This window comes from Cellulomonas sp. WB94, from assembly GCF_003115775.1.
GTDB lineage: Bacteria > Actinomycetota > Actinomycetes > Actinomycetales > Cellulomonadaceae > Cellulomonas_A.
In genome coordinates this window covers 1645179-2106551 of sequence record NZ_QEES01000002.1, presented here as the reverse complement: position 1 = coordinate 2106551, position 461373 = coordinate 1645179, and the positions used below count along the sequence as shown (strand labels likewise).

Annotated in this window: 415 protein-coding genes, 8 tRNA genes, 9 pseudogenes and 2 riboswitches (2 of these 434 running past the window's edge); of the genes and pseudogenes, 158 read left to right on the top strand and 274 right to left on the bottom strand. The window is 72.2% G+C overall.

The annotated features are described in order from the left end of the window. Together DDP54_RS10890 and DDP54_RS10885 are read right to left on the bottom strand one after the other, a co-directional pair. Positions 1-315, bottom strand: the 5' portion of a protein-coding gene (locus tag DDP54_RS10890) for a C40 family peptidase (protein ID WP_109131754.1). It extends 450 nt beyond the left edge of the window; 315 of the gene's 765 nt are visible here — the first part of the coding sequence; it begins with the start codon at positions 313-315; the stop codon falls past the left edge of the window. A gap of 2 nt (positions 316-317) precedes the next feature. Beyond that, positions 318-513: riboswitch (cyclic di-AMP (ydaO/yuaA leader) on the bottom strand. A gap of 125 nt (positions 514-638) precedes the next feature. Further along, positions 639-1340, bottom strand: a complete 702-nt coding sequence (locus DDP54_RS10885) for a metal-dependent transcriptional regulator (RefSeq protein ID WP_109131753.1) — start codon at positions 1338-1340, stop codon at positions 639-641. 73 nt (positions 1341-1413) lie between these two features. Here DDP54_RS10885 and serC point away from each other — a divergent pair, with 73 nt between their 5' ends. Then, the gene (gene serC, locus DDP54_RS10880; protein ID WP_109132527.1) at positions 1414-2529 is read left to right on the top strand and encodes a phosphoserine transaminase; all 1116 of its coding nucleotides are present in this window, start codon (positions 1414-1416) and stop codon (positions 2527-2529) included. 88 nt (positions 2530-2617) lie between these two features. Here serC and DDP54_RS10875 read toward each other — a convergent pair whose 3' ends face one another. The 6 genes from DDP54_RS10875 to DDP54_RS10850 form a co-directional block, all read right to left on the bottom strand. After that, positions 2618-2953, bottom strand: a complete 336-nt coding sequence (locus DDP54_RS10875) for a hypothetical protein (protein ID WP_109131752.1) — start codon at positions 2951-2953, stop codon at positions 2618-2620. 111 nt (positions 2954-3064) lie between these two features. Further along, complete coding sequence (locus tag DDP54_RS10870) at positions 3065-4822, bottom strand: DUF4012 domain-containing protein (protein ID WP_109131751.1); 1758 nt, start codon at positions 4820-4822, stop codon at positions 3065-3067. Between the two features lie 58 nt (positions 4823-4880). Then, positions 4881-6239 (bottom strand): MFS transporter, encoded by a 1359-nt coding sequence (locus tag DDP54_RS10865; RefSeq protein ID WP_109131750.1) that lies wholly within the window; start codon positions 6237-6239, stop codon positions 4881-4883. Beyond that, complete coding sequence (locus DDP54_RS10860; RefSeq protein ID WP_109131749.1) at positions 6236-6748, bottom strand: MarR family transcriptional regulator; 513 nt, start codon at positions 6746-6748, stop codon at positions 6236-6238. Before DDP54_RS10860 ends, DDP54_RS10865 begins: the two co-directional genes overlap by 4 nt. A gap of 353 nt (positions 6749-7101) precedes the next feature. Continuing rightward, positions 7102-7557: a CAP domain-containing protein gene (locus tag DDP54_RS10855; RefSeq protein WP_109131748.1), complete on the bottom strand. Its 456-nt coding sequence runs from the start codon at positions 7555-7557 to the stop codon at positions 7102-7104. A gap of 62 nt (positions 7558-7619) precedes the next feature. Next, positions 7620-8945 carry a UDP-glucose/GDP-mannose dehydrogenase family protein gene (locus tag DDP54_RS10850; RefSeq protein ID WP_109131747.1) on the bottom strand — a complete coding sequence of 442 codons (1326 nt, stop codon included), beginning with the start codon at positions 8943-8945 and terminating at the stop codon, positions 7620-7622. 69 nt (positions 8946-9014) lie between these two features. On the opposite strand from DDP54_RS10850, the gene DDP54_RS10845 reads away from it, so the two are divergent. Further along, positions 9015-9506 (top strand): VanZ family protein, encoded by a 492-nt coding sequence (locus tag DDP54_RS10845; RefSeq protein ID WP_109131746.1) that lies wholly within the window; start codon positions 9015-9017, stop codon positions 9504-9506. Between the two features lie 75 nt (positions 9507-9581). Here the strand turns inward: DDP54_RS10845 and DDP54_RS10840 are convergent, their stop codons facing one another. From DDP54_RS10840 to DDP54_RS10620, 45 genes are all read right to left on the bottom strand, one after another. After that, on the bottom strand, positions 9582-11069 hold the full coding sequence (locus DDP54_RS10840; protein ID WP_109132526.1) for an NCS2 family permease: 1488 nt from the start codon (positions 11067-11069) through the stop codon (positions 9582-9584). A gap of 77 nt (positions 11070-11146) precedes the next feature. Next, positions 11147-12025, bottom strand: coding sequence for a CAP domain-containing protein (locus tag DDP54_RS10835; protein WP_109131745.1), 879 nt, complete (start codon positions 12023-12025; stop codon positions 11147-11149). Positions 12026-12105: 80 nt separating this feature from the next. Further along, a complete protein-coding gene (locus DDP54_RS10830; protein ID WP_109131744.1) occupies positions 12106-12594 on the bottom strand; it encodes a hypothetical protein in 489 nt (162 codons plus the stop codon). Beyond that, positions 12591-12953 (bottom strand): response regulator, encoded by a 363-nt coding sequence (locus DDP54_RS10825; RefSeq protein WP_109131743.1) that lies wholly within the window; start codon positions 12951-12953, stop codon positions 12591-12593. Before DDP54_RS10825 ends, DDP54_RS10830 begins: the two co-directional genes overlap by 4 nt. A gap of 11 nt (positions 12954-12964) precedes the next feature. Beyond that, positions 12965-13414, bottom strand: a complete 450-nt coding sequence (locus DDP54_RS10820; protein ID WP_109131742.1) for a chemotaxis protein CheX — start codon at positions 13412-13414, stop codon at positions 12965-12967. Continuing rightward, positions 13411-13794, bottom strand: coding sequence for a response regulator (locus DDP54_RS10815; RefSeq protein ID WP_109131741.1), 384 nt, complete (start codon positions 13792-13794; stop codon positions 13411-13413). Before DDP54_RS10815 ends, DDP54_RS10820 begins: the two co-directional genes overlap by 4 nt. Further along, entirely contained in the window at positions 13791-14702 is a 912-nt protein-coding gene (locus DDP54_RS10810; protein WP_109131740.1) for a protein-glutamate O-methyltransferase CheR, read from the bottom strand. Before DDP54_RS10810 ends, DDP54_RS10815 begins: the two co-directional genes overlap by 4 nt. Further along, the gene (locus DDP54_RS10805; protein WP_242448343.1) at positions 14699-15919 is read right to left on the bottom strand and encodes a chemotaxis response regulator protein-glutamate methylesterase; all 1221 of its coding nucleotides are present in this window, start codon (positions 15917-15919) and stop codon (positions 14699-14701) included. Before DDP54_RS10805 ends, DDP54_RS10810 begins: the two co-directional genes overlap by 4 nt. 110 nt (positions 15920-16029) lie before the next feature. Continuing rightward, complete coding sequence (locus DDP54_RS10800; protein ID WP_109132524.1) at positions 16030-17616, bottom strand: methyl-accepting chemotaxis protein; 1587 nt, start codon at positions 17614-17616, stop codon at positions 16030-16032. A 112-nt stretch (positions 17617-17728) separates the two neighbouring features. Next, entirely contained in the window at positions 17729-19378 is a 1650-nt protein-coding gene (locus DDP54_RS10795) for a methyl-accepting chemotaxis protein (protein ID WP_242448342.1), read from the bottom strand. Beyond that, positions 19375-20472, bottom strand: a complete 1098-nt coding sequence (gene chvE / locus DDP54_RS10790) for a multiple monosaccharide ABC transporter substrate-binding protein (RefSeq protein ID WP_109131739.1) — start codon at positions 20470-20472, stop codon at positions 19375-19377. The genes DDP54_RS10795 and chvE (DDP54_RS10790) overlap by 4 nt, the downstream gene beginning before the upstream one ends. A 190-nt stretch (positions 20473-20662) precedes the next feature. Further along, the gene (locus DDP54_RS10785) at positions 20663-22387 is read right to left on the bottom strand and encodes a methyl-accepting chemotaxis protein (RefSeq protein ID WP_109131738.1); all 1725 of its coding nucleotides are present in this window, start codon (positions 22385-22387) and stop codon (positions 20663-20665) included. A 74-nt stretch (positions 22388-22461) separates the two neighbouring features. Then, the gene (locus DDP54_RS10780; RefSeq protein WP_109131737.1) at positions 22462-22878 is read right to left on the bottom strand and encodes a chemotaxis protein CheW; all 417 of its coding nucleotides are present in this window, start codon (positions 22876-22878) and stop codon (positions 22462-22464) included. Further along, positions 22875-25331: a chemotaxis protein CheA gene (locus DDP54_RS10775; protein ID WP_242448460.1), complete on the bottom strand. Its 2457-nt coding sequence runs from the start codon at positions 25329-25331 to the stop codon at positions 22875-22877. Before DDP54_RS10775 ends, DDP54_RS10780 begins: the two co-directional genes overlap by 4 nt. 52 nt (positions 25332-25383) lie before the next feature. Beyond that, positions 25384-25662 carry a carbon storage regulator CsrA gene (gene csrA / locus DDP54_RS10770; protein WP_109131735.1) on the bottom strand — a complete coding sequence of 93 codons (279 nt, stop codon included), beginning with the start codon at positions 25660-25662 and terminating at the stop codon, positions 25384-25386. A gap of 57 nt (positions 25663-25719) precedes the next feature. Beyond that, positions 25720-26859, bottom strand: a complete 1140-nt coding sequence (locus tag DDP54_RS10765; RefSeq protein WP_146192413.1) for a hypothetical protein — start codon at positions 26857-26859, stop codon at positions 25720-25722. Next, entirely contained in the window at positions 26837-28894 is a 2058-nt protein-coding gene (locus DDP54_RS10760; protein WP_109131733.1) for a flagellar biosynthesis protein FlhA, read from the bottom strand. The genes DDP54_RS10765 and DDP54_RS10760 overlap by 23 nt, the downstream gene beginning before the upstream one ends. Further along, on the bottom strand, positions 28891-30051 hold the full coding sequence (locus DDP54_RS10755) for an EscU/YscU/HrcU family type III secretion system export apparatus switch protein (RefSeq protein ID WP_242448341.1): 1161 nt from the start codon (positions 30049-30051) through the stop codon (positions 28891-28893). The genes DDP54_RS10760 and DDP54_RS10755 overlap by 4 nt, the downstream gene beginning before the upstream one ends. Next, entirely contained in the window at positions 30048-30818 is a 771-nt protein-coding gene (locus tag DDP54_RS10750; protein ID WP_197711371.1) for a flagellar biosynthetic protein FliR, read from the bottom strand. The genes DDP54_RS10755 and DDP54_RS10750 overlap by 4 nt, the downstream gene beginning before the upstream one ends. 20 nt (positions 30819-30838) lie before the next feature. Continuing rightward, complete coding sequence (fliQ, locus tag DDP54_RS10745; RefSeq protein ID WP_109131731.1) at positions 30839-31111, bottom strand: flagellar biosynthesis protein FliQ; 273 nt, start codon at positions 31109-31111, stop codon at positions 30839-30841. Positions 31112-31113: 2 nt separating this feature from the next. Continuing rightward, entirely contained in the window at positions 31114-32049 is a 936-nt protein-coding gene (gene fliP / locus DDP54_RS10740) for a flagellar type III secretion system pore protein FliP (RefSeq protein WP_242448340.1), read from the bottom strand. Then, positions 32046-32648, bottom strand: a complete 603-nt coding sequence (locus DDP54_RS10735; protein WP_109131730.1) for a flagellar biosynthetic protein FliO — start codon at positions 32646-32648, stop codon at positions 32046-32048. The genes fliP and DDP54_RS10735 overlap by 4 nt, the downstream gene beginning before the upstream one ends. 2 nt (positions 32649-32650) lie before the next feature. Then, positions 32651-33361, bottom strand: coding sequence for a flagellar motor switch protein FliN (gene fliN / locus DDP54_RS10730; protein ID WP_109131729.1), 711 nt, complete (start codon positions 33359-33361; stop codon positions 32651-32653). Further along, the gene (locus DDP54_RS10725; RefSeq protein ID WP_242448339.1) at positions 33358-34305 is read right to left on the bottom strand and encodes a flagellar motor switch protein FliM; all 948 of its coding nucleotides are present in this window, start codon (positions 34303-34305) and stop codon (positions 33358-33360) included. The genes fliN and DDP54_RS10725 overlap by 4 nt, the downstream gene beginning before the upstream one ends. A 144-nt stretch (positions 34306-34449) precedes the next feature. Next, on the bottom strand, positions 34450-34983 hold the full coding sequence (locus DDP54_RS10720; protein WP_109131728.1) for a flagellar basal body-associated FliL family protein: 534 nt from the start codon (positions 34981-34983) through the stop codon (positions 34450-34452). A 4-nt stretch (positions 34984-34987) separates the two neighbouring features. Next, complete coding sequence (locus DDP54_RS10715) at positions 34988-35923, bottom strand: flagellar motor protein MotB (RefSeq protein ID WP_109131727.1); 936 nt, start codon at positions 35921-35923, stop codon at positions 34988-34990. Beyond that, complete coding sequence (locus DDP54_RS10710) at positions 35920-36687, bottom strand: motility protein A (RefSeq protein WP_109131726.1); 768 nt, start codon at positions 36685-36687, stop codon at positions 35920-35922. Before DDP54_RS10710 ends, DDP54_RS10715 begins: the two co-directional genes overlap by 4 nt. Beyond that, entirely contained in the window at positions 36687-37001 is a 315-nt protein-coding gene (locus DDP54_RS10705) for a flagellar FlbD family protein (RefSeq protein ID WP_109131725.1), read from the bottom strand. The genes DDP54_RS10710 and DDP54_RS10705 overlap by 1 nt, the downstream gene beginning before the upstream one ends. A gap of 231 nt (positions 37002-37232) precedes the next feature. Then, on the bottom strand, positions 37233-38447 hold the full coding sequence (locus DDP54_RS10700; RefSeq protein ID WP_109131724.1) for a flagellar hook protein FlgE: 1215 nt from the start codon (positions 38445-38447) through the stop codon (positions 37233-37235). A gap of 27 nt (positions 38448-38474) precedes the next feature. Further along, positions 38475-38960, bottom strand: a complete 486-nt coding sequence (locus DDP54_RS10695) for a flagellar hook capping FlgD N-terminal domain-containing protein (protein ID WP_109131723.1) — start codon at positions 38958-38960, stop codon at positions 38475-38477. A gap of 13 nt (positions 38961-38973) precedes the next feature. Further along, on the bottom strand, positions 38974-40413 hold the full coding sequence (locus tag DDP54_RS10690; RefSeq protein ID WP_109131722.1) for a flagellar hook-length control protein FliK: 1440 nt from the start codon (positions 40411-40413) through the stop codon (positions 38974-38976). Then, positions 40410-41168 (bottom strand): C40 family peptidase, encoded by a 759-nt coding sequence (locus DDP54_RS10685; protein ID WP_242448338.1) that lies wholly within the window; start codon positions 41166-41168, stop codon positions 40410-40412. Before DDP54_RS10685 ends, DDP54_RS10690 begins: the two co-directional genes overlap by 4 nt. Continuing rightward, complete coding sequence (locus tag DDP54_RS10680; RefSeq protein WP_109131721.1) at positions 41165-41644, bottom strand: flagellar export protein FliJ; 480 nt, start codon at positions 41642-41644, stop codon at positions 41165-41167. Before DDP54_RS10680 ends, DDP54_RS10685 begins: the two co-directional genes overlap by 4 nt. Then, positions 41641-42981 (bottom strand): FliI/YscN family ATPase, encoded by a 1341-nt coding sequence (locus DDP54_RS10675; RefSeq protein ID WP_109131720.1) that lies wholly within the window; start codon positions 42979-42981, stop codon positions 41641-41643. The genes DDP54_RS10680 and DDP54_RS10675 overlap by 4 nt, the downstream gene beginning before the upstream one ends. Further along, entirely contained in the window at positions 42978-43640 is a 663-nt protein-coding gene (locus DDP54_RS10670) for a FliH/SctL family protein (RefSeq protein ID WP_109131719.1), read from the bottom strand. Before DDP54_RS10670 ends, DDP54_RS10675 begins: the two co-directional genes overlap by 4 nt. After that, a complete protein-coding gene (gene fliG / locus DDP54_RS10665) occupies positions 43630-44634 on the bottom strand; it encodes a flagellar motor switch protein FliG (RefSeq protein ID WP_109131718.1) in 1005 nt (334 codons plus the stop codon). The genes DDP54_RS10670 and fliG overlap by 11 nt, the downstream gene beginning before the upstream one ends. Continuing rightward, positions 44631-46229: a flagellar basal-body MS-ring/collar protein FliF gene (gene fliF, locus DDP54_RS10660; RefSeq protein ID WP_109131717.1), complete on the bottom strand. Its 1599-nt coding sequence runs from the start codon at positions 46227-46229 to the stop codon at positions 44631-44633. Before fliF ends, fliG begins: the two co-directional genes overlap by 4 nt. Continuing rightward, positions 46229-46543, bottom strand: a complete 315-nt coding sequence (locus tag DDP54_RS10655) for a flagellar hook-basal body complex protein FliE (protein WP_109131716.1) — start codon at positions 46541-46543, stop codon at positions 46229-46231. The genes fliF and DDP54_RS10655 overlap by 1 nt, the downstream gene beginning before the upstream one ends. Continuing rightward, positions 46543-46944, bottom strand: a complete 402-nt coding sequence (gene flgC, locus DDP54_RS10650) for a flagellar basal body rod protein FlgC (protein WP_109131715.1) — start codon at positions 46942-46944, stop codon at positions 46543-46545. The genes DDP54_RS10655 and flgC overlap by 1 nt, the downstream gene beginning before the upstream one ends. Further along, complete coding sequence (locus DDP54_RS10645) at positions 46944-47285, bottom strand: flagellar basal body protein (RefSeq protein ID WP_109132518.1); 342 nt, start codon at positions 47283-47285, stop codon at positions 46944-46946. The genes flgC and DDP54_RS10645 overlap by 1 nt, the downstream gene beginning before the upstream one ends. A gap of 234 nt (positions 47286-47519) precedes the next feature. Next, a complete protein-coding gene (locus DDP54_RS10640) occupies positions 47520-47867 on the bottom strand; it encodes a hypothetical protein (RefSeq protein ID WP_109132517.1) in 348 nt (115 codons plus the stop codon). Continuing rightward, positions 47857-48294: a flagellar export chaperone FliS gene (locus DDP54_RS10635; RefSeq protein WP_109131714.1), complete on the bottom strand. Its 438-nt coding sequence runs from the start codon at positions 48292-48294 to the stop codon at positions 47857-47859. The genes DDP54_RS10640 and DDP54_RS10635 overlap by 11 nt, the downstream gene beginning before the upstream one ends. A gap of 26 nt (positions 48295-48320) precedes the next feature. Beyond that, on the bottom strand, positions 48321-49700 hold the full coding sequence (fliD, locus tag DDP54_RS10630; RefSeq protein WP_109131713.1) for a flagellar filament capping protein FliD: 1380 nt from the start codon (positions 49698-49700) through the stop codon (positions 48321-48323). Positions 49701-49882: 182 nt separating this feature from the next. Continuing rightward, complete coding sequence (locus tag DDP54_RS10625; protein ID WP_109131712.1) at positions 49883-50710, bottom strand: flagellin; 828 nt, start codon at positions 50708-50710, stop codon at positions 49883-49885. A 115-nt stretch (positions 50711-50825) separates the two neighbouring features. Continuing rightward, the gene (locus DDP54_RS10620) at positions 50826-51728 is read right to left on the bottom strand and encodes a sigma-70 family RNA polymerase sigma factor (protein WP_242448336.1); all 903 of its coding nucleotides are present in this window, start codon (positions 51726-51728) and stop codon (positions 50826-50828) included. 409 nt (positions 51729-52137) lie between these two features. Here DDP54_RS10620 and flgN point away from each other — a divergent pair, with 409 nt between their 5' ends. The 6 genes from flgN (at position 52138) to DDP54_RS10590 (ending at position 57048) form a co-directional block, all read left to right on the top strand. Continuing rightward, entirely contained in the window at positions 52138-52620 is a 483-nt protein-coding gene (flgN, locus tag DDP54_RS10615; RefSeq protein ID WP_109131710.1) for a flagellar export chaperone FlgN, read from the top strand. A 13-nt stretch (positions 52621-52633) separates the two neighbouring features. Further along, on the top strand, positions 52634-54058 hold the full coding sequence (flgK, locus tag DDP54_RS10610; RefSeq protein ID WP_109131709.1) for a flagellar hook-associated protein FlgK: 1425 nt from the start codon (positions 52634-52636) through the stop codon (positions 54056-54058). 4 nt (positions 54059-54062) lie between these two features. Beyond that, complete coding sequence (gene flgL, locus DDP54_RS10605) at positions 54063-54968, top strand: flagellar hook-associated protein FlgL (RefSeq protein ID WP_109131708.1); 906 nt, start codon at positions 54063-54065, stop codon at positions 54966-54968. Beyond that, positions 54965-55387: a flagellar assembly protein FliW gene (locus tag DDP54_RS10600; RefSeq protein ID WP_109131707.1), complete on the top strand. Its 423-nt coding sequence runs from the start codon at positions 54965-54967 to the stop codon at positions 55385-55387. The genes flgL and DDP54_RS10600 overlap by 4 nt, the downstream gene beginning before the upstream one ends. Before the next feature lie 120 nt (positions 55388-55507). Continuing rightward, positions 55508-56731, top strand: coding sequence for an HDOD domain-containing protein (locus DDP54_RS10595; RefSeq protein ID WP_158274506.1), 1224 nt, complete (start codon positions 55508-55510; stop codon positions 56729-56731). 71 nt (positions 56732-56802) lie between these two features. After that, positions 56803-57048 carry a DUF2530 domain-containing protein gene (locus tag DDP54_RS10590; RefSeq protein WP_109131705.1) on the top strand — a complete coding sequence of 82 codons (246 nt, stop codon included), beginning with the start codon at positions 56803-56805 and terminating at the stop codon, positions 57046-57048. Positions 57049-57080: 32 nt separating this feature from the next. Here the strand turns inward: DDP54_RS10590 and DDP54_RS10585 are convergent, their stop codons facing one another. The 3 genes from DDP54_RS10585 to DDP54_RS10575 are packed head-to-tail and all read right to left on the bottom strand — an operon-like array spanning position 57081 to position 62055. Beyond that, positions 57081-60593 (bottom strand): ATP-binding protein, encoded by a 3513-nt coding sequence (locus DDP54_RS10585; RefSeq protein ID WP_109131704.1) that lies wholly within the window; start codon positions 60591-60593, stop codon positions 57081-57083. Positions 60594-60595: 2 nt separating this feature from the next. Continuing rightward, positions 60596-61675 (bottom strand): DUF3027 domain-containing protein, encoded by a 1080-nt coding sequence (locus tag DDP54_RS10580; protein ID WP_347338513.1) that lies wholly within the window; start codon positions 61673-61675, stop codon positions 60596-60598. Further along, entirely contained in the window at positions 61672-62055 is a 384-nt protein-coding gene (locus DDP54_RS10575) for a cold shock domain-containing protein (RefSeq protein ID WP_109131702.1), read from the bottom strand. Before DDP54_RS10575 ends, DDP54_RS10580 begins: the two co-directional genes overlap by 4 nt. 126 nt (positions 62056-62181) lie before the next feature. Between DDP54_RS10575 and DDP54_RS10570 the strand changes: the two genes are divergently transcribed. Together DDP54_RS10570 and DDP54_RS10565 are read left to right on the top strand one after the other, a co-directional pair. Then, positions 62182-64887 carry a helicase-associated domain-containing protein gene (locus tag DDP54_RS10570; RefSeq protein WP_109131701.1) on the top strand — a complete coding sequence of 902 codons (2706 nt, stop codon included), beginning with the start codon at positions 62182-62184 and terminating at the stop codon, positions 64885-64887. After that, on the top strand, positions 64880-66559 hold the full coding sequence (locus DDP54_RS10565; protein WP_109131700.1) for a DNA repair helicase XPB: 1680 nt from the start codon (positions 64880-64882) through the stop codon (positions 66557-66559). Before DDP54_RS10570 ends, DDP54_RS10565 begins: the two co-directional genes overlap by 8 nt. A gap of 75 nt (positions 66560-66634) precedes the next feature. Here DDP54_RS10565 and DDP54_RS10560 read toward each other — a convergent pair whose 3' ends face one another. Continuing rightward, a complete protein-coding gene (locus DDP54_RS10560; protein ID WP_242448335.1) occupies positions 66635-67414 on the bottom strand; it encodes a type 1 glutamine amidotransferase in 780 nt (259 codons plus the stop codon). Between the two features lie 120 nt (positions 67415-67534). Between DDP54_RS10560 and DDP54_RS18850 the strand changes: the two genes are divergently transcribed. The 7 genes from DDP54_RS18850 to DDP54_RS10525 all read left to right on the top strand — a co-directional run bounded on the left by DDP54_RS18850 (position 67535) and on the right by DDP54_RS10525 (position 74506). Beyond that, a complete protein-coding gene (locus tag DDP54_RS18850) occupies positions 67535-69661 on the top strand; it encodes a TPM domain-containing protein (protein WP_146192412.1) in 2127 nt (708 codons plus the stop codon). Between the two features lie 134 nt (positions 69662-69795). After that, the gene (locus tag DDP54_RS10550; RefSeq protein ID WP_109131698.1) at positions 69796-70524 is read left to right on the top strand and encodes a PspA/IM30 family protein; all 729 of its coding nucleotides are present in this window, start codon (positions 69796-69798) and stop codon (positions 70522-70524) included. Positions 70525-70603: 79 nt separating this feature from the next. Beyond that, positions 70604-71338 carry a response regulator transcription factor gene (locus DDP54_RS10545; protein ID WP_109131697.1) on the top strand — a complete coding sequence of 245 codons (735 nt, stop codon included), beginning with the start codon at positions 70604-70606 and terminating at the stop codon, positions 71336-71338. Beyond that, positions 71335-72957 carry a HAMP domain-containing sensor histidine kinase gene (locus tag DDP54_RS10540; RefSeq protein ID WP_109131696.1) on the top strand — a complete coding sequence of 541 codons (1623 nt, stop codon included), beginning with the start codon at positions 71335-71337 and terminating at the stop codon, positions 72955-72957. Before DDP54_RS10545 ends, DDP54_RS10540 begins: the two co-directional genes overlap by 4 nt. 59 nt (positions 72958-73016) lie before the next feature. After that, the gene (locus tag DDP54_RS10535) at positions 73017-73781 is read left to right on the top strand and encodes a hypothetical protein (protein ID WP_242448334.1); all 765 of its coding nucleotides are present in this window, start codon (positions 73017-73019) and stop codon (positions 73779-73781) included. A 91-nt stretch (positions 73782-73872) separates the two neighbouring features. Beyond that, complete coding sequence (locus DDP54_RS10530; RefSeq protein ID WP_109131695.1) at positions 73873-74163, top strand: WXG100 family type VII secretion target; 291 nt, start codon at positions 73873-73875, stop codon at positions 74161-74163. Between the two features lie 64 nt (positions 74164-74227). Further along, positions 74228-74506 carry a DUF4031 domain-containing protein gene (locus DDP54_RS10525; RefSeq protein WP_109131694.1) on the top strand — a complete coding sequence of 93 codons (279 nt, stop codon included), beginning with the start codon at positions 74228-74230 and terminating at the stop codon, positions 74504-74506. 183 nt (positions 74507-74689) lie between these two features. Here DDP54_RS10525 and groL read toward each other — a convergent pair whose 3' ends face one another. The 4 genes from groL to DDP54_RS10505 all read right to left on the bottom strand — a co-directional run bounded on the left by groL (position 74690) and on the right by DDP54_RS10505 (position 79135). Next, complete coding sequence (gene groL / locus DDP54_RS10520; protein WP_109131693.1) at positions 74690-76327, bottom strand: chaperonin GroEL; 1638 nt, start codon at positions 76325-76327, stop codon at positions 74690-74692. 290 nt (positions 76328-76617) lie between these two features. Next, positions 76618-78090, bottom strand: a complete 1473-nt coding sequence (locus DDP54_RS10515) for an NAD(P)/FAD-dependent oxidoreductase (protein ID WP_109131692.1) — start codon at positions 78088-78090, stop codon at positions 76618-76620. A 50-nt stretch (positions 78091-78140) separates the two neighbouring features. Beyond that, positions 78141-78761, bottom strand: a complete 621-nt coding sequence (locus DDP54_RS10510) for a LytR C-terminal domain-containing protein (RefSeq protein ID WP_158274505.1) — start codon at positions 78759-78761, stop codon at positions 78141-78143. Between the two features lie 71 nt (positions 78762-78832). Next, positions 78833-79135, bottom strand: a complete 303-nt coding sequence (locus DDP54_RS10505; protein WP_109131690.1) for a DUF3263 domain-containing protein — start codon at positions 79133-79135, stop codon at positions 78833-78835. 193 nt (positions 79136-79328) lie between these two features. On the opposite strand from DDP54_RS10505, the gene DDP54_RS10500 reads away from it, so the two are divergent. Next, the gene (locus tag DDP54_RS10500) at positions 79329-80006 is read left to right on the top strand and encodes a uracil-DNA glycosylase (protein WP_109131689.1); all 678 of its coding nucleotides are present in this window, start codon (positions 79329-79331) and stop codon (positions 80004-80006) included. Between the two features lie 39 nt (positions 80007-80045). Further along, a complete protein-coding gene (locus tag DDP54_RS10495; protein ID WP_109131688.1) occupies positions 80046-80861 on the top strand; it encodes an SGNH/GDSL hydrolase family protein in 816 nt (271 codons plus the stop codon). Between the two features lie 55 nt (positions 80862-80916). Here DDP54_RS10495 and DDP54_RS10490 read toward each other — a convergent pair whose 3' ends face one another. From DDP54_RS10490 to DDP54_RS10465, 6 genes are all read right to left on the bottom strand, one after another. Next, a complete protein-coding gene (locus DDP54_RS10490; RefSeq protein WP_109131687.1) occupies positions 80917-81315 on the bottom strand; it encodes a hypothetical protein in 399 nt (132 codons plus the stop codon). Between the two features lie 413 nt (positions 81316-81728). Continuing rightward, positions 81729-82556, bottom strand: a complete 828-nt coding sequence (locus DDP54_RS10485; protein WP_109131686.1) for a hypothetical protein — start codon at positions 82554-82556, stop codon at positions 81729-81731. Then, positions 82553-83236, bottom strand: coding sequence for a signal peptidase I (locus DDP54_RS10480; RefSeq protein WP_109131685.1), 684 nt, complete (start codon positions 83234-83236; stop codon positions 82553-82555). Before DDP54_RS10480 ends, DDP54_RS10485 begins: the two co-directional genes overlap by 4 nt. Positions 83237-83279: 43 nt before the next feature. Then, positions 83280-83696, bottom strand: coding sequence for a hypothetical protein (locus DDP54_RS10475; protein WP_109131684.1), 417 nt, complete (start codon positions 83694-83696; stop codon positions 83280-83282). A 329-nt stretch (positions 83697-84025) separates the two neighbouring features. Continuing rightward, positions 84026-84373: an ATP-binding protein gene (locus tag DDP54_RS10470; protein WP_158274504.1), complete on the bottom strand. Its 348-nt coding sequence runs from the start codon at positions 84371-84373 to the stop codon at positions 84026-84028. After that, complete coding sequence (locus DDP54_RS10465; protein ID WP_109131682.1) at positions 84325-85239, bottom strand: hypothetical protein; 915 nt, start codon at positions 85237-85239, stop codon at positions 84325-84327. Before DDP54_RS10465 ends, DDP54_RS10470 begins: the two co-directional genes overlap by 49 nt. A gap of 17 nt (positions 85240-85256) precedes the next feature. Here DDP54_RS10465 and DDP54_RS10460 point away from each other — a divergent pair, with 17 nt between their 5' ends. Continuing rightward, positions 85257-85925, top strand: a complete 669-nt coding sequence (locus DDP54_RS10460) for a response regulator transcription factor (protein WP_109131681.1) — start codon at positions 85257-85259, stop codon at positions 85923-85925. Then, a complete protein-coding gene (locus DDP54_RS10455) occupies positions 85922-86248 on the top strand; it encodes a hypothetical protein (protein ID WP_109131680.1) in 327 nt (108 codons plus the stop codon). The genes DDP54_RS10460 and DDP54_RS10455 overlap by 4 nt, the downstream gene beginning before the upstream one ends. Before the next feature lie 6 nt (positions 86249-86254). On the opposite strand, the gene DDP54_RS10450 is transcribed toward DDP54_RS10455, so the two are convergent. The 4 genes from DDP54_RS10450 to DDP54_RS10435 form a co-directional block, all read right to left on the bottom strand. Next, positions 86255-86328: transfer RNA gene (locus tag DDP54_RS10450), tRNA-Thr, on the bottom strand. Positions 86329-86432: 104 nt separating this feature from the next. Continuing rightward, on the bottom strand, positions 86433-87287 hold the full coding sequence (locus DDP54_RS10445) for a thioredoxin domain-containing protein (protein WP_109131679.1): 855 nt from the start codon (positions 87285-87287) through the stop codon (positions 86433-86435). 46 nt (positions 87288-87333) lie between these two features. Further along, positions 87334-87849 carry a hypothetical protein gene (locus DDP54_RS10440; protein WP_109131678.1) on the bottom strand — a complete coding sequence of 172 codons (516 nt, stop codon included), beginning with the start codon at positions 87847-87849 and terminating at the stop codon, positions 87334-87336. A gap of 52 nt (positions 87850-87901) precedes the next feature. After that, positions 87902-89608: a serine/threonine-protein kinase gene (locus DDP54_RS10435; RefSeq protein ID WP_109131677.1), complete on the bottom strand. Its 1707-nt coding sequence runs from the start codon at positions 89606-89608 to the stop codon at positions 87902-87904. Positions 89609-89726: 118 nt separating this feature from the next. On the opposite strand from DDP54_RS10435, the gene DDP54_RS10430 reads away from it, so the two are divergent. The 8 genes from DDP54_RS10430 to DDP54_RS10395 all read left to right on the top strand — a co-directional run bounded on the left by DDP54_RS10430 (position 89727) and on the right by DDP54_RS10395 (position 100859). Further along, positions 89727-91157, top strand: a complete 1431-nt coding sequence (locus DDP54_RS10430) for a trehalose-6-phosphate synthase (RefSeq protein WP_109131676.1) — start codon at positions 89727-89729, stop codon at positions 91155-91157. Then, the gene (gene otsB / locus DDP54_RS10425; protein ID WP_109131675.1) at positions 91150-91986 is read left to right on the top strand and encodes a trehalose-phosphatase; all 837 of its coding nucleotides are present in this window, start codon (positions 91150-91152) and stop codon (positions 91984-91986) included. The genes DDP54_RS10430 and otsB overlap by 8 nt, the downstream gene beginning before the upstream one ends. Positions 91987-92007: 21 nt before the next feature. Continuing rightward, positions 92008-93501 (top strand): PQQ-binding-like beta-propeller repeat protein, encoded by a 1494-nt coding sequence (locus DDP54_RS10420; protein ID WP_109131674.1) that lies wholly within the window; start codon positions 92008-92010, stop codon positions 93499-93501. 37 nt (positions 93502-93538) lie between these two features. After that, the gene (locus tag DDP54_RS10415) at positions 93539-94987 is read left to right on the top strand and encodes a PQQ-binding-like beta-propeller repeat protein (protein ID WP_109131673.1); all 1449 of its coding nucleotides are present in this window, start codon (positions 93539-93541) and stop codon (positions 94985-94987) included. 40 nt (positions 94988-95027) lie between these two features. Further along, positions 95028-96554 carry a PQQ-binding-like beta-propeller repeat protein gene (locus DDP54_RS10410; RefSeq protein ID WP_109131672.1) on the top strand — a complete coding sequence of 509 codons (1527 nt, stop codon included), beginning with the start codon at positions 95028-95030 and terminating at the stop codon, positions 96552-96554. Between the two features lie 41 nt (positions 96555-96595). Continuing rightward, entirely contained in the window at positions 96596-98104 is a 1509-nt protein-coding gene (locus DDP54_RS10405; RefSeq protein ID WP_109131671.1) for a PQQ-binding-like beta-propeller repeat protein, read from the top strand. A gap of 202 nt (positions 98105-98306) precedes the next feature. After that, positions 98307-99434: a sn-glycerol-3-phosphate ABC transporter ATP-binding protein UgpC gene (gene ugpC / locus DDP54_RS10400; protein ID WP_109131670.1), complete on the top strand. Its 1128-nt coding sequence runs from the start codon at positions 98307-98309 to the stop codon at positions 99432-99434. A 147-nt stretch (positions 99435-99581) separates the two neighbouring features. Beyond that, positions 99582-100859 carry a DUF4032 domain-containing protein gene (locus DDP54_RS10395; protein ID WP_109131669.1) on the top strand — a complete coding sequence of 426 codons (1278 nt, stop codon included), beginning with the start codon at positions 99582-99584 and terminating at the stop codon, positions 100857-100859. Positions 100860-100922: 63 nt separating this feature from the next. Here the strand turns inward: DDP54_RS10395 and rlmB are convergent, their stop codons facing one another. Further along, positions 100923-101993, bottom strand: a complete 1071-nt coding sequence (gene rlmB, locus DDP54_RS10390) for a 23S rRNA (guanosine(2251)-2'-O)-methyltransferase RlmB (protein WP_109131668.1) — start codon at positions 101991-101993, stop codon at positions 100923-100925. Continuing rightward, on the bottom strand, positions 101993-103450 hold the full coding sequence (cysS, locus tag DDP54_RS10385) for a cysteine--tRNA ligase (RefSeq protein ID WP_109131667.1): 1458 nt from the start codon (positions 103448-103450) through the stop codon (positions 101993-101995). Before cysS ends, rlmB begins: the two co-directional genes overlap by 1 nt. Positions 103451-103625: 175 nt before the next feature. On the opposite strand from cysS, the gene DDP54_RS10380 reads away from it, so the two are divergent. Both DDP54_RS10380 and DDP54_RS17995 read left to right on the top strand, forming a co-directional pair. Next, positions 103626-103901 (top strand): antibiotic biosynthesis monooxygenase family protein, encoded by a 276-nt coding sequence (locus DDP54_RS10380; RefSeq protein WP_197711370.1) that lies wholly within the window; start codon positions 103626-103628, stop codon positions 103899-103901. 77 nt (positions 103902-103978) lie between these two features. Continuing rightward, positions 103979-105358 carry a hypothetical protein gene (locus DDP54_RS17995; protein WP_146192411.1) on the top strand — a complete coding sequence of 460 codons (1380 nt, stop codon included), beginning with the start codon at positions 103979-103981 and terminating at the stop codon, positions 105356-105358. A 67-nt stretch (positions 105359-105425) separates the two neighbouring features. On the opposite strand, the gene DDP54_RS10370 is transcribed toward DDP54_RS17995, so the two are convergent. The 3 genes from DDP54_RS10370 to DDP54_RS10360 are packed head-to-tail and all read right to left on the bottom strand — an operon-like array spanning position 105426 to position 108576. Continuing rightward, positions 105426-106607 (bottom strand): alanine racemase, encoded by a 1182-nt coding sequence (locus tag DDP54_RS10370; protein WP_109131664.1) that lies wholly within the window; start codon positions 106605-106607, stop codon positions 105426-105428. Beyond that, a complete protein-coding gene (locus DDP54_RS10365) occupies positions 106604-107869 on the bottom strand; it encodes an MFS transporter (RefSeq protein ID WP_197711369.1) in 1266 nt (421 codons plus the stop codon). The genes DDP54_RS10370 and DDP54_RS10365 overlap by 4 nt, the downstream gene beginning before the upstream one ends. Beyond that, a complete protein-coding gene (locus tag DDP54_RS10360; RefSeq protein ID WP_109132514.1) occupies positions 107866-108576 on the bottom strand; it encodes a TetR family transcriptional regulator in 711 nt (236 codons plus the stop codon). The genes DDP54_RS10365 and DDP54_RS10360 overlap by 4 nt, the downstream gene beginning before the upstream one ends. A 152-nt stretch (positions 108577-108728) precedes the next feature. Here DDP54_RS10360 and DDP54_RS10355 point away from each other — a divergent pair, with 152 nt between their 5' ends. Continuing rightward, a complete protein-coding gene (locus DDP54_RS10355; protein ID WP_109132513.1) occupies positions 108729-110063 on the top strand; it encodes a D-arabinono-1,4-lactone oxidase in 1335 nt (444 codons plus the stop codon). A gap of 33 nt (positions 110064-110096) precedes the next feature. Here DDP54_RS10355 and DDP54_RS10350 read toward each other — a convergent pair whose 3' ends face one another. Continuing rightward, a complete protein-coding gene (locus DDP54_RS10350) occupies positions 110097-111104 on the bottom strand; it encodes a LacI family DNA-binding transcriptional regulator (protein ID WP_109132512.1) in 1008 nt (335 codons plus the stop codon). 300 nt (positions 111105-111404) lie between these two features. Between DDP54_RS10350 and DDP54_RS10345 the strand changes: the two genes are divergently transcribed. The 5 genes from DDP54_RS10345 to DDP54_RS10325 all read left to right on the top strand — a co-directional run bounded on the left by DDP54_RS10345 (position 111405) and on the right by DDP54_RS10325 (position 117627). Continuing rightward, positions 111405-112721 carry a sugar ABC transporter substrate-binding protein gene (locus tag DDP54_RS10345; RefSeq protein ID WP_347338512.1) on the top strand — a complete coding sequence of 439 codons (1317 nt, stop codon included), beginning with the start codon at positions 111405-111407 and terminating at the stop codon, positions 112719-112721. A 104-nt stretch (positions 112722-112825) separates the two neighbouring features. Further along, positions 112826-113752, top strand: coding sequence for a sugar ABC transporter permease (locus tag DDP54_RS10340; RefSeq protein ID WP_109131662.1), 927 nt, complete (start codon positions 112826-112828; stop codon positions 113750-113752). Between the two features lie 9 nt (positions 113753-113761). Next, a complete protein-coding gene (locus DDP54_RS10335) occupies positions 113762-114658 on the top strand; it encodes a carbohydrate ABC transporter permease (RefSeq protein ID WP_109131661.1) in 897 nt (298 codons plus the stop codon). Next, complete coding sequence (locus DDP54_RS10330) at positions 114655-116604, top strand: beta-L-arabinofuranosidase domain-containing protein (RefSeq protein WP_109131660.1); 1950 nt, start codon at positions 114655-114657, stop codon at positions 116602-116604. Before DDP54_RS10335 ends, DDP54_RS10330 begins: the two co-directional genes overlap by 4 nt. An 81-nt stretch (positions 116605-116685) precedes the next feature. Further along, positions 116686-117627 (top strand): NADP-dependent oxidoreductase, encoded by a 942-nt coding sequence (locus DDP54_RS10325; protein WP_109131659.1) that lies wholly within the window; start codon positions 116686-116688, stop codon positions 117625-117627. Between the two features lie 5 nt (positions 117628-117632). On the opposite strand, the gene DDP54_RS18190 is transcribed toward DDP54_RS10325, so the two are convergent. Continuing rightward, positions 117633-117803 carry a hypothetical protein gene (locus DDP54_RS18190; protein ID WP_158274503.1) on the bottom strand — a complete coding sequence of 57 codons (171 nt, stop codon included), beginning with the start codon at positions 117801-117803 and terminating at the stop codon, positions 117633-117635. A 146-nt stretch (positions 117804-117949) separates the two neighbouring features. Next, entirely contained in the window at positions 117950-118897 is a 948-nt protein-coding gene (locus tag DDP54_RS10320) for a LysR family transcriptional regulator (RefSeq protein WP_109131658.1), read from the bottom strand. A 61-nt stretch (positions 118898-118958) separates the two neighbouring features. On the opposite strand from DDP54_RS10320, the pseudogene DDP54_RS10315 reads away from it, so the two are divergent. After that, positions 118959-119765 (top strand): annotated as a pseudogene (locus DDP54_RS10315) (EamA family transporter); the annotation flags it as partial. 125 nt (positions 119766-119890) lie between these two features. Here DDP54_RS10315 and ispF read toward each other — a convergent pair. The 3 genes from ispF to DDP54_RS10300 all read right to left on the bottom strand — a co-directional run bounded on the left by ispF (position 119891) and on the right by DDP54_RS10300 (position 121738). Further along, positions 119891-120382 carry a 2-C-methyl-D-erythritol 2,4-cyclodiphosphate synthase gene (gene ispF, locus DDP54_RS10310; protein WP_109131657.1) on the bottom strand — a complete coding sequence of 164 codons (492 nt, stop codon included), beginning with the start codon at positions 120380-120382 and terminating at the stop codon, positions 119891-119893. Then, on the bottom strand, positions 120379-121170 hold the full coding sequence (ispD, locus tag DDP54_RS10305; RefSeq protein ID WP_109131656.1) for a 2-C-methyl-D-erythritol 4-phosphate cytidylyltransferase: 792 nt from the start codon (positions 121168-121170) through the stop codon (positions 120379-120381). The genes ispF and ispD overlap by 4 nt, the downstream gene beginning before the upstream one ends. Before the next feature lie 85 nt (positions 121171-121255). Then, complete coding sequence (locus DDP54_RS10300) at positions 121256-121738, bottom strand: CarD family transcriptional regulator (protein WP_109131655.1); 483 nt, start codon at positions 121736-121738, stop codon at positions 121256-121258. A gap of 268 nt (positions 121739-122006) precedes the next feature. On the opposite strand from DDP54_RS10300, the gene DDP54_RS10295 reads away from it, so the two are divergent. Next, entirely contained in the window at positions 122007-122498 is a 492-nt protein-coding gene (locus DDP54_RS10295) for a hypothetical protein (protein ID WP_242448333.1), read from the top strand. Between the two features lie 6 nt (positions 122499-122504). On the opposite strand, the gene pstB is transcribed toward DDP54_RS10295, so the two are convergent. The 6 genes from pstB to DDP54_RS10265 form a co-directional block, all read right to left on the bottom strand. Further along, positions 122505-123281 (bottom strand): phosphate ABC transporter ATP-binding protein PstB, encoded by a 777-nt coding sequence (gene pstB, locus DDP54_RS10290; RefSeq protein WP_109131653.1) that lies wholly within the window; start codon positions 123279-123281, stop codon positions 122505-122507. A gap of 85 nt (positions 123282-123366) precedes the next feature. Then, positions 123367-124293 carry a phosphate ABC transporter permease PstA gene (gene pstA, locus DDP54_RS10285; protein ID WP_109131652.1) on the bottom strand — a complete coding sequence of 309 codons (927 nt, stop codon included), beginning with the start codon at positions 124291-124293 and terminating at the stop codon, positions 123367-123369. Beyond that, positions 124290-125255, bottom strand: coding sequence for a phosphate ABC transporter permease subunit PstC (gene pstC / locus DDP54_RS10280; protein WP_242448332.1), 966 nt, complete (start codon positions 125253-125255; stop codon positions 124290-124292). The genes pstA and pstC overlap by 4 nt, the downstream gene beginning before the upstream one ends. A gap of 118 nt (positions 125256-125373) precedes the next feature. Next, positions 125374-126525, bottom strand: a complete 1152-nt coding sequence (pstS, locus tag DDP54_RS10275; protein ID WP_109131650.1) for a phosphate ABC transporter substrate-binding protein PstS — start codon at positions 126523-126525, stop codon at positions 125374-125376. A 141-nt stretch (positions 126526-126666) separates the two neighbouring features. After that, positions 126667-127374, bottom strand: a complete 708-nt coding sequence (locus tag DDP54_RS10270; protein WP_109131649.1) for a response regulator transcription factor — start codon at positions 127372-127374, stop codon at positions 126667-126669. Next, positions 127371-128552, bottom strand: a complete 1182-nt coding sequence (locus tag DDP54_RS10265) for an ATP-binding protein (RefSeq protein ID WP_109132511.1) — start codon at positions 128550-128552, stop codon at positions 127371-127373. The genes DDP54_RS10270 and DDP54_RS10265 overlap by 4 nt, the downstream gene beginning before the upstream one ends. 133 nt (positions 128553-128685) lie before the next feature. On the opposite strand from DDP54_RS10265, the gene phoU reads away from it, so the two are divergent. Next, positions 128686-129348 (top strand): phosphate signaling complex protein PhoU, encoded by a 663-nt coding sequence (gene phoU / locus DDP54_RS10260; RefSeq protein ID WP_109131648.1) that lies wholly within the window; start codon positions 128686-128688, stop codon positions 129346-129348. 105 nt (positions 129349-129453) lie between these two features. Here phoU and DDP54_RS10255 read toward each other — a convergent pair whose 3' ends face one another. The 7 genes from DDP54_RS10255 to DDP54_RS10225 form a co-directional block, all read right to left on the bottom strand. After that, the gene (locus DDP54_RS10255) at positions 129454-130194 is read right to left on the bottom strand and encodes a phosphoglyceromutase (protein WP_109131647.1); all 741 of its coding nucleotides are present in this window, start codon (positions 130192-130194) and stop codon (positions 129454-129456) included. Between the two features lie 74 nt (positions 130195-130268). Then, positions 130269-131576 carry a D-inositol-3-phosphate glycosyltransferase gene (mshA, locus tag DDP54_RS10250; RefSeq protein ID WP_242448459.1) on the bottom strand — a complete coding sequence of 436 codons (1308 nt, stop codon included), beginning with the start codon at positions 131574-131576 and terminating at the stop codon, positions 130269-130271. Positions 131577-131745: 169 nt separating this feature from the next. Then, positions 131746-132867, bottom strand: coding sequence for a lactonase family protein (locus DDP54_RS10245; protein WP_109131645.1), 1122 nt, complete (start codon positions 132865-132867; stop codon positions 131746-131748). An 84-nt stretch (positions 132868-132951) separates the two neighbouring features. Continuing rightward, positions 132952-134121, bottom strand: coding sequence for a multiple monosaccharide ABC transporter permease (mmsB, locus tag DDP54_RS10240; protein WP_109131644.1), 1170 nt, complete (start codon positions 134119-134121; stop codon positions 132952-132954). Beyond that, complete coding sequence (mmsA, locus tag DDP54_RS10235; protein ID WP_109131643.1) at positions 134118-135668, bottom strand: multiple monosaccharide ABC transporter ATP-binding protein; 1551 nt, start codon at positions 135666-135668, stop codon at positions 134118-134120. Before mmsA ends, mmsB begins: the two co-directional genes overlap by 4 nt. 105 nt (positions 135669-135773) lie before the next feature. Further along, a complete protein-coding gene (gene chvE, locus DDP54_RS10230; protein WP_109131642.1) occupies positions 135774-136913 on the bottom strand; it encodes a multiple monosaccharide ABC transporter substrate-binding protein in 1140 nt (379 codons plus the stop codon). A gap of 259 nt (positions 136914-137172) precedes the next feature. Beyond that, positions 137173-138402 (bottom strand): ROK family protein, encoded by a 1230-nt coding sequence (locus DDP54_RS10225; protein WP_242448331.1) that lies wholly within the window; start codon positions 138400-138402, stop codon positions 137173-137175. 240 nt (positions 138403-138642) lie between these two features. Between DDP54_RS10225 and xylA the strand changes: the two genes are divergently transcribed. The 3 genes from xylA to DDP54_RS10210 all read left to right on the top strand — a co-directional run bounded on the left by xylA (position 138643) and on the right by DDP54_RS10210 (position 143162). After that, on the top strand, positions 138643-139830 hold the full coding sequence (gene xylA / locus DDP54_RS10220) for a xylose isomerase (RefSeq protein WP_109131640.1): 1188 nt from the start codon (positions 138643-138645) through the stop codon (positions 139828-139830). Between the two features lie 94 nt (positions 139831-139924). Continuing rightward, positions 139925-141379, top strand: a complete 1455-nt coding sequence (xylB, locus tag DDP54_RS10215; RefSeq protein WP_109131639.1) for a xylulokinase — start codon at positions 139925-139927, stop codon at positions 141377-141379. A 184-nt stretch (positions 141380-141563) separates the two neighbouring features. Further along, positions 141564-143162, top strand: a complete 1599-nt coding sequence (locus DDP54_RS10210; RefSeq protein WP_242448206.1) for an IS1634 family transposase — start codon at positions 141564-141566, stop codon at positions 143160-143162. 122 nt (positions 143163-143284) lie between these two features. Here the strand turns inward: DDP54_RS10210 and DDP54_RS10205 are convergent, their stop codons facing one another. The 19 genes from DDP54_RS10205 to dacB all read right to left on the bottom strand — a co-directional run bounded on the left by DDP54_RS10205 (position 143285) and on the right by dacB (position 162491). Then, the gene (locus tag DDP54_RS10205; protein ID WP_109131638.1) at positions 143285-143620 is read right to left on the bottom strand and encodes an Lsr2 family protein; all 336 of its coding nucleotides are present in this window, start codon (positions 143618-143620) and stop codon (positions 143285-143287) included. A 96-nt stretch (positions 143621-143716) separates the two neighbouring features. Continuing rightward, on the bottom strand, positions 143717-143905 hold the full coding sequence (locus DDP54_RS10200; protein ID WP_109131637.1) for a hypothetical protein: 189 nt from the start codon (positions 143903-143905) through the stop codon (positions 143717-143719). 58 nt (positions 143906-143963) lie between these two features. Further along, complete coding sequence (lysS, locus tag DDP54_RS10195; protein WP_109131636.1) at positions 143964-145424, bottom strand: lysine--tRNA ligase; 1461 nt, start codon at positions 145422-145424, stop codon at positions 143964-143966. Positions 145425-145572: 148 nt separating this feature from the next. Beyond that, positions 145573-146481 (bottom strand): carboxylating nicotinate-nucleotide diphosphorylase, encoded by a 909-nt coding sequence (gene nadC, locus DDP54_RS10190; RefSeq protein WP_109131635.1) that lies wholly within the window; start codon positions 146479-146481, stop codon positions 145573-145575. Then, complete coding sequence (locus DDP54_RS10185) at positions 146478-148205, bottom strand: L-aspartate oxidase (protein WP_109132510.1); 1728 nt, start codon at positions 148203-148205, stop codon at positions 146478-146480. The genes nadC and DDP54_RS10185 overlap by 4 nt, the downstream gene beginning before the upstream one ends. Beyond that, positions 148199-148669: an aspartate 1-decarboxylase gene (gene panD, locus DDP54_RS10180; protein WP_109131634.1), complete on the bottom strand. Its 471-nt coding sequence runs from the start codon at positions 148667-148669 to the stop codon at positions 148199-148201. Before panD ends, DDP54_RS10185 begins: the two co-directional genes overlap by 7 nt. Then, on the bottom strand, positions 148666-149685 hold the full coding sequence (gene panC / locus DDP54_RS10175) for a pantoate--beta-alanine ligase (RefSeq protein WP_109131633.1): 1020 nt from the start codon (positions 149683-149685) through the stop codon (positions 148666-148668). Before panC ends, panD begins: the two co-directional genes overlap by 4 nt. Continuing rightward, positions 149682-150701 (bottom strand): DUF2520 domain-containing protein, encoded by a 1020-nt coding sequence (locus DDP54_RS10170; protein ID WP_109131632.1) that lies wholly within the window; start codon positions 150699-150701, stop codon positions 149682-149684. The genes panC and DDP54_RS10170 overlap by 4 nt, the downstream gene beginning before the upstream one ends. Further along, a complete protein-coding gene (locus DDP54_RS10165; RefSeq protein WP_242448330.1) occupies positions 150698-152137 on the bottom strand; it encodes a PH domain-containing protein in 1440 nt (479 codons plus the stop codon). The genes DDP54_RS10170 and DDP54_RS10165 overlap by 4 nt, the downstream gene beginning before the upstream one ends. After that, the gene (locus DDP54_RS10160; RefSeq protein ID WP_109131631.1) at positions 152134-152628 is read right to left on the bottom strand and encodes a PH domain-containing protein; all 495 of its coding nucleotides are present in this window, start codon (positions 152626-152628) and stop codon (positions 152134-152136) included. The genes DDP54_RS10165 and DDP54_RS10160 overlap by 4 nt, the downstream gene beginning before the upstream one ends. Positions 152629-152690: 62 nt before the next feature. After that, positions 152691-153191, bottom strand: a complete 501-nt coding sequence (locus DDP54_RS10155) for a DUF3180 domain-containing protein (RefSeq protein WP_109131630.1) — start codon at positions 153189-153191, stop codon at positions 152691-152693. Then, on the bottom strand, positions 153191-154540 hold the full coding sequence (gene folK, locus DDP54_RS10150) for a 2-amino-4-hydroxy-6-hydroxymethyldihydropteridine diphosphokinase (RefSeq protein WP_109131629.1): 1350 nt from the start codon (positions 154538-154540) through the stop codon (positions 153191-153193). The genes DDP54_RS10155 and folK overlap by 1 nt, the downstream gene beginning before the upstream one ends. A 2-nt stretch (positions 154541-154542) precedes the next feature. Next, positions 154543-155385 (bottom strand): dihydropteroate synthase, encoded by an 843-nt coding sequence (folP, locus tag DDP54_RS10145; protein WP_109132508.1) that lies wholly within the window; start codon positions 155383-155385, stop codon positions 154543-154545. A gap of 87 nt (positions 155386-155472) precedes the next feature. Further along, positions 155473-156066: a GTP cyclohydrolase I FolE gene (gene folE, locus DDP54_RS10140; protein WP_109131628.1), complete on the bottom strand. Its 594-nt coding sequence runs from the start codon at positions 156064-156066 to the stop codon at positions 155473-155475. Positions 156067-156069: 3 nt separating this feature from the next. Continuing rightward, entirely contained in the window at positions 156070-158058 is a 1989-nt protein-coding gene (gene ftsH, locus DDP54_RS10135; RefSeq protein WP_109131627.1) for an ATP-dependent zinc metalloprotease FtsH, read from the bottom strand. Positions 158059-158170: 112 nt separating this feature from the next. Then, positions 158171-158725, bottom strand: a complete 555-nt coding sequence (gene hpt, locus DDP54_RS10130; protein ID WP_109132507.1) for a hypoxanthine phosphoribosyltransferase — start codon at positions 158723-158725, stop codon at positions 158171-158173. 14 nt (positions 158726-158739) lie between these two features. After that, entirely contained in the window at positions 158740-159828 is a 1089-nt protein-coding gene (gene tilS / locus DDP54_RS10125) for a tRNA lysidine(34) synthetase TilS (protein ID WP_109131626.1), read from the bottom strand. Positions 159829-159843: 15 nt separating this feature from the next. Then, positions 159844-161007 (bottom strand): zinc-dependent metalloprotease, encoded by a 1164-nt coding sequence (locus tag DDP54_RS10120; RefSeq protein WP_347338511.1) that lies wholly within the window; start codon positions 161005-161007, stop codon positions 159844-159846. Positions 161008-161078: 71 nt separating this feature from the next. Next, entirely contained in the window at positions 161079-162491 is a 1413-nt protein-coding gene (dacB, locus tag DDP54_RS10115) for a D-alanyl-D-alanine carboxypeptidase/D-alanyl-D-alanine-endopeptidase (RefSeq protein WP_109131625.1), read from the bottom strand. Positions 162492-162654: 163 nt separating this feature from the next. Between dacB and DDP54_RS10110 the strand changes: the two genes are divergently transcribed. Next, positions 162655-163152, top strand: a complete 498-nt coding sequence (locus DDP54_RS10110; protein ID WP_109131624.1) for an inorganic diphosphatase — start codon at positions 162655-162657, stop codon at positions 163150-163152. A gap of 88 nt (positions 163153-163240) precedes the next feature. Here the strand turns inward: DDP54_RS10110 and DDP54_RS10105 are convergent, their stop codons facing one another. Further along, on the bottom strand, positions 163241-164668 hold the full coding sequence (locus tag DDP54_RS10105) for a C40 family peptidase (protein ID WP_109131623.1): 1428 nt from the start codon (positions 164666-164668) through the stop codon (positions 163241-163243). Between the two features lie 431 nt (positions 164669-165099). Here DDP54_RS10105 and DDP54_RS10100 point away from each other — a divergent pair, with 431 nt between their 5' ends. The 5 genes from DDP54_RS10100 to DDP54_RS10080 all read left to right on the top strand — a co-directional run bounded on the left by DDP54_RS10100 (position 165100) and on the right by DDP54_RS10080 (position 170449). Then, a complete protein-coding gene (locus tag DDP54_RS10100; protein ID WP_109131622.1) occupies positions 165100-166416 on the top strand; it encodes a bifunctional o-acetylhomoserine/o-acetylserine sulfhydrylase in 1317 nt (438 codons plus the stop codon). Between the two features lie 74 nt (positions 166417-166490). Continuing rightward, positions 166491-167684, top strand: coding sequence for a homoserine O-acetyltransferase (locus tag DDP54_RS10095; protein WP_109131621.1), 1194 nt, complete (start codon positions 166491-166493; stop codon positions 167682-167684). A 46-nt stretch (positions 167685-167730) separates the two neighbouring features. Beyond that, positions 167731-168483, top strand: coding sequence for a maleylpyruvate isomerase N-terminal domain-containing protein (locus tag DDP54_RS10090; RefSeq protein ID WP_109131620.1), 753 nt, complete (start codon positions 167731-167733; stop codon positions 168481-168483). 23 nt (positions 168484-168506) lie between these two features. After that, positions 168507-169481: a zinc-binding dehydrogenase gene (locus DDP54_RS10085; protein ID WP_109131619.1), complete on the top strand. Its 975-nt coding sequence runs from the start codon at positions 168507-168509 to the stop codon at positions 169479-169481. A gap of 5 nt (positions 169482-169486) precedes the next feature. After that, on the top strand, positions 169487-170449 hold the full coding sequence (locus DDP54_RS10080) for an alpha/beta hydrolase (RefSeq protein WP_109132505.1): 963 nt from the start codon (positions 169487-169489) through the stop codon (positions 170447-170449). A gap of 7 nt (positions 170450-170456) precedes the next feature. Here DDP54_RS10080 and DDP54_RS10075 read toward each other — a convergent pair. The 4 genes and pseudogenes from DDP54_RS10075 to DDP54_RS10060 form a co-directional block, all read right to left on the bottom strand. Then, a pseudogene (locus DDP54_RS10075) lies at positions 170457-171262 on the bottom strand (putative protein N(5)-glutamine methyltransferase). Beyond that, a complete protein-coding gene (locus DDP54_RS10070) occupies positions 171262-172395 on the bottom strand; it encodes a hypothetical protein (protein WP_109131618.1) in 1134 nt (377 codons plus the stop codon). The pseudogene DDP54_RS10075 and the gene DDP54_RS10070 overlap by 1 nt, the downstream one beginning before the upstream one ends. 191 nt (positions 172396-172586) lie before the next feature. Next, positions 172587-172883 (bottom strand): MTH1187 family thiamine-binding protein, encoded by a 297-nt coding sequence (locus DDP54_RS10065; RefSeq protein WP_109131617.1) that lies wholly within the window; start codon positions 172881-172883, stop codon positions 172587-172589. Further along, positions 172883-175748 (bottom strand): annotated as a pseudogene (locus tag DDP54_RS10060) (FAD-binding and (Fe-S)-binding domain-containing protein). The gene DDP54_RS10065 and the pseudogene DDP54_RS10060 overlap by 1 nt, the downstream one beginning before the upstream one ends. Positions 175749-175931: 183 nt before the next feature. Between DDP54_RS10060 and DDP54_RS10055 the strand changes: the two are divergent. Further along, positions 175932-176483 carry a DUF3806 domain-containing protein gene (locus DDP54_RS10055; RefSeq protein WP_109131616.1) on the top strand — a complete coding sequence of 184 codons (552 nt, stop codon included), beginning with the start codon at positions 175932-175934 and terminating at the stop codon, positions 176481-176483. 43 nt (positions 176484-176526) lie between these two features. Here DDP54_RS10055 and DDP54_RS10050 read toward each other — a convergent pair whose 3' ends face one another. The 6 genes from DDP54_RS10050 to DDP54_RS18410 all read right to left on the bottom strand — a co-directional run bounded on the left by DDP54_RS10050 (position 176527) and on the right by DDP54_RS18410 (position 182366). Next, positions 176527-176772 (bottom strand): FeoC-like transcriptional regulator, encoded by a 246-nt coding sequence (locus DDP54_RS10050; RefSeq protein ID WP_158274502.1) that lies wholly within the window; start codon positions 176770-176772, stop codon positions 176527-176529. 10 nt (positions 176773-176782) lie between these two features. Beyond that, complete coding sequence (feoB, locus tag DDP54_RS10045) at positions 176783-178852, bottom strand: ferrous iron transport protein B (RefSeq protein ID WP_109131614.1); 2070 nt, start codon at positions 178850-178852, stop codon at positions 176783-176785. Further along, a complete protein-coding gene (locus DDP54_RS10040) occupies positions 178849-179085 on the bottom strand; it encodes a ferrous iron transport protein A (RefSeq protein WP_109131613.1) in 237 nt (78 codons plus the stop codon). Before DDP54_RS10040 ends, feoB begins: the two co-directional genes overlap by 4 nt. A 56-nt stretch (positions 179086-179141) precedes the next feature. Further along, positions 179142-179579, bottom strand: coding sequence for an OsmC family peroxiredoxin (locus DDP54_RS10035; protein WP_109131612.1), 438 nt, complete (start codon positions 179577-179579; stop codon positions 179142-179144). A gap of 67 nt (positions 179580-179646) precedes the next feature. Beyond that, the gene (locus tag DDP54_RS10030) at positions 179647-180873 is read right to left on the bottom strand and encodes an AAA family ATPase (RefSeq protein WP_109131611.1); all 1227 of its coding nucleotides are present in this window, start codon (positions 180871-180873) and stop codon (positions 179647-179649) included. Positions 180874-180908: 35 nt separating this feature from the next. After that, complete coding sequence (locus DDP54_RS18410) at positions 180909-182366, bottom strand: M15 family metallopeptidase (RefSeq protein ID WP_197711366.1); 1458 nt, start codon at positions 182364-182366, stop codon at positions 180909-180911. Between the two features lie 146 nt (positions 182367-182512). Between DDP54_RS18410 and DDP54_RS10020 the strand changes: the two genes are divergently transcribed. The 3 genes from DDP54_RS10020 (at position 182513) to DDP54_RS10010 (ending at position 187852) form a co-directional block, all read left to right on the top strand. After that, positions 182513-182860, top strand: a complete 348-nt coding sequence (locus DDP54_RS10020; RefSeq protein WP_109131610.1) for a hypothetical protein — start codon at positions 182513-182515, stop codon at positions 182858-182860. A gap of 17 nt (positions 182861-182877) precedes the next feature. Beyond that, complete coding sequence (locus DDP54_RS10015) at positions 182878-183453, top strand: protein-L-isoaspartate carboxylmethyltransferase (protein WP_109131609.1); 576 nt, start codon at positions 182878-182880, stop codon at positions 183451-183453. 241 nt (positions 183454-183694) lie between these two features. Continuing rightward, positions 183695-187852 carry a S8 family serine peptidase gene (locus DDP54_RS10010; protein WP_109131608.1) on the top strand — a complete coding sequence of 1386 codons (4158 nt, stop codon included), beginning with the start codon at positions 183695-183697 and terminating at the stop codon, positions 187850-187852. Between the two features lie 124 nt (positions 187853-187976). Here DDP54_RS10010 and DDP54_RS10005 read toward each other — a convergent pair whose 3' ends face one another. The 8 genes from DDP54_RS10005 to DDP54_RS09970 form a co-directional block, all read right to left on the bottom strand. Beyond that, complete coding sequence (locus DDP54_RS10005) at positions 187977-188939, bottom strand: 5'-3' exonuclease (RefSeq protein WP_109131607.1); 963 nt, start codon at positions 188937-188939, stop codon at positions 187977-187979. A 12-nt stretch (positions 188940-188951) separates the two neighbouring features. After that, positions 188952-189281, bottom strand: a complete 330-nt coding sequence (locus DDP54_RS10000) for a hypothetical protein (RefSeq protein WP_146192410.1) — start codon at positions 189279-189281, stop codon at positions 188952-188954. A 133-nt stretch (positions 189282-189414) separates the two neighbouring features. Beyond that, positions 189415-189672, bottom strand: coding sequence for a hypothetical protein (locus DDP54_RS09995; RefSeq protein ID WP_109131605.1), 258 nt, complete (start codon positions 189670-189672; stop codon positions 189415-189417). Between the two features lie 51 nt (positions 189673-189723). Beyond that, a complete protein-coding gene (locus tag DDP54_RS09990; RefSeq protein WP_109131604.1) occupies positions 189724-190455 on the bottom strand; it encodes a DinB family protein in 732 nt (243 codons plus the stop codon). A 186-nt stretch (positions 190456-190641) separates the two neighbouring features. Beyond that, entirely contained in the window at positions 190642-191670 is a 1029-nt protein-coding gene (locus DDP54_RS09985; RefSeq protein WP_109131603.1) for a GNAT family N-acetyltransferase, read from the bottom strand. 58 nt (positions 191671-191728) lie between these two features. Continuing rightward, on the bottom strand, positions 191729-192328 hold the full coding sequence (locus tag DDP54_RS09980) for a hypothetical protein (protein WP_109131602.1): 600 nt from the start codon (positions 192326-192328) through the stop codon (positions 191729-191731). Positions 192329-192427: 99 nt separating this feature from the next. Continuing rightward, positions 192428-192832, bottom strand: a complete 405-nt coding sequence (locus tag DDP54_RS09975) for a hypothetical protein (protein WP_146192409.1) — start codon at positions 192830-192832, stop codon at positions 192428-192430. Positions 192833-192928: 96 nt separating this feature from the next. Next, positions 192929-193297 (bottom strand): VOC family protein, encoded by a 369-nt coding sequence (locus tag DDP54_RS09970; protein WP_109131600.1) that lies wholly within the window; start codon positions 193295-193297, stop codon positions 192929-192931. 59 nt (positions 193298-193356) lie between these two features. On the opposite strand from DDP54_RS09970, the gene DDP54_RS09965 reads away from it, so the two are divergent. Next, positions 193357-193851 carry a MarR family transcriptional regulator gene (locus DDP54_RS09965; protein ID WP_109131599.1) on the top strand — a complete coding sequence of 165 codons (495 nt, stop codon included), beginning with the start codon at positions 193357-193359 and terminating at the stop codon, positions 193849-193851. A 19-nt stretch (positions 193852-193870) separates the two neighbouring features. On the opposite strand, the gene DDP54_RS09960 is transcribed toward DDP54_RS09965, so the two are convergent. The 10 genes from DDP54_RS09960 to DDP54_RS09915 form a co-directional block, all read right to left on the bottom strand. Then, positions 193871-194329 (bottom strand): hypothetical protein, encoded by a 459-nt coding sequence (locus DDP54_RS09960; protein WP_146192408.1) that lies wholly within the window; start codon positions 194327-194329, stop codon positions 193871-193873. Between the two features lie 182 nt (positions 194330-194511). Then, a complete protein-coding gene (ppdK, locus tag DDP54_RS09955) occupies positions 194512-197280 on the bottom strand; it encodes a pyruvate, phosphate dikinase (RefSeq protein ID WP_109131597.1) in 2769 nt (922 codons plus the stop codon). Positions 197281-197495: 215 nt separating this feature from the next. After that, on the bottom strand, positions 197496-199028 hold the full coding sequence (locus tag DDP54_RS09950) for a hypothetical protein (protein ID WP_109131596.1): 1533 nt from the start codon (positions 199026-199028) through the stop codon (positions 197496-197498). Between the two features lie 72 nt (positions 199029-199100). Then, on the bottom strand, positions 199101-199583 hold the full coding sequence (locus DDP54_RS09945; RefSeq protein WP_109132503.1) for a sigma-70 family RNA polymerase sigma factor: 483 nt from the start codon (positions 199581-199583) through the stop codon (positions 199101-199103). Between the two features lie 212 nt (positions 199584-199795). After that, the gene (locus DDP54_RS09940) at positions 199796-201175 is read right to left on the bottom strand and encodes a chromosome partitioning protein (RefSeq protein WP_197711365.1); all 1380 of its coding nucleotides are present in this window, start codon (positions 201173-201175) and stop codon (positions 199796-199798) included. 126 nt (positions 201176-201301) lie between these two features. Beyond that, complete coding sequence (locus DDP54_RS09935) at positions 201302-201580, bottom strand: hypothetical protein (protein WP_109131595.1); 279 nt, start codon at positions 201578-201580, stop codon at positions 201302-201304. Positions 201581-201715: 135 nt separating this feature from the next. Further along, positions 201716-202198: an ATP-binding protein gene (locus DDP54_RS09930; protein ID WP_109131594.1), complete on the bottom strand. Its 483-nt coding sequence runs from the start codon at positions 202196-202198 to the stop codon at positions 201716-201718. A 77-nt stretch (positions 202199-202275) separates the two neighbouring features. Next, complete coding sequence (locus tag DDP54_RS09925; protein WP_109131593.1) at positions 202276-202521, bottom strand: PspC domain-containing protein; 246 nt, start codon at positions 202519-202521, stop codon at positions 202276-202278. Positions 202522-202596: 75 nt separating this feature from the next. Further along, positions 202597-203784 carry a glycosyltransferase gene (locus DDP54_RS09920; protein WP_109131592.1) on the bottom strand — a complete coding sequence of 396 codons (1188 nt, stop codon included), beginning with the start codon at positions 203782-203784 and terminating at the stop codon, positions 202597-202599. Continuing rightward, positions 203781-204911 (bottom strand): glycosyltransferase family 1 protein, encoded by a 1131-nt coding sequence (locus tag DDP54_RS09915; RefSeq protein WP_109131591.1) that lies wholly within the window; start codon positions 204909-204911, stop codon positions 203781-203783. Before DDP54_RS09915 ends, DDP54_RS09920 begins: the two co-directional genes overlap by 4 nt. Before the next feature lie 477 nt (positions 204912-205388). Here DDP54_RS09915 and DDP54_RS18845 point away from each other — a divergent pair, with 477 nt between their 5' ends. Further along, positions 205389-208364 (top strand): LuxR family transcriptional regulator, encoded by a 2976-nt coding sequence (locus tag DDP54_RS18845; RefSeq protein ID WP_277949591.1) that lies wholly within the window; start codon positions 205389-205391, stop codon positions 208362-208364. Positions 208365-208530: 166 nt separating this feature from the next. On the opposite strand, the gene DDP54_RS09900 is transcribed toward DDP54_RS18845, so the two are convergent. Beyond that, the gene (locus tag DDP54_RS09900) at positions 208531-209850 is read right to left on the bottom strand and encodes a glycoside hydrolase family 6 protein (protein ID WP_109131589.1); all 1320 of its coding nucleotides are present in this window, start codon (positions 209848-209850) and stop codon (positions 208531-208533) included. Between the two features lie 324 nt (positions 209851-210174). Here DDP54_RS09900 and DDP54_RS09895 point away from each other — a divergent pair, with 324 nt between their 5' ends. Continuing rightward, the gene (locus DDP54_RS09895) at positions 210175-211212 is read left to right on the top strand and encodes a class I fructose-bisphosphate aldolase (RefSeq protein ID WP_199798126.1); all 1038 of its coding nucleotides are present in this window, start codon (positions 210175-210177) and stop codon (positions 211210-211212) included. A 1-nt stretch (position 211213) separates the two neighbouring features. On the opposite strand, the gene DDP54_RS09890 is transcribed toward DDP54_RS09895, so the two are convergent. Next, complete coding sequence (locus DDP54_RS09890; RefSeq protein WP_109131588.1) at positions 211214-212797, bottom strand: DUF4173 domain-containing protein; 1584 nt, start codon at positions 212795-212797, stop codon at positions 211214-211216. Positions 212798-213054: 257 nt separating this feature from the next. Between DDP54_RS09890 and DDP54_RS09885 the strand changes: the two genes are divergently transcribed. From DDP54_RS09885 to DDP54_RS09875, 3 genes are all read left to right on the top strand, one after another. Further along, on the top strand, positions 213055-214935 hold the full coding sequence (locus tag DDP54_RS09885) for a PKD domain-containing protein (protein WP_158274500.1): 1881 nt from the start codon (positions 213055-213057) through the stop codon (positions 214933-214935). 97 nt (positions 214936-215032) lie between these two features. Beyond that, complete coding sequence (locus tag DDP54_RS09880) at positions 215033-215395, top strand: CvpA family protein (RefSeq protein ID WP_109131586.1); 363 nt, start codon at positions 215033-215035, stop codon at positions 215393-215395. Then, positions 215356-216201: a MarP family serine protease gene (locus DDP54_RS09875; RefSeq protein WP_109131585.1), complete on the top strand. Its 846-nt coding sequence runs from the start codon at positions 215356-215358 to the stop codon at positions 216199-216201. Before DDP54_RS09880 ends, DDP54_RS09875 begins: the two co-directional genes overlap by 40 nt. A 158-nt stretch (positions 216202-216359) precedes the next feature. On the opposite strand, the gene DDP54_RS09870 is transcribed toward DDP54_RS09875, so the two are convergent. The 5 genes from DDP54_RS09870 to DDP54_RS09850 all read right to left on the bottom strand — a co-directional run bounded on the left by DDP54_RS09870 (position 216360) and on the right by DDP54_RS09850 (position 219565). After that, on the bottom strand, positions 216360-217316 hold the full coding sequence (locus tag DDP54_RS09870) for a plastocyanin/azurin family copper-binding protein (RefSeq protein ID WP_109131584.1): 957 nt from the start codon (positions 217314-217316) through the stop codon (positions 216360-216362). 180 nt (positions 217317-217496) lie between these two features. Further along, on the bottom strand, positions 217497-218207 hold the full coding sequence (locus tag DDP54_RS09865) for a maleylpyruvate isomerase family mycothiol-dependent enzyme (protein ID WP_109131583.1): 711 nt from the start codon (positions 218205-218207) through the stop codon (positions 217497-217499). Next, entirely contained in the window at positions 218204-218590 is a 387-nt protein-coding gene (locus DDP54_RS09860; RefSeq protein WP_109131582.1) for a DUF1304 domain-containing protein, read from the bottom strand. Before DDP54_RS09860 ends, DDP54_RS09865 begins: the two co-directional genes overlap by 4 nt. Positions 218591-218645: 55 nt before the next feature. Next, positions 218646-218924 carry a hypothetical protein gene (locus DDP54_RS09855; RefSeq protein ID WP_109131581.1) on the bottom strand — a complete coding sequence of 93 codons (279 nt, stop codon included), beginning with the start codon at positions 218922-218924 and terminating at the stop codon, positions 218646-218648. A gap of 68 nt (positions 218925-218992) precedes the next feature. Then, positions 218993-219565, bottom strand: coding sequence for a hypothetical protein (locus DDP54_RS09850; RefSeq protein WP_109131580.1), 573 nt, complete (start codon positions 219563-219565; stop codon positions 218993-218995). 423 nt (positions 219566-219988) lie between these two features. Here DDP54_RS09850 and DDP54_RS09845 point away from each other — a divergent pair, with 423 nt between their 5' ends. Next, positions 219989-221719, top strand: coding sequence for a hypothetical protein (locus DDP54_RS09845; RefSeq protein ID WP_109131579.1), 1731 nt, complete (start codon positions 219989-219991; stop codon positions 221717-221719). Between the two features lie 185 nt (positions 221720-221904). Here the strand turns inward: DDP54_RS09845 and DDP54_RS09840 are convergent, their stop codons facing one another. From DDP54_RS09840 to DDP54_RS09810, 6 genes and pseudogenes are all read right to left on the bottom strand, one after another. After that, positions 221905-222570 carry a hypothetical protein gene (locus DDP54_RS09840; RefSeq protein ID WP_109131578.1) on the bottom strand — a complete coding sequence of 222 codons (666 nt, stop codon included), beginning with the start codon at positions 222568-222570 and terminating at the stop codon, positions 221905-221907. 457 nt (positions 222571-223027) lie between these two features. Further along, positions 223028-224077, bottom strand: a pseudogene (locus DDP54_RS09835) (IS110 family transposase); the annotation flags it as partial. A 306-nt stretch (positions 224078-224383) separates the two neighbouring features. Then, on the bottom strand, positions 224384-225457 hold the full coding sequence (locus tag DDP54_RS09830) for an IS30 family transposase (RefSeq protein ID WP_242448329.1): 1074 nt from the start codon (positions 225455-225457) through the stop codon (positions 224384-224386). A 162-nt stretch (positions 225458-225619) separates the two neighbouring features. After that, a complete protein-coding gene (locus DDP54_RS09825; protein WP_109131576.1) occupies positions 225620-226411 on the bottom strand; it encodes an IS3 family transposase in 792 nt (263 codons plus the stop codon). An 8-nt stretch (positions 226412-226419) separates the two neighbouring features. Beyond that, a complete protein-coding gene (locus DDP54_RS09820; RefSeq protein WP_109130386.1) occupies positions 226420-227652 on the bottom strand; it encodes an IS256 family transposase in 1233 nt (410 codons plus the stop codon). 124 nt (positions 227653-227776) lie between these two features. After that, a pseudogene (locus DDP54_RS09810) lies at positions 227777-228264 on the bottom strand (transposase); the annotation flags it as partial. A 354-nt stretch (positions 228265-228618) separates the two neighbouring features. Between DDP54_RS09810 and DDP54_RS09805 the strand changes: the two are divergent. Then, a pseudogene (locus DDP54_RS09805) lies at positions 228619-229662 on the top strand (IS110 family transposase); the annotation flags it as partial. A gap of 827 nt (positions 229663-230489) precedes the next feature. Here the strand turns inward: DDP54_RS09805 and DDP54_RS09800 are convergent. The 4 genes from DDP54_RS09800 to tmk all read right to left on the bottom strand — a co-directional run bounded on the left by DDP54_RS09800 (position 230490) and on the right by tmk (position 234166). After that, a tRNA-Thr gene (locus DDP54_RS09800) sits at positions 230490-230565 on the bottom strand. An 86-nt stretch (positions 230566-230651) separates the two neighbouring features. Beyond that, a complete protein-coding gene (locus DDP54_RS09795) occupies positions 230652-232256 on the bottom strand; it encodes an alpha/beta hydrolase (protein WP_347338510.1) in 1605 nt (534 codons plus the stop codon). 93 nt (positions 232257-232349) lie between these two features. Further along, a complete protein-coding gene (locus tag DDP54_RS09790; protein WP_109131571.1) occupies positions 232350-233495 on the bottom strand; it encodes a DNA polymerase III subunit delta' in 1146 nt (381 codons plus the stop codon). Beyond that, positions 233492-234166 (bottom strand): dTMP kinase, encoded by a 675-nt coding sequence (gene tmk / locus DDP54_RS09785; RefSeq protein ID WP_242448328.1) that lies wholly within the window; start codon positions 234164-234166, stop codon positions 233492-233494. Before tmk ends, DDP54_RS09790 begins: the two co-directional genes overlap by 4 nt. Before the next feature lie 153 nt (positions 234167-234319). Between tmk and DDP54_RS09780 the strand changes: the two genes are divergently transcribed. Next, positions 234320-236074 (top strand): SpoIIE family protein phosphatase, encoded by a 1755-nt coding sequence (locus tag DDP54_RS09780; protein ID WP_109131570.1) that lies wholly within the window; start codon positions 234320-234322, stop codon positions 236072-236074. Positions 236075-236099: 25 nt separating this feature from the next. On the opposite strand, the gene DDP54_RS09775 is transcribed toward DDP54_RS09780, so the two are convergent. Then, entirely contained in the window at positions 236100-237104 is a 1005-nt protein-coding gene (locus DDP54_RS09775; protein ID WP_109131569.1) for a Gfo/Idh/MocA family oxidoreductase, read from the bottom strand. 201 nt (positions 237105-237305) lie between these two features. On the opposite strand from DDP54_RS09775, the gene DDP54_RS09770 reads away from it, so the two are divergent. Further along, a complete protein-coding gene (locus DDP54_RS09770) occupies positions 237306-238454 on the top strand; it encodes a glycerol dehydrogenase (RefSeq protein ID WP_109131568.1) in 1149 nt (382 codons plus the stop codon). Positions 238455-238518: 64 nt separating this feature from the next. Here the strand turns inward: DDP54_RS09770 and topA are convergent, their stop codons facing one another. From topA to DDP54_RS09755, 3 genes are all read right to left on the bottom strand, one after another. Then, entirely contained in the window at positions 238519-241344 is a 2826-nt protein-coding gene (topA, locus tag DDP54_RS09765) for a type I DNA topoisomerase (protein WP_109131567.1), read from the bottom strand. A gap of 126 nt (positions 241345-241470) precedes the next feature. Then, a complete protein-coding gene (locus tag DDP54_RS09760; protein ID WP_242448327.1) occupies positions 241471-242412 on the bottom strand; it encodes a phosphatase PAP2 family protein in 942 nt (313 codons plus the stop codon). Between the two features lie 68 nt (positions 242413-242480). Further along, complete coding sequence (locus DDP54_RS09755) at positions 242481-242846, bottom strand: hypothetical protein (RefSeq protein WP_109131566.1); 366 nt, start codon at positions 242844-242846, stop codon at positions 242481-242483. Positions 242847-243039: 193 nt separating this feature from the next. Here DDP54_RS09755 and DDP54_RS09750 point away from each other — a divergent pair, with 193 nt between their 5' ends. The 4 genes from DDP54_RS09750 (at position 243040) to DDP54_RS09735 (ending at position 248772) form a co-directional block, all read left to right on the top strand. Further along, on the top strand, positions 243040-243789 hold the full coding sequence (locus DDP54_RS09750; protein ID WP_109131565.1) for a response regulator transcription factor: 750 nt from the start codon (positions 243040-243042) through the stop codon (positions 243787-243789). Between the two features lie 5 nt (positions 243790-243794). Further along, a complete protein-coding gene (locus DDP54_RS09745) occupies positions 243795-245354 on the top strand; it encodes a HAMP domain-containing sensor histidine kinase (protein WP_109131564.1) in 1560 nt (519 codons plus the stop codon). Between the two features lie 62 nt (positions 245355-245416). Next, positions 245417-246727 (top strand): bifunctional glycosyltransferase family 2/GtrA family protein, encoded by a 1311-nt coding sequence (locus DDP54_RS09740; protein WP_109131563.1) that lies wholly within the window; start codon positions 245417-245419, stop codon positions 246725-246727. Next, positions 246724-248772, top strand: a complete 2049-nt coding sequence (locus DDP54_RS09735) for a glycosyltransferase family 39 protein (protein ID WP_109131562.1) — start codon at positions 246724-246726, stop codon at positions 248770-248772. Before DDP54_RS09740 ends, DDP54_RS09735 begins: the two co-directional genes overlap by 4 nt. Positions 248773-248900: 128 nt before the next feature. On the opposite strand, the gene DDP54_RS09730 is transcribed toward DDP54_RS09735, so the two are convergent. Beyond that, positions 248901-249695, bottom strand: a complete 795-nt coding sequence (locus tag DDP54_RS09730; RefSeq protein WP_109131561.1) for a hypothetical protein — start codon at positions 249693-249695, stop codon at positions 248901-248903. 164 nt (positions 249696-249859) lie between these two features. Between DDP54_RS09730 and radA the strand changes: the two genes are divergently transcribed. Further along, positions 249860-251302 carry a DNA repair protein RadA gene (gene radA / locus DDP54_RS09725; protein WP_109132497.1) on the top strand — a complete coding sequence of 481 codons (1443 nt, stop codon included), beginning with the start codon at positions 249860-249862 and terminating at the stop codon, positions 251300-251302. Between the two features lie 199 nt (positions 251303-251501). Beyond that, the gene (gene disA, locus DDP54_RS09720) at positions 251502-252584 is read left to right on the top strand and encodes a DNA integrity scanning diadenylate cyclase DisA (RefSeq protein ID WP_109131560.1); all 1083 of its coding nucleotides are present in this window, start codon (positions 251502-251504) and stop codon (positions 252582-252584) included. A gap of 82 nt (positions 252585-252666) precedes the next feature. Here disA and nrdG read toward each other — a convergent pair whose 3' ends face one another. The 3 genes from nrdG to DDP54_RS09705 form a co-directional block, all read right to left on the bottom strand. Continuing rightward, positions 252667-253269 carry an anaerobic ribonucleoside-triphosphate reductase activating protein gene (gene nrdG / locus DDP54_RS09715; RefSeq protein ID WP_109131559.1) on the bottom strand — a complete coding sequence of 201 codons (603 nt, stop codon included), beginning with the start codon at positions 253267-253269 and terminating at the stop codon, positions 252667-252669. Between the two features lie 9 nt (positions 253270-253278). Then, complete coding sequence (gene nrdD, locus DDP54_RS09710; RefSeq protein ID WP_242448326.1) at positions 253279-255513, bottom strand: anaerobic ribonucleoside-triphosphate reductase; 2235 nt, start codon at positions 255511-255513, stop codon at positions 253279-253281. A 131-nt stretch (positions 255514-255644) separates the two neighbouring features. Next, positions 255645-256241: a hypothetical protein gene (locus DDP54_RS09705; protein WP_109131558.1), complete on the bottom strand. Its 597-nt coding sequence runs from the start codon at positions 256239-256241 to the stop codon at positions 255645-255647. A 102-nt stretch (positions 256242-256343) separates the two neighbouring features. Between DDP54_RS09705 and DDP54_RS09700 the strand changes: the two genes are divergently transcribed. Further along, on the top strand, positions 256344-257243 hold the full coding sequence (locus DDP54_RS09700; protein ID WP_197711364.1) for an A/G-specific adenine glycosylase: 900 nt from the start codon (positions 256344-256346) through the stop codon (positions 257241-257243). Between the two features lie 10 nt (positions 257244-257253). On the opposite strand, the gene DDP54_RS09695 is transcribed toward DDP54_RS09700, so the two are convergent. Together DDP54_RS09695 and DDP54_RS09690 are read right to left on the bottom strand one after the other, a co-directional pair. Further along, positions 257254-257775, bottom strand: coding sequence for an amino-acid N-acetyltransferase (locus DDP54_RS09695; RefSeq protein ID WP_109131557.1), 522 nt, complete (start codon positions 257773-257775; stop codon positions 257254-257256). Positions 257776-257784: 9 nt separating this feature from the next. Continuing rightward, positions 257785-258828 carry a sugar-binding transcriptional regulator gene (locus tag DDP54_RS09690; RefSeq protein ID WP_277949590.1) on the bottom strand — a complete coding sequence of 348 codons (1044 nt, stop codon included), beginning with the start codon at positions 258826-258828 and terminating at the stop codon, positions 257785-257787. Positions 258829-258902: 74 nt separating this feature from the next. Between DDP54_RS09690 and DDP54_RS09685 the strand changes: the two genes are divergently transcribed. From DDP54_RS09685 to recQ, 5 genes are all read left to right on the top strand, one after another. Then, positions 258903-260660: a glycerol-3-phosphate dehydrogenase/oxidase gene (locus DDP54_RS09685; protein ID WP_109131555.1), complete on the top strand. Its 1758-nt coding sequence runs from the start codon at positions 258903-258905 to the stop codon at positions 260658-260660. 186 nt (positions 260661-260846) lie between these two features. Then, a complete protein-coding gene (locus tag DDP54_RS09680) occupies positions 260847-261584 on the top strand; it encodes an MIP/aquaporin family protein (protein WP_109131554.1) in 738 nt (245 codons plus the stop codon). Between the two features lie 67 nt (positions 261585-261651). Further along, positions 261652-263169 (top strand): glycerol kinase GlpK, encoded by a 1518-nt coding sequence (gene glpK / locus DDP54_RS09675; RefSeq protein ID WP_109131553.1) that lies wholly within the window; start codon positions 261652-261654, stop codon positions 263167-263169. 200 nt (positions 263170-263369) lie between these two features. After that, positions 263370-264221: an NAD(P)-dependent oxidoreductase gene (locus tag DDP54_RS09670; RefSeq protein WP_109131552.1), complete on the top strand. Its 852-nt coding sequence runs from the start codon at positions 263370-263372 to the stop codon at positions 264219-264221. Between the two features lie 353 nt (positions 264222-264574). Then, the gene (gene recQ / locus DDP54_RS09665) at positions 264575-266389 is read left to right on the top strand and encodes a DNA helicase RecQ (protein WP_242448456.1); all 1815 of its coding nucleotides are present in this window, start codon (positions 264575-264577) and stop codon (positions 266387-266389) included. 87 nt (positions 266390-266476) lie between these two features. On the opposite strand, the gene DDP54_RS09660 is transcribed toward recQ, so the two are convergent. From DDP54_RS09660 to DDP54_RS09630, 7 genes are all read right to left on the bottom strand, one after another. Beyond that, positions 266477-267262: an SDR family oxidoreductase gene (locus DDP54_RS09660; RefSeq protein WP_109131551.1), complete on the bottom strand. Its 786-nt coding sequence runs from the start codon at positions 267260-267262 to the stop codon at positions 266477-266479. A gap of 108 nt (positions 267263-267370) precedes the next feature. Then, positions 267371-268177 carry an IclR family transcriptional regulator gene (locus DDP54_RS09655; protein WP_109131550.1) on the bottom strand — a complete coding sequence of 269 codons (807 nt, stop codon included), beginning with the start codon at positions 268175-268177 and terminating at the stop codon, positions 267371-267373. Between the two features lie 54 nt (positions 268178-268231). Continuing rightward, positions 268232-269068, bottom strand: a complete 837-nt coding sequence (gene kduI, locus DDP54_RS09650; RefSeq protein ID WP_109131549.1) for a 5-dehydro-4-deoxy-D-glucuronate isomerase — start codon at positions 269066-269068, stop codon at positions 268232-268234. Between the two features lie 68 nt (positions 269069-269136). Further along, on the bottom strand, positions 269137-270486 hold the full coding sequence (locus DDP54_RS09645; RefSeq protein ID WP_197711363.1) for an MFS transporter: 1350 nt from the start codon (positions 270484-270486) through the stop codon (positions 269137-269139). Positions 270487-270903: 417 nt separating this feature from the next. Beyond that, the gene (locus DDP54_RS09640; RefSeq protein WP_109131547.1) at positions 270904-271677 is read right to left on the bottom strand and encodes an SDR family oxidoreductase; all 774 of its coding nucleotides are present in this window, start codon (positions 271675-271677) and stop codon (positions 270904-270906) included. Positions 271678-271749: 72 nt separating this feature from the next. Beyond that, entirely contained in the window at positions 271750-272604 is an 855-nt protein-coding gene (locus tag DDP54_RS09635; protein ID WP_158274498.1) for an alpha/beta hydrolase, read from the bottom strand. Between the two features lie 11 nt (positions 272605-272615). Next, entirely contained in the window at positions 272616-273656 is a 1041-nt protein-coding gene (locus DDP54_RS09630) for an aldo/keto reductase (protein WP_146192407.1), read from the bottom strand. Positions 273657-273753: 97 nt separating this feature from the next. On the opposite strand from DDP54_RS09630, the gene DDP54_RS09625 reads away from it, so the two are divergent. Continuing rightward, positions 273754-274218 carry a tRNA (cytidine(34)-2'-O)-methyltransferase gene (locus tag DDP54_RS09625; RefSeq protein WP_198868304.1) on the top strand — a complete coding sequence of 155 codons (465 nt, stop codon included), beginning with the start codon at positions 273754-273756 and terminating at the stop codon, positions 274216-274218. 25 nt (positions 274219-274243) lie between these two features. Here the strand turns inward: DDP54_RS09625 and fucO are convergent, their stop codons facing one another. After that, positions 274244-275395 (bottom strand): lactaldehyde reductase, encoded by a 1152-nt coding sequence (fucO, locus tag DDP54_RS09620; RefSeq protein WP_109131544.1) that lies wholly within the window; start codon positions 275393-275395, stop codon positions 274244-274246. A 458-nt stretch (positions 275396-275853) separates the two neighbouring features. Between fucO and DDP54_RS09615 the strand changes: the two genes are divergently transcribed. Both DDP54_RS09615 and DDP54_RS09610 read left to right on the top strand, forming a co-directional pair. After that, positions 275854-277419: an MDR family MFS transporter gene (locus DDP54_RS09615; protein ID WP_109132492.1), complete on the top strand. Its 1566-nt coding sequence runs from the start codon at positions 275854-275856 to the stop codon at positions 277417-277419. Positions 277420-277435: 16 nt separating this feature from the next. Next, positions 277436-277960, top strand: coding sequence for a MarR family winged helix-turn-helix transcriptional regulator (locus DDP54_RS09610; protein ID WP_242448325.1), 525 nt, complete (start codon positions 277436-277438; stop codon positions 277958-277960). A 45-nt stretch (positions 277961-278005) separates the two neighbouring features. Here DDP54_RS09610 and DDP54_RS09605 read toward each other — a convergent pair whose 3' ends face one another. The 3 genes from DDP54_RS09605 to DDP54_RS09595 form a co-directional block, all read right to left on the bottom strand. Continuing rightward, on the bottom strand, positions 278006-278758 hold the full coding sequence (locus tag DDP54_RS09605) for a nuclease-related domain-containing protein (RefSeq protein ID WP_109131543.1): 753 nt from the start codon (positions 278756-278758) through the stop codon (positions 278006-278008). Positions 278759-278914: 156 nt separating this feature from the next. Continuing rightward, positions 278915-279343, bottom strand: coding sequence for a peptide-methionine (R)-S-oxide reductase MsrB (gene msrB / locus DDP54_RS09600; RefSeq protein WP_109131542.1), 429 nt, complete (start codon positions 279341-279343; stop codon positions 278915-278917). 152 nt (positions 279344-279495) lie between these two features. Then, positions 279496-281022 (bottom strand): DEAD/DEAH box helicase, encoded by a 1527-nt coding sequence (locus DDP54_RS09595; RefSeq protein WP_242448324.1) that lies wholly within the window; start codon positions 281020-281022, stop codon positions 279496-279498. A 230-nt stretch (positions 281023-281252) separates the two neighbouring features. Here DDP54_RS09595 and DDP54_RS09590 point away from each other — a divergent pair, with 230 nt between their 5' ends. Next, positions 281253-284675 (top strand): EAL domain-containing protein, encoded by a 3423-nt coding sequence (locus DDP54_RS09590; RefSeq protein WP_109131540.1) that lies wholly within the window; start codon positions 281253-281255, stop codon positions 284673-284675. 19 nt (positions 284676-284694) lie between these two features. Here the strand turns inward: DDP54_RS09590 and DDP54_RS09585 are convergent, their stop codons facing one another. Then, a complete protein-coding gene (locus DDP54_RS09585) occupies positions 284695-285432 on the bottom strand; it encodes a PilZ domain-containing protein (RefSeq protein WP_109131539.1) in 738 nt (245 codons plus the stop codon). 333 nt (positions 285433-285765) lie between these two features. Between DDP54_RS09585 and DDP54_RS09580 the strand changes: the two genes are divergently transcribed. The 5 genes from DDP54_RS09580 to DDP54_RS09560 all read left to right on the top strand — a co-directional run bounded on the left by DDP54_RS09580 (position 285766) and on the right by DDP54_RS09560 (position 290236). Next, complete coding sequence (locus DDP54_RS09580; RefSeq protein WP_242448323.1) at positions 285766-287733, top strand: EAL domain-containing protein; 1968 nt, start codon at positions 285766-285768, stop codon at positions 287731-287733. A 111-nt stretch (positions 287734-287844) separates the two neighbouring features. Next, complete coding sequence (locus DDP54_RS09575) at positions 287845-288534, top strand: hypothetical protein (protein WP_109131538.1); 690 nt, start codon at positions 287845-287847, stop codon at positions 288532-288534. A 25-nt stretch (positions 288535-288559) separates the two neighbouring features. Further along, complete coding sequence (locus DDP54_RS09570) at positions 288560-289306, top strand: signal peptidase I (protein ID WP_197711361.1); 747 nt, start codon at positions 288560-288562, stop codon at positions 289304-289306. Then, a complete protein-coding gene (locus DDP54_RS09565; protein ID WP_109131537.1) occupies positions 289287-289520 on the top strand; it encodes a hypothetical protein in 234 nt (77 codons plus the stop codon). Before DDP54_RS09570 ends, DDP54_RS09565 begins: the two co-directional genes overlap by 20 nt. A gap of 47 nt (positions 289521-289567) precedes the next feature. Further along, positions 289568-290236 carry a DUF1345 domain-containing protein gene (locus DDP54_RS09560; protein ID WP_109131536.1) on the top strand — a complete coding sequence of 223 codons (669 nt, stop codon included), beginning with the start codon at positions 289568-289570 and terminating at the stop codon, positions 290234-290236. 126 nt (positions 290237-290362) lie between these two features. On the opposite strand, the gene DDP54_RS09555 is transcribed toward DDP54_RS09560, so the two are convergent. After that, positions 290363-292279 carry a DUF4914 family protein gene (locus DDP54_RS09555; protein WP_242448322.1) on the bottom strand — a complete coding sequence of 639 codons (1917 nt, stop codon included), beginning with the start codon at positions 292277-292279 and terminating at the stop codon, positions 290363-290365. Positions 292280-292779: 500 nt separating this feature from the next. Here DDP54_RS09555 and DDP54_RS09550 point away from each other — a divergent pair, with 500 nt between their 5' ends. Continuing rightward, positions 292780-293745: an ice-binding family protein gene (locus tag DDP54_RS09550; RefSeq protein ID WP_197711360.1), complete on the top strand. Its 966-nt coding sequence runs from the start codon at positions 292780-292782 to the stop codon at positions 293743-293745. Between the two features lie 14 nt (positions 293746-293759). Continuing rightward, positions 293760-294470, top strand: a complete 711-nt coding sequence (locus DDP54_RS09545; protein WP_242448321.1) for a class F sortase — start codon at positions 293760-293762, stop codon at positions 294468-294470. A gap of 75 nt (positions 294471-294545) precedes the next feature. On the opposite strand, the gene DDP54_RS09540 is transcribed toward DDP54_RS09545, so the two are convergent. The 3 genes from DDP54_RS09540 to DDP54_RS18625 all read right to left on the bottom strand — a co-directional run bounded on the left by DDP54_RS09540 (position 294546) and on the right by DDP54_RS18625 (position 297043). Beyond that, positions 294546-295496 (bottom strand): zinc-binding dehydrogenase, encoded by a 951-nt coding sequence (locus DDP54_RS09540; protein ID WP_109132486.1) that lies wholly within the window; start codon positions 295494-295496, stop codon positions 294546-294548. 245 nt (positions 295497-295741) lie between these two features. Continuing rightward, entirely contained in the window at positions 295742-296200 is a 459-nt protein-coding gene (locus DDP54_RS09535; protein WP_109131535.1) for a hypothetical protein, read from the bottom strand. Between the two features lie 27 nt (positions 296201-296227). After that, positions 296228-297043, bottom strand: coding sequence for a M15 family metallopeptidase (locus tag DDP54_RS18625; protein ID WP_242448320.1), 816 nt, complete (start codon positions 297041-297043; stop codon positions 296228-296230). A 64-nt stretch (positions 297044-297107) separates the two neighbouring features. On the opposite strand from DDP54_RS18625, the gene DDP54_RS09525 reads away from it, so the two are divergent. From DDP54_RS09525 to DDP54_RS09515, 3 genes are all read left to right on the top strand, one after another. Continuing rightward, positions 297108-298313 (top strand): MFS transporter, encoded by a 1206-nt coding sequence (locus DDP54_RS09525; protein ID WP_197711359.1) that lies wholly within the window; start codon positions 297108-297110, stop codon positions 298311-298313. Between the two features lie 73 nt (positions 298314-298386). After that, positions 298387-298983, top strand: a complete 597-nt coding sequence (locus DDP54_RS09520; protein WP_109131534.1) for a hypothetical protein — start codon at positions 298387-298389, stop codon at positions 298981-298983. A 215-nt stretch (positions 298984-299198) separates the two neighbouring features. Then, positions 299199-299645, top strand: a complete 447-nt coding sequence (locus DDP54_RS09515; protein ID WP_109131533.1) for a DUF3883 domain-containing protein — start codon at positions 299199-299201, stop codon at positions 299643-299645. A gap of 52 nt (positions 299646-299697) precedes the next feature. Here the strand turns inward: DDP54_RS09515 and DDP54_RS09510 are convergent, their stop codons facing one another. The 3 genes from DDP54_RS09510 to DDP54_RS09500 all read right to left on the bottom strand — a co-directional run bounded on the left by DDP54_RS09510 (position 299698) and on the right by DDP54_RS09500 (position 302527). Then, positions 299698-300120 carry a type II toxin-antitoxin system PemK/MazF family toxin gene (locus DDP54_RS09510; protein ID WP_242448319.1) on the bottom strand — a complete coding sequence of 141 codons (423 nt, stop codon included), beginning with the start codon at positions 300118-300120 and terminating at the stop codon, positions 299698-299700. 11 nt (positions 300121-300131) lie between these two features. Next, positions 300132-300881 (bottom strand): hypothetical protein, encoded by a 750-nt coding sequence (locus tag DDP54_RS09505; RefSeq protein ID WP_146192406.1) that lies wholly within the window; start codon positions 300879-300881, stop codon positions 300132-300134. A 170-nt stretch (positions 300882-301051) separates the two neighbouring features. After that, positions 301052-302527, bottom strand: coding sequence for an MDR family MFS transporter (locus DDP54_RS09500; RefSeq protein ID WP_109131531.1), 1476 nt, complete (start codon positions 302525-302527; stop codon positions 301052-301054). Positions 302528-302639: 112 nt separating this feature from the next. Here DDP54_RS09500 and DDP54_RS09495 point away from each other — a divergent pair, with 112 nt between their 5' ends. After that, the gene (locus DDP54_RS09495) at positions 302640-303248 is read left to right on the top strand and encodes a TetR family transcriptional regulator (protein ID WP_158274497.1); all 609 of its coding nucleotides are present in this window, start codon (positions 302640-302642) and stop codon (positions 303246-303248) included. Between the two features lie 11 nt (positions 303249-303259). Here DDP54_RS09495 and DDP54_RS09490 read toward each other — a convergent pair whose 3' ends face one another. Continuing rightward, positions 303260-304927 (bottom strand): FAD-binding protein, encoded by a 1668-nt coding sequence (locus tag DDP54_RS09490; RefSeq protein WP_109131529.1) that lies wholly within the window; start codon positions 304925-304927, stop codon positions 303260-303262. Positions 304928-305055: 128 nt separating this feature from the next. On the opposite strand from DDP54_RS09490, the gene DDP54_RS18405 reads away from it, so the two are divergent. Together DDP54_RS18405 and DDP54_RS09480 are read left to right on the top strand one after the other, a co-directional pair. Then, entirely contained in the window at positions 305056-305658 is a 603-nt protein-coding gene (locus DDP54_RS18405) for a TetR/AcrR family transcriptional regulator (protein ID WP_109131528.1), read from the top strand. A gap of 139 nt (positions 305659-305797) precedes the next feature. Then, positions 305798-306091, top strand: coding sequence for a DUF4287 domain-containing protein (locus DDP54_RS09480; protein WP_109131527.1), 294 nt, complete (start codon positions 305798-305800; stop codon positions 306089-306091). Between the two features lie 48 nt (positions 306092-306139). On the opposite strand, the gene DDP54_RS09475 is transcribed toward DDP54_RS09480, so the two are convergent. Next, entirely contained in the window at positions 306140-306754 is a 615-nt protein-coding gene (locus tag DDP54_RS09475; RefSeq protein ID WP_109131526.1) for a TMEM175 family protein, read from the bottom strand. A 105-nt stretch (positions 306755-306859) separates the two neighbouring features. On the opposite strand from DDP54_RS09475, the gene DDP54_RS09470 reads away from it, so the two are divergent. After that, positions 306860-308362 carry a PQQ-binding-like beta-propeller repeat protein gene (locus DDP54_RS09470; protein WP_109131525.1) on the top strand — a complete coding sequence of 501 codons (1503 nt, stop codon included), beginning with the start codon at positions 306860-306862 and terminating at the stop codon, positions 308360-308362. A gap of 255 nt (positions 308363-308617) precedes the next feature. After that, positions 308618-310273 (top strand): multicopper oxidase, encoded by a 1656-nt coding sequence (locus DDP54_RS09465; RefSeq protein WP_242448318.1) that lies wholly within the window; start codon positions 308618-308620, stop codon positions 310271-310273. Positions 310274-310393: 120 nt separating this feature from the next. Here DDP54_RS09465 and DDP54_RS09460 read toward each other — a convergent pair whose 3' ends face one another. From DDP54_RS09460 to DDP54_RS09430, 7 genes are all read right to left on the bottom strand, one after another. After that, entirely contained in the window at positions 310394-311290 is an 897-nt protein-coding gene (locus DDP54_RS09460; protein ID WP_109131523.1) for an NAD(P)-dependent oxidoreductase, read from the bottom strand. 9 nt (positions 311291-311299) lie between these two features. Beyond that, positions 311300-311941, bottom strand: a complete 642-nt coding sequence (locus tag DDP54_RS09455) for a dihydroxyacetone kinase subunit L (protein WP_109131522.1) — start codon at positions 311939-311941, stop codon at positions 311300-311302. 3 nt (positions 311942-311944) lie between these two features. Continuing rightward, positions 311945-312946 (bottom strand): dihydroxyacetone kinase subunit DhaK, encoded by a 1002-nt coding sequence (locus tag DDP54_RS09450; RefSeq protein WP_109131521.1) that lies wholly within the window; start codon positions 312944-312946, stop codon positions 311945-311947. Positions 312947-312996: 50 nt separating this feature from the next. Beyond that, positions 312997-314079 (bottom strand): ABC transporter permease, encoded by a 1083-nt coding sequence (locus DDP54_RS09445; RefSeq protein ID WP_242448317.1) that lies wholly within the window; start codon positions 314077-314079, stop codon positions 312997-312999. Next, the gene (locus DDP54_RS09440) at positions 314076-315119 is read right to left on the bottom strand and encodes an ABC transporter permease (RefSeq protein ID WP_109131520.1); all 1044 of its coding nucleotides are present in this window, start codon (positions 315117-315119) and stop codon (positions 314076-314078) included. The genes DDP54_RS09445 and DDP54_RS09440 overlap by 4 nt, the downstream gene beginning before the upstream one ends. Next, positions 315116-316600, bottom strand: coding sequence for a sugar ABC transporter ATP-binding protein (locus tag DDP54_RS09435; protein ID WP_242448316.1), 1485 nt, complete (start codon positions 316598-316600; stop codon positions 315116-315118). The genes DDP54_RS09440 and DDP54_RS09435 overlap by 4 nt, the downstream gene beginning before the upstream one ends. A gap of 111 nt (positions 316601-316711) precedes the next feature. Then, positions 316712-317767, bottom strand: a complete 1056-nt coding sequence (locus DDP54_RS09430; RefSeq protein ID WP_109131518.1) for an autoinducer 2 ABC transporter substrate-binding protein — start codon at positions 317765-317767, stop codon at positions 316712-316714. Positions 317768-317972: 205 nt separating this feature from the next. On the opposite strand from DDP54_RS09430, the gene DDP54_RS09425 reads away from it, so the two are divergent. Beyond that, positions 317973-318791, top strand: coding sequence for a DeoR/GlpR family DNA-binding transcription regulator (locus DDP54_RS09425; RefSeq protein WP_109131517.1), 819 nt, complete (start codon positions 317973-317975; stop codon positions 318789-318791). 100 nt (positions 318792-318891) lie between these two features. Here the strand turns inward: DDP54_RS09425 and DDP54_RS09420 are convergent, their stop codons facing one another. After that, positions 318892-319791 (bottom strand): helix-turn-helix transcriptional regulator, encoded by a 900-nt coding sequence (locus DDP54_RS09420; RefSeq protein WP_109131516.1) that lies wholly within the window; start codon positions 319789-319791, stop codon positions 318892-318894. 145 nt (positions 319792-319936) lie between these two features. On the opposite strand from DDP54_RS09420, the gene DDP54_RS09415 reads away from it, so the two are divergent. The 5 genes from DDP54_RS09415 (at position 319937) to DDP54_RS09395 (ending at position 323130) form a co-directional block, all read left to right on the top strand. Beyond that, positions 319937-320791: an SDR family oxidoreductase gene (locus DDP54_RS09415; protein WP_109131515.1), complete on the top strand. Its 855-nt coding sequence runs from the start codon at positions 319937-319939 to the stop codon at positions 320789-320791. A 516-nt stretch (positions 320792-321307) separates the two neighbouring features. Next, positions 321308-321916 carry a hypothetical protein gene (locus DDP54_RS09410; protein WP_109131514.1) on the top strand — a complete coding sequence of 203 codons (609 nt, stop codon included), beginning with the start codon at positions 321308-321310 and terminating at the stop codon, positions 321914-321916. Positions 321917-321991: 75 nt separating this feature from the next. After that, on the top strand, positions 321992-322510 hold the full coding sequence (locus tag DDP54_RS09405; protein WP_109131513.1) for a signal peptidase I: 519 nt from the start codon (positions 321992-321994) through the stop codon (positions 322508-322510). A gap of 199 nt (positions 322511-322709) precedes the next feature. Further along, positions 322710-322910 (top strand): hypothetical protein, encoded by a 201-nt coding sequence (locus tag DDP54_RS09400; RefSeq protein WP_109131512.1) that lies wholly within the window; start codon positions 322710-322712, stop codon positions 322908-322910. Positions 322911-323057: 147 nt separating this feature from the next. Next, positions 323058-323130 (top strand) — tRNA-Lys (locus DDP54_RS09395). A 25-nt stretch (positions 323131-323155) separates the two neighbouring features. On the opposite strand, the gene DDP54_RS09390 is transcribed toward DDP54_RS09395, so the two are convergent. From DDP54_RS09390 to DDP54_RS09375, 4 genes are all read right to left on the bottom strand, one after another. Continuing rightward, complete coding sequence (locus DDP54_RS09390; protein ID WP_197711358.1) at positions 323156-323497, bottom strand: hypothetical protein; 342 nt, start codon at positions 323495-323497, stop codon at positions 323156-323158. Positions 323498-323583: 86 nt separating this feature from the next. Continuing rightward, positions 323584-324156, bottom strand: a complete 573-nt coding sequence (locus DDP54_RS09385; RefSeq protein WP_109131510.1) for a DUF937 domain-containing protein — start codon at positions 324154-324156, stop codon at positions 323584-323586. Positions 324157-324272: 116 nt separating this feature from the next. Further along, positions 324273-324833, bottom strand: a complete 561-nt coding sequence (locus tag DDP54_RS09380; RefSeq protein WP_197711357.1) for a DinB family protein — start codon at positions 324831-324833, stop codon at positions 324273-324275. A gap of 23 nt (positions 324834-324856) precedes the next feature. Continuing rightward, on the bottom strand, positions 324857-325447 hold the full coding sequence (locus DDP54_RS09375) for a hypothetical protein (protein ID WP_109131509.1): 591 nt from the start codon (positions 325445-325447) through the stop codon (positions 324857-324859). 161 nt (positions 325448-325608) lie between these two features. Here DDP54_RS09375 and DDP54_RS09370 point away from each other — a divergent pair, with 161 nt between their 5' ends. Further along, complete coding sequence (locus tag DDP54_RS09370) at positions 325609-325878, top strand: GlsB/YeaQ/YmgE family stress response membrane protein (protein WP_109131508.1); 270 nt, start codon at positions 325609-325611, stop codon at positions 325876-325878. A 3-nt stretch (positions 325879-325881) separates the two neighbouring features. On the opposite strand, the gene DDP54_RS09365 is transcribed toward DDP54_RS09370, so the two are convergent. Next, positions 325882-327396 carry a mechanosensitive ion channel domain-containing protein gene (locus tag DDP54_RS09365; protein WP_242448315.1) on the bottom strand — a complete coding sequence of 505 codons (1515 nt, stop codon included), beginning with the start codon at positions 327394-327396 and terminating at the stop codon, positions 325882-325884. 166 nt (positions 327397-327562) lie between these two features. On the opposite strand from DDP54_RS09365, the gene DDP54_RS09360 reads away from it, so the two are divergent. Continuing rightward, entirely contained in the window at positions 327563-327832 is a 270-nt protein-coding gene (locus DDP54_RS09360) for a GlsB/YeaQ/YmgE family stress response membrane protein (protein WP_109131506.1), read from the top strand. A 219-nt stretch (positions 327833-328051) separates the two neighbouring features. Here DDP54_RS09360 and DDP54_RS09355 read toward each other — a convergent pair whose 3' ends face one another. From DDP54_RS09355 to DDP54_RS09330, 6 genes are read right to left on the bottom strand one after another with little or no spacing between them, the layout of a single operon-like run. Then, positions 328052-328930, bottom strand: coding sequence for a prenyltransferase (locus tag DDP54_RS09355; RefSeq protein WP_109131505.1), 879 nt, complete (start codon positions 328928-328930; stop codon positions 328052-328054). Further along, on the bottom strand, positions 328927-329283 hold the full coding sequence (locus tag DDP54_RS09350) for a lycopene cyclase domain-containing protein (RefSeq protein ID WP_109131504.1): 357 nt from the start codon (positions 329281-329283) through the stop codon (positions 328927-328929). Before DDP54_RS09350 ends, DDP54_RS09355 begins: the two co-directional genes overlap by 4 nt. Continuing rightward, positions 329280-329639 carry a lycopene cyclase domain-containing protein gene (locus DDP54_RS09345; RefSeq protein ID WP_109132480.1) on the bottom strand — a complete coding sequence of 120 codons (360 nt, stop codon included), beginning with the start codon at positions 329637-329639 and terminating at the stop codon, positions 329280-329282. Before DDP54_RS09345 ends, DDP54_RS09350 begins: the two co-directional genes overlap by 4 nt. Beyond that, a complete protein-coding gene (gene crtI, locus DDP54_RS09340) occupies positions 329636-331351 on the bottom strand; it encodes a phytoene desaturase family protein (RefSeq protein ID WP_242448314.1) in 1716 nt (571 codons plus the stop codon). The genes DDP54_RS09345 and crtI overlap by 4 nt, the downstream gene beginning before the upstream one ends. Then, a complete protein-coding gene (locus DDP54_RS09335; RefSeq protein ID WP_109131503.1) occupies positions 331348-332238 on the bottom strand; it encodes a squalene/phytoene synthase family protein in 891 nt (296 codons plus the stop codon). Before DDP54_RS09335 ends, crtI begins: the two co-directional genes overlap by 4 nt. Beyond that, positions 332238-333371 (bottom strand): polyprenyl synthetase family protein, encoded by a 1134-nt coding sequence (locus DDP54_RS09330; RefSeq protein WP_109131502.1) that lies wholly within the window; start codon positions 333369-333371, stop codon positions 332238-332240. The genes DDP54_RS09335 and DDP54_RS09330 overlap by 1 nt, the downstream gene beginning before the upstream one ends. A 102-nt stretch (positions 333372-333473) precedes the next feature. Here DDP54_RS09330 and galE point away from each other — a divergent pair, with 102 nt between their 5' ends. Further along, on the top strand, positions 333474-334433 hold the full coding sequence (galE, locus tag DDP54_RS09325) for a UDP-glucose 4-epimerase GalE (protein ID WP_109131501.1): 960 nt from the start codon (positions 333474-333476) through the stop codon (positions 334431-334433). A gap of 77 nt (positions 334434-334510) precedes the next feature. Here galE and DDP54_RS09320 read toward each other — a convergent pair whose 3' ends face one another. Both DDP54_RS09320 and DDP54_RS09315 read right to left on the bottom strand, forming a co-directional pair. After that, positions 334511-335449 carry an LLM class flavin-dependent oxidoreductase gene (locus DDP54_RS09320; RefSeq protein ID WP_109131500.1) on the bottom strand — a complete coding sequence of 313 codons (939 nt, stop codon included), beginning with the start codon at positions 335447-335449 and terminating at the stop codon, positions 334511-334513. An 11-nt stretch (positions 335450-335460) separates the two neighbouring features. Then, entirely contained in the window at positions 335461-335805 is a 345-nt protein-coding gene (locus DDP54_RS09315) for a metallopeptidase family protein (protein WP_109132478.1), read from the bottom strand. Between the two features lie 109 nt (positions 335806-335914). Here DDP54_RS09315 and DDP54_RS09310 point away from each other — a divergent pair. From DDP54_RS09310 to DDP54_RS09300, 3 genes are all read left to right on the top strand, one after another. Continuing rightward, positions 335915-335987, top strand: a tRNA-Glu gene (locus tag DDP54_RS09310). A gap of 41 nt (positions 335988-336028) precedes the next feature. Continuing rightward, a tRNA-Asp gene (locus DDP54_RS09305) sits at positions 336029-336102 on the top strand. 39 nt (positions 336103-336141) lie between these two features. Further along, positions 336142-336214: transfer RNA gene (locus tag DDP54_RS09300), tRNA-Phe, on the top strand. A gap of 110 nt (positions 336215-336324) precedes the next feature. Here DDP54_RS09300 and DDP54_RS09295 read toward each other — a convergent pair. Continuing rightward, entirely contained in the window at positions 336325-336498 is a 174-nt protein-coding gene (locus tag DDP54_RS09295; protein ID WP_109131499.1) for a CsbD family protein, read from the bottom strand. Positions 336499-336710: 212 nt separating this feature from the next. Here DDP54_RS09295 and DDP54_RS09290 point away from each other — a divergent pair, with 212 nt between their 5' ends. The 3 genes from DDP54_RS09290 to DDP54_RS09280 all read left to right on the top strand — a co-directional run bounded on the left by DDP54_RS09290 (position 336711) and on the right by DDP54_RS09280 (position 337945). Further along, positions 336711-337154 (top strand): phage holin family protein, encoded by a 444-nt coding sequence (locus tag DDP54_RS09290; RefSeq protein ID WP_109131498.1) that lies wholly within the window; start codon positions 336711-336713, stop codon positions 337152-337154. Between the two features lie 111 nt (positions 337155-337265). Then, positions 337266-337676, top strand: coding sequence for a phage holin family protein (locus tag DDP54_RS09285; protein ID WP_109131497.1), 411 nt, complete (start codon positions 337266-337268; stop codon positions 337674-337676). After that, positions 337676-337945 (top strand): DUF3618 domain-containing protein, encoded by a 270-nt coding sequence (locus DDP54_RS09280; protein ID WP_109131496.1) that lies wholly within the window; start codon positions 337676-337678, stop codon positions 337943-337945. Before DDP54_RS09285 ends, DDP54_RS09280 begins: the two co-directional genes overlap by 1 nt. Before the next feature lie 4 nt (positions 337946-337949). Here DDP54_RS09280 and DDP54_RS09275 read toward each other — a convergent pair whose 3' ends face one another. Beyond that, complete coding sequence (locus tag DDP54_RS09275) at positions 337950-338996, bottom strand: DNA-3-methyladenine glycosylase 2 (RefSeq protein WP_109131495.1); 1047 nt, start codon at positions 338994-338996, stop codon at positions 337950-337952. A gap of 11 nt (positions 338997-339007) precedes the next feature. Then, positions 339008-339211, bottom strand: coding sequence for a BldC family transcriptional regulator (locus tag DDP54_RS09270; protein WP_109131494.1), 204 nt, complete (start codon positions 339209-339211; stop codon positions 339008-339010). Between the two features lie 493 nt (positions 339212-339704). Here DDP54_RS09270 and DDP54_RS09265 point away from each other — a divergent pair, with 493 nt between their 5' ends. After that, entirely contained in the window at positions 339705-339908 is a 204-nt protein-coding gene (locus tag DDP54_RS09265; RefSeq protein WP_109131493.1) for a DUF3073 domain-containing protein, read from the top strand. 27 nt (positions 339909-339935) lie between these two features. Here the strand turns inward: DDP54_RS09265 and purM are convergent, their stop codons facing one another. The 6 genes from purM to purL all read right to left on the bottom strand — a co-directional run bounded on the left by purM (position 339936) and on the right by purL (position 347317). Next, a complete protein-coding gene (purM, locus tag DDP54_RS09260; RefSeq protein ID WP_242448313.1) occupies positions 339936-341078 on the bottom strand; it encodes a phosphoribosylformylglycinamidine cyclo-ligase in 1143 nt (380 codons plus the stop codon). Beyond that, positions 341075-342622, bottom strand: a complete 1548-nt coding sequence (gene purF, locus DDP54_RS09255; protein ID WP_109131492.1) for an amidophosphoribosyltransferase — start codon at positions 342620-342622, stop codon at positions 341075-341077. The genes purM and purF overlap by 4 nt, the downstream gene beginning before the upstream one ends. An 80-nt stretch (positions 342623-342702) precedes the next feature. Continuing rightward, positions 342703-343194, bottom strand: coding sequence for a histidine kinase (locus DDP54_RS09250; protein ID WP_242448312.1), 492 nt, complete (start codon positions 343192-343194; stop codon positions 342703-342705). Between the two features lie 43 nt (positions 343195-343237). Then, entirely contained in the window at positions 343238-343615 is a 378-nt protein-coding gene (locus DDP54_RS09245; protein ID WP_109131491.1) for a sterol carrier family protein, read from the bottom strand. A 39-nt stretch (positions 343616-343654) separates the two neighbouring features. Further along, positions 343655-344809 carry a ribosome small subunit-dependent GTPase A gene (gene rsgA / locus DDP54_RS09240; protein WP_109131490.1) on the bottom strand — a complete coding sequence of 385 codons (1155 nt, stop codon included), beginning with the start codon at positions 344807-344809 and terminating at the stop codon, positions 343655-343657. 81 nt (positions 344810-344890) lie between these two features. Further along, the gene (purL, locus tag DDP54_RS09235; RefSeq protein WP_109131489.1) at positions 344891-347317 is read right to left on the bottom strand and encodes a phosphoribosylformylglycinamidine synthase subunit PurL; all 2427 of its coding nucleotides are present in this window, start codon (positions 347315-347317) and stop codon (positions 344891-344893) included. Between the two features lie 198 nt (positions 347318-347515). Here purL and DDP54_RS18400 point away from each other — a divergent pair, with 198 nt between their 5' ends. Both DDP54_RS18400 and DDP54_RS09225 read left to right on the top strand, forming a co-directional pair. Further along, positions 347516-348391, top strand: a complete 876-nt coding sequence (locus DDP54_RS18400; RefSeq protein ID WP_197711356.1) for a DUF2599 domain-containing protein — start codon at positions 347516-347518, stop codon at positions 348389-348391. A gap of 43 nt (positions 348392-348434) precedes the next feature. Continuing rightward, positions 348435-349439 carry a DUF2804 domain-containing protein gene (locus tag DDP54_RS09225; RefSeq protein WP_109131488.1) on the top strand — a complete coding sequence of 335 codons (1005 nt, stop codon included), beginning with the start codon at positions 348435-348437 and terminating at the stop codon, positions 349437-349439. A 7-nt stretch (positions 349440-349446) separates the two neighbouring features. On the opposite strand, the gene DDP54_RS09220 is transcribed toward DDP54_RS09225, so the two are convergent. After that, entirely contained in the window at positions 349447-349818 is a 372-nt protein-coding gene (locus tag DDP54_RS09220; protein ID WP_109131487.1) for a hypothetical protein, read from the bottom strand. 167 nt (positions 349819-349985) lie between these two features. Here DDP54_RS09220 and DDP54_RS09215 point away from each other — a divergent pair, with 167 nt between their 5' ends. Next, positions 349986-351566 (top strand): glucoamylase family protein, encoded by a 1581-nt coding sequence (locus DDP54_RS09215; protein WP_109131486.1) that lies wholly within the window; start codon positions 349986-349988, stop codon positions 351564-351566. An 84-nt stretch (positions 351567-351650) separates the two neighbouring features. On the opposite strand, the gene DDP54_RS09210 is transcribed toward DDP54_RS09215, so the two are convergent. Both DDP54_RS09210 and DDP54_RS09205 read right to left on the bottom strand, forming a co-directional pair. Continuing rightward, entirely contained in the window at positions 351651-353732 is a 2082-nt protein-coding gene (locus tag DDP54_RS09210; protein ID WP_109131485.1) for an acyl-CoA dehydrogenase, read from the bottom strand. Positions 353733-353807: 75 nt separating this feature from the next. Continuing rightward, positions 353808-354749, bottom strand: coding sequence for a TetR/AcrR family transcriptional regulator (locus tag DDP54_RS09205; RefSeq protein WP_347338508.1), 942 nt, complete (start codon positions 354747-354749; stop codon positions 353808-353810). Positions 354750-354887: 138 nt separating this feature from the next. On the opposite strand from DDP54_RS09205, the gene DDP54_RS09200 reads away from it, so the two are divergent. Genes DDP54_RS09200 through DDP54_RS09185 form a run of 4 tightly spaced genes read left to right on the top strand, consistent with a single transcriptional unit; the run spans position 354888 to position 359074 of the window. Then, positions 354888-356243: an acetyl-CoA C-acetyltransferase gene (locus DDP54_RS09200; protein ID WP_109131484.1), complete on the top strand. Its 1356-nt coding sequence runs from the start codon at positions 354888-354890 to the stop codon at positions 356241-356243. Beyond that, on the top strand, positions 356240-357676 hold the full coding sequence (locus tag DDP54_RS09195) for a 3-oxoacyl-ACP reductase (RefSeq protein ID WP_109131483.1): 1437 nt from the start codon (positions 356240-356242) through the stop codon (positions 357674-357676). The genes DDP54_RS09200 and DDP54_RS09195 overlap by 4 nt, the downstream gene beginning before the upstream one ends. Next, complete coding sequence (locus DDP54_RS09190; protein ID WP_109131482.1) at positions 357673-358626, top strand: MaoC/PaaZ C-terminal domain-containing protein; 954 nt, start codon at positions 357673-357675, stop codon at positions 358624-358626. Before DDP54_RS09195 ends, DDP54_RS09190 begins: the two co-directional genes overlap by 4 nt. A 25-nt stretch (positions 358627-358651) precedes the next feature. Beyond that, positions 358652-359074: a hypothetical protein gene (locus DDP54_RS09185; RefSeq protein WP_109131481.1), complete on the top strand. Its 423-nt coding sequence runs from the start codon at positions 358652-358654 to the stop codon at positions 359072-359074. Here DDP54_RS09185 and DDP54_RS09180 read toward each other — a convergent pair. Continuing rightward, positions 359058-360098: a substrate-binding domain-containing protein gene (locus tag DDP54_RS09180; RefSeq protein WP_109131480.1), complete on the bottom strand. Its 1041-nt coding sequence runs from the start codon at positions 360096-360098 to the stop codon at positions 359058-359060. The two genes, DDP54_RS09185 and DDP54_RS09180, sit on opposite strands and share 17 nt — an antisense overlap. A gap of 386 nt (positions 360099-360484) precedes the next feature. On the opposite strand from DDP54_RS09180, the gene DDP54_RS09175 reads away from it, so the two are divergent. The 8 genes and pseudogenes from DDP54_RS09175 to DDP54_RS09140 form a co-directional block, all read left to right on the top strand. Beyond that, positions 360485-361753 (top strand): ABC transporter substrate-binding protein, encoded by a 1269-nt coding sequence (locus DDP54_RS09175; RefSeq protein WP_242448311.1) that lies wholly within the window; start codon positions 360485-360487, stop codon positions 361751-361753. A 153-nt stretch (positions 361754-361906) separates the two neighbouring features. Next, entirely contained in the window at positions 361907-362734 is an 828-nt protein-coding gene (locus DDP54_RS09170; RefSeq protein ID WP_242448310.1) for a sugar ABC transporter permease, read from the top strand. Then, positions 362731-363645: a carbohydrate ABC transporter permease gene (locus tag DDP54_RS09165; RefSeq protein WP_109131477.1), complete on the top strand. Its 915-nt coding sequence runs from the start codon at positions 362731-362733 to the stop codon at positions 363643-363645. The genes DDP54_RS09170 and DDP54_RS09165 overlap by 4 nt, the downstream gene beginning before the upstream one ends. Positions 363646-363714: 69 nt before the next feature. Further along, on the top strand, positions 363715-365841 hold the full coding sequence (locus DDP54_RS09160; RefSeq protein WP_242448309.1) for an alpha-galactosidase: 2127 nt from the start codon (positions 363715-363717) through the stop codon (positions 365839-365841). Between the two features lie 84 nt (positions 365842-365925). After that, positions 365926-368784 carry a glycoside hydrolase family 2 TIM barrel-domain containing protein gene (locus tag DDP54_RS09155; RefSeq protein ID WP_109131476.1) on the top strand — a complete coding sequence of 953 codons (2859 nt, stop codon included), beginning with the start codon at positions 365926-365928 and terminating at the stop codon, positions 368782-368784. Positions 368785-368814: 30 nt separating this feature from the next. Continuing rightward, entirely contained in the window at positions 368815-369423 is a 609-nt protein-coding gene (locus DDP54_RS09150; RefSeq protein WP_109131475.1) for a pentapeptide repeat-containing protein, read from the top strand. A 136-nt stretch (positions 369424-369559) separates the two neighbouring features. Continuing rightward, complete coding sequence (locus tag DDP54_RS09145; protein ID WP_197711355.1) at positions 369560-370012, top strand: DUF2510 domain-containing protein; 453 nt, start codon at positions 369560-369562, stop codon at positions 370010-370012. Positions 370013-370060: 48 nt separating this feature from the next. Continuing rightward, positions 370061-371355: pseudogene (locus tag DDP54_RS09140) on the top strand (integrase core domain-containing protein); the annotation flags it as partial. On the opposite strand, the gene DDP54_RS09135 reads toward DDP54_RS09140, so the two are convergent. Then, complete coding sequence (locus tag DDP54_RS09135) at positions 371344-371988, bottom strand: hypothetical protein (RefSeq protein WP_146192405.1); 645 nt, start codon at positions 371986-371988, stop codon at positions 371344-371346. The pseudogene DDP54_RS09140 and the gene DDP54_RS09135 overlap by 12 nt on opposite strands. A gap of 407 nt (positions 371989-372395) precedes the next feature. Continuing rightward, a tRNA-Ser gene (locus tag DDP54_RS09130) sits at positions 372396-372485 on the bottom strand. Between the two features lie 151 nt (positions 372486-372636). On the opposite strand from DDP54_RS09130, the gene DDP54_RS09125 reads away from it, so the two are divergent. Next, positions 372637-373473: a Sir2 family NAD-dependent protein deacetylase gene (locus DDP54_RS09125; protein ID WP_242448454.1), complete on the top strand. Its 837-nt coding sequence runs from the start codon at positions 372637-372639 to the stop codon at positions 373471-373473. Between the two features lie 63 nt (positions 373474-373536). On the opposite strand, the gene tadA is transcribed toward DDP54_RS09125, so the two are convergent. Next, entirely contained in the window at positions 373537-374004 is a 468-nt protein-coding gene (gene tadA, locus DDP54_RS09120; RefSeq protein ID WP_242448308.1) for a tRNA adenosine(34) deaminase TadA, read from the bottom strand. A gap of 77 nt (positions 374005-374081) precedes the next feature. On the opposite strand from tadA, the gene upp reads away from it, so the two are divergent. Together upp and DDP54_RS09110 are read left to right on the top strand one after the other, a co-directional pair. Next, positions 374082-374717 (top strand): uracil phosphoribosyltransferase, encoded by a 636-nt coding sequence (upp, locus tag DDP54_RS09115; RefSeq protein WP_109131473.1) that lies wholly within the window; start codon positions 374082-374084, stop codon positions 374715-374717. A gap of 179 nt (positions 374718-374896) precedes the next feature. After that, positions 374897-375493 (top strand): winged helix-turn-helix domain-containing protein, encoded by a 597-nt coding sequence (locus DDP54_RS09110; RefSeq protein ID WP_109131472.1) that lies wholly within the window; start codon positions 374897-374899, stop codon positions 375491-375493. A gap of 70 nt (positions 375494-375563) precedes the next feature. Here the strand turns inward: DDP54_RS09110 and DDP54_RS09105 are convergent. From DDP54_RS09105 to DDP54_RS09095, 3 genes and pseudogenes are all read right to left on the bottom strand, one after another. Continuing rightward, a pseudogene (locus tag DDP54_RS09105) lies at positions 375564-376423 on the bottom strand (MetQ/NlpA family ABC transporter substrate-binding protein). A 74-nt stretch (positions 376424-376497) separates the two neighbouring features. Next, positions 376498-377175, bottom strand: a complete 678-nt coding sequence (locus DDP54_RS09100; RefSeq protein WP_109131471.1) for a methionine ABC transporter permease — start codon at positions 377173-377175, stop codon at positions 376498-376500. Continuing rightward, on the bottom strand, positions 377172-378218 hold the full coding sequence (locus DDP54_RS09095) for an ATP-binding cassette domain-containing protein (RefSeq protein WP_109131470.1): 1047 nt from the start codon (positions 378216-378218) through the stop codon (positions 377172-377174). Before DDP54_RS09095 ends, DDP54_RS09100 begins: the two co-directional genes overlap by 4 nt. Before the next feature lie 296 nt (positions 378219-378514). Between DDP54_RS09095 and DDP54_RS18620 the strand changes: the two genes are divergently transcribed. Next, entirely contained in the window at positions 378515-379207 is a 693-nt protein-coding gene (locus DDP54_RS18620) for an NAD(P)-binding oxidoreductase (RefSeq protein WP_242448307.1), read from the top strand. Between the two features lie 3449 nt (positions 379208-382656). Here the strand turns inward: DDP54_RS18620 and DDP54_RS18615 are convergent. Further along, positions 382657-383346: pseudogene (locus DDP54_RS18615) on the bottom strand (sigma-70 family RNA polymerase sigma factor); the annotation flags it as partial. A 204-nt stretch (positions 383347-383550) separates the two neighbouring features. On the opposite strand from DDP54_RS18615, the gene DDP54_RS18185 reads away from it, so the two are divergent. Next, positions 383551-384321 carry a hypothetical protein gene (locus DDP54_RS18185; protein WP_109131468.1) on the top strand — a complete coding sequence of 257 codons (771 nt, stop codon included), beginning with the start codon at positions 383551-383553 and terminating at the stop codon, positions 384319-384321. 116 nt (positions 384322-384437) lie between these two features. Further along, complete coding sequence (locus DDP54_RS09075; protein WP_109131467.1) at positions 384438-385223, top strand: phosphotransferase; 786 nt, start codon at positions 384438-384440, stop codon at positions 385221-385223. A gap of 59 nt (positions 385224-385282) precedes the next feature. Here the strand turns inward: DDP54_RS09075 and nrdF are convergent, their stop codons facing one another. From nrdF to nrdH, 4 genes are all read right to left on the bottom strand, one after another. Continuing rightward, entirely contained in the window at positions 385283-386257 is a 975-nt protein-coding gene (gene nrdF / locus DDP54_RS09070) for a class 1b ribonucleoside-diphosphate reductase subunit beta (RefSeq protein ID WP_109132470.1), read from the bottom strand. A 61-nt stretch (positions 386258-386318) separates the two neighbouring features. Next, positions 386319-388424 carry a class 1b ribonucleoside-diphosphate reductase subunit alpha gene (gene nrdE / locus DDP54_RS09065; protein WP_109132469.1) on the bottom strand — a complete coding sequence of 702 codons (2106 nt, stop codon included), beginning with the start codon at positions 388422-388424 and terminating at the stop codon, positions 386319-386321. 23 nt (positions 388425-388447) lie between these two features. Then, positions 388448-388849: a class Ib ribonucleoside-diphosphate reductase assembly flavoprotein NrdI gene (gene nrdI, locus DDP54_RS09060; RefSeq protein WP_109131466.1), complete on the bottom strand. Its 402-nt coding sequence runs from the start codon at positions 388847-388849 to the stop codon at positions 388448-388450. A gap of 114 nt (positions 388850-388963) precedes the next feature. After that, entirely contained in the window at positions 388964-389209 is a 246-nt protein-coding gene (gene nrdH, locus DDP54_RS09055) for a glutaredoxin-like protein NrdH (RefSeq protein WP_109131465.1), read from the bottom strand. Positions 389210-389584: 375 nt separating this feature from the next. On the opposite strand from nrdH, the gene DDP54_RS09050 reads away from it, so the two are divergent. Continuing rightward, on the top strand, positions 389585-392890 hold the full coding sequence (locus tag DDP54_RS09050; RefSeq protein WP_109131464.1) for a BTAD domain-containing putative transcriptional regulator: 3306 nt from the start codon (positions 389585-389587) through the stop codon (positions 392888-392890). Here DDP54_RS09050 and DDP54_RS09045 read toward each other — a convergent pair. From DDP54_RS09045 to DDP54_RS09010, 8 genes are all read right to left on the bottom strand, one after another. Then, positions 392887-393747, bottom strand: a complete 861-nt coding sequence (locus DDP54_RS09045; protein WP_109132468.1) for an ABC transporter permease — start codon at positions 393745-393747, stop codon at positions 392887-392889. The two genes, DDP54_RS09050 and DDP54_RS09045, sit on opposite strands and share 4 nt — an antisense overlap. Beyond that, on the bottom strand, positions 393747-394730 hold the full coding sequence (locus tag DDP54_RS09040) for an ATP-binding cassette domain-containing protein (protein ID WP_109132467.1): 984 nt from the start codon (positions 394728-394730) through the stop codon (positions 393747-393749). Before DDP54_RS09040 ends, DDP54_RS09045 begins: the two co-directional genes overlap by 1 nt. Positions 394731-394801: 71 nt before the next feature. After that, positions 394802-395233: a helix-turn-helix transcriptional regulator gene (locus tag DDP54_RS09035; protein ID WP_109131463.1), complete on the bottom strand. Its 432-nt coding sequence runs from the start codon at positions 395231-395233 to the stop codon at positions 394802-394804. A gap of 17 nt (positions 395234-395250) precedes the next feature. Then, complete coding sequence (locus tag DDP54_RS09030; protein ID WP_109131462.1) at positions 395251-396246, bottom strand: DnaJ C-terminal domain-containing protein; 996 nt, start codon at positions 396244-396246, stop codon at positions 395251-395253. A 26-nt stretch (positions 396247-396272) separates the two neighbouring features. Continuing rightward, positions 396273-396905 (bottom strand): nucleotide exchange factor GrpE, encoded by a 633-nt coding sequence (gene grpE / locus DDP54_RS09025; protein ID WP_109131461.1) that lies wholly within the window; start codon positions 396903-396905, stop codon positions 396273-396275. Next, positions 396902-398758, bottom strand: a complete 1857-nt coding sequence (gene dnaK, locus DDP54_RS09020) for a molecular chaperone DnaK (RefSeq protein WP_109131460.1) — start codon at positions 398756-398758, stop codon at positions 396902-396904. The genes grpE and dnaK overlap by 4 nt, the downstream gene beginning before the upstream one ends. A 234-nt stretch (positions 398759-398992) precedes the next feature. Next, on the bottom strand, positions 398993-399952 hold the full coding sequence (locus DDP54_RS09015) for a cold shock domain-containing protein (protein WP_109131459.1): 960 nt from the start codon (positions 399950-399952) through the stop codon (positions 398993-398995). A gap of 127 nt (positions 399953-400079) precedes the next feature. Next, positions 400080-400493, bottom strand: a complete 414-nt coding sequence (locus tag DDP54_RS09010) for a VOC family protein (RefSeq protein WP_109131458.1) — start codon at positions 400491-400493, stop codon at positions 400080-400082. 152 nt (positions 400494-400645) lie between these two features. On the opposite strand from DDP54_RS09010, the gene DDP54_RS09005 reads away from it, so the two are divergent. Beyond that, the gene (locus DDP54_RS09005; protein WP_109131457.1) at positions 400646-401125 is read left to right on the top strand and encodes a GNAT family N-acetyltransferase; all 480 of its coding nucleotides are present in this window, start codon (positions 400646-400648) and stop codon (positions 401123-401125) included. A 6-nt stretch (positions 401126-401131) separates the two neighbouring features. Here DDP54_RS09005 and DDP54_RS09000 read toward each other — a convergent pair whose 3' ends face one another. Next, positions 401132-401827, bottom strand: coding sequence for a DUF2510 domain-containing protein (locus DDP54_RS09000; RefSeq protein WP_277949589.1), 696 nt, complete (start codon positions 401825-401827; stop codon positions 401132-401134). Between the two features lie 106 nt (positions 401828-401933). Here DDP54_RS09000 and DDP54_RS08995 point away from each other — a divergent pair, with 106 nt between their 5' ends. Continuing rightward, the gene (locus DDP54_RS08995) at positions 401934-402602 is read left to right on the top strand and encodes a hypothetical protein (protein WP_109131456.1); all 669 of its coding nucleotides are present in this window, start codon (positions 401934-401936) and stop codon (positions 402600-402602) included. A gap of 32 nt (positions 402603-402634) precedes the next feature. On the opposite strand, the gene DDP54_RS08990 is transcribed toward DDP54_RS08995, so the two are convergent. Beyond that, a complete protein-coding gene (locus tag DDP54_RS08990) occupies positions 402635-403300 on the bottom strand; it encodes a TetR/AcrR family transcriptional regulator (RefSeq protein ID WP_109131455.1) in 666 nt (221 codons plus the stop codon). A 105-nt stretch (positions 403301-403405) separates the two neighbouring features. Here DDP54_RS08990 and DDP54_RS08985 point away from each other — a divergent pair, with 105 nt between their 5' ends. Continuing rightward, positions 403406-404374 (top strand): aldo/keto reductase, encoded by a 969-nt coding sequence (locus DDP54_RS08985; protein ID WP_109131454.1) that lies wholly within the window; start codon positions 403406-403408, stop codon positions 404372-404374. 9 nt (positions 404375-404383) lie between these two features. Here the strand turns inward: DDP54_RS08985 and DDP54_RS08980 are convergent, their stop codons facing one another. Then, entirely contained in the window at positions 404384-405232 is an 849-nt protein-coding gene (locus tag DDP54_RS08980; RefSeq protein ID WP_197711353.1) for a hypothetical protein, read from the bottom strand. Positions 405233-405370: 138 nt separating this feature from the next. Here DDP54_RS08980 and DDP54_RS08975 point away from each other — a divergent pair, with 138 nt between their 5' ends. Together DDP54_RS08975 and DDP54_RS08970 are read left to right on the top strand one after the other, a co-directional pair. Continuing rightward, positions 405371-405970 (top strand): YdeI/OmpD-associated family protein, encoded by a 600-nt coding sequence (locus tag DDP54_RS08975; protein ID WP_109131453.1) that lies wholly within the window; start codon positions 405371-405373, stop codon positions 405968-405970. Positions 405971-406049: 79 nt separating this feature from the next. Then, on the top strand, positions 406050-407162 hold the full coding sequence (locus DDP54_RS08970; RefSeq protein WP_109131452.1) for a GNAT family N-acetyltransferase: 1113 nt from the start codon (positions 406050-406052) through the stop codon (positions 407160-407162). Here DDP54_RS08970 and DDP54_RS08965 read toward each other — a convergent pair. The 4 genes from DDP54_RS08965 to DDP54_RS08950 form a co-directional block, all read right to left on the bottom strand. After that, positions 407159-407797: a GNAT family N-acetyltransferase gene (locus DDP54_RS08965; RefSeq protein ID WP_109131451.1), complete on the bottom strand. Its 639-nt coding sequence runs from the start codon at positions 407795-407797 to the stop codon at positions 407159-407161. The genes DDP54_RS08970 and DDP54_RS08965 overlap by 4 nt on opposite strands. Before the next feature lie 74 nt (positions 407798-407871). Next, positions 407872-409062 carry an ABC transporter ATP-binding protein gene (locus tag DDP54_RS08960; protein ID WP_109131450.1) on the bottom strand — a complete coding sequence of 397 codons (1191 nt, stop codon included), beginning with the start codon at positions 409060-409062 and terminating at the stop codon, positions 407872-407874. After that, positions 409062-410753, bottom strand: a complete 1692-nt coding sequence (locus tag DDP54_RS08955; RefSeq protein ID WP_109132465.1) for an iron ABC transporter permease — start codon at positions 410751-410753, stop codon at positions 409062-409064. The genes DDP54_RS08960 and DDP54_RS08955 overlap by 1 nt, the downstream gene beginning before the upstream one ends. Continuing rightward, positions 410750-411862 carry a thiamine ABC transporter substrate-binding protein gene (locus DDP54_RS08950; protein WP_109131449.1) on the bottom strand — a complete coding sequence of 371 codons (1113 nt, stop codon included), beginning with the start codon at positions 411860-411862 and terminating at the stop codon, positions 410750-410752. The genes DDP54_RS08955 and DDP54_RS08950 overlap by 4 nt, the downstream gene beginning before the upstream one ends. Positions 411863-411950: 88 nt before the next feature. Beyond that, positions 411951-412080: riboswitch (TPP riboswitch) on the bottom strand. 80 nt (positions 412081-412160) lie between these two features. On the opposite strand from DDP54_RS08950, the gene DDP54_RS08945 reads away from it, so the two are divergent. After that, a complete protein-coding gene (locus DDP54_RS08945) occupies positions 412161-412445 on the top strand; it encodes a DUF4235 domain-containing protein (RefSeq protein WP_109131448.1) in 285 nt (94 codons plus the stop codon). A gap of 51 nt (positions 412446-412496) precedes the next feature. Here the strand turns inward: DDP54_RS08945 and mnhG are convergent, their stop codons facing one another. The 10 genes from mnhG to uxaC form a co-directional block, all read right to left on the bottom strand. Next, positions 412497-412868 (bottom strand): monovalent cation/H(+) antiporter subunit G, encoded by a 372-nt coding sequence (gene mnhG, locus DDP54_RS08940; protein ID WP_109131447.1) that lies wholly within the window; start codon positions 412866-412868, stop codon positions 412497-412499. Further along, on the bottom strand, positions 412865-413299 hold the full coding sequence (locus DDP54_RS08935; protein WP_109131446.1) for a monovalent cation/H+ antiporter complex subunit F: 435 nt from the start codon (positions 413297-413299) through the stop codon (positions 412865-412867). The genes mnhG and DDP54_RS08935 overlap by 4 nt, the downstream gene beginning before the upstream one ends. Beyond that, positions 413296-413889: a Na+/H+ antiporter subunit E gene (locus tag DDP54_RS08930; RefSeq protein WP_109131445.1), complete on the bottom strand. Its 594-nt coding sequence runs from the start codon at positions 413887-413889 to the stop codon at positions 413296-413298. The genes DDP54_RS08935 and DDP54_RS08930 overlap by 4 nt, the downstream gene beginning before the upstream one ends. Then, positions 413886-415430, bottom strand: a complete 1545-nt coding sequence (locus DDP54_RS08925; RefSeq protein WP_109131444.1) for a Na+/H+ antiporter subunit D — start codon at positions 415428-415430, stop codon at positions 413886-413888. Before DDP54_RS08925 ends, DDP54_RS08930 begins: the two co-directional genes overlap by 4 nt. Beyond that, a complete protein-coding gene (locus DDP54_RS08920) occupies positions 415427-415924 on the bottom strand; it encodes a Na(+)/H(+) antiporter subunit C (protein ID WP_109131443.1) in 498 nt (165 codons plus the stop codon). Before DDP54_RS08920 ends, DDP54_RS08925 begins: the two co-directional genes overlap by 4 nt. Next, positions 415921-418932 (bottom strand): Na+/H+ antiporter subunit A, encoded by a 3012-nt coding sequence (locus DDP54_RS08915; RefSeq protein ID WP_109131442.1) that lies wholly within the window; start codon positions 418930-418932, stop codon positions 415921-415923. The genes DDP54_RS08920 and DDP54_RS08915 overlap by 4 nt, the downstream gene beginning before the upstream one ends. 204 nt (positions 418933-419136) lie before the next feature. Beyond that, positions 419137-420591, bottom strand: coding sequence for a tagaturonate reductase (locus tag DDP54_RS08910; RefSeq protein WP_109131441.1), 1455 nt, complete (start codon positions 420589-420591; stop codon positions 419137-419139). Positions 420592-420668: 77 nt separating this feature from the next. Further along, positions 420669-422204 carry an altronate dehydratase family protein gene (locus tag DDP54_RS08905; protein WP_109132464.1) on the bottom strand — a complete coding sequence of 512 codons (1536 nt, stop codon included), beginning with the start codon at positions 422202-422204 and terminating at the stop codon, positions 420669-420671. Between the two features lie 14 nt (positions 422205-422218). Further along, positions 422219-423667, bottom strand: a complete 1449-nt coding sequence (locus DDP54_RS08900; RefSeq protein ID WP_109131440.1) for an MFS transporter — start codon at positions 423665-423667, stop codon at positions 422219-422221. A gap of 37 nt (positions 423668-423704) precedes the next feature. Next, positions 423705-425156, bottom strand: a complete 1452-nt coding sequence (gene uxaC / locus DDP54_RS08895) for a glucuronate isomerase (RefSeq protein WP_109131439.1) — start codon at positions 425154-425156, stop codon at positions 423705-423707. A gap of 230 nt (positions 425157-425386) precedes the next feature. Between uxaC and DDP54_RS08890 the strand changes: the two genes are divergently transcribed. The 3 genes from DDP54_RS08890 to DDP54_RS08880 are packed head-to-tail and all read left to right on the top strand — an operon-like array spanning position 425387 to position 428950. Then, positions 425387-426388 carry a LacI family DNA-binding transcriptional regulator gene (locus DDP54_RS08890; protein ID WP_158274496.1) on the top strand — a complete coding sequence of 334 codons (1002 nt, stop codon included), beginning with the start codon at positions 425387-425389 and terminating at the stop codon, positions 426386-426388. Positions 426389-426436: 48 nt separating this feature from the next. Next, positions 426437-428680 carry a (Fe-S)-binding protein gene (locus DDP54_RS08885; RefSeq protein ID WP_109131437.1) on the top strand — a complete coding sequence of 748 codons (2244 nt, stop codon included), beginning with the start codon at positions 426437-426439 and terminating at the stop codon, positions 428678-428680. After that, positions 428681-428950 (top strand): hypothetical protein, encoded by a 270-nt coding sequence (locus DDP54_RS08880; protein ID WP_109131436.1) that lies wholly within the window; start codon positions 428681-428683, stop codon positions 428948-428950. A gap of 37 nt (positions 428951-428987) precedes the next feature. On the opposite strand, the gene DDP54_RS08875 is transcribed toward DDP54_RS08880, so the two are convergent. From DDP54_RS08875 to DDP54_RS08865, 3 genes are all read right to left on the bottom strand, one after another. Then, complete coding sequence (locus DDP54_RS08875) at positions 428988-429890, bottom strand: GGDEF domain-containing protein (RefSeq protein WP_109131435.1); 903 nt, start codon at positions 429888-429890, stop codon at positions 428988-428990. Between the two features lie 234 nt (positions 429891-430124). Further along, positions 430125-430751, bottom strand: coding sequence for a hypothetical protein (locus DDP54_RS08870; RefSeq protein ID WP_146192403.1), 627 nt, complete (start codon positions 430749-430751; stop codon positions 430125-430127). A gap of 150 nt (positions 430752-430901) precedes the next feature. After that, entirely contained in the window at positions 430902-432566 is a 1665-nt protein-coding gene (locus DDP54_RS08865) for a bifunctional 3'-5' exonuclease/DNA polymerase (protein WP_109131433.1), read from the bottom strand. Between the two features lie 80 nt (positions 432567-432646). On the opposite strand from DDP54_RS08865, the gene DDP54_RS08860 reads away from it, so the two are divergent. Together DDP54_RS08860 and DDP54_RS08855 are read left to right on the top strand one after the other, a co-directional pair. After that, positions 432647-433462: an alpha/beta hydrolase gene (locus DDP54_RS08860; protein ID WP_197711352.1), complete on the top strand. Its 816-nt coding sequence runs from the start codon at positions 432647-432649 to the stop codon at positions 433460-433462. Positions 433463-433527: 65 nt separating this feature from the next. Then, positions 433528-434085, top strand: a complete 558-nt coding sequence (locus tag DDP54_RS08855; RefSeq protein WP_146192402.1) for a hypothetical protein — start codon at positions 433528-433530, stop codon at positions 434083-434085. Between the two features lie 10 nt (positions 434086-434095). Here DDP54_RS08855 and DDP54_RS08850 read toward each other — a convergent pair whose 3' ends face one another. The 8 genes from DDP54_RS08850 to DDP54_RS08815 all read right to left on the bottom strand — a co-directional run bounded on the left by DDP54_RS08850 (position 434096) and on the right by DDP54_RS08815 (position 440608). Then, complete coding sequence (locus tag DDP54_RS08850; protein ID WP_109132462.1) at positions 434096-435166, bottom strand: alkene reductase; 1071 nt, start codon at positions 435164-435166, stop codon at positions 434096-434098. 49 nt (positions 435167-435215) lie between these two features. After that, positions 435216-436223 (bottom strand): NADP-dependent oxidoreductase, encoded by a 1008-nt coding sequence (locus tag DDP54_RS08845; RefSeq protein WP_109131431.1) that lies wholly within the window; start codon positions 436221-436223, stop codon positions 435216-435218. After that, positions 436223-436645 carry an organic hydroperoxide resistance protein gene (locus DDP54_RS08840; RefSeq protein ID WP_109131430.1) on the bottom strand — a complete coding sequence of 141 codons (423 nt, stop codon included), beginning with the start codon at positions 436643-436645 and terminating at the stop codon, positions 436223-436225. The genes DDP54_RS08845 and DDP54_RS08840 overlap by 1 nt, the downstream gene beginning before the upstream one ends. Positions 436646-436691: 46 nt before the next feature. Next, a complete protein-coding gene (locus tag DDP54_RS08835; protein ID WP_109131429.1) occupies positions 436692-437135 on the bottom strand; it encodes a MarR family transcriptional regulator in 444 nt (147 codons plus the stop codon). Positions 437136-437220: 85 nt separating this feature from the next. Beyond that, complete coding sequence (locus DDP54_RS08830; RefSeq protein WP_109131428.1) at positions 437221-438354, bottom strand: hypothetical protein; 1134 nt, start codon at positions 438352-438354, stop codon at positions 437221-437223. Between the two features lie 7 nt (positions 438355-438361). Then, complete coding sequence (dcd, locus tag DDP54_RS08825; RefSeq protein ID WP_109131427.1) at positions 438362-438937, bottom strand: dCTP deaminase; 576 nt, start codon at positions 438935-438937, stop codon at positions 438362-438364. 50 nt (positions 438938-438987) lie between these two features. Then, the gene (locus DDP54_RS08820; protein WP_109131426.1) at positions 438988-439950 is read right to left on the bottom strand and encodes a DUF5692 family protein; all 963 of its coding nucleotides are present in this window, start codon (positions 439948-439950) and stop codon (positions 438988-438990) included. Between the two features lies 1 nt (position 439951). After that, the gene (locus DDP54_RS08815) at positions 439952-440608 is read right to left on the bottom strand and encodes a TetR/AcrR family transcriptional regulator (protein ID WP_158274495.1); all 657 of its coding nucleotides are present in this window, start codon (positions 440606-440608) and stop codon (positions 439952-439954) included. Between the two features lie 101 nt (positions 440609-440709). On the opposite strand from DDP54_RS08815, the gene DDP54_RS08810 reads away from it, so the two are divergent. The 8 genes from DDP54_RS08810 to DDP54_RS08775 all read left to right on the top strand — a co-directional run bounded on the left by DDP54_RS08810 (position 440710) and on the right by DDP54_RS08775 (position 450644). After that, entirely contained in the window at positions 440710-441030 is a 321-nt protein-coding gene (locus DDP54_RS08810; RefSeq protein ID WP_109131424.1) for a hypothetical protein, read from the top strand. 209 nt (positions 441031-441239) lie between these two features. Continuing rightward, the gene (yidC, locus tag DDP54_RS08805) at positions 441240-442157 is read left to right on the top strand and encodes a membrane protein insertase YidC (protein WP_109131423.1); all 918 of its coding nucleotides are present in this window, start codon (positions 441240-441242) and stop codon (positions 442155-442157) included. A gap of 240 nt (positions 442158-442397) precedes the next feature. Next, the gene (locus DDP54_RS08800; protein WP_109131422.1) at positions 442398-444887 is read left to right on the top strand and encodes a glycosyl transferase; all 2490 of its coding nucleotides are present in this window, start codon (positions 442398-442400) and stop codon (positions 444885-444887) included. 38 nt (positions 444888-444925) lie between these two features. Further along, on the top strand, positions 444926-447325 hold the full coding sequence (locus DDP54_RS08795; protein ID WP_109131421.1) for a glycosyl hydrolase family 65 protein: 2400 nt from the start codon (positions 444926-444928) through the stop codon (positions 447323-447325). After that, positions 447322-448293, top strand: a complete 972-nt coding sequence (locus DDP54_RS08790; RefSeq protein ID WP_109131420.1) for an aldose epimerase — start codon at positions 447322-447324, stop codon at positions 448291-448293. The genes DDP54_RS08795 and DDP54_RS08790 overlap by 4 nt, the downstream gene beginning before the upstream one ends. 113 nt (positions 448294-448406) lie before the next feature. Further along, a tRNA-Gly gene (locus DDP54_RS08785) sits at positions 448407-448480 on the top strand. Positions 448481-448592: 112 nt separating this feature from the next. Next, positions 448593-449960, top strand: a complete 1368-nt coding sequence (locus DDP54_RS18840) for a tyrosine-type recombinase/integrase (RefSeq protein ID WP_109131419.1) — start codon at positions 448593-448595, stop codon at positions 449958-449960. 339 nt (positions 449961-450299) lie between these two features. Further along, the gene (locus tag DDP54_RS08775; RefSeq protein ID WP_109131418.1) at positions 450300-450644 is read left to right on the top strand and encodes a hypothetical protein; all 345 of its coding nucleotides are present in this window, start codon (positions 450300-450302) and stop codon (positions 450642-450644) included. 491 nt (positions 450645-451135) lie between these two features. Here DDP54_RS08775 and DDP54_RS08765 read toward each other — a convergent pair whose 3' ends face one another. Both DDP54_RS08765 and DDP54_RS08760 read right to left on the bottom strand, forming a co-directional pair. Next, on the bottom strand, positions 451136-452185 hold the full coding sequence (locus DDP54_RS08765; protein ID WP_146192401.1) for a hypothetical protein: 1050 nt from the start codon (positions 452183-452185) through the stop codon (positions 451136-451138). Positions 452186-452492: 307 nt separating this feature from the next. Then, positions 452493-453644, bottom strand: coding sequence for a Fic family protein (locus tag DDP54_RS08760; protein WP_109131415.1), 1152 nt, complete (start codon positions 453642-453644; stop codon positions 452493-452495). Between the two features lie 497 nt (positions 453645-454141). Here DDP54_RS08760 and mobF point away from each other — a divergent pair, with 497 nt between their 5' ends. The 7 genes from mobF to DDP54_RS08720 all read left to right on the top strand — a co-directional run. Then, the gene (gene mobF / locus DDP54_RS08750) at positions 454142-457138 is read left to right on the top strand and encodes a MobF family relaxase (protein WP_242448306.1); all 2997 of its coding nucleotides are present in this window, start codon (positions 454142-454144) and stop codon (positions 457136-457138) included. 30 nt (positions 457139-457168) lie between these two features. Next, positions 457169-457387: a helix-turn-helix domain-containing protein gene (locus DDP54_RS08745; RefSeq protein WP_109131413.1), complete on the top strand. Its 219-nt coding sequence runs from the start codon at positions 457169-457171 to the stop codon at positions 457385-457387. 54 nt (positions 457388-457441) lie between these two features. Beyond that, positions 457442-458071: a nucleotidyltransferase domain-containing protein gene (locus tag DDP54_RS08740; RefSeq protein ID WP_109131412.1), complete on the top strand. Its 630-nt coding sequence runs from the start codon at positions 457442-457444 to the stop codon at positions 458069-458071. Between the two features lies 1 nt (position 458072). Further along, positions 458073-458450, top strand: a complete 378-nt coding sequence (locus tag DDP54_RS08735; protein WP_109131411.1) for a HEPN domain-containing protein — start codon at positions 458073-458075, stop codon at positions 458448-458450. Between the two features lie 617 nt (positions 458451-459067). Beyond that, positions 459068-459661 carry a hypothetical protein gene (locus DDP54_RS08730; protein WP_109131410.1) on the top strand — a complete coding sequence of 198 codons (594 nt, stop codon included), beginning with the start codon at positions 459068-459070 and terminating at the stop codon, positions 459659-459661. Between the two features lie 7 nt (positions 459662-459668). Then, on the top strand, positions 459669-460355 hold the full coding sequence (locus DDP54_RS08725) for a hypothetical protein (protein ID WP_197711351.1): 687 nt from the start codon (positions 459669-459671) through the stop codon (positions 460353-460355). Positions 460356-460432: 77 nt separating this feature from the next. Next, on the top strand, positions 460433-461373 hold the 5' portion of the coding sequence (locus DDP54_RS08720; protein ID WP_109130614.1) for an IS1380 family transposase. 475 nt of this gene lie beyond the right edge of the window; the window shows 941 of its 1416 coding nt (coding positions 1-941); the start codon lies at positions 460433-460435; its stop codon lies beyond the right edge, outside the window.

Below are 461373 nucleotides of genomic sequence, written 5' to 3'. Positions count from 1 at the left end.
GGTGACCGCGGGGGCGTCGGAGGACCATTCGGCTTCCGCCGGGGCCGTCACGACGGGGGCTGTGGCCAGGACCGCGCGGGCCGAGGCGGTCAGCGATGCGGTGTCGACCGACGGGAGCGAACCGGCAGCTCCGCCGGTGGCTGCACCGGCCGGCGAGCCGAACATCGTGACCAGGAGGCCCGACGACGCGGCGACGACGACGGTGCGACGGCCGACCGTGCCCATCGAGCCGGTGGCGGCGTTTGCGAGGTCATGAAGCGGAGTCGTGGGTCGTCGCGCTGAACGATGTCTGGCGCGGGTGATGCTCTCGGTCACGCGGTGCCTCTCCTTGCGCCTACGAGGTGAGCTGTCGGGTTCGGGTTGGAGAAGCACCCGGCCGTTCAGATGGACTGACCATCCGTTCGGCTTCACCCCAAGGACACCGTGTTCCGGTGCCCACGTCTTGGTTCCCCCGCCCCTGCCGGCGAAGTTGTACGGACCCGGAGCGGCGGCAGGGTTCAGCGTCCGCACCAGGGCTTCGCTGGAGGAGGGTTCCTACGAAGCAGGACGAACGTACAGGACGGCGGCGTCGAATGTCACGCTCCGGTCACGACCAGTTCGGGGTGAGATCGGACATACCGCTGCGACCTGCAAGGACGTCAGGACACGCGCACGAACACGTGTCGCGCGAGGTCGTCCGGGAGGTCCAGGACGGTGTCTGCTCCCGGCACGCTGACGGTCACGACGCCCGGTCCGCGCTCGATGTCGACGGTCACCCCGGGACGCACCCCGGCGCGGTCCAGGCGCGCCAGGAGCTCCACGTCGGACTGCAGCGGCTCCCCGAGTCGCGCGACGACCCCGCGGGTCCCCGCGGTGCCCGCAGCGTCGGCGACGGCCACCAGGGGCGTCACGCCGTCGAGGAACGACACCGACGTGCGCTCCTCGTCGAGCTCCTCGAGGCCGGGGATGGGGTTGCCGTACGGGTCGAAGTGCGGGTGGTCGAGCAACGCTGCGATCCGGCGTTCGACGCTCTCGCTCATGACGTGCTCCCAGCGGCACGCCTCCTCGTGGACGAACTCCCAGTCGAGCCCGATCACGTCCGTGAGGAGCCGCTCCGCAAGACGGTGCTTGCGCATCACGCGGGTGGCCTTCGCGACGCCGACCGGGGTGAGGTCGAGGTGCCGGTCACCGTTCACGACGACGAGGCCGTCGCGCTCCATGCGCGCGACCGTCTGGGACACGGTCGGACCGCTGTGGCCGAGCCGCTCCGCGATCCGGGCGCGCAGGGGCGTGATGCCCTCTTCGATGAGCTCGTAGATCGTCTTCAGGTACATCTCGGTGGTGTCGATCAGGTCACTCACGGGGATACTCCGCTCATCTGGTCGTCGCTGCCCCCAGGCTAGACGGTCAGGGTCGTATCCTCGGCTCGTGCAGATCACCATTCCCGCCGCGCTTCTGCCCGTCGACGGCCGGTTCGGCTCGGGTCCGAGCAAGATTCGCCCCGAGCAGGTCGACACGCTCGCGGGCGCAGGTCGCGCGCTGCTGGGGACCTCGCACCGCCAGGCCCCCGTCCGCGCCCTCGTCGGCCACATCCGCGCCGGGCTCGCCGAGCTGTTCGCACTGCCCGACGGCTACGAGGTCGCCCTCGGCAACGGCGGCTCGACGGCCTTCTGGGACCTCGCGACCCTGTGCCTCGTGCGCGAGAGGTCGCAGCACGCGTCGTTCGGGGAGTTCGGCGCCAAGTTCGCGGCCGCCTCGAAGCGCGCCCCGTTCCTCGGTGAGCCCACGATCCGCACCGCACCGCCCGGCCAGCTCGCGCTCCCTCTATATGAGGACGGCGTCGACGTGTACGCCTGGCCCCACAACGAGACCTCGACGGGCGTCGCGGCGCCCGTCCGCCGCGTCGCAGGCTCGCGCGAGCAGGGCGCGCTCACCGTCGTCGACGCGACATCGGCCGCGGGCGGCCTCGCCGTCGACGTCGCCCAGACCGACGTCTACTACTTCGCGCCGCAGAAGTCCTTCGCGTCCGACGGCGGCCTGTGGCTCGCGCTGCTGTCGCCCGCCGCGATCGCACGCGCCGAGCAGATCCACGAGAGCGGCCGCTGGATCCCCGAGTTCCTGTCGCTGACCACCGCCCTCGCGAACTCGCGGCTCGACCAGACGCTCAACACCCCCGCGATCGCGACGCTCGTCCTCCTCGCCGACCAGCTCGACTGGATGCTGGACCGCGGCGGACTGGCCTGGGCCGCGCAGCGCACCGCCACGTCGGCCGGCCACCTGTACAGCTGGGCCGACGCCCGCGACTGGACGACGCCGTTCGTCACCGACCCCGCCATCCGCTCGAACGTCGTCGGCACGATCGACCTGGTCCCCGAGGTCGAGTCCAAGACCGTCGCGAAGATCCTGCGCGAGAACGGCATCGTCGACGTCGACCCGTACCGCAAGCTCGGCCGCAACCAGCTGCGGGTGGCCATGTTCCCCGCGGTCGACCCGGACGACGTCCTGGCGTTGACGGCGTGCGCCGACTACGTGGTCGAGCGGCTGGGCTGACCTGCTGGTCGGGGCGCCTGACAACAGCGCCTGACAACACAGCGCCCGCCGGCTTCAGCCGACGAGCGCTGTGTGCTCAGGTCACGCGTCAGGCGGTGTGCCTGCGCCGCGCGACGGCGATGCCACCGAGAACGCCGGCGCCGACCACGACGAGCCCGCCGGCGAGCCACAGGACCGGCTCGACGTTCGATCCGGTCGCCGAGAGCACATCGGCGCGCACCACGGTGACGTTCGGCTCAGCGCCCAGCACGTCGGAACGCGGCGCCGGGGTGGGGAGCACGCACGTCACGCCCGGAGCCGCGTAGCCCGAGTCCTCGCGCACACACCCGGTGGCAGGGTCCGCTGCTGCGGCCGGCCCGGCCAGCGCGAGCACCGCGAACATTCCGAGGCCGACCCCTGCGGCCGTGCGGAACTTCTTGTTCATGGCTGACCCTCCCGTCAAATCGTATGTATCGGACATATCTACCGCCATGGTAGCGCGCTGGCGTCCCGGGGATGCAGGGGGCGAGCGGGTGAAGAGCCAGTGATCGCGGCGTCAGGGCGCCGGGGTGCACGTGCCCTCGACGAGGCCCGGGCTCGTGAGGGTCGGCGTCGTCCACACGTCGAGCGTCGAGGCCACGACCGGGAACGTGAACCGGTAGGTCGCCCGCCCCCCGGGATCGAGCCGAGACGTCAGGACGCTCACGACCCGACCCGACTCGGTCGCAGCAAGCCCGCCCACCAGCTCGTCGCCCAGCGCCTGCTCGCTGATCGAGCCGCCGACAGGTGAGTAGACGGTCACATTCGTCTGGACCGAGCCCGTCGCGATGCGGTCGCCGTGATACCCCGTGACGTACATGGGGTACGTGGCGACATCCGCAGGCGGGTCGTAGGCGAGGTCGAGCCGCACGACCGCCGCGCCCGGGAACCCATCCTTCCCGCAGGTCATCGACTCGACCGAATACGCAGTCGTGAGGTAGTAGTCGAGCTTCCCCGCGGTGCCGTCGTTCAGGAACACGCCGGCTGCCGCATCGTCGGACCCCGACAGGAAGCCGCCGCTGAGCGACGTGGGCGCAAGCAGCCCCTGCTCGTCGGGGTGCGCGGACCAGATGCGCACGCGACGCTCCTCGCCGGCCTTCGCGAGCTGCTCGACGACGTCCCGCGAGTCGCCCTGCCCCGAGCCGACCGCCCTGAAGATCGTCGCGGCCACGCCGGTGTAGAACTCGTCGGCGACCGCCGGGTCCTGCATCGACAGGTACGAGTCGTGCAGCAGGACGCTCAGCAGGTTGCTGGCGCGCAGCTTGACGCCGTCCGGCGCAGCGATCGTGCCGGTCGCGCTCAGCAGGTACTTCGCGGCGACAGGGTCCGTCGCCACCACCCCGTCGACCGTCTGGCCGGTAGACCGCTCCCAGATCGCGCTCACGAGCTGGGCCGTCCGCGGGAAGTCGGGCGTGAAGACCGTGTCCTGAATCCACCGGCCAAGCCGGTCGGTGTGCACCAGCAACTCGTCGGGCGTGAGCGGCAGGACGCTCTCTTCGGTCGGAGGGAAGGCCAGCGTCGTGCGCTGCTCGACGAGGTCGATCGAACCGTTCTCGGCGTGCAGGACGGCGACGGCGCCGACGATGCCGCCCGCGCTGCGCAGCTCGGCGCTGTTCAGAGACAGCAGCAGGTAGGTGCGCGGGCCGTCGGCCCCGAGCATCGAGGGCAGCAGCGTGGCGACCTTCGAGGCTGCGTCGAGAGCCGCGGCCGCTTTGCCCAGCCCCTTCTGCACCTTGACGACCGGGCCGGCGATGCGGCCCATGAGGCTCGAGGTGTCGATCGCGTCGACCGCGTCCCGCGCACGGACCGTCGTGGAGTCCGCGAGCGCGAGGGTGGGGGCCGCGTCGACGAGCGGCTGGAGGTCGATCCGGCCGTCCGTGCCCCGGACCTCTTGCGCCCCGAGGACCGTGCCGAGCTGCGAGATCGCCGGCAGGGCGTCCCGGGCCACGTCGTCCACGGCGGCCGCGACCGTGCGCACGGCTGCGAGGTCGTCGCCGACGAGCGGCAGGTGCTCGGCGAGCCGCCACACCGGGTCGGACGTCGCCGACCGGGCACGCTCCGCGTCGGCCTGGACCGCAGGCAGCTTGTCCGCGAGCGCCTTGGTGCGGCCCGCGGCGATGTCCGACTCCAAATTCCCGACCACGTCGCCCACGCTGCGCAGCGCGTGCTCGGCCTGCAGACCGCGGTAGCCCAGCCAGCCTCCGGCGACGAGCACCAGCCCCAGCACCCCGGCGGACACCCTGAGCGTGATGCGGACGCGCCGGCTACCCCTCATGGGACGATCGTCACATACCGGGCACCGTCTGAGGGTGCCCGGGGCGCCGATTCACCCGTCAGGCCGCTGTCACGCGGTTCGCGGCGTCCTGCGCACCAAGGCTCCGCGCGGCGTTGTCGCGCTCCACGACCTCGTCGTCGGGCATGAGGTCGCCGTCGCCCGCGGGCGGGTACCGGACCTCGAGATGCGGACGGTGCACGTGGTAGCGCACCTCGACGTTCCACCGCCGGGATGCCCACACTGCCGCGCCCGACGCGACCAGCAGGGCTGTGACCGACCCGATGCCGACCGACCAGCGGGGGCCGAACTGCTCGGCGATCCACCCGACGATGGGCGACCCGATGGGTGTCGCGCCGAGGAAGACCATCATGTAGAGCGCCATCACGCGACCGCGCATCGCGGGGTCGGTGTTCATCTGAATCGTCGTGTTGGCCGCCGTCATCATCGTCAAGGACGCGAGCCCGACGGGGATGGACGCGACCGCGTACGACGTGAACGTCGGCATGAGCGCCATGACGCCGCTCGCGATGCCGAACGCGAAGGCCGAGCCGATCACGAGCCGAACCCGCGGCCGCTTGCGTCGGGCAGCGAGCAGCGCGCCTGTCAACGAGCCGATCGCGAGGACCGATCCGAGGATGCCGTACTCCCCCGCACCCCGTCCGAACTCGACGCGCGCCATCATCGCGCTCGTCAGCTGGAAGTTGAGGCCGAACGTCGACACGACGCCGACGACGACCATGATCACGACGATGTCCGAGCGACCGCGCACGTAGCGCAGGCCCTCCCGGATCTGCCCCTTGGCCCGTCCGGCCGTCGGCATCTTCCGCATCTCGCTGTCGCGCATCTTCGTGAGCGCGAGGAGGGTCGACGCGAACGTCAGACCGTTGATGACGAACACCCAGCCGGTGCCGACTCCCGCGATGAGCAGCCCCGCGAGCCCCGGGCCGATGAGCCGGGCCGCGTTGAACGACGCGCTGTTCAGGCCGACCGCGTTGGCCAGCCCCTCGGCCGGCACCATCTCGGCGACGAACGTCTGCCGCACGGGCCCGTCGATCGCCGTCACCGAGCCCAGGAGGCCCGCGAAGACGAAGACGTGCCAGAGCTGGGCGTGACCGCCAAGCACGAGGATGCCGAGTGCGGTCGCGAGGACGCCCTGGGCAGTCTGCGTCGCGAGCAGGAGCTTGCGGCGGTCGAGCCGGTCGGCGAGGAGACCGGCCCACGCGGACAGGACCAGCGTCGGACCGAACTGCAGCGCCGTCGTGACGCCCACCGCGATGCCCGAGTCGTGCGACAGGACGGTCAGGACCAACCAGTCCTGCGCGACGCGCTGCATCCACGTGCCGATGTTGGCGACGATCGCCCCGGTGAACCACAGCCGGTAGTTGAAGTAGCGGAGCGAGGAGAACGTCTCTCTCATGAGGCGGCGATCCCCCGCATCAGCTGGGCAGCGGCGGCCAGGGTCGCGCGCTCACCCGCGGTGAGCTGCGCGAGCCTGCCGGTCAACCACACGTCACGACGTCGCACCGTCTCCTTGACCTCTCTGACCCCCGAATCGGTCAGGCTCACGACGACCTGGCGGCCGTCCGTGGGGTGCTCGGCCTTCTGCACCAGGCCTAGCTCGACGAGCGTGTTGACCGTCCGGGTCATCGACGGCGGCTGCACGTGCTGCATCTCGGCGAGCGCGCCGGGCGTGAGCGGCCCGTTCACGTTGAGCCAGCCGAGCACCGAGTACTGGTGGTCGGGGAGATCGGCAGACCCGCGCTCTGCGCGCAGCCGGCGGGCGGAGCGGAAGATCCCGATGCGCAGCTCGGCCGCGAGCTCGCCGGGCCGGCACTGCTTCGTGGTCGGCGGCGGAGGCGTGATCGGCGCGGTGGGCGTGACGGGCGCTGTTGCGCCGGTCCCGGAGTGGACGGCAAGATCGTGCATGTCCTTACCCTAACTCATTACCCTGAGTAACGACATTCGGCCGATCCGCCCGGGTCCACGCCCGAGCCGCCCACCAACCGCCAGCCCCGCTCGCGCCCGCCGGGCTGCCCTCGACCCGCCAGCGACCGGGCCGAGCAGGACGGACTGGCTGGATAGGTCGGGCGTGTCGAACGGGTTGGGCGGGTCTTGGTTGGTCGGGCGACCGTAGGGCGGTGTGCGGGGCCGCAGCACTCGAGACCCGCCCACACACCTAGGCTCGGCCCCGCGGATCGCGCCGGCGAGACTGCGCAGAGGGCTGGCATTCGAACCCGCGAGCCAGCCATCCGCGTAGTCTCGGCGGGAGGGATGCGGGCTTATGGGCCCAGGAAGAGCTGGGAGCAGAGCATGCGGGTCTGGTCGAGGACGCAGGCCACTCCTACCCGGGTCAGCGTCGGGTCGAGCAGGTTGGCGCGGTGGCCGGGGGATGCGAGCCAGGCGTCGACGACGGCCTGCGGACCGGCGGCGGCTCGGCTGAGGTTCTCGGCCGCGGGTCCCGCGGGGTCGCACGCCTCCATGACTGGGACGAGACTCGCATGCGTGAGCTCGCGGCCGCCGGTCAGCGCATCGGCACGGTCGGCTGCTGCCGAACGGGCGCACTCGGACAGTTCGAGAGGCAAGAGCCCTTCCGCGGCACGCGCCGTGTTGGTGTCCGTCACGAGCTCCTGGGCGTAGGCGATCGGGTCGGCGCCCGCGGCCGACCAGCTCGGTGTCGCGGCGACCGTCGGGCCGAGACCCTGCTGGAACGCGACGACGAGAGCGACCGCTGCCATCACCACCCCGACAGCTATGGTCGCCCAGGCCCAGATCGGCGGTGGCAGGTCGCGGCGGTTAGTCAAGGGCGGCCGAGGGCGCGGTACGTCCAGCCAGCGGCGCGCCAGCGTGCCGGGTCGAGCACGTTGCGCCCGTCGAGGATGCGGCGCTCGGCCACGACGCCGCCGAGCACGGCCGGGTCAAGGTCGCGGTACTCGGCCCACTCGGTCGCGAGCAGCACGACGTCGGCGCCTGTGGCGGCCTCGAGCGCGGTGTCGGCGAACTTCAGGTCCGGCCACTTTGCGCGGGCGTTCTCGATCGCCTTCGGGTCCGTCACCGTGACGTGCGCGCCCTGGAGCTGCATCTGCGCGGCGACCGACAGCGCCGGGGAGTCCCGCACGTCGTCGCTGTCGGGCTTGAAGGCGGCCCCGAGCACCGCGACCCGACGGCCGACGATCGAGCCGTGGCACACGTCGCGCGCCAGGTCGACCATGCGGACGCGCCGCCGCATGTTGATCGAGTCGACCTCACGCAGGAACGACAACGCCTGGTCGACGCCGAGCTCTCCGGCACGGGCCATGAACGCCCGGATGTCCTTGGGTAGGCAGCCGCCGCCGAACCCGAGGCCGGCGTTGAGGAACTTGCGGCCGATCCGGCTGTCGTAACCAATGGCATCTGCGAGTCGCGTGACGTCCGCGCCGGTCGCCTCGCACAGCTCGGCCATCGCGTTGATGAAGGAGATCTTGGTCGCGAGGAACGAGTTGGCGGCGACCTTCACGAGCTGAGCGGTCGCGTAGTCAGTGACGACCAACGGCACTCCCTCCGCGAGCGGAGTCGCGTACACGTCGTCCAGCTGCGCCTTGGCGGCATCGCCAGCCGCCGTGGGGACGCCGTCGTCGTCGGTCGGCAGTCCGTAGATGAGGCGGTCGGGGTGCAGGGTGTCCTGGACCGCGAGCCCCTCGCGGAGGAACTCGGGATTCCACACGAGCGTCGCACCCGTGCCGGCCAGCCGTTCGGCGAGCCTCTCGGCCGTGCCGACCGGGACCGTCGACTTGCCGGCGACGACCTCGCCCGGGCCCACGTGCGCGAGCAGCTGCTCGAACGCCACGTCGACGTACACGAGGTCGGCGCCGAACTCCCCACGCTTCTGCGGCGTGCCCACGCAGATGAAGTGGACCAGCGACCCCGCGACGTCGGCCATGTCGGTCGTGAAGCGCAGCCGTCCGGTGGCCATCACGTCGTCGAGAAGCTCGGGCAGGCCCGGCTCGTAGAACGGCGCCCGGCCGGCCGCCAGCTCCGCGATCTTGACCGCGTCGACATCGACACCGACGACGTCGTGCCCCAGCTTCGCCATGGACGCGGCGTGAACCGCACCGAGATATCCGCAACCGATGACCGAGACGCGCATGACGACTCCTAGGGGCAGACAGTGAGACCCGGGCCACTGTACCGATTCTCGGCGCCTTACCCTGGCCGGATGGTGACCGACCGTCGAGCCCGACGCGTGGTCGTGTGCGCGGCGGTCCTCTACCTCCTGGGCGTCGCGCGGATGACCCTGTGGCCCGACTTCGCGAGCCCGGACCAGCTCGACGCGCTCCGGTCGCTCACCGCGTGGCTGACCGGGCACGGGGTCCCGGTGACCTACGAGGGCCTGGAGGCCACGGCGAACGTGGTGATGTTCGTGCCGTTCGGCGTGCTCGGCGGGCTTCTCGTGAGCCATCGGCATCGGGGTGCGGTGGTCGCCGCCGGGTGTGCGGTCTCAGCTGCCATCGAGACGAGCCAGCTGATGTTCCTCCCGACGCGCGTCCCGACGATCCAGGACGTCGTCCTGAACACGGCAGGTGCCGCGGTCGGCCTGCTCGGGCTCGCTGTCGTCGTGGCCGCACGTCGGACCCGGCGGAGCCCGACGAGCGAGCCGGCCGCTGCCGAGCCGGACGCGAGCGACCCGGACGCGACGAGAGTGCAGTGACGGCTGCGCCCGGTGCTTCCGGGGCAGACGTCGCTGCACTCTCGTCGGGACTCTCGTCGGGCGGCTGCCCGGGGCTCAGATGCCCAGAGCGTCCTTGATGGGGCCGAGCGTGAAGTAGAAGACGAACAGGATCGCAGCGACCCACATGAGCGGGTGGATGGCCTTGATCTTGCCGACCGCGATCTTGATGACGACGAACGCGATGAAGCCCGCGCCGATGCCCGCGGTGATCGAGTAGGTGAACGGCATCAGGATGATCGTGAGGAACGCGGGGATCGCGACCTCGAAGTTCTTCCAGTCGATCCCGGACACCTGCATGACCATGAGGAAGCCGACGACGACGAGCGCCGGGGTGGCCGCCTCGAACGGCACCAGGTTGACCAGCGGCGACAGGAACGTCGCGAGCAGGAACGCGATACCGGTCACGATCGACGCGAGACCGGTGCGAGCGCCGTCACCGACACCCGCCGCCGACTCGATGTAGCTGGTGTTGGACGAGACGCTGCCCATGCCACCGGCCGCCGCGGCGATCGAGTCGACGATGAGGATCTGCTGAGCACCCTCGGGGTTGCCCTCCTCGTCGAGCAGACCGGCCTCGCCGCCGACGGCGACCATCGTGCCCATCGTGTCGAAGAAGTCGGCGAGCATGATCGCGAACACGAGGAGCGCGACCGCGAGGACGCCGATCTTGCCGAACGCGCCGAAGAGCGAGAAGTGCCCGATGAGCGAGAAGTCGGGGACCGAGACGATCGAGCCGGAGATGTGCGGGACGTTGAGCTCCCAGCCCGTCGGCTTGACGACGGCGCCGTCGACCTTCATCGGGCCGACCTTGCCGACAGCCTCGACGATGAGCGCGAGGACCGTCGAGCTGAGGATCGCGATGAGGATCGCGCCCTTGACCTTGCGCACCATGAGGATGATCGCGAGGAGCAGGCCGACCACGAACACGAGGAGCGGCCAGCCGGCCAGGGAGCCGCTGATGCCGAGCTCGACCGGCGTGGCCTGGCTCGCCGGGATCCGGACGAACCCGGAGTCGACGAGGCCGATGAACGCGATGAACAGGCCGATGCCGACGCTGATGGCCGTCTTGATCTCGACGGGGACGGCCTTGAACACGGCCCGCCGGAACCCGGTGAGCACGAGGATCAGGATGATGAGGCCCTCGATCACGACGATGCCCATCGCGTCGGGCCACGTCATGCCCGGCAGGGCGGCGATCGAGTACGCGACCACGGCGTTGAGGCCGAGGCCCGCGGCGAGCGCGATCGGGAAGTTTGCGACGGTCCCCATAAGGATCGTCAGGAGGCCGGCGATGAGGGCCGTGGCCGCGGCGATCATGCCGAGGTTCGGGGCGTCACCGCCGCCGAGGAACTTGCCCGTGCCGTCCTGGACGAAGCCCAGGATGATCGGGTTGAGAACGATGATGTAGCTCATCGTGAAGAAGGTCACGAGACCGCCGCGGACCTCGGCGCCGATCGAGGAACCACGCTCGGTGATCTTGAAGTAACGGTCGACGGCGTTGCGGGGGGCAGCCGTCTCCGTCCGGGGGGAAGTAGTCGCCATGGCGCGCATGATCGCAGAACTGGCACCCTCCGCACACAGGTTGTCCACGTGGTGTGCGAAGTGGACCGCCCGGGGTGTCAGCCGAGGAACAGCTGGGAGCACAGGGCGCCGGCCGACCCGGTGACGCAGCCGATGCCGATCGAGGTGTAGGCGCGCAGGATGTTCTCCCGATGGCCCGGTGAGGCCATCCAGCCGGCCGTCATCGCCTCGGGCGTCGAGTAGCCGAGCGCGAGGTTCTCGCCGACGCTGCTCCCGCCGCACGCCTCGACGACCGGGCCGAGCGGGTCGTGCTCGAACCGTCCCTGCGCGACCAGGACGGCGGCTCGTGCGGCGGCCTGGGCGGTCGCGCACGGCGACGTCTCGAGCGCCACAAGACCGGCCTTCGCGCGCTCGGCGTTGGTGAGCACGACGAGCCGGGCCGCGAGCTGCTCGTCGTCGGACAGGGCCGGTGCCGCCGTCGGTGCCGCCGTCGGTGACGGCGTTGTCGTCGACGTCGTGGAGGGCGCAGGGGCCGTTGCGTCGACGGCCGGAGCGATGGTCCCCTGAGCGATCGACGTCGCCTGCGACCGTGCCGGTGGCGCGGCGACGGCCGGCGGCTGACCGACGTCGGCCGATGCCATCGCCGAGGGCGACGGTACCGGCGGGACCGCGTCCCGCCGTTCGCCCGACCGGGACGCGACCATCGCACCGATCGCGCCGTCGGCCCCGCGAACGGCCTGGTCAGCGCCGCGAGCGGCCAGGTCTCCCGGGCCCGCGAGACGGGCCGGCAGAGCCTCGACGGCCTCGACGGGGGTGTCGCCGCTCAGGACGGCCGGGGTGACGGCTGCCAGGAGCGCGATCCCGAGGACCGAGGCGACAACGACGACGTGGCGGCGGCTGCGCCGGCGCAGCGTGCCCATCCGGTACGCGCGCAGGTCACGCCGGCGCAGGGGCGAGAGCTCGTCGGTCGTCGGCACGCCGCAACGTTATCGGTTCGTGACCTACCTGCGGGAGGCCCCGCGGCCGCCGGGCTCTGGGCTCCGCGCCGCGACAGGCCTCAGGGCACGAGCAGCGAGAACTGACCGCCGCCGTAGCCCGCCACGTCCATGCCGAGGTCGCAGCGGCGCACGAACGTCAGGATCCACTGCGCGACGTCCGCAGGGATCGGGTCACCCGGCGCGTACACGGCATCGAGCCGCACGTGCGGCGCACCCTCGACGTTGAAGAGAGACGCCGTGATGTTGAGGATCTCGGCGGCGTTGTCGCGGATGTTGTCGGGCAGCAGGCCGTTGTTGATCGCCGCCTCGGCAGCGCGGGTCGGCAGCAGGGCGATCGCGGCGCCCATCCGGGACGCCAGGGCGATGTCGAGCAGCACGAGCGCGGCAAGGCGCACGTTCCTGTCGACGTAGACGCCGACCATCGCCCCGAAGTCGACAGCGGGATCGACCATCGTCCCGCCCGTGGTGACCTCGACATCCCGACCGAGCAGGTCGGCGAGCAGGTCGCGGATGTCCTTCGCGGCGGGCAGGTGCGTGTCGTTGCTCATGCGAGCACCGGCTCGATCGCGTCACGGAACGATTCGGCGGTGAACGGCTTGGCGATGAGGAACAGCGCGCCGGCCTGCTCGGCCTCCGCCCGCATCTCCGCGGAGCCCTCGGACGTCACGAACGCGAACGGCGTCCCGTAGCCCTCCGAGCGCATCGCGCCCAGCAGCTCGATGCCCGTCATGTTGGGCATGTTCCAGTCGGACAGCACCAGGTCGGGCTCGTCGGCCTGGACCGCAGCCAGCGCCTCGACCCCGTCCGACGCCTCCCGGACGTCCCAGTCGTAACCGGCCTGGCGCAGCGTGCGGATGACGATCTGTCGCATGACACGACTGTCGTCCGCGATGAGAACTCGCAGCATGGTGATCCCTTCTACCCGAACATCCAGATGGACACGACGATGAGGTGGCCTCGCCACGCGAGGTTCAGACCTTCCATGGGCACCGCCCCGAGGACCTCGGGCAGCGTGTCCGCGACTCTCGGCAGCCCGAGCGTGCCCGACGTGGGCAGCAGCGCCTTGAAGTTGCCGCCGACGACGTTGACGAGCTCGCCGTACGCGTCGACGAGGTCCTCGACGCCGACCTCCTCGTGCGGAGCCATGTGCAGCAGGGCGCGCGTGAGGTCGTACGCCACGGGGCGCGAGGTCGTCAGCGCCGCACGGCCCGTCCAGCCGCCGTGCGCGTCGACCCATCCCACGATCGGGTCCACGACCGCCGGCACGTCGCCCAGCCACGGCTGAAGCGGGCCGACGTCGCCGTCGATCATCGCCGAGAACACCTGCTCGGCGATGGCGTACATCTGGTCAACGGCAGTGTCGCTCATACGAGCTCCTCGCTCCCGACAAGGCCGAGCAGCTCCAGCTTGTCGCGGATGCTGTCGGGGGTGAACGGCTTGATCAGGTACTCGTGCGCCCCGGCGGCCAGGGCGCGGACGATCTGCCCGGTCTCGCTCTCGGTCGTCACCATCATGAGAGTGATCTGGCGGCGGTCGGGGTTCGACCGGACACGGGTCACGAACTCGAGGCCGTCCATGACCGGCATGTTCCAGTCGATGCAGGCCAGGTCGACCTCGAGGCCGTCGTCGAGCAGGTCGAGCGCCTCCTGGCCGTCGCCGGCCTGGTGGACCTCGAAGCCGAGCGGCTCCAGCAGGGCGCCGACGATCCGGCGCATCGTGCGCGAGTCGTCGATGACGAGCGCCTTCATCGGTGTGCTCCTTGGCGGGGGATGATCGGGAAGGCGGACGTGCCGGCCACGGGAATCGCGCCCGAGTGGACGAACGGGGTCGTCTGCGAGGGCGAGACCCGGGACACGGGCCGGTATACCGACCCGCGCGCGACCGGGATGCGGTCCCACGCGTCGTCGACCCCGAGCGTCGACTCCGCTGCACCGAGGATCAGGAACCCGTCGGGGCGCAGCACCCGGCGGACCCGCGCGAGGATCGCCCGCTTGGTCGGGAGGTCGAAGTAGATGAGGACGTTTCGAAGGAACACGACGTCGAACGGGGCACCGGCCGGAGCGGCGTCGAGCAGGTTGTGCCGGGCGAACGTGACGGCCCGCTGGAGGGCGTCGGACACCTTCCACTCGGCGCCTGCGCGCTGGAGGTGACGGACGAGCATCGCCGCGGGAAGGCCCCGGTTCACCTCGAGCTGCGAGTACCGGCCGGCGCGACCGCGCTCGAGCACCTGGGTCGAGAGGTCCGTGGCGAGGACCTCGACCGGCGTGCCGGGCAGGACGTCGGTGAGCGTCATGACGATGGAGTACGCCTCCTGGCCGGTCGAGCAGGCCGCCGACCACAGGCGCAGCCGGTCGATCCGGCCGCGCTCGGACGCGAACGCGGGGACGACGTGCGTACGCAGCGCATCGAACGGCGCCGCGTCCCGGAACCACGAGGTCTCGTTGGTCGTGAGCGCCTCGACGACGTCCTCGTAGTCGGCCTCACGGCGGGCCGAGCGCACCCGGCGGACGTACTCGTCGACGCCGATCCCGGCCTCGCGGGCGAGCGGTGCGAGCCGGCTCTCGACGAGGTACTCCTTGCCGCGGTCGAGCTGGATGGCGCTGCGGCGCCGTACGAGGTCGGCGACGAAGTCGAACGAGTCGGTCGTGAGCGTCACGGGCGCACACCTCCCGTCGACGACGTCGTCCGCGCGGCCGCGAGCGACCCTCGGACGAGCGCCTCGACGGTGTGCGGGACGTCGGCGATCGGCAGGACCCGGTGGGCGAGGCCGGCCGAGGCGACCGCGCCGGGCATGCCCCACACGACGCTGGTCGCCTCGTCCTGCACGACGACGGTGCCGCCCGCGGACACGACGGCCTCGCAACCCGTGCGCCCGTCCGCGCCCATGCCCGTGAGCACGACCGCGAGCAGGTCCCCGCCGAGCACCCCGACCGCGGAGCGGAACAGGACGTCGACCGAGGGGCGGCAGAAGTTCACCGGCGGGGAGTCGGTGAGGACCGTCCGCACGCCGGCACCCGAACGGCGCAGCTCGAGGTGGCGGTCACCCGGCGCGATGTACACGTGACCCGGCACGAGCTCCTCGTCGCCGGCGCACTCGACCACCGTCGACGGGCCCATCCGGTCGAGCCGGGCGGCGAGCTGGCGCGTGAACACCGGCGGCATGTGCTGGACGATCAGCACCGGGACCGGCAGCGGGGCCGACAGGCCCGAGACGAAGCGCGAGAGTGCCTCCGGACCACCGGTCGACGAGCCGAGGATCACGGCGCGGACGGCGTGCGGTGCCGGCTCGGCGCGGAGCGTGCCGGGGAGCCGGTGCGCTCCGTCGGGGACGCGCGCGATGCCAGCCGCCCGCGGAGCCGCCCCGGTCAGCGAGGCAGCGCCGGGCGGGGTGGCCCGGAACGCGCTCGCCGAGACCGGCTGGACGCGCGGCACGAGGGCCTTGATCTTCGGCAGGAGCTGCCCGGCGACCTGCGCGAGCGACTCCTGGACGCTGCCCGTGTTCGAGGGCTTCGTGACGTAGTCGCTGGCCCCCGCCACGAGGGCGTCGAGGGTGGCCTCGGCGCCGCGCTCCGTCAGGGTCGAGAACATGATGATCGGCATGTGGTGACCCGCGCGCCGCAGCTCGCGGACCGCCTCGATGCCGTTCATCTCCGGCATCTCGACGTCCATCGTCACGAGGTCGGGAGCGAGCTGACCGACCTTCGTGAGCGCGAGCCGTCCGTTGGCGGCCGACCCGATCACCTCGATCGCCGGGTCCTGCGACAGCGCGTCGGTGACGAGCCGGCGCACGACGACGGAGTCGTCGACCACGAGGACGCGGATCCGACCGACGCGCGACCCGGCATCGCCGGGCGTCGTGGTGCGAATGCTCACGTCTGGTCTCCTCTGGTGCGGTGCGATTCTGGTGCGGTGGCGATCTGCCGTGCCTATCGGCGGCGGCGCTGCCGAGTTGAACTGAACTGCGCGCGTGGGTGGACGCCGCGTCAGTAGGTGAAGGTCTCGACGCGGGTGCGGAGGTCGGCGGAGAGGCGGGCGAGCTCGGTCACCGAGTCGCCCATCTGACCCAGCACGTGCGCCGAGGCGTCCGCGGAGGTGGCGACGCCGGTGATGTTCGACGCGATCTCACTGGACCCCATCGCCGCCTCCTGCACCCCCCGAGACATCTCGTTCGTCGTGGCCGTCTGCTCCTCCACCGCACTGGCAATCGTCAGCTGGTAGTCGTTGATCGACGCGATGATCGCCGAGATCTGCCCGATCGCCGCCACCGCCCCCGCCGTGTCCACCTGGATCGCCTCCACCCGCCGCGCGATGTCCTCCGTCGCCCGCGCCGTCTCCGACGCCAGCTCCTTGACCTCCCCCGCCACCACCGCGAACCCCTTCCCGGCCTCCCCCGCCCGCGCCGCCTCGATCGTCGCGTTCAACGCCAACAAGTTCGTCTGCGCCGCGATCCCCGTGATCACCTTCACCACGTTCCCGATCTCCTGAGACGACGTCCCCAGCTTCATCACCGTCACATTCGTCGCCGCCGCCACCCCCGTCGCCTGATTCGCGACCTTCGCCGCCTCATTCGCGTTCTGCGCGATCTCCCGGATCGACGCACCCATCTGCTCCGCCCCCGCCGCCACCGTCTGCACATTCCGGCTCACCTGCTCCGCCGCAGCCGCCACCACCCCCGCCTGCACACTCGTCTCCGCCGACCCCGCCGACACCTGCGCCGACGACGCCGACAGCTCCTCCGACGCGGCGGCGACCGTGCCCGCCGTCTCCACGACCCCAGCGATCAGGTCACGCATGTTGTCCTGCGCGGTGACCAGCGCCGCCGCCATCTGGCCGATCTCGTCGGCGGACCGGACGTCGGGCCGCACGGTCAGGTCACCTGTCGCCATCGCGTCCACCGCGCGCTTCACCGAGACGACCGAGCGCCGGATCCCGTTGGCGATCGCCATCCCGAGGACCGAGGCCAGGACGACCCCGACGATCAGGATCGCCACCGTGAGCACCGCGGCACGCGCGGACTCGTCCGCGACCCGGCGTGCATCGATCTCGGAGGCAGCCGTGACATCAGTCGTCAGCGCCGTGAGGTCGGTGACCATCACGCCACCCGCCTTGGCGGCACCTGCGTCGCGGATGTCGAGGAACGCCTGCCGGTCGTCCGCCAGGGCGGCGGTCATGAGGTCTCCGTCGACGACCGTCCGGTAGTCCGCCAGCGAGGCCGCGAAGGTGTCCCAGCTCGCGGGCAGGGCGCCGTACGCCTCGGTGTACGTCGCCGCGAACGCGTCCGACGCGGTCTGGTACGTCGTGTAGGCCTTCGCGAGGCTGTCGGCCTGTCGCTGCTTGCGGGCCGAGTCATACGTCCCGACCAGGGTCACGCCCATGCGGACGCCCCACAGCGCATCCTTCAGCGTGGCGAGGCTCGTCGTCACCGCCGCCTGATCCGTGGCCATCTCTGCGGTCGAGGACTTCATCGAGCTCATCGAGACTGTCGCGAAGGCGCCCAGCCCCGAGGAGAACACCACGAACACGACCAGGAGCCCGACGATCTTCGCGCGGACCGAGAACCGGCCCAGCATCGATGCGTGCTGGGTGCTCGGGACAGCTGCTGCACTCACGGCGAAAGCTCCTCTAGACGGTGGTGACGGTGGCGGCCTCCTCATCGGCGACGCGCGCCAGGATTGAGCAGGATCAGTAGGTGAAGGTCTCCACGCGGGTGCGGAGGTCGGCGGAGAGGCGGGCGAGCTCGGTCACCGAGTCGCCCATCTGACCCAGCACGTGCGCGGAGGCGTCCGCGGAGGTGGCGACCCCGGTGATGTTCGACGCGATCTCACTGGACCCCATCGCGGCCTCCTGCACCCCCCGAGACATCTCGTTCGTCGTGGCCGTCTGCTCCTCCACCGCACTGGCAATCGTCAGCTGGTAGTCGTTGATCGACGCGATGATCGCCGAGATCTGCCCGATCGCCGCCACCGCCCCCGCCGTGTCCACCTGGATCGCCTCCACCCGCCGCGCGATGTCCTCCGTCGCCCGCGCCGTCTCCGACGCCAGCTCCTTGACCTCCCCCGCCACCACCGCGAACCCCTTCCCGGCCTCCCCCGCCCGCGCCGCCTCGATCGTCGCGTTCAACGCCAACAAGTTCGTCTGCGCCGCGATCCCCGTGATCACCTTCACCACGTTCCCGATCTCCTGAGACGACGTCCCCAGCTTCATCACCGTCACATTCGTCGCCGCCGCCACCCCCGTCGCCTGATTCGCGACCTTCGCCGCCTCATTCGCGTTCTGCGCGATCTCCCGGATCGACGCACCCATCTGCTCCGCCCCCGCCGCCACCGTCTGCACATTCCGGCTCACCTGCTCCGCCGCAGCCGCCACCACCCCCGCCTGCACACTCGTCTCCGCCGACCCCGCCGACACCTGCGCCGACGACGCCGAGAGCTGCTCGGCTGCCGCAGCGACCGTCCCGGCCGTCTCGATGACGCCCGACATCGTCGACCGCAGCGACGTCTGCGCGGTCGAGAGCGAGCGCGCCATCTGGCCCAGCTCGTCGCCGCTCTGGACGTCGGTCGGCACCGTCAGGTCGCCACCGGCCATCGCGTCGAGCGTCGTGCTGACCGCCCGCAGCCCGCTGGTGATCCGGCGGGTCACCGTGCTGGCGAGTGCGCTCGCTGCGACGGTCCCGATGACGAACGCGATCGCGAGAGCCATGACCGTGCTCCGGATCTCCCCGGATGCCCGGTCCATGACGGCCTGCACCTTGAACTGGATCTGGCCGTCCGCAAGGCTGAGCGCCCGACCGGTGTTGTCCGGGTCGCCCGCGACGGAGGCGTTCAGGGCTGCCGAGAGCCCGGCCACGTCACCCGCGGCGACGAGTGGTGCGAGCGTCGCGTCCCGGTAGGCGATCCACGCGTCCCAGCGCGTCACGAAGTCCGACCACTGCTGGGTCTTCGACTCCGGGTAGGACGAGACCTGCTCGATCATCCGCGCCGCGGTCCGGTCGTTCCACTGCGCCGAGGTGAGCAGCTGCTCGCGGGTGCTGGCATCCGTTGCCTCCACGGCCCGGTGCACCAGCAGGTGGCTCTGCGTCTGCACGGCCCGCAGCTTGGCCATCGAGCCCTGCAGCTCACCGGTCAACGTGCGCACGGTCTCGAGGTTCTGCCCGGCACGGAGCAGCGCGATCGCACCGACCCCGCCGACGAGGCCGAACACCACGCCCAGGAGCGCCAGCGACGCGCCGATCTTGACCGCGACCGGGCGGTCCCAGAACCATGCGGCCCGGCTCGGTCGGAGCTGGGGGGCCATCTCGGTGCTCACGTTCGTCTCCATCGTCCGGGGGCTCATCCGAGCTCCTGCTGGGTGTAGTAGCCGCTGCCGACGAGGACGTCGGCGTAGTTGGCCTTCGTCACGACCTGCGGCTTCAGCAGGTACGACGGCACGACCTTCACGCCGTTGTCGTACGACGCGTTGTCGTTCGTCTCGGGCTCCTCGCCCTTGAGCAGGGACTCCACCATCGACACCGCGACCTCGGCGAGCTGGCGCGTGTCCTTGTAGATCGTCGAGTGCTGCTCGCCCGCGATCAGGGCCTTGACCGCGGGGATGTCGGCGTCCTGCCCGGTCACGACCGGCCACGGCTTGTCGGCCGTGCCGTAGCCGTGGCTGCGCAGCACCTCGAGCACGGGCACGGAGATGATGTCGGCCGGCGCGAGGACGGCGTCGACGCGCTTGTTCGCGTAGACCGTGTCGAGGATCGGACCGAGTCGCTGCGCGGCGGTGTCGCCGTTCCACTTCGGGGTCGCGATGGTCGCGAAGTCGGTCTGTCCCGAGCCCACGACGAGCACCCCGGCGTCGAGGTAGGGCTGGAGGACCTTCATGGCGCCCTGGAAGAACACCGTCGCGTTGTTGTCGTCCGGCGACCCCGCGATCAGCTCGATCAAGAAAGGACCGGTGACGTGCGTGTCGGCACCCTTGGCGTCGAGGACACCGAGGCCCTCGAGCAGAGAGTCGGCCTGCTGGGCGCCGACCAGCGCGTTGTCGAACGTCGCGTAGTACGCGATGTCGGGGGTGTCGCGGATCAGCCGGTCGTAGGAGACCACCGGGATGTTGGCGGCGGCCGCCTTCGCGAGGACGTCCTTCAGGGCCGTCCCGTCGATCGCACCGACGACCAGCGCACCTGCGCCCTCGTCGATCATCGCCTGGATCTGGGCGACCTGGGTCGGCACGTCGTCCTCGGCGTACTTCAGGTCGACCGTGCGGCCGAGGGCCCGGAGCTGGGCAGCGACGTTCTTGCCGTCGTTGACCCAACGGTCCGACGTCGTCGTCGGCATCGCGACGCCGACGATCTGCTTCGTCGCGGTGGCGCCCGAGGCGCACCCCGCCAGGGCGGCCGCGGCCACCAGCAACGCCGCAGCAGCGGCACCGATCCGTGCGCGTCTCATGTGTCGGCCTTCGTGTCGGGACCCGGCCTGCGCGCAGCGGGACAGCGCAGAGCGATGAGGGGTCGGGGTGCTTCCACCTCTCCGATCGGCAGCGCGCCCGGGGTTTGAACCCTTACCGGCAAGCGAGAACCCGGGGAGCGGCGAGGCTCCCCGGGTTCTCGGGACGTGCTGAGGGCGTGCTGCGAGGTGCTCAGTACGTGAACGCCGCGACCTTCGCACGCAGGTCGGCGGAGAGCTGGGCGAGCTCGGCGACGGCGTCGCCCATCTGCCCCAGCACGTGCGCGGACGCGTCCGCGGACGTGGCGACGCCGGTGATGTTCGACGCGATCTCACTGGACCCCATCGCCGCCTCCTGCACCCCCCGAGACATCTCGTTCGTCGTGGCCGTCTGCTCCTCCACCGCACTGGCAATCGTCAGCTGGTAGTCGTTGATCGACGCGATGATCGCCGAGATCTGCCCGATCGCCGCCACCGCCCCCGCCGTGTCCACCTGGATCGCCTCCACCCGCCGCGCGATGTCCTCCGTCGCCCGCGCCGTCTCCGACGCCAGCTCCTTGACCTCCCCCGCCACCACCGCGAACCCCTTCCCGGCCTCCCCCGCCCGCGCCGCCTCGATCGTCGCGTTCAACGCCAACAAGTTCGTCTGCGCCGCGATCCCCGTGATCACCTTCACCACGTTCCCGATCTCCTGCGACGACGTCCCCAGCTTCAGCACCGTCACATTCGTCGCCGCCGCCACCCCCGTCGCCTGATTCGCGACCTTCGCCGCCTCATTCGCGTTCTGCGCGATCTCCCGGATCGACGCACCCATCTGCTCCGCCCCCGCCGCCACCGTCTGCACATTCCGGCTCACCTGCTCCGCAGCAGCCGCCACCACCCCCGCCTGCACACTCGTCTCCGCCGACCCCGCCGACACCTGCGAGCTCGCCGCGGACATCTCCTCGGCGGCAGCCGCCACGGCCTCGGCCGTCCCGACGACCTGGGCGAGGGTCGAGCGGACCGACGTCTGCGCCTTCTCGAGCGAACGGGCCATCTGGCCGATCTCGTCCTGCGTCGTGACGTCGGCAGCCAGCGTGAAGTCGCCGTCGGCCATCGCCTCCAGCGAGCGCTGCACCGCCCCGACCCCGCGCCGGATCGACGACGAGATCCGGAACCCGAGCAGGAGGACAAGGAGGAGTGCGACCGCGAGGCTCACGACAAGGATCACGACGGCCAGGCCGGCGCGGTCATGGGCGTCGCTGGCCGTCGAGTTGAAGTAGGCGGTCGTCGTCGTCTCGACGTTGTCGAGGTTCGCGACGTAGACGTCGATGAGCGGCTGGCTCGACTTGGCCATCAGCTGCTCGTAGTACGCACCGTCACCCGCGATGCCCGCAGGGACGAGCTGGGCGTCGCGGAACTTCAGCCACTTCGTGTAGTTGGCCCGGAAGTCCTTCCAGTCCTGGGTCACCGCGGCGCCGCCCATCGCGGACTCGTACGCCTGCGCCGCTGCCTCGAGCTCGGCGTCGTTGTCCTTCTGCTTCCCGACCCAGGTGTCCTTCGCCTCGGTGGTCTGCACCGCGGCGATCTGGGCGGCGATCATCCGCGCCTTCAGCTGGTCCTGGTGGACGGTGCCGCGGTTGTGGACGAGCTGCTCCTGGATCACCGACAGGCTCTCGGTCTGGGCCGCGAGCGCACGCAGCTCCGTGACCGCGTAGGCGCCGGACGCGATCGCGACGACGGCCAGCAGGAGGATGACCCCGATGATCTTCGTGCCGACCTTGAGGTTGGCGAGGGCCGAGCCTGTGCGCCGCGCGGCCGAGGGGCCGTCGGCGGGCGCCGGGCGCCCGGCCGTCGGGCGCACGGGCCGCACTGCCAACTCCGGCGCACGCCCCCGGGCGTCGGACGCGGTCGTGGGCAGGATCACGGTGGCAGTCATGGGCTTTCTCCCGGTTCGGTGCGGCGCTGCACACCCGCCAGGGTCGGTGGCGGGGTCGAGCTGAGGAGCGGAGGTCAGGCCGCGACGGCCTGGTCGACGTCGAGGATGAGCAGGAGCGACGAGTCGAGCTTGTAGGCGCCGGTGATGAGCCGGCGCAGCCCGACGTCGAGCGTGTCGGGCGGCACCTCGAACCGCTCCGGGCCGACCTCGACGACGTCGCCGATCTCGTCGACCAGGAGGCTCACAGGCTCCCCGTCGACCTGGACGACGACCATCATCGGCTCGGCGTCCGCCTCGAGCGGCGGCACCCCGAGGCGCGGGCGCAGGTCGATCGTCAGGACGACCTGGCCGCGCAGGTTCACCAGGCCGGCCACGTCGACCGGGGCGAGCGGGACCCGGGTGCGGGTGTGCGCGCGGAGCGCCTCCTGGACGCGCGTCACGTCCACCCCGTACAGGGCGCCGCCGAGCGTAAAGGTCACGTACTGGGTCATCGCACTGCTCCCACGAGGTCGTAGCGGCTGACGGGACCGGCGGAACCGGTGTCCGGGACGGCCGCCGAGGCGTCTGCTCGCACGTCGTAGAACGCCGGGTCTGCGGCGAGGACCGCTCCGCGGACGTCGAGCAGCTCGGTCACGTGCCCGTCGATGACCGTCGAGCCCACCAGGCCCGCGTCCTCGATGTCGGAGTGCTGCGAGCCGTCGTCGTCCACGATGTCGAGGATCTCGGCGACGACGAAGGCCACGCTGCGACCGGCCTCGAGGTACACGACGAGCAGCAGCTCGTCGCTCTGGTCCGCCATGGACCCGTACCCGCCGAGCAGGCGGTCGAGCCGGATGAGCGGAAGGATCGTGCCGCGGTACTGCACCACCTCACGACCGCCGACGAGCTCGACCTCGGAGAGTCGGACGTGCTCGAGCCGCGCGACCGAGGCGAGCGGCATGGCGACCCTGCGGTCGCCGCCGATGCCGACGACGAGCACCTGCTCGAGCGCAACGGTCTTGGTGACCTCGGCGGCGGCGCGGGCACGGCGCAGGTCGACGTCGCTCGTGAGCGCACGCCGCGAGATCGTCTGCACGTCGAGGATGAGCGCGACCCGACCGTCCCCGAGCACCGTGGCGCCCGCGTACACCCCGAGGGTCTTCAGTCGCGACGACAGCGGCTTGACGACGATCTCCTCGGTGTTGAGGACACGGTCGACGAGCAGGCCGAAGCGCTGCTGGTCCGCCTGCACGACGGCGATGACCTGGTTGCCCGATCGCGCCGGGCCGCCGGCGACGGCCGCCGCCCCGAACGGTCCGTCGACCCGCAGCACCGCCGCGAGCGACACGAGCGGGAGCAGCTCGCCGCGGAGCCGGTAGACGGGCGCGGCCTGCACGTACTCGATCGCGGAGTCGGTGCGCTGCGCGTCGAGCGCGACGAGCTCGAGCAGGTTGACCTGCGGCACCGCGTACAGGTCGCCCGCGCACTCGACGGTCAGGGCGGGCATGATCGCGAGCGTCAGCGGGATGCGCAGCCGCCAGGCCGTACCCTGGCCGACGGCCGTCTCGACGTCGACGGTCCCGCCGATCGCCTCGATCTTGGTCCGGACGACGTCCATCCCGACACCGCGGCCCGACACGTTGGTGACCGTGTCGGCGAGCGAGAAGCCGGGCAGGAACAGCAGCTGGACGATCTCCGACGGGCCCATCGCGGCGAGCTCGTCGGCGGTGCGCAGGCCCCGCTGCAGGGCCTTGGCCGCGACCTTCTCGTCGTCGATCCCGCGGCCGTCGTCAGCCACCTCGACGACGACCTGGCCACCCTCGTGGAACGCGCGGAGCGTGAGCACGCCCTTGGCGGGCTTGCCAGCCGCGACGCGCTCGGCGGGCGGCTCGATGCCGTGGTCGACGGCGTTGCGCACGAGGTGGGTCAGCGGGTCCTTCACGGCCTCGAGCAGACCGCGGTCGAGCTCGGTGTCGCCGCCGATCATCTCGAGGGCGACCTCACGCTCGCACTGGGCCGACAGGTCGCGCACGACGCGCGGCATCTTCGACCAGACGTGGTCGATGGGCTGCATGCGGGTCTTCATGACCCCCTCCTGCAGCTCACCGGCGATGAGGTTCAGGCGCTGCGCGCTGCGCGAGAGCTCGACGTCGTCGGCCCCGGAGGCGAGCAGGCTGATCTGGTTGCGCGCGAGGACGAGCTCGCCGACCTGACGCATGAGTGCGTCCAGCAGGCCGACGTCGACGCGGATCGAGGAGTCGGCGCTCGTGCGGGGGGCCGCGGCCTCCTCGGGTGCGGCGGCGGCTGCCGGGGCGGGAGCGGCGGCTGGTTCGGAAGCCCGCGGAGACGGCACCACGGCAGCAGCGCTCTGCACCTTCGTGGCGGAGGCCGCCTTCGGCGCGACTGGTTCAGGCACGGGTTCGACCTCGGGCTCGTCGTCGAGCTCGGGCTCGGCGGCGTCGACGGGCTCAGCAGAGACCTCGGTCGCGACCGGCGCGGGCGTGGTGGATGGGGTGGCCGACCGCTGGGCCGGGACCTCGGCAACGGGTGCCGGCGTGACTGCGGGTTCGACGGCGACCTCGCCGGGCACCTGCTCCTGCACCCGGACGATCGCCGCCATGACCTCGTCGACGACGACCTCGCCCTCGGTGCCGTCGAGGTCGATCGCCGCGAGGATGTCGCGCACGATGTCGACGAGGCGCAGCAGCACGTCGGTCGTCGACTGGTCCATCGAGCGACGCCCGTCGCGCAGGTCGACCAGCAGGCTCTCACCCACGTGCGTCACCTGCTCGAGGCGCGAGAACGCGAGGAAGCCGCTCGTGCCCTTGATCGTGTGGATCGTCCTGAAGATGCTGCTCAGCAGCTCGCGCGACCCGGGGGTGCTCTCGAGCGCGACCAGGTCCTGGTCGAGCTGGTCGAGGTTCTCGTGACTCTCGACCAAGAACTCGCGGACGATCTCGTCCATGTCCTCCACGCGTGCCTCCCAGGGCCCGCGCCGGCGGTCCCGGGGCGAGCACTCAGCCGATCGGCGGCTGGGTCTCCCGCGTGAGGGATTCGGGGGGCTGAGGAGTCGACGGGATCAGGCTCCGCAGCTGGGCGACCGCGTCGTCGTCGACCGCGCTCGCTGCGACGTTGGCCGCCCGGACGGCCTCGAGGACCTCGGCGCGGTGCACCCGCACCTCGCGGGGGGCGTCGATCCCCAGGCGCACACCGTCGCCGCGCACCTCGATGACGGTGACGACGATGTCGTCGCCGATCATGAGGCGTTCGCCCACTCGACGGCTCAGGACCAGCATTCCCCGACCCTACCCGTCGATCCGGGCGACGACGTGACCCGGCGCGGGACGCGCAGGTCAGTCCCAGCGGACGCCAGGCTGCAGGTGCTGGCTCAGCGCGGCGGCCCAGGCGACGCCCGTGGCCGGGATCCCGTCGAACCAGGCGACCGGGACGCCGAGGTCGAGAACCGTGCCCGGCTGCGTGGTCTCGAACAGGCCGCGGACCGCGAGCGCGTCGACCCGACGCCGCTCCCCCACCTCGGTCAGCCAGCGTGCGCAGTCGCGCGTCTTGGTGCGTGCATCGACGACCCCCCACACCTGGTCCGGGTCGAGCGCTGCGAGCAGCTCGGCCGCCACGGCCCGGTCCCGCGGGTCGGGACCGACCGCGAGGGCCACGACCCGGATCTGGCCGCCGTCGGGCATGACCCGCCAGCGGGCCGCGGCCGCGGTGTCGGTGAGGCGCCGGACCCGTCCGGTGGACGGCTCCCCCTCCCCCGCGACCACGAGCGACGTCGGGGCCAGGCGCAGGCGCTCCACGACCTGGGCGCCGACCGCCGCGGCCTCCCGACCCGCACCGACGACCACCACGACGGAACCCGGGGTCCGCGGCAGGTCGGGCGCCGCCGGAACGTTCGCGAGCAGCACCGACAACGGGGCGGCCTCGGCGATGCCTGCGAGCATCCGCTCCGGCACCCCGAGGTCGAGGAGCGCGGACCGGGTCGTGCCCGCCGGCGCTGCGACCGGCACCTCGACCTGCACGGGGACCATCGGCTCGAACACCCTCGCCGGCGGGGCCGGGACCTCGACGTCGGCGGTCAGACCTTGGGCGCCCGTCATGGCACGGACCTGCTCGAGGACGGACGCGAACGCGTCAGCGCCCGTCGAGACGAGAGGTGAGCCGGCGTCGGGGCCGGGCGTCGAACCCGCGGCGCCGATCTGGTGGCGCGCCTCGGCGGCCTCCACGGCCGCGAGCAGCGCATCGATCCCGACGGGCCCCGCGGCGGCGGGCACGGGGAGGCGCGTCGCCCGGGGCCGCGCGAGGGGTTCATCCGGCACGTCGACCGTCAGCTCGTAGCGCTCCCGGGCGAAGAAGCCCACGAGCCCGCCCGACCGCACGCGGTCGGCCCGGATGATGCGCGCCGTGGGACCGAACTCGGCCCGCACGTGGACCATGAGCTCGGCGAGGTCGCCACCCTCAAGCAGCAATCGCGTGGACACCCGTCACCACCCCCACGGACTCGATCTGGACGCCGCCACCGGTGACCTCGCCGTACGACAGCACCGCCGTGCGCGGCAGCGCCATCGCCACGAGCCGGTGCAGCGCGGGACGCAGCGCCGGTGCGCACACGAGCACGACGGGCTGCCCCGACGCCTCGCCCCGGCTCACGGAGGCACGCAGCTGGTCGAGGACCGCGTCGAGCCGCACCGGGTCGACGAGCAGCTGGGTGCCGGTCTCGGTGGGACGCAGCTGCTCGACGAACGACTGCTCGAGCGTCGGGTCGAGCGTGACGACCCGCAGCGTCCCGTCGTGCGCGTACTGCGCGGTCAGGGCGGGGCCGAGCGCCATCCGGGCGGCCTCGACGAGCCGCTCGGGCTCGGTGCTGACCTTGGCGCGCAGCGTGAGGGCCTCGTAGATCCGCGAGAGGTCCCGGATCGCGACCTCCTCGGCGAGCAGGCCCTGCAGCACGCGCTGTACCTCGCCGAGCGTGAGGAGACCCGGGATGAGCTCGTCGACGACCGACGGGTTGACCTGCTTGACGCCCTCGGTCAGGACCCGCACGTCCTCCCGGCCCAGGAGCCGGGGAGCGTTCTGCGCGATGATCGACCCGAGGTGCGTGATGAGCACCGAGACCCGGTCGACAACCGTCGCACCCGCAAGCTCCGCGGCGTGCCGCAGCTCGGCGGGCACCCACTTGCCCGGCAGGCCGAACACCGGCTCGACGACGGCCTGGCCCGGCAGGTTCGCGAGGTCGTCGCCGAGCGCGAGCAGCCGGCCGGCCGGGGCCTCGCCGCGCCCGACCTCGACGCCGGCGATCCGCACGACGTACGTGGACCGGGGCAGGTCGACCGAGTCACGGGTCCGCACGGGCGGCACGACGATCCCCAGGTCCATCGCGACCTTGCGGCGCAGCGCGCGCACGCGGACGAGCAGGTCCTGCTCGGGCCCCGAGCCGACGAGGTCGACCAGGTCGGGCGCCAGGAGGATCTCGAGGGTGTGCACCCTCATCTGCTCGATGAGCTGCTCGGGGCTGTCCGGGGACGGCGCGGCGGTCTCCGCGACGCTCCTCGACTCGACCTCGAGCGCGTCGCGCGCGTCGGACGACTTGATGCGCTGCGCGACGATCAGCAGCCCGCCGCCGACCAGGATGAACGGTAGCTTCGGCATGCCCGGCAGGAGCGCGAGGGCGATCGCCCCGATGCCCGAGATGATCAGCGCCGACCGGCTCTGCAGGAGCTGCTTGGCCGCCGCGGTGCCCATGTCGCCCTCGGCCGACGCGCGCGTGACGACGATGCCGGTCGACACCGAGAGCAGGAGGGCCGGGATCTGGGTGACGAGACCGTCGCCGATGGTCAGGAGGCTGAAGCGCTGGAGGGCGTCCCCGGCGCTCATGCCCATCTGCACCATCCCGATGACGAACCCGCCGATGAGGTTGATGACGGTGATGATGATGCCCGCGACGGCGTCGCCCTTGACGAACTTCGACCCGCCGTCCATCGCGCCGTAGAAGTCGGCCTCGGCGGCGACGTCGGCGCGGCGCTGCCGGGCCTGGTCGTCGTCGATGAGGCCCGAGTTGAGGTCGGCGTCGATGGCCATCTGCTTGCCGGGCATCGCGTCGAGGGTGAACCGCGCACCGACCTCGGCGACGCGCCCGGCACCGTTCGTGATCACGACGAACTGGATGACCACCAGGATCATGAAGATCACGAGCCCGATGACGAGCGAGCCGCCGACGACGAAGTGGCCGAACGCGTCGATGACCTGACCCGCGTACCCGTCGCGCAGCACGAGCCGCGTGCTGGCCACGTTGAGCCCGAGCCGGAACAGCGTGAAGACGAGGATCAGCGACGGGAACACCGAGAAGTCGAGCGGGCGCCTGACGTACATGCTGGTCAGCAGGATGACGAGCGACGCGGTGATGTTGAGCGCGATGAGCACGTCGAGCAGTGCCGCGGGCAGCGGCACGACGAGCAGCAGGACGATCCCCACGACTCCGACGGGCACAGCGAACTGCGCGACTGACCGGTTCTTCACGACGGGACCTTCCTGGTACGGACAGGGGTTCTGCGGCGGCGGACGTCGGGGTCGCTGGCCTCCGGAGGGAGCTCGGTCGGACCGGTCGGCAGGCGGTGCTGGCCGAGCGCCGAACCGCGCCGGCGCAGGGCCATGACGAACGCCAAGATCCGGGCCACCGCGGTGTACAGGTACTGCGGGACCTCGTCGCCCAGGTCGCACGCGCTGTTCAGCGCCCGGGCGAGCGGGACGTCCTCGACCATCGGGACGCGCTTCTCGGCGGCCTCGAGCCGGATGCGGGCCGCGACGGCGCCCGACCCCTTCGCGACGACCCGCGGCGCGCCGGTGCCCGGCTCGTAGCGCAGCGCCACGGCGACGTGGGTCGGGTTGACGAGGACGACGTCGGCGGTCGCGACGGCGGCCATCATGCGGTTGCGGCTCATCGCCATCTGCTTGGAACGGATCGCGCCCTTGAGCATCGGGTCTCCCTCGGAGCGCTTGTTCTCGTCCTTGACCTCGCGCAGCGTCATGCGGGTCCGCTTGCGGTTGCGACGCAGCACGACGACGACGTCGAGGATCCCGAGACCGATGCCCGCAGCGATGCCCGTCCGCAGGAGGGACGTCGTCCCGCCGGCGGCGGCACCGAGCAGCTGCGCCAACGACAGCCGGCCCGTGCTCGCGAGCAGCGGCACGAGCGCCTGCACGCCCGAGTAGAGGACCAGGCCGACGACGGCGGACTTGATCACCGTCTTGGCGCCCTGCCACCACGTCTGGCCCGTGAACAGCTGCTTGATGCCGGGGAAGATCGCGAGCTGCTTGCCGTGGAACTTGATCTTGCGCGGGTACACGCCGCCCTGAGCCGCGGCCACGACGATCGTGACGACGACCACGAGCGCGAACATCGGGGTGAGCGTGCCGAGCAGGGATCCCAGGCCGTCGTCGAGCGCCCCCACGGCCACCTCAGCGCTCGGCTCGGCCGCCACGTCGCGCACCGCCATGAGCTGGTGGGTCGCGGCGGTCTGCGCTGCCGCAAGGACCGCTGGGATGGCGATGGCCGCCGCGGCGAGCCCGACCCAGGCCGACAGGTCCTGCGAGCGCTGGAGCTCCCCCTTGCTGCGGACGTCCTTCATCCGCTGCGGGGTCGCCTTCTCGGTCCGGTCCTGACCGTCGCTGCTCAACCCGTCACCCCCATGACCGTGCTGACCGCCTTGGTGACGAGGCCGTCGACGACGTGCGGCATCGCGAGGTAGACGACCGCCGCGAACGACAGGGTCATCCAGATCTTCAGCGGGAACCCGAGCGCGAACGCGTTGAGGGCCGGAGCCACGCGGGTCAGCAGCCCGAGGCCGACGTCGGTCAGGAAGAGGACGATCACGAGCGGCCCGGCGATCTGGAGGGCCGCGATGAACATCTGGCTCACACCGGTCGCCGCCGCGTGCGCGAGGACGCTCAGGTCGAGCGACGCCCCGAGCGGCAGCGCGTCGAACGTGCGGATCAGGCCGGCGATGACGAGCTGGTAGCCGTTCGTCGCGAACAGCAGCACGACCGCGGTCAGCTGGTAGAGACGCTGGAACTGCGCGCCGCTCGTCATGTTCATCGGGTCGAACGCGGCCGCCATCTGGAACCCGCCGAACAGGTCGATCAACGTGCCCGCCGACTGCACCGCGGCGAACACCATCGCCACGAGGAACCCGAGGCCGGCACCGACGACGACCTGGAGCACGAGCGCCCCGACGTACGCCGCGGTGCCCGTCGTCGCGACCGCGCGCGAGGGGTCACCGGCGAGCAGCCGCGGCGTGACCGCGAGCGCGAGGCCGATCGACAGCATCGCGAGGACCCGGCGGGGCACCGCACGGTGCGAGAACGGCGGCGCGATGACGAGGAACGCGACGATCCGCACCCCGGCGAGCATCGCCGTCTCCACCGAGCCCAGCGGCAGGGTCATCGCCAACGGCTGCACGGCGCTCAGCCACCCAGGAGCGACGGGATGCGCGCGAAGAGCTCGTTCGTGAACGACACGAGCTCGGAGATCATCCAGTGCCCCGACACGAGCAGCGCGACCGCGGCGGCGATCGCCTTGGGCACGAAGCTGAGCGTGACCTCCTGGATCTGCGTGACGGACTGCAGGAGCGAGACGATGAAGCCGACGACGAGCGCCGTCACGAGCACGGGCGCCGAGAGCTTGGCGGCGAGGATCAGGGACGAGAGCCCGATGTCGAGGACCGCGTTGGTGTCCACGCTCAGCCACCTCCCGCGTAGGAGCCGACGAGCGCCGTGATGACCAGGCCCCAGCCGTCGACGAGCACGAACAGCAGCAGCTTGAACGGCAGCGACACCATGACGGGCGGGAGCATCATCATGCCCATCGACATCAGGGACGCCGACACCACGAGGTCGATCACGAGGAACGGCACGAAGATGACGAACCCGATGATGAACGCGGCCCGCAGCTCGGAGAGCATGAACGCCGGGATGAGCGTGAGCATCGGGACCGACGCCGGGTCCTCCGGGTTCGGCTGGTCGGCGGCACGCGTCACGAGGGCCAGGTCCTGCTCACGCGTGTGCTCGAGCATGAAGTCGCGCAGCGGAGCCGACCCGGTCTCGATCGCCTGGCTGAACGTCAGGTCGCCCTTGAGGTAGGGCTGCACGCCCGCGTCGTTCACGTCGGTGAGCACGGGCGCCATGACGAAGAGGCTGAGGAACAGCGCGAGCCCGGCGATGACCTGGTTCGGCGGGATGCCCTGCAGCCCGAGGGCGTTCCGGGTCAGGGAGAGCACGATGAAGATCTTCGTGAAGCTCGTCATCATGAGCAGGAGCGACGGGGCGACCGACAGCAGCGTGATCCCGAGCAGCACGACGATCGAGCTGCTCGGGGTGCCGTCGACGCCGTTGATCGACACCGACACCGAGCTGCCCGGCGTCGCGGGGGCGGCAGGGTCGGCGGGGGTCGCCGGGGCGGTCGGTCCCGCGGGCGCGGCGGGCTGGGCTGCGGCGGGCTGCGCTGCGGCGGGTCGGGCGACCGCGGCGACGGCGGCTGTGCCGGCGGGGGCGGCGGCGGGGGCGGCGGCGTGCGAGGTGACCGCGCCGACGACCAGCATGAGCAGCGCGAGCGCGACCACGACCGCTGCCGACCGGGCGGCCCGCAGCGCCCGGGTCGAGGCAGCGGCGGCCGTCACCGGCGCACCGTGCGGTCCTGCAGGGTCGTCAGCGCGCGGCGCCACGTGTTGAGCGACAGGATCGAGCCGTCCAGCGCGCCGCGTGCGACGGGGACGCCGTCGGCTGCGGGCCGCGGCGCGGGGACGGCGGAGGTGTCGAGGGCGGTTGGGGCGTGGGCCTCGGAGACCGCCGGAGCCTCGGCGTCGACACGGGCCTGCGCGAGCAGCGCGTCGATGTCGAGCGCCGGGCGCGCGGACGGCTGGCCGCTGAGCAGCGACTCGGGCGCGACCCGCGCCGCCGGGAGACCGGCCGGCGCGGCGGCAGCAGAACGGGCAGCGACGGGCAGCGGCCCCGGCTCGATGACGGGTGAGAGCTCAGTGAGCATCGTGACCTGCTGCTCGCCGTAGCCGAGCAGGAGCCGACGGTTCCCGATGGCCACGACCGCGACGCCGGCGTGGCGGCCGAGCGCCTGGCGGCCGACGACGCGCATGGTCGGGCCTGCAGGCGTCCGACGCGCCTGGGTCCCCGACAGCCTGCGTCCCGCGAACCAGATGAGGCCCACGACGCACGCCAACGACAACGCGACGCGCAGCAGCAGCAGGAACCCGGAACCATCCATCGTCAGATGACGCCTTGCTCGCCGGCGACGATCTCGGTGATGCGGATCCCGTAGTCCTCGTCGACCACGACGACCTCGCCGCGGGCGATCAGACGACCGTTGACCATGACGTCCGCGGGCGCACCGGCGGCGCGGTCGAGCTCGAGCACCGCACCGGGCGTGAGCTCGAGGACCTGCCGGACGGGCAGCCGCGCGCGGCCGAGCTCGACCGTGAGCGTCATCTCGACGTCGTAGAGCACGTGCAGGCTCTGCCGCTGGGCGGGGACGCCGGGGAAGCCGGCGGTGGCGGACGGCTCAGCCCGCATGCGCAGGGCGAACCAGGCCTGCGGGACGCCCTCGTGCTCGAGCGCGAACAGGTGCGCGTCGGCGGGGACGGCCGACCCGGCGGCCTCCGTGCGGGCCGCGTCGAGCACACCGGCGCCGAGCGTCTCGCACGCGGCCTCGAGAGCCGGGCGCAGCGCGTCGGAGAGCGGGAGCGGTGAGCCGGCGTCGGCCCCGGCCGCGAGCGCGCCCTGCACGGCACGCTCGGCGACGAGGACGACGTCCGCGCTGCGCGACCCGACGAACGACGCGAGGACCGCGATGTCGTCGAGAGCCGGGCCTTCGCCCGGGCGCGCTGCGACGGCGATCAGCGGGGTCGTCGACGGCAGCAGCCGCGCTGCCGCGGTGGCCGCTGCGAGCGCGGTGTCGGTCGACGTGGCGGTGGGGTTCATCTGGGGTTCTCCTCGACGGTGACGACCATGCAGGCGAGCCGGGAACCGTTGTTGCCGGCTGCGGCGTGGGCAAGCACAACTCCGTCGACGACGACGTCCAGCGGCTTCGTCGACGGGTGGTTCAGGGGCAGCACGTCCCCGACCGTGAGGCCGATGACCTCACGCGGGTGGACCGTGACGGGCGAGAAGCGGACCGAGACCTCGACCGGGACGCGCTGGACGGCGGCCTCGAGGTCGATGAGCGCGGCCGCCTGGGTGCGACGCTCGTCGGCCGAGCGCGAGTCCGTCCCCTCGGCGCTGCGCAGCGCGGAGAGCAGGAGCTCGGCGGGCACCATGAAGGTCGCGGTGTCCTCGCGGTCACCCGAGCGGACCGTGAAGGAGGCCACGAGGACCGACTCCGACGCGCCGACGGCCTGCACGAACTGCGGGTTGTACTGGACGGTGCGGACCGTCACAGCGAGCGGGAGCAGGCCCGCGAACGCGTAGGTGAGGTCACCGAGCGCGGGGCGCAGCAGGTCCCGCATGAGGCTCAGCTCGATCTCGGTGAGCTCGCGGCCCTCGCGCTCGTCGCCGCGACCCGACCCGCCGAGCAGGTAGTCGATCCAGACCATCGCGGTCCCGACCGGGAACTGCATGACGGCGGTCTGGCGGGTCTCCTCGATCGTGCACAGCACCATCGCCGTGGTCGGCGGGAGCGAGCGCACGTACTCGTCGTAGGTGCGCAGCGTCAGCTCGTCCAGCGTCACCTGCGACATCACGCGCAGCCGCGCGGTCTGCTGGGTGCCCCACTGCCGGGCGAACGTCTCGAACGCCATCTCGAGGATCCGGGCGTGCTCGCGCACCATGGTCATCGGTCGGCGGAAGTCGTACGACTCGGGCTCCTGCGTGCGGGCGCGCCGCGGCGCGGGGCGCGCAGGCGCGTGCATCGACTCGTTGACCGTCACGCCCGTCTCTATCGGCGGGCTCCGCACAGGTATGAGGAACCTGGCTCAGGTCGTTCTTCTCCGACCTCGACCCCTCATGGGCCGACGTGCGGACGGAGCGGTGCGGCGCCCTCCATGGCGCCCCGACTTACCGGCAGGGCCGGTTCACTGCGTGACGAAGTTCGTCAGGTAGACGTCCATCACCTCGCCCTCGTACGCGTCGGACAGCTCGGTCACGAGCTGGGCCTTGAGCGCGTCACGCGTGGCCGGGTCGGAGACCTCGGCGACGGTGTGGCCCGAGTAGAGGGCGATCGCGAGGTCGAGCGCCTTGGCCGGGTCGGGGGCCTCGGCGACGTCCTTGGTGAGCTGCAGGCCCAGGCCGAGGCGCAGGTAGTGGCCGTCGGACAGGTTGACGCTCACGGGGTCGACCGTGAGGACGACGCCCGCCTCGGGCGCCGGCGGAGCGGCAGGCGCGGCGTCGCTCGCGGCCTTGCCGGGTCCCATGAGGAACCAGTAGGCCGCCGCACCGGCGAGCAGGACGACGACCGCGCCGGCGATGAGGACGATCTTCTTCTTCGACTTGCCCTTGCCCTTGCCCTTCTCGGGCTCCGCGGGCGCGGCCTTGATCGAGCCGACCCCGCCCGACGGGTTGCGGGCGCCGATCTTCTGGGTCGAGATCACACGTTGTTCGATGGGCATCTGACTATCCCTCCGTCGCCATCACTGCGGCGAGCAGGCTTCGGACCTGCTCGGGGGCACCACTGAGGACGACGAGGTCGACCCGGCGGTTCGCGACCATCGCGTCGGCGCTGTCCCCCTCGGCCAGCGGCCGCGAGTCGCCGAAGCCGACGGACATGATCCGTGTCGGGGGCAGGCCGTCAACCTCCACGAGGCGCCGGAGCACCTGCGTCGCCCGGTCCGCCGACAGCTCCCAGTTGGTCGCGTAGCGCCCCGAGACAGGGATCGTGTTGGCGTGCCCCTCGATCGAGATCTGCTCGCCGATCGACACGAGCGTCGGTCCGGCCACGTCGAGCACCCGCTCGGCCGTCGCGGTGAGCTTCGCGCTCGCGGGGCCGAAGAACACGTCGTCGGCGACGAGGCCCATCACCAGGCCCCGCTCCGTGATGCTGAACCGGACGGCACCCTCCAGCCCGTTCGCGGTCAGCAGCGCCGCGAGCTGGTCGCGCAGACCCTCCAGGTGCGCCGCCTCCGCCTGCGCGGCCGCGAGCACCGAGGGGTCGACGGCGTTCGGGTCCGTCGGCACCGGGGACGGCGCCGGCACCGGCTGCGCACCCTCGACGCCGAGCCCGGCGTCCGCGCTGACCATGCCCGCTGTCCCGGCCGCGACGGCCGTCGCGGGGACGATGCTCTGCCCGTCGAGCGTGCCCGAGCTGCCGTCCAGCACCGACGACGACGCGTTGTCGTGGAACCCCGCCGACAGCGAGTCGCGCAGCGCGACGTACTTGCTCTGGTCGACCTGGCTGATCGCGAACAGCACGATGAACAGGCACATGAGGACCGTGACCATGTCGACGTAGCTCAGCAGCCAGCGCTCGGAGTTCTCGTGCTCCTCCTCGTGACCCCCGCGGGAGCGACGACGCGTCCGCCCGCGCGCCTTAGCGCCCGCCGCCGAGGTCATGCCGCTTCCTTCACGGGCGCAGCGGGCGGCAGCATGCTGCGCAGCCGCTCACCGACGAGGCGCGGGTTCGCACCCGACTGGACCGCGAGAAGACCCTCGAGCGTGACCTCCATCTGCGAGCACTCCAGGTCGGAGATGCGGCGGATGCGCGAGGCGAGCGGGATCCACAGGACGTTGGCCGACAGGATGCCCCACAGGGTCGCCACGAACGCCGCCGCGATGGACTCACCCAGGGTGCCGGGGTCCGAGAGGTTCTTCAGGACGTGCACGAGCGAGATGACGGTGCCGATGATGCCGATCGTCGGCGCGTAGCCGCCCATGTCCATGAAGTACTTGGCGTGCGCGCGGTCCTGCGCGCGCTTCGTGGAGATCCGGTCCTCGAGGATCGTGCGCAGGTCGTCCGGGTCGGTGCCGTCGATCGCCGACTGCAGGCCGCTGCGCAGGAACGCGTCGTCGATGTCCTTGGCCGCGTCCTCGAGCGCGAGCAGCCCCTCGCGACGCGCGCGGTCAGCGAGGCCGACGACGGTCTCGACCGTCGAGGCCGGGTCGGGGGCCTTGCTGCGCAGCGCACGCGGGACAGCCGCGAACGCACCGGTGACGTCCTTCATCGTGTTGCCCGCGATGCCCACGCCGAGCGTCCCGATCCACACGAGGATGAGCGGCCCGGGGAGCAGCAGCGCCATCGGGGACGTGCCCTCGATGGACAGCGTGGCGAAGATCGCGCCCAGCGCGACCGCGAGACCGATCAGCCCTGCGGGGTCCATCAGCGGGTCCTGGGGTGCAGCTGGACCGGGGGTGCCAGCGGGGCGTCGTCGTCCTCGTCGTCATCCACGTCGCCGGGGACGTCACGGACGAGCTCGACGGACGGGGGCGCGAACAGCTGGATGTCGTGCGCACGGGCGAGGAGCTGGGACCGGTGCTCGTTGACGAGCTCGATCACCTCGCTCATCGACTCCTCGACGATGTACTTCGTGCCGTCGATGAGCGTGAGGATGGTGTCCGGTGCACTGTCGATGCGTTGGAGCAGGTCGGGGTTCACCCCGAACTGCGGCCCGTTGAGGCGCGTCACGACGATCACGGCATGTCCGTCCCTGGTACGACTTCAGGCCCTTCCGTGGGCCTTGTACCCATCAGATCGGCCGATGACCTGCGCTCGTGAGCATTCTTCGGCGACCAAGCGCGACTGTTTGCCCGCTTCGCGTCTGGGCCGGCCCAGACGCACGCCGGCCGCGACAGCCCGCGCGAGGTGCGTGGGCCGTCGCGGCCGACGAGGGCAGCGGGGTCGGGACGCCGTCAGGCGCCGGCGCAGTCAGCGCTTGAGGTTGACGAGCTCCTGGAGCAGCTCATCCGACGTCGTGATGACCCGCGAGTTCGCCTGGAAACCGCGCTGGGCGATGATCAGGTTGGTGAACTCGCTCGACAGGTCCACGTTCGACATCTCGAGCGCGCCGCCCGCGAGCCCGCCGCGACCGCCCGTGCCGGCCGCACCGACCTGCGCGTTGCCGGAGTTGACGGTCGTGCGGAACAGCGACCCGCCGGCCTTCTCGAGCCCGGCCGGGTTCGTGAACCTGCCGAGCGCGATGCGGCCGACGGTCTGCTTGAGACCGTTGCTGAACGAGCCCGTGATCGTGCCGTCGGCGCCGAGGGAGAACGCCTGCAGCGTGCCGGCGGAGTGGCCGTCCTGCGTCGACGCCGCGATGGTCTGGACGCCGGCGAAGCCTGTGACGGCGGCGATGTCGACTCGCACAGCACCGAGGAGGAAGCTGCCTGGATTGGCGGGGTCAGCGACCAGTGCCGAGGCCGCCGGGTCGAGCTTCCCGGTCGCCGGGTCGAACACCAGGCTGAAGGGGCCGGAATTCGCCGTTCCGTCGGTGGCAGAGAGCGACCACCCGGCGGCTGCCTTCGTGAACGTGAGCGAGATCTCCCGTTCGACGCCCGTGGAGTCGTAGGCCTTCTCGGCCCGCTCGATGACGGTCCCGATTCCGGCGTCGGACTGCAGGTTGCCCTCGTAGGTCGCCGACGTCGTCGCGACCGCACCCATGAGCGTGCCGGCGGGGACCCGGAGGTCCGTCAGCGGGCTGTTCGTGTCGATGACGCCGTTCACGGCCGCCCAGCCCTGCACGAGCGCACCCTCACCGGGCAGGACCATCTGACCGGTCGCGTCGAAATCGAAGCCGCCGGCCCGCGTGTAGAAGGAGTCGGCGCCCTTGCGGACCACGAAGAAGCCGTCGCCCTGGATCATCATGTCGGTGCTGCGGCCCGTGAGCTGCGAGGCGCCCTGCGTGAAGTTCGTGGTCACGCCGGCGACGCGCACCCCGAGACCGACCTGGGCGGGGTTGGTGCCACCCGTACCGGCCTGGGCGCCGCTGGCGTTCTGGACGACCTGGCTCAGCGCGTCCTGGAACTGCGTCTGGGAGGACTTGAAGCCGGTCGTGTTGACGTTGGCGATGTTGTTGCCGGTCACGTCGAGCATGGTCTGGTGACTGCGCAGACCGCTGATGCCGGAGAAGAGCGAGCGGAGCATGGGAGTTCCCTTCGGTGGTGGACTGCGTCAGACGGTCGTGGACGTTGCGGGTGCAGCGGTCGCTGCGGGTGTCGCAAGAGCGAGATCGGTGACCGACGACACGGCGTCGAGCGCGACGACCTTGCCGTCGACGGTGACGGTGGGGACGGCCCCGGCGTAGGAGACGGCTGCCACCGCACCGGTGACGGTCGCCCCGGACGCGTCCGCGTAGGTGACCTGCTTGCCGACGAGCGACGCCGCGGCCATGCGCATCTGCAGCGCGAAGCTCTCCTGCGAGGTCTTGGTCAGCGCCGTCAGCTGCTCCATCGTGGACAGCTGCGTGGTCTGGGCCATGAGCTCCGAGCTGTCCATCGGCTTGCTCGGGTCCTGGTTGCGCAGCTGGGCGACGAGGAGCTTGAGAAACGCCTCCTTGTCGAGCGTGCCCGGGGTCGCCGAGGCGGTGGCTGTCGCGGTGCCCGTCGAGGCTGCCGCGGCCGCCGATCCCCAGGTGATGGGTGTGACGTCGATGCTCATGGGTGCTCCGTGATCAGACGAGGAGGTCGAGGACGCCGGGCCGAGCGGCCGAGCGGGTGGGGTCGGGTGCTGCTGCTGTCCGGTGCGCCGATCCAGCGGTGTCGGCGTCCCCGCGGGGCGAGCGACGACCCGTGCCTGCGCTGACGCCGTCGCCCTGCGCGCCCGCCGAGCCACGCCAGCCGTCGCCACCCGGCTGAGCGTCGCGGCCGAGGGACAGGTCCGCGTGCAGGCCCGAGCCCGCGAGGTCGCGGCGCAGGTCGGCGAGCGAGGTGCGCAGCGCCTCCCGCGACTGGTCGGTCGCACCGAGCAGCTCGATCCGGACCGCGTCGGGCGTGATGTGCGCGATGACCCGGACGGGACCGAAGTGCTCGGGGTCCACGGCGATGCTCATGACGTGCTCGCCATTGCCGAGGCCGCGCAGGGTCACGAGCCGGGCGCCGAGCTGCTCCGCGAGCGGAGCGGGCTGGGCGGCCGGCGCTGCGGCGGGCGCGCTCACCGTCGGGGCGGCGGTGGTGGCCGACGTCGCGGTGACTGCACCGGCCGCCATGACCTGCGCGCCGGGCGCCGACGTGTCGTCGCCGACCGGGGTCGCCGTCTTCACGGTCGCCGCGGCGGCCACGAGCGTGCCCGCCAGGGCGTCGATGCCGACGGTCGTGGTGGCTGCGGCGAGCGGCCCTGACGCCGCGGTCGCGTCCGTGGCGACGAGCCGCTCGGGAGCCACGGTTACGGCCTCGGGAACCGCCGGGGCCGACGCGGTGCCGCCCGTCGCGCGGACCTCGGAGCCGGGCGTCGCGGCTGGTGCTGCCGGAGCTGTCGGAGCTGTCGACGGTGCGAGCGCGCTCGCGGGAGAGGCCGCGACCGCCGTCGGTGCGGCGGCGACGGGGCCGGCGGGCAGGGTCACCCCGACGGCGGAGGCTGTGGCCGTCGTCCCGGCGACCGAGGTAGCCGCCGCGGTCGAGCCGTCGGCCGGGGTCGCCACGCCCGTGACGGGATCGGCCGATGCAGCGACCGTCGGGACAACGGGAGCAGCCGCGGCGACGAGCGCCGACATGAGCTGGTCGACGGGGACCTGCGCGGGGGTGTCGGTCGTCGCGGCTGCGGGCGTCGGCACAGCCGGCTCGCCGGCCCGGTTGACGTCGTCGGGCGTCTGCGGGGCGCGCTCCCCCGCCCGGTCCGGACGAGCCGCGTGGTCGGTGCGGTCCGGGCGAGCGCTGCGGTCCGGGCGAGCGGTGTGGTCGGCGCGGCCGGTCCGGTCGTGGCGATCCGCCTGGTCCGTGCGAGCGGGGCTGTCGGTGCGGTCGGAGCGGTCGGGCCGCGCGGTGCGGTCGTCGCGGCCACGCACCTCGCCCTGCAGCACGGCAGCGAAGTCCTGGCCGGTCGAGGCGCGCCCGGCCGACGTCGCGCGCGGCGCCGAGGCGGCGGTCGGGGCCTGCCCGATCGTCAGCGCGGTCATGAGGCCACCTGCGTCATCAGGTCGAGCGCGGTGCGCTGCGCGGAGGCCGACGCCAGTGCGGAGGCGAGCTCGGAGCTCGCACTGGTCATGGGGATCGTGGCCGCCGACGTCGCCTGCGGCAGGACCCGACGGATCGCCGTTGGCTCGGTGTAGACGTCGCGGACCGCGACGGACTTGCCGGGCTTGGGTGCGTCGATCATCTTGCCGTTCCCCTCGTAGATCGCGATGTGGGCGCCACCCTGGAACACGAGGAGGTCGCCGGGCAGTGCCTGGGCGAGCGACGGGACGGCAGTGCCGATCGTCATCTGGTCGCGGGCGACCCGCGGGAGACCGGTCACGCCGATGTCGGCCATGGACCGCACCACGAGCCCGGAGCAGTCGAGGCCGCCCTCGCTGAGCGTCTCGCCGCCCCACACGTACGGGACGCCGATGTACTTCTCGGCGGCGGCGACGAGCCCCTGACCGGTCGCGGTGCCGGTCGCGGAGACGACCGAGCCGGACGTCGCGGACGACGCCCCGGTCAGAGCGGTCAGCGAGGCCATCGACGAGGCGTCGACGCCCAGGGCCGCGAGCGCCGACGCGAACGACGACGCGCTCGACGTGCCGCCGGTTGCGAGCCCGCTCGTCGCGGTGGACGTCGTCGTGCCCCCCGCGACCGGCGCGGCGGCCGTCTCGGGGGCGACGAGCGTGCGCAGCTCGGTGATCCGCGCCTGCACGCCGGCGATCCCGGCCATGCCCGCCATCCCGCCGCTCATGACTGCACCGGGTCGGTCGCGTCGACGGATGCCGCACCCGGGGCTGCGACGGCCGCGGCCCGCGCGGCGAGCATCCGGGCGCCGACCTCGTCGAGCACCAGCTGCTCGGCGCGCTCGTCCTCGGCCCGCACCTGCGCGTCGTGACGCTCCTGGAGGCGTTCGAGGGCCTTGGTCTGCACGCGCGCGGCGGTCCAGGCGGCGTTGGCCACGACGACCTCCGCGTCGGCGGTCTGCACGTCGGACCGGCGCTCGGTGAGCAGGCTGCCGAGGGCTGCACGGCTCGCGGCGGCAGCGTGGAAGTGCAGCTCGTCGGACCGTCCCGGCAGGCTCGCGGAGCCGAGCATGACCTCGGTGGCGCTCCGTCGGGCCTCGGCCGCGGCCCGGAGGCGGGACGCCGCGGCGAGCTCGGCCGCGGCGCGGTCCTCGGCCATGCCCCGCAGGTGCAGGAGGCTCGCGAGGCGGAAGGGGCGGCTCATCGCAGGTCTCCCATCGCGTGCACGAGCATGCCGAGGCGCGCCCAGGAGTCGGCGAGCGGCGCGCGCTCGTCCATCTGCTGCTGCAGGAACGCGTCGATCTCGCGGGAGTGGGTGACGGCCGCGTCGACGAGGGGGTTGCTGCCCGCGACGTACGCGCCGACGTCGAGCAGGTCCTGCGCCTGCCGGCGGGCCGCCATGACCCGGCGGAGCTGGATGGTGAGGTCCCGCTGCTCGCGGCTGATGATGCGGGTCGCGGCCCGGGAGATCGAGCCGAGCGCGTCGACGCTCGGGAAGTGGCCGCTGACGGCGAGCTTGCGGTCGAGCACGACGTGGCCGTCGAGGATCGAGCGCGCGGCGTCGGCGATGGGCTCGTTCTGGTCGTCGCCGTCGACGAGCACGGTGTAGATGCCGGTCACGGAACCGCGGGCCCCGGTGCCGGCGCGCTCGAGCAGCTGGGCGAGGAGCGCGAACGTGCTCGGTGGGTAGCCGCGGGTCGCGGGCGGCTCGCCGACCGACAGCCCGATCTCCCGCTGAGCCATCGCGACGCGCGTGAGGGAGTCCATCATGAGGACGACGTCGGCGCCGCCGTCGCGCAGGTACTCCGCGATCCGGGTCGCGACGAACGCCGAGCGCAGGCGCACGAGCGGTGGCTCGTCGGACGTCGCGACGACGACGACGCTGCGGGCGAGTCCCTCAGGCCCGAGGTCGTCCTCGAGGAAGTCGCGCACCTCACGGCCGCGCTCCCCGACGAGCGCGATGACCGACACCTCGGCGTCCGTGCCACGCGCGACCATCGACAGCAGGCTCGACTTGCCGACGCCGGACCCGGCGAACAGGCCGATGCGCTGGCCACGGCCGACGCTCACGAGCGTGTCGAGGACCCGCACGCCGAGCTCGAGCGGCAGGTCGACGCGGGTGCGCTCGAGCGGGTGCGGCGCGTGGCCGGTGATGGGGACGTGCACGACGTCGCGCAGCGGGCCCTTGCCGTCGATCGGTCGGCCGAGACCGTCCAGCACGCGGCCGAGCAGCCCGGGGCCGACCGGCGCGGTCAGCGGGGTGCCGAGCGCGCGCACGGCCATGCCGCTGCGCAGCCCGTGCGTCGGACCGAGCGGCATGCAGCGCGCGGAGCCGCGGTCGGCCGCGACGACCTCCGCGAGGACCGGGGGTGTGCTGGGGAGGCCGCTGCTGATCTCGACGAGGTCCCCGACGGCGGACGACGTCCCGGCCACCTCGATGGTCAGCCCGACGATCCCGCGGACGGTGCCGACGAGCTCGGGGCGGGCGGCGTCGAGCGCGCGGCCCCAGGCGGTCGAGCGGTCGAGCGTCGCGGCGCTCATGCGCGTGGCCCGTGCTGGTGCGGCAGCGGAGACGGGCTGCCGTCGGTCCCGAGCAGGGCGACGCGGGCGCGGGCCAGCGCCGTGGTGATGCGCGCGTCGAGGTACCCGTCGGGGTGGCGACCGATGGCGTCGCCCGGCGCGAGGGCGGGGTCGGCGACGAGCTCGAGGCCGGCGACGTCCGGGACCCCACCGGCGGCGCGCAGCGCGTCGAGGTCACGAGGGCTCATGCGCACGGTCTGGACGCCGGGGACCTGCGGGTCGTCGAGGATCCGGGCCAGCGCGGCGCGGGCCGAGTGCTCACCGTCCGCGAGCTCGCATCCCAGCACGATCGTGGCCAGCTCGAACGCGGCCGCGTGCAGCGCCCTCTCGGCGTCGGCCAGCACGGGAGCGGTACGCGCAGCGGCGGCCGCCGTGGCACGGGCCAGCGCTGCGACGGCGGCGGCGTGCTCGACGGAACGCCGCTCCTCGGCCACCACCCGGAGCTCCTCGCCGTGCGCCGCCGTGGCGGTCGCAGCCCGGGCGGCCTCACGAGCACCGCCGGCGTAGCCCGCCGCGTACCCGGCCGCGTGGGCCCGGTCGCGGTCGGCGTCGTGCGCGGAGTCGACCGGGCGCCCGATGGAGGCGAACCCGAACGACGCCGAGCGGATCTCAGGAGACATATTCGTCCTCGCCGTCCCGGCGGATGACGATCTGCCCGCTCTCCTCGAGGCGGCGGATGATCTGGACGATGCCGGAGCGGGCGTCCTCGACCTGCGACAGGCGCACCGGCCCGAGCAGCTCGATCTCCTCCTCGAGGTTCTCGCGCGCACGCTCGGACAGGTTGTGCAGGATCTTCTCGCGCACGTCGGGACCGGCACCCTTGAGGGCCACCGACAGCCCGGCCGTCTCGACCTGGCGGAGCACGAGCTGCAGCGCGCGGTCCTCGAGCAGGACGATGTCGCCGAAGACGAACATCCGGCTGCGGACCTCTTCGGCGAGCTCGACGTCGCGCGCCTCGAGGCCCTCGAGGATCGCCTTCTCGGTCGTCGCGTCGGCGCGGTTGATGATCTCGACGAGCGGCTGGACCCCGCCGATGGCGGACATCTCGCGCGGTGTCAGGACGGTGGACGCCTTGCGCATGAGGCTCTCGGCGATGACGGCCACGACGTCGGGCGACGCGCGCTCCATGAGGGCGATCCGGTGCGCGACCTCCCCCTGCAGCTCGGCCCCGAGGCCCGCGAGGATGGCCGACGCGTGCTCGGGACGCAAGTGAGCGAGCACGAGCGCGACGGCCTGCGGGTGCTCGCCGCTGATCAGCGAGATGACCTGACGCGCGTCGGCGTGCTGGAGGAACTCGAACGGCTGCCCAGCCATGGTGGTCTGGAGCCGCTCGAGCATGCCGGCGGCGAGCTCGGTGCCGAGGGACGACTCGAGCAGCGCCTGCGCGTACGCCACGCCGCCGCCGACCCCGGGGCCGATGACGGAGACGTCGTAGAACTCCTCGAGGACGTCGTCGGCCATCGCCTGGTCGATGCGGTCGAGACGCATGATCTCGACTGTCAGCTCCTCGATCTCGGTCACGTCGAGCTGCGCCATCACGCGCGCGGCCCGGTCGCGGCCGAGCTGCAGCAGCAGCATCGCGGCCTTCTGCGTGCCGGTCAGGGTGGCCATCAGCGTCGACCGCTCGGTGCGGCGAGCCAGCCGCGCAGCAGGTCGGCGACCTCAGCGGGCTGCTCGTCGGCCAGCGCGGAGATCTCGGCGCGCTTGACCGCAACGGCGTCGGGCAGGGCGGGCACGGGGGCCATCCCGGCGGGCAGCGCGGGCAGTCCGTCGGCGCCCGCACCGATCCCGAGCGGGTCGGCGTCGCGGTCGAGCCGCGACAGCTCGCCGATGTCGAGCGACTCGCGGCGGCTGCGACGCGACCGGCGGGCGCCCGCGACGACCAGCGAGAGGACGACGAGCAGGATCACCCCGGCGATCGCGCCCTGCTTGACGAGCGAGGCGGAGGCGTCCTTCGCGGACTGCGCGTCGGCGGCGGCGAGCGCGTCCTGGGCGGTCTGCGCCGCGGACGTGTCGAACTGGATGGCCTGGACCGCGATGGTGTCGCCGCGCGCGGCGTCGATCCCGGCTGCGGCGCTCAGCATCGCGGTCAGCTGGGTCATGTCGATCGCGGCGGCGGCCTTGGCGTCGATGGCCACGGCGAGCGACTGGCGGCGGACGCTGCCCGGCGCGGTCGTCGTGAGCTCGGTGACCTTGTCGACCGCGTTGGTGACGTCCTCGCTGGCCGACGCGTAGGTGCCGGCGGTCGAGTTCCCGCTCGGCACCGCGATGTTGTCCGGGCCGAGCACGCCGGTCGCCGTCGACCCGTTGCCCGTGTACGTCTCGCTCTTCTTGGACGACGCGAGGGCTGGGGTGTTGGGTGCGGCGGTGAACGTCTCGCTCGTGCGCTGCGTCTTGTCGTAGTCCAGCACCGCGTTCATCGTGACGGCGGACTTGCCGACGCCGACGACCTGGTCGAGCAGCACCTGGACCGCCGCGCTGACCCGCGCCTCGTAGTCGCCGGTCTGCTGACCGTCAGAGCCGGACGTCAGCTCGCCGCCGACGGTCGACAGGACCTTGCCGGTCGAGTCGATGACCGCGACGTCGGTCGGTTTCATGCCCTCGATGCCGGCAGAGACCAGGTGCACGATCGCCTGGACCTGGTCGGTGCTGAGCGTGACGCCGGCCTTGGTGCGGATGAACACCGACGCGGTCGGGTCCGCCTTGGTCGCGACGAACACGGTGTCCTGCGGGATCGCGAGCTTGACGGTCGCCGCGTCGACGCCCTGCAGGGCCCCGACCGTCTTGGCGAGCTCGCCCTCGAGCGCCCGCTGGTAGGTGATCTGCTGCTGGAACTCCGACGTCGACATCCCCATGCTGTCGAGCAGCGAGTAGCCGCCACCGTCGGCGTTCGCCGGGAGCCCGGCGGCCGCGAGCTTGAGGCGCATCGCGTAGAGCTTGTCGTTGGGGACGAGCACCGTGGAGCCGCCGTCGGAGAGCTGGTAGGCGACGCCCTCGGACGTGAGCTGGTCGACGACCGCGCTCGCGTCGGTCGCGGACAGACTCGTGAACAGCGGGCTCATCGTGGGCTTCGACACCCAGTTCGCGACGGCGAACCCGCCGAGCAGGAGGACCGCGAGGCCGATGATCGCGAGAGTGCGCTGCGCGACCGTGAACTGCTTGAGCGTGGACGTGAACCGGCCGAAAGCGGCCGTGACCTGGGTGGGCATCAGGCCTGCATCCGCATGATCTCGTTGAACGCGTCGACGGCCTTGTTACGGACCGCCGCGGTCAGCTCCATCGTGAGCTTCGACTCGGCGGCCGCGATCGTGTAGTCGTGCACGTCGGTGAGGCTGCCGGTGACGGCCTTGACGGCGAGCCCGTCGGTCGTCGACTGCATCTGCTGGAGCTGGTCGACCGACCCGAGCGCCGAGGCGAAGCCGGTCGCGGACGCACCGGCGACGCCGCTCGGGGCTCCGAGGTAGGCGGTCGGGGTGACCGACGTGATGCCCGCGCTGATCGCGGACACGGCGGGGATGCTCATCAGGAACGTCCGATCTGGAGGGCTGCCTCGTAGGTGGCCTTGGCGCGGTCGACCACGGCGGCGTTCGCCTGGTAGCCGCGCTGGGCCATGATCAGCTGGGTCATCTGGGACGACATGTCGATGTCGGGCTGGCGCACGTAGCCCTCCGCGTCGGCGAGCGGGTTGGTCGGGTCCGAGACCACGCGCCCGACGGCGTCCCCGAGCGCGATGCCCGTGACCTGCACCCCGCCGCCGTTCGACGTCGGGATCTCGCTCACGACGACCGACTTGGCCTGGTACGCGGCCTCGCTCGTCCGGCGCACGGTCGAGACGTTCGCGAGGTTGTCGCTCACCGCGTCGAGCCACTTGCGGTTGACGGTCATGCCCGAGCTGGCGATACCGATCGCCCCGAAGATGCTCATCAGGAGGTCCTCATCGCGATGCGGAGCGTCGAGAACGTCTGGTCGAGCGCCTGGGTCGCGAGCTGGTAGCGCAGGTTCGTGTCCACGTTGAGGGTCGTCTCCGCGTCGAGGTTGACGTTGTTGCCGTCCTCGCGGGTCGGCTCGAGCGAGCGGGCGACACTCGCGCCGGCGGCGCCTGAGCCCTGCTCGACGGCGCGGGCCAGGGCGGTCTCGAACTGGACGCGCTTGGCCTGGTAGCCGGGGGTGTTGATGTTCGCGACGTTCTCCGCGATGGTGCGCTGACGCAGCGCGAGCCCGTCCAGGGCGCTGTTGAGCGCCACGGAGCTCACGGAGTCGAACACGGACATGGACCGTCCACCTCACCGACAGTGGTGCTCGGGTCGGCCGGTCCGTGGCCTGCTGCGTGAGCGATCCTTGCTCGTCGTCCCCATCGGGTGACGCGGCTGGTGGGTGAGGGTTTCGAGCCGCCGAGGTTGACGTTCACTCGCCTGGCGGAGCGACTACGTCACCGTGTGTCCCACGGTGTCGCACCTTGTCCGGTCGGTGCGTCACCCTCCGCAGGCGCCGAGAGGGGTTCAGCCCTCGGTGTCGAGGTAGACCGGGACGGCGGGCGGGCGGCTGCGCATGCCCTCGGCTGCGGCGGCCTGGCGGCGACTGAGGTTGGCCGCCTCGGCGATGCGGCGGCCGACACTGATCTGGCGGTCGAGGAGCGCCTCGGCGCGGGTCTTCAGCGAGGCGGGGAGCGGGCCGAGGCCCACGGGGGGCGCCCAGGCGCGGGGTGAGGTGAGGACGGGAGCACTCGTGTGAGCGGCGGCAAGCTGCGCCTCGGCCTGCGCGACGTCGAGCTCGAGCACCGCGAGCGCCGCCGACCACGCGGTCTCCCACGTGGGCACCGGCCGGTGGAGCAGCAGGTCAGCCGACACCGAGGACCCCGAGCCCCGCACCCTCGAGCGCCCGGGCGGTCCTCTGCGTGGGCAGGACCGGCGCGTCAAGCCTGGCCGCCTCGTGCCACGCGTCGCGCAGCGGGGCGATGATCCGGCGGCACACCGCGGCTCTCTCCGGGTCACCGGTCATCGACGTGTTCATGAGCTCCGCGAGGAGGTAGGTGTAGATCGACAGCAGGCCAGGTCCGCCGTCCCACGCGTTCGTGTCGAGGCTGGAGATGAGCTCGGAGACGATCTCCTGCGCGTGGGCCAGCTGCTGCGTCGCCTCCGGCCGGTTGCCGGCGCGCAGCGCCTGCTCCCCGCGCTCCACGTCGAGCACCATGCGGTCGTAGAGCATCGTGAGCAGGCCGGAGGGCCCCACCGTCGCCACCGTGTCGGCGAGGTACCGCGAGCGGACGTCGTACATGAGCGTGATGCCCTTCGGTCGTCAGGTCAGGCTGAGGTGGGGAGCGACGCGAGCTGGCTGGTGAGCCAGCTCGACTGGGACTGGAGGCCGGACAGGGTCACCTCGAGCGCGGAGTAGGTGGCTTGGAGCCCTTCCTTGCGCAGCGCGAGCCGACGGTCCCATTCGTCGATCTGGTCGCCCAGGTCCCGGACCACACTCTGCTGGCTCGTGATCTTCTGGGTGAGGCTGCCGTCGATGGGGTCGGACGCCAGCTTCGCCACATCCGCCACCCGCGCCGCAAGCCCCGCCACGATCCTCTGGACCTTGGTCGGGTCGGCGGCGAGCGCGGAAGTGAACTTTGCCTCGTCGAACGTGAACGTCCCGTCGCGGCCGATGACGATGCCGACCTCGGACGGCGAGAAGCCGTCGACCGGGTAGGACGCGGCGCTCTGCAACGCCTGACTCAACCCACGAATGGCGGAGTCGCCGGTGAACAGGCCGCCCGTGATGACGGTGCGCCCGGACGAGTCGGTCGTCGTGGTCGTTGCCGTGCGCGAGTCGACCTCGGAGAACACGACGCCGAGGGCGCCCACGATCCCCGAGGCCAGCTTCGTGAGCGCCGCGTCGTCGCGGGCGACGCTGATCGTCACCGGCGCGTCCGGGGCGGTTGCCGTGGCGACGGTGACGTCCACCCCGGTCATCAGGTTCGCGAACGTGTTGGACGACTGCGTGAAGCTCTTCTCGGCGGCGGTGCCCTTGAAGAGCGTCACGCTCGCGTCATCGGCGGCCCGCACCTGCGTCGCGTCTAGCCGCGGGCCTGTGGTGTCCGCGCCTGCGTACACCTCGAAAGCTCCCGAGGTGCCGGTGCTGGTTCCAGTGAACTGGAGCCGGTAGGTCGGCTCGCCGCCGTTGACCCCATTGGAGACGCGCACGACCGTGGCCCGGACGCCCGACGTCGCGGCGTCGTTGACGGCCTTGGCGACGTCGCTGAGGCTGCCCGTCGTGGGCTGGACGGTCACGAGGGTGCCGTCGCTCGCGCGGATGGTGATGGCGGACGGGATCGTGGGCAACAGGCTGCCGTCATCGAGCGTCTCGGCGCTCAAGCTGGACTGGGTGGTCGCGACCTTGTCGACGTTGAAGCTCAGCGACCCAGGCCGCGCAGTCGCTCCAGCGGTCACGGTGGCGGCGGCCGAGGAGCTGGTCGCCGCATATGCCAGCCACGAGGTGGCCTTCGCGGCCGTTGCAGCCGCGTCAGCCAGCGAGGCGACCTTGGTGTTGAACGACTGCAACGCGCTCACGAACGAGGTCGTCGAGGACTGCTTCGTCTTGAGCAACGCCTGCGGAGCGGACTCCACCTGCATGAGCTGGGAGATGAGACTCGTGGTGTCGAGCCCGCTCACCAGGCCGTCGATGCCCATCGAAACCATGAGGTCCCCTCCGTCTGGCAGCCGCGCGTGTGCCGTGCCGTGCGTGTCGCGTCTGACACGTCCGGGTCGTGCTGGTACCGCATGCACGGCCGGCGGTGGGGGACGGTCGTCCACCCACCGCCGGTCGCGTGGTGCATGTTCCGGGCTGCGCGAGGGATCGCCTCGCGGGATCAGCCCTCAGATCAGCGCAGGAGCGACAGGACGCCCTGGGGGATCTGGTTGGCCTGCGCCAGCATCGCCGTGCCGGCCTGCGACAGGATCTGCGAGCGCGTGAACTGGACCATCTCGGACGCCATGTCGGTGTCGCGGATCCGGCTCTCCGACGCGGACAGGTTCTCCACCGCGACGTTGACGTTCTTGACCGTGTGCTCAAGGCGGTTCTGCATGGCACCGAGTCCGGCACGCGTGGTCGAGATTGCCTTGATCGCAGTGTCGACCGCCACGATCGACGCCTGCGCCGTGGTGTTGTCCGTGACCTTGAGCGCGGAGATGCCAGCAACCGTGGTCTTGACGTCGTCCAGCGTGACCGTGATCGCGCTGTTCGCGTCGCCGTCAGCGCCGACCTGGAAGGTCAGGCCAGCGGCGTTGGAGCCGTCGAGCAGCTTCGTGCCGTTGAAGTTGGTCGAGTCGGAGATGCGCGTGAGCTCGGTACCCAGGCTCGAGATCTCGGTCTCGATGTTGCTGCGGGCTTCGGCGCTGTTCGAGTCGTTGGCGCCCTGGACGGCCAGGTCACGGACACGCTGCAGGATGCTGTGCACCTCGGTCAGGGCGCCTTCAGCGGTCTGCACGACGGAGATGCCGTCCTGGGCGTTGCGGGCGGCGACCTTGAGGCCACCGACCTGCGAGCGCAGGCCCTCGGAGATCGCCAGGCCGGCCGCGTCGTCCGCTGCGCGGTTGATGCGGAAGCCGGACGAGAGCTTCTCGAGCGACTTGCTCAGGTCGTTCTGCGTGTTGGACAGGTTGCGGTACGCGTTGACTGCCGCGATGTTCTGGTTGATCGAGAGACCCATGATGGAACTCCTCCTTGATTCGGGTCGAAGCTGCCGCCCGTCCGTGGGCTGGCACCCGTCTCATCGGCCAGCGCGCACCGAGTTGAGGATTTCTGCGAAGGAGTTTCCTGTGGGGTCAGGCGGTGGCGAACAGGGCGCCGCGACCGGCGTCAGATCCCTGGTCGGCCTCGGTCGCGGGACGCTGCGTCGGGATGACTCCCGCGCCCGCGGAGGCATAGTCGATGCTCGAGGTGCCCATCGCGGCGCGAGCGGCCACGGCGGCGAAGTAGGTCTGGCGGCGACGCTCGGCAACGCCGTCCGGCCGGTCGGCCTCGGGGACGAGGTCGGGGTCGAGGCTCGCGTTGAGGCCGTCGCGCAGGAGCGTGAGCGCCTCGGTGCGCAGCTGGCTGACACGGGACTGGGTCACGCCCAGCTCGGCGGCGAGCTCGGCGACGGGGCGGTCCTTGAGGAACAGCTCCTCGATGACGTGCCGCAGACGGTCGGGCAGGGTGCTGACGCCGGCGCGCAGGTACTGCAGTCGCTCGGTCGCGAGCAGCGCCTCTTCGGGGCTCGGCCCACGGTCCGCGACGAGCTCGGCGAGCGGGTGGACTGTCGCGTCGAGGCTGAGCACGCGGCGGGCCGCGTCGTCCCGCGCCTGGTCGACGCCGGCGACGTCGGTGCCGAGCGCGGTCGCGAGCTCGTCGCGGCTCGGCGTGCGGCCGAGGCTAGCGGAGAGGGTCTCCGTGGTCGTGGTGAGCTCACGGGCGCGGTGCCGTGCACCGCGGGTCGCCCAGTCCATCGATCGCAGCTCGTCGAGCAGCGCGCCACGGATGCGCAGCGCGGCGTACCGAGCGAAGGGCACGCCCGTCGTCGCGTCGTAGGCCCGCGCGGCGAGAACCAGCGCGAGGCTCCCGGCGGAGGCGAGGTCGTCGCGGTTGACGGTCCGGGGGACACGCATGAGCATCTCGCTCACGTGGTAGCCGACGAGCGGCAGGTGCTGTGCCACGAGCTCGTCAGTGGCGTGTCCGGTGGTAGTCACCCCCGTACTGTCGTCCCCCCCGACTCGCCGCTTGAGCAGCACTATTGCGGGCCACGAACCGCTTCGACACTGAGAATCGGACGATGCGGACCTGTGAATCGCCCATGCCACCACTGTTCGGTTGTAAGCCACCACATCAGATGTGATGTAGATCACATCCGCAATTCCTCCGATGACGCGATTGGCCGTCTGACCTGGCCGGACGCCGCGGTAGGTTCCGCGACAAGGGGTGCGAATCGCCCGTGTGCGCGCCATTTCCCCCGAAGCAGGACGTGCTATATCTGGACAACTGTCCAGTCTGAGCCCGTTTCACCCTGCCAAGACTGGTCACATGCCGTACGGACCTGCCGATAGGGGGAACGTGCCGGTGCACGACCGTGCCGCACGACCTGAAGGAGAGGACCCGGCGATGGCCTTGAGCCGCCTGGCCGACGTGCTGTGGCAGGAGCGCAACCTGCTCGAGCTCTTGCTGTTCAAGCTCGAGGAGGAGCAGCTGCTCCTGACCACCGGGAAGACGCGCTGGCTCGGCCACGCGACCCGTGAGGTCGAGGCCGTCCTCGAGCAGATCCGCGGCGCAGAGCTGGGCCGGTCCGCCGAGGCCGAGGCGGTCGCCGTGATGTTCGGCGTCGAGCCCGGAGCCAGCCTGCTCGAGCTGTCCCAGCGTGCCCCCGAGCCGTGGAACGAGCTGCTGCGCGCGCACCGCGACGCCTTCATCACGCTCACCACCGAGATCAGCCAGCTCGCCGACGGCAACCGCGAGCTGCTCGCGATGTCTCACCGGGCCACCCAGGAGACGCTGCTCAGCTTGCAGGACAACGTCCGCACCTACGACGGCCACGGCCTGACGACGCCGACCGACCGCAGCGCCCAGCTGCTCGACCGCTCCTTCTGAGAGGGGACCCTCCATGAGCACCTTCTCCGGACTCGGCACCGCGCTGAGCTCGCTCATCGCGCAGCGCCAGGCGCTCGAGGTGTCCGGGCAGAACATCGCCAACGCGAACACCGTCGGTTACACGCGGCAGCGGGCCTCTATCTCGTCACTCCCCGCCGCGAGCGTCTCGTCGATGTTCTCGACGAACAACGGCCCCGGCCAGGGCACGCGCGTGACCGGCATCGAGCGCCTCGGTGACCTGTTCATCGACGCCCGCGTGCGCAGCGAGACCGCAGGGTCCGCCTACCTCTCGGCCCGCGCCTCGGCATACACGACCCTCGAGCAGGGCGTCGGCGAACCGTCGACGACGGGTCTGTCGACGCAGCTGAGCAACCTCTGGGGCGCGTTCTCGGACGTCGCGAACACGCCCAACAAGGACTCGGCGCGCGCCGTCCTCCTCGAGACCGCGAACGCCGTGGTCGACCGCATCGCGACTCTCTACGACGCGGCCGCCACCCAGTGGACGCAGGCCCGCACGACGACCGTCGCGCTCGTCGACCAGGTCAACACCATCGCCGCCAACGTCGCCGACCTCAACACGAACATCCTCGCGATCACCAACTCCGGCGGCAGCGCCAACGAGCTCATGGACCAGCGCGACCAGCTCGTCACGCAGCTCTCCGGCCTCGTCGGGGCTACGGCCCGCGTCCGGGACAACGGCACCGTCGATGTCCTGGTGGCGGGCAACGCTCTCGTCAGCGGGGCGACCACGACGCTGCTCGTCGTCACCGGCCCGACGGTGTTCTCCGGAGCGACCGCGGGCCAGTCCGTCGGGGTCGAGTGGGCGAGCCGGCCCGGCATCGCGGTCGGTCTCGACGGTGGGCGGGTCGCCGGTCTGCTGTCCGTCCTTGCACCGCCGTCGGGTGGAGCCGGCGGGATCCTCACCGAGGCGGCAGCGTCGTACGACGGGCTAGCCACCAAGATCGCCACGAGCGTCAACGCGCTGCACGCCACCGCAACGACGGTCGGCGGCGCCCCCGGAGGTGCCTTCTTCGCGATCGACGCGACGAAACCCGCATCGCTCGGCCTCTCGGTCGCGATCACAGACCCGACCGAGATCGCCGTCGCCGCCGCCACGAAGGGTGCGCTCGACGGTTCGGTCGCGGACAAGATCGCCGCTCTCGGCCTGGCGACCGACGGGCCAGACGCCACCTGGAGCGCCGTCGTCGTCCAGCTCGGGGTCCGCACCGCGAGCGCGACCTCACGTTCGAGCGTCGCCGAGGCCTCCCGCGCGAGCGCCGCATCGCAACAGCTCGCCCAGACCAGCGTGGACGTGGACGAGGAGAGCACGAACATGCTCGCGTACCAGCGCGCGTACGAGGGGTCGGCCCGGGTGCTGACCGCCATCGACTCGATGCTCGACACACTCATCAACCGCACCGGACTCGTGGGGAGGTAAGACCGTGATCAGCCGAGTGACCCAGCAGACGGTCCAGCGCTCGACCCTGGCCAACCTGCAGCTCAACCTGTCCACGATGGCGGGCATGCAGGCGAAGATGTCGAGCGGCAAGAAGATCACGGTGCCGTCCGACGACCCGGCCGCCGCGTCCGACGTGCTGCGCCTGCGCGGCGAGCTCCGCACGCAGACGCAGTACGTGCGCAACGCCGACGACGGCGGCTCGTGGCTCACCACCGTCGACACCGCGCTGCAGTCGTCCCTGTCCGCCCTGCGACGGGCTCGCGACCTCACTGTCCAGGGTGGCAACGGCGCCCTCGGCACAAGCTCACGCGAGGCTCTGGCTACCGAGATCGACGGAGTGCGCGACACGCTCCTGGCGCAGGCCAACACGACCTTTCTCGGCCGCAACGTGTTCGCGGGGACCTCCGATGCAGGCACCGCGTTCACCAAGGACGCTGTGACAGGTCGGTACGCGTGGACCGGGACCGCAGCCGGCACCGTCGACCGCCGCATCAACGCCACGACGACCGTCCGGGTCGACGCCGACGGCGCGGTGGCATTCGGGGACGACGCCGCCGGCGACACCTCGGTGTTCGCGCTCCTTGACACCATCTCGACGACGCTCCGAGCGGGCGGCGATGCGACCGCGTCCCTCGGTGCCATCGACACCCGCATGGAGAAGATGCTGACGCAGCTCGCCGGCGTCGGAGCCCGGCATGGCCAGGTCCTCACCGCGCAGACCGAGCTCAAGTCGACACAGCTGACCACCAAGGCCCAGCTGTCCGGGATCGAGGACATCGACCTCGCCGAGACGATCCTCCAGCTGCAGGCGCAGCAGACCGCCTATCAGGGCGCCCTCGGCGCGGCAGCCAAGGTTCTGCAGCCGACTCTGCTGGACTTCCTCAGATGAACGCCGCAGCCGCCGTGACCGAGCCGACCCCGACGCCCGCCCTGCCGCGGGCGCTGCACCTCGTCGACCCGCTGCCGGGCCTGCCGGGGCACGCGGACTTCTCGCTGACCTCGCTCGACGACATCGGGGTGCTCTACGCGCTGCGCAGCCTCCCGGAGGACGAGCAGTCGATCCGGCTCTTCGTCGTCACTCCGGGCGCGTTCTTCCCCGACTACGCGCCGACCGTCCGCTCCGACGTGCGCGACAGCATCGGCGTCGGTGAGGGCTCGGTCGCGACGCTCGTCGTCGTCCGCCCCGGCGAGGATGGCAGCGCGCCGACCGCCAACCTGCTCGCTCCCCTCGTGCTCGACCCCGCGACCGGTCAGGCCGTCCAGACGGTCCTCGACGGCGACCTGCCGCTGCGCGCACCGCTGGGCTGACCCGGGCGAACCGCCCGCGGCTGACCCGGGCGACCAGCACACCGCCAATCGCTCAACGACAGGACACCGCGACCGATAGGCCGGGGGACATCGATGACCGACCCCGGGGAGAGCTGGCTGATGAGCCTGCTGAACGACCGAAACGCCTCAGCCCGCGCGAGCGAGATCGCGATCCTGCGGCAGCCGGTCGTGCACCCCGACCGCAGCGTGTACGGCTACGCGATCCGCGTGAACGTCCTCGACGGCGTCGGCGGGATGTTCCCTGAGCCCGAGGTCGAGCACCTCGTCGACATCGAGTACTCGCGGCTCGACGTCGCGCTGCTCGCGGGCGACCGACCGATCCTGCTGCGCGCCACGAGCCGCCTGCTGTCCGGCGACCTCGTGGCCCCGGACTCCCCCCACGGCATCGTGCTCGAGATCCCGCCCGCGCTCGCGCAGCGCGACGACGCCACCGGGCTCGTGTCCGCCGCGCGCGACCGCGGCCTGCGGATCGCGCTCGCCAACTACCGGGGCACCGGGCCGCAGGACGCACTCCTCCCGCTCACGGACCTCGTCAAGGTCGACGTCTCGCGCACGCCGGACGACATCGCGATCCTCATCGACCGGGCGCACGACGCCGGTGGCACAGTCATCGCCGAGCGCGCCGACACGCGTGACCGGATCCACCTCGCCCGCCAGCTCGGCGCCGACCTGCTCCAGGGTCCGATGTTCCAGCGCGAGACTGCGCCCAGCGGCCGCGAGTTCAGCGCGGGCGAGCTGCAGTGCCTCGAGCTCATGCAGCTGCTCAGCCAGCCGCACGTCGACCAGGCGGCCGTGGTCCGGGTCGTCAGCTCGGACCCCGAGCTCGCGATGCGCGTCCTGCACCTGGTCAACTCGAGCAGCTACGCGCTGCGCCGCGAGATCGACTCGGTCCAGCAGGCGGTCGTCCTGGTCGGACCGCAGCAGATCGCCGCGCTCGCGATGGCCTCGCTCATCGACGCCCGGCCCACGTCCATCGGGGCCCTGTGGGCGATCCTCACCCGGGCGCTGGCCTGCAAGGGCATCAGCGGCGAGGACGCCGGCTACACGGTCGGTCTGCTGTCCTCGGTCGCGTCCCAGCTGGGCATCGCCCCCACCGAGCTCGTGGCCCGCACCGGGGTGTCCACCGACGTCGCGAACGCCCTGCTCAACCAGAGCGGCCCGTACGGGCCGGTCCTGGCGGCTGTGCTCGCGCACGAGGAGAACGACCTCGACGGCGTCCGGTCGACGGGGTACGAACCGTACGACGTCGCCCACGTGTACCTCAGCGCCGTGCCTGAGGCGCTCGCCACGGCGTCGTCGCTCTCGGTCAGCTCACGGTACTGAGCCGTCCGGCCGTGCCGTTCCGCCATGCCGTTCTGACCTGCATCGCCGCAGCGAGCACGTAGCCTGTCCGCGTGCCCTCACTGATCGACGTCCTGCGCCACCCGGAGCAGTGCAAGCCGTCCCCCGAGCCGCTCGCCGTCAGCCTGCGCCCGCTGGTTCGCTTCGGCATCGTGGTGTGGGCCGTCGTCGGCGTGCTGGTGTGGATCTTGTGGTTCTTCGGCGGGCGGGTCCCCGGGACCGCCGTCTGGACGTGTGCGGCCGGCGTGGTGCTCGGGTTCATCGGGCTCGGCATGGTGCACCGACGCGGCTGGCGCTGACGCCCACCTAGGCCGTCAGGAGCTGCAGCAGCTCAGGACCCCTGCCCGGCCACCGGGTCGAGGGCCATCTCGACGGCCAGGTCCTCGGCACGCTGAGGCTCGGACAGGACGACCTCGACCGCATGCCGGTCCACCCAGCGCCCGGCGGCCTGCGCGAGCCCGCGGGCCAGCCCGGCGAGCTGTGTCGCGTGCACGACGGCGTCCACCCCGGCACCCTCGACCCACCAGTCGACGGGCGTCCCGTCGACGTGCAGGGTCTCGTGCTCGACCCACGTGAGCGGCGCGTCGGGCAGCAGCGCGAGCACCCCCTCGGGTGTCGGGACGAGGTCGGCCTCGCGCGGACCGTCCACGTTGTCGTCGACCGCACCCTCCGCGAGCTCCGAGGCGAGCGGCACGTCGAGCAGCGCGGCCAGAGCCGCCGCGATCGCCGGCGGTGCGGGGACGAGCGCCGCCACGTCCGTGCGCTGGAGCCACATCGGGGCGTCCGCGACCGCGGCGTCGTCGGCGTGCACGACGACGACCCGACGCTCGTCGACGAGCGCCGGCACGAGCTCGACGTCGTCCCCGGGCCCACCGCCGTCCCGATCCACGTCCGCCGCGAGCGCGGCCCATGCGCGCCACAGCGCCGTGGCGAGCGCGAGGTCGACGGGCGACCCGGCAGGCCCGAGCCCCGCGAGCACCCGCGCCCAGGCGGCCGCATCGAGCGAGGTCAGGGTCGTCACGCCGCCGAGCGCGCGCTGGACCTGGCTGTCGAGCGGGCGCACCGACTCGGGGGCGGCGGGCAGCAGGCGGCTCACGGCCTCGTCGGCCTCGGCGGTCGCGAACGGGTGGTCGAGACCGATCCCCGCGCGGGCACGGAGCCACCAGGCCGCGTACGACGGCGCCTCGCGGCCGCTCTGACCTTCCGCCCGGACAGGGTCGAGGAGGGCGCGTCGGAGCGCCGGCTGGCTCGCGAGCCGGTCGAGGACCTCGGCCCACGCGTCCGCGTCGACCGCGTCGAGGTCGGCGACGGCGACGACCTCCGGCACGTACGCGCCGCGCCCGAGCGCGCGGGACAGCTCGGCCACGTACTCCGGCCAGCCGTCGAGCGACTGCGCCGCGATCGCACTCGCCCCGTTGCCCTCGTCGTCGAGCTGGTCAGAGTCCGCGACCACGTCCGTGACGCGGACGGCCACGAGGTCGTCCCGGACGCCCGCAGCGACGAGAACGTCGGCACCCCAGCGCTCGATCGTCGCGATCTCGACAGGTGCGAGGACCCGCGGGTCGAGGAGCCGCGCCGCGACCGAGCCGGTGAGCACGAGACCGTTCGCGGGGGTCGGTTCGCCGTCGGCGGCGGTGAGCGTGAGCAGCCCGAGCCACCCTGCGGTGTCGCGGTCGACGACGTCGCACGGCGTGCGCTCCCCCGCCCGGTTCCGCTCCCCCAGGGCATGCCGGACGAGCGTGAGCACCGCCTCGGTCACGTCGCGCGCGACCTCGAGGTCGTCGTCGTCGGCCTGGTCGAGCACCGCCTGGCGCACGGCCGCGTGCCGCAGGAGCCCGGCCGCGTCGACCTCCTCGGCACCGAGCTGGGTGAGCAGCGGGTGCTGGGCCGCGGGGTGCACGACACGCAGTCCCCACCGCGCCAGGACGTCCAGGACGCCGGTGCCCGTCCAGCCGCCGGCCGCCGACGCGTCCGGGCCGGGCTCGGTGCCGTCACGATCGGTGGCGCGACCATCGGAGTCGCTCCCATCGGCGTCACTCTGTGCGGCGTCGACATCCTCGGCGGGCAGCTGCACCAGGCCGCGCGGTCCCCGGACCATCCGCCCGTCTGCGAGCGGCACGGGCAGCGACCCCAGGGCCTCGCGCACCGACGCGTCGGTCGCCGCGGGCTCGAGCGCGGCGTACAGGTCACGCCACTCCTCGGGCGGCCCGGAGTGCATCGCGGGGAGCTCTTCGACAAGGTCGGCCAGCTCGCGCAGCTCGACGCCGAGGGTGCGCGCGGCCGCCTCGGTCCCGGGCGCGAGCCGCACGAGGCCCGACGCGCGCAGAGCGAGGGCACCGACCGCCACGGGATCGCGTCCGATGGCCCCGACGACGGCGACCGCGCGCCGCGGCTCGACGAGCGAGTCGGGGTCGACCTGGCCGATCTCCGCGGCGCCGGACACGTCGATCCGACCCGCTCCGTCCGACTCGTCGTCCGGCAGGGGGTTCGCCGGGTCGAACGCGCCGGTCCCGGTGCGGAAGACCGGGTTCTCCGCGTCCGCCCGACCGGGCTCGCGCTCGGGGGTCGGCGCGGCCGGGGCGAGGAGCGCGGTGCACGCGAGGCGTTCCACGATCCGCTCGCGCAGCGCACCGTCGAGCGCGCCGGCCGGCAGCCCCGTGGGCACGAGGTCGAGCGGGTCGCCGCCGTCCACCGCGACCGAGACGGCGAGCCGTGCGTACACGCGGGCCGCATGGTCGAGGACGGCGTCGGTGAGGGAGCCGGCGGCCACGTGCCGCCGCGTCGGGTCGAGCGGCAGGGTCGCGACGAGCAGGGCGGGCACGCTGCACGGCTCGTCGGTCGGGGTCGGCGCGTGCACGACGCGTTGCCAGGAGGCCCGCGGTGCGTGCGCCGGGTCGTTGGACGCGGCCGACCAGTAGTCGTCGGGGCTCACGGCCCGGCCGGCCGAGCCGTCGGCGGCGCGCGGGACGGCCCAGGTCACGCGCCAGGCGCGCGAACCCCGCTCCTCGACGGGTCGGTCCGCGAGCAGCGCCAGGTCGAGCTCGCCGTGCGCGGAGGCGATGCGCCAGCGCTCGGCGACGTCCGCGACGCGCCGGACCGGGAGCTCGGCCGTGTCGTCCTCGACCACGATCTCCACGAGACCGGGCAGTGCGAGCAGCATCGGGTCACCGACTTGGGCGAGCAGCGTCCGCACCTCGTCGGCGGCGACCTCGTCGCGCAGCTCGAGGACGACGGCCGTGTCGTAGCCCGTCGGCGGTGTGCCCTCGGCAGGCAGCGGCAGGCGAAGCGCGGGCAGCGAACCGTCGCGTCGGCGCACCTCGTCGGCCAGGGCGGGACTCTCCTCGGACGCCCGGGCGAGCATCTCCTGGGTGTCGGCGAGGGAGAACCGCACCCCGCCCGACGTCGAGAGCACGGACACCTCGTCCGCCACTGCCCGCACGGCCGCGAACCCGACCCCGAACCGTCCGACGACCCCCAGGCCGGCGTGGCCGTGGGGCGTGCTGATCCCGGGCGTGGCTGGTCCGTCGTCGCGCTTGGCCGACGCACGCATCGACGCGAGGGACGCGACCCCCGCGTCGTCGAGGGGTTCGCCGGTGTTGGCCGCGATGAGCACCTCGCCGTCAGGTGTCGACGCGAGCCTCAGCAGCAGCCGTCCGGGCACGCCGGCACGGGTGGCCGCGTCCGCGGCGTTCTGGGCCAGCTCGACGAGCACCCGGTCGCGGTAGTACCCGCGAGCATGGTCCTCCTCGGTGTTGGCGTCCTCGCGCAGCCGGGCGGGCGAGGCACGCCACGCCCCCAGGACGGCCGCTCGAAGAGCCGCCGTCCCGAAGGCGTCACGGGTCATGGCTACTGGCTCGTCCCGGCCGACTCGTCGTCGGTCGGCGCGTCAGCTGCCGGGGCCTCGTCCGCAGAGGCCTCGTCAGCAGAAGCCTCGTCAGCAGGAGCCTCATCGACGGGCACGTCGTCCACGGGCACGTCGTCCACAGGTGCCTCGACGGCGGGCACCTCATCAGCAGGCGCCTCACCAACAGGAACGTCCTCCACGGGTGCCTCGACGACGGGCACCTCGTCAGCAAGAGCCTCCGCCACGGGCGCCTCGTCCACGGGCGCCTCGACGACGGCGACGTCGCCGGCCGCTGCATCCTCGGCCGGGACAGCGTTCGCGGGCGACCCGAGCGACACCAGCTCGATGTCGAGGTCGTCGATCGCGGCGCTCGACTCGGGCCAGTCGCTCGCGTGCGGCTCGGTGTCGGTCTCGGAGTGGGCGCCGCAGCCGTGGTCGAGGCTCACGACGCGACCGTCGTCGGGCGACCACTCGTTGGCGCACACGCCGAAGACGGTCCCGAGCGCCCCCTGCAGCGGGACGAGGAACCCGCAGCTCATGCAGGCGTCGGCGGCCGCAAGCGCACCGGCCGACGTCGGCCCCTGCGAGCCGGTGTACCAGCGCGTGGCGGCGGCGTCGCGGCCGTCGCGCGACAGGATGCGGACCCGTGCGAGCGCGAGCTCCTCGATCGCCACGGAGTCCAGCTCGTCGTCCCCGGTGGGCGTCCAGCCCGGCTCGAGGCGCGGGTCGTCGGCGCGGAACGGCACGACGTCGCCCGGACCGATGTCGCCGGGACGCAGCCGCTCGGACCACGGGAGCCACTCGGGCGCGAGGATCGCGCCGTCCCCGGGGAGCAGCACGGCCTCGCACACCGTGGCGATGCGACCGCGCGGGACGCGAGCGACAGTGACGGTCCACTGCCAGCCCTGGTAGCCGGTCGCGGCGCACGCGAACCGGTGCGAGACGAGCCGTTCGCCGTCGGCGACCGCGCCGAGGTACTCCCCGACGTCGGACGGGTGCTCGGCGAGCTCGACCGCGAACTGACGCGCGAGGTCGACGGCGGAGGTGAGGACGGCGTCCTTCGTCGCGGCTGCCACGCTCACGCCTCGAAGCTCTCGGCGACAGCGCGCAGGAGCGACGCGTACTTCTCGCCCTGGGCCTTCTCCGGGTAGCGGCCGCGGCGCAGGTCGTTGCCGACCTTGTCGAGCACCTTGATGAGGTCCTCGACGATGATCACCATGTCGTCGGCCGGCTTTCGCGCAGCCTTCGCGACCGACGGGACCGGGTCGAGGATCTTGACGGCCAGGGCCTGCGGACCGCGGCGACCGTCGGCGACGCCGAACTCGACCTTCGCGCCGGGCTTCGGCGGGGCTGCTCCGGCCGGCAGCGCGGACGCATGCAGGAACACCTCGTCACCCTCGTCGCTGGCGATGAATCCGAAGCCGCGCTCGGTGTCGAACCACTTGACCTTGCCGGTGGGCACTGCAACCCCAGATGTGTCGATGGATGTGACGGTGCACGTCGTACCAGTCAAGGCTACCCGGCGCGGGTGCTCCGCGTGGTCGCGCGCGGTCCCGACCCGCCACCCCGCGCACGTATCGTTGTGCGGATGGCCACTTTCAGCGAGGACCTGCGCAGTCGCAGCGACGACGAGCTCGTCGCGCTGCTGCTGCGCCGCCCTGACCTGGCCTCCCCGTCACCTTCCACGCTGTCCTCGCTCGCGGCGCGGGCCACCAGCCGGGCGAGCCTCGAGCGCGCGCTCGGCAGCGTGGACGCGGTCGTGCTGCAGGTCGTCGAGGCGGTGGTCGCGCTGCACGACGACGACGTCCCGCTCACGGCCGACAGCGTCGCTCGGGCGGTCGGAGCCAGCTCGGACGCCGACCGCGAGCTCGTCGACGCCGCGCTCGCTCGCGCGGTCAGCCTCCTGCTCGTGCGGCTGGACGACGAGCCGGTCACCGGCTCCACCGCGGGCCGGGGGCTGCTCGCCGCACCCGGTCTCGCCGAGCTGCTCGGTCCGTATCCCGCCGGGCTCCCGCCGGTCGGCACCGTCGCGGGCGGACCGGCGTCGGCCGCGCGAGGCTCCGGGGCCACCCCGGCCCAGCCCGCACCGCTCGTTCTGGACGACGCCCTCGCCGACGCTCCTCCCGGCGCCCGTCAGGTCCTCGACGCGCTCATGTGGGGTCCGCCGGTCGGCCTGCTGCCCGCGCCGCGCACCCCCGCGCGGGACGCCGTGCAGTGGCTCCTGACGCACGGGCTGCTGATCCCCGGCGACTCCCGCCACGTGCTGCTCCCGCGTGAGGTCGCGCTGACGCTGCGTTCGGGCCGGACGCACGCCGAGCTGCACCGACCGCCCGCGGCCCCGGCCGACGTGCGCCACCCGCTCGAGCTCGTCGCCGGCGAGTCCGCCATGGCCGCGCAGCGCACGGTCCGGCTCGTCGCCTCGCTCGTGCGGACCTGGGAGATCGAGCCGGCTCCGGTCCTGCGGACGGGCGGGCTGGGTGTGCGTGAGCTGCGCAAGCTCGCAGCGCAGCTCGAGACGGAGGAGGCCGACACGGCGTTCGTCGTCGAGCTCGCCGGCGCCGCGGGCCTCGTGGCCGACGACCGCGAGGAGGTCCCGTCGTTCGCGCCGACGCTCGCGGTGGACGACTGGCTGACGGCCGAGCTGTCCGTCCGGTGGGCGCTGCTCGCCCGGACGTGGCTCACGACGACCCGGACCGCCTGGATGGTCGGCACCCGGGACGACCGCGGGACCGTGCGGGCCGCGCTCGACCCCGAGCTGACCCGGCCGTGGGCACCCCGCCTGCGCGCGTCGGTGCTCGGCGTGCTCGCAGACGCCGAGCCGGGAGCAGCGCTCACGGTCGCGCAGGTCAGCGAGCAGCTCGCCTGGCGGACACCGCGCGCCCTCCCGCCGGCCGCGGCGGTCGCGGCGACGCTCCACGAGGCCGGGTTCCTCGGGGTCGTGGCCGCGGGTGCACTGTCCCCTGCGGGTCGCGCGCTGCTCCCGGACCTGCGTCCGCTCGACGAGATCGCCACGACCGCGAGCTCTCGGACCGGCCGGCGGGCACGCCCGGCGACCTCCGCTGCCGTGGGGGCGCACGCGCAGCCGGATGCGGACGACGTGGCCGCGGCGCTGCGCGCGGGGCTCGCGGACGCGGTCGACGAGATCCTGCTGCAGGGCGACCTCACCGGGGTCGTCCCGGGCCGCCCCTCCCCCGAGCTCGAGGCGCTCATCGAGCGCGCCGCCCGGGTCGAGTCCCGCGGCGGCGCCCTGACCGTCCGGTTCACGCCCGAGAGCGTGCGCGCGGCGCTCGACGCCGGGACGACCGCCGACGAGCTGCTCGCCGACCTGGCCGCGCACTCCCGGGGCGGCATCCCCCAGCCGCTCGACTACCTCGTGCGGGACGCCGCGCGCAGGCACGGCCGGCTGCGGGCCGGCGCCGCGTCGAGCTACGTGCGTGCCGAGGACCCTGCGCTCCTCGCGGGCCTCGTCGAGGACCCCCGGCTCGCGGCCCTCGGCCTCGTGCGCCTGGCCCCGACCGTCCTGGCTGCCCAGGTCTCGACCCGCGAGCTGCTCGCGGCCCTGCGGGAGCGCGGGCTCGCCCCCGTCGCCGAGGGCCCGGACGGGCAGATCGTGCACGCCGAGCGGGTGATCCGCCGCGTCACGCGCCGGCCGCGGCGGGGCCTCGTCACGCCGCCCGACGACGCGGCCCAGAGCGCTGTCGCCCGCGCAGCACGGGTCGCCGCCCTCGTCCCCGAGCTGCGGCGGGCCGAGCTCGCGCAGCAGGCGGACCTGGAGGCGCAGCTCGCCGACCGTGAGGCGCACCGGGTCGCCGCACGCACCCGGGCGGACGAGGCCGACGCCGCCGCGACTGCCGCCCGGGCAGCCCGCACCGGTGCGGCCGCCGGGGACGCCATCGGCTCGGGAGCCGGCGGCGACGACGCGGGCCGTGACGTGGCCGCGCCCGTCGACGGCCGCGCACGGACCGCTGGTGGGGGCTCCGGCGGCGGCGCCGGCCACCGCGCACCCGCACGCCGCTCGACCTCCCCGACGTCCGGCGGAACAGCAGACCCCGTCGCGGCGTTGGGACTGCTACGCGAGGCCGTCGAGGACCGCACTGACGTGTGGCTCGAGCTCGTGGACGCCCATGGTGTCCCGCAGCGACGGCGCGTACGTCCGCTCCGGCTCGAGGCCGGGCGACTGCGAGCGCTCGACCCCGCGCGTGACTCCGAGCTGACCGTCGCGGTGCACCGCATCGCGTCCGTCGCCCGGGTCGAGCCGGACCCGCTGGACCCCACCGAGGAGACGCATGACTGACGGCCCGCTGATCGTGCAGAGCGACAAGACGCTCCTGCTCGAGGTCGACCACGACCAGGCGGAGGCCTGCCGGCGCGCGATCGCGCCGTTCGCCGAGCTCGAACGGGCCCCCGAGCACGTCCACACCTATCGGCTGACCCCGCTGGGGCTGTGGAACGCGCGCGCCGCGGGCCACGACGCCGAGCAGGTCGTCAGCGTGCTGCTCGAGCACTCGCGGTACCCCGTCCCGCACGCGCTCCTCATCGACATCGCCGAGACGATGTCGCGGTACGGGCGCCTGCAGCTCGTCCAGGACCCGGTGCACGGGCTGGTCCTGCACGCGCTCGACAAGGCCGTCCTCATGGAGGTCATGCGGTCCAAGCGCAGCGCCGGCCTGCTCGGTGCGCGCCTCGACGACACCGACGTGATCGTGCACCCGAGCGAGCGCGGCCACCTCAAGCAGGTGCTGCTCAAGCTCGGCTGGCCCGCCGAGGACCTCGCGGGCTACGTCGACGGAGAGGCCCACGCGATCTCGCTCGACACCGCGGGCGCCTCGAACCCCGACAAGGACGGCGAGCCGCGCCCCTGGGACCTGCGCCCGTACCAGAACCAGGCGATCGAGGGCTTCTGGCACGGCGGCTCGGGCGTCATCGTGCTGCCCTGCGGCGCCGGCAAGACGCTCGTGGGCGCGGGGGCGATGGCCCGATCGCAGACGACGACGCTCATCCTCGTCACCAACACCGTGAGCGCGCGGCAGTGGCGCGACGAGCTGCTCAAGCGGACATCGCTGACCGACGACGAGATCGGCGAGTACTCGGGTGCCCGCAAGGAGGTCCGTCCGGTCACGATCGCGACGTACCAGGTGATGACGACCAAGCGGAAGGGCGTCTACACGCACCTCGAGCTGCTCGACGCCCGCGACTGGGGCCTGGTCATCTACGACGAGGTCCACCTGCTGCCCGCGCCGATCTTCCGCATGACCGCCGACCTGCAGGCCCGGCGCCGGCTCGGCCTGACCGCGACGCTCGTGCGCGAGGACGGTCGTGAGGACGAGGTGTTCAGCCTCATCGGCCCCAAGCGGTTCGACGCCCCCTGGAAGGACATCGAGGCCCAGGGCTACATCGCGCCGGCCGACTGCGTCGAGGTCCGCCTCACGATGCCCGAGCGGGACCGCATGATCTACGCGACCGCCGAGCCCGAGGACCGCTACCGGCTCGCGGCGACGGCACCGGGCAAGAATCACGTCGTCGAGCAGCTCGTCGCGAAGCACGAGGGCGAGCCGACCCTGGTCATCGGGCAGTACATCGACCAGCTCGAGGAGCTCGCCGCCCACCTGAACGCCGACCTCATCACGGGGTCGACGACGGTCCCCGAGCGTCAGCGGCTGTACGACGCGTTCCGGACCGGCGAGATCACCAAGCTCGTCGTGAGCAAGGTCGCGAACTTCTCGATCGACCTGCCGGAGGCCTCGGTCGCGATCCAGGTGTCGGGGTCGTTCGGGTCACGCCAGGAGGAGGCGCAGCGCCTCGGTCGGCTCCTGCGGCCCAAGGGCGACGGCCGGACGGCGCACTTCTACGCGGTGGTCGCGCGGGACACGGTCGACCAGGACTTCGCGGCGCACCGCCAGCGGTTCCTCGCGGAGCAGGGCTACGCGTACACGATCGTCGACGCCGAGGACCTCGTCACCGACTGAGCGAGCCGGGCGGGCGGGGCCGGCGGGCGGGGCCGCAGGGGTCGCCGCGACGGCTGCCCGGCTCGGGCTGGACGCTCAGACGAGCGCCGCGCCAGTGACCGCGCTCTCATTGACCAGGTCCACGAACGCCTGCGCGATCCGGCGCCCCGCGTCCCCGAGCTGGTCGGCACGGCTCGCGTACGCGTCGCGGACCTCGGCCGTGTCGACGGTGTCGTCCCCGTCCGCCCATGTCGCGAGCAGCTCGGTGCCCGCCTCGGGGTGGAACTGAACGCCCCAGGCCGACCCGATCCGGAACGCCTGGTACGGGTACATCGCCGACGACGCGAGCCAGGTCGCACCGCGCGGCAGGTCGACGACCGCGTCCGCGTGCATGCTCGGCATCGGGGTGCTGCGCCGCTCCTCGGCGACCGTCAGGTCGAGCAGCCCGCCGAGCAGCACGTCGCCGACCGCCTCGGGACGCCACTGCACGTCGATGACGCCGGCCTCGATCCCGGGAGGCGCCGCGACCTGCAGCCGCCCCCCGCGGGCGAGCGCTAACATCTGCGCGCCGAGACAGATCGCGAGCGTCGGCACACCGGACGCGGACGCCGCGGCCAGCAGGTTGCGCGTCGCGGGCAGCCAGGGCGCGACGACGTCGTCCACCGCGCTCATCTCCCCGCCGAGCACGATGAGGCCGTCGCCGACCTCGGTCGGGTCGACCGGGACCTCCTCGCCCGCATACGTGTGGATCGTGCGGAGCTCGACCCCGTCCAGCCACTCCTCGAACATGTCCAGCGGGACGTTGGCGTCCTGCTGGACGACGGTCACGACGCGAGGGCCCGGGGTGGCGGGCACGGGGGAAGTCTCAAAGGTCACGCGGAGACGGTACTCCGAGGTACCGAGGAGCCCGAAACCTGCAGGTCGTGGGCGCGCACTTCGCGCCGGGCGGACATCGGGTCCGTTGCACCGACGGCCGGAGGGGTCAAGGATCGGACCGTGACCCGACGACTGCTCGCCCTGTGCCGCACCCGTTCCCGCAGGGCGGCCCGGCTGCTCGGCGCCGTCGCCGCACTGAGCGTCCTGGGCGTGGTCGGCGCGCTCGCGGTCCCCGCCGTCGCGCTGGTCCCGGCGGTCGCCCCGTTCCATGTCAACGACCGGATCACCGACCAGGTGGGCGCGCTCGGCTCGTCCACGGCGGAGGTCACGACCCACCTCGACGCCCTGAAGAACGGCTCGGTCTACGACCTGTACGTCGTGTTCGTCGACGACTTCTCGGGGGCGTCCGGCTCGTCCTGGGCGGACGACACGGCGATCGCGTCCGGCCTCGGCACCGAGGACGTGCTGCTGGCCGTGGCGGTCACCGAGCGGAGCTACGGGCTGTCGGTCGCGGACCAGTCCCAGCTGACCGACGCCCAGATCCGGAACCTGCGGACCGACCTCATCGAGCCGCGGCTCAGCGCAGAGGACTGGTCGGGCGCCGTCATCGCCGCGGCGGACGGCCTGCTCGCAGCCGCAAGCGGCACTGGCACGGGCGGCTCGGGCACGGGTGGGTCGACGACCGGCGGCGGTTCGTCGGCGCCCAGCAGCTCGTCGACCTCGGGCCTGCTCGTCGTGCTCGTGGTCTTCCTCGTCGTCGTGTTCGGTGGCCTCGTCATCTGGGCGATGACCCGTCGGCGCGCCGGCGCGGGCGTCGTGGCGGCGCCCGATTCTGCGCGGCGCGGACGCCCCGACGGCCTCGATGCGCTGCCCACGGCGCAGCTGAACACGCGCGCGAGCTCCGCCCTCGTCGCGATCGACGACGCGATCACGTCGTCCGAGCAGGAGCTCGGCTTCGCGCAGGCCCAGTTCGGCCTCGAGGCCACGACCCAGTTCAGTGCGGCGCTCGCCGAGGCCAAGACCCAGGTCTCCGCGGCGTTCCGGCTGCGCCAGGAGCTCGACGACAGCACGCCCGAGTCCGAGCCCGAGGCGCGCCGGATGATGCTCGCGATCGTCGACACGTGCGCCGCGGTCTCCGCATCCCTCGACGCACACTCGGAGGAGTTCGAGAAGCTGCGCGACCTGCAGGCGCGCGCGCCCGAGGTGCTCGCGGGCGACGAGCGGCGCGCCGGTGAGATCGCCGCGCGCGTCGCACCCGCTCGGACGACGCTCGCCGGCCTGGCGGCGACGTACCCCCCGGCCGCCCTCGCGTCCGTGAGCGCCAACCCCGACCACGCCGAGTCGCTGCTCGCCGGGGCCCGCGAGCAGATCGCGCACGGCCGCACCGCGCTCGGCGGCGGCGACAAGGCCGCCGCTGTTGCCGCCGCGCGCGCCGCGGAGGCCGGCATCGCGCAGGCCGCGACCTTGCTCGACGCCATCGACCGTGCGGGTGCGCAGCTCGCGCGTGCCGGGGCGGATCTCGAGGCGGCGATCGCGTCGATCAGCGGCGACTTCGCGGACGCCGCGCGTCTCGCACCCACCGAGCCAGCCGTGTCCGCCGCGACCGACGCGGGCCGCCAGGCGGTCAGCTCGGCCCAGCAGGCCCGGACCGGCGGAGACCCGCTCGCTGCTCTGAGCGCGCTGCGCGACGCGGAGGCGCGGCTCGACGCGACCCTCGCCCCGTTCCGTGAGCACGCCGAGCAGAGCGCGCGCGCCCAGGCCCAGGCCACCGACCTGCTGGGTCGCGTGACCTCGCAGATCAGGGGGATCTCCGACTACATCGAGACGCGGCGCGGCGCCGTCGGGCCGGAGGCGCGCACCCGGCTGTCCGAGGCCGCGCGACTCGCGCAGCAGGCGCAGGTGACGCTCCCGGCCGACCCGGTGGCCGCGCTCGCGCAGGTCCAGCAGGCGGGGAGCCTCGCGGAGCAGGCGAGCCAGCTGGCGCAGGCGGACGTGCAGCGGTGGGAGGACGAGCAGCGCAGCTCCGGCCCCGGCGGGTTCGGCGGACCGCCCCGTGGCGGCGGCTCGTCGGCCGGGCTGATCCTCGGCGGCATCCTCATCGACCAGCTGCTGCGCGGCGGCGGGGGCTTCCGCGGAGGGGGCTTCGGCGGCGGCGGGTTCGGCGGCGGGGGGCGCAGCGGCCGGGGCGGCGGCGGCGGGTTCGGCGGCGGGTCGCGCGGCGGCCGGGGCGGGGGCGGCCGCTTCTGAGAGGACCGGCAGTCGTATCACGCAGCGTCGCACGACGGGCCCCACGCAGGGCCCCGACCTGGTAAGACATCCCTGGAGCACGAGCCGTCCGTTCGACGACCGAGCAGGCGGTACGCCCGACGAGAGGACGCACGATGACCGAGAAGCAGACGATCCTGGGTCGCATCACCCAGCTCGCCAAGGCGAACATCAACTCCCTGCTCGACCGCGCGGAGGACCCCGCCAAGCTCATCGACCAGCTCATCCGCGACTACACCAACAACATCGCGGAGGCCGAGGACGCGGTCGCCCAGACGATCGGCAACCTCCGGCTCGCGCAGCAGGACCACGCGGACGACGTGTCGGCGGCAAGCAGCTGGGGCCAGAAGGCCGCGGCCGCCTCGGCGAAGGCCGACGAGCTGCGCGCCTCGGGTGACGTCACGGGCGCCGACAAGTTCGACAACCTCGCCAAGGTCGCGCTCGGCAAGCAGATCGCTGCGGAGGACGAGGCCACGACCGCCGAGCCGCTCATCGCGTCGCAGTCCGACGTCGTCGAGAAGCTCAAGGCTGGGCTGTCGTCGTCCAAGGTCAAGCTCGAGGAGCTCAAGACCAAGCGCGACTCGCTCGTCGCCCGCCAGAAGAACGCCCAGGCCCAGTCCCAGCTGCACGACGCGCTGGGCTCGATCAACGTCCTCGACCCGACGAGTGAGATCTCCCGCTTCGAGGACAAGGTGCGGCGCGAGGAGGCCCGGGTCGCGGGCGAGCAGGAGCTCGCGGCGTCCTCGATCGACGCGCAGTTCGAGGAGCTGGACCGCTCGGGTGCCAACCTCGAGGTCGAGGCGCGGCTCGCGGCCCTGAAGAAGGGCACCGCGCCGTCCCTCTAGCCACCGCGTCGGGCCGACGCCGGGCGATCATGCAGCGTGCACCCAGGCAGCTCTCAGGGTTGATGGGCAGAATGGGTGCATGAATGGACCGTCCGGCGTGCCCGAGGCCCGGCTCCTTGTCGTCGACGACGAGCCCAACATCCGCGAACTCCTCGCGACGTCCCTGCGCTTCGCGGGATTCGAGGTGTTCGCCGCCGCCGACGGCGCAAGCGCGCTGCGTCTGGCCCGGCAGCACGAGCCCGACCTGCTCGTGCTCGACGTCATGCTCCCCGACATGGACGGGTTCACCGTCACGCGTCGGCTGCGCGAGAAGGGTCAGCACGTGCCCGTCCTGTTCCTGACGGCGCGCGACGACACCGCGGACAAGGTCCAGGGTCTGACGGTCGGCGGCGACGACTACGTGACGAAGCCGTTCAGCCTCGAGGAGGTCGTGGCGCGCATCCGGGCCGTCCTGCGGCGCACGAACCCCGCCGAGATCGACCCCGGGAGCGTGCTGTCCTACGCCGACCTCGAGCTCGACGAGGACTCCCACGAGGTGCGCCGGGCCGGCCAGGTCGTCGAGCTGTCCCCCACCGAGTTCAAGCTGCTGCGCTACCTCCTGCTCAACCCCGGCCGGGTGCTGTCCAAGACCCAGATCCTCGATCACGTCTGGCAGTACGACTGGGGCGGCGACGCGAACATCGTCGAGTCCTACATCTCGTACCTGCGTCGCAAGATCGACCAGGTCGACGGTCCGGACGGGACGCGCGTCGTCCCGCTCATCCAGACGAAGCGTGGGGTCGGCTACCTGCTGCGGCTCCCCAGCGGTTCATGAGCGGTCCCGACGTGCCCGTCGGGCGCACACGACGGCTCCGGCTGCCGCGCGTGGGCGGCTCGCGGTTCGCGCAACCCGTGGTCCGGGTCCGCGCGCGTTGGGCGCGGGTCCCGCTGCTGGCCCGGCTCGTGGGCATCATCACGGTGCTGCTCACGGTCGGCCTGCTGGTCGCGGGTGCGACGACGACCACGCTGCTGCAGCGCTACCTCGTCGGCCGGGTCGACAGCCAGCTCAAGACCGAGGCGTTCAGCCTCGCGGACCGGCAGCTCGACGCGCTGCTGCGCAACGGCTGCAACCAGGGCGGCAGCTCGCTGTTGCCCAGCGACTACACGGTGATCTTCCGGTTCGCGGCAGTCAGCGGTCAGGACGCCACCGACACCGTCCAGGACTGCGGTCGCAGCGTGACCTACCAGGAGTCCGGCGAGCCGCAGCTGCCGACCCTCACGGCCGACCAGGCCGACGCGCTGGGCGGCGAACCGTTCACCGTCCCGAGCACGCGCTCGGACTCGTCCTGGCGTGTCGTGGCGTACCCCCTCGGCGTCGGTGGCCTCTACACCGGCACGGTCACGGTCGGGCTTCCGCTCGGCGGCATCCACCAGACCGTCGAGCGGATCGTCCGGGTGCTCGTGTCGAGCGGTGCGGTCATCATCATCATCGGCGCGCTCGCCGGCAGCTGGGCCGTGCGCCGCTCGCTGCGGCCCCTGCGGGAGATCGAGGTCACGGCCGCAGCGATCGCCGCGGGCGACATGACCCGCCGCGTGCCCGCGGCACCGCCGTCGACGGAGGTCGGCCGGCTCGGCGAGGCGCTGAACGGCATGCTCACCCAGATCGAGCAGGCGTTCGACGCCCGCACGGCCTCGGAGGGCCGGATGCGCCGGTTCGTCGCGGACGCCTCCCACGAGCTGCGGACGCCGCTTGCCGCGATCCGCGGGTACGGCGAGCTGTACCGGATGGGAGCGCTCACCGAGCGTGACCAGGTCGACGACACCATGCGCCGCATCGAGCAGTCCGCGACCCGCATGGGCGGCCTCGTCGAGGACCTGCTCGCGCTCGCGCGCCTCGACGAGCGGCGCCCGCTGCGGTCCGACCACGTCGACCTCGCGGTGCTGGCGGCCGACTCGATCAGCGACCTGCACGCGCTCGACCCCGACCGCCCACTGAAGATCCAGCCGATCGACGGGACGGCCGGGCTGCGCTCGTGCACGGTCGTCGGCGACGAGCGGATGCTCCGGCAGGTGCTGTCGAACCTCGTCGGCAACGTCGTCGCCCACACCCCCGCGGGCACCCCGGTCGAGATCGCGCTCGGGAGCCGCGGCGACGCGGCGGTCCTCGAGGTCCGCGACCACGGCCCGGGCATCGACCCCGAGCACGCCGCGCGCGTCTTCGAACGCTTCTACCGGGTCGATGCCAGCCGCAGCCGGAACGCCGCGGGGCAGGGGACGGGCGGTGGCGCAGGGCTCGGCATGGCGATCGTCGCGGCCATCGTCGGGGCCCACCACGGTGATGTCGACATCGAGCAGACCCCCGGTGGCGGCACGACCGTCCGCGTGACGCTGCCCGTCGTCGGGCCGGGAAGTCCACCTGCTGGACCGGAAGCGACCTCTCCGGGTGCCGCCTGAGCCTGCCGGCTACTACGATGGCTCGGCTCAGAAAGCAGATCGTTCACAGAGGGTGGTTCATGGACGTCCACGAAGCACCACAGTGGTTGCTCGCTGCGTTCGTCCGGAGCGCCGTCGGCGCCGGGGCGACAGCGGAGAAGGCCGACATCAAGGCAGTCGGCGAGAAGCTCATCGAGAAGTGGTCGTCGCCCGGCCGGAGGTACCACAACCTGCGACACCTCGTCGATGTCCTGGCCCGCGTCGACGAGCTCGCCGAGGAGACCCACGAGCCCGACCTCGTCCGGCTCGCGGCCTGGTACCACGGTGCGATCTTCGACGCGGCCGACATCGCCGCCTACGCGAACCGCGGCGGGGAGGACGAGGTCGCGAGCGCGCTGCTCGCCCGCACCGACCTGCTCGCCCTCGGCGTGCCCGAGGCTCGTGCGGCGCGCGTGCACGCCCTGGTGAACGCACTCGCCCGGCACACCGCGAACCCGACCGACTTCGACTGCGCCGTCCTGTGCGACGCCGACCTGGCGATGCTCGCGGCCGACCCGCAGCGGTACAAGGTCTACCTGCACGACATCCGCGCGGAGTACGAGCACCTGCCCGTCGAGCACTACCTGCGCGCCCGCCTGCGGATCCTGCGCAAGCTCATCGCGCGGCCCAGCCTGTTCGTGAGCCCGCTCGGAGCGGCCTGGGAGGAGCCCGCACGGCAGAACCTGTCGGCGGAGCTGCAGCGCCTCGAGAAGGAGCTCAGCGCCATCGAGGCCGTCTCGGTCAACGCCGGTGGACCCGCGGAGTCCGCGGCGCCCGCCGTCGAGCCGCCCACAGTCGCCGGCTGAGCGAGCCTGCACACGCCGCCTGCGCCCGACGACGTCGCGCGCAGGCGGACCTCCGTAGCGTCCGTGCTCCCACGAGACGAGGAGGTCACCCATGAGCAAGTTCGAGGTCGACAGCGCGCAGGTCGCGCAGGCAGCCGCAGCCGTCCAGGCACGTACCGCAGCAGTGCGTGCTGAGGTCGCGGCGCTGCAGCGGCAGCTGAACGAGCTGCAGAGCACCTGGCGCGGTGGCGCGGCCACTGCGTTCACCGGCGTCATGACCGAGTGGTCAGCGACCCAGGCCCGCGTCGAGCAGGCCCTCGACCACATCACGACAGCCCTGCACACGGCCGCGCGCACCTACGCGGACGCCGAGTCCCAGGCGTCGCGGCTGTTCATGCGCTGACCCGCCCGGCGTGCGGCCCGATCGATCCGGGCACCGTCGATCTCCAGCACCGTAGATTCAGTCCATGACGGTGCTGGTCGATCCGCCGATGTGGCCCCGGCACGGGCGACTGTGGGCGCACCTCGTGAGCGACGAGTCGCTCGACGAGCTCCATGCGTTCGCCGCCCGCGCCGGGATCCCGGCACGCGGGTTCGACCGCGACCACTACGACGTGCCCGACAGCCTGCACGCGGAGCTCGTCGCCCTCGGCGCTGTGCCGGTCGGCGCGCACGAGCTCATCCGCCGGCTTCGCGCGTCCGGACTGCGGGTCCGACGCCGCGACCGCAGCCGACCCGGCACCTGACGGACTAAGCATCTGATGGTGTGGGCACCAGACAGGTCCGACACCGGACGGGCTCAGCATCTGGCGGGTTGGCAGCCCCCGCCGCCACGAACGAACGACGGGCCGGTCACCTCGCGGTGACCGGCCCGTCGTTCTGTCGATCGTCGTGCAGTGCAGCCGAGGCTGCGGGGTTACCTCAGCGGATCAGAAACCGCCGCCGAAGTCCTCGCCGCCACCGCCGCCGCCACCGGCCGGGGCCTTCTCCGGCTTGTCGGCCACGACGGCCTCGGTGGTCAGGAACAGGGCCGCGATGGACGCCGCGTTCTGCAGTGCGGAGCGCGTGACCTTCACCGGGTCGTTGACGCCGGCGAGGAGCAGGTCCTCGTAGACGTTCGTCGCGGCGTTGAGGCCGTGACCGGTGGGGAGGTTGCGGACCTTCTCCGCGACGACGCCACCCTCGAGGCCGGCGTTGATCGCGATCTGCTTGAGCGGCGCGTCGAGCGCGACGCGAACGATGTTCGCCCCGGTCGCCTCGTCGCCCTCGAGCGCGAGGATGCCCGCGTCGGCGAACGCGAGCTTGCCCGCCTGGATGAGCGCGACGCCACCACCGGCGACGATGCCCTCTTCGACGGCGGCCTTCGCGTTGCGAACGGCGTCCTCGATGCGGTGCTTGCGCTCCTTGAGCTCGACCTCGGTCGCAGCGCCGGCCTTGATGACGGCAACGCCGCCGGCCAGCTTCGCGAGACGCTCCTGGAGCTTCTCACGGTCGTAGTCCGAGTCGGAGTTCTCGATCTCGGCACGGATCTGCGAGACGCGGCCGGCGATCTGCGCGGCGTCGCCCGAGCCCTCGACGATGGTCGTCTCGTCCTTGGTGACGACGATCTTGCGCGCCGTGCCGAGGACCTCGAGGCCGACCGTGTCGAGCTTGAGGCCGACGGTCTCGGAGACGACCTGGCCACCGGTGAGGATCGCCATGTCCTGGAGCATCGCCTTGCGGCGGTCGCCGAAGCCGGGCGCCTTGACGGCGACGGACTTGAACGTGCCGCGGATCTTGTTCACGACGAGCGTGGCCAGGGCCTCGCCCTCGACGTCCTCAGCGATGATGAAGAGCGGCTTGCCGGCCTGGATGACCTTCTCCAGGAGGGGCAGCAGGTCCTTGACGTTCGAGATCTTCGACTCGACGAGCAGGACGTAGGCGTCCTCGAGGACGGCCTCCTGGCGCTCCGGGTCGGTGACGAAGTACGCCGACAGGTAACCCTTGTCGAAGCGCATGCCCTCGGTCAGCTCGAGCTCGAGGCCCAGCGCGCTGGACTCCTCGACCGTGATGACGCCTTCCTTGCCGACCTTGTCGAGCGCCTCGGCGATGAGCTCGCCGATCGCCGTGTCGCCGGCCGAGATGGAGGCGGTCGCAGCGATCTGCTCCTTGGTCTCCACATCCTTGGCCTGCAGGAGGAGCTGGGCGATGACGGCCTCGACGGCCTTCTCGATGCCCTTCTTCAGGGCGATCGGGTTGGCGCCGGCCGCAACGTTGCGCAGACCCTCGCGCACGAGCGCCTGGGCCAGGACCGTGGCGGTGGTGGTGCCGTCGCCGGCGACGTCGTCGGTCTTCTTGGCGACCTCCTTGACGAGCTCGGCACCGATCTTCTCGAACGGGTCGTCGAGGTCGATCTCCTTGGCGATGGAGACGCCGTCGTTGGTGATCGTGGGGGCGCCCCACTTCTTGTCCAGGACGACGTTGCGGCCCTTCGGGCCGAGGGTGACCTTGACGGTGTCGGCGAGGATGTTGAGTCCTCGCTCGATGCCGCGACGGGCCTCCTCGTTGAAGGCAATGATCTTGGCCATGGGGCTGTGATCCTTCACTGTGGCTCGGTTCGGCTGACGGTGCCCGCGACGGACGGCGCGCTCCCGGACGGTCATGTCCCGCTCGGGTGCGAACCTCACCGGTCAACCGGTTGATTCTGTCACTCTCCACCGGAGAGTGCTAAGACCATGGTTAGCACTCACCCCAGGAGAGTGCAAGCGGCTCACCTGTCCCGCGGGGCCCGACCGGCGTGTTCACGCTGATCGGAACCGGGGTGTTCGCGCATGGCAGATGGCCCGCCACCCGCCGGGGCGCACGCGCCTGCGCGACGTCAGGGAGCGAGGGACGGCGGCTGGGTGATCCCGAACCTCGACCGCAGCGCGCGCGTCGCCGCGTACCAGCCACCGAGCCCGTGCACGCCCGGACCCGGCGGCACCGAGGCGGAGCACAGGTAGACGCCCGGCAGCCCACCGTCGAACGGGTCCCAGACCGGGCGTGGGCGGGCGAACATCCGGTACAGCGACACCGCACCCCCGGCGATGTCGCCGCCCGCGTAGTTGGCGTTGTGCTCGCTCATCTGCGCGGCGGGGACGCACCGCGCGGCGACGACGACGTCCCGGAAGCCCGGCGCGAACCGCTCGACCTGCCGCGTCACGGCGTCTGTCAGGTCGAGCGTCGACCCGTTCGGGACGTGCGCGTAGGTCCACAACGGGCGCAGGCCGCCCGCGCCGAACCGGGTCGCATCGGCCGTCGTCGGATCGCTCAGCAGGACCATCGGGTGCTCGGCGTGCCGTCCGGCCGCCACCGCGGCCTCCGCGGCGGCCATCTGCGCGCGGCTGCCCCCGACATGGACGGTGCCCGCGAGCCCGACCTCGGGGCGGGTCCACGGCACGGGACCCGAGAGCACGAAGTCGACCTTCGCGGCGGCGTTGCCGGCAGGGAACCGGGCGAACGACCGGGCAGCGCGTCCAGGCAGGCGCCGACCCAGCACGCGGACGAGGGTTCGCGGGGTCGTGTCGAACAGGTAGGCCTGGGCGCGCGGCAGCTCGTCGAGGTCGTGCACCTCGGTGCCCGTCACGATCGAGCCGCCGTGCGCACGTAGGTCGGCCGCGAGGGCGTCCACGATCGACTGGCTGCCGCCCCGCGGGATCGGCCAGCCCGGCCCGTGGGCGAGCGCCGCGAGCATCACAGCGGCACCGGCGGCCGTGAGCGACGGCATCGGTGCGATCGCGTGCGCGGCGACCCCGGTGAGCAGAGCGGCGGCCTCCTCGGTCCGGAACCGCGCGCCCCACGCGACGCTGCCCTGCTCGAGCACCCCGAGCCCGAAGCGGACGGCGGTCCCCAGGTCGCGGGGCATGCTCCGGCGATCGCCCAGGGCGACGTCGACGAGACCGTCGGGGTGCGTCGAGAGCGGCCCGAGGAGGCGGCGCCAGGCCGGGCCGTCCGGGCCGAGCGCGTCGGCCGTGCGCTCGATGGACCGGTAGGCCACCGCGGCGCGCCCGCCGTCGAGCGGCTGCGCGTACGCGGCCTCCGCGGCCAGCATCTCGACACCGCGCGCCTCGAGGTCGAACGACTGGAGGAACGGGGACGCAACGGCGAGGGGGTGCACGGCTGAGCACACGTCGTGCAGGACGCCGTCCGCGAGGCCGAGGTCGAGCGTGCGAGACCCGCCGCCGATCGTGTCCTGCGCCTCGACGACCTGGACGCTCAGCCCCGCGCGGGCGAGCGTCACGGCGGCAGCCAGGCCACCGGGACCACTTCCGACGACGACCGCGTCGACCTCCGTCGACCGCGCTCGGCTCACCGGGTCACCGCCCGCACGCGGTCGGGCCGAACGGCGGCCCCGCGCGTCGGTCAGCCCTTGAAGCCGGGCATCAGGACGATAGTGATGCCGTCCTTCGCTCGCGTGGTCGACAGCTCGACGGTCGAGATGCCGAGCAGCTGCGCGACGGCGTCGGCCGTGACCTTCTGATCCTCGGTCGCGTAGAAGACGGTGGTCGCCTTCACGCCGGTGCCGGTTCCGTTCGAGGCGGTGACCTTGGTGAACCCGCCGGCCTCGAGCTTCTTCGTCTGGCTCGCAGCCAGACCCGAGACGTTCGCTGCGTTGAGCACCACGACGGGCGAGGTCAGGTCCGGTGTCGCAGCAGGCGGCGCGACGGGCGCCTCGCTCGTGGCGGTGTCAGCGGGCGGTGCCGTGTCGGTGGCGGTGCCGGTCGCCGCGTCGGTGGCGGTGTCGGTCGGCTCGGTCGTGCCTGTTGCACCGAGGCCCGAGATGGCGCCGCCGAGCCCGGTGTCGGAGTTCGAGATCCAGGTGACGAGCCCGTAGGCGAGCGCGGGGAAGACGACGAGGACGACGAGGAACGGCCACACCTTGGACCACGTGGTGCGGGGTGAGCGGTGCACGCCGCGAGGACCGTCGTGGTCGTCAGCGGCGTCGAACTCGTCTGGTGGGTACGGGTAGCTGGCCTTGCTCACGGCGGACAGGCTATCCGGTCAAGCCGTGAACTGTGACCGCACGTGTCGCAGGGCGCGCGTCGCGACGCAGGTCAGGCTTCCGCGCCGAGCCGGCGGGCCGAGCGGGCGCGCTGCCGGGTCGAGCGCATGCGGCGCAGCCGCTTGACGAGCATGGGGTCGTGGGCGAGCGCGGCGGGCGAGTCGATGAGGGCGTTGAGCACCTGGTAGTACCGGGTGGCCGACATGTCGAAGAGCTCGCGGATGGCCTGCTCCTTGGCGCCGGCGTACTTCCACCACTGCCGCTCGAACGCCAGGACCTGCTGGTCACGCTCGGTCAGCTCACCCGCGTGCTCGGCGACGACGCTGCCGACCCGTTCCGCTGTCGCGGTCTCCATCGTGGCTCCTGACCTTCCGTGCCTGACCTGTCCGCGCTGAGCAACGATCCGTGCCGGGCACCTGCCCCTACCGCGCTCACGTCATCGTAGGCGGGAATGACACGGGTGTCATTCCTTGCCCTCCACGGTTCACCCGGTCGCGCACGACACGCGAACGACACGCCGGGACCGCCGTCGTCGCTACCCTCGCGGGGTGACGAACCGACCTCTCACCGACCTCGTGGCCCCCGACTGGGCCGTCGCGCTCGCCCCGGTCGAGCCCGCTCTCCGGGCAGCCGGGGAGTTCCTGCGTGCCGAGGTCGCCGCCGGTCACGGGTACCTGCCGGCCGGCGACGCGATCCTGCGGGCGTTCGCGCGTCCGCTGGCCGACGTGCGGGTCCTCGTCGTCGGGCAGGACCCGTACCCGACCCCGGGGCACGCGATGGGGCTGTCCTTCTCGGTCCAGGCGGACGTCAGCCCGCTGCCGCGGTCGCTCGCGAACATCGTCACGGAGCTGGTGTCGGACGTCGGCGCACCACGGCCCAGCTCGGGCGACCTCACGCCGTGGTCCGACCAGGGCGTGATGCTCCTCAACAGAGTCCTGACCGTTCGCCCGGGTGCTCCGGCGTCGCACCGCGGCAAGGGCTGGGAGGCCGTCACCGACCGCGCCATCGCGGCCCTCGTCGAGCGCGGCGGACCGCTCGTGGCGGTGCTGTGGGGCCGCGACGCGCAGACCCTCGCGCCCGCACTGGGTTCGACGCCGATCGTCGCGAGCGTGCACCCGAGCCCGCTGTCGGCCCATCGCGGGTTCTTCGGCTCGCGACCGTTCTCACAGGTCAACGCCCTGCTCGTGGCGCAGGGAGCCGCACCGGTCGACTGGTCCCTGCCCTGAGCCGGTGACGCGCCTGCCGAGTTCGCGCAGAATGTCCCCGTGACCACACCGATCCCCGACGCCGTCGCGTCGGCACCCCGCTGGAGCCGGTTCGTCGCGATCGGCGACTCGTTCACCGAGGGCCTGTGGGACGTGCCTGACGCGGACGGGCAGTGCCGTGGCTGGGCCGACCAGCTCGCCGGCCATCTGTCCGAGCGCCGGACCGCCGCGGGCGCCGAGCCCCTCGCCTACGCGAACCTCGCGATCCGCGGCAGGCTGCTGCGCCCGATCATCGCCGAGCAGCTGCCCGCGGCGCTCGCGCTCGACCCTGACCTCGTGAGCCTCATCGGCGGAGGCAACGACGTGCTGCGGCCGTCGGTGGACGCCGACCGGCTGGCCCGCGACCTCGAGGCAGCCGTGGTGCGCCTCCGCCGGGCGGGCATCGACGTGCTCCTCGGTACCGGCATGGACTCCGCGGACAGCCCGCTCATCCGGGCGACGCGTGGACGCGTGGGCATCTTCAACACGCACATCTGGTCGATCGCCCGCCGACACGGTGCGTACGTGCTGGACCTCTGGGGCATGCGCTCGCTGCGGGACTGGCGCATGTGGGCCCCGGACCGCATCCACCTCACGACCGATGGGCACGCGCGGGTGGCACAGGCGGCACTGGTGGGTATGGGCCTGGCGCCCGACGACTCCGGGTGGGACGACCCGCTCACCCCCCTGCCCCCGGTCCCGCGGATCCGGCAGCTGCGGGACGACGCCCGGTGGGTGCGCGACGACGTGTACCCGTGGGCGACCCGTCGGCTGCGTGGTCAGTCGTCCGGGGCGACCCGCGTTGCCAAGCGGCCGGAGCTCGCACCGGTCGAGTGAGCCCGGACGCAGGTGCGTCCCGGTCCGTCGAGGGACAGGGGCGGACGAGCGACGGTCAGACGGCGGGGGCGATCGTGAGCCGGTCGGCCTGCGCGGCGTCGACGGGCGTGGTCGCCGTCATCGCGAGCACCGAGTCGGTCCTCAGCTCGCCGGTCGCGGTGCCGAGTGCCGCGCCAGCGGCGTCGTGCACCGTCACTGCGACGCGCTGACCCGCGCACTGGGTCGGGTAGCCGGTGACCCGGATCCCGGTGACGGCGTACGCGCCCAGGGTCGAGTCGATACCGACCTCGTAGCTCACCGAGATCTGGGAGGCCGGGCACGCGGAGGCGGACGACAGCTCGCCTGCCTGCGCGGCACTCGACGAGGCGAAGGCACCAGCGGCCGCGACGGCGAGGAAGGCGCTGGCCCACCAGCGTCGGTTGCTCCGCCGCTTCGAGCTTGTCGCTGTGCTCATCGCGCACCTCCTTCACCGCAAGTCGTTCCCTTGCTCACGACCATACGTAGGTGGAAACACCCAAGCCACCAGTGAGTCAGGTCACGCTGGATGAAATAAAGCCCCACGGCCGGACACATGGGCGAAGTCGCCGGAGAGGCTGCGCTCCCACGCTTTTCGGGGGTGGGCGACGGGCGCAGAGACAGGCCGCTCGAGCCGTCGGAGCCGACGCCGGATACGGGATAGGCGCGACGAAGGGGATGACTTTGGCGGCAATAGGGGGAAAACACCCACCCGAGCCAAGATCGATGAGAGTTGGTCACGGGACCCGTCAGAACGCGCCCAGAGTCAGGCGCGCGTCGCGTGTCTGCACGGGCGCGAGGTCGACCGGGACTTTGAGGACGCCGGGCGAGCAGGTCGCCCGGACCGACGAGTCAGGGGCAGATGTAGACCGGGTTGGTGATCTGCCCGGTGTTGTTCCCCACGAATTCGATCGTCTGAGTGACTGCGACCTGCGCGCCATCGGCCCCGACCACGGTCGCAGTACCGCTGCTCGCCACACCGGTGAACGTCACGAGGCGCGTGCTGCTCGAGCAGAAGCCGCTCGGCAGAGGTGCGAAGGTCGCGCCACCGGAGGACTCCCCGACGTATCGCGCCAGGAAGGGGAATCTGGCGAGGTCTGCGAAGTTCACCGTCGCCTGCCAGGTCACCGGGTTCTTCTCAGTGGTCGACACCGTGATCTTGAGCTTCCACGAGGTTCCGGAGGTGTCCGTGTTGCCACCGAACGTCAACGAGCACGACTTGCCGTTGTTGGTGTTGCCACCACCGTTGAGCACGACGCAGCCGGGCGCCACCGCCGCCGCGGTATAGCTCCACGTTGTGGGGATGGGCCACGACGCAATCGTCACGGAGATCACGGCCGTGGCAGCAGGGGTGTAGGGCCCGGACAGCGCAAGCTGGACCGAGCCTCCCGCCGCAGGCACCGTCGCGGCGCCGGTGAGGGTCGCCGTGGTTGCCGAGTCGTACAGCTGAACGGCGATCGGCAGGCCAGCGCACGCCACGGCGATGCCGGACAGCTGCATGACGTTGGTGGTGGTCGTCGTGGCCGGCGTCGTCGCCGCCACGGCGTCGTCGCAGCGCGCGCTGGAGAACGCCGAGGGGTGCTGACCGCCGGTCATGACCAGCTTCGCGGCACTGGCCGGAGTCATGAAGGACAACGCCACCGCGAGGATCAGCGCGCAGGCGCCCAGGGCCCGCTTCATCGGGGCTCCATCACGGGCGCGTGGACCGAGTCGGGCACGGAGTCCGGGACCCAGGACGGCACGGTGGCGGCACCCTCGTCGCGCGCGGGCTCAGTCTGAGAGGGGCTCAGCGCGTCTGCGCTGAGGTCGGTGCCGACCGCGTCGAGCACCGAGCCCGCCGTCGCCTGGTCGGCGGTCGACGCGTCGTCGTCGCTCTCCTCTTGGCGAGGCCAGACAAACAGGCCGATCGCGATCAGGATGAAGGAGACCCAGACGAACGGGCTGGTCAGGCCGCGGGCGACCAGGCCGACCTTCGGCAGGTAGACCTTGGCGACCCCGAGGACCTCGGAGCCGGCAGGGTTGAACGGGTCCGCAGCGGCGTTGTTGTCGCCCTGCATGACCCAGCCGGTCGTCGCGTCGCCACCCGTGATGCGGTGGATGATGCGCGCGCCGCCGAGCTCCTTGGGCTGGTAGACGATCACGTCGCCCACCACCGCCGTGGCGCACCGCGCGACGACCAGGTCGCCGGTGTAGTACGTCGGCTCCATCGAGTGGCCCGAGACGATCGTCAGGGTCGTGCAGCCGCCGAGGCTCGTCGGCCAGAGGAGGAAGGCCGCGACCCCCGCGAGGGTGTACAGCAGGACGGACGCGACGATGCCAACGAGCCGGCGCGGGGTGGCCGCGCCGGCTCGAAGGTGCATGCGTCGCTCGATGATCCGACCTCAGTCAGTCCGTGAGCGCGGTTCAGCTGTAGATCGTGAGCGCGACGGTCTTGATGGCGTTGTCCTGGCCGGCCGAGAGCGGGATCGAGATCGACGTCGCACCCGAGGCAAGCGAGGTCTCCACGCCATCAAGAATGACTGCGTTGAGGTCGCCGAGAAGCGCGACCTTGTACTTGTGCTTGCCGTCCGCGCATGCGGCGTCGATCTTGCTGAGGGTGACCGTGTCCGACCCGAAGGTTGCGCCCGTGCGTGCCGGAGCCGAGAACGTCACCGGGATGGTCGTCGTCTGGCAGTCCGCGGTCAGGGCGAGGGTGCCGGACTGGACCGTGTTGCTCCCGGTCAGGTTCAGCTGCGCGGCGGACGCAAGCGACAGACCGGCGACGCCGAGGACGGCGAGCGCGATGGCGATGGACTTGCGACGGTTCGTGGACTTCGACATTCCGATTGCTCCCGGAGACTGGTTCTGGTGGGAGTCGGCGAGTGGCCGAAACCCGTCCAAAGAGCGACCTCGCTGCTGGACAACTGGAACCCTAGAAAGTTCTGAACAGATGTCCACGTCTGCCCTGGGTGCAGCCACCTGCGGTGCCGGAATGGTCCGATTGTTTCACCCCGGACAATCGGCACGTATCGGCATGCATCGGACAGCGCAGGAGCGTGTCCACAGCCGTTTCACAGCCGCTGGCGAACCCGCTCGTTCGGTCGTGGAAGCGCGACCATCGTGATGAACATCACGTATGACAGGTTCATGCCGAGGGTGTGACTGGCGCGTCAGGCGTCGTACATGGTCGAGATCGGGACGCGCGCCTCCACGCGCGTCCCCTCACCCGGGACAGATGAGACATTCAGCCGTCCGCCGATGAGCACCAGTCGCTCCTGGAGGCGCTTCGTCCCGGAGCGTGGGCCGACGGTCGGCGCATCGAATCCCGACCCGTCGTCGACCACCGCGACGGCGAGGCAGTCCACGTCGAGATCGATCGCCACGCGCAGCGAGTGCGCGCCGCCGTGGCGCAGCGCGTTGGTCACCGCCTCCTCGACGACCCGGACCGCGAGCAGCCGCTCGCTCTGGGTCAGCTGCGGCGAGACCGGGTCGTCGAGGCTGCGCACGTCGTCGGACACCACCATGCGCGTCGCGATGTCGGGGGCATCCGCGCGAGCAGCGACCGCACCGCCGGCACCATGCCGATCTCGAGGCTCTCCGGGTAGAGCATGCGGCTGGTCTCGCGCACGTCGCCCTCCCGCACGTCCTCGATCTGCTCGCGCACCTCACGCAGCGCGAGCACGTCGGCGTCGGTGCCGAACCCCGAGTCGAACGACTCGATCGCGCGGTCGAGCCGCGCCACGATGAGCACGAGCCTCTGCTGGAGGCTGCCGTGCAGGCCCTCGGCGACCTCGCGGCGGACCCGGACCTCCTCGTCCTCCAGGGCCCGCAGCGCGAGCTCGATCCGAACCTTTGCCGCGGCTCCCGCCTCGATGCCCTTGCGGAGCCGCCGCTGCGACACCATGGCCGCCGCCCCCGCCATCCCGCCCGCGACCGCCGCGATGAGGCCGGCCGACAGCTCGACGAGCTGGGTCGTCCTGATCGTCACGTCGTAGACGTGGAACGCGGACTGGGCCATGACGCGCGCGGTCGCCGCATACATCGAGGCGACCGCGATCCCGTAGACCATCTCCCAGAAGCTGTGGGTGGTCGCGACCCTGCTCCAGCGCAGGGCGGCGAGCATGACCAGGACGCAGATCGTGTTCGCTGCGAGACGACCGCCGAACGACCCGCCGCCCACGCCCGCGGGGGCGTACTTGTACGCCGCGGACACGAGGAGCGCCGCACCCACCGCGAGCAGACCGAGGACGCCGCCCGTCGCGGCCAGGAGCGCCCTGAGGTCGTCGCGCTGGGCTGACTGCTCGGCTGTCCTCGGGGCAGGCATGGTCGTCCAGTCCTCATCGGTGTCCCCACGGCGCGGGATCGCGCTCGTGACGTCGCGCACGACGATACTGGGGCACGATGACTACGCAGGCGCACGACCCCATCCGGCTCGGCATCGTCGAGGACCAGCCTCTCTTCCGTTCGATGCTCGAGTTCACGCTCGCGAACGTGGAGGGCATCAAGGTCGTGGCGGCGGTCGGCACGGCCCGCGAGGCCGAGCAGCGCATGACGCCCGGGGCCGTCGACGTCGCGATCCTCGACATCGACCTTCCCGACGGCAACGGCATCGCCCTCGGTGTGATCCTGCGGCGCAAGCAGCCCGGGCTGGGCATCCTCCTGCTGTCCGCGCAGGACTCCATGGACCTCCTGCTCGACCTGCCGCCGGACGTGCGCAACGGCTGGAGCTACCTGTCCAAGACGTCCTCGACCAGCACCGACACGCTCGTGGCCGCGGTGCGCGCCTCGGCGGCCGGCAAGACGACGCTCGACTCGGCCCTCATCGACCGCAAGAAGCCGCGCGCGGGGACCGCCGTCGCCCGGCTCACCGACCGGCAGTACGCGGTGCTGCGGCTCCTCGCGCAGGGCCGCTCGAACGCGGGCATCGGCGAGGCTCTCGGGATCACCGAGAAGTCCGTGCAGAACCACATCAACGCGATCTACGGCACGCTCGAGATCGACACCGATCCGACCCGCAACCCCCGCGTCAGCGCCGCGCTGCGTCTGCTCGAGGAGACCGGCCGGTCATGACCTTCGTGATGCGTCCGGCGCCCTGGGGCTTCGACGGGCGGGTGTGGCGGGACATCAAGGGCCGGGAGATCGCCGTCGAGGACCTCACGCCCGGTGCCGCCCTGGGAGCGCGCGGCATGCTCGAGCGGTTCGCCGCCACGTACGCGGCCGAGCGGGTCGGCTTCTACCGCGCCGCGGCTGCCGCGGCCCGCACGGACGGACTCGCCGCGACGCTCGCCGCCGAGCTCGACGTGGCCGCGGACCGGATCGAGGGCGCATCCGCCCAGGACTGGATCGAGGGCACCGTCCTGTGGCGAGCGCTGACGGAGCGCATCGCCGAGTAAGAGCAGAGCCTCCTATCGGATTCGAACCGATGACCTACGCATTACAAGTGCGTTGCTCTGGCCAGCTGAGCTAAGGAGGCGCGCACCCCGAGGGGTACCGCGCAAGCGTACCGAAGCCGGTACGCCGGGGCCGCCGTGCCGGACGGTGTGCGTCCGGCCCGGCGGCCCCGGAGGTACCGCGCGATCAGCCCTTCGCGGCGACGATCGCCTCGGTGAGCGGACCGGCCGAGTACAGGTCGCCCTTGAACGCGGTGCCGTTGATCAGGACGGTCGGCGTCCCGTAGGAGTCGCCCAGGTCCACGCTGGCCTGAGCCGTCAGCGCCGAGACGTACGGGGCGAACGTGCGCCAGGCCTTGTCGGGGACGTTCGTCGTGAACTGGTCGACGACCGTCTGGGGCACACCGGCGGTCAGCGCGAGCTTCGCGATCTCATCGTCGGACAGGCCCTTCGAGTTCTCGGCCGGCTGGTTGGCGAACAGCGCGGAGTTGAAGGCCGTGAACTTGTCGGGCGCCTGGTCGGCGACGACGGCGGCGGCGTTCGACGCCCGGGTCGAGTACTCGGTGCCCGACGACAGCCGGTCGAGGATCGAGATCGGGTGGTACTCGACGACCACGCCGCCCGCGGCCCGCAGCGTGGCGAGCTCGGCGTCGTTGGCGGTCTCGAACTGGTGGCAGTACGGGCACATGTAGTCGAGGTAGACCGAGACGACGACGTCGCCGGTGGCCGCCTTCTCGCCCGCCGTGCCGGTGGCGCCGACCGGGATGGCACCGCTGTCGGAGGCGGTCGAGGGCTTGGCGACGTCGGCGAGCTTGACGGCGTCGCCCGTGTACGCGGCAGCGCCGGCGGTGGTGCCCTTCGTCTGGCCCAGGATGAGCGCGACGACGACGACGAGCACCACGACTGCGGCGACGAGCCCGCTGATCGCGATGATCCGGTTGCGCTTCTCGCGCTGCTTCTGCTGCTCGCGCATCTGGATGGCCTTGACCCGGGCCTCGTCGCGACGCTCGGCCTTGCTGGGACGTGGATCGTTGCTGGGCATGGTTCTGCTTCCGTCTGAAATTTCGGGGTGGAGGTGGAGCGGGCGTTCAGGCGGGCAGGACGGGCGGGCCGCGGTGCGGGTGGGCGGCCAGGACGGCAGCGATCGTGCGCAGGGAGCGCACCTCGACGGTGACGACGAACCGCGTGACCTGCCCGACGACGGCCACCGCGGCGCGCGGGACCCTCGGCAGCGCAGCAGCGAGGACCCGGGCGGCAGACCGCAGGGCGCGGACCAGCACGGCACCGATCCCGAGACCGCCGGCGCCGAGGGCCAGGTGGAACAGCAGGACCGGCACCGCGACGCTGAGCAGCACGACGACGCCACCCCGCGCGAGCGGGGTGAACGCGACGGTGCCGTCAGGGCAGTCGGCGGCGCTGCGCAGCAGGGCCAGTCGCAGCCCGAGCGGGCCGAGTGCGCCGTCGGCGCTCACGCACTGATGGAGGGCGATCCGACCGGGCAGAGCCAGCGAACCAAGGACCGCGATCGCGGCGACCGACGCGACGACCAGGCCCGCGCGCCGCGTGGGCACGCCGACCCGGGCACGGGGCCGGGATGCGGTCATGGGCCCAGGGTAAGGGGTCGGCCTGTCGACCGGCCGACTGTTCGGCCGGGGTTCAGGGCAGGATCGGCTCGGGCAGCGGGTCCCACACGATCGCGGTCCCGTGGACCACCTGCGCGACCAGGACGGCCGTGCCTGCGAGCGCGAGCAGGACGACCACGAGCGCACCCGCCCGACCGGGTGCGACGACGGCGAGCACCCGGCGGGCGCCGGTCCGGGTCATCGCCGCGAGCGGGCCCCACCAGGTCGCCACCAGTCCGAGCAGGAACGCCCCTGCCACGACCACGGACGCCTGCCAGCCCTCCGGCTGCCGGCCCGATGTCGAGCCGCCGAGCACCCAGTAGCCGCTGCCGAGCATCCACCACAGCACGCCGAGGACGATCACGACGAGGCTCGCGCCCACGACGATCGACGGCACGAGGCCCAGGACGGATCGCACCAGGTGCCACGGCGTGAGCACGACAGCCCGGGCGGGGTCCGACCGCCGTACGCCGACCCGTTCGCGGCGCGCGTGCATCGACTCGACGGTCCGCCCGACGGTCCGCACGACGAGGAGCAGCACGCCGACGACGATGAGCGTGTACCCGGGGTACAGCGCTGCTGCGGCAACCGCGACCAGCGCAAGGGACAGCAACGTGCCCCAGCGTCGACGCGCGGGCGGCCGCTCGTACCCCGACCCCTCGACGTCGGAGTCGTCGGGTCCGAGCTCGTCGGCGACCCAGTCGTCCGACGCGGCGTCCGCGTCGTCCAGCTCCGCGCCGTCGTCCATCGCGGTGCCCGCCGCCCCCGCAGCGCCTGCCGCGAACGCGCGCGTCGCGCCGTCGTTCGCGATCAGCGCGGTGGCGGCCGCGCCGCCGACAACCGTCGTCGCGCCGGCAGCGCCGGTCGGGCCGCCGTGGAGCACCGTCGTGCCGACGGAGTCCTGGGCCGAGTCGTCGTCCACGGGCTCGTCGCCGTACCTCGCGGCGTCCCCCAGGGCAGCGACGACCTCCGACGGCGAGAGCCGGTCACGTGCCGCGGGCGCGAGCGCACCCCGCAGGGCCCGCGTCGTGATCGGCCCGAGGCCGTCGAGGTCGGGCTGCCCAGCGCGCGCGCGGGCGAGCACCTGCTCGAGCGGGCGCAGCCCGAACGGTGCGCGGCCGGTCGCGGCGAACGCGAGCAGCGCGGCCCAGCCCCACCAGTCGGTGTGCGCGGTCGGCTCGGCGTCGTCGAGCAGCTCGGGGGCGAGGTAGCCCGGAGTGCCGACGACGAGGCCGGTCGAGGTGACCCGCGCGTCGTCCGCCGCCTGCGCGATCCCGAAGTCGATGAGCACCGGTCCGGAGTCGGTGACGAGCACGTTGGCTGGCTTGAGGTCGCGGTGCACGACGCCCGCCTCGTGGACCGCGGTCAGGGCGTCGTGCAGCCCGGCAGCGAGCTCGTGCAGCGCGTGGGCGTCGAGTGGTCCGTGCCGGCGCACGAGGTCCTCGAGGTCGTCGCCCGCGACAAGCTCGGTCACGAGGAACGCCTCGGTCGAGTCGGCCTCCGCGTCGAGCACGGCCGCGACGCCCGGGTGGTGCAGACGTTGGAGCGCGAGCACCTCGCGGCGCAACCTGTCCCTGGCGACCGGGTCGGCCCCGACGTGCGGGTGCAGCAGCTTGAGCGCGACCGGTGAGCCGCCACCATCGAGCGCGCGGTAGACGGTCCCCATGCCCCCCGAGCCGAGGGGCGCGACGATCGTGTAGCCGCCGATCTCTGACCCGGGTTCCAGGCCGATGCGCTCCATGGGCGAAACGTATCCGCGGCCGGGCCTCATTGCTGGGTGCCGCGCTGGCACGGGCGGGGACGGGCGGCCACGGGAAGGTCACGGTATGGTCGACAAAACCCCAAGGAGCTGATGTTTGGTGCCATCTGCCGGTTACGGACTTGTCGTCGTCTCGAATCGACTGCCTTTCGACGTGTCGATCGACCCCGACGGTCAGCCGAGCTGGGTCCGGTCGCCAGGGGGGCTCGTCACGGCGCTCGAGCCGGTGATGAAGGAGGCCGACGGCGCGTGGCTCGGCTGGTGCGGCGCTCCTGACGCGGAGTTCGAGCCGTTCGACGTCGACGACATGCGGCTCGTGCCGGTCCCCCTCTCCGAGGCCGAGGTCGCCGACTACTACGAGGGTTTCGCCAACGACTCGCTCTGGCCGCTCTACCACGACGTGATCGCGTCGCCCGCGTTCCACCGGCTGTGGTGGGAGTCGTACCGGCGGGTCAACCGCCGGTTCGCCGAGGCGGCCGCCGCGCAGGCAGCGCAGGGTGCGACGGTCTGGGTGCACGACTACCAGCTCCAGCTCGTGCCGGCGATGCTGCGCGAGCTGCGCCCCGACCTGCGCGTCGGGTTCTTCCTGCACATCCCGTTCCCGCCGCTCGAGCTCTTCGCGCAGCTTCCGTGGCGTCGCCAGGTCGTCGAGGGTCTGCTCGGCGCCGACCTCATCGGGTTCCAGCGCGCCGCAGACGCCGCGAACTTCGTGCGCGTCGTGCGCCGTCTGACGGAGCTCACGACGCGCGGCCAGGTCATCACGATGCCGGGCAAGCACGGCCACTCCCCGAGGCACGTGCGCGCGGCGGCGTTCCCGATCTCGATCGACTCCAAGAAGTTCGACGCCCTCGCCCGCACCCCCGAGGTGCAGCAGCGCGCGAAGGACATCCGCAAGGAGCTCGGCGACCCGAAGGTCCTCATGCTGGGCGTGGACCGGCTCGACTACACCAAGGGGATCCGGCACCGGCTCAAGGCCTACGGCGAGCTGCTCGACGACGGTCGCCTGACGGTCCCCGACACGACCCTCGTGCAGGTGGCGAGCCCGAGCCGCGAGAACGTGGGCGCCTACCAGCAGCTCCGGGACGACGTCGACATGGCGGTCGGCCGGATCAACGGGGAGCACAGCAACTTCGGTCAGCCGGCCGTCCACTACATGCACCACGCGTACCCACCCGAGGAGATGGCCGCGCTGTACCTCGCGGCCGACGTCATGCTCGTCACCGCGCTGCGTGACGGCATGAACCTCGTGGCCAAGGAGTACGTCGCGGCGCGTTCGGACGACCGTGGCGCGCTCGTGCTGAGCGAGTTCACGGGCGCCGCCGACGAGCTGACCGGCGCGATCCTGGTCAACCCGCACGACATCGCGGGCCTCAAGGACGCGATCACGTATGCGGCGCACCTCGAGCCGCGCGAGGCCCGCAAGCGGATGCGCCGCCTGCGCCGCCGGGTCCTGACGAACGACGTGGCCCTGTGGTCGGAGACCTTCCTCGCGGTCCTCACCGCCGTCCCGGCTCGGACCACCCATGGCTGAGCGGCGAACCGGCGTGGGCGCCGGGTCCGACGTCGGTGCGGTGGCAGCGGGGCTCCGCGAGCTCGCTGCCGACACCGCGCGCCGGCCCCTGCTCGTCGCGCTCGACTTCGACGGGACCCTCGCACCGCTGGTCGACGACCCGTCGGCGTCGCGGGCCCTGCCCGGCGCGGCGACCGCCCTCACCGCTCTCGTCGCGCTGCCGGCCGCAGCGCGGGTGCACGTCGCGCTGGTGTCCGGGCGGGCGCTCGGCGACCTGCACACGCTCGCGCAGGCACCGGTCGGCACGTTCCTGATCGGCAGCCACGGTGCGGAGCGGGCCCGCGTCACGGCGTTCGGGCTCGACCGTGACGTCGTGCAGCTCGACGACGACGTGGCGGACCGCCTCGCGTCGCTGGGCGCCGAGGTGGCCGCCGTCGCGCGCGGCCGGGACGGTGTGTGGGTCGAGACGAAGCCCACGGCCGTCGTCGTGCACACGCGGCTCGCGCCCGACGACGTGGCCGAGCTCGCGGAGGCCGAGGCGCTCGAGGTCGGTGCCCGGCTCGGCACGAACGTGCTGCACGGCAAGGACGTCGTGGAGATCTCGGTGCTCCATGCGAGCAAGGGCGACGCCGTGACCGCGCTGCGCAACGAGCTCGGAGCGCGGGTCGTCCTGTACGTCGGCGACGACGTGACCGACGAGCACGCGTTCGCCGCCCTCGGACCCGCCGACGTGACCGTCAAGGTCGGCGCGGGCGAGACGATCGCGCAGTACCGGGTCCACGGCCCGGACGACGTGGTCGAGGCGCTCACGGCCCTCGTGGGTGCCCTCGCCGGGGCGACGCCCTCCTGACCAACGGGTAGATTTCATCCCATGACACTGCAGGGCGGGCTACGGGACGTCGTGCGTCACGACGACGACGGATCGTCCGCTGTGCCGCCCTCGGGCAGCGGTCGGGCGGGGCTCGCCGGACGGGCGCGGCGCTGGTGGCCGGTGGCCGTCGGGGTGGTCGCCGTGCTCGCTGTCACCCAGGCCACGCTCGCGACGCGCGATCGCAGCCACCTCAGCCGCATCCAGGCGCTGCCGGGCGTGGCGCGGACGACCGACGCGTCGGTGACCGAGAAGTGGCACCGCGACCTGCCGGGCAGCGTCGAGCTCGTGCAGGGCGCGCTGGTCGTCGACGGCTCGTGGGTCGGTGCTGGCGTCGCTGCAGACGGCACCCGGACGATCGAGGCGGTCGACCCCGAGACCGGAGCGACGACCTGGTCGACGGTGCTGGCCGCGCCCGAGCCCGCCGCGACCGGGGACCCGCTCCCCCCCGCGACGTGCGGCCTCGCCGGTCCGACCGGCACCGCCTCGGACTCCCCCACCCTCGTGTGCCTCGTCCTGTCGGGCTACGTGACGCCGGACGCCGGCGCCTCCTCGACGTCCCCTGAACCCAGCAGCGCCCGGATCGTCGTCGTCGACCCCGCGACGGGCGCGGTCACCGCCGAGCGGCCCGCGGCGCCGTCGTCGGTGCTCGCGGTCGACGCCGGCGTCGCCTACGTCGCCGAGGTCACGTCCGACGGGCTCGGCATCCTCACCGCGACCGACCCCGCCACGGGCGAGGCCCGCTGGTCGTTCACGACCCCGCAGGCCCTGCCGGCCACCGCCGACCGGCCGCCCCACGTGCTCCTGAGCGCTCTCGACGGGCACGTCCTGGTCGGGTCGGAGCAGGGCGCCGCGTGGCTGCTGTCGTCGGACGGCACCCTCGAGCGCGAGGTCACCGACGTCGCCGGGGCAGCCCTCGTCTCTCCCCGCGCCGGCGTCGTCGCCCTGCAGACGTGGTCCGGGGCGAGCAGCCCGAACCTGACCGTGCTCGCGGGCGACGGTGTGTCGACCGCCGGCCCGGCCATCCGCGGCGACGTCGTCACCCCCACCGTCGACGACGGCACAGCGCCCGGCCTGGTGTTCACCGGCGGCTCGCAGCTGACCGCGTGGGACGCCGCGACCGGCGAGGAGCGCTGGTCCGTCCCGGTGTCGAGCGCCGTGGGTAACGTCGTGCTGCTCGACGCTCGGCTGTACCAGTCCACCGAGATCGGGCTGCGCGCGCTGGACGCGACCAGCGGCGCGCTCCTGTGGCAGAAGCGCGTCCTGATGACCGCAGGCAGCAGCCACCTCCCGACGGTCGTGAGCGACGGTCGTGCCGTGTTCCTGCTCGAGACCGCGGCGACCCGGCGCCTCGTGGCGTTCGACCCGACCGACGGCGCGCGGATGTGGGCCAGCATGCTCCCGGAGGACACCACCGACCTCACGGTGGTCGGCGGCCGGATCGTCGCCCTGCAGCGCTCGTACTTCCACGGGGACGCGGTCAGCGCGCTCGGCTGACCGGCGCACCGCCCGGTGCCCGCGTAGGTTGCGGACTATGGCGCGGCATGAGGACATGCACGACGTCGAGATGGACGAGCGCGAGGAGCTCCCCACCTCGAACCTGGCTGTGGCCCAGGCGCGCCTGCGCCGTTCGTGGCCGCTCGCGGCGGGAGCTGTCGCCGTCCTGCTCGGCGGGCTCGCCGTCACCCAGACGGTCTTCGACGCGCGCGAGCGCGCCAGGCTCAGCGGGGACCGCGCCCTGCCGGGCGTCGTGCGAGAGCTCAGCGCGTCGATCCACGAGCTGTGGCGGTCCGACGCCGGTGCGAGCAGCGCGGTGACCGGCGGCGTGCTCCTGGCCGACCGATTCATCGGTGGTCGGCTCGACGCCGACGGGAGCCAGGCGGTCGAGGCGCTCTCCGCGCAGACCGGTGCCACGGCTTGGTCGCTCCCGGTCAGCAGCGCCGATCCCACGACTCCCGCCGATGCCGCCCGCCCTCCGGAGTGCGTGTCGGCCCAGGGCGTCGTGGTGTGCCTCGTCCTGGACGAGTACGCGCCCCTGACCGGCACGATCGCCCCCACGTCGTCGGCGCCTCAGCGGGCACGGGTCGTCGTCGTAGACCCCCGGACCGGGTCGTTGATCGCCGAGCGCGCGACCCCGCCGTCGTCCACGCTCGCCGTCGAGAAGGACCTCGTCGTCGTCGCCTGGGTCGGCGATGACGGGCACGGCGTCGTGACGGGGACCGAGCCGCGCACGGGCGAGGTCCGGTGGACGTTCACGACGCCGGCGCCGCTCGAGGCCCGCGCGGGTGAGCGCCTCGGTCTCGACGTGGCCGGCGTCGGTGTCGGTGTCGGCATCATCGTCGGCTCGTGGTCGCAGAAGCTGTGGCTCCTGTCCCCCGATGGCGTGCTGCAGCGCGAGCTGCCCGGCAACGGTGGATCGACATGGTTCGAGCTGGCGCGCGTCGGCCTGCCCGCGCTGCGGACCGCGGAGGGCCCGATCGGCGCCCGGACGACCCTGCTCGTCGACGGTCGGGACGGGCAGACGTTCGACGGCGAGCCCGTGAACCTCGCGGTCGACGACGGCAGCGCCCCGGGCCTCGTCTTCACGGACGGCGCACCGCTCATCGCGTGGGACGCCGCGACGGGCCACCGCCGGTGGAGCAGCGGCGCCGACACGGGTCGCACGGTCCTCCTGCTCGACGACACCCTCTACTCCGCCACCCACGACTCGGTCGTCGCGCTCGACGCCGCGACCGGCGCGGTGCTCTGGACCTCACCGGCGCAGCTCAAGTCCAGCCTCGCCGTCGCGCTGACGGACGGTCGCGTGCTCGTGGTCGTCGAGCGCGTCCCTGCGTCGCACCTCGTGGCGTTCGACGTCGCCGACGGACGACGGCTGTGGGAGGCCGCCCTGCCGGCGCACGTCGACAACCTCCAGGAGGTGCACGGGCGAGCGTTCGGCACCCGGTACACGAAGTCGGGACTGGAGATGGTGGCGCTGGGCTGAACCCGCATGCCGGTACCGCCCGAGGCCCTAGGTTTCCAGCATGGGGCGCGAGGCGATGCAGCAGGTCGAGCTGTCGGACGACTCCGGCGCCGCGGCCGACGCGGACACTCCTGACGCAGGCACGACGACCGGCTCGGGCACGACGACCGACCCTGCCGCCGCCCGCCGGTGGATGCGGCGCCGTCGCTGGGCAGTCGCGGTCGCCGCGACCGTCGTCGTCGGACTCGTCGGAACCCAGGTGGTGCTCGACGCCCGCGAGCGCGCCCGCGCCGCTCATGTCGCGTCGATCCCCGGGGTCCTCGCACCGGTGGACGCGTCGATCCACACCCTCTGGTCGTCGAGCGACTGGTCCACGTTCAGCGCCCTGACCGGCGTGCCCTTCGGCGACGTGATGATCGGGGGGTACCTCGACGAGACCGGCGACCGCACGGTCCGGGCGATCCGCCCGCGGAAGGGCGAGGTCGTGTGGTCGACGCTGCTGAGCGCCGCGGACCCTGCCGCGCAGGCGGGGACCTCGGGGACCTGGCCGTCCTGCACGCTCGACGCGCGACCCCCGACGCCCCAGGTCGTCTGCCTCGTGTCCGACGGCGCGGTCCTGGGCAGCGCCGACGGAGTCCCGACTGCCGTGGCCGCGACGTTCGCGCGGCTCGTCGTCCTCGACCCGGTGACCGGCGAGGTGCTCGCACAGCACGACGAGCCGGCGTCGTCGGCCGCGTGGGTGGCCGTGCTCGACGGGGTCGCGATCGTGGCCTCGCGGAGCAGCACCGGCCACCTCGTCGTCGTCGGTGAGGACCCGCGCACGGGCGACGAGCAGTGGCGGTTCGAGTCGCCCTTGCCGCTGGCCCCTGCGCTGCCGAACGCCTGGTCGCAGGACCCGTCGGGCTTCACGCTCGGCGTCGTGGCCGACCAGGTCGCGGTCACCGCGTCAGGCGGCGAGGTCTGGGTGCTCTCAAGTGCGGGTGACGTGATCGATCAGGAGCCCGCCGGGAGCCGCACCGGGCTCGAGGTCCTGCGGGCGGGCCTGATCGGTGTCGTCGACTACGACACGTCCACGCCGACCGGGCGATCCATGCGGATCGTCGGTCGCGACGCGTCGATGGGCATCGCGGCCGACCAGCAGCCCATCACCCTGTCGGTGGACGACGGCTCGGTGCCGAACCTGCTGTTCACCTCGAGCGACCGGCTCGTCGCGTGGGACATGACGACGTGGGACATCGCGTGGGCCAGCAGCGTCGCGGCCGACACGACCGCCGTCCTGCTCGACGGCCGGCTGTACGCCAGGAGCTCGGGCGGGCACGTGCTCGCGCTCGACGCAGCGACCGGCGCGACCCTGTGGGAGGTCTCGCTCGGCGGACTCACGGGCAACCCGGTCTACACCGACGGTCGGTCGATCCTGGCGCCGGAGACGCTGGCGACAGGCAGCCGCACGCTCGTCGCACTCGCGCCCGTCGACGGTCACCGCGTCTGGGAGGCGCCGCTCCCGGACTCGATCACCAACGTGTGGCAGCTCGGCCGTCACCTCATCGGGACGCCCGACGGCGGCGGCCCGGCCGTCGTGCTCGGCTGAAACCGCCTTGCCGGAACCGGGCGAAGTCGTAGGTTGCAGGTATGGGCCGCGAGGTCATGCAGCCAGTCGAGCTGCCGGACGAGCCGGGCGAGGGTGCGGGGCCGGACGCGAGCGCCCCCGGCGCGCCGATCGCCCCTGCGGCCACCGGCCGGCGGGGACGGCGGAGGTACTGGACGCTCGGGGTCACCACGACCATCGCCGTCGCCCTCCTGGGCGCCCAAGGGGTGATCGACGCACGCGAGCGCGCCAACCTCGCCCGACTTGCGGCGGTCCCCGGGGTGCTCGCACCGGTGGACGCGTCGATCGGCGTCCTCTGGTCCACGACGGACTGGTTGACGGTCTACTCCCTGGCAGGCGGAGCCTTCCGTGACCTGAGCATCGGGGCGTACATCGACGACGAAGGCACTCGCGGAGCCCGTGCAGTCCGCACGCGGACAGGCGAGGTGGTGTGGTCGACGGTCCTGAGCGTCGCGATCCCCCCGGTGCGGCCGAGGGGTGTGCACAGTGCACCTGCATGCTCGGTCGACGACGATGCGGAGTCGCCGCAGGTCGTCTGCCTGGTCTCCGACGCCGCGCGCCTGGACAACGCCGACGGAACCGTGACCCCCGTCCCCGCGACGTTCGCGCGCCTCGTCGTGCTCGAGCCGTCGACCGGCGAGAAGGTGGCGCAGCACAGCGAGCCGCTCTCGTCAGCCCTGTCGTTGAGCCTGCTCGACGGGCTCGCCGTGGTGGCCTCGCGGAGCGACGCCGGCCATCTCGTCGTCGTCGGGCAGGACCCGCTCAGCGGCGACGAGAGCTGGCGGTTCGAGTCGTCCGACCCGCTGGCCCCTGCACTGCCGGACGCCTGGTCGCAGGACGCGTCGGGCCTGGACGTTGCCGTCGTGTGCGACCACATCGCCGTCACCGCGTCGGGGGGCGAAGTCTGGGTCCTCTCGTCGACCGGCGACGTGGTCAACCACGTGGGCCCCGGTCATCGCACCGGGGTGGAGATCCTGCGGGGAGATCAGATCGCCGTCGTCGACTACGGATCGTCCACGTCGATCTCCCGGACCATGCGCATCGTCATGGGCGACGGGTCGTTGGGCGCGGCGTACGACCAGCTGCCGGTGCCACTGCAGGTGGACGACGGCTCGGCCCCGGACCTGCTGTTCACCATGAGCGACCGGCTCGTCGCCTGGGACATGACGACCGGGAAGGTTGCGTGGTCGAGCGACGTCTCGGTCAGCGCCAGCTCCCTCCTGCTCGACGGGCGGCTCTACGTGCGTACCTCGGGGGGCCACCTGTACGCCATCGACGCGAGGAGCGGCGAGACGCTGTGGGTCGTGCCGCTCACCTCGGGCCCCGACAGCTCGGTGGCCACCGACGGCCGCTCGATCCTGGCATCGGAGACGTCCCCCACCGATCCGGACAGGCTCGTGGCGTTCGCGACCGACGACGGGCGACGCCTCTGGGAGGCGCCGCTCCCGCCCTCCGTCACCTTCGTGTGGCCGTTCGGTCGCCAGCTCATCGGGGCCACCGAAGACGGCCGCGAGACCTTCGTGCTCGGCTGACCTGGACCGACGCAGGTCCCGCAGGAAGTCCTGGACGCGCCGGGGGCGCGGTATGGCAGGATTGGTCCAGGACCGAGGGCGACGACGCCGTGCGTGGCAGCACACACGATGTCCAACCCTCGTTCCGTGTCAGCGGCGACACTTCTGGCACCTCTCACTACGGATCGTCCGGCACGTACCTGCCGGTGGAGGGATTTTCATCATGGCAACAGTGACTTTCGACCACGCGACACGGATCTACCCCGGGACGGAGCGTCCCGCAGTCGACGCGCTCGACCTGCACATCGAGGACGGCGAGTTCCTCGTCCTCGTGGGCCCGTCGGGCTGTGGCAAGTCGACCTCGCTCCGCATGCTTGCGGGACTCGAGGACGTCAACGCCGGCCGCATCCTGATCGGCGACCGCGAGGTCACCGACGTGCAGCCCAAGGACCGCGACATCGCGATGGTCTTCCAGAACTACGCGCTGTACCCGCACATGTCCGTCGCTGACAACATGGGCTTCGCCCTGAAGATCGCGGGCACCCCGAAGGCCGAGATCCGCTCGCGCGTCGAGGACGCCGCGAAGATCCTCGACCTCACCGAGTACCTGGACCGCAAGCCGAAGGCCCTCTCGGGTGGCCAGCGTCAGCGCGTCGCGATGGGCCGCGCGATCGTGCGTCAGCCCCAGGTGTTCCTCATGGACGAGCCGCTGTCGAACCTCGACGCCAAGCTTCGTGTCCAGACCCGTACGCAGATCGCGTCGCTCCAGCGCCGCCTCGGCGTCACGACCGTCTACGTCACGCACGACCAGACCGAGGCCCTGACCATGGGTGACCGCATCGCGGTCCTCAAGGACGGCGTCCTGCAGCAGGTCGGCACCCCGCGCGACATGTACGACACGCCTTCCAACGTGTTCGTCGCCGGCTTCATCGGCTCCCCCGCGATGAACATCGGGACGTTCCCGGTGCTCGAGGGCTTCGCTCAGATCGGGCGCGCCCGCATCGCGGTCCCCCGCACGGTCGTCTCGGGCCTCACGCCCGAGGACAAGAACCAGCTCATCGTCGGCTTCCGGCCGGAGGCGCTCGACGTCGTCCCCGCCGGCACGCCCGACTCGATCCCCGTCGAGGTCAACCTCGTCGAGGAGCTCGGCTCGGACGCGTTCGTCTACGGCTCGCTGACCAACGAGTTCGGCGCCGCGGCGTCGATCACGTCGGGTGCCGGCGACGCGCAGGTCATCGTCCGCGTCGACCCGCGTCAGGTTCCCGCCAAGGGCGAGACGATCGCCGTCCTCATCCGTCCCGGCGAGCAGCACCTGTTCCACGCCGCCTCGGGTGCGCGCATCGACATCTGACAAGCTCACGCACGACGACGGGGCGGGTCCGGCACATGCCGGGCCCGCCCCGTCGGCATTCTCGGGTTCGGTGACGGTGGCGCGGATCGCGTCGTCGGTGTGGACCGTGTCGTCGCGATGTCAGGTCTCTCTGAGAGAATCGTTCCCATGAGTCCCCGTTCCCAGCGGCTGCAGATCACGACGGCGGCGCCCGACCCGGCCCTGCTCGACCTGCCGTGGCACATCCCCCTCGAGGACTGGCCCGCAGCGAACCTGGCCGCCCTCCCGCGCGGCATCTCGCGCCACATCGTGCGCTTCGCCCGCCTGTCCGGCCGCGTCATCGCGGTCAAGGAGATCGGCGAGGAGGTCGCGTACCGCGAGTACGAGCTGCTGCGCTCCCTGAGCCGCATCGACGTCCCGAGCGTCGAGCCCGTCGGAGTCATCACGGGGCGCTCGGACCCGAACGGCGAGCCGCTCGAGGCCGTGCTCATCACCGAGCACCTGCAGTTCTCGCTGCCGTACCGCGCGCTGTTCAGCCAGTCGCTGCAGCCCGACACGGCCACGCGCCTGATCGACGCTCTCGCGGTGCTGCTCGTGCGGCTGCACCTCATCGGCTTCTACTGGGGTGACGTGTCCCTGTCGAACACCCTGTTCCGGCGCGACGCCGAGACGTTCGCCGCGTACCTCGTCGACGCCGAGACGGGCGACCTGCACGACTCGCTCACGGACGGCCAGCGCGGCTACGACCTCGAGATCGCCCGGGTCAACATCATCGGCGAGCTCATGGACCTGCAGGCGGGCGAGTTCCTCGACGAGGACACCGACGCGGTCGCGATCGGTGGGATGCTCGTCGAGCGGTACAGCGAGCTGTGGGCGGCGCTCACGGATGCCGAGTCGTTCGGTCGCGGCGAGTCCTGGCGCGTCCAGAAGCGCATCGAGCGCCTCAACGACCTGGGCTTCGACGTCGGCGAGCTCGACATCACGACGGACGTGGACGGCACGACCGTCCGGATCCAGCCGAAGGTCGTGGACGCCGGCCACCACTCCCGTCGCCTCATGCGCCTCACGGGCCTGGACGTCGAGGAGAACCAGGCGCGGCGCCTGCTCAACGACCTCGACGCGTTCCGTGCGGCCACGGACCGCCAGAACGAGGACGAGCCGTTCGTCGCCCACGACTGGCTCACCGGCGTCTTCGAGCCGGCCGTCCGGGCCGTGCCGCGCCACCTGCGCGGCAAGCTCGAGCAAGCCCAGGTGTTCCACGAGCTGCTCGACCACCGCTGGTTCCTGTCGCAGCAGCAGGGGCGCGACGTGCCGATGGAAGAGGCAGTCAAGAGCTACGTGAAGCACATCCTCCCGCACCGGCCCGACGAGCAGGCGATCCTCGGGATCTCCGCCGCTGACCTGCGCGAGGACACCGACATGATCCCGGTGGTCCGGGCGGACTGACGAGCGCCCGGCCCGACGTGAGTCGGACCGGGCGCGTCAGGCAAGCTGTCAGGCGGGCGAAGGTCAGGCCTGAGCGGCCGAGACCGTGCGCTGGCGAGCGACCTCGTACAGGGCGATCCCCGCGGCCACCCCGGCGTTGAGGGACTCCATCGCCGCACTGATCGGGATGGACGCGATCGCGTCGCAGTTCTCCCGGACGAGCCGCGACAGGCCCTTGCCCTCGGAGCCGACGACGAGGACCAGCGGGTCTCCGGCGTACGGCAGGTCCCCGATGGGGGTGTCGCCGCCGCCGTCGAGCCCGACGATGTAGCACCCCGCCTCGCGGTATGCCTGGAGCGCCCGCACGAGGTTGGTCACGCGGGCCACGGGCACACGCGCCGCGGCGCCGGCCGAGACCTTCCAGGCGGCGGCGGTCACGCCGGCCGAGCGACGCTCGGGGACGACGACGCCGTGCACGCCGAACGCGCCCGAGGACCGCAGCACGGCCCCGAGGTTGCGCGGGTCGGTCACGCCGTCGAGCGCGACGATCAGCGGCGGGCGCCCGGACGCAGCGGCGGCGTCGAGCAGGTCGTCGGAGTCGCGGTACTCGTACGGCGGCACCTGGATCGCCACGCCCTGGTGCACCGAGCCGTCGGTGAGACGGTCGAGCTCGGGCTTGGAGACCTCGAGCAGCGGGTACCCGCGGCCGACGACGGCCTGCAAGATCTCCCGGGTGCGGTCGTCGGCCTCGATGCGCGTCGCGATGTAGACGGTCGTGACGGGGATCCCGGCGCGGAGCGCCTCGACCACCGAGTTCCGACCGGACACGATCTCGTGCGTCGCGCTGACACCCTTGCCGCCGCGGGTCCCCGCCGCGCCACGCGAGGCGCTGCGCGGGGCACCGGCACCCGGCACGCGTCCTGTGGGCGCGCCCGTCCGACGCGTCGGTCCGCTCACGCGGCCACCGGACGTGGCCGCGGCCTTCTCGTTGGCGAGCTTGCGCTTGGCGGCGACGTGGTACGGACGCTCTTCAGCCTTGGGGGTCGGGCCGCGGCCTTCGAGCGCCTGGCGTCCCTTGCCACCGGTACCACCGGTGGGGCCCTTCTTCGATCCCGGCTTGCGGGTGGCGCCCCGTCGTTGCGAGTTCCCTGTCATCAGTCCTCGTCCTCGGTGCGATGTGCTGCGAGCGACCAGCGGGCGCCGGTCGCGGAGTCCTCGACGACGATGCCGGCGGCGGCGAGCCGGTCCCGGATCGCGTCGGACGTGGCGAAGTCGCGCGCTGCGCGAGCCTCCGCACGGGCGGTGAGCTCGGCCTGGACGACCTGCTCGAGCGCGACTGCGTAGCGGGCGTCGGCTCCGGTACCGCCCCACTGCGGGCCGGCCGGGTCGAGACCGAGCACGTCGAGCATGCCCCGGACGGCCACCAGCGCGGCCCGGGCCTCGGTGAGGTCCCGGTCCGCGAGGGCCGTGTTGCCGGCGCGCAGGTGCTCGTGCACGACGGCGAGGCCAGCGGGCACGTTCAGGTCGTCGTCGAGCGCCCGGATGAACGCGTCGGGCAGGGCCGTGCGTGCGATCTCGTCGTCGTCCACGACCCCGACCCGCTCGGTGGCGCGCTCGACGAAGCCGGCGAGCCGGTTCCACGTCGCCTCGGCCTCGGCCAGGGTGTCCGGGGTCCACTCGAGCATCGAGCGGTACTGCACGGCGGTCAGCGCGTAGCGCAGCACGGCCGGGCGGGCACTCTCGAGGATGACGCTCACGAGCAGCCCGTTGCCGAGCGACTTGCTCATCTTCGAGCCGCCCAGGGTGACCCAGCCGTTGTGCAGCCAATACTGCGCGAACGGGTAACCGGCCGCGCGCGACTGCGCCTGCTCGTTCTCGTGGTGCGGGAACCGCAGGTCCAGGCCGCCGCCGTGGATGTCGAACGTGTCACCCAGGTAGCGCTGCGCCATCGCGGAGCACTCGAGGTGCCAGCCGGGCCGTCCACGCCCGAACGGCGTCGGCCACGAGGCGGTCGTGGGCTCGCCGGGCTTCGCCGACTTCCACAGCGCGAAGTCGCGCGGGTCGTGCTTGGCGACCAGGTCGCCGTCGTCGTCGGCGGGCGCGCCGTCCGGCGCCGGGACCATGTCCTCGAGGCGCTGGTTCGTCAGCGAGCCATAGTCGGGGTACGAGCGCACGTCGAAGTACACGTCGCCCTCGCCCGCGACATACGCGTGCCCGCTCGCGACGAGCCGCTCCATGAGGTCGACCATCGCGGGCACGTGACCCGTCGCGCGCGGCTCGTACGTCGGCGGCAGGACGCCGAGCGCGTCGTACGCGGCCGTGAACGCCCGCTCGTTCTCCATCGCCCACGCCCACCACACCTGACCGGCGGCGGCGGACTTCGCGAGGATCTTGTCGTCGATGTCGGTGACGTTGCGGACCATCGTGACGCGGTACCCGCTGCGCTGCAGCCACCGCACGAGCACGTCGAACGCCACACCGGAGCGCACGTGCCCGATGTGCGGGGGTGCCTGCACGGTCGCGCCGCAGAGGTAGATGCCGACCTCGCCTGCCACTACGGGCTCAAAATCGCGCACCTCACGCGTCGCAGTGTCATATAGGCGCAGGCTCACGCCCCCAGGTTACCGGGGTCTACGGTCTCGCCCCGCCGCCTGCGGGTTCGTGCCCGACGGCGGCCCTGCGGCGCGGTCTGCGCATTCGTGTCGGACGTGTCGTCCACCATGTGCCGTGAACCCATCCCCGAAGCGCCACCGAGGAGAAGCCGTGCCGTACGGATACATCGGATCGATGAGAACGACGCCCGGGCACCGGGACGACGTCGTGGCGATCCTGCTCTCCGCCAGCGCCGGCCTGCGCGAGGCCGGCTGCCTCTCGTACATCGTCGGCGCCTCGACCACCGACGACGACCTCATCTGGGTCACGGAGGTCTGGGACAGCGCCGCACACCACGACGCCTCGCTGCAGCTGGCCGAGACGCGCGCGGCGATCGGGCGGGCGCTGCCGAAGCTGACGGGCGAGTTCACGAGCCAGACGACGGTGGTCCTTGGCGGGCTGGGGCTGTAGCGGCTGGACCTGGGTCGGCAACCCGACAAGTTGCCAACACGCCTGCCGCGGGCCGCCTGGACCGGCAGGATGGGGCTATGCGCATCCTGAGCCTTGACTGCGAACTTGGGCTTCCCGACGAGAACTCAACCGAGTTCCGGTCGGACGTCTCACTTTTTGATTACGACCTTGTAGTCTGGGACCCGCAGAACACAAGGGATACATACGAGACGTACTCGGAATTCGAAGGCTACCCCTCGCTCAGCCCCTCAGACTCCGCCGCACTCCGCCGAGACCTGGAACGACGGAGGATAGAATTCATCGAGTTCGTTCAATTGGGTCGAACGCTCGCGATATTCACTCCTAGCGACGTCAAGGTTTTCGCAGACACGGGCGAACGCCGATATTCGGGCACCGGCAGAAATCGCCAAACAACGCGTATTGTCGCGATGGTCGATCTCTGGCACGCGGCCCCGCTGCCGCTCAGGCTAGAACTGGGTTCCGGCGAATCGATCGTTGCGGCGAACGAATTGGCGACGGCCCTTCTTAAGGCGACTCGCGAATCATGGTCTTATCGCGCTGTGATAACTGATCTCGTCGATGAAATGCATCCGTTGTTCTACGTGCGAGGAACGAAAAAAGTCGTGGGAGCACTCTTGCGATCCGCATCTGACGGGCTGCTGATCCTACTGCCAGACCTCTTGCCATCCGAAGAGAATTTGGTGAAGCACCATGCCGCTCTGCTGGAGTGGATCCGAGGCCTAACAGGGAGCCCCGACGCGAGTCAACCGGATTGGGCCCACGACTTCCTTTTCGAATCCGAGGTGCAGCGTGCTGGGCGCAAGGCCGAAGCTGAAGTTGCGGCAGCCCTGATTGAGGAAGAGCTAGAAGCGCTCAGAGCGGACCAAGCCGCCGATGACCAATGGAAGTTGTTAGTCACAGGCACAGGAGCAGCGCTGGAGCGTCAGGTTGAAAAGGCTTTCGCCGTTCTAGGATTCGATGTGGAGAGACGTGACGTAGGCAGAAGTGATCTGCGCGGCAGCTGGGAGGAGAACGCAGTCGTCGTTGAGGTTAAAGGGGTAGCGAAGAGCGCATCCGAGAAGCACGCGGCACAGTTGGAGAAGTGGGTCTCGGCGGAAATGGCCGAAGGTCGACCCGCCAAGGGCGTTCTAGTTGTGAACGCATGGCGGGAATTGCCGCTAGACAAGCGAACGGAACTGAGTTTTCCGGCTCAGATGATGCCATACTCTGAGCAGCGCAATCACTGCCTCATCTCTGGGCTTCAATTGCTGACGATGGTCCGTGCGTGCATGGCAGAGCCGGATCGTGCTGGCGATTTCGCCAAGATCATCCTCGAAACGTCGGGCGTGGTGGACGGCTGGGATAGCGCGACCGAGTTGTTCGATCGGGCGGAGGTCACCGTGGAAACAGCTCCGGTCGCGGTCGCGAGCAAGGACGCGGCGGAGCAGCACTCCTAACTTCAAGTCGCAACGTAACTGGCGAGCGGATGTCACCGGCAAGCGAGGAGGGAGCGGCAGCGCTGCCTCAGCCGAACGTCCGCCCGTCGCCGCGGTACGTCGGCACAGTCCGCTCGACGACGGTCCCCCGCACGAGGTGCACCGCGTCGAACCGCTCCATGACCTCCCCGGCCTTCGCGTGCCGGAACCACACGCGGTCACCGACGTCGAGCTTGTCGGCACCCGATCCGCGCAGGGGCGTCTGCACCTCGCCGGCACCCTCGCGGCTCGTGAGCGCGAGGCCGTGGGGCTCGACCGGTCGGGGGAGTCGCGAGCGGCTCGACGGTCCGGACGCGACGTACCCGCCGCCGAACGCGGTCGCGTAGCCCGGTGCGGGGACGCGGACGACGTCGAGCCCGAAGAACGCGGCGGGTCGCGGCGCGAAGGCCCGGTAGCCGTCGAACAGGGTGGGCACGAAGAGGCCGGAGCCGGCGGTGACCTCGGTGACGACGGGGTCCGCGGCACTGGACTCGATCGAGCCGGAGCCGCCGGAGTTCACGAGCTCGAGCTGGCGGCCGAGCACCTGGTGGACGGCGTCGACCACGCGGGAGCGGCGGCGGGCGAGGTCGGCGACGGACGCGCGCTTGGCGGCACGGATGAGCGGGCCGGAGTCGGGCAGGCCGGCGACCTGGGCCTCGTAGAACATGACGCCGCGGACGTCGATGCCGTCGCGGTCCGCGAGCGCGCGGGCCAGGTCGGCGGCCTGCTGCGGGGTATGGACGGGTGAGCGGCGGACGCCGATGTGGGTCGAGAGAGGTCCGAGGTCGAGGCGCAGGGACGCGTCGACGTCGAGGCAGACGCGCAGCGGGTGCGCCCCGGGACCGGCGGCGCGCTGGGCGATGACGACCTGGGCGACGTCGTCGACCATCAGCGTGATGGCGCGGGCCGCGCGCTCGTCGGCGGCGAGGTCGTGCAGGGCACCGGTGTCGACCGTGGGGTAGCCGACCAGCACGTCGGTGACTCCCTGCTCGACGAGCCACAGCGCCTCGCGGAGCGAGAACGCCATGACCCCCGCGAAGCCCGGCCGCGCCAGCATGGCGTCGAGGACGTGGCGGACGCGGACCGACTTGCTCGCGACCCGGATGGGGACGCCGCAAGCGCGCCGGACGAGGTCGGTCGCGTTGGCGTCGAGCGCGTCGAGGTCGACGACCGCGAGCGGTGCGGGCAGTCCGCGCGTCGCCTCGTCGAGGCGTTGGCCCAGGGTGCTCACTCGACCGGCTCCGAGCGAGGGGCGACATCGGCGGGCTCGTCGAGGATCTCGGGGCCGGGACCGTGGCCCGGACCGACCGCGAATCCGGGGGCGAGCAGGATGATGACGCCCGCGAGCACGAGTGGCACGACGAACCCGAACCGCAGCGTCGACCCCGAGGCGATGGCCCCGACGAGCACCCCACCGAGGATCGCCCCGAGGTAGTTGAAGCTGTTGAGCCGGGCGATCACGGCGTTGGCGTGCGCGGGCGACAGCGCCCCGGCCGCGGCGAAGCAGAGCGGCGCGACGACGCCCAGGCCGATCCCGGTGAGCGCGAAACCGGCGATCGCGAGGGCGGCCGACTGCGCGAGCACGACGGCGAGCAGGCCGACCGTGCCGAGCAGCCCGGCCGCCCGGATGACCGCGACGCGGCCCCAGCGCCGCACCGCGAAGTCCCCGGTGAGCCGCGAGACGAGGGTCGTGCCGACGTACGCGGCGTAGCCGAACGGGGCGACGTCGTGCCCCGCATCGAGGACGTCAGCGACGTAGATCGTCCCCCACGTCGAGGACGCCGTGTCGACGACGTAGTAGGCGACGACGGCCGCGCCGAGGATCAGGATCCCGGACCAGGGCAGCGCCCGGGCGGCGCGGGCCTCCTCGGCGCTCACCTCGAACGGGGCGTCGTGGGAGCGCCAGGCGGCCCGAACGACCAGGACAGCGACCGCCAGGACGACCAGCGCGAGCACCGGCAGCGCGACCTGCTGCGGGACGTCGTAGTGGGCGTAGGCCGACACGTACAGCGCGCCGAGCACGCCCGCCGCCGACCACGCGGCGTAGAACCCGGTGACGATGCTGCGCCCGTAGGTGCGCTGCAGCGACACTGCCTGCATGTTCGTCCCGGCGTCGACCTGCCCCAGGCCGAGGCCGTAGATCGCGAAGCCGAGGAAGAAGAAGGCGACGTGCGGCGCGAGCGCGATGACGACGACGGCGACCGCCACCGTGACGAGGCCCGAGACGAGCACCGACCTGCTGCCGCCCGCACCACGCGCGACGCGTTCGGCGACGATCGTCCCGACCGCGGCCAGGATGCCGACCCCGAGGATCGCGAACGTGACGGCGTCGTCACCGATGCCGAAGCGGTCCTTGAAGCCCGGCAGGCTCGAGAGCAGCCCGGCGTAGGCGAGGCCCTGGGCGCCGAACGCGGACGCGACCGCGACCCGGGCGCGCCGGTCGCGGGACGACGTGAGGTGACCCGGGTGCGGCGCGGTGTGCGGCAAGGTCACGCGGGCAGGGTCGCATGTTCGACGACGTGCCGCACGGTCCGCGCAGACTCGCCCTCGCCGTGCCCGCCGTGCCCGACGTGCCCGGTGTGCTTCGCGTGGTCGCCGCTGGCGCCCGGTGCTGCCTCGGCCTGCGACTCGAGGAACCGGGCGAAGCCGAGCATGCCCTGCCTGCCGGCCTCGGCGTCGCCGTCGACGAGCCACCCCAGGGTGAAGCCGTCGACGACCGCGACGATGGTCCGGGCGAGCTGGCGGTGCGGAACCTTCCACCGGATGCCGGCGCCCTCCTCGATGTGCTGGAGGAAGACCTCGAGCGCGCTCCAGGCGCCGTCGTACTGGTCCATCGCGACGCGGCCCATCTCGGAGTGCCGCAGCGAGGTCGTGGTCAGCTCGTAGCTGAGCAGCTGCGCGCCGCGGTTCGAGATGATCCCGGCCCAGTAGTTCATGACCGCCGCCTCGAGCAGGCTGCGCAGGTCGGTCGCGTCGGTGATGTCGCCGATGCCCGCCACGTTCTGCTCGGTGATGGCCGCGGCGACGGCTCGCAGCAGCTCGTCCTTGTCGAGGAAGCAGTAGTGGACCACCCCGAGCGACACGCCTGCCTCGGCAGCCACGGCACGCACGGTGGCGGCGTCGATGCCGTCCCGGCATGCCACGCGGAGCGCCGCCTCGATCAGCTGTTCGCGTCGTTCCGCGACCGGCATCCGACTCATGGTTCCCCCCCATCTCCGCACCCACGCCTGGCCGAGGACCTGCCCCGACAGCGCGTGCACGCCCTGTGCGTCAATTTCATCCCGCCCCATGACAGTAGTCAAGAGATCTGAGCACTTGACTTGGACGGCCGACCAGAACGATGGTCTCCACCATGAGCAGCAGCAACCCGTCCGGCGTCTGGCACAACTGGGCCCGGACCGAGACCGCCACCCCGGCGCGCGTCGCCCACCCTCGTGACCTGGACGAGCTCGCCGCGACCGTCCGGGGCGCCGACGGCCTCCGGGTGCGCGCCGTCGGAGCCGGCCACTCGTTCACGGGCGCCGCCGTGACCGACGGCGTGCAGGTCCACCTCGACGCGATCAGCGGCATCGAGCGCGTCACGCCGCAACCCGGCGGCACCGCGCACGTCACCGTCGGGGCGGGGACCCGCCTGTCCGACCTCAACGTGGCGCTCGCAGCCCGCGGGCTCGCGATGCGCAACCTCGGCGACATCGACCGGCAGACCATTGCGGGCGCGATCTCCACCGGCACGCACGGCACGGGCGTGCGGCTCGGCGGGCTCGCGTCGCAGGTCGTCGGCGTGCGCGTCGTGACCGCTCAGGGTGACGTCGTCGAGGCCTCGCCGGACGAGCGTCCCGACCTGTTCGAGGTGGCGCGCCTCGGGCTCGGCAGCGTCGGCGTCCTCGCCGCCGTGACTCTTGACGTCGTGCCGGCGTTCCGGCTGCGCGCCGTCGAGGAGCCGTCGGCGCTCGATGCCGTCCTCGAGCGGCTGACCGGCGCGGACGGACTCGTCGAGGCCAACGACCACTTCGAGTTCTACTGGTTCCCGCACACCCGCCGGGTGCTCACCAAGCGCAACAACCGCGTGCCCGACGACGACCTCGAACCCCTCGGCCCGGTCCGCGCGTGGGTGGACGACGAGCTGCTCTCGAACGCGGTCTTCGCCGCGACGAACCACCTGACGGCCGCCGTCCCCCGCCTGACCCCGCGGGTCAACGCGATCGCTGCGCGTGCGCTCTCGGCCCGGACCTTCACGTCGCCGTCGTACGAGGTCTTCGCCTCACCGCGGCGCGTGCGCTTCCGCGAGATGGAGTACGCGATCCCCCGCGACGCCGTCCGCCCGGCCCTGGCGGCGATCGAGCGCTGGCTCGCAGCGACCGGCGTGCGCATCCCGTTCCCCGTCGAGGTGCGGTTCGCGGCGCCCGACGACGTGTGGCTGTCGACCGCGTACCAGCGCGAGAGCGCGTACGTCGCGGTGCACCAGTACATCGGCCTGCCCTACGTGCGCTACCTGCGCGCGGTCGAGCGGATCATGGCCGGCTTCGACGGTCGTCCGCACTGGGGCAAGCTGCACTGGCTGGACGCCGACCGGCTCGCGCAGCTCTACCCCCGGTTCGCCGACGTGCAGCGAGTGCGCACGGAGGCCGACCCGACGGGCGTGTTCACCAACGACTACCTCGACCGGGTGCTCGGCCCGGTGCGCTGAGCCGTTCCTGCACGGCCGTCACGTGCGTGGCCGTCACCGTCGGGCGACGGTCGAGCCCCGGATCACGAGGCGACCCGGCAGAGCCTGCTCCCCGGAGCCGATGTCCATGCCCTCGAGCGCGGCGAACACCCGCTGCGCCGCGGTGCGACCGAGATGCTGCAGGTTCGCGTCGATGCTGGTCAGCTCCGGGCGGGCGTTCGTCGTGAGGACCTCCCAGTTGTCGAACCCCATGACGGCGATCTCGTCGGGCACGGTGCGGTGCAGGTCCCGGGCAGTGTCGAGCGCGCCGCGGGCGATCTGGTCCGAGCCGCACAGGATGGCGTCGACCTCGGGGTGCTGGGCGAGCAGCATCGCGGTCGCGTCCCGACCCCACCGTTCGGACCACTCGCCGTACATGACGTCGCCGACCAGCTCGAGCCCCTCCTGCGCGAGCCGCTCCTTCGCGCCCTGGGCCCGGTCCCGTGCGGCGGCGTACGCGTGCTCGCCGCTGATGTGGCCGATCCTGCGCCGACCGCACGCGAGGAGGTGCTCGGCGGCCAGCCGGCCGGCACCGACGTTGTCGGGGACGAGGGACAGGTCGGCGGGGTCGTCCGACGGTGCGTAGGCGTAGACCACGGGGACGCCGATGTCGCGGCCGAGCGACGGGCGCGGGTCGGTCTGGCGCCCGACGACGATGAGCCCGTCGACGCGTCGGCCGAGCAGAGCGCGCAGGTGGTACCGCTCACGGATCGCGTCGCCGCGCGCGTCGCACAGGAACACGTTGACCTGGCCGGAGCCGAACGCGTCCTCGGCGCCCATCAGGATCGGGATGACGAACCGACCCTCGAGGTCGCTCGTGAGCAGGCCGACCGTCCCGCTGCGTCCGGCGAGCAGGCCGCGCGCGAGCCGGTTGGGGCTGAACGACAGGCGGGCCGCCGCCTCCTGGACGCGCGCACGCGTCGAGTCCTTGACCTGGTCGCGTCCGTTGAGCGCCTTGGAGGCCGTCGCGACGGACACCCCGGCCAGGCGGGCGACGTCGGTCAGCGTCACGGCGCGGTTCATGTGCCGGTCGCCTGTCACCTGCACCCCGCACCTCCCGCGTCGGTCGTGATCGAACTGTAACTGGGCGAGGGCCTTGACGACACATCCACGCCCGAACTACATTCAGAAAACCTTTTCGGCTCGGTTTCGGGGACACGGTGCGCGGCGCAGGAGCCGCGCGTGCCTGTCGCAGAGCTGCAGAGAACGCACCGCACGATGCACGACACGTCCGAGGGCAGTGATGACCTCGACAAGGTTTTCGCAAGTTCGACCGCGGAGCCGCCCCCGGCACCCGCTCAACGATGAGCACGAGGAGACACGATGAGGATGATCCATTCCCGGTCGGCGGGCACGCGCCTGGCCGCCGGGGTCGTGACGGCAGGCCTGCTGGTCGCCCTGGGGGCGTGCAGCAGCTCGAACACCCCCAGCACCCCTGCCTCGGGCAGCGCCGCAGTCACGGCGGGCGCCGACGGGACGGACGACGGGACGTCCCTGACCCTGTGGACCCGCGCACCCCTCGAGAAGCAGGCCAAGCTGCTCGTCGCGGCCTACAACGCCGGCCACAAGAACCAGGTCAAGCTGACCGTCGTCCCGAACGACGACTACGTCGCCAAGGTCGGTGCGGCCGCCGGGTCGTCCGGTCTCCCGGACCTGTTCGCCGCTGACATCGTCTACGTGCCCAACTGGGTCCAGCAGGGCCTGTTCCAGGACCTGACCACGCAGATCGACGGCTTGAGCTACAAGGACACGATCAACAAGGGCCACCTCGCGGCCGGCACGCTGGACGGCAAGGAGCACGTCCTGCCGTTCGTGCTCGACCTGTCGATGCTCTTCTGGAACAAGGACCTGTTCAAGGAGGCCGGGCTCGACCCCGAGAAGGCCCCCGCGAGCCTCACTGAGTACGCCAAGGACGCCAAGGCGATCCAGGCGCTCAACAAGCCCGACACCTACGGCACCGCGACCGGCCTCAACTGCGGCGGCTGCCTCGTCTTCACCTGGTTCCCGAGCATCTGGGCCGCCGGTGACCAGGTCATGAGCGAGGACGGCACGTCGTCGCTGCTCAACAGCGACACCGCCAAGAGCGTCTACACGACCTGGAAGGACCTCTGGGACTCCGGGGCTGTGCTGCCGTCGTCCAAGGACGAGTCCGGACCGACCTGGACCGCCGGGTTCACCCAGGGCAAGGTCGGCCTGATGTTCTACCCGGCCACGCTGCTGTCCTCCACCACGGGCTTCGACGTCGGCGTCGCCGGCATCCCCGGGCCCGACGGCGGCGCCTCGACGTTCGTCGGCGGCGACGGCATCGGCGTCTCGAAGGACTCGAAGAACACCCCGCAGGCGTGGAACTTCCTCTCGTGGATGATGTCCGAGGAGGCCCAGGTCGGCGTGCTCGCCAAGGACAACGACGTCGTCTCGCGCAGCGACTTCTCCAACAACGAGTTCGCCGCGAAGGACCCGCGCCTGGTCACCATCAACGAGGTCGCCGGCAAGGGCGACACCCCCGTCGCGCTGAACTTCCAGCAGGCGTTCAACGCGCCGAGCAGCCCGTGGCTCACCCTGATCCGCAACGCGGTGCTGGGTGACGGCACGACGGTCGACAAGGACAACGACGAGATCACCGCGGTGCTCGGGCAGTAGCTCTCCCGCTCCCGGTGCGTCGGTGGGTGCCCACCCACCGACGCACCGGGGCCCGAGGCCCGACACCGACCTGGCACCCGCCGACCCTGCCCGAGAGGTCCCCGATGTCCGCCCAGCCAGCGACAGTCCCCCAGCTCCCCCGCGTCCGAACCCGCCAGTCGGCGCGCCGCCGGTTCGGCAGGCCCGCCCGTGGCTGGGCCTACGCGTGGCCCACCGCGCTCTTCGTGCTCCTGCTCTTCGTCCTCCCCCTCGGGCTCGTGCTCCGCATGAGCGCGTCGAGGTGGCCGCTGCTCTCGGGCGACCAGGGGATCAACTTCCCCGACAACTACCGCAAGGCCGTCTCGAACCGCTTCTTCGCCGAGTCGATCACCTTCACGCTGAAGTACACGGTGCTCGCGACGGTGCTCCTCATCGCGCTCGGTCTCGGCCTCGCGCTGCTCGTGCAGGAGTCGTCGCGCTGGAAGGGACTGCTCCGCGCATCGTTCCTCGTGCCGAGCGCGCTCGGCCTGGCGTCCGCGTCGCTGCTGTTCTACGTGCTCTACTCCCCGCTCGCCGGCCCGTTCGCCCCCACGATGCGCAGGCTCGGGCTGACGTTCCTCGGGTCGCCCGACGCGGCCCTGTTCTCGACCCTGTTCCTCATCGTCTGGCGGTACGCGGGCTTCTACATGCTCCTGATGCTCGTCGGCCTCCAGGCCATCCCGAGCGAGCTGTACGAGGCGGCCCGCATGGACGGCGCCGGCCGGTGGGACACGTTCCGGCGGATCACGATCCCCCTGCTGAAGCCCACGCTCGCCCTCACCACGATCCTGTGCGTCACGGGCTCGCTGCTCGCGTTCGAGCAGTTCTACATCCTGACCAAGGGCGGTCCGGACAACAGCACCATCACGGTGGTGCAGCTCATCTACTCGATGGCCTTCCAGGGCCAGAACGACCTCGGCGTCGCCGGGTCGCTGTCGGTGATCGTGCTCCTTGCGCTCGTCGTCATCAACGTCGTTCAGCTGCGGGCGTTCCGCACGTCGGACGAGAGCTGAGGGGGACTCATGACCATCGCCACCCGCACACAGCTGGAGCTCCCCCACGAGGGACGGCCGGTCCGTCACGGTGCACCCCCGACGACCCTGGCCGGAGTCGCGCTGCGCACGCCGTTCTGGGTGTTCTCCGGCGGACTCGCCGTGATCTTCCTGTTCCCGCTCGTCTGGACCGCCGTGGCGTCCGTCTCGCCGCTCGCCGGGACCGGTCAGGTGAAGGGCTGGGGCTTCGGCAACTACATCACCTTGGCCCACTACCAGGCCGGGATCTGGCAGTACCTCGCGAACTCGGCGTTCATGTCCCTGCTGACCGTGCTGCTCACGCTCACGGTGTCGACGCTCGGCGGCTACGCGTTCGCCCGGTTCCGGTTCCCCGGCAAGAACCTGCTGTTCATGCTGACGCTCGCGATCCTCATGGTCCCGTACGCGACGCTGCTGATCCCGCTGTACGTGCTGCTGAACAAGGTCGGCCTGCAGAACTCGCTGGTCGGCGTCTCGCTCGTGCTCACGATGTTCCAGCTGCCGTTCTCGACGTTCATGATGCGGATCTCGTTCGAGTCCGTCCCCCGCGAGCTCGACGAGGCGGCGCTCGTGGACGGGTGCTCGTCGTTCATGGCGCTGCGCCGTGTCCTGCTCCCGGCCGTGACCCCGGGGCTCATCACCGTCGGGCTGTTCGCGTTCCTCGCGGCCTGGAACGACTTCTTCGCTCCCCTGATCCTCATCAACGACTCCGACCGGATGACGCTGCCCCTCGCGGTCTCCAACCTGCGCGTGCAGGTCCAGGGCGTCATCGACTACGGCGCGACGGAGGCCGGCGTCGTCGTCCTCGCGCTCCCCTGCATCCTGCTGTTCCTCCTGCTCCAACGGCACTACGTGCGCGGCTTCATGTCCGGCGCACTCAAGGGATGATCGTGAACCTCACCAGCACGACCCACGCGGTCGCCACCCCGGTCGTCCCCTCCCACGGCGCGCTGCGCCCCCTCGGCCTCGACGAGGTCCGGATCACGGGTGGTGTGTGGGCGGGCAGGCAGGCCGTCAACGGCCGCGCCACGCTCGCGCACATCGAGTACTGGATGGAGCACGAGGGCTGGATCGGCAACTTCGACGCCGCCGCGGCGGGCACCGTCGCCGAGCACCGCGGGGGCCGGGAGTTCTCCGACTCCGAGGTGTACAAGCTCCTCGAGGCGATGGCCTGGGAGGTCGGGCGGTCCGGCGACGCCGACGTCGAAGCGCGGCTGACGAGCCTCGTCGCGCGGATCGCCGCGGCCCAGGAGCCCGACGGGTACCTCAACACCCAGTTCGGCCGGCCCGGACAGCGCGCGCGGTACAGCGACCTCGAGTGGGGTCACGAGCTGTACTGCTTCGGACACATGTTCCAGGCGGCCGTCGCCCGGCTGCGCACCCGCCCCGCCGCGACCGACGGCCTCGTCGACATCGCCCGGCGCGCCGCCGACCACGTGTGCGCGACGTTCGGCGCCGACGGCCTGCAGCGTGTGTGCGGTCACCCTGAGATCGAGCCGGCGCTCGCCGAGCTGGGTCGCGCGACGGGCGAGCAGCGGTACGTGGACCAGGCCGCGCTGTTCGTCGCCCGGCGCGGCACCGGCACCCTCGCGGACATCGAGCTCGGTCGCTCGTACTACCAGGACGACGTCCCGGTGCGCGAGGCCACGGTGCTGGACGGCCACGCCGTGCGGGCCAACTACCTCGCGGCAGGCGCGGTGGACGTCGCGATCGAGACCGACGACGCCGACCTGCTCGCCGCGCTCACCACGCAGTGGGAGAACACCGTCGCGCACCGCACGTACATCACGGGCGGCCAGGGTGCCCACCACTCGGGCGAGTCGTTCGGTGACGACTGGGAGCTGCCGCCGGACCGCGCGTACTCCGAGACGTGCGCCAGCGTGGGCTCGGTGATGTTCTCGTGGCGGCTGCTCCTCGCGCAGGCCCTGCCCCGCTACGCCGACCTCATCGAGCGCACCTTGTACAACGTCGTCGCAACCTCCCCGGCGCACGAGGGCACGGCGTTCTTCTACACGAACACGCTGCACCAGCGTCGACCCGGGACCGTGCCCGCGACCGACGTCGCGGTGCCCCGCGCGACCTCGTCGCTGCGCGCGCCCTGGTTCGCCGTCTCGTGCTGCCCGCCGAACGTCGCCCGGACGTTGGCGAGCCTGGCCGCCTACGTCGCGACGGTCGACGACACCGGCCTGCAGGTCCACCAGTACGCGCCGGCCCAGATCCGCACGCACCTGCCCGACGGCCGCGCCCTCGACGTCGACGTCGAGACGGACTACCCGCACGACGGCCGGATCCGGGTCGTCGTCCGCACGTCGCACGAGGAGCCCTGGACCCTGAGCCTGCGCGTGCCGGGGTGGGCCGCGGGCGCGACCCTGACCACGCCCGATGACGACTCGCCGGTGACGGTCGACCCCGGCACCGCGCGCGTCACCCGGAAGTTCACGGCCGGCGACGTCGTCGAGCTCCAGCTGCCGGTCGGGCCCCGCGTCGTGGTCCCCGATCCGCGGATCGATGCGGTGCGCGGGTGCGTCGCCGTCGAGCGCGGCCCCGAGGTGCTGTGCCTGGAGTCGGTGGACCTCGCCGGGGCCGGCGTGATGCGGGACGCCGACGTCGGGCACGTGCGGCTCACGTCGCTGGACTCCGTGCGGGAGGTCGACGGGCACGTGGTCGCGCAGTTCGAGGTCGACGTCCCGGCATCGGCGGACTGGCCGTACGAGGCCGCGGGCCCGGACGGCGACCGGCGGATGACCGCCCTGGTCGAGGCCCCGCTCATCGCGTACCACGACTGGGCCAACCGCGGTCCGTCGACGATGCGGGTCTGGCTGCCGTCGACCTGAGCCGGACCACGGCCGCTGAGACACGACGTACCGGAACAGGAGCCGCTGGAACACGACCCGGCGGCGGCGCGTTACGCCCGTATGAGTCGAGCTGTCGTTGCGACCGCGTACGGCGGTCCCGAGGTCCTGTCCGTCGTCGACGTCACGGTCCCCGAGCCCGGTCCGGGCGAGGTGCTCATCGACGTGCGCGCCGCGGGCGTCAACCAGATCGACTGGAAGCTCTACAGCGGGCTGTTCGGGACCGACCCCGCGCGGCTGCCGATCCGGCTCGGGCTCGAGGTCGCCGGGGTCGTGCTCGCCGTCGGGCCCGATGTCGAGGACATCCCCGTCGGTGACCACGTCATCGCGACCGGGGTCGTCGGCGGCTACGCCGAGCTCGTCCTCGTGCCCGTGACGCGCCTCTCGCCCAAGCCCGCGCAGGTCTCCTGGGCCGAGGCCTCGGGCCTGCTGCTCACCGGCGCCACGGCCTGGCACACCCTGGAGGAGACCGGGGTCGGAGCAGGCGATGTCGTGCTCGTGCACGGCGCGTCGGGCAGCGTCGGGCGATTCGTCGTCCAGCTCGCCCGCCTCCGCGGCGCCCAGGTCGTCGCGACCGCGAGCGAGGCGGCCCACACCGACCTGCGCGCGCTCGGCGCCGTACCCGTGACGTACGGGCCGGGCCTCGCCGACCGGGTCCGCGAGGCGACCGGCACCCTCGGACCCGTGACCGTCGCGATCGACACGGTGGGCACCGACGAGTCGCTCAATGTCTCGGTCGAGCTCGTCGCCGACCGCTCACGCATCGCGACGATCGCCGGCTTCGGCCGGGCGGGCGGCCTGGGGATCCAGCTGCTCGGCAACGGGCCAGGGGCCGACCCCGGCACCTCGATCCGTGCGGCGGCGATCCCCCAGCTCGTCGAGCTCGCGGCCGACCGACAGCTCATCGTCGCGGTCGCGCGCACCTACCCGCTCGAGGATGCGGCTGAGGCGCACCGCGACAGCATCGCGGGACACGCCCGCGGGAAGCTCGTCCTCCTGCCCTAGCGTCCTCAGTCGAGCGTGGCGCGGCGGGCGGCCGCAGCGACCCGGCGGAGCTCGATCCCGGGCGCCAGCGGCGGTGCGGCAGCGAGGACGTCCTGGCTGAGCAGAGTGCCGCCGGTCTCGTCGAGCGCCGCCAGCCCGCCCATCGCGGCCGACAGGACGTCGGCCGGAACGCGCACCCGCAGACGGACCCGAGGGGCTGCCGGGGTGCGCTGAGGGAGCTCCCTGACTCGCTCCACCGATCCTGTCGGGGTCTGGTACGCCGTCGTCACGGAACCGGACGGTACCGGACATCCGCCCGACTCGCGAGCCCCTTCCGCAGACGTCACCCGCCGGGCTGCACCGACGCTTCACCGGGCTCGCGCGACCGGCCGTCGATCTCGGCGGCGAGCGCCGTCAGCTCCGCGAGCACGTGCCGGACGACGAGCCGCTCGGCCCGGTCGACGCGCACGAGCGCATCGATCCGCCGGCCCGCACGCACCCCCGCGAGCGGCACGAGACGCACACCCGGCTCGCGCCCCGAGGTATACCGCGGCAGCAGCGCGATCCCGTGACCAGCGGCGACCATGGCCTCCGCCACGTGGAAGTCGTTGATGCGGTGCGTGATGCGCGGGGCGGAGCCCGACCGGGTCGCGACGGCTGCCAGCACCGTCGCGACGGGGAACCCCTCCCGCACCGCGATCCACCCCTCGTCGACGAGGTCCTCGGGACGCAGGTCGACGCGGCCCGCGAGGCGGTGCCCGACGGGGACGGCCACGTCGAGGGGCTCGCGCAGCAGCGGCACCACGTGCACCGGCACGCCACCGGCGGCCCAGTCGTGGCTGCGGTCGGGGCGGTGCGCGACGACGATGTCCATGCGGTCCGTGAGCGCGGCGAAGTCGTCCTGCGCGACGTCCTCGTCGGTGCACTCCAGGGTGATCCCCCCGTGGGCCGCGACGCGCGTCAGGAGCCCTGGCAGGAACATCTGCGCGGCGCTCTGGAAGGAGCTGACGCGCACCGTACCCTCGGGCCGGGCCAGGTAGGCGTCGGTCGCCGCGCGGGCCCGTTCCAGGGCCACCGCGACGTCGACCGCCGCAGCCGCGAGGGCCTGCCCGGCCGGGGTGAGCCGCAGCCCGCGGCCGACGCGTTCCGTGAGCGCGACACCCACCTCGCGCTGCAGCCGCGCGAGCTGCTGGGACACCGCCGAGGGCGTCAGGTGCAGGACGGCTGCCGCAGCGGTCACCCCGCCGTGCGTGCCGACAGCCCGCAGGGTCTCGAGCGAAGCAGGGTCCATGTAGCGACGCTACAACGACCTGTCAGGAAGATTCGATGGTGCTCAACGATCGGTTGGGCGCATGCTCGCTCCCATGCCGCTGCGCGACCGTCTCCTCGCCGTCCTCGTGGCACTGTGCTGGGGGCTGAACTTCCCCGCGATCCACCTGTCGCTCGAGCAGTTCCCGCCGTTCTTCCTCGTCGCCGTGCGCTTCAGCCTCATCGCCGTCCCGACGCTGCTGCTCGTCCGGCGTCCGGCTGTGCCGTGGCGCTGGATCCTCGGCTACGGGTTCGGATTCGGCGTCCTGCAGTTCGTGTTCCTGTACCTCGCCATGGCCACCGGCATGCCGACCGGGCTCGCGTCGCTGGTCCTGCAGTCCTCGGCGCCGTTCACCGTGCTGCTCGGCGGGGTCCTCCTGCATGAGCGGCTCCGTGCCCCACAGGCCGCAGGCATCGGCCTGGCCGTGCTGGGGCTCGTCGGGATCGCCGTCCACCGCTCCGGTCTCGGCGGCGGCGCCACCCTGCTCCCCGTCGTGCTCACACTGTGCGGCGGACTCGGATGGGCGTTCGGCAACCTCGCCAACCGGCAGGCCCGCGCGGCCGAGCCGTTCCGCCTGACGCTGTGGATGTCGGTCGTCCCGCCGCTCCCCCTGCTGGCCCTGTCGCTCGCGGTCGAGGGGCCCGACGCGATCGGGACGTCGCTGACGACCCTGGGGACGCGTCAGGGCGCGCTCGCGCTCGGCGGGCTGCTGTTCACCGTCGTCATCGCGACGGTCGTCGGGTCGGGGGTGTGGACGTCGCTCATGGCCCGGCACCCGTCGAGCGTCGTCGCGCCGTTCTCGATGCTCGTGCCGGTCGTCGGCATCGCGGCGTCATGGCTCCTGCTGCGCGAGCCGACACCGCTCGTCGAGATCGCGCTCGGGTCGCTCGTCGTGACGGGCGTCGTGCTCGGTGCCCGACCGGCCGGGACGCTGTCGCGTCGCGCGTCGGGTCGATCCGCGGGTCGGTCCGCGGGTCAGTCGACGGACGCGACGAGCGCGGTCGCCACGGCGGCGATGCCCTCGCCGCGACCCGTCAGTCCGAGCCCGTCCGTGGTCGTCGCCGACACGCTCACCGGCGCACCCGCGGCCGCGGACAGCGCAGCCTCGGCCTCCGCGCGCCGCTGAGACAGCCGGGGCCGGTTGCCGATCACCTGCACCGCGACGTTGCCGATCTCGAACCCGGCCGCCCGGACCCGACGCGCGGCCTCGGCGAGCAACGCCGTGCCTGATGCACCCTTCCACTGCGGCTCGGCCGTCCCGAAGTTCGACCCGAGGTCGCCGAGGGCGGCCGCCGACAGCAGCGCGTCGGCTGCGGCGTGCGCGGCGACGTCGGCGTCGGAGTGGCCCGCGAGCGGACGTTCGCCCGGCCACGCGAGGCCGGCGAGGTGCAGGACGGCGTCGGGCGCGGGGTCGGGGTCGTAGGCGTGCACGTCGACACCGAGACCGGTGCGTGGCAGGGCTGTCATCGCTGCGTCTCCGCGCTGTCGAGGGCGCTGTCGGGGGCGCTGTCGTCCGCACCGGCACCAGCTCCGGCGTCCGACGGGCCGGCGAGCCTCGCGCGCTCCGCGAGGACGACCTGCGCCACCGCGAGGTCGCGCCGGGTCGTGATCTTGAAGGCGTCCTCGTGGCCGTCGACGACCCACACCCTCACGCCGATCGCCTCGGCGAGGCCGGCGTCGTCGGACGCCGCGGACGCCTCGTCGAGACCGAGGTGGGCTCCGGCCGCATGGGCACGGGCGAGCACGTCGGGCGCGAACCCCTGGGGGGTCTGGACGGCCCGCAGTGCGTGGCGCGGGACCGTCTCGGCGACGCCGCCCCGGGCGTCGACCCGTTTGATCGTGTCGGTCACCGCGAGCCCAGGGATGACGGCGGGGTGTCCCGCGCGGACGGCCTCGACGACGGCTACGACGAGCTCGGGCGGGACGAGCGCACGCGCGGCGTCGTGGACCAGGACGACCTCCGCGCCGTCCGGCACGACGGCGATGCCCGCAGCGACAGACGCCTGCCGGGTCGATCCTCCGGCGACCACCCGCACCGGGACGCCGTCGATCTCAGCGCCGAGCACCGCGGTGAACTCCGCGAGCTGCTCCGGGGGTGCCGTCACGACGACGAGCCCCACGAGCCCGGAGCCGACGAGAGCGCGCGCAGCATGCACCACGAGCGGCACCCCGCCGAGCTCGACGAGCGCCTTCGGCAGCAGGTGACCGAGCCGGCGACCGCTCCCGGCAGACGTGAGGATCGCGACGACCGTCACAGCACCGCCTTGGTCACAGCGCTGCCACGGCCGCAGGGATCACTCCCGGCACGGGAACGGTCGTCAGGACGCGGTCAGGCGGCCGTCAGGACGCCAGGACCTCGTCGAGGATGGCCTCGGCCTTCTCCTCCTCGGTGTGCTCCGCGAGCGCGAGCTCCGAGACGAGGATCTGACGGGCCTTGGCGAGCATGCGCTTCTCGCCGGCAGACAGCCCACGGTCGGCGTCGCGACGCGAGAGGTCGCGGACGACCTCGGCAACCTTGATGACGTCGCCCGAGGCCAGCTTCTCGAGGTTCGCCTTGTACCGGCGAGACCAGTTGGTCGGCTCCTCGGTGTACGGCGCACGCAGGACCTCGAACACCTTGTCGAGACCTTCCTGGCCGACGACGTCACGCACTCCGACGAGATCGACGTTCTCCGCCGGGACCTCGATCGTCAGATCGCCCTGCGCCACCTTGAGCTTCAGGTAGAGCTTCTCCTCGCCACGGATCGTTCGGGTCTTGATCTCTTCGATCAATGCTGCACCGTGGTGCGGGTAGACAACCGTCTCCCCTACAGTGAAAGTCATCTGTGGGTGTCCCCTTTCGCGGATGCCCATTCTATCACGTTTCAGCGGGCCTCCCGGGGGCCCGTCGAGAACGTTTGTGCAGGTCAGAGGCAGCCGAGCGAGTTCTTCGCCGTCGGTGCGACGCCGCTCGCCCCACCGGTGGGGCGTCGCGGGAGGGTCCCGGACGAGGCGCATCGGACCCTCTGACCGCTAATGTGTTGCCGGCAGCTCGCGAGAGATGTGTGCCGACCGATGTGTGCCGACCAGGCACAGCGAACGAGGAGAACCCGTGATCCGCGCCCGCTCGTCCTTGCGTCACCGCCTCGCTGCAGCGGGCGTCGTCGCCCTCGCCGGCCTGGCCCTGTCCGGCTGCTCGGCGACCAACGAGATCACCACGGCCAAGGCGTACTCGGCGTCGGACGGCGTCCGCGCGGAGCTCGGCGACGTGACCGCGGAGAACCTCATCGTCCTGGCGAGCGCCGAGGGCGCGCCCGGGGCCCTGCAGGGCGCCCTCACGAACCGTGGCACCGACGCGGTCACCGTCACCCTGACGTCGGGCACCGTCGCGGTCGGGACCGTGAAGGTCGACGCCGCCTCGACCGTCCTGCTGGGCGGCGACACCGGCAAGGCCCTCACCTTCACCACGGCGAACGCGCCCGGTGGCGTGACCCCGCTGACCGTTGAGACCGGCCCGGGCGGGAGCCTGACCGTCTCGGTCCCGGTGCTCGACAGCACGCTGCCGGAGTACGCGACGCTCGTCCCGACCCCGAAGGCGAGCTGACCGGGCTCAGCCGAAGCGGCCCGAGATGTAGTCCTCCGTGGCCTTCTCGCGCGGCGAGGAGAACATCGTCGCGGTGTCGTCGATCTCGATGAGCCGACCCGGCTTGCCGGTCCCCGCGATGTTGAAGAACGCCGTCCGGTCCGAGACGCGTGCGGCCTGCTGCATGTTGTGGGTCACGATCACGATCGTGTAGTCGTTCTTCAGCTCGGAGATCAGGTCCTCGATGGCGAGCGTCGAGATCGGGTCGAGCGCCGAGCAGGGCTCGTCCATGAGGAGCACCTGCGGGCGCACCGCGATCGCCCGCGCGATGCACAGGCGCTGCTGCTGACCGCCCGAGAGCCCGGCGCCGGGCTTGTCGAGGCGGTCCTTGACCTCGTTCCAGAGGTTGGCGCCCTTGAGCGACGTCTCGACCGCCTCGATGAGCTCGGCCTTGTTCTTCGTGCCGTTCAGGCGCAGCCCGGCGGCCACGTTGTCGAAGATCGACATCGTCGGGAACGGGTTGGGGCGCTGGAACACCATGCCGATGGTCCGGCGCACCGCGACCGGGTCCACGTTCTTGTCGTACAGGTCGGCGCCGTCGAGCAGCACCTGACCCTCGACGCGGCCGATGGGCAGCACCTCGTGCATGCGGTTGAGGGTCCGCAGGAACGTCGACTTGCCGCAGCCCGACGGCCCGATGAAGGCGGTCACAGACCGGGCGTCGATCCCGAGGGTCACGCCCTCGACCGCACGGAAGTCCCCGTAGTAGACGTTGAGGTCTTTGACGTCGATGCGCTTGGCCACAGCGGTCAGCGCTCCTTTCGAGGTGCGGGGGTCGGGTCCAGTGTGCGCGCGGTGCTCGGCAGCGCGCCTGTTCGGGTGGGCACGGCTACACCTTCCCGAACCGGGCGATGAGTCGGCCCGCGAGGTTGAGGAGCATGACGACGAGGATCAGCGTCAGGGCTGCGCCCCACGTGCGCTGGACCGCGGCGTCGAGGAACTCGGTGCGGTCCTGGTTGATCATCGTCGGGAGCGAGGCCATGTTGCCGCTGAAGAGGTCGAGGTTGATCGACTTCGTGTACGGACCGAGGATCAGGAGCGGCGCGGTCTCGCCCATGACGCGCGCGAGCCCGAGCAGGACGCCGGTGAGGATGCCCGAGAAGGCCGTCGGCAGGACGATCCGCATGATCGTCTTCCACTTGGGCACCCCGAGGGCGTAGGACGCCTCGCGGAGCTCGTTGGGGACGAGCTTGAGCATCTCCTCGGTCGACCGCACGATCGTCGGGACCATCAGCAGGACCAGGGCCAGGCTCACGGCGAAGCCGACCCGCGACAGCCCGAACGTCGAGATCCACAGCGCGTAGATGGTCAGCGCGGCGACGATCGAGGGGATGCCGGTGAGCACGTCGACCATGAAGCTCACCGCTCGCGCCGCGGCCCCGCGCCCGTACTCGACGAGGTAGATCGCGGTCAGGATGCCGATCGGCACGGAGATGACCGCCGTGACCCCGGCCTGCAGAAGGGTGCCCATGATGGCGTGGTACGCCCCGCCGCCGAAGTCACGGACGGTGACGCCGCGCTGCGAGTTCGTCCACCACTGGGACGTCAGCAGCATCTGGTAGCCCTGGGAGATGACCGTCCACAGGATCCAGACGAGCGGGACGAGCGCGAGGCCGAACGCCGCGTGCATCGCGATGGTCGCGGCGCGGTCCTTGGCGCGGCGTGAGGCGCTCGCCGGGCTGCTCAGGTCACCCAGCGCGGGGGCGCCCGGGCCGGCCGGCGTCGCGCTCTGGCTGAGGGAGGTCACGGCGCTCATTCGGAGAAGGCCTTCCGTCGCTCGATGATGATGCGGGCGATGGCGTTGACCGCGAACGTCAGGAGGAAGAGCACGAGCCCGGCCGCGATGTAGGCGCCGGTCTTCGACGGGGTGTCGAACTCGGACGCCGCGTTCGCGATCTTCGACGCGAACGTCTCGCCGCCGAAGAAGAGCGACCAGCTGAACGCGCCCGACGTCGTCGACAGGATGATCGTGACCGCGATGGTCTCGCCGAGTGCGCGACCCAGGCCGAGCATCGCCGCCGAGATGACACCGGGCCGGCCGAACGGGAGGACGGCGACGCGGATCATCTCCCAGCGGGTCGCCCCGAGCGCGAGCGCGGCCTCCTTGTGCTCGTTCGGCGTCTGCCGGAACACCTCGCGCGACAGCGCGGTGATGATCGGCAGGATCATGATCGCCAGGACGATCGACGCGAGGAAGATCGTGCCCGCCTGCACCGACGTCGGGGCGAACAGCGGGAACCACCCGAAGATGCGCTTGAGGAAGTCCTGCAACGGCTGCACGTACTGCATGAGCACCCGGGCGCCCCACAGCCCGAAGACGATCGACGGGACGGCGGCCAGCAGGTCCACGAGGTAGGCGAACGGCTTGGCCACCCGCGCGGGCGCGTAGTGCGTCAGGTAGAGCGCGACGCCGATCGCCACCGGTACCGCGAGCGCCATCGCGACGATCGACGAGATGACCGTCACCCAGAGCAGCTGGGCGATGCCGAACCGCAGGTTGGTCGGGTCGGCGACGTCCCACTCGCGCGAGCCGAGGAAGCTGGCCGTGTCGGCCGCGAGCGACGGAGCCGCCTTCGTGACCAGGAACGCGCCGACGATCACGACGAGCGCGACCACGATCCCGCTCGCGGAGACCGCGAGCCCACGGAAGATCCGGTCCGGCCCACGCCGTCGGCCACCCGTGAGGGCGACGTCGGGCTGCGGGCTGGTCGTGGTCACCATCGCCATCCTTCGGGTGGAGTGTTCGGTGCTGCCCCATGCCGTCGTCCCGGCCCCTCGAGGAGGGACCAGGACGACGGCGTCAGGCAGGTACGGCGGTTTCCAGCGTAGGTCAGGCTCAGGCGATGGCCGCGATGGCCTTCTCGACGTTCGCCTGGACCTCGGCGGGCAGCGGCGCGTAGCCGATGTCGACGAGGCTCTTCTGCACGTCCGCCGAGGCGAAGTGCGTGAGGAACGCCTTGACGCCGGTCGTGAGGTTCGCGTCCAGGCCCTTCGAGCAGACGATCTCGTACGTCACCAGGATGATCGGGTACGCCCCGGCCTCCGTGGTCGCGTAGTCGAGCTTGAGCTGCAGGTCGTTGCCCTCACCGGCCGCCTTCGCCGAGGCCACAGCCTTGCCGACCGACTCGGCGTTCAGCTCGACAGCACCGGAGCCGTTGTCGATCTGGGCGATGCCCAGCTTGTTGTCCTTGGCGTAGGACCACTCGACGTAGGAGATGCCACCGGGGGTCGTCTTGACGCCCTCGGCCACACCAGCGGACTTCTCGCGACCCTCACCGGCACCCGACTTCGGCCACGCCTTGGCGTGCTCGTCGGTCCAGGCGCCGTTCGAGGCGGCCTTGAGGTACTTCGTGAAGTTGTCGGTCGTGCCCGACTCGTCCGAGCGGAAGAAGACGTGGATCGCGTCCGACGGCAGCGTGACGCCCGTGTTGAGCGCGGCGATCGCCGGGTCGTTCCAAGTCGCGATCTCGCCGCGGAAGATCTTCGCGGTGACCTCGGCGTTCAGGACCAGCTTGTCGACGCCCGCGAGGTTGTACGCGACCGCGATCGGGCCGGTCACCATCGGCAGGTTCCAGGCCGGGTTGGCGGCGCAGCGGGCAGCCGCGGCGGCGACCTCACCCTTGTCGGCGTTGAGCGCCGAGTCCGAGCCGGCGAAGTCGACCTGCGCCGCGGTGAACTGCGTGATCCCCGCACCGGAGCCGGTCGGGTTGTAGTTCACGGTGATGTCGGGGCACACGTCGGCGAACGACGCGATGGCCTGCTCGATCGCGTTCTTCTGCGCCGACGAGCCCTCAGCGTTGATCGTTCCGCCGGTGCCGCAGTCGACAGCGGGCGCCGCGGCGGCCGAGGTCGCCGTGCCCGCCGTCGGGGCCGCCGAGCTCTCGCCTGCGACGGCGTTGTTGTCGGACCCACAGGCCGCGAGCGTCAGCGACGAGACGAGCACGACGCCGGCCAGACTGGCCAGTCGTGCGAACTGCCGAACCTTCACGGGAATCCCTCTCCTGGAGCTTCATCGTCAGATGCCCCCGCAGCACGGAGGCCGCGGTGCATGGCAGACGTTAAGCAGGACAAGTGACCTGGAGGCCCGCGGAAGGTGAACGCAGGGTGAACGATGGTCGACGAAGTGCCGTCAGGACGCTGCGACGTCGGCGAGCTTGTAGCCGAGGCCCCGGACCGTCTGCAGCAGGACGGGGTTCGCGGGGTCGGTCTCGATCTTGGCGCGCACGCGCTTGACGTGCACGTCGAGGGTCTTGGTGTCCCCCACGTAGTCCGACCCCCACACGCGGTCGATGAGCTGCCCGCGGGTCAGCACACGGCCGGCGTTGCGCATCAGCAGCTCGAGCAGGTCGAACTCCTTGAGCGGGAACGCGACGAGCTCCCCGTGCACGTGGACCGTGTGCCGCTCGACGTCCAGGCGGACCGGACCGACCTCGAGCGTGCCGTCGTCGGGCTCGGTCACGGGCTCGGCTGTCCCGATCGAGCCCCGGCGCAGGACCGCCCGCACCCGGGCCAGCAGCTCGCGGAACGAGTAGGGCTTCGTCACGTAGTCGTCCGCGCCGAGCTCGAGGCCGACGACCTTGTCGATCTCGCCGTCCTTCGCGGTGAGCATGATGACCGGCACGTCGCTGCGCGCGCGCAGCCACCGGCACACCTCGGTCCCCGACATCCCCGGCAGCATCAGGTCCAGGAGCACGAGGTCGGCGCCGCCGTCCTCCCACGCGACCAGCGCCTCGGGGCCCGTCGCCGCGGTCACGACCTCGAAGCCCTCGCGCGTCAGCTGGTAGGTCAGCGGATCGCGGTACGACTCCTCGTCCTCGACCAGGAGGATGCGGGTCACGGGGTGGCTCCTGTCTGCGCGGGGCCGTCGAGGCCCTCGTCGTGCTCGGGTACGACCGCCTGGGGCAGTCGCAGGGTGAAGGTCGAGCCCCGTCCGGGTCTCGACCAGACGGTCACGTCACCGCCGTGATCAGCAGCGACGTGCTTGACGATACTCAGGCCGAGGCCCGTGCCGCCGGTGTCCCGGGACCGCGCAGGGTCGACCCGGTAGAACCGCTCGAACACCCGGTCCTGCTCGTCCGCGGCGATCCCGATCCCCTGGTCCACGACCGCGATCTCGACGAGACCCTCGACGATCCGCACCCCGACGCCCACATGGGTGCCCTCGGGCGAGTAGGCGACGGCGTTGTCCAGCAGGTTGCGCACCGCGGTGACGAGGAGGCCGTGGTCGCCGAACACGACAGCCCCCGACGCACCGCCGACGTCGAAGACCATGTTCTTCGCGCTCGCGTTCGTCCGCGCACGATCCACCGACTCGGCGATGACCGCATCGATGTCGATCGCTGAGATCTCCTCGAGCGCTCCGGCGACCTGCAGCCGCGACAGCTCGATGATCTCGTGGACCAGCGCCGAGAGCCGGGTCGCCTCCTTGCGCATCTGGCCCGCGAACCGGCGGACCGCGTCGGGGTCGTCTGCGGCGTCCTGGACAGTCTCCGCGAGCAGCGACAGCGCACCGACCGGCGTCTTGAGCTCGTGGGAGATGTTCACCACGAAGTCGCGGCGGATGGCCTCGAGCCGGCGCGCCTGGGTGCGGTCCTCGGCGAGCACGAGCAGGTGATCGGGGCCGACGTGCGCGACCCGGACCTGCAGCATCAGGGTGCCGCGGCCGAGCGGGCCGCGCGGCAGCTCGAGCTCCTCGTCGCGGATCGCCCCGGTGCGGCGCACGTCCGCGATGAGGTCGCGGATCGCGGCGTGCACGATCCGGCCGTCGTTCACGACGCCGAGCGCATAGGCGGGCGGGCTCGCGCGGACGACCCGGTCGTCGGCGTCGAGGACGACCGCCGCCGAGCGCAGCACCGCGAGCACGCGGACGAGCCCCTCGTCGAGCTCGGGGAGAGGCTGCTCCGGCACGGTGTGCTGCGCGCGCTCGCTGAAACGGAACGCGAGCGCGGCACCTCCGCCGGTCACGAGCCCGAGCAGCCCCGCGAGAACGACCGCCGCGCCTTGGATTCCTTGCACGATCGTCAGAGTACGGTCAGCGAACCGCCGAACCCACGTGCGCACCGGTCGCTCGCCTGATGTTCACCTGGGAGCAGGACGACGTTCATCTCATGGTGGGATCCTGGGGCCTGGGCACTGAGAGAGGGAACACATGCGCAAGATCTTCGACGACGAGCTGAGGCAGCTCGGCGACGACCTCGCCGCGATGAGCGGGCTCGTCGAGCAGGCCATCGACCGGGCAGGGACGGCGCTGCTGACCGCCGACCTCCAGCTCGCCGAGTCGGTGATCGCCGACGACGCCGCGATCGACGCCATCAACCGCGAGCTCGACGAGCGATGCATCCTCCTGCTCGCCCAGCAGCAGCCCGTGGCCACCGACCTGCGCATCATCGTCTCGGCGCTCCGGATGAGCGCGACGCTGGAGCGCATGGGCGACCTCGCCCGGCACATCGCCCAGGTCGCCCGGCTGCGCTACCCGCGCCAGGCGATCCCGCACGGCCTCACCGGAGCGTTCGCGGAGATGCACGACGCCGCAACCCGCGTCGCGAGCCGCACCTCGGTGCTCCTGCGGACGCACGACCTCGACGTCGCCAAGGAGATCGAGCGCGACGACGACCTGCTCGACGCCCTCCACGAGGACACGTTCACCGCGATGCTCGGCGGCGGCTGGACCGGGACCCCGCAGGAGACCGTCGACGTGACCCTCGCGGGGCGCTACTACGAGCGGTTCGGCGACCACGGCGTGTCGATCGCGCGCCGCGTGACCTACCTCGTGACGGGCGACTTCGCCGAGGACCTCCGCGGCGAGCGCTGAGCACTCCTTCACTGGGATCGGGCTCGGCCGCACGGCCCCAGGCACGACTGAACCCCCGCGCCCACGGCGCGGGGGTTCAGTGCGTCCTGACTACGTGCGTCCTGACTACTTGCCCTGGTTCGCCACGGCCTTGATCGACTCGGCGGCGGCCTCGGGGTCGAGGTACTCGCCACCCTTGACGACCGGCTTGAGCGTCGTCTCGTCGAGCTCGTAGCGCAGCGGGATGCCCGTGGGGATGTTGATCCCCGCGATGGTCTCGTCGTCGACGTCGTCGAGGTACTTGACGATGGCGCGGATCGAGTTGCCGTGCGCGGCGACGAGCACCGTCTTGCCGGTCTGGAGGTCCGGGACGATGTCGCTGTGCCAGTACGGCAGCGCGCGCTCGAGGACGTCCTTGAGGCACTCGGCCCGCACGACGGGGGCGTCGGCGTACCGCGGGTCGGTGTCCTGCGAGAACTCCGAGCCCAGCTCCACGAGGGGCGGCGGCACGTCGTACGAGCGACGCCAGAGCATGAACTGCTCGTCGCCGTACTCGTCGCGGATCTGCTTCTTGTCCTTGCCCTGGAGCGCGCCGTAGTGGCGCTCGTTCAGGCGCCAGCTGCGCTTGACCGGGATCCAGTGCCGGTCGGCCGCGTCGAGGGCCAGGTTCGCCGTCGTGATGGCGCGGCGCAGGAGGGACGTGTGCACGACGTCGGGGAGCACGCCCGCGTCCGTGAGCAGCGAGCCGCCGCGCACGGCCTCGGCGATGCCCTTCTCGGACAGCGCGACGTCCACCCAGCCGGTGAACAGGTTCTTGGCATTCCACTCGCTCTCGCCGTGGCGGAGCAGCACGAGGGTGTAGGTCATGGGTTCATCCTGCCGCACGAGGCAGGGGGTGGACGGGGACGTTCGGCCCGTGAACGGTCCTCCGTCCGGCCCCGTCAGGCGCGGCGGTGGGCGTCGGCGAGCGCGTACACCTTGAGCACCTGCTCGGCCGCGGCGTCCCAGCCGAACCGCTCGGCCACCTGCCGGGCGCCGACAGCCAGCCGTGCGCGCAGGCCGGCGTCGGCCAGGTGGTCCGTGATCGCGTCCGCCCACACTGCCGGGTCGTGGCCGGGGACGAGGGTCCCCGAGACGCCGTCGGTCACGACCGACCGCAGCCCGCCCACGGCAGCCGCGAGCACCGGCGTCCCGCTCGCCTGCGCCTCCATGGCGACCAGGCCGAACGACTCGCTCCGCGAGGGCATGGCCACGACGTCGGCCGCGCGGTACCACTGGGCGAGCTCGGTGCGGGGCACGGGCGGCCGCAGCAGCACGTGGTCGCCGACGCCGGTCGTGGCGGCGAGGGCCGACAGCTCACGGACGGCCGTCGGTCGCCCGCTCGGCCCGCCGAGGACGACGAGCATCGGGACGGGGCGCCCGGTCGCGGCGAGCAGGCCGAGGGCCCGCACGAGCACGTCGGGGCCCTTGAGCGGCTGGACGCGGCCGGCGAACAGCACGATGTCCCGGTCGAGCGGCAACCCGAGGGCTCGGCGCGCCTCGGCACGGGCCTGGGGTCCACCGGGGCTGAACACCTCGAGGTCCACGCCCGGGGCCACGACGTGCACGAGCGCCGGGTCGGCGTCGTAGAGCTCGACGAGGTCCAGCGCCTCCTCGGCCGTGCTCGCCACGAGCGCGTCGGCCTCCGCGACGACCTGCTCCTCCCCGACGATCCGGCCGTTGGGCTCGGCGGTGTCCCCCGGGGCGAGCGCCGCGTTCTTCACGCGCGCCATGGTGTGCATCGTGTGCACGAGCGGGACCTCCCACCGGTCGGCGGCGAGCCACCCGACCTGGCCCGACAACCAGTAGTGGGAGTGGACGACGTCGTACCAGCCGGGCCTGCGTGCCGCCTCCGACCGCAGCACGCCGGCCGTCATCGCGCACAGCTGTCCGGGCAGGTCGTTCTTGTCGAGCCCCTCGAACGGGCCTGCGGGCACGTGGTGCACGAGCACCGGCGGGACGACCCCGGGCTCGACGCCCTCGGCCAGCAGCACCGCGCGGGCACCCTCGGGCGTGAGCGGCGTGCCGTGCGCGTCCACGCCCTCGAGCACCGCGGTCTCGGGCTGGGCCGACGACGTCGCGCGCGTGAAGATCTCGACGCGCGCGCCGCGTCGGGCCAGCGCCTGCGAGAGCTCCGAGACGTAGACGTTCATGCCGCCCGCGTCACCCGTGCCCGGCTGGTCGAGCGGTGACGTGTGCACCGACAGCATCGCGACGCGCGGCTGCTCGAGGCTCACGAAGGCTCCTGCGGGGATCGGGATCGGGATCGGCGCGCCTGGTCGGTCGAGGACATCACCTGCCCCATTGTCACCCCGCGCCTGGCTCCTGGCGCCCCGGTCCATGTCGCCCGGCACCCGGCCGCGCTCACCCTCGGCGGGCTCACACCGCCCGGACCACGCACGCGGGCGCGGGCATCGGCAGGACAGCCGAGACGACCCACCCCGCCGCACCCTCACCGGGCCGGAGCGCGACGAGAGCATCGCCCACCTGCGCCGCGACCACGACGGTCCCGTCCACGACCGCGAAGTGCCGCGGCCACGCCCCCGGCACCGGCGTCGCACCGTCGGCGACGAGCGAGCCGTCCGCGGACACCGCGTACCCGACGAGGACGTCACTCGTGCGCACCGCGACGACGAGCCGCTCACCGTCGAGCTCGACGTGCGACGGCAGCACCCGGCGGCCCGCGGCACTGCCAGGCTCCGTACCGAGCGGGCCCGCCGGCGGACCTGCCGGCAGCTGCTGCACGAGCGTGCCCGATGCCGTGCCCCGGTCCCACGCCAGCACGCACACGCTCACGTCGAGCTCGCCCACCACGTAGACCGTGCGTCCGTCCGGAGCGAACACCAGGTGGCGTGGGCCCGTCCCCAGTGGAAGTGTCGCCGCGATCCCGGCCGGGCTGAGCAGCCCCGTCGCGGGGTCACGCGCGTACCGGCGCAGCTCGTCCGTGCCGAGGTCCGCCACGACGACGAACAGCCCGCCGGGGGCGATCGCCACGAAATGGGCGTGCGAGGCCTCCTGCCGGCTCGCGTCGGGCCCCGAGCCCTCGTGGCCCCAGACCTGCACCGGGCCGCGCTCTGCGAGGACCTCGGCGGCGAACCGCCCCTCACTGTCGAGCGGGAGGACACCGAGCGTGCCCGACGAGTAGTTCGCGACGTACAAGGTGCGCGCGTCGGGGGCCAGCAGCAGGTGGCAGGGGTCGGCGCCCCCCGAGCCGACGACGTCCAGCGCGGTGATCGGGCGGGGTGCCGGGTCGTCGGCCGGGACCGCGAACGCGGTGACCGTGCCCCGGGTCACCTCGCCGACCGCGTAGAGCACCCGGCCCGACGGGTGCGTCGCGACGAACGACGGCGACGGGGTGACCGCGACCAGTGCGGCGGCCCCCAGGGTCCCCGACGCGGCGTCGAGGTCGACCCGCCACACCCCCTCGCCGTGGCCCGCCGGGGCGCCGGCACCGGCCGCGGGGTACGTGCCGATCCACAGGGACGTGCGCTCGCTGGTCACCCGCGAATCCTAGGTGGGCCGGTACGACGACGCCGGGCCCCGCATGGTGCGGGGCCCGGCGTCGGGGTCGAGCGGGGGTGTCGGTCAGCTCGCGCCGGCGCGACGCTTGTTGAGCAGGTCGAACGCCACCGCGAGGAGCAGCACGAGGCCCTTGATGGCCTTCTGCCACGACGGGTCGACGCTCATGATCGACAGGCCCATGTTCAGGACGCCCATGATGAGCGCACCGATCATGGCGCCCGAGACCTTGCCGACACCGCCGGTGACGGCCGTGCCACCGATGAAGCACGCGGCGATGGCGTCGAGCTCGTAGCTGTCACCGGCTGCCGCGACGGCCGCACCGGCACGGGACGTCGTCACGATCGCCGCGACGGCGGCCAGGACGCCGATGTTCACGAACACGCCGAAGTTGACCCGACGCGTGTTGACACCGGACATGATCGCGGCGTTGAGGTTGCCACCGATCGCGTAGATGTGCCGACCGAAGACCGTCCGGCCCAGGACGAACGTGTACGCCACGATGAGGACGCCGACGATGATCAGGACGATCGGCATGCCGTTGCTGCCCGAGAGCAGCCACGTGAGGTAGCCGAGCAGGAGCGCGAACAGGACGAGCTTGCCGACGAACGCCGGGAACGGCTCGACCGCGAGGTCGTGCTTGCGCAGGGTCCGGCGGGCGCGCGCCTGCGAGTACACGAGACCGGCCAGGGCGAGGACACCGATCGTCACCGTGACGACGTCCCGACCAGCCATGAACCCGAAGGAGTTCGGCAGGTACCCGTTGCTGATCGCGTTGAAGCCCGGCGGGAGCCCGGCGATCGTCGTCCCGACGAGCACGATCGCGAGCCCGCGGAAGATGAGCATGCCGGCCAGGGTCACGATGAACGCCGGGATCCCGACGTAGGCGACCCAGTAGCCCTGCCACGCGCCCACGAGCGCACCGACGACGAGGCCGAGGAGCACCGCGACGAGCCACGGGAGGCCCCACTTGTCCATCATGATCGCGACCAGGCCGCCGATGAAGGCGACCACCGAGCCCACCGACAGGTCGATGTGGCCGGCCACGATCACCATGACCATGCCGATGGCCAGGATCATCACGTACGCGTTCTGCTGCACCAGGCTCGCGACGTTGTTCGGCATCAGCAGCAGGCCGTTGGTCAAGATCTCGAACAGGATGACGATCGCGACGAGCGCGCCCCAGATCCCGTACTGGCGCACGTTCTTGCCGAGGTATTCGGTGACGGCGGTCATCGCGGCGTCCCTTCCTTCTCCTTGGTCATGAGCAGCATGAGCGACTCCTGCGTCGCCTCTGCCCGGGGGAGCTGGCCGGTCACACGACCCTGGCTCAGCGTGTAGATGCGGTCACACATCCCGAGCAGCTCGGGCAGCTCGGACGAGATGAAGATGACCGACTTACCGGCGTCGGCCATGCGGTTGATGATCGTGTAGATCTCGTACTTGGCACCGACGTCGATGCCGCGGGTCGGCTCGTCGAGGATGAGCACGTCCGGGTCGGCGAAGATCCACTTGCTCAGGACGACCTTCTGCTGGTTGCCGCCCGAGAGCTTGCCGACGAGGGCCTCGATCGTCGGCGCCTTGATGTTGAGCTCCTTGCGGTACCGCTCGGCGACGAGCACCTCCTCCTCGCGGTCGACCACCCCGCGCCGGGACAGCTTGCCGAGCGCCGCCGCGCTGATGTTGCGCTTGATGTCCTCGATGAGGTTCAGGCCGTACCGCTTGCGGTCCTCGGTCGCGTAGACGATGCCGTGGGCGATCGCCTCCCCGACCGTGCGCGTGTGGATCTCCTTGCCGTCCTTGAAGACCTTGCCCGAGGCGTTGGCCCCGTAGGTCCGACCGAAGACGCTCATCGCGAACTCGGTCCGGCCCGCGCCCATGAGCCCGGCGAGGCCGATGACCTCGCCCCGGCGCACGCTGATCGACGCACCGTCGACGACCTTGCGGCCCTGGTCGATCGGGTGGTGGACCGTCCAGTCCTCGATCCGCAGGACCTCCTCGCCGATGTTCGGCTCGCGGTCCGGGAAGCGGTCGTCGAGAGACCGTCCGACCATCGGGCGGATGATCCGCTCCTCGGTGATCGGCTCGGCGCCGTGCATGTCGAGGGTCTCGATCGTCTTGCCGTCGCGGATGACCGTCGTGCGGTCCGCGATCGCGGCGATCTCGTTGAGCTTGTGGGAGATGATGATCGAGGTGATGCCCTGGCCCTTGAGGCTCCGCATCAGGTCGAGCAGGTGGGCCGAGTCCTCGTCGTTCAGCGCCGCGGTCGGCTCGTCGAGGATCAGCAGCTTGACGCGCTTGGACAGCGCCTTCGCGATCTCCACGAGCTGCTGCTTGCCGACGCCGATGTCCTTGATCTTGGTGTCCGGCGCCTCGGTGAGGCCGACGCGCGCGAGCAGCTTGGCCGCCTCGGCGTTCGTCTTGTTCCAGTCGATGACGCCGCGCGCCGACTGCTCGTTGCCGAGGAAGATGTTCTCGGCGATCGACAGGTACGGGCTCAGCGCGAGCTCCTGGTGGATGATCACGATGCCGCGGTGCTCGCTGTCGCGGATCGTCCGGAAGTCGCACAGCTGGTCCTCGAAGAGGATCTCCCCCTCGTAGGTGCCGTGCGGGTACACGCCCGACAGCACGTTCATGAGGGTCGACTTGCCGGCGCCGTTCTCACCGCAGATCGCGTGGACCTCGCCGCGGGTCACGGTCAGCGTCACGTCCTGGAGTGCTTTGACGCCGGGGAAGAGCTTCGTGATCCCGCGCATCTCAAGAATGGTGTTGTCGGTCGACATCTGAGCCTGCCGTCTGCTGTCGTCGGGATGGGTTGCGCGGCTGCCGGGGCCGCACCCAGGAGAATCCTCCCGCGGTGCGGTCCCGGCAGCCAACGCTGGGGTTTCTCAGAGGCCGAGGTCTGCGGCCTTGTAGAAGCCCGAGTCGACGAGCGACTTCGAGATGTCAGCCTTGTCGTTCGTGACGACCTGCGGCGGGAGCAGGTAGGTCGGGACGACCTTCTTGCCGTTGTCGTAGGTCTTCTCGTCGTTGACCGTGACCGTCTCGCCCTTGACGATCTGGTCGACCATCTTGGCGACCTGGTCACCCAGCGTGCGGGTGTCCTTCCAGACCGTCATCGACTGCTTGCCGACCAGCATGTTCTTGACGTTGGCCTTGTCGGCGTCCTGGCCGGTGACGATGGGCCAGTCGGTGCCGGCCTTGTAGCCCTGCGAGTCGAGCGACTGCTCGATGCCCAGCGCGAGGGAGTCGTTCGGGGACAGGACGACGTTGACCTTCTTGTCCTGGTAGAACGAGTTGAGGCGGTTGTCCATCTCGGACTGCGCGGTCTCGGACTTCCAGCCCTGGATGCCGATCTTGGTCCAGTCGGCGTCCGACGCGGGCGCCTTGCCCGAGGGGACGACGAGCTGGCCCTTGTCGATGTACGGCTTGAGGACGTCCCACGCGCCGGAGAAGAAGAACTTGGCGTTGTTGTCGTCCGGCGAGCCGGCGAAGGGCTCAAGGTTGAACGGGCCCTTGCCGTCCTTGAGGCCGAGCTGGGTCTCGATGAACTCGCCCTGGAGCTGGCCGACCTTGTAGTTGTCGAACGTCGCGTAGAAGTCGACGTCCGCGGTGCCGTTGATCAGGCGGTCGTACGCGATGACGGAGATCTTCTTGGCCTTGGCCTGTGCGAGCACCGGGCCGAGCGCCGTGCCGTCGATGGACGCGACGACGATGACCTTCGGGTCCTGGTTGATCATGTTCTGCAGCTGCGTGATCTGCTGGTCGACCTTGTTGTCGGCGTACTGCAGGCTCGTGGTGTAGCCGGCCGCCTTGAGGAGCTCCTCGAGGTGCGCGCCGTCGTTGTTCCAGCGCTCGAGGCTCTTGGTCGGCATCGCGATACCGATGAGGCCGCCCGCTGCGGCCGCAGTGCTGCCGCCGGTCGAGCCCGAGGTGGTGTCCCGCGTGCTGCTGCACGCACTGGCCCCGACGAGCAGGAGCGCAGCTCCAGCAACCGCCGCGACGATCTTTGTCTTCCTGAGCGACATCGTTGTCTGATCCTTCCTCCCACCGACCGGACCACCCGGCGGCGTCAGGAGCGCACCAGTGCGCCCCCGTCGACGGTGGACGCGCAGGGCCTCCGATGAACCTGCGTGCCGCTCCGTCGTCGAGCTGCGAGCCGTGTGGCTCTATTTGTTGCTGCGCTGAATTTAGGACGTGAACCCAACGCAGCGCAAGCCACATCGGGCCCCAAACAGGTCACGATCGCGCAACATCTGAGTCACGGCAAGGATCGGCGCCGATCGCTCAGGCGCCCTCGGCCACCCAGGCGACGGGGTCGGCGACGACCGTCCGCAGCTCGGAGATCGCTCCCCCGGTCATCGCGGGGTACTCCCCGGCGCGTGCCACCTGCACCTCGACCGGCGACCACGGGGCGAAGATCACGCACCGCTCGAGCTGCTCCGCGACAGCCTCGCGCACGTACGGGTAGACCTCCGAGAACCTGCCGCCGAGCACCACCATGCCCACGTCCACCACGTTGACGATGTTCGCGAGCACCACACCGAGCGCCGTGCCGCCGCGCCGCAAGGACTCGAGCGCACGAGGGTCGCCCGCCTCGGCGGCGTGGACGAGATCGCTGAGGGGTGCGGTCGGGTCGAGGCCCGCACGGCGCATGAGGGCGTCCTGACCGGCGTAGTCCTCGAGCGTCCGACGACCGGCACGGGCTGTGCCGTCGTCGGCCTCGGCCGTGGAGAACGCGTCGACGACCGTGTGCCCGATCTCCCCGCTCCAGCCGTGCCGACCCGCGAAGATCTCGCCGTCGAGCACGATGGCCCCACCGATGCCGACCTCGCCCGACACGTAGACGAAGCTCGCCCGGCCCCCGTCGCGCCGCGCGACCGCCTCGGCGAGCGCCGCCAGGTTGGCCTCGTTGGCCAGCGAGGGTGGGAAGCCCGCGAGCACCGGGTGGGCCGTCAGCAGCCCGACGACGTCCACGTCCCGCCAGCCGAGGTTCGGCGCGTAGCGCAGCGGACCGGTGACCCGGTCGACCAGACCGGGCAGCGCGAGGGCGGTACCCGCCACCCGGACGCCGTCGGCGCTGAGGTTGGCCAGCACGCGCCCCGCGGTGCGCGCGAGCCGGTCGAGCACGACCTCCGGCCGGCTGTTGCGGAAGTTGTCGATCTCGACGACCTCGGTGAGCACCCGACCGGCGAGGTCGACGGCGCGCACGCCGAGGTAGTCGACGTTGACCTCCATGCCGAGCCCCGCCACGGTGCCGCGGGCCGGCGCGAGGGGGACGGCGGGGCGACCGACCCGGCGGGCCTCGAGCGTGATGGGGGCCGCGAGCTCGATGACGAGCGACGCGTCGATGAGCTGGTCCACGAGCCCTGACACGGTCGCGCGCGCGAGCCCGGTCGCGGCCGAGATGTCAGCACGGGAGACGGGACGGACGGCGTCGATCACCTTCTGCAGCGTCAGGCTGAGGTTGTGCTCGCGCAGCGACTCCTGCCGCGCCGCACGTCCCGCGGTCCGCACGCGTGCCCCCGCGTGGTGCGGCGCAGAGGACGATCCCGCGGACGGCCCCGCCGGCAGGCGAGGCACGATCGGTCCGGACATCCCCGATGACCAGGGGCGGAGGTCGTCCGTCGATCTGCCCCGCACCGTGCTCCGGCCAGGCTCGGGCATCTGGTGGTCCGGCATGACTTGACCCTAGCGCCTCAGTTGCATAAGTTCATCCGTACAACAAATTTGGCGGATCTCGTGGAGGAGAGCCCGATGGCGCGCAAGGCCACCCCTGAAGACAAGTTCTCGTTCGGTCTGTGGACCATCGGCTGGGAGGCACGCGACCAGTTCGGAGACGCGACCCGGCCGGCCCTCGACCCGGTCGAGTCGGTGCACCAGCTCGCGAAGCTGGGCGTCGCGCACGTGACGTTCCACGACGACGACGTCGTCCCGTTCGGCTCCGACGCCGCGACCCGCGACGCGATCCTGGCGCGCTTCAAGGGCGCGCTCGACGAGACCGGCATCACGGTCGAGATGGTCACGACCAACACGTTCAGCCACCCGATCTTCAAGGACGGCGCGTTCACCTCGAACGACCGTCGCGTGCGCCGCTACGGCCTGCGCAAGGTCGTCCGCAACGTCGACCTCGCCGCCGAGCTCGGTGCCGCGACGTTCGTCATGTGGGGCGGGCGTGAGGGTGCGGAGTACGACTCCGCCAAGGACCTCAAGGCCGCGCACGACCGCTACCGCGAGGGCATCGACACCGTCGCCGGCTACATCAAGGACAAGGGCTACGACCTCAAGATCGCGATCGAGCCCAAGCCGAACGAGCCCCGCGGCGACATCCTGCTCCCCACGGTCGGCCACGCGCTCGCGTTCATCGCCGAGCTCGAGCACGGCGACATCGTCGGCCTCAACCCGGAGACCGGTCACGAGCAGATGGCCGGCCTGAACTACACGGGCGGCCTCGCCCAGGCGCTGTGGTCGAACAAGCTCTTCCACATCGACCTCAACGGCCAGAAGTCGATCAAGTACGACCAGGACCTCGTGTTCGGCCACGGCGACCTGTTCTCCGCCTTCGGCACGGTCGACCTGATCGAGAACGGCTTCCCCAGCGGCGGCCCGCGCTACGACGGCCCGCGTCACTTCGACTACAAGCCGTCGCGCACCGAGGACATGGCCGGCGTCTGGGAGTCCGCCGCGGCGAACATCCAGGCCTACCTGATCCTCAAGGAGCGCGCGCTCGCGTTCCGTGCCGACCCCGAGGTCCAGGCGGCGCTCGAGGAGGCCGGCGTCTACGAGCTGGCCCAGCCGACGATCGCCGAGGGCGAGACCCTCGACGACCTGCTGAACGACCGTTCGACGTTCGAAGACCTGGACGTCGAGGACGTCGCCAAGCGCGGCTTCCACTTCGTCCGCCTCAACCAGCTCGCGCTCGAGCACGCGCTCGGCGCCCGCTGACCCGCACGCAGCACTGACACACCCCGCTCGACCGCGACGTCCGCACCCGCACCGGGTGCGGGCGTCGCGCCTTTCGCCAGATGGAGACCCGACAATGACGCTCGTCGCCGGGGTGGACTCGTCCACCCAGTCCTGCAAGGTCGTCGTGCGCGACGCCGCGACGGGCGCCCTCGTGCGCTCCGGGCGCGCCTCGCACCCGGACGGCACCGAGATCGACCCCGCACGCTGGTGGCACGCCCTGCAGGTCGCGATCACCGACGCGGGAGGCCTGGACGACGTCGAGGCCATCTCCGTCGGCGGTCAGCAGCACGGCATGGTTGCGCTCGATGCCGACGGCGCGGTCGTCCGCGACGCTCTCCTGTGGAACGACACCCGCTCCGCGCAGTCCGCGCTCGACCTCATCGACGAGCTGGGCGCCACCGGTGACGGTGACGGCGCTGCCGCCTGGGCCGCAGCCATCGGCTCGGTCCCGGTTGCGTCGCTGACCGTGACCAAGCTGCGCTGGCTGCGCGACCACGAGCCCGCCAACGCCGCCCGCGTGGCCGCGGTGGCCCTCCCCCACGACTGGCTGACCTGGCGCCTCGCCGGCCACGGACCGGGCAGCAGCGACCCCGCGGCGGCCCTGGCCGCGCTCACGACCGACCGTTCGGACGCCTCGGGCACGGGGTACTGGTCGCCGATCTCCGACGACTACCGCCGCGACCTGCTCTCGCTCGCGCTCGGCCACGACGCGGTGCTGCCGCGCGTCGTCGGTCCCGGCGAGCGCGCGGGGACGTCGGCCCTCGGAGCCCTGCGACCCGCGCTCGGCGCCGGCGCCGGGGACAACGCGGCCGCGGCGCTCGGCCTCGGCCTCACCCCCGGTGACGTCGCGATCTCGATCGGCACGTCGGGCGTCGTCTCGGCGATCTCCGCCGTCCCGACGGCCGACGCGTCGGGGCTCGTCACCGGGTTCGCCGACGCGACCGGCGCGTTCCTGCCGCTCGCCTGCACGCTCAACGCCTCGCGCGTGCTCGACGCGGCCGCCCGGATGCTCGGCGTCGACCACGCGGGTCTCTCCGCGCTCGCGCTGTCGGCCCCCGCCGGCGCCGACGGGCTCGTCCTCGTCCCCTACCTCGAGGGCGAGCGCACCCCCAACAAGCCCGACGCCACCGGGGCGCTGCACGGACTGCGGCTCGCGAACACCACGCCGGCCCACCTGGCCCGCGCAGCGGTCGAGGGCATGCTCTGCGCCCTCGCCGACGGGCTCGACGCCCTCGTCGCCCAGGGGGTGCCCGTGCAGCGGGTGTTCCTCATCGGTGGCGGCGCGCAGTCCGAGGCGGTCCGCCGCATCGCGCCAAGCGTGCTCGGTCTCGACGTCGCCGTCCCGACGCCCGGCGAGTACGTCGCCGACGGTGCCGCGCGGCAGGCGGCCTGGGTGCTGTCCGGCGCGGCGACACCGCCCGCCTGGACCGCGGCCGGCAGCGCCGAGGTCTACCAGGCCGACGCGGCCCCGCAGGTCCGCGCGCAGTACGCGGCGGTCCGTGAGCTCACCGGGACGCGCCCGGCCTGACCGCGGCCGGGGCGCCGCCGACACAGCGTTTCCCACGACAGCGGAGCCCACGACACAGCGGAGCCCGGCCTGACTCGTGCCACGTTCGGTCCTCGAGGGTGGGCGCGGGTCGCTGACCTGCTGTTTCGTTGTGCGCTCGGGTGCGATGTGGTCACTAAGAACCTCGTCGTGCAAGCCTTCGGGGGTGGTCTCGCGGTTCGTGCGCAAGGTCCGCACCGCTTCGGGAGCGGTCGCGGTCCAGATCGTCACGCGCCGGGGCCGGCAGGTCGAACAGGTCGAGCACGTCGGGTCAGCGCATAGCGATGCCGAGCTCGCGTTGCTGCTGGCCGTAGCGCGTGAGCGGCTGTCCCCAGGCCAAGACGCCCTGGACCTCGGGGACCTGTTGGTGGTCCCGGCGCGGATGGACGACGTCGCGGACTGGACCGCCGAACCGGAACTGCTCCTGCAGCCGGCGACGCCGGCGGCCGGTGGGCGTCCTGCGGCCGTCGCCGCAGGTGGGCGGGTCGTGGGGACCTCCGCGGACCTGTTGTGGAAGGTCCTGACCAGCGAATACACCCGGCTGGGGTTCGACGTCCTGGGCGATGACGGGTTCCGGGCGATGGTCCTGGCACGGATCGTGGAGCCGACCTCCAAGGCCGAGGTCGTCCGCGTCCTGGACGAACTCGACGCACCGGCGGTCAGCCTGCGCACGTTGTTCCGGTCGCTGGCCCGGTGCCAGGCCCAGGACTACCGCGACACGTTGGCCAGGGCCGCGTGGGCGCACTCGGTCCGCACCACCGGGACATCGGTCCTGATCTTGTACGACGTGACGACGCTGCACTTCGAGCGGCCGGACGAGGACGAGCTGCGCAGGGTCGGGATGAGCAAGGAGCACCGCGTGGACCCCCAGGTTCAGGTCGGGCTGCTGGTCGACCCGGGCGGGTTCCCGCTCGAGGTGCACCTGTTCGAGGGCAGCAAGGCCGAGACGACCACTCTGATCCCCGTACTGACCGCGTTCGGCAAGCGGCACGACGTCACGGACCTGGTCGTCGTCGCCGACGCCGGGATGCTCTCGGCGGGCAACCTGAACGCCCTGGAGGACGCCGGGTTCTGCTTCATCGTCGGCTCGCGGATCACCCGGGCCCCCTACGACCTGGCCGATCACTTCGAACGGCACGGCAACTACTTCACCGACGGGCAGGTCCTGGAATCGACCCGGGACATGGGCACCGGCAAGGCGGCCCGGGCCCGGCGGGTGGTCTACCAGTGGAAGTTCGCCCGCGAGCAGCACGACAACAAGGCCATCAACGCGATGATCGACCGGGCCGAGAAGATCGCCGACGGCCGCGCCCCGTTGAAGAAGGCCCGGTTCCTCAAGATCACCGGAGCCACCAAGGAACTCGACCAGGCCACCATCGACCGGGCCCGCCAGTTGGCGGGCCTCAAGGGCTACGTCACCAACCTGCCGACCGCCACGATGGACGGCGCGGCGGTCATCGCGGCCTACCACGACCTATGGCACGTCGAGCAGTCGTTCCGCATGACCAAGTCCGACCTACGAGCCCGGCCCGTGTTCCACCACCAACGCGACGCCATCGAAGCCCACCTGACGGTGGTGTTCGCCGCCCTGGCCGTCGCCCGCCATCTGCAAGACCTCACCGGCATGAGCATCAAGAAGATCGTCCAGGCCCTGCGCACCGCACGCTCAGCAACCATCGAGATCAACGGCCAACGCCTCACCCTCGACCCCGACCTCACCGAGACCGCCCGCGCCATCCTCAACCGACTCGAAACCGGTCACTAAGGCAAGTGGCACGAGTCGGGCCCGGCACCCCTCGACGGGTGCCGGGCTCCGCTGTGTCCTCAGTGTGCCCGTGATCGGCTGCGCCGCGGGGTCACTCGGGCTTATCGGTCAGTGCGTGTCGGTCAGTGCGCAGCGTCGTACGCGGCCTTGACCCCGGCGGAGATGCGTCCGCGCTCGGACACGTGGTGCCCGTTGGCCTTGGCCCACTCGCGGATCGCGCCCGCGTCGACACCCGTGCCACGGCGACCGCGCGCCGGGCGGCCGGTAGCCGTCGACGTGCGCCCGCCGACCTTGCGTGCGTGGCCGACCCACGTGGCGACCGAGCTGCGGAGCTCGGCTGCGTGCTCTGCCGTGAGGTCGATCTCGTAGGTCACGCCGTCGACGGCGAATGTGACCGTCTCGTCGGCCGTCCCGCCGTCAATGTCGTCGACGAGCAGGACCTGAACCTTCTGTGCCATTGTTCTCTCCCGGGTGAACGACGTGCATGAGAACTGATCACCGGAAGCATGACACCCTTTGATTCGACCGTCAAAGGGAACGGGCGGCTTTGACGCTCAGGAATCCGAATCCGCCGCGGGCGGAATGGCCGGGGTGGCGGCCTCGCGCTCCTGGGCGTCCATGCGCGCGATCGCTGCGCGTTCCGTACGGTCGGCATTCACGAGCGAGCGCAGGGCGAGCCAGAACAGCAGTCCCACGCCGATCGACGGGACCACGGCCGCGAAGACGGACCAGAACGCGTTCATCGGTGGTGACCTCCGTCCCGCAGCCGCAGGGCGGCAACCACCGCGGCGTCGTGGCTGCTCATGCCTGCGGCTTCACCAGCGGGAACAGGATCGTCTCGCGGATGCCCAATCCTGTGAGCGCCATGAGGAGCCTGTCGATGCCCATTCCCATGCCACCGGCCGGCGGCAACGCGTACTCCACCGCGGTGAGGAAATCCTCGTCGACCGACATCGCCTCGTCGTCGCCCGCCGCTGCCAGCAACGCCTGCGCCTCGAAGCGCTGCCGCTGGATCACCGGGTCGACGAGCTCCGAATAGGCGGTCGCGAGCTCGAATCCCCGGATGTACAGGTCCCACTTCTCGACGAGGCCCGGCTTCGAGCGGTGGTCGCGGGTGAGCGGGCTCGTCTCGACCGGGAAGTCGCGCACGAACGTCGGCGCGAAAAGCGACTTCCCGACGTGGTGCTCCCACAGCTCCTCGACCAGCTTGCCGTGATTCATGCGGGCCGGGTCGATCTGGAGGTCGAAGCGGTCGACGAGCTCTTTGAGGTACGCGTCCGAGGTGTCGTGCGTGATCTCCTCGCCGAGCGCCTCCGACAACGACCCGTACATCGTCATCTGCGCCCACTCGCCGCCGAGCTCGTACTCCTCGCCGTCGGGCAGCGTGATCGTCGTGGTCCCCAGGACGTCACGGGCCGCCGTCTGGACCAGGTCGCGCGTGAGGGCCGCCATCGTGTCGTAGTCGCCGTAGGCCTCGTACGCCTCGAGCATCGCGAACTCGGGCGAGTGCGTGGAGTCCGCACCCTCGTTGCGGAAGTTGCGGTTGATCTCGAAGACGCGCTCGATGCCGCCGACGACGGCGCGCTTGAGGTAGAGCTCGGGCGCGATGCGCAGGAACAGGTCCATGTCGAACGCGTTCATGTGCGTGACGAACGGGCGCGCCGTCGCGCCACCCGCCTGCGTCTGCAGCATGGGCGTCTCGATCTCGAGGTAGCCGCGCCGGTGGAAGTTCTCCCGCAGCGAGCGCACGACGCCCGCGCGCTGGCGAGCGGTCTCCCGCGCGGCCGGCCGGGCGATCAGGTCGACGTACCGCTGCCGGACGCGCCCCTCCTCGGAGAGCTCCTTGTGCAGCACGGGCAGCGGGCGCAGGGCCTTCGCGGCGAGCTGCCACGCGTCGGCGAACACCGAGAGCTCGCCGCGCCGCGACGAGCCGACGTGACCGTGCACGAAGAGGTGGTCGCCGAGGTCGATGTCGGACTTGAAGGCGGCGAGCCGCTCCTCGCCGATGTCCGCGAGGCTGAGCATCGCCTGCAGCCGGTTGCCCTCGCCGTCCTGCAGCGTGACGAAGCAGAGCTTGCCCGTGTTGCGCAGGAACACGACGCGACCGGCGACGCCGACGACGTCCGTCGTCTCGGTCCCCTGCTCGAGATCCGGGTACGCGGCCCGCACCTCGGCGATCGTGTGCGTGCGTGGCACCGACACCGGGTACGGCGCGACACCCTCCTCGAGCAGCCGCGCGCGCTTCTCGTGACGGACCCGCATCTGCTCGGGAAGATCCTCGACCGACTCCTCGACCCCACTGGGCCCGCTGTGACTCACCGCGCCATGCTACCGAGCGCAGGGCCCCCGGCCCGCCGTGCGCGCGTCGGGCAGGCGTCCGACGAGTCGTCGCGCGGGCATCAGCCCTGCTTCAGGACCGCGGTGCGGGGGTCAGGTCGAGGGCGAGGTCGAGGATCGGGGACGAGTGGGTCAGCGCGCCGACCGACAGGTAGTCGACGCCCGTGCCCGCCACCTCACGGGCCCGGTCGAGCGTGAGGTTCCCGGTGGCCTCGAGCTCGACACGGCCCGTCTGCGGCTCGCGGGCCCGGACCGCTGCGACGACCTCCCGCAGCAGCGGGGTCGGCATGTTGTCGAGCAGCAGGAACCGTGCGCCCGAGTCGAGCGCCTCGAGGGCCTGGTCGAGGGTGTCGGCCTCGACCTGGATCGCGACGTCCGGGAACCTCGCCCGCACCGCGGCGACCGCGGCCGAGACGGAGCCCGTCGCCACGACGTGGTTGTCCTTGATCATCGCGACGTCGTACAGGCCCATGCGCTTGTTGGTGCCGCCGCCGCAGCGCACCGCGTACTTCTCGAGCGCCCGCAGGCCGGGGGTCGTCTTGCGGGTGTCGAGCACGCGGGCGCCCGTGCCCTCGAGCGCGTCGGCCCACCGTCGGGTGTGCGACGCGACGCCGGACGCGCGCGACGTGAGGTTGAGCAGCGTGCGCTCCGCGACGAGCAGCACCTGGACGGGTCCCGCGAGGACCGCGAGGACGTCCCCGCGCACGACGCGTGAGCCGTCCGCGACACGCTGCTCGCACGATGCGGGCGGCAGGCCGAGCCGCCGCGCGACCTGGTCGAGCACCGCGGGGACGACGACGAGTCCCGCGACGACGCCGGCCGCGCGGGCGACGAGGTGCGCGACACCGCGATCGTCCAGAGGGATCGTCGCCTGCGTCGTCACGTCACGCCCCGGCTCGGGGCCGAGGTCCTCGTCGAGCGCGGTCGCCACGGCACGGGCGATCCAGGCGGGGTCGAGCGGGGTGAGGTCGAGGTCGCTCATTCGCCGACCGTGACCCGGTGCGTCACGAGCCGGCCGTCCGCGTCGAGGCTGGCCTCGAGCCGGTGCAGCCAGGCAGGGTCGGGCACCGGGTAGTCGCTGCGGAAGTGGCCGCCACGGCTCTCCGTGCGTTCGAGCGCGGTCGCGGTGAGCACCGACGCGACCTGGTGCACGTTGGTCGTCTCCCACTCGGCCGCCTGCGGGCGGGCGACGACCGGGAGCAGACCCGTCGATGTCCCCGCCGGGCCGCCGGGCGCGAGGTGCGCGTCGGTCCGCACCGTCTCCAGGACGTGGGCCGCCGCGAGCAGGCCGTCGGCCGAGCGCACGACCCCGGGGCCGTCGCTCGCCGCGCGCTGGATGCGCGAGCGGGCCGCGCCTGCGACGAGCACGGCCGGTCCTGGCCTCTCGACAGGGTCAGCCTGGACGAGCTCGCCCGACGAGACCCTCGCCGCGACGTCCCGCGCCGCGCGGTACGCGAACACGAGCCCCTCGAGCAGCGAGTTCGACGCGAGCCGGTTCGCCCCGTGCACGCCGGTGCATGCAGCCTCGCCGGCCGCGTAGAGCCCGCTCACCGTCGTGCGGCCGACCAGGTCGGTGACGACCCCGCCCGAGTGGTAGTGCTGCGCGGGGGCGACGGGCACCAGATCGGTCGTCATGTCGATGCCGTGCTCGAGCAGCCGCTCGTGGATCGTGGGGAACCGGTGGCGCAGGAAGTCGGCGCCGAGGTGCCGCGCGTCGAGCAGCACGTGGTCCGTGTCGGTCAACGCCATCTGCCGGACGATCGCCTGCGCGACGACGTCCCGCGGTGCGAGCTCGGCCATCGGGTGCACCGCGGTCATGAACCGCACGCCGTCGGTGTCCAGCAGGTAGGCACCCTCACCGCGCACAGCCTCCGAGACCAGCGTGAGCTGCCCCCGGACCCCCGCGCCGAGCCACAGGACCGTCGGGTGGAACTGCACGAACTCGATGTCGCCGACCACCGCCCCCGCACGCAGCGCCGCCGCGATCCCGTCCCCCGTGGCCTGCACCGGGTTGGTCGAGGAGCGGAACACCTGCCCGATGCCGCCGGTCGCGAGGATGACCGCGGGCGCGAGCGCCGCACCGACCCCGTCGCGTGAGCCCGCCCCGATGACGTGCAGCGTCACGCCGCACACCGCACCGGGCCGGCCGTCCGGGCCCGCCGGACCCGTCAGGACGTCCAGCACGAGGGCGTGCTCGATGACCTCGATGCCCGGGTCGCTGAGCACCGCCTCGAGCTGGGCGACCAGCGCTCGCGAGACCTCCGCGCCCGTCGCGTCCCCGCCCGCGTGCACGATCCGGTCGGCATGGTGGCCGCCCTCACGGGTCAGGGCGATCTCCCCGTCCGGCGCCCGGTCGAACACGGCGCCGCGACCGACGAGCTCGCGCACGCGCACCGGACCCTCGGTGACCAGGACCTCCACGGCCCGCGGGTCGCACAGACCGGCGCCCGCGACGAGCGTGTCCTGCAGGTGCGCGGCCGGGGAGTCCTCCGGGTCGAGCGCCGCAGCGATGCCGCCCTGGGCCCACACGGTCGAGCCCGACGCGAGCACTCCCTTCGTCACGAGCAGCACGCGCGGCACACGGGTCCGCAGCTCGAGCGCGGCCGTCAGGCCGGCGATCCCCGAACCGACGACGATCGCGTCGGCCTGCGCCGTCCAGCCAGGCGCCGGTGCCGCGAGGCGGGCAGCGAGGCGGACCGTCACCAGGCCGACCCCTGCACCAGGCCGCGTCCCTCGCTGAACGGCACGCCGCTCGGCTCGAGGCCGGACTCCGCCGTCCACTCGGGAGGCACCTGTCCCGGGTCCTCGCTGCGCGCGACGATCCGGTTCTCGTGGTCGACGAGCACGACGTGCGGGCTGTACGTGCGGGCCTCGGCGTCGGACAGCAGCCCGTACGCCATGAGGATCACGACGTCGCCGGGGTGGACGTGATGGGCCGCGGCACCGTTGATGCAGACCTGGCCGGACCCGGCCTCGCCCGCGATCGCGTACGTCGTCAGGCGGGCGCCGTTCGTCACGTCGACGACGTCGAGCTGCTCGCCCGGCAGGAGGTTCGCGGCTGCGAGCAGCTCGGCGTCGACGGTGATCGAGCCCACGTAGTGCAGGTCGGCCTGCGTCACCGTCGCGCGGTGGATCTTGCCGATCAGCATGGGTCGGAGCAGAGATGTCATCGGGAGGCCTCCGTGCGCTCGGTCGCGGTGTTCTCGGTCGCAGTGTTCTCGGTCGCTGGGTCCGGGGTCTGGGTGCGCGCGGTCGGGTCGCCGAGCATGACCCACGCGTTGTCGATGAGGCGCGTCGCGCCGACGCGCGCTGCGACGGCGAACACCGCCGGGCCGGCGAACCGGTCGTCGACCGCCTCGAAGGTCGCAGGGTCGACGAGCTCGGCGTACTCCAGCTCGACGTCGGCACCGGCGAGCTCGGCGCGGGCCGCGGCTCGCACGTCGGCAGGGGTCGCGCCGGGCCGGTCGGCAGCATCATGAGCAGCGCGCACCGAGCGGCCCAGCGCGAACGCACGGGTGCGCTCGGGCGGACTCAGGTACGCGTTGCGCGACGACAGCGCCAACCCGTCGGCGTCCCGCACGGTCGCCACCTCGCGGACGTCGACCGGCACGTCGAGGTCGCGGACCATCCGCCGGACCGCCGCGACCTGCTGAGCGTCCTTCTGCCCGAACAGGGCGACGTCCGGGCGCGCCAGGTGGAGCAGCTTGAGGACGACCGTCAGCACGCCGTCCAGGTGGCCCGGCCGCGCGATCGTCTCGAGCACCTCGCCGAACAGGCCGGCGCTCACCCGCACGACCGGGTCACCGTCCGGGTAGACGACCTCGGGGGCCGGCGCGAAGACGACGTCGCCCGCGCCGAGCAGCCCGGGGCCGGTCAGGAGCGCGAGGTCGCCGGCGAGGTCACGCGGGTAGCGGTCGAGGTCCTCGCCCGGGCCGAACTGCAGAGGGTTCACGAAGATCGTCACGACGACGTGCTGGGCCGACGCCTTGGCCGCCGCCACCAGGGCGAGGTGCCCGGCGTGCAGCGCACCCATGGTCATGACGACGGCGCGCGCCGGGAGCCGGCCACGACGGACGTCCGCGGTGGGCCCGGGGGCGCCCTGAGCGGCCAGGGCCGAGGCGAGCTCGTCCCGCGTCCGCGCGAGCGCCGGGGTGCCCGGGGCCTCGAGCCGGTCCTGCGCGTTCATTCGTCGTCCTCCCGCGTGCCACCGGGGTCGGTCCCCGGGTCGTGCTGCTCCTCCGGCGTCAACGCGTCGGAGCCGCCGCTCATGCCCGCGCCGTGCGCGTCCAGGGCGTCGAGCAGCCGCTCGGCCGCGCTCTGCCCGACGAGTCCCGCCGCGAGCGCGCGCTGCGTCGCGGCCCGTGCGAGCACCCTGTACGCGGGAGCCACGTCGATCGCTCCCGTGCGTGCGCCGAGCTCGTCGAGCACCGCACCATGATCCCGCACCGTGTCCGCGTCCCCGCGGCGGACCGGGCCGGTCAGGGCCGTGATCGCCCCGGCGGACGTCGAGGCCGCGCGCAGCGCACCGTCGAGGGCGGCCGAGAGCAGCGGACCGAGCACGCGGCCCGGGTCCTCGATCCCGGCGGCCGCGAGCGCCTGCCCCGCCTGGGCCACGAGCACGACGAGGTGGTTCGCGCCGTGCGCGAGGGCCGCGTGGTACAGCGGGCGGTCCTCCTCCGCGACGACGACGGGCTCCCCACCGATCTCGACCACGAGCGCCTGCCCGATGGGCAGCACCGGGCCCGGACCGGTCACCGCGAACGCGCAGCCCACGAGGCGGCTGAGGTCGAGCGAGGTGCCGGTGAACGTCATCGCGGGATGCAGCGCGAGCGGGATGACCCCCGCGGGGCGCGCGGGGTCGAGCACGCGGACGCCGTGCCGCCCCGACGTGTGGACGACGATCTGGCCGGCCTGCCAGGCACCCACGCCCGCGAGGCCCTGGACGAGGGGTGCGAGCGCGTCGTCGGGCACGGCGAGAAGCACGAGCTCGGAGCGCCGGACGACCTCGGTGACCTCGAGGATCGGCACGCCGGGCAGCATGGTCTCGGCGCGCGCCCGCGACTCCTCGGACACGGCGCTCACGGCGACCACCGGGTGCCCCGCGGCCCGCAGCGCGCTGCCGATCACGGCACCGACCCGACCCGCGCCCACGACGCCGACGCCGAGGCGCCCCGGACGCCCTGCCGGACCCTCGTACGTCACAGGGCCTCCGGTCGACGCATCCACTGCTCGGGCAGGGCGCCCGCGCGGGCGGTGCGTGCCCGCACGGTCTGCTCGTCGAGCAGCGCCGCGGCGACGCTCTCGTCGAGGTGCTCGACCATCGGGTGCACCGGGCCGGCCGTCGAGTGCACGTCGATCGACGCGACCCGCAGCCTGCGCTGGACCGGGCCCTGCTTGAGCGCGAGCGACTGCGTCCGCTCGTGCGGCACGACGACGAGCCGGCGCACGATCCGGCCGTAGCGCACGAACAGCGCGCGGTCGGTGACCAGGAAGCCGCGGCGGCGCCAGCCCACGAGGTCGAGCAGGCGCGCGCGCCGCGGCACGGTGGTGAACCCGCCCTCCTCGCCCGAACCGCCCAGCGCTGCGTCCAGCAGGGCTCGCGGGTCCTCGACCTTCAGGTCCGGCAGCACGAGCCACAGCGCCAGCAGCGCCTCCTCGCGGGTGCCGACCGGCAGCAGCACGTTCTCGGTCTGCTGGTCCTTCTCGCCGCCGTACCCCGCGACGTTCATCTCGACGCGCCACCAGTCCGGTCCGCGCCACAGCGGACCCTGCGTGAACCGCAGCGCCTGCACCCGGCCCGGCGGGACCGTCTGGGCGCGCGCCTCCGTCAGCCCGTGCCGCAGCCGGATGCCGTCCGGGGAGATCGCGGCCCGGAAGTTCGCACCCTGGTTGACCCGCGTCCACATCGCCCCGCCGACGCCGAGCACCGCGGGGACGAGGGTGAAGACCGGAGCGAGCTCACGGGTCGCCACGACGCTGGCCACGATCGCGACGACGAACAGGGCGAGCCACCCCGTCGCCGCCGAGCGGAGCGTGGACGCCAGCATGCGCGGCATCGGCACCTCGAACACCGGCTGCTCGGGCGCGCGCACCGCGGGAGCCTCGTCCGGTCGCACGCGCAGCCCGGCCGCTCGGGCGAGCAGCTCGGCCCGCAGCGACTCGGCCTCCGACTCCTTGAGGAACGCCAGGGAGACGGCCGACCCTGAGCCGCCCGCGACCTCGAGCCGCAGCTCCGCGAGACCCGTGAGCCGGGCGAGCAGCGGCTGCACGATGTCGACCGCCTGGAGCCGGTCGAGCCGCGCCTGGCGCTGCTGGCGGAACAGCACGCCGGTGTGCAGGTGCACTGCCTCGTCGTCGACGACGAACTTCGTCACCCGCCACGCGACGGCCGCGTAGGCGAACCCGACGGCGGCGATCGCGAGGACGACAGCGACGACGTAGCGCCACCGGCCCTCCTGCATGAGCTCGCCGAGGTTCTGGATGTTGTCGGTCATGTTGTACGCCACGATCGCGAGCAACGCGACGAGCGCCTTCCACCCCTTGAGCGCAGGGGTGATCGGGTGCATGCGGCGCCACGCGACCTCGGGGCCGCCGGGATCGGTCGCCGACGCCGGGGAGCCCGGCACGGGGGTGCTCACAGCCCGGCCAACCTCGCCTCACCGCGCGATGCCAGCCGGTCACGCAACCGCGCGGCCTCCTGCGGCGGGAGCCCGTCGATCGTCGCGTTGGTGCCGACGGCGGCGGTGTGCAGCTGCACCGAGGCGATCGCGAACCGGCGCGCAAGCGGTCCCGCGGTCACGTCGACGTACTGCATGCGGCCGTACGGCACGACGACGAGGGAACGGAACAGGATCCCCTTGCGGATCAGCAGGTCGTCGACGCGCTCCGCATACGCGATGGCGCGGACCTGGCGGGTGATCAGCAGCGCCGCCCAGAGCCCCAGCGCCGCGACGACCGCCGCAGGCGCCCACGCCCACGCCGTGCCGACGAGCAGGGCGAACGGCACGGTGACCGCGAGCCCGACGACGACGACGATGGCCGTCACGGTGAGCCGGGCGTGCGCGAGCCGGGTCGAGACCGGGGTCCAGGTCACGTCGTCCGGGTCGAACGGTCCGGCAGCAGTCGTCATGGGCTCATCCTTCCACCGCTGGCGTGACCTGGGGCGCGCCCCCGATCCCGACCGTGCGGCGCTCAGCCCGCAGCCGGGTCGGGCGACGGGGCGCGGGAGTGGTTGCCGGAGTCGCCCGCGCCGTCCTCCGGCGGGGGGATCCGGCAGAACCACTCCACGACGAGCCCCACGGCCGCCATGACCAGCGCCCCGACGACGGCGACACCGGCGGCGGCGGCCCTCGACCGCTGCGACGCGATGTCGAGGTCCCCGAGGACCGCGAGGACCTGGGCTCCGTACCAGCCGGCCAGGACGGCGCCCGTGTAGCAGCTCGCTTTCGCGAGCACGGCGGTGCGGGCCGCTCGGATCGGGTCCAGGTCGGGCTTCTTGCCCTTGAGGTACTGCCGGACGGACCACCCCATCACGAGCACGACCGCCGCGATGACCACCTCGACCGCCACGACGAGCCACGGGACGGGCGGCGGCACGACGCCGCGGCTCGCCAGGGCCCGGAACAGCAGCCAGCCGCCGAGCGCGACCAGCACGGCGACCGTCCCGAGCGTCTGGACACGGGTGCGCTGCATCACGCCGGCCAGCTCCCCGGGGCGCCCTCGCTCGTGTCGCGGACGGGTGCCCAGGCGAGCGGCACGGGGCCGTCAGGCGCTCTGGGCGCGGCGGGGGCAGCGGGTGCGGCGGCGTGGGTCGGTCGGGACGCGACATCCGGCTCGGGAGTCGGGGTCGGGCCCGGTGTCGTGATCGGACCGGACTCGGGGGCGGGCGTGGGGGCGGGTGCCTGCTCCGGCGCGGGCGCCGGCTCCGGCAGCACGGGAGCCGTCAGCCAGTCGAGCGCGAGCCAGCGGATCCCGGCACGGTCCGGAGCCGTCGCAGCGAGCAGCGCGACGGGACCGCCACCGAGCCCCGGAAGGACGGCGTCGGGTGCGACCTGCGCCCACGGCTCGAGCACGAAGGCACGCTGGTGCGCACGGGGGTGAGGCAGCTCGAGGTCGTCCGTCACAGCGAGCGTCGTGCCGTACACGACGAGGTCGATGTCGAGCGTGCGCGGACCCCAGTGCTCGAGGCGCTCCCGGCCGTGCTGCTGCTCGATCGCCTGGGTCGCCCGCAGGAGGTCCCGCGCGGACAGGGTGGTGCGCGCCAGGACGACCGCGTTGAGGTAGTCGGGCTGCTCCGGACCGCCGACGGCGGCCGACCGGGCGAGCGGCGAGACGTCCACGACCGTCAGGCCCCGGACGCGCGCGAGGTCCGACACGGCGTCGCGCAGCGTCTGCTGCGCGGCCCCCAGGTTCGCACCGAGGGCCAGCACGACGTCGACGGGCTCGGCGGGCACCTCGTCGAGCGCGTCGCTCACGAGCTCACCGAGGACCGGCTCGTCGCGTGCGAACGGGACCGGCACGGCGACGGTGCTCGAGGGCGCGGGCGCGGCGTCCCCGGCGGGCACCGGGACCTGCGGGAACGCAGCCGTCACCGCGCGCACCGGTGCGGCCGCGGGCACCGGAGCCGACTCGACCGGCGGGCGCCACGGCTCCGCCGCGGGCAGTCGGTTGCGGTCCCGGTGGATCGCCACGACCACGTCCGCGAACGGCACGGTGATCGGTGCCTGAGGCTTGTGCACCTCGACGTCGACCGCGAACGCCTGCCCGTAGGCGAGGACGGTCGCCGCGATGCGCTCCGCGACGGTCTCGATGAGGTCCGCCGGCTCGCCCGACAGGACTGCCGCGACGCGCTCCGCGAGCTCGCCGTAGTTGATCGTGCGGGCCAGGTCGTCGCTCGCCGCGGCGCGACGCGTGTCGAGGTGGACGACGACGTCGGCCAGGAACGTCTGACCGCCCCGCCGCTCGTGCGCGAACACCCCGTGGTAGCCCGTAGCAGCGATGCCGACGAGCCGGATCTGGTCGAGCGGACGCTCCGGCTGCATGCTCACTGCGCCCTCCTGGGGTCTGCCGACGGCTCCGTGGACAGGTCGGTCGATGCTGCCCGCCACGCCGCCGCCACCCGGACCGCGTCGGCCGAGCCCTTGACGTCGTGCACCCGCACGCACCAGGCACCGGCCGCGGCGGCCAGCGCGCTGATCGCCGCGGTTGCGCCGTCCCGCGCCAGCGGTGGCGCCGGTTCACCGTCCGGGTGCGCGAGCAGGTGCCCGAGGAACCGCTTGCGCGACGCGCCGACCAGCACCGGGAAGCCGTCCGCGACCAGCTCGGGCAGACGGGCCAGCAGCGGCCAGTTGCTCGCACCCGGCTTCGCGAACCCGAGACCCGGGTCGAGGACGACCTGGTCGTCGTGCACGCCGGCCGCGCGCAGGGCAGCGACCCGCTCGGCGAGCTCGCGGCGTACGTCAGCCACGACGTCCACGTAGTCGTCGAAGGTGTCCATGACGTCCGCATGGCCGCGCCAGTGCATCGCGACATACACCGCACCGGTCTGCGCCACGACCTCGTGCATCGCCTCGTCGGCCAGGCCGCCCGAGACGTCGTTGATGATCGCCGCACCGTGCCGGACCGCCTCGTGGGCCACCCGGGCGCGGGTCGTGTCCACGCTCACCGTGGCACCGCGCGCCACGAGCGCGTCGATGACCGGGAGCACCCGGACGAGCTCCTCGTCGACCGGGACGCGCCGCGCGCCAGGGCGGGTCGACTCGCCGCCGACGTCGAGGAGGTCGGCGCCGTCGTCGATCAGCGCGAGGCCGTGCGCCACGGCCGCGCCCGGGGTGAACCACCGGCCACCGTCCGAGAACGAGTCCGGGGTGACGTTGACGACGCCCATGACCAGCGTGCGGCCCAGGCCGGTGAGGGCGTCAGGCAGGGGTGCGGGTCGCGCTCCGGTGCTCACGGGCCGAGCCTAGGCCGTACGTCAGCGGGCGAGCACGAGGGCCATCGCCTCGGCGCGCGTCGCGGGGCTGCGCATCTGCCCGCGCACGGCCGACGTCACGGTGCGCGACCCGGGCTTGTGCACGCCGCGCATCGACATGCACAGGTGCTCGCACTCGATGACGACGATCACGCCGCGCGGCTTGAGGTACTCCACGAGGGCGTCCGCCACCTGGCTCGTCAGCCGCTCCTGCACCTGGGGGCGGTGGGCGTAGACGTCGACGAGCCGCGCGAGCTTGCTCAGCCCCGTGATGCGGCCGTCCGTGCCGGGGATGTACCCGACGTGCGCGACGCCGTGGAACGGCACGAGGTGGTGCTCGCACGTCGAGTACAGCTCGATGTCCTTGACGAGGATCATCTCGTCGTGGCCGAGGTCGAACGTCGTGGTCAGGACGTCCTCGGGCTCCTGGCGCAGACCCGCGAAGGTCTCCGCGAAGGCGCGCGCGACCCGGGCCGGGGTGTCCCGCAGACCTTCGCGGTCCGGGTCCTCCCCGACGCCGAGCAGCAGCTCGCGGACGGCTGCCTCGACGCGCGGGGCGTCGTACTCACCGATCAGGGTGCGGTCGCGGCCTGGCACCGATCAGACCTGCTCGGTCGGCTCGGGGGCGACCTCGATGTGACCGTTCTGCGAGGTGGTCGCGGCCAGGTCGGCGAGCTCGGTCGGCGTCATGACGGGCGGACGCGACGAGACGGCCCGCTCCACGCTCGAGAGCCACACGTCGCGCGGCTGGCGCTTGACGACCGGGGCGAAGATCTCGACGAGCTCCGACTGGTTCAGCGTCTCCCGCTCGAGCAGCTCGAGGACGAGGCGGTCGAGGACGTCGCGGTACTCGACCAGGATCGCCCAGGCCTCGTCGTGCGCGGCGTCGACGAGCCGGCGCACCTCGATGTCGACGGACGTCGCGACAGACTCGGAGTAGTCGCGCCCGTGGCCCATGTCGCGGCCCATGAAGACCTCGCCGGAGTCCTGCCCCAGCTTGACCGCGCCGATGACCTCGCTCATGCCGTACTGGGTGACCATCTTGCGGGCCGTCTCGGTGGCCTTGTCGATGTCGTTGCTCGCACCCGTGGTCGGGTCGTGGAACACGAGCTCCTCGGCGACGCGCCCACCCATGGCGTACGCGAGCTGGTCGAGCAGCTCGTTGCGCGTCGTGGAGTACTTGTCCTCGGTCGGCATGACCATCGTGTACCCGAGCGCGCGGCCGCGGGGAAGGATCGTGACCTTCGTGACCGGGTCCGTGTACCGCAGGGCCGTCGCGACGAGCGCGTGACCACCCTCGTGGTAGGCCGTGATCTTCTGCTCGGAGACCTTCATGATGCGTGTGCGCTTCTGCGGTCCCGCGATGACGCGGTCGATGGCCTCGTCGAGCTCGTGGTCGCCGATCGTCGTGCCACCCGTGCGGGCCGTCAGCAGCGCGGCCTCGTTGAGGACGTTCGCCAGGTCCGCACCCGTGAAGCCGGGGGTGCGGCGGGCGACGGCGGTGAGGTCGACGTGCGGGGCCATGGGCTTGCCCTGGGCGTGCACCTGGAGGATGCGCGCGCGGCCCTTGAGGTCGGGCGCGTCGACGGCGATCTGACGGTCGAAGCGGCCGGGGCGCAGGAGCGCGGGGTCGAGGATGTCGGGGCGGTTCGTGGCCGCGATGAGGATCACGTTGGCCTTGACGTCGAACCCGTCCATCTCGACGAGCATCTGGTTGAGCGTCTGCTCGCGCTCGTCGTGCCCGCCGCCCATGCCGGCACCGCGGTGGCGGCCGACGGCGTCGATCTCGTCGATGAAGATGATCGAGGGCGCGTTCTGCTTGGCCTGGTCGAACAGGTCGCGGACCCGGCTCGCGCCGACGCCGACGAACATCTCGACGAAGTCCGAGCCAGAGATCGAGTAGAACGGCACGCCGGCCTCGCCCGCGACCGCACGGGCCAGCAGGGTCTTGCCGGTCCCGGGTGCGCCGTAGAGCAGCACGCCCTTGGGGATCTTCGCGCCGACCGCGAGGAACTTGGCGGGCTCGGCGAGGAAGTCCTTGATCTCCTGGAGCTCCTCGACAGCCTCGTCCACGCCCGCGACGTCAGCGAACGTGACCTGCGGCGACTCCTTGTTGACGAGCTTGGCGCGCGACTTGCCGAAGCTCATGACGCGCGAGCCGCCGCCCTGCGCGTTCGACATCAGGAACCAGAAGAGGCCCAGCAGAAGGATCATCGGCAGGATGAGGGTCAGGATGCTGCCCCACCAGGACTGCTGCGGGTTGTCGGAGTTGAAGCCGCCCGGAGGGTCCGCTTTCTGGATCGCCTCGACGACCGTGGCACCCTGCGGCACCACGTAGTAGAACTGGACCAGCTTGCCGAGGTTGGTGTCGCCCGACGTGAAGTCCTCGGTCAGCGTGAGGTCGACGCGCTGGAGGCCGTCGGTGATCTTCGCCTGCTCGACCTTGCCCTGCGCGAGCAGCTTGAGGCCGTCCGACGTGTCGATGCGCTGGACACCCGTGCCGGAGAGTGCGCTCACGCCGATCCACACGAGGACGACGGCGAGCGCGATCCACACGGCGGGGCCGCGAGTGAGTCTCTTGAGAGTCATGGGCGGGGGACGTGCCCCTTCATCCCTCCGGTCGCTGAACTGGTCGGATCGAAGTTACACGCTGAGAGTGTGAACTCCCCTGCCTGTTCGCCCAGGGCAGGAAGCGCAGGCCTCAGGCCCCGTAGACGTGCGGGGCCAGCGTCCCGACGAACGGCAGGTTCCGGTACTTCTCGTCGAAGTCCAGGCCGTAGCCGACCACGAACTCGTTGGGGATCTCGAAGCCGACGTACTTGACGTCGACGGCGACCTTCGCGGCGTCCGGCTTGCGGAGCATCGTCGCGATCTCGACGGTCTCCGGCCCGCGGCTGCGCAGGTTCGCGAGCAGCCACGACAGCGTCAGGCCCGAGTCGATGATGTCCTCGACGATGAGGACGTGACGGCCTGTGAGGTCGGCGTCCAGGTCCTTGAGGATGCGCACGACGCCCGAGGACTTGGTGCCCGAGCCGTACGACGAGACCGCCATCCAGTCCATCTGCACCGATGAGTGCAGGCGGCGCACGAGGTCGGCCATGACCATCACCGCGCCCTTGAGCACACCGACGACCAGCAGCTCCTTGCCCACGTAGTCGGCGTCGATCTGCGCCGCCATCTCGTCGAGGCGCGCACCGAGCTGCTCCTCGGTCAGGAGGACGCGCTCCAGGTCGCTGCCCATGTCCACAGGGTCCACCGTGACGACTCTCTTCACTGGTCGGGTTGAAGCATCAGCCTGCCATACGCGCGCACGGCCCGGAGCCCGGGCAGGTCGAGCGGGCCCTGTCCGTGCCAGTGGGTCAGGAGGGCGTCGAGGGCCAGGACGTGCGTGCGGTGCACGGACCCGGCAGGTGCCCCCGCGCGGATCGCGGCGGCGCGCAGGGCCCGGCGACGCAGCGCGGGAGCGGCCGCGGCCAGCACCTCGACGTCGAGCTGGACCGGCCCGTGCGGTCGGCCCGGCTCGCGCGCGTCGTCGGACGCGCCCGCGGGCGCGTCGGCCGGTGCGTCCTCGGCAACCAGCGACGCCGCCAGCAGGTCGGCCGCGAGCGCGTCGAGCGCGTCGGCGTCCTCGCGCAGCTGGTCCGCGGTGCGGGCGAGCGCCTGGGCCACGCCCGGCCCGAGCTCGTCCTCGAGCACCGGCAGCACGTGCGCCCGCACGCGGGAGCGCAGCGGCCCTGCACCTGGGTCCGTCGGGACGTTCGTCGGGTCGTGCCAGGGTTCGAGCCCGAGGGCGGCGCACGCGGCGAGCGTGTCGGTGCGTCGCAGACCGAGCAGCGGGCGGCGCAGCAGTCCGCGCCGGGCAGGCATCCCCGCGAGCGACCGTCCGCCCGCACCGCGCGCGAGCCCGAGCAGGACCTGCTCGGCCTGGTCGTCGAGCGTGTGGCCGAGGAGCACCGCGGCGCCGCCGAGCCGTCGGGCGGTGTCGTCGAGGGCCGCGTACCTCGCGTCGCGTGCCGCCGCCTCGGGCCCGCCGGACGCGGTGACGTGGACGCGGACGACCTCGACGGGGTCGAGGCCGAGCGTGCGGCACGCGGCGGCGGCCGCCGCCGCGACCTCGGCGCTGCCAGGCTGCAGACCGTGGTCGACGACGACCGCGCCCGCGCGGAGCAGGGGTCCGGCGCTCCCCCGCCCCGAGGCACGGGTGCTGCGTCGGGCGACGAACGCCGCCGCGGCCGCGAGCGCGAGCGAGTCGGGTCCCCCCGAGCAGGCGACGAGGACGAGCGCGCCATCGGGAAGGTCGGAGGTCGCCGCGGTGACGGCCGACCGCAGCGCGGCGACCTCGGGCGCCGGTCCGGTCATCGTCGGGTCATCGGCTCAGCCGTGGACCCGACGCACCCACGCACGCGGGTCGGCGATCTCCCGCGCGGTGGGCAGCTGCTCGGGCGCGGACCAGACGGCGTTGAGCCCCGCGGTGCCGACGGCCCGACGGACCTCGCGGACGAAGGCCGCACCGTCCCGGTACTGCGCGAGCTTCGCGTCGAGGCCTAGGAGCCGGCGCAGCACGCGCTCGAGCCCGTGGGAGGCCGCGCCGGCGTCGCGGCGGGCCTCGAACCGCGCCCGGATGTGGCGGACGGACGGCACGACCGAGGGGCCGACGGCGTCCATCGCCACGTCGGCGTGGCCCTCGAGGAGCGCCATCACGGCGCCCACCTCGTCGAGCTGGGCGCGCTGGGCGGGCGAGAGCAGGCCGAGCAGCCCGGCGTCGCCGTCGTCGTCGGGCCCCACGAGGACGCGCGAGGCGATGCGGACGACGTCGGCGAGGGACGGGCCGCCGTCCTGGCCGCGGCGCCCCTGCCCGCCGTGACCGCGCCCGCCATGACCGGCGCCCGGCACGAGCCCGCCCGGGACGAGCTCCCCGAGGTCGTCGAGGAGCGCGGACGCGCCCGCGCGCAGGTGGTCGGCGAGCCACGGCGCCGCCGCGAACTGCAGCGCGTGCGTCTGCTCGTGCAGCGCGATCCACAGCCGGAAGTCGGCCGGCTCGACGCCGAGCGCGCGCTCGACCTGGAGCACGTTGGGCGCGACGAGCAGGAGCCGGCCGTGCGGAGCGCGCGCGTCCGCGGTGAACGGGTCGAACTGGCCGAGCACCTTGCCCGCGAGCAGCGCGAGGACCCCGCCGACCTGCGCGGCCCCGGCGAGCCGCACGCCGGTCGACGCGTCGCCGCCCCGGACGGACGCCGTCATCGCAGCCAGCATCCGGATGTTCGCCTGCGCCCAGCCCGGGCGGTCCACGACCTGCACGAGCGAGACCGGGTCGGTCTCGGGATCGGTTCCGTCGGCCGGGACGAGCTCGGTGATGCGCGCGGCGTGCGCGGTGGCCGCCCGGGCGGCGGTACGGAGCGTGGTGACGAGGTCGACGAGCTCGGCCCGGGTCGCCGTCGGGCCCGGTGACGCGAGCTGCCCAGAGAGGCGCGCGGCCAGGTCCCAGTCGACGGGTCCGCGCACGGCGTCCGTCCCGTCGTCCCCCATGGCCTGGTTCACGCCCCCACCGTACCTACGCGGACCCGCGCCGACCTGTGCGGGTCCGGGGCCGATGCGCGAGGGCCGACAGGTCAGCGGCAGCCGCACGCCTGGAGCGTCGTCACGAACGCGTCGATGGTCGCGCGCGGAGCCAACTGGCCGCCGTCGGGCGTCTGGTCCGCGAGGACCGCGAACGCGAGCAGGCGTCCGTCCGCGTCGACGACCGTTCCCGCGAGCGACGTCACGTGCGGCAGGCTGCCGGTCTTCGCGCGCACGAGACCTCGCGCGGCCGTCGTCGTGAAGCGGTCCGCGAGCGTTCCCGAGAGCCCCGCGATCGGCATGCCCGTCGCGACCTCACGCAGCTCGGGATGCGTCGGCGAGGTCGAGAGCCGGACGAGGTCGACGAGGAGCTGCGGCGGGAGCGCGGAGCCGGCTCCCAGGCCCGAGGCGTCGACGAGCGTGGCCCCGGACGTGTCGAGGCCGAGCTCGGAGGCTGCGCGCAGCACCGCCTTGCTCGCGGCCTCGAAGCTGCCGGGCAGCCCCATGTGCACGGCGACGATGCGCGCGACGACCTCGGTGATCGTGTTGTCCGACGTGTGCAGGAAGTACTGCACGACGTCCGCGATCGGCGCCGACTGCACGACGCCGAGCTCGGCCGCCCCCGCCGGCGCGGTGACCCGTGACGGGGTGCCGGTCACGGTGATGCCCTGCTCCGCGAGGCGCGCGGCGAGCTGGCCGGCAGCCGCGAGCGACGGGTCGGGGTAGCGCGGGGGGTACTCGCCGGCCTTGATCTTGGCGACGTCGACCGCGAGCGCCGTCACGGGTGCGACGTACCCCGCGGCGATGTCGGAGGCCGCCCACGTCGGGCTGAGCGCGGGGCCGGAGAACAGGGTGTCGTCGACCCCGAGCGAGACCGTCGTCGTCCCCGCGAGCTTGAGCCCCTTGGCCACCTGGGCGGCGAGGTCGGCGAGGCCCGCCCGCCCGTCGACCGCCGTCGGGTCGCCCGCCCCGGCGGCCAGCATCATGTCGCCGCCGCCGACGAGCACGAGCTGCCCCGCGGCACCCTTGACGACGCGGGTCGGCAGCGTCGTCGAGGCCGGGAGCTGCGTGAGCGCCGCGACGGCCGTGACGAGCTTGGCGGTCGAGGCCGGGATGTGCGGGACCTCCGGGGCGTTCGACGCGAGCACGTCGCCCGTGAGGCCGTCGACGACGACGACCCCCGTGCTCGCACCCATCCGTGCGTCCGCGACGAGGGCCGCGACCATCCCCTGCAGCTGCGCGGGCGACGGTGCGGGCGCCGCGGGGTCGAGAGCGCCCAGCAGCGCCGTCACGGCGGGCGCGGGCACGGCACCGGGCGCGGTCGGGAACGGGTTCGGGGGCGCCGGGACGGGAGCGAGAGTGACCATGCCCGGCACGACGTCGTAGGCGTCGGCGGTCGCGTACGCACCGCCGGCGAGCAGCACGACGAGCGCCGTCGTGGCGACCACGCGGACTCCCGATGCCATCTGCGGTCCTCTCCGTCCTGACCGGGGGGCGCAGCAGGCCCTCCGGTGCGTCACACTAAGCACACAAGAGGGGCGGGCCGCACCACGACCCGCCCTGCGGACACGCGTGCGTGCCGACTCGCGCTGACGCGGCGCGCCGACCACGCACCTGCGGAGGAGAGCTGTGGAGTTCGACGTCACGATCGAGATCCCCAAGGGGCAGCGCAACAAGTACGAGGTCGACCACGCGACGGGACGGATCCGCCTCGACCGCATGCTCTTCACCTCGACCCGGTACCCCGACGACTACGGCTTCATCGAGGGCACCCTCGGTGAGGACGGCGACCCGCTCGACGCGCTCGTCCTCCTCGAGGAGCCGACGTTCCCCGGCTGCCTGATCCGGTGTCGCGCGCTCGGGATGTTCCGCATGCGCGACGAGGCCGGTGGCGACGACAAGGTCCTGTGCGTGCCGACGGGCGACCAGCGCGCCGCCTGGCGCCAGGACATCGACGACGTGTCCGACTTCCACCGCCTCGAGATCCAGCACTTCTTCGAGGTCTACAAGGACCTCGAGCCGGGCAAGTCCGTCGAGGGTGCGCACTGGACCGACCGCATCGAGGCCGAGGCCGAGATCGAGCGGTCGCGTCAGCGCGCGATCGACACCGGCTACTACATGCACTGAGCTGTTCCGGTCCGGCGCGGGGAACCGTGCCGGACCTGCGTGTGCCCGCGCCGCATGGCTCGAGCCAGCGGCGAGGCGGGTCCTCGGGTCAGGCGCGGCCGGCGAACGGCATCGTCGCGGCCCAGCGCATCGACGTGATCCGGACCGGCACACCCGGCCGCGGGGCCTCCACGACCTGGTTCCCGCCGATCCACATCGCGACGTGGTAGATCGCGTCCGGGTCGTTGGGGTCGGTCGAGTAGAAGACCAGGTCACCGGGGCGCATGTCGTCGTAGCTGATCTTCAGGACCTGCTTGTACTGGTCCCGCGAGGTCCGGCCGAGGTTGACACCGGCCGCCTGCCACGAGCGCATCGTGAGCCCGGAGCAGTCGAAGCTCTCGAAGCCCGCTGAGCCGTAGACGTACGGCAGACCCACCTGTGCCGACGCCCACGCGACGGCTGCGGCACCCTGGTCCGCGGAGCCGCGGGACCGGCCGGTGCCGAGCCCGTACGCGCCCGTCGGGGCGGTCGTCGGGGTCGGTGCGGGGGTGGTCGTCGCGGGCGACGTCGGGGCAGAGGCCACCGGAGCGGCCGGCGCCGAGACGGCGGGTGCGGGCGCGGCCGGTGCGGCGGCAGGCGCGGCAGCCGCGGGCGGCTGGGTCGTCGTGGTGGTGGGTGACGTCGCGGCCGACGGTACGGCGGCCGCGACCGTGGTCACCGCGGCGGCCGGTGCGGCAGCGCGTCGCAACGCCTCGGCCGCGGCGTCGGCGCGCGCCTGGCGGTCGGCGTCGAGCTGGTCCTGGCGTGCGCGCTCGACCTCGGCGCTCGTGCTGCGGGCCGCGGCGAGCTGCCCGATGAGGTCGTCACGCTCGGCGGCCGCAGCGGCGAGCGCCGCGTCGGACGCGGCCTGCGTGGCCTCGGCGGCGGCGAGCGCATCCTTGGCTGCTGCGCTCGCGGTGGCCTGCGCGGCGACTGCGGAGTCGGCGCGTGCCTGGAGCGTGGTCGCGACGAGCTGAGCGGCCCGGTACCGCTGGACCGCCTCGTCGGCCTTGGTGCCGACGCGCGCGAGGGTCGTGCTGCGGTCGACGACCTGGCGGAACCCGTCGGCGGACAGGACGGCTTCGATCGTGTCCATCGAGCCGCCCGACCGTGCGGTCTGCCGGGCGATCGCGACGAGGGAGCGGCGTGCGGTCTCGGCCTGGGCGTCCGCGGCGGCGGCCCGCGTGGCGGCCTCGGTCGCGGCGTCGGCGGCGGCGGCCCGGTCGGACTCGGCCTGCGTGTACTTCTCGCCGGCCGCCTGGACGGCGACGACGGCTGCGTCGCGCTCGACGCTCTGCTGCGCGAGCCGCACCTCGATCTCGGCGACCGACATCTGCGCGGCGGTGACGGCCTGCTGCGCGGCGCGCACGTCCCGGTCGCTCGGGGCCGTCGGGTCCGCCGAGCCGGTGGTCGCGGAACCGACGAGGAGGACCGCGGCCGCCAGCGTCGCGACCGCCGCGCGCGTGCGTCCGTTGACCGTCCCGAGTCGAAGTGCCACGTCACGTCCTTCGTCTGCCCAGCGGTGAACCTTGAGGCCGCGGGAGGGGCCTCGTAGGGCACGCTACCTGCGCAGATCCCAGAAGTGAACACCAGTCACACCCGTCACACGAGTCACACGGCTGTGGTTCTGGACGAACTACCCGAAACCCCCGTGCGCGGTGCCGTGAGCCGAGCGTGTTCTCACATCGTGAGATGGGGTTTCCCATGCTGGACACCCGCGCCCTACGCTCGCACCATGACCTGCCGAATGTGTCGCTGACCGACGCACTTCGGCTGCGCCCGCACACCGGCCCCGGTGGCCCCTCCAGGCCCCCTCGGACACCTCCCGGCTGACTCTGGCGCCCTCCCGTTCGTGCGACCACCTCCCCATCCCTTGCGGGAGCGGTCCGGCACATCGGCCGCTGCTCCCGCGCAGCCCCAGGAGTCCCCATGAGCAACAACTGGTCCTTCGAGACCCGCCAGATCCACGCCGGCCAGACGCCCGACCCCACGACGGGTGCGCGCGCCCTGCCGATCTACCAGACCACCTCCTTCGTGTTCCCCGACGCCGGCGTCGCCGCCGACCGATTCGCACTGAAGGACCTCGGCCCGATCTACACGCGGATCGGCAACCCCACCCAGACGGTCGTCGAGGACCGCATCGCGTCCCTCGAGGGCGGCGTCGGTGCGCTGCTCGTCGCGTCGGGCCAGGCCGCTGAGACCCTCGCGATCCTCAACATCGCCGAGGCCGGCGACCACATCGTGGCGAGCCCGAGCCTGTACGGCGGCACGTACAACCTGCTGCACTACACGCTCCCCAAGCTCGGCATCGAGACGACCTTCGTCACCGACCCGCACGACGCGCAGGCGTGGCGCGACGCCGTCCGCCCGAACACCAAGCTCTTCTACGCCGAGACGATCCCGAACCCGCGCTCCGACATCCTCGACATCGAGGAGGTCGCCACGATCGCGCACGAGGTCGGCGTCCCGCTCGTCGTCGACAACACGATCGCGACCCCGTACCTGCTCAACCCGATCACGTTCGGCGCCGACGTCGTCGTGCACTCCGCGACGAAGTACCTCGGCGGCCACGGGACCGCGATCGGCGGCGTCATCGTCGATGCGGGCACGTTCGACTACGCCCAGTACCCGGAGCGGTTCCCGAACTACAACACGCCCGACCCGAGCTACCACGGCCTGGTCTACGCGCGGGACCTCGGGGTCGGCAGCGCGTTCGGCGCGAACCTCTCCTTCATCCTCAAGGCGCGCGTGCAGCTGCTGCGCGACCTCGGCTCGGCGATCTCGCCGTTCAACGCGTTCCTCATCGCGCAGGGCATCGAGACGCTGTCGCTGCGCATCGAGCGCCATGTCGCCAACGCGGAGAAGGTCGCCGCGTGGCTCGAGGCCCGCGACGAGGTGACGGCCGTGCACTACGCCGGACTTCCGTCCAGCCCCTGGTACGCGCTCGCGCAGAAGTACGTGCCGCGTGGCGCCGGCGCCGTGCTCGCGTTCGAGATCGAGGGCGGCGCCGCCGCCGGCCAGGCGTTCGTGTCAGCGCTCGAGCTGCACTCGAACGTCGCGAACATCGGGGACGTGCGCTCGCTCGTCATCCACCCGGCGTCAACGACCCACAGCCAGCTGACCCCCGAGGAGCAGGCCCTCTCGGGTGTCACGCCCGGCCTCGTCCGCCTCGCCGTCGGCATCGAGCACATCGACGACATCCTCGCCGACCTCGACGCCGGCTTCCGGGCCGCCAAGGGTGCCTGACCCCACCGCCCGACCCGCACGGTCGGCCCGTCCCTCTGGGCGGGCCGACCGTACGGCCCGTAGATTGGACCCCCATGTCGAGCTCGCGCACCCCCCGGACCTCAGCCGCCTCCCGCGGGCTGGGTTCGGTCGCGGCGCCCGCGAGCAGCGCCTGGCGCGAGGGCGACGAGCCCGGCGGGCGCCAGTTCCTCGACATCGGACCGTTGCGGCTCGAGGCCGGTGGCCGTCTCGCGGCGGTGCGCCTGGCCTACGAGACGTGGGGCACGCTCAACGAGGCCGGTGACAACGCGATCCTCGTGCTGCACGCGCTCACCGGCGACTCGCACGTCACCGGGCCCGCGGGACCGGGTCACCCGACGCCCGGCTGGTGGTCCTCGCTCGTCGGCCCCGGCGCGCCCATCGACACCGACCGGTACTTCGTCGTCGCCCCCAACGTGCTCGGCGGCTGTCAGGGCTCGACGGGCCCGGCGTCCGCGGCCCCGGACGGGCGGCCGTGGGGCAGCAGGTTCCCGCACCTCACCGTCCGCGACCAGGTCCACGCGGAGGTCCGGCTCGCGGACGCGCTCGGGATCGACGCCTGGGCCCTCGTCATCGGCGCCTCCATGGGCGGGCAGCGCGTGCTCGAGTGGGGCGTGTCCGCACCGGACCGCGTCCGCGGGCTCGCCGCGATCGCCACCGCCGCGCAGACGTCCGGCGACCAGGTCGCGAGCTTCCACACGCAGCTCGCCGCGATCCAGGCCGACCCCCGCTTCGCCGGCGGCGACTACTACGACGCGCCCGACGGCGAGGGACCGCACACCGGTCTCGGCATCGCGCGGCAGATCGCCCACCAGACGTACCGCAGCGCGCTCGAGCTCGACGAGCGGTTCGGGCGCATCCCGCAGGGCGGCGAGAACCCCCTCGAGGGCGGCCGGTTCGCCGTGCAGTCCTACCTCGACCACCACGGCGACAAGCTCGCGCGACGGTTCGACGCGAACACCTACGTGACGCTGACCCGCACGATGATCACCCACGACCTCGGCCGGGACCGGGGCGGGGTCGAGGCGGCTCTCGCGACCGTCACCGCGAAGGCCCTCGTCGTCGCGGTCGACACCGACCGGCTGTTCCTCCCGTCGCAGTCCGAGCGCATCGCGGCCGGCATCCCGGGCGCCGGCCCGGTCCGGTCGATCCGGTCCGACTACGGGCACGACGGGTTCCTCATCGAGGCCGACCAGGTCGGGCGCATCGTCTCCGACTTCCTGGCCGAGCCGGTGCGCGTCCGGCCCTGACCGGTTCCGCCGTGGCATTCGCCCACGTCTGCGGCAAGATGTCCCCATGCTGACCGACGAGCAACTCGCTGAGCTGTCCGACGCGCTGCGCACCCAGTGGGGGGTGCTGCGCCGCTGGCTCGACCCGGTGGCGGAGACGGCGTCGACCGCTGCTCCGAGCGTGCTCGACGGGTGGACGGTCGCCGACCTCATCGCCCACGTCGGGCGGTCCATGTCGGCTCTCGCCGCGTGCGAGCCGGCGCCGGACGGCACGGTGCCGCAGACAGTCGGCGAGTACATCGCGTCCTACGCCGCGGGCGCCGCCAAGATCTCGGCGGTCACCCACGAGCTCGCGACCGAGATCGCCGCCGATCCCCTGGCCGGGATCGACGCCCTCGCCGCCGCAGCCTTCGACCGCCTGGAGAGGCTCGGCCCGTCCGACCGCGTGGTCCTGGCCCGACGCGGGCCGATCCTGCTGTCCTCGATGGTCACGACCCGGCTCATCGAGCTCGTCGTCCACGCCGACGACCTCCAGCGGTCGCTCGCCCGCCGCGGCTCGGCCTCGGTCGGGCTCGACGGCGGGGTCGGTGCGGGCGTCGGCCCGATCGACCGGACCGCGCTCGACATCGTGGCGCACGCCTTCCTCGACGTCGTCGTCGCGCGGGGCGGCTGGGACCTCGAGATCACGCGGCCGCTGATCTGGGTCCGACTCGCCACGGGCCGGGTCCCCTATGACGTCGACCTGCTCGCCCAGGCCGTGACCCCGGAGTACAGCTCGGACGCCGTCCCGGACCTCGGCCGGATCCTGCCGATCCTGTGAGCTCGGGGCCGTAGGTTGTGAGCATGCTCGCCGCCTACGCCGCCCAGTTCGCGCCCGACGCGTCCCCTGACTCCCTGCTCGCCGGCCTCGAGGTCGGTGAGCGCCCCGAGCCCGAGGCTCGCGAGGGCTGGACGACCGTCGACGTGCGTGCCGCGTCCCTCAACCACCACGACCTGTGGTCGCTGCGCGGCGTCGGGCTGCGTGCCGAACAGCTCCCGATGATCCTCGGCACCGACGCCGCCGGCGTGACACCCGACGGCCGCGAGGTCGTCGTGCACGCGGTCATCGGCGGCGCCCTCGGTCACGGCGTCGGGCCGAACGAACCGCGCAGCCTCCTGTCCGAGCGCTACCCCGGCACGCTCGCCGAGCGCGTCGCGGTGCCGACCTGGAACCTGGTCGACAAGCCGGCGTCGTTGTCGTTCGTCGAGGCGGCGTGCGTCCCGACCGCGTGGCTGACGGCGTACCGGATGCTGTTCACGAGCGGCCGGGCGACCCCCGGTCAGCGCGTGCTGGTCCAGGGTGCGGGCGGCGGGGTGTCGACCGCGGCGGTGCTCCTGGCGGCGGCCGCGGGGCTCGAGGTCTTCGTGACGAGCCGTGACGAGGCCAAGCGCACGCGTGCCGTCGAGCTAGGCGCTGCGGCCGCCGTCGAGCCCGGCGGTCGTCTGCCCGCCAAGGTCGACGTCGTGCTCGAGACCGTGGGCGCCGCGACGTGGTCGCACTCGGTGCGCTCGGTACGTCCCGGCGGCACGATCGTGGTGGCCGGAGCCACGTCGGGCGACGCGAGCCCCGCCGAGCTGCAGCGCATCTTCTTCCTCGAGATCAGCGTCGTCGGGGCGACGATGGGCTCGAAGGACGACCTCGAGCACCTGCTCGCGCTCATGGGCCGCACGGGTCTCCGCCCCCTCGTCGATGCGACGTTCCACCTGGCCCGGGCCCGCGCCGGCCTCGCGCGGCTCGCGCGCGGCAGCCAGTTCGGCAAGATCGTCCTCGAGGTGTGACCGCGGTGACGGGTCGGTGGGAGCAGGACGTCCTCGGGCCGGACTACCGCGTCCGCACGCTCGAGCTCGCGCCCGACGACGAGGGCGAGGTCGTCGCGAGCCTCGTGCGGTACGTCCCGCCGAGCGACGAGCCCGTGCGCCCCGCGCGCGCCGTGCTGTACGTGCACGGCTGGTCCGACTACTTCTTCCAGACCGAGCTCGCCGAGTACTGGCACGCCCGCGGCATCGCGTTCTACGCGCTCGACCTGCGCAAGTACGGGCGCAGCCTGCGCGAGCACCAGACACCCGGGTACATCGAGGACCTCGTGACGTACGACGAGGAGATCGACGCGTCGTTCGCCCAGATGCGCCGCGACCTCGGCCGCCACGTGCACCTGACCTTCATGGGCCACTCGACCGGTGGCCTCATCGCCGCCCTGTGGGCCGACCGCCACCCGGGCGCCGTCCGCGCCCTCGTGCTCAACAGCCCGTGGCTCGAGCTGCAGGGCTCCTCCGTGGCACGGCACGTCTCGAGCCCCGCGATCGCGCAGCTCGCGCGGTTCCAGCCGAAGACCGCGATGCCGAACATCGACCCCGGCTACTACGCGCGCACGCTGCGCAAGTCCGACGGCGGCGAGTGGGACTACGACGACCGCTGGCGGCCGAGCCCCGCGTTCCCGGTCCGGGCCGGCTGGCTGCGCGCGGTCATCGCCGGCCATGCCCGGGTTGCCCGCGGGCTCGACATCGACGCGCCGATCCTCATGCTCGCCTCCGCCCGCACGCTCATCAGCCCGCGCTGGAACGAGGACATGCGCTCGTCCGACGTCGTGCTCGACGTCGAGCTCCTCGCCCGCCGCGCCGTGCAGCTCGGGCCGGTCGTGACGGTCGTCCGGATCGCGGGTGGCATGCACGACCTCACACTCTCGCCGCGACCCGCGCGCGAACGGTTCTACGCCGAGATCAGCCGGTGGTCGGTCGCGTACGCGTGACCTGCGCTCACTGCTCGGCGGCCCCGTCGGGCCACGTGGCGACGACGACCGTCCCGTCGAGATCGTCGTCGGTCACGACCCGCGCCACCAGGCCGACGTCGGCGAGGAGCTGGGCGGTCCGGGGCGCCTGACGCTCGCTCGTCTCGATCAGCACGTGGCCACCGGGTGCCAGCCACCGGGGAGCCGCCTCGGCGACGCGTCGGTGCAGGTCGAGCCCGTCAGTGCCGCCGTCGAGTGCGGTCTGCGGCTCGTGGAGGCGCGCCTCGGGGGCATCAGCCGGATCTCGTCGGTCGGGACGTACGGCGCGTTCGCGACGAGGAGGTCGACGCGACCGTGCAGCTCGACGGGCAGCGGTGCGTCGAGGTCGCCCTCGTAGACGTGGCCGCGGGGGCCCACGACGTTGCGGCGAGCGCAGCGCACGGCGGCCGGATCGATGTCGGCGGCATGGACCTCGGCCCCGTCGAGCGCCGCCAGGAGCGCCGCGCCCACCGCGCCCGAGCCGCAGCACAGGTCGACGACGACGGTGGCGTCCGGGGCCAGGGCGATGGCCTGCGCGACGAGGAGCTCGGTCCGTCGACGCGGCACGAAGACCCCGGGATCCACAAGGATCCGCAGACCCCGGAACTCCGCCCAGCCGAGGATCTGCTCGAGCGGCAGCCCCTGGACGCGTCGGTCCACCATGTCAGCGAGCTCGGCGGGCGTCCGCGCCGCGGCCAGCAGCAGGTCCGCCTCGTCCTCGGCGAAGACGCATCCGGCGGCGCGGAGCAGAGCCACGACGTCGGGCGGAGACAGGGGTGCGGAAGCCCCGGACATCAGCGCGAGCCCGCAGCCTCCGCGAGCGTCGGCCCGCCGTCGCCGAGCCGCCACGCGCGCCAGCCGTCGACCGTGCCCTCCGTGTTCGCGGCGTCGGCCGCGGCGTCGTCGGGGCTTGCGTGGACGTGGCCGTCGGGCAGCTCGATGAGCCCGTCGTGCCGGAGCGTCGCGTGCAGCCGCTGACCGCGCCGCTCGCGGAACCACACCAGGGTCACGACGGCCCCGCGGCCCTTGACGAGCGCCGCCAGTGCGGGCACCGCGGCGGGGCCCGGCAGGACGTCGGGGGTCCAGGCGCCACCGAAGTCCGCCGGCGGCGGCGGTCCGGCCGAGACGGCGGGCGTCGGTGCGGTGACGGGGTTCCGGGCGTGGCTCGCGACCGTCGCGGGGCTGGGGATGTGGGCGTGAGCGGGCGCGGGTGCTGGCACCTCGGCGTGAGCGGGCGCGTGGACCGGGATCGCGGCGTGGCTCGTCGGCGGTGCCGACACGGGCGACGATGCCAGGTCGTCGCCCGGTGCGGCGTGGTGGCGGACCAGCCGCAGCGTCGACGGCTCGACGGTGCGGAGCGAGGGCGGGCGGAGCACGAGCGGGGACACGTCCACGTAGCGCCGACCGTCGACGCCGCGCACGACACCGATCTGGAGGACCTCGACCTGCCGGCCCGGCTCGCGCAGGAACGCGACGGCATCCATGACCTGCGGGTCGACCTCCGCGCACACGAGCAGCAGCCGCGCACCGGGCAACGGGCCCGTCTGCGCGGCGCTCAGCGGCGCCTCGTCGCGGAAGTCGCGGAAGTCGGCGTCGAACAGGTCGGCGCCGCCCTCGTAGGTCCGCAGCAGGTCGGCGCGGCTCAGGCGTGCGGCGTTGCCCGCATGCTGCAGCGCCCGGACCAGGCTCTCGCCGTCGAGGATCTGCACGACGTCGACGACGACCGGGCGGCCCGTGGTGTCGAGCGCGAGCAGGTGCGGGCCGGGAGCGTCGCCGTGGCGCAGGCGGACGGGGAAGAGCTGTTCACCGAGGAGCGACGCGAGGTGCTCGGCGACGAGCGCGCTGCTGTCGGCCGCAAACGTCCCCGGAGCAGGCTGCATCGGCTGGACGAGGACAGGGCGGCCCTCGTCGAGCTCGAAGATCGGCATGCGTTCCGGCTTCCTGGTGGAGCGGCGGGGCGCTGGACGCGCCTGGTGACGGCGGTCCTCGGCGTGCCGGGACCGCACCGGACCGAAGTCTCCCATGCCTGGCTGTACGGACCTAGGTCCCGTTGGGCCGGCTGGCGGCTGACCGACCGCGCCTCCACCGTTCGGCCCAGGCGACCGTCACCCGAATGGCTTCACTCAGCGGCGAGCCGGGCCTCGACGCGCTCGACCTTGCCGGTGATCTCGCCCGTGTGACCAGGGCGGATGTCCGCCTTGAGCACGAGGCTCACGCGGTGGCCGTGCCGCCCGACCGCCTCCGTGGCACGTCGGACGACGTCCATGCACTCGTCCCACTCGCCCTCGATGGTCGTGAACATCGAGTCGGTGCGGTTCGGCAGGCCGGACTCACGGACGATCCGGACGGCGTCGGCGACCGCGTCGGTCACGGACTCGCCCGCACCGAGCGGGGCGACAGAGAAGGCGATGAGCATCAGGCCATTGTGCCACTGGGCGCGACGCCACCGCGAGCGCCACCGCGCTGCGGCAGGTGCGCCGCGAGCAGCTCCGCGAGGTGGACACCCTGGACGTCGGCGAGCTGGTCGGCCTGCGTGCGGCACGAGAACCCGTCGGCGAGGAACACGTCGCCCGGGGCCGCGGCACGCAGTGCCGGGAGCAGCTCGTGCTCGGCGACGGCCACCGACACGTCGTAGTGGCCCTTCTCCATGCCGAAGTTGCCGGCCAGCCCGCAGCAGCCGGCGAGCGTCGAGAACTGCGCGCCCGCCGCGGTCAGGAGCGCACGGTCGGCCGTGAAGGTCATCACCGAGTGGTGGTGGCAGTGCGGTTGCACGACGGCGGTGACGTCCGACAGGTCGGGGAGCGTCCACCGGTCGCCCGGGCCGACCGGGGCGGGCGCGGTGAGCAGCTCCGCGAGGGTGCGTGTCTCGCGCGCGACCGCGAGGGCTCGGGGGTCGTCCGGGACCAGGTCGCGCAGGTCGGAGCGCAGCACCGCGGTGCACGACGGCTCGAGGCCGACGATCGGGATGCGGTTGACCGCGAACGGGCCGAGCACCCCGAGCAGGTGCGTGAGGCGCTTGCGTGCGCCGTCGAGCTGACCGGTGGTGATCCAGGTCAGCCCGCAGCACGCCTCCTCGTCCGGGACGATCACCTCGTAGCCGGCGGCCGTCAGCACGGCGACCGCGGCGTGCGGGACGGACGGCGCGAGGCCGTCGCTGAAGGAGTCGGTCCACAGGACGACCTTCTGCCGGGCGGGTGTCCCGACCGGTATCACGGTCTTCTGCGCACCGTCGCGCTTCCACGCGGTGCGGAACGGCGTGGACGCGAACGTGACCATGGACCGGCGCGTGTCCATGCCCCCGGCGGCGAGGACGACCTTCGCGATCGGCCGCACCCCGAGCGCCGTGTTCGCGAGCCACGCGAGCCCGGGCACGGAGGTCACGAGACGGATCCAGCGCGGCAGCCAGCCGAGCACGTAGTGAGCGACCGGCCGCACCTTGCCGCGGTATGTACGGTGCAGCACCTCGGACTTGTACTGCGCCATGTCGACGCCCGCGGGGCAGTCGCTCGAGCACGCCTTGCAGCCCAGGCACAGGTCGAGGGCCTCGTGCACCTCGGGCGACGACCAGCCGCGGTTCACGAGCGTCCCGTTCGCCATCTCCTGCAGCACGCGGGCCCGGCCGCGCGTGGAGTCCTTCTCGTCACGCGTCGCGAGGTACGACGGACACATGAAGCCGCCGGCCGCGGACGTGTCCGAGCGGCACTTGCCGACCCCGACGCAGCGGTGCACGGCCGTCGTGAAGTCGCCCGCGTCGTGCGGGAACGCGAACCCGCTCGGCGCTGCGAGCAGCGGCCGCGCGTGCGGACGGCGCAGGTCGGCGTCGAGCGGCCGGGGCCGGACGAGCACCCCCGGGTTCAGCAGGTCCCGCGGGTCGAGCAGATCCTTGAACGCCTCGAACGCGCCGATCGCGGCGGGCGAGTACATGACCGGCAGCAGCTCGCTGCGCGCCCGGCCGTCCCCGTGCTCGCCCGAGAGCGAGCCGCCGTGCGCCGCGACGAGGTGCGCGGCGTCGGTCATGAACGCGCGCAGCGGGTTGCCTGACCGCTCGAGCGGGATGTCGAGGCGCAGGTGCACGCAGCCGTCACCGAAGTGCCCGTACGCGAGCCCGTCCACACCGTGCGACGCCATGAGCGCCTCGAGCTCGCGCAGGTACGCGCCGAGCCTCGCGGGGGCACGGCCGAGTCCTCGAAGCCGGGCCAGGCCTGCGCGCCCGACGCGGTCCGCCCCGCGAGCCCCGCGCCGTCCGCGCGGATGCGCCACATCGCCGCGGCGTCGGGGCCGGGCGGGAAGATGCCGACCGCGTCGGTCCCGGCGTCGGCCGCGAGGGCGTGCGCGCGTTCGAGAGCCTCGTCGAGCGTCGCGCCGCCGACCTCGACCATCATCCAGCCGCCGCCCGCCGGCAGCGTGGGCACCGCCGAGGCCCCTGCGCGCGCCGGACGACGTCGACCAGGCGTGCGTCGATGCCCTCGATCGCGAGCGGTGCGTGGGCGAGCAGCGCGGGAACGACGTCGGCCGCCGACGCCATGTCCGGGTAGCCGAGCACGACGAGCACGGGCGCGGCCGGGACAGGCACCAGGTTGACCGTGGCGCCGAGCACCGTCACGACGGTGCCCTCCGTGCCGACGAGCGCCTTCGCGAGGTCCGCGCCGTTCTCGGGCAGCAGGTGCTCGAGCGAGTAGCCCGACACCTGCCGGCCGAACCGGCCGAGCTCGGTGCGGAGCGTCTCCAGGTTCGCCCGGACCAGCGCGTCCAGCCCCGGCACGGGGTCGAGGCCGCGACCCGCGATGAACCGGCGACCCAGCCCGTCGATCACGTCGAGGTCCACGACGTTGTCGGTCGTCCGCCCGTAGGCCACCGCCCGGGGGCCGCATGCGTTGTTGCCGATCATGCCGCCGAGCGTCGCGCGCGCCTGCGTGGACGGGTCGGGGCCGAACCGCAGACCGTGCGGCGCTGCGGCCTTCTGCAGATCGGTGAGGATGACACCCGGCTCGACGCGGGCCGTGCGGGCCTCGGGGTCGATCTCGAGGACGCGGTTGACGTGCCGGGAAAGGTCGAGGACCACACCCGTCCCGATGGCATTGCCCGCCACGGACGTCCCGCCGCCGCGCGACGTCACCGGCACGCCGACCGCGCGGGCGACCTCGAGTGCGGCGAGCACGTCGTCGGTGTCCCGAGGGAAGACCACGACCTGCGGGACGACGCGGTAGTTGGACGCGTCCGTCGAGTACTCGGCCCGGCGCCGGGGCGAGTCGTCGACCGACCCGCGCACGGCAGCGCGCAACCCCTCGACGAGGTCGGCGGTCTGGGCGTTCTCGGGGTGCGTGGGCTCGGTCACAGTCGACACGCGTGCAGTCTCCCACCGACCGGCTGGTGCGCGTGCTCGCGCCCGAAACCGCGACGGTGCGGCCAGATTCACCCCGGTTCCTCCTGCACTTCACGGCCCGACGAGCCGATAGGAATCATCATGAGCGACACAGGACACCGCGGGCGCGACCGCCGGTCCTTCGTGCCCACACCCCGGGGCACCACGGGACGTGCCGCCCCCGAGCTGCGTCCCGCGGTGCGCTCGCTCGACCCCGTCGAGCTCGTCTGGCTCGGTGAGGCTCGCGAGCTCCTGCGCGGACCCGAGGTCGACCTGACCGACATCGCCTGGCTCGGCGGTCACCTCGACGGGCTCATGACGACGTGGCACGACACCATGCCCTCCCTGCGCTGGGATCCGCTCCCGACCACGACCGCCGTCGGCCTCGCCGTCGGGGACGCCGTCATCGCACGCGTGCCCGGGCTGGAGTGGGTCTTCGCGTTCGACGCGCCGGGGTCGCCGTACGCGCTCGCGCACCCTCGGACGGCCATGGTCGTGGTGCCGGCCGACGCGGTGGCGCTGCTCTGGCACCACGGGTCGACCGGTCAGCTGCCCGGACTGGTCGATGAGCTCGCGGCGCTGTCGGCGGAGCACATGGTCGAGGAGCACCCGCGGGTGTCGGGCGCGATGCGGCTGCTGGGCCGCCGGCGCTGAGCCGCTGCCACTGACGTGGTCGCCCCGCCCGTGCGGGAGCGCGTCAGCGCCCCGGCGCCCGCTTCGCGAACACGCACCCCGCGCACGCCAGCGACCGCCCCGGCGTCGGCTCGCACCCATGACAGCCCGTAGCACCCAGCACATCCGCAGACCGGCTCACGATGCCGAGCCGCACCCAGTGGTCGACGGCAGCCTCCGCGAGACCGGCGTCGATCCCGAGGTTCGCGGCGATCCGGTCGGTCGTGGCCCCGCCGCGCGCCTCGCGCAGGACGTCGGTCAGGACGCTCATCATCGGCCCCTCACAGCAACCGGCCGAGCTGGAAGACGATGACCGCGGCCGTCCAGGCGATCACGAGCTGCACGCCGATCGCACCGAAGGTCCAGCGCGACCCGAACAGCCGGCGCTGCTCGGCGACGGTCGCGAGGCACGGGGTGTAGGCGAGCACGAAGACCATGAACGCCGCGGCGGCCGCCCCGGCATACCCACCGGACGACGACTCGAACGTCGCGCGCAGCCGGCTGCCGAGGTCTCCGGCGACTCCGGCGTCGATGGGCTCGTCGACCGCGTAGGACTGCGCGAACGACCCGACGACGACCTCCTTCGCGACGAACCCGGTGAGCAGCGCTGCGGACGCGTGCCAGTCGTCGAACCCGGCGGGGGCGAAGACGGGGGCGATCGCGAGCGCCGTCCGGCCGTACAGGCTGTCGGCGACGGGGACGTCCGCGATCTGGTGACCGCCGGCGACCGGGACGGCCATGAGGACCCAGACGACCGTGAGCGTGACGACGATGATCTTGCCCGCGTCGGTCACGAACATGCGGACCCGGACCCAGGCCGAGAGGAGCAGCGCGCGGACGCGAGGGCGCTGGTAGGCGGGCAGCGCGAGGACGAACGGCTCGCGGCGCAGGTCGCGGAACGCGGTCGCGCGCAGCACGAGGCCGCCGACGACGACGAGCGCGATGCTCGAGACGTACATGAGGAAGATCGCCGTGCCCGCGTGCGCCGGGAAGAACACGCTCGCGAGCAGGATGTAGACGGTCAGGCGGGCCGAGCACGACGTGTACGGGACGAGCAGCCCGGTGAGCAGGCGCTGCCGCGCATGGGGCAGCGTGCGGGTCGCGGCCAGGGCCGGCAGGTTGCAGCCGAAGCCGACGACGAGCGGGAGCATCGCGCGGCCGTCGAGCCCGATGGCCCGCATGGCCCGGTCGGCGACGAACGCGGCGCGCGCGAGGTAGCCGCTGTCCTCGAGGACTGCGATCGCCAGGAACATCAGGCCCATGAGCGGGGCGAACGACAGCACGGTCCCGACGCCCGCGAGGACCCCGTCGACCACAAAGCTCTCGAGCCAGTGCGGGCCGGGCAGCGCGGTCCGCACGGCGCTCGCGACCGGTCCGTCGACGAGCGACGACACGGCGCCCATGAGCGGTGCCGCGACGGTCGTCGCGAGCTGGAACAGGGCCCACATGACGGCGAGGAACACCGGGACCCCGAACCACGGGTCGAGCAGCACGCGGTCGACGCGGTCGGACCACGTGCGCACGGGAGCGGGTCGGGCCGACGACGGCGCACCCGGGACCGCGGCGTCGACCTCGCGGGACGCGAGCGCCCGCTGGACACCGTCGACCCAGGTGAACAGGCGGTCGGCGCTCGCCAGCTCGGCGTCGAGGTCGAGGGGTCGGCCGCACGAGCATCCGGTCCCGCACGCCACGTCGCCGTGGCAGGAGCAGGCGGGTGCGGCGTCGGGCAGCAGGACGGGCGGGACGCCGGCGGTGAGCGCATCAGACACGACGCGCGTGAGGCGGTCGAGCCCGGTCCCGGTGCGCGGGTCGATGGGGACGACGGGCACCCCGAGGAGCGTCGCGAGCCGTTCGGGGTCGACGAGCACCCCGCGCGTGGCGGCGACGTCGGTCATGGTCAGCGCGACGACGAGCGCCTGGCCGGCACCCGCGACCTGGGCCAGCAGGTACAGCGAGCGCGACAGTGCCCCGGCCTCGACGAGGACGACGGCGAGGTCGGGGACGCCGAGAGCCCCGCGGCCCGCGACCGTCTCGGCGGTGACCCGCTCGTCGGGCGACCGCGCGAGCAGGCTGTACGTCCCGGGCAGGTCGAGGACGCGGACCGCCCCGGACTCGTCCGAACCGGTGCCGCTCGCGGTCCCGGTCAGGCCCCGCCACGTCCCGAGCTGCACCTCGACGGTCGTCCCCGGGGCGTTGGTGACCTGCTGGCGGGCACCGGTGAGCGCGTTGAAGAGGGTCGACTTGCCGACGTTCGGGTTGCCCACGAGCACGACGGACGGTGCCGACGGGTCCGCCGCGAGCCCGGTGCGGGCGTCGACGAGACCGCCCGACGTGTCATGGCATGACGTCACAGCCGGGCACCGCCCGGGGCCTCGAGGTCGATGCGGGTGCAGGTGCGACCGTCGACGGCGAACCGGTCGGCGCCGATCGCGACGACGCGCCCGCCGAACGCTGCACGGTGGGTGACCCGCACGATGGCACCGGCCCGCAGCCCGAGCTCGCTGAGCCGCAGCCGGGCAGCGTGCTCGAGGTCGACGGCGACGACTCGCGCCTCGGTGTCGGTCGGCCAGCTCCCCAGGTCCATACGAGGACCGTACGACTGAGGTAAGCCTCACCTCATAGGACACAGGTCCCGGGTCGTCATGCCAGGGTGGCGGTCACCGTGATCTGCGTCCCGGTGAGCGCCTTGCTGACCGGGCAGGTGGCCTTGGCGTTCTGGGCCGCCTGCTCGAACCCGGCGGCGTCGAGCCCCTCGACCTCACCGCGGACCGTCAGCGCGATGTCGGTGATGTGGAGCCCGCCGGCGGGGTCGGGGCGAACGGTGACGTCGGCGCTGACCTCGAGGGCGATCGGGGTCCCGCCCGCCTCGGCGATCACTGCCGAGAGCTGCATCGCGAAGCAGGACGAGTGCGCCGCCGCGATGAGCTCCTCGGGGCTCGTGACCCCGCCGGCCTCGTCGGCGATCCGCTTCGGGAAGGACACGTCGAAGGTGCCGGTCTTCGAGCTGGACAGCTCGACCTGGCCACCGCCCTCGAGCAGGGTGCCGTTCCAGGCCGTGCGTGCGGTACGGGTAGCCATGGTGCTCCTTCGTCCGGGTGGCGCGGGCAGGTCCTGCGCCCGCCTGACCACCGTAGGGCGGGTCGCGTCACTCGGCGAGGGCGCGGTGGGACATCACGACGACGTCGGGGGCACCGGCCGCGTCGAGCGTGCGCGCGGCGCGCTCGTGCAGCGCGCGCCGGACCGACGGGTCCAGCCCGCTGTAGAGCGCGGACCGCACGAGCTCGTGCCGGAACACGAGCCGGTCGCCCCGCGCGTGCACGACGCCGGCCGCGAGCGCATGACGCAGCACGCGCCAGCAGTCCCCCACCGGACGGCACGCGAGCTCGGCAAGGTCTGCCATGACGAACGACGCGCCGAGCACCGACGCCTCGTTGAGCAGCTGGACGACCTCCGGACCGAGGTAGGCGACGCGGCTCGCGACGACGGCGTCGAGGGAGTCGGTCCACTGCGAGCCGACCGCGTCCACGACCCCGTGACCGGTCAACCGCAGCGCGCCCGACTCCCGGACCGCCCGGACGACGTCGGAGACGAACCGCGGGTTGCCGCCCGCGGTCAGGACCGAGCCGCGCAGCGACGTTCCGACGGACGCGCCCAGCTGCGACTCCGCCAGCTCGAGCGCCGCGTGCGACGACAACGGTCGCAGCTCGAGGTAGCGCGCACCGGCGCGGGTCCACGCGGCCACCACTGCCGCGAGCTCGGCCGAGCGCGGGACCGGTCGGAGCGTGGCCAGGACGAGCGCGTGCGGGACGGTGCCCTCGTGCGCGAGGCGGTACAGCACCGCGAGGGACTCGTCGTCGGCCTCGTGCAGGTCCTCCAGGACGAGCAGCCACGGCTCGTGGTCCCCGCGCCGGCGGACGAGGGCCGCCGCGAGCTCCTCGGCACGGGCGGCGAGGGCTGCGGGCAGCCGCCGGCGACCTGTCGCGTCGTCCCCGGCGTCGGCGTCTGCGTCCGCCTCAGCGTCGGCCAGAAGGGACGCGAGCTCGTCCTCGATCGCGTCGGGCTGCGCCGTGGAGGCGCCGCGTCGGGCGGGGAGCGGCTCGACGTCGCCGTCCAGCATCGCCTCAGCGAGCAGCCCGAACGGTCGAGCACTGCCGGGCCGGGCGACGGCGCTGCGGACCTCCAGCCCGAGCAGCCGCGCACTCGTACGCACCGCGTCCACCAGGGCGGACTTGCCGATGCCGGCCTCACCCTCGAGCAGGACGATCGAACCGGCGCCCGCCGAGACGGACGCGAGCGCGTCGTCGAGGTCGTCGAGCTCGGCGGCGCGACCGATCAACGGGAGGTCCCGGTCCGACCCCGCGGCGTCGTCCATGCGCCCGATCGTAGGTCCGAGCGCCCGCGCGCGCCTCAGTCCACGTACTCCCAGTGCCACGGCTCCGGCTTGCTGCCGCCCGCGCGGGCCCAGGTCGGCAACGTCCAGCCGTACGCCTCGGCGTTCGCGAGCAGCCAGCGGTGCTGCGCCGTCCCGAACGACTGCGCGCCGGCACCCAGGTCGACGGCCTTGCCGAGCCCGTGGTTGGACGTCCCGGGCTGGGCGCACAGGCTGCCCTTGGTCCGGCGGCACGCGACCTGCGAGGCGTAGGAACGGTAGGAGTCGGAGATCACCAGGTCGGTGCCGAACTTCTCGCGGTACGCCACGTTCAGCTGCTCGATCGCGGCGACCGCGTCGCACCGGAGCTCGGCACCGGCGGCGAAGTTCAGCTCGCACAGGGCGGACGCCGGGATGCGACCGTTCGCGTACTTGTCGAGCGACACGCGCTGGGCCGCGCGGGTAGCGGCCTCCTCGGCAGCCGCTCGGGCGGCCTCGGCGTCGGCCGCGGCGGTCGCCTCCGCTGCGGCCTGCTGGTCGCGGACGGCCTGCGTCACCTCGACGACGAGGGCGGCGACCTTCGTCGCGGTGGTGCGCAGCTGCTTGGTCGCGGCGTCCTCGACCTTCGCGGGGACGGCCGCGAGCGCGTCGAGCGCCGCTGCGGACGCTGCGGTCGCATCGCTCGGGCCCGCCGACGTGGACGGGGCCGGGGTGGAGGTCGGCGATCCCGACGGTGCAGCCGACGGGTCGGTCGTGGCCGAGGCCGCGGGCGACGGCTCGGCGGCACCGGCCGTGGGCTGGGCGGTCGGGGTGGCGGGCGCGGGGTCGGTGGCCGTCGGGCTCGCCGTCGTCGGGCTCGGCGTCGGCGTCTCGCTCGGCGTCGGCGTCGCCGTCGGGCTCGTCGTGGCCTGGTCCGTCGGGGCCGGGTCTGCCGGGGCGACGGGCGTGACCGAGGCACCCGCGACAGCAAGGAGCCGGTCGAGCTCCGCTGCGGCCTGGTCGAGCTCGGTGAGGGTCTCCGCGGGGACGACCGTGACGCTCGCGGTGCGCACCGCCTGGGCCTGCTCGGCTGCGGCCGCCGCGGCCGTGACGACGGCCTCTCGGTGCTCGGCGCTGACCTGCGCGGCAGCGGCTGCTGCGGCTGCGCGCTCCGCCCGCGCGCCGGCGACGTCGGCCATCAGCGGGCTCTGCGTGACGTCCGACGGCACCGCCATGGCGAAGCTGCCGACGGAGACCATGAGTACAACGGCCACGGCGGTCTTGGCGACGCGTCCGGCCGAGCGCCGCGTGGTCGGCGTGGCGGCGCGAGGCGGCGGCGTCGGGGTCGGCGCGGCGGCACGGCGCGCTGTCGTCGGGGTCCAGTCGACCGGTCGACGCGGGGTCGTCTCGGTGCGCTCGGCGGGACGACTCGGGGTCGTCGGGGTGTGCTCAGCTCGGGGGGCGACGTGCCGGCCACCGCGAGACGAGCGACTCGGGGTCGGCATTCCGTCACTCACGCGTAACACGTTACGGGAGGTGGACGGGTGTCCAGGACCCACACGCCCCTCGAGGCGGGGGGATCCTGTGTGGATCTCGTCACGTCTCCGTCACAGTTTTCACAGGCGGGGTTCCGGGGGGCTGCGCCGCCGCTACGATTCACGCCGTGGACGTCGACAGCACCCAGCACCCCGGGGCCGTCGCATCCCCTGCAACCCCACCGCGCCAGCACGGACTCGACGACCTCTACGACATCGGCCGGCTCGCCGACCGCCTCGGCGTCGAGCACGCGACCATCCGCGTGTGGCTCTCGCGCAAGGTTCCCTGGCTTCCCGCGCCGGACGGCCGCCTCAACGGCGGAGCGGTGTGGCGCGCCTCGACCCTCGAGGGCATCGAGATGCGTCGGACCCCCGGCAGGCCCGGCCGCAAGCCCCGCGCAGCGCCGGCCCACCTCGCCGAACCGGTCGAGAAGCCCGTCACTCGACCCACAGAGATCGTCCGCCGCCTGCCGTAAGTGCCTACGCTCGGAAGATGACGGATCCGGAACGTGCGCTCGACGTCGACGAGGCGATCAAGCACCTGGACCGACGCCGGTTCCTGCCGGAGGCGCGCCGAGCGCAGGCCCGCGAGGACTACCCGCTCCCCATAGGCAACGGGCAGACGTGCTCGCAGCCGAGCACCGTGGCCGTCATGCTGCGCTACCTGCACGTGCCGACCGGTGGCCGCGTGCTGGACATCGGCTCCGGCTCGGGCTGGACGACGGCGCTCCTCGCCCGGCTCGTCGGGCCCACCGGCATGGTCCTCGGGCTCGAGCTCGAGCCAGAGCTCGCGACCTGGGGCAGCGCCAACCTCGCCGCCTGGGCGACGCGCTGGGCCCACATCGAGCCCGCGACGCCGGGCGTCCTGGGACGGCCGATCGAGGGCGGCTGGTCGCGGATCCTCGTCTCGGCGTCGGCCCGGGTGCTGCCGCCGGAGCTGTGCGACCAGCTCGCCGACGGCGGCCGGATGGTCATCCCGGTGCGCTCCACGCTGTGGGCCGTCGAGCGCCACGGCGACGAGCTGGTGTCCACCAACCTCGGCTCCTACGCATTCGTCCCTCTGCGCTGAGCCCGCGGATGAGTCCGCGATGAGCCCGCGCTGAGCCTGGCTCCAGGCGCGCACCCGCGCTGACCTGCACCGACCCGTTCCCCGCGGGAGCTACCGGCCGGTACGGCAGATCCCGACGAATGCGTGACGAATCGCCCAATCCTCAGTACGGTGCCCTGGGGAGTCGTCGCGCATGACCGGCAGTCACGTCACGTGTCACGGCACTTCTGTCTCCATCCGTCCGGCTGACCTGGAGTGCGCTATGAAGCGTCGACCGCTGCTCGCCGCCCTGACCACCCTCGCGCTCGCTGTGAGCACCGCCATGGTCGGAGTGGGCGCCGCGGGCGCCGCCAACCACAGGTCGCCCGACCCCGGGTCCCCCGGCGGGCCAGTCGTCTCCGGCAAGGACCTGCAGCACGGGCGGGTCGCCCCGGCCCTCGAGAAGGCCACCGGGACCGTCACCGCGTTCGTCCAGCTCAAGGCTCCCTCGGGCCTCGACGTCGCCGACAAGGGCGGTGACGCGGCCGCCGTCCGGGCAGCGACCGACGCCGTCGAGCAGCAGGCGGCGGCCGTCGTCCCCGACCAGGCCACCGCGCGCAGCGCGACCCCCGCACCGCAGCGCATCGCGACCCTGAGCAACCTCGTCTCCGCGACGATCGTCACGGGCGACGCCGCGAAGATCCGCGCGCTCGCCTCGAACCCCGACGTCGTCGCGCTGTACCGCGTCGTGCCCAAGACGCCCGACAACAAGAGCACCGACGCGTTCACGCGCGCGCTCGCCACGTGGCAGAGCACCGGCCAGATCGGCACCGGCGTGCGCATCGGCGTCATCGACACCGGCCTCGACTACACGCACGCGGCGTTCGGCGGCCCCGGCACCGCGGCCGCCTACGCAGCGGCGTACGGCACCGACGGCACGGGACCGATCCCGGCCGACACCTACGACGCGGCCAAGTTCCTCGGCGGCTACGACTTCGCCGGTCCGCTGTACGACGCCGACCCTGCGTCCACCCTCCCTGGCGCCACGCAGGTCCCGGCCCCGGACGACAACCCCATCGACTCGCTCTCCACGAGCCCCAACTCGGGCCACGGCACGCACGTCTCCGCGACCGCTGCGGGCTTCGGCGTCCAGGCCGACGGCACCACGTTCCGCGGCGACTACGCGAGCCTGACCGACCTGTCCGGCTGGACGGTCGGCCCGGGCTCGGCGCCCGGCGCGGGCATCTACGCGCTCAAGGTCTTCGGTGACATCGGCGGGTCGACGAACCTCACGGGCCAGGCGCTCGACTGGGCCGCCGACCCCAACGGTGACGGCGACTTCAACGACCACCTCGACGTCGTCAACCTCTCGCTCGGCTCGGACGGCTCCCCCGCCGACGACCCCGACAACCTGCTCGTCGACCGCCTCGCCGAGCTCGGCACGCTCGCCGTGCTCGCGTCGGGCAACGCCGGCGACATCACCGACATCGGCGGGGCGCCCGGCGACGCGCGCTCCGCGCTGACCGTCGCGAACTCGGTCGGCGACCCGCAGACGTACGACGGCATCGAGGTCACCGCCGCGGCCGACCCGGCCCTCGTCGGCACCTACTCGGGCCAGAACAGCGTCAGCTACACCGGCACGGCGGACGTCACCGCACCGGTCGTCTTCCTCGGCGAGCGGGTCAGCGGCTGCACGTCGCTCGCCACGTCCGCCGCCGCCATCACCGGCAAGATCGTCTACCTGTGGTGGGACGACGACGACGCGACCCGGGCGTGCGGCAGCGCGACGCGCTTCAACAACGCCGCGGCGGCCGGCGCGATCGGCGTCCTCATCGGCACCACGAGCACGGTGTTCCCCGGCGGGATCGCGGGCAACGCTGCCATCCCCGGGGCGCAGATGACTGCGGTGTCGACCGCGGCGCTCCTGCCGGCCATCCGCACCAACAGCCTGGCGGTGCACATCGGCCCGTCGCTCGCGGCGACGGTCATCGCCAACGAGGTCGGCGACGCGCTCAACCCGAGCTCGTCCCGCGGCGTCCACGGCTCGCTCGGCATCGTCAAGCCTGACGTCGCCGCACCCGGCACCGGCATCTACTCCGCCGCGTCGGGCACGGGAACTGAGGCCCAGGGCCTGTCCGGGACGTCGATGGCCACCCCGCACGTCGCCGGCATCGCCGCGCTCGTCCGGGGCGCACACCCCGGCTGGTCGGCGGTCGAGGTCAAGGCGGCCGTCATGAACACCGCGACGCACGACGTGTTCACCGGTGCGCACCAGACCGGCGACGTGTACGGCCCGGGCCGGGTCGGGTCCGGTCGCGTCGATGCCCTCGACGCGGTCAACAACTCGACCCTGGCGTTCGCCAGCGACGACGCCAACCTGGTGTCGGTGACGTTCGGCGTCGTGGACGTCGCCGCCGCGACGGTCGTCCAGCGCAAGACGGTCACCGTCAAGAACACGGGCTCGTCCTCGACGACGTATGCGACGTCCTACGCCGCAGCCACGACCGAGGGCGGCGCTTCGATCACGACGTCGCCGGCCTCCATCACGGTCCCGGCCGGTCAGTCCCGGCTCGTGACCGTCACGCTCACGGCCGACCCGGCGACCCTCGCGCGCACCCTCGACGTCACGTCGAGCGCGACGCAGGGCGGCCTGCCGCGCGAGTACGTCGCGAGCATCTCGGGCCGGCTCGTGCTCACGTCCGGTGACACGCACCTGCGGGTCCCGGTCCAGGCAGCGGCGAGGCTCGTCAGCGACCTGTCGGCGGGTCCCGTGGCCTTCGCGGACGCGGGTGCCACCTCGGCGGCGCTCACGCTCGCCGGTCGCGGGGTCGCCTCGGGCGGCTGGGACTCGCTCGTCGCGCCGCTCCAGCTCGCCGCCACGAGCCCGAAGCTCGAGACGGTCCCGGGGCTCGTCACGTCGGACTCGTCGATCGCCGCCGGAGACCTCCGGTACGTCGGCTGGTCCTCGACCGCACCACAGCGTGCGGCGGCGGGCCTCGACCCGGCGGACGGGTACCTCGGGGTCGGCATCGCGACCGACGGCGAGTGGGCCAGCCTGGGTCAGTCCGTGAAGCCGGTCATCGACATCGACCTCGACGGCGACGGCACCTGGGACGCCCAGACGGTGGTCCAGAAGCTCAACGACGCGGTTGACGTCACGGTCCAGATCACCTACGACTGGAACACCGGCGACGTCCTGGATGCCGAGCCGATCAACGGGTACTTCGGGGACGTGGACACGACGGTGTTCGACAACAACGTCCTCGTCGTCCCCCTGAGTCTCTCCGCGCTCGGGGTCGCGCCCGGGACCACGCCCACGCTGCACGTGTGGACGTACACCCCGTACGCGTCCGACCCGAGCGGCGAGGTGGACGCCGTCGACGCGTTCACCGTCGACCCGTTCACACCGCCGTACTGGTTCGACAACGGCTCGGTGGACTCGCTCTGGGCCACCGGTGCTGCCGCTGCGACCCTGACGGTGCACCGCTCCACCACGACGGCGCCGACCCCGCAGCTGCTCGTGCTGCACAGCCACAACGCCACCACGACGACCCGCGCCCAGGTCGTCGACGTCACCGTCCCACCCGCGACGCCGACCACCACGGCCCTCAAGGTCACCGGTGACAAGCACGCGGGCGCCGAGCTCACGCTCACGGCCACCGTCTCCCCCGCCGCGGCGACGGGCACCGTCCGGTTCCTCGACGGCCAGACGGAGCTCGCCACGGCGGCGCTGGCAGGCGGGACGGCAACCGCGACGGCACGTCTCGGGGCGGGAACGCACGCCCTGAGCGCCGTCTACGTCCCCGACACGGGGGCGTACGCGGCCTCGACGTCACCGGTGGTGACCGTCAAGATCGCCAAGTCCGGCTCCCGGATGTCGTTCACGCTGTCGCAGAGCTCGGCGCCGTACGGGACCGCGACAACCGCGACGGTGGCCGTCACGGGCCGGACGGCGGCCCCGACCGGGACCGTCGAGATCCGCGAGCGCGGCACCGTGCTGGGCTCCGGTGAGCTCGTCGTCGACGGCCTGACCGGGACGGCGACGATCGCCCTGCCCATGACGCTCGCGGTCGGCTCCCACCAGCTGACCGCCGTGTACGCGGGCAGCGCGGACGTCGACGGCGTGACCTCGCAGCGCACCTACCGGGTGACGCCCGCGAAGGTCACGCTGACGTTGAGCACCGGTGCGTGGTCCGTCCCGCGCGGCTCCACGCCGGTCGTCACGGTCACGGCCAAGGGTCCCGACGGGTCCCCGGTCACGACCGGTCGCGTCACGATCGTCGCGGGGCTACGGTCGCTGCCCTCCGTCGCGCTCGCGGCGGACGGCACGGCGAGCGTGACGCTCCCCCGGCTGTCGAGCACGACGCTCGTGACCGCCCTGTACTCGGGCAGCACCGGGTACGCGCCGGCTGTGGCCGTCGGGACGATCCGGGTGGGGTGAGGTCGGTTCGACCCCGGTGATCGGGGTCGAGCAGACGCGAGGGGCGTGGCCGTGCAGGCCGCGTCCCTCGCGTGCGTTCGGACCGTGCGAGGCCGTGGGGAGCGGTTCGGGAACCGCCCGGGGCTCAGGCTCGCGGGACCTCGAGCGCCTCGAGCACGCGGTTGACGCTCGACGCGATCCCCCACCGCGCGACGAGCGCGCCCAGCGCCGCCGGGTCCGCAGGCTGGTGCGGCAGCGCGTCGTGGACGTCGCCGATCGGAGCGTCGGGCGCGACCCGCACGACCATCGGCGCCACCTCCAGGTACGCCGCCGCGTCGTGCAGCCGCTGCCGCTGCGTCGCCGTCAGCCCGCGGTCATGGGCGTCGCGCGCCGCGAGCACACCCGCGAGGTCGCCGTACCGGTGGATGAGCGCGGCCGCCGTCTTCTCGCCGATCCCCACGACCCCCGGCAGGCCGTCGCTCGGGTCGCCGCGCAGCACCGCCATGTCCGCGTACGCCTGCCCGGACGCGACCGAGTACTTCTCAGCGAGCGCCGCCTGGTCGATGACGGTGAGGTCCTTGACGCCCTTCACGGGATACAGGACGCGCACCCCCGCGGCGTCGTCCACGAGCTGGAACAGGTCACGGTCCCCCGTCACGACACCGACCGCCGCGCGTTGCGCCGCCGGACGCGCCACCTCGCGGGCCACGAGCGTGCCGATCACGTCGTCGGCCTCGTACCCCGGCACGCCGACCCGCGCGATGCCGAGCGCCGCGAGCACCTCGACGATCACGGGGACCTGCGCCGCGAGCGCAGGCGGCACCTCCTCCTCACCCGTCGTCCCCGGCACCTCGCGCGCGACGCGGTGCGCCTTGTACGACGGGATCGCCGCGACCCGGAACGCCGGCCGCCAGTCGTCGTCCCAGCAGGCCACGAGGCGCGTCGGCCGGTGGTCGACGACGAGCCGCGCGATCATGTCGAGCAGCCCGCGCACCGCGTTGACCGGTGCGCCGTCGGGCGCCCGCACCGAGTCGGGGACCCCGAAGAACGCCCGGAAGTACAGCGAGGCGGTGTCGAGCAGCAGCAGCTTGTCGCGGGGCGCCGTCATGGGAACAGCCTGCTAGACCGGGCTGACATCGAGGGCCGACGACGGCTCAGGCGCGCGACCGAGCCCCTGCACCGCGGCGTCCACGTTGCTCGCCAGGCGGTACGCGCCGACGACGAGGGCCACGAACCCGACGAGACACATCAGCGCCCCGAGGATCAGCGCAGCCTCGGCGAGCGAGCTGTTCTGCAGGAACCCGAAGCGGCCGGAGCCGGAGCGGAACCCGCCGAGGTACTCCGTCAGCCCGTACTGGAACGCGCCGTACCCGACGCCGAGCAGCGCCAACCCGGAGGCGACGAGAGGCGCGGACCGAACGAACGGACGGGCCGGGGTCTGGGTGTCCATCTGCGTGCGCACGTCCCTCGGTCGAGATGGCGACTGCTGCGGCCCGTGGTGTCACTGCGTGCCGAGCATCGTGGATCAGCGCTGATCACGCTAGCGGAGCCGTGCCGACGGGGTACATGGTTCCGGCCCACCCTCAGGCCGACGTGCGACCGCGACCGCCCAGCGCACGACCCAGCGCGTACACGACGAAGAGCGCTCCTCCGAGGCACAGCAGCACCGCGCCGCCGATACCGACGGCCGGGCCCGACGTGCAGTAGCTCGCAGCCGCCGACACGGAGTCGAAGCACTCGCCGGAGCGGAAGCCGAAGACCAGCAGCGGGACGACGACCGCCACGATGACGGCCGCGCTCAGCCACAACCCGCGAGCCCTCGACGTCGCTGCGTTCGCCATGCCGCCACGCTAGCCAGCTTTCGAGGCCAGATCACTGGGCTCAGAGTTCGCTCATGAATCCTGCGGCGAATTCTGACGCGACAGCTTGTCCAGGTCACGTTGGCAGAACCCGTGGTGAGCCCATTCCTCGTTGAGCACGGTGCCTAGGCATTGCCGCACTGTCCGCCCCTTGGCGTACGGGGGCCATCTGTCATCGTCGGGGACCGGCGCGGTCTGCGCGAGCTGATCAGGCGTGACCTCGGCCAGCCACGTCTCGATCTCCGAAGCTTTCCGGACTCGTACGGCGAGCACCTCGTCGAGGCTCGGTCGGGCGGACGAGTCGAGCCCGCTCTCCTCCTGGTTCATGACGAACGATGGGCCTAGTCCCATGGCCGTGAACGGCTCGGTGAGCCCGAGCACGCAGCGTCGGAACCAGGAGTCGTGCACGAAGACCAGGTGACGCAGGGTTTCGACCATCGACCACTCGCCGTCGACGCCGTGATGTCCGCTGTTCTCGGGCATGGACCGGACTCGTTCGGTGGTCGTCGCCCAAGCCTCCCGCAGCTGCCGCCAGGCCTCTCGCAGGTCGTCCGGCTGATCGGAGCGGATCAGCAGCCGTACCGGGTGGCGGCGGTCGAGCTCCGCCTCGACGTACGTCATCACCTCGACCCCGTTGACCACGAGATTGGTGACCAGGCCGTCGATCTCGGCGTCCTGCATGACCACCCCGACCATGCGCGCTCTACTCAGGATGCATTCGCGGAACTCTGCGCCGGTCAGGTCCTCGTCGTCGAAGCGTCGCATGCAGCCAGGCTAGGCCGCACCGCCCACGCCAGGGCCGTTCCGATTGCCGCCCCCCTGGCCTTCTCCGAACTTCGGCTTCGGGGGAACCGTGGGCGGCGTGATCTCTGGCCATCCGTGAGTCTGCCGGTACACGTGCCAAGGCCAGCCCGGAGATCACCGCACGACGTGCAGCCGCGCCCCTCCTGGTCAGTAGGCGACGTGGCGGTGCAGCCGCCGGAAGGTCTCGCTGAAGCCGAGCGCACGCCAGGTCCGTGACGACTCGCGGTTGGTGCTCCGCCAGTCGATCACGAGCGACGAGCAGCCCTGGCGTCGTGACCAGTCGAGGACCGCCGCGATGAGCGACCTCGCCACGCCGTGACCACGATGCGCGGGGAGCACCGCGGCGAAACCGAGGAAGGCCGCACCGTCCGGCCGCGCAGGCCCGAGGTGCATGCTCGACTCGACCAGCAAGCAGCAGGTCGTCGCACCGACCACGACGCCGTCTCGGACAGCGACGAACGTCGGGTACCGCTCGTCGGCCCAGCCGGTTGCCCATTCGGCACGCAGCTCGGCGCGGTCCGGCACCGGCGCGGCGGAGAACACCGGCGAGCGGGACTGATGCTCGGCCGGCACGAGGTCGAGCTCCGCGAGCGCGTCGGCGTCGTCGGAGCGAGCTCGCCGCACCTCGACGCCGGACGCCGGCACCGGGTCGAGGCCGGGGTCGACGCTGCGGATCCCGTGGACGTGCTGGCCTCCGAAGCCGAGCGCCGCCCACTCGTCGAGGACCGTGCGGTCGTGAGCGGGGACGACGGCGTAGTGCGCCACGATCCCGTCGGCCACCCAGCTCTCCGACGCCCGGGCGTACAGCGGCGCGACGAGGTCGGTCGACGTGACGGCGTGGCCCGCGGCCTCGACCCACATGTTCGGGCCCCACGCCGCGCCCCTGCGGGGCATCCCGATCAGATAGCCGCACAGGCCGTCGCCGCCCTCGGCCGCCCATCCGTTCACTCCTGCTGCCGTCCACAGCTCCGCGACGTGGGCGGCGGCACGCGAGGCCTCGGTGACGCCGGCGGTCGGGTCCGCGTCGGACACCCCGGCCGTGCCCGACGCCGCCAGAAGGGGCTGGGAGCGCACGTGGGCGCGGTGACGCGCGGCGAGCAGAAGCCCCGCCGGTGCGACGTCGTCGTCGCCGAAGGGACGCAGCTCGACCGTCGTCGACTCCCGCGTCGATGTCATGGACCGATGCAAGCACACGGTCCCGCAGCCGGTCATGCCACGTGTCGGTGGACCGCTGTCAGGGCCGGTTGAAGGTGCAGTTCGAGGGTTGCACGCCGAGGACGTCCCGCAGCCGCGACGAGCTCTGAGCGCGGGTCTCGTTGAGACGGCTGTCGTCGTCCGGGTGACTCGCGAGGTAGCCCTCGGTGTCGTACGCCGTCGTGAGGAAGTCGTCGTAGGCCTGGATCGCGAGGACCAGCTTGTCGGCGTACGGCGCTGCGTCCGGCGGGAAGTCGATCTCGCGGAGCGCCGTCAGGAACGGGGCGTCGGCGTTGACCTGGGTCAGCAGGTCGTCGCGGTGGGTGACCTGGCCCTGGTGGGTCAACGTCGTGCTGAGGGCTTGCCACGCCGGTGTCGCAGCGTCGACGGCCGCCAGGTAGGCCAGTGCTGCCTCCGACGCTCCCGGCGGTGGCGGCGCGTTGCAGGTGCTCGGCGCCACCGTCGCCGCTGCGCCCGGGGGGGCCGCGGGCGCGGCGTCGCTCGAGGGTGCAATGGTCGCCGGGGTCGCACCGGTCGACGCGACATCCGGCGACCCGCTCGTGGAGCATCCGCCCAGGGCGATGAGCAGCGCTGACACCGACATGACGACTGCGGTCCGGACACTGAGGGTGCTGGTCACCCCTGCTCTCTCGACACAGCTGAAGCACTACTTGACCGACGACGCGCGCCGTCGGACTCCCGACGGCGCGCGCTCACCAGCACCGATCGCGCTGGTTGGTCAGGGAGTGCTCAGGTCCTGGACCACCTCGTCCGTGCCATCCCACGTCAGGGTCAGCTCCAGCGGCCGCCCGTCGACTGTGCGCTTGTAGAACGCTGCTGCCGGGGTGACCGTGAGGTCCAGTGGAGCTCGGGCTGCCCACCCGGCGTCCTGCGCGCCCTGGTCGAGCTCGACCAGGGCGCTCACTGGGTCTGTGAGGTGGAGGGTGCGGAGCAGGGAGCACGGCTGGCGGATCCCGAAGGTGACGCCGCCCGCGTCCTCGGACACCGACTGCGACGTGAGGCCCGCGGGCGTCGCCGTCGCCATCGGGTCCGCGCGCAGCACCTCCAGACCCGGACTGCTCGAGGAGCACCCCGCCAGGAGGCCCACGAGCAGCGTGGCCGCGACCACCGCGTGTGCCCTCATATCAGCCTTCCTGTCGACGCCGGGACCAGAGTGCCACCGTGACGGCAAGGAGCTCGACCACTCCGCCGCGCGAACCATCCGGGACTTCGACGGGCCCTACTGCTTGTCGTGGATCGTCACGGCGTACCCGTCGAGATCGGCGAACGCGAACGTCCGCCCGAAGGGGCCGTCGAACGGCGGCGTGAGGATCGGGACCCCTGCGGCGTCGAGCGAGTCGTGCAGGGCCTGCGCGTCGGTGCTGTGCAGCCACAACGCCACCCCGAGGCCGGGGTGGCCGGCCGCGTCCAGGTCGACGTCGGGCAGCGTGTCGCGCACCGCGAAGGGGACGGGTGTCGTGGCGAAGACCACCGCGTGCGGCGGGCTGAACGGAGCGCGGCGCAGGCCGAGGCGGTCCTCGTAGAAGGCAGCGGCGAGTTCCAGGTCGCGCACCTGCAGGGCGATGAAGTCGGGTCCGGTGACGGTCATGGTGATCTCCTCGGTATGTCAATGTCCTGACATCGCTCACTGTATGTCAGGATACTGACATGGCGGAACAGGCGGTCCTCGGTCCCGTGGAGAACGCGGTCGGCTACGTGCTCAAGCAGGCCGCGGTCGCACTGCGGAGCGCCATGGACGGCGCGCTGCGCCCGCTGCACCTGACCGTGCCGCAGTACGCCTGCCTCGAGCTGCTCGGGCAACGTCCCGGGCTGTCGAACGCCGAGCTGGCTCGTGGGGTCTTCGTCACCCGGCAGTCGATGAACCTCGTCCTGCGCGGCCTCGAAGAGCGTGGCCTCGTCGTCCGACCCGCCACTGCGTCGCACGGTCGCGAGCTGCCCACCGAGCTGACCCCGGCCGGCCGCGACCACCTCGACGCGGCGAGCGCGGCAGTCCTCGCGGTCCAGACGAGGATGTGCGCCGGGCTGACTGCCGCCCGGCAGCACGTCCTGCTCGAGACCCTCGGGGCCTGCATCGACAACCTCGGCCCGGCCGCGGACCCCTCCACCCGGGCGGCGCGGCCCGGGACGACCGACCGTCAGTGAGCGGCCGCGCCCTCTCCGGTCACGACGACTCGAACGTGTGCGACCAGAGCTCGGACCCGTCGGCGTTGTCGAACGTGTAGGTCGCCTTCTGGGGATCGGTCACCCCGACGCTCGCCATGGCCGGGAACACCTTGGTGTCGCACAGGGCCTGGAGGGTCTCCATCGAGCTCTCGAAGTAGTCGTTCGCGGCGGTCGGGTCCACTTGCTGGACGTAGACGTAGTGGTAGTCGATCGTGCTGGGGTAGACAGCCTGGACGCTGATGTCCGAGTAGACCCCGGGGGACGACTCCTTGATCGCGGGGATCGTGGCGCGTTCTGCCTCGACGTACGCGTCGAGTGCTGCCTTCTGCTGAGCGCGCTCCTCGACCACGGCCGAGGTCGGTGGAGTCGTCTGCTGAGCGGCGGGCGGCTGCGTGCATCCGACAAGAGCAAGGGCCAGCGCGCACACGACCGCGCTCCGGGTGGCCACAGTGGTCACGTGGGTCGTCCTTCCAGGTCGGCGCCGCTCGCGGGTCCCCCGACGGCACGCAAGGTCTACCGCACGCGTTCCTTCCTCCGCAGGCGTTTGGCGCTGCGAGGCGTCGGCCGTCGCCCGGATGAGCAACGCCTGGCCGACCCCGGGCAGGGTCGACCAGGCGCTGTGGACTACTCGCTAGACACTCAGCGCGTGTCGCTGCCACCCTTCGCGACTGAGGCGCGTCCGGCCTCGAGCCGCGCGATCGGCACCCGGAACGGCGAGCACGACACGTAGTCGAGCCCGACCTCGTCGAAGAAGTGCACCGACTCCGGGTCGCCGCCGTGCTCGCCGCACACGCCGATGGTGAGGTCGGGCCGGGCGGCCCTGCCCTCCTCGACGGCGAGGCGGACCAGCCGGCCGACGCCGGTGCGGTCGATCGTCTCGAACGGCGACACGGCGATGACACCCAGGTCCGTGTACTCGGCGAAGAACGCGCTCTCCACGTCGTCACGCGAGAAGCCCCAGGTGGTCTGGGTCAGGTCGTTGGTGCCGAACGAGAAGAACTCGGCCTCGCCCGCCATCCGGCCGGCTGTGAGGGCCGCACGCGGCAGCTCGATCATCGCGCCGATCGCGATGTCCAGCTCGACGCCCTCGGCCTTCGCGACCTCGGCGAGGATCGCCTCGGCCTCGTCGCGCACGAGACGCAGCTCCATGACCGACGCGGCGAGCGGGACCATGATCTCCGCACGCGGGTGGCCGCCCTCCTTGAGCCGGGTCGCATGGGCCTCGGCGATGGCGCGGATCTGCAGCGCGAACAGCCCGGGCACCACGAGCCCCAGCCGAACACCGCGCAGGCCGAGCATCGGGTTGGCCTCGTGCATCCGCTCGACCGCGGCCAGCAGCTGGACGTCGTGGTCGAACTCCTCCTGCGTCTCCTTCTCCTCGCCGCGCTCCCGCCGGTCGGTCGCGAGCGCGACCCGGACGGACAGTGCGGTGAGGTCGGGGAGGAACTCGTGCAGCGGGGGGTCGATGAGCCGGATCGTCGTCGGCAGCCCGTCCATCTCACGGAGGATGTCGATGAAGTCCGCACGCTGCAGCGGGAGCAGCGCGTCGAGGGCCGCCTGGCGTTCGGCGTCCTCCCGGGCGAGGACGACGCGCTCGATGAGCACGCGCCGGTCGCCGAGGAACATGTGCTCGGTGCGGCACAGGCCGATCCCCTGCGCGCCCCAGATCCGGGCGCGGTGGGCGTCCTCGGCCGTGTCGGCGTTGGCGTGCACGTCGAGGCGGCGCACCTCGTCGGCGTGCTTGAGGATCCGGTCGACGGCCCGCACGAGGACGATCGTGTCCTCGTCGGTCGTGTGCTCGAGCGCGGCGTCGAGCCCCTCCTCGAGGTACTGCACGACGGGCGACGGCACGACGGGGACCGACCCGAGGAACACCTCGCCGGTCGAGCCGTCGATGGCGATGACCTCGCCCTGCTTGAGGACACGCTTGCCGACGTGGACCGTCTGGGCGGTCGCGTCGACCTCGAGCGCCTCGGCGCCCACGACGCAGGTCGTGCCCATGCCACGGGCGACGACCGCGGCGTGCGAGGTCTTGCCGCCACGAGAGGTGAGGACCCCGACGGCGGCGATCATGCCGCCCAGGTCGTCCGGGTTGGTCTCGCGGCGGACGAGGATGACGTCCTTGCCCTCGGCCGCCCACGCCTGCGCGGTCTTCGAGTCGAACACGATCTGCCCGACGGCGGCCCCGGGCGAGGCAGCCATGCCCTTGGCGAGCAGGGTGCGCGACGCGCCGGCGTCGAACTGCGGGAACATCAGGTTGCTCAGCTGCTGACCGGTCACGCGTTCGAGCGCCTCGTCCATGGTGATGAGGTGCTCGTCGACGAGCTGGGTCGCGATGCGGAACGCCGCGTTGGCGGTGCGCTTGCCGACACGGGTCTGCAGCATCCACAGCTTGCCGCGCTCGACGGTGAACTCGATGTCGCACAGGTCGCGGTAGTGCGTCTCGAGCCGGCGCATGGCCTGGCGGAGGTCCGCGAACGACTGCGGGTCGAGCTTCTCGAAGTCCGCGAGGGACAGCGTGTTGCGGATGCCCGCGACGACGTCCTCACCCTGCGCGTTCGGCAGGTAGTCGCCGTAGTCGCCGACCTTGCCGGTCGCCGGGTCACGCGTGAAGCAGACGCCGGTGCCCGAGTCGGGGCCGAGGTTGCCGAACACCATGCTCACGACGTTCACGGCCGTGCCGAGGTCGTCGGAGATGCGCTCACGACGCCGGTACAGGCGCGCGCGGTCGGTGTTCCACGACTCGAAGATCGCGGCGATCGCGAGGTCGAGCTGTTCGCGCGGGTGCTGCGGGAAGTCACGCCCGGAGTGGTCGCGCACGATGACCTTGAACTGCTCGACGAGCTCTTCGAGGTCCTTCGCGCTGAGGTCCGTGTCGATGGTCGCGCCACGCTCGGACTTGATCGTGTCGAGCGCGTGGGCGAACACGTCTCCGTCGATCCCGAGCACCGTCTTGCCGAACATCTGGATGAGGCGCCGGTAGGAGTCCCACGCGAAGCGCGCGTCCTGCGAGAACTCGGCCAGGCCCTGGACGGAGGCGTCGTTGAGCCCGACGTTGAGGATCGTGTCCATCATCCCGGGCATCGAGAACTTGGCACCGGAACGCACCGACACCAGCAACGGCTCGTGGAAGTCGCCCAGGTTCCGCCCGACGGCGTCCTCGAGCCTGCGCAGGGCCATCGTCACCTCGACGCGCAGCTCGGCGGGCAGGGTGCCGGTCGCCATGTAGCTGCGACACGCCTCCGTCGTGATCGTGAAACCGGGTGGCACCGGAAGGCCCAGTCTGGTCATCTCGGCGAGGTTCGCGCCCTTGCCGCCCAGAAGGTCCTTCTGGTCCTTGTTGCCTTCGCTGAAGTCGAACACGTAGGTAGCCGTGACGCACCTCCCAGCACAGGACGCCTGCCCCATTGCCTGCGTCGCCGCCCCCATGCTGCTCTTCTTCGGCGCCCGGCGCAGCCATTCCAGCGTGCCGTGGGACCGTTCGTCTCAGCAGGCCGCGACGTGTTTCAGGCCGAGTCCCGAAGCACCAGGGACGTAGGTACCGTGATCGCGACCGGGTCCTGGACATCGGTGTCGCCCGGCGGCGGACCCTCCTCCGCCGCCGGGCCGATCGTCACCGCTCGTCAGCGGCCGGCGCTGAAGTCCAGGCGGTCGTCCGTCACGGCGATGACGCTCCACGTCGAGCCCTCGGCGTTGCCCAGCTCGTAGCTCGGGAGCAGGAGGACCGCACCCGTGTCGAGGGTCGTCATGCCGAGGCCGAGTCGCGACGTCGTGAGCGTCACCGTCTGCACGGGCCAGGGGATCGACCCGCCGGCGGTCGGCGTGGTCGGGACGGTCGGCTCCGGTGCGGCCGTCGCGACGCTCGAGCTGCGATCGTCGGACGACGACGCGCCCGAGGCCGTGTCGGTCGCGAGCGGCATGACGCCGCCGTAGCCGGCGCCGAACCGCGGGTCGCCGAGCCGGGCGACCGCGTCCGCGGGGCTGATCAGCGCGTACGCGCCGAGGTCGACGACCGGGGCGAGCGAGCCGTAGAGCGACTGCACACCGTCCGCCAAGAGCGTGAAGCTCCACTGGACGCCCGTGAGCTGACCGTCGAGGAGCTGGCCCGCCGAGACGTACGTCGCGGTCGGCTGGCCCTGGTCCGCCTGGACCTCGAACCGGTATCCGCCGGCGTCGACGCCGAGCGAGCCCATGAGCTCGCGGGCCTGCGCGATCGCGGCGTCGCCGGTCGGTGCCGGCGCAGCCGAGGTCGTCGCGCACCCGTAGCTCGGGTCGAGCTGCTCGGGCACCGCGGTGCCGAGCGTCGGCTCGGACCCCGGGGTGGCCGCGCCGATGGCAGGCTCAGCCGCGGGCGCAGGCGCCGTGTCGCCTGTCGCTGAGCCGGCCGCGCCGGGCTCGGTCGAGCCGCTCGGGACGTCCGGAGCGGACTTCACGCACGCCCACGGGTCCCGGCTCGGGTCGTAGTAGCTGAAGCTCGCGAGACCGTCGGGCGAGAGCTGGACGGTCGGTCCGGTGCCGTCCTGGACCCCCACGACCCACGCACCCCACGTCTGCGACGGCGTGCCGCTCACGCCGAGGACCGACGCGAGGTGCGCCGCGGCGTCGGCCGAGTACACCGACGCCGGGTCGAACCCCCAGGCCGTCGCCGTGGCACCGTCGGTCGACAGGCCCGAGCCGGTGAAGACCGTCCGACCGCCGTACCAGGGAGCGATGAGCTTCGAGGTCCCCATGCCGGCGGCGCTGTCGGCCGCAGCGGCGCCGGACGCAGCCCGCGGGGCCACCGCCGTCACGGCTCCACCCTCCGACGAGCCGCTGCCGAGAGAGATCGGGGCGGCGACGGGGGCCTGGCCGAGCCGCCCGAGGGCCCAGCTGCCGCCACCGATGACCGACAGCCCGACGACAGCCGCGGCCACCTGGATCCAGGCGCCCCTGCGGCGCCCGGTGCGCGCAACGCGGGCCGGGGCGAGCTCGGTGACGACCCCGCTGCCGTGGACGTCGCCCTCGGCCGCCGCAGCGGCCGCCGCACGGTCAGCGACCGCAGCACGCAGCCGGGCCTGGTCGGGTTCGGCCGTGGCGGCAGGGTCAGCGGCGCGGACGCGGTCGAGTGCCTCGTCGGGGACCGACGAGTCGTCAGGGACTGGCGGGTTGGTGGACACGATGGAGGACCTCCGGGGCGAGATGGGTTCTGCTACCCCACCTGTGTCATGACCGGCCGCCGACTTGCACCGTCAGCTCCCGGGAGCCTCGGCCCACACCTCGCGCAGCCGCGACCTGGCCCGGGACAGCGCGGCGTCGGCGCCCCCGCGCGTCACGCCCAGCACAGCCGCCAGACCGTCGCCGCCGAGACCCTCCCACGCGTTGAGCAGCAGGATCCGCCGGTCCCGCGGGCTCAGCGCGGCGAGCGCCTCCCGGACACGCTCGTCCGCCAACGCGTACGTCGCCGGGTCGTCGTCGTCCATCGACTCAGGGACGTCGCCGACCGGAACCGGCCGACCCTTGCGCCGATGGTTCGCGAGCACGAACCCTGCGGTCCGGTACAGCCACGGCAGCTCCGCGCCGGCCGGGACGTCGTCGCGACGGCGCCAGGCCACCGCGAGCACGTCGGCCGCGAGGTCCTCGGCGTCGTCGCGGGCGGCCCGGCGCACGAAGTACCTGTACACCGCGCTCGCGTGCGTCCGGAACAGCTCCTCGAACCAGGCGTCGTCACGCAGCGGTTCGACGGAAGGGTCGGCGGGGGCGGGGGCCACAGCGGAGGGGGCAGCGATGTCCGCGCTCTGGTCGCTCGGGGACGGCACGGGGGCTCCTCGTGGTGGTCGGGACGGACGTCGGCCTACATCCCCACTCTGTCCCGACCGGCACGGTTCTTGCACGCGCCGCACGGCGATCTCGGCGACGGGCCTCGCAGCCGGCCTCGCGACGGGCCTCAGAGGCCGTCGGCGACCGTCGCCGTCACGTCGAGCCACGCCGCACGGGTCGCCGGGGCGAGCGTCGCGAACTCGATGGGCCCGCCGTGGATGAGGCGCCTGTCGTGCGGGACGTCCAGGACGGCACGCGTCAGCGCACCGAAGTGCTCGTGGAGCCGCTTGCGCAGCTGCTTGTCGACCTTCGGCTCGGGTGCCGACAGGACCGTCACGGCGCTGCGGAGCAGGTCGGCGTACCCCGCCGAGCGCAACGCGTCGATCGCCCAGGCGGCCGACTGCGCGGTGTCCTCGCGCACCGTCGAGACGATGACCAGCTGGTCCGCGACCGAGACCGCGGCCTGCCAGTTGGACGCGCGCATGTTGTTGCCCGTGTCCACGACGATCACGCGGTAGAACCGGGACAGCGTGCGGTGCAGGGCCATGAAGGCTGCCGCGTCGATCGAGGCGGCCGACGCCGCGTCCTCGTCGGACGCCAGCACGTCGAACTGCGCCGAGGCCTGCGAGCGCACGTAGTCGTCGAGGTCACCGACGCGGGCTGTCCGCAGGTCGGAGAACCGCGCCAGGTCCTGCGCGAGGTTGACGGCCGTGTTCGCGTGCTGGGCGTGCTTCGAGCGCCAGCCGAGCGTCCCGCGCGTCTCGTTGTTGTCCCAGGCGAGCGTGTACCCGCCGCGGTGGATGCCGAACGTCGCGGCGAGCAGGAGGGTCGCTGTCGTCTTGTGCGCGCCGCCCTTGGGGTTGACGACGACGATCGTCTTGGGGCCGTCGAAGTTGCGCTGGATGCGGGCGACCTTGTCGCGGTAGGCGGCCTCGGAGCGCCCGGGACCCGGCGAGACGACCCCGCCCGTCACGCGGCGGATCCGCTTGCGCCAGCCGCGGTCGGCATACCCGCTGACGGGCCGCCGGCGCGACGAGAGCAGGTCGTCGAGCGTCGGCAGGGCTCCGGTGGCGGGCGCGGCGACCCTCGACCCGCTGGTCCGGCCGCCCGCGGGTGCCGTCGTGCTGCCCGCGGTCGTGCTCGGCACGGCCGGGAACTGGCGCGTGTCGTCGGCGCCGTCGTCCTGGCTGCGTCGGCCACGGGACTCGGCGAGCGCCGCGCTCGCCTCCTCGACAGAGCCGTCGGGGTGGACCAGGAGCGACCACAGCCCGTCGGGGTCCCGCACCTGGACCGGCACGGAACGACCGGTCCGCGCGGCGACCTCGGCGATGAGACCCATGATCGCGGCGCCCGCCTCGGCGACGCTCGACGTCTCGACGTGCTGCGTCACACCCTCGAGGGCGACCTCCGCGGTGCCGTCCGCACGCACGACCGCCTGGACGACGTCGTCCTGCCCGGCGGGGTCGGCGGACGGGGTGTTCGACGCCGGGGCACCGGTTTCACTCACGGGGTCGGCTTCCTTCGTCGACGGTCTGGGCGCCTCGAACTTACGCCGTCGCACGCCGACGCGCACCGTCGGCGACCGCAGAGGGGCACCGGCGAGGTCGGAGAGCGACCCGCAGAGACGCTCGGGTCAGGCGCCCGGGGAGCTCAGCTCCCGCACCGCGCGGACGTTCGCCGTGACCCACCTGCGCGTCCCGAGCATCAGCACGACCCCGCCCGCGAGCACCGCGACGACCGCGACGGGGAGTGCGAGGTCACGGACAGAGGACGCATAGGTGAGGATGCTGGCGACCACGCCCGCGCCGATGATCATGGCGCCGATGATCATCGTGCGCTTGGCCCTGTCCCGGTGCTCGTCGATCGTCCGGTTCAGCCGCCACTCCGGGATCACGTTGTCCTGGACTGCCATGCGAGCACCTCCCGAAAGTCGTCGTTGACCTGGGGTTTCTCGGCATGCCGCGCCCTGCGGACGAGCGGGTGTCACCCGTCCGCGCGGGATTTCATCCGCTCGGTCGACGCCGGATGCTCAGTCGGCGTCGGATGCTCAGTCGGCGTCGGGGCCGACCGAGAACCAGACCGTCTTGCCGCCCGGACCCCGCTGCTCGACCCCCCACGCCGTCGACAGTGCCGCGACGAGCGACATCCCCCGGCCGCCCGGGTCGGTCGGCAGCGCGTGCTGGACCGACGGGCGCACGGTGCTCTCGTCCGAGACGAACACGCGGACCTCGTCCTCGAGCACCACGACGCGCACGCGGATCTCGCCGTCCACCGGTCCGTGGACCACAGCGTTCGCCACGATTTCCCCGGCGAGCAGCTCGATGACCTGGTTCGACGACCCGTGGACGCCTGCGTCGGCGACCGTTCGCATCACCCAGTGCCGCGCGGCGCGGGCCGCCGCAGGTCGCGCTTCGAGCACGAGCTCGGTCGGGGTGCCCGGACCTGCCGGCGCGTCGGTCTCGGTGGGGACCCCGGACGCGGCGGCGCGTCGCACGCTCGCCGCGCTACGGATGTCCCGGAGATCGCCCACCTCCCTACTGTGCCTGACGGCGGCCCAACGCGCGGCCTGAACAGCCGTCCAGGATCAAGGGATGGACACCCGCGCGCCTACTGCCGCGAGGCGGGTGCCGGATGCCAGACGGACGACTCCGACGGCATCAGGATCCACAGGATCGGGTAGATGATGATCTGGCTGCCCGGGACGACCATGAGCAGCAGGAGGAACAGCAGGCGCGCGGGCCACGGGTCGAGCCCGAAGCGTCGGCCGAGGCCGGCGCAGACGCCGCCCAGCACGCGCCCGTCGATCGGCCGGATGAGGCCGTCGCGGCCGAGGGTCTCGTGGATGGTGCTCACAGCTGGTCCTTCTTTCGGTACGTCGGTTCCTGACGTACCGAGCGTGCTGCGGCAGCCGGGTGCCGCACATCGGGGCTATCCCCTGATCCGACCCTGAGTCGACCCGGACCGGCCCCGGGCTCGGTGCCGGTGCGCCGGCTCGGGGCGCTGTGCGTGCAGCGCGAGCATGGTGTCGACCGTGCGCTGCCAGGAGAACTGCTCGGCCCGGCGTCGGGCGCTCGCGCGCCGCTCGGGGGCCGGCCGGTCGAGGAGGCGCTGCACGGCGTCGGCGAACCCGACCCCGTTCCCCGGAGCGACCGCCCCGGCGGAACCGACGACCTCGGGCAGCGCGCTCCCCCGGTGGCACACGACCGGAGTCCCGGACGCGAGGGCCTCGAGCGCCGCGAGGCCGAACGTCTCGATGGGACCGGGCGCGAGGACGACGTCGGCCGCGGCGAGCAGCCCGGCCAGCTCGGGACGCGACCCGAGGAACCCCGTGAAGCTCACCGGGAGCGACGACGCCCGCCGACGCAGCGCCGGCGCCATCGGACCGTCCCCGACGACGACGAGCCGCACCCGCACCCCGCGAGCCCTCAGCTCGGCGACGGTGTCGAGCGCGATTCCGGGTCGCTTCTCGGCGGACAGCCTGCTCGCCATCACGACGAGCAGCTCGTCGTCGCGCGCGTGGCGGGCGCGCACCTCGGCATCGTGGCGGCGGGGGTGGAAGGTCTCGAGGTCGACGCCGAGCGGCACGTGCTGGGTCTCCCGGCCGATCCGGTCGAACTCCTCCGCGGCGAAGTGGGTCGTGCAGACGATCCGGTCGAAGCGTGCCGCCGTCGTGCGGTTGTGGAGGTCGGCGACGGTGCGCGTCGGTGCGAGCGCCCGCGCACCAGGCGGCAGCAGCGCCGCTAGCACACCGTCGAGCCGCTCGTGCGCGAAGAACACGCTCGGCACCCCGAGCCGGCGCGCGTCGGCACCGAGCCCACGCAGGGTCGACCGGTCGGAGACCTCGAGCCGGTCGGGCGCGAGCTCGGCGAGGATCGCGCGCACCCGGTCGACGTGGGTGATGACGCGGTAGCTGCCGCTCCCGGGCACGACCGGCGCGGCGATCGTCACGCGGCGTCCCGACGGCGTCCGCTCGTCGGCGTCGACGGGGCCCGGGACGACCAGCACCATCGCGTGGCCGGCCGCCTCGTAGCCCGCACCCAGCGCGTGCATCGTCGTGCGCAGCCCGCCCGAGCGCGGGCCGTAGAAGTTCGCGACGTGGACGATGCGCAGGCTCATGCGGCGGCGGCCGCCTGCATCGACATCGCCGCCGCGTAGTGACCGATCAGCGCCTCGCACACCGGCACCCAGCCGCGTCCCTGCACGGCGGCCCGCGCGGCCGCACCGAACGCGTGCCGCTTGCGCACGTCACCCACGAGGTCGAGCACGTGCCCGCGGAGCCCGGCGAGGTCCCCCGGCGCGTACAGCCACCCGGTCCGACTGACGTCGACGAGGTCGAGGGGTCCGCCGCGCGCCGGTGCGACGACCGGCACCCCGCTCGCCATCGCCTCCTGGATCGACTGGCAGAACGTCTCGAGCTCGCCCGGGTGGACGAGCACGTCCATGCTCGCGACGGCCCGTGCGAGGTCGACGCCGTCGAGCTGGCCGGTGAGCACCGCGCGCGGCAGGGTCCGGGCGAGCCGGTCACGGTCGGGCCCGTCGCCGACGAGGACGATGCGGGTGCCCGGGATGTCCGCGACCGCCACGAGGTGGTCGAGCTGCTTCTCCTGTGCGAGCCTCCCGACGTAGCCCAGCACGACCTCGCCGTCGGGGGCCACCGACCGCCGCCACGCGTCGTCGCGGTGCCGAGGCGCGAACCGTACCGAGTCGACGCCGCGCGGCCACAGCCGCACCCTCGGCACCCCGTGCTCGGCGAGCTGTCGGCACGCGTGGGTCGACGGCGCGAGCGTCAGGGTCGCGGCCTCGTGGATGTCGCGCAGGCGGTTCCAGAGGAACGGTTCGAGTGCGCCGACCCCGTAGCGGCCCGCATACGCGGGGACCTCGGTCTGGTACACCGCGACGGTCGGCAGGTCGAGCTGGCGGGCCGCCTGGGCGCCCTGCCACCCGAGCACGAACGGCGAGGCGAGGTGGACGACGTCGGGGGCGAAGTCCGCGAGCGTCCGGGCGAGCCGACCGACCCCTGACCACCCCACACGGACCGCCTGGTAGCCGGGCAGGGCCGCCGACGGGACCCGGACGACCGTCGTCCGGCCGTAGGTCGTCATGGCAGTGCCGCGCGACGCGTCGGGCGCGATGACCAGCGCCGTGTCGCCGCGCCGGTCGAGGTGCTCGAGGACGCGCAGCAGCGAGTGGGTGACCCCGTTGACCTGGGGCAGGAAGGACTCGGCGACGATCGCGACGCGCACCCTGCGAGCGTGGTGGACGCCTGCGACCGCAGCACGAACGGCAGGTGACGAGAGGCGGTCGATCGTGCCAACCCGTCGGCCGTGACGGGTCTGAGGTGCCTTAGGTGCCAGCACCCCCGGCGGGGGTCTCAGGTGTGCCCGACCGACGGATACCGCGTGTCGGTGGCGCGAGGCATCGTGGTCATCGAGCGGAGATCGGACCGCACACGAAGGAGTGGACGACATGATCATGATGTGGGGCCCAGGGCTCGATGCCGAGGTCGCCTACCGCGCAGAGCGCGCACGCACCGCGTGGCGTCGGCCGCGTCGGGGCGAGGCACCGGCCGGGTGGGTGCGCTACGACGACACGGGACGGGTGGCCGACGTCGTCGTCGAACCCGCCGTCGCCGTGCGGCGGAGCACCGCCGAGGTGACCGACCGGCGTTCGTCGCGCCCGCGCGCACCACGTCGTCAGTGGGCAGTGCCACAATCGGGGGCATGGCCCGCAGGGCGATGACCACACCGTTCGTCGCGCGCGAGAGGCAGATCGCGCAGCTCACAGGCGCGCTCGAACGAGCCTCGGCCGGCCGACCAGGGGTGATCCTGCTCGGGGCCGACGCCGGGGTCGGCAAGACCCGCCTCCTGCACCGCGCCGCCGCGCTCGCGGCGCGGTCGGGCGCGACGGTCGTCACCGGGCACTGCGTGGACCTCGGCGAGATCGGGCTGCCGTACCTGCCCTTCGCCGAGGCGCTCGGCCAGCTGCGCACCATCGGCGGCGACGTCGTGGAGCGCGTCGTCGCGGGGCGTCCGGCGCTCGGGCGTCTGCTGCCCTCGGCGGCGGCCGACGAGCCCGTCGACGTCGAGGACGGGGCGAACCGGCTTCAGCTCTTCGACGGGATCGGCGCGGTCCTGACGGCCGCCGGGCGGCCCGGGGCACCGCTGATGCTCGTGCTCGAGGATCTCCACTGGGCCGACTCGTCGAGCCGCGACGTGCTGCGCTTCCTGGTCGCCCGGATGCGCGACGAGCACGTCCTGCTCGTCGCGAGCTACCGCACCGACGAGATGCACCGGCGCCACCCGTTGCGCCCGATGATCGCCGAGATGGCCCGGCACCCCAACGTCGAGCTCCTCGACCTCCCGCCGTTCACCGACGACGAGCTGCGCACGTTCACCACGGCGGTCTTGGGCAGCCCGCTGCCCGAGCCCGCCCTGCGCCGCGTCGCCGAGCGCTCCGAGGGAAACGCGTACTTCGCGGAGGAGCTGCTCGAGGCGGGCGCCGACACCGACGCGCTGCCCGGCACTCTCGGCGACATCCTGAGGGCACGCCTCGAGCTGCTCGACCCGGCGGTGCAACGCCTCGCCCAGCTGGCGTCGGTCGCCGGGAGGCGCGTGGCCGAGCCGCTGCTGCGAGCCGTCGTCGCGGCTGATCACGACGACCCCTCGCACGGCGGGCACGTCGGTCCCCCGCCCGACGCCGCCGAGGGGTTCGACGCCGCGCTGCGCGACGCCGTGGCCCACCACGTCCTCGCCGGTGAGGACGGCCGGATCGTGTTCCGGCACGCCTTGCTCGCCGAGGCGGTCTACGCCGACCTGCTGCCCGGGGAGCAGGTCGCGCTGCACCGGCGCTACGCCGCGGTGCTGAGTGCCGACCCGAGCCTCGGGCCTGCCTCGAGGCTCGCGCTGCACGCGCTGCGCGGCCATGACCTGCCTGCTGCGCTGCGCGCGTCGGCCACCGCGGCGCACGACGCCGCCCAGGTGCTCGCCCCCGCCGAGGAGCTGCGGCACCTCGAGACGGTGCTGCAGGTGTGGGACGCGGTGCCCCACGCTGCCGACGAGCTCGGCCAGGACCGCATCGACGTCCTGACCGCCGCCGCGGGGGCGGCGAGCAGGGCCGGCGAGGTCGCGCGCGCAGTGCTGCTGTCCCGCGAGGCCGTCGCCGCCGCTGCGGACGACCCGCACCGCCAGGCGCCGCTGCGGACCGCCCTCGCACGCCACCTCATGGGCGAGGAGCGGGTCCACGACGCGCTCGAGGAGACCGCCCAGGCGCTGACCGTGCTGCGCGCGGACCGGCCGTCGGGCGACCGCGCCTGGGCCCTCGCGACGCACGCGCGGGCGGCGCTCAACCTCGACCGCGACGACGAGGCGGCCAGTGCCGCGACGGCCGCGATCGAGGTCGCCCGCGCGGCCGCCGCGGCCGGTGCGGAGGCGGACGCCCTCACGACCCTCGCCGTCCTCGTGGTGGACGACGCCGAGCACGCCGCCGACCTCCTCGAGAAGGCCCGCGACCGGGCCCGCGAGGCGGGTGACATCGTCACCGAGCTGCGGTGCACGTACAACCTCATCGCGACCCGGTACTACGCGGGCGACCTCGCCGCCGCAGCCGAGCTGGTGACGGTCGGGGCGCGCCGGGCCGCAGCCGCAGGGCTCACGTGGAGCGTGTTCGGGGTCGAGCTGCGGGTCTTCGGCGAGCTCATCCGCTACATGCACGGCGACCTGTCGGCACCCCGGCGCGCGGCCGACCCAGCCCCTGAGGGTGCGACCGCCTCGCTGACCAGCGTCGAGCTCTATGCAGCGGTCGCGCGCGGTGACGCCGACGCGATCGCCCGAGGCCGTGCGCTGCGCCCCGCCTGGCACCGCGACGGTCAGATCGCGCTCATCTCGGGAGGCTGCACGGTCGACGCGCTCGCGTGGCAGGGCGACCTCGACGACGCGGTCGAGCTCGCGGTCGAGCTCATCGACCACCTCGGGCGCGTGTGGTCCGACTTCTTCCTGGGTGGCATCTGGATCGCGGCGCTCGCGATCTCCGCGCTGGCGGACGGCGCCCAGGTCGACCGCCTCGTCGGGCGCAGCGCCGCCGCGAAGGTCGCCCTCGGCTCCGAGCTGCTGTCCCGCGCCGTCACCACTGCCGAGAAGGGCCGCCCGCGCGGCGGGCGCCTCGGGCCGGAGGGGCTTGCCTGGCTCGCCCGTGCGCACGCCGAGCACAGCCGCCTGATCGGCGTGGACGACCCGTCGCTCTGGGCGCACGCGACGCAGGCGTTCGAGTACGGCTACCGCTACGAGGAGACGCGCTCGCGGTGGCGGTGGGCGCAGGCGCTGCTCGAGGCCGGCGACCGCGACCTCGCGACAGCGCACGCGCAGATCGCGCTCGACGCCGCGACGGACATGGGTGCCGGCCCGCTGACCGCCGCGATCCTCGCGCTCGCCCGACGCGGCCGCCTCGACCTGCCGGGTGCGCGCGCGCCGGCCGTCGACACCCTGACGGGTCGGGAGGCGGAGGTCCTCGCGCTCGTGGCCCAGGGCCTCACGAACCGGCAGATCGGCGAGCAGCTGTACATCAGCGGCAAGACCGTCAGCGTCCACATCTCGAACGTCCTGACCAAGCTGGGCGCCTCGGGGCGCACCGAGGCGGTGGCGATCGCGCACCGCCGCGGGCTGCTCTCGACCGACGCGGGCCGGGCTGTCGACACGCACTGAGCCGTCGACAGGCACCGGGCCATAGTTGCGCCCCACCGGGCGATCGACACGCATCGGACCGACGACGGCGTCGACCGCGGGGATCCGCGACCGGCGCCGTCGTCGTCGTCCGGTTGGCGTCAGCCCACCGGACGGTGTCGGCCCACCGCCCGGTGCCGGCCCAGGGTCAGCTCAGCGGCGGGACCGCGAGCTGCGCGAGCTCGAGGGCCTGCTGGGGGAACCAGGCCCCGGCCGCCGGGTCCACGATGCCGCCCCACTCAGGGTCCGTCGTGCCGCCCGTGCCGCGCGTGCACTGCCCGTCGGACCGCCCGGGCGTCTTGACCCACAGGTAGGCGTCGAGGAGCGGGTTGGTCGCGACGGGGTCGGCCGCGGGGGTCTCGCCGAGGCCGCGCCCGGGCGGGTTGCACCAGTCCTGCGCGTCCGGGTAGGACGCCGTGGGCTTCCACGGACCCTGGCCGTTACGGCTCGTGTCGATCACGAAGTGGGCGGTCGGCTGGACCGTCCCGAGCATCCCCGCGTACCGGGCGTTGATGCTCGACGTGTCGAGGTCGGCGGAGGTGGCGGTGTCGCTCCACACCCCGAAGTTGTTCAGCGCGACGCCGTTCCAGTTGTTGGTCGGTCCGCCGTTCCAGTACTGGTTCGGGCAGCCGTTGTAGTCACCCGGCGCGACCTCGGTGGCGTAGGCGAGGCACTGCGACACCCACGTGCCGTACTGGGCCAGGTTCGGCGTGTACTGGTAGTTCGAGAGGTTCACGAAGAACCCGTCGGCCCGCTGGACCCCGGCCTTGACGAGGCGGTCGGCGGACTCGCCGACGTTCTGCCAGGCGGTGTGCGTGGCGTCCAGGTACACCGACGTACGCGGGTGCTCCGCGAGCGCGTCGACCGCGACGTTGAGCTGCGTGAAGCGGTTCTCGGGCGTCGCAGCGTCCCCGGCCGGGAGCGCCGGGTCGATCGGGAGCGTGCAGTTCGAGGACCCGTCGAGGGCGCTGACGTAGTTGGGGATCAGGCCGAGGCCGTCCGGCTCGAGGATGACGATGGCCTCGCTGCGTCCGAGCGCGCCCGCGAAGGCCTCGATCCACGCCTCGTAGGCCGCGGTGCCCGCCGCGCCGCCCACGGAGTACTGCCCGCAGTCGCGGTACGGCAGGTTGTAGGCCACGAGCGTCGGGATCGACCTGGTCGCAGCCGCCTTGCGCACGACCTCCTTGACGTCGCGCGCGACCTGCCGGGGGGTGCCGCCGGTGAACCACACGGCCTGCGGGGTGCTCACCATCTTCTTCAGCAGCTTCGCGTCGGCCCGGTCGCCCTGCGACAGCAGCTCGGCGATCTGCTGCCGGGAGCCGTCGGGTGCCTTGGGCACGTAGAAGCTGGTGGTCGGGCTCGGGTGGTGATGACCTGAGGAGCCGGCCATCGCCGTCGTGGCGCCGGCGGTCAGCGCGAGGGCGGCCGCGGCCAGCACGGCGGTCCCGCGGTTGAGTGTGAAACGCATCGGTGTCTCCTACATCGTCGTAGTCGGACCAGCTGTTTCTGGGAGCGCTCCCATGGGTGCAACCCCCGGGGTCGAGCGCTCTCCACAGTCGTCGGCGGTGTCCGATCTGTCAATGATTACGAAGCCCGTCCCATGGTCCGACCTCGCTGCCTTGAAATGCTGAGGCGCTACCCGCACCGGGGGCCTCGACAGCCGTCCGACCCCGTCGGGCGGCTGTCGGTGCGTCGGCACTCAGAAGAGGACAGACTGGGACCAACGCCACTCGCCGGCCTCACCAGGCCCGCTGGTCGGAGGTCAGAGGCGAGCCGAGAAGGTGAGCGCACCATGACTCTCGACGCGATGGACCTCGACGCGATGACCCAGACGGCGCACGCGCTGGTCGCACCCGGCAAGGGGATCCTCGCCGCTGACGAGAGCGCACCGACGATCGCGAAGCGGCTCGCCGGGATCGGCGTCGAGTCGACCGAGCAGAAGCGCCGGGCGTACCGCGAGATCCTGTTCACGACCCCGGGGATCGGTGACGCGATCAGTGGCGTGATCCTCTTCGACGAGACCCTGCGCCAGACGGCCGCCGACGGCACCCCGTTCGCCGAGGTCCTGCGCCGCCAGGGTGTGATCCCGGGCATCAAGGTCGACGGCGGGACGAAGCCGCTCGCCGGGTTCCCTGACGAGGTGATCACCGAGGGGCTCGACGGTCTGCGGGACCGGCTGACCCAGTACGTCGCGCTGGGCGCACGGTTCACCAAGTGGCGTGCGGTCATCCACATCGGCGACGGGCGCCCGACGGCGACGTGCATCGAGGCGCACGCCCACGCGCTGGCCCGGTACGCCGCACTCGCGCAGGAGGCCGGCCTCGTGCCCATCGTCGAGCCCGAGGTGCTCATGGACGGGCCGCACGACCTCGCCCGCTGCGCCGAGGTCACCGTGACGACGCTCCGCGCCGTGTACGCCGAGCTCGCCCGCCACCGCGTCGTCCTCGAGGCGACCCTGCTGAAGCCCAACATGGTGCTCCCCGGCAAGGACTGCCCGGTCCAGGTGAGCGACGACGAGATCGCGGACGCGACGATCGCCGTGCTCCGCGAGGCCGTGCCCGCCGCGGTGCCCGGCATCGTGCTCCTCTCAGGTGGCCAGACCGACGAGCAGGCGACCTCGCGTCTGGACGCGCTCAACCGGCGCGCGCCCCAGCCGTGGGAGCTGAGCTTCTCGTTCGGTCGTGCGCTGCAGGCCCCGGTCCTCAAGGCGTGGGCGGGCGACGACGTCAACCGCGACGCCGCCCAGGCCGCGCTGGTCCACCGCGCCCGCCTCAACGGCGCCGCGCGCCACGGGACCTACACCGCGGACATGGAGGGGGTGACCGTCTAGGTCACTGACGCGTGCTGGCGTAGTCGGCGCAGGCCGTTCCTGCTGTCAGGTCCGCGGTGCCCATCACCTGTGCGGCGCGCGCGCGGCCGAGGTTCCACTCCGCCACGCCGTCGGACGCCTCGACGGCGACGTGCTGCAGCACGCACGACCGCAGCGGCTCGTCCAGCCGGGCGATCTCCGGCACCGCATCGGCCGAGAGCCCCTGCAGGTACTGGACGTCGAGCCCGACGACGAGCGAGGCGTCGCGCTCGGCAGCAGCGTTGTACCGGACGATGAGCGCGTCCGGGTTCACGAGCGCCAGCCCGAGCATCGCCACGGCGACCACCTGGACGACGACACGCGGCAGCCACCGGCCGCGCCAGCGCACCCCCGCCACCAGCACCAGCACGAGGACGACGGCGAGCACCACCTCGACCACCACCACGAACAGCCGCAGTCGGGTCAGACCGAACGCGTCCATGTACAGGCTCATGCGCCGCAGCGCGGAGGCCACGACCCCGAGCGTGGCCACGCACAGCACCCCCAGCGCGATCCGGGAGACGAGCCGGTCCCGTTCGGAGGCGCGGGGCGCACGGCGGGCGGCCACGGCGACGACCACGAGCGTCAGCGCGGTGACGGCGACGAGCTGGGCGAACCCCTGCCGCGCGTACTCGGCGTAGCTCAGGCCGGCGGTCTCCAGGACGTGGCGGTGGCCACCGAGCAGGGCTCCGACCTGCACAAGCACGAAGGCCAGCACCAGGGCGTCGAGCGCCAGCACGGGCAGCAGCCACTCGCCGCGCGGTGCGGGCCGGCCCGGGGGCAGCTCGGCGTCCGACCACCCCGGCGGGGCGACGGCGAGGTCGGCGAGCGTCGCCGCCACGAGTGCCACGAGGACTCCGACGACCACCTGGCCCGGCAGCAGACCGAGGTCGACCCGGGGCACGTAGCTCGCGAACACGGTGTCGGCACTCGCGAACAGCATCCCGAAGACCACGAGCAGGACGACGGTCACCGCGACGCTGCGCAGCACCGCGAGCACCCGGCCCCGACGTGAGCCGACGAGCGTCGCGGCCCCGCCCGTGATCCACGGCAGGGTGCGAAACGCGCCCGCCGCCCAGCTGAGCGCACTGAGGACGACTGCGGGCGCAGACCGTGCCGACGTCGCCGCGACTGCTCCGACGAGGATCGCGGTCAGCAGGCACAACGCCGCGACCCAGCTCGCATCGCGGACGGCGACCACCGCGACAAGGGCGACCGACAGCCCGGCGGTCACGAGGTCTCCCACCGCTCGCCGCCGGACGAGCACCGGCGCGGCCGCTGCCCAGACCGCGAGCCCCACGAGTGCCGCGCCGAGCCCGAGCCGGTGGTCGACCAGGAGGACCGCACCCACGACGCCGACGGCCGCACAGACCAGGAGCGTGCCGCTCGACGCCGGCTGCCGCGACGCCGACCAGAACTCCGTGAGCGGGCGACCGATCCGGCCGGGCGGTGCCGCCGTCACCGCAGGTGACAGCGTCGTCGTGGCGGGGGCCGTCGTGCCGGGCGTCCTCGCGCCGGGCAGGGGCGAGGCGGGTCGTGGGGAGGCGGGGACGAGCGGATCGGTCATGGGGCAAACCTAGGAGTGACCCGTGCGGCGCGTGGCCGACCTGCCGACGGGTCCCGTGCAGGTTCTGTGCGCGGGAGTGCGCGTGCCGTGCTGGCGGCGGCGACCGCGTGCACCAGGCGCATCATGGGGAGCCACCGGTGGCCGATAGGACGGCTGCCACGGCAGACTCCTGCAGCAGGACGAACCGTGGCCCGCCGATGCCCGCACCACCCGGAACCGTCCGCGGTCCGGCCCGTCCGATCGGATGCCCCGGAGCCATGAGACGCACCCGAGCTGCCGCAGCTCTCCACACCGCCCTGGACGTCCCCGCCGTCGTCCTCGTCGCAGCGCTCGCCGCGATCGCCTTCGTGACAGCCCCGACGCCGGCGACCGCAGCGACCAGCGCGTCTCACCCTCCCACCGCCTCCGAGCAGCTGACCCCGCCGAGCGGCCTGCTGTTCGGCGCGTTCGTCGCGAAGCAGGACTCGACGACTGAGGTCGAGACCTCGGTGAGCGCGTTCGAGCAGCAGATCGGCCGCAAGCTCGACCTGGTCCGGTTCTACGTCCGGTGGGACACGCCCCTGATGCCGGACGCCGTGCTGCGGTCGGTCGCACGCGACCGCACCCCGGTGCTCTCGATCACCCCGAAGAAGGAGGACGGCACGAAGCTGTCGTGGGCATCGATCGCCGCCGGTGACCAGGACGCCCGGATCCGTGAGCAGGCCGCTGCGGTCGCCGCCCTCGGCGTGCCCGTGTTCCTCGTGTTCCAGCACGAGCCGGACATGGCGACCGGCTACGGCACTCCGGCCGAGTACCGCGGTGCGTGGCGGCACTACGTCGAGGTGTTCCGGCAGCAGGGGGTCACGAACGTGGCCTGGACCTGGGTGATGACCCCGACCGGCTTCGCCGAGACCGCGCACACCCCGGCGGGCGACTTCTACCCGGGGGACGACGTCGTCGACTGGCTCGCCCTGGACCCCTACAACTGGTATGGGTGCGCCCCGTCGGTGCCCACCGCGTGGCAGTCCATGGCCCAGGCTGCAGGGCCGTTCCGCACGTGGGCCCAGTCGCACGGCAAGCCGTTGATGCTCGCCGAGTGGGGTTCAGTCGAAGACCCGGCCGATCCTGGCCGCAGGGCGGACTGGTACCGGGAGACGCTGGCGATGTCGACGTCCTGGCCGGAGCTCAAGGCGGTCTCGGCGTTCCATGCGACCGGCAGCTGCGCCTGGCGGGTGGACTCGACCCCCGCCGCCCTCCAGGGGTTCGTGGACGCCGGGGACACCGCCGCCGCGCACGGCCGGGCGAGCGCCCTCCTGACGCCGTCGACCAGCGTGGGTGGCGTCCCGCTGACCGTCGCGTTCGACGCGTCGCGCAGCACCGGCAGCAGCTCCCGTACGGCCACCGGGGTGACCAGCTGGACCCTCGACCTCGGTGACGGCACGTCCACGTCCGGGCAGGGGCAGCCGCCCGGTGCGATCGCCCACACCTACGCGGCCGGCATCTTCACCGCACGGCTCCTCGTGACCGACGCGACGGGCGACACCGCGTCGGACACCCGCACCGTCACGGCCGCGCCGGCCCCGGTGGTGACAGGCTCCGAGCGGGACGTGACCACCACGTCGATGGGCCTGTACGCCTGGGTGAACCCCTCGGACCTGCCCGGCACCGTCCGGTTCGAGTGGGGCACGACGACGGCATACGGCAGCAGGAGCCCGAGCTACGACCTCGCCGCGACGACGTCGGCCCAGCAGCTCAGCTACACCGCCTCCGGGCTCGCGTCGGGCACCCGTTACTACTGGCGCGTCACGGCGACGACCGCCGCGGGGACCACCGTGCTGGCCAGGTCCGCCGGGACCGTCGGCGCCCCGAGCCTGAGCTGGAGCAACGTCACCGGCCTCACCGCGACGGGTGCGGTCCTCAGTGCGGGCGTGGACCCGCACCGGCTCGCCACGACCACGTGGGTCGAGTGGGGCCCGACGTCCGCGCTGGGCCAGAGCACCGCCAAGGCAGCGGTCGCGGCGGGGACGTCCGCGGTGACCGTCCGCTTCACGCTCACCGGACTGACGGGACAGACCACGTACCGCTACCGCTGGGTCGCGTCGAACTCGCAGGGCACGACGTACGGGCCGACGGCGACCTTCACGACGACGGCCGGCTGAACCCGCCGACCTGCCGACCCCAGCCCCCACCCGTACGCTGACCGCGTGATCGTGACCGTCGCCCGCCGCGCCCCCTCCCTCGCGCCGGGATCCGGGCATGAACGTCGTCACCGTGGTCATCGTCGTCCTGATGCTGCTCGCCGCCGTCCACGGGTACCGCGCGGGCCTCGGGCGGATCGTGCTCCCGACCGCCGGGTACGTCGCCGGCTTCCTTCTCGGCGTGCGGGTCGTCGCCCCGCTCGTGATGCGCTCGATCGACGCACCGGTCGGCAAGGTGGTCTCCGCGGTGCTCGCCACGCTCGCGCTCTCGCTGATCGGCGGCGCCATCGGGAGCGTCGCGGCGCGCCGGTTCGACCGGGCCAGCGACCGGCTGCACCTGGGTCCGGTCACCAGGACCCTGGGGCGGCGCTGCAGGCCGCCATGGTCCTGTTCCTCGCGTGGCTGCTCGCGTCGGGGCTGACCACCGTCGAGGCGGGCGGGATCGGCCGGCAGGTCCAGGCGTCGCCGATCATCCGCGCGCTCAACTCGGCCCTGCCGACGCCGCCTGACCTCGTCTCCCGCCTCAAGGGCATCATCAGCCCCAACGGTTTTCCGAACGTGTTCCTCGGCGGCGAACCGAGCCCGACGCCGGTCACGCCCAGTGGCCCGGTCGATGCCGCCGTCCTGGCGACCGCAGAGAAGTCGGTGGTCCAGCTCGTCGGGCCCGGATGCGGCGGGGAGGTCGAGGGGTCCGGTGTCGTGATCGCGCCGGGCGTCGTCGTCACCAACGCGCACGTCGTCGCCGGGGTGCGTCAGCCCACCGTCGTCGACGCCGCCGGGCAGCACGACGCGACCGTCGTCCTCTTCGACCCCGACGAGGACCTGGCCGTGCTCACCGTGCCGACCCTCGAGGTCCCCGCGCTCGCCACCGACCCGGACACGCTCGCGCCGGGCACCCGGGGCGCCGTCGTCGGATACCCCGGCGGCGGACCGCTGCGCGTGGACGACGCCGTCGTGATGGACTCCATGACCGCGGTGGGCCAGAACATCTACGGCCAGGGCTCGGTCAGCCGGGCCGTCTACCAGCTCAGCGCCAACATCCAGCCGGGCAACTCCGGTGGACCGCTGATCACCGCCGACGGGCGCGTCGGGGGCATCGTCTTCGCGAAGTCCGTCAACCAGGACGCGGTCGGCTACGCGCTCGTCTGGAACGAGGTGGCGGCCGAGGTCGACGCGGCAAAATCGCTCACGGCCGCTGTCCCGACCGGAGCCTGCAGCACCGAGTGAGCCTGGCGCCGCCGCGCAGCGGTCAGGGTGATGGCGGTGACCACGAGGAGCGACCCTCGGGTCAGTGCTGGACCTCTGCAACCGGGGCTCTTGGGCCGGCTCGCCGAGATCAAGCCCACCCGGGCGTGAGCCGGGTGGGCTGAACCTCGGTGCAGGGTTCAGGGGACGACGACGACGTCGCCCACCATCCCCATGTCGTCGTGGATGGCGCAGATGTAGTGGTACGTGCCAGCGGCGGTGAAGGTCACGGTGAACGGGACCCCGGGAGCAAGCACCCCGCTGTTGAGGTCGCCGCCGCCGTAGTGGGTCGGGTCGCCGGACGGAGCGAGGACAGCGAGTCCGGGCGGCTCCTCGCCGAACGTGACTGTGTGCGGCGCGCCGGGCCCGGCGGTGGAGAACGACACAGTCTCTCCCACGTGCACGACGACGTTGTCACGGACGAACCGGGAGACCCCGAAGCCTTCTCCGTCGATCCCGACCAGTACCTGTGAGCCGGTGGTGGCGTACGCCAGCTTGGCCTGGTGATAGGCGGTGCGTCCGGCGAAGAGCGCTGCCGCGGCCTCGTGGTTGCCGGCCCGGTTGTAGTCCTGCTGGGTGTACGGGTAGGCAGTACCGGCCGCGCGGACGTGCACGACGCCGGTCATCATCACGCCGTGCAGCAGGCAGTAGTACGTGAAGTCGCCGGTCGCCGTGAAGGTCACGTCGTAGCTGGACGCCGGGTCGGTGAAGACGAAGATCGGCTGGGTGGCGATGATCCCGGAGTTCGTGTACGCGGTGCCGTCGTAGCTCGAGGGGCCCTGAGGCATCGTCTGCGACGGGTCGAACGGGTTGAACTCGGGGAGTGAGGTTCCCGGCGCGAGGAACGTGACGGTGTGCGGCTCGGCGCTTGCCGCAGTCCAGTGGACGGTGTCGCCGACGTCGACCCAGACCTCCTTCGGCAAGAACCTCATCGCGGTGACGGCCATGTCAGGCGACTCGGCGCCGACGCGGACCTGCCAGGTAAGAGGGCCTTCGATCGCTGCCGAGGCGCTAGATCCCAGGGCGACGGGAACGGCCAGTGCTGTGACGGAGACGACGGCCAGTGCCAGCCGACGCAACAGGGATTTCCGGTGCATGTCGTGCTCCTTGGCGGGGAGTCCGCGGTCGCGGTCGCGGCCGCGGTGGGTTCTCGTGTCAATCACCCGCGGGTGTCCCACTGCTTCAAGGTAGGCGCTTCATACCGCTTTGGGTAGATTCGTCAACAACGGCAGAACCCCGCCATCTATCGGCGAAGGTCACAGGTCAGGGCGCGACAGTCAGGGCGTGATCGGCTCGGCCAGCGCTGCGCGCAGGACCGCGTCGTCCCCCACGATCTCGACGCCCCCGTCGTCCGGTGACCTGCGGCGCCACAGGATCAGGGCCAGGACGGACGCGGGCGCGCGCACGTGGACGACCGCCGGGCCGTCGTCGGCGGTGTCGAGCCGCCACGTGCGATCGGCGTCGGACGCCGTGAGCTCGATCGCCGACGGCAGGCGCGGCATGCGCCCCCTGCTCACCTGACGCGGCTGCATCACGGTCACGACCTCGTCGACGGTGTCCGCCCACACCTCGGGCCGCACGTCGAGCCCGAGGCCGCCGGCCGTGCGCAGGTCCCAGAGGTGCACGAGCGTCTCGTGCAGCTGGCGTCGCCGCCAGAACGACGCCGGGCCCCGGCCCAGCAACGTCGACCCGATCGCGTCCGGCCCGAGCTCGACGAGCGTGTCCCGCAGCTCGGTGGCGCACGCGCGGTAGAGGTCCTCGAGCACGAAGGGCCCCTGCCCGAGCGGCTTCTCCCGTGTGCTGCGGGCCTTCGCGGCCGCCCAGTGGTGGACCCGCGCGAGGTGCTCGACGAGGTCGCGCACGCGCCAGTCACCGCACCACGGGACGGGGGTAGCCGGGTCGACGTCACCGATCGTGGCCAGGAACATGTCCTGGACGACGACGAGGTCCGCCAGGTGGTCCAGGCGAGCGTCGGGCGTGGTGCTCATGCGAGCAGAGCCGCGACGGCGGCGACGACAGCGAGCAGCGGCAGCGTCCCCTGGGTCGCGGCGGCCCGCGCCATGGAGCGCTCCGAAGCGACGAGAACAAGTGCCGCCGCGAGCATCGACCCGCACGATGCCAGCACGAGCGCGAGGCCGACCCCGTGCTGCCCGGTCGCCGCGACGACGGCGCCGATGAGCGCGACGATGCCGAGGAACAGGTTGTAGAAGCCCTGGTTGTACGCCCATGGGCGGACGACCGGGACGTCCTGGCTGCGGACCGCGAAGCGCGCGTGGATCGACGGACGGTCGAACAGCACCGACTCCATGACGAAGATCCACGCGTGCAGGAGACCGGCGAGGACAGCGAGGACAACGGCTGCGATGAGCATCCGGGCAGTATGTCGCGGATGGACCGGGGTCGGCGCCCCCTGCGCGGCCGACCCGTCAGGCAGCCAGTCCGTGCCCGACCTCGAGGGCAGCCAGCTGGCCGTTCAGCTCGGCCAGGTCGGCGCGGATGCTGTCGGCGTTCGCCTCCCAGACGAGGGCTTCCGCCTCCATCCCCCACACCTCGGCGTAGCCGCGGGCCCGGAACATCGCCAGGCTCAGGCGCACCGTCGTGTCGCGCACCCGTGCCCGCAGCAGCGCAGCCTTCTGGGCGGCGTCGCGCGAGTCGTCGCGGTCGACGGCGAGCGGGTTGCTACCCGCCTGTGTGAGCGTTCTCATGACTGGTACATCGGCGGCCGGGACCTGTTCGGTAGAGGTTGCAGACCCGCCGCGCTGAGCGGGTCGAGTCACCGCGGCAGGCTCTTCTCGGCGCGCCCGATGATCTCCGCGAGCACGTCCGGCTCGTAGACGTCGCCCGCGTCGACCGGACCGCCGTCGTGCTCCGCCCACTGCCAGTGCGGGGTGACGGGCTGCACGGCGCCGGCAGCCCCGATCCGCAGGTCGAGCACCGCCGCGTACTGGTACCCGAAGCGCGCCTGCAGAGCTCGTGCGCGACCGAAGTCGCCGGCGGCCGCCTTGTCCACGTCCACGTCCGCGCGGTCGGTCGCGAGCTCGAGCAGCAGCAGGTTGTGCTCGGGACCGAGCTTGCCCCGGTGGTGGACGATCAGGTCCGGGATGCGCCGACCCTCGTCGTCCACGAGCCGCACCGACTCCTCGAGGTGCATGCCCGACCGGTTGTACTCGCAGTCGATGTCCCAGGTCTCCTCGACCATCGGTCGCAGGTACCAGCCCAGGTGGAACGCCACGGCCCGCTCGCTGGGGCGGCTCGTGCCCGCAGCCAGGCTGAGCAGGGACCACTCGTTGACGATCGTGGTCGTCAGCGCGATGCGGACACGGTTCTGGAGGTCGGCAAGTTGCATGTGCTGACGATACTGGCCAGATCGGCGCCAACGACGCGAAGCTCTTGGCAGCCAAAGGGATCTCGCCCGCACGCTTGAACTCCCGGACGTCGGCCCACAACGCCTCGGTCGTCGCGGCCGCCGCCGTCCTCGTGCCTGCCGCCAGGCTCGAATCGATGCCGACATCCCGCCCGGCACGACTCCTCACCTGCGAGCCAATCCGGATCACCGCCAGGCTCAGCGTCAGCGACCGATCCTCGACCATCGTCTCGCTGACCAGCCGCATCGCCCGGGCACGCAACTCGTCCGGGTATTCCGTTCCGCGGAATCAGACCAGGCGCGAGACCCCGCGACGCATCACTCGCCGCCCAGCCTGAGGGGCCGCGCCGCGAGTCCTCACCTCCAACTGGAATGCGGGTCGTACCCTGCAGCGAGGAGGGCGCAGTGGACCAGGGCTTGCTCGATTGGAAGGGGCTTGACCAGCCGAAGTTCGATCGGCTCGTTGAGCTATTGATCTACCGGATGCACCGAGACTCGCCAGGGGTCCGCGTTGAAGCGCTTGACGGACGCGGCGGCGACGGCGGGATTGACATCGGCGTCTACGTCGATGCCGCGCTGAGCCACGTCTACCAGTTGAAGTTCTTCCCCGAAGGCATGTCGGGTGGTCACAGGCAGCGCCGCGAGCAAGTCCGAAAGTCCTACATCAGGGCCGCGATGCTCAGGCCAACGAGGTGGACGCTGGTGACCCCAGGAAACCTCACAGCGCAGGAACGCCGATACGTTCGAGGGCTCGCAAAGAACGACCGCATTGTCACCGCGGCGATGGGGCGAGTTGAGCTCGACCACGAGATCAGCAAATGGGACGACCTGCAGCAAGCGTTCACGCGCGAGCCGCTTCTCGACGCGCTGAAGTCCGTGGGCATGGCGAGTGCGGCACTCGCGACTCCCTCCGACCTTCACAAGCAAGCTTCGGCATTCGGGACTCGAATCGATGGGCGCAGCGCGTACTGGGGTACGGCTGTCACCATTGACGGCCCGAACGTGACATCGGTGCTGCACGCGAAGCATCCCCAGGCAGCTGAACTCGAGCCGCTTCTGGTCGAACTCGTGGCCGACCCGGCAGCGCTTCACCCGGACACTCGCAAGCAACTCGACGACTTCTTCGGCTATGGCCTGGGCAAGAAAGTTGCGCTGCCGTCTGACGCAGTTGCCTCCCTGAAGTTGACCGGGCCGGAGTGGTTCGCAGCCGAGTACGCGAGGGACGTGTCGATCGAGCTCCACAACCCGCGCCAGGCAATGGAACAGCTCGACGTTGAACTGCGGGAGATCGGAGACAACAATCGGGTTGTCTCGTCGTGGCGAGGCACTGTCACCGGAGGCGGCGTCGGGACGTCGGGCAGTGCGCTGCTGATTAGCGTTCCTGGTGGCATCCAGCTCACGTTCAAGCTACCCACGGACGCGAGCGCTGGTGGGCGCGTCAACGTCGCTCGAGGACCGTTCGACGCGGGCCCACGAGACACGCTTCGAGCGTTCCGCCTTCTTCACAGGATCGAATCGCGCGCACGCTTCGACCTTGCACTCAATGGTCGAAGGGTGCTCCGTTTCACTGTCAACGACGGCACCTACGTTGCTGAGGGCGACGCGTACTGGCAGCAGGTCGCGGATGACCTGGTGGTGATCGAACGAGAGCTCGATCTGGACCTTCGCATGCCGATGGAGCTGACTGGTGAGCAGCGCATAAGGATCCGTTCCGTTCGACTGCTTCTCGATGGTCGCTGCGTGCTAGTTCCGGGAATGTCGTCAGCACAGGCCACGCTCACGGGCACACACGACAAAGACATCGAAACGTTCCTCACCGAGCCCGAGGGGATCCTCATCATCGACGGGGCTTTCGGTTTCGAACTGGACGGCACCCAGATCAGCCTCCCTGGCGTCAAGGTCTTCCATCCGCGCGTTCGCGCAGCCAACGGTTCCGACGCCCTCGACCAGTTGCGTTCCGGCGCAGGCGCAGGCTTCGTCCTTCACCTCGAGCCCGTCGATCAGACTCCGTTTCGGTCGTTTGTATCTGACCGGTGGACCGACGACACTGCACCGTTGGTGCCCTCGCCGCTCGAAATCCCTGGCTTCGACGAGCACCCAGCAATCGCTGCCATTGTTGCTGAACCGGCATCGTAAGCCGGCTGAGTTGAAACCCTTAGCTCGGCGCACTGATAGGTCTGACATCCCTCTTGCCGCGAAGTAGATCGCACGGCGGCTCTTCGGACTTCCGGTGGGTTGTCGGTTCGCCGGTGAGCTCGGTCCATGCTGCTTCTGATATGGGGCGGCGTTCGACGCGTCTCCCGATCTGCCGGAGTCAGCCTTCAGGTGGCGGCGGCGGGCGTGCCCGTACTCGTGTCCGCAGTATTGCCGTGATGGTCCGTCGTCAAGAGGTGGCCAAAGACCGCATTGAACGACAACTCCCAAGCGGCAGTTTCCTCCGCTGTGGCTGCGGTCGCGACGTCGCCGTTCACAAGCGTTGATCCCGCGTCGGGTCCCCAGAGGATCACGTGCACGCCTGGCTTGATCTGTGGAGACAGGCTGGCCTGTATGTCGAGGCCTTCCTTGTAGGCGCGCTCGAGTGCACGCCGAGTGCGGACCACGCCCGCGAGTTTCGTGACGCGTCCGACTTCCTTGCCGTCATTTCGCTTGAACTCGTCGACCCAGCGATCATGCCGACGGATACGGTAGTGCGTCGAATGTGCGATACGGTGCCTCTCGTTCAAGGCCGATTTGGCTGTGGAGACCCAACCGTCGATGGCGAGTGCCGACGCTCGGCCCAGCGACCACGGGGGGACACCCTTTGCGCGCACATCGTCCTTGATGCGGTCGAGCGCCTGAGTGGCGGACGGCTTGCGGGCGTCAGGAAAGCCCAGCGCACCTTCGCTGATGCGGTAGGCGAGGTCTTCGAGGCGGGTCCCGACAACAACGACTTTTCCGATCTCGAGCTGAATGCTGGTCGGGACGCCCATGTAGTCGTCGTCACTCATAGGCGCGAGGATGCCACGACGACGAGCCCGTCCAGCGCAACTTCGAGCGAACACTCGCAGTCATAGCGACTGTGCGGGCGGACGGGTTGTGGATCTGGTCGATTTCCTTCTGCACGGGGATCACCTCGAGCCCGGCGATCGTCCAGCCGATCTGACTTCGGTCCGGTCGGTTCGGGGTGCCTCCGGTCGGGCAGAAGCGATACGCACCAACGGGCTACTGAACGACCTGGACGTGCTCGGGTTTGAGAGAGCCGTGATGCTCCTATCTGTGTCAAACGGTCGCGAGGAGCTGTTGGTAGGCGGTGGCGAGTTGGGCGTTCGGGCGGATGCCGCGTTCGAGTTCGGAGATCCGGGCGGGGCAGGTGCCCAGTCGTGTTGCGATGTCGGTGAGGGTGAGGCGGAGCTGCTGGCGCGCGGCGCGGAATTGACGTGCGTCGGGCACGGGGTCGGGGTGAACGAGTAGGTGCCAGACCTGCCGGGCGATCGAGCGTTTGAGGCAGCGCATGATCTCGCGGCCGGTCTTTCCCTCGGCGCGGCGGCGCGCGGCGTAGAGGCCCGTTCCGGGGTCGGTCGTCATGCGTACGAGCGCGATCTGGTGCAGGGCGGCGTTGGCTTGCCGGTCGCCGCCGCGGTTGAGGCGGTGGCGGTTGGTCTTGCCCGAGGAGGCGGGGATGGGCGCGGTGCCGCATAGTGCGGCGAACGCGGCCTCGCTGCGCAATCGTTCGGGGTTGTCGCCGGCGGTGACCAGCAGCTGCGCCGCGGTGACGGTCCCGATCCCGAATGCGGCGCGTAGCGCGGGGTTGGCGGAGTCGACGAGGGCGGCGAGGTCCTGCTCGAGCTCGTCGATCTCCGCGGCCAGGTGCTGGTAGCGGCGGGCGAGGTGTCGTAGTCCCTGACCGGTCGCGGCTTGCACGCTGGTGATCGCGGGCCCGGGGCGTGTGGCTGCCAGGGTGGCCATCAGGTCCTCGTTGCCCGTGATGGCCGACCACCGGGTGCGGACCGGCTCGGGTGCGGTGACCAGTAGCGACTTGACCTGCCGCAGCAAGGCGGTGCGGGCCTTGACCGCCGAGCGTCGCACGGCGAGCAGGACACGGACTTGCTCCACGAGCCCGTCGCCGTCTTTCGGGATGGGCAGCGCCTCGCCGGCGAGGACCTGCCGGGCAGCGGCCAGGGCGTCGATCGGGTCGGACTTGCCCCGCCGCCGCATGGCACGCTTGGGACGGATCACCTCGGCGACCTCGATGCCTACCCCGCGCAGGTAGCGGGCCACGCCGGCGCCGTAGGAGCTCGTGCCTTCCACCCCGATGCGGACCACGTCGCCGAACGAGATGACGAACTCCAACAGTTGCCGGTAGCCGTCGTCGGTGGCCGTCACCTGCCGGTCGCCGAGCACAGCCCCCGTGGCTGCGTTGAGGACCGACACGTGGTGGGTTGCGGCGTGAGTGTCGACACCCGCGACCACCGTGATCGCGGTTGAAGCAGTGAACGGGTCGATCAGGACCGTCATGATGGTGCAGCGCCTTCCTGCCGCAGGAGCGCACCGAACCCGGGTCGGGCAGACAAGACGTTGATGGGACTCTTCGTCAAGCTCGTATGAAGTCATGCCCATCCCGGGCGCGGCGCCTGGACGAACCTCGTCGACGGGTGGACAGATCACGTCCAAGGCAACCCGACGGAGTGCCAGTCAAAGCCAGGGTCACACCCGCCGACGAGGCACCTTCATCATCAACGTCAACGCCGGGCGAATATTGACCCCCTGGTGCTGGGCGGATTCTGGGGCGGATTCGAGTCATCGTCGCAACGTTGACGGTGTTCATCGTGCCAGTGCGGGGGTGAAGACGTCGATCGGGGCCTTCCATCCGAGGGTTCTGCGGGGCCGATTGTTCAGGCGCTCTTCGACGTCTCGCAGGGCCTGGGCGTCGTAGATGTTGAGGTCGGTGCCCTTGGGGAAGTACTGGCGCAGCAGGCCGTTGGTGTTCTCGTTGGTGCCACGCTGCCAGGGGCTGCCTGGTTCGGCGAAGTAGATGCCGTCCGTGAAGTGGTCGGCGAGCAGGTCGTGGCGGGCCATCTCCGAGCCCTGGTCCCACGTCAACGTCCTGCGCACGTGTTCGGGCAGGTCACCCAGGGTCGTGAGCATGCCAGTGACCAACTGGTCGGCGTTGTGTCCGTGCGGGAGGTGCACCAGGCGCACGTAGCGGGTGGTTCTGTCCACCAGCGTTCCGATCGCCGAGCGGCTCATCCGGCCCACGATCAGGTCCCCTTCCCAGTCCCCGACCCGGGCCCGTTCGGCCACGATCGCCGGGCGGTGCTCGATCAAGACCGAGGGGACCACGAACCGGATCTTGCGCCGGTCGGGGCGCCGTCGGCGCTTGCGCAACGGGCGACCGGTCCGCAGCCGGCGGGTCAACGTCCTGCTCAGGCCGCTGCTGCCGTTGTAGAGAGCCTGGTAGATCGTCTCGTGGCACACATGCCACGCCGGTCGGTCGGGGTAGGTCAGACGCAAGTGCGCGGCGATCTGTTGCGGGCTCCACTCAAGCTTCAGCTTGTCCTGGACGACCTGCGCGAGCTCGCCGTCAGCGAGCAGCCGACTGCCTCGCGGGCGCCGCGTCCGGTCACGAGCACGGGCATGAGCCAGGTCCCCGTCGTAACGGTCGCCATCGTGGCGGAGCATGTTGCGGACCAGCTCCCGGCTGACCGTCGAGGGCGCCCGGTCCAGGCGCCGCGCGATCTCCCGCACCCCCAGCCCCTGACCCCTCAGCGTCGCGATCCGCTGACGTTCGAGCAACGACAGGTACCGGTGCGAGCGGGCCGCGTCCTCGAGCCGGCCCGGCGGCACGCCGCCGCGCTCAGCTCGCCATCGGTATCCCGTCTTGCGGGTGATCCCCACCCGCCGACACGCCTCCACGGTTCCGGCCCCTGACGCCAACAGCGCCCAGTACCGAGTCTCGACATCGAGCTGCCGCTTGCGACCTCGTCGACCCATCTCATCCACACCCCTCAACTACCAGGAGTGGGGGCTTGACCCCCGGTGGTGGACACGCGGTGGGTTTCACGCGGCGGTGGCCAGCGTAGCTGCGTAGTGGGTGTTCTCGTAGGTGATGGGGCTGAGGTAGTCGCAGTAGGAGTGGCGGCGGCGGGTGTTGTAGCGGGTGATCCACGCGAACACGACCCGACGTGCGGTGGTCGCGTCGGGCCACCCGTGGGAGCCGGCGAGGGTCTCGCGCTTGAGGGAGGCGTTGAAGGACTCGGCCATTGCGTTGTCCGCCGAGGTCCCCACGGCGCCCATGGAGCGGGTCACGCCCAGCCGCTCGCAGAGCGCGGTGTAGTCCTTGGCGACGTACTGACCGCCGTGGTCGCTGTGAAAGATCGCCCCGGCCAGCGACCCGCGTTCTCGGGCGGCTGCGCGCAGGGCGTCGGCGACCAGGTCGGTGCGCATGTGGTCGGCGATCGACCAGCCGACCAGGCGCCGGGAGTAGCAGTCGATCACGGTGGCCAGGTAGAGGAACTGCCCGGCCCCGCAGGGCAGGTAGGTGATGTCCCCGACGTACTTCGTGTTCGGTGCGTGGGCCGTGAAGTCACGCTCGAGCAGGTCCGGGACCAGCTGGCCGTCCGGGTCGGGCACGGTGGTGCGCACCCGTCGGCGCAGCCGGATCCCGGCGATGTGATGGGCGCGCATCACCCGGGCGACGCGCTTGTGGTTGACACGCTCCTGCTCGCCGGCGCCGTCGTTGAGCTCGGCGGTGATCCGCGGCGCCCCGCACGCACTGTCGGTGGCGTGCACCGCGGCGATCCGGGTGACGTCCCGCTGAGTGGTGGAGTTTCTCGACACCGTGCGGGTCAGTGCTCAGATCATGCCGTGAGGAGTTCGGTGTGGTCCACCTCCTGGGTCGTCAGGGTCATGGTGGCGAGTTGGGCCATGGAGTTCTCGGATAGGTAGCGGCGGTCGGTGGCGGCCCATTCGTCGTGGGCCTCGACCAGGACGGCGCCGGCCAGGCGCAGCAGGGCGGCGGGGTTGGGGAAGACCCCCACGACGTCGGTGCGGCGTTTGACCTCCTTGTTCAGTCGTTCCAGGGGGTTGGTCGACCAGATCTTCTTCCAGTGGCTGGCGGGGAACGCGGTGAAGGCGAGCAGGTCCTCGCGGGCGTCGGTGAGCATGTGCCCGACCTTCGGGTGGGAGCGGGTCAGCATGGTCGCGATGACTTCGAACTGCTCGGCGACGTGGGCGGCGTCGGGTTGGGCGAAGATCGTGCGGATCGCGGCGGCGACCATCTCGGCGTTCGTCTTGGACACCGCGTCGAGGACGTTGCGGGTGAAGTGGACCCGGCAGCGTTGCCAGGACGAGCCGAGCAGGACCGAGGCGATCGCGGTCTTCAGGCCCTCGTGGGCGTCGGAGATGACCAGCGCCACACCGCCCAGCCCGCGGGCCTTGAGCGAGCGCAGGAAGCTGGTCCAGAAGGCGCCGTTCTCGGAGTCTCCGACGTCGAAGCCGAGGACCTCACGGTGCCCGTCGGCGCGGACCCCGGTGGCGATGACCACGGCCTGGGACACCACCCGGCGCCCGACCCTGGCCTTGCAGTACGTCGCGTCCAGGAACACGTAGGGGAACCCCGCGTCGGCCAGGGACCGGTCACGGAACGCCGAGACCTCCTCGTCCAGGCCCGCGCAGATCCGGGAGACCTCACTCTTGGAGATCCCGGTGTCGGCCCCCAGGGCCCTGACCAGGTCGTCGACCTTCCTGGTGCTGACCCCGTGCAGGTAGGCCTCCATCACGACCGCGAACAGTGCCTGGTCGACCCGGCGGCGCCGCTCGAGCAAGGACGGGAAGAACGACCCGGTGCGCAGCTTGGGGATCCGCAGGTCCAGGTCCCCGGCCGTGGTCGTCAACACCCGGTCCCGCGACCCGTTGCGCAACGCCGTGCGGGCCTGCGTGCGCTGCCAGGGGCCGGCGCCGATCACCGCGGTCGCCTCGGCGTCGATCAGCTCTTGATACAGGTGCTCGGTCGCGGTCCGGATCCGGTCGCTGACGTCGGTGTCCTTCAATGCGGCGAGCAGGTCGAGCAGGGCAGACTGGTCCATAGCCATCGTGCGATGTCCTTCCGTGAGTTCCCTAGTCCGGTCTCACCGACCATCGCACGATGGCCTTCTCCGTCGTGGTCACCACGACGAAGAAGATCGAGAACTACACCACCTCACGGGACGCCACCGCGATCCGCGCGGCCAGGGCCGCATCGGCCGTCTGGCGTGCCGCGCGGGCCGGGGCTGCGGACAGCCATTTGTAGAACGAGGACCGTGCGACCTGAACGACCTGGCACAACCGCTTCACCTCGAAGGTGGACTGGTGGTCGGCGACGAACTGGAAGCGGCTCACCAGTTCGTCTCCCCGGCGAAATACTTCGCCGCCGCGCGCAAGATCTCCCGCTCGGTGCTCAGCTTGCGCTCGGAGTCCTCCAGCTCACGCACCCGCGAGCGAAGTCGCACGAGCTCCTGCTCGGGTGTCTCACCCGGCGGCGGGGCCGTCGATGCCGGCCGGGACTGCCCGCGGATCGCCACCCCAGCGGCCTTGATCCAACCCGACAGGGTCGTGTCCATGATCCCCAGATCAGCCGCGATCCCCGCGACCGTCGCTGTCGGCGTCGAGCGGTACAGCTCGACCGCATCGCGGCGGAACTCCGCCGAGTACGTCTTCCTCGCCATGATCAGATCTTCTCGCTTCCTCCAGGCCAGACCTGGAATCAGCGTGTCCACCCTCAGGGGTCAAGGCCCGTGTTGCGACGAGCACCAGAATCCGCCCGGCGCCAGGGGGTCATCTTTCACGCGGCGTTGACGTTGATGATGAAGGTGCCTCGTCGGCGGGTGTGACCCTGGCTTTGACTGGCACTCCGTCGGGTTGCCTTGGACGTGATCTGTCCACCCGTCGACGAGGTTCGTCCAGGCGCCGCGCCCGGGATGGGCATGACTTCATACGAGCTTGACGAAGAGTCCCATCAACGTCTTGTCTGCCCGACCCGGGTTCGGTGCGCTCCTGCGGCAGGAAGGCGCTGCACCATCATGACGGTCCTGATCGACCCGTTCACTGCTTCAACCGCGATCACGGTGGTCGCGGGTGTCGACACTCACGCCGCAACCCACCACGTGTCGGTCCTCAACGCAGCCACGGGGGCTGTGCTCGGCGACCGGCAGGTGACGGCCACCGACGACGGCTACCGGCAACTGTTGGAGTTCGTCATCTCGTTCGGCGACGTGGTCCGCATCGGGGTGGAAGGCACGAGCTCCTACGGCGCCGGCGTGGCCCGCTACCTGCGCGGGGTAGGCATCGAGGTCGCCGAGGTGATCCGTCCCAAGCGTGCCATGCGGCGGCGGGGCAAGTCCGACCCGATCGACGCCCTGGCCGCTGCCCGGCAGGTCCTCGCCGGCGAGGCGCTGCCCATCCCGAAAGACGGCGACGGGCTCGTGGAGCAAGTCCGTGTCCTGCTCGCCGTGCGACGCTCGGCGGTCAAGGCCCGCACCGCCTTGCTGCGGCAGGTCAAGTCGCTACTGGTCACCGCACCCGAGCCGGTCCGCACCCGGTGGTCGGCCATCACGGGCAACGAGGACCTGATGGCCACCCTGGCAGCCACACGCCCCGGGCCCGCGATCACCAGCGTGCAAGCCGCGACCGGTCAGGGACTACGACACCTCGCCCGCCGCTACCAGCACCTGGCCGCGGAGATCGACGAGCTCGAGCAGGACCTCGCCGCCCTCGTCGACTCCGCCAACCCCGCGCTACGCGCCGCATTCGGGACCGTCACCGCGGCGCAGCTGCTGGTCACCGCCGGCGACAACCCCGAACGATTGCGCAGCGAGGCCGCGTTCGCCGCACTATGCGGCACCGCGCCCATCCCCGCCTCCTCGGGCAAGACCAACCGCCACCGCCTCAACCGCGGCGGCGACCGGCAAGCCAACGCCGCCCTGCACCAGATCGCGCTCGTACGCATGACGACCGACCCCGGAACGGGCCTCTACGCCGCGCGCCGCCGCGCCGAGGGAAAGACCGGCCGCGAGATCATGCGCTGCCTCAAACGCTCGATCGCCCGGCAGGTCTGGCACCTACTCGTTCACCCCGACCCCGTGCCCGACGCACGTCAATTCCGCGCCGCGCGCCAGCAGCTCCGCCTCACCCTCACCGACATCGCAACACGACTGGGCACCTGCCCCGCCCGGATCTCCGAACTCGAACGCGGCATCCGCCCGAACGCCCAACTCGCCACCGCCTACCAACAGCTCCTCGCGACCGTTTGACACAGATAGGAGCATCAAGCCGGCCGCGCGGAGGTGAGCCAGGGGGCCTGCCACCGTCGTCAGCTGCCCGGTTGTGCGGGTGGGGTGGTGGTGCGGGACGCGTGGGATTCTCGCGGTCCGTGGGACGGACTCCACTGTGACCGGGACGGTGCACGCGTGGCGCTGCGGGCGCCGTACCCACGACCCGACCGCGAACAGGCCTTGGAACGACACGATCGGGATGACAACGCGGAGCTCGATGTGCTCGGACTGACTTGGCATTATCGCCGGGACGCGGCCCGTCGCCTCCGAGACGATCACCGCGCGCACGGTCACCACCACGACTGACATGAACCTTGACTCGCCCACCGAGGCTGATGGTGTCGTCGCAGTCTGACTCTCGCGCGGCGCATCCGAGCAGACATGCTCCGCGACGTGCCACATAGTGACGGATCAGGGACGCCAAGCTGACCGCGGGATCAGGTGACGGTGCTCGACCGCTCACCTGCCCGGCACACGACCACGCCCCACCTCCCTAAGCAGGTGGGGCGTGGTCGTCGTTGGGGGCCAGATGCGCGAACGACTGTCAGATTGGCTGTCAGCACCTTCTTGTCACGACGGCCCCTCTCCTGCGCTTGGGCAGGTGAGGGGCCGTTTCCGTGTGGAGCCGCCTAACAGAATCGAACTGTTGACCTTCTCATTACGAGTGAGACGCTCTACCGACTGAGCTAAGGCGGCCGGTGCTGCCAGGAGACGACGCCCCCGGTGGACCGCCGCCTACTGTAACGGGCCGAGCGCCCGGTTCCAAAGCGGGTGGCGCCCCGTCAGCAGCGCGTGCCGTCCGCGGGGACGGTGCCGTCGAGGAGGTACGCGTCGACAGCGCCGTTGAGGCAGTCGTTGGCGACGCCGTAGGCCGTGTGCCCCTCGCCCTTGTAGGTCAGCAGGACGCCAGACGAGAGCAGCTTCGACAGCGACTCCGCCCACGCGTAGGGCGTCGCAGGGTCGTTGGTCGTGCCGACGACGAGGATCGGGGCTGCGCCCTCCGCAGCGTACGAGTCGAGCGGGCCGACCTCGGGCACCGGCCACTTCGCGCAGATGACCGCTCCGTACGCGAAGAAGTACCCGACCGTGGGTGCGGCCGCCTGGATCGCGGCGGCGGACGCCGCCATGTCCGCCGGGTCCGCCGACGGCTGGTCGTCGACGCACCCGATGGACCAGAACGCCTCGGTCGAGTTGTTCGCGTACGTGCCGTCGGGCGAACGCTCGTAGTAGGTGTCGGCGAGGCTCAGCAGGCCCGAGCCGTCGCCGGACTGCAGCGCCGTCGTCAGGGCGGCGGTCAGGTAGGTCCAGTAGCTGCTCGAGTACAGCGGGAGGGCGATCCCGGTGAACGCTAGGCTGCCCGTGAGTCGCCGGCCGGCCTGGTCCGTGGTCAGCGGCTTCGCCCGGGCGCGGTCGAGCAGGGCCTTGATCTGCGCCAGACCGTCGTCGACCGAGCCGGTCAGCGGGCAGCCCTTGCCCGCCTGGCAGTCGGTGACGTAGGCGCGCAGCGCCGACTCGAAGCCCTTGGCCTGGCCGATCGACGTCTCGTCGTACGTCAGCGTCGGGTCGAGCGCGCCGTCGAGGACGAGTCGCCCGACGCGCTCGGGGAACAGCGCCGCATACGTCGCACCGAGCTGGGTGCCGTAGGAGTAGCCGAGGTAGGTGAGCTTGTCGTCGCCGAGCGCGGCCCGGAGGACGTCCATGTCCTTGGCTGCGCTCACCGTGTCCACGTGACCGAGCAGGGGGCCCGTGTTGGCGAGGCATGCGGCCCCGAACGCCGCGAACGTCTGCTCGACGGCGTCGATGCCCGCGGGCGTCGAGTAGTCGGGGTCGGCCGAGACGATCGAGTCCAGGGTCGTGCTGTCGGCGCACGTCACGGGTGCGGACCGGGCCACCCCGCGCGGGTCGAAACCCACGACGTCGTACTTCGCCAGGACGCTGGCGCTGATCCGCTCGAGGGCGACCGACTCGAGCGCATCGACGCCGGACGCGCCCGGACCACCGGGGTTCACGAGGAGCGAGCCGACGGCCGTGCCGCCCGTGGCCCGCTGACGCTCGAGCGCCAGCTGGATGACGTCTCCGTCCGGCGCGGACCAGTCGACGGGGACCGTCGCCTTCGCGCACTCGAACTTCCCGCACGTGGTCCAGTCGAGCTGCTGCCCGTAGAACCGCTCGAGACCGGCAGTGGCAGCGGTCGGGCCCGACGACGTCGCGGCCGCGGCCGTCGGCACCGCGGACTGGTGCTTGGCCGTCGAGCAGCCCGCGACGACGAGCGCGACCACGGCGACCAGGCTCGCGGCGCGGAGCACGCCGCGTCGGGGCCCCACCCGCCCGGCGCTCGAAGGGTCGGCGGCGCGGCGTGAGGCAGGGGCAGGCAGGGCGAACGGCACGCGCCCAGGGTAGAGGGGTTCGCTGTGCCGGGTCGCTGCGGTCCGTCAGCGCAGCGGTCGAGGCGCCGGTCAGCCCCGCGGTCGAGGCACCCGTCAGCCCTGCGGGCGCAGCGCGATCGTCATGGCCTCGACGGCGAGCAGCGGCGCGACGTTGCCGGCGATCCGGGTGCGCGCCTCACCGATCGCGTCCATGCGACGGACCGTCTGCTCGGGGGTGCTCGACGCCGCGAGCGCCCGCACCGACTCCTCGTGCTCGACGTTCACCAGCTCGACGCCCGCACCGAGCTGGACGACGAGCACGTCGCGGTACAGCGAGAGCAGGTCGAGCATCGCGCGGTCGAGGACGTCACGCTGCGCGCGGGTCGCACGCCGCTTCTGGTCACCCTCGAGGTCGCGGACCTGGGCACGCAGGGCGGGCGGGATCGTCGCCGAGCCCTCGGCGCCCATCGAGCGCAGCAGCTCCGAGCGTTCCTCGGCGTCGCGCTGCTCGGTCGCGGCCTTCGCGTCGGCCTGCGCGGTCGCGACCAGGTCGCCGGCGGCGAGGACCGCGTCCCCCACGCCGCGCACGCGCGGCGGGATCGACAGCACCGTGGCACGGCGGGCCCGGGCCTGCGGGTCGCGGGCCAGCCGGCGCGCGATCCCGACGTGGCTCTGCGCCGCACGGGCCGCGACGGCGGCGACGGCCGGGTCGATCCCGTCGCGCTCGACGAGCAGCGCCGCGACCGCGTCCACGGGGGGCACGCGCAGCGCCACCGCGCGGCTGCGCGACCGCAACGTCACGAGCACGTCCTGCGGGCTCGGCGCGCACAGCACCCACACCGTGCGCGGCGGCGGCTCCTCGATCGCCTTGAGCAGCACGTTCCCGCTCGTCTCGTTGAGCCGGTCCGCGTCCTCGACGATGATCACGCGCCACCGCCCCGACGACGGCGAGCGCTGGGCGAGCTCGACGAGCGGCCGAGCGGTGTCGGCGCGGATGACGACGCCCTCGGTCGCCACGACGGTCACGTCGGGGTGCAGCCCCTGCAGCACCGTCACGCACGCGTGGCAGCGACCGCAGCCGCCGGACTCGCACTGCAGGGCGGCCGCGAACGCTCGCGCCGCCGTCGACCGACCCGAACCCGGCGGGCCGGTCACGAGCCAGGCGTGCGTCATCCGCGTCGGGTCCTGGACGGCTCCGCGCAGCACCTCGACCGCGGGCTCCTGCCCGACGAGCTCAGCCCAGACGCCGTCGGGCCTCATGCCGAGACCTCCGCGAGCAGCGGTGCGACGCGGGCGCGGACGTCTGCGGCGAGGTCTTCGACCCCGCGCGACGCGTCGAGCACGAGCCAGCGGCCGGGGTCTGCGGCGGCCCGGGCCAGGAAGGCCTCACGGGTGCGGCGGTGGAACGCGCTCCCGGCGCGCTCGAGCCGGTCGGGGTCGCCGGTCAGGCGCGTGCGGCCCGACTCCGGGTCCAGGTCGAGCAGCACCGTGAGCCGCGGGAGCAGGCCGTGCGTCGCCCACAGCGACAGCTTCTCGACCTCGTCGGCCCCCAGGTCCCGGCCGCCACCCTGGTAGGCGACCGACGAGTCGAGGTAGCGGTCCGTGATGACGACCGCACCGCGCTCGAGCGCGGGCCGGACGACCGAGGCGACGTGGTGCGCGCGGTCGGCCGCGTACAGGAGCGCCTCGGCGCGCGGGTCGACGTGGTCGCCGTGCAGGAGCGCGTCCCGCAAGGCCAGACCGAGGTCCGTGCCGCCCGGCTCGCGCGTGAGCACCACCTCGCGGCCGAGGCCACGGACCCACTCGCCGAGACGGCCGACCTGCGTGGACTTGCCGGCACCGTCGCCGCCCTCGAACGACACGAACAGGCCCCGGGCCTCGGCGTCGGCGTCGGTTCGCCGGACGGGCTCCTCGGGCACGGTCGCAGTCACGAGCGTCAGGGTATCCGTCGGCGCCGACGCCACCCGCCGACGCCACCCGCCGAGGCAGGCAGCGCGGCCCGCCGAACTCACCCGCGCCCGGGACGCGCCTGGCTGGCCACCCTGTCAGACTGGTTCACGGTCCCACGCCCCGGAGGACAGTTCATGACGGTTCTGCACCCCGACGAGGCCCTCCCGACCTCGTGGTTGCTCCCTGCCCAGCCCGACCCGGCATTCGACCGCCTCGCGCAGATCGCCCGGCGCCATCTCGACGTCCCGCTCGTCCTGGTGTCCCTCGTGTCGCGGTCAGGCCAGGTCTACCCCGGCGCTGCGGGGCTCCCTGCGGGTCTCGACGCCGACCGGTTCAGCCCGCTCACGGACTCGTTCTGCCGCCACGTCGTCGCGTCCCGCTCCGCGCTGGTCGTCGAGGAGGTGCGCCTCGTGGAGCTGCTGGCCGACGCCCCGGCGCGCGGCGCCCTCGACATCGTCGCGTATGCAGGGTTCCCGCTGGTCGACGAGACCGGCACCGTGGTCGGGGCGCTCGCCGCGATCGACCGCGAGCCGCGCGTGTGGGACGAACGCGAGCTCGCGCTGCTCCGCGACCTCGCCGAGGCGTGCAGCTCGGAGCTGCGCCTCCGGGGCGAGCGCGAGCAGGTGCGCCAGGAGCACGGTCGGGCCACGAGCGCTGCCCGCCAGGCGGGGGTGCTGCTCCTCATGAGCGACGCGTTCCACGACGCCCTGACCATCGAAGACGTCGCTCGCACCGTGGCCGGCGTCGCCGAGGCCGGGCTGGGCACCTCACGGACGTGGATCTCGGTCGTCGACCCCTCCGGCCGGAGCCTCACGCACGTACGGACCTCCCCCGCGTCCGACGACGAGGTCGGCCGGGAACGCGTGCGGATCGACGCGGAGGTCCCGACGTGCCACGTCGCCCGCACGCGCGAGTCGCTGTTCTTCGCCGACCACGCCGAGATGATCGCTGCGTTCCCCGCGCTGCGAGGAACGGCCAGCCCGGACGGTGGTGCGGTCGCCGTGCTCCCGCTCGTCGCGGGCCATCGCCTCGACGGCGTGCTCACCCTGGCCTGGTCCGAGTCCCGCGACTTCGCGACGGACAACCGCGCCCTGAAGAACGCGCTGGCGGCATACACCGCGCAGGCGCTCGAACGGGCACAGCTCTTCGCCGAGCGCCGCGACGTCGCCCGCACGCTCCAGGAGGCGATGCTGACGGCCCTCCCCCAGCCACCCCGTCTGCACCTCGTCGCGCACTACCTGCCCGCGGGCCGGGCCGACGCGGTCGGCGGCGACTGGTACGACGCGATCGTCCTGCCCGACGGCGCCGTCGCCGTGATGGTCGGCGACGTCACCGGTCATGACATGGACGCGGCGGCGCGCATGGGCCAGCTGCGCTCCAGCCTGCGGACGCTCGCCTGGGACCGGCCCGACCATCCGTCGACGTGGCTCCAGCGCCTCGACCGGGCGAACGAGGACATCGGGCTCCGCAGCGTCGCGACCGTCCTCGCGGGCCGCTGCGACGTCGGCCCCACGGGTGACGGTCAGGTGCTCACGTGGTCGAGCGCGGGCCACCCCGCGCCGATCCTCATCCGTCCGGGTGAGGGCGCGCGCGTCCTCGACCGACCCAACGACCTGATCATCGGCGTCGCGCCCGACACCGAGCGGCACGACCACTCGGAGGCCCTGCAGGTCGGCGACGTGGTGCTGCTCTACACCGACGGCCTCGTCGAGCGACGCGACGAGGCGCTCGCGGTGAGCCTCGCGGCCCTGGCCGAGGCGGCGGGCGACCTCCAGGGCGTGCCGCCCGACGAGCTCGTCACGACCCTCGCGCGACGCGTCGTCACGGATGTCCCCGGCGACGACGTGGTGCTGCTCGCGATCCAGGTGCTCGCACCGACGAGCACCTGACCGCGGCACCCGTCGCACCCGGACGTCACTCCCCGGGGTAGACGAGCCCGATCTGCGCGCGGACCTCGTCGAGCGTGCGCATGACCTCGACCGTGTTGGCCCAGGTGAGCCGCGGGCTCTCGGTGTCGCCAGCGGCGACGCGACGCGCCACCTCGGCGGCCTCGAACTGCAGGCCTCGCGGGCTGGGGTGGTCGAACGTCCACACCCGGCCGTCGTTGCGCTGCACCCGGAAGGATGTCGGCGTGTAGAAGTTGCCCGCGACCGTCACGTAGCCCTCGGTCCCGGAGATGGAGGCCGTCGTCGGGGTCTTGGCCCACAGGGTCGTGGAGAGCGTCGCCTGGGCGCGCTCGCCGTACGACAGGACGACCGACACCTGGCCGTCGACGCCCGTCTCGGTGAGCGAACCCGTCGCGTTGACGGAGTCGGGCACGCCGAGGAAGTCGTGCGCGAACGACACGGGGTAGATGCCCAGGTCGAGCAGGGCACCGCCGGCGAGAGCCGGGTCGAACAGCCGGCTCTTGGGCTTGAACGCGAACCGCTGGCCGTGGTCGGCGGAGAGGTTGACGATCTCGCCGATCTCGCCCGCGTCGATGAGCTGGTGCAGGGCGGCGACGTGCGGCAGGAAACGTGTCCACATCGCCTCCATGACGAAGACGCCCGCTGCCCTGGCGGCGGCGAAGACCTCCTCGGCCTCGCCCGCGTTGCGCGTGAACGACTTCTCGACGAGCACGTGCTTGCCGGCCGCGATCGCGAGGAGCGCGTGCTCACGGTGCTCGGAGTGCGGCGTCGCCACGTACACCGCGTCCACCTGCGGGTCCTCGACGAGGTCGCGGTAGCCGATGTGGGTCGTCGGGATGCCGTGCCCGGTCGCGAATCGCTCGGCGCGGTCACGGTTGCGCGATCCGACCGCGACGAGCTGGGCGCGCGTGTGCGCGTTGACGGCGTCGGCGAAGTCACCGGCGATGTAGCCGGCGCCCAGGATTCCCCAGCGCAGCGGCGGTGCAGTACGTGGATCCTCGATGCGTGCCATGCCCTCAACCTAGCGCCCGGCCAGGTCGCGGCGCCCGGCCCACGGCGCTCAGCCCCTCGCCGGGGCGAGCCGATCGGCGCCGCACAGGGACCGAGGTCCCCCGTCGGGTCGGGCGTGACCGTGGTTCGGTGGGCAGGTCGCGGGATCGCCGCCGACCTCGACGGATGCCCCTTCCCGCGGCGCGACCCGCGAGGAGAGCCCATGTCCGACCAGCTTCCCGTCCGCACAGTCATCAGCCCGGCCCGCTACGCGCAGGCCCGGGGCGCGATCGCCCGCCTCGGCGAGTTCGTCGCACCCATCGGCACGGTCCCGCTCGTCGTGGCCGACGACGTCGTGTGGGGTCTCGTCTCCGACGCCGTCACGCGGTCGTTCGCCGACGCCGGCCTGCCGCTGACCCGGGACGAGTTCGGCGTGTACGCCACGGCAGCGTCCGTCGACGCGATCGCCGACCGCATCCGTGCCACGGGAGCCGACGTCGTCGTCGGGGTCGGAGGCGGCAGCACGATCGACGCCGTCAAGGCCGCCGGCCACCTCGCCGGGGTCCGCTGGGTGTCCGTCCCGACGGTCGCCTCGACCGACGCCCCGTGCTCGGCGCTCTCGGTGATCTACACCGAGGACGGCACGTTCGTGGAGTACCGGTTCTTCCCGCACAACCCCGACCTCGTGCTCGTCGACACCCAGCTCGTCGCCGACGCGCCGGTGCGGTTCCTGGTGGCAGGCGTCGGCGACGCGCTCGCGACGTGGATCGAGGCGAGGGCTGTCGCGAGGGCCGGCTCGACGACCATGGCGGGTGGCCTGCCCACCATGACGGGCACCGCGCTCGCGAAGCTGTCGTGGGACATCCTGTGGGAGAACGCGCTACCCGCCATCGCGGCCGTCAAGGACCACCTCGTGACGCCCGCGGTCGAGAAGGTCGTCGAGGCGAACACGCTGCTGTCCGGGCTCGGTTTCGAGTCGGGCGGCCTCGCCGCGGCGCACGCGATCCACAACGGGCTGACCGCCGCACCCCAGACCCACGGGCTCACGCACGGTCAGAAGGTCAACATCGGCTCGCTCACACAGCTCGTGCTCGAGGGCGCGCCGACCCAGGAGATCCGCGACTTCGTCGAGTTCACGACCCGCGTGGGTCTGCCCAACACGCTCACCGAGGTCGGGCTCGCAACCGGGGACCTCGACGACCTGACCCGCGTCGCCGTCGCCGCGACCGCACCGGGCGAGACGATCCACGCGATGCCGTTCCCGGTGCGTGTCCCCGAGCTGGTCGACGCGCTGCGGTCGATCGAGGGGTTCTCACGCGGCGTGCGTGCCGACGCGGGGCTGCCCGAGCCCGTCCTGCACAGCGCCCACTGACCCCGCGCCCATTCACCCTGCGCCGCGCCCGGACCCGGCCCGTCGGCCGGTCCGGGCGCGGTCCTCAGGCCTTGGTGGCGCGAGCCTTGGCTGGGGCCTTCGCCGCAGCCTTGCGCGGTGCGGCCGCCTTGCGGACCGGGGCCTTCTTCTTGACCGGTCCCCGCGCACGCTTCTCCGCGAGCAGCTCGGCCGCGCGCTCGGGCGTGATCGTCTCGACCGCGTCCTCCTTGCGGAGCGTCGCGTTCGTCTCGCCGTCGGTCACGTAGGCGCCGAATCGACCCTCCTTGAGGACGACCGGCTTCTTCGAGACCGGGTCCTCGCCGAGCTCGCGCAGCGGAGCGGTCGCGCTGACGCCCCGCCCACGCTTGGGCTGCGCGTAGATCGCGAGGGCCTCCTCGAGGGTGACGTCGAACATTGCCTCCTCGGTCGGCAGCGTGCGCGAGTCCGTCCCCCGCTTCAGGTACGGCCCGTACCGGCCGTTCTGCGCCGTGATCTCGACGCCCGACTCGGGGTCGGTGCCGACCACGCGCGGCAGCGACAGGAGCCGCAGGGCGTCGTCGAGCGTGATCGTCTGGAGCTGCATCGACTTGAGCAGCGAGCCCGTGCGGGGCTTGGGCGCGGCCGCGAGCGCCCGCTTCTTGGCCGCGGCGCTCAGGGCCGGGTCCAGCTCGGGCTCGCGGAGCACCTCGGTGACGTACGGGCCGTAGCGGCCGTTGCGCGCGACGATCGGCGTGCCCGTCACCGGGTCCTCGCCGAGCACGATGTCACCGTCGGGCTGTGTCTCGAGGAGCTCGCGCGCCTTGGCGACCGTCAGCTCATCGGGTGCGAGGTCCTCGGGGACCGACGCGCGGCGCGGGGTGCCGTCCTCGGCGCCGACCGCCTGGACGCCCGTCTCCTCGATGTACGGGCCGTAGCGGCCGACGCGCAGCGTGATGCCGTCACCGATGTCGATCGAGTTCACCTCGCGGGCGTCGATGTCGCCGAGGTTCGCCACGAGGTCCCGCAGGCCGAGGCCCTCGGTCTTGCCCGAGGCGGCACCGAAGTAGAACTCGGTCAACCACTCGACCCGGTCGCGGTCGCCCGCGGCGATCTCGTCGAGGTCCTGCTCCATCTCGGCCGTGAAGTCGTAGTCGACGAGCGAGCCGAAGTTCTCCTCGAGCAGGCGCGTCACCGCGAACGCGAGCCAGCTCGGCACGAGCGCCTGACCGCGGCCCGTCACGTACCCGCGGTCCTGGATCACGGAGATGGTCGCCGCGTAGGTCGACGGGCGTCCGATCCCGCGCTCCTCGAGCGCCTTGACGAGGCTCGCCTCGGTGTAGCGCGGCGGCGGGGAGGTCCGGTGGCCGTCGGCGGTCAGGTCGTCGGCCGCGAGCGCGTCACCCTCGGCCATCTGCGGCAGGCGGGACTCGCGCTCCTCGGCCTTGTCGTCGCCCGAGCCCTTCGACCCGGCGGCGGGCTCCTCGTAGCGGTCGGCGTCGCGGCCCTCCTCGTACGCGGCCATGAAGCCGCGGAACGTGATGACCGTGCCCGACGCCGCGAACACCGCGTCGAGGTCCCGGTCACCGAGCGGCGACCCGGAGGCCGCGGGCGTCGAGAGGCGTGCGGTCGCCGCGAGGCGCACCGACGCGGTCGACCCGCGCGAGTCGGCCATCTGGGACGCGACGGTGCGCTTCCAGATCAGCTCGTAGAGCCGGAACTGGTCACCCGACAGCTCGCGGGCCACCTGGGCCGGCGTGCGGAAGTGGTCACCCGCGGGACGGATGGCCTCGTGGGCCTCCTGCGCGCTCTTGGACTTGCTCGCGTAGACACGCGCCTTGTCCGGGACGTACTCGGCGCCGTACAGCTCGGCGGCCTGGCGGCGGGCGGCGTCGATCGCCTGCGCGCTCAGCACGGGCGAGTCGGTCCGCATGTAGGTGATGTAGCCGTTCTCGTAGAGCGACTGCGCGGTCCGCATCGTCTGCCGCGAGCCGAGGCGCAGCTTGCGGCCGGCCTCCTGCTGGAGCGTCGAGGTGGTGAACGGGGCGGCGGGCTTGCGGGAGTACGGCTTGGTCTCGAGGCTGCGCACGGTGAACTCGGCGCCGTCGAGCCCGGCGACCAGGGCGGTCGCGCTCGCCTCGTCGAGGTGGCGCACGTCGGCGCCCGTGAGCACGCCGCGGTCGTCGAAGTCCCGGCCCGACGCCACCCGCTTGCCGTCGACCTGGACGAGCTTCGCGCCGAACGAGCCGCGGGCGGCGTCGTCGGGCACCTCGGTGCGCGCGAAGGTCCCGGCGACGTCCCAGTACTCGGCGGTGCGGAACGCCATGCGCTCACGCTCACGCTCGACGACCATCCGGGTCGCGACCGACTGCACGCGACCGGCGGACAGGCCCTGACGGACCTTGCGCCACAGCACCGGCGACACCTCGTAGCCGTACAGGCGGTCGAGGATGCGCCGCGTCTCCTGGGCGTCGACCATGCGCGTGTCGAGCTCGCGGGTGTTCTCGAGCGCCCGCTGGATCGCCTCGCGGGTGATCTCGTGGAAGACCATCCGCTTGACCGGCACCTTGGGCTTGAGCTCCTGGAGCAGGTGCCACGCGATGGCCTCGCCCTCGCGGTCCTCATCGGTCGCGAGGAAGAGCTCGTCGGAGTCCTTCAGGAGCCGCTTGAGCTCCGAGACCTTCTTCTTCTTGTCCGAGTCGACGACGTAGTACGGGGCGAAGCCGTTGTCGACGTCGACAGCGAACTTGCCGAACGGCCCCTTCTTCATGTCGGCGGGCAGCTCGCTGGGCTGCGGCAGGTCTCGGATGTGCCCGACGCTCGCCTCCACGTCGTACCCCTCGCCGAGGTACCCGGCGATCGTGCGCGCCTTCGCGGGCGACTCCACGATGACCAGCTTGCGACCTGCGGACATGCGCTTCCTGCTTCCTCGTCTGCGTGGGACCCGGCTCGCCGGCTGGGCTCCCCGTGCGGCGGATCGGTCCCGACGGTCCTGGAGGGGACCTCGGACCTGCCGCCGGGGCGACTCTACGACCCTTGGTCAAGCCGCTCCGACGCGCGCCGTCGTCACGTGGCGCAGAACCAGGAGGATCGCGAAGCCCAGAGCGCTGGCCGCGACGACCCCGGACGCACCGCCGGCGTAGGCCGTCAAGAGCTCCCCGCGAGTGCTCAGCTGGCCCCCTGTCGTCCACGAGCGATGCAGGGCGAGCGTCGCCGGGACGAGCGCGACGAGCGTCACGAGAAGGAGGAGGACCGCGCCCGTCCGCGTGCCCGACGAGCCCCGCCCGGTACCCGCCGCGAGCGCGAGCTGGGCTGTCGCGGTCGTCGGCGCACCGGTCGGGCCGCGCCTCGCGGGACCGGGTCGCCACGCCACGAGGGCGCACGCGACACCGCTCCAGCAGAGCACCACGAGGATCGCCGCGATGACGTCGCTCGGCCGGTGCCACTGCCCGACGAGCGTCGAGACGCCGGTGGCCGCCGTGTACAGGCCACCGAACACCGCCGCCCACGGACGCACGCGGGGCGGCACGACGAGGACGACCACGGCTGCGACGGAGGCGGCAGCCGTCGTGTGCCCGCTGGGCAGGGTGTTGAAGCCCGGCCCGGGGATCCCGAGGTCGGGTCGGTCGATCAGCCCGACCTTGAGGACGCGGGTCGTGAGGTTGGCCCCGGCCATCAGCACGGCGACCTGGGCCGCGAGCATCCAGCGGCGCCGGAGGATCGCGACGAGCACGGCGACGAGCACCACGATCACGATGAACCAGATCGACACGACCGACAGGATCGGCTCCGCGACGTGCCACAGCCGGTTCTGCCCGTACCGGGCGCCCTGCAGCGTCGCCCGCTCGACGCGCTGACCGGCCCACGTGTCGACGAAGACGCGCCACGCGAGCCAGACGCCGACCGCCGAGCTCAGGGCGACGACGACCCCCGGCGCGATGGCGCCATGGACCCGACGGGCGGCTGCCTCTGCGCGTGTCACCGCCCCACCGTATCGAGGCGGCGCACCTCCCGAGGTCACCGCGCTCGCCGAGGTCAGCGGCGAGGAGGTCAGGGCACCGACGCCGGCATGAGCACCGTGTGGGGGCCGGCTGCCGCGAGGTGGGCGAGCGACGGCGGGTCCGCGTGCACGCAGACCAGGGCTCCCCCTGCCGCCTCCAGCCGCCGGGCCGCTTCGTCGACGACCATCGCTGTGTCGAGGCTGCACAGCTGGGCGGCCGCCAGGTCGAGGACGACCATCGACGCGCACGACGACAACGCGTCGAGCAGGGCCCGCAGACGGCCCGCGTCGGCGCAGCCGAACACCCCGGCCGGCCGCACCGTCGCGGTGAACCAGGCGGTGCCCGGCCCCGCATCCTGCGCGGGCTGCTGCGCTGAGCCGTCGATCCCGGTTTCCAGGGCGAGCGTGGCTGCCATGACCGTTCCTCTCGTCGACACTGTGCTGCCACCACCGGCGGCCACCACCGACGCAACGCCCGGAGCCTGTGCGTCGTCTGGGACCGCGCACCCGGATCACTGTGAAGACGACGGGCGAGGCGTCTGACACGGCCACAGGCGATTCACAGGAAGCAGTCAGAGAGCACTCAGCCGGCGGGCGCACGATGCTCGCATGACCACAACGGCTACCCAGCGCGACCACCTCCTGCGCGTCGACGGCTCCCCCGTGCGAGCCCTCGTCGTCGACGACGAGCCCACCCTCGCCGAGCTCCTCTCGACCGCGCTGCGCTACGAGGGCTGGCACGTCGAGCACGCGCTGACCGGTCAGTCCGCGATCAAGCTCGCGAAGTCGTTCGACCCGGACGTGATCCTGCTCGACATCATGCTGCCGGACCTGTCCGGCCTGGAGGTGATGCGGCGCATCCGCGCAACCGCCCCGACCGTCCCCGTGCTGTTCCTGACCGCCAAGGACGCCGTCGAGGACCGCGTCGCGGGCCTGACCGCCGGCGGTGACGACTACGTGACGAAGCCGTTCAGCCTCGAGGAGGTCGTCGCGCGCCTGCGTGCGCTGCTGCGTCGTGCGGGCGCCGTCAGCGAGCGCGAGGAGGCCGTGCTGCGCGTCGGCGACCTGGTGATGGACGAGGACAGCCACGAGGTCTCGCGGGACGGCGCGGACATCCACCTGACCGCGACCGAGTTCGAGCTGCTCCGCTACTTCATGCGCAACCCGAAGCGGGTGCTGTCGAAGGCTCAGATCCTCGACCGCGTGTGGCAGTACGACTTCGGCGGCCAGGCCAACATCGTCGAGCTGTACGTGTCCTACCTGCGCCGCAAGATCGACGCGGGTCGCTCCCCGATGATCCACACGCTGCGGGGTGTCGGCTACGTGCTGAAGCCCGGCGAGGTCTCGTCGACCACGTGACTGCCATGACCGGGCACGCCCCGCGCACCCGCTGGACCCTGCGCCGCCGCATCGTCGCCGTGCTGATCCTCTTGCTGGCCGCCTTCGCGGGGACGATGGGTGTCGCCTCGACGCTCGCCCTGCGCGGCTCGCTCGTCGGGCAGCTCGACACCCGGCTCGTGTCCGCGAGCGAGCGCGCCGCCCATGCGCCGACGCGCGCCGACTTCCCGGGCGCCGTGGGCTCCGACGCCCAGCCGACCGAGCCCACGCCCAGTGCGAGCGCCGCGCGACCCTTCAGCCTGCGCGGTCCCGGGCAGGACGTCGGGACGCTCAACCTCGATGTGACCGACGGCGTCGTCAACGCCGGGTACCTCGACGACAACGGCGACTTCCAGCGGCTGACGGACGCCCAGGCGACGACGCTCGCGGCGACCCCCGCCGACGGTGTGCCGCGGACCGTCGCGATCGACGGCCTCGGCAGCTACCGCGTGATCGGCGCGACCAGCACCGCCGGGACCCTCGTGGTGACCGGCCTGCCGACGGCCGCCGCGACCGCGACCGTCGCGAAGTACGTGGCCGTCGAGGTCGGCGTCGCCGTCGTCGGGCTCGCGCTCGCGGGCCTGGCCGGCACGGTGCTCGTGCGCCGCGAGCTGCGCCCCCTCAACCGGGTCGCCGCGACCGCCACGCGGGTCGCCGAGCTGCCGCTCGATCGGGGCGAGGTCCTGCTCGCCGAGCGCGTGCCCGACGAGGACACGGACCCCGGTACCGAGGTCGGGCAGGTCGGCGCGGCCCTCAACCAGATGCTCGGCCACATCGAGCAGGCGCTCGCGGCCCGGCACGAGTCCGAGACGCAGGTGCGCCAGTTCGTCGCCGACGCGAGCCACGAGCTGCGGACCCCGCTCGCCTCGATCCGCGGGTACGCCGAGCTCGTCCGCCGGCTGCCCGAGCCTGTGCCCGACACGGCCGTGCACGCGATGGCACGCGTCGAGTCCGAGACGAAGCGCATGACCGGTCTCGTCGAGGACATGCTGCTGCTCGCCCGGCTGGACGCGGGCCGGGACCTCGACCGGGTCGAGGTCGACCTCTCGTCGCTCGCGATCGACGCCGTCGCCGACGCGCACGCCGCCGGTCCCGACCATCTGTGGCGCCTCGAGCTCGACGGCCAGGGCTCCGACGGGGACGAGTCGGACCAGCCGGACGACGACGGGCCGTCGTCGGGTGCGGGATCGGCGCCGACGCTCGCGCTCGGCGACGAGGCCCGGCTCCGGCAGGTCCTCGCGAACCTCCTCACGAACGCGCGCATCCACACGCCGCCTGGCACCACGGTCGTCGTCAGCGTGCGGGCGACGGACGACGTCGTGACGTTCCGGGTCCAGGACGACGGGCCGGGCATCCCCGAGCCGCTGCGCTCGCGCCTCTTCCAGCGGTTCACCCGCGGGGACGCGTCGCGCAACCGCGCTGCCGGGTCGTCGACCGGGCTGGGCCTGGCGATCGTGCACGCCGTCGTCACGGCGCACGGCGGCACCATCGAGGTCGACGGCACGCCGGGGCAGACGTCGTTCACCGTGAGCCTCCCCGCCGCGTAGCTCATAGCCCCAGCACAGGTGCTGTCCAGGGATTGCCGACCTTGGCGGACCACGGTGGTCGCATGGACACCACGACAGTCCGCAGGACGCAGGCCGAGCTCCGCCCTGAGCTCACCGCCGGCGCGAGCGCACCGGTCCTCGACCTCGTCATCCCGGTCCTGGACGAGGCCGCAGGCCTCGAGCGCGCGGTGCGCACGACGCGCGCGTTCCTCGACAGCCAGCTGCCCTACTCGTCGCGCCTGACCATCGCGGACAACGCCTCGACCGACGGCACGCTCGAGATCGCGCAGCGCCTCGCGGCCGAGCTGCCGGGGGTGCGCGTCCTGCACCTCGACGAGCGGGGCCGTGGCCGCGCGCTGCACGCCGCGTGGCTCGCGTCGGACGCGCAGGTGTTCGCGTACATGGACGTGGACCTCTCGACCGACCTGTCCGCGCTCCTGCCGCTGATCGCGCCACTCGTCTCGGGGCACTCGCACCTCGCGATCGGCACGCGACTGAGCCGCACGTCGCGCGTCGTGCGAGGCCCGTCGCGCGAGGTCATCTCGCGGTCGTACAACCTGCTCCTCCGAGGCACGCTCGCGGCGCGGTTCTCGGACGCGCAGTGCGGGTTCAAGGCGATCCGGTCCGACGCCGCGCACGCGCTCCTGCCGCTGGTCGCCGACACCGGCTGGTTCTTCGACACCGAGCTGCTCGTCCTCGCCGAGCGGGCCGGGCTGCGCATCCACGAGGTGCCCGTCGACTGGGTCGACGACCCCGACAGCCGGGTCGACATCGTCGCGACCGCTCTGGCCGACCTGCGCGGCATCGCCCGCGTCGGTCGCGACCTCGCCGCGGGACGCCTGCCGCTCGCCGAGCTGCGCGCGCACCTGCCGCTCGTGGGCGACGCCCCGCCGCCCGGGCCCGACGACGCGAGCCACGGCACCGGCGACGCGCGGGGGACCCTGCTGCGCCAGCTCGTGCGGTTCGCCGTCGTCGGCGTCGCCTCGACGGTGGCCTACGGGCTCCTGTATCTCCTGCTGCGCGGCCCGATCGGCGCTCAGGCCGCCAACGTCACGGCGCTCCTGCTCACCGCGGTCGCCAACACCACAGCCAACCGTCGCGTCACCTTCGGGATCAGCGGGCGGAGCCGCGCCGCCACGCACCAGGGGCAGGGGCTCGTCGTGTTCGGGCTCGCCTGGGCGCTCACGTCCGGCTCCCTCGCGCTGCTCGCCGCCGTGGCACCGACCGCCGGGCACCTCACCGAGCTCGCCGTCCTCGCCGTCGCCAACCTCGGCGCGACGGTCCTGCGCTTCGTCCTGCTGCGGCGCTGGGTCTTCCGGCCCCGCCGCCCCGCCGACTCCTCGACCCCGCTTCCCGGAGGGACCGTCCGATGACGACCACATCGACCACCGCGGTGCCGTGGCCTGCCAGCACAGAGCCCGCGAGCGCGGAGCTGGCAACTGCCGAGCCGACGACGCCCTCGACCGGCGACCCCGCCTCGCCGGCCCTCGAGACGGAGGTCGGCCACGCCGCGCGTCCCCGCTGGGAGCGCCCGGCCCTCATCGGTCTGCTCGTCGCGACAGCCGTCCTGTACGTGTGGGACCTGTCCGCGAGCGGCTGGGCCAACGCGTTCTACTCGGCGGCCGTGCAGGCCGGGTCTCAGTCCTGGACCGCGTTCCTGTATGGCGCGTCCGACGCGGCCGGGTCGATCACCGTCGACAAGCCGCCCGCGTCCCTGTGGGTCATGGCGCTGTCCGTGCGGGTGTTCGGGCTGTCGTCGTGGGCGATCCTCGCGCCGCAGGCGCTCATGGGCGTCGCCTCCGTCGGGGTCCTCTACGCGAGCGTCCGCCGCCAGCTCTCGGCCGGCGCGGCCCTGCTCGCCGGGACCGTCCTGGCCCTGACCCCCGTCGCCGCCCTGATGTTCCGGTTCAACAACCCCGACGCGCTCCTCGTGCTGCTGCTCGTCCTCGCGACCGCTGCCACGGTGCGCGCCGTCGAGCCGTCGACGCGGCGCCGGGCGGGGTGGATGGCGCTCGCGGGCGCGCTGGTCGGGTTCGCGTTCCTGACCAAGCAGCTCCAGGCGTTCCTCGTGCTGCCCGGTCTCGCGGCCGCCTACCTGTGGGCCGCCCCCGTCCCGCTCGCTCGCCGCGTGCGCGACGGGTTCATCGCGGTCGGCGCCCTGGTGCTCGCGGGCGGCTGGTGGGTCGCGCTCGTCGAGCTCGTGCCCGCGTCGGCACGCCCCTACATCGGCGGTTCGCAGACCAACTCGTTCCTCGAGCTGACGTTCGGCTACAACGGGTTCGGACGCCTCACCGGTGACGAGACCGGGTCGGTCGGCGGCGGCGGGCAGTCCGGCGGCTGGGGCGCGACCGGGATCACCCGCATGTTCGGCTCCGACATCGGCGGCCAGATCGCGTGGCTGATCCCCGCGGCGTTCGTCCTCGGCGCGGTCGGGCTGGGGCTGCGGCGGCGGTTCGCGCGCACCGACGTCGTCCGCGCGGCGCTCGTCGTGTGGGGCGCCTGGCTCGTCGTGACGATGCTGACGTTCAGCCTCATGGCCGGGATCTTCCACGCGTACTACACGGTGGCCCTGGCGCCCGCGATCGCCGCCCTCGTGGGGATCGGCGCGGACCTCGTCTGGGCGCGGCGCGACCGCACGTGGGCGCCCGGGCTCCTCGCGGGAGTCACGCTGATGACGGGCGCCTGGTCGTTCGTCCTGCTCGCGCGCAGCACCACGTGGCTCCCGTGGCTGCGCTGGGTCGTGCTCGTCGTGGCGTTCGCCGCGGCGGCCACGCTCCTCGCGGGTCGCTGGTACGGCCGCGGGACGCTGCGCGCCGGGCTCGCGCTCGCCCTCGTGGCCGGGCTCGCCGGTCCGACCGCGTATACGCTGCAGACCGTGTCGACCGCGCACACCGGGTCCATCGTCACGGCCGGGCCCGGTGTGACCGGGACGAGCGGTGGTCCCGGCGGCGGGTTCCGGGGCGGGCAGGGTGGCGGCCCCGGCGGCGGGCTCGCCGGGCCCGGGACCGGGACGCGGACCGGTGGCCTCGGCTTCGCCGGAGGCGGCATGGGCGGGCTGCTCAACGGCTCCGAGGCGAGCGCCGCGCTGACGGCGCTGCTGCTCCAGGACGCCGACTCCTACACCTGGGTCGCCGCGACCGTCGGCGCGAACAACGCCGCCGGGTACCAGCTCGCAACCGAGCGATCGGTCATGCCGCTCGGCGGGTTCAACGGCTCGGACCCCTCCCCGACGCTGGCCCAGTTCCAGGCCGACGTCGCGGCCGGAAAGATCCACTACCTCATCGGCGGGAGCGGGTTCGGCCGGTCGTCGGGCGGCTCGTCGGCCGCGAGCGAGATCTCGACGTGGGTCACGACCACGTTCACGGCCCAGACGGTCGACGGCTCGACGGTCTACGACCTGACCCAGCCGGCGAGCTGACGCGGCCGGCGCACTGACTCAGCCGGGGCCGTCCCGACCAAGCCGCCCACGACGACCATCGCCTGGCCGTTCCGGTGCGGAACAGGCCAGGCGATGGTCCGTGCTGAGGAGTGCTTGGTAGGTGCAGGTCAGAGCGGGTAGGCCGCGTACACGTTGCGCAGGTCGGCGATCGGCGCGGTCACGCGGAACACCGACGCACCGTTGGTCCACACCGCGACGCCGGTGCCATCGCCCGCATCGACGAGCGAGAAGGTGCCGACCTTCTGCCCTGCCGCCGTCACGTCACCGGTCGCCGGGAACCCGGCGGGAGCGGCGCCCGTGGCCTCCGCCGAGGCGGTCGACGATGCCGTCGCTGCAGGCGGCGCGGCCGCTGCAGGGATCGCCGCGACGAGCTGCTGCGCGTAGGCAGCGGCCGCCTCGGGCGTCTCCCACTGACCGGCGAGCACGACGACCTGCGCGGTGCCCCCGTCGGAGTACGACTCGGAGTACGCCTCGATGGCTCCCGCGCCGACCCAGGTGGGCTCCGGTGCGGACGTCGCGAGCGCGTACTGCAGCACGGTGGTCGGCAGCGCCGAGGCGAAGGCCGTGGTGGCGGCGCGCGGGACGGGTGCGACCGTCGCCGTGGGCAGGGGCAGCAGGACCGTCGACGCGGTCGGGGTCGGCAGCACCGCGGCGTCGTCCCCGCCCTGCGAGGCGATGATCGCGATGATCCCGCCGACGATGACGACGGCCGCGGCGATGCCGCCGATGATCAGCATGTTCCGCCGACGCGTGTCGTCAGGCGCCGCCGGCTCGGTCACGCCGGGGGCTGCGGGCTCAAAGGCCGGCAGCGCGTGCGCGCCGCTCGCCGGCTGGCCGGCCGCCGATGCGTCCCGCGGGGGGACGCCCCATCCCTGCGGTGCGTCCGGTCCGGTGGTGCTCATGCACAGCTCCCCTACCTGCTCGGTGGTCCGCCGGGCACGCGGTGCGGCGGCGACTCTCGTGGCAGCCTACTGGCCCGGGCCGTGCGGGCAGGGCGGCGAACACGCTCGCCGGCCGCCGCTCCGACGTCGTGTCGGCGCCCCGGGCTACGGTTCCCACCGTGACCATCCCCACCGCGACCCGTCGGGCACCTACCGGCGCAGGCCGACCCGCACGCCCCGGCTACCGGTGCACCGAGTGCGGGTGGACGGCCTCGAAGTGGGTCGGTCGCTGCGGCGAGTGCCAGGCCTGGGGCTCCGTGGTCGAGGACGGCGGGCCGGGCGGCACCGCGCCACGCACCTCGGTCACGGCCCCGACGCGCAACCCTGCCCGTCCCATCGCCGACATCGACGTCGAGGCGAGCCGCGCACGCCCGACGGGCGTCGACGAGCTCGACCGGGTGCTGGGCGGCGGACTCGTCCCCGGCGCGGTCGTGCTGCTCGCGGGTGAGCCAGGCGTGGGCAAGTCGACGCTGCTCCTCGACGTCGCGAGCCGCGTCGCGCAGGGCGCAGGGGGCCGGCCCGACGGCGCTCGCAGCAGCGGCCGCGTCCTGTACGTGACGGGCGAGGAGTCGGCGGGGCAGGTCCGGCTGCGCGCCGAGCGGATCGGCGCGCTCGACCCGAACCTGCTGCTCGCCGCCGAGACCGACCTCGGCACGGTCCTCGGTCACATCGAGCAGGTCGACCCGGTCCTGCTCGTCCTCGACTCCGTCCAGACGATCGCGTCGTCGTCGGTGGACGGCACCGCGGGGGGCGTCAGCCAGGTGCGCGAGGTCGCGGCCGCACTCATCGCGGCCGCCAAGGAGCGGGACCTGCCGGTCGTGCTCGTCGGGCACGTGACCAAGGACGGCTCGGTCGCCGGGCCCCGCACGCTCGAGCACCTCGTCGACGTGGTCTGCCAGTTCGAGGGCGACCGCCACTCGCGCCTGCGCCTGCTGCGCGCCACGAAGAACCGGTACGGCCCGACGGACGAGGTCGGCTGCTTCGACCTGTCCGAGTCCGGGATCGTCGGCCTCGCCGACCCGAGCGGCCTGTTCGTCTCGCACGAGCTCAACCACGTGCCGGGCACGTGCGTGACCGTGACCCTCGAGGGTCGCCGCCCGCTCGCGACCGAGGTCCAGGCGCTCGTCGCCCCGAGCATGCTCGCCAACCCGCGCCGCACCACGAGCGGGGTCGACGCGAGCCGGCTCGCGATGGTCCTCGCGGTGCTCCAGCGCCGGGTGGGTGCACGTCTCGCCGACCAGGACGTCTACGTCTCGACCGTCGGCGGCGCACGCGTCGTCGAGCCGTCGGCCGACCTCGCCCTCGCGCTCGCGACGGCGAGCTCCCGGGAGAACGTCGCGCTTCCCCGCGGGCTCGTCGCACTCGGCGAGGTCGGCCTCGCGGGCGAGATCCGGCCCGTGACCGGCGTCTCCCGGCGGCTCGCCGAGGCCGCGCGGCTGGGGTTCGTGCGTGCCGTCGTGCCGGCCGGCTCGGTCGAGGCGGGCAGCGCGCCCGCGGGCATCGAGCTGATCGAGGTCCGGGATCTCGCGGAGGCCGTCCTGGCCACCGGCGTGGCCGGTCACCGCTGAACGCCCGCCGCCCGGCCGCCGCCCTCGCCTCCGGCTGAGCCGTCGACCGCTCCGTCAACCACGCCGCCGACCCCGCCGCCCGATAGGTCCTGGTTCCGCCGCACCGGGCGGCCCTCCGGCCCTCTCCGGCGGCACCCGTGCGGGCGAACCGCCGGACCAGGTTCGGTCCGCTGTCAGCCCCGGACCGTAGGATCGCCTCGTGTCCTCCACCCCCACGCCCGACGAGCTCCTGCGGTCGACGCTCGCCGCAGTCGCGCCCGGACAGGCGCTGCGCGACGGCCTCGAGCGGATCCTGCGCGGTCGCACCGGCGCACTGATCGTCCTGGGCCACGACGACACGGTCGAGGCGATGAGCTCGGGCGGGTTCGTCCTCGACGTCGAGTTCTCCGCGACCCGACTGCGCGAGCTCGCGAAGATGGACGGCGCGATCATCGTCGACCGCGAGATCTCCCGGATCCTGCGGGCCGGCGTCCAGCTGCTCCCTGACCCGACCATCGAGACCTCCGAGTCCGGCACGCGTCACCGCACCGCCGAGCGCGTCGCCAAGCAGACCGGCTTCCCGGTCGTGTCCGTCTCGGCCTCGATGCGGATCGTCGCGCTCTACGTCGGCGGGCTGCGGCAGGTCGTCGAGGAGCCCGACACGATCCTGTCGCGTGCCAACCAGGCCCTCGCGACGCTCGAGCGGTACAAGTCCCGTCTCGACGAGGTCAGCGGCACGCTGTCGGCCCTCGAGATCGAGGACCTCGTGACGGTCCGTGACGTGTCCGCTGTCGTCCAGCGGCTCGAGATGGTGCGCCGCATCGCCGAGGAGATCGCGGGCTACGTCATCGAGCTCGGCAGCGACGGTCGCCTGCTCTCGCTCCAGCTCGACGAGCTGACCGGCGGCATCGCGGCCGATCGCGAGCTCGTCATCCGTGACTACCTCGACTCGGCCCGGCCGGACCGCGGCGAGCACGCCGTCCAGGACGCGCTCGCCGAGCTCGACTCGACCGAGCTGCTCGACCTGGCCCACATCGCCCGCGTCCTCGGGCTGCCCGGCGGCGGCGACACGCTCGACGCGGCTGCGGGCCCCCGCGGCTACCGGCTGCTGTCCAAGGTCCCGCGCCTCCCGGCCGCGATCGTGGACCGGCTCGTCGGCCACTTCGGCGGGCTGCAGAAGCTCCTCGCGGCCGGCATCGAGGACCTCATGGCCGTCGACGGCGTCGGCGAGCAGCGTGCCCGCGCGGTGCGCGAGGGACTGTCGCGCCTCGCGGAGTCGAGCATCCTCGAGCGCTACGTCTGACCTGAGCGCCTGGCCCCGATCGACGGACCAGATCGCCGACGCGATCGCCTGACGGAACCGCGGGGACCGTGAGCCGCCGACCCTAGATGAGTGCCCGGCGCTCGATCTGCTCGTAGCTCGCGACCGCATCCGCGCGGTGCTCCCACGCCACGGCCGCGCCCGCGGCCAACGACGCGGGGACGTCGAGCACCCGCTGGTTGCGGCTGCCGCGGAACTGCAGGGTCAGGTCGCGCTCAGCGAGCTCGAACGGTCCGTCGACCAGGACGTCCAGGTGCTCCAGCAGGGCGACCTTGTCGGGCGTCTCGGCCGCGAGCTGCTCGAACGTGTAGCCGGTCCAGCACCAGATGTCCTTCGCGGTGCCGAACACCTCCCGCACGCGCTGGACCAGCCGCAGGCACACGCCGGTGTTGAGGAACGGCTCGCCGCCCAGCAACGTCAGCCCCTGCACTGACTCGTGGGCCAGGTCCGCGAGGATCCTCTCCTCGAGCTCGTCGGTGTACGGCTGCCCGTAGCGGAAGCTCCAGGCGCGTTCGTTGAAGCAGCCCTCGCAGGCAAACAGGCAGCCGCTGACGTACAGGCTGCATCGCACGCCCTCGCCGTCCACAAACATGAACGGCTTGTAGTCGGCGACGAACCCCTGGCTGACCTTCTCGGACCGCCACTCCCCCGGGCTCGGGCTGCGCACTCCGCCCCCTCAGTCGACAGCGGGCGAGGGAGCGACGAGCTCGGTGCTGCCCTCCATGTGCTTGGCGCGCGAGGCGATCTCGGAGTGCCGGCCGTGGACCATCGGCCGCGCCTGCGGGTTGCCGAGGTAGCCGCACGTGCGCTTGACGACGTCGCACGTGCGCGGGTCGGAGTTGCCGCAGCCGGGGCACGCGAACCCGCGAGCGGTGGGCTCGAAGTCGCCGGTGAACCCGCACGCGTAGCAGTGGTCGATCGGCGTGTTGGTGCCGAGGTAGCCGACGCGGTCGTAGGAGTAGTCCCACACCGCCTCGAGGGCCTTCGGGTTCTGCTGCAGCACGGGGTACTCGCAGTAGTGGATGAACCCGCCCGACGTGAACGCCGGGTAGTCCTTCTCGAAGTCGAGCTTCTCGAACGGCGTCGGGCTCTTGCGGACGTCGTAGTGGAAGCTGTTCGTGTAGTAGTCCTTGTCGGTGATGTCGGGCACCGAGCCGAACTTCGCCTTGTCGAGCCGGCAGAAGCGGTCGGTCAGGCTCTCGCTCGGCGTCGAGTAGACGCTGAACTGGTAGCCGTGCTCGGCGGTCCACGACGCGGCGTGGGAGTGCAGCGCCTCGAGGATCTCCAGGGTGAACGCCTTGGCCTCCGGGTCGCCCTCCCAGGAGCCGCCGTAGAACGCCGCGGCGACCTCGTAGAGCCCGATGTAGCCGAGCGAGACCGTGGCGCGCCCGCCCCGGAACAGGCTGTCGACGTCGTCGTCGGGGCCCAGCTGCTTGCCGAAGGCACCGTGCACGTAGAGGATCGGCGCGTTGCCCGGGGTGGCCTGCTTGCACCGCTCGATCCGGTACACGAGCGCGTCGTGGACCGTGGCGAGCCGCTCGGCCAGGAGCGACCAGAACGCCTCCTGGCTGCCGCGGGCCTCGAGCGCGATGCGGGGCAGGTTGAGCGTGACGACGCCCAGGTTCATGCGTCCCTCGGCGACGTCGTCACCGTTCTCGTCCTGCCAGCCCTGCAGGAACGAGCGGCACCCCATCGGGACCTTGAAGCTGCCCGTGAGCTCGACGATCTTGTCGTAGTTGAGGACGTCGGGGTACATGCGCTTGGTGGCGCACTCGACGGCCAGCTGCTTGAGGTCGTAGTTCGGGTCGCCCGGCTCGAGGTTGAGGCCGCGGCGGACGGTGAAGATGAGCTTCGGGAAGATCGCGGTGCGCCGCTCGCCGCCGAGGCCGCCGATGCGGATCTCGAGGATGGCCCGCTGGATCTCGCGCTCGAGCCATCCCGACCCCAGCCCGAAGCCGAGGGTCGTGAACGGCGTCTGACCGTTGGAGGTGAACAGCGTGTTGATCTCGTACTCGAGGCTCTGCATCGCGTCGTAGATGTCCTTGCGGGTCTTCTCCTGCGCGTAGGACTGCCAGCGCGACTCGTCGGTGATCCACCGCTGCGCGTCGGCCAGGTGCTTGGCGAGGTTCTTCGCGGCGTAGGGCGCGAGCAGCTCGTCGATCCGGTTGGCCGAGCAGCCGCCGTACTGGCTCGAGGACACGTTCGCGATGATCTGGGAGATCTGTGCCGTCGCCGTGCCGATCGACCGCGGCGGGTCCACCTGAGCGTTGCCGATCCGGAAGCCCTCGGCCAGCATCGTGCCGAAGTCGATGAGGCAGCAGTTCGTCATCGGCGCATAGGGGTGGTAGTCGAGGTCGTGGTAGTGGATGTCGCCCTTCTGGTGGGCGTTCGCGACGTGCGGCGGGAGCATCCGCAGGCCGATCGCCTTGCCGACCGCGCCGGCCGTCAGGTCCCGCTGGGTGTTGAAGACCTCACTGTCCTTGTTCGCGTTCTCGTGGACGACCGAGGACTCCTTGTCGATCAGCTGGATGATCGAGTGGTTGATGTCCGTGGTCTTGCTCCGGGCGAAGTCCCGCTGGACGCGGTAGCTGATGTACGCCTCGGCGACGTCGTACTCGCGGCTCTCCAGGAGGATGTGCTCGACGACGTTCTGGATCTCGTAGATCTTGACCGCGTCGGTGAACCGCTCGGCGAGCTCGGCGTCGATGCGCGCGACCAGGTCGTTCAGTGCGCGGTCCGTCAGCGGCGTCAGCTTGCCGTGCACCTCGACGAACGCCTTCGCGAGGGCGGCCCTGATCCGGGAGTGGTCGAAGTCCAGCGTCCGGCCGTCACGCTTGAGGACGGTCATCCTGCGCGGCGCGGTCGCCTGCTCGTCGTCGGACTCCACGTGGTCAAGCTCGACAACGGTCACAGCGACTCCCGATCCTCACGGCCTGCTCACACAAGATGTGGTGTGAATGACAACCGTGTAACACTAGATCTGGTGTCAGCGGGTACCTGGGTCTTTGGTCCTGCATGGGTCGCGACACGCACCCGCGCGGGTCACTCGAGCACAAACACCGCAGGCTGCGAGGTCACCCCGGCGAGCGTCAGCGTCGCCGAGTACGTCCCCTTGAGGGCCGCCGGCTGGTCGCCCGGGCAGCCTGCCGCCGATCGCGTGCGCTGCCACTGCACCGTGGTCGCGTCGGGGGCGCCGGGTGCGAGCAGCAGCTCCCGGGTCAGCGCGTCGCCGGACGCGCAGTCGCGGCTCGACCAGATGCGGTCGGTCCCGGACATGATGACGATCTCGCGCTGGGCATCGCCCGCGTCGACGACGCAGCCGTCCGCTCCGTTGTTGACGAGCGTGACGGTGAACGTCGGCAGCGCCGAGGCGGCGTACGACGCGCCGTCGGCCGCGAGGGTCAGCCCGAGCGCCTCGGCCGCGCACGGCTGCGGGCCGACAGCAGCCGCAGACGTCGTCGTCGTCGGGCCGGGCGCCGCGTCCGTCGCACCGGAGAACAGGTCACCGACCTTGCCGACGACGAACGGCACGGCCCACGCCGCGATGAGGACCACCGCGATGATGGCCGCCAGGACCACGAGACGCCGCACCCAGTACACGCGCGCGGGCAACGAGCCCTCAGGTCGAAGAACCCCCACCGTCTTCCTCCGATCCGCTGCACCCCCGCCCTTCGCAACCTACACACCCGGTGTGCTGTGCGCGGGTACCCACGGGCCGACCGACCGGGAGAAGATGCCAGCGTGACCCGCGCCCCCCTCGTCCGCGACGCCGTGCTGGCGTGGTTCGACGTCAACGCGCGCGACCTGCCCTGGCGAGCACCCGACCGCACCCCGTGGGGAGTGCTCGTCAGCGAGGTCATGCTGCAGCAGACCCCCGTGGCCCGGGTCGAGCCGGCGTGGCGCGCGTGGATGGACCGGTGGCCGGAGCCGGGCGACCTCGCGTGCGCCGGCACGGACGACGTCCTGCGTGCCTGGGACCGGCTCGGCTACCCGCGCCGCGCGCTGCGCCTGCAGGACTGCGCGCGGGTGGTCGTCGAGCGGCACGACGGCGTCGTCCCCGCGACCGAGGCGGAGCTGCTGGCCCTGCCGGGGGTCGGCGGGTACACCGCCGCGGCCGTCCTGGCGTTCGCGCACGGGCGCCGTTCGGTCGTGCTCGACACGAACGTGCGACGCGTCCTGGCCCGCGTGGCGGCCGGGGTCGCCCTGCCCGCGCCGAGCCAGACGGTCGCCGAGGTGCGCCTCGCGGAGTCGTTCGTGCCCGACGACGACGCCCTCGCCGCGCGTTGGGCCGCCGCGTCGATGGAGCTCGGCGCGCTCGTCTGCACGGCCCGGGCACCTCGCTGCGGCGACTGCCCGGTCGCGGACCTGTGCGCGTGGCGCTCGGCCGACCATCCCCCCGACGCGCACGCCGCCCGACGCCGCACCCAGCCTTGGGCGGGCACCGACCGCCAGGTGCGCGGCCGCGTCATGGCGCTCCTGCGCGAGGCGCTCGGCCCAGTGCCGGACTCGGCGGTCGACGCGGTCTGGCCGGACGTCCGCCAGCTCGAGCGCTGCGTCGACGGCCTGGTCACCGACGGCCTGCTCGCGCGGATCCTCGGCCCCGGCCCGGACGACCCGGTGACCTACCGCCTGCCGGCCTGACCCGAGCCGGTCATTCGAGCTCGAGCAGCATCCGGGTGTTGCCGAGCGTGTTGGGCTTCACGCGGGCCAGGTCCAGGAACTCCGCGACACCGTCGTCGTGCGAGCGCAGCAGCTCGGCGTAGACCTCGAGCGACACCGGGGTGCCCTCGATGGGCTCGAACCCGTGCGCCCGGAAGAAGTCGACCTCGAAGGTCAGGCAGAACACCCGCGTCAGGCCGAGCTCGCGCGCGCGGGCGACCAGGGCCTCGAGCAGCGCGTGCCCGACCCCGTGCCGCCGCTGCGTCCGGTCGACCGCCAGCGTGCGGATCTCGGCGAGGTCCTGCCACATGACGTGCAGCGCGCCGCAGCCGATGACGTCGGGCGCGTCGTCGGCGCCCACGTCCGCCACGAGGAACTCCTGGACCGCCTCGTAGTACCCGACCCACTCCTTCGCGAGCAGGATCCGCTCCTCGGCGTACGGCTGCACGAGCTCGCGGATGACGCGGACGTCCGCGGGGAGGGCCGGCCGGACGCGGAGAGTTGCGGTGCTCACGCCCCCAACCTACCGAGCGACCTCACGGACGCCGTTGCGTGGTCGCTGCGCGCGGACGAGGTTGAGGAGTCCCGTCGCGGTCAGCTCGTCGACGACGAGGTCGGTGACGGTCCCGGCGCGCAGCGCGGCGAGCAGCGGGACGATCTTGCCGTCGCCCGCGGCGACGCACACGCGGCGGGGGATGCGCTGGAGGTCGGCGGGGGACGGCCCGGTAGCGCGCGCGTTGAGCGGCACGTCCGCCCAGGACCCGTCGGCCCGCAGGAACACGGTGCACACGTCGCCGACGACGCCTTCGGCGTGGAGCACCGCGAGGTCCTGGGCGTCGAGGTAGCCCGCCGAGTAGACGTGGCTGGGGAGGGTCCCGGCCACGGCACCGACCGAGAAGACGGCCAGGTCGGCGCGCGCCTGCACCTCGAGGACACGGCGCACGGACCGTTCGCGCCACATGGCCTGCTTGGTGTCGGTGTAGTCGAAGAACGCCGGCACCGAGAAGTGGTGCACGGTCGCGCTGAACGCGGTGCCGAAGCTCGAGATGAGGTCGCTCGCGTACTCGAAGCCGCCGTTGTGGAGGTTCGCGGCGCCGTTGAGCTGCACGACGACGCTGCCCCGGGTCGGCTTCGGGGTGAGGTGGCGCGAGACGGCGGCGAGGGTCGTGCCCCAGGCGACGCCGAGCACCATGTCGGACTCGAACCACGAGCCCAGCAGCCGGGCGGCGGCGCGCGCGACCTGGTCGAGCCGCTCGTTGTCGCCCGACGAGTCGGGGACGGGGACGACGTACGCGTCGATCCCGAACGCCGCCTTGATGGATCGGCCGAGCCCCGGTGCACGCGTGCTCGCGGGACGCAGGGTGATCTCGACGAGGCCGGTGTCACGTGCGCGCTTGATCAGCCGGGACACCGTCGACCGCGACGTGCCGAGGTGCCGCGCGATCACCTCCATCTTGAGGTCCTGGAGGTAGTACATCGAGGCGGCGCGCAGCACGTCCTGCTCGCGGTCACTCGGCGCCTCAAGGTCCGCACGTTCGTGCACAGGGGTTGCGCGTTCGTTCGCCACCCCCTGACGATAGCCATAAGACCCGGGTTTAGACACTGCCCGGACCGAGGAAATGACGTGGGGGTCGGGCTTACATGAGGACAGCAGCGCTGACGGCCGGACTGCGTGAGGACGCATTCGCGGCCATGCGGGCGAGCACCGAGGCAGGCCGGGAGCTCGACGTCCTCGTAATCGGCGGGGGCGTCACCGGTGCAGGCGTCGCGCTCGACGCCGTGACCCGCGGCCTGTCGACCGCCGTCGTGGAGGCCCAGGACTGGGCAGGTGGCACGTCGAGCCGGTCGAGCAAGCTCGTGCACGGCGGCCTGCGCTACCTGCAGATGCTCGACTTCCACCTCGTCCGCGAGGCGCTCACCGAGCGTGACCTCCTGCTCTCACGCATCGCGCCGCACGTCGTCAAGCCCGTCAGCTTCCTGTACCCGCTCGAGCACCGCGTCTGGGAACGGGCCTACGTCGGGGCAGGCGTCGCGCTCTACGACACGCTCGCGAGCTTCTCGGGCCACAAGCGCCCGATGCCGCTCCACCGCCACCTCACCCGCAAGGGCATGGAGCGTCGCTTCCCTGACCTGCGGCACGACGCCGCGATCGGCGCGATCCAGTACTGGGACGCGAGCGTCGACGACGCCCGGCTCGTCGCCACCCTGATCCGCACCGCGGTCTCGTACGGCGCGTACGCCGCGTCCCGCACTCAGGTCGTCGCGCTGCAGACCACGTCGGGCGGCGCCGTCACGGGCGCCGAGCTGGTCGACCTCGAGACCGGCGAGCACCTCGAGGTGCGCGCCCGCCAGGTCATCAACGCGACGGGCGTGTGGACCGAGCGGACCGAGTCGCTGGCAGGCTCCGAGGGCGGGCTGCGGGTGCTCGCGAGCAAGGGCGTGCACATCGTCGTGCCCCGCGCGCGGATCGAGGGCGCGACCGGGCTGATCCTGCAGACCGAGAAGTCGGTCCTGTTCATCATCCCGTGGTCGCGCTACTGGGTCATCGGCACCACCGACACCCCGTGGACGCTCGAGCTGCAGCACCCGGTCGCGACGTCGGCCGACATCGAGTACATCCTCGAGCACGCCAACGCCGTGCTGTCCCGACCGCTGACGCGCGAGGACATCATCGGGTCGTGGGCCGGTCTTCGCCCGCTGCTCCAGCCGGGCACGAAGGCGGGCACGTCGTCGGCCAAGGTCTCGCGCGAGCACACCGTCGCGAGCCCCGCCCCGGGCCTCACCGTCATCGCCGGCGGGAAGCTCACGACCTACCGCATCATGGCCAAGGACGCCGTCGACTTCGCGCTCGGCTCGCGCGCGACGATCCTGCCCTCCATCACCGACCACATCCAGCTCGTGGGTGCCGAAGGGCTCCAGGTCCTGCAGCGCCAGAGCCGCTCGATCGGCCAGCGGTACGGCTGGGACCGGGGGCGCATCGACCACCTGCTGCACCGCTACGGCGGGCTGCTCGGCGAGCTGCTCGAGATCATCGACGCGAACCCGTCGCTCGGCGAGGCGCTCGAGCACGCTCCCGCCTACATCGGGGCGGAGATGGTGTACGCCGCGAGCCACGAGGGGGTGCTGCACCTCGACGACGTCCTCATGCATCGCACTCGGCTCAACTACGAGCAGGTGGACAAGGGGGTCGGCGCCCTCGACGAGATCGCCGACCTCGTCGCACCCGTCCTCGGCTGGGACGCAGCGCGCCGTCAGACCGAGATCGACGCGTACCGGGAACGGGCCGAGGCCGAGGACGCCGCGGCGCTCGAGCCCGACGACGCGAGCGCGGAGACCGTCCGGCTGCGCGCCGCCGACCTCGCCCCTCTCGTGGACCAGTCGCTGCCACCCCGGCACTGACGACCACGAGACCCACGACAGTCCGGGCGGATGGCCCCGCCGGCCGGACAGGTGTACCCCAGGGGTAGGCAGTTCGTCAGCGTTTGTCAGTGTTTCTCACAGTCAGCACGAGCCCCGCCGTCCCCGGGCGGCGGGACCCCCTCAAGGAAGAGGTCGACCGTGGACACCATCTCTACCGGCACATTCATGACATCCGAGATCATCGGGACCGCGGTCCTGATCCTGCTCGGGTGCGGGGTGGTCGCCAACGCGATCCTCCCCAGGAACAAGGGCTTCAACGGCGGCTGGCTGCTCATCAACTTCGGGTGGGGGCTCGCTGTGTTCGCCGGCGTGTACGCCGCGTTCAAGTCGGGCGCCCACCTCAACCCCGCCGTCACGATCGGGCTGTTCGTCGCCGACCTTCCCTTCGCGCAGTCGAAGGGCGCCGACGGCACGGTCCTCGCGCAGGTCGACCCGACCCTCGCCAACATGTTCCTGTACTTCGCCGCCGAGCTCATCGGCGCGATGCTCGGTGCCGCGCTCGCGTTCCTGGCGTACAAGAAGCACTTCGACGAGGACGCCGACCCCGCGACGAAGCTCGCGGTGTTCTCGACAGGCCCCGCGATCCGGTCCTACGGCTGGAACCTCGTCACCGAGGTCCTCGGCACGTTCGTGCTGGTGTTCTGGGTCGTGTCCGCCGGCAAGTCGCCGTCCGGCCTGGGCCCGCTCGGCGTCGCACTCGTCGTCGTCGGCATCGGTGCCAGCCTCGGTGGCCCGACGGGGTACGCCATCAACCCGGCCCGCGACCTCGGTCCGCGCATCATGCACGCCCTGCTCCCCATCAAGGGCAAGGGGTCGAGCGACTGGTCGTACTCGTGGGTGCCGGTCGTCGGCCCCCTCCTCGGCGGCGTGCTCGGCGGCCTGATCGGTGCCTGGTACGTCTGACCTCACCTGACCCGCGGCCTCCCGGCCCATCCCTGAACCTCACATCCTGTTGAAAGAAGGACCTCCCATGGCTCAGTACGTCCTCGCGATCGACCAGGGCACGACGAGCACCCGCGCGATCGTCTTCGACCACGGCGGCCAGATCGTGGCCTCCGGCCAGAAGGAGCACGAGCAGATCTTCCCCAGGGCCGGCTGGGTCGAGCACGACCCCGCGGAGATCTGGACGAACACCCGTGAGGTCGTCGGTCTGGCCCTGACCCGCGCCAACCTCACGTTCCGCGACATCGCGGCGGTCGGCATCACGAACCAGCGGGAGACCACCGTCGTGTGGGACCGCACGACCGGCGAGCCCGTCTACAACGCGATCGTGTGGCAGGACACCCGCACCGACCAGATCGCCCAGGACCTCGGCGCTCTCGGCGGCGGTGCGGACCGGTACAAGGACAAGGTCGGGCTGCCGCTCGCGACGTACTTCTCCGGCCCGAAGATCAAGTGGATCCTCGACAACGTCGACGGTGCCCGCGAGAAGGCCGAGCGCGGCGACCTCGCGTTCGGCAACACCGACTCCTGGGTGCTGTGGAACATGACGGGCGGGCTGGACGGCGGGGTGCACATCACCGACGTGACGAACGCGTCGCGCACCATGCTCATGAACCTCGACTCGCTCACGTGGAACGAGGACATCGCCAGGGACATGACGATCCCGCTGTCGATGCTCCCCGAGATCCGCTCGTCGTCCGAGGTCTACGGCAAGGGCCGTGAGGGCGGCATGCTGCCCGGGGTCCCGCTCGCGGGCATCCTCGGTGACCAGCAGGCGGCGACGTTCGGGCAGGCGTGCTTCGAGGTCGGCACGGCGAAGAACACGTACGGCACCGGCAACTTCATGCTGCTCAACACCGGCACGTCCCCGGTGCCCTCGAAGAACGGGCTGCTGACGACCGTCTGCTACAAGATCGGCGACCAGGCACCCGTGTACGCGCTCGAGGGGTCGATCGCGGTGACGGGCTCGCTGGTCCAGTGGCTCCGCGACAACCTGGGGTTCATCTCGTCGGCGGCCGAGATCGAGGAGCTCGCCGCGACGGTCGAGGACAACGGCGGCGCCTACTTCGTCCCGGCGTTCTCGGGGCTGTTCGCGCCGTACTGGAAGTCGGACGCGCGCGGCGCGCTCGTCGGCCTCACGCGGTACGTCACGAAGGCCCACATCGCCCGGGCTGCGCTCGAGGCGACGGCCTTCCAGACCCGCGAGGTGCTCGACGCCATGAATGCCGACTCGGGCGTCGACCTCACCGAGCTCAAGGTCGACGGCGGCATGGTCGCCAACGAGACGCTCATGCAGTTCCAGGCCGACATCCTCGGCGTGCCCGTCATCCGCCCGCAGGTCGCCGAGACGACGGCCCTCGGTGCGGCGTACGCCGCGGGCATCGCCGTCGGGTTCTGGAACGGCGAGCAGGACGTCATCGACAACTGGGCCGAGGACAAGCGCTGGGAGCCGTCGATGGACCCGACCGAGCGCGACCGTCAGTACCGGCTGTGGAAGAAGGCCGTCACGCGGACCTTCGACTGGGTCGACGCAGACGTCAGCTAGTCGTCTGCCTGCTCGTCCTCCAGCCGCCACCGCGAGGTGGTCCGCCGCGGAGTGACGTGGACCCGCCGCTGGGCCACGGAACACCGCACGGACCCCTCGCGGTGGTTCGTCCGGGCGAGCGAGCCGCGCAAAAGGACGAACTCGGCCGAACAGCCGCGAATGTGCGCAGGCGGCTGCTCGTGAGATGGCAAGATCCCCGTATGACAACTGTGGCTGTGACCGGCGCTTCCGGGAAGGCGGGTCGCGCCGTCGTCGCCGACCTGCTCGCACACGGGTACGACGTGCGCGCGAGCGACGTGACCGGCACCCCCGGCGACGAGGGTGACCTCGGCACCTCCCTGATCCACGCCGATCTCACCGACTACGGTCAGGCGATCGAGGTCCTCGCGGGCGCGCACTCCGTCGTGCACCTCGCGAACATCCCGGCCCCCGGGCGCGCGACGCCCCCGGCGACGATCAACACGAACAACGCCATCAACACGAACGTGTTCCTGGCCGCGTCCCGGCTGGGCCTGCGCAAGGTCGTGTGGGCGTCGAGCGAGACCACGCTCGGCCTGCCGTTCGCGGAGCCGCCGCGGTACGCCCCGATCGACGAGGCGCACTACCCGCTCCCGACGACGACGTACGCGCTGTCCAAGGTCGTCGCCGAGGAGACTGCGCGGCACATCTCGGTGCTGTCCGGGATCCCGTTCGTCGGGCTGCGGCTGTCCAACATCTTCCAGCCCGAGGACTACCGCCACGTGCCCGACTTCTGGGACGACGCGCGGCTGCGGGCCTGGAACCTGTGGGGCTACGTGGACGCCCGCGACGTCGCGCAGGCGTTCCGGCGTGCGCTCGAGGTCCCGACCTCGGGCTCGCAGAGCCTCATCATCGCCGCGGCCGACACGATCATGGACCGCCCGTCGGCCGACCTGATGGCCGAGGTCTTCCCCGACGTCCCGCTCACGCGTGAGCTGGTCGGGCGCGAGACGCTGCTCGCCATCGGGGCGGCGCGCGACCTCATCGGCTACGAGCCGGAGCACTCGTGGACCGACGAGGTCACCGGCGGCTGAGCTGCGTGCTCGCTCGGCTCCGCCCCCGGCCCTGCGGACCGGGGGCGGACCTGTGGGTGGGGTGCTCGTAGGGTAGGGGCGTGAATCCGGGGCCGCTTGCGTACGAGGACGTCCCGCCGTACGACCCGACCTACGACGACGTGCCGCCGTACGACCCTGCCTACGACGGCGCACCACCCGACGACGGCGGCTACGGCGATGCACCTGCCGACGACTCCGCGCCCGGGTCGGCCCGCCCGGCTCGGACCCGCCCAGCCGCGACCCGTCCGGGCACGACGCACCCGGCCGCGACGCGTCGCGCACCGGCACACGCCGCACGACCGGCACGGCTCGACGGTCCGGCACCGGAGCCGATCGAGGTCCTGCGCCGGGTCTTCGGCTACGACGCGTTCCGCGGCGACCAGGCCGAGATCATCGACACGGTCGTGGCGGGCGGCGACGCGCTCGTGCTCATGCCGACCGGCGGCGGCAAGTCGCTGTGCTACCAGGTCCCCGCCCTCGTGCGGCCCGGCACGGGCGTCGTCATCTCGCCGCTCATCGCCCTCATGCAGGACCAGGTCGACGCGCTCTCGGCCCTCGGGGTGCGCGCGGGGTTCCTCAACTCGACCCAGGACCTCACCGAGCGCCGCCGCGTCGAGACCGCGTTCCTGGCCGCCGAGCTCGACCTGCTCTACCTCGCCCCCGAGCGGCTCCGCGTCCCCGACACCCTCGACCTGCTCGGCCGTGGCGAGATCGCCCTGTTCGCGATCGACGAGGCGCACTGCGTGTCGCAGTGGGGCCACGACTTCCGGCCCGACTACCTGCGCCTGTCGGTGCTGCACGAGCAGTGGCCCGACGTCCCGCGCATCGCGCTGACGGCGACCGCGACCGATGCGACCCACGCCGAGATCGCCGAGCGCCTCCAGCTGACGGAGGCCCGGCACTTCGTCGCGAGCTTCGACCGACCCAACATCCAGTACCGGATCGCGCCCAAGAACACCCCGCGCGCGCAGCTGCTCGACCTGCTGACCACGGAGCACCCGGGCGACGCGGGCATCGTCTACTGCCTGTCCCGCGCGTCCGTCGAGCAGACCGCGCAGTACCTGTGCGACCACCAGATCCCCGCACTGCCGTACCACGCGGGGCTCGACGCCCGGGTCCGCGCCACGAACCAGGCCCGGTTCCTGCGCGAGGACGGGCTCGTCATGGTCGCGACGATCGCGTTCGGCATGGGCATCGACAAGCCCGACGTGCGGTTCGTCGCACACCTCGACCTGCCCAAGTCGGTCGAGGGCTACTACCAGGAGACCGGCCGGGCCGGCCGAGACGGGCTGCCCTCGACCGCGTGGCTCGCGTACGGGCTGCAGGACGTCGTGCAGCAGCGCCGCATGATCGACACGTCCGACGGTGACGCCGCACACCGCCGGCGGCTCGGCGCGCACCTCGACGCGATGCTCGCGCTGTGCGAGACGGTCACGTGCCGCCGCGTCCAGCTCCTCGCCTACTTCGGCCAGGCCAGCACGGCGTGCGGCAACTGCGACACGTGCCTCGCCCCGCCCGAGTCCTGGGACGGCACGGTCGCGGCGCAGAAGCTCCTCTCGACGGTCCTGCGGCTCGAGCGCGAGCGCGGACAGCGCTACGGCGCCGGTCACCTCGTCGACATCCTGCTCGGCAAGGCGACCCCGCGCGTCACGCAGCTCGGCCACGCGACCCTGAGCACGTTCGGCCTCGGCACCGACCTGGCCGACGGCGAGTGGCGCGGCGTCGTGCGCCAGCTGCTCGCACAAGGCCTCCTCGGGGTCGACGCGGACGGCTACGGCACGCTGCGGCTGACCCCGTCGAGCGCCGAGGTCCTCTCCGGTGACCGCACCGTGCTGCTGCGCCACGAGGCCCCGAAGGCCGCGCGAGCGCCACGCGCGGCGCGGACCTCCCGCCGTGGCGGTGCCCCGGCGGCCGTCGTGGGCCTCGACCAGGGCGCCGCGGCGATCTTCGAACGGCTGCGCGCATGGCGGGCCGCGACCGCGAAGGAGCAGGGCGTGCCCGCGTATGTCGTCTTCCACGACGCGACCTTGCGGGAGATTGCGACGCTCGTTCCGGCGACGATCGACGAGCTCGGCACGGTGACCGGCGTCGGCGTCACGAAGCGCGACAAGTACGGCCCCGACATCCTGGTGGCCCTCGCCGGCTGACCCCGCGCTCACCTCGCCGGGGCGTGCTCCGGTCCAGCGTCGAGCGACCTCAGTCGGAGCTCGCGGCCGCACCCCGACGTGCCGGGCTCATCGGGCCAGCCAGCCGCCGTCGACGGGGAGGACGGCACCGTGGATGTAGTCGGCCGCCCGCGAGCACAGGAAGAGCACGGCGCCCGCGATGTCCGACGCCTCCGCCCAGCGTCCGGCCGGGATCCGGTCGAGGATCTCCTGGCTGCGGTCGGTGTCCTGCCGCAGGTCCTTCGTGTTCGCGGTGGCGACGTAGCCGGGTGCGACCGCGTTGACGTTCACGCCCTTGGCCGCCCACTCGTTGGCGAGCGCCTTGGTCAGGCCGGCGACGGCCGACTTGGAGGACGTGTAGCCGGGCACGTTGATGCCGCCCTGGAAGCTGAGCAACGACGCGGTGTTGACGATCTTGCCGTGACCGCGCTCGACCATCGCGCGGCCGATCTCGCGCGACAGCACGAAGGTCGTCCGGAGGTTCACGTCCATCACGTGGTCGAAGTCCTCGTCGGAGTGCACGGCTGCCGGCGTGCGCCGGATGGTTCCGCCGTTGTTGACCAGGATGTCCACCTCGCGACCTGCGAGGTCCGCCGCGAGCGCCGTGACCGCCGCGCGGTCGGCGAAGTCGGCGCGGATCGGCGTGAAGGTGCGGCCCCTGTCCTCGACCGCCGTGCGCACGGCGCTCTCACCTGCCGGGATGTCGTAGCTCACGCCGATGATGTCCGCGCCTGCCGCCGCGAGCGCCTCCGCGATCGCGAGGCCGATTCCCTGGCTCGCCCCCGTGACGACGGCCAGCTGTCCGTCGAGGCCGAAGAGCTCGTGCGTGTAGGCAGTGGGCAGGGTGTCGGTCATGGTGTCGGTGCTTCCTGTCGGTCGGGGCGTGCTGGGGATGCGGGTGCTAGGGATGCGGGTGCTGGACGTGCGGGTGCTGACGGGCGGCACGTGTCGCGTCGGGTGGGATCAGGCGTTGTATCCGAGGGCCACCGAGATCTTGTCGGCGGTCTCGATCGCCATCGGTGCCATGGCCTCGACCTGGTCGATCGTGTGCTCCAGGGTCAGCGTCGAGATGCTCACGCCGTATGTGATCGTCCGGGTGTGGTCCCTGATCGGCGCGGCGACGCACACGAGTCCGGGGACGTTCTCCTCGCGGTCCATGGCATACCCGAGCTCTCGCACGGTGGCGACCTCGGCGCGCAACGCGTCGAGCGTGGTGATCGTGTGCTCGGTCCTGGGCGCAAGCCCGGCCCTCTCGACGAAGCGCCGGAGGCTGTCGTCGGTGTAGCCGCTCAGGACGGCCTTCCCGATGCCCGACGAGTGCAGAGGGATCGCGTTGCCCACGCGGGAGGGCATCCGGTACGGCTTGTCCGAGTCCGACCGGATCAGGTAGACGATCTCGTCCCCGTTCACCACTCCGAGGTGCACGGTGCAGTGGGCCTTCGCGACGAGGTCGTCGACGAAGGGCTGCGCGATGGCGGAGATGTCGATGCGTTCCAGCGCGCGCCCGGCCAGCGACAGGATCTTCGGCCCGGGCAGGTAGCTGCCGTCTGCCGCGAGGGCGACGAAGCCGTGCCCGAGGAGGGTGCCGAGGATGCGGTGGGTGGTGGCCTTGGCCAGACCCGTCGACTCCACGACCTTCGAGAACCGCGAGTGGGTCAGCGCCGCCTCGAGCACGAGCAGGGTCTTCTCGCTCGCGTTCGCACCCGCCGTCGCCCGGCCGCCGCTGGGCTCTCCGGTGTCGGTGAGGTGCGGGGCCGTGTCGGTCGTCATGATCGTCTGCCTGTCTTCCTGGGTCAGCCGCGGGTCAGCTCTGAGGGCGCTGACTCAGCGCATGTCGGCGATGGCGAAGCCGTCCATGTCGTCGAACGACTGATTCTCGCCCGCCATCGCCCACACGAAGCTGTAGCTCGCCGATCCGACGCCCGAGTGCACCGACCAGCTCGGCGAGATGACGGCCTCCTCGTTGCCCACCACGAGGTGCCGGGTCTCGGTGGGCTCGCCCATGAGGTGGATGACCCGAGCGTCCGCCGGCAGGTCGAAGTACAGGTAGAGCTCCGTGCGACGGTCGTGCGTGTGGGCGGGCATCGTGTTCCACATGCTGCCGGGGTGCAGCGTCGTCACTCCCATGACGACCTGGCAGCTCGGCACGCCGTCCTCGTGGATGTACCGGTTGAGCGTGCGCCGGTTCGACGTCAGCGCGTCACCGAGCTCTCGGGTGCTGCCCGTGCCCGCCTCGACGAGGGTGGTCGGGTACGCGGTGTGCGCGGGCGCCGAGACCAGGTAGAACCGCGCCGGACCGTTCGCCTCGATGTCCGTCGAGGCGAACGTGACGCGCCGGGCGCCCCGCCCGATGTACAGGCACGAGCCGTGGCCGACGTCGTACGTCGTCCCGTCGACGTCGACGGTGCCCCTCCCGCCGACGTTGACGATCCCGCCCTCGCGGTGCTCGAAGAAGTACTCGGAGCGGATCTCGGGGAAGGTCGGCAGGTCCAGCGCGGTCGCCACCGGCATGATCCCGACGAGGACGACGCGGTCGTGGTGCGTGTACACCGCATTGACGGCGTCGGGTGCGAAGAGCCCGGGCACGAGGTAGCGACCCCGTAGCTCCGCGGTGTCCATCCCCGGGACGTGCTCCGGGCTGGTGGCGTAGCGCTGTTCCATGCCGTGCATCTCCTTCTCTGTTCCGAAACTCTGTTCCGAACGGCCGAACGGCCGGGCGGCTCGTGCGGCTAGACGGCGTCCTCTTCGAGCAGCAGGTTCCGGTCGACGGTCTCCGGGGCGAAGAGGGTTGTGACGAAGGTGATGGCCATGATCGCCATCATGTAGACGGCCACCGGCCACCACGATCCGGAGGCCCAGGTGACCAGCGCCGCGCAGATCATGGGTGCGATGCCGCCGCCGAAGACGGAGGAGAACTCGCGACCGAGAGCCACGCCCGCATACCGGTAGCGGGATCCGAACAGCTCCGGGAAGTACGCGGCCTGGACCCCGACGGTGCCCTGCGACGCGACCATGAAGCCGATGACGATGACGATCCCGATGAGCATGAGGTTGCCCGTGGTCATGAGCACGAACGCAGGCGCCGCGAACAGGAAGAGGAAGCCGGTGGTGAACAGGTACATGCGCCGGCGCCCGTACCTGTCGGACAGGATCCCGAACGTCACTGCCGAGATGCACGCGAACAGGGCGCCGATCAGCAGGAACTTGGGGATCCACTTCGCGTCGACGTGCACCTCGTTGATCAGGTAGGCACCGGCGAAGACCTGGAAGATGTACGAGTGCGCGTTCGCGCCGACGTTCATGAAGAAGATCCGCGCCAGGTGCTTCTTGCCGTGCTTGATGACGTCAGCCACCGGCGAGACCTTGATCGTGACGACGCCCTCGACCTTGAGCTCCTCGAAGACCGGCGACTCCTTGACCTTGCGGCGGATCAACCACGCAGCGAACGTCACGAAGATCGAGCTGAAGAAGACCAGGCGCCAGCCGTAGGACAGCAGCGCCTCGTCCGACATCCGCTGGACCAGGATCCAGACGACGGCTGCCATGGCCGCGCCCGCTGCAGCGCCGACGAAGACCAGCGAGGCGTAGCGGCCGCGCTTGCCCTTGGGCGCTGTCTCGGTGAGCAGCACGATGCCGCTGGCCTGCTCGGCCCCGGCCCCGAATCCCTGCAGGAACCGGACCATCAGCAGCATGATCGGCGACCAGATCCCGACGGCGGCATAGCTCGGGAGCAGCCCGACAGCGAACGTCGCGGTGCCCATCAGGAACAGCGTGGCGACCATGACGAACTTGCGACCCAGCCGGTCGCCGTACTTCGAGAAGAACAGACCGCCGAGCGGGCGGGCCCCGAAGCCGACGAACAGCGTGCCGAACGACGCGATCACGGCGACCGTCGGGTCCAGGTTGGGGAAGAAGATCTTGCCGAAGATGATCGCGGAGGCGGTGCCGTAGATCGTGAAGTCGAAGTTCTCCAGCGCGGTGCCGATGCCCCCCGCCCAGGCGGCGCGGCGGAGGTTCTTCGGGTCGACCGGTGGTTCGACGCCGTCCGGGTGGGTGAGGACGACCAGGGCCTCGGTCACAGTCCACCACCTTCGTGGAGACGTGCACTGCTGGGGGTCGAGCTGCATGTACCGAGCCGCACCTGGGTGTGGGCGGGCTTCGAAACGGCATTGTTTCGCCTCATGCTGAACTCCTCTGGCGGCCCACAGTGTGGGCTCCCAAGTCGTACCCGGGGATGTCGGACGGGGCACCCGGGTACTGATGGTCGACCGGAACAACGGCGTCGCGGTCGAGCTGATCCCTCTATCAGTGGTCCGTGTGGCGGAACTGGGTTCCAACACATGGAACAACGTAGCGACATTCCGGGAATCGGTCAAAGCGCCAGGTCACGCCGACGGCCGCGCCTGATCGGGATCGATCAGACGCGGCCGCCGGTGGGTCACGTGCTCAGCGCGCTGCGCGCTCGGGGCTTCCTGGGTCAGGTGAGCACCCTGGGCTCACCAGGTCGAGTCGCCCCGGATGACGACGTCGGAGCCGCCGTCGATGAAGACGATCTGGCCGCAGACGTGCGTGTTCTCGTCGCTGATGAGCCAGGCGTGCAGGCGGGCCACCACCTCGGGACCCATGAACCCGTGCAGCGGCATGGGGACCTGCGCGGAGAGCGCCTCGCGGGCCTCCTCGGTCGCGATCATGTCCTGCGTCATCGGGGTGACGACGATGCCCGGGCCGACGCCGTTGAGCGGGATGCCGGCTCCGGCCCACTCGGCGGTCGCAGCCACGCGCCGCATCCAACGGCTCAGCGCGTTCTTGGAGCTGCCGTAGATGAGCGCACCCTGATCGGCCTTGATGAGCTCTTCGCAGCGCAGCAGCGCCCCGGCCTCGTCGCCCGCGAGCAGGAGCTCGACGAGGGCGTTGTCGTTCGGCATGATGCTCGCCATCGAGCTCGTGAGCGAGGCGTGCGGTGCCGGGGACCCGACCAGCAGCGGCCGGAGACCCTCGAGCGTCGCGACCGCGCCGAAGAAGTTCACGGCGACCGTGGCAGGGCTCTCGTGCGCCAGCCCGGCGTTGGCGATCACCGCATCGATCGTGCCGCCGCTGAGCTCACGGACCTGCTCGACGAGGTCGGTCCGACCCTCGGGAGTCGTCAGGTCGACGGTGACGTCGGCGTCATGGAGGTCGACGCCGATCACCCGGTCCCCACGCTGCTCGAGAAGCTCCTTGGTCGCGCGGCCGATGCCTGACGCGGATCCTGTGACGACGACGGTTCGCATGAACGACTCCTCGCACCCGGGGCCCCGCACCGTTGCCGGACCCTCACGAGTCTCACGCTATGGACGCCCGCCTCAGGGGTGCGCGTGACCTTCGTCCGTGGCGTCGACCCGCGCGAGCGCGTCGTCCACAGCCGCGAGGTACGTCGCGAGCCCCTCGTGGCGCACGCTGTGCCCGACACCCTCGATCGGCACGTGCACGAGCAGGTCTCCGAGCAGCGCCGCCGCCCGCTCCACGGGCAACGTCCCCACGATCGACCCGCGGGTCTGGTCACCCGTCACGAGCGTCACCGGGCAGGCGACCTGCGCGAGCGCCTCGACCCAGTCACGGCCGTGCCAGTCGTGCGCGACGAGCCCGAGCCGCTGGTCGACCTGCGTCTTGGAGCGGGCCCAGGTCACCATCTCGTCGTCAGGCCAGGTCGGGTTCTCCCTCCGGGCCCAGCGTTCGAGCTCGCCCGCCGGGACCCCGGCGAACATGGAGAGCCAGCCCTGCAGGAACTCCGGCGCACGCCCCGGCGTCGGTGCGCCCGTGTCCCAGGCGGGGTCCTCAAGGACGAGCCCGGCGACGAGCCCGGGCTCGGTGACCGCGATCTCCTCGGCGACGAGGCCGCCGAGCGAGTGCCCCACGACGAGCGCGGGCCCCCCGACGACCACGCGGAGCACCTCGGCCGCGTCGGAGGCGAGCGCCCCGATGGTGAACGTCTCGTCGCCGAGCGGCGTGCGACCGTGGCCGCGCGCGTCGACCGCGAGGACCGGGCGGCCGCCGGCGAGATGGCGCACGACCGAGCCCCAGCACTCCGCCGAGTCGGTCACGCCGTGCAGCAGCAGGACCGGCACCCCGGCCCCGCCACCCCATCGGATGAACGCGATCTCGCGACCGTCCGGCGCGACGACCAGGTCGGCGACCGCGTCGAGGGGCTCGCTGCTCACCGGACCGCCGCTCACCGGGCCGTCCCGTCGACCGCGAACGGCTCGATCGCGGCGAGCTCGTCGGCGGTCAGCGCGGGCGCGGCGAGCGCGGCGACGTTGTTCTCGAGCTGGGCCACGCTGGAGGCGCCGATGAGCGCCGACGTCACGCGTGGGTCGCGCAGCAGCCAGGACAGCGCGAGCTGCGCGAGGCTCTGGCCGCGGCCGGCCGCGATCTCGTTGAGGGCCCGCGCCCGGGACAGGTACGTCTCGCTGATCCGCTCGGGCCGCAGGAAGTGCCCGACGGCGGCCCGCGATCCCGCGGGGACCTCCCCGGACAGGTAGCGGTCGGTGAGCAGCCCCTGGGCGAGGGGGGAGAACACGATCATGCCGATCCCCAGGTCGCCGACGGCGTCGAGCAGGCTCTCCCCGTCGGGCCCGCCGAACCCGGGGCCCTCGACGTGCCGGTTGAACATCGAGTAGCTGGGCTGGTGGATGAGCAGCGGCGTGCCGAGCTCGGCCAGGACACGCCGGGCCTCGCGGGTCTGGGCGGGCGAGTAGTTCGAGATGCCGGCGTACAGCGCGCGCCCGCTCGTCACGGCGGTGTGCAGCGCGCCCATCGTCTCCTCGATCGGCACCGACGGGTCGGGCCGGTGGGAGTAGAAGATGTCGACGTAGTCGAGCCCGAGCCGGGCGAGCGACTGGTCGAGGGACGCCAGCAGGTACTTGCGCGACCCGCCGTCACCGTACGGACCGGGCCACATGTCGTAGCCGGCCTTGGAGGAGATGACGAGCTCGTCGCGGTACGGGCGCAGGTCCTGGGCGAACAGGCGACCGAAGTTCTCCTCGGCGGACCCGTAGGGCGGGCCGTAGTTGTTCGCGAGGTCGAAGTGCGTGACGCCGAGGTCGAACGCGCGCCGCAGGATCGCGCGCTGCGTGTCGGCCGGCGTCGTGTCGCCGAAGTTGTGCCACAGCCCGAGGGACAGGGCCGGCAGGTCGAGACCGCTGCGCCCCGCGCGGCGGTAGGTCATCGCGGCGTAGCGGTCGTCGCTCGCGCGGTACAGGTCGTCAGACATGCCCAAACCCTACGTCTGGGCCGCCCGGCGGAGCCGACGCCCGGCCGTCGCCCGGGCCCGCGCCAGGCGGGTCGCCGATCGGTGGGAGGATCGCCCGGTGCTGCACATCGTCTTCTTCGAGCCGCGGATCCCCGGCAACACCGGCAGCGCGATCCGGCTCGCTGCGGCGACGGGTGCGACGCTCCACCTCGTCGAGCCGCTCGGCTTCGACCTGTCCGAGCCCAAGCTGCGGCGCGCGGGGCTCGACTACCACGACCTCGCGCACGTCGTCGTGCACCCGACGCTCGAGGCCGCCCTCGCAGCGTTCCCCGCCTCCCGGGTGCTCGCGTTCACGACCCAGGCGACGACCCTGTTCTCGGACGTCACGTACCGCCCCGACGACGCCCTGCTGTTCGGCCCGGAGCCGACGGGGCTGCCTGACGACGTGCTCGCCCACCCGCGCATCACCGAGCGCGTGCGCATCCCGATGCTCACGGGCCGCCGGTCGCTCAACCTGACGAACGCGGCGTCGATCGCGACCTACGAGGCGTGGCGCCAGCTGGGCTTCCCCGGCACCGACTGACGCACGCGACTGACGTCCGGGTCGGTCAGAAGATGGCCCGGAACAGCGTGAGGATGTCGGACTCCGAGACGGGCCGCGGGTTGCCACCGCGGCAGATGTCCGCGTAGGCGGCCGCGGCCAACGCCGGGAGGTCGGCCTCGACGACCTGGATGTCGCGCAGCCGGCTCGGGACGCCGAGCGAGTGGCCGAGCGCCGCGACGGCGTCGACAGCCGCCTGACGCGCCTGCACGAGGGGCAGGTCGTCGGTGTTCTTCACGCCCATGGCCTTGGCGATGTCGCGCAGCTTGGACCCGGTGTAGCCGCCGTTGAAGGCCATGACGTGGGGCAGGAGGACGCCGTTGGCGATGCCGTGGGGCGTGCCGTAGAACGCGCCGAGCGGGTGCGCCATCGCGTGCACGAGGCCGAGGCCGACGTTCGAGAACCCCATGCCCGCCATGTACTGGCCGAGGGCCATCTTCTCGACGGCCGACGCGTCGCCGCGCGCGGCGGCCGGGAGGGCGGCGGCGATGATCTCGATGGCCTTGAGGTGCAGGACGTCGGTCAGCTCCCACGCGGCGAGCGTGGTGTAGCCCTCGATCGCGTGCGTGAGCGCGTCCATGCCGGTCGCGACCCGCAGGCTGTGCGGCATGCCGTCCATGAGGTCGGGGTCGATGATCGCGACCACCGGGATGTCGTGCGGGTCGACGCACACGAACTTGCGCTGCTGCGCGGTGTCGGTGAGCACGTAGTTGATGGTGACCTCGGACGCAGTGCCCGCGGTCGTGGCGACCGCGAGCATCGGGACGCTGGGGAACTTGGTGGCAGCCTCGCCCTCGAGGCTGCGCACGTCCGCGAACTCGGGGTTGGCCGCGATGATGCCGATCGCCTTGCACGCGTCCTGGGGAGACCCTCCGCCGATGCCGACCAGGCAGTCGGCGCCGGCGGCCACGAACGCTGCGACACCGGCCTGGACGTTCTCGATGGTCGGGTTGGCCGACACGTCGTCGAACACCGTGTACGCGAAGCCCGCGGCGTCGAGGTGGTCGGTGACGCGCCGGGCGACGCCGTTGCGGGCGAGGGTGGGGTCGGTGACGACGAGCGCCTTGGTGTAGCCCTTGCCGATCAGCTCGGCGGGGATGTTCGCCACGGCGCCGCGACCGAACCATGCCGTCTGGTTGAGGATCATCCGATGGGCCATGGCGCAACTCCTAGGACTGCCCTCGCTCGCGGGGGCACGGTGTGCAGGGCCCGGGCACCCGCGTGAGCCGGGGGCCACCGGGGATTGCTCCTCCGAGCGTCCCGCGCCGCGCCCCGAGGACGTCAGGACATTCGTCCCGCATCCGCGGGAAACCGGGTCGAATCGGTCGGTCCGCTCGCGGACGGGTTCCGTACGTGACGCACGACACGGCCTGTACGGGGGCTTCCACCCTCGAAAACAGTTGCCTCGTGCAACCGTTCTGGTAGGTTGTCTGTAGCAACCACACATCGTCCAGCGCGACCTCCGCACTCACCCGCGGCCACGCCACGCCACGCATGCCCGCCGCCGCAGCCGGGCCCGACCACCCCGCTGAAGAGAACGAGAGCACCGTGTCCGCACCCACCGTCACGCCCGAGATCGACCGCCCCGAGGGAGGGACCGCGCAGGAGCCCGCCCGCATGACGCACCGGGAGATCCTCGAGGCGCTGTCCGGGATCCTCATGGGCCTCTTCGTGTCGATCCTCGCGACGAGCGTCGTGTCCAGCTCGCTCCCCCGCATCGTCAGCGACCTGCACGGGTCGCAGTCGTCGTTCACCTGGGTCGTCGTCGCGACGCTCCTCACCACGACCGTCTCGACGCCGATCTGGGGCAAGCTCGCGGACCTCGTCGACCGCAAGAACCTCATCCAGCTCGCTCTGGCCATCACGGTCCTGTCGTCCGCGGCCGCGGGCCTGTCGCACAACGTCGAGATGCTCATCTCGATGCGCGCGCTCCAGGGCATCGGCGCCGGCGGCCTCACGGCGCTCGGCACCGTGCTGATCGCCGACATCATCTCCCCGCGCGAACGCGGCAAGTACATGGGCCTCATGGGCGCCGTGATGGGCGTCGCGATGATCGGTGGTCCGCTGCTCGGCGGGGTCATGACCGACGGACCGGGCTGGCGCTGGAACTTCTTCGTCGGGGTGCCGTTCGCGGTCGCCGCGATCATCGTGCTCCAGCGGACCCTGCACCTGCCGGTCCTGCGCCGGCGCAGCGTGACGATCGACTACGCCGGGGCGCTGCTCATCTCGGCCGGCGTCACCACGCTGCTGCTCTGGGTGACGTTCGCCGGCTCCAAGTTCGACTGGGCCTCGTGGCAGACGGCCGTCATGGTCGTCGGCGCGCTCGCGCTGCTCACGTTCGCCGTGTGGGTCGAGTCGCGCGCCGCCGAGCCGATCATCCCGCTGCGGCTCTTCGGCAACCGGACGGTCGTCCTCGCCCTCGTCGCCAGCATCGCGGTCGGGGTCGCCCTGTTCGGCACGTCGGTGTTCCTCAGCCAGTACATGCAGGTCGCCCGCGGCAAGACGCCCACCATCTCGGGCCTGCTGATGATCCCGATGATCCTCGGGCAGCTCATCTCCTCGACGCTCAGCGGCCGCATCGTGAGCCGCACCGGCCGCTACCGCACGCTCATGATCAGCGGTGCCACCACGCTCGCCGTCGGCCTGGGGCTGATGGGCACGATCCGCTACGACACGAGCTTCGTCCTCGTCGGCCTCTACATGTTCGTGCTCGGCGTCGGCGTCGGTGCGCTCATGCAGAACCTCGTCCTCGCCGCGCAGAACACCCTGGAGATCCAGGACATCGGCTCCGGCACGGCGACGGTCGCGTTCTTCCGGACCCTCGGCGGCGCCGTCGGCGTCTCGGCGCTGGGCGCGGTCCTCGGCTCACGCGTCACGACGCTCATGATCGCGGGCCTCACCAAGCTCGGCATCGACGTGTCCGCCCTCAGCGGCGGCACGGGCGCCATCCCGAACGTCTCGACCCTGCCCGGTCCCATCCGCACGGTCGTCGAGGCGTCCTACGGCCAGGCGGTCGCGGACCTGTTCCTCGTCGCCGTCCCCATCGCGCTCGTCGCGCTCGTCGCCGTCCTCTTCCTCAAGGAGGTCCCGCTCGGGCACCGCTCGGGCGTCGAGCTCCGCCTCGAGGTGGCGCAGGCGCTCGCGGACGACGACGACGTTGACTCCGACGCACAGCGCGCCTGAGCGCCGAGAGGGCACAGTGGACACCGACCCGACCGCGCGCACCGGCATCGACGAGCACCCCGGCACAGGCACGGCCCCCGGCGCGGACACCGAGACGCCCGACCCGTTCCGTGCCGTCGAGAGCGAGCTGGGCATGCTGATGCGGCGGTCGCACGCGATCTCGCGCCAGCTGGCCCGGACCGTGCACCCGGACGTCGACCCCTCGGCGTCCCCGCTGCTCGCACGGATCGCCAAGACCCCGGACGTCCGGGCCTCCGAGCTGGCCGCCCTCTTCGGGGTCGGTCGCGGCACGATGTCGCGCCAGCTGGCCCGGCTCGACGAGCTGGGGCTGATCGAGCGGCGCGCAGACCCGGACGACTCCCGCGGTCAGCTCATCCGGCTCACGGAGCTGGGCACCCGGCGGTCGGAGGACGTCCGTGCGACCGGCCGGGCGTTCCTGCGCACAGCGCTGCGGAGCTGGTCGGACGAGGACACCGCACTGCTCGCAGCGCAGCTCGCGCGGCTCAACCTCGATCTGGGCGTGCCGCCGGACCTGGACTGAGCCACCGGGGACGGACCGAGCCGCCGGGCGCGGACTGACGAGAGGTCAGCGCGCCCAGGTCGTGCGCTGGCGGGCGATCGTGGCGATGGCATCGGCCCGTGCGGGCTCGAGCCGGGGCGGGAAGCGGCGGAAGACCCCCGGGATGTCGTGGCGGGCCACGACGAGGGCATCCTCGGGTGGGGCGTCCGCGCGCATCTCGATGATGCCCTGCAGCACGAGCACGGCGCGCACCGCGAGCTCGGAGCCGACCGCGGAGCGCAGGACACCCTGGACCCGTGCCGCCTCGAGCCGCGCGTCCCGCAGGTACTGCACGGGGGTGCCGTCGACGTCGATCGTGCGGTTGTGGATGTGGATGACCGCACCGGGGTGGGAGTAGGACGTGATGCTGAAGATGCCGCCCGACCCGATGAGCAGGTGCTCGACGACCGTGCCCTGCCGGCCGAGCGGGACGGCGTGGACGACGTTCCAGCCCTCGTCGGTCAACCGCTCGAGCCTGCTGCGCACCGAGCCGCCCCGCTCGCCCGAGCGGACGTCCGCCGCGGAGGCGACCTCGTCGTCGAGGGCCGCCATGAGGGCGAGGTCGATGGGCGAGCCGAACGGGAGGACGAGCTCGGCGACGTCGGAGCGCAGGTACGCCTGCGCCGCGCGACGCACGCCCTCCTCGAGCACAGGCATGTCGACGCTGACCTCGCCGGACTGCAGGTCGACGACACCGACCCGCTTGCCGCTCTCCGCCGTCACGTAGAGGCGATCGGCACCGAACCGGCGCCATCGCCTCACGATCAGGGTCTCCTCCACGTCCCTATTATCGGCACCTGGGCGGCCACCCTGAACCGTTGTCGGCCTGTGCGGGCCCGCGCGATCGCCCGGGGGCGGCGTGTCGGGCCGGACGCGCCGGACAACCCGGGCACGGCTTCGCGCCGTCGACGAGCGTCCGCGCAGGTGGGCGGCTGCTCAGGACCCGGACGGCTCGAAGGTCAGGCTCACGGAGTTCATGCAGAACCGATCGCCGGTGGGCGTCTGCGGGGCGTCGTCGAACACGTGGCCGAGGTGCGAGCCGCAGCGGGCGCAGCGGACCTCGGTCCGCAGCATGCCGAGCGTGCGGTCCTCGATGAGCTCGATGCGGTCGCCCGCGAGGGGCGAGTAGAAGCTCGGCCACCCGCAGTGCGCGTCGAACTTCGTCTCGGAACGGAACAGCTCGTTGCCGCAGGCGCGACACCGGTACACGCCCTCGCGGTGCTCGTCGAGCAGCGCGCCCGTGCCCGGCCGTTCGGTGCCGGCGAGCCGCAGGACCCGGAACTCGGCGGGGTCCAGCTCGACGCGCCACTGGGACTCGTCCTTGGTGACCTCATAGGTCCGGGCGTCGTCGTCTCTGGGGCTCATGGCGCTCTCCTTCACGGGGGTGGCGCATCCGCGCAGCGCTGACGGCGCGGGCGCTCCAGGCACAACAGGCCGGTCCTGCGGAGCATTCCGCGGGACCGGCCTGGTGCTGCTGGGACTGCTGGGTGCGCGACCGCTGGGGTCGAGGGCGACGCTCAGCGAGCGCGGCGACGACCCGCGTTCGAGCCCATCGACAGCGCGACGGCGCCGTTCGACCGGCTCTGGCCGGAGCCGGGCGTCGACGTCGAGCCCGAGGTCGACGTCGAGTGCACCGGGCGCGAGCCACCCGTGGGCGCCGAGGACCGCGCGCCGGTCGAGGCGCCGCGCGTCCCGCCCGAGCCGTAGCTGCGACCCTGCGACGAGCCGCCGCCGGTCGAGCCGCTGCGGCCACGCCCGGCGCCGCGTCCCCCTGCGGGCGCGCCCGAACGGCCGCGCGAACCACGCGTGTCGTCGCGGTTGTCGTTCTTCAGCAGACCGTGCGCCTGGACCTGTGCGGCGGTGGGGACGACGTGCGCCGCGACCTCGCCGACGAGCTCGGCGACGACCCGCGACCCGGCGCGCACCGACTGCGGCTGGACCGTGATCTTTGCCAGACGGGTGAGCGTGCGCACGTCGCCGGCCTGCTCGGGGAGCATGACGGTCACGACGTCGCCACCGTGGCCGGCACGGGCCGTGCGTCCCGAACGGTGCAGGTACGCCTTGTGCTCGGCCGGCGGGTCGACGTGCACGACGAGCTCGATGTCGTCGACGTGGATCCCGCGCGCGGCGATGTCGGTCGCGACGAGCACGCGGACGGCACCCGACGTGAACGCCTCGAGGTTGCGCTCACGCGCAGGCTGGCTCAGGTTGCCGTGCAGGTCGACGGCGGGGATGCCCGCTGCCGTGAGCTGCTTCGCGAGCTTCTTGGCCTGGTGCTTCGTGCGCGTGAAGAGCAGGCGGCGGCCCGTGCCGGACGCGAGCTCCTCGACGACCGCACGCTTCGTCTCGACGTCGGGGACGCCGAGCACGTGGTGCGTCATCTTCGCGACGGGGGACTCGGCGGTGTCGACCGAGTGCGTCAGCGGGTCGACGAGGTAGCGGTGCACGATCTGGTCGACACCGTTATCCAGGGTCGCGGAGAACAGCATCCGCTGGCCGCGCTTCGGGGTCTTGTCCATGAGGCGCTTGACACCCGGCAGGAACCCGAGGTCGGCCATGTGGTCGGCCTCGTCGAGGATCGTGATCTCGACGGAGTCCAGCGAGCACAGGCCCTGCTTGATGAGGTCCTCGAGCCGGCCGGGGCAGGCGACGAGGATGTCGATGCCACCGTTCAGCGCGCTGACCTGGCGGTTCTGCGAGACACCACCGAAGATCGTGGTCGTGCTCAGGCGGAGCTGCTTCGCGAGCGGCTCGAGCGTCGCGGCAATCTGCGTGGCGAGCTCACGGGTCGGGGCGAGGATCAGGCCGCGCGGACGGGCCGGACGGCGCTTGACCGTGGCGGCCGACTCGGCGAGCCGGGCCACGAGCGGGAGCGAGAACGCGAGGGTCTTGCCGGAGCCGGTGCGACCACGGCCGAGCACGTCGCGGCCCGCAAGAGTGTCGGGGAGGGTCGCGGTCTGGATGGGGAACGGGTCGGTGATGCCCTGCTGCGTGAGCGTGCTCACGAGGACAGCGGGCACACCGAGGGACAAGAAATCAGACAAAGGAGTATCGCCTTTCCGGCGGTGGAAGGTCGGGGCTCGCGGCGGCTCTGCGGGACATGTCCCACCGGTGCTCCACGACGTCGAACGCGCCAAGAAGTGCGCGTCAGTACCCCCATTGTGCCTCACGGCACGAGATCGACCCCCCAGAGTGGTCAACATCACCCCACGACGGCCGATGGGAGCGTGTGCACCGACGCCGGTCGATGCTGTGACATCGGAGGCGGAAGACAGTGTCAGCGTCGGACAACCTGCTCGTCCTGGCACCGTGGACCGCGGGCTTCTACTTCGGGGAGATCATCTCCGGGATCACCCGCGAGGCCGCTGCGGCGGGCCACCGCGTCATCGTCGCGCAGACCCTCGACGCCGGGCAGCAGACCGACCTGCACGTCGCCGCGCCCGACTTCTCGACCCGGTTCGCGTGGGACCACGTCACCGGAGCGGTCGCTGTCGCCGCCGCGACCCAGGGCCAGTACCTCCACGCGCTGCGTCGCGCGGGCAAGGCGGTCGCGCTCGCGAGCAACGACATCACCGGTTTCGACGCGCCGGTCGCGATGCCCGACAACGACGGCGGGGCGCGGGCCGCCGTGCGGCACCTCCTCGAGCACGGGCACCGCCGCATCGGCTTCGTCGGCAACCTCACGCAGTCCGACATGCGCGAGCGGTACGTCGCCTACCACGACGCGCTCGTCGAGGCCGGCATCGAGCCGCGACCCGAGGACTACTACCCCGCGTCGGACAACGTCACCGACGGCGGGGAGGAGAGCGCCGTCGCGTTCCTCCGGCAGAGCGAGCGGCCGACGGCCGTCGTGGTCGCCACCGACCAGAACGCGCTGGGGTTCATGCGCGCGGTGATCGCGGCCGGGCTCGACGTCCCCCGCGACGTCGCCGTCATCGGCTACGACGACATCGAGGCCGGCGCGTTCGCCACCCCGCCGCTCGCGAGCGTCAACCAACGGTTCGACACGATCGGAGCGCTCGCCGCGCGGCTCGTGCTGGCCCAGATCCGCGGCGAGGAGCCGAGCGCCGACACGCACGCGTCGCCGTCGCACGTCGTGCCGCGGGCGTCGTGCGGGTGCCGAGGCCCCGACGACCGCACCCCCGGGCTCTCCGGGTCCGTGGGCGACGACGCGAGAGAGGTCCTGCGCACCCGGCTCGAGTCGGCGATGACGACAGCCGCCAACGGTGCGTGCGTCCGTCAGTCCGTCGCGACGGCCGTCACCGCGCTCTCCGAGGTCACCGAGCACCTGCTCCGCACGGGCCACGACCACACCCCCGAGCGCCTCACCGAGGCTCTCGTCCCGCTCGCCACCCTGGCCTCGCGGCCCGAGGTGCTCCAGGTGGTCGACACCGCCGTCAGCCAGTACCTGCACACCGTCGCCGAGCACCTGCCCGACGAGGCCCGCACCTCGCGTGCGGGGCTCGCCCAGGTCGGCGCGCACGCGTCCGGCGTCCTGTGGCACATGCAGACCACCTCCTACCTCGACCGGGTCGACGGCCTCGAGGCTGCGCTCGTCGAGGAGTACGAGATCGGGCAGGCGCTGCTGCGCCACGGGACGACCAACCCGCGTCGGCTCGACTGGCTCGCGGGCTCGCACGTGCGCACGGCCGTGCTCGCGCTCTGGCACGGAGACGAGCTCGTCATCGAGGGCGTCCGCGACGCCGACGGCATCCTCGGGGACCTCACCGGCACGGTCACGACGCCAGAGGCGTTCCCGCCGCCGGCCGTCGTCGAGTCGACCGACCCGAGCAGGCGCGAGGTCGTCTTCGTGGTCGCCGTCCGGGCCGACAACCACGACTGGGGCATGCTCGCCGTCGTCGACACGATCAACACGACCTCGGTGCGGGAGACGTTCAGCCACTGGGCCGCGCTGCTGTGCGCGGCGTTCGAGCAGGAGGCCCTCGCCGCGACCCTGCGGACCAGCGAGGAGCGGTACGGCCTCCTCGCCCGCGCGATGAACGAGGGCCTGTGGGAGTGGGACGGCACGAACGGCCGCTTCACGCTCTCCGAACGGTGCGTCGCGCTGCTCGGCATCGACCCCGGTTCCCCGGACCCCGGCGAGGACTGGACGGCCAACGTCCACCCCGACGACGTCGTCAACATCCGCGCGCAGTTCGCCCGCGTCGTGCGCGGCGAGCTGTCGCTCGTCGAGGTCGAGCACCGGTACCGCCTCCCGCTCGCGACCGGGTACCGCTGGATGCTCGCGCGCGCCATGCCGGTGCACCGCGACGGTCTCGCGTCCCCGATGCTGCTGGGCTCGATCACCGACATCGACGACCGCAAGCAGCTCGAGGAGACCCTGCGGCACAACGCGCTCTACGACGTCGCGACCGGGCTGCCCAACCGCCGGATGTTCCTTGCCGAGCTGACCCGCAGCGTGGAGCGCTGGGTCACGGACCGCACGCCGTTCGCCGTCGTGTTCCTCGACCTCGACCAGTTCAAGGTCGTCAACGACTCCCTCGGTCACCAGGTCGGCGACCAGCTGCTGCAGGAGGTCGCCGAGCGGCTGCGCGACGCGCTGCGCACCCACGACACCGCCGCCCGGTTCGGCGGCGACGAGTTCGCGGTGCTGCTCGACGCGATCGGACCCGACGACGTCCCGACCGTCGTCCGGCGCATCCACGACGCCCTCGCGCGGCCCGTCGAGATCGACGGTCACGCATTGTGGGTCACCGCGAGCATGGGGGTCGCGTCGTCCGCCGTCGACTACTCCTCGGCCGAGGACGTGCTCCGGGACGCCGACACGGCGATGTACCACGCGAAGGCGCACGAGCCCGGGACGCTCTCGTTCTTCGACGCCGCGATGCACGACGTCGCCGTCAGCCGCGTGCACCTGCAGGCCGCGGTGCAGGAGGCGCTCGACCTCGGCCAGTTCGTGGTGCACTACCAGCCGATCGTCGACCTGGTCGCGGGCCGCGTCGACCGGTTCGAGGCGCTCGTCCGGTGGCAGCACCCCGAGCGCGGGCTCGTGGGACCCGACGAGTTCCTCCCTCTCATGCACGAGACCGCCCTGATCGTGCGGCTCGGCCGCTGGATCATCACCGAGGTCTGCCACCAGATCGCAGCCTGGCGCACCGTCCACGACGGGCTCGTCAACGTCAGCGTCAACGTGTCGGACCGCGAGTTCTGGCACCCGGGGCTCGTGGACCACGTCCGTGCGTGCCTTGCCGCCGACGACCTGAGCGCGGACAACCTCACGCTGGAGATCACCGAGGGCGTGATCATGCGCAAGCCCGAGCTGGCCAGCCACATCATGGACGACATGCACCGGGCCGGCCTGCGGCTGCACATCGACGACTTCGGCGCCGGGCACTCCTCGCTGCAGACCCTGCACCGCTACCCGGTCGAGGCCCTGAAGATCGACCGCGCGTTCATCACCGGGCTGACCGAGGGGACGACGAGCCTCGAGCTCGTGCGGGCGATCATCGCGATGGCCGACGCGCTGGGGCTCGAGGTGATCGCCGAGGGCATCGAGACGACCGACCAGCTCGCGATCCTGCGCGCCGTCGGGTGCAGCGTCGGGCAGGGGTTCCTGTTCGACCGGGCGGTGACCGGCGAGCGCGCCGCCGTGCTCCTCGGCGGCTCGTTCGCGACCGACGACGAGTCGGACGAGCTCGCGCTCGACAGCCTCTGGACGGCGAGCTCAGCGAGCTAGCGGTGCCCGCGGTACACAGCTACATGACCCGGAGCCGCTCGCGGCGCTGGTCGCCCTGGGTGCGCAGCACGTAGCCGAACAGCGCGTCGGTCTGCCGCACGGTCATCCCGACGAACCGGCAGCCGTAGTGCGTCCCCGTGCGTGACTCGTCGCCGCGCAGCACGACGGCGTCGATGACGAACGGCGCGTCGAGCTCCTCGAACCGGAACCGGATCAGGCTCCCGGCGGCGAGCTCGACACGGGTGAGGATCCGCATGCCGTGCGCGCTCACGTCGAGCATCGTGAAGTCGATCCGCTTGCCGGTGGCCGTGGCCGCCTCGGTCACCGGGGCTGGGGCGGTCGTCGTCGTCGCTGCTCCGGTCCCCGCACGGGTCCCGCCGCCGATCGCTGCGTCGGCCCCGGCGTCCGCGCGGTCCAGGTCGTCCTCGGGGGAGGGAGCCGGCGCGTGCAGGACGACGGTCCCCCGGCACGGGACCGCGACCCGCACGCGCACCACCTCACGCTTCTGCAGCGTCGAGACGAGCCCCGGCTCGGCGATGTCGACCTGGTCGGCCGCGACCCGGGACACGTAGCCCGCGTAGAGGCACTCGCCGCGCACCTCGTCGAGCACGCGGACCGACACGTCGTCCCCGGGGGTCAGCCCGACGGCCAGGCGCGACGTCGCGATCGTCAGCACGTCCCCGGCGAAGTCCAGCACGAACCCGTCGACGACGACCTCACCGTCGACGTGCACCGTGCAGAGAGACAGGTCGTGCATCGTGGCTTCGTCCGTCCAGGGTCCATGGCCCGTCCGCGGCAGCGCGGAGAGACACCTTTGTCGACGTTATCGACCGCCGCGGCGAGTTCTGCGGACTTCCTGGGGTGAACTCCCCTGACGCAGGGCGCGCGTGCCACGCCGACGCGACAGGGCTCGCCCACGACGTGGATCACGTCCTACTGTCACACTCAGCTGTCACAGCCGATCAGCTGTCACACCCGTTCAGCCGTCACCCGTTCAGGGCAGCCGCACCGGTCGCCCGCCGCCGTCACTCGTCACCGTGAGGTCCCGCTGTCGAAGGCACGCCGTCGTTGGTCGCTGACCCGGTACTTCGTGGCCGTCAGCGTCATCGGCATGCTCGCGCTCGGCGCCGCGCTGATCATCACGATGTCGAACATCATGCAGGGCCAGGCCCTGCGCAACGGGATCGCCTCGGCGCAGACGGTCGGTCGCTACGCGAGCGCCGCGGTCCCGCCCGACGCGTTCGGGCTCGGCGTCGTCGACCCCGCGCAGCACTCGGCTGTCACCGCGTCGGTCGCCGGGTTCGCTGACCGGGTCGTCGGCCTGCGGCTGTGGACCCGCGACGGCGACGTCCTGTACGACTCGCAGAACGCCGAGACCGGGTTCCCCGACGGTGACCGCCTCGACGCGGCCGTGGCCGACGGCACCGCGGATGCGCGGCTCATCACCGACGTCGAGGGCGCAGAGGCCGGCGGGACCGAGCGCCAGGTGCTCGACGTCTACGTCCCGGTGCTCGAGGCCGGTGAGATCGTCGGTGCGGCCGAGGTGATGCTCGACTACACCCCGACGGCCGAGGCGCTGCGCGCCGCGATCCGCACGGTCGCGCTCGTCGTCGCGGGAGGCCTGCTGGCGCTGTGGCTCGCGTTGTTCCGCACCGTGCTCACGTCGTCGCAGCGGCTGCACGCGTCGGCCCTCGACAACGCCCGCCTCGCCCTGCTCGACTCGCTGACGGGACTGCCCAACCGGCGCATGCTCGCCGACCGCATGCGACGCACGATCCTCGAGGCCAAGCTCGCCGGCACGCGCGTCGGCCTCGTCCTGCTCGACGTGGACCGGTTCAAGGACATCAACGACTCGCTCGGTCACGACCGCGGTGACGAGCTGCTCGAGCTGGTCGCGGACCGGCTGCGTGGCGCGCTGCGCGACAACGACATCGTGGCCCGGCTCGGCGGTGACGAGTTCGCCGTCCTCCTGCCCGACGTGCGCTCGATCGAGAACGCCGAACGGCTCGGGCACCGGGTCAGGTCGGTGTTCGCCGCCCCGTTCCTCCTGGGTGACCTGCCCCTGCACGTCGAGACGTCGATCGGGGTGGCCTGCCTGCCGGACCACGCCGATGACGCCTCCGACCTCATGCGCAAGGCCGACGTCGCCATGTACACCGCCAAGACGCACCGCCTCGGGGTCGCCGTGTACTCCCCCGACGAGGACGACTCGTCCCCCGCCCGGCTCGTCCTGCTGGGGGACCTGCACCGCGCCCTCGCGGTCGGCGGCGAGCTCGAGCTGCACTACCAGCCCAAGGTCGACCTGCGCTCGCGCGGGACCGTCGGCTTCGAGGCCCTCATGCGGTGGCGGCACCCGACCCGTGGGCTCCTGGCCCCGGACCTGTTCATCCCGCTCGCCGAGCAGTCCGGCCTCATCCACGACCTCACCCGGTTCGCCCTGACGACGGCCGTCGCGCAGCTCGCCACGTGGCGCGGCGAGGGCCGGAACGTCCCGGTCGCGGTCAACCTCTCGGCCCACGACGTCACGTCACCGACGGTCGTCGAGCTCATCGAGCGCCTCCTCGACGAGTACGACGTGCCCGCCTCGCTGCTCGAGGTCGAGATCACCGAGACCGCGCTCGTCGCGGACCGGTCGCGCGTCGTGCCGGTCCTCGAACGGCTCAGCGCGATCGGTGTCCGCGTCGCGATCGACGACTTCGGCATCGGCAACACGTCGATCTCCCAGCTCCTCGACCTGCCGGTCGACCTGCTCAAGATCGACCGCATGTTCGTCACCGACCTCGCGGCCGACAAGCGCGACGGCTCCGAGCTGGTCGTCAAGGCCATGGTCGACCTCGCGCACTCCTTCGGCCTGCACGTCGTCGCCGAGGGTGTCGAGGACGCCGCCACGGCCGACCTGCTGCGCGAGCTCGACGTGGACCACGCCCAGGGCTTCCTGTTCGCTGCCGCGTTGCCGCCCGACGACCTCCCGCCACTCGAGGGACCGCCCGAGCGGTGGGCCGGTCGGGTCCGTCGCACACAGACGCGCGCGGCCATCGGCGGCGAGGTGGGCGTGTAACCCATCCGGGCTACGGCATGATGGTCCGATCGGATGAACGCCCGATCGGGGATCAAGTCCGGTCGGCGAACTGCCGATACAGCCCTAACCGACCGCTCTCGGGGGACCTTGATGGACGAGCTCTTGCAGGAGATGATCGCCCCCGCGCCGTCGCGCAGCGACATGGCCCGACGGCGGCGTCTCGTCTCGACGTTCGTCATCGTTGCCCTCGCGGTCGTGGGCGTCGCGTCGCTGACGACGTCGGCGCTGTTCACGGACAACGACGCGATCACCGGCGGGGCCATCACGACCGGGACGGTCGACCTGTCGACGAGCGGCCTGCCCACCTTCAACGTCCCGACCGAGGGCCTCGCACCAGGTGACGCGGCCTTTGCCGCGGTCACGGTCACGAGCTCCGGGTCGCTCGCCTACCGCTACGCGGTCACGTACCAGGCGACAGACGTCGACACGACCCCGGGTGACGTCACCCCGCCGCCGGACACGGCGCCGATCGCGCACCTGTCGACCCAGCTCACGCTGACCGCCTACGTCCTCGGCACCGGAGGCACGTGCGACGCGGCAGGTACCGCTGGGGCGCCGCTCGCTTCCGTCGGGGCCCCGCTCGCGACGAGCGCCCTGGCACCCTTCATCGGCGACGTCGCGACGCGGGATCAAGGCAGCGACCGCACGCTCGCGGCGACCACGTCCGAGGTGCTGTGCTTCCGCGTCGACCTGCCGCTCGCGACGACGAACGACTTCCAGGACACCTCGACGACGATCACGCTCCGCTTCGACGCGGAGCAGACGGCCAACAACCCCTGAGCGACGGCGCGCACACTTGGTCCTGATGACCAGGATCCGCAGTGCCCTGCACCGCGTCCCGACCGAGCGTCGGGCCGCCCCGACGCGTGTGCGACGCCAGCCCCGCCCGCGCGTGCCCGTGTGGCGCCGGCTGGTCACCGTGACGCTCTGGACGGTCGTCGTCGTCTTCGCCCTCGCCTACGCGACGTCGCTCGCGGTGCCGCTCTGGTTCCAGGCCCACGGGCAGCGGCTGCTCATCGTGACCTCCGGGTCGATGTCGGGGACCGGGTCCGGCGGGTTCGACGCAGGTGACGCGGTCGTCATGCGGAAGATCACCGATGCGTCCCAGCTCAAGGTCGGCCAGGTCGTGTCGTTCGTCCCGCCGGGGTCCGACCACCTCGTGACGCACCGGATCGTGTCGCTGCACCAGCTGCCCGTGATGCAGCAGGACCCGACGACCGGCCGCATGGTCGAGACGCTCGACCCCACGACCGGCAAGACCCTCAAGAAGCCGTACATCATCACGCAGGGCGACGCGAACTCGGCGCCTGACCCGGATGCGACCCCCTTGACGCGCGTTCGGGGCGTCGTGCTGCACGTCTACCACCAGTGGGGCTGGGTGCTGCAGTGGTCCCGCTCGGCCGACGGCCGCCTCGCGATGCTCGCTCCCCCGCTGCTGGCCCTCGTCATCATGGAGGTCCTCTCGTTGGTGGACGCCCGGCGCGTCCCTCCCGAGCCCCACCGCGAACGGCACCCGAACGAGGTGGCGGTCGATGACCTCCTCCTCGACTGACCCCCGCGTCCTCGACGACCGGGCCAGGTCGCGCGCGCGGCTCGGCCGCCTCGTCGCCGCGCTCCTGCTCGGGCTGGCCGCGCTGACCGGGACGGCCCTCGAGCAGACGTCGTCACTGCTGACCGACCAGGTCACCGTCGACCTGGGCGTGACGACCGCCCCGGACTTCAACCCGACGCCCACAGCCACCCCCACCGTGGCGCCGAGCCCGTAGGGCGTGCCCCGACCCACCCCGTCGACCCCGCGGCTACTGTGCGGAGCATGCGCCCCGCACGCCCGACCCCACCTGGCCGAACCGACGGCCTCGGCGTCTCGGCGCGGACGCGGCTCGTCGTCTCGGTCGTCGTCGGTCTGGCGGCAGGGCTGGGGCTCGCGGCCGTCGGGACCTGGCGGGTCGGGCTCCTCGCCGGCTGGATGGCTGCGGCCACGGTCTTCGTCACGTGGATGTGGCTCACGATCGGTCGCATGGACGCGAGGTCGACCCGGGCGCACGCGGGCCGCGAGGACTCCGGGCGGGCCGTGACCGACGCGTCGCTCCTCGTCGCATCCCTCGCGAGCCTCGGCGCGGTCGCCCTGCTGCTGCTCGGTGACGCCTCGATCGTCGGCGGCAAGCCCGCGCAGGCCGCGATCAGCCTGGTCAGCGTCGTGCTCGCCTGGACGACGGTGCACACGATGTACACGACCCGCTACGCGCGCATGTACTACGGCGGGGCGGTCGGCGGGATCGACTTCAACGGGACGGAACCACCCCGGTACACCGACTTCGCCTACCTCTCCTTCACGATCGGCATGACCTACCAGGTGTCGGACACCGGTCTGCGCAGCACCGAGATCCGCGCGACGGCGCTCCGGCAGAGCCTGCTGTCGTACGTGTTCGGCACAGGGATCATCGCGGCGATGATCAACCTCGTCGTCGGGCTCGGGAAGTAGCCCTCGGCGAGCAGCACCCGGCTACCAGGGCCTGGCACGGGAACGGCCCCGCCCGCCCGGTTCGGGCTGGCGGGGCCGTTCGTGTCCGACGGTCGGGTGTGGTGACCAGTCAGTCGATCGTGACGCTCAGATGTACAGGGGCGTGAGCGCCACGTAGTCGTCGATCGAGCCGTCCCGCATGCAGACCTCGATGATCTGGCGGCCCAGCGGGTCCAGGTCGTCGGTCAGGAACTGCGCGAGCTCGCTCTTGAAGAAGTCGGTGATGATCTTGGCGCCCGCGTCGTACGCCTCCTCGCCGACCTGCGACTGCTGGTCGGGCCGGAGGAACGTCGGCCGGATGAGCTGGCCGTCGATCTTCATCTCCTTGAGCGTGTAGCCGAACAGGCTGCAGCGCGAGGCGACCAGCTCGTCGGCACGGATCCGCCCGCCACCGCGCCGCGCGAGGTACTCGCGGGTCAGCCACTCGGCCGCGAACCCGACCTTGTACGCACCGATGTGCTGGTTCGGGGTCAGGACGTAGCGCGTGCGGTACGAGTCGACCAGCTGCTGGAGCAGCAGGTTCGCGGCGGCGACCTTGGTGCCGGTCGAGAACGGCCAGTACGAGCCGACGCCCTCGGCGACCATGCCGCCGTGCGAGAGCTTGTCCGTCGCGGCCTTGCTCTCGCCGATCGACGGGTTCTTGTCGCCGCGCGGGGCGATCAGGCGCCACAGCCACGCGAGCGACGGCGGCACGATGTGCATCATGCCCATGATCCCGTAGGTCGGGTCGTGGCGGGTGCACGCCGGCATGCGGGCGCCGAACGTGCGGACGTCGATCGCCTCGGGCTCGTTGATCACACCGTGGATGAGGCGACGCGGCACCACGACGCGGGGGTTGGGGCACGGCTTGCCGTTGGAGTCCATGATGTGTTCCCACGGCAGGCACGTCGCGTCGGGGACGCCCTCGATGTTGAAGAAGACGAGCGGCTCGTCCGGGTGGATGCAGACGCGCTCGAAGTTCGCGTCCTCGCCGTAGAGCTTGAGGTTGTCGACGCGGACGAACCAGCCGTCCTCGGCGTCGGCCACGACGAGCTTGCCGTCGCCGCGCTGCAGGTCCTTGTGGCACAGCGTCATGTCGTCGGTGATGGGCGCGAGCGCGCTCGTCTCGCCGAGGGTGATGACGTAGGGCTCGTCGGTGACGACGTTCGTACCGAGCAGGATGCGACCGTCCTCCTGGCGGCGGATCTCCTGGCACATCTCCGACTTGCCGCCACCGGACGCGCCCTCGTGCATGATGACGGTCTCGTTCTCGTACGGCGTCGTGACGCGGACCGAGGACGCGTGGGCGGTGACCCAGCCCTCCTGCTCACCGATGTCGAGCAGGACCGAGAACACGCCCTTCTTGGCGCTCGGGCCCGGGTACAGGTTGTACGCGAAGACCTCGTGCAGGGTCGTCGAGCGGTCGTGGACGACGACCTGGCGGCCACCGAACTGGGTGTGCCGGAACGGCGGCGCGACGTAGATGATCGAGCGCGGCGTGAAGTCGCCGATCTGCTCGAACGTGACCCAGCCCTGCAGGTCGACGAGCGTGAGCGCGAAGAACGCGGCGTTGACGGGACAGATCGCGATCGACGGGTAGCCGTGCGTCAGCCCACCGGCCATGAACGGCACGACGACGAGCTCCTGGCCCGACAGCCAGTCCAGCGTGTCCTGCTTGACGGGCGCGAACTCGGAGCCGAACACGTCGCGGTAGCGCGGCTTGTCCGTCGGCAGGTCGTCGGCGATCCGCATGCAGTCCGGGTCGCGCCGGCGCATGTAGTCCTCGGGGTAGTTCACCGCGATGCCGTTCTTGCACCGGACGACCGTCGCCTCGGTCACGGGCACGCCGTCGACGTCGTAGTCGACCGAGAAGATCGGTCCACCCTGGGGCCCGAGGCACAGCTGGTAGAGCTCGGCCCGGGACGCCGGGACGATGACGTTCGGGCAGGCGTCGAGCGCAGCCTGCACGTCGACCGGCAGTGTCACGTTGGCAGGCAGGGTCAGTCTGGACACAGTCTGGCTCACGGCTTCTCCTTCGTCGGACCACCTGATCGAGTCGGCACCGGTGGGCAGGGTCCCCGCATCGGTCAACTGCTCGGGGGCAAGCGCGCCGTACTCTTTGCCGGGAGATTACGACTCGATGGCCCAGGGCGTCTGGGACCTTTGGGTGAATCCGGCCGTGACCAGCGCGAGCCTGCTTGTCGTGTCTCACCATGCGGTATAGGCGTCGCCCCGTACACTCGGCACAGGTCGTCCTCCCGCGAGTTGGGATGAAAGACAGTCAACGTCCGCGCTGGAGTCGCGGACCTCTCCGGTAGCTCCGCCGATCGTGGGTCACCCCAGACGGCTCAGCAGCACCGCGACCGCCTGAACTTCCCGATGCTGTGCCCCCTGGGTCTCCGCCCGCCGGGCCGACCGCATCCGACGGTCATGGCGCCACCGAGCACAGACGTACGGGTTCGACCGAACGGCGACGATGCCGCTCGGGCACCCCGCCCCACGCTTCACGAGCAAAGGATCGACCGATGACGCTCTTCACTTCCAGCCGGGGTGCGAGCCGCACACGTGCGGCCGCGGCGCCCGCCGCGACGCTCGTGGCCATGACATCGGTCGGGCTCCTGATCGCGCTCGCGGGCTCCGCCCAGGCCGCGACCCCCGCCCCGCCGCTCGGGACCGCCGACAGCTTCGCGGTGCTCGCCGGCGCAGGCGTCACGAACACCGGACCGACCACGCTCAGCGGCGACCTCGGGTCGTACCCGACCCTGACGATCACCGGCGACGCCTCGATCGTCTTCGCCAGCGGGGTCAACCACGCGGGTGACGCGGTGACGCAGGGCGCCCAGACGGACCTGACCACGGCCTACGACGCCGCCGCGGCCGCGGTGTCGACGTCGACGATCCCGGCCGACCTCACCGGGATGACCCTGACACCCGGTGTCTACACCTCGAGCTCGTCGATGGGCCTCACGGGTGAGGTCACGCTCGACGCCGGCGGCGACCCCGCGGCCGTCTTCATCTTCCAGGCCGGCTCGACGTTGACGACCGGGCCCGGGAGCCGGGTGACGCTCACCGGCGGAGCCCAGGCGTGCAACGTCTTCTGGCAGGTGGGCACGTCGGCGACCCTCGACACGAGCTCGGTGTTCCGCGGCACGGTGCTCGCCATGACCTCCGTCACGGCCAACACCGGCGCGACGATCGAGGGCCGACTGCTCGCCCGCAACGGCGCTGTCACCCTCGACACGAACACGATCACGCGGCCGTCCTGCGCGACGGTCCCCACCGCGACTCCCACCGCGACCGCGGCCGTCGGTGCGGCGACCGCGGCCCCCCAGGTCACGGCTGTCCCGTCCGGCCCGGTGAGCGCCGGTGACGGCAGCTCGGCCGCCGGCACGACCACGAGCGGGGCCGGCTACCTCGGCGCCGGTGCGGCTGCCGTCGCCCTCGCGGTCACCGCGTTCGTCGTGGCGCGTCGTCGCCGCGTGGACATCTGACCGCACGCACGCAGTTGCCCGCACGCATCGAGAGCCGTCGCCCCCGCCGGACCCCGCCCAGGGTCCTGGCGGGGACGGCGGCTCTCGTCGTGGCGGCCGTCGTCGGGGTCGCCGGCTGCTCGACGCTGTCGGCGGGCGCCCCGTCGCCGACGTCCTCCACGGCGTCCTTGTCAGCCGTGTGGTCGCCGCCCACGACCGCGCCCCCGGTCCCGTCGACCTCGTCCAGCACCCCGGCACCGCCCCCGGGCATCGCGCTGGACGCCGGAGCGGCCCAGCCCCTGGCCCGGTCCGTGCCGGTCCGCCTGCTGATCCCCGCGATCGGGGTCGACTCGACCCTCATGGAGCTCGGCCTGCACGACGACGGCACGATGGAGGTCCCGCCCGCCGGCTTCCCCGCCGGCTGGTACACGGGCGCCCCGACGCCCGGCGAGCTCGGTCCGGCGGTCATCGCCGGGCACGTCGACTGGACCGGTCCCGGGGTGTTCTACGACCTGCACACGCTCGTCGCCGGCGACGAGGTCCGGGTGGAGCGCACGGACGGCAGCACGGCGGTGTTCCGCGTCACCAAGGTCGAGGAGTACCGCAAGAGCGCGTTCCCGACCGACGAGGTGTACGGCGACATCGCCTTCGCCGGGCTGCGGCTGATCACCTGCGGCGGCTCGTTCAACAAGCGCACCGGCCACTACGAGGACAACATCGTCGCGTTCGCGGAGCTCGTCGGCTGAGTCGCTGCGGCAGCGCCGGGCACGACGACGCCGCCGCCGCTCGACGTGCAAGCGGACGGCGGCGCCGGGGTCGCGTCAGTCGGCGATGTGCGCCACGAGACGGCCGACGACCTTGCCCTGGTGGAGCCTCTCGATGCCGTCGGGGATCTCGTCGAACCCGATGATGGTGACGACCGGCTTGAGGTCACCCGAGCCGATCAGCTCGTAGACAGCCGCGATGTCCTCCTTGGTGCCGCCCATCGAGCCGAGCAGCTGCGCCTTGTTGAGGATGAGGTCGCGGATGTCGAGCGTCGTCTCGAGCCGGCCCATCCCGACCTGGACGACCCGTCCGTCGAACCGGATCGCCTTGAGCGCACCGGCCGTCGTCGTGCCGAACCCCGCGTAGTCGACGATCAGGTCGAACCCCTGACCGGCCCACTCGCTGACGTCCGACACGACCGACGTCACGCCGAGCTCCTTGGCCAGCGTCCACACCCCTTCGTTCTTCTCGGCGACGTGGACCTCGGCACCCTTGAGGACGGCGACGCGCGCGCCGATCTGACCGAGACCACCGAGCCCGATCACGCCGACCTTCATGCCGGGCTTGAGGTCGCCGCGCACGACCATCGCCTGGTAGGCGGTCATCCCGGCGTCCGTCCCGAGCGCCGCCATCTCGAAGCTCAAGGCGTCGGGCATCGGGACGAGGTCGCCCGCGAGCACGCGGTGCTTGTAGGTGAACCCGCCGTCGCGTCCGTAGCCGGGCGCGAGCGCGCTCGCCGTCGGGCACACGCCCACGCGGTCGCCGAGCTTGACGTCCGTGACGCCCTCGCCGAGCGCCGTCACGACGCCGGCGATCTCATGACCGATGGTGATCGGCCGGTTGGGGATGATCGCGAGCCAGCCGGGGTCGGTCATGGCCCCGACGTCGGAGTGGCACAGGCCCGCAGCCTTGATGTCGAGCACGACCTCGCCCGGACCGGGGGTCGGCTCGGGTACCTCGTTGAGCACGAGGGGCTCGTTGGTCATCGTGAACTGCCATGCCTTCATGGGTGCCTCCGGGTTCGCTGTGCGCACGACGATGTACGGCGGCGCCCATGCTGCAGCGCCGTAGCGCGTGCCGTTGCCGGCACGTGGTCCTCCCACCTTCGTCGCGGTCCAGAGGGGTCCAACGGGACCTTGGTCCCAGTTCTTCACCGCGCCGGAGGCCCTGCGGGGTGAGCTCCCGGGACCTCGGTCCGGGTCAGGGGCCCTGCGGGAGGGCTCTGCCCGGGGTCTCTGGTGCAGTCGTCCGGCTAGAAGACGTCGACCGTCGCGTCGATCGCGCCCTGGAGGACGACGAGGTTGAGGATCGTGATCACGATCTTCGCTGCCCCCAGGAGCGCGAGGGCCCACCAGAGCACGCGCGTCGGGACGTCGACGGGGCGCACCGCCAGGACCGTGACCAGCCCGGCCACCACGACGGTCGTCACCACCATGTACCCCGGGGTGGACCCGAGCAGCGCCTGACCGGCCGCCGACAACGGGTTCGCCTCCCGGATGCCGTCGACGTGACCGACGGCGGACGTCGTCAGCATGTCGCCGACCGCCCCGGCGATCGAGCACCGCGACAGGCTGCGCCGCCAGCTCGGCCGTACCCACGACGCTCGGGTCCGGCCCACCCACGCGCGCAGCGTCGGGCTCGGCAGCGACACCTCGGTGTCGGTGCTCGGCGTCTGGAGCTCGGTGGAGTCGATACCCGTCCCGTTCGGCACCGGACCGACGGTGATGAGGGTTGTGGATCATCGTCCCGTCGTCGAGAAGTGCTGGTAGTCGGTCGGGGACGCCCAGTACCCGCCCCACTGCCACCCCGCGTCGGCGAACGCCCGCACGACGGCGTCGTCCGCGTGCACGACGCCGGGCAGGTCGGGGCGCGCAGCGAAGGGCTTGCCCGCGACGGGCAGCACGAGGCTGCCGCGGACGTACGGGTTCTCGACCGGGTCGAGGTCGAGGGCCCGGCCGTAGGCGTGCTCGGACCAGCCGGTGCCACGGGTGATGGCCCGGCAGTTGAAGGCGGAGGTGTTGTCGGCGGCCATGGAGGCGTCGTCGCTGCCTCCGAAGTCGTCGACGAGCCGCATCGACCGGATCGGGTAGCCCGCGGCGAACAGGGCGCGGAAGACCCCGACGACGCCGTCGGCGAGATCCGCGTGAACGACGAGCTCCCCGGTGGCGACCGCGCCGTCGAACGTCACGTGGCTGACGGTGACGTAGCGCAGGTCCGCGACGGGGACCGGGCACCCGGGACGCCACGACGTCGGGGTCATCCGCGCTGCGAGCTCGGGGGTGATCGGGCCGGTCGTGGAGGTGAAGAGCGGTGCCGCAGCCGGGGGTGCGGGCGCCGGTCCGGCGGACGCGGGCACGGACACGGTCGGGACAGGCGTGGTCGGTGCTGACGTCGTCGGCGTCGCCGTCGGCCCAGCCACGACGACGCCCGTCGACCCGTCCGAGGTCGTCGCTGCGACGCCCGGTCCGGTCGTCGTCGTGCACGCGGCGAGGCTGCCCGCGAGCGCGAGGGCGGTCGCGCTGGCCAGGAGCCGTCGTCGGCCGGGTCGTCGCACCCCAGCAGTATCGAGGCGACCCGGGCCACCTGCCTGACGTCAGGTGAGGAGTAGCGTCCGCACGGTGCGCAGGCTCACCCCGTCGAACGTCGTGCTGATCGGTCTGACCAGCATGTTCGTCGACCTGAGCACCGAGATGGTCTACCCCATCGTGCCGCTGTTCCTGACGGCGACCCTCGGGGCGACCCCGATGGTCGTCGGCGTCATCGAGGGGATCGCGGAGAGCCTCGCGTCCCTGCTCAAGGCGTTCAGCGGCTACGTCGGCGACGTCTACCAGCATCGCAAGCGGCTGACGTTCCTCGGGTACTCGGGCTCCGTCGTCTACAAGGTGCTGCTGCTCGTGGCCGGCTCCTGGGGCGGCGTGCTCGTCGCGCGGGTCGTGGACCGCGTCGGCAAGGGGATCCGGACGGCGCCGCGGGACGCCCTGATCGCTCAGTCGAGCGACCCGAAGAAGCTGGGCGGCTCGTTCGGTCTCGCCAAGATGCTCGACATGGCCGGCTCGTCGGTCGGTGCGCTCCTCGCCGTCGTCGTCGTCGGCACGGGGATCGCGTACCGCGAGGCGTTCGCGTGGTCGATCGTCCCGGCAGTCCTCGGCATCCTCATCATCCCGGCCGTCCGTGAGAAGCGCGTCCCGCTGCCCGACGGCCCCCGCACGAACCTCCTCGGCGTCCACCTCGGGCTGCGGCTGCGGCTGTACCTGGTCGCCGTGCTCGTCTTCTGCATCGGCAACTCCTCGAACGCGTTCCTGCTGCTCAAGGCCTCGGCCCGCGGCTTCTCAGCGACCCAGGTGATGCTGCTCTACCTGGTCTTCAACGTCACGGCGTCCGTCCTCGCGATCCCGGCCGGCCGCTTCTCCGACCGGTTCGGCCGCAGGTCCGTCCTGGTCGCCGGCTACCTGCTGTCGGGACTCGTGTACCTCGGGTTCGCCGCGATCACGTCGCAGCCGGCCGTGGTGGGACTGTTCGCCGCGTACGGCGCGTGCACCGCATTCCTCAGCGGTGCCGAGCGCGCCTTCATCGCCGAGGCCGCGCCGTCGCACCTGCGGGGCACCGTGCTCGGCATCTACGGCACGCTCCAGGGCATCGGGCTGCTGCTCGCCTCGATCATCGCGGGCGCCCTGTGGGACGGCGTCGGCTCGGACGCACCGTTCTGGTTCGGCGGGGCGCTCGCCCTGCTGGCCGCCGCGGCCGTGTCGGCGATCCTCGACCCCCGGGTGCGTCGCCGGATCCGATCGCCTAAACCAGCCCAGAGCGAGCCCCTGCGCCCATAAGGTGTCGGGAGTCCTGTGCGCGCGCTGTACGCGTCGGGACGACACACTGCCCCTCCTGACTCGGAGAACCGCCATGAGCTTCCAGACCCCGCCGCCGCCCGGCAGCTACCCCTCGGCGCCCCAGCCCGGCGGCTACCCCTCGGCGCCCCAGCCCGGCGGCTTCCCCTCGGCGCCCCAGCCCGGCGGCTTCCCCTCGGCGGCCCCGGCCGCATGGGACGCGCCGGCCTTCCAGGGCCCGCCGCCCAGCACCGTCGTCAACGCCTTCCGGCTGATCCTCGTCCAGGCTGCGCTCGGCCTGGTCAACATCGTGGTGGCGCTCTTCACGGCGGACGCGATCAAGGAGCAGGTGCTCAAGGCCAACCCGTCGTTCGACCAGTCCCTCGTCGACACCACCGTCGCCGTGGCCATGGGCACCGCCGTCGTGTTCGGCGTCATCGGCATCGTCGTGTGGACCCTGCTCGCGTTCAAGGTGCGCGCCGGCAAGAACTGGGCGCGCATCGTGACCTTCGTGTTCGCCGGCCTGGGCCTGCTCAGCGGCCTCGCGTCGTTCGTGCAGCCCGCCTCCGCCATCAGCCACGTCCTGGCGCTGGTGGCGCTGGCCATCGACATCGCGCTCATCGTGCTGCTCACCCGCGGCCCGAGCGCGGAGTACTTCCGCCGCACGGTCTAGGTCGCAGCCGACCCGCACGCATCACCCAGAACGCCCCTTCTCGCCCGCGAGGAGGGGCGTTCTGTGTCATGGCCCCGCGCCGCTGCGGCTCGTCCCCTCGACGGGGTGGACGATCGTGCGGCATGGTGGGCGGAGCACCGAGTCGTGTGAGCGCTGCGTCGCCCTGCGATCGTCAACGAGCTGGCCCCCGGGGCCGGAGGGGCAGGCACGTCGACATGACCACGGAGATCGTCGGTACCCAGGCCATCGAGAATGCCGCCGTCGCGTTCGTCATCGACCGCGAGACGCAAGCCGGCCGCGAGCCGATCGACACCCGCTACGTCGACTCGACGCCCGCCGACGTCATCAGCAGCGACCGGCTCATCGAGGTCAAGGGCTACAGCGACACCAGCCGCGGCAACGACCTCTGGCTCGAGACGCCCCAGGCACAGGCAGCCGTCTCCCGCGGCAACTTCCACCTGTACCTCGTGGAGAACGTCCACCAGGGCGACCCGGCGCTGTTCAGGCTCCTCGACCTCCACGGCGAACAGCTGCGCCGACTCATGACCCGCGCGGTCGAGCGCAGCTACGTCACGGTCCCGTGGCCCGAGGCCGAGTACGACGCGCTGAGCGCCATCGACACGGCTGACATCCCCGAGCACCCCGTGCCCGAACCGCGGTGATCGCTGTCCCGGCGGTGCGGTGACACTGCCGGACCGCCGGACTCAGCGCACGCTACGTCCGGCCAGCCGCGTCCGCGTACCACTGGGCGAACGGGACTCCTGGGTCGCCCGCTCGACGACGCAGTGCGGAGCGTCGGAGATGCACGGGGCGCAGGTCCACCCAGCTGGCCCGCCGCAGGCCCGGGACACCGTCGGGCACGCGCACGTAGTCGCGGCGCCCACCTCGGTCCTGCGACGTGAATCGCGCGACGGTGCAGGTGCGACCGCCGACCGCGAGCACCAGCACCGGCCGGTCCTTGCTCCCCGTGCCGTCCTCGAACGGGACGTCGGCGAACCAGATCTCCCCGGCCCGCGGCCTGCGCTTCCGGCGACGCCACGCCGCCCGGATGACGGCGAGCGCGAACGCGACCGACGCGGCCGCGGCCCACCACAGGTCTTCGTGCCCCTCGAGCAGGGCCTCGACGTCAGGCAGCACGTCTGGCGCGCTCAGCCTTCGGTCACCAGGCAGCCGAACCGCGTCGACGCAAGCTCCACGTAGAACGGCGAGTCCACCGAGCACAGCCCCGCGTCGGTGACGATCTCCGCGATCACGTAGTCGTGCGAGGACGAGCACGCCACGGGCTCGAGCATCGCTGCGCCGTCATCGCCCGTGGTGTCGTTCCAGCAGCCGCCGATCGCCTCGGACCCCGCGATGGGGCTCGCGTCCGGCTTGTGGGTGATCTGGACCAGCGCGGTCACGCCGACGGCCACGCACAGAACGAGCGCGCCGACGACGACGACGCGGCCGACCGGGTGCGCCCGCGAGTCGTCCGAGCGCGCCGCCCGGTAGGCGCCGAGTGCCCGCCAGAAGAAGAGCACTCCCACGATCATGCCGCCGGTCCAGACCGTCCCCCCGGACCGGGACCGGGCAGCCAGGATCGCCGAGCCCGCTCCCAGCAGGAAGGCCGCGACGCCGATCAGGAACAGCGTCCAGGCCGTGCGTCCGGTCGCCACGACGTTGTCGGCGGCGACCGACGCCGGGGTGACGGCGGACGAGCCCCGCACGGACCTCGGGTCCCAGGCAGGCACCGAGGGGTCGGCGAACCCGACCGGCGGCACGTATGCCTCACCGGGCTCGGGAACCCAGAAGGACCAGCCCTCGGGTGCGGCCGGCCACGCCAGCTCGGGCTGCCATCCCGCGGGTGGCTCCCAGCCGACTGGTGGGCTCGGCCAGCTGGGTGGGGCGTTGTACCGCATGGCGGGGTCCTCGCTGTCGCAGGTCGTCGTGACGGGCGCCCGCGGCCTGATCAGGTGCCAGATCGGTCCGATCAGCGGGTACTTGATCATGGCGTGCCCGGCTCGCCTGCGTGGCCGGTTCGGCCGACGGACCTCGGTGCAGTCGGTCGGCCGAACCGGCTACAGACCGGTCAGGCGTCGACCGCGTCGTGCTCGCGGGGGCCGCCCAGACGCCGGACGAACGGCGCACACCCGACGGCGACGAGCGCCACGCAGCCACCGAGGACGAACGCGTGCTGCGTCCCGACGGTCAGGGCCCGTGCCGCACCTCCGGCGGCTGCAGCGGCGCCGACCGTCATGGCGGTGACGAGCAGAGCGGTGCCCGCTGCGCCGGCGAGCTGCTGCAGCGTGTTCATGATCGCGGTGCCGTGACCGTAGAGGTGGCGCGGCAGCGCGCTCAGGGACACGGTCATCAGCGGGGTCATGAGCATGGCCATCCCGATGCAGAACACGACGTGCATGGCGATGACCAGCGTGAGCGACGTGCCCGGGTCGACCGTGCTCAGCAACCACTGGCCCGCGGCCAGCAGGATCGCGCCCGGGATGACGATCGGGCGCGGGCCGACGGCGTCATACAGGCGACCGATGAACGGCGACAGCACGCCCTGGACCAGACCGCCGGGCAGGAGCACGAGGCCCGTGGTCAGGACGCTGACACCCAGGCCGGCCTGGAGGTAGAGGGGCAGGACCACGACGGTGCCGAGCATCGTCGCCATCGCGACCATCACGATGACGACCGAGATCCGGAAGGTGGGGATGGCGAACGGACGAAGGTCCAGCAGTGCCGACCCGGTCTGCTGCAGGCGCACCTGGCGTGCGACGAACACCGTCACGGCGGTCGCGCCGACCACGAGTGCCGCGATCGGTGCCCAGCTGCCGTCGAGCAGGGTCCCCACGGAGGCGAGCCCGTACACGAGTCCGCCGAAGCCGAGTGCCGACAGCGCGACGGAGGCGACGTCGAGGCGCGGTGCGAGGGTCTCGTTCGTGGTCCGGATGAGGACGAGGCCGACGACGAGGATCAGGACGCCGATCGGCACGATGAGCCCGAACAGCCAGCGCCAGCCGAGCGACCCGACGACGACGCCGGAGACGGTGGGCCCGATCGCCGGGGCCACGGAGATGACGACGGAGTTGAGGCCCATGACCATCCCCCGCTTGGCCACCGGGACGGAGGTCAGGGTCGTCGACATGAGCAGCGGGAGGATGATCGCGGTGCCGCAGGCCTGCACGACGCGGGCCAGCAGCATCACGCCGAAGCCGGGCGCGATCGTCGCGAGCGCCGAGCCGACGACAAACATCAGGATCGCTGCGGTGAACAACGTGCGGGTGGTGAAGCGCTGCAGCAGGTAGCCGGTGGTCGGGATGACGACGGCCATGGTGAGCATGAACCCGGTCGTGAGCCACTGAGCGGTGCCCGCTGCGACGGAGAAGTCGCCCATGAGCCGGGGCAGCGCGACGCTGAGCACCGTCTCGTTGAGGATCATCATGAGCGCTGCGACCACGAGCACAGCGATCACCTGGGTGACGCTCCGGGTGACCCTCTCCGTCTCCACGGCCGGCGGCCACGCGTCGGTCGGGAGCTCCTCGCGGAGCAGTGCGTCAGTCATGGGATCTTCTTCCTGGGAGGTGAGGTCACATGGTGTCACACTGTGCCACCATGGCAACGACTGCCATCTGCGTGGCCATGGTCACATCACGCCCCGTGCTAGGAAGGACCGCATGGACGACGACGCCCCCCGCGACCTGCGCGCTCGGCGCCAGCTCGACACGCACCACGACATCCACCAGGCCGCCCTCGAGCTGTTCGAGGAGCAGGGTGTCCGGCCCACGACCGTCCAGCAGATCGCTGCCCGGGCCGGCGTCTCGCCCCGCACGTTCTTCCGGTACTTCAGCTCGAAGGAGCAGGCCGCCCTGCCCGGACAGCGCCGTCTGCTCGAGGCGATCGACGCCCTCGAGGTCTCAGCCTCCGACCCCCTGACCGCGGTCATGCGAGCGGTCGAGACCATGGCCGAGGTCGCGATGGGCGGCGGGATCGACCCCACGCTGGACGAGGACCGTCGCGTCGCGCGACTGCTGTCCCGCGAGCCCGACCTCCAGGCCCTCGCCGCCGCGCAGGAGATCGAGCTGACCACGCACCTGCGCACCCGGCTGGCGGCCCAGCTCACCGACCGCGACCCGCTGGCCGTCCTGCTCCTGGCGGAGGTGGCGGTCGCCGTGTGGCGGACGTCCTGGCTGCGGTGGGGCGAGCTCGCGGTCGCGGGCGACATCGGGGACCCGCTCGAGATGTACCGCCGCAGCCGCGAGGAGCTGCGGCGGCTCATCTCCTGACGTCGGCGCTGCTAGCTCGGGACCGTCTCGCCCTTCGCCGCGACGTGCCGGCCGCCGATGTACCCGAACGTCATGGCCGGCCCGATCGTGGAGCCCGGGCCGGGGTACGTGCGGCCCATGACGGAGGCTGACGTGTTGCCCGCCGCGTACAGGCCCTCGATGACGGAGCCGTCCTCCCGGAGCACGCGCGCGTGCTCGTCGGTCAGCAGACCGCCCTTGGTACCGAGGTCGCCGGGCCAGACCTTGACGGCGTAGAACGGCCCCTTGCTGACGGCGCCCAGGTTGGGGTTGGGCTTGACCCGCGGGTCGCTGTAGACCCGGTCGTAGGCGCTGTCGCCGCGGTGGAAGTCCTCGTCGACGCCCGTCCGGGCGAACTCGGCGAAGCGGGACGCGGTGCGGTGCAGGCCGTCGGGTTCCACGCCGATCTTGCCGGCGAGCTCAGCGAGCGTGTCGGCCTTGGTGAAGAACCCGGACTGGATCATCTTCTTCGGGGTCATGCCGGGCAGCGCCATGCCGAACGGGTACCAGCGGCGGTGGTGCGAGTCGATGATCAGGTAGGCCGGGATGGCGCTGACCTTCGCGTTGCGCTCGTACTGGTCGTGCCCGGCGTCGACGTACGACTCGGACTCGTTCATGAACCGCTCGCCGGCCGAGTCGACGATGAAGCCGTGCGGCAGCGAGCGCTCGGCGAGGTGGAACCCGGCGGAGCCGTTCGCGTTGAGGACCGACGGCCCCCACCACGCGTCGTCCATCAGGGCGAGCGTCGCGCCGACCGCCACGCCCGCGTTGATCGGGGTGCCGATGTCGCCCGGGTTCGCGCTCGTCCAGGTCGTGGTGATGGGGTGCGGGTGGTACTTCTGCCGCATCTCGTCGTTGTGGGCGAACCCGCCGGCGGCGAGCATGACGCCCTGGCGGGCGCCGATCCGCATCCGCGTGCCGTCCTTGTCGACGACGACGCCGACGACGGCCCCGTCGGCGGTGATGAGCTCGACGAGCGGGCTGCTGAGCCAGACGTCGATGTCGCGCTGCAGAGCCAGGTAGAGCAGCTGGCCCATCAGGCTGTTGCCCAAGCCGACCTTCTTCTGACCGATCAGGAGCGGGAGGATCGTCTGGACGCCGACGACGTTGGCCGCCGTGAGGAAGCCCTTGAGGGTGCGGAACGACAGGTTGATCGCCCCGACCTCCGAGGTGTGCGCGGCCATCGGGATGAGACCGCGGACCTTGCCGGCCCAGGGGCCGAGCTTCTTCACGTTCCAGCGCTCCCCCTCGATGCCGCGGCCGATGGGGGTGCCGCCCGGCTTCTCCGGGTAGTAGTCGGAGTAGCCGCGCGCGTAGACGAACTTCATGCCGAGGCCGCGCAGGAACGAGACCATCTCGGGTCCGTTGCGCAGGAACGCGTCGCGGCGCTCGGGCGAGCTGGCCGGTCCGACGTCGCCGATGACCGTGTCCATGTAGGTCCGGGCCTTCTCGTACGAGTCCTCGACGCCCGCCTCGCGCATGACGGGGTTGTTCGGGATCCACAGGCCGCCGCCGGACATCGCCGAGGACCCGCCGTAGAGCTCGGTGCTCTCGAGGACGAGCGGCTCCTTGCCGGACTCCCTGACCGCGAGCGCCGTCGTCATCGCAGCCGAACCTGAGCCGACCACGACGACGTCGACGACCTTGTCGAACTTCTCCATCACACTTCTCCCTCGACGTCGAGTGCCGCCGGGAAAGCGGACACCGGCGTCCGTTTCAGCGTACTGGTCGCCACCCGAACCGACCAGCAGCCGCGGCCCGCGTCCGGCCACTCGGCTACGCTCACGGCGTGAACCAGCGGCGGGACGCACGGCGCAACCGCGCCCGGCTCATCGCCGCCGCCGCCGAGGTGTTCCGCGAGGACGGCGCCGGCGCCCCCCTCGACCGCGTCGCCCAACGGGCCGACGTCGGCCGCGGCACCCTCTACCGCCACTTCCCCGACCGCGGCGCGCTCATCGCCGCCGTGCTCGAGATGCGGATGGACGCGCTCGAGCGGTACGCCGCCACCTATGCCGGCGACGACCTCGTCGAGCACCTCCTGGTCGCGATCTGCCGACTGCAGCTCGACGCGCCCGGCCTCTTCACCGCGGTCCGCGCGACCGCCGAGCCGCAGGCGACGCTCGAGGCCGTCGTCGTCCAGGCGCAGGCGCTGCTCTCCGGTGCGCTCGACCGGGCGAGCCGAGCGCACGCGGTCCGCGACGACGTGACCCTCGCGGACGTGCTCCTCGCCATCGCCATGTTCGACGGCGTGATCTCGCTCCAGTCGCAGGTGCCCGGCGACGAGCCGGTGGAACGCGCCCTCACGATCGTGCTGCGGGGCTGCGCAGCCGCGAACGCACCGAGCTGCCTGTCCCGGACCCCGCCCTGCACCTGCCGACCGCCCTCGAACTGAGCGCGGACTGAGACCCCGGCCGGCTGCTCAGGCCGGACGAGCCGGTTCCCGCCCGGGTCTCGCCAGGCGCCCGCGCCGCGCAGTACCGTCGAACCTCGATTCGCCTGTGTCCGCACCGCACCGTGACGGAGGTTGATCCATGTCGTTCCAGGCGGACCTCGACGCGATCGAGGAGCGGACCGGTCTGACACCCCGCCAGCTCGTCGAGCTCGCCCACGCCAAGGGCTTCGACGAGCCGAGCGCCAAGGCCGGTGACGTCGTCGCGTGGCTCAAGGAGGACTACGACGTCGGCCGCGGCCACGCCATGGCCCTGTGGCACGTCATCAAGAACGGACCGCAGATCAGCACCAAGCATGTCGGCACGACCGGCACCCACAGCGACGAGTCGGACACGCCGTGGCTCGACGGCAAGGTGACGCGACCGCAGGCGTAGCCGAATGAGCACGGAGCCGGCCGAAGGCATGGCCGGCCGACGGACGCGTCAGTCCGGCGCGCCCGGCACCTCGACCGCGACCCGCTCGATCCGCCTGTCCGGGATCAGCCACATCGCCGCGACGGCGACATACAGGATGTAGGACAGCGGCGTCCACACGAACGCCGCGCCGATGCCCAGCGCGTACAGCACCGGCGAGACCTGCCCCTTGCGGTCTCGCCCGACGGCCCGTGCGAGCACCCCGCCGGTCCCGCCCTCGCGGACGATCATCCGGGTCAGCGCGAAGTAGGCGATCGCTGCCATCAGGAGGATCACCCCGTAGAGCGCGGCCGGGGCCGCGGCGCCGTGGCTCTCGCCGAGCCAGCTCGTCGAGAATGGGATGAGCGAGAGCCAGAACAGCAGGTGCATGTTCGCCCACATGATCGGGCCCGAGACGTGCTCGGCCGTGCTCATGAGGTGGTGGTGGTTGTTCCAGTAGATCGCGATGTACACGAAGCTGAGGACGTAGCTGAAGAGCACCGGGACGAGGTGGGCGTCGACGAGGTCGCCGAACGTCGCGGCGTGCCCCTCCTCGAACGCCGGCACGCGCAGCTCCAGCACCATGATCGTGATGACGATGGCGAGGACGCCGTCGCTGAACGCTTCCAACCGGCTCGTGCGCATGGCGCCGACTATCGCCGATGGGCGCGCCGTCGTCCAGGTGTCCGGGCGAGCCCGCGGGTGCCCGCTTCGCCCCCACGGGCGGACGCCCGTGGGTACTGTCTCGTCATGGCACGGGGCGGCGAGATGCAGGAGGTCGAGCTGCTCGACGGCTCGGACGACGGCGTCGGCCACCCGCCCGACGTCGGCGCACAACCCGACGCGACCGGGCGGACGCGCGTCGGACGCCGTTGGCTGATCGTCGGCGCCGCGGTCGTGGCGGTGTCCCTCGGTCTGGCGCAGTGGGTCGTGACCGCGCGTGAGAGTGCAGCCGTGGCCCGGCTCGCGCAGGTCCCCGGCGTGCTCTCCCCCGTCGACGAGAGCTTCGCCGTGGTGCGGCGGGTCCCGGCCGCCGACGCGGCGGAGGTGTTCGGCGTCCCCGGTGCGGGGCTCGAGCGTGCCGAGGACGGTTCGCAGAGCTACACGTGGGTCGACCCGGCGGACGGACCCCGCTGGACCGCGGAGCTGCTGGGCCCGAACGACGCCCTCGCGGGCGCGCAGAACGTCTGGGGTGGGACCAGCTGCCAGACCGACAACGCGCCCACGACCGACCTCAGCACATCGCGCCGGGTCGTGTGCCTCGTCACCGACGGCGGGTTGCCCTTGGAGGACGGCCGCAGCCGCGCGGCCGTCCCTGCGACGACGCGCGAGGTGATCGTCCTGTCAGCCACGGACGGCGCGGTCGAGGCGCAGTGGCCCCTCGAGCGCGGGCAGTCCATCGCACTGCTGCCTGCCGACATCGTCGTCGTCGGCTCGCTGACAGCGGACTCCAGTGACGTCACCGCCTTCGACCTGCTCACCGGCGAGGAGCGATGGACGCACGAGGCGCACCTCATGACCACGACGGGCTACGCCGAGGGCGGCATGGGGATCGACGTCTTCCGGGCCGGAGACCTCGTCGGCTACTCGACGCCCGAAGGCCGCCTCACGCTCCTGTCCGCGGGTGGCGACGTCGTGCGGGACGACCTCGGCTACCAGGGCGACGTCGGCTCGAGCTGGATGACCGACCCCGCCACCGGTGCGCTGGCCGTCCAGTCGCACACCCGCGACGGGAAGTCCCACATGACCGTCCTCGCTGCGGACGGCGACCCGGCCGGGGATCTGACGGTCGACGGGCAGATCGTGTTCGCGTCCGTCGACGACGGCAGCGTGCCGGGCCTGAGACTCAGCTACGACACGGCGCTGCACGCCTGGGACACCGGCACGAGGGCCGCCCGGTGGTCGCACGACGCGTACCAGACGACCCGGGCACTCGTCCTGCGCGGGACCGTCTACGCCGCGACCGCCCGGGGCATCGTCGCGCTCGACGGCGCGACGGGCGAGCTCCTGTGGAGCCGTGAGGGCGACGACACCCTCATCCCGGGAACGCTGTTCACCGACGGCCGGCACGTCCTGCTCGCACCCGACACGTCCAGCACGGGCAAGCCCGCGGTGCTCATCGCCTACGACCCGGTCAGCGGCGACGAGATGTTCCGGGTGCAGTATCCCGACGGCATCAGCCCGCTCGGCGAGGTGAACCGGCGGATCCTGGGGTACGACGCGGCCGCCGACGAGTACGTGCTGCTCGGCTGAGCTGCCCGGCTGAGCTGCCCGACGCCGGTTGCTCGGCCCGTTGACGCCCGTGCAGAGCCAGGCATTTCGCCCAGACCGTCACTATTCCGGCGCGCATGTCGGTGGGACGCTGGATGACTGCTCCACTCCGAGAGAGGGTGCGTCGACATGGAGATCTCCCGACGTCGTCTGCTGCAGGCCGGTGCGGTTCTCGGGGCGGGGCTCGTTGCCCCGATCCGATGGAGCACGGGCGCCAGAGCCTCCGCGCCAGCCGGCATGACCTTGTTCACCGAGCAGCTCCCGACGCTCGGGGCGCTCGGCGCCGTCGATGCCACCTCGGGCGGCAGCGCGACCCTCACCATGGTCAGCGCGCTGCACAGCTTCCATGCGGCCCTGCCGCCGACCCCGACCTTCGCCTACCGGGCCGCCGGGGGGTCCCAGACGTACCTCGGGCCGGTGATCGTGGCCCGGCAGAACGTGCCGTTCAACCTCGAGGTGCGCAACGACCTGGGCACGCATCCGTTGGCCTTCGCCATCGACCCTGCCCTGGTGCCGGCGGGTTCGGACGACGCCGCGCACCCGCGCACCGCAACCCACCTGCACGGTGGCAACACGACGGTGGCCTTCGACGGCGGCCCCCTCGAGACGTTCACGCCCGGCAGCTCGTACGTCTACGAGTACGGGAACACGCAGGAGGCCGCGGGCCTCTGGTATCACGACCATGCCCTGGGGATCACCCGCCTCAACGTCTACGCCGGCCTGGCCGGGGGGTACCTCCTCCGGGACGGCTACGACACCGGTGACGGCACCCTCCTCCCGGCGGGGACCTACGAGGTTCCGCTCGTCCTGCAGGACCGCATGTTCAACCCCGACGGCACGCTGGCCTACCCCGCGAACGAGAACCCGACGACGCCGCGACCGTGGGCACCCGAGTTCTTCGGGGATGTCGCGGTCGTCAACGGCAAGGCCTGGCCGAATCTGGACGTCGACCGGGGCAAGTACCGGTTCCGGGTCTACAACGGCTCGAACGCGCGGTTCTACGACCTCAAGTTCGTGGCGGGCGACGCGGCCCTCTCGTTCTTCCAGATCGGAACCGACGGCGGCCTGCTGAACGCGCCGGTGAGGCTCAACTCCCTGCTCCTCGGCCCCGGGGAGAGGGCCGACGTCGTCGTGGACTTCGCTCCCCTGCTCCCCGGCACCAAGGTCGTCATCACCACCAAGGCCCGCGTGCCGTTCCCTGACGGCCCGCGGGCCGCTCGGCGCGGCGGCGTGCCGCTGACGCAGATCATGCAGTTCACGGTCGGTACGTCGCAGGGGTGGACCGCCCCGCTGCCGGCGACCCTGCGCAGCGCCCCGATCACCTCGCTCACGGACCTGGTCCCGGCGCAGCGCCGCACCATGACTCTGGTGGAGATCCTCGACGAGGCGGATGCCCCGCAGATGGCCCTGCTCAACAACCGCGAGTTCGGCTCTCCTGACTACGCCCTTGCCCCCGTCGCGTCGAACACGCTCGAGCAGTGGGACCTGGTGAACACCACGGGTGACGCGCATCCGATCCACCTGCACTTCACCCAGTTCCAGGTGCTGAACCGGCAGCGGTTCGACGTGGACGGCTACGTAAAGGCGACCTACGGGGACGACGACCTCACTCCGGGTTCGGGCCCCTACCTGCCCCCGGGGATCTGCCCGCCTGTTGACGGGTTCCTCATCGGCTCTCCGAAGGAGCCGCCGTCGAACGAGCGGGGCTGGAAGGACACGGTGAGGGCCATGCCCGGCGAGGTGACGCGCATCCGCGTGCCCTTCGGGGCGACGGTCCCCGGTGCGACGGGCCCGCTCGCGATCGGTGCCTCCCACACCGGGGAGTACGCGTGGCACTGCCACATCCTCGAGCACGAGGACAACGACATGATGCAGCGCTACGTCATCGTCTGAGCGACGCAGGCCCAGGCGACCGGACCGATCTCAGGTCGGGCGGGCTCGCCGCGTCGCCGACGATCGAGGGCCGCCCCGCGTGGCACCGCCACCGCGGGACGGCCCCGGCGATCGCTGCTCCTAGACGCTCGCGGGCGCGTCCGCGAGATCGACGCCCGCGCGGGATGCGACCACCTTGATGAGCGCCGAGGCGTTCTCCGAGCCGTAGCCACGCTCGACCGCCTCGGTCAGCACTCCCTCGACCTCATCGGTCCCGGGCACCGGCACGTTGAGGGTCCCGGCGAACGACTGGATGAGCCGCGCGTCCTTGAGCATGAGGTCGAGAGCGAACGAGGGCGAGTAGTCGCCGGCGAGCACGCCCGGCCCGACTCCGTCGAAGATCGGCGACTTGAAGTCGGTCACGTGCAGGACGTCGAGCACCCTGTGCAGGTCCAGTCCGGCCGCCCGGCCGAGCGACAGGGCCTCACCCAGGGCCTCGAGCTGTGCGGCCACCACGAGGTTGCCGACGAGCTTCATGCGCGCACCGGAACCCTGCGGGCCCATGTGGTGCACCGTCTCGCTGACGGCCTCGAAGACGGGCTTCACGCGCTCGAACACCGCGGCGTCGCCGCCGACGACGACCCAGAGGCCACCGGCGGCCGCCTCACCCTTCGACCCGAACACCGGTGCGTCGAGGAACGGCACGCCGCGCTCGGCGAACGCCGCGGCCTCCTCGTCGGAGAGCGCGGGGCTGATGGTGGACATGTCCACCACGATCGTCTCGGGCCTGACCGAGGCGAGCAGACCGTCCTGGCCGAAGACGACAGCGCGTACGGCGGCGTCGTCGGACAGGCAGTACAGGACCATCTCCCGACCCTCGACGGCCTCGGCGATGCTCGACGCCACGCGCACACCCTCGAGACCCTCGGCCCGTGCGGGGTTGCGGCTCCAGACGGTGACGTCATGGCCGGCACGCGCGAGGTTCGCGGCCATGCCGCGCCCCATCGTGCCCAAGCCCAGGTAGGCGATCGATGACATGGCTGCTCCTCAGTTCTGGGTGACAGGCTGGGCGACCGCGGCCTGACCCGCGCGCCAGGACTCGAGGAACCGCAGGAAGGCGGTCGCTCCCGGGTCCTGCAGGCCGATGCTGCGTTCCTGGAGCCAGGACGCACGGCCCCGGCGAGACTGCAGACCGGTGGTCTCGATCACGGCGCGCTCGGCCCCGGCGATGGCGCTCGCGAGACCAGCGGTGGCGTCCTGGGCTGCGGCGAGCGCGTCGGCGGCGGGCATGATCGCGTCGAGGATCGTCTTGTCCCCGACCTGCGTCTTGCCGCGCGCGGCGATGTTCTCGCCCCCGGCCCGGACGAACTGCGCCGCGGCGGCGACATCGACGTCGTCGAGACCCGCCCAGGTCTTGGACCCGGCGAGCAGACCGCCGGCGACGAGCGCGGCCATGGTCGACGGGTTCGCGTTGGCGAACGCCTTGGCGCACGTCTTGGCGATCTCGGCCGGCGTGGCGTCGTCGGACAGCGTCTCCAGCGCCTCGATCACCGCGCCGGCACCGAGCGAGACGGTGATGCCGAGATCCCCGTCACCGAGGGCCTGGTCCAGGTCGCGCAGCTCGTCGGCATAGCTGACGAGCTCTGTGAGGCTGCGCCGGATGGACTCGTTGAGCGCTGTGGACTTCATCGGTCACGCCTCCTTGAAGAACGGTGAGTTGGCTGGTGCCTGGAGGAGGCTCAGCCGTGCGTCGTCGAGCTTGAGCAGCGAGATGGACGCGCCGGCCATCTCCAGGCTGGTCGCGTACTCCCCGATGTAGTTCTTGGACACCTCCACGCCGAGGCCCGCGAGGATCTGGTAGACCCGGCGGTACAGGACGTAGAGCTCCTCGAGCGGGGTTGCGCCCATCCCGTTGACGAGCACGGCGACGCGGTCTCCGGACGCGAGCTCGAGGTCCTGGACGAGGGCGGCGACGAGGCGGTCGGCGATCTTGTCGGCAGTCTCGAGCGGTCCCCGGTGGAAGCCGGGCTCGCCGTGGATGCCGATGCCGACCTCCATCTCGCCGTCGGGCAGGTCGAAGCTCGGCTGCGCCGTCGTGGGCAGGATCGTCGGCGAGAGGCCGATGCCCATCGTCGCGGTGTGCTCGATCACGTCCTCGGCGATCGCGGCCACCTCCGCGAGGGAGTCGCCGCGCTCGGCCGCCGCGCCCGCCGCCTTGTAGGCGAAGATGATGCCCGCGACACCGCGGCGGTCGGCCTTGCGCTCCTTGGGCTGGCTGGCGACGTCGTCGCGGCCGACCACGGTGAGCGTCTCGATGTCCTCGAGCTCCGAGAGGTCCGCAGCGAGGTCGAAGTTGAAGACGTCTCCGCCGTAGTTGCCGTACAGGTACAGCACGCCGACACCGCCGTCGACGGCCTTGGTCGCTTCGAAGACCTGCTGCGAGCTCGGTGAGCTGAACACGTTGCCGATGGCGACGCCGGAGCACAGCCCGACACCGACGTAGCCCTTGAACAGGGGCAGGTGGCCCGAGCCGCCGCCGGTGACGATGCCGACCTTGCCGGCCACCGGTGCGTCCGCACGCACCATGATGCGGGGGTCGCTGCCGGGCGTCTTCACCAGGTCCGGGTGCGCGAGCAGGATGCCCTCGATCATCTCGTCGACGAAGCGTCCTGGCTCGTTGATGATCTTCTTCATGTCTTCCTCTGGATCTGTCCGTGGGTGGGGTTGGTGCGGGACGGGGCGGTTCAGGCCTGGACGGCGGCGGTGCCGACCGGGCGTCGTGCGATGCGTCTGCGCCGCCAGGTGACCTGGTCGGCGACCATGACCAGGATGAGGATCACGCCCTGGGCGATCGCGTACTCGTACGAGGACAGTCGGACGGCCGTGAAGCCGCTGGCCACGATCTGCAGCGTGAGGGTCGCGAGGACGACGCCGAACACGGTGGCGAAGCCGCCGGCCGGGTTGGTCCCGCCGAGGACGGCGATCACGATGACGAGCAGGACGTAGGAAGCGCCGTAGTCCGCCGACGCGGTCGGGTTGCGGGCGATGAACAGGATCCCCGCGACGCCGCCGAGCAGGCCCGCGACGAGGTAGGTGCTCATGAGGACCCGCCGGCTGTTGATGCCGGAGTACCGGGCGGCTACGGGGTTGGCGCCCTGGAGCTGGATCTTGAGCCCCAACGGGGTGCGGCTCACGAGCACTCCGACGGCGATCGCGATCACGACGAAGACGACGAACAGCATGGGGACACCGCCCACCGTCGCGTGGCCGATCGCCGTGAGCGAGTCGGGTGACCCGTACAACGTGCGACCGCCGGTCCAGGCGACTGCGATGCCGTTGTAGATCTGCATCGTGCCGAGGGTCGCGAGGATCGGGGTGATGCCGACCCGCGAGACGAGCAGGCCGTTGATCGCACCGCCCACGAGGCCGACGACGAGCCCGATCAGGACGAGCACCGGCATGAGCTGCTCGGCGCGCGCCGGGTCGCCGGCCGCGATGCTCGTGTAGAGCGTCGAGATCGTGATCGCGGAGAGGTTCGCGATCGACACGAGCGAGAGGTCGATGCCACCGGTCAGCATCGCGAGCATCATCGCGATGGCGATCACGCCGATCTCGGGCGAGGCGATGGCGATGTTCTGCATGTTCAGCGGGCTGAGGAACACCTGCGGCTTGAGGGCGGCGAAGACCGCGAACGCCACGACGACGAGGAGCATCATGCGCCCCGAGCCGCGGTTGACGTGCACACGGCTCAGCATCTCCGCGTAACGGTCCCCGACCTGCGCGTTGACCCGCTTGAGGGGGTTGTTGGACGTCGAGCTGTCGTTCACGCGGCCACTCCTTCCTCATCGTTGGCGCGCACTCGTCGCACCGAGCGCTTCGCAGAGACCGCTTGGACGCCGACGCCGATGATGAGCAGCAGGCCGACGGCCGTGCGCTGCCATGCGCTGGGCACCCCCGCGAGGATCAGGCTGTTGTTGATCACCTGGACCAGGAGCACGCCGAGTGCGGTCCCGAGGACTGAGCCCCGGCCGCCGAAGATCGACGCCCCGCCCAGGACGACCGCCGCGATGATGTCCATCTCGCCGCCGACGAGGTCCTGGGGGTTCGCGCTGCGCCCCATGATCATGTAGATCATGCCGCCCACCGCCGCCATCATCCCGACCAGGACGTAGATCCATCGCTGGGTCCGCACGACCCGGAAGCCCGCGCGGCGGGCCGCCTCCGCATCGCCACCGATGGCATAGATGCCACGTCCGAACATCGTTCGCCGGAGCATCCACGCCACCGCGAAGCACAGCAGGATCGCCGGAACCGCCATGACATGGAGGTAGGCCCCGCGTCCGCCGGACGAGATCTCCACGACGTTGGTCGTCGAGACCGAGGCCATCGACGCCGGGAGGTCCGCGATGTACCGCGACCCGACGTAGGTGAGCAGGGCGCCCTTGAAGATGCCCTGCGTGCCGAGCGTCACGATGAGCGTGGGCAGTCGGAACCGCGCGATGACGGCTCCGTTGACCAGTCCCAGGACGGCACCCAGGGCGAGTGCGACGACGAAGACGCCGGCGAGCCCCAGGTCCAGACCGGCGCCGGCGATCCGCACCGTCGTGTAGGCCGCGAAGATCGCGATGGCGGCGAACGAGACGTCGATGCCGCCCGAGATGATCACGATGAGGACGCCGAGCGCGAAGATGAGCGGCACGATCGAGCTGCGCACGATCGCGAACATCGTCGAGAGGGTGAAGAACGCCGGGCTGGCGATCGACATCACGACGACGAGACCGATCAGGATCAGCGCGAGAACGCCTTCGTTGTTGGGACCCCGGAGCCGCTGGACCGCAGCCAGGGCCGGGGCGGCCGGGGCGCTCATGCCGCCATCCGCTCGAGAATGGTGTTCACGTCGATGTCCCCGTCCTCAAGGGTGTGGACCAGGCGGCCCTGGCGGATCACGAGCACGCGGTGGCAGCACGCGACCAGCTCGGGCGCGTCGTCGGAGATGACGATGACGGACATCCCCTGTGCGGCCTCGGCACGCAAGATCGCGAGGATCTCCTCCTTGGAGCCCACGTCGACGCCGACGGTCGGGCCGTTGAGCATGAGTACCCGGGGCCGGTTCGCGAGCCACTTGGCGATGACCACCCGCTGCGCGTTGCCGCCCGAGAGCGAGCGGACCGTGGCCGAGACGTTCGGAGCCTTGATCCGGAGCCGCTCGAAGAGCTGCTGGATGGTGGTCCGCACACGGCCGCCGTCGAGCATGTGCCAGCGCGTGCGATGGGCGTCGAGCGATCCGGCGATCATGTTGTCGGCGATCGACTTCTCCAGGAACAGCCCCTGGGAGAGCCTGTCCTCCGGGACGTACCCGATGCCGGCCGCGATCGCGTCGTCGATGGACCTCAGCCGCACGGCGCGTCCGTCGATGCGAACGGTGCCACGCTCAGCCGGCAGGACCCCGAACAGCGACTCGGCGATCTCGGACCGACCTGAGCCGAGCAGGCCCGTCACACCCAGGATCTCGCCCCGACGCAGTGTGAAGGAGATGTCGTGGTAGGCGCCGGGGAGGGTCAGCCCGTCGACCTCGAGCACGGGCGCGGCATCAGGGGCGAGCTCGCTCACGGTGCGCTCGTCCTTCACGTCGCGGCCGGTCATGTGCCTGGCGATGGCGCGCGGGTCGAGGTCCGCGGCCGGTGCTGTCAGCACGTGGACGCCCGAGCGGAGGATCGTCACCCGCTGGGAGACCGCAAGGACCTCGTCGAGCTTGTGCGAGACGAACATCAGCGCCACCCCGCGCTCGCGGAGCGTCTCGACCAGGCTGAACAGCCGTGCGACCTCGGTGTGGGTGAGGGCGGTCGTGGGCTCGTCCATGACGATCACCCGGGCGTCGTGCACGAGCGCTCGGCAGATGGCCGTGAGCTGCTTGTCCGCGACCGAGAGGTTCTCGACGTCCGCGTCGAGGTCGAGGTCGAGGGCGAGCTCGTCGACGATCGCCTGCGCGGCGGGCCGTGCGGCGCGCTGCGAGTAGAGCCGCCGGCGGTCGGCGACCGCCGCGGTCAGCGTGATGTTCTCCGCGACCGTGAGGTTGGGGAAGAGCGAGAAGTCCTGGTAGATGACCTGGATCCCGGTCTTGATCGCCTCGGTGGAGTTCATCGCGTGGTGCGCGACCCCGTCGACGATGATCTCGCCGGAGTCAGGCTTCTCCGCGCCGGAGATGATCTTGATGAGGGTCGACTTGCCGCTGCCGTTCTCGCCGGCGAGGCAGTGCACCTCACCCGGAAGAAGGTCGAGCGAGACGTCGTCGAGGGCGATGACGCCGCCATAGGTCTTGACGAGGTTGCGAACCTGCAGAACTGGCACAGGTGCGCCCGTTGAGCTGGGTGCTGTCATGGTGGGTGCTTTCCGGCCACCCCTGGGGTTGACCGTCCGTGGACGGGCAACCCCAGGGTGCAGGCCTGTCGAGGGCCGAGCTCAGAACTTGAAGCTGGCGGCCGTCTCGGCGTCCGCTTCCACCGACGCGTCCCCGACGAACACGTTGTCGTAGCCGGCAGTCTTCTTGAGCGAGTGGTAGCCCTCGATCCCGAGGTCCGTTCCCTCTTCGATCTTGCCGCCCTGCGCGAGGATCATCGCGATCTGGAGCTGGGCCTCACCGGCGAGCGCGGGGTCCCAGAAGAAGATCTTGTCGATCGAGCCGTTGGCGAGGTACTTCGCGGCGGCCGACGGGATGGACGTGCCCATGACGCACACGCTGTCCTGAAGACCGGCCTCCTCGACGGCCCGGGCGATACCGGGGACGTCGTTGCCCGCGGAGCCCTCGAAGCCCTTGATGTCGGGGTACTTGGCGAGGATCTCCTTGGCCTTGTCGTAGGCGGCGTTCTCGTTGTCCGTGCTCTCGATCGGGTCCTCGACCCGCGTCATGCCCGGGAACTTGGCCTTCTGCTCGTCGAGCGCCGCGCCGACCCACTCCATGTGCGTCTTGGCGGTGAGGCCTCCGACGAACTGCACGTACTTGCCCTCGCCACCCATGCACTTGCCGAGGCTGTCCATGATCTTGGCGCCGTAGACGGCGTTGTCGAACGCCTCGATGTCGATGTCGACGTTCTTGATGCCCGTCGCCTCGTGCGAGACGACGATGATGCCCTGGTCGCGCGCCTGCTTGAGCACGTTGGAGAGCGCCTCGGGCGAGTTCGGCACCACGGTGATCGCCGTGGGCTTCTGCGGGATCAGGTCCTGGATGATCTGGATCTGCTTCTCCGGGCTGACGTCGTTCGAACCTTCCTCGCGGGCATCGACACCCGTGCGCGTGGCGAAGTTCTTGACGCCGACCTCCATGCGGTCGAACCACGCGATGCCCTTGAGCTTGACCACCGTGACCATGGTCATGTCCTTGGGGGCGAGCGTTGCGCCCGTACCTGCGCCTGCAGCCGTCGCGCCGGTCGCAGCACCGCCGCCCACCGATCCGCAGCCTGCGAGCAGAGCTGCAGTGATGCCCGAGATCGCCAGGACAGCCAGCCTTCGTTGCGTCATCCGTTCACTCCCTTGTGATCGATCGCCCGGTGGACTTCAACGTCCACGCCGCGGACTCGTGCCCCCGCTCTGCAGGACAGTAGCCGCGATCCGCGCGTGTGTCGAGCACGTCTCGCCGTTTATCGCGCAGCAGGTCTCAAAACTCTGCGCGAAAACGTGCACACTTGGCTGCTAGAGTTCGGTAAGCGCCCAGAGAGGTCACCCCATGTCGCGTCGCGAGGACATCGCCGTCCTGCTGCAGGAGCGCGGCTTCCACAGTGTGAATGCACTGGCGGAGGCCTTTCAGGTGGACACGTCCACCATCCGCCGGGACCTCGACCGGCTCGAGGAAGACGGCATCGTCCAGCGCACGCACGGCGGCGCAGTGCCCGTGCACATGAACGAGTCGCCTGCGCGAAACGCGCACGGCGTGCACATGCCCGAGAAGCAGGCCATCGGGGCCGCCATGGCGGAGCGCGTGCTCGAGGGTCAGACAGTCCTGCTCGACGGCGGGACGACGACGCTCGAGGTCGCCCGGCACCTGGACCACTCCCGGCTGACCGTCGTCACGCACGACCTGCGGATCGGGCTCGAGGTCGCCAAGCGGCCCATGATCAACCTCGTCTTCATCGGCGGAGAGCTGCTCCCCAACGGCTTCGCCATGTGGGGACCGACGTCGATCCAGCAGCTCGACACCTTGCGGGTCCATGTGGCGATCTTCGGGGCCGGCACCGTGATGGAGGACGGCATCTACGCGACCTCGAGCTACGAGATCGAGCTCAAGCGCAAGATGCGTTCGATCGCGAGCGAAGCCTTCTTCGTCGCCGACAGCTCGAAGTTCGGCCACGAGGCGCTGTTCAAGGTGTTCGGCTTCGAGGACTTCACTGCGGGCATCACGGACCAGACGCTCGACCCGATCCGCGCCGCACGTTTCCCGGTCCCGGTGATCCGGGTCCCGGTCGCGCCCCCGGCCTCGTCGAACCACTCGCCCGGGCGGGCCGGCAAGACCCCGACGCGGAGCGTCGAACCCCGCGGCCAGAGCTGAGACACCACCTCGGAGAGCGCGGCGATGATCAGGGGGGCCGCCTTCAGCTCGGCGAGTGCGACTGGTCGCAGTGCCGGCCGTCGCAGAGGTGTCGACCAGATCAGTCCCGGCGCCGAGCCGCGCCGAGCTCCTGGATCGTGGCGTGGGTCGCGGCCCAGCTCGACAACAGGTGGATGGCGTCCTCGTCGGGTGAGCCCGCCGGGGCAGTGAAGGCGATCAGGGTCAGCCCGGGCTGGGCGGGCAGCTCCATGGCCTCGTAGTCGAGGTGCAGGTCGCCGACGACGGGGTGGTGGAAGTGCTTGACGCCGGCCTGGTGCAGGCGCACGTCGTGCGCGGCCCACCGGGTCCGGAACGCGGGGCTGCGGGTGGAGAGCTCCCCCACCAGGTCGGTCAGCGCCCGGTCGTAGGGGTCGCGGCCGGCTTCCGTGCGCAGCTGGGCCACGGCGTCGTCGGCCGCGCGTTCCCAGTCGATCCAGAAGTCGTGGGCGCGGTCGTCGAGGAACGTGAAGCGGCCATGGTTGGCGGGCGCGCCTGGCGGGTGGGCCGGCGTGGCGTACACCGGGGCGAACAGCGCTCGTCCCAGGGCGTTGCCGGCCACGGCATCGAGGCGGCCGTTGTTCACGATCGCCGGAACGGTCTCGCCGATGAGGTCGAGCAGTCGCTGCACGGTCGGTCGGACCTGGAGTGCCGCGGGAGGGCGCCGGGTGCGGGACGCCGGGCCGGCGGCGCGCGCCAGGTCAGTCAGGTGTGCGCGTTCGGCGTCGTCCAGCTGCAGCGCGCGGCCCAGAGCCTCCAGGACGGCGTCGGACACCCCGCTGAGGTTGCCGCGTTCGAGCTGCGCGTAGTACTCGACGCTGACCCCGGCCAGGTCGGCCACCTCGCTGCGCTTGAGCCCGGGCACGCGCCGGTTGGCGCTGTACGCGATCAGGCCGGCGGCCTGCGGGGTGAGCCGGGCCCGGCGGGTGCTCAGGAAGTTCTTGACCTCGTCACGGTTGTCCACCCGGCCACGGTAGGTCGCCGTAGCCGGTTCTGGGATGGGCTGCTGGTACACCGCCCAGCAGTGACTTCTCCGCCGCGGACGATCGCGGTTGCATGGCCGGTGCCGCGTCGTGCGGCGCGCACCAGGCCATCGAAGGAGTACGAGCATGAGCGAGCAGACGTCGGCCACGAAGGTCTTCCTGATCACCGGGGCCGGTCGCGGGCTGGGCGTGCACCTCGCCCAGGCAGCCCTGGCCGCCGGGCACGCGGTCGTCGCCACCGGGCGTGACACCCACAAGGTGGAGCAGGCGATCGGGGCGCACCCCGACCTGCTCGCCGTCGCGCTGGACATCACCGACCCCGCCGCGGCCGAGGCGGCCGCCGCGGCAGCGGTCGACCGGTTCGGGTGCATCGACGTGCTGGTGAACAACGCCGGGAACTTCTACGCCGGCTACTTCGAGAACATCAGCGACGCGCAGTTCCGCGCGCAGATGGAGACGAACTTCTTCGGTCCGCTGAACGTCACTCGCGCGGTCCTGCCGGTCATGCGCCGCCAGCGCGCCGGCCAGGTCATCACCGTGACCTCGACCGCGGGCCTGATCGGGCAGGAGTTCTGCGCCGCGTACGCGGCCTCGAAGTTCGCCCTCGAGGGGTGGATGGAGTCCCTGCGGTTCGACCTGGCCCCCTACGGCATCTCGACCATGGCCGTCGAGCCGGGCTTCTTCCGCACCGACCTGCTCGTCGAGGGCGCATCCACCCTCTGGCCCGAGCTGCAGATCGAGGACTACACCGAGCGCACCGCGTCGACGATCGAGGCATGGAAGGCCATGAACGGGCAGCAGGGCGGCGACCCCGCACGGCTCGCCCGTGCGCTGGTCAGCCTGTCCGACTCCGGCGACCTGCCGCTGCGGTTCGTCGCCGGCGCCGACGCCGTGGCCGGCGTCGAGGAGAACCTGACCACCATCAAGGCGCAGATCGACGCGCACCGGGACCTCTCGGCATCCCTGTCCTACGACTCCTGACGGTGCGGCGCGTGCTCGACATCCTCACCGGGCACGCGCCGTCGGCGACGGCGACGGCTCGGAACGTCAGCGCTTCCCCGGTACTCAAGGCGAGTCGCACAGAGACACGCAACTGCGTCACTTCGTCGTCGCTGCCCTTCGACGTCGCGATGACGCGGTGTCGCCCGCCTCGTCTTCGGACACGAGGGGCCTTCCTGGTGTACCGGGGCGAGGCGGGCCCGCCGCCAAGCCCGCCCAGGGTCCGGCGGGCGGCAGGGCAAGCTCGGTGTTGACGATGTTGACGATGTCGCACACGGTGAAGAACGTCGCGTCCGCTGCCCTGTACGCGCTGACGCCCGATTCAACGGCAGCGATCATCGCGTACGCCTTCGTGGCGACTGCAGCGACCCACTGAGCGCGACACGGGACGTAAGACCTTCGCCCGTTTGCCACAGCCATATGCACCGCTTTGTCCGGCTATGCGACCTACGGTCATGAAGGTTGCCGTTCGGCACCACAGCACTACGAAGGAGCATCGTGAACAAGCTCAAGCTCGTCCGGATTGGCGGATTCGTCGGTTCGGCTGCACTCACCGCTGGCCTACTCGCCGCCGCCGTCTCAGGGACGGGTGCGTACTTCACCGACAGCGAAGCCGGTGCCCTGACCGGCACGATGGGGACCATCGCCATCACCGCGACCAACCCCACGATCGCGTTCACGAACATGCTCCCCGGTGAGGCATCGACCCACACGGTCGGCTTCACGAACACCGGCCTGAACAACCAGGACGTCTGGGTCGTCTTCCCCCAGGCCGCTCTCGGCGACTTCAACCACCTGACCGACACCGGTCTGGTCAACGACCGCGGAACGTACGCCGAGGTCCACGTCACCGCGTCCGGCACCGCCGTCTTCGACTCCGCGAACCTGAACGACGACGCCACGAGCTGCCCGGTCGGTGCGGGCACACCGGCGTGCAACCCGCTGCCCAGCAAGATCCTGCTGGCATCGAACCTGGCACCGGGCGCGGGCGGCGACGTGTCGTTCTCCTGGACCCCGGCCGCGAAGTACTCCAACGCCCACCAGGGTCAGCCCGAGCTCAACCTGCCGTACACGCTCGTCGCGACCCAGCACGGCATCGCCCCGTGACCTGACCCACCCAAGCGTCCACGGCCAAGGGCGCGCATCCCTTGGCCGTGAGGCGCCGTCCGGGAGGCACCTGGCATGTCCGTCGCAACCCGCATCACCGCCGTCCTGGTCGCGCTGCTCATCGGGGCGACCGCGGCCGGAGGAGTCCTGTTCCACGAGGGCTACCGGCTGTTCGCCATCACGTCCGGGTCGATGGTCCCCGCGTTCGAGGTCGGCGACCTCGCCGTCACGCAACCTCCGGGTGGCGTCTACGCGCTCGGGGACGTCATCACCTTCCACTCCGGCACCGGGAAGCTCACCACGCACCGGATCAGCAAGATCGACGACGGTGCCATCCAGACCCGGGGCGACGCGAACGTCACCCCGGACGTGTCCCTGCAGGACGCCGGCAACGTCGTCGGCCGCGTCATCCGGGTGATCCCCCATGCGGGGTTCGTGCTCGTCTTCTTCCGCCAGCCGACCGGGGTGCTCGCCCTGATGGCGGCCCTGGTGAACCTCGTCCTGCTGTGGGAACTGTTCTTCGCTACCGCTCACGACTCCGTCACGGCCCCAACCCTGCGCTTGCCTCGAACTGTCACCTACGGTCTGCGTTGAGACCGCGGGCGGGTCTGCCGCCATCGGCCTCCCATCGGGTTGCGGCGTGCTGATCTTGCCCGGACGTCTGCACCGTCCCGGAGCACCTGGCACAGGCCCCGCAAGGCCTCGCCGGCTTGTACAGGGAGCTGGATGCCACCTCGAGGCCCTCGACGAAGCAGACGCTCAAGAACTACTTCGCCTTCTGCCGGCTCAGAACTTGGCGTGCGTCGAGGTCCACCTGCAGAGCAACAACCTGCTCGCCTACCTGAAGGTCCACCCGGACACGGTGGAACTCCTGCCCGGCTTCAGCCGCGACGTGCGCAGCACCGGCCACTTCGGCACCGGCGAGCTTGAGCTTCGCCTCAGCGACCGCGAGTCCCTCGCCAGGGCACTGCCACTCGTGCAACGCAGCCACTAAGGCAGCCGACCGTTCCCAAACGTCGCCTGGGTCAGCCAGACCGACCCTCCGCCCACACCCGCGTAGCCTGTCCCTGGCGGCTGTGGACCTGCCGGGTTGTCCCTAGCGTTCTCCCTAGGGTTTTCCCGACCAATCTCCTAACGCCCCGGGCCTCTAGCTCAGTCGGTAGAGCAGCGGACTTTTAATCCGCGGGTCGTGGGTTCGAGCCCCACGGGGCCCACCCTTCTCGCTCGGCGTGACGACCCTCAGCCGTTGTCGCCCATCTGCCGCTCGCCCTCCTTGAGCGCCCGGAACCGCAGCGCCGACCAGACGTCGTCGACCGAGACCTGGGTGATCGGCCGCAGGCCGTGCGGGACGAGCAGCGGCCAGAGGCTGTCGCGGTTGATGTCGGCGCGGTTGCCCTTGGGGTAGAGCACCCACAGCACCGGAACGGCGGCGAGCCTGTCACCGTGCGCGACGAGCAGGGCGTCCACGGCGGCGCGGCTCTCGGCCCGCAGCACAGCGACCCCCGCCGACGAGATCGCGTCGACCCGCGTCACCCCCGCGGGGAGCGTCCCGACGAGATCAAGAGTGGCCGTGTCCGACACCCACAAGGCCGCGCCGGGCTTGAGAAGGAGCTTGGTCGCGATCGGCTTGGACTACCCGGGCGCGCGGGGCGCGGTCGTGGGCTCGCTCACCGCTTCCCGCCGCCGAGGAGGCCGCCCAGGATCCCGTCGAGGAGGCCGCCTGTCGCGCCACCGCCGCCGAGGCTGCCGAGGATCCCCCCGAGCACGTCCCCGAGGCCGCCGGACGGCGCTGCGGCTGCGTCGGTCGGTCCGGCCGTGGCCGTGCCGCCCCCCTGCGCCCGCGACGTGAGCTGCTTGGCGAGGTACGCGAGCACGATCGGCGCGATCATCGGCAGGACCTTGCTGATGATCGACGGGCTGGCGCCCGAGCCGGTCGAGCCGAGCTGGTGCATCACGGCCGGCGTGTTGTCCCCGAAGACGTTCCGCACGATCTTCTCCCCGTCGGCCACGTCGACCTGGTCGAGGTCGACCCCGCCGTCGACCAGGGACGTGTCCTTCGACCCGAGCGCGCTCGCGAGGGACGCCGCCCCCGCGGGGTCCTGGGCGTTCGCGTGCAGGCCGCCGACGAGCGCGGGCAGCGCCGCCGTCACGGCCTGCCGGGCTGTGGCCTCGTCGACGCCGAGCTTGGCGGCGAGCTGGTCGAGCGGGACCTGGGCGAGGAGCTCGTCGATCGACGTCATGGTGCCCTCCGGGGTGTGCCGTTACGGCAGCACGGACGCGGCGCCCGTGCTCGCTGTCGGCACCACCCTAGGGACGAAGGCCACCGGCGGCGAGGGGTCGGCCGCGCACCCTGCGCCTAGACGCGCCGGTTCGCGTACAGGTCACGCAGCAGGGCGATCTCAGCGCCGTGGTGCAGCGTCTCGCGGTTGATGTGCAGCACGAGTGCCGCGAAGGGCTCCTCGGCGTACGGTCCTTCTGCCGGGCCGCAGGGCCGGGCGAGCCCGTCGTACCCGAGGCCTTTCACCCCGGCCAGCCAGGCGGCGTAGCCGTCGTCGAGCTGCCGCAGCGCAGCGGTGGCCGTGCGTGCGAGCTCGAAGGTCAGCGGGTCGACGGGAGGGCCGCCGAAGTGGCTCGCGACCCGCGCGCCGAAGACCTGGACGACGAGGTGCGCGAGCCGCCACGCGATCGTCGTCACGGGCACGGGGCTCGGCTCGGGGTAGGCGAGCTCGAGGACGAGGTCACCACCGCCGATCGACACGGGGGTCCGGCTGTGGCCCCGGGGGCGAAGGCTCCAGCAGTTGGCGACCGGCTCCCAGAGGTACTCCTCGTCGGTGATCCCCTCGAGGCGTGGTCGGAGCTGCTCCCGCCAGTGCCAGTCCAGCTGCTCCGTCAGCTGATGCGTCCAGTCGATGCCCATGGACCGAGCGTCCCAGGATGCCGTCAGGGCCGCATGAGGTAGTCGTCGGTCGTCGGCTCGGGCAGCGCGGGCTCGCCGGTGCACCGCTTGTAGTAGGCCCAGGGGAACCACAGCGAGCCGATCTGCTCCCAGCCGGCGTCCTCGAGCTCGCGCCGGTCGGCACCGACGACGTGCACGCGTCGGTGCTCCCACTGCAGCTCGGACTTCTCGATGATGTGGAACAGCGCGCCGAAACCGATGCTGTGCCAGCCGTAGCGCCCCGCGCGGTCGAGGACCCGCATCTCGTTGAACGCACTGAGCGGCGCGAGACGCAGGGTGTTGCCGCCGGTGCGCGGCAGCGCGGAGGCCTCGCCGCCGTACCGCTGCTGGGCGGCCTGCCGCGTCATGTCGAGCACGTGGCCGATGGCTTCCCAGGTGCAGCCGGCCGAGCGCGCGGAGGAGATGGCCGCCCGCAGGAGGGCGTCCGTCTCCGACCGCGCAGCGAGAGCGAGGCTGACGAGCTCGAGGTGGGCCTCGGGGTCGGCGCCGAGCCGTTCGCTGAGGTCGGGACGGGCGGCCGTGAGGGCCTCCGACAGCAGCTGGCGGAGGTCGGGGTGGGGCGACGTGAGGTCCATGTGTCAACCTTGGCTTGACACGTCTCCCGTGTCAACCCCTGCTTGACGTCGTGCGTCCTGGGCCCCCGCGGGGGCCCGCACCGTTCAGGGTGCGCTGATCGTCCTGGTGTGCGACGTTCACTGCCGACACCAATGATCGATCGACACCGGAGCTGATCCCCATGGGCTTTTTCGCGTTCCTCCTGCTCGGCCTCATCGCGGGGGTCATCGCCAAGGCGCTGCTCCCCGGTCGCAACGGCGCGGGCTGGCTCCTGACGCTCGTCCTGGGCGTCCTGGGTGCCGTGCTCGGCGGTTGGCTCGGCGGCGTTCTGCTCGGGGTCGGGCTCGGCGACTTCTTCGAGATCCGCACGTGGCTGCTCGCGATCGCGGGCGCCGTCATCGTGTTCCTGATCTACGGCGCGGCGACCGGCGGCCGGCGCCGCCGCCGCTGAGGTTCAGTCGCGACGAACGTCGCGCGTCACGTCGGCCGGGGGCTCTCCCTCGGCCGACGTTGCCGTCTCTGGGGTCGCGGGCTCCGACGGTGCGGCATCAGGCGACGCCGCATCGGGTGTCTCGGCCGGTGAGGGGGTCGCAGCCGCCTCGACCGTCGTCGTGGACGACACCGGCGGACCCACGACCGTCACCGGCCCGCCCGGTCCGCCACCCCACGTGTCCCACTCCCGGGCGGCGTGCTCACGCTCGGCGATCGCCTCGGCTCCCGGGCCTCCGAAGGCCCGCGAGCGCTCGATCGCGTCGATGCTCCCGGTGAACAGCCGCGAGTCCTGCGCGCCGAGCTCGAGGCGCTGGGTGTCCCCCGGTCGGGGAACGTCGAGCTGGACGGCCGCCCGGGCGCTGCGGCGTGTCACGTGCTCCCCGGTGCCCAGCGGCGGCGTCATCGGGAGCTCGTCGGGCCGGCGCGAGGTCACGGTCGGCGCGGCTGCCGCGACGGGGGCCGCCGTCTCGACCGTCTCGAGCCGGGTGCGCGGCAGCGCGTCGGGGGCGGTCCGTTGCACCCACGCCACGAGCCCCTCGCGCACGTAGCAGCGCAGGTCGAACAGCGTGGGGGCATCGGGCGCGCTCGCGAGGGCCCGGACGCGGACCAGCCCGCCGGTCGCCTCGGTCACCTGCAGGATGCCGACGCGGTGGTCCCAGAGGTCCGTCACCGCGAGCAGCCGGACGAGCTCGGCACGCATCGCGTCGATCGGCACGGCCCAGTCGAGGTCGAGCTCGACGGTCCCGAGCAGGTCCGAGGCCCGCCGGGTCCAGTTCTCGAACGGCGTCGTCGTGAAGTGCGTGGACGGCAGGATCAGCCGTCGGTCGTCCCACACGTGCACGACGACGTAGGTGAGCGTGAGCTCCTCGATGCGCCCCCACTGGTTGTCGACGACGACGACGTCGTCCACGCGGATGGCGTCCGTGAACGCGAGCTGGAGCCCCGCGAACACGTTCGCGAGCGAGCTCTGCGCCGCGAGGCCCGCGACGATCGAGATGAGCCCGGCCGAGGCGATCAACCCTGCGCCGAACGCGCGCGCAGCCGGGAACGTGAGCAGCGCCGCGGCGATCGCACCGAGGACGAGGATGACGACCGTGAGCCGGCGCAGCACGACGATCTGCGTACGGACGCGTCGGGCGTGCCGGTTGTCGGGGACGTCGATCCGGAACCGCAGGAACGCCGCGTCCTCCGCGACGAACGCGAGCGTCCCGATGAGCCAGGCGGTCGTCACGATGAGCAGGATCAGCAGCACGTGCTCGACGTCGACGACCCATTCCGAGGACTTCGTCGCCTGGCGCAGCCCGAGCCACACGCCGATCACGATGAGCACCGAGCGCAGCGGACGGCGTGAGCGCCGGGCCAGGTCAGCGGCGACCGGGGAGCCGCGTCCGACGGCGCGGGTGATCGCACCGATGACCGCCGCGACGATGAAGGCGGCGACGACTCCGGCGACGATCGCCGGGAGGATCCAGATCACGGTGCGCCTCACTCGATGACGGGTTCATCCCCGGACGTCCGTTCAGGGTAGACACACGGTCGGTGCCGAGTGCCCGATCCGCTCGAAATGCGCGGTGTGCCACCGTCGCTTAGCGTCATTTGTCTCAAGCGCGAAGGTCGCGCTGCTCAGTCACCGGAGGTATCCCATGATCGGGAGCATCATCTCGGCGATCGTCGTCGGCATCATCATCGGTCTCCTGGGTCGGCTCGTCGCCCCCGGCAAGCAGAACATCTCGTTGCTCGTCACGATGATCGTCGGCATCATCGCGGCATTCCTCGGAACGCTCATCGCCAACGGCCTCGGCGTCGGCGACACGAACGGCATCGACTGGATCGAGCTCATCATCCAGGTGGCCCTGGCCGCGGTCGGTGTGACGATCGCCGCCCGGACCCTGGGCGGCCGCCGCACGGTCTGACCCGCACGGTCTGACCCGCACGCGACAGCGCCCACCCCGCCGGAATCCCGGCGCCGGGTGGGCGCTGTCGTCTCTCCCACCCGACCGAACATGCTCAACCCGAACGGTGACCCGCCGAGACTGCGCAGATGGCTGCTCTGGTCGACCCGACAGCAGCCATCCGCGCAGTCTCGGCGGGTTGTTGCGGGGTCGGGTGCGGCGGGACGGGAGCGTGGGTCGTCAGGTGCGGGCTGTTGCGATCAGCAGCATCGTCACCAGGAAACCTGTGACCAGGTTGAGCCAGAGGAACCGGCGCCAGCCCCGGTTGGCCCGCTCGCAGTCCTCGTCGCGCACCGACCAGAAGGCGGCGGCGTTGGCCGCGTACGGCAGCGGCAGCAGCGCGGCGAGCCACCCCGGCCACGGCACCGCGAGGAGGACCGCCGCGGCGAGCACGTAGGCGACGGTCGAGGCGACGACCGTCGCGTGCGCGCCGAGCACCGTCGCGACCGACGCGATCCCACCCTCGCGGTCGGCACGGACGTCCTGCACGGCACCGAAAGCGTGCGAGCCCATCCCCCACGCCGTGAACGCGACCAGGACCGGCCACACGGTGCGCGCGCCGAGGTCCGCACCGACCAGCACGAGCGCGTACAGCGCGGGCCCGACGAAGTGCATCGCCGAGGTCGCCGAGTCGAGCACCGGTCGCTCCTTGAACCGCAGGACCGGGGCGGAGTACGCGACCACGAGGAACAGCACGCCGAGCAGCGTGAGGTTCGCCGCGACCGCTCCGCCGGACCCTACTGTGACGAGCCAGGCCACGAACGGGAGTGTCGTGACCGCGCAGGCCACGAGGATCCGTCGGTGCGCCGCGGCGGCCTCGGCCGGCGCCACCAGGCCGCCCTCGATCCCCCCCTTGCGCGGGTTGCGGAGGTCCGACGCGTAGTCGAACACGTCGTTGACCCCGTACATGAGCAGGTTGTACGGACCGAGGAAGAACAACGTCCCGACGACGAGCGTCGCGTCGACCCGCCCGCCGGCGGCCATGAGGTAGGCGGCCGCGAACGGGAAGGCGGTGTTGATCCAGGAGAACGGGCGCGACGCCGCGAGCACCTGCCTCACGCGGGCGGACCCTCGACGCCGTGCGGCTTCTCGACGTCCGACGGGCCGGTCGGGGCGGAGCGACGCCGACTCCCACGCCCGAGCACGGTCCACAGCACGGGCATCGCGATCCCGGCGGCGATCGCGTAGGCGAAGTCCTCGAGCGGGGCTCCCCACAGGTAGATGCCGACGATCTTGTCCGGGTCGAAGACGTACAGCCCGGCGCCGATCATCAGCGTGTCGAAGATCAGCGTGAGCATGCCCAGGTGGGCGATCGTGCCGATGACCGGCCATCCGCGCAGGCGCCGGAGCACCGGTACCGAGACCGCGAGCAGAACGACCAGGACGGCGATGTTCAGCGTGAGGTTCGTCACCGGACCCCGTCCCCGCTGACGGAGTCTCTGCCGGCCATGGCCCGCATCCGCGCGGTCTGGTCGAACCACCGCCACGCGAGCAGCGCGACGTAGCAGAGCAGCGTGAGGAAGAAGACCTCCTCGATGGGCAGCTCGGGGGCGATGAGCAGCCCCGTCATGTGCGGGCTGTCCCCACGCGCGAAGATCCCCAGCCCCAGCCCCGCGAGGTCCCACGCGAGGAACCCGACGACACCGATCCCCACGCTCGCGGCCGCCCGGCGCCCGTCGGACCAGAACGCGAGGCGGAACCTGCGGTCGAGCAGGGCGAGCCCGCCGAGCGAGAAGGCGAGGGCTCCGAGGTACGCGAACCCCGTCACGTCCGGCGCCCGACGACCCGACCCCACACCCCGTCCGCGCGCGCCGACGCGAGGAACCCCGGGCGCAACGGTGTCGGCAGCGGGTGCGCGGACGTCTCGCCGAGCATCCGCTTCACGACGAGCTCGGCGCTGATCGCGCACATCGGCAGGCCCACACCGGGGATCGTGCCACCTCCGACGTGCAGGAGGTTGGGGACGCGCGCCGACGCGTCGCCGGGCCGGAACATCGCGCTCTGCCGCAGCGTGTGCTCCATCCCGAGGGCGCTGCCGCGCCAGGCCGAGAAGTCCCGGGCGAAGTCCGCCGGACCGACGACCCGCCGCGTCACGACCCGGTCGCGCAGGCCGGGGATGCCCGCCCAGCGGCCGATCTGGTCGAGGTAGCGGTCCGCGTGCGCCTCGAGCGCCGCGCGCGAGTACGCGCCGGTCTCGTCGGCGCCGAGCCGCGCGTCGGCGGGGAACGGGACGAGGACGAACAGGTTCTCGTGACCGGGCGGCGCGGTGCCGGGCTCGGTCGCGGAGGTCCGGGAGACGTAGAGCGACCCGGCGTCCGGCACGCGCAGGTCGTCGGGGTCGGAGCTCGGCGACTCAGGGCCACCGGGACCCAGGATGTCCTCGAAGTTGCCCTCCCAGTCCCGCGTGAAGAACAGCGAGTGGTGGGGCAGCTCGGGCAGCTCGCCGCGCACGCCGGCCATGATGAGCAGCGACGAGATGCCGGGACCGCGGTCCTCCCACCACGACGCGGGCAGCGACCGGTGCTCGGCGCCGAGCAGCACGGTCTCGGTGTGGTGCCGGTCGGCCGCGGACACGACGACGTCGGCCTCGACGACCTCGCCCGACGCGAGCCGCACGCCGCGCGCGACCCCGGTGCGACGGGGGTGCCGCCAGGACCGGGGGGTCGGCTCGACCTCGATCGCGGCGACGTCGGCGCCCGTGCGGATCTCGACGCCGTTCGCGCGCGCGATCCGCTCGAGCGCCTCGATGAGCGTGTACATGCCACCGCGCGGGTACCGGACGCCGTCGCCGAGGTCGAGGTGGCTCATGAGCGAGTACAGCGCCGGGACCCGGTACGGCGACGACCCGAGGAACACCGCGTGGTAGCCGAGCACCTGGCGCAGCACCGGATGCTTCACGGTGTTGGCGACGTGCGCGGCGAGCGTCTGCGTCAGCAGCCCGACGAGCGTCCCGGAGCGCCGCACGACGTCGGCCGAGACCACCCGGTCCAGCCGCGCGAACGTCGTGTACAGGAAGTGGTCGAGCGCGGTGCGGTAGGCGTCGCCCGAGGCCGCGACGTAGGCACGCATGGCCTCGCCCGCGCCGGGCTGGAGCGCGTCGAACGTGCGCCAGTTGGTCTCGGCGTCGGCCACCACGTCGAGGGTCTGCGCGGTGCGGCCGGCGACGGGCTCGGGGAAGACGCGGTACGCGGGGTCGAGCCGGACGAGGTCGAGATGGTCCTCGACGCGCTCGCCGAGCAGGGCGAAGAGGTGCTCGAACACCTCGGGCATGAAGTACCAGGACGGCCCCGTGTCGAACCGGAAACCGTCGAACGAGACGGTTCCGGTACGCCCGCCGACGGCGTCGTGCCGCTCGAGCAGCGTCACCAGGGCACCGCCGCGAGCGAGGAGCGCTGCCGTCGCGAGCCCGCCGATCCCGCCGCCCACGACGACGACGCGCCCGGCCCGACCGCCCGGCCGCACCGAACGGTCCCCGCTCACGAGCGCCCCCGCGACTGCCGCGCGACGGCGCCGGCCACGACGGCGAGCTTGCGCGGCGTCCCGACCCGCGCGCGCCGCGTGAGCACCTCGTCCGGCGGGGTCGAGGCGATCTGGTGGAGCAGCCGCTCGTAGAGCGCCGACGTCGCGTCCACCGCATAGCGCGCCCGCCGGGGCAGGTCGGGGAGCGTGCTGCGCGCGGTCTCGAGGTCCGCGGCGATCTCGCCGACGATCGCGTCGAGCTGCGCCTGCGTCAGCGACCCGGGCGCGACGCCCGGGAAGTAGCTGCGCCCGAGCCCGCCCGCGTCGGTGCCCAGGTCGCGCAGGAAGTTGATCTTCTGGAAGGCGGCCCCGAGCGCCTGCGCACCCGCGCGCAGCCGCTCGTCGCCCCGACGCACGGGCTCCCCCGGCAGGCGGTCCGCGTTGAGGAAGACCGCGAGGCACATGAGGCCGACGACCTCCGCCGAGCCGTGCACGTACGCCTCGTAGCTCGCGCGGTCGTGCACCCGCACCGTGAGGTCCGTGCGCATCGACGCGAAGAACGGGTCGAGCTCGTCGTGGCCGATACCGGTCCAGTGCGCGGTCGCCGCGAACGCGTGCACGACGAGGTTGGTCGAGTACCCGCTCTCGAGCGCCCGGGCCGTCTGCGCCTCGAGCTCGTCGAGGAGGGCTCGGGCGTCGGGCCCGCGGTACGTGTCGACGATCTCGTCGGCGATCCGCACGAGCGCGTAGACGGCCTCGATGTCGGCGCGCGGGCGAGCGCCGAGCAGGCGCGAGCCCAGCCCGAAGGACGTCGAGTAGCCCGCGAGGACGGCGCGACCCGCCCGGGCCGCGGTCAGGTCGTAGAGGCGTCTGGCCCGGTCATCGGGGTCTGTCGGGGGGTGTCCCATCAGTGGTTCCGCTCTCCGAGCTCGTCGACGAAGGTGCTGAGGTAGTCCGCGAGCGGTGGCGGCAGGTGCTCCGTCGCCGTCTGGCGCGCCGACCGCGCGGCCCCCGCAGCGAGCGAGCGCACGCGGTCCCGCGCCCCGCACCGCAGCATGACGCGCCGGACCTCGTCCGCGCCGTCGTGGTCCAGATCGGGGTCACCGACGTGCCGGGCGAGGACCGCGCGGCCCTCGTCGTCCGCGAGCAGGTACGTCAGGCGCAGCAGCTCGGTGCGCTTGCCGGCCCGCAGGTCGGAGAGGACCGACTTGCCGGTCGCCGCGGGTGCCCCGAACACGCCGAGCTCGTCGTCGACGAGCTGGAACGCGACGCCGATCGAGCTGCCGAACCGGTCGAGGTGCACCGAGGCGGACGCCGGTGCGTGCGCGAGCAGCGCGCCGACCTGCAGCGGGCCGCAGAACGAGTACATCGCCGTCTTGAGCTCCGCGACGAGCAGCGGGTCGACGGCGAACGGGGACAGCAGCTCGCCCTCGACGTCGAGGAGCTCGCCCGCGACGGTCGTCGCGACCGTCCGGGCGAGCGCCCGCACCGCCTCGACGACGATCGCCGGGCTTGCGGACGACGAGGCCAGCAGCTCGAACGCGGCCGACAGCGCCAGGTCACCGCCCAGCAGGCCGGCCCCGAGCAGCTGGTGCTCCGCCGCGGCGCCGACGACGCCGTCCGCCGCGAGCCGTGCGCGGTAGGTGCCGGTGATGTTGGGGGCGCCGCGCCGGATCTCGTCGGCGTCGAGCACGTCGTCGTGCACGAGCATCGCGGTGTGCAGCAGCTCCTGGGCGGCTGCGACCGACGCGACGGCACTCACGTCGGTCCCGCCGAACCCTAGGTACGACGCGACGGTCAGGCGGGGTCGCACGAGCTTGCCCCCGACCTGGTCCGCGACGGCCTCCCAGAGCACGGCGTAGGCCGGGGCCACGGCCAGCGCCTGCGCGCGGCGCTCGCTCAGGAACCGCCGCAGCGTCCGGTTCGTCTCGACCATCGCGGCGTCGACGTCGGCGCGCAGCCCGGCCGTCTCGGGTGGACGCGGCGCGGTGTCAGAGCCTCCGCGCCGTCGGGCACCCAGCGTCCCGCTGTTCTCCCGCACCTGAACCCTCCTCGGCCTCCGAGTTGCTCAGCATACTGAGCAATTTCGTGTCCGCCACCCGATCACGCTCACGTCGCCGCCCCAATCGGTATGGTTCGCAGCATGACATGGCTGGTCACCGGCGGAGCTGGATACATCGGATCGCACGTCGTCCAGGCGTTCGGCGCCGTCGGGCTCGGATGTGTCGTCCTCGACGACCTGTCGAGCGGGCACGCCGAGTTCGTCCCCGAGGACGTGCCGCTCGTGCGCGGGTCGATCCTCGACACCGACCTCGTCGCGGACACGATCGTCCGCCACGGCGTCGTCGGCGTCGTGCACCTCGCGGGCTTCAAGTACGCGGGCGTCTCCGTCCAGCGACCGCTGCACACCTACGAGCAGAACGTCACCGGCACCGCGCACCTGCTCGAGGCCATGAGCTCGCAGGGCGTCGACGCGATGGTCTTCTCGTCGAGCGCCGCGGTCTACGGCACGCCCGACACGAGCCTCGTGACCGAGCAGACCCCGACCACTCCCGAGTCGCCCTACGGCGAGTCCAAGCTCATCGGCGAGTGGCTCCTGCGCGACCAGGCCGTCGCCGCAGGGCTGCGCCACACCTCGCTGCGGTACTTCAACGTCGTCGGCTCCGCGACCCCCGACCTGTACGACACGAGCCCGCACAACCTCTTCCCGCTGGTGCTCGACGCGATCGCCGAGGGCCGCACCCCGCGCATCAACGGCACCGACTACCCGACGCCGGACGGCACGTGCGTGCGGGACTACGTGCACGTCGCCGACCTCGCCGTGTCGCACGTCGCCGCCGCCCGGGCGCTGGCCGAGGGCCGGCCCCTCGAGCGCGTCTACAACCTCGGCAGCGGCGACGGCGTCTCGGTCCGCGAGATCATGACGGCGGTCGCGCAGGTCACGGGCGTCGACTTCGAGCCGCAGACCGCCCCCCGCCGGGCCGGCGACCCCGCGCGCATCGTCGCGTCGGGCGAGCTCGCCGCGCGCGACCTCGACTGGCAGATGCGCCACTCGCTGACCGACATGGTCGCGAGCGCGTGGGAGGCCCGCAGCTCGCACTGACGCCGCGACACCCGGGCTCCGCACGCCAGGGGCGCGCGCGGCCGGGGCGCATCGCGACGCCGTCGCGTGCATGGCCCTCAGCGGCCCAACGCGCGCAGCTCGGGCAACCGGTCCACGACGCGTTCGAGCACGGCCTGCGAACCCGCATAGACCCCGTCGGCACGCGGCCAGTGGACGATCACGTCCGTGAACCCGAGCTGCACCGCCCGCTCGACCCCCTCGACGAACACCTCGACCGACTCGAGCGAGAAGACCGGTGCGCCGTCGAGGCTCAGGTAGCGCCGCACGGGCGGCACACGCTCGGACGTGAGTGCGCGGTGCGCGGCGAGCGCATGGTCGAAGCTGTGCACGAGCTCCGCCAGGCCGGCCCACCAGCGCTCCTGCGCCTGGGCCGGCGTGCCCACCGGGGCGCCCTCCTCGAGGAACGTCGGGCCGTAGGTGGCCCAACCCTGGCCGTGCTGCGCGGCGAGCGCCATCGCGCGTGGCCCGTTGGCGGCGATGACGAACGGGACGCGCGGCCGCGCGATCGGCCCGGGCAGCATGCGGGCCCCGTGGGCCTCGTAGAACTCGCCCGCGTGCTCGGTCACGGGCTGCGTCAGCAGCTGGTCCAGCAGCCCGACGAACTCGGCGAACCGCCGCGTGCGCTCCCCGCGGCTGGCGGCCGGCCCGAGAACCGTCGAGTCGGCCCCCTCGCCCCCGCCGCCGAGACCGAGCAGGAACCGGCCGCCGCTCACGTCGTCGAGCCCCATGACGTCCTTGGCGAACGGCACGGGGTGGCGGAAGTTCGGCGACGCGACCCACGTGCCGAGACCGATCCGCTCCGTCACCGCGGCAGCCGCGGCGAGCAGCGGCACCGTGGCGAACCACGGCTCGTCGACGAGCGTGCGCCACGACAGGTGGTCGTAGGTCCAGGCGTGGTCGAACCCGTACGCCTCGGCGCGCTGCCACTTCTCGCGCGCGACCGCCCACCTGTCCTGCGGCAGGAGCACGATCCCGATCCGTACCGGTTCACCCATGGCGCGTCCTCTCAGGCCCAGCCGAGCTCGTGCAGTCGATCGTCGTCGATCCCGAAGTGGTGCGCGATCTCATGGACGACCGTGATGGCGACCTCGTCGACCACCTCGTCGCGGTCCTCGCACATCGACAGCGTCGGGTTGCGGAAGATCGTGATCCTGTCGGGGAGCGCACCGGTCGCCCAGAACTCGCCGCGCTCGGTCAGCGGGAAGCCCTCGTAGACGCCGAGGAGGTCGGGCTCGCCCTCCGGAGGGTCGTCCTCGACCAGCACGACGACGTTGTCCATCTGTGCGGCCAGCTCGGCCGGGATCTCGTCGAGGGCATCCCGGACGGCATCCTCGAAGTCCTCGCGCGACATGTCGACCACGCGTCCATCATGGCCCTGCGGGTCCCGACTTTGGAGTTCGGGCCGACAGACCGTATGCTCGACTCCGGTCTGAAGACGCCTCGACGTCGGGGGCGGTCGAGCCCCCATCGTCTAGCGGCCCAGGACCCCGCCCTTTCACGGCGGTAGCACGGGTTCGAATCCCGTTGGGGGTACGAGCAGTACGCAGTACGTCAGGTACCTTGTCTCACCACAAGGCCCCGTAGCGCAGCTGGTTAGCGCGCCGCCCTGTCACGGCGGAGGTCGCGGGTTCAAGTCCCGTCGGGGTCGCTCGAAACGCCCGGTCATCTGGCCGGGCGTTGTCGGTTCGGCCACTTAGCTCAGTTGGTAGAGCGTTCGACTGAAAATCGAAAGGTCGGCAGTTCGACCCTGCCAGTGGCCACATCAGAAGCCCCGCCCGGAGGAACTCGGCGCGGGGCTTCGTCGTTCGCGTCTCGGTTCGGGGGTCGCCCCGGTTCCGCCACAGGGACGGGACCGGGGCCCACCCGACGCTCAGTCCTTGAACGCGTCCTTGATGTCCTCCTGGACCTTCTTCGCGTCGGCCTTCGCCTGGTCGAGCTTGCCCTCAGCCTCGAGGCGCTCGTTGTCCGTCAGGTCGCCGACCGCTTCCTTGGCGGTGCCCTTGGCGTGCTCCGCGGCGTTGGCGATCTTGTCGTCGAGTCCCATGGTGCTTCCTCCTCGTGGTCGGATCAGGTCATTCGACGCTAACCCGACATCCGCGACCGCGCGCGTCGGGAGCGGCTCCCCCGATCCCACGAGGTGAGCAAGATCGTCCCGTTGTGGCATGTCATCCCCGGTCCCGCGCACGGCGCACCTACGCTGGCAGGAGCGACACCGCGCGCTCTGCGCGCGCCATCGGATCCGACGGAGGACCACCCGTGAACCAGACGCCCGATGCCGAGCGCCCGCGCGGCTCACGCTTCTTCGACCGCTTCACCGAGCCGTTCACGGACATCGCCCGCGACAAGATCACGCAGGTCGAGGACAAGGTCCGGTCGTCGATCAAGTCCGAGGTCGACGCGGTCGGCCGGTCGGTCAAGGCCCGCGCCGTCGAGATCCGCCCGAGCGCGCTGGCGTTCGGCGCCGCGGCGCTCCTGACGTTCTTCGGGATCGCCCTGCTCCTCACGGCGGCCGTCGTCGGCCTGGCCCACGCGGTCAGCCTGTGGCTCTCCGCGCTCATCGTCGGACTCGTGCTGATCCTCGGCGGTGCGGCGTTCGCGGCGCTGGGTCGCAGCCGCCTCCCGGCTCCCGTCCGCGGCACGCCGCCGGCACCGCACCCGGCCCCCGACGCCGACGAGCTCGTCCACCCCTGGGCCGACTGACCCCTCGCGGACCGATGTCGAACGCCGACTGACCTCGCAGGTCGGCGCCTTGTCCGACAGACTGTGGACGCACGGCACGCACAGCAGAGTCCGGACGAGAGGTGAGGGCACATGGTCACCGGGACGCACGACCCGTCGACGAACGACCACCAGTCGATCGGTGAGCTCATCGGCCGACTGAGCGAGCAGGGCGCACGGCTCGTCCATGCCGAGATCGAGCTCGCCAAGGCGGAGATGGCGGCGCGCGCCCAGGCGGCGGGCATCGGGGCCGGCCTGTTCGTCGCCGCGGGCCTGTTCGGGTTCTTCGCGTTCGCGACCCTCATCGCCACGGCGATCATGGGACTGTCGAACGCGGTCGCTCCGTGGCTCGCGGGCCTCATCGTGTCGCTCGTGCTGCTGGCCCTGACCGCCGCTCTGGCGCTCGTCGGACGCAACCGGTTGAAGGCTGGCGCCACGAAGCCCGAGCGCACCGTCGCGAACGTCAAGAAGGACGTCGACGCGGTCAAGGAAGGTCTGAGCTGATGGCCACCGAACCGAAGATCGCCGCGCTCGAGGCCGAGCTCGCCGCGACCCGCGCGCAGCTCGCGGAGACCGTCGAGGAGCTGTCCACGCGGCTCGACCCGCGGTACCAGGCCGGTCAGGCCGCCGAGAAGGGCCGACGGCTCGTGCGGGACGCGATCGGGACCGACCCGGGCGCCGACCCGTCCGCGAAGACGCGTGCGCGCGTGGTGCTCGGCGCGGGCGTGGCGGCCCTGGGGATCGTCGTCAGCGCGATCGCGCGCCGGCGCTGACCGATCACGCCTCGACCGTAGGACTCCTGCGCGGCGTCGGGATGCGAGGCCGCGGTCGTGCCGCCCACGCGGACCAGAGGTGCTGGGCGGCATAGCCTCGCCACGGTCGCCATGAGTCGGCCCGGTCACGCGCGTCCGGGATAGTGACGGCCTGGCCCGAGCCCCCGGGGAGCTGCGCCATCGCGTACCGCAGGACGAGGTCCCCGGCGGGGAACACGTCGGGGTGGCCGAGCGCGCGCAGCACGACGTAGTCGGCGGTCCAGGGTCCGATGCCGGGCAGGGCGAGCATCGCGGCACGGACGGCCGACGGGTCCGACCCGTGGTCCAGCGCAAGGCCGTCGGCCACGGCGCGGGCCACGACCCCGACGGTCGAGGCGCGGCCCCGGTTGAGGCCGAACGCACGCAGCGCCTCCAGGGGTACCGCCGCGAGCTGGTACGCCGTCGGGAACAGGTGCAGCCCCTCGGGACCGGGTTCACCCAGCGCTGCCACGATCCGGCCCACGACGGTCGTCGCCGCAGCCGTCGACACCTGCTGGCCGACGACGGCGCGCACCGCGATCTCGAACGGGTCGACCGTGCCCGGGATGCGCAGGCCCGGACGCGCGGACACCAGGTCGCCCAGCAGGGGGTCGGCGCCGAGGGCCGCTGAGACCTCGGTCGGGTCCGTGTCCAGGTCGAGCCATCGGCGCAGTCGCTCGACGACCCACGCCTGGTCCGACGTGTCCGGCCAGGACGCGAGGTCGAGGTCGGCAGTGACGGCTGAGCCGTCGGGAGCGAGGTGCACGTGCGCGACGGCGGTACCGCTCGGCGCGCTCAGCAGACGCGTGACCGAGTGGCGGTGCGGGGAGAGCTGAGGCTGCGCCTGCGACGGACTCGACGACGGGGTCGATCCGGAGACGCACGGGGCGGCTTGCGCCCAGGTCACTCGTTCGAGACCGGGAACTGCACGGTCAGCGACGTGTCGGAACCACGACGTCGCGTCGAACGGTGGCGTGTGGAGCAGCTCCAGGGTGACCCGGGTCCAGGGGCCGGACCCTGTCGAACTGATCACATTCGTCGAGGCTAGGACTCGCGCTGGCTCGGGATCCCGTTGAGCAGGTCGCGAACCTCGGCCTCACGGTAACGGCGGTGCCCGCCGAGCGTGCGGATCGAGGAGAGCTTGCCGGCCTTGGCCCACCGGGTGACCGTCTTGGGGTCCACGCGGAACAGTGTGGCGACCTCAGACGGTGTGAGGAGCGTTTCAGACTCCGCGGTGTGTCCGGACATGTAGTGCCTCCCAGGGCTAGGGTTCGGCGGCCGCGGCTACGACAACCGAGTCTGTCGAGTTCAGAGGAACGCGACACACGCGCGAACCCGAGAGACCGTGAGCGAGCACGAGGTGCCCGACGCAACCCGACCCCCCTGCAGTACGCCCTCATATCATGACGTATCACCGAGCATGCCGCATATCGGCACACGATTTGGTTACGCTTTCTCACCAACACCTCGTCGGGCGTGGTGTGGAACGTTACACATCAGCGTAATCCCTACCAACCGGTCAGCCAAGCCCGACCGGACGTGACCCATACCACGCTTCGATCGCCCTCGCGGCCCGGCAACGGAGCGTCGGCCGGAGGCCCACGGGCGGGCGTGGGTCGCGAGTGGTCGGAATACCTGCGGAGCATGTACCGTTGCCCCACGAAGAGACGATTCCAGCACCCCGGGGCCGCACGTGTACGCACGGAGCCGCCCCGCTTCCACGTAAGAGGGGGTCGATGCCATGGGGCGCGGCCGTCAGAAGGCTAAGCAGACCAAGGTAGCCAGGGAGCTGAAGTACTTCAGCCCCGACACGAACTACCGAGCTCTCGAGCAAGAGCTCACGTCGCATGGCCGCAACGATGTCGTGACCGACAGCCGCCGCGCTGTCGACACGGAAGACCCGGAACGGCCTCGCGACAGCGGGCCGTGGCGCGACGACAGCTGATCTCGGCCGGCGGTCACCGGCACCACCTCAGGTGGTCCGGTACCGCCCCGAGAGGCGCACAGCGCCTCCGTGCACACCCTTCGTCCCCGTGACCAGCTCGCTGTCCGTGGCCACGTCCCGAACCGGGTCGAGGTCACGCGCGCTCCCGAGCACCCAGGCCGGCAGGCCCAGCTCTGCGGAGTGGGCCAGGACGCCGTCGACCGCCTCGGGCGCGACGATCGCGACCATGCCCACCCCCAGGTTCAGGGTGTTCTCGAGGTCCGACCACGGGACCGAGCCGAGCGCCTGCACCAGCCCGAACACCGGCGGCAGCAGCCAGCTCGCACGGTCGACCTCCGCCACCAGTCCAGCCGGCAGGACGCGCGCGACGTTCGCCGCCAACCCGCCGCCGGTCACGTGGCTGAACGCGTGCACGCCACCCGACGCTCGCTCGACCAGAGCGAGGCAGTCCGACGCGTAGACGCGCGTCGGCGTCAGCAGCTCCTCGCCCAGCGTGCGACCGAGCTCCGGGACGTGCCGTTCGAGCCCCCACCCGGCGACCTCGACGACCTTGCGCACGAGCGAGTACCCGTTGGAGTGCAGCCCGCTCGAGCCGAGCGCGACCAGCACGTCACCCGCGCGCACGCGGTCCGGGCCGAGCAGCTCGTCGGCCTCGACGATGCCCGTCGCCGCACCGGCCACGTCGTAGTCGTCGGGCCCCAGCAGCCCCGGGTGCTCGGCCGTCTCGCCGCCGACGAGCGCGGTCCCCGCGACCTGGCAGGCCGCCGCGATGCCGCGCACGATCCCCGCGATCCGCTCGGGGACGACGCGACCGCACGCGATGTAGTCCGTCATGAACAGCGGCCGCGCACCGACCACGACGATGTCGTCGACGACCATGCCGACGAGGTCGAAGCCGATCGTGTCGTGGATGTCGAGGGCCTGGGCGATCGCGACCTTGGTGCCCACGCCGTCCGTCGAGGTGGCGAGCAGCGGTCGGCGGTAGCGCAGCAGCACCGACGCGTCGTACAGGCCGGCGAAGCCGCCGACCCCGCCGAGGACCTGGGGTCCGTGCGTCGCACGCACGGCGTCCTTCATCAGCTCGACGGCCTTGTCGCCCGCGTGGGTGTCGACACCGGCGCCGGCGTACGTCACGGGGGCGGTCGGGCCCCGACCCACCGACGCGCTCACGGGTGGTCCAGCGCGCCGGCGCCGCCGACGCCGCTCACGAGCGTCGCGAGACCGTCCTCGGGGCTGCCCAGCGGCAGCTCGCTCTGCTCGAGCAGGAACTTGCCGAGCCGGTGGGCCGGTGGCAGCTCGATCGGGTAGCGACCCGTGAAGCAGGCCGCGCAGAGCTGCGACGCGGGCTGCTCGGTCGCCGCGATCATGCCCTCGGTCGAGATGTAGCCGAGCGAGTCGGCCTGCAGCGACGCGGCGATCTCGTCGACCCCCAGCCCGTTCGCGATGAGCTCGGCGCGCGACGCGAAGTCGATCCCGTAGAAGCACGGCCACTTGACCGGCGGTGAGCTGATCCGGACGTGCACCTCGGCCGCACCGGCCTCCCGCAGCATCCGGATGAGCGCGCGCTGGGTGTTGCCACGCACGATCGAGTCGTCGACGACGACGAGCCGCTTGCCGCGGATGACCTCGCGCAGCGGGTTGAGCTTGAGCCGGATGCCGAGCTGGCGCAGGGTCTGCGACGGCTGGATGAACGTGCGCCCGACGTAGGCGTTCTTGGTCAGGCCCTGACCGAACGGGATGCCCGACTCCGCCGCGTACCCGACGGCGGCCGGCGTGCCCGACTCGGGGACCGGGATGACCAGGTCGGCGTCGACGGGGTGCTCCTGCGCGAGCCGGCGACCCATCGCCACCCGGGCGGCGTGCACCGAACGGCCCGCGATCGACGTGTCGGGACGCGCGAGGTAGACGTACTCGAACACGCAGCCGGCACGCTCGACCGGCGCGAACCGGGTGCTGCGCAGACCGTCCGCGTCGATCGCGATGAGCTCGCCCGGCTCGACCTCCCGCACGAACGACGCGCCCACGATGTCGAGCGCGGGGGTCTCGCTCGCGACGACCCAGCCGCGCTCGAGGCGGCCCAGGACGAGCGGGCGGACGCCGTGCGGGTCCCGCGCGGCGTACAGCGTGTGCTCGTCCATGAAGACGAGGCAGAACGCGCCGCGCAGCCGCGGCAGGACCTCGAGCGCGGTGGCCTCGAGGGTGTGGTCCGGGTCGCCCGCGAGCAGCGCGGTGACGAGGGCCGTGTCGGTCGTGTTGCCCCGGGCGAGCTCGCCGCGGCGCAACGGCCCGTACCGCTCGGCGACGAGCTCGACGAGCTCCGCCGAGTTCGTCAGGTTGCCGTTGTGACCGAGCGCGATGGTGCCGCCCGCGGTCGCGCCGAGGGTGGGCTGCGCGTTCTCCCACGTGCTCGCGCCCGTCGTCGAGTAGCGCGTGTGGCCGATCGCGATGTGCCCCGTCAGGGCGTTCAGCGACGTCTCGTCGAACACCTGCGACACGAGGCCCATGTCCTTGTAGACACGGAGCTGCTCGCCGTTCGAGGTGGCGATGCCGGCCGACTCCTGGCCGCGGTGCTGCAGCGCGTACAGACCGAAGTAGGTGAGCTTGGAGACCTCTTCGCCTGGCGCCCAGACCCCGAAGACGCCGCATGCGTCTTGGGGACCCTTCTCGCCTGGCAGGAGGTCGTGGGTCAGAAGTCCGTCTCCGCGAAGGGCCACGTGACCATGGTCGCACACGCCCTCCCGGGAGACGCCCGGCGCCCGTTGGGTGGGCAGGCCGGCAGGACGACGTGGTCGGGTCAGCGGCGAGGGGCGCTGCGCCGGTCCGCGCCCACCGCGAGCGCTCCCCCGACCAGCCCGCCGAGCACCGCCAGCGCGAAGGCCGTCAGGAGCCGCACGGTGCCGTCGCCCCCCAGGAACGAGATGAACCCGTCACCCGAGACCGTGTCGGGCGACGAGGTCACGACGACGAGGACGAGCCCGAGGAGCGCGCCCACCAGCGCACCCGCCGTGATGAACGCGCCGAACTTCGGGGCACGACGCACGGTCGCGGGGACGGCGACGCGCTCGAGCTCGGACTCGTCGGGCACCGCGGACTCGTCCGACACTGCGCCGTCGGGCTGCAGCCGCTGCGCACCCGTCGTCGGGGCGGCGTTGTCGGCCGACGTGGGGCCGTCGGTCGCAGCGGGGCCGTCGGTCGCGGCGGGACCGTCGGCCGCGGCGGGACCGTCGGCCGCGGCAGGGCTGTCGGTCGCGGCAGGGCCGTCGGTCGGCTCGTCGGGCAGGGTCACGCCCCGATGGTAGCCACCGCCTCGCCGTCTGCTCAGCGCGGGGTCAGCGCGGTCGGGCGGCCTGCAGCGGGAGGTAGGCCGTGAGGTCGGCGCGTTCGCCGGACGCGCGCACGCGACCCGAGGCGACCGCGTCGGCCCAGGACAGGGTCCCGGTCGCGAGGGACAGCCACGTCTGCGGGTCGGTCTCGACGACGTTGGGCGGGGTGCCGCGCGTGTGCCGCGGTCCCTCGACGGCCTGGACCGCGGCGTCGGGCGGGACGCGCACCTCGACGGTGTGCCCGGGGGCGACGTCGGCCAGCTCCTCGAGCGTGAAGCGCACCGCGGTGCGGCGAGCCGGCGTGGGGACGCCCGACGGGTCGGCGCGCCAGACGGCGAGCGCGGCGCGGCCGTCGGCCGGCTCGGTGCGACGACGGGGCGGCATGCCCCGATCATGCCGCAGCGACGGTCGGCGGTGCCCCGGTCAGCGCCGGGCGCCGCGCTGCTGGCGGTGGTGCTCGACCGTGATCCGCTTCCACCGCGCGCGCTCCTGGGCAGCGAGCCGCGCGTCGGACCGCCGTTCCTGGAACGCCGCCTCGCGCATGAGCCGGCGCCAGCTGTCGAGGCGTCGCTCGGCGAGCTCACCCGACTCGAGCGCCGCACGCACCGCGCAGCCCGGTTCGGTCCCGTGCGCGCAGTCGGCGAACCGGCAGCGCGCGGCGAGCTCCTCGACGTCGGCGAACGTGACCTCGAGCGCCGCGGCATCGGCCACGAGACCCACCCCGCGCAGGCCCGGGGTGTCGATCAGCACCGCACCACCCGGCAGTGCGACGAGCTCACGGTGCGTCGTCGTGTGCCGACCGCGACCGTCCGCACGACGCTCCGCGGTCGCCATGACCTCCGACCCGGCTAGCGCGTTGACGAGCGTGGACTTGCCCGCGCCCGAGGGACCGACGACGACGAGCGTCACGCCCGGGCCCAGCAGCGCCCGCACCGGCTCGAGACCCTCGCCCCGCACCGCACTGACGGCGTGCACGTCGACGCCGATCGCCACCCCGGCCACCTCGGCGGCCATGCCGTCCGGGTCGGGCACGAGGTCGGCCTTCGTGAGCACGACCACCGGCGTGGCCCCCGATCGCCACGCGAGCGTCAGCAGCCGCTCGACGCGCCCGAGGGACGGGTCGGGGTCGAGGTGCTCGGCCACGAGCACCACGTCCACGTTCGCCGCGAGGGTCTGGACGTCCGACGTGGCGCCCGCGGTGTCGCGGACGAGCGCCGTGCGGCGGTCCCGCGCGAGCGTGACGTGCGGGGCGCCGTCGGCACGTTCGCCGACCTCGAGCCAGTCCCCGACCGCGGCCGGCCGCCGGGTGCCGTCCGCGAACGGTACGAGGCCGTCGCGGTCGAGGTCGACGCGGAGCACGCCCGCGTCGTGAGCATGGAGGTCATCGAGGTGATTGCCGTCGCCGGTGCCGGTGCCGCGACCGGGCAGCACGCTGACGGCGCCTCGGTCGACGCGAACGACCCGCGCCACCGCGACGCGCGGGTGCTCGGGCACACCACCGTCCGCAGGAGCCGCGTCACCGCGCGCGCCCGTCGTCGCGTCGTTCCTCGTCGCGTCGTTCGCCGCGTCGTCTGTCATGCCGCGACGGTAGGTCGGTGCACCGGCGGCGGGCCACGGAATTATCTCCGCGACAGCGCACCGCCGACGCCCGTCCCGGTGCTACCCGAAGTACGCCGGCAGCGTCCGCGTGAACGCCTCGCGGGCCTCGCCGAGCGGCAGGGTGAACAGGCCCTGCACCTCGACCGCAGGCTCGTGCGAGTGGTCGCCGTCGTCGGTGGCCGCCGAGCCGAGGCCCGCACCGGCACCCGGGACGCAGGAGTCGGTCGTCACGCCGATCCGGATGACCGGGACACCGCGCGAGGTCGCCAGGTCGGCGAAGCGGACCTCCTCGGTGCGGGGAACGGCCACGAGGACGCGAGCGGTCGACTCCGAGAACAGCGCCTCGAACGGCGTCACGTCGTCGCGCACGAGCAACGGCTCGAGGTCGACGCTCACGCCGACCCCGTACCGCAGGCTCGACTCGACGAGCGCCTGCGCGAGGCCGCCCTCCGAGAGGTCGTGCGCGGCGTCGACCAGCTCGTCGCGGCTCGCGCGCACGAGCACCTCGCCGAGCCGGCGCTCGGCGGCAAGGTCCACGCGCGGCGGCAGTCCGCCGAGGTGTCCGTGCACGACGTCGGCCCAGGCGGACCCGTCGAGCTCGCCGCGCGTCGTGCCGAGCAGGTAGACGCTCTGGCCGGCGGTCGTCCAGCCGGACGGGGTCGCGTCGGCGACGTCGTCGATCACGCCGAGCACCCCGACGACCGGCGTCGGGTGGATCGCGGAGTCGATGCGGCCCGGTTCGCCCGTGCCGTTGTAGAGGGACACGTTGCCGCCGGTCACGGGCACGCCGAGGACCTGGCACGCGTCGGCCAGCCCGCGGATGGCCTCGACGAGCTGCCACATCGAGTCGGGGTGCTCGGGGCTGCCGAAGTTGAGGCAGTCCGTGACCGCGAGCGGCCGCGCGCCGACCGTCGCGACGTTCCGGTACGCCTCCGCGAGCGCGAGCTGCGCACCAGTGTAGGGGTCGAGCTTGGCGTAGCGACCGTTCGCGTCCGTCGCGAGCGCGACACCGAGCCCCGTGGTCTCGTCGACCCGGACGACGCCGCCGTCGTCGGGCTGTGCGAGCGCCGTGTTGCCCTGCACGTACCGGTCGTACTGGTCGGTGACCCACGACTTCGACGAGAGGTTCGGCGACGCCAGCAGGCGCAGGACCGTCTCCCGCAGCTCGTCGGCCGTCGCCGGGCGCGCGGCCCGCGCGGCGCCGTCGGGCCCCGAGATCGTGTCCGCGTTGAGGCCGTCCTGCCAGGCCGGTCGCGCGTACGGGCGGTCGTAGACCGGGCCCTCGTGCGCGACGGTCTTGGGGTCGACGTCGACGATCTTCTCGCCGTGGTGGTGGATGACGAGGCGGCCCGTGCCCGTGACCTCGCCGATCACCGCGGACTCGACATCCCACTTCGTGGTGATCGCGAGGAACGCGTCGAGCTTGTCGGGCGTGACGACCGCCATCATGCGTTCCTGCGACTCTGACATGAGGATCTCGCCGGCCGTCAGCGTCGGGTCGCGGAGCAGGACCGTCTCGAGGTCGACCTCCATGCCGCCCTCACCGTTCGACGCGAGCTCGCTCGTCGCGCAGGAGATGCCCGCCGCGCCCAGGTCCTGGATGCCCTCGACGACGCGCGCCGCGAACAGCTCGAGGCAGCACTCGATGAGGACCTTCTCCATGAACGGGTCGCCCACCTGGACGCTCGGACGCTTGGACGGCTTGGTGTCGTCGAACGTCTCGCTCGCGAGGATCGACGCACCGCCGATGCCGTCGCCGCCCGTCCGGGCCCCGAACAGGACGATCTTGTTGCCGATGCCCGACGCGTTCGCGAGGTGGATGTCCTCGTGGCGCAGCACGCCCAGGCACAGCGCGTTGACCAGCGGGTTGCCCTGGTACGACGCGTCGAACACGAGCTCGCCGCCGATGTTCGGCAGCCCGAGGGAGTTGCCGTAGCCGCCGACGCCGGACACCACGCCGTGCACGACGCGCGCGGTGTCGGGGTGGTCGATCGCGCCGAACCGCAGCTGGTCCATGACCGCGACCGGGCGCGCACCCATCGAGATGATGTCGCGGACGATCCCGCCGACGCCCGTGGCCGCACCCTGGTACGGCTCGACGTAGCTCGGGTGGTTGTGCGACTCGACCTTGAACGTGACCGCCCAGCCGTCGCCGATGTCGACGACTCCCGCGTTCTCGCCGATGCCGACGAGCAGGTGCTTCTTCATCTCGGGGGTCGTCTTGTCGCCGAACTGGCCGAGGTGGGTCTTGCTCGACTTGTAGGAGCAGTGCTCCGACCACATGACGGAGTACATGGCGAGCTCGGCGGCCGTGGGGCGGCGCCCGAGGATGTCGCGGATCCGCTGGTACTCGTCGGGCTTGAGACCGAGCGCGGCGAACGGCTGCTCGAGGTCGGGGGTCGCGGCGGCGTTCTCCACGGTGTCGGACACGTGCCCCGACGGCCGGGAAGCAGAAGCAGCGGAGGCGGTGCGGGGCTCGGTGGTCATCGGTTCCCTCAGGCAGGCTCTGGCGTGCGCGTCGTCCGTCGGCAGACGACTCCAGGTTACCGGCGGTCACCGGGGCCGGACGTCGACGCCCGCCCACCGGACGATCACCGGACGATCGCCGGGTGATCGCCGGGTGACGCAGCGATGCGGCGACGAGGGGGCTGATCCGTGCAGCGCCCGAGTCGCTACCGTTCGTGGGTGGAGACGACAGCCCTGAGGATCGGCAGCCCCCGGGCACGACGCCGTTCGAGGCCGGGTGCGCCGCTCTGCGCGACGGTCGTCGTCCTGGTCGGCGTGCTGCTCACCGGGTGCACGGTGGCCAGCGGCTCGACCCCGACCCCCGGCACGCCGCACGCGAGCGCGACGCCGTCCACCGGGTCTCCGTCGCCGTCCGCGTCGGCCCCTGCCGAGGCCGCGCCCGGGACCGATGCGCCACTCACGTCGGGCACCCTCGCGCTCACGCTCCGGGCCGACCGGCCGACCCTCACCCCGCAGCCCGACGGATCAGTCCAGGCGAGCATCCCGCTGCCCGCCGAGCTCCCGGCGGACGCAGCCCAGCTCACCGCCCCGCCGGGCACGACGTTCGAGGTGCAGCTCGACGGGTCGGTCGTCGTGCACGACGCCGCGGGGGCGTTCGCCGGTGGGCTCGCGAGCCCGACGGCGACGACCGACGACGGGACGCTCGTGCGCGCACGGTTCGAGGCGGCGGGCACCCAGCGGCTGCGCGTCGTCGTCTCCCGCGCGCTGGTCGGCTCCACGGTCGCCACGTCGGGCACGGCGACCGTGTGGTTCGGCACGGCCCTGGTCACGAGGGCCACCTGGGGTGAGCGCGAGGGAGGGCGGTCGCTCGCGGTCGACCCGACCCCGTGGGCGCGCGCGGGCGGGCTCGCCGCCCAGGACGCGACGTGGGCGGCCGTCGTCGCGCTCGCGCCGGACGCCGACACGACCGCGATGCACGACCAGTTCCTGTGCCACGCGCTCGGCGCGGCCGACAAGGCGACGTGGAACCTCGAGCCGTGGCGGCCCGACGTCGGTTCGATGGCCACCCTCGTGGCACGCTGCAACCCGACCTGACCGACCCGACAGACCGACCCGACAGACCGAGGAAGAGCCGACGATGACGTCGACCGAACGCGAGATCACCGAGCCCGTCGACCTCTGCCTGTCCTCGGGCCGGCTGAACCGGGCGGCCGTCGGCTGGACCCGTAGCCCGCTGCACCGCACCGCGGTGACCGGGTGGGGCCGGACGAAGCGGTGGGAGTACTGGGGAGTCGTCACGCCGACCCACGTGATCGCCCTCACGGTCGCCGATCTCGACTACGCCGCGCAGCACCAGGTGTGGGTGCTCGACCGCGTCACGGGCGTCGAGGTGGACACCGTCGCGGTCGTGCCGCTCGGGCGCGGGGTCGTGCTGCCCGCGAGCAGCGGCGGCGGGCCGGTGCGGGCCCACGCGAAGGGACTCGACATCACGATCGACGACGGCGACCTCGGCACCCGGTTGCGCGCGGCGACCGGGCGGGTCGAGGTTGACCTCGTCGCGAGCGTGCCGGAGGGGCACGAGTCGCTCGGCGTCGTCGTGCCGTGGTCGGACCGGCTGTTCCAGTACACGCTCAAGGACGTCGCGCGGCCCGTGTCCGGGACGCTCGTCGTCGACGGGGTCCGCCACGACGTCCCGGCCGACGCATCCTGGGCCGTCCTCGACCACGGCCGAGGACGCTGGCCGTACTCGATGTCATGGAACTGGGGTGCGGGCAGCGGCACGGTCGACGGGCTGGTCGTCGGCGTGCAGGTCGGCGGGCGCTGGACCGACGGGACCGGGTCGACCGAGAACGCGCTGCTCGCGGGCGGCCGGCTGCACAAGTGCTCCGACGAGCTCGTGTGGGAGTACGACCGCGCCGACTGGCTCGCGCCGTGGCACGTCCACGACCAGGCCCGCGAGCGCGTCGACCTCACCTTCACGCCGTTCCACGAGCGCGCATCGCGGATGAACCTGCTCGTCGTGGCCGCCGAGACGCACCAGTGCTTCGGCACCTGGACGGGTTGGATGGCCGACGACGCGGGCACGCGCGTGCGGGTCGACGGCGTGACGGGCTGGGCCGAGGAGGCGCGCAACCGGTGGTGAGCGCGCGCTAGACCGGCTGGGTCGGCTCAGGCTGCTCGGCCGACTTGGCCGGCTCGGTCGGCTCGGTCGGCTCGGTCAGCTGCGTGACCGTGCGCGCCCGCAGCTCGTCGGCGAAGCCCCCGAGCAGCATGTCGAGGCGCTGCGGTCGGCGTTCGACCGGCACTGCGTCGATCTCGACCGCCGCGTCGTCGTCCAGGTCGACGGCCCCCTCGGCAGCCGGCGGCGTCGGCGCAGGACCGACAGGCGACCGCGCGACGACGCGCCAGTCCAGGGTCGCCCGCACCAGTCGCGCGTAGACGTGCGCGTCGACGGGGTCCCGCAGCCACGCGTCGGCCGCGTCGGCGACCTGGCGTGCGAGGCGATCGATCTCGTTGTCCACAGCGTCCTCCGGCTCAGGTCCCCGGATCGTAGTTCAGGCGCTGTAGTTCACCCGAACGGTTGCATGTCACCCGAACGGGTGTGATGGTCGTCACACGACGAGGATGTCGTGCGGCGCGTGGAGCGCCCGGTGTCCCTCGTGCCGACACCGACGACAAGGACTCAACGATGAGACTCCGCACCGTCCTGGCAGCCACCGCATCGACCTGCCTCCTGATCGCGCTCGCCGGACCGGCCGTGGCCGGCAGCTCCGGCGGACAGCATCCGCCCACCGGCACCGACTCGCTGACCCGGGCGGACCGTGCGGACCTCCAGCGGTGGGCGACCGACACCTGGGCCTCGTTCGCGGCGATGACCGACGAGAGCACCGGCCTCCCGGCCGACAACATCAACGCCGACCTGTCCGCGGCGTCGCGGTCCGGGTACACCTCGCCGACCAACATCGGTGCGTACCTGTGGAGCACCGTCGTCGCGGAGAAGCTCGGCATCATCGGCCACCGCGAGGCACACACCCGGCTCGACCGGACCCTGACGACCCTGTCCACCATGGAGCGCCACCAGCCGAGCGGGATGTTCTACAACTGGTACGACGAGGCCACGGGCGCCAAGCTCACGACGTTCCCGAGCGGCGAGCACGTCGACCCGTTCCTCTCGAGCGTCGACAACGGCTGGTTCGCGGCGGCTCTCATGGTCGTGCGCAACGCCGAGCCGTCGATGCGCAGGCAGGCCGACGCGCTGCTCGCCGGGATGGACTTCGGCACCTTCTACGACGCGAACCAGTTCGGCGGGACCCGTCCGGGCATGGTGCGCGGCGGCTTCTGGGTCGATCCGCCGGCGCAGAACGCCTGCCCGGGGACCCTGCCCGACGGCACCCCGGTGCAGTTCACTTGCAACCACTACGACATCCTCGACTCCGAGCCTCGCATCGTGACGTACATCGGCGTCTCCCGCGGCGAGATCCCGCCCGCCGCGTACTTCGGGACCTACCGCACGTTCCCGGCCAGCTGCGACTGGTCGTGGCCCGAGCAGCGCCCGGTCGGCGAGACCCGCAGCTACATGGGCCTCGACGTGTTCGAGGGCGCGTTCACGTACCGCGGCATGCACATCGTGCCCACGTGGGGCGGGACGATGTTCGAGGAGCTCATGCCCGACCTGTTCGTGCCCGAGTCGAGCTGGGGCCCGGCGAGCTGGGGGGTCAACCACCCGCTCGCGGTCCGCGCGCAGATCGAGCACGGCCTGAACGACGCCGGCTACGGCTACTGGGGCTTCTCCCCCGCGAGCAACCCGTTCGGCGGCTACAGCGTGTACGGCGTCGACGAGATCGGGATGGACCCGGGCGGGTACCCGTCCGACATCGAGGGCACCAACGTCGACAAGGGCTACGAAGGATGCCGCGACGCGACCAACCCGACCCCGACGTTCGGCGACGGCGTCGTCACGCCGCACGCGTCGTTCCTCGCGCTGCCGTACGCCCCCCGCGCCACGGTCGACAACCTGCGCGGCATCGAGGACACCCTCGGCGCCTACGGTGCGGGCGGCTTCTACGACTCCGTGGCGACCCGCAGCGGCACCGCGGCCGAGCGCTACCTGTCGCTCGACCAGGGCATCATCATGGGCTCGCTCGGCAACGTGCTCGGCAACGGTCTGCTGCACGACGCGTTCACCAAAGGTGCGGTCGAGCAGACCGTGAAGCCGCTGCTCGCCCTCGAGCAGTTCGGGTCCGGGCTCGTCGCTGCACCGACACCCTGACGCACTGACGCTCTGACGACGCCGACGGGCGCGGCACTCTCCCCGGAATCCTTGGGGTGGGTGCCGCGCCCGTCGGCGTGCCGGTCAGCGCTTGCCGAGCAGCTTCTCCGCGAGCGGTGCGTCGTCCGATGCGCGCTGCGCCCGGTAGTACGCGCGGGCCTCGTCCTGCCGCTCGGCCTCGACGCCGGTCGCGATCGTCGAGCGCAGGTGCTCGGGTCCGTACCCGAAGGCGTCGACCAGGTCCTGCGCGTGCGGGCGCAGGCGGGTCAGGAGGCGGTCGATGTACGACGTGACGGTCCGCGCCCGCCCGGCCGACAGCCGGCCGTTGATGAGGTACCACGCGAGGTTGCGCTCGATCGCGACGAGGCCGAACAGGTCCCGCAGCCACGTCATGACACGCCGCGTGCCCGGGTCCTCGATGGTCTCGAGCGCCGCGGTGAACGCCTCCCACTGGATGACCTCGGCGTGCGCACGGGCGGTCTCGATGAGCTCGTGCTGGTGCACGTCGAACAGGGCGGCGGCCGTCTCGCGGGTCGACCGTGTCGCGGGGCGCAGCGCCTGGGCGACCTCGGCGACCATCGCGTCGACGCGCTCGTGCAGGAGCGCCCGCTGGGTGTCGGCCTCCCGCAGCTGGCCGGCGGACCGGCGCACGCGCCCGCCGTCGGACAGGGTCTGCACGGCGCGCAGCAGGGGCGTGCGGTGCAGGGCGGCGTCGGCGGCCCGGCCCGCGACGTAGCGCGCGACCCCACCCGCGTCGACGTCCTTGAACTCCCGCGAGTAGTCGGCGAGCAGGCGCTTCGCGACGAGCTGGAGCAGGACGGTGTTGTCGCCCTCGAACGTGACGAACACGTCGAGGTCGGCACGCAGCCCGACGAGCCGGTTCTCGGCGATGAACCCCGCGCCGCCGCACGCCTCGCGCGCTGTCTGCAGGGCGTCGAGCGCGAGCCACGTCGACTTCGGCTTGAGCGCCGCGGCGATGGTCTCGAGGTCCGCGCGGGACCCCTCGGTGTCGTCACGCCCCGAGAAGACGGTGTCGAACTGGGCGAGCAACCCCTCGTGCGCGAACGCCGAGGCGTAGGTCTCGGCGAGCAGGGGCAGCAGGCGCCGGCGGTGCTCGGCGTAGTCCATGAGGACGACCTCGTCGGTGTCCGAGGCGCCGGTGAACTGCCGGCGCTGGTTCCCGTAGGTGACCGCGATGGCGAGCGCGACCTTGCTGACGTTGACCGCCGCGCCGTCGAGCGAGACGCGGCCCTGGACGAGCGTGCCGAGCATCGTGAAGAAGCGTCGGCCCGGGCTCGCGATGGGCGACGAGTACGTGCCGTCGGGCGCGACGTCGCCGTAGCGGTTGAGCAGGTTGGCGCGCGGCACGCGGACGTGGTCGAAGTGCAGGCGGCCGTTGTCGATGCCGTTGAGCCCGCCCTTGAGGCCGTCGTCCTCGCCGCCGACGCCGGGCAGGAACTCGCCCGTCGCCGCGTCGCGGAGGGGCACGTAGACGGCGTGGACGCCGCGGTTGACCGAGCGCCCACCGGGGCCGTCGGGGGTGATGAGCTGGGCGAACACGACCGCCGCCGTGCCGTGCAGGGCCGCGTTGCCGAGGTACTCCTTCCACGCCGCGCGGAACGGCGTGTGGATGACGATCTCCTGCGTCGCGGCGTCATAGGTCGCGGTCGTCGAGACGGACGCGACGTCCGAGCCGTGCCCCGTCTCGGTCATCGCGAAGGCACCCGGGACCGCGACGGACATCGCGTCGGGCAGCAGGCGCTCGTGGTGGTCGGCCGTGCCGAGGTGCAGGATCGCCGACGCGAACAGCCCCCACTGGACACCCGCCTTGATCTGCAGCGAGGGGTCCGCGACGATCAGCTCCTCGAAGCGCGAGATGCTGCCGCCGTGGTCGTCCCGGCCACCGAGCGCCGTCGGGAACGCGCGCAGCACGTCGCCCTCGGACGCCAGGAGTCGCAGCTGCTCGAGGACGCGGGCCCGGTGCTCGGCGACCGGCTGGCCCTCGATGCGCTGGAAGCGGGGGTCGCCCGCGAGGGCGCGAGCGCCGCGGCGCATCTCGGCGTACGGGCCCAGCAGGGTCCGCGCGAGGGCCTCCACGTCGACCCGCGGCTCAGGGGTGCGGGCGGCCGGGCGGCTGTGCGTCGGACGTTCGGTCGTGGTGGTCATCGGGTCTCCTCGGTCGGGTGGTCGGAGCTTCGTCGCAGCGATCGTCGGCGGGGCGGGGGGTTGGATCGGATCGGGTCAGGGGTGGTCGGGGGGTGCGAGGTCCGGGAGCCCGGCGTCGGCGGTGAAGGCCGAGGCGGACAACGGACCGCCGAGCGGCTCGTCGGTGGGCGCCCGGCCCCGGTCGCGGGCGAGCAGCCCGACGGGTCCGGCCCAGAGCCAGGCGGCGACCTGCGCGGTGAGGGCCTCACGGGTCGGAGCGCCCGGGGCGTCGCGGTGGGCCAGCCACCACTCGCCGGCCCCCCGCACGAACCCGACCGCTCCGGCTGCCCAGACCTCGGCGAGCGCGGTGTGGCCGGAGTCGCCGGCTGGGGGCTGGACGGACGCGTCGCCGACGTCGACCCGCAGCGCCGTGCCGTCGTCGTGGGTGAGGCCGCGTGCGAACGGCGCCGCGACGAGCGCGGTCACCGAGTCGAGGAAGTGCCCGAGCGGGCCGCCCGACTCGACCGAGCCGTCGCGGGTCACGAACGCGTAGACGTTGGGCGAGGACTCGATCATCTCGAGGTACACCGCGACCATGGCGCGCAGGCCGTCCCGCGGGGTCGGGGCGACGCGCAGCACACCCTCGAGGGCGCCCCGGATCTGCAGCACGACGGCCTCGGCGACCGCGATCTGCAGCCCGGTCTTGTCGGCGAAGTAGCGGTAGACGATCGACTTCGAGGTGCCCGCCGCGGCCGCGATCTCCTCCATGGACACGTCCGGTCCGTGGTGGTGGACCGTCCGGCGCGCGATCCGCACGAACTCGGCCCGGCGGCTCTCGCGGTGGTCGGCCCACCGGGTGGCGCGGCCGTCGACGGCGTCGTCCCGGTGCGTGGTCAGCCCGAACGCGTCGCTCGGCGAGCGGGGGGATGAGGTGGAGGACGGGCTGGCGGCCGCACCCATGGCGACAGCACCGCTCGCGGTCGACCGCGGCGGCAGGTTGTCCGTCGGCGTCGACGGTCCGGGTGTGACGGGGCTCACGAAACCGAAGGTATCAGGTACTGTGGGTTTCGGGTATACCAGAGATCGAGAGCCGCAACCCGGGACCGAAGTCCCGTTCTGCGATCGTGATCACGGCGAGATCCGTGAACCGCTGCGCAACGACGCGAGAGGAACACCATGGCAGTCACCCCGACCGCAGGCTCCACCGAGGCCTCCCCGGGAGCCCCACGGCTGCCCCGGCGCGCCGTCGTCCTCGGCGGGAACCGCATCCCGTTCGCCCGCTCGGGCGGCGCGTACACGCGCGCCAGCAACAAGGACATGCTCACCGCGGCGCTCGACGGCCTCGTCGCGCGGTTCGGCCTGCAGGGCGATGTCATCGGAGAGGTCGCCGCCGGCGCGGTGCTCAAGCACAGCCGCGACTTCAACCTCACGCGCGAGTGCGTGCTCGGCTCGGCGCTCGCCAACGAGACCCCGGCCTACGACCTGCAGCAGGCGTGCGCGACCGGCCTCGAGACGGTCGTCGGGCTCGCGAACAAGATCCGCCTCGGCCAGCTCGAGTCGGCGATCGCGGGCGGCGTCGACTCGACGTCCGACGCGCCCATCGCCGTGAGCGACCGGCTCCGCGGCGTGCTGCTCGACCTCTCGCGCGCCAAGACCACGGTGCAGAAGCTCGCGGCCGTCGCGCGCATCCGGCCGCAGGACCTCGCGCCGTCGGCCCCCAACACGTCCGAGCCCCGCACCGGCCTGTCCATGGGCGAGCACCAGGCGATCACGACCGCGCAGTGGGACATCACCCGCGAGGCGCAGGACGAGCTCGCGCTCGCGAGCCACCAGAACCTCGCGAAGTCCTACGACACCGGGTTCTTCGACGACCTGGTCACCCCGTTCCGCGGCCTCGTGCGCGACTCGAACCTGCGGGCCGACTCCTCGCTCGAGAAGCTCGCCAAGCTCAAGCCGACGTTCGGCCTCAAGCTCGACAAGCCCGCGACGATGACGGCCGGCAACTCGACCCCGCTGACCGACGGTGCCTCGGCGGTCCTCGTCGCGTCCGACGAGTGGGCCGCCGCCCACGACCTGACCCCGCTCGCGGTCGTCGTCGACGCCGAGGCTGCAGCCGTCGACTTCGTCCACGGGGTCGACGGGCTGCTCACCGCGCCGGTCTTCGCCGTCCCGCGCCTGCTGGCCCGCAACGACCTGACGCTCGACGACATCGACTACTTCGAGATCCACGAGGCGTTCGCGTCGACCGTCCTCGTGTCGCTCGCCGCCTGGGAGTCCGACGAGTTCTGCCGGACCCGGCTCGGGCTCGACGGCGCGCTCGGCACGATCGACCGCGCCAAGCTCAACGTGCACGGCGGCTCGCTCGCGGCCGGCCACCCGTTCGCCGCGACGGGCGGACGCATCGTTGCGACGATCTCCAAGGAGCTCGCGCGGCGCAAGGCGGCCAACGGCGACGACCGCCCGGTCCGCGCCCTCATCTCCGTCTGCGCAGCGGGCGGCATCGGCGTGACAGCGATCCTGGAGGCAGCGTGACCGACACCTACCTGAACCTCGTCAACTCGGGGTTCACGAAGAAGATCGCCCAGCAGCTCGGGCTCCCGCGGCCCGCGGTCCTGCGCCGGTACCGACCGGGGCAGCCGCTCCTCGACGGTCCCGTGCTCGTGCTCGGTACGGGTGCCGACGCCGACACGGTCGCGCGCATCCTGTCCGGCACCTCGGGCCCGGGCTCGACCGGCGCGACGGCCAGCACGCCGACCGGGACCCGCGGCGCCGACGGCGTCATCGACCTGGCGTCGACCATCCCCGGCTGGGACCTCGACGTCCGCCGCGACCCCGCGGCGGGTGACCGGTACGCCGCCGTGGTGCTCGTGCTCACCGAGGTCGCGCACCCCGACGACCTCGCCGGGCCGGTGCTCGCGCTCGGCTCGGTCCTCAAGGCGCTGCCCGCGCACGCGCGCATCGTGACGATCTCGCGGCCCGCGACGGCCGACGAGGGCCCCGCGACCGCTGCCGCCCGGCAGGGCATCGACGGGATCCTGCGCTCGGTCGCCAAGGAGCTGCGCGCCGGCGCGACCGGCAACGGCGTCGTCGTGGCCGACGGTGTCCCGGTGACGGCTCCGAGCGTGCTCGGCGCGCTGCGGTTCTTCCTGTCGACGCGCTCGGCGTTCGTCGACGGGCAGCTCCTCGACGTCGACACCGACGGCGGCGCGCTCCCGCTCGACTGGGAGCGTCCGCTCGACGGCCGGGTCGCGGTCGTGACCGGCGCGGCCCGGGGCATCGGCGCTGCGATCGCGGCGACCCTCGCGCGGGACGGTGCGACGGTCGTCGCCGTCGACGTCCCCGCCGCGGGCGAGCAGCTTGCGGCCGTCGCCAACCGCGTCCGCGGGACGGCCCTGCAGCTCGACGTCACCGCGCCCGACGCCGGGACGCGCATCCTCGAGCACGCCCTCGCGCGGCACGGGCGGCTCGACATCGTCGTGCACAACGCGGGGATCCTGCGGGACAAGCTCCTCGCGAACATGACCCCCGACCGGTGGGACTCGATCATCGCCGTGAACATCGCCGCGCAGCTGCGGATCAACGAACAGCTGCTCACGTCGGGCGACTTCACGAACGAGCCCCGGATCGTGGCCCTGGCCTCGACGTCGGGCATCGCGGGCAACCGCGGCCAGACCAACTACGCGGCCTCCAAGGGTGGCGTCATCGGCATGGTCCGCGCGACGGCACCGCTGCTCACGGCGTTCGGCGGGACGGCCAACGCCGTCGCCCCCGGGTTCATCGAGACCGACATGACCGCGAAGATCCCGCCGGTGATGCGTCAGATCGCGCGGCGCGCCAACTCGCTCCAGCAGGGCGGGCAGCCGATCGACGTCGCCGAGACGGTCGCGTTCCTCGCGTCGCCGCAGGCCGGCGGCGTCGTCGGGCACGTGCTGCGGGTCTGCGGGCAGAACCTGGTCGGTCAGTGACCTCCGCCCCCGCGGCGGCGGACCGCGCGCTCGTCGAGGTCGTCCTGCCCGGCGTCCCCGGGCTCGGCGGGCTGTACGCGCGCGGGGTCGCGACCTCCGCCCGGCTCGCCGCGGCGGCTCGGGCGGGTCGCGCGCCGCGCACGCTGCCCGACGTCGCGTACGTCGTCGCGGGCGTCCGCGGGGAGGCCGACCACCTGACGGCGTACCAGCACCTGCTCGGCGAGAGCGCGTCCGACGTGCTGCCCGCGGGGTTCGTGCACGCCCTGGCTTTCCCCGTCGCGACGGCGATCATGGTCCGGCCCGACTTCCCGCTGCCCCCCGCCGGCATGATCCACCTGGCCAACCACGTGACGCAGCTGCGGCCCGTCTCGCTCGGCGAGGTCCTCGACGTCCGGGCGTTCGCGCAGAACCTGGCGCCGCACCGGCGGGGCACGCAGGTCGAGCTCGTGACCGAGGTGCGGGTCGCGGGGCCCGGCCACGACGTGTCGGCCGGGCCGGTCGCGTGGCGCGGGGTCTCGACGTACCTCGCGAAGGGCGTGCGGCTCGGGTCCGACCGCGTGGCCGACGACGACGGCGCCGACGATCGTGCTCCATTCGTCCCGCCGGTCCCCACAGGTCAGTGGCGGCTCGCCGCCGACACCGGTCGCCGGTACGCCGCCGTCTCCGGCGACCGCAACCCGATCCACCTGTCGGCGCTCACGGCGAAGGCGCTCGGGTTCCCGCGGGCGATCGCGCACGGGATGTACACGGCGTCGCGCGCGCTCGCCGTCGTCGGCGCCGCCCGCGGCGACGCGTTCACCTGGTCCGTCGAGTTCGCCAAGCCGGTGCTGCTGCCGGGGACCGTGACCGTGCGGATCGCGCCCGACGGGACGGGTGCGTACGACGTGGCGGGCTGGAACGCGAGCTCGCGGAAGCCCCACCTCACCGGCCGGGTGACGCCACTCGCGTGACGCGCGAGCCCGGTACCGTGCACGGGTGAGCGTCGACAGCCCGGAGGCCAGCGCGGCCCCGGCGCGCACCGTCGCGGTCGCGCTCCTGGTTGCCGGCGCTGGGCTCGTCCTTGTCGCCGTCGCCCTGCGGGCCGCCGGCGGCCTGGACCTGGCCGACGCGGGCACCACACCGGGCGACCTCGTCGAGCACGGCCGGCTCGCGGGCGCTCGCAGCACGGTGGCGTTCGTCGCCGGCGCGGGTCTGGTCTGGATCGGATACTGGGAGCTCGGGGCGCCCCGAGGACATGGGCTCGCCCGTCGGGCCCTGGTGCTCTCGCTCGGCGTCCTCGCTGTCGGGGTGCTGCAGGGGCTGTGGGTCGTCGTCGCGGTGTCCGCGCTCACGGCGACGGTGTGCGGCGCTCGGTCGCGCACCCCGCGTGTCGACGGGCGCGTCACACCGCTGCTGTGAGCACCTCGGCTCCGGGGGGCGGCCCTGAGCTCTCCCGGATGACCAGGTGCGGGGTCGCGCGCCAGACACGTGGCGCAGACCCCGTCCGTATCAAGGACTCGAGCTGGGCGAACGCGCGGCGGCCCAGATGGTCGAAGTCCTGAACGACGGTCGTGAGCGACGGCGTCCACATCGCTGCGTAGGGCTGGTCGTCGAAGCCGACCACGCTGACGTCGTCGGGTACCGCGCGGCCGGCCTCGCCGAGCGCGCGCATGAGTCCGATCGCCAGCTCGTCGTTCCCGCACAGCACCGCCGTGACCTCGGGGTCGGCAGCCAGCTGTCTACCGACGTCGTACCCGGACGCCGGGTCGTAGCCCGCGTCCAGCCGCGCGGGCACGGGCGCGCCCGCGGCCACGAGGGCGCGCTGCCAGCCGAGCTCGCGGCCGACCCGGCCCGACATCGGCGGGATCGCGAGGTGATGCACGGTCCGATGGCCGAGCTCCAGCAGGTAGTTGGTCGCCGCGGTCGCCGCCGCCTGGTCGTCGAGGTACGCGCGTGGGTGCCGGTTCGACCGGCGGCGCGCGCTCCCGACCGAGACGGTGGGGATGCTCAGGGGCAACGCCTCGGACACCGCGACGCCGACCTGGTCGAACTCGAGAACGACCACGCCGGCGACCGACTGGCCGAGGACCTTGTCGATCGCGGCCTGCTGCGCGGCCGGGTCGGCTGACTCCACGACGACGACCACCACGATGTACCCGGCATCGCGGGCGGATGCCTCGATGCCCTTCATCGTCTGGGCGTACCCGTAGCGCGTGGTGTCGACCGCGACGATGGCGATCATCGACCGATGCCCGCTCACGAGCGCGCGGGCTGCGGCGTTGGGTCGGTAGCGCAGCGCCTCGATCGCCGCGTGCACGAGCGCGCGCTTCTCCTCGCTCACCGGGACCGATCCGGTCAGCACACGGGAGACCGTCGGGACCGACACACCGGCGACGCGCGCGACGTCAGCGATGACGGGTCGACGCTCGACCGGGTTGTTCACAGGACGACCCTACTTTCGGTTGTGCGAGGCGCCGGACCACGACGCGCACGACCCCGACGACCACGGACCTCCCCGCTGGTCGGGCATGACAGAGCGCAGCTCGGTGGCCTTCGCGCCGTTATGAAACCGCTATCAGTCAGGACGACCGTACCCCTTGCGCAGTCGCCTGATCAACGGTTTCATGGAGCGCGTAGCAACGACGCGCGCACTCCACGGCCTCGCTGGCGAGCTCCGTGCAGCACCGTCCGTCACCCGTCAATGTCGACGCGTATGGATTCCCAGGAGGAGTCGTGTCCAACCAGAATTCCGAGCCGATCTCAGGCTCTGTCCCCTCAGCCTTCATCTCGTCATTCGCATCGAGCCCCATCAGCAGGCGAACGATGCTCATGGGCACGATGGGCGCCGCGGCATTCGCCGCGCTCGCCGCGTGCGGTTCGGGTTCCACGTCGAGCTCCACCGGAGGTGCCAGCGCCGGCTCGAAGGCGAGCGGCGTCGTCACCTTCGGCTCGAACCAGTCGGACGCGGTGCCGAAGCAGGCGTACGCCGACATCATCTCGGCCTACCAGGCGCAGAGCAACGGCGTCACCGTCACCACGAACACGGTCGACCACAACACCTTCCAGGAGAACATCAACAACTACCTCCAGGGCTCTCCGGACGACGTGTTCACGTGGTTCGCCGGGTACCGGATGCGCTTCTTCGCCGAGCAGGGCCTCGCCGGTGACATCAGCGACGTGTGGGGCAACATCTCCGGGCAGTCCGACGCGATGAAGGGCGCATCCACGGGGAGCGACGGCAAGCAGTACTTCGTGCCGTTCACCACGTACCCGTGGGCCGTCTTCTACCGCCCGAGCGTCTTCACGGCGAAGGGCTACACGGTCCCGAAGACCATGGACGACTTCTACACGCTGTCGGCCCAGATCAAGAAGGACGGTCTGGTGCCGCTCGCCTTCGCGGACAAGGACGGCTGGCCCGCCATGGGCACGTTCGACCAGCTCAACCTGCGCCTCAACGGCTACGACTTCCACGTGAGCCTGATGGCGGGCAAGGAGTCGTGGACGGACCAGAAGGTCAAGAACGTCTTCGACGCGTGGCGCAAGCTCCTCGAGGTGTCGCAGCCCGACTCGCTCGGCCGCACCTGGCAGGAGGCGGCGCAGTCGCTGCAGAAGGGCGAGTCCGCGACCTACGTGCTCGGCATGTTCGTGGGCCAGCAGTTCACCGCCGGCGCCGACCGTGAGGACCTGGACTTCTTCACGTTCCCCGAGATGGACTCGAACATCGGGACCGGCGCGATCGAGGCCCCGATCGACGGCTTCATGATGGCGAGCAAGCCCAAGAACCCGGCTGGCGCGAAGGACCTCCTGACCTACCTCTCGAGCGCCAAGGCGCAGGAGGTGTACGTCAAGGGCGACCCGACCGTCATCGCCACCAACAGCGGTGCGGACACCTCGACGTACACGAGCCTGCAGAAGAAGGCGGTCGACTTCATCGGCAGTGCCAAGAACATCTCGCAGTTCATGGACCGCGACACGCGCCCCGACTTCGCGTCGACCGTGATGATCCCCGCGATCCAGACCTTCATCGGCAACCCGTCCGACGTCGATGGACTCGTGAACAGCATCGAGAGCCAGAAGAAGTCGATCTTCGCCTCGTGACGAGGCGCCGAGACGAGGGTCACCATGTCTGAGAGGTCCGTACAGGTTCCCTCCCCGACCACGGCGCGTCGCGCGGGCAGAGCTGTTCTGCCCGCGCGGCGCGGCCCGCGCGGGCGGAGACGCAGCACCGCCGACCGGATCACCATCGTCCTGATGGTCGCGATCCCGAGCATCGTGGTGGTCGGGTTGATCTGGTTGCCGGCGATCTCGTCGGTCATTCTCTCGTTCACGAAGTGGAACGGGATCGGGAACATCAGCGCCGACGACTTCATCGGGCCGACCAACTACCGGAACGTCGCGACCAACTACCCGCCGTTCTGGCCGGCCATGACCCACAACCTCATCTGGCTCACGGTCATGTTCCTGGTGGCGACGCCGTTCGGGATGTTCCTGGCCGTGCTCCTCGACAAGGAGATCCGCGCCACTCGCGTCTACCAGATGGCCCTGTACATGCCGGTGGTCCTCTCCCTCGCCCTGATCGGCTTCATCTGGCAGCTGATCTTCTCGAAGGACAACGGGCTGCTCAACGCCGTCACGGGCAGCGGCATCGACTGGTTCGGTGACCAGAGGTACAACCTGTGGGCCGCTCTCGTGGCCACCTCGTGGCGCCAGGTCGGCTACATCATGCTGCTGTACCTGGCGGGTCTGAAGGCCGTGGACCAGTCGCTCCGCGAGGCTGCGGCGATCGACGGCTGCTCCGAGTCGAAGGCCTTCTTCCGCGTGATCTTCCCGGTCATGCGGCCCATCAACATCATCATCCTGGTGGTCACGTTCATCGAGTCGCTCCGCGCGTTCGACCTCGTCTGGATCATCAACAAGGGACGCAACGGCCTCGAGCTCATCTCGACGCTCGTGACGCAGAACGTCGTCGGGGAGGCGAGCCGGATCGGCTTCGGCTCGGCGCTCGCGACCGTGATGCTGCTGATCAGCTCGGTCTTCATCACCATCTACCTGCGCGTCGTCATGAGGGTGGACCGATGAGCACCGTCGCACTCGACCCGTCGCGGGCCACCGGCCCCGCACCGGCAGTCCGGCACAAGGCGACGACCCCCGGTCGTCGACTGCTGCACGTCTTCCTCGTCGTGGTCGCGGCAGCCTGGCTGTTCCCGGTCCTGTGGGCGCTCTACAACAGCTTCCGCGACTACCACTACACCGCGCTGCACGGCTACGCGTCGTTCGGCGGCTTCACCGTGGGGAACTTCACGAACGCGTGGAAACAGGGTGACTTCACCAAGCACTTCCTGAACTCCGCGATGATCACCATTCCCGCGGTGTTCCTGACGCTCCTGCTCTCGTCGATGGTGGCGTTCGTGGTGGCCCGGTTCAGCTACCGGTTCAACCTGGCCCTGCTCGGGATGTTCACCGCAGCCAACCTGCTCCCCCCGCAGGCCCTGCTCATCCCGATCTACCGGATGTTCCGCGCCGTCCCGGTGCCTGCGTGGATCAACGACTCGGGCACGCTCCTCAACAGCCTGTGGGGCCTGATCGCGATCAACACCGCGTTCCAGACGGGGTTCTGCGCGTTCGTCCTCAGCAACTACATGAAGACGATCCCGATGGAGCTCTACGAGGCCGCCGACGTCGACGGCGCGAGCGTCCTGCGGCAGTGGTGGCAGCTCACGCTCCCGCTGTGCCGGCCACCGCTGGCTGCCCTCGCCACCCTCGAGGTCACCTGGATCTACAACGAGTTCTTCTGGGCTACCGTCCTGCTGCAGAGCGGTGACAAGTTCCCGATCACGAGCTCGCTCAACAACCTCCAGGGGCAGTTCTTCACCGACTTCAACCTGCTCTCGGCGGGGTCGATCATCGTGGCGCTGCCCACCCTGATCGTGTTCTTCCTCCTCCAGAGGCAGTTCGTCTCCGGGTTGACCATGGGGTCGACGAAGGGCTGACGCCCGACCGGCGCCGCGGGCGCAGCCACCACCGCCGTCATCCGTCATCACACCTGGAGGACCGTGACCGTGCCGGCCGACACCCCCTTCGTCAACCTCCGCGCCGCAGGCGCGGCGCTGGTCCTGGACGTCTCCGGACCGCTCATCCCCCGCGTCCTGCACTGGGGTCGCGACCTCGGCGACGACGTCGGCTCCCTCGTGCGCGTCTCCACGGCGCCGACCCCGCACAGCACCGCGGACGACCCGATCCCGTTCACGCTCCTGCCCTCCGAGTCGGACGGCTGGGGCGGGACGCCGGGGCTCGAGGTCGCGCGCTCGGGCACGAGCCGACCGCTCCGCCTCCGGCTGTCCGGACCGGTCGTCACGGACGGTGGCCAGGTCACCGTCCGCGCGCACGACGACGCCGCCCAGGTCGAGGTCGTCATCGTCCTGACGCTCGACGACCACGGGGTGCTGACCGAGCAGGTGACCGTGGGCAACCTCGGTCACGACACCCTCGACATCGTCTCCCTGCAGCACCTGATGCCGATCCCCGAGCGCGCCGTGGACGGTCTCGACCTCACGGGACGCTGGACCCGCGAGCGCGCTCCGCAGCGGTTCGAGGTGCAGCAGGGCACGCACCTCCGGTCGAGCCGGCGGGGCCGGTCCGGTCACGACGCGACCCTGCTGATGAGCGCGGGCACGTCCGGGTTCGGGTTCCGGCGAGGAGAGGTCTGGAGCACGCACGTCGCGTGGAGCGGCAACCACACCCACCTGGTCGAGCGGCTCCCCGAGGGCACGGGCCCGCACGGCAGCGCGCTCGGCGGCGGCGAGCTCCTCGGCCCCGCCGAGATCCGGCTCGGCCCGGGCGAGCAGCACACGTCCCCGCTCGTCATGTTCGTCCACTCGACGGACGGCCTGGACGGCATCTCGGCGCGGCTGCACCGCCGGATCCGGGCGCGGGCCCAGCACCCGAGCTCGCCCCGGCCGGTGGTCCTGAACACCTGGGAGGCCGTGTACTTCGACCACGACCTCGGGCGGTTGCTCGAGCTCGCCCAGACCGCCGCGTCGATCGGCGTGGAGCGGTTCGTGCTCGACGACGGCTGGTTCGGGGGGCGCCGGGACGACTCGGCGGGCCTCGGCGACTGGGTGGTCAGCGACGAGGTCTGGCCCGACGGCCTGCTCCCTCTGGTCGACCGCGTCCACGAGCTGGGCATGCAGGCGGGGCTCTGGGTCGAGCCGGAGATGGTGAACCTCGACTCGGACCTGGCGCGCGCGCACCCGGACTGGGTGCTCGGCCCGGCGGACGGGCGCCCGTGGCGGCACCAGCATGTGCTCGACCTGGTCAACCCCGACGCGTGGGCGCACATCCTCGAGCGCCTGGACGCGATCGTCACCGAGAACCGGATCGACTTCCTCAAGTGGGACCACAACCGGGACCTGCTCGAGGCGGTCAGCGGCGGGCGCCCGGCCGTCCACCGGCAGACTGCCGCGGTGTACGCCCTGCTCGACGAGCTGCTCGCCCGGCACCCGGGGCTCGAGATCGAGAGCTGCGCGAGCGGCGGCGCCCGGGTCGATCTCGGCGTCCTCGAGCGGACCCACCGCGTGTGGACGTCCGACTGCAACGACGCGGTCGAGCGGACCGACATCCAGCTCTGGACCACACTCCTGCTGCCCCCTGAGCTCGTCGGGGCGCACGTCGGCCCACCCGTCGCGCACACGACCCACCGGCACGTCGACCTCGGGATGCGATGCGCGACCGCCCTGTTCGGCCATGCCGGTCTCGAGTGGGACATCACGACGTGCCCGCCCGCCGAGCTCGACCAGCTGCGCGACTGGATCTCGCTGTACAAGGAGCTCCGGCCGCTCCTGCACAGCGGTGACGTGGTCCGGGCGGACTCGGACGAGCCGGGCGAGCGACTGCACGGCGTCGTGGCCCGGGATGCCGGTGCGGGGGTGTTCGCGTTCGTCCAGCTGGAGACTGGGCGATCGGCGCGCCCCGGGCTGCGCCCGCTCCCCGGCCTCGACCCCGCGCGCCGGTACCGGGTGACCCTGCCCGGGGGATCCCGGCGCCGCAGACCATCCACGTGGTCGAGCCCGAGTGGATGGCCACCGCGCGCACGGCGTCCGGCCTGGAGGTTCCCGGAACCGTCCTCACGCTCGTCGGGCTGTCTATGCCGGTGCTCTCGCCCGGGCAGGCGATCGTCCTGGTGGTGACCGCTGTGCCCTGACCAGCCCCGCTCGCCACGCTCCGCCCCCCAACCGCTCGCAGCAGACCCGTCCACGTCCAGGAGACGTCCCATGAGTACACCGCCGCCCCTGCTGACCAGCATGTCGCCCGGCGAGAACCGACGCGCGCCCCGGGCGCACGTGCGGTCCGACGCCCCGCGGATCCAGCTGGACGGTTCGTGGAGGTTCAGCCTCGCCCCGCGGGCCGACGACGCGACCGACGGCTTCGAGGCGCCTGGCTTCGACGACGACGGCTGGGGGACGATCGAGGTCCCCGGGCACTGGCAGCTCCAGGGGCACGGGCGCCCCGCCTACACCAACGTCCGGTACCCGTTCCCGGTGGATCCGCCGTTCGTGCCGGACGAGAACCCCACGGGCGAGTACCGGCGCACCTTCGAGCTCCCCGGCGACTGGCCCGACGGCGACGCCGTGCTCCGGTTCCTCGGGGTCGACTCGGCGTTCACGGTGTGGCTCAACGGGGTCGAGCTCGGTTGGTCGACCGGCAGCCGCCTGACCGCCGAGCTCGACGTCGGGCCGCACCTGCGGGCGGGCGCCAACGTCCTGGCGGTTCGGGTGCACCAGTGGTCGCCGGCGAGCTACCTCGAGGACCAGGACATGTGGTGGCTGTCCGGGCTGTTCCGCTCCGTCAGCGTGATCTCGCGGCCGGCGGGGTCGGTCGACGACGTCTTCGTCCACGCCGACTACGACCACACGACCGGCACGGGCACGCTGCGGGTCGACACCGACGTGCCCGCGCTCCTCACGGTCCCGGAGCTCGGCCTCGAGGGGGTCGCGACCCCCGGGCCGTACGTCGTGCCGGCGGTCGAACCGTGGTCGGCGGAGCAGCCCCGGCTGTACGACGCCACCCTCACCGCGGGCGGCGAGACGATCACGCTCCGGATCGGCTTCCGCACGGTGGTCGTGGCCGACGGCCTCCTGACCGTGAACGGGCGGCGGATCCTGTTCCGCGGCGTGAACCGGCACGAGTGGAACCCGGACCGTGGCCGTGCCGTCACTGCCCAGGACATGCTCGCGGACGTCACGCTCATGAAGCAGCACAACATCAACGCGGTGCGGACCAGCCACTACCCGCCGCACCCGGACTTCCTGGACCTGTGCGACGAGTACGGCCTGTACGTGATCGACGAGTGCGACTACGAGACCCACGGCTTCCTGTTCGCCGACTGGATGGGAAACCCGAGCGACGACCTCCGGTGGCGCCCGGCCCTGCTGGACCGCATGCGCCGCACCGTCGAACGGGACAAGAACCACCCGAGCGTCATCATGTGGTCGCTCGGCAACGAGGCAGGCTCGGGGCAGAACCTCCCCGCGATGTCCGCCGTCGCCCACGAGCGCGACCCCGGTCGTCCGGTGCACTACGAGGGCGACTGGGAGTCCAGCTACGTCGACGTGTACAGCCGGATGTACCCGACGCACGACGAGGTCGACGAGATCGGCCGTCACGCCGAGCCCCTCACCGCGGACCCGGAGCTGGACGCCCATCGGCGCGGCCTCCCGTTCGTCCTGTGCGAGTACGGGCACGCGATGGGCACCGGCCCTGGTGGGCTGCTGGAGTACCAGGAGCTCTTCGAGCGGTACCCGCGGTGCCAGGGCGGCTTCATCTGGGAGTGGATCGACCACGGGATCCGCCAGCGGACCGCGGACGGCCGTGAGTTCTTCGCCTACGGCGGGGACTTCGGGGAGCCTCTCCACGACGGCAACTTCGTCGCTGACGGACTGCTGTTCCCCGACCGCAGGCCGTCGCCGGGGCTGGTCGAGTACAAGGCGGTGATCGCGCCCGTCCGGATCACCGTCGAGCGCGGTCGGGTCACGGTCGCGAACCTGCAGGACTTCGCCGACACCTCTGCCCTGCGGTTCACCTGGTCGCACGAGGTCGAGGGCGTCGCGACCCAGAGCGGTGAGCTCGTCGTTCCCCCGGTTCCCGCGCACGGCACCACCACCGTCCCGCTCCCGACCCCGGCGGCCACCGCGGCCGAGTCGTGGCTGACCGTGCGGGCCGTCCTGGGCCAGGCAGCGGCGTGGGCCCCTGCCGGGCACGAGGTCGCCGTCGGCCAGTACCAGGTCGGTACAGGTCCGGCATGGTCCGTGACCGGCGGCACCCTCAGCCGCGACCTGTTCGACCCGCACGCCGGGCTCCTGACCCGCCTGGGCGGCCTGCCCGTCGACGGACCACGGCTGGACCTGTGGCGCGCCCCGACGGACAACGACCTCGGGATGGCCGGGACGCCCGTCGCGCCGCGGTGGCGTGAGCTCGGGCTGGACCGCGTCACGCACCGCGTCGTCGAGCAGCGCTGGGACGCGGACGGGTTCACCCTGCGCACGCGCGTGGCCCCCGCAGCCACCGACCTCGGCCTGCTCGCCACCTACCGGTGGTCCGCGGACGGCGACGCGCTCGTCCTGACCGTCGAGGTGGTGCCCGAGGGCCCGTGGACCGATCCGATCCCCCGCCTGGGGCTGCGGATGGCGTTGCCCGCGGAGATCTCCGAGGTCGAGTGGTTCGGCGGCGGACCCGGCGAGGCCTACGCGGACAGCGCGCGATCGGCGGTCGTCGGCAGGTACCGCAGCAGCGTCGACGACCTCCAGACCCCGTACCTGCGCCCGCAGGAGAACGGGAACCGGGCAGGGGTCCGCTGGGCCGAGCTCCGCGGCAGCTCGGGCGGCGTGCGCGTCGAGGGCAGACCCACGGTCGAGCTCACGGTCCGCCGGTGGACGAGCGAGGACCTCGACGCCGCCGCGCACCCGACCGACCTCGTGCCGCGGGACCGGGTGTACGTCAATCTCGACCTGGCGCAGACCGGCCTCGGGAGCGCGTCGTGCGGACCGGGCGTCCTGCCTCAGTACGAGCTGTACGCGTCCCCAGCCACGTGGACCGTCCGGCTTGTCCCGCTCGATGCCTCGGAGCGCTCCTGACCGGCGCGCACCGCGTGCGAGGCTGGTCCGATGGTGCACCTGGAGCCGTTCGACGGCCGCCTCGAACCCGACGGCGACTACGAGGGGCTCGCGTTCGACGACCTCGACCTCGCAGGTCAGGACGCCGAGCACGCCCGGTTCATGGACTGCGCGCTCACGGGGTGCACGCTCGACGGCACGAACCTCGACCACGTCCAGCTCCTCGACACGACGCTCACCGAGGTCCGTGCGGGCGCGCTCGACCTGCCCGACGCGACCTGGCGGGACGTCACGGTGACCGACTGCCGGCTCGGCGCGGTCACCGCGTACAGCGGCATCCTCACGCGCGTGACGATCCGCGGCGGCAAGATCGACTACCTCAACCTGCGCGGCGCCCGGCTGACCGACGTCCGGCTCGAGGGGTGCGTCCTCGGCGACCTGGACCTCGCCGACGCCCGCGTCAGCCGGCTCGTGATCACCGACTGCCGCATCGGACGGCTCGACCTCACGCACGCGACGCTCATGGACGTCGACCTGCGCGGCGCCGACCTCTCCGGGCTCGACGGGGTCGCGGGGCTCGCCGGGGCGACGATCAGCAACGAGCAGCTCCTCGACCTCGCCGGCGCGCTCGCCGCCCAGCTGCGGATCACCGTCGTCTGATCGCGGCCTGTCCCGCCGTCGGATCCGAGAGTCCCAGGCAGGCGATTTCGGCCCGCGTCGGGCGACTGGCGCCGTAGGTTCAGACCGGCGCCCGCGCGACGACGGGTTCCGACCGCTGACAGGACCGGGGGCCCGCATGTCGACAGCTCAGGGCGAGAGCGTGGGGCGCCCGGCCCCGGAGCCGGGCTGGTACACCGACCCGCAGGGTGCCGGCACCCGGTGGTGGGACGGACAGGGGTGGACCGAGCACACGCAGCAGCCACAGGCTGCCGTTGCGACCGCCGAGCCGACCTTCGTGCCGAACGCGCCGGCAGCACCCTGGACGCCGTCGTACGGCACGGTCCCCACCTTCCCGCCGTCGCAGACGGTCGTCGGGAACACCCCGGCGATCGTGGGCTTCGTGATCAGTCTCGCCGCGATCCCGGTCGGTGTGCTCACGGGCATCTGGTTCGCGTCCCTGATCGGCGCTCTCGTGTCGGGTCGCGGGCTCAGCCGTGCCAGGAAACTGGCCGCCGAGGGGTACGGACCCGTCGGGAGGTCTGTCATCTCCCAGGACATCGGTGACGGTTCTGCGTCAGGACATCGGTGACGGTTCTGGTGGTCTGCGGGGTGACACTTCTGCCCTGAGGGTGGGCGGATGGCTGCCAGTGAACCCATCGATCCCCGTGTCCGTCTCGCGATCGCCCGGTGGCCGGATGACGCGCCCAGGGGTGCGGTCTCGACGTTCTGCGTCGAGCATGGCATATCGCGCAAGTCGTTCTACGAGCTGCGCAAGCGCGGCGAGCTCGAGGGGCCGGCTGCGGTGCTCGAGCCGCGGTCCCGGCGTCCGAAGTCGAGTCCGTCGAGGCTGACCGACGAGGTCAAGTCGCAGGCGATCGGCGTCAGGGCTGCGCTGGAGGCTTCCGGACTGGATCACGGCCCGATCAGCGTGCACGAGAAGATGCACACGATGGGCCTCGCGCAGGTGCCGTCCACGGCGTCGCTGGCCCGGATCTTCCGCGAGGCCGGTGTCGCGCGGGTGGAGCCGAAGAAGAAGCCGAGGGTGTCCTATCGCCGTTTCGTGTATCCGGCACCCAACGCGTGCTGGCAGTTGGACGCGACCGAGTACGTACTGACCGGCGGTCGCAAGTGCGTGATCTTCCAGCTCATCGACGACCACTCCCGCTTCGCCGTCGCGTCCCACGTCGCGTGGGGCGAGACCGCGGACGCCGCCATCACCGTGGTGGACAAGGCCATCGCCGCCCACGGGGTGCCCCAACGCCTGCTCTCGGACAACGGGGTCGCGCTGAACCCGTCCCGGCGCGGGTACGTCGGTCAGCTCGTCGCGCACGTGTCCGCGCTCGGCGTCCAGGCGATCACCGGCAAGCCCTACAAGCCGACCACGCAGGGTAAGAACGAACGCTTCCACCAGACCTTGTTCCGCTACCTCGACAAGCAGCCGATGGCCGGCACGCTCGCCGAGCTACAGGCCCAGGTCGATGAGTTCGACCGCATCTACAACACCGAACGGCCCCACCAGGGGCTACCGGGCCGCATCACGCCGCGCACGGCCTGGGAAGCGACCCCGACGGTCGACGCGCCCCGCCCCAAGCCCGACCGACCCCGGCCGCGACACGAGCACGCGCACGCACCCTCACGACGCCCGCAGACGCTCGGCGACGACACCCGCGTGACGCGACTACGCCCAAACGGCGCCATCCGCCTGCGCAAGGTCACCTACATGGTCGACGGACAACGCGCCGGCGAGGAAGTCCTCGTCGTCCAGGACGGCGACAAGATCCTGGTCACCGACCTGCAGGGCACCATCCTCATCGAGCACACCCGCCCGGCGCCCGGCATCAGGTACGTCGGCAACGGTCGGCCCCGCGGCCGACGACCCAAGACCCCCGAACCTTCACCGATGTCCTGACACACCAACCGTCACCGATGTCCCGACGCAGAACTGTCACCGACGTCCTGAGACATCACAGCCGAGTCCTGACCTGGGCGCGGGTTGGCCCAGAATGCTGGCCGGCGTGCCCCGGCGGGCAGTCCGGAGCTGGCCGGGCCGCGACTCCCCGGGACCCGGCCGTTGGGGATGTGCTCGCTGATCGCGGCCAGCGTCAGCAGGCGCACGCCGGTCTGTTCGTCCAGGTATTCGAACAGCTGCACGTACTTGCCGACGGCGGGCGGCTTCGGAAGCCTCTCGTGGAAGTGCTCCGCACTCAGGCGGGGGGACTGGTCCACGCTGACGAGGCCCGCCTGCTGCCTCATGACCGCGTCGGTCCACGTGTCGACAACGACGACCCCCAAGTTCAGGACGTGCTCGTTGAGCACGTCGCGGTCGAGACCTGCTGCGTTGTACTCCCATGACCCGTCGCGAGCGCGCTCCGCGTCGACGGCCAGCCCGATCCGGGCAGACAGGTCCAGCAGCAGCTCGACGACGATCGGCTCGCGCTGCAGCTTGAGCCCCTCGACACGCTCGGGTACGCCAAGCTTGCGGACGATTCGCCGGGCCGCGGCAGTCAAGAGCCCGTCCTCCTTGAGGCCGGCCTCGCTGTCGAGCCACCTGGCGACCGAACTCACCCGCCAGCGCACCTCGTCCTCCCAAGCCCGGTCCGCAGCGACCCCGCCCGTCAGGATTTCGTCCGTGACGGCCTCGAAGACCGAAGGCTACGAAGCCGTGCCCGTGGACGAGAGTCCCCACGGAGCGATCGACCCGCCCCTCGCTGCCTGACCAACCAGGCTCGACAACTTCTCGCCTACCTTCAGCCCGCGGCCACCGGCCGCGGGCCCCTCGGCGTACCCACGTTCCGCACGGCCGGGACCGGCGCAGCCCAGCGACGCACCTACGCGACCGGCAACCCAGCATCCGGGCGCGCTGACCGGGCGAACAAGCAGCCACGAACGACGAAACCCCCCGCCAGAAGCCCTTCCGGGCTCCCCGCGAGGGGTTCTGTCACTTCGAGGGTTTCAGTTGTGTGCGAAACCCGTGGCGGTAGCGGTGGGATTTGAACCCACGGTGGACTTTCACCCACACACGCTTTCGAGGCGTGCTCCTTAGGCCGCTCGGACACGCTACCTCGCCCCGAAGGCTACCTGGTCGGGGGCCGCACGCCGAAATCGGGCCGCACCCGCCCGGACCCGGCCCTCAGGACGCCGTCGTACCGTGGGACCGTGACTCACCCGGCTCCGACCGACTCCCGGCTCGCCGTGCGCCCGGCCGCGGGCGCGATCGACGACGTCATCGCGGCGCTCGCCGGTCGTCGCCTGGCCGTCCTGACGGGTGCGGGGCTCTCGACGGACTCCGGCATCCCCGACTACCGCGGGCCCGACTCGCCGCCGCGCACCCCCATGACGTACCAGCAGTTCGTGGCCGACGACGCGTTCCGGCGGCACTACTGGGCCCGCAACCACGTCGGTTGGCGTCACGTGCACCGCACCCTGCCGAACGCCGGGCACCACGCGCTCGCCGAGCTCGAGGACCGCGGCGTCGTCGTCGGGGTGATCACCCAGAACGTCGACCTGCTGCACGAGGCGGCGGGCAGCAGGAACGTCATCGACCTGCACGGGCGCTACGACCGGGTCGTCTGCCTGCGCTGCGGCACGGTCGTCTCACGCACGGAGCTGGCCGTGCGGCTCGAGGCGCTCAACCCCGGGTTCGTCGAGTCGATCGGCGCCGTCGGGGACATCGAGATCGCGCCCGACGCCGACGCCGTCATCTCGGCCACCGCGCACTTCCAGGTCGCGTCGTGCTGGGCGCCCGACCCGGACGGCGGCCCGGGTCCGTGCGGCGGGATCCTCAAGCCGGAGATCGTCTACTTCGGGGAGAACGTGCCCAAGGAACGGGTTGCGCGCGCGTTCGCGCTGGTGGACTCGGCCGACGCGCTGCTCGTCGCCGGGTCGTCGCTCACGGTCATGTCGGGCCTGCGGTTCGTGCGGCACGCCGCCAAGGCCCAGGTCCCGGTCGTCATCGTCAACCGCGGGGCGACGCGCGGCGACGACCTCGCGACGCTCACGCTCGACGCGGGTACGTCCGAGACGCTCGCGGCGCTGGCCGACCGCCTCTGACGCGGAGTCAGCGGCGCGCGCCCGCGTCGGTCGGAGCGCAGGTAAGTCGGCGTGCCGCGCGCGTCAGTCCGCGCGCCGCTCCTCGAAGAACTCGCGCAGCAGCGCCCCGCACTCGTCCTCGAGCACGCCGCCGACCACCTCGACGCGGTGGTTGAGCCGCCGGTCGCGGACCACGTCCCACTGCGACCCACACGCCCCGGCCTTGGGGTCCCACGCGCCGAGCACGAGCCGCGGCACGCGCGCGAGCACCGTCGCGCCGGCGCACATGAGGCACGGTTCGAGGGTGACGACGAGCGTGCAGTCGTCGAGCCGCCAGCGCCCGAGCCGGACCGAGGCCTCGCGCAGGGCCACGACCTCGGCGTGCGCGGTCGGGTCGTGGTCGCGCTCGCGTGCGTTGTGACCGCGTCCGACGACCTCGCCGTCAGCCCCGACGACGACCGCCCCCACGGGCACGTCCCCGCTGCCGAGCGCGACCCGGGCCTCCTCGATGGCGACCGTCATCCACCGCACGTCGTCTGCCCCGGCCACCATCCGGCCATCCTCCCGCACGCCCGGCGGCGGGACGAAGGGACGGGGGCGGAGCAGGCGCCAGCCGGTAAGGTCGAGCCATGCGCCTGCACGTTGCCGACCACCCGCTCGTCGCCCACAAGCTGACGGTCCTGCGGAACAAGGACACGGCCTCCCCCACGTTCCGCCTGCTCGTCGACGAGCTCGTGACGCTGCTCGCGTACGAGGCGACCCGCGACGTCCGGGTCGTCCCGCACACCATCGAGACCCCCGTCGCGACCACGACCGGCACCAAGCTGGCCGACCCGCGGCCCCTCGTCGTTCCCATCCTGCGCGCGGGGCTCGGCATGCTCGAGGGCATGACGCGCCTGCTGCCGACGGCCGAGGTCGGGTTCCTCGGCATGCGGCGCGACGAGACGACCCTCGAGGCCATCACGTACGCGAACCGGCTGCCCGAGGACCTGTCGGGCCGGCAGTGCTTCCTGCTCGACCCGATGCTCGCGACCGGCGGGACGCTCGTCGCGGCGATCGACTATCTCCTCGAGCGCGGCGCGAGCGACGTCACGTGCGTGTGCCTGCTCGCTGCCCCCGAGGGGCTCGCGCTCCTCGAGAAGGCCATCGGCGACCGGGTCGACGTGAAGATCGTCGTCGCGGCGGTCGACGAGCGCCTCAACGAGAAGGCGTACATCGTCCCGGGGCTGGGCGACGCCGGCGACCGCCTGTACGGCATCGTCTGACGTCTCGCGGTTCTCACTGGGTGAGATGACTGGCCGGGAGGCTGGGTCATCGCCGTTCGCCCTGAGAGCATCGACGGGTGACCTCCCCGCTGCGCACGTGCTGTCGGTCCTGACTCAGCTCAGGCCACCGACCACCGCTCGTCCTCCACGGACGGGCACCGCGCACCCGGAGACACCCCATGACCACGTCCGTGGAGCTTCTTGCTCCCACCCCACCCCTGCGCGCCGGCTTCGTCCTGTACGTCGGCCTGCACGACGACCCTGATGGCGGACCGACCGGCGCGCGCGAGCTCGCCGAGGTCGCCGAGACCCTGCGCGACCTGGCCCGCGAGCTCATGCCCACCGCGGAGACGTTCACCGCGCTGTCGCTCGTCCCGCAGCGGGCCGGCCCCGACGACGTGCAGACGCTGCGCGACCGGCTCTCGCACCTGCACCCGCTCGAGCACGACGCCCTCGCGGACACCGCGTCCGGCGTGCGGATCGACCTCGAGGCGCATCAGGTCCACGTCGACGGCCGGCCGGTGTGCCTCACCCGCACGGAGTTCGCACTGCTCGCGCACCTCGTCCGGGCCCCGCACCGGGTCGTCGGACGCGACGAGCTGCTCCATGCGGTGTGGGGCGGGACGTCGAGGCCGGGCAGCCGCACGCTCGACGTGCACGTGCGGCGGCTCCGGGCGAAGGTCACGGGCGCAGCCGTCGTGACCGTCCGGGGCATCGGGTATCGGTTCGACCCGACCCCCCGCATCGTCCTGCACGGCTCCGGCGACGCCCTCTGAGGGCGCACCCCAACGACAGACGACGAGACCCCCGGCGCACCTCGCGCCGGGGGTCTTGTCATGGTTCCGATCAGAAGGCGGCGAGCACCCCGCCGTCGGGCCACTGCTTCTCGATGAAGGCCTTGACCTCCGGCGAGTGGAGCAGACCGTCGAGCTTGACGATCGCCGGGTTCGTCTTGTCCTCCGCGCGCACCGCGAGGAAGTTCGCGTACGGGTTGTCGACCCCGGACTCGATCAGCAGCGAGTCCTTGGTGGGGTTCAGCCCCCCTCGAGCGCGAAGTTGCCGTTGATGATGGCCAGGTCGACGTCCTCGAGCGAACGGACGAGCTGCTCAGGTGCAGCCTCGACGAACTGAAGGTTCTTCGGGTTGGACGCGACGTCGAGGAGCGTCGGCAGGGTGTCGCCGGTGTCCTTCAACGTGAGCAGGTCGTTCTTCACGAGCAGGTCGAGCGCGCGCGCCTGGTTGCCCGGGTCGTTCGTGATGCCCAGCTTGGCGCCGTCGGGCACGTCCTCGATCGTCTTGTACTTCGACGAGTACACGGCCAACGGCTCGATGTGGATGCCCGCGAAGTGGTCGAACTTGAAGCCCTGGTCCTTGACCTGCGACTCGTAGTACGGCAGGTGCTGGAAGTAGTTGGCGTCGAGCTCACCCTCGGCGAGCGAGGTGTTCGGCAGGACGTAGTCGTCGAACGTGACGATGTTCAGGTCGAGACCGGCGTCCTTCGCCAGGTTGTCCTGGACGAACTGCAGGATCTGCGCCTGCGGGACGGGGCTCGCGCCGATCGTGAGCTTCGTGACCGCGTCGCCGCTCGCCGCGCCGCTCGCCGAGGTGGTGCTCGATTCCGTGCCCGAGGCCGTGGCAGAGCCGCATGCCGCGAGCGCCAGGGTCGCAGCGGCAGCAAGGGCGATGGCGCCCCAGGTCTTCCTCATGTGTCCTCCTCGGACATCGGCCCTGAACGGGCATGGTGGGTAGTGATCCGTCCGTGCGGACGGAGATCTGGGGGCTAGCGGTGGTCGAGCCGCCGGGCGACGGCATCTCCGACCGCCTGCACGACGGCGACGATCACGACGATCACGACGACGCACGCGACCATCACGATCGGGTCGAACCGCTGGTAGCCGTAGGAGATGGCGAGCGCGCCGAGGCCGCCGCCGCCGATGACGCCGGCCATCGCGGAGTACCCGACGAGCGCGATGACCGTCACGGTGAAGCTCGCGACGAGCGCCGGGAGCGCCTCGCGGACGAGCACCTGGACGACGATGCCCCGACGGGTCGCGCCGATGACCCGCGCGGCCTCGACCTTGCCGGGGTTCACATCACGCACCGCGGTCTCGACGAGCCGCGCGTAGAACGGGATGGCGCCGATCGTCAGGGGGACGACGGCGGCCTTCCACCCGAGCGACGTCCCCACGACGAGCCGGGTGAACGGGATGACCGAGATCATCAGGATGAGGAACGGCAGCGACCGCACGATGTTCGCGACGAACCCGACGACGCGGTTGACCGTCGTGCTCGCCGTCAGGCCGCCGCGGGCCGTCGAGACGAGCAGCAGCCCGAGCGGCAGGCCCAGCAGCAGAGTGAGCAGGGACGACAGACCCACCATCTGGAGGGTCTCGAGCGTCGCGGTCGGCAGCTTGTGCTGGATGACCGGGTGGTTCCACAGCTCGGCGAACCAGCTCATGAGGCCACCTCCTCGTCGTCGGCCGCGTCGTCGTCGGGTTCGACGTCGGGCCCCGCCGCGACCTCCGCGTGCACGCCCGCGGCCCGCAGCGCCTCGAGGGCGCGGTCGACCTCGCCGGCGGGCACGTCGAGACGCAGGCGCCCGACGCGTCGACCGGCGAGGGTCTCAATAGTCCCCGCGGCGAGCTCGACGCCCGTCCCGAGCGAGGCCACCGCGGCGAGGACCTGGTGCGTGGGGACGTCGCCGGTCGTGTACGCGACCTCGACGAGCGTGCGCTCGTCCCCGAGCGGCTGAGTGGGAACCGGGATGAGCTCTCGCGCCAGCCGCGAGCCGTACGCGGCGACGACCTCGCCGACCGGTCCGTGCTCGGCGACGCGGCCGTGGTCGAGCAGCGTCACGGTGTCGCAGATCTCGCGGACCACGGCCATCTCGTGCGTGATGATCAGGACGGTGATGCCGAGGCGGTCCCGGAGGTCGCGGATCAGCCCGAGGATCTGGCGGGTCGTCGCCGAGTCGAGCGCCGACGTGGGCTCGTCGCACAGGAGCACGGCCGGCTCCGTCGCGAGCGCCCGGGCGATCCCGACGCGCTGCTTCTGCCCGCCGGACAGCTGCGCGGGGTACGCGTCGGCGCGCTCACCGAGCCCGACGAGGTCCAGCAGCTCGGCGACGCGCGCTGCCCGGGCGGCCCGGGGGACGCCCGCGACCTCGAGCGGGTACGCGACGTTGCCGGCGACGGTCCGGGAGTCGAGCAGGTTGACGTGCTGGAAGACGAGCCCGATGCGGCGCCGGGCGGCCCGCAACCGCGCCTCGGGGAGCGCCGACAGCTCTTCGCCGTCGACCACGACGCTGCCCGACGTCGGACGCTCGAGCACCGTGAGGCATCGGATGAGCGTCGACTTCCCGGCGCCCGAGCGGCCCACGATCCCGTGGATCTCCCCCGGCTGCACGCTCACGTCGATGCCGTCCAGCGCCACGACGTCACGGCCCGCGCCGGGGTAGACCTTGCGCAGGCCGATGACCTGGATGCGGGGTGCGGTGCTCACGGGGCTCCTTGCGGATGGCAGCAGACGACAGTGCGGCACGTCGGATCGCGACGGCGCGGAACGGCACAGGGCCGGAAGATCAGGGAGACGGAGGCACGGCTCCGTCAGGCGCCCCAGGGGCGCGGTGCTCTCAGCTCAACAGCAGGAGCGGACGGCCAGGCAGCACATTCGGCGCGCGACGACGTCGCACGACGAACCACGGGTGCTCAGGCCTGACATGGCTGAATTTGACCACACACTGAGACGCGAGGGTGAGATGTGTCCACAGAGCGGGACGCAGGCGCGCGCACGGCGGGATGGGCGGACCCGTCCTACGGTGGATCCATGCGCATCGTCATCGCTGGGGGCATGGTCGGATCGCTCGGCGCCTGGCCCGGGCGCTCGTCGCACGCGGGGACACGCCCGTCGGGCTCGTCCGCAACCCGGACCACGTCGCCGACGTGCAGTCCGACGGATCGGGCGCCGTCGTGCTCGACCTCGAGACCGCGACCGTGCACGAGGTCGCGGGCGCTCTGTCCGGTGCCGACGCGGTCGTGTTCGCGGCCGGAGCGGGACCGGGCAGCGGTGCGGAGCGCAAGGACACGGTCGACCGGGGCGGCGCGTCGCTCGTGGCCGACGGCGCGACGCTGGCCGGGGTCCGCCGCTACGTGCTCGTGTCCTCGATGGGCGCAGGCAGCGAGCCGGCACCCGGGACCGACGCGGTGTTCGCCAGCTACCTGCGCGCCAAGAGCGCGAGCGAGGCGGACCTTGCCGGCAGGGATCTCGACTGGACCATCGTGCGCCCGGGCGCTCTGACCGACGCCGCGGGCTCCGGACGCGTCCGGCTGGACGAGGCGGTGCCGGCGGGGACCGTGTCGCGTGACGACGTCGCGGAGGTCATCGTCTCGCTGCTCCACGAACCACTGACTGCGGGGCTGGTGCTCGAGCTCACCTCGGGGGACGTGCCCGTCGAAGCCGCCGTGGCGGCGGTGATCGAGCGGGAGACCTGAGTCGCCCGCTCAGCGGTGCGGACCGTCACGACGCCGACGACGAACCCCTCGTTCGGCGCGTCCGCTGTCAGGACGCTCGTCCCCGCGACGGCCTGAGCGGCGATCCGCGTCTCGAGGAAGCCCTTCGCGTCGACACCGAGCGAGTTGGCGTAGTCCGAGCCGACCGCGGTCGAGTCGAAGGCGTTCGTGGCGTCGCCCGGGTCTTTACCTGACCCGTTCCACCGGACCGGGACGAGCGCGGTGCCGTCGAGCGTCAGCGTGTCGCCCGAACCGCCGCGGTCACCCTCCCAGACGACGGCGCCGATCCGCGCGGACTGCCCGGGGTCCGTGGCGACGACCAGGCTTGCTGACGACCCCATGTTCACGGTCATCGCGCCGTCGTGTACGACGACCGTCCCGGCCCCGGCGGAGCTGTCGGCGTAGACCACGACGAGTGCCCAACCGGCGTAGGCACCCTCGCCCGAGCCGACCCCGTTGGACGGGTCGGCGAACGTCCAGGACCCCCCACCGCCCTGGCGCACCTGGGCCGTCACGTCGGCGAACGCCTGGTACTCGTGGGTGCCGGCGGTGCCGCCCGAGTGGGCGAGCAGCGCGCCGGTGACGGCAGTCAGAACCTGCTTCGGTCCGGCGAGCCGAGCGCTCACGGGCTGCGTCGTCGGCGCTCCGCCCGAGGCCGCCCAGTACAGACCGGCGAAGGCGATCTCACGCCCGGCCGGGAGCTGGAGCTGCGAGGTCGAGGCGACCTTCGCGTCGGCGATCCCGTTCTCGAGGAGCGCCACCATCGGCAGGTCGTTGTTGTTGAGCGTCGGGCCCTTGCCGGTGAGCGCCGCGGTGCACTTCACGCTCGGCGTGCACGTCAGGAGCGGCGCGCCGATCTCCGTCACGTTCCACGTGCCCGTCAGCCCCGCCGTGCTGAACCTCGGCATGAGCCCGCCGGGTGCGACGACGACCCCCTCGGAGTCCTTCGCGGCCGGACCGTTCCCGCCCGACAGCGCGACGGCGACGTCGCCCGAGCCGGCGCTGACCGCACGCACGCCGAGCTGCACCTTCACGGACTGGGCGGGCGTGAGCGGTCCGAGGTCGCACGTGACGGTGGGTCCGTCCTTGGCCGCGGCGCACCCCGGCGTCGAGCCGGGGTCGAGCGCCGCGACGACCTGGGCCGGCAGGGTCACGGTCGCGCTCGACGAGGTGGCTGCCAGGTTGCCGTTGTTGAGGACCGTGAACGTCAGCGACGCCAGGTCGCCGACGGCGAACGTGCCGTCCGTCACGAGCGCGGTCGGTGCCGAGAGCTCGAGCGCCGCGGCGTGCACGGTCACGACGACGTCGACGGTCGAGCCGTCGGGACCGCCGAGCGGCACGACCCGCGCGCGGAAGACGGAGAGCGGGCCACGCACCGACCCGTCGGACGTGAGCCCGGCCGTGAGCACGACCGCCGCGCCGCGTGCGATGGTCGGCGTCGTGCACTCGATCGTCGCGTCCGTCGGCAGCACGTCCCGCGACGTGCCTGCGCCCACGCACGCCCAGTCGGGGGCAGCGACGGCGGGGGCGGTCCACCTCGCACCGGCAGGCAGGGTGAGGAGCACGCGGGCGTTCGACGCGTGGGTCTGACCGACGTTCGTCACCGTCACCGGAACGCGTGCCGGTGTTCCGGCGACCAGGTCGATCGCCGCCGACGACGTGGGCACCGTGACGCGCAGATCGGCCGGGGTCCGGATGTCGAGCGCGACCCGCACGCCCTGGCTGACCTGCGGCGCGTCGGGCGACAAGCTGACCAGCACCGCGGGCGACCCGGTCTGCACCGCGCCGGCCAGAGCGTAGAGCTCGATGTCGAGCCCGTCGGCCCCCCGCCCGGCGAGCTGCGGCCGCGTGCACGTCACGACCTCGCCGTCCGTGCCGGCAGACGCGTCGAACCCGCCCGGCCACACCGGTGTGCAGGTCCACGACCCGGACACGCCGGCGACATGGACCCTCGACGGGAGCTGCAGAGTGACGGTCGGGGTCGCGGCGGCGAGCTGCCCGGCGTTCGACAGCGCGAGGTGCAGGTTGCCGCGGCTCACGGGTGCCGCGCCCGGGACGTTCGCCGCGACCAGGGGGTCGACGGTGGTGGCGTCGAGACGTAGGCGCGCGACCGACGGCTTCATGGTCACCGGAGCCGTGAGCGTCCTCGGCTCGATCCCGGGGCCGCGGATGACGACGGAGATGGCGCTCGAGTCGTCCGGGCTCAGGTCCAGGTCCTCGCCGACCATGACCGTCAGCGTCAGTCGCGACGTCGCGCCGCTCGCGAGCAGGGCAAGTCGGCACGTCGCGTGCTGCGGGTCGGCTTCGGGCGTGCACGTCCAGTCCGTCGCGGGTGCGGCCGCCTCGAACCGTCCCGCCAGCACGAAGGACATGAGCGTCGTCGTCGTCGCTCCCGTGACGACCGCCCCGGCCGGGAGGGTCACGTCGGCGGTGAGATCGATGGCGTTAGCGGTGCCGGAGTTCGTCACCGTCAGGCTCACGGACTGCGCGGCGGCCTGCGCAGAGAGGGCGAGCGGCGCCGTCACGAGCTGGAAGGCCGGAGCCCCGGGGACGACGGGATCCGTGGTCGGCGCCGGCGTCGACGTCGCGACCGGGTCGGGCACGACCGGTGCCGGTACGACCGGGTCGACGACCGCGGGCGCCGTCGCGTCGGAGGTCGGCTGGGGAACCACGACCGACCCGGTGCCAGTGCCTGTGGTGCCGGACGGGATGGAGGTCGGGAGCGGCGTGGCGGCGTCGGTCGGGATGCCGGCCGGGGCGAGGACGGCGGCGTCGGTGGGGTTGACCGTGGGGCTGTCGGTCGGCCCGTCGGTCGGCGTCGTCGTCGGCGCGAGGTCCGACGCCGTCCCGGTTGGCTCGGGCGACTGCGTGCTCATGGCGACGGCCTCGGGTGGCGGTGCGGCGTCGGGCACCCCGGCGGAGAACACCCCGAGGAGACCCGCGACTCCGGCGGCCCCGGCGACGACCACAGCAGCCGCAGCCGCGACGATCCCGATCGGCAGCGATCCCAGGAATGCCGCGAGGCCGCCGGTCGCAGCGGTCGAACCGACGGCGGCCAGGGCGCCGGTGCCGGCGGCCGCACCTGCCCCTGCGCTGGCCCCTGCGCCGACCGTTGCGCCCGGACCGACGGTGGCGACGGCGCCCGTGCTCGCTGCACCGGAGGCCCCCGCACCACCCCCGGCAGCCGCACCGGAACCCACGCCTTGCGCACCAGCTCCAGCTCCAGCACCCGCCCCGGCACCGGCTCCCGCACCGCCGCCGGCCGAGGAGCCGTGGCCGAGCGCAGCGAGACCTGCAGCGATCCCGCCACCGACGGGCAGCGGATGGGTGAGCGCGCCGAGGCCGAGGACGCCGAGGACGAGCGGTGCGATGACGCCGCGCATGCCGTGGCTGACGTCGCCGAGCTCGAGAACGAGGGCGCGGCAACGGCCGCACGACTCGAGGTGCTCGTCGACCTGCGCGATCTCGCGACGGGCGAGCCCGCCGCGCACGTAGGACCCGAGCTTGCCCGCGACGTCGCGACAGCCCAGGTCGAGCGGCTGCTGCAGGTGCATCTGGAGGTACGCCTGCCGCAGACCCTCGCGCGCACGGTAGGCCAGCGCCGCGACGCCGTTGGCGGTCAGCCCGAGGAGCGGGGCGATCTGCGCCGGGGTGAGCGACTCGACCTCGGTGTACCAGAGCGCGGCCTGCCAGCGTTCGGGAAGCGTGCGGAACGCCCGGGCGACGAGGCCCCGCTCGAACCCGGCCAGGGCGGGGTTCTCGGTCGACTCCTGGTCGCCGAACGCGGCCTCGAACGTCGCGGCGTCGTCGGTCGGGGTGACGCGGCGGCCGCCTTCGACGCGGAGCATCCCGAGGCGGCGGATGACGGTGAACAGGTAGGCACGGAACGCGACGTCGGGGCCGCCCCCGCCCGAGACCACCGTCCACACCTTCGTGAACGCGTCGGCGACGACGTCCTCGGCGTCCGCCTGCGAGTTCGTGTACTGCCGGGCGACGGCCCACGCCGCACCGGCGTGCCGCTCGTAGAGCTGGCCGAACGCGCTGGAGTCACCGGAGCGGGCGGCCGTGATCAGCTCGGCGTCGCTGAGGATCGCACCGGCGACCTGCGCGTTGCTCGACACTCACCCCTCCTCGCCAGCGCTCGACCGCTGTGCGGCGCACAGCATCCGAGCCGGGGATGCGGCACGCATTCCGACGAATCGGTCGCCGTCGCCCTCAGGGTGCCACATCCGGACGATTCCCCGCATGTACCCGGCGCGAAGCATTCGTGCAATGAAGTGTCCAAACACGCGTCACGATCTGGTCGAACGCCCCTCTCATCTGTCGTGGACACACTGCGACCGGGCATCCCCGCGCTCCCGCCGAGTCTTCGCGAGAGCTGGCGGCACCAGAGTGAGCAGTCGGTGTGGCTCCGGCCGTCCGACTGGTATCACCCTGCCGTCGACGCTCTCGTCGAGGCCGTGCTCACAGGCGCCGACGCGTCGAGCGCCGCCGAACGCCTCGGCGCGGTCCGCGGGTTCGACGGCGTCGGCATCTCCGAGACCATCGACGACCTCGCGTGCCTGTACCGGTCGACCGGCCCCACCGAGCCGCCGCTCGCCGTCGTCCGCGCGCTCTGCGAGGGCTGGGCCGAGGCGCAGGCCGGCGTTCCGTCCTCCGGCTCGTGCGTCGATCCCGAGTCCGGCCTTCCGACCAGGGACTTCCTCGGCACCCGCCTGGCCGAGACGTACGGCGTGGCCGGACGCGCACGGTCCGCCGCGGACCTGACGCACTGCCTCCTGCTCGTCGACGTGGCCGCCGCGGAGGTCTCGCCGTGGACCCGCATGGCTCGCTCGGCCGCCGTCGGCTCGGCGCTGCGGGACGCGTACGGGGTCGGCCACCCGATGGCGACCTTGGGCGGCGGACTGTTCGCCATCCTCACCGAACGCGGCCCGAGTCTCGGCGCACAGGTCAGAGCCGTCCAGGTCCACGTCGCCCACCAGGCCCGGCTGCTCCAGGTCGAGGACCTCCTGCGTCAGCCGCCGCGGCTCTGGGTCGAGGCCCTCCCGGGCACGCACGAGCGCGCCGTCCAGCTGCTGACCGAGCTCTCCCGCTGACGCTCGCGGCCCCGACCTGGGGCGCAGCTGTTCTGCACGACAGCAGCCGATCCTGAGGCGACAAGGACATCCGCCGACGGCGGGACATATGCCGCGAACGCGGTTAACGTCTGTTCATGGGGATCAGGGGACTCGCCCATCGCAACGGTGGTCGCGGCGATCACTCGGCGGCCGGGTCGCGCGACGAACCGGCTGCTGAACTCTGGCCGCTCGTCGTCCATGGCCCTTCGGTCGCGTCCGGTCGTGACGCCGACGTCTTCGCTCTCGACGAGCAGCGCGTCCTGCGGCGTAACCGCTCGGGGCGGAGCACAGCGATCGAGGCGAGCATCGTCCGGCACGTCACGGCGCACGGGTTCCCGGCTCCGCTCGTGTACCGCGCCGAGGGTCCCGACCTCGAGATGGAGTGGCTCCACGGCCCGACCCTGCTCCAGTCGCTCGCAGCCGACCAGACCAGCGTGCGCGAGGCGGCCCGGATCCTCGCGGAGCTCCACGCGCGGCTCCACGCGATCCCGGCGATCGACCTACCAGGACGGCCCGCCCGGCTCGGTGAGGTGGTCGTCCACCTGGACCTCCACCCGGCGAACGTCGTGCTCACCGAGGCCCACGGCCCTTCCGTCGTGGACTGGGTGAACGCCCGCGCGGGCAGTGCGGCCCTCGACGTCGCCATGACCGCTCTGGTCATCGCGGAGGTGGCGGCCGACGCCGGCGGGGAGTACTCGGAGGCAGCGCGGGCTGTGCTCGCGGCCTTCCTGGCGGACGCCGGCGTCGATCCGCTGCCGGCCCTCGCCGAGGCGTCGAGGATGCGGTCGTGCGACCCGAGCCTGGTGATCGGTGAGCGGGACCTCGTGCCCGTCGCGGCCGAGCTCGTGCAGCACTTCGCCGAGTCGGTCCGGCACACCTGAACCAGAGAGCCGGACCGCAGCTGCACAGTCCGGCTCTCCGTGGTCAGAAGGTCAGGGCGTCAGAAGTCCCAGTCCTCGTCCTCGGTGTTGACGGCCTTGCCGATGACGTACGACGAGCCGGACCCCGAGAAGAAGTCGTGGTTCTCGTCGGCGTTGGGGCTCAGCGCCGAGAGGATCGCCGGGTTGACGTCCGTCTCGTCGCGCGGGAACAGCGCCTCGTAGCCGAGGTTCATGAGCGCCTTGTTGGCGTTGTAGCGCAGGAACTTCTTGACGTCCTCGGTCAGGCCGACACCGTCGTAGAGGTCCTGGGTGTACTCCACCTCGTTGTCGTACAGCTCGAAGAGCAGCTCGAACGTGTACTCCTTGATCGAGGCTCGCTCGGCCTCGGAGACCTTCTCGAGGCCCTTCTGGAACTTGTAGCCGATGTAGTACCCGTGCACGGCCTCGTCGCGGATGATCAGGCGGATGAGGTCGGCCGTGTTGGTGAGCTTTGCGCGGCTCGACCAGTACATGGGCAGGTAGAAGCCCGAGTAGAACAGGAACGACTCGAGCAGGGTCGACGCGACCTTGCGCTTGAGCGGGTCGTCGCCGCGGTAGTACTGCATGACGATCTCAGCCTTGCGCTGGAGGTTGGGGTTCTCCTCCGACCAGCGGAACGCGTCGTCGATCTCGGGCGTCGTGTTGAGCGTCGAGAAGATCGACGAGTACGACTTCGCGTGCACCGACTCCATGAACGCGATGTTGGTGTACACCGCCTCCTCGTGAGGCGTGATCGCGTCGGGGATCAGGCTCACCGCGCCGACCGTCCCCTGGATGGTGTCCAGGAGCGTCAGACCCGTGAACACCCGCGTCGTGAGCTGCTGCTCCTGCGGGGTCAGCGTCCCCCACGACTGGATGTCGTTGGACAGCGGGATCTTCTCGGGGATCCAGAAGTTGCCGACCAGGCGGTCCCAGACCTCGGCGTCCTTGTCGTCCTCGAGACGGTTCCAGTTGATGGCCTGGACACTGCTGACCAGCTTGAGCTTCTCGTGCATCACTTCTCCGTCGTCGTCGTGGCCCACCGCACCGCGGTCCTGCACCCAGCATGCGCTCCGCTCAGAGCATGCACGAGACGCAGCCCTCCACCTCGGTGCCCTCGAGCGCCTGCTGGCGCAGGCGGATGTAGTAGAGCGTCTTGATGCCCTTGCGCCACGCGTAGATCTGCGCCTTGTTGATGTCGCGCGTCGTCACGGTGTCCTTGAAGAACAGCGTCAGGGACAGGCCCTGGTCGACGTGCTGGGTGGCCTCGGCGTACGTGTCGATGATCTTCTCGTAGCCGATCTCGTACGCGTCGTCGTAGTACTCGAGGTTGTCGTTCGTCAGGAAGGGCGCCGGGTAGTAGACACGCCCGATCTTGCCCTCCTTGCGGATCTCGATCTTCGAGGCGACCGGGTGGATCGACGACGTCGAGTGGTTGATGTAGGAGATCGAGCCCGTCGGGGGGACGGCCTGGAGGTTCTGGTTGTACAGGCCATGCGCCTGGACGGACGCCGACAGCGCCGTCCAGTCGTCCTGCGTCGGGATCGCGACACCGGCCTTCTCGAACAGCTCACGCACCTTCGCCGTCTTGGGCTCCCAGGTCCGGGACACGTACTTCTCGAAGTAGGCACCCGTCGCGTACGTCGAGTCCTCGAAGCCGTCGAACGCCTTGTTCCGCTCGATCGCGAGCCGGTTCGACGCACGGATCGCGTGGTACGCGACCGTGTAGAAGTACATGTTCGTGAAGTCGAGGCCCTCGGCGGACCCGTAGTGCACGCGCTCGCGCGCCAGGTAGCCGTGCAGGTTCATCTGCCCGAGGCCGATCGCGTGGCCGCCGGCGTTGGCCCGCTTGACGGACGGGACCGACTCGATGCTCGTCTGGTCCGAGACCGCGGTGAGGGCACGGATCGCGACCTCGACGGTGCGGCCGAAGTCGGGCGAGTCCATCGCGAGCGCGATGTTCATCGAGCCGAGGTTGCAGGAGATGTCGCGGCCGACGTGGCTGTACGACAGGTCCTCGTTGTACGTCGACGGCGTCGAGACCTGGAGGATCTCGGAGCACAGGTTCGAGTGCGTGATCTTCCCCTTGATGGGGTTGGCCTTGTTCACCGTGTCCTCGAACATGAGGTACGGGTAGCCGGACTCGAACTGCAGCTCGGCGAGCGTCTGGAAGAACTCGCGCGCGTCGATCCGCGTCTTGTGGATCCGCGCGTCGTCGACCATCTCGTGGTACTTCTCGGACACCGAGATGTCCGCGAACGACACGCCGTAGACCCGCTCGACGTCGTACGGCGAGAACAGGTACATCGGCTCGTTCTTGCGGGCGAGCTCGAACGTGATGTCGGGGATGACGACGCCGAGGGACAGCGTCTTGATGCGGATCTTCTCGTCGGCGTTCTCACGCTTCGTGTCGAGGAACCGCATGATGTCGGGGTGGTGCGCGTGCAGGTACACCGCGCCGGCGCCCTGACGCGCGCCGAGCTGGTTCGCGTACGAGAAGGAGTCTTCGAGGAGCTTCATCACGGGGATGACGCCGGACGACTGGTTCTCGATGTGCTTGATCGGCGCACCGTGCTCGCGGATGTTGCTCAGGAGCAGCGCGACGCCGCCGCCGCGCTTGGAGAGCTGCAGCGCGGAGTTGATGCCGCGCGCGATGGACTCCATGTTGTCCTCGATGCGGAGCAGGAAGCAGGAGACGGCCTCGCCGCGCTGCGCCTTGCCCGAGTTGAGGAAGGTCGGGGTCGCGGGCTGGAACCGGCCCGAGATGATCTCGTCGACGATCGAGATCGCGACGTCCTGGTCGCCGTCGGCAAGCGTGAGGGCGACCATGCAGACGCGGTCCTCGAAGCGCTCGAGGTAGCGCTTCCCGTCGAACGTCTTGAGCGTGTACGACGTGTAGTACTTGAACGCGCCGAGGAACGTCTGGAACCGGAACTTCTTCGAGTACGCGTGCTCGAACAGGCTCTTGATGAACGCGGCGTCGTACTTGGCGAGGATCGCGGGCTCGTAGTACTTGTTCTCGACCAGGTACTCGAGCTTCTCCGCGAGGTCGTGGAAGAAGACGGTGTTCTGGTTGACGTGCTGCAGGAAGTACTGCCGCGCGGCCTCACGGTCCTTGTCGAACTGGATCTTGCCGTCCGGGCCGTAGAGGTTGAGCATCGCGTTGAGCGAGTGGTAGTCCATCTGCGTCGTCACGCCGGGGTCGGTCACTGTCGCTGCCAAAATGTCCTCAATCCTTCGCGGACGCGGATGACGTCCTCGTTCGTTCCCAGGAGCTCGAAGGCGTACAGGTACGGGACCTGGCACTTCGCGGCGACGATGTCTCCCGCGATGCAGTACGCCGCTCCGAAGTTGGTGTTGCCTGCCGCGATGACGCCGCGGAGGTGTGATCTGTTGTCCTCGTCGTTGAGGAACTTGACGACCTGCCGCGGGACGGCGCCGCCTTCGTTGCCGCCGCCGTAGGTGGGGACCACCAGGACGTACGGCTCATGGACCTTCAGGAAGGGCTGCTTGGGGGTCAGCGGGATCCGGTGCGCGTCGAACCCGAGCCGCTCGACGAACCGGCGCGTGTTCTCCGAGACGCTGGAGAAGTAGACAAGTGAGCTCATGTTGCTGCCCCCGAGTCTCGGACGGTTCAGTGGTTCTCGGGCCCAGGTGACGCCGTGGGAGCGGGTCGGGCTGTGCGGCGCCGGGCCGCGGGTGCGGCCGGGCGCCGGCGACGGTCAGGCGACGGCGACGGCCATGCGCTCGGCGAGCGCCTTGATCTGGTCCGGCCGGTAGCCCGACCAGTGGTGACCGTCGGCGACGACGACGGGAGCCTGCAGGTGACCGAGCGACATGACGTAGTCACGGGCGTCGGAGTCCTGGCTGATGTCGACGACCTCGTAGTCGAAGCCCAGCTTGTCCATGGCGCGGTACGTCGCGCTGCACTGCACGCAGGACGGCTTGCTGTAGACCGTGATCGTCATCGTGGCTCCCCCGAGTCAGTGAGTTGATGGTGGTTCTTCGTGGTGTCAGTCATCCATGTTCAGGTCCGCATGCCCCCGCTGCGGATGAGAGATGACACTACACCTAGTGGTCGGACATGCACCTCACCACAACTCCTAGTGTTACAGCAGTGTCGTTTTTCACCCTCTGTGGATAACCGAGCGTATCTCGAGGCACTGACAGAGCCCCGGACCTGGACGTTCATGGCCGTCCACAGGCGGTTCACACCACCGTCCACAACACCCTCCACAGCCGGGTCGCGGCTGCCCGTCCGATTCGTCCCGCGCGTCGTCCGTCCGACGCCCCGGCGCGCCGCGTCGGATCCGCATCCGGTGCGCGTACGCGATGCTGGGCGCGTGCAGATCACGGTCCTGGGGAGCCTCGCGGTGGACGGCACGGCCGTGCGCGGGCAACGGCTCTCCGACCTCGTGCGCGCGCTCGTCGACGCGCGGGGGCGGGTCGTCCCGCACGCGTCGCTCGTGGAGTCGGTGTGGCACGGCTCACCGCCCGACGACGGGGTCGGCGCGCTGCAGGCCCTCGTCGCGCGCGCGCGTCGCGCCGGGCTTGCGGTCGTCACAGCGACCGAGGGCTACCGCCTGCCGCTCGACGGCCTCACGGTCGACGTCCTCGAGGCGGAGGCGCTCCTCTCGCGCGGACGACGTGATCTCGGCGCGGGCTCCCCGAGCACAGCCCTTGACGCCGCGCGTGCCGCACGGGCGCTCTTCGACGACCCCGCCGCAGCCGCCTCGGCCTGGGCGAGCAACGCCACGGTGGGCTCCCTCGCGGACGGCCAGGTCGCGGCGCGGACCGCCCGGCTGCTCGCCGACGTCGTCGCGCTGCGGACCGAGGCCGAGCTCGCGACGGGCGAGGTCGGCGCGCTCGACGACCTGCGCGCGCTCGCGCTGCGGACCCCGCCCGACGAGCCGCTCGTCGCGCTGCTCGTCCGGGCGCTCGCCGCCCAGGGGCGGGACGCCGAGGCGCTCCACGTCATCGACCAGCTCCGGTCCGAGCTCGCCGAGCAGTACGGGACGGACCCGTCGCCCGTCGTCGCTGCGGTGCACCTCGCGCTCCTGCGGGGGGAGCTGGCCTCCCCTGGGCCGGCCGCGAACCCGTCGGCCACCCCGGCCGTACCCGAGCCGCACCAGGCGCGCACCCCCGCCGCGTGGCGCCGCGCGCTGACGACGCTCGTCGGGCGGGAGGGCGACCTCCAGCAGATCGAGGACGAGCTCGCGCGCGAGCCGCTCGTCACGCTCGTCGCCGTCGGTGGCGCCGGCAAGACCCGGCTCGCGCTCGAGCTCGCGAGGCGTGCGGGCGCCCGCGGCGAGGACGTCCACGCGGTCGAGCTCGCCGGGCTGCGGGACTCCGACGAGGTCCTCCCGGCACTGCTGACCGCGCTCGGCGCCTCCGAGTCGACGTCGGACGCCGAGCGACCGCAGGTGCGCCGCATGCTGACCCCCGAGGACCGGCTGCGCCGTGCGGTCGCCGACGTGCACGGGCTGCTCGTCCTGGACAACTGCGAGCAGGTGCTCGACGGCGCAGCGACGGCCGTCGCCGGTCTGCTCGCTGCCGCACCGGCCGACCTGCACGTCCTGGCGACGAGCCGGTCCGCGCTCGGCGTCGCGGGCGAGCGGGTCCACCCGGTGCTCGCGCTGCCGGACGACGTCGCCGTGGGGCTCCTCGAGACCCGGGCGCGCGCCGGGCGACCCACGCTCGCCTGGGACCCGGAGACCGCGCTCGAGCTGTGCCGACGCCTGGACCACCTCCCGCTCGCGATCGAGCTCGCCGCCGCGCGCCTGCGCACCATGCCGCTCGACGACGTGCTCGCGGGCGTCGTCGACCGGTTCGGCCTGCTCGACGACGCGCTGCGGGGCCTCCCCGACCAGCACGCCGGGCTCTGGGCGATGGTCGACTGGAGCTGGACGCTGCTCGCAGCCGACGACCGCGCCCTCCTCGCGACCCTGTCGGTCTTCCCCGCGCCGTTCACCGCCGACGCAGCCGAGGCGGTCGCCGTCGACCCGGCGGGCCCGGGCTCGGACGTGCGACGAGGCCTCGCGACGCTCGTCGAGCACTCGCTCCTCACGCTCGAGGACTCCGGCCCCCAGACCGGCGGTGCTCGCTACCGGATGCTCGAGACCGTGCGCGAGTACGGCGCGGCCCGGCTCGGCACCGACGCGGGCCGCACCGCGGTGATGGCGCGGCTCGCGTCCTGGGCGGCGGCCACGGCGAGCGCTCACGGCCGACGGCTCGCGGGCGCGGGGCAGCTCGACGCGCTCGCCGGCCTCACGGCCGACCAGGAGACGCTCATGGAGGCGCTGCGCTGGGCGGTCGCCGAGGACCACGAGCGTGAGGCGTACGCGATCGGTGCGGCGCTGCTGCTCTCCTGGAGCGCGCGGGGGCTCCACGCCGAGGCATTGACCTGGGCCCGCCTCGTGCTCCAGGGCGACTCGGCGGCGCGGGGCGCGTCGGCTGCGGTACGCACGCGCTCTGCGACGGGACAAGGAACCCGCGACGACGACACGCCGGCACCCGACGACATCGCGACGGTCGCTCTCCTGGCGGTGCTCAGCGGCGGCATCGCGGGCGACCTGCGCACACTCGTGCTCGGCCGCCGGGCCGCGGCACGCGTCCTGACCCAGCACCCTGACCGGCTCTCGCACGGCGTCAGGTCGCTGCTGCTCGCACTGAACGACGTGCTGCGCGCCTCCGTCTCGCTCGACCCCTCGTCACTCACGCCCGCAACCGCGAAGCTGATCGACGACGACGACCCCCGCCTCCGCGGCCTCGGATTCCTCCTGCGGTCAGGCTCGCGGGAGAACCTGGGCGAGATCGCCGGAGCCCTCGAGGACGCGCGCGCCGCGTTCGACCAGTTCGAGGAGACCGGCAACCACTGGGGCATGGCGATCGCGGCGCAGGGGCTCGGGCTCTGGAAGAGCGGCCCGGGTGGGACGGATCCCGATCCCTGGCTCGTCGTCGCGCAGGAGAACTTCGAGCTCATCGGGGCCGCGCAGGACGCCCGGTCGATCGCCGTCGCCCGGGTCGTCAACGCCGCTGTCAGGGGCGACATCGACGCACGTCCCGCCCTCGAGGAGGTCGTCGTGTCCGGCGCGCACGACGTGAGCACGCGCGCGCAGGCGCTCAGCGGTCTCGCCGCGCTCGATGCCGCGGGCGGACGGTGGGACGACGCCATTGCACGCGCCGACGAGGCAGTCGCGATGACCACCGACTCGCGGCCGGGCGCCCCGCAGGCCCGGGTCGTGTACCAGGGTGCTGCCGCCCGGATGCGGATCCGCTCGGGGCGCCCGGCCGCGGTGCGCGAGGGCATCGCGCTGCTCGCCGGCGCCCTGCCCGACGCGCTCGCGACGCACGACGTGCCTGTCGCGAGCACCATCGCGCTCGGGTACGCCGAGCTGGCCGCGTACCTCGGCGACGACGAGCGGGCCAGAGAGCTCTGGTCGCTCGCGATGCGCCTCGGGTCGCACAACGCGATGCTCTTCGGGAGCTCCGAGGGTGCGCTCGCGATCGCGCTGGGCGACGACGCGTCGCGGGCCGGGCTTCGCACGCGGGCCGAGGCGCTGACGAGCGCCGAGGTGACCGCCCGGCTCACCGCGATGCTGAGCGGCGAGCACGGCACGGTCACCTCGGCGCCGTCGTCGGGCACCTAGACGCGGCGGCGGTAGGCGCGCATCGCGAGCGGCACGAAGACCACCAGGAGCCCCGCGCACCACGTGAGCGTCCACAGCACGGGACCTGCCACGGGGCCGCCGAGGAACAGCCCGCGCATCGCGTCGACGAGGTGGGTCAGCGGGTTGACGCGGACGAACCCCTGCATCCAGCCGGGCAGCGACCCGGTGCCGACGAACACGCTCGAGGCGAAGCTCAGCGGCATGATCAGCAGGAACATGATCCCCTGGACGGCGCCTGACGTGCGGGCCTTCATCCCGACGAAGACCGACACCCAGCTCAGGCTGAGCGCGAAGGCCACGGCGAGCAGGCACCCGCCGACCATGCTCAGGACGTTGGTGCCGATGCGGAAGCCCATCGCGTACCCCACGAGGAGCGTCGACATCGTGACGATGACGTACCGCACGACGTCACCGAGCACCGCGCCGACGAGCGGCGCCGACCGCGGGATCGGCAGCGACCGGAACCGGTCGAAGATCCCCTTCTCCAGGTCGGTGTTGAGGTTGACGCCGATCATGATCGCCGCCTGGGCGATCGTCTGGCCGAGGATCCCGGGGAGCAGGAACTGCAGGTAGTCGTGGGTCGAGCCGGCGACGGCGCCGCCGAAGATGTAGACGAAGATCACGAGGAAGATCGCCGGCTGCAGCGTGACGTCGATGAGCGCCTCGGGCGTGCGCCACGTCTTGATCAGGCTCCGCTTGGCGAGCGAGAGCGAGTGCCGGACGAGCGGGAACGGGCGCGGTGACGCACCCAGGGCGTGCTCCCGCATCGGGACGGTCGGCAGCGGGTGAGCGGGGACGGATGGGACGGGTGCGGGTGCGCGGGTGACGGTGGACATCACGCGGCCTCCTTCGTGGTCGGGGTGGCGGACTCGTCGTCGTGCTGAGGACGGCCCGTGAGGCTGAAGAAGACGTCGTCGAGGCTGGGCAGGTGCAGCGCGAGCTCGGTCACGCCGATCCCCGCGGACGCGAGGCGCTCGACGGTGGCTCCCAGCGCGGTGTCGTCGGACACGGGGACGGCGAGCACGCCGCGCCGAGGCTCGTCGGCGGCACCGGCGGTCGAGACCCGGCCGAGGATGGCCGCGGTCTCGGCAAGACGTGCCGGGTCCGTGGGTCGGACCTCGAGCGTCTGGCCGCCGACGATGCGCTTGAGCCCGTCGGGGGTGTCGTGCGCGATGACGCGGCCGTGGTCGATCACCGTGATCTCGTCCGCGAGCGCGTCGGCCTCCTCGAGGTACTGGGTCGTGAGGAGGACGGTCGAGCCCTCGGCCACGAGCGACCGGACGACGTCCCACATGCCCTCGCGCTTGGCCGGGTCGAGCCCGGTCGTCGGCTCGTCGAGGAAGATGATCTCGGGGTGCCCGACGAGGCTCGCCGCGAGGTCGAGGCGCCGGCGCATGCCGCCCGAGAACGTCTTGGCGGGGCGGTCGGCGGCCTCGGTCAGGTCGAACCACTCGAGCAGCTCGGCGGCCCGAGCACGCGCCGCCGGGCGGGACAGGTCGAGCAGCGCGCCGATGAGCGCGAGGTTCTGCCGGCCCGTAAGGTCCTCGTCGACCGAGGCGTACTGCCCGGTCAGGCCGATCCGCTGCCGGACCTTCTCGGGGTTCTTGGCGACGTCGAAGCCCGCGACGCGCGCGCTGCCCGCATCGGGGGTCAGGAGCGTCGCGAGGATGCGGACCGCGGTCGTCTTGCCCGCCCCGTTGGGGCCGAGCACGCCGAGAACGGTCCCGCGACGGACAGCCAGGTCGACGCCCTGCAGGGCCTTCGTCCGGCCGAAGTGCTTGACGAGGCCGTGAGCCTCGATCACCAGGTCGTGTGTCATGCCTCGACGATGCAGGCACCCGTCGACACGCCACCGACACGGCATCGCGCGGTGGGTCAGCGGCAGGTCGTTCAGCGGGGGGTGGGCCGCCACAGGATGAGGGAGCCACGGTGGGACGGCAGCTCACCCCGCACGGGCCGCACGGTGCGCCGCTCGGAACGCCGGACCGCCACGACGTCACCCGTGGGGTCGGCCGTGAAGATGCGGCGGCCCGGCTCGGCGAACGCGCGCAGGTACTCGACCTGCCGCATCAGCTGCTCGACCTCGCCCTCGAGCGCGAGGATGCGCTTGATGCCCGCGAGGTTGATGCCCTCGTCGTGCGACAGCCGCTGGACCTCGCGCAGGTTCGCGATGTCCCGCAACGAGTAGCGCCGCCCGCGCCCGCGGGCACGACCGGGCGAGACGATGCCCAACCGGTCGTACTGCCGCAGGGTCTGCGGGTGCATGCCGGCGAGCTCGGCCGCGACCGAGATCACGTAGACCGGCGCGTCGTCGGACACCATGCCTCGCACGCTCCCGCTCAGACCTTCGCCCGCGCGAGCAGGTCGGCGCGGACGTCCTCGCCCGACGTCGCGATCCCGAACGCCTGCACGGCCTCACGCGCGGCCGGGGTCAGCCGCTGCGGCACGACGACCTGCACGGTCACGAGCAAATCGCCCGCGCCCTTCGGTGTCGTCACGCCCTTGCCCTTGACGCGCAGGGTCCGACCCGACGGCGTGCCCTCGGGCACCTTGACCCGGACGGTTCCGCCGTCGAGCGTCGGGACGTCGATCTGGGCGCCGAGCGCAGCCTCGTCGAACGCCACCGGGACGGTCACGCGCAGGTTGGTCCCCTCGAGCGTGAAGACCGGGTGCGGCGTGACCCGCACCGTGATCTCCAGGTCGCCCGCGGGCGCCCCGGGGTCGCCGGGACGGCCCTTGCCGCGCAGCCGGATCTTCTGCCCGTCGCGCACCCCCGCGGGGATGCGTGCCGTGACCGAGCGCCCCTCGACGCCGAGCGTGATCGTCGAGCCCTCGGCGGCCTGCCGGAACGGCAGCGTCGTGACGGCCGACAGGTCCGCGCCGGGACGCGGCCCGCGCTGCTGACCGAACCCGCCACCGCCACCACCGCCGAACAGCCCGCCGAGGATGTCGTCGAAGCCGCCCGCCTGGCCGCCACCGGTCTGCTGGTACCGGACGCGCGGACCCTGGCCCTGCCCGCCGCCGAACAGCCCGCCGAACAGGTCCTCGAACCCGGCGCCACCGCCCGCGCCGCCGGGACCCGCGGCGAACCGCGGGCCCCCGGCCATGGCGCGCAGCTGGTCGTACTGCTGCCGCTGCTCGGGGTCGGAGAGGACCGCGTAGGCCTCGCCGACCTCTTTGAACTTCGCCTCGGCCTTGGCGTCACCCGGGTTGTGGTCCGGGTGCATGTTGCGCGCGAGCTTGCGGTAGGCCTTCTTGATCGTCGGTGCATCGGCGTCCTTGGGGACGCCGAGCACGGCGTAGAAGTCCTTCTCGAGCCAGTCCTGGCCGCTCACGGCGCCTCTTTCCTTGCGTCCGCGGCTCAGGCCTCGGGGTCGACGACGGCGACGCGGACAGCGCGCACGATCCTGTCACCTACCCGGTATCCGGGCTGCAGCACCGCCTGGACGGTCGGCTCGGTGACGTCCGGTGAGTGCCCGTGCATGAGCGCCTCGTGGACGTTCGGGTCGAACGCCTCACCCACCGCGCCGTACTTCTCGATGCCGAACCGCTGGAGCGTCTGCTCGAGCTTCTCGGCGATCGAGGCGAACGGCCCGACCAGGTCACCGTGCTGACGCGCGAGGTCGATGTCGTCGAGGACGCCGATGAGCGCCTCCACGACCGACACCACGCCCTCCTCGCGCTGGATCGCCCCGTCCGCCTTCGACCGCTTGACGTAGTTGGAGTACTGCGTCTCGAGGTTGAAGTAGGCCGCGTTGCGGCGCTGCAGATCGTCGAGCCGTTCGGCTGCGAGCGCCTCGGCGGCCTCGAGCTGGTGGCTCGGCACGAGCTCGCCCGCCGTGTGGGGCGTCTCGAAGTCGAGGTCCGCGAGCGGGTCGACCTCCGCGCCCTCCGGCGCGGTCGGCTCCCGCACGGCACCCGTCTCCGGGTCGATGCGTCGCTTGTCCGTGAACCGGGGGTTCTCCTCCGGGTTCGGGGTCTCGGCGTCGCTCACTTGGCCTCGTCCTCGTCCACGATCTCGGCGTCGACGACGTCCTCGTCCGAGGCTGCGGGGGTCTCGGTGCCGCCGTCGGCCGGGGCGGAGGCCGCTGCCGACTGCTCGGAGGCGTAGATGGCCTCGCCGATCTTCTGGCTGACGGTCGCGAGGTGCGTCTGCTTGGCCTTGACCGCCTCGACCTCCGAGCCCTCCAGGGCCGTCTTGAGCTCGGCGATCGCGGTGTTGACCTCGGTCTTGACCTCGTCGGGCACCTTGTCCGCGTTGTCGGCGAGGACCTTCTCCGTCGAGTAGACGAGCTGCTCGGCGGTGTTGCGGGTCTCGGCCTCCTCGCGGCGCGCCTTGTCCTCGGCCGCGTGGGCCTCGGCCTCCTTGACCATCCGGTCGATCTCGTCCTTCGGCAGCGCGGAGCCGCCGGTGATCGTCATCGACTGCTCCTTGCCGGTGCCGCGGTCCTTCGCGGACACGTGCACGATGCCGTTGGCGTCGATGTCGAACGTGACCTCGATCTGCGGGACGCCGCGAGGGGCCGGCGCGATGCCGGTGAGCTCGAACGTGCCGAGCGGCTTGTTGTCGCGGGCGAACTCGCGCTCACCCTGGAACACCTGGATGAGGACGGACGGCTGGTTGTCGTCGGCCGTCGAGAAGATCTCGCTGCGCTTGGTCGGGATGGCAGTGTTGCGCTCGATGAGCTTGGTCATGACGCCGCCCTTGGTCTCGATGCCGAGGCTCAGGGGGGTGACGTCGATGAGCAGGACGTCCTTGCGCTCGCCCTTGATGACGCCGGCCTGGAGCGCGGCGCCGACAGCGACGACCTCGTCCGGGTTGACGCCCTTGTTGGGCTCCTTGCCACCGGTCAGCTCGCGCACGACGTCGGCGACGGCGGGCATACGGGTCGAGCCGCCGACCAGCACGATGTGGTCGATGTCGTCGACGCTGATGCCGGCGTCACGGATGACGGCCCGGAACGGCGCCTTGGTCCGCTCGAGCAGGTCCGTGGTCATCTGCTGGAACTGCGCGCGGGTGAGCTTCTCGTCGAGGTGGATCGGGCCGTTCTCGCTCATCGACAGGTACTGCATCGAGATGTTGGTGCTCGTCGCGGACGAGAGCTCCTTCTTGGCCTGCTCCGACGCCTCACGCAGGCGCTGCAGCGCGATCTTGTCCTTGGACAGGTCGACGCCGGTCGAGTTCTTCACCTGCTTGATCAGGTACTCGACGACGCGCTGGTCCCAGTCGTCGCCGCCGAGGCGGTTGTCACCGGAGGTCGCGCGGACCTCGATGGTCGAGAAGTCGTCGTCCTTGCCCACCTCGAGGAGGGACACGTCGAACGTGCCGCCGCCGAGGTCGAAGACGAGGATGAGCTCGTCCTCCTTGCCCTTGTCGAGGCCGTACGCGAGCGCGGCCGCGGTCGGCTCGTTGACGATGCGCAGCACGTTGAGGCCGGCGATCTGCCCGGCGTCCTTGGTGGCCTGGCGCTCGGCGTCGTTGAAGTACGCGGGGACCGTGATGACCGCGTCGGTCACCGGCTCGCCCAGGTACTGCTCGGCGTCGCGCTTGAGCTTGCCGAGGATGCGCGCGGAGATCTCCTGCGCGTTGTAGCTCTTCTCGTCGATCGCGACGTGCCAGTCGGTGCCCATGTGGCGCTTCACCGAGGTGATCGTCCGCTCGACGTTGGTCACGGCCTGGCGCTTGGCGACCTCGCCGACGAGCACCTCACCGGTCTTGGAGAACGCGACGACCGACGGGGTCGTGCGAGCGCCCTCAGCGTTGGCGATAACCGTGGGCTCGCCGCCCTCGAGGACGGAGACCACCGAGTTGGTCGTGCCCAGGTCGATCCCGACTGCTCGTGCCATGTGTGCTGCCTCGTCCTTCGTCTACCGATGCCCGACGACTACCCGCCGGGCGCGTGTTGAGTCCTGCTGGCTCAAGTCTGCGCCGAGGCTGCGTCGTGCGCAAGTTGCTCGACCCAAACATGAGCCTGCCTGACTCAACTCTCGGCAGGTCGATGACATTCCGCTGGACGTACGCCCTGTCCAGGTGCTTGTTGCGTGTGGGTACGCACTCGATGTGGCAGGGCGAGGCCTAGTTCACGCCAGTTCGACGCTGTCGGCCTGCGGTCCCCGATCACTCTGTCGCACCTTGTACCGGACCCGATCGCCCTCCTGCAGCGCTGCGGAGCCCCTCACGACCGACACGTGCACGAAGAGGTCCGCACCCCCCGCGTCCGGGGCGATGAAGCCGAAGCCACGCTCTGCGTCGTAGCGCGTGACGACGCCCTCGCCGCCGCGCACAGGGCCGTCCGATGCCCTCGGGGACGCCGATGCCGTCGGAGGGACCGACCGACCGCGGGCCGATGCCGCGGGGGCACCCCGATGTGCCGTGCCGCGCACGAGCCGGACGTTGCGGGCCTGTGGCCCCCGCTCGCTCTCGGCGACGTCGAAGGTCACGCGATCCCCCTCGGACAGCTCGGTCAGCCCCCCGGCCAGCGCCCGGACGTGGACGAAGGCGTCCTCGCCGCCGGAGTCGGGCGTGACGAACCCGAAGCCCTTGCCCGCGTCGTACCAGGTCACGGTGCCGTCCGCCCCGTCGGACGCCACAGCCGGCCGGGCGGCCTCGGCCCCGAGCGGCAGCAGGTGGTCCGCCTGCGGCCCCTTCTCCCCGTCGACGACCAGGAACGCGACCCGCTGCCCCTCCGAGATCACGCCGCCCACCACGATGGCCGAGCTGTGCACGAAGATCTCAGCGCCACCGCCGTCGGGCGTGATGAAGCCGTATCCCTTGCCCGGCTCGTACCAGGAGACGGTGCCGAGCACGCCCACGGGCGCATCCGGGGCGTGGTCGCCCGTGACCCGGACGCGACGCGCCTGCGGGCCGCGGGACCCCTCGCCCACCTCGAACTCGACGACCTGGCCCTCGCGGAGCAGGTTCGTCCCGTCGTCGTTCATGACCTCGGACGCATGCACGAACAGGTCTTCGGTCTCGTCCCCGAGGTCGAGGAAGCCGAACCCACGCTCGGCGTCGAACCAGCGGACAGTCCCCTGGGGCACGGTTGACTCCTTGTCGAACGAATGTTGCTGTCACCTAGTGTCGCTGACAGAACCGCGGACAGGTGTCCGGCGCCAGGCGGCGCCTGGCGGGTCAGCGCGCCGGATTGAGGGCAGCTCCGATGACCTCCTACGCACGAGGCGCCGGCCGCGGGGCCGCACGCCCGGCCGCGTCGACCAGCGGCGCCGCCCACGACGGTCGCCGGATGAGGCAGAACGGGTGCCCGGCGGGGTCGGCGTAGACGTGGTCCCCGGCAGCGAGGCGGCGTGCGCCGATCGCGCGCACCGCGGCGTCGGCGACCTCGGGGTCCTCGACCATGACGTCCAGGTGCATCTGCTGCGGGCGGTGGGGGTCCGGCCAGTCGGGCGGCTCGTGGTCAGGCGCCCGTTGGAACGCGAGACCGGAGGTGTCCTCGGCCGCGGCCACGACGACGAAGTCCGGCGAACGGTAGGTGACCGGGTGCCCGAGGAGTCGGCTGTAGAAGGCAGCCAGCAGCTCGGGGTCAGGGCAGTCGATGACCAGGTGGTGCAGACGACCGATCATCCGGCCAGGATCCCCGCAGAGCAGGTGCGCAGCAACGTCGTTCGGTGCCGCGTCGGTCGGCGTCGAGCAGCTCCCGTCAGAGGCCCGCGCGTGCCGGACGACGGAGACGGAATCACCCTCGACTCAGGACGGCTCGTGCGACGATCGCCGGCATGCAGCTCAGGGAGGCGACCAGCGAAGATCTCGAGCTGCTCGACGACATGCTCCTCGAGGCGTTCAACTGGGACGGCACAGCCCGTCTCACGCGGGACCAGGTCGTCGCTGACGTCCACACCGCGCGCTACCTCGGCGGCTGGCGGCGCCCGGGCGACTTCGGCCTCGTCGCCGTCGAGGGCGAGACGCCGCTCGGTGCGATCTGGGCCCGGGCACTGCCGGCTGCCGCGCCCGGCTACGGCTATGTCGCGGACGACATCCCGGAGATCGGCATGGGGGTCAGCCGCGGTCGGCGCGGACAGGGGGTGGGCTCAGCCCTGCTGGCCGGCTGCATCGAGCAGGCCCGCACCCTGGGGTGGCGCGCCCTGAGCCTCAGCGTCGAGGACGGGAACGACGCAGCGCGCGCCCTCTACGCACGGCACGGGTTCTCAGCCGTCGGGCGCAACGGCGGCTCCGACACCCTGCTGCGCGAGCTCTGAGGCCCGTCAGCCCACGCGCGTCAGGACGACCGACGTCACGGCGTTCAGGGTCACGTTCGTGACGGTGCCGACGAGGACTCCCGGCTCTCGGAGCATGTAGTCGCCGTAGCCCGTGCTGCCGTTGAAGGCCTGGAACGCAAACTGCGCCCCCTGCTCGGTCACGGTGCCGACGCCGTTCGCGGTGAAGCCAAAGCCGGGGACGAACTCCTCGATCGTCGCGTTGCTCCCGCCCTGGGTGATCACGTACGTGATGCCGCCCAGCGCAGCCCACCGTCCGTTGAGGTCCGGCAGGGTCGAGGGCACCGGCAATGCGGCGGCCTCGGCCTTGGGGGCTGCCAGCTCGCCGTTCAGGCCCTCCTGAGCCTTGGCGAGCTCCGCCTTGGGCACGCACTGCTCGTCCTTGGTGACGAAGACGAACTCGCCCTGGGTGTTGACGCTGCAGACCTGCTGCCCCCTCGCGAGCGCGACGCCGATGACGGCTGCCGCGAGCACGAAGGCGCCGACGGCCCCCCACTTGACGGCCTGCCACCACCGCCTCTTGCGCGGCGGCTTCGCGCCTCCGCCGCCCGGGTCGCTGTCCACCAGCCGGGTCTGGGGCGTCCACCGCGCCCCGTCCCAGAAGCGGAGCAGCGGCACGCTCAAGGTCGAGCCCGGATACCAGCCAGGTCGGGGCAGTGCTGGGGCATGAGAGCCATCTCGCAACGTGAGAGTCCGTACGTCCCAGTCTTCTCCCGGGGGTCCCGGATGTCACCCGGGCCGGTGACCCGGTCGGCGTGCTCGACGGGGCTCCCCGGGCCACGATGGGCTCATGGCAGCGTTGCTCCGGCGGTGGATCTGTTGGGTCAGTGTCGGGGAGCTTGCCGGGTTCTGCGTGCCGACCGCCGCCGCGTCTCTGCTGACCGACCTGCCGCCCGTTGCGCTGCTGGGTGTCATGGTCGTCGCCGGCGCGGTCGAGGGCACGGTGCTCGGCTGGACGCAGGCTCGGGTGCTGCGCGAGGCGGTCCCGGCGGCCTCCGGTCACCGCTGGGTTACGCTGACTGCCGCCGCGGCCGCCCTCGCCTGGTTCTGCGGGATGCTCGCGCCGACCACGTTCGAGACGTGGCGCCACTGGCCCGTGCCGGTGCAGATCGCGCTCGGACTGGTGCTCGGCGGCGTGCTCCTCACGTCGATCGGCACGGCGCAGTGGCTCGAGCTGCGTCGGCACGTGCAGCACGCCGGGCGCTGGGTCGGGGCCTCGGCGCTCGCGTGGGCGCTCGGCCTCGGAGCGTTCAGCGCCGTCAGCACACCGCTGTGGCAGCCCGGTCAGTCGACGGCCCTGATCATCGTGATCGGGCTTCTCGGCGGGGCGGCCATGGCCGTCACCATGGCGGTCACGACCGGGCTCGTGCTGCGGCGGCTGCTCGTGCCGAGGGCCGCGTCGCGGTCCCGGCGTCCGCCGGCAGCAACCCGTAGCGTTGCTACAGGAACCATTCGGTAGCGTCGCTACCGATAGATCACCCGCGCCCGAGGTCAGGGGCGCACGTCGTCGGGCAGCCGGCCTAACAGTTCCGCGGCGAGCTGCCGGTGCGCCCAGCGCGCCCACTCGAGCGCACGCCAGCCGCGCTGGGTGACGAGCGCGCTCCAGGTCTCGGGACCGAGCACGACGGCCGCCGCGTCGGTCGCCGCGACAGGCGCGAGGCCCGGTCGGAGCGACCCCTCCCGCGCGAGCGAGCCGACCAGGGCCCGCAGGACCACGCGCCGCTCGGCGTCGTAGTCCTCCCACAGGGCCGCGAGGTCAGGGTCGACGGCGGCCGCGGCGCGCGCGACGTCGAGCAGCCCCGCCGCGCGACCGAGCACGTCAGCCGTGGCCCTGACCTGACGGAAGAGGCGCAGGTCCGGGTCGGGCTCGGCGAGGGTCGCGCGCACCGTCGGACGCTCGAGCACCGGGACGGCGCGGAGCCCCTCGTCGCCGATCGCCGCACCGAGGCATGCGGCGAGCACGCCCTTCTTGGTGCCGAACCCGTAGTAGACCGTCTGGGCGCCGACGCCGGCCGCGCGGGCCAGGGTCTCGATGCTCGTCGCGGAGTAGCCCTCGCGGACGAACAGGTCGGAGGCCGCCGCGACGATGCGGGACCGCGTCGCGCGCGAGCGCTCGGAGCGGCCGTCGAGCCGGGCCGGTGCGTGAGGCTGAACCATGTTGCAGCGACACTACCAATATCTGGTGGTAGTGCCACTACCGATGGATACCGGGCCGCGCCACCTGCCCGCGCGGCGGACGCGTGCGGGGGCAGACTGTCGCCCATGGACTACGTGAAGCTCGGTTCGACCGGCCTTGAGGTGTCGCGGCTCGCGCTCGGCTGCATGAGCTTCGGCGACCCCTCGAGCGGCGCGCACCCGTGGACGCTCGACGAGGACACCAGCCGCCCGCTCATCCGGCAGGCCGTCGAGGCAGGGATCACGTTCTTCGACACCGCGAACGTCTACTCGGGCGGCACGAGCGAGGAGATCGTCGGACGCGCGCTGGCCGACTTCACCCGCCGCGACGAGATCGTCCTCGCGACCAAGGTGCACGGCCGGATGCATGACGGGCCGAACGGCGCCGGGCTCTCGCGCAAGGCGATCCTCGCGGAGATCGACCACAGCCTGCGGCGCCTCGGCACCGACTACGTCGACCTGTACCAGATCCACCGCTGGGACCCGACGGTCCCCATCGAGGAGACCCTCGAGGCGCTGCACGACGTCGTCAAGGCCGGCAAGGCCCGCTACCTCGGGGCGTCGTCCATGTACGCCTGGCAGCTGTCGAAGGCCCAGCACCTCGCGCGGGCGCACGGCTGGACGCCGTTCGTGTCGATGCAGGACCACTACAACCTCCTCAACCGCGAGGAGGAGCGCGAGATGTACCCGTTGTGCGCGGACGAGGGCATCGGCGTCATCCCGTGGAGCCCGCTCGCGCGCGGCCGCCTCGCCCGCGAGTGGGGCGCCGAGACGAACCGCAGCGGCAAGGACGAGTTCGGCGCGAGCCTGTACGAGGAGGGTGACCGGGCGATCGTCGACGCCGTCGGGCAGGTCGCTGCCGAGCGCGGGGTCCCCCGTGCGCAGGTGGCGCTCGCGTGGGTCGCGCGCAACCCGGTCGTCACCGCGCCGATCATCGGGGCGACCACGGCGAGCCACCTGACCGACGCGGTGGCCGCCCTGGAGATCACGCTGACCGACGACGAGGTCCGCCGGCTCGAGCAGCCGTACCGCCCGCACGCTCCTGCGGGGTTCTGACCGACGCTCCTACACGAGGACGCCGGATCGGGTCCGGTGGAGCATCCGGTGCAGGCGAGCACGGTCCGGGGCCGGCGGTGGGTCGGTCCCGTACGCCGGAGCGCGCAGCCCCCACCAGCGGGCCCAGTGCTGACCGATCGCTGCGAACGTCTCGTCGTCGGTGCCGAACGTCGACAGCACGGCCGTGACCCGACCGTTCGACGTCCGCAACGGCGTGGGGTTGTGGTCGATGATCAGCAACGGCTCGTTCGCGCCATGCAGCCGGAGGCCGACCTGGTACTCGGTGCGGTGCCAGATCGTCCCGCCGAGCATGGTGCCGTCCGGTCGGCACGCCTCGAAGTGGCACCCGACGGGCACGCCGCGGACCCCGTGCAGACCGACGCGGTCGAGCAGGCGCCGTCCCGGGGGGCCCGCGTCGAGGCCTGCCGCCCGCAGCGTGCGGCGGTCGGCACCCGGGTGCAGCTCGAGGGCGAACCGCAGCTGTTGCGCCGAGGCGATCCAGCGCTCGTCCACGTCGTCGTACAACCCGGAGAACACGTCGAACGACTCGTAGGCGCGGCGGCTCACCGTCAGGACCGAGTGCGCCACCGTGGGCGTCGTCGCCGGCCAGACCGTCAGGACGTCGCCGCCCCTCCAGAGCAGGGAGCGCACCGGGCCGCCCCGGGACGCGAGCTCGTCCGACTCCATGACGCGGGCGTCCTCGACGAACACCCGACGGATCTCGTCGTCGATGCCGTCGTCGTGCCAGCCGAACCAGCGGCGGATCTTGGCGGGCTCACGCACGTGCGCCCACACCGTGTCAGAGTCGGCGGCGATCACCACCGACACGATCTCGCGGCGGTCCGGGTGCGGTGCCATGTCACGCCTCCTCTGCGAGAACGGACACCTCGACCGTAGCCCCCGGCACCCTCGCCCGCACACCCCCCGCGCACGGGCGCCGCCCCGTCGACGGTCGCGAACCGGACCCCTGTCGGTGGCGCTCGGCATGATGGGGCGATGGCCATCGAGCTCGACGAGCTGCTCCTCCCCGACGCCGCGACCTGGCGCGCATGGCTCCTCGAGCACCACGCGTCCTCGCCCGGCGTGTGGCTCGTGCTGCACAAGAAGGGCGGCGCCACGACCGAGCTGACCTACGAGCAGGCGGTCCAGGAGGCGCTCTGCTTCGGCTGGATCGACGGCCAGACCCGGTCACGCGACGCCGAGAGCTCGTTCCAGCGCATGACACCGCGGCGACCGCGCAGCGTGTGGTCGGCGACCAACGTCGCGCGCGTCGGGCGGCTCGAGCAGGAGGGTCGGATGCACGACGCCGGTCGCGCTCAGGTCCGGGCCGCGCAGACGGACGGCCGCTGGGACCGGGCCTACTCGGCGCAGTCCGACGCGGTCGTCCCCGAGGACCTCGCCGCGGCACTGTCCGCCGACCCGGCCGCCCAGGCCTGGTTCGACGCCCTGACGGCCAGCAACCGGTTCGCGGTGATCTACCGCGTGCAGGACGCGATCCGGCCCGAGACGCGAGCGCGCCGGATCGCGGGGTTCGTCGCCGCGCTGTCCCGCGGCGAGACACCCTTCCCCCAGAAGCGCCGACCCGACACCGGGTGAGCCGCTCGCCGCTCGCCGCGCGACACCGGACCGGACAAACCCGTGGACCATGCGCCCGCGAGGGTGGTTGGGTGACGCCATGACCCCCTGGACGCTGCGCAGGCTGACTGTGCCCGCGAGCCTCGATGCGCCCGACAGCTGGCTGCTGCGCGGCGCCGTCGCGGTCGAGCACGCGGCCCACCGCGACGCGTGGGGCAACCTGGACCTGGCCCGCACCGAGCACGAGGTCCTCGCGATCCTGCGCCACCAGCGCTACCTGCGCCGCGAGCGGTTCGTCGCCGTCACCGGACCTGCGACGGACGGCGCGCCCGACCCCGCGCGGGTCGTCGGCAGCGCGGCGCTCTCCCTCCCGGTCGACAACAACACCCACTCCGCCCACCTCGAGATCTCGGTGCGTCCCGGCGCCCGGCGCCACGGCATCGGCTCGGCTCTGCACGACGCCGCGGTCGCCGTCGCCCGGGCCGCCGGTCGCACCACCCTGACGACGTCGACCGACCAGCGCTCCGAGCCGGCGCCCGGGCCCGCCTCGATCGCACCGTCGACCGGCAGCGGGCTGGTCCGTTCCACCGACGACGGCGTCCGCTTCGCGCTCGCCCACGGGTTCTCACTCGAGCAGGTCACGCGCTTCTCGGTGCTCGACGTCCCGCTCGATCCGTCCTTCCTGGCCGGGCAGCACGCGTCGGCCCAGGCCGCCGCCGGCAACGCCTACCGCATCGTGACCTGGGACGACCCGTGCCCGGACGAGTGGGTCGACCAGCTCGCCGAACTCGAGACGCGGATGAGCACCGACGCGCCGGGCGGCGGGCTCGACCTCCACGAGGACCGCTGGGACGCCGACCGGGTCCGCGCCACCGAGGCCGAGCTCCGTGAGCGGGGCATGCGCCACAGCGTGGCCGCCGCCGTGCACGTCCCCACGGGCACCCTCGCCGCGTTCAGCGCGTTCAAGCGGCCGGCGTGGACCGACGAGTTCGTGCACCAGCACGACACGCTCGTCCTCGCCGAGCACCGTGGGCGCCGCCTCGGGATGCTGGTCAAGACCGCGAACCTGCAACGGCTCGCCGTCGAGCAGCCGGGTGCCCGACGCATCGGCACCTGGAACGCCGAGGAGAACGCCCACATGCTCGGCATCAACGTGGCACTCGGGTTCCGCCCGGCCGGCGGCTCGGGCGAGTGGCAGGCGCGGATCGTCTAGCGCTCGTCGGCCGCGAAGTCGATCCGCATGACGACCCGCCGGAGGCTGGGACGGCTGACCTCGGTGAACCCGGCGGCGGCGAACACGCCGCGACTGCCGACGTACAGCTCGCCCCAGGTGATCTCCTTGCCGGGCGTCGTGATCATCGCGTAGCCCTCCAGGGCCCGGGCGCCGCGCTCGCGGGCGAAGTCGACTGCCGCCCGGGCGAGCGCGTAGCTGACGCCGCGTCGACGGAAGCCCACGCGCGTGACGAAGCACGTCACCGACCAGACGCCGTCGTCGGCCTTGTCCTCGGAGCGCCCGAGCCACGGGATGCGGGTGCGGAGCAGGCGCACGTAGGCGGTGCGGGGCTCGACGGCACACCAGCCGACGGGCTCACCGTCCAGGTAGGCGACGAGGCCGCTCGTGGCGCCGTCCTCGGGATGGTCGCAGCCGGTCTCGGCGCGCAGGCGCTCGGCGCGTTCCTCGACGGAGACGGTCTGGTACTCCCTGTCCCGGAACTTGAACCACTGGCACCGGCACTGCGCGGGGGCGCCCCGCGTGCCGAAGATCGCCTGCAGGTCGTCCCAGGTCGCCTCGTTCGCGGGGACGACGGTGATCGCGTCAGCCGTCGTCTGGCGGGTCGTGTCGGTCATCGCAGCACCGTCCGTCCTGATCCGGCGGGTACGCGCAGCAGCCCGGGCCTGTGCACCCGAGCCCAGCGGCAGTGCTAGTCCACCCGCGCGACGGCGGCCGCGTCAACGGTCAGCTCGACGACCGACCCCACGACGAGCCGGGTGCTCGCGGGCGGGTGCACCGTGACGCGACCGACCCCCGCGACCTCGACCGTCAGCTCGACCCGTCCGCGCTGGAATCCGACGCCCACGACCGTCCCCCGCAGGCCCGGGTCGTCGTCGCGGCCGAGCGGTGGCGGCGCGGCGCTGTCCCCGGTCACCAGCAACGCTCCCGGGGCGAGCGCGAACGCACCGGCGGCGGGTCCGGCGCCCGAGCCGCCCATCGAGCGCGCGAGGTCCCCCGCCGGGTCGGAGCCCGGCCCGACCAGACCCCGGTGCAGGGCCGCCGCCGCGGGAGAGCCGAGCGGCACGAACGCCTCGTACCCGAGGAACTCCGCGACCTGGCGCGTCAGGGGCCGCTGCCACAGCTCGGCGGGCTCGGCGACCTGGAGCAGCCGGCCGGCCTCCATGACCGCGATGCGGTCGGCGACCGCGAACGCCTCGTCATGGTCGTGGGTGACGAGCAGCGCCGTCGTGCCCGTCGCGGTGAGGGCGGTGCGGAGGTCCTCGGCGAGGCGCTCGCGCAGCGCGCGGTCGAGCGCGGACAGCGGCTCGTCGAGCAGGAGCAGGCGCGGGGACGGGGCGAGCGACCGCGCCAGGGCGACGCGCTGCTGCTCACCGCCGGACAGCGTCGCGACCGGTCGCCGCTCGTAGCCCGCGAGCCCGACGACCTCCAAGAGCTCGCGCACCCGGGCCTCGCGCGCGGGCCGGTCGAGACCCGCCATGCGCAGCCCGAACTCGACGTTCCCCGCGACGTCACGGTGCGGGAACAGCTGGCCGTCCTGGAACATCAGCCCGAACCCGCGCCGGTGCACCGGCACACCCGCGAGGTCGGCGCCGTCCCACGCGACGGTGCCCGCGGCGGCCGGCTCGAGGCCCGCGACCGCGCGCAGCAGCGACGACTTGCCGCAGCCGGACGGCCCGAGGAGCGCGAGGACCTCGCCCGGTGCGATGTCGAGGGTCACGTCGTCGACCGCGGTCACGGCCTCGGTGCCGCGCGCCGCGGGGTACCGCACGACGAGGCCACGGACGCTGAGCCCGCGCGCGCCCGACGCCTGCCCGCGCGACGACTGCCCGAGCGACGCCCCAATGCCCGGCCCGCGATCCGCGAGCGGTCCCTGCGCCATCAGAACTCCGATCCGTCCGCCGAGCCGCGCAGACGCTCGGCGACCGCCATGATGCCCGCCGTGATCACCGCGAGCACCACCGACGCCGCGAGCGCCATGCCGTAGTTCTGCGCCCCGGGTCGCCCGATGAGCCGGTAGATGACGACCGGCAGGGTCGCCGCGTCCGGGCGCGCCAGGAAGGACGTCGCACCGAACTCGCCGAGCGACACCGCGAACGCGAACCCGACGGCCAGCCCGAGCGCCCGGGCCGCGATCGGCATGTCGACGGCAGCGAGCACGCGCGCGGGTCCGGCGCCGAGCGTCGCGGCGGCCTCGCGCAGCCGCGGGTCGATCGCACGCAGCACGGGGAGCACGGTTCGTACGACGACGGGCACGGCCACGACCGCCTGGGCGATGGGCACGAGCAGCCCGCTGGTACGCAGGTCGACGGGGATGCCGAGCGGGCGGTCGAGGGTGATGAGGAACCCGAACCCGACGGTCACCGCCGAGACGCCGAGCGGCAGCATGAACACGGCGTCGAGCACCGACACGGTCCGCCGTCCGACGCGGCTGCGCGGCCGACGTGACACCACGAACGCGACGAGCCCGCCCACGACGACCGCGAGGACCGTCGCGGCGAGCGCGGTGCGCAGCGAGTTGGCGGCCGCGGTCCAGACCGTCACGCTGAGCGCGTTGCGGCCCCCGGTGGTCCCGAGCGCGACGTAGTGGTCGATCCCCCAGCCCGACGGCGTCCGCAACGAGCGCACCACGAGGGTCACGAGCGGCAGCGCCAGCAGCGCGACGACGACGGCGGTCACCGCGGCGGCGGCCGTGTCCGCACCGTGCCCGCGTCCCAGCCGCAACGGGTGCGCGGCGCCCTCGGTCGCGGCGAGCCGCAGCGCACGGTCGCGTCGGCCGCGCGCCCCGCCCGCGAGCGCGAGCACCACGGCGACGACGACGAGCTGCACGACGGACAGCACCGACGCCGCGCGCAGGTCGAGGAACTGGGTCGTCTGGATCCAGATCTCGGTCTCGATCGTGCCGAACCTCAGTCCGCCGAGGATCAGGACGGTGCCGAACGCCGTCGAGCAGAACAGGAACACGAGCGCCGCGGCCGACGCGATCGCGGGCGTCAACGACGGCAGCGGGACCTCGACGAACGCGCGCGCCGGGGACGCGCCGAGCGCCCGGGCGGCCTGCTCGGCGCGCGGGTCGAGGTGCTCCCAGAGGCCGCCGACCGTACGGACGACGACGGCGTAGTTGAAGAAGACAAAAGCCAGCACGATCGCCGCGAGCGTCCCGTCGAGGTGCAGCCCACCGAGCGGCCCGCCGTCGGCCAGCAGGGCTCGGAACGCGACCCCGACGACGACCGTCGGCAGGACGAACGGCACCGTCACGAACGCCCGCACCGCCGCGCGGCCGCGGAACCGGCAGCGGAACAGCACGTAGGCGCCGGGCACGCCGAGCGCGACCGCGAGAACGGTCGCGCTCGACGCCTGCAGCAGCGTGAGCCCGATGATCCGCCACGTCCGGGGGCGGGCGAACACGTCGGCGAACCCCGTCAGGTCGAGGGCGCCGTCCGTCACGAAGCCCCGCGCGACGAGGGTCGCGACGGGCCACGCGAAGAAGACACCCAGGAACGCGAGCGGCAGCGCGGCGGCGAGCGCGAGGGTTGCCCCGCGCCCGCCGACGAGCCGCCGCGCCGCGCTCACCCGGTCACGAGGTCGGTCCACTGCTTGATCCAGTCGTCACGGTGCGCCGAGATGTCGGCGGGCTCCACCGTGTACGGGTGGTCGGCCAGCGGCGCCCACTGCGCCCACACGGGCGGCAGCGTGACGGCGGTGCTCACGGGGTACATGTACATCGAGCCGGGGATGTCCGCCTGGACGGCGTCGGACAGGAGGAAGTCGAGGAGCTTCGCGGCGGCCTGCGGGTTCTTGGCGCCCGCGAGGACACCGGCGTACTCGACCTGGCGGAAGCACGTGCCGAGCAGCGCCCCGGTGGTCGGGGTGTCGCCGCCGTCGGGGATCGTGTCGGGCGGGGACGACGCGTAGGAGAGCACGACGGGCCGGGTCCCCTCGCCCCCACCACCGGTGAAGTCGGTGTAGTAGGCGTCCGACCAGCCGTCGGCGACCTGGAGGCCGTTGGCCTGCAGGGCCTTCCAGTACGCCTGCCAGCCGTCGGCGCCGAACTTGCCGATCGTCGCGAGCAGGAACGCCAGTCCCGGCGAGGACGTCGCGGCGTTCGGGACGACGAGCAGGTCCTTGTACTCGGGCTTCGTGAGGTCCTCGAGGGTCGTCGGCTCGGCGAGGCTGTGCGCCGTGAACCAGGAGTGGTCGACGTTGAGGCAGACGTCCCCGTAGTCGATCGCGGTGAGCGACCCGGAGTCGTCGACCGCGTACTTCGCGGCGTCCGCTGCGGCAGGTGCCGTCGGCGTCGTCGGCGCGAAGACCCCCTCGGCGATCGCGCGGGACGCGAACGAGTTGTCGACCCCGTACGCGAGGTCGCCCAGCGGGGCGTCCTTCGTGAGGATCAGCTGGTTGACGAGCGTGCCGCCGTCGCCCGGGGCGACCTGCTTGACGGTGATCCCGGTCGCGGACTCGAACGACGCGAGCAGCCCGTCGCTGAGCGCGAACGAGTCGTGCGTGACGAGCGTGACGGTGCCGGGGGTGGCGTCAGTCGGCGCGGCGGTCGACGCCGCTCCGGTCGTCGTGCCGGTGCCCGAGGCCGTCCCCGAGCAGCCCGCGAGCGCGAGTGCGACGACGGTCACGGCGCCGAGCGCGAGCGCGCGTCTGCGGCGGCCGGTGTGGGTGGTGGTCATGCTGGTGCTCCTCCTCGTGGATGCAGGAGGGAGCCCACGCCGCTGCCGCCACGCCGGTGATAGAAGCCCTGCGCGACGACGACAGCGAGGACTGAGAAGCCCGACTCCCTACGCCGGTGTGACCCGGATCAGGTTCGAGGGTCTGCGGTTGTCCGCACTCTCAGCGCCCGGGACCCGTCGGCATGCCTCGGGGTCCTGGCGCTCCCCTGTCGTTCAGCGGTGACACTACACCGGGCACTAGCGTGGGTCTGCACGAGTCCTGTCGCGCCCGCGGGGCGCCCGAGCACCGGAGGTTTTCGTGGCCGACCAGCCGACACCGTCCATCGTCGCCAAGATCGCCGGCGCGGTCGTCGCGATCGCCGCCGCCTGGGCCGTCCAGAAGGCCGTCAACGCCTCGTGGAAGGCTGCGAGCGGGCACAAGCCGCCGAAGGCCGACGACCAGGGCGATGCCGGTCTGGCCGAGGTGGTCGCCGCGGCGGCGATCACCGGGGCGCTCGTCGCGCTGTCCCGCGTGCTGACGATGCGGGGCACGGCGCGGTTCAGTGCACGCATCGACGAGGGCCGGCGCTCGGCCGCTGCCTGACCCGCTCGGACCCGCTCGCGGGCGGGCACGGCGCGCGTCCCGCGTCCCGCGTCAGTCCCGGGGCTGCTCCTGGGCCCGGCGCAGGTCCTCGGTGAGCTCGTCGACCACGAGCAGGTCTCCGCGGACCTTCCCCGTCCGGTAGCCCGCGCGGCCGACCATGTGCGCGGCGACCGGCGCGGTGAGCATCTGGAAGAGCACCACGAGCAGGAGCGCCCACACGGCCGACCCGGAGCGCAGCCGGAGCGCGAGCCCGGTCAGGACGAGCATGAGGCCGAGCACCTGCGGCTTGGTCCCGGCGTGCATGCGTGCGAGCAGGTCGGGGAAGCGCAACACGCCGACCCCGGCGGCGAACGCGAGGAACACCCCGCCGAGCAGGCACACGGCCGCCGCCACGTCGGCGATCTGGTCCCAGGGGATGCTCATCGGACGTCTCCTGTCGCGTCGTCGGGCTGGGGCGGGGCAGGCGGTGCGGGCAGTGCAGGCTCTGCGGGCTCTCCCGGTCGCGGGTGCGCGGCCGCCTCGGCGAGCTCCTCGAGGCGCAGCGCCTCGGCGCTGTCGGCCGCGACCTCCTCGGGGGTCCGCACACGACCCTCGCCCTCGGGCTCGACCGAGGCGAACCGCGCGATGGTCACCGACCCGACGAAGCCCACGAGCGAGAGCACGACGAGGATCGGCACGATGTCGGTGCGCCGCTCGACCGCCGCGAACAGCGCCCCCGCCGCGGTCAGCGTGGTCACGACGATGTCGAGCGCGACGGTCCGGTCGAGCATCGAGGGACCACGTTCGGCGCGGATGACCGCGCACACGGCACCGACGGCCAGGAGGACCCCGCACACCACGATGACGACGGTCATGCGCCCACCTCCGAGCCGCGCCGGCGCAGGCGGCGGAGGAGACCGACCGGGGTGAGCCCCGCCTCGAGCAGCTCGGGGTCGGACGCGAACGCGCGCAGCACGCGCTCCTCCTGGTCGAGCACGATCTGCCGCGCCCGCTCGATGCCGCCGACCTGCTCGACGTCGAGCACGTGCAGGTAGAGCCGACCGGTGAGGCGGTGGGCCTCGACGACGAGCGAGCCGGGCACGAGCGAGCACAGCTCGGCGGTGAGCGTGAGGTACAGGTCGGAGTGGCTGCGCAGCTGCACGGCGATGACCGCGCCGTGCGGGAGCCGGCGCGGGCGCAGCGCGAGCAGGCTGACCTGGAACGACGCGTGCACGAGGTCGACGAGGAACCGTGCGACGAGGACGAGCAGCCCGAACGGGTGGACGGTGCCCTGGAAGTCGATCGGGCTCATCCGCAGCCCGCGGGTGATGAGCAGCGAGATCGCGAGCCCGGCGAGCACGTTCGCGACGGACAGGTCGCCCCACAGCAGCACCCAGACGACGACGAGCCACAGGACGTTCGGCCACTGCGCGGAGCCCGGCCGGCGCCGCGGGGTCGGGCTCACGGGTGCACCTCGGCGAGGTCGGCGGACACGCCCTCGCCGCGCAGCCCGTCGGGCAGGACGGCGTCGATGTACGGCGTGCGCTCCTGCAGGGCGGTGGCCGCGCGCCCGGTGTACGCGTACAGCGGCCCGGCGAACACCGTCAGGGCCAGGCCGAACGCCACGAGCGCCGCCGTCGGGCCCACCATGCCGAACGGGATGCGCGTCGCGGGCAGCTCGGCCGGGGGCGTCTGCCAGAACGCCTTGTTCCACGCCTTGATGAGCGCGTACAGCGTGAGCAGCGACGTGAGCACGCTGCCGACGACGAGCGCGGTCGCGAGCGGGGTCCCGACCGCGACGCCGGCCTGCAGCAGCCCGACCTTGCCCAGGAACCCGGACATCGGCGGGACGCCGGCGAGGTTCATCGCGGGGACGAAGAACAGGATCGCGAGGACCGGCGCGAGCTTCGCGAGCCCACCCAGGCGGTCGAGCGACGTCGTCCCGCCCCAGCGCTCGATGAGCCCCGCGACGAGGAACAGCGCGGTCTGCACCGTGATGTGGTGGACGACGTAGTAGATCGACGCGGTCCAGCCCAGGTGTGTCGACAGCGCGATCCCGAAGATCATGAAACCGATGTGGCTCACGAGCGTGAACGAGAGCAGTCGCTTGATGTCGTCCTGCGCGACCGCCCCGAGGATGCCGACGACCATCGTCGCGAGCGCGGCCCACATCAGCACGTCGTCAAGGCGCCCGTCGGGGAACAGCAGGGTCTGCGTGCGGATGATCGCGTACACGCCGACCTTGGTGAGCAGCCCGGCGAACACCGCGGTCACCGGCGCGGGAGCCGTCGGGTAGGAGTCCGGGAGCCACGCCGAGAGCGGGAAGATCGCGGCCTTGATCCCGAACGCGAGCAGCAGCATGACCTGCAGCAGCAGGCGCACGTCCGGGTCGATCTGCGGCAGCCGGACCGCGAGCTGGGCGAGGTTGACCGTCCCCGTCGACGCGTAGACGAGCGCGATCGCGACGAGGAACAGCACCGAGGACAGCAGCGCGACGACGACGTAGATGCTGCCCGCGCGGATCCGCTCGCCCGTGCCGCCGAGGGTGAGGAGCACGTAGGACGCCGCGAGCAGGATCTCGAAGCCGACGTAGAGGTTGAACAGGTCGCCCGAGAGGAACGCGTTCGCGACGCCCGCCACCAGGACGAGGTACGTCGGGTGGTAGATCGACACGGGCGCGGCCTCGTCGCCGTCCGCCTCGCCCTGGGCCAGCGAGTACAGCAGGACGCACAGCGTGACCGCGCTCGACACCGTGAGCATGAGCGCGGACAGCCGGTCGGCGACGAGGTCGATGCCGACGGGCGCGGCCCATCCCCCGACGTCGATGACGAGCGGTCCCGAGTCGGTGAGCACGAGCAGGGTCGCGGACACCGCGAGCACGATCGACAGGGCGACGACGCTGATCGTGCGCTGCGCCCGCGGCTTGCGGTAGAGCGCGAGCGTCAGCCCCGCGGCAAGCAGCGGGACGACGACGGGCAGCGGGACGAGCCAGAGGGGATCGCTCACGGCGTGGCACCCCCGTCCGGCGCGACCGGTACGGGCTCGCCCGTCTCGTCGCGGGTCTCGGCCGCCTCCTCGTCGAGCGACGCCATGCTCTCCTCGGTGTCGGTGTCGAGGAAGGCCCGCTCGTCGCGGGCGGCGAGCCGGGCGATGCGTCGGTCCTCGACGTCGTCCTGGACCTCGTCGTGCCCGTGCAGCTGCCACGAGCGGTACGCCATGGCGAGCAGGAACGCGGTCATCCCCAGCGTGATGACGATCGCGGTCAGGACCATGGCCTGCGGCAGCGGGTCGCTCATGTCCTCGACGGCCGCCTGGCCCAGGATCGGTGGCCGGCCCGCTGCACCGCCCGCGACGAGGAACAGCAGGTTCGCGCCGTTGCCGAGCAGGATCACGCCGACGAGCACGCGCGACAGGCTGCGCTCGAGCAGCAGGTACACGCCCACGGTGAACAGCGCCGCGATGACGACGACCAGGACGAGGTTCGGGCTCATGTCGATCATCGGACGGCCACGTCCTCGACCTCGTCGTCGACCTCGGACCGACGGTCGAGCTCGGCGCCGAGGGTCCGCAGGATGTCGAGCACCAGGCCGACGACGACGAGGTACACCCCGACGTCGAAGAACAGCGACGTCACGAGGTGCACGGTCCCGAGCACCGGCACCGAGACGTCCACGATCCACGACTGCAGCACCGACCCGCCCGCGAGCAGCCCGACGATCCCGACCCCGACCGACATGAACAGCCCGAGGCCGAGCAGCACGCCCGGCTGGACCGGTGCGGCCTCCCCCAGCTCGTAGCGGCCACCCGCGAGGTACCGGACCGCGAGCGCGATGCCCGTCACCAGCCCGGCCGCGAACCCGCCGCCGGGGCCGTTGTGACCCGAGAACAGCAGGTACACCGAGTACACGATCATCGTGTGGAACAGCAGCCGGGTCGTGACCTCGAAGATCACCGACCGCCGGTGCGGCGCCAGGGTGCTGACAGCCCGCAGCCACTCGGCCGAGCGGGTGCTTGTGGCGCTGGGCGCCGGCTGGCCGGGCGGCCTGCGCAGCAGGGCCATCGGATCGCTGTCGGTCGCCCAGACGCGACCCCCGACGTGGGCGTCGTCGACGCGCTGGATGGCCGCGCCGCGACGCCGGAGGAACACGAGCGACGCGACGCCGGTCGCGGCCACGAGCAGGACCGAGATCTCGCCCATCGTGTCCCACGCCCGGATGTCCACGAGGGTCACGTTGACGATGTTCTTGCCGCCGCCGAACTGCAGCGCCTCCGCCGCGAAGTCGACGGACACGGGCGTGTGCACCCGGGCGCCGGGCACCACGAGAGCGAGCCCGCCGACCGTCAGCCCGACCGCGAGACCCACGGCGAGGCGCACCCACCGGCTCGCGGCGAGCGGCCGGTCGGAGAAGTACGGCGGGAGTCGGCGCAGCACGAGGACGAACACGACGAGCGTCACGGTCTCGGCGAGGACCTGCGTGAGCGCGAGGTCGGGCGCGCCGTGCAGCAGGAACAACGCGGCGACCCCGTACCCCGAGACGCCGAGCAGGATGACGGCCTTGAGGCGACGGCGCGAGCGTGCGGCGAGGATCGCGGCGGCGACGATCATGACGCCGAACACCGCCTGCGCGGGGCCGTCCCAGGCGCGCACGGGGGCCGGCAGGGACGTGGTCGCGAGCAGCGGCAGCCCGACCGCCGCGGCGAACACCACGAGGATGAGTCCGAGGTAGACGGGCAGCGAGCCGCGCTGCGTGAACGCGGTGACGTCACCGGCCACGTCGTCGAGGCGGCGCATCATCCGGCGGTAGATGCGGTCGGCGTCGGGCGCGCGGGACACCGCGGCCTGGAGCCGCTCGATGGGCCGCCGCCCCCAGAACGCCGCGAGGCCCGCCGTCAGGACCAGCAGCGTGAGCAGGAGCGTCGGCGTCACGCCCGCCCAGAGCGTGAGGTGGCCGGGCTCGCCGGGGTACGCGTCGGCGTGCGGCTCGAGCAGGTTCTGGCCGACGCCGGGCAGCAGGGCGACGACCACCCCGAGGACCGCGAGGGCCAGGGGCGGTCCGAGCAGCACGGGCGAGGGGCGCGAGATGGTCGCGGGCTCGGCGGGGACCTCGCGCTCGACCGGGCGCGGGCCGGCGACGGCGGCTCGGACGCCTCCGACGACCGCGCTCTCGACGACGTCGGCGACCGGCGCGTGGATGACGCTCGCCTTGGTCGCGAACGCGCCCCAGAGCAGCCGCAGCCCGTACGCAACCGTGAGCACCGAGCCGACGACGACGGACGCGAGGACGGTCGTGGAGACCCAGGGCCCCCCGATGAGCTGGGCGTGCGCGATCGCCTCGAGCGCGGCCTCCTTCGCGACGTACCCGGCGAACGGCGGCAGCCCGATCATCGAGGCCACCGCGAGCGCGGCGACCGTCGCGGTCACGGGCAGCGCACGCCCGACGCCCGACAGCCGGCGCAGGTCACGCGTCCCCGTCGCGGCGTCGACCACGCCGACGACGAGGAACAGCGCCGCCTTGAACATCGCGTGCGCGCCGAGCAGCGCGAGCCCCGCGAGGGCCGCGGCGCGGGTGCCGAGGCCGACGAGCAGGACGAGCAGGCCCAGCTGGCTGACCGTCCCGAACGCGAGGACGAGCTTGAGGTCGTGCTGGCGCAGGGCGCGGTACCCGCCGAGGAGCATCGTCCCGCAGCCGAGCGTGAGCACGATGACCTGCCAGACGGCGAGGTCCGCGTACGCGGGCGCGAACCGCGCGACGAGGTACACGCCGGCCTTGACCATCGCGGCGGCGTGCAGGTACGCGCTCACAGGTGTCGGCGCCGCCATCGCCGCGGGCAGCCAGAAGTGCAGCGGGATGAGCGCCGACTTGGTCGCCGCGCCGACGAGCAGGCACACGACCCCGGCGGTGACCGCGGGCCCGTGCGGGGGGTTCGCGAGGGTCGCGGAGAGGCTGTGCGTCCCGGCGGCATGCCCGATGAGGATGATCCCGACGAGCATCGTCAGCCCGCCGGCCGTGGTGATGACGATCGCCTGCATGGACGCACGCCGGGCGACCTTGCGGTCGTTGTAGTGGCCGATCAGCAGGTACGACAGGACCGTCGTGAGCTCCCAGAACACGAACAGCAGGAGCGTGTCGTCGGCCGTGACGAGCCCGAGCATCGCACCCGCGAACGCCACGAGCACGCCGCCGAACCGGCCCAGCCCGGTCGCGCTCACCGAGAAGTACGCCGCGCAGTAGACCAGGACGAGCGCACCGATCGCCCCGACGAGCAGGGTCATGAGCCACGACAGGGTGTCGAGCCGGAACGCGAGCTCGAGGCCGAGCGTGGGGATCCACTCGACGACCTCGACGGGCCCGCGGCCTGCGGCGACGTGGCTCGTGTGCGCGAGCGCCCAGGCTGCCGCCGACGCGGGTGCGAGCGCGAGGACCCAGAACGCCTTGCGGCCGAGCCGGCCGACCAGGACCGGTGCACACAGCGCTGCCGCCAGGTGCACGGCGAGCAGCAGCAGCAACTCCGGCTCCGTCCTGTGGTGGGCGGGTGGTCGGTCGGTCGGTCGACCCGGCCCTAGACGAGAGGGGCGAGTGTGGTGTTGTCAGGGTGCACGAACGCCCGGTCGGCGGTCGTGGGGTACCCGGTGCACGACGACGCACGGTCGCCAGGTCGAGCCTCCGGGGACGTCCTCCAGGGTACCAAGTCCCGGATGCCGGGTGAGGACTCAGCGGGACGTCACCATGAGAGCAGCCAGCACCGCGGCGCGCGCACCCTCGCGCAGGATCGCCCGCGCGTGGTCCGCCACCTCGCGGACCAGCTCCTCGGCCTCGGCCGGGTCCAGCCCGGCGCCGAGGTCGCGCCGGGCCACCGCACCCCGGACCCAGCCGTCCAGGTCGCCGAGGTCGAAGCTCTCGCGCAGCAGCGTGAGGGTCTCGGCGTCGTCCACCGGGGTGAAGCCCTCCACCCCGACGGCTTCCGCCTGCAGGAGGAGCACCGCCGCGAGCGAGACGGCGGTCAGGGGTGCGGGCCGGCCCGCGTGGACCTGGTCGACGTAGACGGGCAGGTTGCGGGCGCGCCACTTGGGAACGGCGTTCAGGGCGATGTCAGCCAGGCAGTGGTGCAGGTAGGGGTTGGTGAAGCGCTCGAGGATCCGGGCCGCGAACGCGCGGAGCTCGGCCGGGTCACCGTCGATCGTCGCCAGCACCTCCTCGCCGACCAGCCGCTCGACGTAGTCGCGGATCTCGGGGTCGGCGAAGGCCTCGCCCACGCTCTCGAACCCGCACTCCAGACCGATCGCGCTCAAGGCTGTGTGTGCGCCGTTGAGGACGCGCACCTTCTGCGCGCGGAACGGCCGGATGTCGTCCATGAACCGCACGTCGAGGCCGGCCCGGTCCAGCGGGAGCACGTCGCGGATGCGGTCGTCGCCGCCGATGGCCCAGACGTGGAAGTACTCGCCCTTGACCACCAGGCGGTCGGCGAACCCGATCTCCGCCTGGATCGCGTCGATGTCGTCGCGGGGGAAGCCGGGAACGATGCGGTCGACGAGGGTGTCGTAGAAGCTGCACGCCTCCTGCACCCAGGTGATGAAGTCCGCGCCCAGGCCCGCAGCCTCCGCATGCTGCAGCACGAACCGGCGCAGCGTCGAGCCGTTGTCCTCGATCAGCTCGCAGGCCACGATCGCCAGGCCCTTGTCCGCCGCCCCGTCGAAGTGACGGAAGCGGTCGAGCAGCAGCGCGGTGACCTTCGCGGGGAACGACACCGGCGGGGTGGCGGCGAGGTCGTCGCCCGGCACGTAGACGATGCCGGCCTCGGTCGTGTTGGACACGATGAGCTTCAGGTCGGCACCCCGACACAGAGCGCGGTACCGCTCGAACTCGGTGTGGGCTGCGACGACCTCCTGCACGCACTCGACGAGCGTCACCTCGCGGATCGGGGCGCCGTCCTTGACGCCCTCGAGGTACACGTGGAAGAGGCCGTCCTGCTGCCGGAGCAGCTCGAACGCCGGGTCCGGGGCAGCGGTCGCGTGGACCACGGCGACGCCGGCGTCCATGACTCCCGCGTCGTTCGCCGCCTGGACCATCCAGTCGACGAACCCGCGCAGGAAGTTCCCGCCGCCGAACTGCAGGATGCTCACGGGACGCGCGGTCCGGGAGACGGTGGTGCTGTCGAGCGGCTGCATGGCGGCCTTCCTCGTCGGTGCGGGTCTCCCCTGGGGAGCGGTGTCGGTGGGAACGGGGGCGGGAGCGGGTGCGGGGGTCACGTCACGACCCCGAGCTGCCACGGCACGAACTCGTCCTGGCCGAGGCCCAGCTCCTCGCTCGCGGTCTGCTCACCCGACGCGACCGCGATGAGCCGCTCGAAGATCTCCTGGCCGACCTGCGCGACGGTGGCGTCACCGTCGACGATCCGACCGGCGTTGAGGTCCATGTCGTCGCGCATCCGCGTGTACATCTCGGTGTTCGTGGCGACCTTGAGGGTCGGCGCGGGCCTCGTGCCCAGCACGGAGCCACGGCCGGTGGTGAAGCAGACGACTGTCGCGCCGCCCGCGACGAGACCTGTCACCGAGACCGGGTCGTACCCGGGGGTGTCCATGAACCCCATGCCACGGACCGTCATCGGCTCGGCGTACTGGTACACCGCCGACAGGTCGGCGTGCCCCGCCTTGGCTACGGCGCCCAGCGACTTCTCCAGGATCGTCGTGAGGCCGCCTGCCTTGTTTCCGGGTGAGGGGTTGTTGTCCAGGCTGCCGCCGCCCGCCTCCGCGTACGACTTCCACCAGTCGATGCGCTCGAGGAGCGCTCGCGCGACGGTGCCGTCGACCGCACGCCGCGTGAGCAGGTGCTCCGCGCCGTAGATCTCCGGGGTCTCGGCCAGCACCGAGGTGCCGCCGGCGGCGACGAGCAGGTCCGAGGCGTACCCGAGGGCGGGGTTGGCCGTGATGCCGGAGTACCCGTCGGAGCCTCCGCAGTTGAGACCCAGGACGAGCTCCGAGACCGGAGCCGGCTCGCGGCGCCGCTGGTCGAGCAGCGGGAGCATCGCCTCGATGGCCGCGACCCCACGCGCGACGGTGGCGCGGATGCCGCCCTCGTCCTGGATGGTCAGCGACTCGACGATGGTGTCCGAGCGGACGGGGAGGGTGTCGACGATGGACTGCACCTGGACCATCTCGCAGCCGAGCCCCAGCACGAGCAGCCCCCCGAAGTTGGGGTGCCGCGCGTACCCGTGCAGGGTGCGCTGCAGCACGCCGCCGCCGGTCGAGGCCGGGATGAGGCCGCAGCCGCTCTGGTGGGTCAGCGCCATGACGCCGTCGACGTGCGGGTAGGCCGCCAGCAGCGGGGTGACGCGGTCGGCGATCATCCGGGCGGTCGACGCCGAGCAGTTCACCGAGGTGAGGATGCCGACGTAGTTCCGGGTGCCCACCGACCCGTCCGCCCGGCGGTAGCCCTGGAAGGTCCGTGCGGGGCCGACGGGAGGCGCCAGCTCGGTGTGCACGGTGGCGATCTCGTGCGTCGCGGAGCCCTCGTCCATGCCCAGGTTGTGGACGTGGACGTGGTCGCCGGCCGTGATGTCGACCGAGGCGCGACCGATCGACTGGCCGTACTTGTGCACGCGCCCACCGGCAGCCACGTCCCGCACCGCGAGCTTGTGGCCGCGCGGCACGTCGGCGCGGACCGCCAGCGGGCCGTCGGGCGTCGCCAGCACGGTGCCGACCGGGAGGTCGCGGATGGCCACGACGACCTCGTCGGCATCGGCCAGGCGCAGGGTCCAGCTGTCCAGCGACGCCTCTGACATGGTGCTCTCCTCGGTCATGAGTTCACGCCGGGCTCGTCGGCCACGGCACGGCCGGCCTCGCGCTCACGCGTCTCGGCCACCATCTCGACGATGCGCTTGTCGGTGAGGGGGTACAGGAAGAAGATGACCGCGCCGGCCACGGCGAGGGCGAGCGCGGGGTACAGCGTCTGCAGGCCCTTGATGCCCTGCAGGATCCCGCCGACCTCGCCGGCCATCGCGGGGTTCGTGTTGAAGTGGGCGACGTAGCCGATGTGCGCGAGACCGAACCCGGCCACCCCACCGGCCACCGCCTGCGCGATCTTGCGGCTGAAGTTGAACGCCGAGTACGTGATGCCCTCGCGGCGGACGCCCGTGCGCCAGTGCCCGTAGTCGATGACGTCCGAGACCAGCGCCCACGTGATGCCGTTCGGCAGCGCGATCCCGATGAACGAGATGCTGTAGAGGATCGTGAACGTGACCGTGTGGGTCGGCAGCAGGTAGTTGAGCAGGTCGGCCGCCGCCGCCAGCGCAAACCCGAAGAAGGCGACGCTCTTCTTGCTGAACCGCTTGACCAGGAACGGGATCGCCAGGATCGCCAGGATCGAGGCGCCGATGCCGAAGAAGTTGACGATCGCGAGCAGGTTCTGGTTGTGCAGGTTGTAGTCGGTGAAGTAGACGATCATCGCCGGCTTGATGTTGTAGGCCGAGATCGAGAAGACCGTCATGAGGATGAGGACGAGCAGCGCGCGGTTCTGCGCGATGGTCCGGATGAACACCAGCGGCGTGATCCGCTCGGTGCTCCGGACGACGGGGACGATCTCCTTGGTGCCCTTGAAGGTCGCGTAGAACCCGAGCACCCCGACGACGGCCATCGCGGCTGCAGCGCCCGCGAACCCGACCCGGTCGTTGTGGAAGGCCGCGACGATCGGCATGAACGCGATGCCGGTGATGAGCAGCGCCGAGACGGACCCTGCCTGGCGGAACGAGGCGAGCTGCGCCCGCTGCGCGGGGTTCTGGGTCATCACCGAGGCGAGCGACCCGTAGGGCACGTTGGTGAACGAGTACAGCAGGCCCCACGCCATGTAGGAGCCGTACGCGTAGACCAGGTTGACCCCGTGGCTGGCGCCGGGGGTGAGGAACGTGACGACGGTGAGGATGCCCAGCGCGATCGCCGAGTACATCATCACGGGCTTGAACCGGCCGTGCCTGCCGCCACCCTTGCGGCGGTCCACGAAGATCCCGGCGAGCGGGTCCATGAAGGCGTCGAAGAGCTTGGTGAAGACGAAGACGCCCGCGGCGGCGGCCGGCGGTATGCCCGCGACGTCCGTGTAGAACTTCAGGAGGTACGCCTGGCCGAGGTCGAACATGAAGCCGTTGCCCATGTCGCCGAGGCCGTAGGCGATCTTGGAGCGTAGGGAGAGCTTGGTCTGCAGGCCGGCCAACGTGGTGGTCCGGGGCGGCGCTGCCTCTGCTGCGGTGGTCATCGGGTGTCCTCAGGGTGTGAGAGGGCGGACGGTGTGGTCAGGCCTGGTCGCGCGCCGCGTAGGCGAGCTTCGGCAGGTGGTACGCGAGGTCGGCGGCCGTCTCGACCGCCTCGTCGACCCGCAGCCGGTGCTCCAGCACCAGACGGGCCAGGAACCCGGCGTCGACCCGTCGGGACAGGTCGTGCCGGGCGGGGATCGAGGCGTACGCCCGGGTGTCGTCGACGAACCCGGAGGTGTTGTAGAAGCCGGCCGTCTCGGTGGCCGACTCCCGGAAGCGGCGCATGCCCTCCGGCGAGTCGAGGAACCACCACGGTGCCCCGAGGCGCAGGGACGGGTAGGCGCCGGCGAGCGGTGCGAGCTCGCGGCTGTACACCGTCTCGTCGACGGTGAAGAGGATCGCCCGGAACCCAGGATGGGTGCCGAACACCTGGAGGAGGGGACGGAGCGCCCGGGTGTACTCGGTCGCGACGGGGATGTCGAAGCCCTTGTCCTGGCCGTGCGCGGCGAGCACCGCGTCGTTGTGGTCGCGCAGGACCCCGGGGTGGATCTGCATCACCAGCCCGTCCTCGACCGCCATCGCGGCCATCTGGAAGAGCATGTGCGCCGCGAACGCGTGCACCTGGGCAGGGCTCACCGGCTCGCCGCGCAGGGCGCTCACGTACAGCTCCGCGGCCACGGTGTCGCTGAGCGGCGTGGTGTCCGCGCTGAGGTGGCCATGGTCGCTCGCCAGGGCACCGGCGGCGACGAACGCTGCCCGACGCTGCCGCAGCGCGGCGAGGTACCCGGCGTAGGTACCGGTGTCGATCCCGGCCACCTCGGCGAGCTCGGCGATGTCGGCCCGCCACGTCGGGCGGTCCAGGTGCACGATCGCGTCGGGACGGAACGTCGGGATCACGCGGGCCCCGAGGCCCTCCGCGGCGAGACGTGCGTGGTGCTCGAGCCGGCTGGTCGCGGCGTCGGTGGTGGAGATGAGCTCGATGCGGAACTGGTCCAGGAGCTCGCGCGGGCGGAAGTCCGGCTGAGCGATCCGGTGGGAGATCCGGTCGAAGATCGCGTCGGCGGTCTCGGCGCTCGGCTCCACGTCGACACCGAAGACCTCGACGAGCTCGTGCTCGAGCCAGTACCTCGACGGGGTCCCGCGGTAGAGCTTCCAGCTGGAGCAGAAGCGGCGGAAGATCTCCCGCGAGTCGGTCTCGACCGGGCCGCCGTCGACGCGCGGGACGCCGAGGGACTCGGGCGTCATGCCCTGCGACACCATCATCCGGGTCACGTAGTGGTCGGGGACGACCAGCAGCTGGGCGGGGTCGGCGAAGGCGCGGTTCTCCGCGAACGCCTCCACCTCGACGTGCCCGTGCATGCAGATGAGCGGGAGGGTCGCGGTGTGGCTGTAGATCTCCCGCGCGATCTCGCGCTGGCGCGGGTCGAGAGGCAGTGCGCGGTCCGGGTGGAGCGCGAGGCGGGCCGGGGCCGTCGTGACGGTGGAGACCATGGGGACGTCCTTTGTCCGTGTGATCGAGTGCGAATGCACACGTGTGCAGCCTCCTGCACTCGGGGCGATGCCGCCCGGGACCTTGGTCCAGAGTGGCCCAGAAGGCCAGGCCGGATGCCCAAGATCAGTTTGGCGATCTGCGCTGTGACGACGTTTGCATGGCCGATCTGACCCTAGGATGGCGTCGAACCCAGGCAGTCCGGCGCCGCGAGCACGAGGAGACCCCACCGGTGGCAGCATCGATCCGCGACGTCGCGGAGCAGGCCGGTGTGTCAGCCTCGACCGTCTCCCGCGCGTTCTCGAGACCCGAGAAGGTCGATGCCGTGACCCTGCGGCGGGTGCTGGCGCTCGCCGAGCAGATCGGCTACCAGCCGAGCGGCGCGGCACGTTCGCTGAAGACCGGCCGCACCGGCGCGCTCGGGATCATGGTCCCCGACCTGTCGAACCCGTTCTTCCCCGACATCGTCCAGGGCGCCCAGCACCGGGCTCGGGCGCACGGGTATGCCGTGCTGCTCGTGGACAGCGGCGAGGACCCCGCCCTCGAGCTGTCGCTGGTGCGCAGCCTGGCCCGGAACGTCGACGCGCTCGTCCTGTGCTCACCGCGGATGACCGACGCCGAGCTGGACGAGGCCGCCCTGCTCCGCCCGCTCGTCCTGGTCAACCGCGACGCCACGGGGGCGGCGGCCGCCACCGCTCCGGTGACCATCGACAACGCCGGTGGCGTCCGGCAGGCCGTGCGTCACCTCCACGCGCTGGGCCACACCCGCATCGGGTACGTCTCAGGCACCACGGCCAGCAGGTCGTACCAGGAGCGGCTCGCGGCGTTCGTCGCCGAGACGTCGGCGGCCGGGATCCGCGGAGCCCTCATCGGCGACTACCCGCCCACGGTCGACGGCGGCGCGGCGGCCGCGGACGACGCGCTCCTCGCGGACGTCACCGCCGTGCTCGTCTACAACGACATCATGGCCGCCGGGCTGATCGGTCGGCTCTCGCGCCTCGGCGTCGAGCTGCCGGCCCGGCTGAGCATCGTCGGGTTCGACGGCATCTCCCTGTCCGCCCTGGTCACCCCGGCCCTCACCACCGTGCGAATCCCCCTCGCGCTCGCCGGCACCGTCGCGGTGGACCGCCTCCACGCGCACCTCGTCGGCGCACCCACAGACGACCGGCCTCCGGCGCCGTTGCCGACCTCGCTGATCGTCCGGGCGAGCACGGCGGCCCTCGCCCGCGGCTGAGTCGGGCCGGGCCCACCTGCGGTCGGTCGCACCGGCTACCGTTGCCGCGTGACAGCGCTCCAGATCGCCTGCCTGGCCCTCGTGGTCGTCTCGACCGTCGTGGGCGTCGCCGTGTTCACGCGCGGCGTCATCGCGATCGTCCGGACCCTGCAGATCGGCGCGCCGGCCCCGGAGCGCTGGCGGCCGTTCGGTCCGCGGCTGTGGCTCGTCGTGCGCGAGCTGATCGGGCACGGGCGGTTCCAGCACCGGCCCGCCATCCGGGTCGCGCACTGGTCGGTGATGGTGTCGTTCCCGATCCTCTTCCTCACCCTCGTCAGCGGGTACGGGCAGGTCGCTGACCCCGCCTACTCGCTGCCGGTCCTCGGGCACCTGCCGCCGGTCGAGTGGGTCACGGAGGGCATCGCGTGGCTGTCGTTCGCCGGGATCGTGGCGCTCATCCGGGTCCGGCTCACGCGTCAGCCGCGCGCGAAGGCTCCCGAGCCGGCGCGCCGGGCGTCGCGGTTCTTCGGCTCGAACGCCGGTCAGGCGTACTTCGTCGAGGCCACCGTGGTGCTCGTCGTCCTCGCTGTCCTGGTGCTGCGGGGGCTCGAGTACGCGCTCGCGGCGCAGGACCCCGCGACCTCGCACCTGGCGACCATGTGGCACTTCCCGCTGACCGCCTGGTACGGCTCGGTGTGGGCCTCGGCTCCGCACGCCACGCTCGAGACCGCCGTCGTGCTCGCGGCGACCGTGAAGATCCTCGTGTCGATGTCGTGGTTCGTCGTCGTCGGGCTCCAGCCCACGATGGGCGTCGCGTGGCACCGGTTCCTCGCCGTCGTCAACGTCTACGCGCAGCGCTCACCGCGCGGTGAGGTCGCGCTGGGGCCGCTGCAGCCGGTCCTCGTCGGCGGCGCGCCGCTCGACCTGGCCACGATCGAGGCCCTGCCCGACGACGCGCGCCTCGGCGTGCGTGCCATCGAGGACTTCACGTGGAAGGGGCTGCTCGACTTCTCGACGTGCACGGAGTGCGGGCGCTGCCAGGAGCAGTGCCCCGCATGGGCGACCGGCAAGCCGCTGTCCCCGAAGCTGCTCACGCTCGCGCTGCGGGACCATGCCGCTGCGACGGCTCCGTACCTGCAGGCGGCTCGGGCCGCGGGCGGCGCGACCACGACGCTCGACCCGATGGTCGACGACTCGCATGCGAACATCGACCTCGTCGCCTCGGGCGTCATCGACCCCGACGTCCTGTGGGCCTGCACGATGTGCGGCGCATGCGTCCAGCAGTGCCCCGTCGACATCGAGCACGTCGACGCGATCGTCGACATGCGCCGCTACCAGGTGCTCATGGAGTCGGCGTTCCCCAAGGAGCTCGGCGGCACGTTCACCAAGCTCGAGCGTCAGGGCAACCCGTGGGGCCTGCCCGCGCGCGCCCGGCTCGACTGGGCCAAGGGCCTGCCCTTCGACGTGCCCGTGATCGGCGCCGACGTCGAGTCCGCCGCGGACGTGGACTACCTGTTCTGGGTCGGCTGCGCGGGCGCCTACGAGGACCGCGCCAAGAAGACGACCCGCGCGGTTGCCGAGCTGCTGCACACCGCGGGCGTCTCGTTCGCGGTGCTGGGCGACGGGGAGTCCTGCACCGGCGACCCCGCCCGGCGCGCGGGCAACGAGGTCCTGTTCCAGATGCTCGCGGCGGGCAACGTCGAGACGCTCAACGAGGTCGGGGCGACGACGATCGTCGTGACCTGCGCGCACTGCTTCAACACGATCGCCCGCGAGTACCCGCAGCTCGGCGGCCGCTACGACGTCGTCCACCACACCGAGCTGCTCAACCGCCTCGTCGTCGAGGGCCGGCTCACCCCCGTGGCCCCGCCGGTGGCCGACGGCGAAGCCGCCCAGCGCGTGACGTATCACGATCCGTGCTACATCGGTCGCCACAACCAGGTCTACGAGCCCCCGCGCGAGCTGCTCGGCGCCCTGCCCGGCCTCGAGCTCGCCGAGATGCCCCGCAACCGCGACCGCTCCTTCTGCTGCGGGGCCGGCGGCGCCCGCATGTGGATGGAGGAGACGATCGGCACCCGCATCAACGCGAACCGCGCCGACGAGGCCATCGCGACCGGCGCGGACGTCATCGCGACGGCGTGCCCGTTCTGCACGGTGATGCTCTCCGACGGGGTCGCCGCGCACACGGGCGCCGCCGGGGCGCCGGGAGCCGAGGGCGGTGCACCGGTGCGCGTCGGGGTGCCCGAGGTCGTCGACATCTCGCTGCTGCTGCTCGACCGTGTCCGGGCCTCGGCCGAACCTGGGGGGCTCTGAGTGCTGGCGGGACTCCTCGGGGTCGCCGTCGGCATCGCGATCGGCTGGTACCTGACCGGCAGAGCGGCGCCGACCACCCGGTCGCGGTTGGCCCTCGTCGTGCTCATGCTCGTGGCAGCAGGCGTCACCGTGCTTGGTGACGGCGACCTGGAACGAGCCGCCGCGGGCGCGGGTGGTGGCCTCACCGGCGCGCTCCTGACCGATGCCGTGCGCAGCTCCGCCCCGCGCCGACGGCGAGCTGCGCAGGACCGCCCCGTCGGCACTCCGTGAGCGGGGACGTTCGCGACCGGTGAGGTAGGCCGCCCGCTCAGCTGACCGGAGGCGTCGCGGTCGCCGCCGACCGGTGGTCCCGCTTGACCACGTACATCGCGGCATCGGCAGCGGCGACAGCAGCCGCGGCGTCGCGCTCCGGCTCGGCGACCGCCGAGCCGATGCTGGCCCCGCACAGGAGCGTGAGGCCGCCGACCATGATCGGTTCGGCCGTGAGCTGGTCGAGGCGGCAGGCGATGAGGCCGGCCTGGTCCGGGGGGCACTCCTGGACGACGACGAACTCGTCGCCGCCGACCCGGGCGATGACGTCGGCGTCGCGCACCGCGTCCTGCAGGCGCCCACCGACCTCTTCGAGGACCGCGTCGCCGACCGCGTGGCCGTAGTCGTCGTTGATCGCCTTGAACCCGTCGAGGTCGAGGTAGGAGACGACCAGGCTCGCCCCGGACCGGCGGGTCCGCGCCAGGGCGGCGGTGAGCAGCTCGTCCAGCAGGCGCCGGTTCGCGAGGCCCGTCAGAGGGTCACGCAGCGCCAGCCCCCGGTAGGTCTTCTCGCTGGCAGCGAGTCGGAGCTCGGCGTCCCGACGCTCGGTCACGTCGCGACCCACGGCCAGGATGTGCGGACCATCGGGCCCCGGCAGGTAGCGGTCGGTCCACTCGGTCCACCGGTCCGCACCGGTGCGGGTGATGTGGTCCTGAAGGAAGTCGGTCTCCGGCCCGAGCCGCGCGAGCTGGTGCACCAGGCCGTCCCGTTCACCGGACGAGAGCAGCGTGTCGAGCGGCCGTCCGACGAAGTCGTCGGGCTCACCACCGTTGGCCAGGGCCCACGCCCTGTTGCAGTAGACGACGACCTGATCGGCGAACCGGTACCAGACGATGCGCTCGGTGAGGAGGTCGAGGACCTCAGCGAGCGGCGCTGTGCCCGTGCCGCCGTATGCGGTCATCGGGGCCTCCCGTCAGCTCACTCGACCACGTCGCCTGTCGCGGCTGACGTTCGCGTGCCCATCGGCACCCTGGCGACCATCGCAATGGGTTGAAGGTCCCACAACAGCAGCCGACTGCGCCGAGGCGAGTCGGATCCGGTCCCCCTGCACGTCAGGTGCCGTTTCGCCGCTGCGCTCGGCGAGCGGGTGAAGTTCTCCTGGGCGCGTACGGGGACGTGCTGCGGGACGGCACCGTCATCCACGACGCCCGGCCGACTCGCCCCTCGTGGTCGGCGGACGGCCAGGGGCCGCCAGACCCGTCGGGTCCGGGACGGGTCCGGACCCCACGCGTCCGCGGGGTCGCCCGGAGGTCGCACCGAGCAGGAACAGCAGGCCGACGAGGATCAGCGGCAGGGCCACGACCCCGGAGGACCCACCGAGGTGGAGGCCACCACCGGCGCCGCGCACCACGCGCGCGACGATCTCGACGACGGGCGCTATCCCCGCGGCGACGAGCAGCCAGCCACCCGCTCGCGCGCTGCGCAGGCCCAGGAACGCCAACGGCACCGCGATCACGAGAGCCGCGATCGCCACGACGGGTCCCGGGCTACCCGCGACAGCCTCCGCGCCGCGCGGGATGACGGTGACCATCGCGTCGACCACGGCGAACACCAGGAGCAGGGCGACTGCCGCCCCCATCAGGGTCGGTGCCAGCCGGGGTAGCCGCACGGCGACCATGCTCAGGACGACGACCGCGACGACGACGGAGAGGCTGATCGAGATGCCTGCGGCCCCGCCCGGGTCGGTGAGCAGCTCACCGACGACCCACACGATGGCGAAGGCCCCGTAGATCATCATCAGGACGAAGGCGGCTCGAACCATGACCGGAGCGTCGGACCACATGGCAACCACGACCTCGAGGCCTCACGCACCCGGACCTCGTCGGCCGGATGGTGGACGTGCGGCCTTGGTCCCGATTGTCCTCTTCGCGGGCGCGGAGCGCCGGGTGAGCGGCGCCGGTGCCCCGAGCCGTCACTTGGCCTGGTCGTAGCTGTCCACGACCGAGACGTCGAGGGCGAAGTCGACCGGAGAGTCACCGAACAGCAGCCGCCCGGCCTCGGCCGCAGCATCCCGGATCGCCATCGCGACCTCGTCGGCCACGTTCGCCGGGGAGTGCACCATGACCTCGTCGTGCAGGAAGAAGACGAGGTGCGGCCGGCCGTCGACGGCCAGGAGCCGACGTCGTAGCGCGGCCATCCAGCACAGCGCCCACTCGGCGGCCGTCCCCTGCACGATGAAGTTCCGGGTGAACCGTCCCCAGTCGCGCCCTCGTCGTCGCGCCGCGCGCACGTCCTCCGCTCCGGCACCCTCGCCCGACGCCGCCCGGAGCTCGGCCTGCCACGCCTCGTCGGGCACGGGCGAGGAACGCCCGAGCCAGGTCGAGACGACGTCGCCGCGCTCCCCCGCGCGTGCCGCGGCTTCGACCATGCCGACAGCGCGGGGGTACGCGCGGGTCAGGCGTGGCATCAGCACGGCGCTCGCACCGGTCGTGGCGCCGTAGATCGCGCCGAGCATCGCGTACTTGGCCTCCTGCCGGGTCTCGACGATGCCGGCGTCGACCACGCCCTGATAGAGGTCCGCCTGGCGCCCGGCGGCGGCCATCGCCCCGTCGCCGGACATCGCCGCGAGCACGCGCGGCTCGAGCTGGGCGGCGTCCGCGACGACCAGCCGCCACCCGGGATCGGCCCGGACGGCCCCGCGGATGCTCGCGGGCAGCTGCAGCGCACCGCCGCCGCTCGTCGCCCACCGCCCGGTGACCACGCCCCCGGGGACGTAGTCGGGCCGGAACCGGCCGTCGTGCACCCACGCCTCCATCCACGCCCACCCGTTGGCGCTGAGCAGGCGCGCGAGCTTCTTGTACGCGAGCAGCGGCGCGGTCACCGGATGGTCGAGCGCGCGGATCTCCCAGGTCCGGGTCGTGGCGACGTCGAGCCCCGCGGACCGCAGCGCGCGCAGCAGGTCGGGCTGGGAGTCGAGGTTGAGCGCCGGCTGGCCGAGCGCGCCGCGGACCTCGTCGGCGAGCGCCTCGAGCCGGCTCGGACGGCCGCCGCCGAGCGGTCGCTCCCCGAGCGCCCGGGTCAGGAGCTCGTCGTGGACCTCGACGCTCCACGGCATCCCGTCGTGGCGCATCTCCGCAGCGATCAGCGCGCCCGTCGACTCGGCCGCGAGCAGCAGACGCAGTCGGCCGGGCTCGAGCGACCCGTCGACCGCCGCGAGCTGGGCCTGCAGCTCGGCGAGCGCGTCGGGGCCGTCGTCGGCCGCGACCGGCTCCACGCGCGGGTCGTCGAACAGGCTGACCTCGACGGGTCGCGGGAGCCCCGGACGCGGACCGTCCCACGGCCCCGGCGGAGCGAGCGCGAGCGCCGAGTCGGCGCACCGGATGCTGCCGCGCAGGATCGCGTGGCACAGCCGCAGGTCCTGGCACCGCTCGACCCGCACCCCGGCGGCGAGCAGGGACGGGTACCAGCGGGCGGTGTCGTCCCACACCCAGCGGGGACGGGCGGCCTCGCGCCCGACGACCTCCGCCGCGAGGTCCCGCGCGGCGACCTCAACCCGGGCGAGCGGCCGCCCGTCGTCGGAGACGTCCTGCAGCGCAACCGTGCGCTCGGGGTCGCCGGAGACGAGGACGAAGGACACGGTCCATTGTCGCGGCCGGCCCCGACACTCGACGCCTCGCCCACTTCCGCCGCCCCGAGCGCGCCTCTAGCCTCGGCGGTGTGGTCACCGAACGAGAGCTGCACCTGAGTGACGGCCGGACGCTGCGGACGCACGACTCCGCGACCGACGCCACCCCCGACGCGCTCACGATCGTCTGGCACCACGGCTCACCCCAGACGGGCGCCCTGCTCCCGCCGCTGCTCAGCGCCGCGGCGGCGCGGGGCATCCGGCTCGTGTCCTCCGGGCGGCCCAGCTACGGCGGGTCGAGCCCGCTCCCCGGCCGGGACGTGGCATCCGCGGCGGGCGACGTCGCGCAGGTCGTGGACGCGCTCGGCATCGCCCGGTTCGCGACGATGGGCGCCTCCGGTGGCGGGCCGCACGCGCTGGCCTGTGCCGCGCTGCTCCCGGATCGTGTGACCGGAGTGGTGTGCCTCGCGGGCATCGCGCCGTTCACCACGGGGTTCGACTGGTTCGCCGGGATGGCCTCCGACGGGGGTCTGCGGGCCGCGGCTGCCGGCCGCGCCGCACGGGCGCGCTACGCGGAGTCCGACGAGTTCGACCCCGGCAGCTTCATCGCCGCCGACTACGCCGCGCTCGAGGGCGACTGGGCGTCGCTCGGCGCCGACTCCGTGCGCGCCGGCCAGGCCGGGCTCGACGGGCTGATCGACGACGACGTCGCGTTCGCCGCCCCGTGGGGCTTCGAGCTGTCGGCGGTCACCGCGCCCGTCCTCGTCGTCCAGGGCGGTCGGGACCGGGTCGTGCCGCCCGCGCACGGCGACTGGCTGGCGCGGCACCTCCGACGGTCCGAGCTCTGGTACCGGCCCGACGACGGGCGCGCCCGGCCGACTGACCAGCAGCGCTCGCTCGCGCTGTGACCCGCCACGCTCGCTCCGCGCGCCGGTGGCTCAAGGGCCCTCGCGGTGCTGCCGAGAGTGTCACGGTGGGGCAGACGTCGTGGGCAGCGCGGAGGCAGGCTCGGCGGACCCGCCGCGCGCTGCAGTTCACCGGCCGGCTGGACCACCGGCTCACGACACCGCCGGACGTGGACGGGCGCCCCGGGTGGGAGCTCCTGGCGCCGAGCCGGTCGCCCTACATCGCGGTGGTGACCGAGGACGGCAGCCGGTCGGAGTTCGTGGTGATCCTGGGGCCGCGCAGCCACCTGCTGGCCGTCTGCTTCGGCCCGGTGTCGGTCAAGGGCAGCCCTCAGGAGCTCGCGGCGGTCTCGATCGACGCGATCCAGGCCATGGGCGCGGCCCGCTGCACTCTCGCCCCGACCGCGTGCCGCCTGGTCGGGCTCCCGGCCGTCGGCTACACGATGACCTTCACCTCGGGGGCCGTCCTGCAGGAGTGGAAGCTCGCCCACGAGGGCTGGGTCTACGGCTTCGGCGTCCTCACGCACGACGACGAGGGCCTCGCGGCCCACCAGCTGGCCCGCGAGGCCCTCGACACGTTCCGTTGGATCCCGCCGGTCCCGCGCGCAGCGGTCCTCGGGGGCTGACCGAGAGCTCTCAGACGAGAGCCGCGTAGTCGGTGTACCCGACCGCGCCGCCGCCGTAGAAGGTCGCCGGGTTGGGCTCGTTGAGGTCGGTGCCCGCACGCCACCGGACGTCGAGGTCGGGGTTCGCGAGGAACTCGCGCCCGACGGCCACGACGTCGGCCAGGCCGCGGTCGAGGATGTCCGCCACGTCCTCGAGGGTCGTGACGGAGCCGAACCCGGCGTTGACGACGATCGGGCCGCCGAACCGCTCGCGCAGGTCCCGCACGAGGTCCGACGCCGGGTCGGCCAGGATGCTCAGGTAGGCCAGGCCGAGCGGGGCGACGGCGTCGACCAGGTTCTCGTAGACGGCGCGGGTCTCGGCCGGGTCCTCCTCGAGGACCCCCTGGATGTTGTGCGACGGGGAGATCCGTATCCCGACCCGGTCGGCACCGATCGCGTCGGCGACCGCCCGCACGACCTCGATGACGAGGCGCGCACGGTTCTCGGGCGTGCCGCCGTACGCGTCGACGCGCTGGTTGGTCGACGGCGCGAGGAACTGGTGCAGCAGGTAGCCGTTGGCCGCGTGGACCTCGACGCCGTCCAGCCCGGCCTCGACGGCCTTCGTGGCTGCGTCGACGAACTCCGCGACGACCCCTGGCAGCTCGTCGGTCTCCAGGGCGCGCGGGGTCACCATCGGGTGGACGCCGGTCGCGGTGACGACCGTGCCGGGCGCTGCGATCGCGCTCGGGGCGACGCTCTCGAGACCGCCCTTGTTGTCGGGGTGGGCGACGCGCCCGACGTGCATGAGCTGCACGACGATCCGACCGCCGCGGGCGTGGACGGCATCGGCGACGAGCCGCCACCCCTCGACCTGGTCGGCCGTGTGGATGCCGGGGGTGTCGAGGTAGCCCTGGCCGACGGCACTGGGCTGCGTGCCCTCGGTGATGAGCAGGCCGGCACCGGCGCGCTGGGCGTAGTACTCGGCGTTCAGCAGGGTCGGCACCTGGCCGGCGCCGGCGCGGTTGCGGGTCAGCGGGGCCATGACGAACCGCTGGGGAAGGTCCCAGCTGCCGAGGCGGACAGGGGTGAAGGGTGTCTGAATCACGCGGGCGCGCTCGTTTCTCGTAGGGGGATGTGTTGGCCGCGCCGGCTCAGAGCCGGACGACCATCTTTCCGGTGTTGGCCCCGGCCAGGAGGTCGATGAAGGCCTGGGGGGCGGCGTCGAGGCCCTCGCGGACGGTCTCGTCCCAGCGCAGGGAGCCGTCGGCCAGCCAGCCGACGACCTTCGCGTGGAACTCCGGCATCAGCTTCCGGTGACCGCCGACGAGGAAGCCCTGGAGAGTCAGCTCCTTGCCGATCGCAAGGGCCAGGTTGCGCGGCGCGGCGGGCGGCTCGGTGCTGTTGTACTGCGAGATCGCGCCGCACAGACAGACGCGTCCACCAGTGGTGAGCGAGTCGATGGCCGCCTCGAGGTGATCGCCGCCGACGTTGTCGAAGTAGACGTCGATGCCGTCGGGGGCGGCAGCGCGCAGCAGGTCGCGGACGGGACCGTCGTGGTAGTTGAACGCCTCGTCGAACCCGAGCTCGCGCAGCCGGGCGACCTTGGCGGGCGAGCCCGCGCTGCCGATGACGCGCGCGGCGCCGCTCAGCTTCGCGATCTGCCCGACGAGCGAGCCGACGGCGCCGGCCGCCCCGGACACGAAGACCGTGTCGCCGGGACGGAACCGCGCGGCGGCCATGAGGCCGGCGTACGCGGTCAGGCCGGTCATGCCGAGGACGCCGAGGTAGGCCGACTCCGGCGCCGCGGTGGCATCGACGACGGTCACGGCTGCCGCCGGGACGACGGCGTGCTCGCGCCAGCCCAGCCCGTGCAGCACGATCTGGCCGACGTGGACGTCCGGGCTCGCCGACGCGACGACCTCGCCGACGGCGGAACCGTCGAGCGGCCGGTCGACCTGGAACGGCGGGACGTACGACTTCACGTCGTTCATCCGCCCGCGCATGTACGGGTCGACGGACATGACGTGGTTCGCCACGACGACCTGACCCTCGGCGGGCGCGGGGAGGTCGACGGTCTCGAGCCGGAAGTTCTCGGGCGTCGGCCACCCCTGCGGGCGGGACGCGAGCACGATCTGACGGGTCTGTGCGGGCGTGCGCATCAGTCCTCGACGACCGTGAGGGTGACCTCGATGTTGCCGCGCGTGGCGTTCGAGTACGGGCACACCATGTGTGCCTTCTCAGCCAGCTCGACGGCCCGGTCGTGCGGGAGGTCGGGGATGACGACCTCGAGCGTGACCTGCAGCCCGAAGCCCCCGGCGTCGAGGGCGCCGATGCCGACCTGCGCGCCGACGCTCGAGCTGCCGAGGTCGACCTTCTCGATCCGCGCGACCGACTGGAGCGCCGAGTGGAAGCACGCGGCATACCCGGCGGCGAAGAGCTGTTCCGGGTTGGCGCCGTCGCCGGATCCACCCATCTCGCGCGGGACGGCGAGGTCGAGGTCGACGCGCCCGTCGGGCGTGCGGGTGTGGCCGTTGCGACCGTTGCCCGTGGCGAGAGCCTCAGCGGTGTAGAGAACGTTCAACAGGTGCTCCTTGAGGGGGGTGCCGTCGTCTCGTGCGGGACGTCGGTCAGGCGTTCGCGTCGCGCGCGTCGGCCACGTCGCAGAAGCGACGGGCCAGCGACCGCAGCGTCGACACCTCGTCGGGTGTCATGTCGATCGAGGCATGGAGCCGGTGCTGCACCTGGGCGACGTCCGCGCGGATCTCGTGGCCCCGGGGGGTCAGGTGGACGGTCACCCGGCGTTCGTCCGCAGTGTCACGACGACGCTCGACCAGGCCCATGTCGGCCAGGCGGCGCAGCAGCGGGGACAGCGTGCCGCTGTCCAGGTGCAGCCGGGTGCCGAGGGCCGACACGGTGGCGCCGTCGTCCTCCCACAGCGCGAGCATCGTGACGAACTGCGTGTAGGTGAGACCCAGGTGCGCGAGGGCTTCCCGGTAGGCGTTGGTCGCGGCCCGCGACGCGCTGTAGAGCGCGAAGCACAGCTCGTCGTCCAGTCTCAGCTCCGGCTCCATGCAAGAACGATTGCACGCAATTGAATCCGAGGCAATTCGGTTGTGCACAACCGGATTCTCGCCAGGCCGGTTCCGCGCGCAGCGGCTACAGGTCGCCCGGGTTCACGAGGAACTCCGCCGCGTCCGCGATCTCGCCGCCGACGACCGCCTGCAGCGCCCGGGCGACCGAGTGCACGTGCGGCATCGCCCGGCCGCGCGCGACCCGGTGCGCGAACGACGGGCGTTCGAGCTCGAGCTCGTCGACGTCGGTGGGCTCCCACCGCACGCGGTACGCGAGAGCCCCGCCCGCAGCCCACGCCAGCCCGCGCAGCAGCGGCGGCAGGGTGTCCTCGGCGCCGACCTCGATCGCGATCATGCCGTCGACCCCCAGGTCGACGAGCGCGCCGTAGCCCTCGAGGACGACCGGCTCGGCAAGCACCGCGCCGTCGAACGCGTCGGCCTCGGCCGCGAGGTGGCGACGCTTGCGCTCGTCGCTGACACCGTGCCGCTCGAGGGCCTTGCGCAGGCCCGAGCCGCCACGCTCGGGGAGGCCGAGCTCGGCGAGGCCTGCGGCCGCCCGGCGTCCGGCGTCGGTCGCGGGACCGCGCCAGGGCACTCCCTCCATCGCGAGGCGGGCGCGCGGCACGACCTGCTGGACGGCGGCGAGCAGCTCGTCGGGCTCGAGCCACCGGTCGGTGAACACGGTGAGGTCGATCGTCGCGTCGAGGTCCGGGCGCAGGACGACGCCCCGCTCCCCGGTGCGGATCGCCCCGCCGAGCCGCCGCGCGACCGCGACGAGCCAGAGCAGCACGCGCTCCTCCTCGCGGACGGGTATCGCGTCGGGGAAGGCGCGCTTGAGCCCGTCCCGGTCACCGCCGGGGTAGGGCGGCTCGCCCCGGTCGCGCGGGCACCGCACGTCGTAGACGGTCGTGGTCGTGGCAGGCAGCCCCAGGCTGACGGCATCGGCGGACGTGGCGGAGTACGGACCCGTGAGGGTCGACATGCGGGAGACGCGCAGCACCCCGATCGAGGTGCCGGGGTTCCGGTTGCCGCGCGCGCCTGCCGTGCGCTGCTGCGGCACGCCGGGCTGGGTCTCCCAGGCGGCGGCCGGGAACCGGCTCACGGCCAGGACCTCGAGCTCGTCGGCGCCGATGCCGTCGGGGAGCGCGAGCAGGTGCCGCGTCCGCAGCTCGGGGTCGTGGACGGGCAGAGGGGGCAACGCTGACTGCGGCGGGGTCACGAGCGGCCTACACCTCCGAGCGGTGGAAGTTCTGCCAGGAACGCGATGCGGTCGGCCCTCGCTGACCCTGGTAGCGGGACCCGTACCTGTCAGAACCGTAAGGGAACTCGGCGGCCGAGGACAGACGGAAGAAGCACATCTGGCCGATCTTCATGCCTGGCCAGAGCAGGATCGGCAGCGTCGCGACGTTCGACAGCTCGAGCGTGACGTGACCCGAGAAGCCGGGGTCGATGAAGCCCGCGGTCGAGTGCGTCATGAGGCCGAGCCGGCCGAGCGACGACTTGCCCTCGAGCCGCGCCGCGATGTCGTCCGGGAGCGTCACGGCCTCGTACGTGGAGCCGAGCACGAACTCACCGGGGTGCAGGACGAACGGGTCGCCGTTGTCGACGTCGACCAGGTGGGTCAGGTCGGGCTGGTCGATCGACGGGTCGATGACCGGGTACTTGTGGTTGTCGAACAGCCGGAAGTAGCGATCGAGGCGCACGTCGATGCTCGACGGCTGGATCATCGCGGGGTCGTACGGGTCGAGCCGCACCCGCTCGGAGTCGAGCTCGGAACGGATGTCGCGATCGGAGAGCAGCACGGGTCAACGGTAACGGTCGGCCCGTGCTGCTCTCGTCGATCTGCGGCAGGTCAGCTGACGAGCACGCCGTCCGCGACGGGTGCTGCGTCCGCGTCGGGCCGGTCGGCCGCGACGACCTTCTTGTAGTCGGCGAGCTCGACGTACAGCTCGTCCTTCAGCGGGTTGCGGTGCTTCACGACGATCGTGCGGATCTGGTACACCGCGACGGTGATGTTCGCGGCCAGGGAGATCGCGCTGACCAGGAACAGCGCCGTGGTGTTGTGCGACGACGCGACGGCGAACTTCGAGTCGGTCACGAACCCGGGGACGGCCATCGTGAACATCATCCAGAACGCGAGGGTCTGTGCGCGGTGCTGGAGCCACGCGCCCTTCTTGATGAAGAACGCAGGGATGGTGCACGAGACGAGGAGCGCGGCGCCGGCGTAGAACGCGTGGTCACCGACGCAGTTGTAGACGTAGGCGAAGTTCCACAGGTCGTAGGCGATGATCCAGAACCAGACCATGTCGGGCCACATCATGTCCTTCTGGCGGCCCTTGCTGATGAAGATCCCGGCCCAGCCGCAGATCGTCAGGAGGTTCAGCAGCCCCGCGATGCCGTTCATGATGTTCCACGAGCCGCCGACCATCACGACGCCGTCGATCAGGCCGTGCATGCCGTGGACCTGGAAGTCGCGGATGACCGCCTCGAGGATGTTCAGCGCGAGGATCGCGGCGGGGAACATCAGCGCGTACTTGTTCGCCGCGGCCTTGCGGTTGAACCGCAGGACCATGAACCCGAGGCACCCGGCGAGGGCCGAGTAGACCTTGACCCAGTGGAACCAGGTGCCGGTGCTCGAGTCGGGCCCGGCGGTCGTCGGCCAGACGAAGATCGTGAGGACGAGCGGCAGGCCGACGAACATGGCGAGGGACGCCCACTTGCTGGCCCGGGCTATCTCGTTGGCGAGCATCAGCGCCGCGACGACGGCGAACCACATGAGCGCCGAGTACCAGGGGATCGAGTCGAACAGGAACACGTCAGTCTCCTTGGACCTTCGCTGGGCCGCCGTCCGGCCGGGGGTTCGTGGCCGGGCGGCCATCGAGGTGGAGCGTCTGCCGCACGATCCCGACGAGGACTCGGTCCTCGATCTCGGGCCGTGAGCGGGTGAGTCCGACGAGCCCGTAGACGAGGACGTAGAACGTCTCGTAGACGTTCTCGATCTCCATCTGGTGCCGCAGCGCGTACGCCTTGACCGTGGTGGCCCGGATGCAGTCGACGACCGCGGTGACGGCACGGTCGACGAACCGGTAGTAGAGCGCGGCGTTCTCGATGCGGTGCAGGTCTCCGCGCAGCGGGTCGTCGTCCTGCAGGTGGTGACGGAAGAGCCCGATGCAGTCCGTGAGGGCCAGCTCGATGTTGCCGACCTCCCGAGCGGCGTCCCACATCCGGATGCTGGTCACGAACTCGTCGATGTACCGCTCGAGGACGACGTCGACGAGCGCGTCCTTGTCGCCGAAGTAGTGGTAGATCAGCCCGCGGGTCACGCCGACCCGCGTCGCGACGTCCGAGATCGACGTCTTGCCGATGCCTCGCTCGGAGAACAGGGCCCGCGCCGCGACGACGATCTCCTCGCGCCGCTCGTCGGGCGACTTGCTCTCGCGCGTGGTGGACGGCTCGTTCAGGTCACCCGTCACCGCACACCCCCGCTCCGTTGACACTGTGTCAACGGGACGTTAGCGCCTGCGCCGACGCAGAGTCAAAGACGGTGCCGGGGTCGGCTCGCTAGGGTGGCGTCATGGCACTCCCGGGTCTCGGTCGGCGCTGGCTGCGCGCCGCCGTGACGACCTGGGCGCTGGTCGGTCTGCTCTGGTGCGCGACGACCGGCCTGAGCGGTCACCCGGACGGTCTCCTGCTCCCGACGGTGCTGGCGATCGTCGCCACCGCTGCCGTGTGCCTGCTGCTCCGGCACGGCTTCAGCCCCGCGTTCGCGACCGTCGGCCCGCTCGGGCCCGTCGCCGAGCGGTACCGGTCCACCCTCATCGCGTGGGTCGGCGACCCGAACATCCCCGGCAAGCCGCAACCGCGAGCGCCCGGCGCGAGGCCGTCCCTGCGCTGAGCCGCGGCATCGTCGTCGCAGCACCGGAGAGCCCGCCACGCCTCCCCCAGACAGGGACTGTCGGCCGTCAAGCACGCCTCGACGCCTGCCCGGGAGACCTCCGTGACCCTGCTCACCCGACCTGCCATGACCGCCTCACCGACACTGCCCGCCTCACCCACCGCGCCGGCCCTGCTCACCCCGCGCGCCACGTCGAGGCCGGTGCGCCGATGAACGCCGTCGACGCCGTGATGGAGCCCGTCCAGACCTCGATCACCTGGGTCCTGCTGCACGCCGTCCAGCTGCTGGGGCTCGTCGGCCTGGCACCGACCCAGGGCGCCACGTGGTTCGCCGCCGTGGCGCTGCTCGTGATCGCGATCCGCCTCGTCCTCGTCCCGCTGACCCTGCGTCAGGTCCGGGCGGCGCGCGCCACGGCCGCGATGGCACCGCAGCTGCGCGCGCTGCAGGCCCGCTACCGGGGCCGGACCGACGCGGAGAGCCGTCGCAGCATGGCGGAGGAGTCGGCGGCCCTCCGTCGGGAGCACGGCGCCGGGTTGCTCGGCTGCCTGCCGATGCTGCTCCAGGCGCCGATCTTCTACGCGCTCTTCCGCGTCCTGCGCTCGGTGTCGCAGGACCACGGGATCGGACAGCTCGAGCAGACGCTGGTCGACCAGGCGAACAGCGCCACCCTGCTCGGGGCTCGCCTCGCGGACACGGTCCTGACGGCTCACACCGGTTCCGGGCACGTCGTCGCGGTCGTGGTCGTGGTCGCCGCGGCGCTCGCGACTCTCGCCACGCAGCGCCGGCAGCACCGGTTGAACACGCCGCTGCAGGATCCCGGCGACCCCACGGCGACGGTCTCGCGCGTCATGGTGAACCTCGCACCGGTGATGCTGGTGCTCTCCGGGCTGTGGCTCCCGCTGGGGGTCCTCACGTACTGGCTCGTGTCGAACCTGTGGGCCCTGGCCCAGCAGCTCGTCGTCCTCCGGTACCTGCCGACGCCGGGCACACCGGCCCACGCGCGGTTCATCGAGCGCCGCCCGACCCTCGCGCCCGACCCGCCGACTGCCACCCAGGCGCGTCGCACCGGCAGGCAGCGGGCCCAGCCGGTCCGCCGGGCCCGGGCGCGTCGTCGGACGAGGCGCTAGCGACGCACTGCGTCTCCACCACAGCCCGCTGGTGAGGGCAGGACGAGGATCGCGTCGGCTGTCGAGGGGTCCGTCGTCGAAGCGTTTCATCGGGAGAGGTGTGCGGCTATGCTCTAGCCAGGGATCGCATGGGAGCGCTCCCTTGCACCGACTGCACGTCGGTCACGGATGGCTGCAGCGCAGACGCAGATGCCGACGGGACCCATGCGTGGAACTTCTGAGCACCTGAGAGGCGCAACCATGCGTTACGGCCATTTCGACGACGAGACGCGCGAGTACGTCATCACGACGCCGCACACCCCGTACCCCTGGATCAACTACCTCGGGTCGGAGCAGTTCTTCTCGCTCATCTCCCACCAGGCCGGCGGGTACTCGTTCTACCGCGACGCCAAGATGCGCAGGCTCACGCGCTACCGCTACAACAACATCCCGGCCGACGCCGGCGGCCGGTACTTCTACGTGAACGACGGCGGCGACGTGTGGACCCCGTCGTGGCTGCCGATCAAGGCCGACCTCGACCACTTCGAGTGCCGCCACGGCCTCGGGTACACGCACATCACCGGAGAGCGCGGCGGCCTGTCCGTCGACACGCTGTTCTTCGTGCCGATCGGCGAGACGGCCGAGATCCAGAAGGTCACGCTCACCAACACGTCCGACGCGACGAAGACGGTCACGCTCTTCTCGTTCGTCGAGTTCTGCCTGTGGAACGCCCAGGACGACCAGACGAACTACCAGCGCAACCTGTCCATCGGCGAGGTCGAGATCGAGAACGACGGGCCGTACGGCTCGGCGATCTACCACAAGACCGAGTACCGCGAGCGCCGCGACCACTACGCCGTGTACGGGGTCAACGCGCACGCCGCGGGCTTCGACACGGACCGCGACACGTTCGTCGGCGCCTACAACGGGCTCGGCGAGGCCGCCGTGCCGCGCGCCGGTGTCTCGGCCAACTCGGTCGCGTCGGGCTGGTACCCGATCGGCTCGCACTCCCTCGAGATCACCCTCGAGCCCGGCGAGTCCACGAGCTACACGTACGTGCTCGGCTACATCGAGAACCCCCAGGACGAGAAGTGGGCCCCGGCCGACGAGGCCGCCGGCATCGAGGCGCTGCAGGTCGTCAACAAGACCCGCGCCCACGAGCTGCTCAGCCGCTTCGCGACCAACGAGCAGACGGACGCCGCCTTCGAGGCGCTCCGCACGTACTGGACCAACCTGCTCTCGACCTACACGGTGACGAGCACCGACGACAAGCTGGACCGGATGGTCAACATCTGGAACCAGTACCAGTGCATGGTCACGTTCAACATGTCCCGGTCGGCGTCGTTCTTCGAGACCGGGATCGGCCGCGGGATGGGCTTTCGCGACTCCAACCAGGACCTCCTCGGGTTCGTCCACCTCATCCCCGAGCGCGCCCGCGAGCGCATCCTCGACATCGCCGCGACGCAGTTCCCCGACGGGTCGGCGTACCACCAGTACCAGCCGCTCACGAAGCGCGGGAACAACGACATCGGCTCGGGCTTCAACGACGACCCGCTGTGGCTCGTGCTCGGCGTGGCCGCCTACGTCAAGGAGACCGGTGACTTCGGGATCCTCGACGAGAGCGTCCCGTTCGACAACGACGAGTCGCTCGCGGACACCCTGTTCGAGCACCTGACCCGCTCGTTCAACTTCACGGTCGACAACCTCGGTCCGCACGGCCTGCCGCTCATCGGGCGCGCCGACTGGAACGACTGCCTCAACCTCAACTGCTTCTCGACCGAGCCGGGCGAGTCCTTCCAGACGACCGAGAACCAGGCCGGCGGCGTCGCCGAGTCGGTGTTCATCGCCGCGCAGTTCGTCTACGCCGGGCCGGAGTACGCCGAGCTGGCCGAGCGTCGCGGGCTGCACGACGTCGCCGCCAAGGCCCGTCAGGCCGTCGAGGACATGCGGGCCACGGTGCTCAGCCACGGCTGGGACGGCGAGTGGTTCCTGCGCGCCTACGACTTCTACGGCAACAAGATCGGGACCGACGAGAAGCCCGAGGGCAAGATCTGGATCGAGCCGCAGGGCTTCGCGGTCATGGCCGGGATCGGCACCGAGACCCCGGCTGACGGCGGCCCGTCCGTCGCCCAGCGCGCCCTGACCTCGGTCAACGAGCTGCTCGCGACCGACCACGGCATGGTGCTCCAGTACCCCGCGTACACGAGCTACCAGATCGAGCTCGGCGAGGTCTCCACGTACCCGCCCGGGTACAAGGAGAACGGTGGCATCTTCTGCCACAACAACCCCTGGGTCATCATCGGCGAGACGGTCGTCGGCAACGGCGCGCGCGCGTTCGACTACTACAAGCGCATCACGCCGGCGTACCGCGAGGACATCTCCGACGTCCACAAGCTCGAGCCGTACGTGTACGCGCAGATGATCGCGGGCAAGCAGGCCGTCCGGCACGGTGAGGCCAAGAACTCCTGGCTCACCGGCACGGCCGCGTGGAACTTCGTCGCGGTCAGCCAGTACCTGCTCGGGGTCCGCCCCGGGTACGACGGCCTGATCATCGACCCGCAGATCGGCCCCGAGGTCCCGCAGTTCACCGTGACCCGCTCCGCGCGGGGTGCCACGTACGAGATCACCGTCACGAACTCCGGCACGCCCGGGGCTCGAGGCTCGCTCGTCGTCGACGGCACCCCGATCGTGGGCAACACGGTCCCGTACGCGCCTGCCGGCTCGACGGTCACGGTCGAGGTCACCGTCTGACCCTCGGGTCGGGCGGCACGGCAGGAGGGCACGCCAGGATGCGGTACGGACATTTCGACGACGCTGCGCGCGAGTACGTGATCACACGCCCGGACACCCCCCGGTCGTGGAGCAACTACCTCGGGTCGCGGCTGTACGGCGGGATCGTCACGCAGAACGGCGGCGGGTACAGCTTCTTCCGGTCGGGGGGCACCGGCAGGCTCCTGCGGATGCGCTTCAACGGCGTCCCGCAGGACGAGCCGGGCCGGTTCGTCTACCTGCGCGACGACGAGACCGGCGACTACTGGTCGGCGACGTGGCAGCCGGTCGGCAAGCCGCTCGACGGTCCCGACGCCTATCGGGCGGAGGTCCGGCACGGCCTCGGCTACTCGGTGTTCGACGCGTCGTACGCGGGCATCGACTCCGAGCTGACGATGTTCGTGCCGGAGGGCCAGGCGTTCGAGCACTGGGCCCTGACCATCACCAACCCGGGCCCCACCCCGCGCACGCTGTCGGTGTTCTCCTACGCCGAGCTCGCCAACGAGTGGAGCTACCGCCAGGACCTCGAGAACCTGCAGTACAGCCAGTACGTCGTCGAGGCGACCTACCATGACGGGTTCATCCACCGCCGCAACTCGACCCGTGACGCGTTCAGCGAGTGCTGGTTCACGCTCACGGGCGCCGAGGTGGCGTCGTTCGACACGGACCGGGACGTGTTCCTCGGCCCGTACCGGACCCAGTCGGCCCCCCTCGCGGTCGAGCGCGGCGAGTGCTCAGGCAGCGAGACCGTCGGCGACAACGCGTGCGCGTCCCTGCACGCGCGCATCGAGCTCGCGCCCGGCGAGTCCCGCCAGGTCGTGTTCACGCTCGGGGTCGGCTCGCCGGACGCGCCGTGGACCGACGGCACCGAGACCGTGCGTCCCGGCCGCGAGGCCGTCGCCGAGTACGCGCGTCCGGAGCGCCTCGCCGCCGAGCTCGAGGCGATCCGCACCGGGTGGGCCGACCGCCTCGCACCCCTCCAGGTCCGCACGCCGGACCCGCAGCTCGACTCGATGGTCAACGTCTGGCACGCCTACCAGACGCACATGACGTTCAACTGGTCGCGCGGCGTGTCCCTCATCGAGGCGGGCGACCGCGACGGTCTCGGGTTCCGCGACACGGCGCAGGACATCCTCTCGGTGGTTCACGCGATCCCCGAGGCGGCCCGCGAGCGCCTCGACCTGCTGATCACCGGTCAGACCGCCGAGGGCGGCGCGCTGCCGCTCATCAAGCCCCTGACGCACGCGCCCGGCAAGGAGCCGACGCCGACCCTCGAGCAGTACCGCAGCGACGACGCCCTCTGGCTGCCGCTGTCGGTCGCGGCGCTCGTCCACGAGTCCGGTGAGCTCGACTACCTCGACTCGGTGCTCCCCTACGCGGACGCCGGTCACGACACGGTGCTCGGCCACCTCGTCCAGGCGCTCCGGTTCTCCCTCGAGCACCGCGGCAAGCACGGGCTCGTGCAGGGTCTCGCGGCGGACTGGAACGACTGCATCCAGTTCGGCATCGAGGGCGAGTCGTTGTTCTCGACGTTCCTGCTCGCCAACGGTCTGCGCCAGGTCAGCGAGCTCGCGGCGCGCGTCGACCAGGGCGAGATCGCAGCCTGGTGCGTCGGGCAGCTCTCGGGGGTCCTCGACGCGATCGACGGCGCGTGGGACGGCGCCTGGTACATCCGCGGCATCTCCGCCGTCGGCACCCCGCTCGGCTCGTCGGACGCCGACGAGGGCCGCATCTACCTCGAGCCGAACGTCTGGGCGGTCATCTCCGGTGCGGCCGGGCCGACCCGCGCACGCCTCGCCATGGACTCGGTCCACGAGCACCTCGCGTCCGAGCACGGCATCGCGCTGTGCGACCCGCCGCACACCCACGCGGTCGAGGGCATCGGGCTGTCGCTGCTCGTCTTCCCGCCGGGGCTCAAGGAGAACGGCGGCATCTTCTGCCACGCGAACTCCTGGGCGATCGTCGCCGAGGCGATGCTCGGGCACGGCGACCGCGCGTACGAGTACTACCGCGCGTACCTGCCGGCCCGCTACGAGGACGACGCCGAGACCCACCAGGTCGAGCCGTACGTCTACAGCCAGTTCACGCACGGTCCCGCTTCCCCGCGGTTCGGCCAGTCCCGCAACCCGTGGCTCACGGGCACCGCGAGCTGGACGTACGTCGCGGTCACCCAGCACATCCTCGGCATCCGGCCCAAGCCCGAGGGGATCAAGATCGACCCGGCGATCCCCACGACCTGGGACGGCTTCGAGGTGCAGAGACGGTTCCGCGGACGCGACATCACGATCCGGGTGACCAACCCGAACCACGTGTCGCGCGGCGTCGCGATGATGACCGTCGACGGGACGTCCGTCGACGGCGACCTCGCCCCCGACGCGCTCCTCCTGGACGGCTCGGTCGTCGACGTGGTGCTCGGATGACCGCCACGGCGACCCGCGCCCCCGCGGTCCGGCCCCCTGTCATCGACGACCCGCGCGTCGTCACCCTGCGCTCCGCCGGCTGGGAGCTCGGCGTGCTACCCGCGACGGGCGCCTCGATCGCGTTCGGCCGCATCCTCGTCGACGGCCGGTGGCTCGACCTGCTGCGCCCGACGCGACCCAGCGGCTACGGCCGCCCCGAGAAGTGCGCCAGCTTCCCCCTCGTCCCGTGGTCCAACCGGATCCGCGACGGCTTGCTCACGTTCCGCGGCCGCACATGGCAGCTGGCCCGCACCGCGGCCGACGCGACGGCGATCCACGGCGCGGTCCTCCAGTACGACTGGTGCGTGGTCGGACTCACGGAGTCCGGCGTCGACCTGGAGCTCGACACCACGGACCTCACCGGCGTGAACTTCCCGTGGCGCTTCCGCTCGCGCATCAGCTACGCGCTGACCGACCGCTTCCTCGCCGTCACCACGACCCTCGAGAACATCGACTCCGAGCCGTTCCCGGCGGGCTTCGGCCACCACCCGTACTTCCAGCGGCGCCTCCTGCCCGGCCGGCCCGACGCCGTCCTCCAGGTCCCCGCCGAGCGCGCCTACGCCCTCGACCGTGCGATCGCCGTCGGCCCCGCGGGCGACGTCCCGGTCCGCGCCGACTACCGCTCGCCGCGCCCGCTCGGGTCCGCGTTCGTCGACGACGTGCTCACCGCGCGGCGTCCCGGCGAACCCGTCCGCATCCACTACCCCGAGCAGGGCGTCGACGTGCGCCTCGACGCCGGCGACGCGTTCGAGCACGTCGTCGTCTACGTGCCGCGCGGCCGGTCCTACTTCGCGGTCGAGCCGGTCACGAACGTCAACGGCGGCTTCGCGCTGCACGACGCCGGCGTGGCGGGGACGGGCGTGTTCGTGCTCGAGCCGGGTGAGTCGCGGTCGGCGACGTTCACGATCGGGGTGGACGGGCTCGGGTAGCTCTCGAGCTCGGCGCGGCACGGGTTGTGGGCAGTGTGGAGGCGCCGGGCCCGGCCAGGTATGCTGGTCCGCGCGTCGCCCGGTCAGTGCAGGGCAGCGCAGGTGCAGGGCATGCGGGTGTAGTTCAGTGGCAGAACTTCAGCTTCCCAAGCTGATAGCGCGAGTTCGATTCTCGTCACCCGCTCCAGTGTTTCCGCAGGTCAGAGACTTGCGAAGTCAGCGTCAGACCCCTCTGGGACCCTCGTCAGGTCGGCTCGTGCCATAACGTGCCATAACTTCCGCCCAGGGAGGTCCCGACCATGACCCGACCCCGCACAGCGCACCGACGCCCCAGCGGCTCCATCCGCCACCTGTCCTCGGGCAGCTGGCAGGCCCGCTACACCGGCCCCGACGGCGCGCTCCGCACGCTGGGGACCTTCCCCACCAAGGTCGAGGCCGACACGGCCCTGGCCCACGAGACCTCGCGGATGTCCCTCGGCACGTGGCACGACCCCTACCGCGGCCAGGAGCAGCTCGGGCCCTGGTTCCGGGACTGGATCACCGGGAGGGCCGACCTCGCCGACAGCACCCGCGCGCTGTACCTGCGCCTGCTCGCCACGGTGATCGACGCGCCGCTGTCGCTCGAGCGGCCGAACGGCGCGACCCGCGTCGTGCACATCGGCGCCCAGACCCTCGCGTCTGTCACACCCGCCGCCGTGCGCGAGTGGGACTCCGCAGTCTTGGCCGACGCGACCCGACGCGCGACCGCGCGGTGGGACCGGGCACGGAACAACCCCCTGCGCGTCAATGCCGCGATCCGCCGATGGGCGGCGGCGAACGGCGCACCCATCGCGCCGACGGGCCGGATGCCTGCCGCGGTGCGGGAGGCCTGGCTGGCCGAAACCGGCGGCGTGGTCACCTCTGACGGGCCGCAGGACCGCAACGCTGGTCGGACCGAGGCGGCGCAGGCCTATCGTTTGCTGCACACCGGCATGGCCCAGGCCGTGGCCGACGGCCTCATCCCGGCCAACCCCTGCCTGGTGAAAGGCGCGAGCCAGCGCGACTCCAAGGACCGGACCGAACGCCGGACCGCCACACCGGCCGAGATCTGGGCGCTCGCCGACGCCATGCCCGAGCGGTACCGGGCGGCCGTCATCGTCGCCTTCTGCAGCGGGCTGCGGGCCGGTGAGTTGTTTGCACTGCAGCGCCGGCACGTCGACCTGGAGGCACGGACGCTGCGCGTGGAGCAGTCGCTGGCTCGGCCGGGAACGGGTTCCGGCAGGGCGTTCTCCTCAACCAAGACGCGGGCAGGGCGACGCACGGTGGCCCTGCCGGCCGTGGCGGTTGCGGCGCTGACCGAGCACATGGCTCGGTTCACTCCTCTCGGCCCGGACTCCCTCGTCTTCGGCACAAGGACCGGCAAGCCACTGTCCGGTGGTTCCCGCAGCATGATGTTCGCGCGGGCCCGTCACGCGATCGGCCGCGACGACCTGACGTGGCACGACCAGCGGCATGCGGCGATGACGTTCGTCGCGTCCACCGGTGCGACACTGCCGGAGCTGATGGAACGGGCCGGGCACGCGAGCTCAAGGGCTGCGCTGCACTACCAGCACGCGGCGGACGGTGCGCAGCGGCGGATCGCGGACCGGCTGGACGAGGCGCTGGGGCGGCCGTCGGAGGTTGCGTGATCCTGGGCCCGCTGGCCGATGGTGCAGGCGCGGCCTCCACCTCGCCCGGGTGAAGGTCGCGAGCTGCGCGGCAGGCCGCCGATCAGCCTTCGCACACCCAAGCACGGGACCGGATCTCGGCTTGAATGGACGCTCGGGTCGCAGCATGTGCGTGAGTTCGGCTCGCGGCTCTTCTTCGAGTGCGAGGATCGCGGCATGGCCAACTGTGAGCTCTGCGGGAGACCGACCGATGCTCATAACCGGCAGGTGCGGTTCCGTCTCCCAGATCCGGTCCTCCGGGCTTCGGAGCAGGACCGCGCACAGGGGACGTGAAAGACCCACGAGGACCCAGATTGGGCCGTGATGATGGTGGTCCCCGAGCTCGGCGCCGTCGTGAGGGCGCTCCTTCCGGTCCAGCTCACTGGTGGCCACACCGTCACCTTCGGCGTGATGGTGGGCGTTCATGCTGACGACCTGAAGCGGGCGTTCGATTCCTGGTGGGCGCCCGACTACGCCAATCTCAAATTCGGAGGGCGGCTGGCGAACGCGCTCCCGACGTGGCAGGTGCTCGGCGCGCCGGTGAGTCTGGCGGTCACCGACCCCGACGCCACCCCCTTCTGCGTGGCCAGCACCGACTCAGGGCTCCAGTCGGTTCTCGCAAGCGAATGGGACCACGAACTCGTCCTTGCGGCCCTACCCACCTGACCATCTCATTACGGCATGAGCGCGCGGGTGAGCCACTCTCAGTTCCTGGGGGGATCAATGGTGCCCATGGCGGTGCTCGAGTTCTGGCCGGACTACGGCGCTGGCCCCTTGTGGACCAGCGAGGGCAAACCGGCTGACCTCAGCGCGCTGCCACTTGGGGAGGACCTCCGACGCGACCTCGCGGACTGGAACACCTCCTACACGGAGGAGCGCATCCCGGTGGGGGGCTCAGGCGATCCCGCCTGGCTACGTCAAGGCGCACTCCTTCTCAGCCGCGTGCGCCGCGCCCTGGGTCCTGCCCACGAAGTGGTCGTCACCGAGTCATGGTGGGGTGAGTAGGTAGCGCCCCGACGGCGGCATGAGCGAACGTCACGGCAGTTCAGACTGCCAACTGGCATCGGACAACAATGGCGCCTCGACACGCGGGGTCGAGGAGCACTCGAAACGAGAGCCGGCTCTCTAGCCCGCCCGGCGCTACCTCCCGCAGTCAGCTAGCCGAAGGCAGCGACCACACGTTCGAGCAAGGCGACGAACGCGGCGGCGTCTGCCTTCTTGATCTGAATCCGCTGTCCCGCCTGCTGCGGCCAAGCGGGCAGGCGGTTGAGGAATCTGACGTCCACGATCCCCGCGTTGTGCACGAGGATGTGCCGCATCGCGGCGGCCTGATTCAGGTGTTCCCAGCTGTCCGTCCCGAGCAAGTCGGGCAGATCGACGCCCAAGTGCTCGCGGTAGAGGTCAGCGGCGTCGCCGAGGCGCTGGAAGACGCTGCCCTTGTCACGCAGCGAGACGTGGGGGGCTTCGGCCTCGAACCGGGCCTTCAGGAAGGTCTCTAGAGCCCCGAACCCGTCCTTGATCGTGTTCTCGTAGTTCGCGTCGAGTACGCCGCTTTCCATCAAGCCACGCTTGACCTCCTGCGGCACCGCGTCGAGGGCGGCGAGGCCGTCACGGTGCAGTCGGATGAGTTCGCCGAATTGCTGCACCGGGGCCAACCGACCGCAGCGCGGGCAGTAGATCGCAAGTCCGTAGACAGCAACGACCTCTTCGCACGTCTGGCATTGCATGGTCCGTCGGGTCTGCTCAACTTCGCCCGGCTCCGGCAGGCTCCGGCGAGGGGGGAGAACCCCCGGTTTGACCTCGACGCTGATCCCGAACGGTCCAGAGGAGGACTGGCGCCGCCCGCCGAATGCCTTGTCGAGCATGTCGCCAAGCGCGTCCGCGACGTATTGCTCCGCGGCCGCAGTGGCTGCTGCCATGAGCCTCGCGTGCTGCTCTGGGGCGAAGTCCCACAGGTTGGCGCCGTGCCCGCAGTACGGGCAGTAGAGAGGTGAGTCCTCCGGCTCCGGATCAGAGTCCTCTTCGTTGTCGGGCTTCTGCGTCACCTCGACCTTGAAGAAGTGATCCTCCGGATGCTCTGGGCATCGCATTGGCCACAGCCCGTCCTCGCCGACCGGCATCGCCACGCCGAGCCGGAAGCCGGACCGGTCCCGACTCTTCAGGTGCACGCCCTCCGGGAGCCGTCGCGCCCAGTCACCTCTGCTCATGCCTCGTAGGGTACGAGTTCCCACCGACATCTCGGCGGTGCCATGAAGTAGCCGAGGAACACCGTCGCAACTCGAGTCCGGCGGCCGACGCATCTCATTTGAGCCGACAGCCGCTCATCAACAGGTCCGGACGTCGCCAGCGCCCTTTACGCGGATGACCAGGCCAACGATGACGGGCCGCTGCTGGGGTCCGCCCTGCCCCGGCGAGGCGGTCAGCGGCACCGTGGTGCAAACAGAGTCTGGCCGATGACGCCCTGGTGACAACCCGTCAGCGACATGACCGACCGCGCACGACGCCCGGTGGGTCCTACTGGGCTGCTGCCTCGGCGAGCTTCGCCGGCAGCCAGGGGTAGGGGTCGTCGAGCGGCGGGCGATGGCCGATCTGGGCTCTGATCGGTTCGAGTGCCGGACCGCCCACGTAGTAGCGCCCCTTCGTCTCGCCGACGGGTCGGAGCAGGCCGGCGTCGCTGAGCGCCTTGAAGTCACGGCTTGCCGTGCGGGCGTCGATGCCTGCCTGCTCGACGTAGGTGGGCCGGCGCAGTCGGAACCCGAGCAGCGCGGTGTAGAGCGGATCGACGACCCGCTCAGGCAGGCCGTGCATCGACACGATGTCATCGAGCAGCACGTACGACGTCTGCGCGCTCTGCCAGCGCCTCCGCGTCGTCTGCGCCTGCAGGTGATGGGCTCGCAGGTTGAACTTGACCCACAGATGCGCGTCGCCGTCGGGCGCCCACACTCCGTGCCCTGTCGCCGCGAGGACCCGGTAGTAGTCGTCGGTGTTGGCACCGAGCCACTCCTCGATGCTGGCGAACTCGGGCTCGGCGATGCCCTTCGTCGCCAGCACCAGGGTCTGCAGGGCTCGGGCCATGCGTCCGTTGCCATCCCGGAACGGGTGGATCATCACGAGGTTCAGGTGTGCCATGGCCGCCTGCACGGTGGGCTCTTCGTGGCTGTGGCCGGCAAGATCGGACATCAGCTCATCGACCAGGTCGGCGACGATCGCAGGGTCGGGGCCCGTGTAGACGACTTGCTCGGAGCGCTCGTCATGGATGTAGATGTCACGCTCGCGGTACCTGCCCGGGCTCTTCGACAGGTCGTGGGACAACATCATGAAGTGCATGCTGCGCAGCGCGGACGCGTCCAGCCGGAAGTGCTCGTCGGTGGCCATGGCCAGCACGTAGCCCAACGCCTGCCGGTAGCCACGGATCTCGGCGAAGGTGCGCTGGTCAGCGCTGAGCGGCTCCTCGTCGTCGAGCGCGGCATCAGCGTCGTCGAGCTCGACGTGATAGCCCTCGATGCTGTTCGACCCGCGGATCGCCCGCGCCAAGGCAGTGCGGCGCAACCGACCCGTCCACCGGCGCGGCACACGCAGGTGTTCGGCCAGCTCGACTCTCATGGCCGCGATCTCCTCGAGGACAACTGAGTCCTCGAGGTCCAGGTCCGGGAAGGCGTACAGCACGGGATGTCCCAATGTCTCGAATCATGCGCCACACATCGCGGCGCCAGGTCAGTGTCGCAAGAATAAGGACATTCGCGCAAGCGTGGCCTCAGGCGCTGCTCGCACCTCCGCACGAGACACGGGACGAGGTCGTGGGCCCGATCCGCGCGGACTACCCCACCCACCAGCGTGCCAATCGCCGGATGACGGCCGCCGGCGCCGTGTCATCCGGCGCCGGCCGCCTGGATCGGACAGTCGAACCGATGACGGGTTCGTGCGTCCTGCTGGCCGTCATCCCTGTGGTCGTGCTGCTCGCGCCCGTCATCGCGATGTCCAGCGCGGTGACGGTCGCGGTCCCTCGCATGTTGCGCCTCTGCCCGCCTACCTGCCCTTGTCAGGTCGAGTCCGCGCGCATCCGCAACCCGGTGTTGCGCCCGCCCCGAGCACCCCTTGTGGGTACCGGGAGGTATCGCGGGCCGCGCCGGCGGCGGTCGAAGGGGGGTGTTGGCGTGTTGTCGATGCACAAGCTGACGGCCGGGGACGGCTACGCATACCTGACCCGTCAGGTCGCCGCCGGCGACGGAGCCCTGGGACCGGATGCGTCGCTGACCGCGTACTACGAGCAGACGGGCAACCCACCCGGCCGATGGCACGGCGCCCGGCTCGCCGGCCTGGGCATCGGGGCGGTGTCGCGACTGGTTCCCGGGGACCGGGTGACCGAGGACGCGATGGCCGCGGTGTTCCGCGACGGCCACGACCCGCTGACAGGTCAGCCGCTGGGTCGGCCGTTCCCGCACTGCGACTCCAGCCACGCGCCGACGGGCGACGCCTCGAGGACGACCCCGCGGCGCGCAGTGGTCGGGTACGACCTGACCTTCACCGCGCCGAAGTCCGTCTCGGTGCTGTGGGCTCTGTCCGATGACGAGACCCGCGCGACCGTCTACCGGGCGCACTGGGCAGCTCTGGACGCGACGCTGGCGTTCGTCGAACAGGCTGTCGTGCGTACCCGGGTCGGACAGGGCGGATGTCGGCAGGTACGGACCGCGGGCATGATCGCCGCGGCGTTCGACCACTGGGACACCCGGCTTGGCGATCCGAACCTCCACACGCACGTCGTGCTCGCCAACAAGGTCCAGGGCGCCGACGGGCTGTGGCGGTCCCTGGACGGGCGCACCGTGCACGCCGCGGTCGTGACCGTCTCCGAGCTGTACGACACGCACCTGGCCGACGAGCTCGCCCGTCGCCTGCCCGTGACGTGGTCGATGCGCGGGCGGGGCCCGCGCCGCAATCCGGCCTTCGAGGTCGACGGCATCGGGGACGACCTGCTCACCCACTTCTCTGCCCGTTCCTCACAGATCCACTGCGCCGAACAGCAGTGGGCCGCCCAGTTCCAGGCCGACCATGGGCGCGAGCCGAGCCGGGTGGAGACGACCCGGGCCCGTCAGCACCTGGCTCGGGCGACCAGGCCGCCCAAGCAGGTCTGGGCGCTGGCCGACCTGTTGACGGACTGGGCGAACCGGGCCCGCGCGCTGACCGGGGTCGAACCGGTCGACCTGGCGGCTCGCGCGCTCGGGGGCACGTACGGGCGGGCCCTGCACGCCCACGACGTCGGCCCCGAGGTCCGCGACGCCCTGGTCGCCCAGGTCCTCGACGACGTCTCGACCCGGCGCTCGGTGTGGACGACGTGGAACCTGGGCGCCGCCGCCGCCCGGGCCACCAAGCCGCTGCGGATGGCGACTCCGGCCGAGCGGCGCGCCCTACTGAACACCGTCACCGCCCAGGCCGCCGCGGGGTGCGTGCACCTGGACGACACCCGCGACCCCGACACCCGCCGCGTCGGAGAAGAGCTGTTCACCTCCACCGAGCTGCTCGCCGCGGAGAAGGTCCTGCTCGACGCCGCCGTGACCCCGACCCCCGCCGGCCTGACCCCCCTGGCCTTGCACGACCCCCGTTACCAGGTCGATGCGCTGCTGGAGCCCCTCGCTGGTGACCAGCGCGCCGCCGCGCAGGCGGTACTCACGTCGGGGCGCCTTCTGGACGCGCTGGTCGGCCCCGCCGGGTCGGGCAAGACTACGACCCTGGCGGCACTGACCTCGATCTGGCGCCGGCGCGTCGGAACCGTCGTCGGCCTGGCGCCGTCCGCTACCGCCGCGCACACCCTGGCCGCGTCCCTCGCCGTCCCGTGCGAGACCACCGCCAAGTGGCTGCACGAGACCATCGGCGACGGCGCCGTGGCCCGCGCACAGCAGTACGCCCAGTGGCGCGCGGCCGAGGCCACCGCGGCGACCCCCGCCGAGCTCCACCGGGCCCGCGCCGCGCAGCTGACCCTGCGCACCGAGCAGTCCCGGTGGACGTTGACCCGCCACCAGCTCGTGGTCGTCGACGAAGCGTCCCTGGCCGACACCCGCACCCTGGCCGACCTGGTCACCCTGGCCGCCGACGCCGGCGCGAAGGTGCTGCTCGTGGGCGACCACCTGCAACGCGGATCGGTCGACGCCGGCGGGGCGTTCGCGATGCTCGTCCGCCGCGGCCCGACGGCCGAGCTCAAGAGCCTGTTCCGGTTCACCCACCCCTGGGAAGCCCGCGCCAGCCTCGAGCTACGCCGCGCCCACCCCGCCGCCCTGGACGCCTACCAAGCCCACGGCGCCTTCACCTCCGGCACCCGCATCGACATGCTCGACGTCGCGCTGGACGCGGCCACCACCGCCCGCAAGGCCGGGCGCGTAGCGGTCCTGCAAGCTGCCGACAACCGCACCGTGCGCGACCTCAACGCCCGCGCGCACGCGCTGGCGATCGAGGCTGGAACCGTCCGCCCCGAGTCCGCCGTCATGCTGCATGACGGGCTCACCGCCTCACCCGGCGACCGCATCGTCGCCCGTCACAACCACCGCCGCCTGCGCACCCCCGACGGACACCTGCGCAACGGCTCCCTGTGGGACATCACCCGCGTCCTGCCCGACGGCGCCCTCCTCGCCCAACCCGCCACCGCGAGCCCACCCGCCGATCCGCGACGTGACATCGACCGACGCGGCGGTCGCCTCGGCGACACCGGCCACCCCGCCGCCCGCGGCACCATCCGCCTGTCGGCCGCCTACGTCGCTGCGCACGTCGAGCTCGGCTACGCGACCTCCACCGCCCGCACCCAGGGCATCACCGCCGACGAGACCCACACCATCGCCGCACCGGGCATGGCCCACGAAGACCTCTATGTCGCCATGACCCGCGGCCGCCACCACAACCACACCTACGTCGTCCTCGACGACCCCGACATCGACTGCCTCCCCGGCGACCCGCACCCTCCGACCGCCCGCCCGATCCTCGAACAGATCCTCGCCACCAGCCACGCCGAGCCCACCGCCACCGAGACCTGGCACACCTACCACCGCCACCAACCACCACCCGTGCCGCCCGCACTCCCCCAGCAGGCGCGTCCGAGGTCGACGCTGTCTGCCGGCCTCGGCCGACCGAGCTACACCCCGCCCGCATCACACGACGGGCCCGTCCTCAGCATCTGACCGCACCCCCGACCGGCACGAAGGAGCGACATGTCGTCCACCACCATCCGCTCGACCCAGTCGCCGTACTTGACGGTCGCGCAGGCCGCCGACGAACTGGCCGTCACCGAGCGCTTCATCAGGAAGCTCATCGCGGAAGGGGACCTGCGTGCCGTCAAGGTCGGCGCCCGCGTCGTCCGCATCCGACGGACCGACCTCGACGACCTGCTGCGGCCCGCGCGTGTCGTGCCGCGGCTCGGACGACGCTGACGCTGTGAGTACTATAGGCTTCACGTGAGTCCTCGAAGCGTCACTGGAGGGGCGATGGATGTCTCCAACCCGATGAGCTGCGTTGTGCCGTCGGCCCACGGTCCCGTGCTCGCGGTCCTTGCGGGGACGACGACGCCGCTGACTGGTCGAGGTATCTCTGAGCTCTCGCACCCGCGGGTCTCTCAATCCCGCGTCGCGCGAATCCTGCGCGAGCTGACCGTTGCCGGGCTCGTCGAGCGCACCTCGGCCGGCTCGGCGTCGCTGTTCGTGCTCAACCGCGAGCATCTCGCGGCCGGGGCCGTCGAATACCTGGCGACGCTGCGGCAGCAGCTGTGGGCACGGATCTCCGAGCACGCCGAGGCTTGGAGCCGCCCACCCGTCGCCGTCGTCATCTACGGCTCTGCTGCGCGCGGTGATGGCGACACCGCAAGCGACATCGACCTGCTCGTCGTGCGGCCATCGGCCGTCGATGACGACGACCCCGCGTGGCACAACGCCCTGACCGACCTGACCTCGCAGGTAGAGCGCTGGACCGGCAACCCGTGCGAGGTGCTCGACCGGTCGGAGGCCGAGCTCGCGACGATGGCCGCCGCCGGCGAGCGCCTGCTCATGGAGATCCGCCGCGACGGACGCGCCATCGTCGGATCGCTCGCAACCGTCCCGCGCCCGGTCGCGGTCGCCTGACGTGGGCGCCCTCGAAGAGTCGCAGGGACACCTGCGCAAGGCCAAGGAGTTCCTCACCGCTGCCAGCCTGGAGGTGGACCTGGATCTGTTCTCCGCCGCGGCGTCGTCAGCCGTGCTGGCCGGCATCAATGCCAAGGACGCGATCTGCCTGCGTCTGGCCGGACGCACAGGCAAGTCCGATGATCACCGCTCGGCGGTTCCGGAGCTCGCCGCCGCGGGACCTGCGGGCAAGGCTCTCGAGTCCACCTTTCGTCGCCTGCTCGGACTGAAGACGACCGCCCAGTACCAGTCGGCCCCGATCAGCCGCAGCGACGCCACGAAGGCGGTCGGCTGGGCAACGCGCATGGTCGACGCGGCTGCGGACGCGACGGGGACCTGAGGTAGCGGACTGCCGCACCAAAGGCCACCGTCGGCATCGAGCGCCTTGTGCGCGAGCCCCTCGCTCACGGCCAGCTCTGCGCCATGGAGTGGAGCACCCCCTCCGCCCGTATTCGAAGTGCCGACCTCAAGGACATGTGACGGCCGGCGCGGGGCGACGCGACTCAGGTGGGTGTGAGACCTTCCGTGCCGTCCGTGGCGACCTGCTACGGACGCGCGCCTGTCGACCGAACCCGACGGACCAGGCTACGCATCAGCCTCGAACTAGCCTTGTGACCGCGCCGATAGGGCTCGGGCCCCATTGCGCTGCGCAAGGAGGACTACGTGACACAGGAGCCTGAGGCGGAGGCGGAGGTGCCTGGACGGAGATGTTGGTGGTGCGGCGCGCCCGCGGACTCGCGTGAGCACAAGTTCAAGCAAGCTGAACTGCGAATGAACAACGGCCGCGGCCCGTGGCGTGGCGACAACACTGTTGTACATTCGCAGCACGGTGGGGAACTGAGACCAATTCAGGGGCCGAATGCCTCAAGCGTCAAATTTCGGCCCTCATTATGCAAGAAGTGCAACAATGCTAGAAGCCAACCATTCGATCGTGCGTACGACAGATTCGTCGAGTTCATGGCGGCCCACGAGTCGGTGATTGGGGCGGACCGCAGGTTTCGCTTCTCGGACATCTACGGAGCGGATTGGCCCAGCGAGCGCGTCAAACTCATCAAGTATTGGGTCAAGCACGTCTGCTGCATGGCCGTCGACTGTGAGCTCGGGATCCCGGAGTTGCTGATCAACTACCTCGACGACACGAGCGCAGACGCGGGCGCCCCGCCGCACATCGGGTTCGACATGCTCGTTCAGTCCGACCTGCTCCGTCTCCGGCTGCATCAGTCGATGGAGTACGGATCGTTCATCGGTGACGTTTCGGGGTATGCGGCACCCGACGGCAAACTGGTGGCCATCGAGGGACACACGATGTGGGGTTGGGTCATGGTGACCTACCGCTTCGACACCACCGAGCCGTATGGCTCCACGACATTTGAAGGCGACCTCGTGCAGATGGGGTTCATCAGCCTCGTCTCACCGGAGTACACCCTCGATCCGACAGACCTCATGAACAGCCCGTGGATGGCCCAACTGCAAGACATGCCGAACTCCAACGCGACGCCCGCCAGGAAGGCCGCGCCGACGGCGCCCAGCCGGGGAGACGCTCTGGGATGATCCGGCCATGACTGATCCGAACTGGGCAGAGCAAGTAGCGGCATGGTCATCGCTCGCCATGGCGGTGTTCTCTGCGGCGGTGGCCGTGTTCGCCTACGTCGCGTGGCGAACCGCGAAAGCGACCCTCGAAGCATCGCGGATGTCGAGCGAGGCGGGGCGGGCATCCGCGGAGGCAGCCCGTGCTGCAAACGAGCAGGCACGCTTCGACAGCATGGCCCAGACCCGTCCGTACGTATGGGTGGAGGTCGTCCCTGGCCTGGCCGGGCCGGGGACCTACGATCTCCGCGTCAAGAACACCGGCAGGTCGGCTGCGCGTGGCGTAAGGCTGGAGTTCGACAACTGGCCAGATCCCGCCGATGACGTGACCAAAGCAGTCCGTGGGCTCTTCGAGACGCCTCGTACCCTCCCGCCCGAATGCTCGATCCGAACCATGTGGCGCCTGGAGGGCGACTTCACCGACGGCACCACCGAGGCAGGCCTGCCGAAGAGCGGTTCGATCAGCGTCTCGTACCGGGGGGACGACCCGGCTGAGCCGGACTACCTCGATGCGTTCGGCGTCATGATCGATCGCGCGGGCCTCTGGCCTGTGGGTGAGAGCGGGCCGAGGCCGGACGGACTGTCGGGTGATGCCCGCAAGTTCTACGTCCTGGGGCAGACGCTAGCCTGGAGATTTCACGGCGCGGTCGTGGCGTAGACGAGGAAAGTGCTCCTGACCTGGGATGATGTGTCTTGCGAGGGACAGATCAGACCAGTTCGAGGAGCACCTTCCAGGTGAACGCTATCGGGTTCTACCCGCGTGTCCGAGTCGATGCTGCGCCGGTGGCCGCGGCCGGATCGGCCGGCGGGGTGCTGCTGACCCAGACGGTGCGGGCCGCGGGTCTGGACGTCGCGCTGTCGCAGGCGTTGGACCGGTGGCGCTCACCGTTCGCGGTGCACGACCCCGCGAAGGTCCTGACTGATCTCGCGGTGGCGCTGGTGCTGGGCGGGGACTGCCTGGCCGACGCCGCGCTGCTGCGCGGCGAGGCAGAGCTGTTCGGGTCGGTGGCCTCCGAGGCGACGGTCTCCCGGGCGGTGGCGGCGCTGGGGGTCGATGCGGACAAGGTCCTGGCCCAGATCGCCCGGGCCAGGAAGCAGGCCCGGGCCGCGGTCTGGGCCGCGGCCGGCGAGCACGCCCCGACGCACCAGATCAGCGCTGCCGCGCCGTTGGTGATCGACCTGGACGCCACGCTGATCACCGCCCACTCGGAGAAGGATCAAGCCGCCCCGACGTTCAAGCGGGGCTTCGGGTTCCACCCGCTGTGCGCGTTCGCCGACCACGGCGCCGAGGGAACCGGCGAGCTGCTGGCGATGAGCCTGCGGGCGGGCAACGCGGGCTCGAACACCGCCGCGGACCACATCGAGGTCACCCGCGCCGCGCTGGCCGCTGTCCCCGGGATCAACCCCTCCCGCCCAGGTCGCAAGGTCCTGATCCGCACCGACGGCGGTGGCGGGACGAAGGACTACGTCACCTGGCTGGCCGGCCGCGGGGTCTCCTACTCGATCGGGTGGACCCTGCCGTGGGCCCACATGCAGGGCATCTACGCCCAGATCCCCCCGGCGGCCTGGACGGCGGCCCTCAACGGCGACGGTGCGGCCCGCGACGGCGCGGACGTCGCCGACATCACCGACCTGCTCGCCGCCGGCGGCCACCTGGGCGGATGGCCGGCCCACAT

Coding starts and splice junctions, on each gene's coding strand:
- DDP54_RS09040 (WP_109132467.1), bottom strand. CDS start 394,730: ATGACACACGACCTGGTGATCGAGGCTCACGGCCTCGTCAAGCACTTC.
- DDP54_RS10850 (WP_109131747.1), bottom strand. CDS start 8,945: ATGCGCGTCTCGGTCATCGGTTGCGGATATCTCGGTGCGGTTCACGCC.
- DDP54_RS10435 (WP_109131677.1), bottom strand. CDS start 89,608: ATGGAGCGCATCGGCCTGGAACCCGGGTCAGAGATCGGCGGCTACACG.
- DDP54_RS10325 (WP_109131659.1), top strand. CDS start 116,686: ATGAGTCGAGCTGTCGTTGCGACCGCGTACGGCGGTCCCGAGGTCCTG.
- flgK (WP_109131709.1), top strand. CDS start 52,634: ATGAGCACCTTCTCCGGACTCGGCACCGCGCTGAGCTCGCTCATCGCG.
- DDP54_RS09685 (WP_109131555.1), top strand. CDS start 258,903: ATGAGGACAGCAGCGCTGACGGCCGGACTGCGTGAGGACGCATTCGCG.
- DDP54_RS10015 (WP_109131609.1), top strand. CDS start 182,878: ATGACGGATCCGGAACGTGCGCTCGACGTCGACGAGGCGATCAAGCAC.
- DDP54_RS09855 (WP_109131581.1), bottom strand. CDS start 218,924: ATGAGAACGCTCACACAGGCGGGTAGCAACCCGCTCGCCGTCGACCGC.
- DDP54_RS08985 (WP_109131454.1), top strand. CDS start 403,406: ATGGACTACGTGAAGCTCGGTTCGACCGGCCTTGAGGTGTCGCGGCTC.
- DDP54_RS09870 (WP_109131584.1), bottom strand. CDS start 217,316: ATGCACCGGAAATCCCTGTTGCGTCGGCTGGCACTGGCCGTCGTCTCC.
- DDP54_RS09750 (WP_109131565.1), top strand. CDS start 243,040: ATGACCACAACGGCTACCCAGCGCGACCACCTCCTGCGCGTCGACGGC.
- DDP54_RS09970 (WP_109131600.1), bottom strand. CDS start 193,297: ATGACCGTCACCGGACCCGACTTCATCGCCCTGCAGGTGCGCGACCTG.
- DDP54_RS09505 (WP_146192406.1), bottom strand. CDS start 300,881: ATGCGGTACAACGCCCCACCCAGCTGGCCGAGCCCACCAGTCGGCTGG.
- DDP54_RS08910 (WP_109131441.1), bottom strand. CDS start 420,591: ATGCAGCCGCTCGACAGCACCACCGTCTCCCGGACCGCGCGTCCCGTG.
- DDP54_RS09570 (WP_197711361.1), top strand. CDS start 288,560: ATGACCAGGATCCGCAGTGCCCTGCACCGCGTCCCGACCGAGCGTCGG.
- ugpC (WP_109131670.1), top strand. CDS start 98,307: ATGGCAACAGTGACTTTCGACCACGCGACACGGATCTACCCCGGGACG.
- topA (WP_109131567.1), bottom strand. CDS start 241,344: ATGTCCGCAGGTCGCAAGCTGGTCATCGTGGAGTCGCCCGCGAAGGCG.
- DDP54_RS10355 (WP_109132513.1), top strand. CDS start 108,729: ATGAGCAGCAGCAACCCGTCCGGCGTCTGGCACAACTGGGCCCGGACC.
- DDP54_RS08845 (WP_109131431.1), bottom strand. CDS start 436,223: ATGCGCACGCCCGCACAGACCCGTCAGATCGTGCTCGCGTCCCGCCCG.
- DDP54_RS10255 (WP_109131647.1), bottom strand. CDS start 130,194: ATGACCTACACCCTCGTGCTGCTCCGCCACGGCGAGAGCGAGTGGAAT.
- DDP54_RS08995 (WP_109131456.1), top strand. CDS start 401,934: ATGGCAGCGTTGCTCCGGCGGTGGATCTGTTGGGTCAGTGTCGGGGAG.
- DDP54_RS08810 (WP_109131424.1), top strand. CDS start 440,710: ATGGCACTCCCGGGTCTCGGTCGGCGCTGGCTGCGCGCCGCCGTGACG.
- DDP54_RS10445 (WP_109131679.1), bottom strand. CDS start 87,287: ATGCCCAGCAACGATCCACGTCCCAGCAAGGCCGAGCGTCGCGACGAG.
- DDP54_RS09575 (WP_109131538.1), top strand. CDS start 287,845: ATGGACGAGCTCTTGCAGGAGATGATCGCCCCCGCGCCGTCGCGCAGC.
- DDP54_RS09100 (WP_109131471.1), bottom strand. CDS start 377,175: ATGAGCTGGTTCGCCGAGCTGTGGAACCACCCGGTCATCCAGCACAAG.
- xylA (WP_109131640.1), top strand. CDS start 138,643: ATGGCGCGCAAGGCCACCCCTGAAGACAAGTTCTCGTTCGGTCTGTGG.
- DDP54_RS08960 (WP_109131450.1), bottom strand. CDS start 409,062: ATGGCGCAGGGACCGCTCGCGGATCGCGGGCCGGGCATTGGGGCGTCG.
- chvE (WP_109131739.1), bottom strand. CDS start 20,472: ATGAGACGCGCACGGATCGGTGCCGCTGCTGCGGCGTTGCTGGTGGCC.
- DDP54_RS10035 (WP_109131612.1), bottom strand. CDS start 179,579: ATGGCTACCCGTACCGCACGCACGGCCTGGAACGGCACCCTGCTCGAG.
- DDP54_RS09565 (WP_109131537.1), top strand. CDS start 289,287: ATGACCTCCTCCTCGACTGACCCCCGCGTCCTCGACGACCGGGCCAGG.
- ftsH (WP_109131627.1), bottom strand. CDS start 158,058: ATGACTCTCAAGAGACTCACTCGCGGCCCCGCCGTGTGGATCGCGCTC.
- DDP54_RS09740 (WP_109131563.1), top strand. CDS start 245,417: ATGGACACCACGACAGTCCGCAGGACGCAGGCCGAGCTCCGCCCTGAG.
- DDP54_RS08965 (WP_109131451.1), bottom strand. CDS start 407,797: ATGACCGACACGACCCGCCAGACGACGGCTGACGCGATCACCGTCGTC.
- phoU (WP_109131648.1), top strand. CDS start 128,686: ATGCGCAAGATCTTCGACGACGAGCTGAGGCAGCTCGGCGACGACCTC.
- mmsB (WP_109131644.1), bottom strand. CDS start 134,121: ATGACCGCCGTCACCGAATACCTCGGCAAGAACGTGCGCCAGTACGGG.
- DDP54_RS09495 (WP_158274497.1), top strand. CDS start 302,640: ATGGACGACGACGCCCCCCGCGACCTGCGCGCTCGGCGCCAGCTCGAC.
- DDP54_RS09460 (WP_109131523.1), bottom strand. CDS start 311,290: ATGTCATCGATCGCCTACCTGGGCTTGGGCACGATGGGGCGCGGCATG.
- DDP54_RS09315 (WP_109132478.1), bottom strand. CDS start 335,805: ATGTCGCGCGAGGACTTCGAGGATGCCGTCCGGGATGCCCTCGACGAG.
- DDP54_RS09035 (WP_109131463.1), bottom strand. CDS start 395,233: ATGGTGTCCGACGACGCGCCGGTCTACGTGATCTCGGTCGCGGCCGAG.
- DDP54_RS10795 (WP_242448342.1), bottom strand. CDS start 19,378: ATGAGCCCCCGGACGATGGAGACGAACGTGAGCACCGAGATGGCCCCC.
- DDP54_RS09730 (WP_109131561.1), bottom strand. CDS start 249,695: ATGAGCACCACCGGACCGGACGCACCGCAGGGATGGGGCGTCCCCCCG.
- DDP54_RS09285 (WP_109131497.1), top strand. CDS start 337,266: ATGGTCACCGGGACGCACGACCCGTCGACGAACGACCACCAGTCGATC.
- otsB (WP_109131675.1), top strand. CDS start 91,150: ATGGCTGAGCGGCGAACCGGCGTGGGCGCCGGGTCCGACGTCGGTGCG.
- DDP54_RS08745 (WP_109131413.1), top strand. CDS start 457,169: ATGTCGTCCACCACCATCCGCTCGACCCAGTCGCCGTACTTGACGGTC.
- DDP54_RS10825 (WP_109131743.1), bottom strand. CDS start 12,953: ATGCTGCGAGTTCTCATCGCGGACGACAGTCGTGTCATGCGACAGATC.
- DDP54_RS10205 (WP_109131638.1), bottom strand. CDS start 143,620: ATGGCACAGAAGGTTCAGGTCCTGCTCGTCGACGACATTGACGGCGGG.
- DDP54_RS08740 (WP_109131412.1), top strand. CDS start 457,442: ATGGATGTCTCCAACCCGATGAGCTGCGTTGTGCCGTCGGCCCACGGT.
- DDP54_RS10440 (WP_109131678.1), bottom strand. CDS start 87,849: ATGACCGCATCCCGGCCCCGTGCCCGGGTCGGCGTGCCCACGCGGCGC.
- DDP54_RS09320 (WP_109131500.1), bottom strand. CDS start 335,449: ATGGGTGAACCGGTACGGATCGGGATCGTGCTCCTGCCGCAGGACAGG.
- DDP54_RS10490 (WP_109131687.1), bottom strand. CDS start 81,315: ATGAGCACAGCGACAAGCTCGAAGCGGCGGAGCAACCGACGCTGGTGG.
- DDP54_RS10340 (WP_109131662.1), top strand. CDS start 112,826: ATGTCCGCCCAGCCAGCGACAGTCCCCCAGCTCCCCCGCGTCCGAACC.
- DDP54_RS09875 (WP_109131585.1), top strand. CDS start 215,356: ATGGTCCTGTTCCTCGCGTGGCTGCTCGCGTCGGGGCTGACCACCGTC.
- DDP54_RS09455 (WP_109131522.1), bottom strand. CDS start 311,941: ATGAAGTCCACAGCGCTCAACGAGTCCATCCGGCGCAGCCTCACAGAG.
- groL (WP_109131693.1), bottom strand. CDS start 76,327: ATGGCCAAGATCATTGCCTTCAACGAGGAGGCCCGTCGCGGCATCGAG.
- DDP54_RS10040 (WP_109131613.1), bottom strand. CDS start 179,085: ATGGACCTGGGGAGCTGGCCGACCGACACCGAGGCGCGAGTCGTCGCC.
- DDP54_RS10095 (WP_109131621.1), top strand. CDS start 166,491: ATGTCGAGCTCGCGCACCCCCCGGACCTCAGCCGCCTCCCGCGGGCTG.
- DDP54_RS10485 (WP_109131686.1), bottom strand. CDS start 82,556: ATGAAGCGGGCCCTGGGCGCCTGCGCGCTGATCCTCGCGGTGGCGTTG.
- DDP54_RS08900 (WP_109131440.1), bottom strand. CDS start 423,667: ATGACCACCGCAGCAGAGGCAGCGCCGCCCCGGACCACCACGTTGGCC.
- DDP54_RS10695 (WP_109131723.1), bottom strand. CDS start 38,960: ATGAGCATCGACGTCACACCCATCACCTGGGGATCGGCGGCCGCGGCA.
- DDP54_RS10840 (WP_109132526.1), bottom strand. CDS start 11,069: ATGGCGACTACTTCCCCCCGGACGGAGACGGCTGCCCCCCGCAACGCC.
- DDP54_RS17995 (WP_146192411.1), top strand. CDS start 103,979: ATGCGCATCCTGAGCCTTGACTGCGAACTTGGGCTTCCCGACGAGAAC.
- DDP54_RS09770 (WP_109131568.1), top strand. CDS start 237,306: ATGTCCGACCAGCTTCCCGTCCGCACAGTCATCAGCCCGGCCCGCTAC.
- DDP54_RS09145 (WP_197711355.1), top strand. CDS start 369,560: ATGTCGACAGCTCAGGGCGAGAGCGTGGGGCGCCCGGCCCCGGAGCCG.
- DDP54_RS10200 (WP_109131637.1), bottom strand. CDS start 143,905: ATGAACGCGTTCTGGTCCGTCTTCGCGGCCGTGGTCCCGTCGATCGGC.
- DDP54_RS08990 (WP_109131455.1), bottom strand. CDS start 403,300: ATGGTTCAGCCTCACGCACCGGCCCGGCTCGACGGCCGCTCCGAGCGC.
- DDP54_RS09520 (WP_109131534.1), top strand. CDS start 298,387: ATGAGCTTCCAGACCCCGCCGCCGCCCGGCAGCTACCCCTCGGCGCCC.
- DDP54_RS10090 (WP_109131620.1), top strand. CDS start 167,731: ATGCTGACCGACGAGCAACTCGCTGAGCTGTCCGACGCGCTGCGCACC.
- DDP54_RS09585 (WP_109131539.1), bottom strand. CDS start 285,432: ATGCACGACCTGTCTCTCTGCACGGTGCACGTCGACGGTGAGGTCGTC.
- DDP54_RS10550 (WP_109131698.1), top strand. CDS start 69,796: ATGACCGAGAAGCAGACGATCCTGGGTCGCATCACCCAGCTCGCCAAG.
- DDP54_RS10335 (WP_109131661.1), top strand. CDS start 113,762: ATGACCATCGCCACCCGCACACAGCTGGAGCTCCCCCACGAGGGACGG.
- ppdK (WP_109131597.1), bottom strand. CDS start 197,280: ATGGGGCAGGCGTCCTGTGCTGGGAGGTGCGTCACGGCTACCTACGTG.
- DDP54_RS09405 (WP_109131513.1), top strand. CDS start 321,992: ATGTCCGTCGCAACCCGCATCACCGCCGTCCTGGTCGCGCTGCTCATC.
- yidC (WP_109131423.1), top strand. CDS start 441,240: ATGAACGCCGTCGACGCCGTGATGGAGCCCGTCCAGACCTCGATCACC.
- DDP54_RS08905 (WP_109132464.1), bottom strand. CDS start 422,204: ATGTCAGAGGCGTCGCTGGACAGCTGGACCCTGCGCCTGGCCGATGCC.
- DDP54_RS10675 (WP_109131720.1), bottom strand. CDS start 42,981: ATGAGCGCCGCGACGCTCGACCGCTCGACCGCCTGGGGCCGCGCGCTC.
- DDP54_RS10570 (WP_109131701.1), top strand. CDS start 62,182: ATGGCCACTTTCAGCGAGGACCTGCGCAGTCGCAGCGACGACGAGCTC.
- DDP54_RS09465 (WP_242448318.1), top strand. CDS start 308,618: ATGACCTTGTTCACCGAGCAGCTCCCGACGCTCGGGGCGCTCGGCGCC.
- DDP54_RS10600 (WP_109131707.1), top strand. CDS start 54,965: ATGAACGCCGCAGCCGCCGTGACCGAGCCGACCCCGACGCCCGCCCTG.
- DDP54_RS10865 (WP_109131750.1), bottom strand. CDS start 6,239: ATGAGAGAGACGTTCTCCTCGCTCCGCTACTTCAACTACCGGCTGTGG.
- DDP54_RS09655 (WP_109131550.1), bottom strand. CDS start 268,177: ATGACGACCGACACGGCCCCGCACCTCACCGACACCGGAGAGCCCAGC.
- chvE (WP_109131642.1), bottom strand. CDS start 136,913: ATGTCGCTCAGGAAGACAAAGATCGTCGCGGCGGTTGCTGGAGCTGCG.
- csrA (WP_109131735.1), bottom strand. CDS start 25,662: ATGCTGGTCCTGAGCCGTCGAGTGGGCGAACGCCTCATGATCGGCGAC.
- DDP54_RS09885 (WP_158274500.1), top strand. CDS start 213,055: ATGAGACGCACCCGAGCTGCCGCAGCTCTCCACACCGCCCTGGACGTC.
- msrB (WP_109131542.1), bottom strand. CDS start 279,343: ATGAGCCCCAGAGACGACGACGCCCGGACCTATGAGGTCACCAAGGAC.
- DDP54_RS10160 (WP_109131631.1), bottom strand. CDS start 152,628: ATGACGACTGCTGCCGGACCGTTCGACCCGGACGACGTGACCTGGACC.
- nadC (WP_109131635.1), bottom strand. CDS start 146,481: ATGAGCGACCTCGACCTCACCCCGCTCGACCCCGCCTGGATCGCCCGT.
- DDP54_RS09110 (WP_109131472.1), top strand. CDS start 374,897: ATGACCACGTCCGTGGAGCTTCTTGCTCCCACCCCACCCCTGCGCGCC.
- folK (WP_109131629.1), bottom strand. CDS start 154,540: ATGCAGCCGGAGCGTCCGCTCGACCAGATCCGGCTCGTCGGCATCGCT.
- DDP54_RS09630 (WP_146192407.1), bottom strand. CDS start 273,656: ATGTCTGACGACCTGTACCGCGCGAGCGACGACCGCTACGCCGCGATG.
- DDP54_RS09500 (WP_109131531.1), bottom strand. CDS start 302,527: ATGACTGACGCACTGCTCCGCGAGGAGCTCCCGACCGACGCGTGGCCG.
- DDP54_RS10530 (WP_109131695.1), top strand. CDS start 73,873: ATGAGCAAGTTCGAGGTCGACAGCGCGCAGGTCGCGCAGGCAGCCGCA.
- DDP54_RS09475 (WP_109131526.1), bottom strand. CDS start 306,754: ATGCGCACGAGCCGGTTGGAAGCGTTCAGCGACGGCGTCCTCGCCATC.
- fliN (WP_109131729.1), bottom strand. CDS start 33,361: ATGAACCCCACCGCCACGTCGACCGACACCGCGCTCGCAGCGGCCACC.
- DDP54_RS09170 (WP_242448310.1), top strand. CDS start 361,907: ATGGTCGCGATCCCGAGCATCGTGGTGGTCGGGTTGATCTGGTTGCCG.
- DDP54_RS10155 (WP_109131630.1), bottom strand. CDS start 153,191: ATGCAGCGCACCCGTGTCCAGACGCTCGGGACGGTCGCCGTGCTGGTC.
- DDP54_RS10710 (WP_109131726.1), bottom strand. CDS start 36,687: ATGGACCCCGCAGGGCTGATCGGTCTCGCGGTCGCGCTGGGCGCGATC.
- DDP54_RS08935 (WP_109131446.1), bottom strand. CDS start 413,299: ATGACCGTCGTCATCGTGGTGTGCGGGGTCCTCCTGGCCGTCGGTGCC.
- fliF (WP_109131717.1), bottom strand. CDS start 46,229: ATGCCCACCCAGGTCACGGCCGCTTTCGGCCGGTTCACGTCCACGCTC.
- DDP54_RS10565 (WP_109131700.1), top strand. CDS start 64,880: ATGACTGACGGCCCGCTGATCGTGCAGAGCGACAAGACGCTCCTGCTC.
- DDP54_RS09840 (WP_109131578.1), bottom strand. CDS start 222,570: ATGAGTGACGACGACTACATGGGCGTCCCGACCAGCATTCAGCTCGAG.
- DDP54_RS18840 (WP_109131419.1), top strand. CDS start 448,593: ATGACCCGACCCCGCACAGCGCACCGACGCCCCAGCGGCTCCATCCGC.
- DDP54_RS09335 (WP_109131503.1), bottom strand. CDS start 332,238: ATGGGACACCCCCCGACAGACCCCGATGACCGGGCCAGACGCCTCTAC.
- DDP54_RS10085 (WP_109131619.1), top strand. CDS start 168,507: ATGCTCGCCGCCTACGCCGCCCAGTTCGCGCCCGACGCGTCCCCTGAC.
- DDP54_RS10415 (WP_109131673.1), top strand. CDS start 93,539: ATGGCGCGGCATGAGGACATGCACGACGTCGAGATGGACGAGCGCGAG.
- DDP54_RS10410 (WP_109131672.1), top strand. CDS start 95,028: ATGGGGCGCGAGGCGATGCAGCAGGTCGAGCTGTCGGACGACTCCGGC.
- DDP54_RS10800 (WP_109132524.1), bottom strand. CDS start 17,616: ATGCTGGGCCGGTTCTCGGTCCGCGCGAAGATCGTCGGGCTCCTGGTC.
- DDP54_RS10780 (WP_109131737.1), bottom strand. CDS start 22,878: ATGACCCAGTACGTGACCTTTACGCTCGGCGGCGCCCTGTACGGGGTG.
- DDP54_RS08800 (WP_109131422.1), top strand. CDS start 442,398: ATGCGTTACGGCCATTTCGACGACGAGACGCGCGAGTACGTCATCACG.
- DDP54_RS10545 (WP_109131697.1), top strand. CDS start 70,604: ATGAATGGACCGTCCGGCGTGCCCGAGGCCCGGCTCCTTGTCGTCGAC.
- DDP54_RS10360 (WP_109132514.1), bottom strand. CDS start 108,576: ATGAGTCGGATGCCGGTCGCGGAACGACGCGAACAGCTGATCGAGGCG.
- DDP54_RS09745 (WP_109131564.1), top strand. CDS start 243,795: ATGACCGGGCACGCCCCGCGCACCCGCTGGACCCTGCGCCGCCGCATC.
- DDP54_RS10505 (WP_109131690.1), bottom strand. CDS start 79,135: ATGGAGACCGCGACAGCGGAACGGGTCGGCAGCGTCGTCGCCGAGCAC.
- dnaK (WP_109131460.1), bottom strand. CDS start 398,758: ATGGCACGAGCAGTCGGGATCGACCTGGGCACGACCAACTCGGTGGTC.
- DDP54_RS08795 (WP_109131421.1), top strand. CDS start 444,926: ATGCGGTACGGACATTTCGACGACGCTGCGCGCGAGTACGTGATCACA.
- DDP54_RS10820 (WP_109131742.1), bottom strand. CDS start 13,414: ATGAGCGACACTGCCGTTGACCAGATGTACGCCATCGCCGAGCAGGTG.
- DDP54_RS09850 (WP_109131580.1), bottom strand. CDS start 219,565: ATGCAACTTGCCGACCTCCAGAACCGTGTCCGCATCGCGCTGACGACC.
- DDP54_RS10845 (WP_109131746.1), top strand. CDS start 9,015: ATGGTGACCGACCGTCGAGCCCGACGCGTGGTCGTGTGCGCGGCGGTC.
- DDP54_RS10875 (WP_109131752.1), bottom strand. CDS start 2,953: ATGAACAAGAAGTTCCGCACGGCCGCAGGGGTCGGCCTCGGAATGTTC.
- panD (WP_109131634.1), bottom strand. CDS start 148,669: ATGACATCTCTGCTCCGACCCATGCTGATCGGCAAGATCCACCGCGCG.
- DDP54_RS09150 (WP_109131475.1), top strand. CDS start 368,815: ATGGTGCACCTGGAGCCGTTCGACGGCCGCCTCGAACCCGACGGCGAC.
- DDP54_RS10055 (WP_109131616.1), top strand. CDS start 175,932: ATGAGCGACACAGGACACCGCGGGCGCGACCGCCGGTCCTTCGTGCCC.
- DDP54_RS10405 (WP_109131671.1), top strand. CDS start 96,596: ATGGGCCGCGAGGTCATGCAGCCAGTCGAGCTGCCGGACGAGCCGGGC.
- DDP54_RS10525 (WP_109131694.1), top strand. CDS start 74,228: ATGACGGTGCTGGTCGATCCGCCGATGTGGCCCCGGCACGGGCGACTG.
- DDP54_RS09175 (WP_242448311.1), top strand. CDS start 360,485: ATGGGCACGATGGGCGCCGCGGCATTCGCCGCGCTCGCCGCGTGCGGT.
- DDP54_RS09515 (WP_109131533.1), top strand. CDS start 299,199: ATGACCACGGAGATCGTCGGTACCCAGGCCATCGAGAATGCCGCCGTC.
- mmsA (WP_109131643.1), bottom strand. CDS start 135,668: ATGTCGACCGACAACACCATTCTTGAGATGCGCGGGATCACGAAGCTC.
- DDP54_RS10050 (WP_158274502.1), bottom strand. CDS start 176,772: ATGAGCGTCCTGACCGACGTCCTGCGCGAGGCGCGCGGCGGGGCCACG.
- kduI (WP_109131549.1), bottom strand. CDS start 269,068: ATGGAACAGCGCTACGCCACCAGCCCGGAGCACGTCCCGGGGATGGAC.
- DDP54_RS10380 (WP_197711370.1), top strand. CDS start 103,626: ATGAGAACGACGCCCGGGCACCGGGACGACGTCGTGGCGATCCTGCTC.
- DDP54_RS09880 (WP_109131586.1), top strand. CDS start 215,033: ATGAACGTCGTCACCGTGGTCATCGTCGTCCTGATGCTGCTCGCCGCC.
- DDP54_RS10345 (WP_347338512.1), top strand. CDS start 111,405: ATGAGGATGATCCATTCCCGGTCGGCGGGCACGCGCCTGGCCGCCGGG.
- DDP54_RS09245 (WP_109131491.1), bottom strand. CDS start 343,615: ATGCCGCCCCGTCGTCGCACCGAGCCGGCCGACGGCCGCGCCGCGCTC.
- DDP54_RS09890 (WP_109131588.1), bottom strand. CDS start 212,797: ATGACCGATCCGCTCGTCCCCGCCTCCCCACGACCCGCCTCGCCCCTG.
- DDP54_RS09385 (WP_109131510.1), bottom strand. CDS start 324,156: ATGACGTCGATCGACGAGCTCCTCGCCCAGGTCCCGCTCGACCAGCTC.
- nrdH (WP_109131465.1), bottom strand. CDS start 389,209: ATGACGATCACGGTCTACAGCAAGCCGTCCTGCGTGCAGTGCAGCGCG.
- DDP54_RS09790 (WP_109131571.1), bottom strand. CDS start 233,495: ATGAGGCCCGACGGCGTCTGGGCTGAGCTCGTCGGGCAGGAGCCCGCG.
- DDP54_RS09985 (WP_109131603.1), bottom strand. CDS start 191,670: ATGACATCGACGCGGGAGTCGACGACGGTCGAGCTGCGTCCCTTCGGC.
- DDP54_RS10420 (WP_109131674.1), top strand. CDS start 92,008: ATGACACTGCAGGGCGGGCTACGGGACGTCGTGCGTCACGACGACGAC.
- DDP54_RS09935 (WP_109131595.1), bottom strand. CDS start 201,580: ATGGCAGTCCAGGACAACGTGATCCCGGAGTGGCGGCTGAACCGGACG.
- DDP54_RS09755 (WP_109131566.1), bottom strand. CDS start 242,846: ATGGCAGCCACGCTCGCCCTGGAAACCGGGATCGACGGCTCAGCGCAG.
- DDP54_RS18845 (WP_277949591.1), top strand. CDS start 205,389: ATGGCCCGCAGGGCGATGACCACACCGTTCGTCGCGCGCGAGAGGCAG.
- DDP54_RS09895 (WP_199798126.1), top strand. CDS start 210,175: ATGACTCTCGACGCGATGGACCTCGACGCGATGACCCAGACGGCGCAC.
- upp (WP_109131473.1), top strand. CDS start 374,082: ATGCGCCTGCACGTTGCCGACCACCCGCTCGTCGCCCACAAGCTGACG.
- nrdE (WP_109132469.1), bottom strand. CDS start 388,424: ATGGACTACCACTCGCTCAACGCGATGCTCAACCTCTACGGCCCGGAC.
- DDP54_RS09735 (WP_109131562.1), top strand. CDS start 246,724: ATGACGACCACATCGACCACCGCGGTGCCGTGGCCTGCCAGCACAGAG.
- pstA (WP_109131652.1), bottom strand. CDS start 124,293: ATGAGCGCCGTGACCTCCCTCAGCCAGAGCGCGACGCCGGCCGGCCCG.
- DDP54_RS09670 (WP_109131552.1), top strand. CDS start 263,370: ATGACAACTGTGGCTGTGACCGGCGCTTCCGGGAAGGCGGGTCGCGCC.
- glpK (WP_109131553.1), top strand. CDS start 261,652: ATGGCTCAGTACGTCCTCGCGATCGACCAGGGCACGACGAGCACCCGC.
- DDP54_RS10030 (WP_109131611.1), bottom strand. CDS start 180,873: ATGGACGACGCCGCGGGGTCGGACCGGGACCTCCCGTTGATCGGTCGC.
- DDP54_RS09615 (WP_109132492.1), top strand. CDS start 275,854: ATGACGCACCGGGAGATCCTCGAGGCGCTGTCCGGGATCCTCATGGGC.
- DDP54_RS18620 (WP_242448307.1), top strand. CDS start 378,515: ATGGGCGGACCCGTCCTACGGTGGATCCATGCGCATCGTCATCGCTGG.
- DDP54_RS09075 (WP_109131467.1), top strand. CDS start 384,438: ATGGGGATCAGGGGACTCGCCCATCGCAACGGTGGTCGCGGCGATCAC.
- DDP54_RS09900 (WP_109131589.1), bottom strand. CDS start 209,850: ATGCGTTTCACACTCAACCGCGGGACCGCCGTGCTGGCCGCGGCCGCC.
- DDP54_RS10540 (WP_109131696.1), top strand. CDS start 71,335: ATGAGCGGTCCCGACGTGCCCGTCGGGCGCACACGACGGCTCCGGCTG.
- DDP54_RS08950 (WP_109131449.1), bottom strand. CDS start 411,862: ATGACCACCACCCACACCGGCCGCCGCAGACGCGCGCTCGCGCTCGGC.
- mobF (WP_242448306.1), top strand. CDS start 454,142: ATGCACAAGCTGACGGCCGGGGACGGCTACGCATACCTGACCCGTCAG.
- rlmB (WP_109131668.1), bottom strand. CDS start 101,993: ATGACAGGGAACTCGCAACGACGGGGCGCCACCCGCAAGCCGGGATCG.
- DDP54_RS10735 (WP_109131730.1), bottom strand. CDS start 32,648: ATGGATGGTTCCGGGTTCCTGCTGCTGCTGCGCGTCGCGTTGTCGTTG.
- DDP54_RS09295 (WP_109131499.1), bottom strand. CDS start 336,498: ATGGGACTCGACGACAAGATCGCCAACGCCGCGGAGCACGCCAAGGGC.
- DDP54_RS09280 (WP_109131496.1), top strand. CDS start 337,676: ATGGCCACCGAACCGAAGATCGCCGCGCTCGAGGCCGAGCTCGCCGCG.
- DDP54_RS09860 (WP_109131582.1), bottom strand. CDS start 218,590: ATGCTCATCGCAGCCGTTGTCCTCGCTGTCCTCGCCGGTCTCCTGCAC.
- DDP54_RS08875 (WP_109131435.1), bottom strand. CDS start 429,890: ATGACCGCATACGGCGGCACGGGCACAGCGCCGCTCGCTGAGGTCCTC.
- DDP54_RS10635 (WP_109131714.1), bottom strand. CDS start 48,294: ATGTACGACGTCCGCTCGCGGTACCTCGCCGACACGGTGGCGACGGTG.
- DDP54_RS10005 (WP_109131607.1), bottom strand. CDS start 188,939: ATGACGGCGCCCCGCGACAAGCTGCTGCTGCTCGACACCGCCTCGCTG.
- fliD (WP_109131713.1), bottom strand. CDS start 49,700: ATGGTTTCGATGGGCATCGACGGCCTGGTGAGCGGGCTCGACACCACG.
- DDP54_RS09975 (WP_146192409.1), bottom strand. CDS start 192,832: ATGAGGGCACACGCGGTGGTCGCGGCCACGCTGCTCGTGGGCCTCCTG.
- DDP54_RS09480 (WP_109131527.1), top strand. CDS start 305,798: ATGTCGTTCCAGGCGGACCTCGACGCGATCGAGGAGCGGACCGGTCTG.
- DDP54_RS08970 (WP_109131452.1), top strand. CDS start 406,050: ATGACCCCCTGGACGCTGCGCAGGCTGACTGTGCCCGCGAGCCTCGAT.
- DDP54_RS08730 (WP_109131410.1), top strand. CDS start 459,068: ATGGCGGCCCACGAGTCGGTGATTGGGGCGGACCGCAGGTTTCGCTTC.
- DDP54_RS09380 (WP_197711357.1), bottom strand. CDS start 324,833: ATGGGCATCGACTGGACGCATCAGCTGACGGAGCAGCTGGACTGGCAC.
- DDP54_RS10700 (WP_109131724.1), bottom strand. CDS start 38,447: ATGCTCCGCTCGCTCTTCTCCGGCATCAGCGGTCTGCGCAGTCACCAG.
- DDP54_RS10815 (WP_109131741.1), bottom strand. CDS start 13,794: ATGAAGGCGCTCGTCATCGACGACTCGCGCACGATGCGCCGGATCGTC.
- DDP54_RS10535 (WP_242448334.1), top strand. CDS start 73,017: ATGGACGTCCACGAAGCACCACAGTGGTTGCTCGCTGCGTTCGTCCGG.
- nrdF (WP_109132470.1), bottom strand. CDS start 386,257: ATGCACGAGAAGCTCAAGCTGGTCAGCAGTGTCCAGGCCATCAACTGG.
- DDP54_RS10480 (WP_109131685.1), bottom strand. CDS start 83,236: ATGCACCTTCGAGCCGGCGCGGCCACCCCGCGCCGGCTCGTTGGCATC.
- DDP54_RS09820 (WP_109130386.1), bottom strand. CDS start 227,652: ATGGCTATGGACCAGTCTGCCCTGCTCGACCTGCTCGCCGCATTGAAG.
- DDP54_RS10350 (WP_109132512.1), bottom strand. CDS start 111,104: ATGAACCGCGCCGTGACGCTGACCGACGTCGCCCGCCTGGCCGGGGTG.
- DDP54_RS09920 (WP_109131592.1), bottom strand. CDS start 203,784: ATGAGCCTGCGCATCGTCCACGTCGCGAACTTCTACGGCCCGCGCTCG.
- DDP54_RS10870 (WP_109131751.1), bottom strand. CDS start 4,822: ATGAGGGGTAGCCGGCGCGTCCGCATCACGCTCAGGGTGTCCGCCGGG.
- DDP54_RS10065 (WP_109131617.1), bottom strand. CDS start 172,883: ATGCTCATCGCCTTCTCTGTCGCCCCGCTCGGTGCGGGCGAGTCCGTG.
- DDP54_RS09490 (WP_109131529.1), bottom strand. CDS start 304,927: ATGGAGAAGTTCGACAAGGTCGTCGACGTCGTCGTGGTCGGCTCAGGT.
- DDP54_RS09155 (WP_109131476.1), top strand. CDS start 365,926: ATGAGTACACCGCCGCCCCTGCTGACCAGCATGTCGCCCGGCGAGAAC.
- DDP54_RS10690 (WP_109131722.1), bottom strand. CDS start 40,413: ATGACCGCGCTGACGATCGGGCAGGCCCCGACCGCCGCCTCGGCGCCG.
- DDP54_RS09780 (WP_109131570.1), top strand. CDS start 234,320: ATGACGGTTCTGCACCCCGACGAGGCCCTCCCGACCTCGTGGTTGCTC.
- DDP54_RS09270 (WP_109131494.1), bottom strand. CDS start 339,211: ATGTCCGGACACACCGCGGAGTCTGAAACGCTCCTCACACCGTCTGAG.
- DDP54_RS10685 (WP_242448338.1), bottom strand. CDS start 41,168: ATGAGCGGCGGGATGGCGGGCATGGCCGGGATCGCCGGCGTGCAGGCG.
- DDP54_RS10625 (WP_109131712.1), bottom strand. CDS start 50,710: ATGGGTCTCTCGATCAACCAGAACATCGCGGCAGTCAACGCGTACCGC.
- DDP54_RS08920 (WP_109131443.1), bottom strand. CDS start 415,924: ATGATCGACATGAGCCCGAACCTCGTCCTGGTCGTCGTCATCGCGGCG.
- DDP54_RS10330 (WP_109131660.1), top strand. CDS start 114,655: ATGATCGTGAACCTCACCAGCACGACCCACGCGGTCGCCACCCCGGTC.
- tilS (WP_109131626.1), bottom strand. CDS start 159,828: ATGACCGGACCGGCGCCCGAGGTCGCCGCGCTGCGGTCGGCCGTCACC.
- mshA (WP_242448459.1), bottom strand. CDS start 131,576: ATGCTGTCGGTGCACACGTCACCGCTCGACCAGCCGGGCACGGGTGAC.
- mnhG (WP_109131447.1), bottom strand. CDS start 412,868: ATGAGCATCCCCTGGGACCAGATCGCCGACGTGGCGGCGGCCGTGTGC.
- DDP54_RS10750 (WP_197711371.1), bottom strand. CDS start 30,818: ATGACCCTGCCGCTGGGCTCGGTGGAGACGGCGATGCTCGCCGGGGTG.
- DDP54_RS08790 (WP_109131420.1), top strand. CDS start 447,322: ATGACCGCCACGGCGACCCGCGCCCCCGCGGTCCGGCCCCCTGTCATC.
- purL (WP_109131489.1), bottom strand. CDS start 347,317: ATGACCACCGAGCCCCGCACCGCCTCCGCTGCTTCTGCTTCCCGGCCG.
- xylB (WP_109131639.1), top strand. CDS start 139,925: ATGACGCTCGTCGCCGGGGTGGACTCGTCCACCCAGTCCTGCAAGGTC.
- DDP54_RS10720 (WP_109131728.1), bottom strand. CDS start 34,983: ATGCCCATCGAACAACGTGTGATCTCGACCCAGAAGATCGGCGCCCGC.
- DDP54_RS10680 (WP_109131721.1), bottom strand. CDS start 41,644: ATGAGCCGCCCCTTCCGCCTCGCGAGCCTCCTGCACCTGCGGGGCATG.
- nrdI (WP_109131466.1), bottom strand. CDS start 388,849: ATGAGCTCACTTGTCTACTTCTCCAGCGTCTCGGAGAACACGCGCCGG.
- DDP54_RS09370 (WP_109131508.1), top strand. CDS start 325,609: ATGGGCTTTTTCGCGTTCCTCCTGCTCGGCCTCATCGCGGGGGTCATC.
- DDP54_RS10715 (WP_109131727.1), bottom strand. CDS start 35,923: ATGACCTCGGCGGCGGGCGCTAAGGCGCGCGGGCGGACGCGTCGTCGC.
- DDP54_RS10475 (WP_109131684.1), bottom strand. CDS start 83,696: ATGTCGAAGTCCACGAACCGTCGCAAGTCCATCGCCATCGCGCTCGCC.
- DDP54_RS09360 (WP_109131506.1), top strand. CDS start 327,563: ATGATCGGGAGCATCATCTCGGCGATCGTCGTCGGCATCATCATCGGT.
- DDP54_RS10585 (WP_109131704.1), bottom strand. CDS start 60,593: ATGACCCGTGACGCCTTCGGGACGGCGGCTCTTCGAGCGGCCGTCCTG.
- DDP54_RS09225 (WP_109131488.1), top strand. CDS start 348,435: ATGACGTCGACCGAACGCGAGATCACCGAGCCCGTCGACCTCTGCCTG.
- DDP54_RS08725 (WP_197711351.1), top strand. CDS start 459,669: ATGACTGATCCGAACTGGGCAGAGCAAGTAGCGGCATGGTCATCGCTC.
- DDP54_RS09165 (WP_109131477.1), top strand. CDS start 362,731: ATGAGCACCGTCGCACTCGACCCGTCGCGGGCCACCGGCCCCGCACCG.
- galE (WP_109131501.1), top strand. CDS start 333,474: ATGACATGGCTGGTCACCGGCGGAGCTGGATACATCGGATCGCACGTC.
- DDP54_RS08975 (WP_109131453.1), top strand. CDS start 405,371: ATGGCCATCGAGCTCGACGAGCTGCTCCTCCCCGACGCCGCGACCTGG.
- DDP54_RS09215 (WP_109131486.1), top strand. CDS start 349,986: ATGAGACTCCGCACCGTCCTGGCAGCCACCGCATCGACCTGCCTCCTG.
- DDP54_RS09965 (WP_109131599.1), top strand. CDS start 193,357: ATGGCGGAACAGGCGGTCCTCGGTCCCGTGGAGAACGCGGTCGGCTAC.
- folP (WP_109132508.1), bottom strand. CDS start 155,385: ATGGGCGTCGTCAACGTCACCCCGGACTCGTTCTCGGACGGTGGCCGG.
- DDP54_RS09005 (WP_109131457.1), top strand. CDS start 400,646: ATGCAGCTCAGGGAGGCGACCAGCGAAGATCTCGAGCTGCTCGACGAC.
- DDP54_RS09990 (WP_109131604.1), bottom strand. CDS start 190,455: ATGCGACGCTTCGACGACGAGGACCTGACCGGCGCAGAGTTCCGCGAA.
- DDP54_RS10300 (WP_109131655.1), bottom strand. CDS start 121,738: ATGACTTTCACTGTAGGGGAGACGGTTGTCTACCCGCACCACGGTGCA.
- DDP54_RS09430 (WP_109131518.1), bottom strand. CDS start 317,767: ATGACGCAACGAAGGCTGGCTGTCCTGGCGATCTCGGGCATCACTGCA.
- DDP54_RS09680 (WP_109131554.1), top strand. CDS start 260,847: ATGACATCCGAGATCATCGGGACCGCGGTCCTGATCCTGCTCGGGTGC.
- DDP54_RS10855 (WP_109131748.1), bottom strand. CDS start 7,557: ATGGCAGCGGTCGCTCTCGTCGTCGCGTTCCAGCAGGGTCTCGGCCCG.
- DDP54_RS10395 (WP_109131669.1), top strand. CDS start 99,582: ATGAGTCCCCGTTCCCAGCGGCTGCAGATCACGACGGCGGCGCCCGAC.
- DDP54_RS10860 (WP_109131749.1), bottom strand. CDS start 6,748: ATGCACGATCTTGCCGTCCACTCCGGGACCGGCGCAACAGCGCCCGTC.
- DDP54_RS09415 (WP_109131515.1), top strand. CDS start 319,937: ATGAGCGAGCAGACGTCGGCCACGAAGGTCTTCCTGATCACCGGGGCC.
- DDP54_RS10785 (WP_109131738.1), bottom strand. CDS start 22,387: ATGACTGCCACCGTGATCCTGCCCACGACCGCGTCCGACGCCCGGGGG.
- DDP54_RS09640 (WP_109131547.1), bottom strand. CDS start 271,677: ATGCGAACCGTCGTCGTCACAGGATCCGCGTCAGGCATCGGCCGCGCG.
- DDP54_RS09560 (WP_109131536.1), top strand. CDS start 289,568: ATGCGCCCCGCACGCCCGACCCCACCTGGCCGAACCGACGGCCTCGGC.
- DDP54_RS08765 (WP_146192401.1), bottom strand. CDS start 452,185: ATGAGCAGAGGTGACTGGGCGCGACGGCTCCCGGAGGGCGTGCACCTG.
- DDP54_RS09470 (WP_109131525.1), top strand. CDS start 306,860: ATGGCACGGGGCGGCGAGATGCAGGAGGTCGAGCTGCTCGACGGCTCG.
- flgC (WP_109131715.1), bottom strand. CDS start 46,944: ATGAGCATCTTCGGGGCGATCGGTATCGCCAGCTCGGGCATGACCGTC.
- lysS (WP_109131636.1), bottom strand. CDS start 145,424: ATGCGGGTCCGTCACGAGAAGCGCGCGCGGCTGCTCGAGGAGGGTGTC.
- DDP54_RS09045 (WP_109132468.1), bottom strand. CDS start 393,747: ATGTCCACCGTCACCCGCGCACCCGCACCCGTCCCATCCGTCCCCGCT.
- DDP54_RS09540 (WP_109132486.1), bottom strand. CDS start 295,496: ATGAAGGCATGGCAGTTCACGATGACCAACGAGCCCCTCGTGCTCAAC.
- DDP54_RS10070 (WP_109131618.1), bottom strand. CDS start 172,395: ATGCCGATCTTCGAGCTCGACGAGGGCCGCCCTGTCCTCGTCCAGCCG.
- DDP54_RS10455 (WP_109131680.1), top strand. CDS start 85,922: ATGACCTTCGTGATGCGTCCGGCGCCCTGGGGCTTCGACGGGCGGGTG.
- DDP54_RS09200 (WP_109131484.1), top strand. CDS start 354,888: ATGGCAGTCACCCCGACCGCAGGCTCCACCGAGGCCTCCCCGGGAGCC.
- DDP54_RS09450 (WP_109131521.1), bottom strand. CDS start 312,946: ATGAAGAAGATCATCAACGAGCCAGGACGCTTCGTCGACGAGATGATC.
- tadA (WP_242448308.1), bottom strand. CDS start 374,004: ATGGTGGCCGGGGCAGACGACGTGCGGTGGATGACGGTCGCCATCGAG.
- DDP54_RS08980 (WP_197711353.1), bottom strand. CDS start 405,232: ATGGCACCGCACCCGGACCGCCGCGAGATCGTGTCGGTGGTGATCGCC.
- panC (WP_109131633.1), bottom strand. CDS start 149,685: ATGAACGCGCAGGACCGGCTCGAGGCCCCGGGCACCCCGGCGCTCGCG.
- rsgA (WP_109131490.1), bottom strand. CDS start 344,809: ATGACAGACGACGCGGCGAACGACGCGACGAGGAACGACGCGACGACG.
- DDP54_RS09375 (WP_109131509.1), bottom strand. CDS start 325,447: ATGGACCTCACGTCGCCCCACCCCGACCTCCGCCAGCTGCTGTCGGAG.
- flgN (WP_109131710.1), top strand. CDS start 52,138: ATGGCCTTGAGCCGCCTGGCCGACGTGCTGTGGCAGGAGCGCAACCTG.
- uxaC (WP_109131439.1), bottom strand. CDS start 425,156: ATGGTCTCCACCGTCACGACGGCCCCGGCCCGCCTCGCGCTCCACCCG.
- DDP54_RS09440 (WP_109131520.1), bottom strand. CDS start 315,119: ATGAGCGCCCCGGCCGCCCCGGCCCTGGCTGCGGTCCAGCGGCTCCGG.
- DDP54_RS08870 (WP_146192403.1), bottom strand. CDS start 430,751: ATGGTTCGAGCCGCCTTCGTCCTGATGATGATCTACGGGGCCTTCGCC.
- DDP54_RS09010 (WP_109131458.1), bottom strand. CDS start 400,493: ATGATCGGTCGTCTGCACCACCTGGTCATCGACTGCCCTGACCCCGAG.
- DDP54_RS08835 (WP_109131429.1), bottom strand. CDS start 437,135: ATGGAGCCGGAGCTGAGACTGGACGACGAGCTGTGCTTCGCGCTCTAC.
- DDP54_RS09995 (WP_109131605.1), bottom strand. CDS start 189,672: ATGGCGAACGCAGCGACGTCGAGGGCTCGCGGGTTGTGGCTGAGCGCG.
- DDP54_RS09660 (WP_109131551.1), bottom strand. CDS start 267,262: ATGACCGACACCCTGCCCACTGCCTACACGCACGAGCTCTTCGGCCTC.
- DDP54_RS10100 (WP_109131622.1), top strand. CDS start 165,100: ATGAGCAACAACTGGTCCTTCGAGACCCGCCAGATCCACGCCGGCCAG.
- DDP54_RS10320 (WP_109131658.1), bottom strand. CDS start 118,897: ATGGACCCTGCTTCGCTCGAGACCCTGCGGGCTGTCGGCACGCACGGC.
- DDP54_RS09775 (WP_109131569.1), bottom strand. CDS start 237,104: ATGGCACGCATCGAGGATCCACGTACTGCACCGCCGCTGCGCTGGGGA.
- DDP54_RS10000 (WP_146192410.1), bottom strand. CDS start 189,281: ATGGACACCCAGACCCCGGCCCGTCCGTTCGTTCGGTCCGCGCCTCTC.
- dacB (WP_109131625.1), bottom strand. CDS start 162,491: ATGGCATCGGGAGTCCGCGTGGTCGCCACGACGGCGCTCGTCGTGCTG.
- DDP54_RS10655 (WP_109131716.1), bottom strand. CDS start 46,543: ATGAGCATCCCCGCCGTGTCCGCGATCAGCGCGGGCATCACGTCGGTC.
- ispF (WP_109131657.1), bottom strand. CDS start 120,382: ATGACAGCCCTGCCACGCACCGGTCTCGGTGTCGACGTGCACGCCTAC.
- DDP54_RS10670 (WP_109131719.1), bottom strand. CDS start 43,640: ATGTCTCCTGAGATCCGCTCGGCGTCGTTCGGGTTCGCCTCCATCGGG.
- DDP54_RS10010 (WP_109131608.1), top strand. CDS start 183,695: ATGAAGCGTCGACCGCTGCTCGCCGCCCTGACCACCCTCGCGCTCGCT.
- DDP54_RS09865 (WP_109131583.1), bottom strand. CDS start 218,207: ATGAGCACCACGCCCGACGCTCGCCTGGACCACCTGGCGGACCTCGTC.
- fucO (WP_109131544.1), bottom strand. CDS start 275,395: ATGGCCCATCGGATGATCCTCAACCAGACGGCATGGTTCGGTCGCGGC.
- DDP54_RS10595 (WP_158274506.1), top strand. CDS start 55,508: ATGAGCCTGCTGAACGACCGAAACGCCTCAGCCCGCGCGAGCGAGATC.
- DDP54_RS09425 (WP_109131517.1), top strand. CDS start 317,973: ATGTCGCGTCGCGAGGACATCGCCGTCCTGCTGCAGGAGCGCGGCTTC.
- DDP54_RS09265 (WP_109131493.1), top strand. CDS start 339,705: ATGGGGCGCGGCCGTCAGAAGGCTAAGCAGACCAAGGTAGCCAGGGAG.
- DDP54_RS10460 (WP_109131681.1), top strand. CDS start 85,257: ATGACTACGCAGGCGCACGACCCCATCCGGCTCGGCATCGTCGAGGAC.
- DDP54_RS09210 (WP_109131485.1), bottom strand. CDS start 353,732: ATGACCACCACGACCGAACGTCCGACGCACAGCCGCCCGGCCGCCCGC.
- DDP54_RS10775 (WP_242448460.1), bottom strand. CDS start 25,331: ATGGACGAGATCGTCCGCGAGTTCTTGGTCGAGAGTCACGAGAACCTC.
- DDP54_RS10830 (WP_109131744.1), bottom strand. CDS start 12,594: ATGAGCAACGACACGCACCTGCCCGCCGCGAAGGACATCCGCGACCTG.
- DDP54_RS09550 (WP_197711360.1), top strand. CDS start 292,780: ATGACGCTCTTCACTTCCAGCCGGGGTGCGAGCCGCACACGTGCGGCC.